Raw genomic sequence first — 459,300 nt, forward strand, 5'->3', positions numbered from 1 at the left:
CGCGCCGCCGTTCGTGACAGGGAAGGGTCTTCACGGGAGGGGTTCGCCGAGCGGCGGATCGGAACTGCGACGGGCGGATGCGGCGTCGCCGCGGGTGCTTGCACGGACGGCGCCGATCGACGCGACGATCACGAGGGCGATTCCGACGATCTCCAACCAGGCGAGGTGCTGCTGCAGCAGGAAGAACCCGGCGAGCGAGGCGGTCACCGGGCCCAGGCTCATGAGGATCGCGAAGGTCGACGCGGGCAGTCGTCGCAGCGCGAGCAGTTCGAGCGCGTACGGGATCGTCGACGACAGCACGGCCACGGCGAGCCCGAGCGCGAGAAGCTCGGGCCGGAGGAGCGCCGGGCCGCCATCGACGACGCCGAACGGCAGCGCGATGAGCGCGCCGACCGTCATCGCCAGAGCGAGGCCATCGAGCCGCGGGAACTCGGCGCCCACGCGGGCGGACGCGAGGATGTACAGCGCCCACGCGGCCGCCGCCCCGAGGGCGAAGAGGACGCCGAGCAGATCGAGCCGGTCCCAGCCCCCGCCCCCGAGCGCGGCGACCCCGAGGAGGGCGAGGCCCGCCCAGACCCACGCCGACGCGCGGCGGCTCGCGATGATCGAGAGGGCGAGCGGCCCGAGCACCTCGATCGTCACCGTCACACCGAGGGGCAATCGCGACAGCGCGAGATAGAACAGCCCGTTCATCAGGGCGAGAACCGCGCCGAAGGCGACGACGGAGCGCCAGGCGCCCGCGGTGTGTCCGCGCAGGCGGGGTCGCGCGATGAGCAGCAGGATCGCGGCCGAGAACACCAGCCGGAGCATGACCATGCCCAGGGGTCCGACCTGCGGGAACAGGAGCACGGCGACCGACGCCCCGACCTCCTGGCAGACGAGTCCGACGAGGACGAAGGTGAGCGCGGTGTTGGTCCGACGCGTCGTCACGACACGGCCGAGGCGAGCGTCACGCCGCGGGGGGCGCGCAGATCGCGTTGCCCGCGATCTGGTCGTGCCACTGCTGGGCCGTCCACGGCAGGCCGGCCTCGGGCGCGGTCTGCCCGGATGCCGCCGGTGCCTTCGAGGCGATCGCCGCGAGCTCCCACGCCAACCATGCGCCGATCGCCTGATTCGCGCCCGAGTTGTTGAGCACGACGGCGACCGTCATACCCGTTGCGGGGTCGGCGAAAGCCGCGGTCATGTAGCCGGGGATCGATCCGTACTGCCCGACGAGCGAGCCCGCCTGATAGGCGCCGCCGGTCGTCGTGAGCCACGTGGGCTGGTCGGCGGCCACCGGCACCGGAGTGGAGAAGCGCCCGTCGTCCTGCGACCCGAGCGCGTTCGTCGCCAGTGCCTGCGCATATCGTCCGAGGTCGTCGATCGTGGTCACGGCACCCGAGTCGGCGCCGCCGATGCTCGACGACAGAGTGGTGAAATCGGCCGGTTCGGTGCAGTTCCACACTCCCGCCGCATCCGGGGTCGACCAGTGGCCGTCGAGGACGGCGCCGTCGCCGGGGGCCTGCGCCGCCGGCGCCGGGAGCCGCGTCGACGGCAGCTCCAGCGGCTCCGAGATGTACCGGGCGATGAGCGACGGAAGGCTCTCGTTCTTCGCGCGCTCGAGGGCGAGACCGAGCAGGAGGTAGCCCGCGTCGGAGTCGCGGAACACGGTGCCGGGCTGGGAGTCGTCACGCTCGGAGAGACCGTAGGCCGCGAGCTCCCGGGCATTCCACACCCGGGCGGGGTTGCCCAGGAACAGCGACTGCAGCTGGGGGGCATAGGAGCCGATGCCGGAGGTGCTGTCGCAGAGCTGGCGCAGCGTCACATCCGCGAGCTCGGGCACGGCGGAGACGTACGTCGTCACCGAGTCGTCGACCGAGAGGGTGCCCTCCGCGGCCACCGCGTACAGCACATCGCACGTCATCGCACGCGTGACGTCGCCGGCGCGGAAGGCCATATCGGTCGTCACCGACTCGGACCCGCCGATCGACTGCGTTCCCAGCGCGCTCACCCAGGTGCCGCTCCACGGTGCCCAGACTCCGACGATCGCACCCGACGACCCGGTCGCCGTCATGGCCGCCGTGACGGCGGCCTCGAGCTGGGTCACCGTGTCGGCGGGGAGAGCGGCATCCGTCTGCGGAGGCACGTCGATATCGACCGTCTGCTGTGCGGAGCAGCCGCTCAGCGCGATCAATGCCAATGCCACGGCCGCGGCGACCGCGGCGCCGCGGCGCTTGGGAAGGATTCGCATCCTCACCCCCCGGGGGATCCTGCACGCGTCGTTTTACGCGTCCAAGAATTGAATCACACCCCTTCGCCCCCACCCCGATCATCGGCTGAGGGCAGGTCACAGGTGGATCACGAGTTTGCCTAGGCTGGGGCGATGCCGCACAGCTTCGACGACGCCACGATCGCGGGCGTCCTCCGTCACATGAACAGCGACCACACGGATGACAACATCCTCATCGCGCGGGCGTTCGGGAACGATCAGGCAGCGGTATCGGCCACCATGACGTCGTTCGACGGCGACGGTGGCCAGTGGGAGGTCACGGGGGCAGGCGGCGCGGTCGAAGCGCTGCGGGTTCCGTGGCCCGGCGGACCGATCACCGAGCGCCCCGAGGTGCGCCGGGAGATCGTCGCGCTGTACGACGACGCCTGCGAGCGACTGGGTATCGAGCCGCGCCCGCACGGCTGACCGTGCCCTCGGCACCCCGAGGAAATTCGTAGGTTAGGACGCCCTAACTTTCCCCTATGATGACCGTTATGAGCGACGTCATCCTCTTTTCCGCCGCACTTCGCGAGCGCTCGAGCAGCGCGCACTCGTCGAGCGAAGGCTCCGGCTTCATGACCGATCTCATGAAGGGCGAGGGCACCCGCGATGACTACGTCGCGCTCGTCGCCCAGCACTGGTGCATCTATGCCGCCCTCGAAGCGGCGGCGGAACGGATGCGGCGCGACCCCGTCGCATCGGTGTTCATCAGCGACCGACTCACGCGCCTCCCCGCCCTCGAAGCCGACCTCGAGTTCCTCATCGGCCCCGACTGGCGCGAAGGGATCGAGCCGCTCCCCACCACCCGCGCCTATGTCGCGCGCATCGAACAGGTCGGGGCCACCTGGCCCGGCGGATTCGTCGCGCACCACTACACGCGCTACCTCGGCGACCTGTCGGGCGGCCAGTTCATCGGCCGGCTCATGCAGCGACGGTTCGGCTTCGAGACGAACGGCATCGGGTTCTACGTGTTCGACGACATCGCCGACCCGAAGGCGTTCAAAGACGTCTACCGCGAGCAGCTGGATGCCGCACCCTGGGACGCCGCCGAGCAGCAGCGCGTGATCGACGAGGTACTGCTGGCCTACCGCTTCAACACCGAGCTGTTCGAAGACCTCGGCAGAGCCAAGGCCACTCAGGTCGCCTGAGCCCGTGCCGCGCGGACGCCGGCCATGAACCGCTGCACGTCGGGATCGACGCGGATGTCGCTCGGGCGCAGCGGTCGGGTGAGGTAGAGACCGTCGAGCGACGTCAGCCGGCTGAGCGCCACGTAGGTCTGCCCGGGCGCGAACGCGCCCGACCCGAGGTCGACGATGGCTCGATCGTAGGTCTTGCCCTGCGACTTGTGGATCGTCACGGCCCACGCCAACCGCAGCGGGAACTGCTGGAACTCCGCCACGATCTCACGGGACAGCGTCTTCGACCCGGGGTTGTAGGCATAGCGGAACTTCTCCCACACCGCCGGCTCGACGTCGTAGGTCTTGCCTTCGACCTCGACGCGAACGCTGGAGCCCGTGATCCGCTTCACCGTGCCGATGGTGCCGTTGACCCATCGCGGCGGCTCGCCGAAGTTCGAGATGTCGTTGCGCAGGAACATCACCTGCGCGCCCACCTTCAGCTTCAACTCGGCGTCGGCGGGATAGCTCGCATCGCCCCGGCCGAAGTCGCCGTTGATCTCGGCGTTGGCGGTCTGCATGCGTCCGACGAGCGCGTCGAGGTGCCGGCGGTTGATCGTGTTCACGATGTCGTTGCGGGTCGCGAGGGTGATGATCGGATGCTCGCCATCGGCCGGGTCCGGAGGTGTGCGGGCCCCGGCACCGTTGAGCACCCCCGCCATGTCGGCGGTGACGTGCCCGTACCGCACCCCGTTGAGCAAGGCCTTGAAGGCGGGGTCGGACTGGCGATGGATCTCGGTCAGCTCGCGGATGTGGAGGTCGGCGCCATGGCGGCCGAGCTCGATGAGACCGTCGCCCGCAGACTCGCCCGCCCACACCTTCGCGTCGAAGAACCAGAACGACCGGTAGTGGTCGGCGATGTACCGCGCCTCGTCGCCGCGAGGGGGTACGGGTGCGAGCTGGTACGGATCGCCGAACATCACGATCTGCACCCCGCCGAACGGCTCCGCCCGGCGGTTGCGGGCCTGACGGAGCGAGCGGTCGATGCCGTCCATGAGGTCGGCGTTCACCATCGAGATCTCGTCGATCACGAGGGTGTCGATCGCGTTGAGGATCTTGCGCGTCGCGTCGGTCTGGTCGATGTCGCCGGACGCGATGAGACCGATCGGCAGTTTGAACAGCGAGTGGATCGTCTGACCCTCGACGTTCAGCGCAGCGACGCCGGTCGGAGCGCAGACGGCGATCTGCTTCGAGGTGTTCCAGGCGAGGTGCTGCAGAAGCGTGGATTTGCCCGTGCCGGCCCGGCCGGTCACGAACACGTGCTCCCGGGTGTCTTCGATCAGCCGGAAGAGGGCCTCCTGCTCGGCGGAGAGGGCGGGAGTGCTCACCGGTTCATGTTATTCGTCCCTCGCACCGCGAGCGCAGGATCATCCCCCGCTCGGAACGGAAGCGTAACGAACGCACACGCCTCGGTGGTCGCTCAGCAGAGATTTCCTAGACTGAGGAGGTGAACCACGAGCTCGGGGGGACTGCGGCGCCGTCGGCCCCCGGCGGGACGCCTTCCGCTTCCTCCGCCCCGCCGATGCCCGAGCGGCGCCCTCGGCGCCTGGGGTTGGAGCTCGGCGTGATCGGCGTCGTGGCGGTTCTCCTGTTCGCCGCTCTGGCAGCCGGCGGCGTGACGCTCTACCGCGAGCTCTACAGCCCGACGGCATTCGTGCTTCGCTATCTCGACCTCCTCTCGGACGGACGAGCCGCCGACGCGCTCGCTCTGCCCGGGGTCGCCCTCGACGCGGCCGCCCTGGAGGCGGCGGGACTGCCGTCCACGGCGTCGAACGCGCTCCTGCGCAGCGCCGCCCTGTCGTCGCTGACGGATGTGGTCGGCGTCTCCGAGGAGGCTTCCGGCGACAGCACCCGCGTGACGGTGGAGTACGTGGCGGGCGGGCACCGCGGGACCTCGACGTTCGAGGTCGCGCAGGACGGGTGGATCGGGGTCGTGCCGAACTGGACCTTCGCGAAGAGTCCCCTCGCCGTCATGGACCTCGTCGTCACGGGATCGATGCGCTTCGCCGTGAACGGCTTCGAGGTCGACAAGCGTCAGGTCTCGGCGGACGGCGTCGATGCCGACCCGCTGGCCGCCGTCCCCCTGCTCGTCTTCTCCCCCGGCATCTACTCCGTCGACGTCGACACGCAGATCTCGGCAACCCCCGGTGTCGCGGTGCTGGCAGACCTCCCCACGGCCGGCATCCCCGTTCGCGTCCAGGCCGAGGCGACGACCGAGTTCGTCGACGTGGTGCAGCAGCGGGTCGAGGAGTTCCTCGCCGACTGCGCGACCCAGCAGGTGCTGCAGCCGACCGGGTGCCCGTTCGGGCTCACGGTGCAGAATCGCATCATCAGCCTTCCGGCGTGGTCGATCGTGCAGCACCCCGCCATCTCGGTGACCCCCGACGGTGCCGGCTGGAGCATCGCCCAGGCCGATGCCGTGGCCCACGTGGAGGTGCAGATCCGCTCGCTCTACGACGGATCGGTGCGCACGGTCGCCGAGGACGTGCCGTTCGTCATCAACGGTTCGGTCGAGGTGCTCCCCGACGGCACCGCATCGATCAAGGTCGGCGGCAACCGCACGTCGTAGACCGGTCGAGCCGTCAGCGCCCGGCGCGGGAATCCTGCTCGGCGAGAGCGGCGAGCTGCGCGTTGTACTCGTCGAGCTCGGGGTCGCCGGCGCGGTCGACCTGCCGATCGCGTCGGCGCTGCATCCTCTCGTCCGACCGGCTCCACTGGATCGCGACCGCGATCGCGAGGATCAGCGTGGGGATCTCGCCCACCGACCATGCGACGCCGCCACCGAGGTACTGGTCTTCGAGGGGCGACACACCCCAGGTGCGACCCATGGAGCCGAACCACTCCGCGACGAACAGGCCGGTCTGCATCATGATCGCGATGCCGAAGAAGGCGTGCATGGCCATGACCGCGATGAGCACCAGCAGGCGCATCGCGTAGGGCAGCCGGTACGGCACCGGGTCGATCCCGATGAGCGACAGCACGAAGAGGTACCCCGTGATGAGGAAGTGCGCCACCATCCACTCGTGACCGATGTGGTCGTAGAGCGACCACCGGAACAGGTCGCTGTAGTAGAAGGCCCACAGCGATCCGATGAACAGCCCGGCGGCGACGTAGGGGTTCGTGAGCACCTTCGAGACCGGGCTGTGCACGGCCCAGAGGATCCACTCGCGTCCGCCGCGCGTGCCGTCGTCGCGCTTGCGGATCGCCCGCGCCGCCAACGTCACGGGAGCCCCGAGCACGAGCAGGAGCGGGATCGCCATGCTCAGCAGCATGTGGCCGATCATGTGCATGCTGAACAGGTAGTCCTGGTAGGCGTTGATCGGCCCCGCGGTGACCCAGAGCAGCAGCAGCAGGCCCGCGACCCACGAGACGGTGCGGTGGATCGGCCACGCGTCGCCGCGGCGCCGCAGGCGGATGACGCCCGCCAGGTAGAAGAAGAGCCCGAACCCGACGGCGAACGCCCAGAGCAGGTCGACGTCGATCGACGTGAGCCAGGCGTTGAGATCGAGCTCGGGCGGGAGGGGCGCACCGGTGAGCACCTCTGCGGGCGTCTGGATGACCGGGATGGCGTCGCCCGGGGTGGGCGTGCGGGCCAGCGCCGCCGCCGCGCCGCTGGCAAGGCCCATGAAACCGAGTTCGAGGGCGATGAGGCCCCAGAACCGGCGGGATGCTCCGCTGTCGGGCATGCGGGAGATCAGGCGCACGCGGTACCACGCACCGAGGACTCCCATTCCCAGGAGCGCGACCACCTTCACGATGACGAGGGCCCCGTAGGGCGAGCCGAGTTGCTCCCATCCCCCGAGGCCGATCGAGGCGCGCACGGTGCCCGAGATCGCCACGACGACGAAGGCGATGAGCGCGAGGCTCGAGTACCGCAACAGGACGTCTTTCAGCGCGCCCTTCTCGAGCACGGGGCGTACGACCACGAGCAGGACGAGACCGCCCAGCCAGACCGCCGCCGCGAGGATGTGCAACACGAGCGCCGTCACGGCGAGCGTGTGGTTGGCCTCCTCGCCCGCGTGGCCCTGGGTTCCCATCGGCACGAGCGCCACGACCGCGAGGAGGGCGACGAACAGGGTGGGCGTCCACGAGCGGACGGCGAAGGTGAGCACGGTCAGCACCGCACCGGCGATCGTGGTGATGAGCCACGCGCGGCCCAGTTCGACCTCGACGAGGAACCGGCCCAGCTGCTGCCCGAACACGGCGTCGGCGCTGGGCACGGCGTTCATCGTGTTGACGAACGTGAGGAACCCGGTCGCCGCGGAGGCGAGGGTGAAGATCGCCGCGCTGATCGAGGCGGTGTCGAGGGCGGTGTCGAAACCGCGCTGGCCCGCCGGCAATGCCCAGAGGGCGAGGACGAGCGAGCCGAGCATGCCCGCCGCGGCGAGGTTGACGACCAGCTTCGCGGCGGGAAGCCCCCACCGCACGACCGGGCCGGCATCACCGATGAGCAGGGGCGCCGCGCCGCCGCCGTAGGCGAGGCCGGCGACGAGAGCGACGGCCGAGACGACGACGAGGATCGCCAGACCCGCCACGCGGAGCGTGCGGGCCGACGAGGTCGGCTGTGCCGACGTTCCGCGCGGCGCGGTGGTGCCGCGAGGAGTGGTCGTGGTCATCATGCAAGCTTATTCGCGCCGGAACCCGACCGAGCCGGAAGTGCCCGACACAGCAGAGGGGGGATGCCGAAGCATCCCCCCTCTGGAGCGCTGAGGCCGCGCGGTCGCGCGGCGAGCGTCACGTCGTCTTACTTGACGGCAGCCTTCAGCTTCGAGCCTGCGGTGACCTTGACGCGCTTGCCCGCGGGGATCTTGATCTCTTCGCCGGTCTGCGGGTTGCGGCCCGTACGTGCCGACGTCTCGACCTGCTCGAAGGCGATCCAGCCGGGGATCGAGACCTTGCTGCCCTTGGCGACCGCCTCGGAGACGGTGGAGAAGAGGGAGTCGAGCACGCCCGACACGGCGGACTGGCTCTGGCCGGTGGCGCTCGCGATGCTCGCGACGAGTTCGGTCTTGGTGATGGACTTGTCAGCCATGGGGGTTGTCCTCCAAGGCGGCAGACGCCGCCCCTTATTTCTTCGGACGGAAGCGGAATGCCTCCGGGTGGTCGGATCGACCGCCTCGAATGTATCAACGATCGTGGTGAGAACCGCGTATTTCCGGGGCTCGTGACGCATTCGGACGCCGTGTCGCGGGGCTGATGTGGCAGATGGGGCTGTTGAGGCTCGGTTCGGACCTGCCTCGCGGATCGGCGGCGGCAACGCGAAAGGGCGGGACCCCCGTGAGGAGATCCCGCCCTTTCAGAGGTTCAGTCGTTCACTGGGCCCGTAGACGTCTTACCAGCTCGACTTGGTCACGCCGGGCAGCTCGCCCCGGTGAGCCATGTCGCGGAAGCGCACACGCGAGATGCCGAACTTCGTCAGCACACCGCGGGGACGGCCGTCGATGACGTCGCGGCTGCGCACGCGAGCCGGCGAAGCGTTGCGGGGCAGCTTCTGCAGGCCCACGCGAGCGGCCTCACGCTGCTCGTCGGTGGAGGTGGGGTCGACCAGAGCCTTCTTCAGCTCGGCACGCTTCGTGGCCCAGCGGGCGACGATGACCTTGCGCTGCTCATTGCGCGCGATCTTGCTCTTCTTTGCCATGTTTAGCGCTCCTCTCGGAAGTCGACGTGCTTGCGGACCACGGGGTCGTACTTCTTGAGCACGATGCGGTCGGGGTTGTTGCGGCGGTTCTTGCGCGTCACGTAGGTGTACCCCGTGCCGGCGGTCGAACGCAGCTTGATGATCGGACGAACGTCCTGTGCTTTCTTAGCCATCAGAGCTTCACACCCCTTGCGAGCATGTCTTTGACGACTGCCTCGATGCCACGAGCATCAATGACCTTGATGCCCTTCGCGGACACGTTGATCGTGATCTTGCGACCGAGCGACGGAACGAGATAGGTCTTGCGCTGCACGTTCGGGTCGAAGCGGCGCTTCGTCCGGCGGTGCGAGTGCGAGATGTTGTGACCGAAGCCGGGAACAGCGCCGGTCACCTGGCACACTGCTGCCATAGTGATTCTCCTTAGTACCGTGACACCGGACGGTGCCACCCAAGATCCCTTGTCTGCACCCCGCTCGCGCGCAGCCGAAGAGGCCGTTCGATGAGGGAGGGGTGCGTACTGCGTGCTGGAGTGCGCGCAGACGAGGAGTCAGTCTAGCACGGGCGGCGCGTCGGCCCGGCGGGGGCCGGATGCTGCGATATGGGCGACGCGCGTTCGTTCGGTCGGAACCCGCAGCAGCTGCCGCACGACCCACACCAGCAGCACGACGAGCATGACGTTGCGCGCGGTGAGCACGAGCACGCCGATCGGGTTCGCGACACGCACGAGGTCGAACACGAGCGGATACACGCCCTGCGTGAGGAAGGCGGTGATCGCGGCGTACTGGAGTCCGCGCCGGATGCCGCGTCGGTCGACGATGACCCAGAGGACGAACGGCGCGATGATCCACGCCACGAACTGGGGCGAGCCGACCTTGTTGAAGACGATGAGCACGAGCACGAGCGTGAGGGTCAGCGGGGGGAGGAGGCGCAGCATCCGGGCCCCGGCGCGCGCCTTGAGCACTCCGACGACGCAGACCGCGGCGACCGCGACCGCCATGAGGGGCGTCAGGAGCGCGGCCATGGTGTCGACGCCCGGACCGTAGATGGCGAACGTGATGATCTCGTTGTCGAAGGCGACCTTGGCCCCGTTGATGCCGAACACGGCGAGCCAGACGAAGGGGGTCGCCGCCGTACTCTCCATCTGCAGGCCTCGGCCGACCTGGGCCGTGATGAACCCGGTGAGGTTCTCCGCGCCACCGAGCGCGACGACCACGAGCACCACGGCCGCGGCGGTCGCCCCGGCGGAGGCCACGACCACCCACCAGCGCTTGCGGGCGGCGATCGTCAGGGCGAGCACCACGGCGGCCGGCCAGATCTTGATCCAGGCGCCGATCGTGAGGATCGCCGAAGAGACGGCGGGGTGGCGGATGGCCAGGAGCAGGGCGACGATCGCGAGGGGCACGGTGATCGCATCGATGCGGTACATGCCGATCGGACCGAGGAGGACGAACAGCACCAGCCAGACGCGGGCTCCCGTCAGGCGGGCCCGGGAGCGCCCTCGGCCCACGAGGAAGGCGAACGCCGCCGCGTCGAGCACGCAGACGAGCACGGCCCAGCCGAACGTGTACCCGGCGATCCAAGAGAACAGGTGCGCGGCCAGCATCGGCACGAGCGCCACCTGCGGGTACACCCACGCCGCCGTGATGCCGACGATGTCGCCGCCGCCCAGGGCCTGGTTCGACCACGGCTCGTAGACGTTGTAGACGTCGCCCATGGGCTGGCTCCACAGCAGGAACCCGAGCGCCACGACGAGCGCGTGAGCGCCCAGGAACCACAACCAGATATTCCGAAGTTCTCGCGACACGAGAAGCCAACCTATCCGAGCGACCTGAACGCCGACCTCCCCCGGCCCCGCCCAGCACCTCAGACCGCGAGACTTCACCCGGGCTACGAGACTGCCGCCCAGGAGCGCAGTCTCGTAGCAGGGATGAAGTCTCGCGGTCGGGTCCGGCCGGGGCGGGGGTCGGGGCGGGGTCAGGCGTCGCGGGCGCCGCGGCCCCAGCGGAACGCCGAGACGGTCGGGTCGCCAGCGATCCAGAACCGCCACGGGAACGCCTCGGTGCCCGCGATGCCGGCCACGCCCACCCTCGGACCCGTGACGACGGTCGCGAGCGGCTGCTCCCGCACCGACAGTGACGCAACCGCGCCCGCCCTCTCGGACGGCACGATCGCGTCGATGCCGTCGTGGATCGGATGCTTCAACCCGACCGCGTCGCCCAGACGCCCCGGTCCGCTGGCGAGCTCCCTCGGCGAGCGCACGACGCCGCGGCGTTCGAGCCGGCGGCGCGTCGCCGCATCCGCCCCCTCGACGATCTCACCGGCGCGCAGCAGGACTCCTCCGGCGACGCCCTCCGGACCGCACACGACGTTCACGCACGAGTGGATGCCGTGGCTGAGGTAGACGTACAGGTGCCCGGGCTCGCCCCACATGGTCGCGTTGCGGGGGGTTTGACCCATGCGGGCGTGCGAGCCGGGATCGGCGATGGGGCCGGTGCCGAGGCCGTGATAGGCCTCGACCTCCGTGAGCCGGACCGCGACCCGCTCCCCCGCGATCACGGTCTCGAGCACCCCGCCGAGCAGGCGCGGGGCGACCTCGGCGGGGAGTGCGTCGAGGTCGGCGCGGCGCGCCGGGCGGAGCGTGCTCACGCCGGCGGCACCTGGCACCATGACAGGCCGAAGCCGTCGAGCACCGAGACCTCGGTGCCGGTGTCGATCTCGACGACGTGCGTCTGCAGGCGCGTGGGCAGCGGCAGGAGGTAACGGTCGTAGGGGTTGCTCGCGGCGGACGGAGCGACGAGCACGGCGGCGTATCGTCCGCTCGCCGACACGCAGGTCTGCAGCACCGAGTCGGAGGCTGATGCGTCGAGCAGCACGGTGGCCGTGCCGTCGTCGGTCACGCGCGCGACGGCGGTCGAGACGAACGCACCGTCGTCCGACAGCTCGGCGTAGGTGCGGATCGTGCCGGCGCCCTCCCCCGGCATCGGGGTCACCGCACTCAGCGACCCGATCGCCGTCGTCGGCTCGACCAGGGGCTGCTCGCTGCCGTCGGTGAGGTCGACCACGCGCATGCCCTCGAGCCCCTCGACGACGGCCTGCGACGAACCGCGCGCGATGCCGTCGATCGACAGAGCGGTTCCCAGCGGAGCGGCGTTCGCCCCGTCGGCCCCCGAGAGCAGCAGCCGACTGTCGAACGTGAGCACGAGGATGCTGTCGGTGTCGGGCACGAACCGCCACTCGGCCACACGGACGTCACCGCCGAGATCGACCTCCTTCGGAGGGGCGTCGGCCGCGCCGGTCGCGACCGAGGTCGTGAACAGGACCGCCTCGCGGCCTCCGCCGGCTCCGAGGTCGGCGTCGGAGAAGGTGAAGCCGATGGTCTCGCCGCGGTCTGCGCTCTGCAGGTTCGACACGAAGCCGTCGCCGGGCAGATCGAGTTCTCGCGGGTCTTCGCCGTCGGAACCCGTGACGAGGATCGCGGGGCGGTCGTCGTCGGTGCGCACCGAGACCACGAGGTGCGTGGCGGTGGCGCGGTAGTCCTCGATATGCGGATGCGTGAACACGGGCACGGCGTCACCGCCCAACCCCGTGCGATAGATGGTGTCGCCGTCTTCGCCGCCGCGCTGGAGAAGGTAGGGCTGCAGAGCGGGGGTGCGGAACGTCGTCGTCAGGGTGGACGCCGGTCCGACGCCGCGGCCCGAGGCGTCGGAGATCGTGACCGTGTAGTCGGTATCGTCGCGCAGGGGCAGCGTGAAGCGCACCCCGACGCTGCGGCCGGAGGTGTCGACCGTGAACGGCGCCGCCGGATCCACGGTGACCTGCGCCGCATCCACGTCTTCCAGGGCCTGCGTCGTCTCGAGGATGACCCGCGAGCCGGAGGCGACGACGGCACCCGCGGGATCGACCTGCACCTTCGTCACCCGCGGCCCCTGCACGATGCCGATCGCCGCTCCCGCGGCGCCGACCAGCACGAGCCCGCCCAGCACCGCGGCGAAGGCCGAGAGGAAGGCGCGGCTGCGACGTTGGTGCCCTCGTGCGCGGCGCGACGGGGCGTCAGTACTCATAGGGGTCCTGCGGCTCGTCGATCGCCACGACCTCGTCGGGGGTGATCTCGAGCGCGCCGCTGCTGGTGGAGCGCACCGTGCCGGTGACCGTCACCCACTGACCGGTGTCGGGAACCGCGGCCGTCGAGGCGATCGGCAGCGTCGCGGGCTGCGCGTCGATGACGCAGTGCGTGATGACGAGGCGCGTGAGGTCGAACCCGGAGCCGTTGTCGCTGGGGGTGACGAAACCGGTGAGCGAGATCGCGTCTCCGTCGAAGGTGTCGGGGTTCGTGGCGGTCGCGAACACGCTCGCCCACTCCCCGACCCCGAATTCGCCGGTATCGCCCGACGACGCCAGCGTGATGACGTCGGCCCCGGCGAACAGCGGGGGCGCCCCGACGTCTCGTGACATCGCGAGCTCGGCCGACAGCGAGGCGGGCGGCGAGACGAGCATCGTCACGACGACACCCGAGGCGACGAGGCCACCGGCGAGGGCGACGGCGCCGACCGGGCGCGCGGTGGGGTGCGGATGCGGCGCGTCGTCGTCTTCCGCGTGCGCATGCCCGTCGCCGTGGTCGTGGCCGTGGTCTTCCTCGGCGCCGAGCGGGAGCGCGAAGCTCGCGACGGCTCCGACGAGGAGGAGCACCGCCATGCCGACGGCGAACCACGCCGAGTCGGGGTTGATGTACAGCGCCAGACGCCCGGTGAGCCAGAGCGCGATGGTCACCACGGCCAGGCACGAGGCGAGGCCCACTCCGAGCCAGCGCGTGCCGACGAATCCCGCGTTACGCACCGAGGTTCACCACCGTTCCGAGGGCGAAGGCGAACAGCACCACGGTCACCGTCATCCCCACGAGCACGCGGGTCGAGAAGGTGGTGCGCAGGAGCGCCAGCATCTTGAGGTCGACGATCGGACCGACCACGAGGAACGCCACGAGCGAGCCGGGCGTGAACGACGCGGCGAACGACAGCGCGAAGAAGGCATCGACGTTCGAGCAGATCGAGACCACGAGCGCCAGCACGATCATCGCGACGATCGACAGCGCCGGATCCGATCCGATCGCGACGAGCGTGTCGCGTGGCACGAGAATCTGCACGGCTCCGGCCAGCGCCGAGCCGATCACGAGGGCCGGCATCACCGAGCGCAGCTCGACCACGAACTGGGCGAGCGAGCGGCGGCCCTTCCCGCCCGTCTCGGTCGTGACGAGCTCGCAGGTCTCGCGGAACCGGTCGGTCAGCAACGCATCGGGCGACGGGTGACGGCTGTACAGCCAGCCGATGAGGTTCGCGACGAGGTAGCCGCCGATCAGGCGGGCGATGAGGATGTTGTCGTCGAAGCCGAACGCGGCGTGCGTGGTGATGATGACGATCGGGTTCACGATCGGCGCGGCGACCAGGAACGTCAGCGTCTCCGACACCGTGAAGCCGCGCATCAGCAGGCCCCGCGCGAAGGGCACGTTGCCGCACTCGCAGACCGGGATGAACATGCCCAGGAGCGAGAGCACCGCGCGACGCGCCCACGCTCGCCGCGGCATCCACCGCTCGATCGCACCCGGCGGAACCCAGACCTGCACGACGATCGACAGCACCACGCCGAGCACGACGAACGGCAGCGACTCGATCAGCACGCTGAGCGAGAGCGTGACGGCGTCCTGCGCCCTCGTCGGCAACGAGGCGCTGAACAGCTGCGGGGCGAAGGCGTCGATCGCGAACAGGGCGGCGATCGCGGCTACGCCGAGCGCCAGCGGCACCGCCACGCGGGATCGCGAGGCGGGCCGTGTCGCGGTCGCGCTACTGCCCCGCACGCTCGCTCGCGCGGGCCTCGGTGCACGATGCGCAGAGGCCGAAGATGTCGACGATGTGCTCCGCCTGGGTGAAGCCGTGCGTCGCCGCGGTGCGCTGAGCCCACTCCTCGACGTCGTCGGCCTCGATCTCGACGGCCAGTCCGCACGAACGGCAGATCAGGTGATGGTGGTGGCCGGGGGTCGCGCAGGCGCGGAAGAGGTTCTCGCCCTCGGGGCTCTGCAGCGAATCGGCGTTGCCCTGGGCGGCGAGCCCGGCGAGGGCGCGATAGACGGTCGCGAGGCCGATGCCGGTGTTGTCGTCGCGGAGGGTGGCGTGCAGCGACTGAGCGCTGACGAACCCGCGGGCGTCGGCGAGCGCTTCACGCACACGTTCTCGCTGCCAGGTGTTGCGCTGGGTCATGGCCGGGATTCTACCGGCGCTCGCTGGACGTCGACCCGGACGCCGCGTCGCCCGGCCGAGACGCCCCTTCCGGGTCGACACCCACCGCCGGGCGAGGTGTCTCGGCCGCGGGGGCTGTCTCCCGGATGCCGGGGGCCAGGGCGTACTCCGACCCCGAGGCGGTGCGCTCGACCACATCATGGTCGACGAGATGACGACGAAGGAGGGCGACGTCGTCGGCGAAGCGCTCGAGCCGCCCGGTGAGCCCGCGCTCGGTCACGACCTCGCCGGGGCGCAGAACCCTCTCCGCCACGTGCGCGAGCAGCTCCACCCGCTCGCCGGCCTTCGACGGGTAGCGGTCGATGCGCCCGTCGGGCCGGAGGAATCGATCGATGCCGCTCGGTCGCGCGGGGGCGGTCGCCAGCATCCGCTTCGGTCCGGTCGCGTCGGCGAACAGCTCCCCCTCGCGCTCGATCACGAGGCCCGACCCGACCAGCGCGGCGATGGCGGCGTCGGCCCGCGGGGCGGCGACCCCCGCGACGGCGTCGCCGCGCGACGCGCCGAGCACGATGCGCGCGTAGACCTCGCGGGTCGTGTCGTTCGCCAGGGCGGCGATCGCCGGGCGCCAGGCGTTCTCGCCCGTCATGCGGTGCGGGTCACCCGGCCGCGGCGCGCACCGATGATGCGGCAGGCGAGGTAGATGGCGAACGAGATCGTCGTGATGTAGGGGCTCACCGGCAACGTGCCGGCCACGGCGAGCAGGATGCCGCCCACGGCCGAGACGAATCCGAACGCGGCGGCGAGCACCGGCACCGCCACCGGGCCGGATGCGACGCGCATCGCCGCTGCGGCGGGGGTGACCAGCAGCGCCATCACGAGCAGGGCGCCGATGATGTGCACCGCGACGGCGACCACGAGGCCGAGCAGCAGCATGAAGATCAGCGAGACGGCGGTGGTCGGCACGCCGCGGGCCGCCGCCGACTGCGGGTCGAGGGAGTCGAAGCGCAGGGGCCGCCAGATGAGCAGCAGCGCGAGCAGTGCGACGGCGCTCAGGGCGATGAGCCACCCGAGCTGCCCCGTCTGCACCGACACGATCTGGCCGGTGAGCAGGCTGAAACGGTTCGCGCTGCGCCCGTTGTAGAGCGAGAGGAAGAGGATGCCGAGACCGAGACCGAACGGCATGAGCACGCCGATGATCGAGTTGCGGTCTCTGGCACGCGCTCCGAGCACCCCGATGAGGCCGGCCGCGATCAGCGATCCCACGATCGAGCCGGTGACGACGTCGACACCGATGAGGAGCGCCGCCGCGGCACCCGCGAACGACAGTTCGCTGATGCCGTGCACGGCGAAGGCCATGTCGCGCTGCATGACGAAAACGCCGATGAGGCCCCCCACGAGACCCAGCACGGCACCGGCGATGACCGAGTTCCACACCAGGGCGAGGATCTCGCCGTAATCGGCGACCCCTCCGAAGAGCGCGGCGCCCACGTCGGCCCAGTTCATTCGGGCTCCTCGTCGTGGTGGTGGTGATGGGCGTCGTCGGCGTCGGGGGCACCGACCACGACGAGTCGTCCACCCGCCCGCAGCACGTAGACCGGGGCGTCGTACAGATCGCTGAGCACAGCCGAGTTCAGCACCTCGTCGGGGGCGCCGAGCATGAACCGGCCGTGGGCGATGTAGAGGATGCGGTCGACGTGCTCGAGAACCGGGTTGATGTCGTGGGTGACGAAGACCACGGCCGCGCCCGAGCGCGCCCGGTGCTGGTCGATGAGACGCACGACCGCCCGCTGGTTCGCGAGGTCGAGGCTGGTCAGCGGCTCATCGCAGAGCAGGAGCCCCGGGTCGTCGGCGAGCGCCTGCCCGACGCGCAGACGCTGCTGCTCACCGCCCGACAGCTCGCCTACCGGGCGGTCGGCGAAGCCCTCGGCTCCGACCGCGCGCACGAGCTCGCGCACGCGTTCCCGATCGCCGCGGCGCGGAAACGGCAGACCGAAGCGATGCCCGTCGACGCCGAGTCCGACGAGGTCGCGCCCGCGCAGCGAGGTCTCCGGAGGGAGCGGACGCTGCTGGGGCACGTAGCCGATACGGCGGTTGCCGGCCCGGTGCACCGCGCTGCCGAGGGCCCGGATGCTGCCCGAACTGAGGCGCTCGAGACCGAGGATGGCGCGCAGCAGCGTCGTCTTGCCCGACCCGCTCGGGCCGAGGACGGCGATGAACTCCCCCGGGGCGACGTCGAGATCGAGACCGCTCCACAGTTCGCGATCACCGCGGCGCAGGGCTGCGCCGCTGATCTGCAGCGGAGAACCCGACGTCACCTCGCCAGGGCGTCGGCCAGTGCCGCGACGTTCTCGTCCATCCACGAGATGTAAGTCTGTCCCTCGGGGAGCGTCTCCGCGAACTGGATCACCGGGATGCCGCGACCGTCGGCGTCGTCGACGACCTGCGTGGTCTCGGCTCCACCGGTCTGCGTGTTCGTGATGACGACGCGGACGTCGCCCGATGCGACGAGGTCAAGCGCTTCGAGGAGCGTGGCCGGCGGAACGTCCTGCCCCTCCTCGACGGCCTCGCTGAAGGCCTCCGGGGTGACGACCGAGAGGCCCGCCGCGGCGACGAGGTAGCCGGGGACGGGTTCGGTCACGAACACTCCCGCGCCCGCGTCGGATGCCTCGATCTGCGCCAGCGCGTCTTCGATGCCGGCAACACCCTCGGTGAAGGCGGTGAGGTTGGCGGAGATCGCGTCAGCGCCGTCGGGGCGCAGCGTCGTCAGCTCGTCGGCGATGGCCTCGGCCACGTACTCGACGGTGTGCGGGTCGTACCAGACGTGCTCGTTGAACCCTTCGACGTGGTCGTGACCGGCGTGGTCGTGACCTTCCTCGTCGGCGTGGTCGTCGGCGTGGTCGTCGGTGTCGGCGGCGGGGGTCTCGGTGCCCTCGGTCTCGCTGGTCTCCGCGTCATCGTGACCGGCGTTCTCGGGCCAGTCGTGGGAGTACTCCACGGCCGTGATGACCGGGGCGTCGACGCCCGACGATTCGATCAGCGCGTCGACGAAGGCGTCGTAGCCGCCGCCGTTCTCGATCAGGAGGTCGGCGCGGCTGACGATGAGCTGGTCCTGCGCGCTCGGTTCGTAGGAATGCGGGTCCTGCGAAGCCGACGCGATGATCGAGGTGACGTCGACGAGGTCGCCGCCGATCGCCTCGGCGATCTGCCCGTAGACGTTCGTCGACGCGACGATCTGCACGCGCCCGTCGTCGTTCGAGGGGGCGGTGCCGGCAGCATCCGTCGTTCCGGCGCATCCGGCCAGAGCGAGCGCGGATGCGGCGACGAGCGCAGCGGGGAGGAGGAGTCGGTTCCGGGTCACCCGCCCACTATAGAGCTACTGATAATCGTTCTCAAACTCAGCTGCGGCCGCCGCGTTGCCGACGGTGCCCGTTTCCGCCACGCGTGCGCGTTTTTTCGGCCTGGATCGGCGGAATCGGGCACCCTCGAGGAATGACCGCTCCGTTGCGCTTCGTCTCCGTGCTGTTCCCTCGCGTCACGCAGCTTGATCTCACGGGGCCCGTCGAAGTCTTCTCCCACCTGCCCGACGCCGTCAGCGACCTTGCATGGCATCGGATAGAGCCGGTACCGACAAGCGCGGGCTTCTCGATCCTTCCGACCGTCACTTTCGACGATGCCCCTCAGGCGGACGTCCTCATGGTCCCCGGCGGGCAGGGCGCCTTCGACCTCCTCGACGACGCCGTGGCCTTGGACTTCGTCCGACGCCAGGCTGCCGGCGCGCGGTATGTCACGAGCGTGTGCACGGGAGCATTCGTCCTCGGCGCGGCCGGACTGCTGGGCGGCCGCCGCGCGACGACCCACTGGGCCTCGCATCCGCTGCTCGAGGTGCTCGGCGCGGTCCCCGAGCACGGCCGCGTCGTCCGCGACGGCAACGTCTTCACCGGCGGTGGAGTCACCAGCGGCATCGACTTCGCGTTGAGGCTGGCGGCCAAGATCTACGGCGATAACGTCGCCCGTAGCATCCAGCTCGGCCTCGAATACGCCCCCGCCCCTCCCTTCGACGCGGGGACACCCCTCGCGCCCGAGGCAGACGCCGCGCAGGTCGAGAGGTCGATCGCTCACGCGCGGGCGACTCGCGAAGCCATCGTTCGGCGGGCGGCGGACCGCCTCGTCGGCGGGGTCAGCAGCTGACCGTCACCAAGAACCGCGGGTGGGAAAAGTACCCAACCCGCCCACCCGGCCGGCCACGCCGTCGAGATCAGCAATCTCCTCGTCCGAGAGGGCAAGGGCGGTGTACTGACCGCTCGTCCAAGACGCGGGAAGGTCGCAAGAGTCATGAGGCGGATCCCCTATGCGAATGAATTCCACTCATTTTGATAATGGCGAGTCGATTCGCGGCACTGTTGACTGATGTCACTTCCGATGACTGGCTGAGATGTTCGCCCTGCGGCCGTCTTGCAGAGCGCCAGCCTGAGGGGTCTATCTCAGATCGATAACTAGGTGGGGGAATCATGAGTATCGGGACCAAACTGACAGTGGCAAGCGCGATGATGCTTGTAATTCTGGGGGTGACACAGCCAGCGAACGCGGCAGTGGGCAGATATTGAAGCCGGCAACACAAGCGGCGGTCAATTGTCGCCAGTCTCGGCCATCCCGCAAGATGAACTCGACTTCCTGACAGCACAGTTTGAGAAGCTCGGGGTGGCGGAAGACGCGCAGCATGGGCTGCTCGAGAAGTACGCTGCCGGAGTCGCGTTCGAAGACGCATCCGGCGGGACCCCGGTCACCGTCGAGAACTACCGACTGGGTATCACTGACTACACGCGCTCCGTCTTCGCCGACGGCTCCGTCGCTTTGGAGTCGGTGGAGCGACCCGACATCCCCACGACCGGCACCGGCGGCCCCTCGGCGCGTGGCATCTCGGGTTGCGCTTACCAGTTGAGTGCTGGTGTTGCGACGTACTCGAACTGCAAAGTTGAGAAGTCGATCACAACATTGACGATGTGGTTCCGCGGCGGCCACTGGCGGTACGCGGGCGGCCATGGCGCGAGCGTCACCAACACCTGGGGCTGGGACATTCAGGCTGTAGGCGCGTCATGCGCCTTCCAGTCACTGCAGAGCGTGACGAGCACCCAGGCGCGTCTCCGCGCCAGCTGCACCGTTGCCGGCGGCTGGGGATCGACCAATCCCTGGGTCGAACTGCAGTCAACGTCTACTGGCGCTAACGTGAATGCGAATTGGTGACGGTACGGTCACTCATCTCCAACCTCGGAAGGCAGCGGTCGTGAACGAGACCTTGATTCTCTTTAACTTTGTTGTCACAGTCGCGCCGACTGTGTTGCTATTAGTCGGATTTTTGGTCACTTTCAGTAGCCTGCGGCGCATTCAGAAGCAACTGGACGAGTTGAAGGCATCGCACAATCACGAGTGACGGCGACTAGCTCAGCCCCCTGGGTCACAGCCCGGCTCTATCGTCACGCAATCCATAGAGCCGGGCTTCCCAGCTCGTCACCATTTCCCCAACTCGCCCGGCGCTGTCCGCGCCCAAGACGAGCGTAGGATTGCCACCGCTCGGACGAGGCTCGAGCCCATCGGTCAGCCCGCCCCCGGGCGGGTCAGCGGTTGACCATAGCCATGTGCTGCGGGTTGTAGCGGTCGCCCCGCACGCCGATGCGGTCGGCGAGGCCGTTCAGGTCGGCGAGGTCGTCGGCCGAGAGCGCGAGGGCCGTTGCGCCGCCGTTCTCCTCGATGCGCGGCGTGCGGCGTGTGCCGGGGATCGGTGCGAGGTGCGGATGCTGCGCGAGGAGCCAGGCGAGGGCGACCTGGCCCGGCGTGGCGCCCTTGCTCTCGGCGAGCACGCGGACTTGATCGACCAGCGCCGAGGTCGCCGCCTTCACGGGAGGCGCTGTCATTACCCCGGCGCACGTCGAGGGTGCCCGTTTCTGCCGAAGGTGCGCGTTCTTTCGGGCTCGAATGGCGGAAACGGGCACCCTCGGGAGTGTCCGCGGCTCACGCCGTCGCTGCGTCGAACGCCACGACCGATCCGTCCTGGTGGACGACGAGGAGATCGGCGGTCGCGGCCCCGATGTCGACCAGAGGCTCCGGCTCGCCGAGCAGCGCCGCGGGGACGGTCGTCACGGCGGCCACCGCCTGCGCGACGGGGATCCCGGCGCGGACGCACCGGCGCACCGCTTCGTCGAGCGTCAGGGTCGAACCGGCCAGCGTCGTGGTCCCCGCGAGATAGGGGACGCCGCCGGTCACAGTCACGTCGAGCTCCCCGATGGCGAAGTCGCCGTCGGCGCAGCCCGTTGCCGACATGGCGTCGGTGACGAGGGCGATCCGGCCGGGCGCGGCCGCGAACAGCAGCCGGAGAGCCGCGTCGTGGAGGTGGTGGCCATCCGCGATCGCCTCGAGCACCACGTGATCGCGATCGATCGCCGCGCCGATCGGCCCCGGCTCACGGTGCAGGAACGGCCGCATCGCGTTGAAGGCGTGGGTCAGCAGCGAGGCCCCGTGGTCGAACGCCTCCGCAGCCCGGTCGTAGTCCGCATCGGTGTGGCCCACGGCGACCACGACGCCCGCGGCCGTCAGCCGATCGATGGCATCGATGGCGCCCGGCAGCTCCGGAGCGATCGTGATCGAGCGGAGCCGACCGTTCGCCGCCTCGAGAAGGGTCTCCACGGCCCGAGGGGTCGGGTCGGTCAGCGCGGCCGGATCGTGCGCCCCACGTCGTCCCGGGGCCAGGAACGGCCCCTCCGCGTGGATGCCCGCGGCCGCGGGCAGCGACGGGAGGACGGCGGAGACCTGGGCGAGCCGCGCCGCCAACCGCGGCACCGGCGCGCTGACGAGGCTCAGCAGCATCCGCCCCGTTCCATGCGCGCCGTGGAAGTCGATCGCCGGGCGCACGGCGTCCTCGGGGCCGTCGTCGAAGGCGACGCCACTCGCGCCATGGCAGTGCAGGTCGGTGAACCTCGTCGTGACCACCGCGTTCCGCAACAGCACGGAGCGCTGCCCGGGCTCGGGCGCCCGCGAGCCCGTTCCTCGCGCCGTGACGACGCCGTCCCGCGTCTCGAACCAGCCGCGTTCTCCGGTGGGCGCGGTCGCGTCGAGGTAGACGGTGAGCGGATGAGGGTTTTCGTCTTCGGTCACGGTCGCGACGCCTTCTCGAGCAGCTCCAGGATGTGCGGGTAATCCTCGCCCGTGGCGCGGGTCACCCCCAACTCGCGGCGGATCGCATCATTCCCCGTCACGCCGTGCCGGCCGCCACTCGGAGATGAACTCGACGACGCTCATACGAGCGAGATCGGTGCGCGCCCGCTGCAGCAGTCGGTCCGCTTCTTCCGGAGTTCCCGCCACGATGCGGAGAACGTCTCTCCCGGTGCGTCGCTGAAAAACGGCCAGCTCGAGAGCCGACGGCCCGGCTTCCAGATCGTTCGTCAGCAGACCGGCGGCGATGGTCAGCGCCGAGCGGAGAGCTTTGGTGAGTAGTGACCCACGTCGCGCGACAATGCGTGCGTCTAGATGGGCGCTGGCCGACTCCGCCTCGTCGTCAGCCGCGGCCATGTCCGAAGTCGAGTCCACGGTCCCAGCTTCGCCGATTTCATCTCGAGCCGGGGAAGGCGCGACCTCATCCTGCTGGCCTGGGTCAGCCTGACGTACTCGGGCTGACCGCGAAGGTCGAGCTCCGGCGTCCACCGGCCGGAATCCGCTCTGGACTACCAATCCAATCGGGGGGATACTCCGAATCGAGGTTGGGCCCGCCGGTCCGCGGCCCCTTCGCAGCCGGCGGGCCCACACACCCACGCAAGGGGGCGCGGCGTCGACCTCAGTCGAGCAGCAGCGCGGGCTCTTCGAGGATCGACGCGACGTCGGCGACGAAGCGGCTCATGCCGTCGCCGTCGACCACGCGGTGGTCGAACGAACCGGCGACGGTGGTGACCCAGCGGGGGCGTACCTCACCGTCGACGACCCACGGCTTCTGGCGGATCGTACCGAGCGCGATGATGCCGGCCTCCCCGCCGTTGAGGATCGGGGTGCCGGCATCCATGCCGAAGACGCCGATGTTCGTGATGGTGATCGTGCCGCCCTTCTGGTCGGCGGGCGTCGACTTGCCCTCACGCGCGGTGGTCGTGAGGTTCTGCAGGGCACGGGCGAGCTCGCGCATGCTCATGTCCTGCGCATCCTTGATGTTCGGCACCAGGAGTCCGCGCGGGGTGGCGGCGGCGATACCCAGGTTCACGTAGTGGTGCAGACGGATCTGCGCGCCGTCATCGCCGTCGACCCAGGCGGCGTTCACCATCGGGGTGCGACGTGCGGCCCAGATGACCGCGCGCGCCATGATCAGCAGGGGTGAGACCTTGACGTCGGCGAAGTCGGGCGACGACTTGAGCCGCTTGACGAGCTCCATCGTGCGCGAGGCGTCGACGTCGGTCCAGACCGTGACGTGGGGCGCCGAGTAGGCGGTGCGCACCATGCCCGAGGCCACGGCCTTGCGCACCCCGCGCACCGGGATCGATTCCTCGCGGCCGTCGCTGCTCTCGGTGGGCTGGGCGCTCTCGAGAGGAGGTGCGGATGCTGCGGGGCGCGCAGCATCCGATTCCTCGGCGGCGACGGGGATCGTCTCCTCGCGCACCTCTCCCCAGGCGGGGGTCTCGATGTTGCGGAAGACGCTCGCCTGCGATGCGTGCTTCACGACGTCGTCGCGGGTCACCTCGCCCGAGGCACCGCTGGGCGTGACCGAGGTGAGATCGACGCCGAGGTCGCGGGCGAGCTTGCGGATCGGGGGCTTGGCGACCACCCCGGCCGACGTGCCGGCCGGGCGCGCCTCGGGCTTGACGGGGCGACGGCGCGACGCGACGTGACCCGCGCTGCCGTAGCCGACGAGCACCGCGCCTCCCGGCGCCTCGGGCTCGGGCACCACGGCCGGCGCGGCAGGGGCGGCGGGGCCCGCGGCCGACTCGTCGGCGATCGTGATGATGGCGCTGCCGACCTCGACGGTGTCGCCCTCGCCGGCGAGCAGCTCGCCGACCGTGCCCGAGAAGGGCGACGGCAGTTCGACGAGCGACTTGGCCGTCTCGATCTCGACGAGCACGTCGTCGACCTCGACCGTGTCGCCGGGGGCGACGCGCCAGGAGACGATCTCGGCCTCGGTCAGACCCTCGCCGACATCGGGGAGGAGGAACTTCTGCGTGCTCATGATCGGTCCTTCGGGGTGCTCAGTACGCCATCGTGCGGTCGACGGCCTCGAGGATGCGGTCGGCGTCGGGGAGGTACTTGCCCTCCAGGTTCGCCGCGGGGAAGGGGGTGTCGAAGCCCGACACGCGCAGCACCGGCGCCTCGAGCGAGTAGAACGCCCGCTCGGCGACCGTGGCGGCGATCTCGCTGCCGACGCTGACGAAGCCCGGGGCCTCCTGCGCGTAGACCATGCGGCCGGTGCGGCCGACCGACTCGAGGATGGGGTCGTAGTCGACCGGCGACAACGAACGCAGGTCGACGACCTCGCAGCTCGTGCCCTCGCTCTCGGCGAGCGCCGCGGCCTGGATGAGGGTCGACACCATCGCGCCGTGTCCGACGAGGGTCACGTCGGTGCCGCGCCGAACGATACGGCTGGCGTGCAGCGGCACCGCGGAGGCGTCGAGGTCGACCTCGCCCTTCGGCCAGTAACGGCTCTTCGGCTCGAAGAAGATGACCGGGTCGGGCGAGGCGATCGCCTCCTGGATCATCCAGTACGCGTCGTTCGGGGTCGACGGGCTCACCACGCGCAGGCCCGGTGTGTGGGCGAAGTAGGCCTCGGGACTCTCCTGGTGGTGCTCGATCGCGCCGATGTGCCCGCCGTACGGGATGCGGATGACGACCGGCATCTGCAGGGCGCCCTCGTGCCGGTAGGTGAGCTTCGCCAGCTGGCTGGTGATCTGGTCGAACCCCGGGTAGACGAAGCCGTCGAACTGGATCTCGCAGACCGGCCGGAACCCGCCCATCGCGAGGCCGATCGCCGTGCCGATGATGCCCGACTCCGCCAGCGGCGTGTCGATGACCCGGCGCGGACCGAAGTCGGCCTGGAGCCCCTCGGTGACGCGGAAGACGCCGCCCAGCGGGCCGATGTCCTCGCCCATGAGCAGCACGCGGTCGCTCTGCTCCATCGCGCGTCGCAGGCCCGCGTTGAGCGCCTTGCCCAGCGACATCTCGGTCGTGCTCACGATGCGCCCCCTTCGAAAGACGCCTCGTAGGCGTGGAACCAGCGGCGCTCCTCTTCGACGAGCGGATGCTGCTCGGAGTACACGTTCGTGAAGATCTGGTCGGCCTCGAGCCCGCCGAGCGCGTTGGTGCGCACACGGGTGTCGTCGGCGAGCGCCTGGGCCTCGGACTCCGCGTCGGCGAAGAAGGCCTCCCCGGCGCCGCGACCTTCGAGGTAGGCCCGCATGCGTTCGATCGGGTCGCGCCGGCCCCAGGCCTGCTCCTCGGCGGTCGTGCGGTACTTCGTGGGGTCGTCGCTCGTGGTGTGCGCGCCCATGCGGTAGGTCATCGCCTCGATCGCGCGCGGTCCGCCGCCGGCTCGTGCGTCGTCGAGCGAGGCGCGGGTGACCGCGTAGCTGGCGAGCACGTCGTTGCCGTCGACCTGCACGCTCGGGATCCCGTAACCCGCGCTCCGACGGAACAGCGGCGAGCGCGACTGCGTGGCGACGGGCACCGAGATCGCCCACTGGTTGTTCTGCAGGAAGAAGACCTCCGGTGCCTGGAAGCTCGCCGCGTAGACCATCGACTCGTGCACGTCGCCCTGGCTGGAGGCGCCGTCGCCGTAATAGACGATGACGGCTTCGTCGCGGTCGGGGTCGCCGCTGCCGCTCTTGCCGTCGAAGGCGAGGCCCATCGCGAGACCCGTCGCGTGCAGGGTCTGCGCACCGAGGACGAGCGTGTAGATGTGCGTGTTGCCGTTCTTCGGGTCGTAGGGGTTCCACCCGCCGTGCGTGAGTCCGCGCATGAGGCGGATGATGTCGACCGGGTCGACCCCGCGGATGCGCGCGACCACGTGCTCGCGATACGAGGGGAAGACGTGATCCTGGGTGCGAGCGGCGCGGGCCGAGCCGACCTGCGCGGCCTCCTGGCCCCAGCTCGGCGGCCACAGGGCGAGCTGCCCCTGTCGCTGCAGCAGGGTCGCCTGCCGGTCGAACGCGCGGATCGACACCATGTCGCGGTAGAACTGCTCGAGCTCGGCATCGGGCAGCGCATCGACGAGCGGCAGGTACTGCTCGGCGGCGGGCGTCGGCGCGACCGACCCGTCCGCGGCGAGAATGCGGACGAGCTCTGTGTCGTCGACGGGCAAGGACGCGTCGAGCGCGTCGGGCACGGTCGGATCGGGCACTGTCACGCTCTCCACGCTAGCCCTCGGCCGGAATGGCCCTCTGGGAGGGTCTGAACAACGGATGCTGCGATCCGTAGGACCTTCTCGACAGACTCCTCCTCGCCGACGGAGATACGGATGCCGTCGCCGACGAACGGGCGCACGATGAGGCCTTCCTCCTCGAACGCTTCCGCGAAGGCCGCCGTGTGCTCACCGGCGGGGAGCCAGACGAAGTTGCCCTGCGCGTCGGGCACGTTCCAGCCGCCGTCGCGCAGACCCGCGACGAGGCGGTCGCGGCGCGCGGAGATCACCCGCACCCGCTCGAGGAGCTCCGACTCCGCCCGAAGGCTCGCCAGGGCCGCAGATTCCGCCTGGCCCGTGACCGCGAGCGGGATGGCCGTCGAGCGCGCGGCGTCGAGCACGCGGCGGTGACCGATCGCATAGCCGATGCGGAGACCCGCGAGCCCGAAGGCCTTCGAGAAGGTGCGGAGCGCGACGACGTTGGGCCGGTCGAGCAGGCCGAGCACCCGCATCCCGTCGACCGCGTCGGTGGCGGTGACGAACTCGGCGTAGGCCTCGTCGAGGATCACGAGCACGTCGCTCGGAACAGCGTCGAGGAAGGCGGCGAACTCGTCATGCGTGACGGCGGTCCCGGTGGGGTTGTTGGGGCTGCAGACGATGACGACGCGGGTGCGCTCGCTCACGCTCGCCGCCATCGCCGGAAGATCGTGCCGGAAGTCGGCCGTGAGCGGCACCTCCACGGCGGTGGCACCCGCCACCCGCACCAGGGTGGGGTAGGCCTCGAACGACCGCCACGCGTAGACGACCTCGTCGCCCGGCCCTGCAGCGGCGAGGATCAGCTGCGCGAGCACCGATACGCTCCCGGCACCGATGTGCACCTCGTCGGCGTCGACCCCGAAACGCGCGGCGAGCCTCTCGCGCAGACGTCGGGCCGACGCATCCGGATACCGATTGACGTCGGCCGCGTCGCTCATCGCCTCGATCACGCCGGGGAGCGGATCGAAGGGGTTCTCGTTGCTCGAGAGCTTGAATCCGTCGTCGCCCGCGGGCTTGCCCTGGCGATACGGCGGAAGAGCGGCGATCTCGGGGCGGATGCGGACGGGGATGTCGTCTGTCACGCACCGAGTCTAGGTCGGCACCCTCCACGAGGGCGGTAGTACCATTCTGGTATGGCCATGACCGTTCGTCTCCCTCCCGAGCTCGACGCCGCCCTGGAGAAGCTCGCCGCGGCGCGCCACACCTCCAAGCACGCGCTGCTCATCGACGCGACCAGCAGGTTCGTTGCAGAATCCAGCAAGACCGAGCGCGTTCTCGCGGCCGTCGACGACATCGGAATCGACTACGCCGAGGCCATCCGTCGCCTCGAAGACGCGTGACCGAGTATCTCGAGCCGGAGCAGGCCATCGCCGTCGTCGAGCACCTCGGCCTCCATGCTCGCGATAGAGGTCTGCTGTTCTCGGCGATCGCGCGACCCGGCGCGAGCATGTTCGGCGTGGATGCGTATCCCACACTCGAGGCGAAGGCCGCCGCTCTGTTCAGCTCGCTCGCGCAGAATCATCCTCTGTTCGACGGCAACAAAAGGCTCTCGCTATTCCTCACCTTCGCCTTCCTGAGGATCAACGGGCGCCGAGTCACGTTCACCAACGATGAAGCTTTCGACCTCGTGCTCGATGTCGCCCAGGCCCGGATCGATGTCGACGACCTCGCGGAACGGATACGACTCCACACGACCGATCTCTGATCCTTCGTGCCGGAGCGTTCGCATGCCACACTCGATCCCATGGGATTCTTCGTCCGCGTCGTCGTCAACGCGTTCGCCATCTGGATCGTGACGCTGCTGCCCGCCCTCGGCGTGGTGCTGGTGCCGTTCGCTCCGGGCGAGTGGTTGCAGGTGGCCCTCACGCTGCTCGTCGTCGGCGCGATCTTCGCGATCGTGAACTCGGTGATCGGCACCATCGTCAAGGTGCTGGCGATCCCTCTCTACATCCTGACGCTGGGCCTCATCTCGTTCGTCATCAACGGCTTCCTCCTCTGGCTCACCGCGTGGATCACGGGCTTCTGGAACTGGGGCCTGCGGGTCGACGGCTTCTGGCTGACCGTGCTCGCCGCCCTCGTCATCGGCATCATCAACTGGATCGCCGGGCTCATCCTGCGCCCGCGCCCGCGGGAGCGCCGAGACTGACCCGCTCGGCGACGTACTCGGTCGCGTCGACGGCCTCGGCCCGGCCCAGAGCGGTGAAGACGTCGCGCACGGCGGCGGCCCGAGGGTCGGTGGATGCGTCGATGAGAGCCGCGGTCTGCGTGTAAGACGCCAGAGCGTGGGCGGGCATCCGCAGGTCGTGAAACCCCGCGGCCGGATCGGCGAGGCGCTCGACGACGAAGCTCCCCGGTGCGCCCACCCCGGTCACGTGCCCGCCCGACTGCAGGGCCGAGACCGGGTCGTCGGTATGGCGCACGGAGACGCCCAGGGTGTCGGCGCCGACATCGGCCTGCACCGGCGAGCCGAACGACACCAGCGTGCGGGTGTCGTATGCGCCCTCGAGCGCGAGGCGCTCGATCACCATCGCTCCCTGGGAGTGCCCGAACGCGTGCACCACGTCGCCGTCGCGAGCCCCGGCATCGTGGAGAGCCGCGCCGACCGCCTCGTAAGACGCACTGCGCCGGCCCGTGTACAGCTCGAGATTCGAGCGGTTGTCGAAGGGCTCGCTCGCACCGCCCGAGCGGGTGCCCGCGACGAAGACACCGAACTGCCGGGTGCCGTCGGCCATCGCGTAGCGCTCCACCCTCACCTGCGCCGCGCCCGCCGAGGGGATGCGGGAGGCGGCGTCGGCGAGAGAGGAGGGCGGCGTCGCCGCAGCCTGCGCGACCGGGCTGACCCGTACGGGCACCGCTCCTTCCGAGACCAGCCGAGCGGCGGCAGGGACGGCGCCCAGACGCAGGGCGTCGACGACGCCGTACAGGGAGGGGAACATCAACCACGGGTTCATCGGCCCCAGACCCTGCCCGCCGACGAACGCCTGGCCGTAGAGATCGAGATGCGCCGGCGGCCGATGCTCGAGGGCGAAGTCGGCGGCCGCCACCGCCGAGGGCTCCTGCGCCCACAGCCTCGCGAGGCGGGCGTCGATGATCCCCACCCGCGCCGTGTCGCCGGCCGCGGCAGCGGCCACGCGTTCGACGCGCAGCTCCACCGCCTCGTACAGCGCCGCCGCCGAGGTCACCTTCTCGGCGATCTCCGCGCCCTCCTGCCCCACCCGCTCGAGCACGGCCCGGAGCACGGTCGCGTCGAGCACCGCGGCGAAGGTCGACGGCTGTCCCTGCGCGATGAGGTGGACCGCCGCATCCATCTGCGCGACCGTCTCGCCGACCTCGGCGGCGAGGATGCGCAGCCCCGTCGCCACCCGGCGCACCTCGTCGGAGTCGACCTCGACGAGCGACCCGCTGCGGATGGTGATCTCGGTCACGGCATCGCCGTCGCGGCGCGAGCGAGCAGATCTGCGCGGGCACGCGCGACGGTGTCGGCGAGGTCGTCGACGCGCCCCTGGGCAGTGGCCAACGACTCCCGCCACCGATCGAGGCGTTCGTGGCACGCCTGTGCCGACGGAGCGCGCCAATCCGCCTCCGCGACGACCGGGGCGACCCGCACGGCGAGATCGCCGAGCCGCCCGTGCAGATCGCGGAGGATGCGGGACGCCTCGTCCATCGCCTCCAGAGATCTCGCCGTGCCAGGGGAGAGCGTCACATCGATGAGCATCCGTCCAGGGTGGCGGGGCCCGCGGCCTCGCCCCCGCCGGCGACCACCGCCCTGGGGAAGCCCGACGCGATAGGGCTGCCTGTGCAGGAGGCGAAGCGGGCACCAGAATGGAGGGGTGAGTGCCCGAGACGCCCAGACCTTCCGCGTCGTCTTCGTGTGCAGCGGCAACATCTGTCGCTCGCCCATGGCCGCCGAGGTCTTCCGCGAGCTGGCGGAATCGGCCGGTCTGGGCGACCGCATCGTCTCCACGAGCGCGGGCACCGGCGACTGGCACGTCGGCGAACGAGCCGATCACCGCACGATCGAGGCGCTCCATCGGCGGGGCTATGGCGGAGCGGACCACCGCGCCCGGCAGTTCACGGCCGCCGATTTCGCCGACAACGACCTCGTCGTCGCGCTCGATCACACTCATGAGCGCATCCTCCGCGGCTGGGCGCACGACGAGTCGGAGGCGGGCAAGGTATCGCTCCTCTTGACCTTCGATCCCGCGGCGAAGACGACCGACGTCCCCGATCCCTACTACGCGGGCCCGGCGATGTTCGATGAGGTGCTCGGTATGATCGAGGGCGCGAGCCGAGCCCTCTTCCGCCAGCTCGAACCCGCGATCCGTTCCGCGGTCTGAACGCCCGGCCGCTCCATCGCCCGCCCCTCTGCTCGCTCGAACGTTTCGGAGCCTCTCGTGACTTCTCTGCCCCCACAGCCGCTGAGCCCCCTCGACGGCCGCTACCAGAAGACCGTCGCGCCCCTCGCCGACTACCTCTCGGAGGCCGGCCTGAACCGCGCACGCGTCGAGGTCGAGGTCGAGTGGCTGATCGCGCTGACCGACCGCTCGCTCTTCGGCACCGAGCCGCTGTCGGAGGCCGACAAGACCCGGCTGCGCGCGCTCTACGTCGACTTCTCACAGAACGACATCGACTGGCTCGCCGAGCGCGAGGCCGTCACCCGTCACGACGTGAAGGCCGTCGAGTACCTCGTGCGCGACCGGCTCGCGGCGCTGGGGCTCGACGCCATCGCTGAGCTGACGCACTTCGCCTGCACCAGCGAAGACATCAACTCCGCGTCGTACGCCCTCACCGTCCAGCGCGCGGTCACCCGCGTCTGGCTCCCCAAGCTCTACGCGGTGATCGACACGCTGACGGCGATGGCCGCCGCTCACCGCGACGCACCGATGCTCGCGCGCACCCACGGCCAGCCGGCCACCCCCACGACGATGGGCAAGGAGATCGGCGTCTTCGCGTGGCGGCTGCGTCGCATCGCGAAGCAGGTCGAAGCATCCGACTACCTGGCGAAGTTCTCGGGCGCGACCGGCACCTGGTCGGCCCACGTGGCCGCCGACCCCTCCGTCGACTGGCCCGAGCTGACCACCGCGTTCATCGAGTCGCTCGGCATCACCGCCAACCCGGTGACGACCCAGATCGAGTCGCACGACTGGCAGGTGGAGCTCTACGACCGCGCGCGGCACGCGGGCGGCATCCTCCACAACCTCGCGACCGACGTGTGGACCTACATCTCGCTCGGGTACTTCACCCAGATCCCCGTCGCCGGGGCGACCGGCTCGTCGACCATGCCGCACAAGATCAACCCGATCCGGTTCGAGAACGCCGAGGCGAACCTCGAGATCGCGGGCGGGCTCTTCGCCACGCTCGCGCAGACCCTCGTGACCTCGCGCCTGCAGCGCGACCTCACCGACTCGACCACGCAGCGCAACATCGGCGTCGCGTTCGGCCACTCGCTCCTCGCGCTCGACAACCTCCAGCGCGGCCTCGGCGAGATCTCGCTCGCGCCCGACGTGCTGCTGGCCGACCTCGACTCGAACTGGGAGGTGCTCGCCGAAGCGATCCAGACGGTCGTCCGTGCCGAGATCGCCGCCGGTCGCTCGCAGATCACCGACCCGTACGCGCTGCTGAAGGATCTCACCCGCGGGCGTCGCGTCGGCGCGGCGGATCTCGCGGAGTTCGTGCGCGGCCTCGACATCGGCGACGCCGCCAAGGCGCGCCTGCTCGACCTCACCCCCGCGACCTACACGGGCCTCGCCTCTGCGACGGTCGACCGCCTCTGACGCGAGCGCACGGACCGCGAGACCCGTTCTGCGCGGCGAGACCCCCACATTCTGACCGGGTCTCGCCGCGCAGACGCGGTTTCGCGGTCAGGAGCGGGGGCGAACGGATGCTGCGGCGCGAGCGCGCGCTGCTACGAACGCGGCGCGGGGCCGCCGTCGGCGGGCGAGCCGGGCTGCGCGTCAGGAGTCTCGTCGTCGGGGGGAAGCAGCAACGGACGATCGAGGGTCTTGCCGACCTGGGCGGGATCGACCGCGAGCAGCAGCAACGCCACCACGACGAGCACGACGATGAACGTGACACCCGCGGCGATGGCCGCGATGACAAGAGCGCGTTCGATCTGATCGCCCGGTTTCGACTGGAAGAAGCCCATCGACACGAGCGTCACGATGCCGGCGAACAGGGCGCAGACGAAAGCCAGTCCGAGCAGCTGCACGGGCTTCATGAGGTCGCGGCGGGTGGGGCGGTCGGTCACGGGATGCTCCTATCGGCCGGGCTCGGGGCAGGCGCCCGGCGAGGTGAGAACCCCGCGATGCCGAGGAACACCGCGACGATCGCGGCGTATCCGCCGAACACGCCCACCGCGATCGTGATCCCCGTCAGGGTGAACGATCGGCCGGCGTCTTCGATGTAGTAGTCGAGGGCGTACCCGGGCTGCACGAGCAGCAGGGCGAGCCCGAGCACGATGGTGAGCACGCCGATGGTCAGACCGTCGCGCGACGCGGCGCGCGCAGCATCCGCTCGTCCTCGGAAGGCGACGACGGCCTCGACAATGCCGGTGACGAGCGCCCACGAGATCACCACCGCGAAGAACGTGGCCGTACTGCGCCACGGGCCGATGCTCGCGACGAGCCCGGCGAGCAGGGTGAGCGTGGCGAGCAGCACCGACGGGCCCCGCTGTCCGGCGGGGAAGACGAGCCACGCCGCGACGGCGAAGACGATCCCCGTCGCGATCGCGAAACCGCTGAACACCGCGAGTCCTACCGACGACGAGTGGTCGGGCGAGAAGGTCACCATGATCGCCGCGATCGCCGCGAAGGCGGCGCGGGCGAGCTGAAGATGCCGCACGTCGAGCGTGCGAGCGGATGCGGCAGAGGTCACGGCAGATCCAGGAGAGGCGGAGAGAATACCCCCAGTCTACGTCTGCGCGCCATCGCGACGTCGGGAGGTCCGTCGACGTCGAAGAGCTACGACCCGATCTCGGCGAACGCGCGCACCGGGAACGTGCCGAATCCTTCGAACGCCGGGGGCGCGGCCGTGAAGCGCGCGCCCCGCTCGGGCACGTCGCCCAGGCGGGTCAGGTGCTCCACCACGTGGATGCCCGCACCGAGCAGAAGGGTGTGGGCCGGTCGCTCGCCGCCCGACTCGGTGTCGTCGATGTTGAGGGCGTCGATGCCGACGAGGGTCACGCCCTGCTCGATCAGCCACCTCGTGGCATCGGCCGTGAGGAAGGGCGACCCGGCGGCGTAGTCGGGGGTGCCGAAGAGGCGGTCCCACCCGGTGTGGAGCAGCACAGCGGCACCGCGCACATCGCGGTCGGCGAGCGCGTCGACCCCGATGCCCCGGTTCTGCGGATCCCACGCGTCTTCGAGGTGGAAGACCTCGGCCCGCAGGCCCACGAGGGTGGCGAGGTCGAGGCCCGCCAGGTCGGGGCCGGACGAATAGCGGTGGTACGGCGCATCGAGATAGGTGCCGGTGTTGCCGATCATCGTCACGATGTCCATGGCGAACTCGGTGCCGGGCGCATAGGTTCCGCGGGAACCCTCGTGCGTCATGTGCGGCGTGATCACCGGCGCGGGCAGGCCGGGATAGGTGACGAGGCCGGCTCGGATCGGGTGGCTCAGGTCGACGACGCGGCGGGAGTTCTCGGGCATGATGCCCACGCTAGGGCTCGGGGCCGGCGCACGATGACGGCACCTCGGACAGATGTCGACCGATGCCTGCCATCCGCTCGTCTCGAGGAGGACGACAGACGGATGCTGCGCTCAGCGCGGGCGCGGCGCGGGGGGCGGCGGAACGGGCTTGGCCGCGATGATGTCGGCGACCGCGATCCGCTCGACGCCGCGCTTGCCGTCGACCACCACGGTCTCGGCGTCGGCGCTCAACAGTTCGCCGAGCGCGTCGGTCGCCTGCCCGGTGGGGAGCAGGTAGCGCACCACCACGCGGTTGCCCGGGGCGGGGAGCCTCACCACGAGCCGGGGGCGTAGTCCTTGAGGAAGACGCCGAAGAGATCTTCGCCGGCTTCACCGCGCACGATGGGGTCGTAGACCCGCGCGGCACCGTCGACGAGGTCGAGCGGGGCGTGGAATCCCTCCTCGGCGAGCCGCACCTTCGTCGGGTGGGGCCGCTCGTCGGTGATCCATCCGGTGTCGACGCTCGTCATGAGGATGCCGTCGGTCTCGAACATCTCGCGCGCGCTGGTGCGGGTCAGCATGTTGACGGCGGCCTTGGCCATGTTGGTGTGCGGGTGGCCGGGGCCCTTGTACCCGCGACCGAACACGCCCTCCATCGCGCTCACGTTCACGATGTAGGTGCGGGCCGCCGGGCTCGCCGCCATCGAGGCCCGCAGCTTCGAGATCAACAGGAACGGCGCCGTGGTGTTGGCCAGCTGCACCTCGAGCATCTCGAGGGGGTCGACCTCGTCGACGCGCTGCGTCCACGAGTTGACGTCGTGCAGGTCGGGCACGAGGCCGCCCGCGTCGATCGCCGTGCCCGCGGCGAGCCGCTCGAGCGAGCTCGATCCCGCGGCCATCGCCTGCTCGGTCAGCTCGTCGGCGCGCGACGCCGCCGCGGCGAGCACGGGGTGCGCGGCGACGGAGCGCTCGAGCGCCTGCGGGTGCTGATCGTTGGTATGCCCGAAGGTGACCAGCTCGGGGAGAGGTCCGTCGGGGAGCGGCGCGAGCTCCGCATCGACGAGCGGCTGGTAGGCGCCGGTCGAGCGCCGCACCGTCTGGGTGGCGTTGTTGATGAGGATGTCGAGGGTGCCGGATGCGGCGACGTCGTCGGCGAGTCCGATCACCTGCGCGGGGTCGCGGAGGTCGATACCGACGATCTTGAGACGGTGGAGCCAGTCGCCCGAGTCGGGGAGGCTGCTGAAACGCCGCACGGCATCACGCGGAAACCGGGTGGTGATGGTGGTGTGCGCACCGTCGCGAAGGAGCCGCAGCGCGATGTACATGCCGATCTTCGCCCGGCCGCCGGTGAGCAGCGCGCGGCGTCCGGTGAGGTCGGTGCGGGCATCGCGCTTGGCGTGACTCATCGCCGCGCAGTCGGGGCACAGCTGGTGATAGAACGCGTCGACCAGTGTGTACGGCTGCTTGCAGATGTAGCAGCCGCGCGCCTTCAACAGGGTTCCCGCGGTCGGGGCGGTGGTCGCGGTGCTGATCGGGATGCCGCGGGTCTCGTCGTCGATGCGATCGGGCGCTCCGGTCGCGGTCGCGGCGATCACACTGCGGTCGGCCTCGGCGATCGCCTCGCGGATCTCGCGCCGGCGCTCCTTCTTGGCCGCCTTGAACATGTGGGCCGTCGCCCGACGCACCTGGATGAAGTCGGGGTGCGTCTGATCGATCCGGGCCATCCTCGCGAGCACGTCGAGCGTGACCGCGAGTTCGGCGGGGTCGATTCCGCTCGGCTGGCGGTCGTCGGGGGCATCGGAGGGCACACGAGATTCTACGTTGGGCCGGCGGGGCGCAGCATCCGCCTCCCTTCTCTGCGAGATGCACGGGGTGTGGGGCGCACCGTTCCGGTCGGGGCGCGATATTCCTCGCCCCGAGGGCACTTTTCCGCCCCGAACGCCGGCCGACGGCGCGGCTACGCGGCCTTGCGCTCTTCGCGCTTGCGGCCGGCGCGGGCGACGAAGAAGAGCACCGAACCGATCGCGATGTACGCCAGGGCCCCGAGCCACACCACGCCGGTCTGCTGGGTGAGCAGCACGATGCTCGCGATGATGGCGAGCACCGGCACCACCCGCGGCACCGAGAAGTGCTTGTGGTCGACCTTGTCTTTCTTGAGCACGAGCACGCTGACGTTCGCCGAGAGGAAGACGAGCAGGAGCAGCAGCACCGTCGTCTCGGCCAACGTCGCGACATCGCCGAGGAAGGTGAGGCCGATCGTCGCCACCGCGACGACCACGATCGACACCCACGGGGTGCGACGGTTCGGGAGCACCCGGGAGAACGCCTTCGGAAGAAGTCCCGACTCGGCCAGGCCGTACCCGACGCGGCTCGCCATCACCATGAACAGCAGTGCGCCGTTGGCGATCGCGACGAGCGCGATGAGTCCGAACAGCCAGGGCGGCAGCGCGATACCGGTGGCGGCGACCACGTCGAGAAGGGGTCCGGTCGAGGTCGCCAGGTCGGCGGCCGGGAGGATCATCGCCGCGCCGAGCGCGATCAGCAGGTAGACGACCGCGGCGGTGCCGATGGCGCCGAACAGAGCCCGCGGGTAGGCCTTGGAGGGGTTCTTCACCTCTTCGGCCATGTTCGCGGCCGCTTCGAATCCGAGGAACGAGAAGAACGCGATGATGGATGCGGCGAACACGCCCTCCACCGGTGCCCTGTCGGGCGAGAACTCGAGCAGGCGGGCCGGGTCTCCCCCTCCGCCGCCGATGAAGACGGCGGCCAGCACGATGACGATCACGAGCCCCGACACCTCGATCACCGAGGCGACGAGGTTCGCACCGAGCGACTCGCGGACGCCCCGGAGGTTGATCAACGTCAGCAGGATGATGAACACCACGGCCGTCGGTGCCGCGGGCACGTCGATGATCGCGGCCAGGTAGTCGCCGGCGAACGCGTTCGCCAGCGCAGCGGCGGTCGTGATGCCCGAGGCCATCATGAGGAAGCCGACGAGGAACGACAGGTAGGGCACCCCGAACGCCCGATCGGCGTAGCGCGCCGCACCTCCCGCGTGCGGGTACTTGGTGATGAGCTCGGCATACGTGCCGGCCGTCAGCAGCGCGATGACGAGCGCGACGAGCAGCGGCAGCCAGATGACACCGCCGACATCCCCGGCCATCGAACCGACGAGGGTGTAGATGCCCGCGCCGAGCGTGTCTCCGACGATGAACGCGAACAGCAGCGGAGCGCCGACCGCGCGCTTGAGGCCGGTCGGAGCTGCGGGCCCGGTGGCCGTGGTGTCGTTGGTCATCGTGCTACTCGACCGGGTGGTGCGGGGCGATGCAACCCCACGTGCGCGGTGCGCGCGCGTGGGGTATAAGCCCACGCCGCTACTGGTCGACGAGCACGATCTCCGACAGGGGACGCCGCTCGCGCGGTGCGGTCTCACGCGCGATCAGCGTCTCGTCGCCCAGCGCCTCCGCCGGGGCGAGGACGCCGACAGCCGTGACCGTCAGAGGACGGATGCGGGCGGGCAGATCGAACGCGGCCGACACCGCGTCGGCGTCGAAGCCGCCCATGGTGTGCACGTGGAGTCCGGTCGCGTGCGCCTGGATGGTGAAGTGGGCCATGGCCTGCCCCAGGTCGTACTGCGCCCAGGGACGGGGCTCGCCCTCGGGGCCGGCCTGCTCGTAGGCGGCGACGACGAGTGCTCCCGCCGAGCCCGCCCAGACCCCGTTGAATCCGGCGAGGGTCGCGGCGATACGGGTGAAGGCCTCGGTGCCGCGGCGGGCGACGATGAAGCGCCAGGGCTGCGAGTTCGCCGCGGACGACGACCAACGCGCGGCCTCGATGGCGGCGGCGAGCTTCTGCTCGTCGATCGTCTCGTCGGCGACGAACGAGCGGGGGCTCCAGCGCTCTGCGAGGACGGGAAGGATGGGGGTGTCGGTGCGGGCGACGCGGTCGGTGACGGTGACGATGCTCATGACGTGCTCCTCGGGGCGGGTATGTCTGGATCGCGCCCCGTCGAGCGATCGGCGCTGGCGCGCCACGGTGTGGAACGCCGACCGGTCAGGTGTATTCCCGCGCATATAGAGGACTCTCGGCCCCCCGTTACACAGGAAGGGTTGCTACGGTCCAGGGGTCGGCATCTCGCGGGCGTCAGGGAAGACAGCTTGGTTTCGTCGCCTCCTCTGGGATATCAGGGGAGCATCATGACTCATTCCGCCACGGCCGTCGTCTATTGCGAAGGCAATTTCGGGCGCCAGGACGGCAAGACGGCCAACGGCCTCGTGCGCCACTCGGAGAAGTACGAGATCGTCAGCGTGATCGACAGCACCCTCGCCGGCAGCGACGCCGGCGAAGCGCTCGGCGATCTCACGTCGGGCATCCCCGTCGTCGCCGACCTCGGCGACGCGATCGTGCACGCGGGGCGCGTCCCCGACACGATGATCTTCGGCATGGCCCCCGCCGGTGGACTGTTGAACCCCACCCAGCGCACCGATCTCCTCGACGCCATCGCCTCGGGCATGAACCTCGTCAACGGGCTGCACGAGTTCCTCAACGACGACGCGGAGTTCGCCGCGGCGGCCCTCCTCGCGGGTGTGACAATCACCGACGTGCGACGGACGAAGGACAAGAAGGATCTGCGCCTGTTCACCGGCGAGATCTTCGACGTGACCTGCCCGCGCGTGGCCGTTCTCGGCACCGACGGCGCGATCGGCAAGCGCACCACGACCACCCTCCTGGTCGAGGCGCTCGTCGCCCGAGGCATCAAAGCCGTCATGATCGGCACCGGCCAGACCGCCCTCATTCAGGGCGCGCGCTACGCCGTGGCCCTCGACGCCACCGTTCCCCAGTACTGCTCGGGCGAGGTCGAAGGCCAGGTCGTGGCTGCGTTCCACGATGAGAACCCCGACATCATCGTCGTCGAGGGGCAGGGAGCACTCAGCCACCCGGCTTATCTCACATCGGCGTACATTCTTCGCGGCGCCCGCCCCGACGGCGTCATCGTGCAGCACGCGCCCCTGCGCGGCACACTCGGCGACTACCCGGCCATCCCGATGCCGACCGCGGCGAGCGAGATCGCCCTGATCGAGGCGTTCGCCCGCACCCGCGTGATCGGGGTCACCATCAATCACGAGAACATGACCGACCAGCAGGTCACCGATGCCATCGACGAGTACGAGCTCGAGTTCGGCGTGCCGGCGACTGACCCGCTGACGCGCCCGATCGATCACCTGGTCGAGATGGTCTTCCAGGCCTACCCCGCCCTCCGCGAGCGGTCGGTGCTCGCCGCCACCTGACCTCGGCCGTTGCTCGGCCGGACGGCGAAAGCCGGGGTGAGTGACCGCTGCCACCCACCCCGGCTCCCGCCGCGATCACTTACACCGGGTTCGCCGCCGCGAACACGTTGCGCGGGTCCCACTGCGCCTTCTGCTCGCGCAGGCGATCGAGCGACGCCCCGAACCCGGGCGCACGATCCATGCCGCCGTCGAGGAACGTGAGCGCCAGAGCGTCACCGGTCCACGGCTCGAACGCGTCGACGTAGGCCGTCGCCGCGGCAAGCGCCCCGGGGATGGCCTCGGGCACGGGAGCCGCGGCGACCGAGTGCGCGATGTACTCGCCGGCGACCGCCGACACCGCCCCTCCGCCCGGCACCGGCCGCGCAGCGGCGCCACCGACGTGCCGCAGCTCGGCGATGAACAGCCCCGGATCCTTGGATGCTGCGACGAAGGCGGCGACGGCGTCTTCGGGCAGCGCGCGCAGCATCCGGTGGCGGGTGACCGCCGGGGTCGGCTGAGGAGGATCCATGTGCACGTGCACGAGGGCGTCGGCGGGGATGCGCGAGAACGTGTCGATCTCGGGCCGCAGCTCGCGCAGGGAGTGAAGCAGTTCGGTCGCGCGCTCATCCGACTCCAACACGGCGCCGTCGACCACCACGACCGATCGACCCGAAAGGAACGGCGGCAGTTCGGGCAGCGGCGGGAGGTGGAGCACGCGCAGGGTCGAGGTGACAGATTCTGGCGCGGATGCCGTCCAGGTGGCCCACGCCCGGCTGACCGCCGCCGTGAACGAGGCGTCCCACAGCAGCATCCCGGCGAACACGTCGGCGTAGGGGAGCAGGTCGATCTCGAGCGACACGATGATGCCGAACGCCCCCGATCCGCCGCGGACAGCCCAGAACAGGTCGGCGTTCTCGTCGGCGCTCGCGCGGATCAGCGCCCCGTCCGCCGTCACGATCTGCACGGCGCGCACGGCGTTGATGCCCAGCCCGTGGGCGCGGGAGTAGAACGAGACGCCGCCGCTCAGCGAGTACCCCGCGACCGACACATCGCCTGCGCTGCCGTGCAGGGCGGTCAGCCCGTGCGGCGCGGCCGCGGCGAGCACGTCGTTCCAGTGGGATCCGCCGAGCACGATCGCGGTGCGGCTCTCGGGCTGCACCGTGACGCCGCGAAGACGCGCAAGACGCACGAGCACGGTGTCGGAGAGGCCGGCCTCGGCGAGTCCCGGGGCGGCGTGCCCGGTGGACTGCGGGGCCATCCGCAGGCCGGCGGCGGTCACGGCTCGCACGACGGCGACGACCTCTTCCGCCGACTCGGGGGTGACGACCGCGAACGGTCGCTGGTCGACGGCGACGTTCCACGGCATGCGCACGGCGTCGTAGTCGGGATCGCCGGCGAAGACGATGCGGGCGCCGAGCGCATCGCGCAGCTTTTCAGCGCGCTGGTCGAGGGTGATATCAGTAGAAGAAGACATGGTTTTCCGTTCTCTCGGGTGGGTGACGAGAAGACTCTGCTCTCGCCGGCGGCGGGCATCCATCCCAGAGGGCGGGGGAAATTCCTCCCCCCAGAATCCTGGGATAGCGGTGACGGGAGCGGGGGGAGCACACTGGTGCCATGGTCACCGCCCTGGCCGCCGGACGCGCGCGCAGCGACATCGATGTGCTGTCGCGCGCGGGGCTGTCCCTGGGGGATTTCATGGCGGAGTCCGCGGGTGCTCTCGCGTCCGTCGTGCCGTTCATCGCGGGCTGCTTCTCGAGCACGGATCCCGCGACCTCGATGATCTCCAGCACCCACAAGCTCGGCGATCTGTACGGCAAGAACGAGGCCGACGTCGACTGGGCGCGTATCGAGTACGGCGGCGAACCCGACCCCACCCACTACGACGCGATGGCATCGGCGGGGCGCGTCGCCGTCGGCATCCACGCGACCACCGGCGGTCAGGTCGAGCGAATCGAACGCATGGCCGACCTGGTGCTCCCCCGGTTCGGTTACGTCGACGAGGCGCGGGTGGTGTTCGCCGACCGATCTGGCGTGTGGGCGACCCTGTCGGTTCTACGCGGCAGCGAGGACGCCGTGTTCGACGCGCACGAACTGGCGTTCCTGTCGAGTGTCGCGCCGGCCCTGACGCGCGGCATCCGCACCGGTCTGCTCTCGCAGCTGGCCCGCCGCGAGACGGTGCGCCCCTCGGGCCCGGCCGTCATCATCTTCGATGCGTCTGATCATGTCGTACAGGCGAGCCCCGGCGCTCAGGAGCGGCTCGCGCAACTCTCCGCGCCCGGCGCCGACCCCCTCACCTACATCCAGGCGCTCGTGAGCGGCGCCCGCAGGTTCGCCGCCGGAGACATGCCGCGGATGCCGCGCACCCGCACGCGCACGGCCGACGGCGTGTGGCTCGTTCTGCATGCCGCACCGCTCGGCGGTCTCGGCGACCGGGCCGGCGACGTGGTCGTGACGATCGAGGAAGCACGCCCGCAGGAGGTCATCGACATCGTGGCCGCCGCCTTCGCACTCACCACACGCGAGCGCGAGGTGGTCGGGGCGGTGCTGCGCGGCGCCGACACGAAAGAGATCGCAGCATCCATGCACGTGTCGCCCTACACGGTGCAAGACCACCTGAAGTCGATCTTCGACAAGGCCGGCGTCACCAGCCGCCGCGAACTCGTGTCACGGGTGTACTTCGACCAGTACATGCCTCGGGCCGGGTCGGATCTGGGGGCGGATGGATGGTTCGTGGGGGCGTAGCCAGATGTTCGACATGACCGCCCTGTGGTCGGATGCCCTGGCCGGGAACGTCGCGCCGCTCTAGCTGGCTCTCGTCGCAGGCAGCCGCCTCCCGGGCCCGCGGGCCAATGGAGCTCGCGGCGCAATTCGCCGACACGGTCGCGAGAACGGCAGTCGAGAATCGGCCGGGCGCGCTCGCGCTCCTCGACGACTGGCTCGCTCGCCCCGCACGCTTCGTCGCCGACATCCCCGAAGACGTCTCCGACTACCTGCCCGCCTGCGCAGCGCTCGCGGCGGGATCACTCGACGCCCGAGCCCTCCTCACCCACGCCGCTTCCGACCACCGGTGGAGAGTCCGCGAGCTCGCCGCGACAGGCATGCAACGTGTGCTCACCGTCGATTGGGGCGCGGGGATGCAGACGATCGACGACTGGCTCCGCTCGGGTGACCCGCTGCTGATCCGGGCGGCGGTCGCCGCGGTGGCCGAGCCGAGGCTCGTGCGTGATGCCGCCCACGCGGCTCAGGCGTACGAGGTGGTGCTGCAAGCGACGGACGCGCTGCTCGCCACCCGCCCCGAACTCCGCCGCGCGGAGGACGTGCGCGTCCTCCGCGCGGCGCTCGGCTACGGGATCAGCGTCATCACCGTCGGTCATCCGGATGCCTGCATCGACCTGCTTCAGCAGCTCGCCGCCTCGGACGACGCCGATGCGCGGTGGATCGCGAAGGAGAATCTGCGCAAGGCGCGGCTGCGACCGTTCGCCGATCGCCTGGCTGACGCCCGGCGGGCCGTGGGGTTGAGCTGATCCGCATCGCTCGCCGGATCCCCGGCGTCGGAGTGAGCGACCCCGCGCCGTAGAGTCGCGACGTGCGTATCGTCGTCTGCGGGACCCACGCGAGCGGAAAGAGCACGCTCGTGGCAGACTTCGCCGCCCGGCATCCTCGTTTCACCGTGCTGTCCGATCCGTTCGAACTCCTCGACGAGGCGTGGGACGCCCCGAGCCCCGCCCTGTTCACGGCCCAGCTGCGAGTCTCCGCGGCACGGCTGCATCCGGGTGAGACCGCGAGCCCCGTCATCGCCGAGCGCGGCCCGATCGACTTCTTCGCGTACCTCCTGGCGTGGGAAGACCTGACCGGTGGAGAGGTTCCGCGCGACCTCCTCGACCGGCTCCTCGAGATGACACGGGATGCCATGGCCCACGTCGACGTTCTCGTCGTGCTCCCCCTCACCCCCGCCGACGAGATCTTCGTCCACACCGAAGAAGACCTCCCGCTGCGCGCAGCGATGAACGACATCCTGCTCGACCTCGTCGCCGACGACGACGTCACCGGAGGACGGCCGAATGTCGTCGAGATCACCGGCGACCGCGACCACCGACTCGCCGCTTTGGAGGCCGTCGTGGCGGATTTCGCGCGCTGACGCGGAGCGCTCGGTCCCTATTCGGCAGGCCGGTACCGCTGCACCGTGACCCCCGACCGGAACTCCCGCCGCTCGATGAGCTCGAGATTCAGCTCCACCCCGTGGAGCAACCTCGGCCCGCGCCCGGCGATCACCGGATGCACCACGAACGTGTACTCGTCGATGAGCCCGGCCGCGGCGAGCGCGGCCGGAAGCACCACACCGCCGAGCGAGATCCCTCGCCCCGACTGCGCTCTGAGTCCCTTCACCGCGGCCACGAGCTCGCCGTCGAGGAGTTCGGCATTCCAATCCACGGCGTCGAGTGACCCGGATGCCACCACCTTCGGCATCCGGTCGATGACATCGGCGAACGGCACGTCGTCGTCGCCCATCCAGTCGGGCCACTCCCCCGACTCGGGCCGGCGCCACGCGGCGCGCATCATCTCGAACGTCACGCGCCCGTAGAGCAGCGTGTCGGAGCGGCGCAGCTCGTCGGTCCAGAACGCCATCGACTCGGCATCCGGCGGGAGGCCCGCCTCGTGGTGGACGCACCCGTCGAGGGAGACGTTGATGCCATAGCGGAGGGGTTGGGTCACGGCGGTCTCCTTCGGCCCGAACGGCGGTGGCGCCAGGCTACCGGCGTGCGCGTCCCATCGACAGGCCCGACCAGCCGGCGGTCTACGACGGCGAGCGCGGGAATACGGACGACGCGTTCCTCGAGGGCTGAGATGCCGAGCGGGGCCTCGCGCGGATGGTGGGTGCCATCGCTGCAAAGCCCCGCTCACTGGGCCAGGGTCAGTGACCCACCTGCTTCTGCCGCCGTGCGGCGCTGGTCAGAACCGTAGTGAGAACCAGGAACACGACGATCGTGACCACCCCGGACGAGGACAGCGCGGCCCCCATTGCCGCCCCCACCCCGACCAGGAAACTGGCGACGACGAGTCCCACCCCGATCCCGAGGCCCAGGATGCCGAGCATCAGACCGAGCGTGAGAAATCGGTTGTCGGCGAACATGTCATGTACCTCCTCTACTGAGCCCAGCAACTGGGAATGACCACGCCGGGCACCCCACCGTTGAGGTAGATGGCGTTCAGGCTGCTGGTGTCCTCGCAGATGTTCAAGAACCCTACGCCGAGGGCGAGAACCGCGGAAACGACTCCCACGACGGCCGACGACGGCCGACCTGCGACGGTCAGCACCGAGGCCGCCGTATAGACGCCCCCGCCGGCGGCTGCGATTCGGGATGCTGACCGACCGGTTCGGCGTGACGTGGAGCGTGTCGGTCGTGGCGAGCTGACAGCGACCGCGACGTGCCCGCCCGCGTTACGCGCAGGCCGGCCGCACCGGGTTTCCCATCGGCGGCACGCCCGGGATCTCGCCCCAGGCGTAGCCGCTGATGGCCTCGCCGCCCAGCTGGGGCGCGGGCGGACGCGGGGCCGGGTGCGGCTTCGGGACGTTTCCGCCCTTCGGGCGGTGGTACGGGGCGCCGTGACCCCCGTGACGGTTCTTACAACGTGTCCGCCGGCATCGAGTTCTGGAATTCAGCTCGCACATCCCGGAGTCGGCGACCGTCTCGAACCGCCCAGAAGTACCAGCCGTTGGTTGGGCTCTGCCGGAGCGCCGCTCCCGCCGCGGACGGCGAGGCGTAGCGCCTGCCGTCGAGGAGGATTGCCCCCTCAGCGGTGAGCGTCGCCTCGCGCCCCTTGAAGTCTCGGTGCGTCGCGACGATGCTGTCCCCGGCCGCAACGATCCCAGCTTCAATCAGGTGCTTGATCTCGACCCAGTCACCGGCTTTCGTCTGGGGGTCGACGACTTTCCCGTGATGGCCCTCAGGGACCGGCCAGACGCGCAGCAGCGTCTCAATGAGCTCGGAGGTCCGCTCATCGATGAGAGTTTCACCCCAGGGTTCGGTCTCCGTGCGCTTGATCACTCGACCGGTAAGCGTGATGGTGTTGTGGTCCTGCAGAGCCGACCGCTTCGATAACCAGGCACTGTTCGACACTTTCGAGTTGAGGGATCGAGTCAACAGCGTGAGGTTGCCGAGTCGGTGGACGTGCGCCTGTCGATCTTCGGCCTGATCTCGGTCAGCGACGGGCCACGTTTCCGCCCACGCTCGCGGGAGAAGATGCTCGATCGGGTATCCCATCCGTTCGATCTGAGGCTGACCCGTCGCCTTACGGTATTCGTCTTCCGCGGCTTCGAGAATCATCCGGAGTCGACCCCTTTGGAAGCGCGTGTACGCCGACTCCGTGGCCAGCGTCTGCCGAATCTCTTCGTCGCCGGGCCAGTAGGTGCTCGTGACATTCAGGCGCGCCAGTTGACTCACGACGCGATCGACGAGTTCCGACTCGGATGCCAGGGAATTGGCGGCGATGACGTCGGTGACGATGCGGCCGAGGTCGCTTCCGGTCAGACGCAGAAGTTGTCTACGCACCATCCAGCTCTCAGCGGCGTCAATGATCCCGTTGATCGTCTCTTCTGACAGCTTTCGGCTCGGCTCATGCAGCCAGATGAGCAGTGGCTTGAGGATTTCCACGCCTGCGGCGTGCATGCGGTACACGGCCGTTTCGGTACGGGACAGGCTTCCGCCTGAACGAGCGGCAGCCTCCGTCCACGATTCGTACTGCTGCGCCTGCACCTTGATGACGCGCAGAAGCTCGGCCATCGACTCCGACGTCTCCAACTCGACGTAGGACTTGAAGCGCGTGAAGGTCGACTGTGGGCTGACGTCTTCGCCCGTTCGGGCTACAAGCCACTGATTGATAAAGAGCGAGCTGCGGCTGAGGAGGTTGCGTCCAACGCTCACTTCCTTCGCCCAGAACTTGGTTTCGAAGGGCCAGTCTTCTTCGTATGCCCTCACCATGTCGTCGCCTTGCTCCGCGAGCAGCTGGAACACGAAGTTGCGCACGAGATCCGCCGCGGTCAGCGGTGTGCCGCGCGCGTTGAGGGTCTCGAAAATCTCCTGGGAATTCTCGGAGGCCTCGAGCTCGATGGACACGAGCTGCAGCCCGTCCACGAGGACCGTGGCCAGTTCCTTTGCCTTCTGCGCGAACACTTCTGAATCCACCGGGCCGAGCCACTGCTCGACGATGCGAGAAAAGTACGCGTGCGCAAGAACGATCTGAGATTCACGGTGTGCGAGGCCGATGTGGTCGACAGGTGGTTCGGCAGTCATCACCTCCTCAAATGCGGCCCTGTCCTTATTGAGATGTCGCACCTTGAGGCGACTGCCACCCTCTTCAACGAAAACGTCGTCGTTGTGCGTGAGCCGCTCGAGTTGCGCCGCAAGCCGGAAGTCGCCGGCATCGGCCAGGATCGCCGATGTCGCATCCGCGAGGAGCTGTAACGTCGTCAGCCGCTGCTGACCATCGATGACATTCCATGTCGTCAGTCGGCCGACTCGTGCCTGATTGCTCTGAAGGACGACGGCCCCGAGGAAGTGGGTCGCCGTCGACCGCGGGTCTTCAATCCGTCTCTCCGCGACCCGACGGATGTCGCTCCATAGTGGAGCCCACTGCTCCTCTTCGCGCCACACGTAGGGGCGCTGGAATAGGGGGATGAAGAAGTGCTGCGGCAGGTTGAACAGCTGCAACGGTGTGCGTTTGAAGGTCTCCACATGCCGATACTCGCGCAACCGTCCCGTATCCGCGATGAGCACACGGTTGCCTGACCAGGCCCGTCGGACGCCGTGGCTCAGCTCTCTTCAGGCTCCTCCGGGCGGCGACCAGCGTCTTCCTTTGCCGAACCTTCTTCCCGCTGCAGGCGCTTCGCCAGCCTCTCCGCCAGACGCCCCGTTGATATCCGTGCGGTCTCGAGAACGTCGCTTCCGAAACGCCCGACCGCTTGCGCTCCGTCGGCACCTGCGCCGATGACACCGTCACGCACGTCGGCAGCCGCTGCCGACCAGCGTCGCGCTTCTACCGATGTCTGATCTTCGGCAACGCCGAGTGCCACGTAAAACTCTCCGAGTCCGCCCGCGACGTGATTCCGGGCGTTCACCACAGCCGTCGCCGACATGGGGTTGAGAAGCACCTTGGCATTCGCGCGAGCGGCGCCAGCATCCATTCTCGATAGCAACATGCCCGTCGTCTGCAGAATGACATCCCGTCGGCGTTGGCGGGCTGTCTGGAGGGCGATGCGGTGCTCATCAACATCGTCAGGAGCGATATCCAGCACACGATCCAGCTCAAGCATCCCCAGCGCCTCCTGCAGCTGAAAGCAGCGGGCAATCACGCCCAACCACTGGTTGACCGTTTCCTGCCCTTGTTTCGCGAGATCCGCGAGATCGGCGATCTTGGCGGTCTTCTCGACCTTCTCAGCGAGAGCATCGAGCTGTCGCAATGAATAGGCCTGCGTACGTGCGATGGTGGCAGCAGACCCCTGCAGCTTTGACCAGGTCACCTCCGACACCCGCCCCACAGCGTCGCGCACGACGACGGCCTCGTCGACCAGCATCTCGACACCGATCATGTCCGCGAAGACCGCGTCTTCTTGTGCTCGAAGAACGTCATCGACCTTCGCGTCGATCTTGGCGAGATAGTCGGTGATCTCCTCCATCGTCTGCTGCATCGCGTACTGCGCCATGATCCCGCCGACGCCCGCGAGAATCGCAGGGTTGGTCAGCATGGCACCAGGTTTCGCGAGCATGGCCCCGGGCTTCGTGACGAACTGGAGATTCTTGGCGAACTGACCGTTGGGGGCACGGGTCGTCGCGTGCACGAAGTGCGTGGTCGAGTTCTTCACGAGGGGCAGCGCCTGTGCGGCGCGGGCGGACTCCTCGGTGAGCTTCATCCAACGCCCTGCATTCGCGGAAACCTCCGCAGCAGCGTTGACGGCTGCGGCACCCACTGATGCCGAGGGGAGGAGCTTCCTCAGGTTCAGCGACGTGGATGGAAGATTCACGACCTCCATGAATTTCTCGACCTGTTGGGTGTCTCCCATGACGACGAGCCCCTCGCCATCGCTTATCACCTCGAGGTCGCCGAACTCCTCGTCGGCGACGATGCCCTCGCCGGTCACTGCGCGAACTCGAAGGTGACTTGGGCCGATGAATCGACGCTCGTGATGATTCCCGTGTAGAAGGACTCCGCCTGGGACTGGAGTTCATCGAGGTGGAGCTCGATGTAGTCCCGCTGGTTGTCTTCGCTCAGCACGGCGTTAACCATCTCGGTCTCTTCGATCTCCGGCGATAGCCAGCTGATGGCCCCGTTGTTCTCGATTGGATCCTCGAAGCGGGGCTTGTCGTAGCCCACGAAGACGAACTGCGGCACGCGCACGACGTATCCGCCGTCACCGTCGGCATCCAGAACCACATTCTCGCCGTCGATACCCACCTTGGCGGTGAATTCGTACTGAAGAAGCGTTGTGCGAGAACTCGCCGGCACGGCGACGCCGAGCAGTTCCCCTTGCGTGTCCTTCCGCGCTATGCCTTGAACCGCGAGGGCCAAGAGCGCGACCTCTTCCTGCCTGCTGACCGCAAGGCGGATTTGCGAGTCCGAGGACTCCTCTCGCACGGTGAACAAGTTCGGCACGGTCATGATGTTGGTCAAGACCAAAAATGCAAAGGCCAATCCGGCGCATGCGACGGCTAGGACTGGCCAGAACAGGACTTTGATGGCTTTCAACTGGCCCCTCCCCACAGACACCGCTTTGTGTCAACTGTGCCGCATCCGTCGCCGACTCGATCAATCCACGCCGATCGGGCACCTCCGACCCTGAGTTTCGCCCGCCACCCGAGTTGTACCACTTCGCCCTCGGCGGCGGCCGCCGCGCCTGCAACGCCTACGCGAACTTCGGCATCGGCCGAGGTTCCCGGCGCTGGCAGGGTCGTCTTCGCCTGGCGCGGCCGGGAACGGCTTGCCCTGGGCCACGGGCCGATACCGCTGCACCACGGCCCCCGACCCGAACTCCCGCCGCCCCACCAGCTCCAGCGTCAACGGCACCCCCTCCAGCAGCCTGGGCCCACGCCCCGCAACCACCGGGTGCACGACGAACGTGTACTCATCGATGAGCCCGAGCCCAGCGAGCACCGCCGGCACCTGCACCCCGCCGAGCGAGATTCCCCGTCCCGGTTGCGCCTTCAACCGCTCCACGGCGGCGGTCAGATCACCGGGCACGAGCTCGGCGTTCCAGTCCACGGTATCCAAGGTCGATGACACCACCCGCTTCGGCATCGCGTCGATCTTCTCGGCGAACGGGATCTCGTCCGGCCCCATCCACCCGGGCCACTCCCCCGACCCCGGTCGTCGCCACGCCGCGCGCATCATCTCGAACGTCACGCGACCGTAGAGCAGCGTGTCGGAACGGCGCAGCTCGTCGGTCCAGAACGCCATCGACTCGGCATCCGGCGGCAGGCCCGCCTCGTGGTGGACGCACCCGTCGAGAGTGACGTTCATGGCGTAGCGCAGCGGTTGGGTCATGGCATCCCCACATCGTCGTGACCGGCGAGTGTACGCGCCCCACAGCCCGCGCGGGTGAGGCGATTCAGGCTCGGGCGACGCGCTCGAGAAGGGAGACCCCCGGCAGTGAGCGAGAGGGCTGAAGAGCCTGTGGACGCATGACCCGACACGAGGCCTGGTCTGTGTCAGCGGCCGGGAGTACCGTCGGCGCCATGACACCGGACGAACTCTTCCTCCACGCCGACGCCGCGCTGCGCGATGTCATCGATCGGATCGACCCCGCCGACTTCTCCGCCCCCGTGCCGCAGGAGTGGAGCCAGCTCGAATCGCCCACGCTGCGCGGAATCCTGGGGAGCCACGCGTACGACGAAGCGTGGATCCCCGATGTGATCGCCGGTCGCGCGGCCGCTGACGGCGACCCGCTCGCCGACGCCGACCTCCTGGGCGACGACCCGATCGCCTCCTACACCGCTCTGAACGATGCGGCGGGAGCCGCCGTGCGCATGGGCGATTTCGCCGAGACGTTCCGCTTCACCTACGGCGACTACCCGGCGGCGGAAGGCTTCGCGCACCTCGCCACGTATCGCGCGTTCCAGGCGTACTCGATCGCGAAGCACTTCGGCATCCCGTTCCACCTCTCCCCCGAGCTGATCGCCGGGCTGAACGAGCACGTCGTGCCGAACGCCGACGAGTGGCGACAGTGGGGCGTGTTTCCTCCCGCGATCGAGCCGCCGGCCGATGCGGATGAGGAGACGCGGCTGCTCTGCGCGGTGGGGTACTGGGTGCCGTAGGCGAGGTTGTCGCGAGCGGTGAACGTCACGCGTCCCACGGCGGCCCCACCGCGACGCGCGACTGCGAGGATGGCACGATGAGCCATTCGCGCGAAGCACGTGCAGAGCAACGACGCCAGGACGGCTCCAACGACGCGGCGGTCGAGGAAGAGATCGAGGTCGAATTCGAGGAGGTCGTCGGCGAGGGTGCGGAGCGGCTGCACCGGACCTTCCGCGCGACCCTCGTCACCGGATTCCTGGGCGGAGTCGAGGTCGGCGTCGGCGTTCTCGTCTACCTCGGCATCCTCCACGAGACCGGCGACCATCTCCTGGCGGGGCTCGGCTTCAGCGTCGGCCTGATCGCCCTCCTCCTCGCACACAGCGAACTTTTCACCGAGAACTTCCTCATGCCGGTCGCCGCGCTCGTGGCCCGCGAGGGCACCGCGATGCAGATGCTGAAGCTCTGGGGCGGAACGGTGCTGTCCAACCTGATCGGCGGATGGCTGATCATGGCGATTATCGTCGCCGCCTTTCCCGACTGGCATCCGGTGCTCGCCGAGACCGCGCAACACTTCATCGACGCGCCCCTCAACCTCGAGTTCGCAGCTCTGGCGATTCTCGGTGGTGCCGTCATCACGCTCATGACGAGGATGCAAGCTGGCACCGAATCCGAGCCCGCGAAGATCGTGGCGGCCGTCGCCGGCGGATTCATCCTCGCCGGCTTTCAGCTCTTCCACTCGATCCTGGATTCGCTGTTCGCCTTCGGCGCGATCATCAGCGGCGCACCGATGACCTACCTCGACTGGGTGCTGTGGTTCCTCCCCGTTCTGGGCCTGAACCTCGCGGGCGGGCTGCTGCTCGTCACCCTGTTGCGCATCGTGCGGACCGGCGAGCTGTTCAAGCTCCGACGCCGCAGGAACGAAGCGCGCAACGCGAGTTAGGCAGGGATCCAGTCGGGGCCTGGATCCACTCAGACCAGACGCTTCTCGACAAGAGCAAGAAGGGCGTTCGCGCCGTCGAGCCCTTCGAGAAGGTCGAGCGCCTTCTTCCGAAACTGGCTGGAACGCGTGACAGCCTCGCGAACAGCACTGCACGCCTCCCCGAAGTCGCATGGCGCGCGGGCGTCGACCTGAACCCGATCGACGTAGCGAACCCGGATCAACTCGCCTGGCTCGAGACGCTCGTGTGGCCCGAACACACGGAGCGCCGCGACCGCCTCCACCGCGCGGCAGCACTCGTGGCCGCTGACCGGCCTCACCTCGTCGCCGGCGACATCATCGACGAGATCCCCGCCCTCATCGGACAGGCACCCACCGGCTCCCACGTCGTGGTCTTCCACAGCGCCGTGCTCGTCTACTTGACCGAAGAGCGCCGTTCAGAGTTTGCCCGTCTGATGCAGTCGATGGAAAGTGTCACCTGGATCAGCAACGAGGGTGCCGGCGTCCTCCCGTTCATCACCGAGAAGGTGACCGAAGATATCCGTGGTCGAACGATCCTCGCCCGCAACGGCAGCCCGTCGCGCTCGTCGGCCCCCACGGTCAGAGCTTCGAGCGACTGCAGTCGTAGGAGAGAACACCCGTTACCCTTCCGCGCTACTCGATCCGGTACACGCGGGTCCGCATCCACTTGCCGGCTGCGCGAGCGGCGCGGTCCATCGGGCTTCCGAGCGGGTTGTCGCTCGTCATGTACGTCCAGGTGGCGGATGGGCGGCGAAGCCCGAGCGCGGCGATGCCCTGCCCAAGCTGAGCGGCTGTGACATCACGGATGATGTCAGCGGCATGGTCATAGGCCGCAGTGAAGAATCCGTGGAACTCGCGCAGGGCGATGCGGTGGAACTCGTCGCGCGGGTTGACCCCAGCGAGGGCCTGAAGGTGGATGCCGTCGCGGATCTCGGTCAGGTTTGCCAGGTGATCGCACCATTGCTCGTCGAAGCACCACAACGCCACGTCACGGGCGAGACCCGCGACAACAGACGGTGAGGATGCTTCGGCAAGACGGTCGATCTCCTCCGGGATGCGACGACTCACCTCGACTGTGGCTTGATCGCCGTTCATGGTTTCGTCGCGCTCGGCGAGGACGGTGTCGCGCTGGCGGCTGATCGCGCGGTTGAAGTCCCAGGTGTCGCGGTGACGGTCGCGTCGGATGCCCTCGGCGATCCGCTGCGCCTGGTCGACGATTGACCCGAGCGCGGCCTGATCGAGTTGCGACCCTCGCCGTCGAATCTTCTCGAGCTGATGGTTGGTGGCGTGAGCCTGCACCAGTTCGTCGGTGGTGGCGACGAAGGTGAGCGTCGTCCCGGGATCGCCCTGCCTGCCTGAGCGGCCGCGCAGCTGGGCGTCGAGGCGGCCGGAGGGATACCGGCCGATCTGCAGCACGGCCAGGCCGCCGCTGGCCGCGACGCGGCGATGATCGTGCTCGTCAAGGCCACCGAGACGGATGTCCGTGCCGCGCCCTGACATCTGTGTGGAGATCGTGACCGCCCCGTACTCGCCTGCCTCTGCGATGACCGTGGCTTCGTGTGCGTCGTTGCGGGCGTTGAGCACTTGAGCCTCGATGCCCGCCTCGGCGAAGGCGGCCGCGAACTGCTCGGATTGGGCGACGCTCTGCGTGCCGACGAGCACCGGCTGCCCTTCGCGATGGCGCTCGCGGATCTCCGCCATCACGGCATCCATCCGGGCCTGATCGTCGAGGAAGATGCGCTGAGCAACATCCACACGCTGGTTCGGCAGCCGCCGTTCGACTCGGCCGGCACGGAGCGAGTAGAACTCGGCGAGCTCCTCGGCGACCGCGACGACTGTTCCGCTCATCCCCGCCAGGGTCGTGTAGCGACGCAGCAGATCCTGCACCGTGAGCGTGTCGAGCACGACCCCTGGCGACGAGACGGTCAGCCGCTCCTTGGCCTCGACCGCGGCGTGCAACCCATCGGGCCAACGCTGCTGGTGTGCGACGCGGCCTCGCGCTGTGTTGACAAGCTTGATCGTGTCGTCGATGACCAGGTAGTGGACGTCGCGGCGGACGAGGACGTGAGCATGGAGGGCGAGGTTGAGCCGTGTGAGCGTCCCGGTGTGTGCGGTGTCGTAGAGGTTGACGCCGCCGAGCCGGTTCTCCAAGAGATCGAGCCCGGCGTCGGTGAGCGGGACGGTGGCCTGGTCCGCGTCGATCGCGTAGTGCACGCCGGAGTCGAGCTCCTGCACCAGGGCGTCGGCCAACGCGAAGTCTTCGGGGGTCTCCGTGGACGTTCCGGCGAGAACGAGCGGCGACATCGCCTCATCGGTCATCACAGCGTCAGCCTCGTCGACGATCGCGACATCCAGCACCGGACGCACGCGGTCAGCATCAGACGTCGCGAACCGGTCGCGGAGCACGTCGTACCCGACCTCACTGACCGGTGCATAGACGACGTCGAGCCGGTACCACTCAGCCCGCGTCGACGGCGGCGTGTGCTGACCAACCCAGCCGACACTGACGTCCAGCAGCTCGAACAGGGGCTGCATCCACTCGGCATCCCGCTCCGCGAGATAGTCGTTCACCGACAACACATGCACCCGGCGCCCCGCGACCACGAAAGCTGCCGCGGCGAGAGCGCCAGCCAGGGTCTTCCCCTCGCCGGTGTCCATCTCGACCGCGTTGCCCGCTGCAAGCGCGCAGCACGCAAGCAACTGCTCGTCGAACGGTTCCTGCCCGAGAGTACGCCGGGCAGCTGTGCGCAGGACAGCCAACAACTCCGCGGTCGGTTCGACCACAGCACCACGACCAGGCGAGCTCAGTGCCTCGCGGGCGGCGCGTGACAACTCGGCGTCATCGAGATCGTCGGCCCACTGCCGATGCTCGTTCGCAGCGGAGACGATGCGACGAAAGCCCCGAAACGACGCGGAGCCAGGCACCCCGACAAGTCGCCCCATCAACCGCCTCATGCCCCCATACAAACACGACGGCCCTGAGCGTTACCGAGTGAGCCCGTCGACCGAAATGTCCAGACGGACATCGCGTGGACATTTCACCCGCGAAAAGGACATTTCCGAAAAACCTCTACAACCAGGGTCGCTACATCCCCACGGCCATGTCGGTGAAGCGCGAGTAGTGGCCCTGGAACGCCACGGTGATCGTGTCGGTCGGACCGTTGCGGTGCTTCGCCACGATCAGGTCGGCCTCGCCGGCCCGCGGGCTGTCTTTCTCGTACGCCGCTTCGCGGTGCAGCAGCACCACCATGTCGGCGTCCTGCTCGATCGAGCCCGACTCGCGGAGGTCGGAGAGGGCGGGCTTCTTGTCGGCGCGCTGCTCGGCGCCACGGTTCAGCTGCGACAGCGCGATGACGGGAACGCCGAGCTCCTTCGCGAGCAGCTTGAGCGCACGCGAGAACTCGCTGACCTCTTGCTGGCGCGACTCGACGCGCTTGCCGCTCGTCATGAGCTGCAGGTAGTCGATGACCACCATCTTCAGACCCTCGCGCTGCTTGAGACGGCGACACTTCGCGCGGATCTCGACGAGCGTCATGTTGGGGCTGTCGTCGATGTACAGGGGCGCCTCGTTGATGCGGCCCCGCGTGGCGGCGATCGTCGTCCAGTCGCGGGAGTCGAGGGTTCCCTTGCGCATGTTCTGCAGCGGGATAGCGCCCTCGGCGCTCATGAGACGCATGGCGATCTCGCTGCGCCCCATCTCGAGCGAGAAGAAGATCGTCGGCATGTTGTGCTTGATGGCCGCCGCACGGGCGAAGTCGAGCGCGAGCGTCGACTTACCCATGGCGGGCCGCGCGGCGATGATGATCATCTGCCCCGGGTGAAGGCCGTTGGTGAGCTGGTCGAGTCCGCTGAACCCCGTGGGGATCCCGGTCATCTGACCGTCACGGCCGCGGGCGGCCTCGATCTCGTTGACGGCGGCGTCGACGGCGATCGTCAGCGGCACGTAGTCTTCAGCCGTCTCGGCACCCGAGACGTTGTAGATCTCGGCCTGGGCGTTGTTGACGAGGTCGAGGGCGTCGCCCTGCCCGTTGTAGCCCATCTGCACGATGCGCGTGCCGGCCTCGACGAGGCGACGCAGGAGGGCCCGCTCGGCGACGATCGACGCGTAGTAGCCCGCGTTGGCGGCAGTCGGCACGATCGACGTGAGCGTGTGGAGGTAGTCGGCACCGCCTGCGCGTTGCAGCTCGCCGGTCTTGATGAGCTCGTCGGTGACCGCGACCACGTCGGTGGGCTCTCCGTGCGAGTAGAGGGTCAGCACGGCATCGAAGATCAACTCGTGCTTCGGCACGTAGAAGTCGGCCCCTCGCAGCGTCTCGATCACATCGGCGACGGCGTCTTTCGACAGCAGCATTCCGCCGAGCGCACTCTGCTCTGCCAGCAGGTCATGCGGAGGCGTGCGCTCGTGCTTGCGGGGTCCGCCCAGGCGTTCTTCCGAGATGTCGGCGATCGACACGTGGTCTCCGTTCATGGGCTCCGCGGGGTTGTGCGCATCGGCGCGCGGAGCGCACCGAAAAACGAAGCGGACGAGGTGCGATCCGCTTCGGGAGATGTCACCACCAACCTCCGACACGACCGGTGATCGTGCGTCTCGACGGGGCTTCTTCGGTGGGCTGCCCCCACGCTATGGAGGCGATCAGCCCCTCGCAAACCGGCCTGTGGATAACTCTGTGGAGAGATGTCGAGAAACGCCGGGCGACCTGTGTACAACACCTGTGGAGAATCTGCAGAGAACTACCTACTTGAGAGACGTAAATAAGCTCTGATCAGGCGTTTATGTATCCACATGTCGTCCTCCCCAGACGACTTGAAGTGTGGGTTGAAGGTTCTGCGAAACCTCCCGCCACATGTGTACAACTTCGGGGATAACTTCCGCGAAAACTTGACATAGGCGTCCGGAGGAGTCGCTCGGACGCCGAGCAATCGGCGCACTGCGGTACAACGACGGATGCCGCGAACCCCTGAGGGTCCGCGGCATCCGATGGTCCCGAAGGACCGACGTTCGGTACTACTTCGCAGCGACCACCTGGAGGGTGATCACGGCGGTGAGATCGTCACGCAGGCGAACGGTCGCCTCGTGCTCGCCGACCGACTTGATCGGCGACGTGATCTGGATCTTGCGCTTGTCGAGGTCGCCGAAACCGGCGGCCTTGACGGCGTCTGCGACGTCGCCGGTCTTGACGGCGCCGAAGAGGCGACCTTCGTTGCCGGCCTTGACGGCGAGCTTGACCTTGTTCGACTCGAGGGTGTCCTTCAGGGCGACAGCCTCTTCGTGGTCGTGGATCGCGCGCGATTCACGGGCCGCGCGAATCGACGCGACCTGCTTCTCGCCACCGCGGGTCCACGCCACAGCGAATCCCTGGGGGATGAGGTAGTTACGGGCGTAGCCGTCCTTGACCTCGATGACGTCTCCGGCGCTACCGAGCCCCGTGACCTCGTTCGTGAGAATGAGCTTCGACATGGTTGCTCCTTAGCGGCCGGCGCCGGCGTAAGGCAGGAGAGCCATCTCGCGCGCGTTCTTGATCGCGCGGGCGATGAGTCGCTGCTCCTGCACCGAGACACCGGTGATACGACGGGCGCGGATCTTCCCGCGCTCCGAGATGAACTTGCGGAGGGTGGCGACATCCTTGTAGTCGATGAGGCCGACGCGGATCGCCTTCGCGGGGGCCGCGTTCTTCGCGCCCTTCCGCGGCTTCCGGCGGTCGCCGGTGGCTTTTCCAGCCATAGTGCTTCCTTACTGTGAAATGTGGATGCTGTCTCTCGGCACCGTGCGGTTCTCACCGCGCTGCCGATCGGCGGGCATTTAGAAGGGGGTGTCGTCGCCGTAGCTGCCGGGCGTGCTCCACGCGTCGGCTCCGCCGGCGGCGGGAGTGCTGCCTCCGGTCGAGGACCCGGGCGTCGACCACGGCTCGTCGGCCGCGACCTGCGGACGGGACTGCCCGCCACCGGTCTGGCCGCTTCCGCCGCCCGACGCTGCGCGCGTGACCTGTGCGGTCGCGTAACGCAGCGAGGGGCCGATCTCGTCGACCTCGAGCTCGATCGAGGTGCGGTTCTGGCCCTCGCGGTCCTGGTAGGAGCGCTGCTTGAGGCGACCGGTCGCAACGACCCGTGCACCCTTCGTCAGCGAACCCGCCACGTGCTCGGCGAACTCGCGCCACACCGACGCGCGGAGGAACAGCGCTTCGCCGTCCTTCCACTCGTTCGCCTGACGGTCGAACGTGCGGGGGGTCGACGCGATGGTGAAGTTCGCCACCGGGAGCCCGTTCTGCGTGTAACGCAGCTCGGGATCGGCGGTGAGGTTGCCGACGACCGTGATGATCGTTTCACCGGCCATGGCGCTACGCGTCCTGCTTGGCGGGGCGCGCTGCCTTGCGGGCAGCCTTCTCGTCGGAGCGCTGCTTCTCGGAGGCGATCATGGCGATCGCTTCCTCGGCACGGAGGACCTTGGTACGCATGATCTGCTCGTTCAGCTTGAGCTGACGGTCGAGTTCCTGCGTGGCCTCGCTCGTGGCGGTGAAGCTGACGACGGCGTAGATGCCTTCGTTCTTCTTCTGGATCTCGTAAGCGAGTCGCCGGCGGCCCCAGATGTCGACCTTGTCGATCGAGCCGCCGTCGTTCGTGATGACCTTGAGGAAACCATCGAGCTTCGGAGCGACCTGGCGCTCGTCGACCTCGGGATCAAGGATGACCATGAGTTCGTACTGGTGCGTCACTAACCCACCTCCTTCGGACTAGAACGGCTTCCGGGCATTTCCCGGAAGCAGGAGGGTGTGTGCACGTCATCGGGACTCACGCGGACAGACCGCTGCCAGACAACCTCCTCAGTGTAGCGGATGCCCCGTCTCCCGCGAATCGCGCTCCCTCGCCCGGTCGCCCTCCAACCCGCGAGACATCATCCTGGGCACGAGACTGCGTCCGAAGACCGAAGTCTCGTAGCCAGACTGACGTCTCGCGGTTCCACGCGCGCCGGGGGCGCGTGAGTAGCGTGGACGCCATGCAGCGGACACCGGAGACCCGATGAGCGGCGTGGCGTTCGATGCGCGGCCGCTGACCGAGCCCGTCGATGCGCGCGAGGCGCGTGCCCATGCCCGGCGCATGAAGGCGGAGGGGCGCGCTCCGACGTCGAACGCCGCGGTCATCGTCGTCGCGGTCATCGTCGGGCTCGTGATCGTCTCCGCGTTCTTCACCGTCGGCGTCGGTGTCGTGACGGCGCTCGTGCGGGGCGGGCTCGGGGCCGCCGCCGTCTTCCCTGTGATCGTCGCGATCGCGGTCTTCGGCCTCATCGCCTTCCTCGCCGTGCGCGGCATCCGGGGGCAGGCCGCGCGCTGGATGCGCCTCGACCGGTTCGCGCGCGCGAACGGCCTCACCTACCTGCCGAAGCTCGATGACCCGCAGCTTCCGGGCATGATCTTCCAGCGGGGGAGCAGTCGCGCCTCGAGCGACCTGATGCGCGGAGAGCAGCCCCGCTTCGTCGAGTTCGCGAACTACCGCTACACGACGGGCAGCGGCAAGAACCGCACGACGCATCGCTGGGGCTACGTCGCCGTGAAGCTGGACGTGCCCCTGCCGCACATCATCCTCGACGCGATCGGCAACAACGGCCTCTTCGGCGCCTCCAACCTCCCCGCCGTCTACGACCGCGACCAGCGGCTGAGCCTCGAGGGCGACTTCGACCGTCATTTCGCGCTGTACTGCCCCCAGGGCTACGAGCGCGATGCGCTCTACCTCTTCACGCCCGACATCATGGCGCGCTTCATCGACAACGCCGCGCAGCTCGACGTCGAGATCGTCGACGACTGGCTCTTCCTCTACGCCAAGCGCGACCTGTCGACCCTCGACCCGGCGACGTGGGGCTGGCTGTTCACCGTGGTCGCCGCGCTGCTCGACAAGCTCTCCCAGTGGGCGCGCTGGCGCGACGACCGGCTCGCACCCCCCGCCCTCGACGCGGTCGCCTCGGGCATCCCGGGGGCGCAACCCGGACCGACGCCGGTTCTGCTTCCGCCACCGCCCGGTGTCGCAGCATCCGGCCGTCGACTCAAGACGGGCGTGCCCTGGGTCGCGCTGATCGTCTTCGGCGTGCTCGGCGCGGGCTGGCTGTTCACCGTGATGGGTGGCTGGACGGCGATCCTGGGCCGCTGACGGCCCGGCGATGCGACACCCCCGTGACGCGGAAGCGTCGCGGGTGCAGAGTGGAGGTACCGCCCTGAGAGAAGGAGAGCCATGAAGGCAGTGCAGTATCGCGAGATCGGCAAAGGACCCGAGGTCGTCGAGATCGATACCCCCGAACCCGGCCCCGGCCAGATCCGCCTCAAGGTCACCGCGGCAGGGCTCTGCCACTCCGACTGGTTCGTGATGGACCTCCCCGAGGAGCAGTACACCTACGGCCTGCCCCTCACCCTCGGTCACGAGGGAGCCGGCGTCATCGACAAGCTCGGCGACGGCGTCGAGGGCCTGAAGGTCGGAGACCCCTACGCCATCTACGGGCCGTGGGGCTGCGGGCGCTGCCACGCCTGCGCGCAGGGCGCCGAGAACTACTGCCCCTACGCGGCCGAGCTCGGCATCACCCCTCCCGGCCTCGGTGCGCCCGGCGCGATGGCCGAATACGTCATCGTCGACGACCCGCGCCACCTCGTGCCGCTGGGCGACCTCGACCCGGTCGAGACCGTATCGCTCACCGACGCCGGCCTCACGCCGTACCACGCGATCGTCTCGGCCCGAGAGAAGCTCTACCCGGGCGGCGTCGCCGTGGTCATCGGCGTCGGAGGCCTCGGCCACGTCGGCGTGCAGATCCTGCGGGCGATCTCCCAGGTCACGGTCATCGCCGTCGACGTGAGCGAGGAGAAGCTCGAACTGGCGACCGAGGTCGGCGCTCACCACACGGTGGTCTCCGGCCCGGGCGCGGCCGACAGCATCCGCGAACTGACGAACGGGCTCGGCGCATCTGCCGTCTTCGACTTCGTCGGCGTGCAGCCCACCATCGACCTCGCCCGCGAGGTCGCCGCCGTCAACAGCTTCATCCACATCGTCGGGATCGGCGGCGGCATCATGCCCGCCGGCTTCTTCTCCACGCCGATGGGCGCGGCCGTTCGCGCGCCCTACTGGGGCACGCGCGGCGAGCTCATCGAGGTGCTCGATCTCGCGCGCACCGGGTCGGTCGGCGTGCACGTCGAGCGCTACGACCTCAACCAGGCCGTCGAGGCGTACCGCAAGCTCCACCACGGCGAGGTGCGCGGCCGCGCCGTCGTCGTTCCCTGACGCACCGGCGTCGGAGGCTCACACCGAGGTCGGAGGTTTTCACGTGAAACCTCCGACCTCGGTGCGTTTCTCCGACGAACGGATGCTGCGAGCTCAGCCCTCCGCCAGCCCGAAGGCCTCCAGCTCGGCGGGCTCCAGCATCCGCGACCGGATCAGGAACCGCATGCCCGTCGGGCCCTCGACCGAGAAGCCGGCGCCGCGGCCCGGCACGACGTCGATGGTGAGGTGCGTGTACTTCCAGTACTCGAACTGCGACTCCGACATGTACACCTCGATGGGATCGATCGGCTCCGAGCCGATCGATGCCTGCCCTGAGCCTGCCGAAGGGTCGAGCCCGGCGTCGATCGCTCCGAGGTGCACGTCACTCGGCCCGGTGAGGAACATCCCCACGGGGTAGCACATGGGCGAGCTGCCGTCGCAGCATCCGCCCGACTGGTGGAACATCAGCGGACCGTGCTGCTTCGTGAGGTCGCGAAGCAGCGATGCCGCGGCTTCGGTCACGTCGACCCGCGAGTAGTCGGTCATGAGAGGTCCTTTCGTCGAGCGGATGCGGCGCCGATCAGAAGAAGCCCATCGCCCCGTCGGCGTACGACACGAGCAGGTTCTTCGTCTGCTGGTAGTGGTCCAGCATCCGCAGGTGGTTCTCGCGGCCGATGCCCGACTGCTTGTACCCGCCGAACGCCGCGTGCGCGGGGTACTGGTGGTAGGTGTTCGTCCACACGCGTCCGGCCTGGATCGCCCGACCCGCGCGATAGGCGGTGTCGCCGTTGCGGCTCCACACTCCCGCGCCGAGACCGTAGAGGCTGTCGTTCGCGATCGACATCGCGTCGTCGAAGTCGTCGAACGAGGTCACCGACAGCACGGGTCCGAAGATCTCCTCCTGGAAGATGCGCATGTCGTTCGTGCCCTCGAAGACGGTCGGCGCGACGTAGTAGCCGCCCGACAGCTCGCCGCCGAGGTCGACCCGCTCGCCGCCGGCGAGGAGCTTCGCACCGCCCTGCGTGCCGATGTCGATGTACGACAGGATCTTCTCGAGCTGGTCGTTCGAGGCCTGCGCGCCGATCATCGTCTCGGGATCGAGCGGATTGCCCTGCTTCACCTTCGCCACGCGGTCGAGCCCGTCGGCGAGGAACCCGTCGTAGATCGAGCGCTGGATGAGCGCGCGCGACGGGCACGTGCAGACCTCGCCCTGGTTCAGCGCGAAGAGGGTGAACCCCTCCAGCGCCTTGTCGTAGTAGGCGTCGTCGGTCGAGCGCGCGACGTCCTCGAAGAACACGTTCGGGCTCTTGCCTCCGAGTTCGAGCGTCACCGGGATGAGGTTCTGCGAGGCGTACTGCATGATCAGGCGACCGGTCGTCGTCTCACCGGTGAACGCGATCTTGCGAATGCGCTTGTGGGAGGCCAGCGGTGCTCCGGCCTCGATGCCGAAGCCGTTGACGATGTTCACGACCCCGGCCGGCAGCAGATCGCCGATGAGGTCGAAGAGGAAAAGGATCGACGCGGGTGTCTGTTCGGCGGGCTTGAGCACCACGCAGTTTCCCGCGGCGAGCGCCGGGGCGAGCTTCCACGTCGCCATGAGGATGGGGAAGTTCCACGGGATGATCTGTCCCACCACACCGAGCGGTTCGTTGAAGTGGTAGGCGACCGTGTTCTCGTCGAGCTGGCTGAGCGAGCCCTCCTGCGCACGGAGCACCCCGGCGAAGTAGCGGAAGTGGTCGATCGCGAGCGGGATGTCGGCGGCGAGCGTCTCGCGCACCGGCTTGCCGTTCTCCCACGTCTCGGCGACCGCGATCGATTCGAGGTGCTGCTCCATGCGATCGGCGATCTTGTTGAGGATGATGCTGCGCTCGGCGGGCGTGGTCTTGCCCCAGCCGGCGAACGCCTTCCACCCGGCGTCGACGGCCCGGTCGATGTCTTCGACGGTGCCTCGACCGACCTCGCAGAACGCCTTCCCCGTGATCGGGGTGATGTTCTCGAAGTACTCGCCCTTGACCGGGGCGACCCATTCGCCGCCGATGTAGTGGCCGTACCGGTTGCGATACTCGGCGAGCGCACCGCGCTGGCCGGGGGCTGCGTAGACGCTCGAGACGCCCTCTTCGACGATGGTCATGTTGTGTCTCCTTCGACGGTCATGAATCGCCGCGGCGGCTTCACGGCGGCGATGCCCCGACGGTACGTCGGCGCACGTTGCATCCGGTTGCGCGGATCGAAGGAGACGAACGGATGCTGCGGCGGGCACGCCGCGGCATCCGGAGAGCCGACTACACCTCGGCGTCGACGAGCACCGAGCGCAGCGGCGGCACGTTGCCCTCGTGCAGGTCGAGGCCCTCGAGGCGCTCGATCGAGACCACGCGGGGAGCGATGGCTCCGCCGTCGGCGACGATCCAGCTGCCCACCAGGAGGAAGTCGTCGTTGCCGGAGGTGACGGGGCCGGTCACCGCGAAGACGCCGTGCGTGGGCGTCTGGAAGGTCGCGCGCACCGGAGTGCCGTGCGAGAGCGAGCCGGGGTCGACGACCTCTGCATCGGCGTCGGCCTCGGGGGCGGCGACGGCGAGTTCGATGCGCTGGATCTCGGAGCTCGTCGCCAGGATCACGTCGCCGACGATCGGCTGACCGCCCACCCCGATGCGCACCGGACCCTCGACGGCGTACAGCCCGTAGCGCGGCGAGCGCACGATCACCCGCGCCACGTCGCCGGAGCGCACCTCGGCGAGCGCCTCGCGGATGCGCGCGACGTCGCGGCGGGCGCGGGCGGCCGAGAAGATGTCGAGGGTCTGTGCGTCCATGTGTTCAGCGTAACGACCGCCGCCGACGGCTCCGCGGTGATGCGCGCCGGTCAGTGCTGCTCGAGGCGTTCGATGCGCGCGACCAGCCCGGCGCGTTTGGGCGAGCGCGCCGGAAGCAGCGCCAGGCACAGACGCAGCACCTCGTCGTCGTCCCGCCCGTCGGCGGTGTCGGCGTAGGCGAGGAGGACATCGACCCCCGCCTCGGCGATCAGTGCCTCTCGAAGGGCGAGTCGCACCGATTCGCGCACGTCGGCGACGCCGGGCGATGTCGAGTCGGGCAGCACGGGCCCGCGGTAGGCGGCGAAGGCGACGCGGTGCGCACCGCGGTCGAGGAGCGACAGGACGTGGTGGGCGTCGGTCTCGAGCGGCGAGGGAAGGCGGTAGGGCCGCGAGGTCGGCACGAGACCCGGTGCGATCGGCTCGAGCACGCGGCGCAGGCGCACCATCTCGGGACGCAGGGTCTCGGGCGTCGCGTGGTCGTAGACGAGCTCGCTCAGGGCCTCGGCCGACAACCCTTCGCGGTGCACGGCGAGCATGAGGAGGATCTCGGCGTGGCGTGCCGAGATCTCGACGACCGTGTCGACACCGTCACCGGTCACCTCCAGCAGAGCGCGGTCGCGGCCCAGGGTGCGCAGCATCGCGTCCTGGCGAACCGGCGGTCGGCGCCGCACCGGTGCGCGACCGGCGGCCGCGGCCCGCGCCCGCAGGCGGGCGACGAGCAACTCGCCCTCGACCGCCCGAGCCGTGGCGTCGACGAGCAACTGGGCCTGCGGTGTGACCGCCTCCACCCCGCCCGTCACGTCGATCACTCCGAGCAGCTGTCTCGTCTCGGGATCGTGCACCGGGGCCGCCGTGCACGACCACGGCTGCACGAGACGGTTGTAGTGCTCCGCTCCGCGGATCTGCACCGATCGGCCGAGCGCGAGCGCCGTCCCGGGGGCCGACGTGCCGACGGCGTCCTCGGCCCAGTTCGTCCCTTCGACGAAACCCATGTCTCCGGTGAGGGATCGCACGTGCCGGTCGCCCTCGACCCACAGCAGTCGTCCCGCCGCGTCGCCGACCGCGACGACCACCCCCGACTCCTCGGCCGTGCCGGGCAGCAGCAGAGCCCGCACCATCTCCATCACGCTCGCCAGCGGGTGGGTGCGGCGGTAGGCCTCGAGCTCGTCGCCCACGAGCTCCAGCCGGGGCAGGGCCTCCGCCCCCACCAGTGACGCGAGCGAACGGCTCCACGATTCGCGCACGATGCCGCGTACGTCGCCGACACGGAGGTCGTCGGCGTTGCCCGAGAGGAACTCCTCATGAGCGCGCTCGATGAGCAGGCGCGAGGTGTCGGGCGCCACCCGCGGTCGGGGAGACCACGATGAGGACACGATGCTCCGATCAACGGTGATGGGGCTGACGCCAGTGTAGGCGCGGCCCCGACGATCAGCTAGGTCGCCACCGTTCCGCTATTACGCAGTGCGTGGTACCGTTCGATCGAGAGGAGCAGCATGGACACGACACAATTGCTCAAGGGGGTGCTCGACGCGGCGGTGCTCGCCGTCGTCCAGCACGACGACGGGTACGGCTACGACATCGTCCGCCGTCTGCGCGATGCCGGACTCGGAGACGTCGGAGACGCCTCGGTCTACGGCACCCTCCGCCGCCTGTACAGCGCGGGAGCGCTGTCGAGCTACGTGGTGCCCTCCGACGGCGGCCCGCACCGCAAGTACTACGCCGTCACGCCGCAGGGTCGCGACATGCTCGCCGCCCAGCGCAGCGACTGGACGGACTTCAGCATCGCCATGACGCGCCTGCTCGACGAGAAGGCCCCCACGAAACTGCGCACGATCGGAGAAGCCCGATGAGCACGATCGACATCTCACCCGTCGAGGCAGACATCGCGGCCTTCGCCGCCTCGGTGCGCCGTCATCTCGACGATCTGCCGGCCGAAGAGGTCGACGAGCTGGTCGACGGCCTCCCGGCCGACATGGCCGATCAGGCAGCCGACAGCGGTGCCGCCTTCGCACTGCCGGATGCTGCGGCCTATGCCGACGAGCTGCGCGCGGCGGCGGGGCTTCCGCCGCGCGTCGAACCCGGTCGGGGCCCCGGACTCGTCGAGCGTGTCGCACGACGATCGAGGACGCTGACGGGCCGGCTGCGCGCCCACCCCGCGGCGGCGGCGACCTGGGACTTCCTCTCCGCGTTGCGCCCGGCGTGGTGGCTCATCCGTGCGGTCGTGATCTTCGAGGCGATCACGGTGTTCGGTCGCGGCCAGTGGCTGCAGCTCGACCTGGTGGGTGTGGTGATCCTCCTCGCCTGCGTGATCGTGAGCGTCCAGTGGGGCCGCGGCCGATGGCTCACGAGGAAGTGGGGGCGCGGCATCCTCCTGACCGTCAATATCTCCGCGTGGGTGCTCCTGCCGATGCTGGTCTTCGGCGCCATGTCGTCATACGCCCAGTGGCGCGCGTACGGTTCGATGGCATCCATCGACTACTCGTCGACCCCGGGTCTCGCGATCGACGGCGAGCGCGTGCGCAACGTCTTCGCCTACGACGCGGAGGGAAACCCCATCGAGCGGGTGCAGCTGTTCGATCAGAGCGGCCGCCCACTCACCACCGTCGGGCGGGGCGGTCAGAGCGACGAGTTCGACTGGTACTTCTACGGCGGCGGGGGGCCGACCCCCGTGGGCGAACGCGAGATCGGCCGACAGCCGGTGTGGAACATTTTCCCGCTGCAGGAGGTCACCGCCGACGACTGGCTCGACGGCGAACCCGCGATCGACGACGCCGTGGAACCCACGTTCCCGTTCCCGCGGGTACCCTCCCTGGCCGACGGCTCGGACGGCGACCCGTCCTCGAGCGCCTCGCCCGCTCCGCAGCCGACCGTCTACGCCGACCCCACGGCATCGCCGGCGCCGTAACCCGCCGCATGCTCAGCCGCGGGCGGCCCACCATTCGCGCAGGCGCTGCTCCGCGGCATCCTCGCCGAGCGGCCCCTCGTCGAGCCGCAGGTCGAGCAGGAACCGGTAGGCCTCGCCGACCTCGCGACCCGGACCGATCCCCAGGATCTCCTGAATGCGGTTGCCGTCGATCTCGGGGCGGATCGCATCGATCTGCTCCTGCTCGCGCAGGGTGGCGATGCGCGCCTCGATGTCGTCGTACGCGAACGAGAGGCGGTCGGCCTTGCGGCGATTGCGCGTGGTCACGTCGGCGCGGGTGAGGATGTGCAGCCGCTCGAGCTCGTCACCCGCATCGCGTACGTACCGGCGCACGGCCGAATCCGTCCAGGCACCCTCGGCGTAGCCGAAGAACCGCAGGTGCAGCTCGACGAGCCGCGAGACCACGCCGATCGTGTCGGAGTCGAACCGCAGCTCCTGCAGGCGCTTGCGCGCGAGGCGCGCGCCACGCACGTCGTGGTGGTGGAAGGTCACGCCTCCGCCGGGCTCGAGCCGACGGGTGGCCGGCTTGCCGATGTCGTGCAGAAGAGCCGCGAGACGCAGCGGAACGTCGGGGGGAGAACCCGGATGCCGCGACCGCTCGAGCTCGATCGCCTGCCGCAGCACCGTCAGCGAGTGCTCGTAGACGTCCTTGTGGTGGTGGTGCTCGTCGACCTCGAGGCGCAGCGCCGGCACCTCCGGCAGGAAGCGGCCGAGCAGGCCCGTCTCATCGAGGATGCGGATGCCCCGCACCGGATCGTCGCTCTGCAGTAGTCGGACGAGCTCGCCCTGGATGCGCTCGGGGCTCACGATCCGCAGCGATTCGCCGAGCTCTCCCATCGCGTGGAGCGTCGGCGGCGCGACGTCGAAACCGAGCTGCGCCGAGAAGCGGGCGGCGCGCAGCATCCGGAGCGGATCGTCGCCGAAGCTCACCGCCGGATCGGCAGGGGTCCTCAACGTCTGCGCCAGGAGGTCTTCGACGCCGCCCGTCGGGTCGACGAGGGTCTGCGCCGGCACCCGCAGTGCCATGGAATTGACCGTGAAGTCACGGCGCACGAGGTCGCCCTCGAGGGTGTCACCGAACTCGACGGTCGGTTTTCGTGTCACCCCGTCGTAGCTGTCGGCGCGGTAGGTCGTGACCTCGACCTGCTCGGTGCCGCCGTCAGGCAGACGCACGCGGGCACCGATCGTGCCGAAATCCCGCCCGATGTCCCACCGCGCCGTCGAGATCGGCGTGATGATCCGGAGGATGTCGTCGGGGAGCGCGTTCGTGGTGAAGTCGAGGTCGTTGACGGCGCGGCCGATGAGCGCGTCGCGCACGGGCCCGCCGACGATCGCCAGCTCGAAACCGGCGTCGGCGAAGGCGCGCGCGAGGGTCGCGACGGTCGGGGAGGTGGCGAGCGCGCCCAAACGCGCGACGCCCTCGGCCATGTTGAGCATTGAACGAGCCTATCCGCGGGTCCAGCCGAGAAAACCGGTGAGCACCAGCTCGCGCACCCGCGGCAGCAGGTCGGCACGCAGCGCGATGGCGTCGACCTCGAGCAGCTGGGCGATCGCATCGATCAGCGAACCGAGCGGAAGGTCGCCGTCGCAGGCTCCCACGAGCGCCGCGAGCCCCGGATCGACCGAGAGCGCACGGCCGAAGCCGCCGCCCTGACGCAGCTCGATGACGGTGGGCTCCTCTTCACCGGGGCGGTGGTGGCGTGCCTCGGTGACGTCGGGGGCGACGACCAGGCGTTCACCGGCGAGTGCGTCGTCATCGAGCCCGGCCAGGCGGTCGTGGGCGGCGAGCACCGCGTCGACATGGGCGCCGAGTGCGCCGTCCCCCGCACCGAAGGCCGTCTCGTACCGGGCGAGGGGTGTGGCGCCCACGGCCGCCCGCCGCAGCACGATGTAGCCGAACCCGATGCCGGTCACGCCCCGGGCGGCGAAGTCGTCGAGCCACGCGTCGACCAGGCCGGCGAAGCGGGGTGAGCCGGGAAGAGTGCCGCCGTCGCGGATCCACAGCTCGGCGTAGGCCACGGGATCGAGCCACTCCCGCTCCACCACCCACGCGTCCAGCGCGACGGGCGAGGCCGCCACCCACTCGCGCACGCGCTCGAGTCCCTCGACGCCGTCGCGGGTCTCCCAGTTGCCGAGCAGCTGTGCCACGCCGCCGGGCGCGAGGCGCTCCCCGACACCCTGGACGAAAGTGGACACGAGGGCATCGCCCACCATGCCGCCATCGCGGTACTCGTACGCGGGCACGCCGGTCACCCGCGGGGTGATGACGAAGGGCGGATTCGACACGATGCGGTCGAAGACGTCGTCACCCGCCGGGTCGAAGAGGCTTCCCAGGCGCGTCTCGATGCCGTCGACGCCGTTGAGCAGCGCGTTCAGTTCCGCGAAGCGGAGCGCCCGCACCGAGACGTCGGTGGCGACGACGCGGTCGACCACTCGCCGCATGCGCAGCGCCTGGATGCCGCACCCCGTGCCGATGTCGAGACCGGATGCTGCGGGGGCGACCGATTGCAGACGCGCCAGGGTCAGCGACGCTCCCCCGACGCCGAGCACGTGATCCTCCGGCAACGCCCCGCCCAGGGCCGCCTCGTCGAGGTCGCTCGCGATCCACCACTCGCCGTCGCCCGTGTCATCGGAGAACGACTGCGGGCGCACCAGCACGGCGGGGCGGACCGTGTCGTCCTCGATGGTCGCGAGGCCCAGCCCGGCGAGCCCCTCGGCTCGGGTGACGGGGAGGGCGGCATCGACATGCGCGACGGGCTGGGGGATGCCGAGCGCGAGCAGACGGGCGAGCACCGCCAGAGCGTCTTCGCGCGAGCCCAGCGCGCGAAGCGCCGGCGTGCGCAGGCCCCGGGCGATGGCGTCGTCGGCTTCCTCACCCCACGCGCCGCGCACCGCCTCGGTCGTGAAACCCGCCGCGGCGAGATCGGCGGCGAGCGCGGGAACCGCGACGGGATCGGGGTGGGGAAGCATCCGTCCATTCTCCCGTTTCCCGCCGCGCGCGCAGGGCTCGCAGAGCCGTGGACCGTACAATCGCACCGGTGTGGCCTCCATCCGCACCCGAGCAGAAGCCCCGCATGATCGAGACTCCTCACGTCCCGCGCGTTCGCGCGTCGCGCCGCCGACCCCTGCGGCGTCTTGCGGCGACCGGTGCGATCCTTGCGATCCTTCTCGGCGGAGCGGCACCGGCCTTCGCTGCGGCGACCCCCGAGCCGGCCGCCACCGCAGCGCCCGCGCCCGCCCTCACGCTCGTCCCCGCCGACAACGGCGTTCTCACACCGGGCGCCGATCTCGCCGTGACGGTCTCGCTGACCGCCGGGGGCGGCCCCTCGACCGTGTCACTGGCCATCGGAACGCAACCGCTGGCCGACCGTGCCGCTCTCACGAGGTGGAGCGCCGGTGAGCGCGACGGGGTCGCGGTCGCCGACGTCGGCTCCGTCGCGATCGACGCGCAGGGGACCCCCGGTGCGGCGAGCGCCCCGATCCGCGTCGCGGCGGCGAATCCCACCCTGCTCGGCCGCCCGGCCGGGGTGTACCCGATCGTCGCGACGACCACCACGGCGAGCGGCGCGACGCTCGTCTCCACGAGCGCTGTCGTCATCCTCGGCCCGCGCGCCCCGGTCAGCATCGGCGTGGTGGTGCCCATCACCGGGCCCGCCATCTCACGCGGCCTGTTGACCTCCGACGCCCTCGCCGAGCTCACCGCCGCCGACGGAGACCTCACCGCGCAACTCGACGCGGTCGCCGGCACTACGGCGATCCTGGCTGTCGACCCCGCCATCCCCGCGGCCATCCGCGTGCTGGGAGATGCCGCCCCGGGCACCGCACGTGACTGGCTCGACCGACTCATGAACCTGCCGAACTCGAGGTTCGCGCTGCAGTTCGGCGACGCCGACCTCGCCACCCAGGTGCAGGCGGGACTCACCGAGCCGTTGAGCACCCTGCCCCTGGTGTCCTACCTTCCCGAGGGAACGGGTCCCGACACCGCGCCACCGACGCCGAGCCCGACAGGAACACCCACCGCCGACCCGACCAACCCGGTGCCCGACCCTGCAACGCTCACCGACATCGGAGACGCCCGAAGCAATGTCTACTGGCCGGCTACGGGGTCTGCAGGAACCGCAGTCGTCTCGACACTCGGTGCACTCGGCACCGCCGAAGAACCCGCGATGACCCTCATCCCCTCGTCCGGCACCTCGGCCGGTGCCGACGGCACGCGCATCGGAGCGAGGGTCGACTCCGCAGCATCCGCTCTGCTGGCGTACGACTCGACGATCTCCGATCTACTCCGGCAGGCGAGCAGCGCCGGCGACGCTGCGCAGCGCGATGCCTCTCTGGCCGAGGTCACCGCCCAGTTGGCGTTCGTCGACTCCTCCACCCCGCTCCTCGTCACGGTCGACCGCGGTCAGGATCGCTCGCGAGGGAGCCTCCGCGCCGCGATCCTGGCAGCGTCCGGAGCACCCGGCGCCGTCCCCGTCGGCCTCGACGAGATCGTCGCGTCGCCGGCATCGGCCTCGGTCGACGTCACCGAAGTGCCCGCCGACGAGGTGCGCGTCGCCGACCTCACCGCGCTGTTGGCCGATGAGGCGACGCTCACGCGCTTCGCCACGATCCTCGACGATCCGGCGCTCCTCACCGGTCGTGAGCGCGCTGAGATCCTGCAGCTCCTGGGCATCGCATGGCGAGCGGATGCTGCGGCCGCCCAGACGTCCGTCGCAGAGCACAAGGCAGCCACGCTGACCACGCTCGACTCGGTGGGAATCCTCGCGTCGGACGTCAATCTGCTCAGCTACGACGCTGATTACCCCCCTTATGTGCGTAACGCGTTGCCCTGGCCGATCAACGTGACGCTCATCGTGGAGCCCAACGACCCGAGGCTCATCATGCAGACGCGAACGGATGCCACGTCGGTCCCCGGTGACAGCATTACCCGCGTTGCCGTGCCGATCGAAGCGCAGATCGCGAACGGAACGGTCACGGTCGACATGCGCCTGGTCAGCCCCACCGGCGAGCCGATCGGCGCACCGACGAGCATCGCCGTCGAGGTGCACGCCGACTGGGAGAACATCGGACTCGGCATCCTGGGAGGTCTGCTGGTGGTCTTCGTCGGCGTGGGCATCATTCGCACCGTGCGGCGTCGGCGGCGAGCCGCGCATATCGCTGCCGCGGTCGACGAGACCCCCGGAGAGACCGAGTGAGCGGCCTCGGACGCGCCAGCGCCCTCATCGGGGCGGGCACGATCATCTCGCGCCTGACCGGGCTGCTGCGCACCATCGTTCTCGTCTCGGCGATCGGGAGCGTCAGCCAGGCCGCCGACGCGTGGGCCGTCGCCTACTCGCTGCCCAACAGCGCATACGCGATCATCTCGACGGGGCTCCTGACCGCGGTGATCGTGCCGCAGATCGTCAAGGCGGCGTCCCATGCCGACGGCGGCCACGCCTTCATCTCGAAGCTCTTCACCCTCGGCGCCACGATCCTCGTGGCGGCGACGGGCGTGGCGGTGCTGGTCGCACCACTCCTCGTCGGGCTCTATGCGCGGGAGTTCCCCCCGGAGCAGCACGCCCTCGCCACAGCCTTCGCATACTGGCTGCTTCCCCAGATCTTCTTCTTCGGGCTGTTCGCCCTCCTCGGCGAGATCCTGAATGCGCGGCGGGTGTTCGGTCCATATACCTGGGCGCCCATCGTCAACAACATCGTGTCGATCGCCGGCTTCCTCGTCTTCATCGCCCTCTTCGGCGGCCCGATCACGGTCGTCGAGGAGTGGACCCCCCTGATGATCGCCGTCCTGGCGGGGTCGGCCACCGCGGGGATCGTCATCCAGTGCCTGGTGCTCGTGCTCTTCTGGCGCCGAGCAGGGCTGCGGATTCGCCCCGACTTCCGGTGGCGCGGTGTGGGATTGCGCCATATCGGCCGCCTGGCCGGCTGGACGTTCCTGATGGTCGTCGTCGGCCAGATCGCCGGCATCGTGCAGTCCAACGTCCTGGCACCGGCGTCCGGCAACGCCGTGGCGAACTTCGCGTCGGCGAACGCGTGGCTCGTCTTCATGCTCCCGTACTCGATCATCGTGCTGTCGATCGGTACGCCCTACTTCACACGGTTGAGCGAGCACGCGAACGCCGGTCGGCACGACGAGGTACGGGCCGACATCGTCAGCAGCATCCGTATTCTGGGCCTCTTCACGGTCGTCGCCGCCGCGGCTCTGGCCGTCGCCGCCGTTCCCGCCTCGCGCATCTTCACCGACCAGGCCTCGACGGCCCCCGCGGTCGGAGCCGTACTCATCGCGTACCTCGTCTCCCTCGTTCCCCTGGCCGTACTCTTCGTGGTCCAGCGCACCTTCTACGCGTATAACGACACGCGCACACCGTTCTTCTTCACCCTCTTCCAGGGTGTTCTCGTCGTCACCTCGGCGGTCATAGCGGGTGCGACCTTGCCGCCGCAGCACGTCGCCGTCGGCGTGGCTCTGGGCCAATCGATCGCCAGCATCGCGCAGGTCGTCGTCGCTACCTGGCTGCTCAACCGTCGGCTGGGCGGAATCGGCGTCGGGTCGTGGACGTCGTCCATCGCCCGCTTCGCCCTCGCCGCCGTCCCGGCCGCCGCGGTCGGCTGGGGCGTGTTCCTCCTGACGGGGGGCATCGACGGCTGGACCACGACCGACAAGATCTTCGGTGCGCTCGGAGCGGCCCTGATCGGCACGGTCACCCTCGTCGTCTACGTCGGCGTCCTGGCGCTGTTCCGCACGCCCGAGCTGCGGCCCGCGATCGCCATCGTGCAGCGCTTCCTCCCGAAGCGCTGACCACCCGCTGATCCGACCTTCCGCTCTCCGGATGAGCGCGAGGGTGCGGAATACCGCCGGGCTACGATGAGTTCATACGCCGTAGGACCAACGAAGGGGGCGACGCACGTGCGTCACGTCATCATCATCGGATCGGGCCCGGCGGGATACACCGCCGCGATCTACGCAGCTCGAGCGAACCTGGAGCCGCTCGTCGTGGCGAGCTCCGTCGAAGCCGGCGGCGAGCTCATGAACACCACCGACGTCGAGAACTTCCCCGGATTCCCCGAAGGCATCCAGGGTCCCGACCTCATGACGAAGATGCAGGAGCAGGCCGAGCGCTTCGGCGCCGAGGTGCTCTATGACGACGTCGTGTCGCTCGACCTCAACGGACCGATCAAGAAGGTCACTCTGGGCAGCGGCAAGGAGTACGAGGCCTACTCGATCGTCTACGCGACCGGCTCGGCCTATCGCAAGCTCGGTCTGCCGGGCGAGGAGCGCCTGTCCGGCCGCGGCGTTTCGTGGTGCGCCACGTGTGACGGGTTCTTCTTCCGCGACCGCACGATCGCCGTCGTCGGCGGCGGCGACTCGGCGATGGAGGAGGCGACGTTCCTCACCAAGTTCGCCTCGAAGGTCTACGTCATCCACCGCAAGGACAGCCTCCGCGCCTCGAAGATCATGCAGGAGCGCGCCTTCGCGAACGAGAAGATCGAGTTCATCTGGAACACCGAGGTCGCCGACATCCTCGGCGACGACGCCGTATCGGGCGTCGAGCTTCGCGACACCGTCGACGGCTCGACTCGGCACCTCGATCTCGACGGTCTCTTCGTCGCCATCGGCAACGACCCGCGCACCCACCTCGTGCACGGCACGCTCGACCTCACCCCCGAGGGCACCATCTGGGTCGACGGGCGCTCCTCGCGTACCTCGGTGTCGGGTGTCTTCGCCGCCGGTGACGTCATCGACCCGACCTACCGTCAGGCGATCACCGCTGCAGGCACCGGAACCATCGCCGCCCTCGACGTCGAGCACTACCTGGCCGCGCGCGGCGAGGCCGGCGCGCCCGAAGTGACGGCAGACCAGATCGAGAACCTCCCCGACGCCGACGCTGCCTGAGGAACATTCGGGCCCCGACCGGCGTTATCACGAGCAGAACTTCCCACTAAGGAGATGCAATGACCGCTAAGGCGACGACGTCCGCCACATTCGAGCAGGACGTCCTGAACGCAGATGGACCCGTCCTGGTCGACTTCTGGGCGGAGTGGTGCGGCCCGTGTCGCATGGTCGGACCGATCCTCGACGAGATCCAGTCCGAGAACTCCGAGAAGATCACCGTTCTGAAGCTCAACGTCGACGAGAACCCTGATCTCGCCATGAAGTACCAGATCACGTCGATTCCGGCGATGAAGGTCTTCCAGGGTGGCGAGGTCAAGACGACCATCATCGGTGCGAAGCCCAAGTTCGCGCTCGAGAAGGATCTCGCCGCGTTCATCGGCTGACACATTCCGTCTCGCGCATACTGCTGCGCGCAGCATCCGAGAATCCCTCGTAACCCCCGTGGTTGCGGGGGATTCTCGCATTCCCCCACGGGCATCTCCTGTTTCGAGATCAGCTCACGGGGATCGGGTCACTGCGCGTCGAGACGGATCGCCGCATCCCATCGACGGTGGTTCTCCTCATTGCCCAGCAGACGCCACACGGCTCGGGTCAGTGGAGGATAGTCCAATGCGATCTGCCGAAGAACCCGGTAGTGCCGTGCCCGGTTGGGCCGCGCTCCACCGTTCTCGGCGATGTTCTCGGCCCGGAGGATGAGCACGACGAGCTCGTCGACCGTGGGGAGGTCCTCCATGAAATCCCACGGATCCTCTCCGTCACGCAACCTTTCGTGGACGAGAACGGAGAGTTCGTCGGCTGCCTCTGCGCGGAGCAGTTCGAGGCTCGCCCTCCTCCGGGGCTGGTCGTCATGCGTGGCCATCCATCAAGGGTACGCGGCGAGAACACCCCTCGGCGCCGCCGACGGCGAATGCGTGGGGCGAGCTTCCGGCCTCAGGCGCCGTAGCCCTCTTCGCCCATCTCCGAGAGAATCCGGTTGAGATCCTGGATGGTCGCGAAATCGATGCTGATCTGGCCTTTACGTGCTGTCAGGGCGATTCGGACCTTCGTGTTCAGCCGGTCACCCAGCCGCTCCGCGACCTCGTCGAGGTGCCCTCGCCGAGCGCCGGCCTTCGGAGCCGCTCGCTTGAGCTCGGGAGTCTTGGCCGCGGCCTCCGCCGCGCGCACCGAGAGGTCTTCGTTGACGATCTTGTCGGCCAGCCGCTGCATGGCATCGGGCCCGTCCACCGAGAGGATGGCACGTGCGTGACCTGCCGTGAGAACGCCGGCCGCAACCCGTTGCTGCACCGGCACAGGCAACCGAAGCAGACGGATCGTGTTGCTGATCTGAGGACGGGAGCGTCCGATGCGGGTCGCCAGCACGTCTTGGGTGATACCGAAGTCTTCGAGCAGCTGCTGATACGCCGATGCTTCTTCGAGCGGGTTCAGCTGCGAACGGTGGAGGTTCTCGAGGAGAGCGTCACGCAGGAGATTCTCGTCGGAGGTCTCTCGCACGATCGCCGGGATCGTCTCGAGCCCGGCCTCACGCGAAGCGCGTGTGCGTCGCTCCCCCATGATGAGCTCGTAGGTTCCGTCATCCAGCGGTCGCACGACGACCGGCTGCAGCACCCCGAACTCACGGACGCTGTGGACGAGCTCGGCGAGGTCGTCGGGATCGAAATTGGTTCGCGGCTGCCGGGGATTCGGAACGATCTTGTGGGGGTCGACCTGAATCAACCGCGCTCCCGGCACCGTAACGAGCTGCGCGGCCTCATCCTCTGCGCGTGCTACCGCCGCCTGATCGGCCGCCGCCTGCGCCTGCCCATCGGGGAAGAACACGTCGACGGGACGCGACTCACTCTGCTCCGCCGTCGGGATCAGCGCGCCGATCCCCCTGCCCAGGCCAGTCCTCTTCGCCATCAGGCTTCCTTCCGGTCAACGGCATCTCGCCGGATGATCTCGATCGCGGCTTCGCGATAGGCAATGGCGCCGGCCGACTGCCCATCGTAGGCGATGACGGTCTGTCCGAAACTCGGCGCCTCCGATACGCGCACCGATCGCGGGATGACGGTGCGCAGCACCTCGTGGGGAAAATGCTCTCGCACCTCCTCCGCCACCTGCTGAGCGAGGCGCGTGCGTCCGTCGTACATGGTCAGCAGGATCGTGGACAGTCGAAGGCTGGGATTGAGGTGCTTCTGAATCATTTGCACGCTACCGAGCAGCTGGCTCAGACCTTCGAGGGCGTAGTACTCGCACTGGATCGGAATCAACACTTCGCGGGCCGCGGTGAAGGCGTTGATCGTGAGGAGACCGAGCGACGGAGGGCAATCGATGATCACGAAGTCCATGCGGTGATCAGGATCGTTCACGTACTCATCGAGGGCGGTGCGCAAGCGGTGCTCGCGTGCGACGCGCGAAACGAGCTCGATCTCGGCACCGGCGAGATGAATCGTGCTCGGCGCGCAGAAGAGATGGGGAGACTCCGGGCTCTGCTGCACGATGTCAGCGAGAGGGACCTCGTCGATCAGCACGTCGTAGATACTCGAGACCTCAGCGTTGTGGGGCACGCCGAGGGCCGTGGAGGCATTCCCCTGCGGATCGAGGTCGATGACGAGCACACGGGCCCCGACCTGAGCCAGAGCGGCAGCGACATTGACGGCACTCGTCGTCTTTCCGACTCCGCCCTTCTGGTTCGAGACGGTGATGATGCGGGTCTCGCCGGAAAGCTGCACTTCGACGCTCTCGAGAGCACGTCGTCGGGCGGAGAGGTTGGCGATCTCGCGGGCGATGGGCGAGTCCTCGAAAGCATCCATCGGCGACCGGTCATCGGGATGTTTCACGTGAAACTCTCTCCTTCTCGCCGGTTCGGCACACTCGATCGAGTCTACGTCAGGGGGCGGACAGCATCTATTCCGGGTGGGTTTCACGTGAAACATCGTCGCCGCGGGCATGCGTCCGTCGTGCCCGCGACGACGGCCGATGTTTCACGTGAAACGGGGGCGGGGTCTACGGTTATGCGCGGACGAAAGCGCGAATGACGCGCGTGGGCTCGTCGAGCAGATCGGCACCCACGACCTCGACTCGAGCATCGGTCACCCTATGAGCACGAAGCTGTTTCGTCGCGGCGCTGATCTCGTTCTGCGCATTCGCTCCTTTGAGAAGCACGAGCTCGCCGCCACTGCGAACGAGGGGCGCCGTCCAGGGGAGAAGCGTCTTCAGAGCGCTGACTGCGCGAGCCGTGACCATATCGAGAGTCCCGGCTCCCGACCATTCCTCACCGCGCGAGCGAACGATCTCGACATTGGTCAAGCCGAGCGTGTCGACCTGTTCCGCCAACCACACGGTACGGCGCTCCATCGGTTCGATGAGAACCCACTCGACGTCGGGGCGTGCGATCGCGAGCGCGATACCAGGAAGGCCGGCGCCGGATCCGACGTCGCCGACCCGTCCCGTGAAGAGCGGTGCAACGACGGCACTGTTCAGTACGTGGCGCGTCCACAACCGGGGGAGTTCGAGGGGTCCGATCAGACCGCGTTCCTCCCCGTGCTCGGCGAGAGCGTTCGTGAACCGACGGGCCTGGTCGATCGTGTCGCCGAAGATGAGAGCGGCAGCCGCCGGCTCGGCTTCGAGAGAGGTCATCGATGTTTCACGTGAAACGCGTCAGGCGCGGCGGATGACGGGGTGACGGTCCGCGCCCTCGCCGAACGACTCGGACGCATATCCGCGGTCCGCTGCGATGTCGTGAATCAGTTTCCGCTCATAGCTCGACATCGCCGGCAGCGAGGCCTGCGATGAGCCTTCGTCGATGCGCGCGATCGCACGATCGACGAGCACCTCGAGCTCGCGCTGGCGAGCATCGCGCGATCCACCGACGTCGAGGATGAGACGCGAGAATCGCCCGGTACTGTTCTGCACAGCGAGCCGCGTGAGTTCCTGCAGGGCGCGCACCGTCTCAGGCTCTGCGAGGCGGGCGATAGGTCCCGCTGCATCCGCCTCGACGGAGACATAAGCGCGACCGGCGCGGACATCCATCGCCAAGTCGCCGTCGATGTCGGCGATATCCAGAAGCGCTTCGAGATAGTCGGCGGCGACGTCGCCCTCCTGCTCGAGCTGCTCATCGGTAGCGGGGGCGGGTGCTTCGGTCTGCTCGGAAGTCGTCATGATCGTCTTTCAGGTGGTGCGGTCAGCGAGGTGTGGGCGCGTCGGGCGCATCGGGCGACGACGGCGGGGATGCTGCCGGACGAGCGGCCGTCGGCTTCGTGCCCTGCTTCTTGGCGCGCTGCTTGCCGACCGGCTGCTGGCGCTTGGGGGCTGCGGCGCGTGCGCGCTCGGCCTCCTCGAGCAGACGCTGCTGTTCGGCCTGGTACTTCTCCATGGGAACGACCTTGCCGTTCGAGTCGATCGCCTTGCCCTTGCGAGCGAGGCGCTCCTCGCGGGCCTTCGCAGCCTCGGACCCGGGAGTCGGCATCTCGCGGATGACGATGAACTGCTGAACCATCGTCCACAGGTTGCTGGCGAACCAGTAGATGACGACGCCGAGGGGGAAGAACACACCCGAGAAGATGAAGCCCAGCGGCAGGATGAAGAGCATGATGCGCTGCATCTGGTAGGCCTGGCCGGTCTTGGCCTCGGGGGACAGGTTCTTCGAGATGATCTGCAGCTGGGTGAAGAACTGCGACGAGATCATGAGCACCACGAGGATGATCAGGATGATGACCGACACCTGGCCGTCGGGCTGGCTCCATGCCGTCGTCAGGTTGACGTGCAGCGAAGCGACGTCGAAGAGCTTGGCGTCGTAGAACTCCTGCGTGAGCCGGTTGTCGAGGAGCCCGACACCACTGAAGCTGGGATTGGTCGCGATCTTCTGCACGTCGTTGAGCACGCTGAACAGCGCGAAGAACACAGGCATCTGCACGAGCAGAGGCAAGCAGCTCGACACCGGTGTCGTGCCATGCTTCTTGTAGAGCGCCATGGTCTCCCGGCTCATGGCCTCACGAGAGAGCTGATCCTTCTTGCCGCGATACTTCTCCTGGACTTTTCGCAGTTCAGGAGCGATTTCCATCATCTTTCGCTGGCTCTTGATCTGACGGACGAACAGCGGAATCAGCGCGGCGCGCACGACGATCACCAGACCGACGATCGAAAGCACCCACGTCAGGCCCGCTGCGGGCGCCATGCCGATCGCCGTGAACACCCAGTGCCACGCGACCAGCACGAGTTCGACCAGCCACTTCAGTGGCCAGAGGATGGTTCCAATCAGGTCGAAGCCCAAGAGTCAGTCCTTTCCAGGGGGCACGACGAAGCCGTGCCGGGTGAGCTCATAGCGGAAGGCGCGGTGAGGCGGCACGTCGTCGATGCCACCCTGAGCCCAGGGATGACATCGGGCGAGTCGCGCGGCCGCCAGAACCACGCCTTTCACGACCCCGTGCTGCTGCACCGCACCAACCGCGTACGCCGAACAAGAGGGGTAGTACTTGCACACGTCGCCATAGACGTGGGAGATCGTCGCGCGATATGCGTGGAGAACACTCAGCGCCGTGTTGCGCGGCACGAGAGGAACCGAGCGCACGAGATCGGATGCGACCCAGTGTCCGTTCCCCGTCGACGAGGTCGGCAGAGTGGAGGTGCTCATACGGCCCTCCGCTTCAGACAGCGGACGACGTCGTCACGCAGTTCCGCGAAGTCTGCCGTCGCTGAACCGGGCAAGGCACGGATGACGACATCTGCCCCGGGGCGAACGACCTCGAGAGCCTCCGCGCACACGGCCTTCAGCCGACGCCGGACGAGATTGCGCGTGACCGCCGAACCGACCTGTCGGCTCACGATGAAACCGAACCGAGCCGGCGCGTCGCCGCCACCGCCCACGTAGGTGACGGTGTGCGTTCCCGCACACCGAGCACCGCGCCGGACGATGGCTTTATAGTCCGATCCGCGCGTGAGTCGGTTCGGCTTCGCGAGCACGGGGTGGGTGAGACCGAGTGAGGTCAGGCCGAGAGCTCGGTGCGCCCCTTGGCGCGCCGAGCCGAGAGGATGGCGCGACCGGCACGCGTGTGCATGCGGGCACGGAAGCCGTGCTTCTTGGCGCGACGGCGGTTGTTGGGCTGGAACGTACGCTTGCTCATGAGATAACTCCGGTATCGGATGCCGCCCGGGCGATCATCCGGGCCCAGACGGTGGGGACTGCCACGAGGGCATAAGTCAACCGACTAAGACTAAGCCGGACTTCCTGAGAACTCAAACCCGATCGAGGCCAAAGAGCGATTATCCCCAACCTGTGGGGTTCCCCCTGGCAATGACACGCCGCCCGGATCTACAGTGGGTTTTGCTCTCGTGACGACCGCTGACTAACGTGTGTCTCCGATAGTTATCCACAGGTTCGGCGCGCCCGTCGATCTGAGACGCGCGAGCTCCCGGGGGGACGATGTCACCGAACGAGGTCGCCGACGTCCCTATTTGGCCCGCGGTTCTCGAGATGCTCGACCGGGACGACCGCGTGACTCCCCAGCTCCGGGGGTTCCTCAACCTCGTCGTGCCCAGCGGTGTCTACGCCGGCGTTCTGTACCTCGACGTACCGAACGATCTGACCGCAGCGCAGATCAACAAGCGTCTTCGGCTGCCCCTGCTCGAGGCCCTCACCCGGGTCGAGGCACCCGAGCCCGCCGCATCCTTCCGGGTCGCCGTGAACCCCGACCTCATCGACGCTCATCTCAGCTCGCCGGCGAACTCCCCGCATCCGGAGATCGACCACGAGCCGGCCCCCACGCCCGCGCCCGCGACGGTTCCCCACTCGCGACCGAACATGGACGATACGTCCGAGTCCGCGTCCCCCGCCTCCCGCAACGACACCCGCCTCAACCCGAAGTACACGTTCGACAACTTCGTCATCGGGCAGTCCAACCGTTTCGCCCACGCCGCGGCGGTCGCGGTCGCCGAGGCCCCCGCGAAGGCGTACAACCCGCTCTTCATCTACGGCGACTCCGGACTGGGCAAGACACACCTCCTGCACGCCATCGGTGACTATGCCGTGAGCATGTACGCCGGCATCCGCGTGCGCTATGTCTCCAGCGAAGAGTTCACGAACGACTTCATCAACTCGATCGTGAACAACCGCGGCTCGGCCTTCCAGGCCAGGTACCGCGATGTCGACATCCTGCTGATCGACGACATCCAGTTCCTGCAGGGTCGCGCCGAGACCCAGGAAGCGTTCTTCCACACCTTCAATACGCTCCATGACCACGACAAGCAGGTCGTGATCACGAGCGATGTGCCACCCAAGCACCTCACCGGCTTCGAAGACCGCATGCGCAGCCGCTTCGAGTGGGGCCTCATCACCGACGTCCAGGCACCCGACCTCGAGACACGTATCGCCATCCTGCGCAAGAAGGCACAGAGCGAGCGACTGCAGATTCCCGACGAGGTCATGGAGTACATCGCGACCGTGGTGTCGTCGAACATCCGTGAACTCGAGGGCGCACTCATCCGTGTCTCGGCGTTCGCCAGCCTGAACCGCTCGACGCTCGACATGTCCCTCGCCCAGACGGTGCTGCGCGACATCATCGATCAGGACGACCAGAACGTCGTCTCACCGACCGACATCATCACGGCGACCGCTCAGTACTTCAAGCTGTCGGTCGACGATCTGTACGGGTCGAGTCGCTCGCAGTCGATCGCGATCGCCCGTCAGATCGCGATGTACCTGTGCCGGGAGCGCACGAGCCTGTCACTGCCGAAGATCGGTCAGCTGTTCGGGAACCGCGACCACACCACCGTGATGTACGCCTATAAGAAGATCAGCGACCTCATGAAGGAGCGCCGATCGATCTACAACCAGGTGACGGAGATCACCACGCAGCTCGGCCGGTCCCGCTGATCCTCTCCGACTGAGCCCCTGTGACCCCCTTCCATGGGTCTCGGGGGCTTCTTCGTGCGCGGACGACCCCTCAGAGGGGTTCTCGAACGACGTTCTGCACATGTGGAAAACGTGTGGATAACTACGATTTCCCGTGCGCGGGATGTGTACGGATTCGACAGACCTGTGGACAGAGCCTCGGATGCTGTGACCCCGACGACGACATGTTGGGGGCGGTTTCCGCACCGAGTCCACATCTCACACGCGTGTAGTTCCCATGTCGCGACAGGTATCCACCGAGTTGTCCACAGTTTCCACAGCTGTTAACAAGATGAAGAACAAAAATTGTTAAGCAAGCCGGGTCCATCACCTTTACGGCGGCAACGGGCTTTCCGGATCATCCGGGAGCGGGCACTAGCATGAGTAACCCAAGCCCGACGTCGAGGGAGCACCCGTGAAATTTCACGTCAATCGTGATGTGTTCAGCGAAGCCGTGTCGTTCGTCGTCAAGCTCCTGCCGCAGCGGAACCCGCAGCCGATCCTTGCGGGAGTCTTGATCGAAGCGAGCGACGAGGGTCTGTCGCTCGCCGCTTTCGACTACGAAGCATCCGCCCGCACCACCATCGAGGCGACCGTCGACGAACCGGGCACGATCCTCGTCCACGGGCGTCTGCTGTCCGAGATCGCGAGCCGCCTGCCCAACGCGCCGATCCAGATCGTCGTCGACGATGACGGCGGAATCGTGCTCACCTGCGGTTCGGCACGTTTCACGCTGGCATCGATGCCGGTTCAGGAATATCCCGCCATTCCCGAGGTCAATGGCGAGTCCGGCCTCGTTCCCTCCGAAGACTTCGCGACGGCCATCGCGCAGGTCGCCTTCGCCGCGTCGCGCGACGATGTCACCCCGGTTCTCACCGGCGTGCAGCTCGAGGTGTCGGGAACGCGCTTGAGCCTGGTGGCCACCGACCGCTACCGCGTTGCGCTCCGCGAGATCCCCTGGGACGGCGGAACCTCGGCCTCCGACGAGCCGACCACGGCCCTCGTCCCGGCACGAACCCTGCAGGAGGTCGGCAAGACCTTCGCCCACGGTGGTGACATCTCGATCGCCTTCTCCGGCTCGGGCGACCGCGAGATCATCGCGTTCACCGCGGGCAACAAGACCGTGACATCGCTGCTGATCAAGGGCAACTTCCCCCCGGTCCGCCGGCTTTTCCCCGAAGCTACTGACCACCACGCGGTGGTCAACACGGCAGAGCTCGCCGAAGCGGTTCGTCGTGTCGCGCTCGTGCTCGACCGCTCCGCACCGCTGCGTTTCACGTTCACCGCCGACGGCGTCTCGATGGATGCGTCCGGCACCGAGCAGGCGCGCGCCTCCGAATCGGTCGACGCGACTCTCGTCGGCGAGGACGTCACCCTCGGGCTCAACCCGCAGTACCTGCTCGAGTCGCTCGGCGCGGTCCGCAGCGAATTCGCGCGCGTCACCTTCACGTCGAGCGAGAACGCCAACAAGCTCAGCCCCGTGCTGGTCACGCCCCAGACTTCGGGCGGCGAGGAGTCGTTCAAGTACCTGCTGCAGCCGAACCTCCTCCTGCGCTGACGTCGGACGTCGCGGGTAGGCTTCCCCGGTGATCGTGGAGCAGCTGAGTCTCGTCGACTTCCGCAACTACGCGGTCGCCGACGTGTCACTCGGTCCCGGGGCCAACGTGTTCGTTGGTCGCAACGGTCAGGGAAAGACGAATCTCGCCGAGGCGATCGCCTACCTCGCCACCCTCGGGTCGCACCGGGTATCGAACGACGCCCCGCTGGTTCGCGACGGCGCGGAGGCCGCCATCGTCCGAGCGCGCCTCGCGCACGGCGAGAGAAGCGTGCTGCTCGAATTGCAGGTCAACCGCCAGGGCGCCAACAAGGCCCGGGTCAACGGCGCGGCCGTGAAGACGGCGGAGCTGCCGCGGTACGCGCAGGTGATCCTGTTCGCTCCCGAAGATCTCCAGATCGTGCGAGGAGACCCGTCTGCCCGTCGCAAGTTCGCCGATCAGCTGCTCGTGCAGCGCGCTCCCCGTCTTGCCGGCGTACTCGGCGACTACGACCGCGTGCTCAAGCAGCGCACCGCACTGCTCAAATCCGCGAAAGCACGCGGCGTGCGCGGCGATGCTCTGTCGACTCTCGACGTGTGGGACGACAAACTCGTCGCGCTCGGTACCGAGGTCATCGAAGCGAGGCTCTCGCTGGCCCGTGACCTCGCGGCGCCCGTCGCCGGCGCCTACACCGCTATCGCGGGTGCCGATCACGATCCGCGGCTCGAGTGGGCGCTCTCGGTTCGCGGCGGAGATCCTGAAGACGACGAATCGATCGACGGTGAATCGACCGACTCGGGTTCTCTGGCAGAGCAGTTCCGCGCCGCGCTCGCGGCGCGACGTCCCGCGGAACTCGAGAGAGGGCTGACCCTCGTCGGCCCGCATCGAGATGATCTGGTGCTGCGCGTACGGGGCCTGCCGGTCAAGGGCTATGCCTCGCACGGCGAATCGTGGTCGGTCGCGCTCGCCCTGCGACTCGCGTCGGCCGAGCTGCTGCGCGCGGAGTCGCGTCTGGGTGATCCGGTGCTCATCCTCGACGACGTCTTCGCCGAGCTCGACGCCGGCCGTCGGTCGCGACTGGCCGCTCTGGTCGGCGGCTATGAGCAGGTCATCGTGACGTCGGCGGTGGAAGAAGACGTGCCCGACGCACTCCGCGCGCGTCTGGTGCGGGTCGATTCCGGACGGATCGTCGAGGCCCCCGATGCCTGACGAGGCAGATCTCCCCGAATCGATGGCGACATACCTCCGCCTGCGCGGACTGGAGCCCTCTCCCTATCGGCGCAAGCGCCGGCAACGACGCTCGGCCGATTCCGAGGAGAACGCTCCGTTCACGGCGGGTCGCGATCCCCACGGTGTCGGCGACGTGCTCGCCGACTTGACCCGGACGGCGGGATGGAACTCCGCCCTCGCCCGCGAAGACCTCGTCCGCACGTGGGATGACGTGGCCGGCGACGAAACGGCCAAGCACACGCGACCGGTGGCACTCGACGCCGGGATGCTGACGGTGCAGGCCGATTCGACGGCCTGGGCCAAGCAACTCCAGCTCATGCGCGCGCAGATCCTGTCGGAGATCGTCCGGCGGTTCCCGGAGGCGGGGGTCGACAGCATCCGCTTCATCGGACCTGACGTCCCCTCTTGGAAATGGGGTCCCAGAGCGATTCAGGGCCGTGGTCCGCGCGATACCTACGGTTGAGCTAGGTCCGATCTTGGTTACGGCATTTTCATCGCGTCACAGAGGCGTATAAGCGTCGGGATCCTGCCGGCACAGGGTAGACTGGCCGAGTTACCGATGACCGATGTGGAGCGCGCGAAACCTATGACGTCCGTGAACCCCGACAGCGTTCCTGAAGAACCCGAATCCCGGCCCGCAGAGAAAGTTCACAACGACTACGGCGCCGATGAGATCCAGGTACTCGAAGGGCTCGAGGCGGTTCGCAAGCGCCCCGGCATGTACATCGGCTCCACCGGTGCTCGAGGACTCCACCACCTGGTGTACGAGATCGTCGACAACTCGGTCGATGAGGCCCTGGCCGGGTACTGCGACACGATCGAGGTGACGATCCTCGAAGACGGCGCTGTCCGCGTCGTCGACAACGGTCGAGGCATCCCCGTCGACATGCACCGCACCGAGGGCAAGTCGACCGTCGAGGTCGTTCTCACCGTGCTGCACGCCGGCGGAAAGTTCGGCGGCGGCGGATACGCGGTGTCGGGTGGTCTGCACGGTGTCGGCTCGTCGGTCGTCAACGCCCTCTCCTCGCGTCTCGAGGTCGCCGTGCAGCGTCAGGGCTACTTCTGGCGTCAGTCGTACCGCAACGGCGGCGTGCCCGAGGCACCCCTCGCCCAGGCAGAGCCGAGCGACGCGACCGGTACGACCATCACGTTCTGGCCGGATGCCACGATCTTCGACACGGTCGACTTCGACTACGAGACCCTTCGCACGCGCTTCCAGCAGATGGCCTTCCTCAACAAGGGGCTCCGCATCACGCTGCGCGATGAGCGTCCGGATGCCATCTCGGTCGAAGCGAGCGAAGACGGCGAAGAAACGCCGCACCACCCGAACGACAGCTTCCTCTACGAGCGCGGGCTCGTCGACTACGTCGAGTACCTGAACAAGGTGCGCCGCGCAGACGTCGTCAATGACGTGATCATCGACTTCGAATCCGAAGACACCGAGCGCAAGATCGCGCTCGAGATGGCCATGCAGTGGACCACGAGCTACACGGAGAACGTCTTCACGTTCGCCAACACGATCAACACCCACGAGGGCGGAACGCACGAAGAAGGTTTCCGTGCGGCCCTCACGGCTCTGGTCAACAAATACGCACGGGCGAACAACCTCCTCAAGGAGAAAGACGAGAACCTCTCCGGCGAGGACGTTCGCGAGGGTCTCACAGCCGTCATCTCGGTGAAGCTCTCCGAGCCGCAGTTCGAGGGTCAGACGAAGACCAAGCTCGGCAACACCGAGGCGAAAGCGTACGTGCAGAAGGCCGTGGGCGACCGCCTCGGCGACTGGTTCGATCGCAATCCCACGCAGGCCAAGAACGTCGTCCGCAAGGCGATGGATGCGAACACCGCTCGCCTCGCGGCACGCAAGGCGCGCGAGACCGCGCGTCGCAAGAGCGTGTTCGAGTCGGCGTCCATGCCCGACAAGCTCAAGGACTGCACGAGCAAAGACCCGAAGATCAGTGAGATCTTCCTCGTCGAGGGAGACTCGGCCGGCGGTTCGGCGGTGCAGGGTCGCGACCCGCACATCCAGGCGATCCTGGCCCTCCGCGGCAAGATCCTCAACGTCGAGCGCGCGCGTCTGGATCGTGCTCTCGGCAACAACGAGGTGCAGGCGATGATCCAGGCCTTCGGCACCGGCATCGGCGAGGACTTCGACATCGAGAAGGCGCGGTATCACAAGATCGTGCTGATGGCCGATGCCGACGTCGACGGCCAGCACATCACCACCCTGCTTCTCACGCTGCTGTTCCGCTACATGCGGGGCCTCATCGAGGCGGGGTTCGTCTACCTCGGCCAGCCGCCGCTCTACCGCTTGAAGTGGTCGAACGCTCCGCACGAATACGTGTACAGCGATCGTGAGCGCGACGCATTGCTCGCGGAGGGCATCGCCAGCGGCAAGCGTGTGCCCAAGGACAACGGAATCCAGCGCTACAAGGGTCTCGGCGAGATGAACGCCAAGGAACTGTGGGAGACCACGATGGACCCCCAGACGCGCACCCTCCTCCAGGTGACGATCGACGACGCCGCGGCGGCGGACGAGATCTTCTCCGTCCTCATGGGCGAAGACGTCGAGTCGCGTCGCGGCTTCATCCAGCGCAACGCCAAAGACGTGCGCTTCCTCGACATCTGACGCGTTCACTCGCGCCCCCGAGCTCGCTCAGGGACCGATCAACGGAAAGAACACATGGCTGACGAAGAACGCTCGATCCCCGAGCACAACCACGGCCGCATCGACCAGGTCGATCTGCAGCTCGAGATGCAGCGGAGCTATCTCGACTACGCGATGAGTGTCATCGTCGGTCGCGCGCTGCCGCGTGTCGAAGACGGCCTCAAGCCCGTGCACCGCCGCGTCATCTACGGCATGTACGACGGCGGGTTCCGCCCCGACAAGTCGTTCTCGAAGTGCGCCCGTGTCGTGGGCGAGGTCATGGGGCAGTACCACCCGCACGGTGACGCCCCGATCTACGACGCCCTCGTGCGCCTCGTTCAGCCGTGGTCGTTGCGTTACCCCCTCGCTCTCGGACAGGGGAACTTCGGATCCCCGGGCAACCAGGGTGCGGCCGCCCCGCGCTACACCGAGACGAAGATGGCTCCCCTCGCGCTCGAGATGGTGCGCGACATCGAAGAAGAGACCGTCGACTTCGAGGACAACTACGACGGGCAGACCCAGGAGCCCGTCGTGCTCCCGGCGCGCTTCCCGAACCTGTTGGTCAACGGCTCGGTGGGTATCGCCGTCGGTATGGCGACCAACATCCCGCCCCACAACCTGCGTGAGGTCGCCGCCGGCGCGCTCTGGGCGCTCGAGCGCCCAGAGGCCAGCCGCGAAGAACTGCTCGAAGCGCTCATGGAGCGCATCCCCGGGCCCGACTTCCCCACCGCGGCGCAGATCCTCGGAACGCGGGGCATCAAAGACGCGTACCGCACGGGCCGCGGCTCGATCACGATGCGCGCCGTCGTCAACGTCGAGGAGATCCAGGGCCGTACGTGCCTCGTGATCACTGAGCTGCCCTATCAGGTCAACCCCGACAACGTCGCGGTGAAGATCCGCGACCTGGCGCGCGATGGCAAGATCACCGGGATCGCCGACATCCGCGACGAGAGCTCCGACCGCACCGGTCAGCGCCTCGTGATCGTGCTGAAGCGCGACGCGGTGGCCAAGGTCGTGCTGAACAACCTGTACAAGCACACGCAGCTGCAGGACAACTTCGGCGCCAACATGCTCGCGATCGTCGACGGGGTGCCCCGCACTCTGCCTCTCGACGGGTTCATCAGCTACTGGATCGCGCACCAGGTAGACGTCATCGTGCGGCGCACGACCTTCCGTCTGCGCAAGGCCGAAGAGCGCGCTCATATCCTGCGCGGATACCTGAAGGCGCTCGATGCCCTCGATGAGGTCATCGCGCTCATCCGGCGCTCCCCCACGGTGGACGACGCCCGCACAGGCTTGATCGAGCTGCTGGATATCGACGGTCTCCAGGCAGACGCGATCCTCCAGATGCAGCTGCGTCGACTGGCTGCTCTCGAGCGTCAGAAGATCATCGACGAAGCGACCGAACTCGAGCTGCAGATCGCCGACTTCAAGGCGATCCTCGCCGACCCCGCCCGCCAGCGTTCCATCATCCGCGACGAGCTCACCGAGATCGTGTCGAAGTACGGCGATGACCGTCGCACCGAGATCCTCCCGGGCTACGACGGCGACATGTCGATCGAAGATCTCATCCCCGAGGAAGAGATGGTCGTCACCGTCACGCGCGAGGGCTACATCAAGCGCACGCGCAGCGACAACTACCGCTCGCAGCACCGCGGCGGCAAGGGTGTGAAGGGTGCCCAGCTGCGCGCGGACGACGTGGTCGAGCACTTCTTCGTCACCACCACGCACCACTGGCTGCTCTTCTTCACGAACAAGGGTCGCGTCTACCGGTCCAAGGCCTACGAGGTTCCGGAAGCCGGTCGTGACGCGAAGGGTCAGCACGTTGCGAACCTTCTCGCGCTGCAGCCCGACGAAGAGATCGCCCAGATCCTCGACATCCGCGACTACGACGTCGCGACCTATCTCGTGCTCGCCACGCGCGGCGGCCTCGTCAAGAAGACGCGACTCACCGAATACGACACCAACCGTCAGGGCGGTGTCATCGCGATCAAGCTGCGCGGCGCAGACGAGGAGGGCGGCGACGAGCTCGTCAGCGCCCTGCTCACCGATGAGGGTGATGACGTCTTCCTCATCAGCCGGCACGGCATGTCACTCCGGTTCACCGCGACCGACGACTCGTTGCGTCCGATGGGACGCGCGACCGAGGGCGTGAAGGGCATGTCGTTCCGTGGCGACGACAGCCTGCTGTCCGCGTCGCTCGTCAGCGACGACGGATTCGTCTTCGTCGTGACCGAGGGTGGCTACGCCAAGCGCACCGCGGTCGACCAGTACCGCACCCAGAGCCGCGGCGGACTCGGCATCAAAGTCGCGCGTCTGAGCGACGATCGAGGCGATCTCGCGGGCGGCCTCATCGCCTCCGCGGACGACGAGATCCTTGTGGTTCTTGCCAGCGGCAAGGTGGTACGCTCTGCCGTGGCCGAGGTGCCCGCCAAGGGTCGTGACACGATGGGAGTCGTGTTCGCACGTGCCGGAGGCGATGATCGCATCATCGCGATCGCCCGGAACGGAGAGCGCGGCCTGGCTGAAGCATCCGAATCCGACGGAGATGCCGACGTGGTCGCAGATCCTGCACCCGAGCCCACAACCGAGTCTGTCGAAGAGCCGACCGAGACACCTGAGGAAAGCGCGGACGAATGAGCACGGTAGCCGACAAGCTCGCCAAGAAATCGACGCACAAGACGACCGCGAAGCAGGTTCGCCTGCGTCTGGTCTACGTCGACTTCTGGTCGGCGGTGAAGCTGTCGTTCCTCGCGGCGGTCGCGCTCGCGATCGTCACCGTGGTGTCGTTCTTCCTGGTGTTCATGGTCGTCAACACGACGGGTCTGATCGATCAGGTCGACGAGTTCTTCACGAGCTTCTCCGACGGCGGTGTGTCGATCAAGACCTTCATCGGCCTGCCGCAGGTGATGGCTTTCGCGGCGATCGTCGCCATCCTGAATCTCATCGTCGTGACCGTGCTCGGCGCGGTCATCGCGGGTATCTACAACCTCGCCGTCAAGGTGAGCGGCGGTCTGCTCGTCGGCTTCACCTCGAACTGATCCTGTCTCGGCGTCACACGACGCCGGTGGTCCCCAGGAGTGCACCGATCGCATAGGTGGCAGCAAGTGCGAGCGCGCCGCCGACGACCAGTCGCACGACGGCGCGAGGAGCGGACGATCCACCCAGTCGCGCGCTGATGGTCCCCGTGATCGCCAGGGCGACCAGCACTGCCACGGCCGTCACGGGCACGCGCCACTCCGGCGCCGGAAGCAGGATCGCCAGCAGCGGGAGCAGCGCGCCGACGGTGAAAGCGAGCGCGGACGACGCGGCGGCCTGCCAGGGACTGACGAGGTCGTCCTGGTCGATGTGGAGCTCGACCTCGAGGTGCGCGGCGAGTGCGTCGTGCGCGGTCAGCTCTCGGGCGACCTGTTCGGCGGTCGCCTCCGACAGCCCGCGTCGGCGATACATCAGCGCCAGCTCCGCCAACTCCTCCTCCGGCATGTCCCGCAGCTCGCGTTTCTCCTGCGCGATGAGCGCGCGTTCGCTGTCGCGCTGACTGCTCACCGAGACGTACTCGCCCAGGGCCATCGAGATGGCGCCACCCACGAGCCCCGCGATACCCGCCGCCAGGATCGCGGGTATGCCGGCACCGGCGCCCGCGACGCCGACGACGAGCGACGCGACGGAGACGATGCCGTCGTTCGCACCGAGCACGCCGGCTCGAAGCCAGTTGAGCCGGCGGCCGATCCCCGTGCCGTGTTCTTCGCCGTCGTGTGTGGGAGTTTCTGAGGTCACCTGATCAGTGAACCAAACCGCGGCGTTGCACAGCGGACCGGCGCGGTACCGATTCGTGAATTCGTCGCGGTTCCGGTAAAGTCTTCGAGGTTGACGACTTGTTGCGTCAATGTAGTTCGGGGCTATAGCTCAGGCGGTTAGAGCGCTTCACTGATAATGAAGAGGTCCCAGGTTCAAGTCCTGGTAGCCCCACAACAGCCCCGGGGCCTTAGCTCAGTTGGTAGAGCGCCTGCTTTGCAAGCAGGATGTCAGGAGTTCGAATCTCCTAGGCTCCACAGATAGAAAAGCGGTCGCCCGACAGGGCGGCCGCTTTTCCCGTCTTCGGGATCGGGGATTCGAACGGCGAGCGAAGCGAGCGTTCGATGGGCCCCGGCGCCGAGGCTCCGCGCGCTGCGAAGCGGCGCGTGGAGAGCGCAGGGCCCGTGCCAGTAGGCACGTTAGACAGGGCTTGTGGGCCTTCGTGTTTGCTACCGGAGGAGCGCGATCGAAGCGAGGACTACAGACCCGGCGACGACGACGGTGATCAGTGACCAAACGAGGGCGGGTATCCACTTGCCGGAGGCCGCGCACCACACTGCCGTCGTGAGCAACGCGACCACGAGAGCCCACCCCCCCAGGGCGGTCCACCACTGTGCGATCAATTGCACGTCGCGGGCACCGGCGACCGCAAAGCCGAACACCACCACCATGCACACGAGGGACAGCGCCACCCAGATGGCCCAGACGATGAAGAGAAGTACGCCCCACGACCGCCACCCGTCGTCCGGGGCTCGACCCTCAATCGCATGCATCACCTGATCCGGCAGATTGACCTCGGCAGTGACGAGACAAAGTCTGCGCGTCGTGGATTCGTCGGCATTGAGTGCCCGGACCATTGCGGAGTAGGCGCGCACCTCCTCGGGTCTTGGTCGTTCGTCCAAGCCGATGGCGAAGCGACCTGCCTGGTCGGGGTTGCCCAGTTGACGGTACGCATTGACGATCTGTCCGCGCGTGGATTGATCAGCCGGGTTTGCTTGCAGCCGCGCTTTGAGCGCGCCGAGCGCTTCTCGACGCGTTGGCCGGTCCAAGGCCGTCCAGTCAACGGGGGAGGGCGGCGGCATCATCCGGTCATTATCGCGGAACCACGACACCCTACGAAGTCCCACCTGCCCTGGTGAGTCGGAGGATCGGCTCCGCGGCGGTTTCGAGTGGACTGAGGGACAGACTGTGCGGTTGACCGAGCACATCGAGCCCCGCCGCGATGGCCGTGTCTGGCACGGGTTCGATCCGATGAGCCCGTCTCGGACGGCTGTGGCGAGGATGGGGCGGAGGAGCGTGTAGCCCTGGCGGAGTGGGGACTCGCCGGTCTGCGCGGCGGGTGAGGGCGGGGGTGGGAACCCTCGACGCTCGGCGGTCGCGAGGGCGCGGGCGTGAGCGGCGTTCGCTCGTTTCCGGCCCGCGTCGTGGAGGTCCATGCGGGTGCGGGTGTCGCGAGGACTGCCATACTGACGCCCGGGAGGAGGGCGTTACGTGCCTAGGAGACGTGAACTCGCCGACGTTGCAGACGGCATCACCGGACACTTCATTTTTGACTCCCCAGCCAACCCCGACTGGCCTCTCGCGCACGTCTCGTTCGCGGTGCGGGCCGGTCACGGGGTCGCGTATTCATTCGACCTCCTTGACGGCACAGTGGATCCCCCCGCGAAGGAAGTCGAGTCGGTGGCGCTCTTTCTGCGCGGTGACTTCACCAGGCACCTAGCGGTGCGCAGGATCGATCCCGCATGGGTGAGCGCGGCGAGCCTTTCGGTGAGCACTGAGGGGGCGAGTCATGGGACCCGTGCGCTGGTGCGGTGCCAGGTGCTGATCCGAGATGACCGCGGCTTCGTCCACACGTCCACCAGGCGGGGCTCCATGGAGGTTCCCGGATGGGGCATCGGCCAGCGGCTGTCCTCGTGGCTGCGACGCCACTTCACCGCGTAGACGAAGCCACGCGACGATCACGCTTCGAGGCTTGCAGGCTTCGCACCTGCGAGGTCACTTCGGAAGCGCGACGAGCTTCGGGGCGTTACGCCCGCGTCGAGGTCGTGTCATTCCCTCGAAACAACCGCCCCCTACCGTGTGAACTGATCGATTCATTTCGGGTCGGTCGCTCGGCACCCTCTCGTCACCGACCGCTTCGTCGGTCGGGCGAGAGAGAGCGAAGGAAGGATCGCGACATGGATCGGATCTCGATGGAGGGCGCGCGGTGAGCCTGCATTTCGGAGTCTTCGAGGTCTACGGACCCCAGATCGGGGGAACCCTCAGCTGGCCGCACCCGCTGAGCGACTCGATCGACTTCGCCGACCCGCAGCACTGGGTCGAGATTGCGCGGATCATGGATCGGACCGGTTACGACTTCCTCTTCTTCGCCGACGGCTTCGGCTATCCGATCCTCGGTGACGACATCGCCCTCGGTGCGGTGGAACGCGGGATCAACTTCTCGGGCTACGACCCCGCGGGGCTCGTCCCGATCCTGATGCGTGAGACCACCGAACTCGGGTTCGTGATCACGGCGAACACGGGGGTTGACCATCCCGTGCAGCTGGCACGGCGGTTCTCCACCCTCGATGCGATCTCGAACGGACGGTTCGGCTGGAACGTCGTGACCGGCTCCTCGCAGAACGCCGTCGCCGAACTCTTCGGGCACACCGAGATGGTGCCGCACGACGTGCGCTACGCGATCGCGGCGGAGTACGTCGAGCTCGCGAAGAAGTACTGGGAGGAGTCGTGGTCGGATGACGCTCTCGTCGCCGACCCGGTGCGCGGGATCTACGCGGACCGCGCGGGGATCACGCGGGTGACCTACGACGGGGAGCACTACCGCAGCGACGGATACTTCGGGGCGCCTCCGACGCGGCAGCGGACGCCCGTCATCTTCCAGGCGGGGACGTCACCGGCGGGTCGTGCCTTCGCGGCGACCCACGCCGAGTGCGTCTTCGTGCAGGCCACGGTTCCCGCGCACACCGCCCGCAACGTGGCGCACATCCGAGAGGTCGCTGCAGAGCAGGGGCGCGAAGACCCGCGGATCATGTCGGGGCTCACCGTCGTGGTCGCCGAGACGTCGGAGGAGGCGCACCGCCTGGCTGCGGAGTTCGACGCGATGCAGACCGATGATGTCGTCGCGACGCTGTACGCCGGCAATACGGGCATCGACCTCCTCGCCCTCGATCCCGACCTCACCCTTCACCAGGTGCTCGAGGCGGGCGGACCCGTCGGCCAGATGGGTACGAGCAACATCGAGCGGTTCCTCGGCTCGAACGGCGCGCCCGCGCCGACCGTGCGCGAGATCATCGACGAGTTGAAGGGCAAGGGAACCCGGGGGTTTCGCATCGTGGGCGATCCGCACGAGGTTGCCGACGGCATCGAGTCGCTGGCTGCAGAGACCGGGCTCGACGGCTTTCTCATCGAGCCCGTCTTCGGTACCCGCGACATCGCCGCTTTCGGAGAACTCGTGCTCCCGATCCTGCGAGAGCGCGGACGCCTGGCCGACCGTGTCGACGGCGAGACGCTCCGCGAGCGGATGCGTCGGTGAACTCACCCTTCTGAGCGCTCGGTGCGTCCTCCGCCGCCGAACATCGAGGCGACCGCGCGGTCGTGGGCTTCGTCGAGTTCGGCGATATCGGTGCCCTCGAGGAGCGTGAACTGCAATCCACGCCAGAGGGCGAGCAACTGGGTGGCTTCGCGCCGCGCCACAGCGGGTTCACGCCCGTGTGCGAGGAAGAGATCGGTGAGACCGGCCGGCCATTCGGCTCCGACCGCCGCGATCTGGCTCCTGTTCTCGGTCGGCTCACGCACGGCGATCGAGAACGACTCGAACAGCAACGCGACGTAGGCCCGATGCTCCGCCGCGCGTATGGTGCGCCACCCGTAGGCGATGCGCTCCTCGAGTCCGCCGTCGCCGTCTCTCAGGGCGGCCATGAGGCCATGAAGACCGGGGAATCGCTCGTACGCCCGGAGAATGGCGGCCGTGAACAGTTCGTCCTTCGAGCCGAAGTAATACAGAAGCATCCGATTGTTCGATCCGATGTCTTTGGCCAGGCGCGAGAGTGAGATTCCGCCGACGCCGTGTCGCAACATGTAGTCGGCCGCGAGCGAGAGAAGCCTGGCGGCTTCGGGTGAACGCGGTGCCATCACACTCGCCAGCATAGGAGCCTGAGTAATGTGGATCGGATGGATACCAGAGTCGCCGCCTACGCCGTCGTCATCGACGCCGATGATCGGATGCTGCTGGCGCACTGGAACGAGGGACGCCGGGCGGCGTGGACGCTCCCCGGTGGGGGTCTTGAACCCGGTGAGGATCCCGAGCACGCAGTGCGCCGTGAGGTGCGTGAAGAAACCGGCTATCGGGTTTCGGTCGAGAGCCTGCTCGGTATCCATTCGCGGGTGATACCGGCGTCGAGTCGCCTGACGGCCGACGCTCCGGGTCCGCTGCACACCCTGCGGATCGTGTATCGAGCGCGCATCACCGGCGGACGCCTGCGCAACGAGCTCGACGGTTCCACCGATCGCGCAGCCTGGTTCGACCTGCCCGATGTACGGCATCTGCAGAAGGTCAAGCTCGTCGAGATCGGCCTCAAGATGGCCGGTCGCTAAGACGCCGGAAGGTCAGCGGAGATGTCGGCGACCGTTGCGCCGTACGCTTCGATCAGGGCGTCGGCGTCGACGAACAGACTGAATCCGTGGGCGCCCGCGCCCATCGCGATTCGAGTGCCCGCGATGCGCTCGTCGGCGAAGACGGGCCACGCGGTGGAGCTGCCGATCGGAACGATCGTTCCACGCTCATAACCGGTCGCCTCGAGGGCGAGCTCCGGTTCGGGAAGGCGGAGCTTGTTGACGCCGACGATAGCCCGGAGCTTCGGCCAGGAGATGGCCCGATCGCCCGGGATCAAGGCGAACAAGAACGTGTCGTCAGACCGCTTGACGACCAGCGTCTTGACGATATCGGCGGGACGGATCCCCAGGAGCGCGGCGGCGTCGACGAGGCTGTGGGCCGCGGGGCGCTCTCGCACCTCGATGTCGAGCCCGCGCTCGGCGGCTGCCGTGCGCACGCGCTCCGTGGGGTCCGGTGTCACGCGTCGGGGGCGCGCAGCGGGTCGTCGGCCACCCACAGCTCGTCGTCGGCGCGCAGGGTCTGCCACGCGGCGTAGGCCACGCCCACGGCAGCGGCGACACCGAGGATGATGGCGATCACGCCACCGGCGCTGATTCCGTCGTGGCGGGGCTGCACGGAGAGCTTCTTCGAGAGCTTCCGGGTCGCCTTCTTGCCGTACTTGTCGGCGCGCTTTGCATACTTCTTCGCGTTGGGGAGTTCGAGGCCGCGTCCCTTGGCGATGCGGTCGCGGGTGTCGTGCGCGGCATCCCACACCGACAGCGCGGATCCGACGACGGCGCCGGCGGCCGGCACGACCTTGTCGGACAGCACGTGCTTGGAGTAGTCGACGCTGCGGTCGACGTAGGGAGCGGCGTACTTCTGGTACGAATCCTGAACGGTGGGTACGACCTGCTCGCGACCGAAGTAACCCAACTGGCGTCCGGCTTCACGCGCGACGTGCGCGCTCTCCCCGACGAGGACCTGCTGCGATTCCCACAGCTTCGATGCCTGATCCTGAAGCTTGCGGAGTTGCTTTTTGCGCTTACGGCTGAGGCTCACGATGATGCCCTCCCGGATAGATGGGACGTGTGCACCCATACTGCCAGAAGCGGGCTTCTCCGGGCGGAGGGGCTTGCTTATAACTCTGCGAGAATGTACCCATGCCTATCCACAGCGCGGTTGCGACCATCCACACCAACCACGGCGACATCGTCGTGAACCTCTTCGGAGACCAGGCACCCCGCACGGTGCAGAACTTCGTGGGACTCTCCGACGGTTCGCAGGCGTGGACCGACCCGGGCACCGGCAAGCCGGGCGAAGGCGCGCTCTACTCCGACGTGATCTTCCACCGCATCATCCCCAACTTCATGATCCAGGGCGGCGACCCGCTCGGACAGGGCATCGGAGGCCCGGGCTACAACTTCGACGACGAGATCAGCCCCGAACTCGACTTCGCCGCTCCCTACAAGCTCGCGATGGCCAACGCCGGCCTGCGCCGCAACGCCATCACCGGCAAGGCCGAGGGCACCAACGGCTCGCAGTTCTTCATCACGACCGACCCGACCCCGTGGCTCCAGGGCAAGCACACCATCTTCGGCGAGGTCGCCGACGACGCGTCGAAGGCCGTCGTCGACGCGATCGCCGCTGTGCCGACCGGTGCCGGCGACCGTCCGGTCGAGCCCGTCGTGATCTCGTCGATCGACGTCGTCTCCGTCTGATCGCACACCGGTGACCACGGACGAGTTCCGTCGCAACCGCGACAACTTCTGCTACCGGCATCCCGACCGGCAGAGCTTCGTGCTGTGCCAGCGATGCATGCGCACGATCTGCCCCGAATGCCAGACGCAGGGTGCCGTGGGAGTGATCTGCCCCGAGTGCATGGCGGAGCAGCGGAAGGCTCGAACGCCCGTGCAGCGGAAGGCCGAGCGTCGCTGGGCGCGGAGGCCCCAGGCCCTCGCCGCCGTGTCGAGCGGACGACCCGTGGTCACCCTCGCGATCATCGCGATCACTGCGCTGTTCTACATCCTGACGCTGATCCCGGGTTACGGCCCGGTGATCCAGTCGACGCTGGTGTTCAACAGTGGATTCGTCACGCCCGGCTACCCGTTCCAGCCGTGGCGTGTGCTCACCGCAGCGCTCGCGCACGCGAGCTTCCTGCACCTGGCCCTCAACATGTTCACTCTGTGGATCCTCGGCCGCAGTCTCGAGCCGATGCTGGGTAGGGGCCGTTTCCTCGCGCTGTACCTGATCAGTGCGCTCGGCGGATCCGTGGCAGTGACCCTGCTCGCGCCGCTGACCAGTGTCGTCGGAGCTTCGGGCGCGATTTTCGGTCTGTTCGGCGCGCTGCTCGTCATCGGACGCCACATCGGTGCCGACATCCGCGTGATCGCGGTGCTGATCGGCATCAACTTCGCTTTCCCGTTCGTGCTCGCGCTGATCAACTCGATCGGCTCGGGATCGTTCGTCGCGGAGCTGAACGCCGTCGGCATCTCCTGGCAGGCGCACCTCGGTGGCCTGGTCGTCGGAGCACTCGTCGGTTTCGTCTACGCGAGAACGCGAGCGCCGAAGCAGCGCCCCCTGCAGATCGGGTCGCTCGTCGCTGTCAGCGTCGTGCTCATCGGTCTCCTCGCCGTGCCGTCATTGGTCGGCTGAGAAGTTATCCACAGTTCCATCCACACCTGGGGATGAATCACACGGGTGTAATTCGGTGTGTCAGCGCCAGCGGGTCGTCATGAGGAACCCGATGAACGCGATTCCGAAGCCGATGACCAAGTTCCATGCGCCGATCCCGGGAATCGGGTACTGCATGTTGCTCAGGTAGAAGAAGAGAACCCAGACCAGCCCGACGAGCATGAGCCCGATCATGACGGGCTTGAACCACACCGGATTCGGTGCGGCGTCGCTCTCACTGCGCTCGGCGATCGGGTCTTCGCCACTCGTGGTTCGTGCCATGCCGTCAGTCTAACTCCACGGTGCCACTCATCACGGTGTGGGAGAATCCCTGCGTGCAGACCCTTGAAGACGCCCCACCGGCCACGCGCCGCGAGCGTCGCGCGACGCCGCCTCCGAAGCGCCGTCGTCGGGTCTCGGTCATCGGTGTCGTCGGTGAACTGCTGATGACCGCCGGTGTGATCATCTTCCTCTACGTCGCATGGCAGATGTGGATCGGCGACGTGATCACGGGCGCGCAAGCCAATGCCGCCAGCCAGGAGCTCTCTCAGAGTTGGGCTCAGGAGTACGACCCGGCTCCGCCGGTCGCCGATCCCTCGGTGCCCGAGGCCGAGCCCGTCACCGCCGAGCCGCCGATCCTGCCGCAGCCGGCCGACGCCGAGACGTTCGCGGTGATGTATATCCCGCGCTTCGGGGCGGACTACTCGCGTGAGATCGCCGGCGGAACCACGCGAGCCCGCACGCTCGACACCGATCGCATCGGTCACTACACGGATGCCGCCATGCCGGGCCAGGTGGGCAATTTCTCCGTCGCCGCGCACCGCACGACCTACGGTGCCCCGTTCAACCGTCTCGCGGAGCTGCACGTCGGCGACGCGATCGTGATCGAGACGCAGGAGGGGTGGTACACCTACCGCTTCCGCACCCTTCAGTATGTGAAGCCCACGGAGGTCGACGTGCTGCTCGACGTGCCGCAGGCCCCCGAGGTGCCGGCCGGTGAGCGATACATCACGCTTACCAGTTGCAGCCCGATGTTCTCCCTCGCGGAGCGCATCGTCGGGTACGGACTTTTCGAATCGTTCACCCCGAGAGCGGACGGCACCCCGCCCGCCTCACTCACGGAAGCGGTGGTGTGATGTACGGCGCGTTGTGGCGGGTGCTGCCCGGGCCGTGGTTCGTGCGGTTGTTGATCCTCCTGATCCTGATTGCTGCGGCGCTCTACGGGCTCTTCTTCTACGCTTTCCCGTGGGTGAGCTCGTTCGTCAATCCGCAGGATCCGACCTTCGGGTGAGCGCGCTGCGCGTCCTCGTCGTCGACAACCACGACAGTTTCGTCCACACCCTCGTCGACTACCTGGCTGAACTGGGTGCGATCGTCACGATGGTCGAGGCTGACGCGATCGATCCGGCGGTGGAGCTTTCGCATCACGATGCGGTGCTGGTCTCGCCGGGCCCGGGTGATCCTGCCGACGCCGGAGCGTCGATCGCCGTGGTCACGAACGCGGCCGAACGCCGCCTCCCGCTCCTCGGCGTCTGCCTGGGGCACCAGGCCATCGGTGCGGCCTACGGCGGGCGGGTCGTCCATGCTCCCGAACTCATGCACGGAATGACCTCCGAGGTGCGGCATGACGACAGCATCCTGTTCGCCGGACTCCCCGACCCCTTCACCGCGACGAGGTATCACTCCCTCGCCGTCGACGAGGCCTCGCTCCCGAGCGAGATCGTCGTGACCGCCCGCACCGAGTCGGGCGTCGTGATGGCCCTCGCCCACCGCAGCCTGCCGATGTGGGGCGTGCAGTTCCATCCCGAGAGCATCCTCACCGTCGGCGGGCATCGTCTTCTCGGCAACTGGCTGGAAGCAGCCGGGAGCGTCGGGGCCGCAGACCGAGGGCGGATGCTGCGACCGCGGCGGTCGGACTCCGCTCAGCGCGAAGTCAGCCGGAGCAGCTGATCAGCACGATCTCCGAACGCACGGGAACCTCACCCGGAGCGAGCGACTGCGTGCGCACGGTCGGCGGGTTCGTCGTGGGGCAACTGGGGTCTTGCTCCGTCAGGACGGTGAGACCGATGTCGGCGCTCTCGAGCAGGCGCTTCGCCGCGTCCACCGTGTAGCCCGTGTAGTCGACGATCACCACTCTGCCGCTGGCGACGACCAGGTTGACGGTGCTGCCGACGCCGACCTTCGCGCCCGCGACCTGGTCGGCCTCGAGTACCGTGCCCGCCGCCGCCCCGGGGTCGTTGCGCTGGGTGATCGTGCCGATGGTGAGTCCGGCTTCGGCGAGGGCGGTGCGTGCCGCGTCTTCCGAGATGCCGGTGAGAGGGGGGACGGTCGAGGTGGCCTCGCCCTGCGAGACGTAGACCGTGATCAACTGCTGCGCACTGACGGACTCACCCGAGCCGGGGTCGGTGCGGATGACGTTGCCCTCCGTCACGGAGTCGCTCGGTTCGTTCACGCGAGACGCACGAAGATCGTTCTCGCCGAGCACGTCTGCGGCGCGGTCGTAGGCCATGTCGACGATGTCGGGCACGACGCGTGCGCTGCTCGGGACCTCGTCGGCCGGCCTGATCGAGAGCACCCAGAAGAGCACCGAGACGAGGAGCACCGCGAGCAGCGCGACACCCGCCCACACCCACGCGACCGGGGGACCCGCCTGGGTACGACGCATCGTGGTGTCGGTGCTGAGCTGACGGAGCGATCGTGCCGTCTCCGCGGCCTGCCGCGGATTGGGCCCGTACAGTTCGCTCGTCAGCGCGCCGAGCTGTCGTTTCGTCGGGGCCTTGCCACCGACCGCGGCGTCGAGTGCCTCGCGGAAAGCCGCAGCATCCGGGTACCGCTGGAAGGGGTCTTTCGCCAGCGCACGGAGCACCACGGCGTCGAGGCCGCGGGGCACCGACTCGTTCAGCTCGGACGGCGGTACGGGGGTCTCGCTGACGTGCTGGTAGGCGACGGCCACCGGGGTGTCGCCCCGGAAGGGCGGGCGTCCGGTGAGGAGCTCGTACAGCACGACGCCCGTGGAGTAGAGGTCGGCGCGGGCGTCGACCGGTTCGCCCTTCGCCTGCTCGGGCGAGAAGTAGGCGGCCGTTCCGATGATCGCGGTCGTCTCGGCGACGGTCGACGACGAGTCGGAGACGGCCCGGGCGATGCCGAAGTCCATGACCTTCACCTCGCCGCGCTCGGCTTCGGCGGTCGACCCGGAGCTGTGCTCCTCGGAGGCGTCGGTGATCATGACGTTGCCGGGCTTGATGTCTCGATGTACGACGCCGGCGCGGTGCGAGTACTCGAGCGCCTCGAGGATGCCGTCGACGTAGCGGAGGGCGTCTGCGGTCGGCACCGGCCCCTGGTCGATGACGTCTTTCAGCAGGGAGCCGTGCACGAGCTCCATCACGATGTAGGGCACGGGTCGCGCCTGACCGTCGGCGCCGACCTCGGTGGCCTCGCCCGCATCGAAGACGCGAACGATCGTCGGGTGCGCCATGCGCGAGGCCGCCTGGGCCTCGAGGCGGAACCGCGTGCGGAACGCGGCGTTGTCGGCGAGTTCGCGCTTGAGGATCTTGATCGCGACCGCGCGTCCGAGGGTCAGGTCGTATCCGCGATAGACCGTCGCCATCCCGCCGCGACCGATGAGGTCGTCAACGCGATAGCGCCCTGACAGGACGCGCGGTTCCGAGGTCACGGAGTGGAGCTCGTGGTCGGGCTCGGAGTGTTGGGCGCGGCGATCGGCGCGTTGGCCTCCGCCGACGATCCCGAGGTTCGCTCCGTGTTGCTTCCCGTGCACGTGACCGTGTAGCTGACCGTGAGCGTCTGGCCGGGCGCGTTGGCGACCTCGATCTGCGCGTTGCGGTCGTTCGGGCCGAAGACGGCCGTCGACTGCCCGTTCGTCGCGAACACGCCGTTGATGGCGGTGAGCGTGTAGGCGCTGACGGTCGGCGTTCCGGCCGGGCAGCTGTATCCGGTCCAGTTCACCGTCGCCGTGCTCGACGGGGTCACCGACGCCGGCAGCGTGGGGTTGCCCGGGGTCGGCATGGGGGTCTGCTCGGCGTAGGTGGTGACCGTGATCGTCGCGCCCTCTGCGACACCGCCGGTCGGGTTCACCGAGTAGACGACGCCGACCTGGTCTTCGCTGGTCGCGGCGTTGCCCGGCTGGCAGTTGGCGACGAGCCCGGCTTCTTCGAGGATGCCTCGCGCCGCGTCGCACGTCTGGCCGACGAGGCCGAGGGAGCTCACGTCGACCCGGGTCTCGGAGGGGGACGGGGCCGGAGTCGCACTGGACTGACTAGGACTCGGCGAACGCGGCGGGGTCGCCGAAGACGTGGTCGGATCGGGTGCGGGGTCGTTGTTGACGACCATCGCGAAGATCGTGCCGCCGATGACGAGCACGAGCAGCACGATGAGCGCGATCAGTGGCCACGTCCACGGGCTGCGCTTCTTCTTCGGCTCGTCGGTCAGCGTGTCGTCCGCCACGTCGACGACCGCGGGCGCGGCCATCAGGCGCGTGGCGGCGGACGTGTCGGAACCGGGGGTGAGCAGCTGCGTGAGTTCGTCTGCGCCGGCGGCCCCCGCGATGGCGGGGACGGCGGCGGTGGCTGCCGTGAGATCACCGCGACGCAGAGCGGATGCTGCGCGGGCGACCGCCGCGGCGGAGGCAGGGCGCTCCTCGGGCTTCTTCGCGATCATCGCCATGACGAGGTTCTGCACCGGCACGGCGACGGTCGGCGGAAGAGGTGCCGGCGTCTCATTGATCTGCGCCATCGCGATGGCGACCTGCGACTCGCCCGTGAAGGGGCGCTTTCCGGCGAGGGCTTCGTAGGCCACGATGCCGAGCGAGTAGATGTCGGTGGCCGGCGACGCCGCGTGGCCCGAGGCCTGCTCGGGCGAAAGGTACTGCACGGTGCCCATGACCTGACCGGTAGCCGTCAGCGGCACCTGGTCGGCGATGCGGGCGATGCCGAAGTCGGTGATCTTCACGCGACCGTCGGGGGTGATGAGGAGGTTCCCCGGCTTGATGTCGCGGTGGACGAGACCCGCGGCGTGGGCGGCCTGAAGTGCCGATGCGGTCTGCGCGACGATGTCGAGCGTCTTGTCGGTCGACAGGGAGCCCTCGCGCTCGATGATGGTGGACAGGGCTTCGCCCGGAACCAGTTCCATCACCAGGAAGGCGCTGCCGTCTTCCTCGCCGTAGTCGAAGACGCTCGCGATGCCTTCGTGGTTGACGAGTGCGGCGTGGCGGGCCTCGGCGCGGAAGCGCTCGAGGAACCCCGGGTCGCCCATGTACTCGTCTTTGAGGATCTTGATCGCGACCGTGCGGCCGATGACGTGGTCGGTCGCTTCCCAGACCTCGCCCATCCCGCCGATAGCGATCCGCGAGTCCAGTTCGTAGCGTCCTCCGAAGGTCGCACCCTGTGTTGGTCTCATCTTCCCAGCACCGCCTCCATGACCTTCTTCGCAATCGGTGCCGCGAGGGTGTTCCCGCTGCCCGACTGTCCCTTACCACCGCCGTCTTCGACGACTACCGCTACCGCGACCTGGGGGTCGTCCGCGGGGGCGAATCCGGTGAACCACAGCGTGTACGGCGAGTTGTCGCCGTTCTCCGCGGTGCCAGTCTTTCCGCCGACCTCGACCCCGTCTATTCTTGCACCGGACGCCGCGCCGTCACTGACATTGGCGAGCATCATGCCGACCATCTCGTCGGCGAGAGCCTCGTCCAGAGCGCGGCCGTACTCGCTGTCGGTGGCCGTTTCCTGCACCGACAGGTCGGGTGCGATGACCGAGTCGATCATGCGCGGATTCATCACGACGCCGCCGTTCGCGATACCCGCCGACACCATCGCCATCTGCAGTGGCGTCGCGCGCACATCGCCCTGGCCGTAGCCGGACAGCGCCGTGCGTGCGTCGTCTTCGAGGCGCGGGTACGCCGAGGCGGTCGTTGCCAGGGGGATCTCGAACGTCGAGTTGAATCCGTACTTCTCGGCCTCGGTGCGGATGGCGTCTTGACCGAGCTCCACGGCGAGTTCCGCGAAAGGAATGTTGCAGCTCAGGCGGAGCGCGTCGGCGATCGTGACGGTGTCGCCGCCGCCGCACGCGCCGCTGCCGGCGTTGCTGATGGAGGTCGACGTGCCCGGGAGCGTGTAGCTCGACACGTTGGGCAGCGTCGACTGCGGTGTCCATTCGCCGCTGGCGAGGGCGGCCGAGGCGACGACGAGCTTGAACGTCGAACCGGGCGGGTTCAGGTTGCCGCCGATCGCGCGGTTGAACAACGGATTGCTGGGGTCTGCCTGCAGTTGAGCGTCGGCCGCGTTCACGGCGGCGACGTCGTGGGATGCCAGGGCGTTCGTGTCGAAGCTCGGGCTGGTGACCATTGCGAGGATGCGTCCGGTGCTCGGCTCGATCGCGACGACGGCGCCCTGCAGGTCGCCGAGGGCGTCATAGGCCGCGCGCTGCACCTCGCCGTCGAGCGAGAGCACGATGTTCGACCCGCGGGCCGCCTGCCCGGTGACGATCTGGTCGATGCGCTGCAGGAACTGCTCGGGCGCGGTGCCGCTCAGGGCCCTGTTCTCGGTCTGCTCGAGACCCGTGCGCGAATCGAGCACGGGGTTGAGGTAGCCGGTGACCGGCGCCCACATGTCGGCGTCGACGTAGAGGCGCTGCCAGCGGTACACGTCGTCGGCGGGCACGGAGGAGGCGATCGCGGTGCCGTCGACGATGATCGACCCCCGCTGCACTTCGTAGGAGTCGTAGCGTGCGCGGGTGTTCTGGGGGTTCTCGGCGAGCGACCCCGACTGGACGACCTGGATCACGCTCGTGGAGGCGAACAGCGCGATGAACATCAGGAGCATCACGATGCTCAGACGGCGGAGTTCTTTCGTCATCGGGTCGTGCCTCCCTTCGTCGTTCGGTGCGTGGTCGTGGTGGGCTGCACGTTCATCCGATGACCACCCGGGGGCGGCTGCGCACAGCATCCGAGATTCTGAGCAGGATCGCGACGATCAGCCAGTTCGCGATCAGCGACGAGCCGCCCGCGGCGAGGAAGGGCGTCGTCAGACCGGTGAGCGGGATGAGCCGGGTCACGCCGCCGACCATGATGAACACCTGCAGCGCGATCGTGAACGACAGGCCCACCGCGAGCAGCTTGCCGAAGTCGTCTTGACCGGCGACGCCGATGCGGATGCCGCGGCTGGCGAACACCATGTACAGCGCGAGGATCGCGAAGACGCCGACGAGGCCGAGTTCTTCGCCGAGACTCGGGAAGATGTAGTCGCTCTCCGCGACGGGCGTGAGGTAGGGGCGGCCCTGGCCGAGCCCGGTGCCGATGAGACCGCCCTGAGCAAGGCCGAAGATGCCCTGCACGAGCTGGAAGCTCCCGCCGACGCGGTCGATGATCTCGGTGTCGAAGGCGTTGAGCCAGTTGGCGAACCGCCAGCCCACGTAGGTGAGCACCTGGGAGGCGAGCACGGCTCCTGCCACGGCGAGGGTCACACCGATCACGACCCAGCTCGTCTTCCCCGTGGCGACGTAGAGCATGGCGACGAACATGCCGAAGATGAGCAGTCCCGTGCCGAGGTCGCGCTGGAGCACGATGATGCCGAGCGAGATCAGCCAGATCACCAGGAGCGGGCCGAGCTCGCGCGCGCGGGGCCACGTCATGCCGAGGAAGCGGGTGCCGACGGAGGTCAGGCTCTCGCGCGTTCGAACGAGGTAGCCGGCGAAGAAAATCGCGAGGGCGATCTTTCCGAGCTCGCCCGGCTGGAACTGGAAGAGGCCGCCGACCGAGATCCAGACGCTGGCGTTGGCGCCGGCGAGACCGAGTCCGGGGATGAAGGGGAGCATCAGGAGCGCGATGCCGGCGAAGCCGAAGACGTACGTGTAGCGGAACAGCACGCGGTAGTTGCGCAGCAGCAGCACGATCGCGAGGGCTCCGGCGGTGGCGATGGCCGCCCAGACGAGCTGCCGGGCCGAGAAGGCGTCCCAGCCGAGCCGGTCGTTCGCGATGTCGAGACGGTAGATCTCGGCGATCCCGAGGCCGGTGAGCAGCGTCGCGATCGGGAGGACGAACGGGTCGGCGGCGCGCGCCCGCAGCCGCAGCACGATGTGCAGCGAGATCGCCAGGGCCGCGGGGATGCCCGCGTAGTAGAAGATCTGCGGGTTCAGGGTGCCGGAGGTGCCGAGCTCGACGAGTGCGACGGCGCCCGCGACGATCACGAGCGCGAAGACGAGCAGTCCGAGCTCGCGGTTGCGCTGCGTCTGCGGCACCCGCAGGCGCCGCAGCGCCTTCATGACGGTGGTGTCGGTCGTGGGCTTGCCGTCTGTGGCCGTGGTCATCATTCCCCCACCCCCGAGGTCTCGCGCAGTCTCGCGACGATCAGCTGCGCGTCCGACAGCGAGCGCGCCGAGATGGTGCCCTCGACGGTCGCGCGGTCGAAGTCGGGCAGGTCGGCCAGAGGGATCTGCGTGTCTTCGTACGGCGTCGAGAGCGTGATCGGGCCGATGGATTGCTGGATGCCGCGGTAGACGACGACCGTGTCGTCGTCGGCTCCGACGAAGTAGCGCGTCTGCGTCCAGTTGTAGGCGAGCACCAGGCCGACCACGATCGCGGCGACCACGAGCGCGAACCCGACGAACCAGCCCACGCGCCGCAGCCGCGCGCGACGGCGGTCTTCTTCGATGAGCTCCTCGAGGAACTCGGCGGCGGGCTCGAAGTGGGTGGGCTCGTTCGCGGCCTGACGGTTGGGGTGCAGCCACCCGCTGCGCCCGACCCGTGCGGCCGGCACCTCGATGCCGCTGGGGTTCGACGCGGAGCCGACGATCGTCGGGGTGCCGATGAAGACCGGATGCTGTCCGCCGACGTCGACGAGCACGATCGTGACGTTGTCGGGGGCGCCGCCGTCGAGGGCCTGCCGCAGGAGGAGGTCGGCGGTGCGTCCGGGCGCGAGGCCGCCGGCCATCGCCTTGGCGGTGTGCGAGTCGTCGACGACACCCGACAGGCCGTCGGAGCAGAGCAGCCAGCGGTCGCCCGGCTGCGTCGGCATGATGAACGTGTCGACCTCGGGATCGGGGTCCATGTCGCCGAGCACGCGCATGAGCACCGAGCGACGCGGGTGGTACCGCGCCTCCTCGGGCGTGATGCGACCCGAGTCGACCAGTCGCTGCACGAACGTGTGGTCGGCGGTGATCTGGGTGAGCGCGTCGTCGCGGTAGAGGTAGATGCGCGAGTCGCCGATGTGACCGATTACCGCGTAGTCGTCGACCATGATGAGGGCGCTCACCGTCGTTCCCATGCCCGAGAGCTCCGGCCGCTGCGCGACCGTGTCGATCAGGGCGACGGCGGTGTCGGCGATGCTGTCGCGCAGAGCGCGCTCGGCCTCGGCGGTGGAGGTGTAGGGCCGGTCGAGCTCGGCGAGGCGGGCGATCGCGAGACTCGACGCGACATCGCCGCCGGCGTGACCGCCCATGCCGTCGGCGACGACGAAGAGGTTCGACCCGGCGTACGCGGAGTCCTGGTTGTTGGACCGCACCTTGCCGGTGTGCGAGATCGCCGCGCTCGAGCCCTGGAAGACCATCGTGAGGAGTCCGCCGCTTACTTCCGCAGTTCGAACGTCGTCGCGCCGACCTTGATGGGCGCGCCGACGTCGATCGCCACCGGCGACGAGACGCGTGAGCCCGCGTGCCAGCTGCCGTTCGTGGAATCGAGGTCTTGCAGCATCCACTGCTCGCCCCACAGCACGAGGCGCGCATGGTGGCTCGAGGTGTAGTCGTCGCGGATGACGAGGCCCGACTCGCTGGATCGCCCGATCGTCAGCGGCTCGGTGCCCAGCGGAAGCTCGAGGCCGGCCTTGGGGCCGCTGGTGATCACGATGCGTGAGACGGTCGCGGTGGTCGCCTTGCCGGTGGGTGCCGCCGAAGCGCGCGGTGCGGCGTTGACGATCTCGGTCTTGTCGCTCGGACGGCCGGGTGCGACCGGTGCCGACGGCGCAGCCGCAGCGGGTGCCGGCTCGGGCATCTTTCGCACCTTGACGCCGAAGAGGTCGGCGCGCAGCGAGTAGACGACGGCGAACACGAAGAACCACAGCAGAACGAGAAAGCCGATCTGCAGCAGGAGGTAGGTGAGGTCGGTGACCATCAGCGCGAGTCTCCTCGTCGAGTGTCGAAGGCCCGCGTCGCATCGGGAACCGGCGGTCGCGGCGGTGTCGATGCCTCGGCGACGATGCGGAACACGATGTTCGTGCGGCCGATGGTGACGGTGGCGTCAGGGGGAAGCGGCGCTTCGGTGACCTTGCGGCCCTGCAGCTGCGTGCCGTTCGTCGAGCCGAGGTCGCGCACCATGGCGCGCTCGCCGTCCCAGAGGATCTCGACGTGCTTGCGGCTGGTTCCCGCGTCGGGGATGGTGATGTCGGCATCGCTTCCGCGGCCGATGACCGTGCGTGCCGCGACCAGCGGGTGCCGCTTGCCGTCGATGTCGACGACCGCGCGCCACGAGACGCTGCCGACGCTGGCGGTCTGCGATTCGACACGCAGCGTTCCGGTCGACAGGCTCGCATCTCGTTCGATCGTGATGGTCACCGGGCCGGCGAACGAATAGCCCTGGGTGCGGGCGTGCTTCTTCACGAGGCCGTCGAGCTCTTCGACGAGAGTCTGCCCCAGGGCGCGCATCTTCTCGTCGTCGGCGGCGGAGAGCCGCACGAGGAACGTGTTCGGCGCGAGGATGCGGTCGCGGCTGACGACGGCGGCCTTCGTGTCGAGTTCGCTGCGCAGCGCAGAGGCGATTTCCACGGGCTGGATGCCACTGCGGAAGGTCTTCGCGAACGCGCCGTTGACGGCACGTTCGAGACCCTTCTCGAAACTGTCGAGTAGCCCCACGAGACTCCTTCGGGCAGGCAGATGGTGGCTACATCGTAGTTGCCGCGGCTGGATGCCCCGTGGACGCGCGTCATTGCGTGCGTGTGCGGGGGTGTTCGGCGGTCTCACCGAGCGCCGCACCGATGCGAGATGTCGTTCAGGGGTGGGGTTCGTGACGCAGCATCCTCGGTCTCGTACACCTCCTCGATTCGGCAGGGCTCGGCGCGTGATATTCTCGGGAAGTTGAGTGCGCGGTATCTCGGATGCTGCGCCTCGCGCGAGTGGCGGAATAGGTAGACGCGCTGGCTTCAGGTGCCAGTGCCCGCAAGGGCGTGGGGGTTCAAGTCCCCCCTCGCGCACAGACGGGCGCTCTCAGTTTTTGTGAGAGTTGCCTTTCAACAAATGTGCGAAAAGGGCCGGTCGAGGGAAGAATCCTCTACCGGCCCTTTGCTTTGGGGCCTGAAGGATCGACTTCGTTGCCTGAATCACCAGGGTCGTGAGCGCGGCCGTGTGGAGACTGACGGTGGCACGTGAACTCGAACATCCAGGACGCGGGGGTCCCGCCTGGAGACGGGCGCGAGAGCGGGACGTTCAGCGTTCGGTGGGTCGGGCACCCAGGAGATCCGCGCGATGGATCAGCGCTGCGGCGCCCACGAGAGGCGACTGCGAACCGAGCGCCGCCGCCTGCACGCGCAGCTTTGCGGCGTAGGCATTGACGGCGGCGGGAGCGATCTGCTCCTGGACGAGGGCGACGTAATCGTCGGCGACCGCCACGAAGCCGGCGCCGATGACCGCCACCTCCAGGTCGAGAAGAGTGGTGGCGCTCACCAGGCCGTAGGCCACGGCCCTCGCCGAGCGCCGCACGGCGCGCCGCGCGACGTCATCGCCGCCGGCGTACGATTCGGCGAGCTGCTCGCCGGTCGACCCCGACCATCCGTGCGACCGGGCCCAGGCGATCGTCGCCGGCCCGGATGCGACACCCTCCACGGTTGCGCCGCGGAGGTCGTGATCGGGATCACCGATGAGCATCTGGCCGAGGTGGCCGGCGTTCCCGGTGAGCCCGCTGACCAGTCGCCCGTCGCTGATCAGGCCGCCGCCGACGCCGGTGGAGACCACCATGACCAACGCGTTGGCGGTGCCCCGCGCCGCTCCGTAGGCGTATTCGGCGAGAGCGATGCACGTCCCGTCGAGGCGGACGGAGACGCGGTCGAGTCCGCTGGCGGCGCGGACGACGTCGGCGAGAGGGTAGTCCACGAGCGCGGGCAGGTTGAGGGGACTGACGGCACCGCGACCGAGATCGATGGGGCCGGCAGAGCCGACGCCGACGGCCGCGACGTCGGTCGCGCACGCGAGGGCGCTCGCCACGACGGTGCCGATCGCCTCGGTCGCCACCGCCGCGTCGCGCGCGGCGGCCGCGCCCGTCTCGGCGCGGAACCGCGAGCCGGAGACCACTTCACCGTCTTCACGGACGAGAGCGGCCTCCACCTTCGTGCCGCCCAGGTCGATGGCGAGGACTTCTGTCATGGCGTCAACGATCTCAGAAGTTCGTTTCGGCGAAGGTGCGGCCGGTCCCAGCGGACAACCGATGCCGCCGTTCGCCGGTGTGCGGGTCTACCGGTCTTTCGCGAGGTCCGTCGGGCGCCGGAACGGTATATCCACCGAGGCGATCGTCGCGACGAGGGCCCAGCATCCTGCCAATGCGAATCCTCCGACAGCTGCTGTCGCGGGGTCGTACAACTGAGGCAGGAGAAGTAAGGCCGCCGCGCCGCTCACCGCTGCCGCGGTGCCCGCGAGAAGAAGATTCTCGAGAAGGAGAAGTGTCAGCAGCGAGGTCGTTGACGTACCGGAGAGACGGTAGACGGCCAATTCGCTGGTCCTTGTTCGGGTGATGAGGGCGGTGGCAAAACCTCCGAGCGCGCCGAACGCCATTGGCGCGAAGCGACCCAACCGTCCTAGGTAGCTGTCTACGGGATCTGACGCCGCGGCGAGTACTTCTTGGCCGCTCACCGTGTTGCCGGTGACCTCGAGCTGGGCGATGAGGTCTGAGGTGAGTTCGGACGCCGTGGCGAATGGGTCCAGAAGTACCGCGCAGCGAGAGGCGGACGTGTCCGCGGGAAGGAGTGGGAATGTCAGCGTGAAGGCGCTCCCGGTCCCCTCACGCGAGGGCGGGGCCACTATCGCGTCGAACGGTTGGTCGTAAACGAGCGTTCGGAAGGGGCCTTGTTGGCTGGCGAGGGTGTCCCCGACAAGAACGTCTACCTCCCCGAGCTCGGGAAAGAGGGTCGTTGACGCACGGCGAGCGGGTGCATCGACGGCGAACGGCGTGGCGTCAGCTCGACCTGCGTCGACGATGATGCCGGCGCGCTCGACCCGCGGATCTTCCGTGAGTGCCTCGCAGGAGTTCCGCGATATCGAGGCGGGTCGGTCCGGGGAGGCTCCGCCGATGAAGACGACCCCTCGGCCCTGCGAGGTGAGGGCAGCGATCTGAGCGTTCAGCGCCGACTGCTCAAGTGTGAGCACTCCCACTGCCCCACCACCGAGCACTCCGGCCAGGGCCAGAGCCGGCAGCAGTCGCGCGCTTCGACCGAACACGTTCCGCATAGCCTCGCGAGTCAGATCGGCGAACCTCCACGAGTCAGCCAACGGTGGAGACCTGCTGGCGCATGTGAACCGCGGCATGGGATGAGCTGACGAGGATGGGGTCGTGGGTGGCCACGATGATGGTGGCTCGGGAAACCAGCCGGTTGAGGATGGCCGCGACCTCGTTGGTGTTTCGTTCGTCGAGATTCGCTGACGGCTCGTCCGCGAGGATCAGATCCTTCCCGGACGCGAGCGCGCGGGCAATGGCGACGCGCTGCAACTCACCCCCTGAAAGACGTCGTGCCTGTTCCCCCGATCTGGTCATGAGATCGACCTGAGACAACGCGTCCTCCGCGACATCGACGGCCTCGCGCATTGCCAAGCCGGCCGCCAGCGAGGCGATGAGTACGTTGTCGAGGACGGACCGTCGAGCAAGCGCGTTCGACCCTTGCGGAACCCACGACACCAGGTCCGCGTGCGGACTGAGGGAGGTGCCCTGATCCACGATCGTGATAGAGCCGTCGCGCAGACGGACGTACCCCGCCATCGCAGCGAGTAAGGATGATTTCCCGCTTCCGGAGGGACCGACCAGCGCGGTCACCTGACCGGCCTCGAAGCGAGCCGAGAATCCATCGAAGACGGTGAATGAGCCGAACGCGATGGACGCGTCCGCCACGATCACCTGCACGTTCGGTCCTTCTCCGCGAGGGCGGACACGTCGCGCACCACCTGGGCGCCGATCGCCGCCTCGTCGACGACGATCGTTCCGAGTTCGTTTCCCGCGGTCGCCGTTGTCAATGGAAGCGGAGTGAGGTCCTCCAGGCCACCACTCGGACCCACCGAGAGCAGGCACGCCACCGAGGTCGCCTCGATGAGTACAGCCGTTGAGGGCACGGTCCCCGTCGTCTCCGGCGCGCGCAAGACGAGGATGCCGCCGCTGTACGTCGAGGGAGCCCCGTCCGAGATCTCGACGCGGGCGGCTCCGGTACGCACGGCTTCGTCCAGCGCCGCAGCGACAACTGCGGCCTCTGCTCCGGTCACTTCGACACCCGAGACGTCGACAGCCGACGACCCGAGGCGAAGCGCGAGGTCGACGCCGTCGTACGCGGCGAGGTTGCCGGCAGATACCGGTGTGAGGACGACGGATTCGACGGGTGCGGCTGCAACCAGTATCGGGTCGCCCGAGCTCACCTGGTCCCCCAACTCAGCGACCGCACCGACGATCTCTGTCGCACCTTCCGGAACGTAGGAGATGTATTGCAGGCGGAACACGCCATCCTGAGCAACACCTAGTCGTTGCTGGAGGGCGCGTACCGAGGCTTGGACGGCGGGACCGAACGTGTCGCCTCCAGAGGCTGGGTCCAGCAGGCCGAGCGAAGAGAGATAGCTGCTCAACGCGGCCACGTCGGCACCGCGGTCGTCTCGGTTCAAGTCACGGTGCAGCACCGGTCCGCGGTACGCGAGTACGGCAACCCCATTCACCGCGAAGACCTCAGAGCCGGACACGACTGGGCCGGGCGCTCCAATGCCGGTGAGCACCCCCACAGCGGTGGTACGGATCTCCGGCTGCGCAGCGAGGGTCGCGACGGCGTTGACGGCGATTGCTCGGTCTACCTCTCGAGATCCCACGGTCACTGTGAGGGGGGCAGGGATTTCGACGCTTCGCGCGTCCAGTGCTGCGGATAACGGGACTGCGAGCCCCACCGCCACGACTGGCGCCACCCACAACCCCACGAGTGCGATCACTCGGCCCGTACCAAACCGTTGCGCGCGACTCGTCGCGCGGCGGGTGCTGTCTGTGGTCGTCACACAAGCCTCCTCGCTCGCGGGTGAACCTCATTCTGCCGCCACTCGTCAGGCACAATCGTCGACGCTGTACCCCGCCTCCTGAATGGCGGCTCTGATCTCGTCCATCGTGGCGGCGCCCGAGCTGGCGACGAAGTCGAGTCCGAGTTGCGAGACGCACTCCGCCAGCTGAGTGCGTTCGTCCCCGACGTCAGCATTCTCGACCGATTGCCAGATCGTGTCCACGGCGGCGTATTCACTCGCGTAACAGGGCCCATCCACGCCGGATTCGACTGCGGCGGCAGGGATGCTGAAGTTGATGAACGGCCCGTCGCGCTTTATCCCGAATGGTTCGTAGCCTGCCGCACGTAGACACGATCGGTATCGCTCGAAGGCAGCCATGGCGTCAGCCTCCGTCACACGCCCGTCCAAGAGATCCTCGCGCTGCGCATCGGACATCGGAGCTTCCTGGGCCCACATCTCGATGCCTTGTGCCATGTCGGCTCCGTACAGGCTGCTCCATTCGGATGGCGGTGCGGGTGCTCCCGAGCAGCCGGCCAGCAGGAGGGTGCAGCCCGCCACCAAGGCGGCGAGCTGCACCGTCATCGAGCATCGAACGGTCACGGCGTGGTATAGAACAGGGCTCGCCGTTGCGCGTAGTGGTCGCCTCGGTTCACATTCGGCAATCCGCTTTGCGTCGTTATGGAGGCGCTGCTCGTGTAATTCGTGAACGCATTACCGCCAGGCGTTCCATAGCGGGCTCGCACGTACACGGTGCCGCAGTTGACCTCATTCACAGACCGGACCGTGGTGGTGTTCGAGACGCCCGTCATCGAACCGCCGTTCGTACAGCCCACTGTCAATACGCCTGCGGCCGCCGGCAGTGCCGGAAGTAGTGCGAGCGCTAACGAAGCAGCGATGGCTGCGCCGGCGAACTTCTTCTTCATCTTCATTGACAACTCCGTTCGTTTACCGAACGCCCTCGACGCGTGTTCACAGAAGGCGACAGCACCGGATCAGTGCGGTAGCGGGGAGGCTAACAGGTCACGCGGAGCTTTTGTAGTGTCTCCCTACAAACTGTTCTCCAGCCGCAGACTGCGGCAGAGCCAGGCCCACAACGCCGTCGCACGGCCCTTCAGTCCAGGCTGTTCGCGATGAGGCGCACCGCGGCGTCGGGGTCGTCGACATCGACGACGAGCTTCTCGTACTCGTTGTCGCGCAGGATGACGATGATCGCCTTGGCCTGATCGTCGACCGCCCAGAAGGACTTCTCGTCGTCGTCTTCGTCGCGATGGATGCCGGGGGATGCCCGGACCCCTTCTACCCGAAAGAAGGGGTCCGGGTCACGCACAACTCCCACGATGTGCGCGAGCGGGATTCTGAGTTCCCGCTCCTGAGAGAGGATCCGCACGGCGCCTTCCATCCGCACGACGAGCGAGTCGTCGATAACGGTCAGGTCGGCCATGTTTCTCCTCGAGACCTTGGCGTACCCACCCCACGTGAACCCGCCACGGACGTTGACGAGCTCGGACCTCGGGCTGGAGGTCCGAGCTCGATAAACGGGTCGAGGTCCGCAGTCACGACTCCGTCCACCACGCACGTTAGGTCAGGGCGGATGCTGCGCGCATGTCCCCCGAATGGGGGACACATCGGGCTCATCGCGGCCCTCGGGTGACGGCCGAGAACTCAGCGCAGGCGGCCACTTGCCTGGGGAGACAAGGGAGTTCGCGGGATGGGGCCCGACTCGCTTCCGTCGGACGGTCGTGCGCCGCATCCGCTCGCCGTCGCAGATTGCCGTCGGAAGTTCATACATATGAGTGAGGGCCCACGATCGGGGGAGTGGCTCGCCTCGCGACTCCACTCCCCGCGACCGTGACCGACGTCTATGTCAGCAGACCGACGCCGATGCCGTGCTCACGCAGACGCTGGCACTGAAGGTGCTGGCGAACTGTGTTCCCCGCCCTTCGCCCGACGCGTCGTCGAGCGTCTGGAGTGACAACAGATATCCCATGGATCTCACCTCCCTCGTTGCGAAGGGCGCCGCCGGAGCGAGCGCATCTCGATATCGCGGGGGGAGAGCAGGTACGGCAGACCCAGCAGCACGGGGGTCTCGCCGCGAAGGTGTGCACGGTAGGCCACCAGGGCCGTGAGTACTCCCGCCGACCCGGTGGCGAGGTCGCAGGATGCGCGGAGTAGCCCGTTGCCCACGAATCGGATGCCATCGGGGGAGGAGAGAGAGTGCAGGGGCAGCTGAGCGGCGTGCCGGTGCAGGGCCTCTGTCGACATGGTGTCGGAGCGTCCGACAGCTTCGAGGAGGAGCAGGAACTGCATGAGACCGGCCCGCCCCTGCACGAGACCGGACTGGATCGCGAACGGCGCTGACGCCGCGCGCACGATGCCGTCGAGCGACTCGAGATGGCGTTCGCTCTCGCCGAGGTGGGCGAGCGCGAGGGCGATCACCGCGCCGATGCCCGCCGACCCGTGACCCAGGTAAGGGAGCACGCGCCAGCCCTCGTTCACCTGCAGCGATGCGTCGGTGGACCGGGTGAGCGAGGCCATGTCGTGGTCCAGGGCGTCGCTCGCGAGCCGGAGGTGGCGCACGTCGCCCGTGCGTTCGTACAGGCGCACCGCGAAGAGCGCGGTGCCCGTCGCACCGTGCAGCAGCCCGCCGCGGCCGGTCGCGACGCGGGTCTGCGGTGCGGCGTCGGCCAGACGACTGCGTAGATCATCGGCGATGCGCACCGCCGCATCGAGCATCGCGGGGCTCTCGTCGCTCTCGGCGAGAAACGCCAGACCCACGCCCGGCAGCCCCGAGTAGAGGTCGCTGCCGAGACCGCTCAGCTCGTCGGCGGCGAGCCACGCCGTCGCACGCTGCGCTGCGGATCGATCGCCGAGCAGGCGGAACGCCCACGCCGACCCGGCCGCGCCGTCCATCAGCCCCGCGCGCGGTGCCTGCTCGCGGGCGAGAGCGCGTTCGACCCACGCCCGCTCGAGAGCGAGGTCGTCGTGCCCGGCCAGCCGCAGGGCGCTCATGACGCCGAGCGCCCCGTGCGCGACGCCGGTCGCGGGCTCGGCGAACTGTGCGGGGTCGCCCGGCCACAGGCGGTCGTCGCGCCCGAGATCGAGGTCGGCGCGCACCGCAGCGACGACCCCGTCGATCGTGCGCGACAGCGCAGCATCCGTCGTCTCGGCAGGGTCGTGGATGCTGCGCGGAGCGCGGTCACGGTCGCGCAGGGCCAGGGCGCCCGCCGAGCGCTCGACCCAGGCAGGGTCGAGGGAGAACTCCGCCGCGGCCGCGGAGATCAGCTGCGCGGCCTTCGCGTCGTCCAGGGGAAGGAGGGCCGTGAGGGGGAGGAAGACGAAGAGGTCGATGCAGGCGAGCGCGTAGAGATCGCGTGCGGTTCCGCCCCGGCCGTCGGGCGGCACGAAACCGGGGACGCCGATGCCTGCCGAATCGGGCGCCGAGACGTCTCGTGCCATCTCGAGGTCGATGAGCACGACGGAGTCGTCGGCCCGCACCATCACGTTGCAGGGATGGAGGTCGCCGTGAACGAAGCCGGCGGCGTGCAGCTGCGAGATCGCGCGCCGGACCGCGGCGCTCACGGTGAGCGCCCAGTCGCGGTACTCCGCCCGCGATGCCGCGTCGGCGCCGGTCCGCACGAGCGGGTGGCGGGCGACGACGGCCGCGTTCAGGGGCGTGCCGTCGATGCGCTCCATGGCGAGGAAGCGGTGGCCGTGGGCCTCGAAGACATCGACGACGTCGGGGGTGGGGAGGCTCGCGAGCTCGCGCAGCACGTGCTCCTCGTCGCGGAGCCGGGTCACCGCGTCGCGGCCGTCGGGAGTGCGCCCGGTGTGGGGGCGGGCCTCTTTCACGATGACGGATGCGCCGCCGACGGTGGCCTCGTAGACACCGCCGGCGTTCGAATGGTGCAGCGCTCCCGTGATGGTCGGGAGGCCAGCCGGAGGTGTCAGGTCGAGCGCGCCCAGCTGCTCGCGGAGGAAGCCGGGCATCCGCACCCAGGTGGGCACCTGGAATGCCGCCGACCGCACGTCGGGCCGCCATCGCCCCGTGTCGAGATCACGGACCGCGAGGACGGGCACGCCGTCGATCGTTGCCCACCGCTTCACGAAGGCCCCGTACCGGACGAACAGCGGGCCCTCGCGCCAGCGCAGGTCGGAAAGGATGTACGGCGCCGGGGCTCCACCGAGTCGCTCGTCGAGCTCCACGAGCGCCTCGTGCAGGGACCGCTCGTCGGGCGGATACACGGTGAGGAACTTCCCCGCGGACGACCGGTCGGCATCCTTGCTGAGGGATCGCTCGAGCTGGCCCTGGTCGACGAGAAACTTGAAGGCGATCCCGCGGCGGTGACAGAACGCGGCGGCCTCGCGCAGCATCCGATCGGCCGTCTCCAGCGTCGCGCCGACGTGCATCTTCCACCCCTGCTCGGGAAGGACGGAGCCCCGGGGGCGCCAGAACGACCACGGCCGCTCGACGAGGTGGTCCCACCCGCTCCAGTCGAGATCGGCCGGCACGACGAAGCATCGGCCGGTCGCCGCAACCGCTCGGGACGGTGCGTCGTAGAACCGTGGGTGGGCGTTCGCGAACGCCGAATAGTTGGTGTCCACAAGCCCCCCTTGTCACCGTGAACCCCGCGCAGGTCAGTCTGCGATCACGGTCCCATCGAAGGGCAGGCGGTGGATCGGCCGCCAGGGTGACGCGGTGCTCCCGGGGCGCCGCGTTGCGGCCCGGCGACTCGACACCGAACGGACGGACGCCCCTGCGCCACCGGAAAACTCGTCGTCGAACTTCATACATATGTATGAGGTGCATTTTCAGGACAGGTGGTTGCGCGCTCCCCACAGGGCAAGCTGCGTGCGGTCTTCGAGCCCGACCTTCTTGATCGCGGAGTGCATGTGGGAGCGCACCGTGTGCACCGAGACCCCCAGGTGCTCCGCGATCGCCTCGCTGCTGGTCACGCCCTTCGACAGCACCGCGACCACCCGGCGTTCCGACGCGGTGAGCCGATGGGCGATGGCCCGGTCATCGCGCGACGAGCCCCGGCGCACGAACTCCTGCAGCATGGTGGCGGTCACGTGCGACGACACGAGGGCGTGCCCCCGCGCGGCCGCGTGGATCGCCTCGAGCAGCACGTCGGAGTCGTGGCTCTTGAGCAGATAGCCGACAGCTCCGGAGTCGAGTGCTTCCGAGACGTAGCCGTCGATCGCGAAGCTGGTCATGACGATGACGGCGACGGACGGATGATCGGGCGACGTCGTGAGTTCGCGGGTGGCTTCGAGTCCGCTCATCCCCGGCATCTGCAGATCCATGAGCACGACGTCGGCGTGTTCCGATCGCGCCGCGGCCACGGCATCCACCCCATTGGTGACCTCGCCGACCACCGTGATCCCCGCGGCGCCCTCGAGCTGGAGACGCAGGCCCTTGCGGACGGTGCGGTTGTCGTCGGCGATCAGCACGCGGATCGTCGTCTTGCCGCCCATCGGCGTCTCCTCGTCTAGTCGATGTGTGCGACCGGGATGCGCACCCGAACACCCCAGCCGCCGTCGGCGGTGTCGCCGCTGGTCATTGTGCCTCGCAGGAGGTCGATGTGTTCGCGCATTCCGGTCAGACCCCAGCCCAGGTTGAGGCCGGGGAGCGGTTCGGTGCCGGGTCGCGGAGGCTCGTTCCTCACGTGCAGCTCGAGCATCCCGGGGGAGTGCGCGAGATCGACCTGGACCGCCGCGCCGGGCGCGTGCTTGGCCGCGTTGGTCAGGGCCTCCTGCAGCGCTCGGTAGGCGGTGGTGGAGACGACGGCGGGCAGCTCCTCCAGAGGACCAGACGACTGAATGGTCAGCGGCATCCCGCGCTTCTGCCAGTACGAGACCAGTTCATCGGCACGGCGGAGGTCGCGCGTCGCCTCGATCGGCGTGGCACCCACCGCTCGGAAGTCGGCGAGGGCGCCCGCGAGGCTGGCCGCGGCGAACCTGCCCTCGTTGCGCACGTCCTCGACGAGTTCGAGAGCCCGCTCGGGGTGTTCCGGTGCCAGGCTCATGGCGGCGTCGGCGAGGGCGATGAGACCGGCAAGGTGCTGGCCGGCGACGTCGTGCAGCTCCTGCGCGATCCTCGCCCGCTCTCTTCCGCGGGCCTCTTCCACGCGCTTCTCGTGCTCGCGTCGAGCGGTATCGGCGCGGTGCCGCTCCAGCAGCAGTCGTCGAGTTTGCGCGCCCCACCACACCCCGAGCACGGCGGCACCGCCGGCGATCGCGACGATGGCGATCGACTCGGCGACGATGAAACCGATCGCGACCCCGAGAGGCTCGCCCAGCGAGAGCACCCACAGCAGCATCCCCACGACGAGGACGACCACGACGACCACGAGGGAGAGCAGACCCCTCAACGCCGTGGTGCGAGTGGCGAGCAGGAACAGAGCGATCGCGATCACCGCCTGCATCGGCACGAGCCACTTCGGCACCCCCAGTCCGATCGCGAGCGCGAGATAGATCGCCGTCGCTCCGGCTACGGCGAGAGCGGGGTGTCGATCGCTCACGAGCAGCATCGCCGACTGCGCTGCGCACCCCGCCACCAGCAGGCCGAGTGTGAGCGCCATCGGTACCGGGAAGTCCCACTGGCCCTGCGTGGCGACGAGGGCGGAGATCGGCACGGACAGCACGGGGATCACTGTCGCGACGAACACGGTCAGGGCGAAGATCAGGGCGGAACGGCGGCTGCCGAGGATGCGGCGCTCGATCGTCTGCGGCTCGATGAGCGCGCCGCCGATCGACGTCGGCGACGTCAGCGAACTCGAAGACCTGGTTCCGGCTTGAAGAGACACCCCCTCATTGTCGGGGTGCCGCGTGATTCCCGCTCGGTTACTCCAGAGTGGGTGGGAGCGCGAGCACGATCTCCTCGGCGGTGCGTTCGCTGCCCGGGACGGACGAGGCCGTGCGCGAGACCTCGATGAATCCGAGCTTCGACAGCAGCGATGCGGATGCGTCGTCGTCCGCCCCCACGCGGACGTACAGAGGGCGTTCCGCGGTCGTCGCGACGAGCTCGGAGATCGTGGCTCCACCGTCGTCGGGCAGGTGTCGAAGGTCTATCGGGTCCACGTCGTCACCCTACGCCGGGAGGTCGCCTCGACCCCAGGAGAAATTCCCAGAAAATGCTGTCGCCGGGACACTCCGTTCATCAGTAGAGTGTTCGCAGTCACGCATTGCGTGGCCTATCCGGGGGGATCCGTCGACGCCCGGGCCTCAGAGCTTCAGCTCGGCCCGGGCGTCGTATGGTTTCCGGGCGCGTTTCGCCGCCGTAACCGCATGCAACGTTTCTGTCACCATCCTTTCGGCGACGACACGTCGACCGTTAGCGTGTCAGAGGACCGACGCAGAAGGCGTCGGCAGCAGCAGAACGGCACGCAATGAGCACGCAGGGCACGGTCAAGTGGTTCAACTCGGAGAAGGGTTTCGGATTCATCGCTCCCGATGACGGCAGCGCGGACGTCTTCGCGCACTACACGGCGATCCAGGCCTCGGGTTACCGCTCCCTGGAGGAGAACCAGCGGGTCGAGTTCGACGTCGCGCAGGGTCCGAAGGGCCTGCAGGCGGAGAACATCAACCCCATCTGAATCACCGCCCGCTGAGGCGGGTTTTTCGCGGTCCGCATCGCCGCGTGATCATCGGCGGCGGTGCGGATCGTCTCGAACGCGGTGTGGTTTCCGCCAGGGCTGAGCGGTCGGCTCAGCGCTCGCCGTTCGGGACGAGCAGCAAGGCTCGCAGCTCGTCGATCGTCTCGACGGCCGCCTGCGCCCCCTCCGACTCGTGGGGCCAGCTGAACCCCCAGCGCACGAAGATCACGGGCACCCCGTTCTCGAGACCGCCCTCGACGTCGTGGTGCCGGTCACCGATGAGCACGGGGCGATCGGTGTCGACACCGGCGACCTCGAGACGACGGAGCGCCTCGGCGACGATGTCCGACTTGGCGCTCAGCGTGCGTTCGTCGAGGCTCGCGCCCACCATTGCGGTGAACGCGGGCGAGAGGTCGAAGTGCTCCATGAGGGCCGTCACCTGAACTTCGGGCTTGGAGCTCGCCGTGGCCTGGGGAATGCCCGCCGCGGCGATGTCGTGGATGAGCTCGCCGACACCCGCGAAGAGCGTCGCACTAGAGGTGTAGCCCTCGGCCTTGTTCAGCGAGCGGTAGTAGGTCACGGCCTCGGTGGACTGCTCGGGCGTCATGCCCACGTTCACCTGGAATGACTCGAACATGGGCGGACCGATCCAATGCGACAGCTCGTCACGAGTGGGCGGGCGCCGGTCGAAGTGGGTCAGGGTGGCGGTCAACCGTCGGAGGATGCCCTCGGACGCATCCACGATGGTGCCGTCGACATCCCAGAGGATGCACGAGAAGGGGGAGCGTTCGGGCATGACTCCCACGCTACCGGCCGCCGGAGGTCAGAAGAGGCGGGGGGCTCCGGAGTCGATGCCCTTCATCTCGTCGTAGTCGAGAGTGACGCAGCGGATGCCGCGATCGGCGGCGAGCACGCGGGCCTGAGGCTTGATCTCCTGGGCGGCGAAGACGCCGGTCACCGGGGCGAGTCCAGGGTCGCGGCCGAGGAGCTCGAGGTAGCGCGTCAGCTGCTCGACGCCGTCGATGTCGCCGCGTCGCTTGACCTCGACCGCGACGGTGCCTCCCGCCGCATCGCGCAGGAGCAGGTCGACCGGGCCGATCGCCGTGGGATACTCGCGGCGCACCAGGCTCAGGCCGTCGCCCATGATCGAGACCTGCTCTGACAGCAGGCGCTGCAGATCGGCCTCGACACCGTCTTTGATGAGTCCCGGATCGATGCCGAGCTCGTGATTCGAGTCATGGAGCACCTCGTGGATGCGAACGATCAGGGCGTCGCCCGATTTCGCGTGCGTGACCCGCCACTGCTGCACGACGCCGTCCTCGGCGGCCTCAGCATCCGGCACCTCCAGCGTGAGGGTGCACGGCGGGCTCATCCAGTTCAGCGGCTTGTACGAGCCGCCGTCGGAGTGCACCAGAAGGCTCCCGTCGCCCTTGTGGACGAGCAGACGGGTGGCCAGGGGCAGATGCGCGTTGAGGCGGCCGGAGTAGTCGACCGAGCAGCGGGCGATGACGAGACGCACGTACCCAGAATATGGGGCCGGGTGAACGTCAGACTGCCATGAGGCCGCGGATGAGCAGCTCCACGGCGTCCCGAGACTCGGACTCCCAGTGCTCCTCATCCCGTTCAGCATCTTGTACGAGCCGCCGTCGGAGTGCACCGGCCGGGCGGGCGAGGCGGGGGGTGTTCGCCACACTTTCCGGCGAATGCCCCCACCAATTGATGGGGTCCTTCGCCGGAATGTGTCACATTTTGTGCTCGGGGAGGGGCTCGCGAGCTGTCGGGACGAGCGGGCGCGCGGCGCCCGAGAAGAGTCCGGATGCCACGATCAGCCCGACGACGATGAACAGCGTCTCGAGCAGACCGATGTGCTCGCTGATGAAGCCGAGGACCGGCGGACCGCAGAGGAAAGCGACGTAGCCGATGGTCGCGGCCGCGCTCACACGTGCGGCGGCGTGGGCGGGGTCGTCGGCGGCGGCCGACATTCCGAGAGGGAAGCCGAGCGAGGCCCCCGCGCCCCACAGCGCCGCACCGACGAACACGAGCGGCAGAGTGGGCGCGAGGATGAACAGCAGCAGGCCGGCGGCAGCGGTGAGGGCGAGGACGCGGAGCACCGTCACCCGACCGAATCGATCGACGAGCGGTCCGCCGAAGACGCGGAACACGGTCATCGCGATCGAGAAGACGGCGAGGCCGGCGGCGCCGAGCGCCTGATCGGCGTCGTGGCCGTCGACGAGGGCAAGGGGCAGCCAGTCGTTCGCACCGCCCTCGGCGAAGGCCATACCGAGCATGACCACGCCCAGCGCGTAGGTGCGCGGCTCGCGCCACGCCGACATCGCGGTGTGGAGGCGGTCGCGCCAGCCCTGCGGCGCGCTCGTCGCCTGCTCGTCGCCGGTGATCTCGCGCGCAGGCACGTTCGCGACGCTGAGGACGGCGATCACGACGATGAGAACGGCGATGATGCTCGCGTGGACGACGACCGCGAGGTCCATCGCCACCGCGGCGACGCCGAGCCCGGCCCCGATCACAGTGCCGAAACTGAAGAACGCGTGGAAGAGGGGAAGGATCGTCTTCCCGGTCTGCTTCTCGATGGCCGCGCCCTCGACGTTCATCATGACGTCGACCGATCCGTTGCCGAACCCGAACAGGGCGAGCCCGAGGAGCACGACGGAGTACGAGTGCACGAGGTCGGTGCCGACGCCGATGACCGTGACGCCGACCGCGACGAGCAGCAGCCCTCCCAGCATCCCTCTCTTCGCGCCCAGCCGCGCCAGCACGATGGGCGCGACCGAGAGGCCGAGGATCGAGGCGACGCCCATTCCCAACAGCAGCAGGCCGATCTGGATGTTGTCGACGCCGAGCGATTGCTTGATGGCGGGAACGCGGGATGCCCAGGTCGCGATGCTGAGCCCGCTCGCCAGGAAGATCGCGAAGATCGCGGTACGCCAGCGCACGATCTGCGATCGCGAGAGGTCGGTGTCCATGTCTGGAGCGTACCGAATCGATTCGATGATTGTCACGCGCGCGAGTACGATCGGGGGATGCGCGCGCGCCGAGCCACCATCGCCGACGTCGCCCGTACCGCGGGCGTCTCGCCATCGACGGCGTCGGTGGTCTTCAGCGGGCGGACCCCGGTGTCGGACGCCACCCGCCAGCGGGTGCTCACCGCCGCCGCCGAACTCGGGTACACGGGTCCAGACCCGCGGGCGGCGTCTCTGCGGCGCGGCCGGTCGGGCATCGTGGGCGTGGTCTTCGACTCCCCGCTCAGCTCGGCGTTCCTCGATCCGGTGACGACGCAGGTCATGGACGGGCTCACCGAGGGCGTCGCCGAGTTGGGTGCCGGGGTGCTGCTCCTGCGCGACAACTCCCAGGATCCGGATCTCGCCGACGCGCAGCCGACTCTCATGACCGCGCCCATCGACGCGGCCGTACTCATCGGGTGCAGCACGGTGATGCGCGAGTCGCTCGACGTGATGCGCGCGCGCAACATCCCCGTCGTGGTGATCGAGGGCGACGCCGGCGAGGGCGTGCCCCAGATCCGTCTCGACAACCGCGAGGCCCAGCGGCAGGCGGCCAGCCACCTCGCATCTCTCGGGCACCGTCGCGTGGCGATCGTGACGCTGCCGAGCGGTCTCGAGCGTCCCGGGCGATGGATGAGGCCGGCCGAGGAGGCGCGGATCAGCGTCGACGTCACCCGCGATCGGCTGTTCGGAGCCCGCGACGTCTACCCCGAGGCCCCCGCCTACGCCGCGGCGGCGAGCTCGATCGACGAGGGCTTCGCGGCGGGCCGGGCGATCTTCGCCGCACGCACGTATCCGACAGCGGTCATCGCGCAGAGCGATCTCCTCGCGGCAGGCGTGATCCGTGCCGCCGAGGAGGCGGGGCTCCGCGTTCCCGATGACGTGAGCGTCACCGGGTTCGACGGCGTGGTCGTCGACGGCCTCGCCCCCTACGCGCTGACGACCCTGATCCAGCCCTCGACCGAGAAGGGGCGGGCGGCCGGCGATGCTGTCGCGGCGATGCTCGAGGGACGGGATGCTGCGTCGCTGCGGTTCACGTGCGTGTTCCGCGAGGGCAATACGACCGCGCCCGTCGCGCGAGAGGCCTGATCGGCTCGGTGGCTGAACGCCGGGCGCGGATGCGCCCGGTAGAATGGGTCAGACACCCCGAGCGCCCGGGCAGCCGCCCGTCGACCCCCGAGGAGGCCGCATGTTGGTACTCCTCGCCGCGTTCGCGGTCGCGCCGCTTCTGCTCCCGTTGCTCGTGAAGAGGCTGGGCGCACGGGCTTTCTACGTCGCCGCTCTTCTGCCCGCCGCCGCATTCGTGCAGGCAGCGGTCGCGACCCCCGCCGTGCTCGACGGCGACATTCCTTTCGAGGCATACGAGTGGATCCCGTCGCTCGGCATCTCGCTGTCGATGCGGATGGACACCCTCGGATGGGTGATGGCGCTCGTCGTGAGCGGCGTCGGTGCGCTCGTGATGATCTACTGCCGCTGGTACTTCCGCGGCAAGGACGAGGGGCTCGGACAGTTCTCCGCCGTCCTCCTCGCCTTCGCGGGCGCGATGTACGGCCTCGTGCTGACGGACGACCTCGTGGTGCTCGTGATGTTCTGGGAGGTCACCAGCATCCTGTCGTACCTGCTCATCGGGTACTACCACCGGCGCGGAGCGAGCCGTCGTGCCGCGCTGCAGGCGCTGCTGGTGACGACCCTCGGCGGCCTCGTCATGCTCATCGGCGTGGTGCTGCTGGTCGTCGACACCGGCACGTCGAGCATCTCCTCGATCCTCGCCCTCGCACCGACCGGTCCGATCGTCGACGCCGCTCTGGTGCTGCTGCTGGTCGGAGCGCTCAGCAAGTCGGCCATCTTCCCGTTCCACTTCTGGCTTCCCGGAGCCATGGCCGCGCCGACACCGGTCAGCGCCTACCTGCACGCGGCCGCGATGGTGAAGGCGGGCATCTATTTGATCGCGCGTCTGGCGCCGGTCTTCGCGTTCGCCCCGAGCTGGCGCCCGATCGTGCTCGCGCTGGGCATCTTCACGATGCTGCTCGGTGGGCTCCAAGCGCTGCGCGAGACCGACCTGAAGCGCATCCTGGCGTTCGGAACCGTCTCGCAGCTCGGTTTCCTCACCGTCGTGCTCGGCTACGGCACGCAGGAGGCCGCCCTGGCCGGGCTCGCGCTGCTGCTCGCTCACGCCCTCTTCAAATCGTGCCTGTTCCTCGTCGTCGGCGTCATCGACCGCCAGCTCTCCACTCGAGACATCCGGGAGCTCAGCGGCGTCGCGCGCCAAGCGCCCGTGCTCACGGTCGTCGCGACGATCGCCATCGCCTCGATGGCCGGCATCATCCCCACGCTCGGCTTCGTGGCCAAGGAGAGCGCGCTCGCCGCGTTCGTCGAAGAGGCCCTCCACGGCGAGACCTGGGGTCTCGTCGCCCTGATCGGCGTTTCGCTCGGCTCGATACTGACCGCCGCCTACGGAGCCCGGTTCGTCTGGGGCGCATTCGGCACCAAGAAAGACGATGAGGGCCGCGTGGTTGAGCGCACCGAGTGGCCCGATCCGCCGATCGGCTTCCTCGCATCGCCGGTCGTGTTGTCGCTCATCACACTCGCCGGCGGGTTCGGGGCACCGCTGCTCGACCTCGTGCTCCAGCCCTATGCGCAGACGGCGGCCGCCGCGAGCCCCGGACTGCCCGAACCCGAGAGCACCCCCTACCTGGCGCTCTGGCACGGACTCGAGCCCGCGCTCTTCATCTCGCTCGGCACGCTCGTCGTCGGTCTGTTCGTCTTCTGGATCACCCGCCGTGCCACCCCCGCCACCGCGCGCCGCGTGCTCCCGTTCACCGCGGTCGACGTGTACAACGCGGTGCTGCGGTTCATCGCCCGCGCCTCGGTGTTCACCACGAGCCTCACCCAGCGCGGTTCGCTGCCCGTCTACGTGGGCATGATCTTCCTCGTCTTCGTCGTGGCCGAGGGCACCGTGCTGCTGTCGAGCCCCGGCTGGCAGGCCCAGCTCGACGCGTGGCACACGCCCTCGCAGCTGGCGGTGGCCCCCGTCATGATCGCCGCGGGCGTGCTCGCGGTGAACGCCCGCAAGCGCTACAGCGGTGTCGTACTCGTCTCAGTGACCGGTCTCGGCATGGTCGTGCTCTTCGCCACGAGCGGGGCCCCCGACCTCGCCCTCACGCAGATCCTCGTCGAGACGGTCACCCTGATCGCCTTCGCCCTGGTGCTGCGTCGCATCCCCGCTCGGATGGGCGACCACAACGCGTCGGTCTGGCCGCTCGCCCGCGCCGTGCTCGCGATCGGCGCCGGCGCGACCATGGCGCTCGTCGCGATCGTGGCGACCGGCGCCCGACAGGCGCGACCCATCTCCGACAGCTTCCCGATGCTGGCCTACGAGATCGGCCACGGGCGCAACGTCGTGAACGTCGCCCTCGTCGACCTGCGCGGATGGGACACGATGGGCGAGCTGTCGGTGCTCGTGCTGGCGGCCACCGGTGTCGCATCGCTCGTCTTCGTCACGCACCGCTCCGACACCCTCTCGAAGCTGACGACGCGGCTCCCGCGGCTCACCAAGCGCGGACGCGGAGCGCTCGTCGAGACCGCTGAGGGCGTGCGCGCGCGCACCGATGACACGAGCAACCGTCCGCAGGCCTGGCTGTTCGCCGGTCAGCGGGTGCGGCCCGAGAATCGCTCGATCATCCTCGAGGTCATCGTGCGGGTGCTCTTCCACTCGATCATCGTCGTCTCGCTGTATCTCCTCTTCGCCGGTCACAACCTCCCCGGCGGCGGTTTCGCGGGCGGCCTCGTCGCGGGCATGGCGCTCGTCATGCGCTATGTCGCGGGTGGTCGCTACGAGCTGGGGGCCGCGGCTCCCGCCGACCCGGGCCGCCTGCTCGGCGTCGGGATGGCGCTGGCGGTCGGCTGCGCGATCGTGCCGCTGCTGTTCGGTGCGGCGCCCCTGACCAGCACGTTCTGGGAGTTCGAGATCCCCGTCCTCGGCCACGTGGAGTTCGTCACCTCGACGATCTTCGACGTCGGCGTCTACCTCGTCGTCATCGGGCTCGTGCTCGACGTGCTGCGCAGCCTCGGCGCCGAGGTCGACCGCCAGACGCAGGAGCTGCGCGCCCAGGGGGCGAGTGCCCGATGAACGTCTCGCTCGTCCTCATCATCATCATGGCGGTGCTCTTCGCCTGCGGTGTCTACGCGATGCTCGAGCGCAGCCTCACCCGCGTGCTCATCGGTTTCCTCCTCCTCGGCAACGCTGCGAACCTGATGCTGCTCATCGTGATGGGCGACCCGGGGGTGGCTCCGTTCTACCCCGACTCGTCGACCCCCGAGGGATACTCCGACCCCCTGCCGCAGGCGCTGATGCTGACGGCGATCGTGATCACCTTCGCCGTCTCCGCCTTCCTGCTGGCCCTGATCTACCGGTCGTGGCAGCTCGGTCAGGCCGACACGGTGGAAGACGACGCCGAAGACGTGGCCATGCGCGCACGCACCTCGCAGGACGAGGAGGCGATGGACGTCGAGGTCGACGAGGAAGACGACGACGCAACGACCGACTTCGTGGGGGTCGAGAGCTCTCCACTGCGCCTGCTCGGCAACCGCGACTACACCGACCTGCGCGACGATGCGCCGTCCGACCGCCCCGCAGCATCCGAACGGCCGGCCCGGACCGACAGACCCGACAACCGAGATGACGAGAGCGAGGAAGACCGATGAGCTCCCTCGTTCCCCTCCTCGTCACCCTGCCGCTGCTGGGCGCAGCGATCGCCCTGATCGCGGGGCGCCATCGGCGCACCCAGATCATCGTGTCGATCGCGACGCTGACGCTGACGATGGTCATCGCCACCGTGCTGCTGGTCTACGTCGATGCGTCGAACGTGCCGATCGCGGTGTCGGTCGGCGGGTGGCCCGTGCCCTTCGGCATCGTGCTCTACGTCGACCGGCTCGCCGCGCTGCTCGTGCTGGTCTCGAGCGTCGTGCTGCTCTCGGTCCTCCTCTTCTCGGTCGGACAGGGCGCCGAGGACGGTGACGAAGACACCCCGGTGTCGATCTTCCACCCGTCGTATCTGATCCTGGCGGCAGGGATCTTCACCGCCTTCATCGCGGGCGACCTGTTCAACCTCTACGTCGGGTTCGAGATCCTGCTCGTGGCGTCGTACGTGCTCATCACGCTCGGCGGCACGGAGAACCGCATACGCACGGGCGTGGTCTACATCGTCGTCTCGCTCGTCTCGTCGATCCTCTTCCTCGCCGCGATCGGTGCGATCTACGGCGCGCTGGGCACGGTCAACATGGCTCAGCTGTCGGAGCGCATGGTCGAGCTGCCCCAGGAGACGCAGCTCGTGCTGCACCTCATGCTGGTCGTCGCTTTCGGCATCAAGGCGGCCGTCTTCCCGCTGTCGTTCTGGCTGCCCGACTCGTACCCGACCGCGCCGGCCCCGGTGACGGCGGTGTTCGCGGGCCTTCTGACGAAGGTCGGCGTCTACGCGCTGATCCGCACCGAGACCGAGATCTTCCGCGACAACGACATCAATCTGCTGCTGCTCATCGTGGCGTTGGCGACGATGATCGTCGGTGTGCTGGGCGCCGTGGCGCAGGCGGAGCTCAAACGCATCCTGTCGTTCACCCTGGTCAGCCACATCGGGTACATGATCTTCGGCCTGGCCATCGCGACGCCGGCAGCCATCGGGGCGACGATCTACTACATCGTCCACCACATCGTGGTGCAGACGACCCTCTTCCTCGCGATAGGACTCGTGGAGCGCCGGGCGGGCAGTACGTCGGTGCTGCGCGTGCGCGGACTCATGCGCGCCGCCCCCGTCATCGCGGTGCTCTACTTCATTCCCGCGGTGAACCTCGGGGGCCTGCCGCCGTTCTCGGGGTTCATCGGCAAGTACGCGCTGTTCGATGCCGCCGCCGAGATCGGCACCCCGATCATGATCGTGCTGATCGTGGGCGGTATCGTCACCTCGCTGCTCACCCTGTACGCGCTCATGCGTGCCTGGAACCTCGCGTTCTGGCGCGAGGACGAGGACTCGGCGGAGTCCGACGAGCGCATCTCGTACCTGGGCGACTCGCCCGAGGCGGGTACGAAGACCGAGCGTCGCGCGATCCCCAAGATCATGACCGCGTCGACGGCGGGCATGGTCGCCGTCACCGTCGCGCTGACGATCTTCGCCGGGCCGCTGTACGAGGTCTGCACGCGCATCGGCGAGTCGCTGCTGCAGCCCGTCTCGGTCGTGCAGCTCGAGCAAGAGGCCGTCTCATGATGCGCGAGAAGAAAGACGCGCTGCACCAGCTGTGGCGGCAGCTGCCGTTCTTCGTCTGGCTCGTCGCACTGTGGATGCTGCTGTGGGGCCAACTCACGATCGTGGCCTTCCTGACGGGCCTGGTCGCCGCGGTGATCGTCACGCGCGTGTTCCGCCTCCCGCCCGTGCAGCTGTCGGGCCGGTTGAACCTCTGGTACGGGCTCGTCTTCGTGGTGACCTTCTTCGCCGCCCTCGTGCGCGGTTCGCTGCTGGTCGCTTGGCAGGTCGTCGACATCCGCCGCCAGCCGAGCAGCGCGGTGATCGCGGTGCACCTGCGGACCGACGACGATCTCATCATGACCCACACCGCGGTGACGGCCTCGTTGATCCCCGGCTCGCTCATCGTCGAAGCCGACCGCGACCGCCGCATCCTGTATCTCCACGTCATCGGCGTCGACAGCGACGACGACGTCGAGGCGCTTCGGAAGTCGATCCTCGGCTGGGAGGCGCGTATCGTGCGCGCGGCCGGCTCGCGCAGCCAGCTCGAGATGATCCGCAGAGCTTCCGTCGACACACCGCGTCAGGGAGGTACGCCCCTATGAACGTCCTGCTGCTGGTGATCTTCGTCGTCTTCGCCGTCGCCGCTCTTCTCACGCTCTGGCGCATCGTCATCGGCCCGTCGATCCTCGACCGGGCGGTCGCGTCCGACGTGCTCCTGACCGAGGTGATGTGCGTGCTGGGCGCCGAGATGGCGATCAACCAGCACACCCGCACCCTGCCGGTGCTGCTCATCATCGCCGCGGTGGGGGTGTTCGGTTCGATCTCGATCGCACGGTTCGTCGCGAGGAAGGACAACGCAAGCCAGTGATCCTCGCAACCGCCCCCATCGAAGTCACCGCGTCACCGCTCGACGCGGTGCTCGACACCGTCGCCCTCGTGCTGATCCTCGTCGGCGCCCTGCTGTGCCTCACGGCCGCGATCGGCCTGCTGCGTTTCCGTGACGTGCCGACGCGGCTGCACGCGGCCACGAAGCCGCAGGTGCTCGGCCTCATCGTGATCTGCATCGCGATCGCCCTGTCGCTGCGCTCGTGGGCGGTGCTCGCGTTCATCGTCCCGGTCGTGCTGATGCAGCTCGCGACCGCGCCGCTTTCGGCGCACATGGTCGGGCGGCAGGCCTACCGCAACGGCACCCTCGACCGCACCGCTCTGTACACCGACGAGCTGCGCGCGTCGAAGGAGACCCCGCCCGCGGCGGGCGGCTGACCCGAGCGCAGGAGATGACGCGGGCGTAGGACGATCCTCGCGGAATCGGCCTACCTCCGGCACGTCGCCTACCTCCGGCCCGCCGCCTCCCTCCGGTTCAGCCGATCACGCTCGGCTGAAGGTCGCGCAGGGTGCGGAAGCGGGTCATGCGCGCGACGCCGATGGCCGCGACGACGCCGGCGCCGACGAGCCACGTGCCGAGGACGGCGAGGTCGAGCCACACGCGATCGAGGTCTCCGCCGTACATGACCTGTCGCATCGCGTCGACGACGTAGCCCATGGGCAGCACGTGATGCAGCGCCGCGAGAGGCGCGGGCAAGGTCTGCCAGGGGAACGTGCCGCCCGCGGTGACGAGCTGCAGCACCATCAGCACGAGACCGAGGAACTGCCCGACCGACCCGAGCCACACGTTCAGTGCGAGCACGATCGCCGCGTACGTGGCCGTCGCCAGCAGAAGGATGCCGAGGGTGGCCAGCGGATTCGCGAACGAGAACCCGAGCGCGAGGGCGAGGACGCCGAACAGCCCGAGCATCTGCACGCCGCCCAGCAGCGCGGGCGTCAGCCATCCGGCGAGAGTGACCCGCACGGGAGAGTGGAGGGCCGTGACCGCGCGACGCGATACCGGTTTCACGATGAGGAACAGGGCGTAGATGCCGATCCAGGCCGCCAGTGCGGCGAAGAACGGGGCGAGTCCCGCGCCGTAGTTCTGCGCCTGGGTGAGGGCGCTGGTCGAGACCGCCACCGGGTCGGACAGCGTCGACGCCTGGCTCGCCCGGGTCGCATTGTCGGTGTCGGGGATCTGGCTCACGCCGTCGGCGAGTCCGGTCTGCAGCTGCTCGGCGCCGTCGGCGATCTGCGCGATGCCGCCGTCGAGACTGCTCGCGCCGTCGCTCAGCTGCGCGGCGCCGTCCGCGGCGGAAGCGGCGCCGTCGGCGAGTCCGGCGGAACCCGAGGCGACCTGCTGCGCTCCCGCCGACACCTGCTGCGCGCCGGCGGAGAGCTGATCGATCTGGGCGACCGCGGTCTGCACGCGCGTGTCGGCCTCGCTCAGGCGCTGCCCCACGGGGTCGAGGGCGGCGAGCACCTCCGCGACGCGGGCGGGGTCGACGCCGGCGTCGGCGAGCCTCTGCGCGATGTCGGCGCGGGCGGTCGGCAGGAGCGAAGCGGCGTCGGCGGATGCTGCGGCGACGCGATCGGCGACGGTGGCGACCTGCTGCGTGCCGTCGGCGACCTGCTGTGCGCCCGAGCTCACCTGGGCGGCGCCGTCGCGAAGCGTCGCGGCACCGTCGCGCAGCTGCGCCGTGCCGGAGGCGAGAGCCCCGGCGCCGGCGGCGAGCCGCGTGGATCCGTCGCGCGCGGTGCCGAGGCCGTCGACGAGCTGCTGGGCTCCCGACGCCGCATCCGTCAGCTTCACGCGGATCGTGGAGAGCGCGTTCAGCAGCGTGAGGCCGCCCTGGTCGACGACCTTCTGCGCGACGGTCGACTGGATGCGGGCGACGGCCTGCGTGCCGATCGTCGAGGCGAGGTAGTTGTTCGCGTCGTTCGTGCGCAGCACGATGTCGGCCTGACGGGGCGCGTCGGTCGAGATCGAGGCGATCGACGCCGAGAAGTCGGCGGGCACCTCGACGATGAAGTCGAAGTCGCCGTTCTCGAGTCCGGCCGTTGCGGCGTCGGACGACACCTGATGCCATTCGAAGGTGTCGCCGCCGAGCAGCTCGTCGGCCACCTCGTCGCCGAAGTTGCGCTGCTGGCCGTTCACGGTCGCGCCGGTGTCGTCGACGACGAGGGCGACGGGCACCCGGGAGAGGCTGCCGTACGGGTCTTGGTTCGCCCACAGGTAGAGGCCGCCGTAGAGGATCGGCACGAGCAGCAGCGCGACGAGGGCGATCAGCGACATGCGCGATGAGGTGAGCCGCCGCAGCTCGGCGGCGATCATCTGCGGGACCTTCATCGTTCGTCCTCCGTGGGTGCGGATGCTTCGCTGTCGGGCGCGTCGGCGCCGGTGTCGGGGACGGGGTTCACGGCCGCGGGGTCGTCGCCCGGGGTGGACGCGTCGTGCTCGACCGTGAGCACCGACATCGACGCGCGGCCGGCGATCGCGAGCACCGCGTAGCCGCGCTCGGCGAACTCCGTCGCGACACGCCACCAGTTCTGCGGTTCGCCGCCGTGGCGGTCGGGGGAGGTGAGCACGATGCCCTCCACGCCCTTCCTGAGCGCGGCCAGCTCGAGCAGGATGCGAATGCGCGCCGCCGGCTCGATGTTGCCGATGGGGGTCGCGGCCAGCTCGCCGAGGCCGAGATCGTCGAGCCAGCGTCGGGCGGCGAACGGGTTCGGGGAGGCCCCGGCGAACATCAGCTCCTCGGCGACGACGCCGGCCACGGTCACCGCGGGTGCGGGCTCGGACACCTCGAGCGCATCGACGAGCGCGACCCGGCGGCGGATACCCGCCGCATCCTTGCGTCCGTCGAGCAGCACCTCGCCCGTATCCGCACGCATGCGGCCGGACGCCAGCAGCCCCAGCACGGTGGGGCGCTGCTCGGTCTCGGCGACCGCCAGGGTCACCCGTCCGGTCTCGAACGTCAGCGACGTCTCGGGAAGGGCCCGCTCGGCGCGCCCCTTGCTCACACCGCGCAGCTCGATCCTCATTCGCTCGTCTCCTCGGATTCGTCAGCCAGCAGCTCGATGCTCTCGCGCCACGAGAGCCCGGCGATGCCCAGCACCGCTTTGACCGCGAGCTCGCCCCCGTCAGTCGCATCCACGTGCAGGTGCGAGACCACGGCGCGCCCGGTGCCCTCGATGAGGTCGGTCAGCACAGCGGCGGGGATGTCGGTGCGCAGCGACCCGTCGGCCCGCCCTCGCGCGACGATCTCCGCGATCTTCGCCCGCAGGGGCGCGAGGGCCGCGGCGGTGTGGGCGACGTGGGTCTCGTCGAGGGCGATCGCGGCAGCGGCGCGTACGTGCGATGCCTCGTGCCACAGCGCGGCGGCGAGGAGGGCGAGTGCCCGACGCGGGTCGGGGTCGTCGATGCGGGCGGCGATCGCGTTGAAACGGGCGGCTCCGGTGACGATCACTTCGGTGACGAGGGCGTCGCGGTCGTCGAAGTGTCCGTAGAGGGCGCGGCGAGACAGGCCCGCCGACCGCGCGATCGCGTCGAGCGAGGCGTGGGGGTCGCGGGCGATCTCGACGGCGGCGGCCGACACGATGCCCGCCCGGTTGGCCTGGGCGTCGCGGCGCGGCCGACGCGCAGCAGGAGAAGTCATGCCGCTATTGTGGCACGAAACTGCACACATGTGTGCAGTTTAAATCTCCGCCCTCGGGTCAGTCGGTACCGGAGTCGAACGCCGCGGCTTCGCCCGCAGCATCCGTCGCCTCGGCGAGGCGTTGGTCAGCGGCATCGGGGCGCTTCGCGGGTTCGGTGACACCGTCTGCGCCGCCGGCCGTGACGCGACCGACGAGTTCGCCGGTGGGGCCGCCGAGGAGGCCCAACCCGGCGTACTGCTCGAGACGCGTGCGCGAGTCGGCGATGTCGAGGTTGCGCATCGTCAGCTGTCCGATGCGGTCGGTGGGGCCGAAGGCGGCGTCGCCGACGCGCTCCATCGAGAGCTTCTCGGGTCCGTACGACATGGTCGGCGCGGTCGTGTCGAGGATCGTGTAGTCCTCTCCGCGACGCAGGCGCAGCGTGACCTCGCCCGTGATGGTCGAACCGACCCACTTCTGGATCGACTCGCGCAGCATGAGCGACTGGGGCTCGAGCCACCGGCCCTCGTACATGAGGCGGCCGAGCCTGCGGCCCTGCTCGTGGTAGGTGGCGAGGGTGTCTTCGTTCAGGATGCTGTTGACCAGCCGCTCGTAGGCGATGAACAGCAGTGCCATCCCCGGCGCCTCGTAGATGCCGCGCGACTTCGCCTCGATGATGCGGTTCTCGATCTGGTCGCTCATGCCCAGTCCGTGGCGACCGCCGATGCGGTTGGCCTCGAACACGAGGGCGACCGGGTCGGTGTACTCGATGCCGTTGAGGGCCACCGGGCGCCCCCGGTCGAAGGTCACCGTGACGTCTTCGGTCGCGATCTCGACGGACGGATCCCAGAAGCGCACGCCCATGATGGGCTCGACGGTCTCGAGCGAGACGTCGAGGTGCTCGAGGGTCTTGGCCTCGTGCGTCGCGCCCCAGATGTTCGCGTCGGTGGAGTAGGCCTTCTCGACGCTGTCGCGGTAGGGGAAGCCGTGCTCGACGAGCCACTCGCTCATCTCTTTACGGCCGCCGAGCTCGGTGACGAAGTCGGCGTCGAGCCACGGTTTGTAGATGCGCAGGGCGGGGTTGGCGAGCAGGCCGTAGCGGTAGAACCGCTCGATGTCGTTGCCCTTGTAGGTCGAGCCGTCGCCCCAGATGTCGACGCCGTCTTCCTTCATGGCGCGCACGAGAAGTGTGCCGGTGACGGCACGACCGAGCGGCGTGGTGTTGAAGTACGTGCGTCCGCCGGAGCGGATGTGGAATGCGCCGCACGACAGGGCGGCGAAGCCCTCCTCGACGAGCGCCGACTTGGCGTCGACCAGGCGCGCGACCTCGGCGCCGTACTCGAGCGCGCGACCGGGGATCGATGCGATGTCGTCTTCGTCGGGCTGGCCGAGGTCGCCCGTGTAGGTGCAGGGCACCGCGCCCTTGTCGCGCATCCACGCGACGGCGACGGAGGTGTCGAGTCCTCCCGAGAAAGCGATGCCGACGCGCTCGCCGACGGGCAGGGACTGAAGGACCTTGGACATGCTCTCGATTCTACTGAGCGCCGGTCTCCCGCCTTGCGCGCGTGTCTGGCCGGAATGTGGCGCATTCCTGCGACTGCGCACACCGGTTCGTACTGTCAGTTCGCAAAACCTGTCGCGGGCGCCGCATTGCGCGCCCCGCGATCTGAGGGGCGAGCGGATGCTGCGTTGGGTGCCCGTGCGGCGGTGGCGCAGCATCCGTTCCCGGCTCCGAACGGGAGCGCTCCCGGCCGCCAGCCGCCCGGGCCGCGGCCGATACCAAGTTGTGACCAGAACGGAGGGAGAAAATGCGTGACGAGCCCTCCACGCCGCGGGTATGTTGACCCACGCAACGTATGTCCTGCAATCGGGATCGGCGGTGCGCCACAAGCAGCAACCCGGAAGCCAGCGTCGTCTGCGGAACCAGATACCGGCGTCTCCCATTCCCCTCGATGGACTCGAGAGGGATGAGCGATGCGGGTCGACGCCGACTCGTATTCCTCGGAAGGATTCTCATGTTCAAAGGCAGAACACTCATCACCCTGGTCGTCACGGGCGGCCTCCTCGCTTCCCTCGCCGCGTGCGCACCGGCCGGAACCTCGGGAGGCACGGGCGGTGACGCCGGCGGAACGGACTGCAACGTGGGCATCGCGATGCCGACCCGCAGCCTGGAGCGCTGGATCAACGACGGTGAAGGGTTGAAGACGAAGCTCGAGGGCGACGGCTGCACCGTCGATCTCCAGTACGCCGACAACAAGACCGATCAGCAGATCAGCCAGATCCAGAACCAGGTCGCCGGCGGCGCGAAGATCCTCGTGGTGGCCGCGATCGACGGCGAGACGCTCGGACCGGTGCTCGAAGATGCCGCGGGACAGGGCGTGACGGTCATCGCTTACGACCGCCTGATCAACGGCACCGAGGCCGTCGACTACTACGCGACGTTCGACAACTACAAGGTGGGCACCCTGCAGGGCGAGTTCATCGAGGAGCAGCTCGGTCTCGCCGACGGCGCCGGCCCCTTCAACCTCGAGCCCTTCGCCGGAAGCCCCGACGACAACAACGCCGGCTTCTTCTTCCAGGGCGCGTGGGACGTTCTCCAGCCCTACGTCGAGAGCGGCCAGCTGGTCATCCCCTCGGGCAAGCTGTCGGCGACCAACGACGACTGGAAGTCGATCGGCATCCTCGGCTGGGGCTCCGATGACGCCCAGGCCGAGATGGACAACCGTCTGCAGTCGTTCTACACCGGCGGCCAGAAGGTTCAGGTCGTGCTCTCGCCCAACGACAGCCTCGCCCTCGGTATCGAGCAGTCGCTGCTGTCGGCCGGGTACACCCCGGGTTCGGACTGGCCGATCATCACGGGCCAGGATGCGGACAAGGCGAACGTCCAGGCGATCCTCAACGACCAGCAGTCGATGACGGTCTGGAAGGACACCCGCGAGCTCGGAGACCAGGTGCAGGCCATGGTGAAGTCGATCGTCGCTGGCGAGACGCCGGAGACGAACGATGACACGACCTACGACAACGGCGTGAAGGTGGTTCCGGCTTACCTGCTCGACCCGCAGGTCGTCGTCAAGGACGACGTGGAGTCGGTCCTGATCGACTCGGGCTTCCTGAAGGCGTCCGACGTCGGACTCTGATCACCCCACCCCGATCGGCGTCGGCCACCCCGCCGGCGCCGATCGGGGTCCGTCGAGCAAAGGGACAGAATGAACAACGCCATTCTCACGATGCAGGGCATCGTGAAGGACTTCAGCGGCGTCAAGGCACTCAACGGCGTCGACCTCGAGGTCAGGCGCGGCGAAGTGCACGCCGTGTGCGGCGAGAACGGCGCGGGGAAGTCGACCCTGATGAAGGTGCTCAGCGGCGTGTACCCGCACGGGTCGTTCGACGGCACGATCACCTTCGAAGGCAAAGAGGTGGCGTACCGGTCGATCAACGACAGCGAGCGCGACGGCATCGTCATCATCCACCAGGAGCTCGCCCTCAGCCCCTACCTGTCGATCGCCGAGAACATCTTCCTCGGCAACGAGAACGCGCGCGGCGGGGTGATCGACTGGAACCAGACCAACGCCGAGGCCGCGAAGCTCATCGCCCGCGTCGGGCTGCAGGAGAGCCCGGCGACCAAGGTGCTCGAGCTCGGCGTGGGCAAGCAGCAGCTCGTCGAGATCGCGAAAGCCCTGTCGAAGCGGGTGAAGCTCCTCATCCTCGACGAACCGACCGCGGCGCTCAACGACGACGACTCGGCCCATCTTCTCGACCTCATCAAGCACCTGCGCGGGCAGGGCATCACCTCGATCATCATCTCGCACAAGCTCAAGGAGATCCGGGCGATCGCCGACACCGTCACGGTCATCCGCGACGGCTCGACCATCGAGGCGTTCCCCGTCGAAGACTCCGACGCCATCGAGACCCGCATCATCCGCGACATGGTCGGCCGGTCGCTCGACAGCCAGTTCCCCCACCGCGATCCGCAGATCGGCGAGGAGAAGTTCCGGGTGGAGCACTGGAACGCCTACCACCCGGTCGACCCCACCCGGAAGGTCGTCGACGACGTGTCGTTCTCGGTGCGTGCCGGCGAGATCGTCGGATTCGCCGGCCTCATGGGAGCGGGGCGCACCGAGCTCGCGATGAGCATCTTCGGTCGTTCCTACGGCACCGACATCTCGGGAAAGGTGTTCAAAGACGGCGTCGAGATCTCGACGAAGACCGTTGACGAGGCCATCCGCCACGGCATCGCCTACGCGACGGAGGACCGCAAACGCTACGGACTCAACCTCATCGGCAGCATCACGGTCAACGTGTCGGCGGCGGCCCTGGGCAAGCTCGCCCGGCTCGGCGTCATCGACCGAAACCGCGAGTACGCCGTGGCCGAGGACTACCGCAAGCAGATGAACATCAAGACGCCGTCGGTGTCGACCCTCACGGGCTTCCTCTCCGGCGGCAACCAGCAGAAGGTCGTGCTCAGCAAGTGGATCTACTCGGGTCCCGACGTGCTGATCCTCGACGAGCCCACTCGAGGCATCGACGTGGGGGCCAAGTTCGAGATCTACGGGATCATCAACGAGCTCGCCGCGCAGGGTAAGGCCGTCATCGTGATCTCGTCCGAGCTGCCCGAACTGATCGGTCTCGCCGACCGCATCTACACGATCGCCGAGGGCCGCCTCACCGGCGAGATCGCCCGTGCCGACGCAACGCAAGAAGAACTGATGCGGCATATGACCGCAGGCAGACCCGAAGGAGTAAAGCCGTGACCGTCACCGCGCCCGAGCAAGCCACCCCGACCGGTCCGATCGGGCCCGGCAAGCCGCGTCGACGGCTGCGCATCGATATGCGGCAGTACGGGATCCTCGCCGCGCTCGCGATCATCATCCTCCTGTTCCAGGTGCTCACCGGAGGACGACTGCTCTACCCCGGCAACGTCAGCAACCTCATTCAGCAGAACGCGTACGTGCTGATCCTCGCGATCGGCATGGTGATCGTCATCATCGCGGGCCACATCGACCTCTCCGTCGGCTCGATCGTCGCCGTCGTCGGTGCGGTCGCGGCGCTCTCCATGCAGTCGTGGGGGTTGCCCTGGTGGGCCGCCGTCGTGGTCGCCCTCATCACCGGTGCGGTGATCGGGGCGTGGCAGGGGTTCTGGGTCGCTTTCGTCGGCATACCCGCGTTCATCGTGACCCTGGCCGGCATGCTCGTCTTCCGAGGTCTCGCGCTCGTGCTTCTCACCGGCGGCACGATCAGCGGTCTGCCGGCGGAGTTCAACGCCATCGGCTCGGGCACACTGCCGACCACCGGAACCCCCGACCTCATCACCTTCGCGATCGCGGCGCTCGCGGCCGTCGCGCTGGTGGTCCAGCAGGTGCGCACCCGGGCGACGCTGCGGCGGCTCGGACTGCCCCGCGAGCGCGCCGTGTCAGCTTGGATCAAGGTGGGCATCGCCGTTGCCGCGATCATGTACGTCGCCTACCTGCTGGCCTACAACCGGGGCACGCCGATCATCCTCATCATCCTCGCGGCGCTCATCCTCATTTACTCGTTCGTGCTCAGCCGCACGGTGTTCGGCCGTCACGTGTACGCGATGGGCGGCAACCTCTTCGCCGCTCAGATGTCGGGCGTCAAGACGAAGTGGGTCACCTTCTTCATCTTCGTCAACATGGGGTTCCTCGCCGGACTCGCCGGCGTGGTCAGCACCGCGCGAGCCGGAAGCGCGGTCGCCTCGGCCGGTACCAGCTTCGAGCTCGACGCCATCGCCGCCGTCTTCATCGGTGGTGCTGCGGTGCAGGGCGGTGTCGGCACGGTCGTCGGCGCGGTCATCGGTGGTCTGGTCATGGGTGTGCTCAACCAGGGCCTGTCGATCCTGTCGGTGGATGCCGCGTGGCAGCAGGTCATCAAGGGACTCGTGCTGCTGCTCGCCGTCGCGTTCGACGTGCTCAGCAAGCGGCGCTCGGGGCGCTGACCCCGCAGCGACGACGAAGGGGACGGCCTGCCGGCCGTCCCCTTCGTCGTTCCCGCAGGTCGCGGATCAGTCGACCGTGACGCCCGTGATCACGACCGGCGTCACGGGGGCGCCGTCGCCGGAGCCGCCGTCGGAACCGGCGGCGGCGACCTCACGCACGACCGCGAGCCCCGCAGCATCCATCTGTCCGAACACGGTGTACGACGGGGGGAGCTGGGAGTCCTCGTACACGAGGAAGAACTGCGAGCCGTTGGTGTCGGGGCCGGCATTAGCCATCGCGACGGTGCCGGCGGGGTAGGTCTCGCTGCCGTCGAGCTCGTCGTCGAAGCTGTAGCCGGGGCCGCCCATGCCGGTGGCGGAGGGGTCGCCGCACTGCAGTACGTAGATGCCCGACGCCGCGGTGGTCAGACGGTGGCACTCGGTGTCGTCGAAGTAGCCCTGCTGGGCGAGCGAGACGAAGCTGTTGACGGTGCACGGCGTGCGCTCGGCGTCGAAGGTCATCGGAATCGCGCCGGCCGACGTCTCGAGGGTCACGTTCTGCGCGGCGACGGGTTCGGCCGGAGGAGCGGTGACGTCGGCGGCGGCCTGGCCGCCCGCGACGTAGGAGCACGCGCCGTCGGCGGTCGGCTCCGCGGCAGGTGTCGCGGGGCTCGCGCACCCCGCCAGGACCAACAGCGAAAGGGCGGCAAGAGAGACGGTGGCGAAGCGGGTGCGCATGCTCCCAGATTAGAGCGGCCGCCGCCTCGTCCGCCGCCGTGCCGCCGTGCCGCCGTCCCGCCGCCGTGCCGCCGCCGTCCCGTCGCGAACTTCGCCCGTACTCAGGCTGAGGTGGGGCGCATCCTGCGGGTGGCCCCGGAAATGTGCGCCTCCGCGGGGATCGCTCGACCAACCATCCTGAGTTCGGGCAGGAGGGGGGGGAGACCGGAGAGCCGGTGCGACCTCCCGAAGCGACGCGGCGCCCGTCCCGCACCCGTTCCGCCCGCCTCGCCGTCCCGCCCGTCCCGCCCGTCCCGCCCGCCTCGCTATCCCGTTCTGCCCGCCTCACCGTCCCGCCCGTGCGTCCTTGCCCTTCTCGTCGGCGTCCCCGCCCGTACTCAGGCTGAGGTGGGGCGCATCCTGCGGGTGGCCCCGGAAATGTGCGCCTGCGCGGGGGCGCTCGACCAACCATCCTGAGTACGGGCGGGAGGGGGCCGAGACCGGAGAGTCGGCGCGACCTCCTGACGCGACGCGGGGCCCGTCCCGCCGTCCCGCCCGCCTCGCCGTGTCGCCTTCCCGCCCGCCTCGCCGTCCCGCCCGTCCCGCCCGCCTCGCCATCCCGTCCAGCCCGTGCGTTCTCGCCCTTCTCGCCCGGGTCCTTGCCCGTACTCAGGCTGAGGTGGGGCGCATCCTGCGGGTGGCCCCGGAAATGTGCGCCTCCGCGGGGGCGCTCGACCAACCATCCTGAGTTCGGGCAGGAGGGGCGGGTACGGACAGGAAGGGGCGAGTACGGGCAGGAGGGGGCGGGTACGGACAGGAGGGCGCGAGTACGGGCAGGAGGGGGCTGGTTCGGGCGGAAAGGGGCGGGTTCGGTAGGAGGGGCGAGGGCCGAGAGTCGGCGCGACCTCCGGGGCGCGACGTGCCGTCGGTCAGCGCGGCAGGCGCGGCACCGCGGCGACGAGCTGACGGGCGTACGCCGTCGTGGGGGAGGAGAGGATGCTGCGCGTCGCGCCCGCCTCGACGATCCGCCCGTGCTGCAGCACCACGGTGCGCTCGCAGACCGAGGCCACGGCGCTGAGGTCGTGCGAGACCATCACCAGCGTGAGGCCGTTCTCGCGGCGGAGGCGGGCGAGTAGGTCGATCACCTGAACACGGGTCGTGACGTCGAGCGCGCTGACCGGTTCGTCGGCGAGCAGCACGCGCGGGCGCGAGACGAGCGCCCGCGCGATCGCGATGCGCTGACGCTGGCCTCCGGAGAACTCGTGCGGGTACCGGCTGAGGGTGTCGGGGTCGAGGCCGACGGCGGAGATCGCCTCTTCGACACGGGATGCGGCGTCGGCGCCGCGGGCGAGGCCGAGGGAGCGCAGCGGCTCGCCGACGATCCGGTCGACGCGCTGTCGCGGATCGAGCGACGAGTACGGGTCTTGGAATACGGGTTGCACGCTGGCGCGGAATCGCCGCATCAGAGCCCGGTCGCGGAGGTCAAGGGGCGCCCCGTCGAAGAGCACCGAGCCGTCGCGCGGGGCGGACAGGCCCAGCATGAGGCGCAGGATCGTCGACTTCCCGGCGCCCGACTCGCCGACGAGGCCGACCGACTCGCCTTCGGCGACGGCGATCGACACGTCGTCGAGCACGGTGCGCGACCCGTACGAGAATCCGGCCTCGCGCAGTTCGATGACGCTCATTCGGCACCTCCGACGTCGGGGTCGAGGGCGGCGTCGAGCGCACGGGCGCTGGCGACGAGGGCGCGGGTGTACGGATGCTGCGGATCGCGCAGCACGCGGTCGACCGGCCCCTCCTCGACGGCGACGCCGCGCTGCAGCACGACGATGCGCTCGACCATCCGAGCGACGACGGCGAGGTCGTGGCTGACGAAGAGCAGCGCCATGCCCCGCTCGGCGATGAGTCTCTCGAGGAGGGTCAGCACGGCGTCCTGCACCGTGACGTCGAGCGCGGTGGTCGGCTCGTCGGCGATGAGCAGCTGAGGGCGAGCGGCGAGGGCGATCGCGATCGCGACGCGCTGACGCTGACCGCCTGAGAGCTCGTGCGGGTAGGCACGCGCGATGCGCGGGTCGGTCAGGGCGACTTCCGCCAGCGCGGTCGAGACGGCCTCCCCGAGCGCACCTCCGCGCAGGTCGAGGTGGCGTCTCAGCGGCTCAGCGATCTGCTTCCCGACGCGCATGAGCGGATCCAGCGCCGTCAGCGGCTCCTGGAAGACGACCTGCGCAACCGGACCACGGAGTGCGCGCAGCCGCGCGTCGGGGGTGCCGACGATCTCGTGCCCGTCGAGCCGCACCGAGCCCGTGAGGCTCAGCGACGTCGGCAGCAGCCCGACCGCGGCGAGCGAGGTCAGCGACTTTCCCGACCCCGATTCGCCGATCAGCCCCACGCGGTCTCCGGCGTCGAGGGTGAAAGAGACGTCGTCTACGAGGGGCGCAGCATCCGCCCTCACCGTCAGGCCCGTCACGTCGAGGAGGCTCATCGCGCCCTCCGTCTCGTCGGATCGGCGACGTCGCGCAGGCCGTCGGCGAGGAAGTTGACGCCCAGCACCAGGGCGACGATCGCGAGGCCGGGCGCGATCGCGCCCACGGGGGCGTTCAGCACGGTGCCCTGGGCCTCCTGCAGCATCCGTCCCCACGAGGCGTTGGGCGGTGGGGCGCCGAGGCCGAGGTACGACAGGCTCGCCTCCGCCAGCACGGCGACGCCGAACTGCAGGGCGAGGCTCACCGCCAGGGTGGGGGCGATGTTGGGCAGCACGTGGTGCCACACGATCCCGAGCAGACGGGTGCCGCTCGTGCGGGCGGCCGTGACGTACTGCTCCTGCAGCACACGCCGGGCGAGGATGCGGGTCAGTCGGGCGACGACGGCCGACATCGCCAGCCCGATCGCGAGGGTCGCCGACCACAGCGACGCGCCCTGCACGGCGACGACGAGCATCGCCAGCAGCAGCACGGGGAACGCGATCACGACGTCGAGGGCCGAGGAGAGCGTGTCGTCGAGCCAGGGGCGCGAGAACGCCGTCACCAGCCCGACGAGCGTTCCGAGCACGCCGGCGAGGAGCACCGCACCGGCACCGACCAGCAGTGCGATGCGGGCGCCGACCATCAGCTGCGACAGGAGGTCGCGGCCGAGGCGGTCGGTGCCGAGGAGGTGCGCCGCGCTCGGTCCGTCGAGCCGCCCCCCGCTGATGTCGTCGAGCGGGTAGGGCAGCCAGAACAGCGACACCAGCGCGACGACGACGACCAGGGCGGTGAGCACGATCCCGACCACGAGGGTGATCGAGCGTCGCCGGGATGCTGCGGGCGAAGCATCCGCGATGTTCTGCTCGACGACGGCGCTCATCGGTTGCCCGAGACGCTCGTGCGCAAGCGCGGATCGATGAGGCGCTGCGCGATGTCGGCGGCGAACCCGACGAGCAGCACGAACAGGGTGCTCACCACGAGCACGCCCTGGATGTTCGCGTAGTCATGCTGCTGGATTCCGGTGAGCAGCAGGCTGCCGAGACCGGGGAGCGTGAAGACGCTCTCGACCACGACAGCGCCGAGGAGCGTGGTCGACAGCTCCACGCCGAGTACCGCGACGACGGGTACGGCGCCGTTGCGCAGACCGTGGCGCAGCAGCGCCTCGGTCATCCCGGCGCCGCCCGCGCGGGCAGTGCGCAGGTAGTCGCTGCCGAGCACGTCGAGCGTCGCCGAGCGCACGTAGCGGCTGAGCGAGGCGCTCATCACGATCGCGATCGCGATGACGGGGAGCGTGAGGGCGCGAAGCGCGGCGGCCGGGTCTTCCCAGTCGCTGCGCGGGAAACCTCCCGAGGGGAGGAGTCCGAGCTGCAGAGCGAAGATCCACACGAGGATCACACCGACCCAGAACACGGGCACGGCGACGCCGAGCTGAGAGAAGCCGCTCAGCACGACCCCGTACCAGCGGTCGGCCTTCACCGCGGCGGTGATGCCGATGACGAGCGACAGGACGAGCGCGAGCCCGAAGGCGAGCAGCGTCAAGGGCAGCGTGATCGCCAGGCGCGAGGCGATCTCGGGGCCGACGGGCCGCGAGCTGATGTACGACTCCCCGAGATCGAAGCGCACGAGCTGCGCCGCCCAGGTCGCGAACTGCGTCAGCAGCGGCTGGTCGGAGCCGACCTGGGCGCGTGCGGCGGCGATCTGCTCGGGCGTGGCGTCGATCGACAGCAACGCGTTCGCCGGATCGCCGGGCAGCAGCCGAAGCAGCACGAAGATCACGATGAGGGCGACCACCAGCGACACCAGGAGGAACCCGGAGCGGCGGAGCACGTAGGTGAGCATCGGATCTCGGAGGGGAACGGGTGGGGGGATGCTGCGGAGCCGAGCGGCCCGCAGCATCCCCCGACGGATGAGCTAGGTGATCAGAACCTCACGGTCCCGGGGCGGCGCGAAGGCTAGGACTTCACGATGTCGTAGGCGAAGAACTGCGAGTTCAGGCCGTTGACGGGGTAGCCGCTGAGGTCGCTTCCGGCGACCACGATCTGCGGGTACAGGTACAGCCACACGCTAGCCGCATCCTCCGCGATCTGCTCGTTGACCTTCTTCAGCAGCTCGGTCTGCTCGTCGGTGGTCTGGGCCTGCTCGGCCTCGGACACCCACTGCTGCACGTCGGCGTTGTCGTAGCCCCAGTAGAAGTCGGGGTTGCCGTACCAGACGACGTCGCGGTCGTTCACGTGCTCCTGGAGCGTGGCGGTGAAGTCGCGCTCCTTGAACACCTTCGAGTACCACTCGTCGGCGCTGATCGTGTTGATCTCGACCGTGATGCCGATCTCGGCCAGCTGCGACTGCAGGAACTCGGCGACGGCCGGGTGCGGGTCGTAGCTCGGGGTGTCGAGCGTGAACGTGAACCCGTCGGCGTAGCCGGCTTCGGTCAGCAGCTGCGTCGAGAGGTCGGGGTCGTAGGGGTTCACCTGGGTGAGATCGACGTACCAGGGGTCGGTCGGGGGCACCATCGAGCCGATGAGGGTGCCGTAGTCGCCCCAGATCGAGGTGAGGAGCTTCTGGGTGTCGATCGCGGAGTAGACGGCCTTGCGCACCAGCGCGTTGTCGAAGGGGGCGACGCGGTCGTTGAACGCGAGCAGTTCCTTCGTGGTCGACGTGCCCTCGCTGACGACGTAGTCGGCGTTGCCCTCGAACTGGGTGAGCGAGTCGGGGCTCTGCACGCTGGTGATGAGGTCGATCTCGCCGGTCAGCAGCGCGTTGTTCTCGGCGGTGGCGTCGGTGAAGTACGTGAAGACGACCTCGGCGTTCTTCGCCGGCTCGCCCCAGTACTCGTCCCAGCGCGTGAGGGTGAGGGTGCTGCCCTGGCGCCACTCATCGAGCGTGTACGGGCCGGTGCCGTCCTCGTCCTGCGTCAGGTCGCCGGCCTCGGCGTTGACGATCCAGACGTAGCTGAGGTTGTAGAGGAACGAGATCGAGCGCTGCGAGAGCGTGAAGACCACGGTCTGGTCGTCGGGGGTCGCGATGTCGGCGATGGTGGCGAAGCTCGACTTGCGAGCCGACTGCGAGTCGTCGGCGGTGACCGCCTCGACGCTCGCCTTCACGTCGGCCGACGTGAGCGCCTTGCCGGAGTGGAAGGTGACGCCCTCGCGCAGGGTGATCGTGTAGGTGAGGCCGTCGTCGCTGACATCTTCGCCCTCGGCGAGGAGGGGTTCGACCTGGCCGTCGTCCGTGAGCTTGTAGAGGCCCTCGTACACGTTGCCGTTGAACGCCTCGGTGACGCCCTGGCCGCCGCCCTGGGTGTTGCTGAGGTTCTGCGGTTCGTACAGCGAGCCGATCGCGATGGTCGCGTCGTCGGAGCTCTCGGCACTCGTGCCGCCGCCGGTAGAGCAGCCGGCGAGGACGAGCGCTGCGGCGAGGGTCGCCGACACGGCGATGAGGGGTCTTCTCATGGGGGTGACTCCAGGGTGCGGTGGGAGGGTGCTGTGGTTCGGGTGCGGCTCAGGCCGCGTAGATGTCGAAGCCGTCGCGGAAGACGACGGTCTTCTCCCCGGCGCGGACCGGAACGGGGAACCGGTTCGAGGCGGGAGGCAGGGGGCAGTTGTACTGGGCCGAGAAACCGCACGGCGGCACGAACGCGCGGTTGAAGTCGAGGATCACGCGCTGCGGGTCGTCGGCGTGGTGCTCCACGAAGAGGAACCGGCCGGCGCCGTACGTCTCGTCGCCGTTCGTCGCATCGCCGAAGACGAGCAGGAGCTTCCCGCCGTCGTCGAAGGCGGCGAGCGTGTAGTCGCGCCCGTCGAGGGTCAGCGCGATGTCACCGGGGACGACGAGGTCTCGGGTGCCGCCGTTGTCGCGGATGTGCTCGAAGGGCACGGTGCGGCCTTCCGCCACCGGGGTGAAGGTGCCCTCGAGCACCCACGTCGGGTCGTAGGGGTAGGCGTCGATGCGGTCGAACGCGCGGATCGCGGGGGCGTCGGCGTCCCAGAACCGCAGGCCGTGCTCGACCGCGCCGCTGCCGTCGATCGCGGTGCGCTGGATCGGCGTGACCTCGACGGTGCCGGATGCTGTGGATCGGGCGGCGTCGATGTCGGGGCGCTCGCCGGTCCAGCGGGTCTCCACGAGGGAGAGGTTGCCGGTCGGCGAGGCGACAGCGCGCTCTCGGGCGGCGTGCCAGCGGGCGTGGTCTTCGGGTGCGGCCATGGTTCGAACATTCTCGGTCGGGGGGAGTCGACGGCCGAATCGACCGTCACGAAGAGCAATGCGCGCCGACCGCGATGTATTCCCCCGCATGCAGGGGGCGGGCGTCGCGCCGCCCCCGGGCGAGGGGGCGGCGGCGTTCGACGCCCCCTCGGTAGAATGGGACGGATCTGTGCCATCGACGCGAGGAGCGCCCATGCCTGGAATCGTCATCGTCGGAGTCCAGTGGGGCGACGAAGGCAAGGGGAAGGCGACCGACCTCCTCGGCGAACGCACCGACTGGGTCGTGAAGTTCAACGGCGGCAACAACGCCGGCCACACCGTCGTCATCGGCGACGAGAAGTACGCCCTGCACCTGCTGCCCTCGGGCATCCTGTCGCCCGGTGTCATCCCGGTCATCGGCAACGGCGTCGTCGTCGACCTCGAGGTGCTCTTCTACGAGCTCGAGGCGCTGAACGCCCGCGGCCTCGACACGTCGCGTCTGCGCGTCAGCGCCAACGCCCACGTCATCACTCAGTACCACCGCACGCTCGACAAGGTCACCGAGCGCTTCCTCGGCAAGCGTCAGATCGGAACGACCGGCCGCGGCATCGGTCCGGCCTACGCCGACAAGATCAACCGCGTCGGCATCCGCGTGCAGGACCTCTTCGACGAGAACATCCTGCGGCAGAAGGTCGAGGGCGCCCTCGACGGCAAGAACCACCTCCTGGTGAAGGTCTTCAACCGGCGCGCGATCGCCGTCGACGAGATCGTCGAAGACCTGCTCTCGTACGCCGAGCGGCTGCGGCCGATGGTCGCCGACACCTCGCTTCTGCTGAACGAGGCGCTCGACGCCGGCGAGGTCGTGGTCTTCGAGGGCGGCCAGGCGACCATGCTCGACGTCGACCACGGCACCTACCCCTTCGTCACGTCGTCGTCGGCCACCGCCGGCGGCGCGGCGACCGGTGCCGGCGTCGGACCCAACCGTCTCGACCGCATCGTCGGCATCGTGAAGGCCTACACGACCCGCGTCGGGTCAGGCCCGTTCCCCACCGAGCTCTTCGACGAGCAGGGCGAATGGCTGCGCTCGCGCGGCTTCGAGTTCGGCACCACCACCGGGCGTCCTCGCCGGGTGGGCTGGTACGACGCTCCGATCACGCGGTACGCGACGCGCATCAACGGCATCACCGACCTGGTGCTCACGAAGCTCGACATCCTGTCGGGTCTCGAGCAGATCCCCGTGTGCGTCGCCTACGACGTCGACGGGGTGCGCTTCGACGAGGTGCCGGTGAGCCAGACCGACTTCCACCACGCGAAGCCGATCCTCGAGTACTTCCCGGGCTGGAAGAGCGACATCTCGGGTGCCCGCACCTTCGATGACCTCCCGAGGGAGGCGCAGGACTACGTGCTCGCGCTGGAGGGCATGAGCGGCACGCGCATCTCGGTCATCGGAGTCGGCGCCGCCCGCGACGCCGTGATCGTGCGCACGCCTCTGGTCGACTGATGCGCCTCTGGGTCGGCGGGTACTCCGCGAGCGGCAAGGGCGAGGCCGAAGGCATCGGGCTGCTGCAGGCGGGCGAGGCCGACTCACCCTGGGCCTCCGGCCCGCTCGGGCTGGGACCGACGGCCGTCGTCGAGCCCGGCTCACCCTCGTGGATCGCCCGTCACCCCTCGCTCGACGTGCTCTACGCCGCCCTCGAAGGCGACGGCACGGTGCAGGCGTACCGCCTCACCGGCGAGACGACTCTCGCGCGCCACGGGCGTCCCGTCGAGGCGGGCTCGGCGGTGTGCCACGTCGGCGTCTCACCCGACGGCGCTTTCCTCCTCGCGAGCTGCTGGAACGACGGGCGCGTCGTGCGGATGGCGCTGGATGCGGAGGGGCGGCCCTCGTCGCCCTGGATCGCCCCCGCCGCGAGCGATCCGTTCGGACCCGACGCCCCCGCGGCGGTCGCCTCTTCGCCGGTGAGCGACCTCGCTGCCGCGACCCGAGCGCTGCGGGAGGCCGCGGGTGCGGAGTTCGCGCACCTCGTTCCGGATCACGACGAGCCGGATGCGGCGGAGCCTCCGACGGCGGGCGACGGCGCAGCATCCGACGGCCCCTCCGAGCCGCGCCCCTCCCGGGCTCACCAGAGCGTCTTCCTCGGCGGAGGCCTTGTGGCCACCACCGACATGGGGCTCGACCTCGTGCGCTTCTGGCGGGCGACGACGGGCGGGCTTCGGCTGGTGCAGGAGGTCGTGCTCCCCCGGGGGAGCGGCCCCCGGCACACCGTCTGGCACCCGAGCGGGCATCTGTACGTGCTCACCGAGCTCAGTTGCGAGGTGTTCGCCCTGCGCGCGGGCGTCGACGGGGTGTGGCGCATCGTCTCCGGTGTCTCGCTGTCGCCCGACGTGCAGCTCGGGTCGGACACCGCCGCCGAGATCACCCCGAGCCATGACCGCGAGATGCTCTACGCGGGGGTACGCGGAAGCGACGCGCTCGGCGTCGTGCGCATCACCGGAGATGGCAGCGGTCTCGTGCCGCTCGCTTTCGTGGAGGCGGGCACGCACTGGCCGCGCAACCATGTCGTGGTGCGCGACACCCTCCTCGTCGCCGGCCAGCGGGCGAGCGAGGTCGTCTCGCTCCTCATCGACGAGCGCACCGGCATTCCGGGACGTGTCCGTCACCGCACTGCGGCTCCGACCCCGACCTGCCTGCTGCCGACACGCTGACCGAACGTCGGAGATCCACGCCGAGGTCGGAGAATCGGCCTCGCACGCTCCGACGACGGTGACGTTCTCCGGCGGTGGCGCGTGCGCGACGGCTACTTCTTCGCGTCCTGGCGCGGCACGACGACCTGCTTCACGATCAGCAGGATCGACGCGGTGACGGGGATCGCGACGAGGGCTCCGAGGAGTCCGAGCAGTGTTCCGCCGACCAGCGCTCCGATGACGACGAGCGCTCCGGGCACCGAGATGGTGCGGTTCATCACGCGCGGTGTGAGCACATATGCCTCGAGCTGCATGTACACGAGGTAGATGCCGGCGAAGATGAGCGCGTCGATCGGATCCACGAACAGGACGAGTACGGTTCCGATCGCCCAGAAGAGAACCGAACCGACGAGCGGGATCAGCGTGATGCAGAACGCGACAACGGCCATCAGCGCGGGGAACGGGAAGCCGAGGAAGAGGAGGAGGAAGAACGCGACGACCGCGTTGCAGAACGCCAGCACCACCATGCCCATGAGGTACCCGCCGACGGAATCGGTGATCTGCTCCGTCATATCGGCGACGCCCGAGCGGTTGCGAGCCGGCACGAGGCGGACGAACGCGGTCTTCATGTTCGGCAGCGATGCGAGGAAGTAGAGGCTGAGGACGATCACGATGATGACGCCGGAGATGCCGGTACCGATCGTGATGCCCACCTGGAGCACGCCGCCGCCGATCGCGGCGATATTGCCGGGATCGGTGAGGAACTTCTGCACGTCGGCGACGATGTCGGTCACGCTGTCGCCGAAGTTCGCCTGGAGCCACTGGTAGACGTCGCTGCGCATGAATTCGCTGACGAGCCCGGGGGCGTCGGTGACGAACTGGGTGACCTGCCGGACCACGGTGGGGATGATCAGCAGCAGGATGCCGATGAGCACCCCCGCGAAGGCGATCGACACCACGACGATCGACCACGCGCGCGACAGCCCGCGACGCCCGAGGAACCGCACCAGGGGGTCGAGCCCGAGAGCGGCGAACAGCGCGAAGGCGACGTAGATGATGACCGTCGAGAGGTTCGAGATGGCGATCCCGAGCAGCACCGCGGCGAGTCCGCCGAGGGTGATGAAGAATCCGACGCCGAAGGGGCTGGCCAGATTGGCCCAGATCGGCTTGTTCGGAGAGCGGCCCTCGGAGTGCACGCCGTCGGCGCCGGGCGAGGTCGGATCCGCGTCTGAGGCGGACTTCTTAGGGGTGACGCGCATGGGTCACACTCTAGGGCTGCGGCGGCGCGACCACAGGGAACGCGGCACTGCGGTGTGCGCCCGGCCAACCGGTATCGTCAAAGCCGGAGGAAGCCATGACCGAACCCACATCGACCGAGTCCGACCCCGCCGTGGTTCTGGCGGGGCTCCGCGGGAGCATCGACAACATCGACGCGGCTCTGATCTTCCTGCTCGCCGAGCGCTTCCGCTGCACCAAGCAGGTGGGGGTCCTCAAGGCCAAGCACGACATGCCGGCGTCGGATCCGACACGCGAGGAGCAGCAGATCGCGCGCCTCAGGAGGCTCGCCGAAGACGCCGACCTCGATCCCGCCTTCGCTGAGAAATGGTTCAACTTCGTCGTCGCCGAGGTGATCCGCCACCACCGCAACGAGGCGGCCGCCCAGCAGTCCTGAACCCCGTCACCGAGCCCGGCCCGGACGAGTGGTCGGGGGGTGCAGGTGCGCCCCGCGATGCGCTTTGTGCTCGCCGCGGTGAGCTTATACGTATTCATGTTACAGCCGGGTGTCGAAAGATTTCGCGTGAATTAGGCTTCCCTAAGCGGTATGCATACGTATACGGTGTGGCCATGTCATCCACCAAGAAGCGCGCATTCGCCCTCATCGTTGCGGCGGCCGTGGGTGCACTCGCTCTAGCAGGATGCGGCGCCGGCAGCCGCACCGGCAACGCGAATGCCACCGAGGTCACTTGCGATTACACAGCCCCCGATTCGGCGACCACCGTCAACGTGCTCGCCTACAACTCCTCCGCCATCGACCCGTTCACCGACACCATGGTGTCGAGTTGCTCCAAGGACGATGTCACCGTCAAGCACGACCCCATCGACTTCGGTGGACAGGTCACCAAGACGACCGCCACCCTGGCGGGTGACACCGGCACCTACGACATCATCGAAACCTACGGATTCGTCATCCCCGGCCTCGCCACCGACGAGAAGCTCGTACCCCTGAACGACCTGTACGACAAGTACGCCGCCGACTACGGTCTCGACAAGATCAGCGAGTCGATGCGCACCGGAATGTCGTTCGACGGCGAGCTCTACGCCCTGCCGATGCAGGCGCAGATGTTCGTCATGGCGTACCGCACCGACATCTTCGAGGAGCTCGGCATCGAGGTGCCGACCACGTTCGACGAGATGATCGCGGCTGCCGAGAAGATCAAGGCCGCGGGCAAGATGGACTACCCCATCGCACTGCCGTGGCTCGCCACCTCCGACGTGTCCACCAGTTTCCAGGCGGCGATGAACTCGCTGGGCGCCGACTTCGTCAACGACGCCGGCGATGTCACGCTCGACACCCCCGAGGCGCAGCAGGCGCTCGAGGGAATGCTGGCGCTCAAGCCGTACATGGACCCGCAGGTCACCACCTTCGACCAGCCCAAGGTGCAGCAGCAGATGTACAACGGCACCGCGGCGATGTCGATCATGTTCTCCGGACGCATGAGCGACCTCACCCTCGATACGAACAGCAACCTCGCCGATTCGTTCGCCTTCGCGGGACCGCCGAAGCTCACCAGCTCCGCCGAATACGCGTACAACCGTCTCTCCATCGACGGGTGGTCGATCCCCTTCAACACCGAGCTCGACCACGACATGCTGTTCGTCATGATGGCCTCGGCCGTCAGCGAGGAGGCATCGACAGCATCCGTCCCCGCGGCCTACCCGGCGCGCGAGGGTATGGTCACCGCCGAGAACTCGCCCTACGGCGAGGCTGCCAACGAGTCGATCGCGGCCGCGATGCCGCCCGTCGTCTCGCCGGTGCTCGCCGACCTGACGAACGAGATCCGTCCGATCCTCGTCCAGATCCTGGCGGGCAACGTGTCGGTCGACGAGGGTATGGCGCAGATGCAGGCCGCGGGCGAAGCCTTCGTCGGCTGATCGACGTCCACCCACAACCACCGACGAGTGCGGCCCGGATCCTGGTCCGGGCCGCACTCCGGCGAAGGGAGTAACGCCCATGAAAGCGCGCGAGTTCTGGCTGCTTTTCGCTCCGAGTTTCCTCATCATGGCGGGGCTGCTGGTCATCCCGCTGGTGCGGACGATCCAGTGGAGCTTCGAGAGCGTCCGCTACGGCACCCCCGGCACCTTCGTGGGTCTCGCCAATTTCGCCGACGCCCTGACCGACGTGCGGTTCGGGAAGGCGGCGCTGTTCACGGTCGTCGTCACCGTCATCACGACGGCCATCCTGCTGGTTCTGGGATACATCATCGCGACCGGCATCAACCGGCTCACCACCTCTCGGCCGCTGGTGCTCGGCATCATGCTGGTGTCGTACGTGCTGCCGAACCTCGTCGGCGCCGTCGCCTACTCGTGGCTGTTCGACGACAACTTCGGAGGCGTGGCCAATCGCTTCATCGGTCTCCTGGGCGGCAGCCAGGTGCTGTGGTTCACCGATCAGGTGCCGAACGCGATCCTCGTGATCTCGAACACCGTGTGGCACATGCTGCCCTTCGCGATGCTGATCATCCTGGCGGGCCTGCAGGGCGTGCCGGCCGAGCTCAAAGAGGCCGCGAGAATCGATGGGGCGAACGGTCTGCAGACCCACCTTCACGTCATCATCCCGACGATCAGGGGCGTGGTCGGGTTCGTCACGCTGATCTCGATCATGGACGTGCTGCGCATGTTCGACAACCTGATCCCGTTGTCGCCACAGGCCGCGGCGATCGGCAACGAGTCGATCATGCTCTACGTCTACTCCGTGGCCTTCGCCGACGGAGCGCAGAACCTCGGACTCGGCAGTGCCATCAACGTCCTCACGATCGGGCTGATCCTGGTCATGCTCATTCCCTTCATCCGCGGCATCTTCAAGGAAGCGAGGGTCGCACGATGACGCTCACCAGTGACGGACTCTCCACCCGTGCCATCACCACCGGAGATATCGAAGGCAAGGGGCCCCGCCGGCGCCGCGGTCGCTGGGGGCGTCCGCCCATCGTCACCGGGCTCCTGCTCGCCATCCTCTGCGTGGTGATGCTCAGCCCCTTCATCTGGATGACCCTCTCGGTCACGAAACCCACCAACGTGGCTTTCGCCAATCCGCCGGTGGTGTGGGGGTACGAGCCGACGGTTCAGGCCTTCGTCGACCTGTGGCAGACGACGTACTTCGCCGACTACCTCGTGAACACCGTCGTGGTGGCCGTGGTCTCGACCGTCGTCGCGCTCATCATCGGCATCCCCGCGGCGTATGCGCTGTCGCGGTTCCCGAGCTACGTCTCCGCCCTTCTCCTCGTGCTCGCCCTCATCTTCCGAGCTCTCCCACGGTTCGCCGTGGTGCTGCCGATGTACGACATCAGCCGCGCACTCGGGATCTACGACACGACGTTCGCCCTGGCGATCGCACTCGTGGCGATCAATCAACCGTTCACGATCTGGCTGTTGCGCAACTTCTTCGCCGAGATCCCACGCGAACTGGACGAGGCCGCGATGATCGACGGATGCAGCAGGATCGGGATGCTGCGTCGCGTGATGATTCCGCTGATGGGCCCGGGAATCCTCACGGCCGGGATCTTCGTCTTCCTGTTCGCGTTCCAGGAGTACCTCACGGCGCTCGTTCTGACGGACTCGTCGTCGAAGACGGTGCCGGTCTTCATCGCCACGCAGCTGGGCCAGACGCTGCCGATGCTCCAACAGGCGGGAGCGGCCTCCATCCTCCTGACCATTCCGGTGGTGGTGATCGCATTCATCGCGCAGAAGTACCTCGTCGCCGGGCTCAGCGACGGCGCGGTGAAGGGCTGAGCGGGGTGTCGGCCGTGCCGCTCGTCCTCCTGGCGGGGATGAACTGCACGGCCGACCTCTGGGCGGGGTGCGGTCTCGACGATGCGCTCACTCCCGAGCTGACCGAGGAATCCATCGACGCCCAGGTCGAGCACCTGCTCGATACGCTGCCCCCGATGTTCGCGCTGGGCGGGCTGTCGCTGGGGGCGATCGTGGCGATGGCGCTGATCGCCCGGGCGCCCTCCCGTGTCGCCGGGCTGTGCCTGGTGTCGACCAATGCCAAGGCGCCGACCGACGAGCAGCGACGATCGTGGCGGGGCTGGATCGATCGGCTCGACCGCGGCGAATCCGCCCGGTCGCTCCAGGAGTCGATCATCGACGCGCTGCTCACACCCCGGACCGTGGCCGATCGGCCCGACCTGGTGGCGCGCACCGCGGCGATGGGAGAGTCGACGGGAGCGGAGACCCTGCGCGCGCAGTTGCTGATGCAGGAGACGCGCACCGACCAGCGACCGGGCCTTCGGGCCGTCCGCGTGCCGACCCTCGTGGTGTCGGGGGCGCACGACACGGTGTGCCCCCCGTCATTCCACGTCGAGATCGCGAACGAGGTCAGGGGTGCGCGGGTGGTGTCACTGGATGCGGGGCACCTGCTGCCCCTCGTGCAGCCGGCCGCCTTCGGCGCCCTCGTCCGTTCGTGGCGCGACCGGCGCCTCACCCCCGCGGGGTCAGCAGCGTACGCAAGTGGCTCATGAGGGCGTGGGCCAGGTTGTAGACGACCAGGTGCGCTCCGTCGTCGAACGCGGCGGTCGCAGCATCCGTCGTCCCCACGATGTCCATGCGGAGCTTCCCCGCCGACGCGATCGACGCGTTGACGCGGGCGGAGGCTTCGGCGACGGGGAGGTCGTCGGCATGCGACGACGCGGCGAGGTCGGCGGGGCCGATCATGATCCCGTCGAGCCCGGGTGTCGCCACGATGTCTGCGGCCGCCGCGACCCCCGCGGGGGATTCGATCATGCCGATCACGAGGGTGTTCTGGAGGAACCAGTCTTTGTGAGCCGCCGCGTCGGCCTCACCGAAGCGACCGGCGCGGCTGTAGGTGGCGAACCCCCGGGCTCCGAGCGGCGGGTAGTGCGCCGCGGCGACGAGCGCGGCGGCGTCGCGGGCGTCGTCCAGATGCGGCGCAACGACCCCGACCGCTCCCTGGTCGAGCACCCGGAGGATCGAGCCCCCGTCGCCTTCGCCGACGCGGACGATCACGGGAACGCCGTGAAGGCCGGCCGCGGCGATGTGCTGGCGGAGGGCGAGAAGGTCGGCCGGGCCGTGCTCGCAGTCGATCAACACGAAGTCGTAGCCCGCGACCGCGGTCATCTCGACGAGCTCCTCGGCGGGCATGCGCAGCAGAACGCCGAGGAGGCGCTCGCCGGCCAGCGCGCGAGCGCGCAGAGACTCGGGCATCACGCGACCATCCCGGCGGACAGGTCGATGTCGGCACCGCACATGCCCGACATGCCGAGCATCGCCACGACGGCGCCGCCGACCTCCTCCTCGGTGACCATCCGGCCCAGCGCCGCGCGCGAGACGAACGCCGCTTCCGCGTCGTCGACCGTGCTCCCCGAGCGCTCCGCCTCGAGGCGGAAGTTGCGCTCCATCCGAGGCCCGGCGACCGGACCCGGCGAGAGGGTGTTGACGCTGACGCCGGCCGGACCCACCTCGAAGGCGAGAGTGGACGTGAGCCCGAGGACGGCCATCTTCGAGGCGGTGTAGGGCGTCCGGTGGGCCAGCGGCCGCTTTCCCGACACCGACGCGATGTTGATCACGTCGCCGGAGCCGCGGGCGGTCATGGCGGGCAGGAAGGCCCGGCACATGAGGAACGTGCCGCGGACGTTGATGTCGAAGACCTCGTCCCACTGCTCCACCGAGATGTCGGTGAGAGCGGCGACAGGACCGGCGATGCCCGCGTTGTTGACGAGGATGGAGATCTCGGTGTCGGCCAGCGCATCGCGCAGTCGGTCGACCGACGAAGGGTCGGCGACGTCGCAGACGACGCGCCGCGCCTTCGTCCCCAACCGGTCGACGATCGCGTCGAGCTTCGACGGATCGCGGCCGACGACGACGACCTCGGCGCCCGCCTCGTGCAGCGCCGTGGCGATGGCCGCCCCCAGTCCGCTTCCGCCGCCCGTGATCACCGCGGTGCGGCCGCCGAGGTCGGTCATCGGGCGCCGGTCTCCGCGCCCACGCTCTCGTCGATCCACCCGAAGGTGGCGCCGCCGTGTCGCCACGCGCGCGCGTCGCCCGAACGGGCGTGTCCTTCGAACAACTCCACGCGCGCCGCACGTCCGCACACCTCTCCCAGGAGGGCCGAGGAGGACGGCTCGACGATCTCCTGGTAGGTGACCGTGCGCAGGTACTTTCCGACCCAGAGTCCGCCGGTGTAACGGGCCGCGCCGAGGGTCGGGAGCACGTGGTTGGTGCCGATGACCTTGTCGCCGTACGACACGCACGTGTTCTCGCCGAGGAAGAGGGCTCCGTAATCGTGCATCTTGGTGAGGGCCTCGCGGGGCTCCTTCGTGAAGATCTGCACGTGCTCGAACGCGAAGGAGTCGGCCAGCTCGTAGGCCTCGTCGATGTCGTCGACGACGATCACCTGACCCCAGTCACGCCAGGCGGGCTCCGCATAGTCTCTCGTCGACATCCCCGGCAGCAGGGCTTCGATGTGGGCGATCACCTTCTCGCCGAGCGTCTGCGAGGTGGTGATGAGCACGGCGGGCGACTCCGGGCCGTGCTCGGCCTGCGACAGCAGATCGACCGCGGTGAAGAACGGGTCTGCGTCGTCATCGGCAACGATGAGGATCTCGGTCGGACCGGCGAAGAGGTCGATGCCGACCTCGCCGAAGAGCTGACGCTTCGCCTCGGCGACGTAGGCGTTGCCCGGGCCGGCGATGAGGTTGACCGGGTCGATCGTCTCGGTGCCGACCGCCATCGCCGTGACCGCCTGCACTCCGCCGAGGATGTAGATCTCGTCCGCGCCAGCCAGCTTCATGGCCGCCACGGTCGCCGCGGGGATCTCACCGCGGATCGGCGGCGTGCACGCCACCACGCGGGGGACCCCCGCGACCTTCGCCGTGATGATCGTCATGTGCGCCGAGGCCGTCAGGGGATACTTGCCGCCGGGGATGTAGGCGCCCGCGGCCTGCACGGGGACATGCTTCTGTCCGAGGTGCACACCGGGCAGGGTCTCGATCTCGATGTCGGTGAGTGAGTCGCGCTGAGCCTGCGCGAACCGGCGAACCTGGGTCTGGACGAAGACGATGTCGTCGATCACCTGCTGATCGAGGGTGTCCATGATCTCGGCGATCTGCGCGTCGTCGAGACGGAAGGACTCCGCGGTCCATTTGTCGAACTGGTCGGCGTAGCGGCGGACGGCCTCATCGCCGTTCGAGCGGATGTCGGCGATGATCGAGCCCACCCGGGCGGCGACGTCGGTCTGCGCGGTGTCGGTGAACGATTTCGTCGGGGCGCTCTTCAAGTAAAGGGGCATCGGTGCATCCTCTCGTGCATACGTATGTGCTCATCATGACTGCGTATGCATGGACAGGTCAAGCGGTCGGATAGACTTTGACGCGTCGTGGCGAGACCGCAGGGGGTGCAATGGCTGTCACCAGCAGAGACGTCGCCCGGCTCGCGGGTGTCTCGCAGCCGACCGTCTCTCGAGCGCTCCGCGACGACCCGCGTGTCTCGTCCGAGACGAAGAAGCGCGTCAGGGAGGCCGCCGACCTTCTGGGCTACGTCCCCAGCGAGGCCGGCCGTGCCCTCTCGTCGGGGCGCACGCGGCGCATCGGTCTGCTCGTCACCGATCTGGGCAACCAGTTCTACTCCCACATCATCGCGCCGGTGCACCACGAGCTGGAGGGCATGGGCTATCAGCTCGTGCTCCACACCGAGACGGCCGACAACGAGACGGTCGCAGAGCGGCTCATCGCCAACGGGCTCGACGGGGTGATCCTCGCCACGGCGACCGTCGATTCGGTGGCCCCGTTGCGGTTGCGCGACCGCGGTCTGCCGTTCGTCTATTTCAACCGGACGGCCGCCTTCGTCGACGCGGACGCGACGGTGGTCTCGCCGATGGCAGGCTTCTCGGACGCCGTGAGGCGCGCTGTCGAACTCGGCCACCGGCGGGTGGGGGCGGTGCTCGGTCCGAGCAACACCAGCACCGCGCAGACGCGCGAGGTGGCGTTGCGGGCCGCGCTCGCCGAGCGCGGGGTGGCGCTCGATCCCGCATTCGTCCGTCGCGGCAAGTTCGACACCGCCTGCGGAGACTCCGCGACCACGGAGCTGCTCGCCCTCCCCGATCCGCCCACCCTCATCTTCTGCGGCAACGACGTCGTCGCCTACGGCGCGCTGAACGCCGCCCGACGGGCGGGGGTCGCTGTGCCCGATGACGTGTCGATCATCGGGTTCGACGACCTGCCCCCCGCGGCGTGGCCGATCATCGAGTTGTCGACGATCGCGTACGACTTCACACAGATGGCACGAGAGGCGGCGAAGCTCATGGCCCGGCGCATCGAAGACCCCGACGCCGACGTCTCGCACGTCGAGTTCCCGACCTCCTTCGTCGAGCGTCGAACCCTGGCGGTCGCGCCTCGTCGCTGACGCCGGAACCCGGTCAGCGCATGCGCTGACATCCCCTTGCGGGCTTGTTGTGCATACGCATACACTGCCAACAACGACACCCCGCCCGCCACGCAAGACGCGGCCGGGACCAACCCCAAGGAGTTCACGCGTGCCTCTCGATCCGGTGGCCTACCAGCCGTATGCAGACCCCGACGATTTCATCCGCGAGGTCACCGACCTCATCTGGGTGGACCGTTCGATCAGCTACATCCGCGAGAACTATGAACCGGACTCGATCGTGCACGGGGCCTACGGAACCTCGACGTCGCGCGACGAGGTGATCGAGGGCACTCTCATGCGCATCTCGGCGACGCCCGATCGCACCGGCCAGGCCGAAGACGTCATCTGGGAGGCGCGCGGCGATGACGCGTTCCTGAGCTCGCACCTGGTGCTGTCGGGTCACCTGCAGGCGCCGGAGTACAGCCGTACCATCGCCAACTGCCTCTACCGACGAGGCCGCATGGTCGAGGAGTGGGTCGTGCGCGACACCCTCGCCGGGGCGCTCGAGCGCGGCGACGACCTCGACGAGCTCGCCCGTGCCCAGGCCTTCCGGGGCTACACGGGGTCGTGGACGGAACCCGCCCCCGTCGACCCGATCGCCCGGGGTGATTCGGGTCCGCGCGCCGACGATCACCGCTCAGAGGTCGAGACCGTGATCGACATGATCCAGACGGTCTGGAACGACCGTGACCTGCAGAAGGTCGAGAAGTACTTCGAGCGCGACCTCGTCCTCCTGACCGTCGGCAACCGCCTCGTCATCCGGCCCGAGGGCTACCGCCGCTCCCTGCTGCGCTTCCTTGAGGCTTTCCCGGCCGGGCAGTTCGAGATCCGCGACATCCAGACCAACTACGACGTCCGCTACGCGGGCCTGCGCGTGGCCGTCACGTGGAAGTTCGTCGGCGACTACTCCGGCAAGCCGAACTACGGGCCCCTCACGGGCAAGCCCGTCGACCTGCTGGGCATCTCGCAGTTCACGTTCCACAAGGGGGCGTTGACGAAAGAGGTACGGCTCTGGGACGACATCGCCCTTCGCGCCCAGATCGCCGGCATGCGCGGCGACGAGAGCGTCGGCCCCTCCAACATCTACTGATTCGCACGACACAGAGAGAGAAGACGAAAATGAGCACCGATCATCTGAGCCAAGACGTCACCGTCGATGAAACAGAGATCGAGCGTCGCACGATCCGCAAGACGGATTGGGCGCCCCACAACGCGGCTTTCATCGACTGCCGCACCCCGGGCTCCGACCGCAAGGAGAACTACGCCTTCATCGGTGGCGGCGTCTCGCAGAATGCCGGTCAGGTCATCAACCTCACCGAGGAACACGGATTCAACACCGGTGCCGCGGGCATGCCCAAGGGCATCTCGAACAACCTCCACCTGCACTTCACCGCCGAGGTGTTCGTGAACCTCGGCGGCGAGTTCCGGCTGCGCTGGGGGATCGACGGCAAGCAGGGCGAGTACGTCAGCACCGACGGCGACATCATCTCGATCCCCACGTGGATCTTCCGCGGCTTCACGAACGAGGGTCCTGACGACGGCATCCTGTGGACCGTGCTGGGTCGCGACGTGACGGGCGGCATCATCTGGGGCCCTTCCGTGCTCAAGGAGGCGGAGTCCTACGGCCTGCACCTGACGGCGGACAACCAGCTGATCGACACGGTCGCCGGTGATGTGCTCCCCGAGGGCGTCTCGCTGATCAAGCCGATCCAGCAGAAGTACGTCGACGAACTCAGCACCTACTCGGTCGAGCAGATGCGCGGCCGCGTCATCCAGCCCGGCGACCGCGTCTACAGCAGCAACGCCCTGCTGTGCGCCAGTCTCCCCGGCGGTGGCGCCGAGCTCAGCCTGGCCATCGGGTACGGCATGAGCGAGGATCGGCGCCAGGTGCCCCGCATCCACGAGCCCCACTCGTTCAACATGGCATGGGTCCGCGCGGCGGAGGACGAGGGAATCCTTCGCCACCGTCACGACAAGACGCAGGCACTGCTGGTGAAGTCCGGCCGGTGGGCCGTCACTCTCAACGGCGACCCGGCCACCACCGTGGAGATCGGTCCCTCGGACTCGTTCTCGGTGCCCGTCGGAGCCTGGCGGGCGTTCCGTTGCATCGAGGCGGGGGAGTCGGGCCACGGAGAACTCCTCGTCGTCAACTCCGGCGACGACCGTGTCTACATCGACTGGGCGCCCGAGGTCGTCGACGCCGCCCGCGACGCCGACTGGATGATCGACCCCAACGGATACCTCGCACCGGTCGGTGTGATGATCACGGCCACCGAGGACGACTGATCTCCTCCCCCGACGTATGACACGTACTCTCAGGGTCGCCGCGACCTCGCCCGACATTCGTGTGGGCGAGGTCGCCGGCAATTTCGCGCGTATCCGCGACGCCGTGCTCCGCTCGGGCAGTGACGGCGCGGGTCTCATCGTCGTGCCCGAACTCGCCACGAGCGGATACGTGTTCGCCGATCGCGCCGAGGCCTTCGCCGCATCCGTCGCCCGCGACGATCCGCGGTGGCGCGACCTCGCCGCCGCGCTGCCGCGCGGGGCGGTCGCCGTCGTGGGGTACGCCGAGCGAGACGGAGAGCATTTGTACAACACCGCCGCCGTCCTCACCCGAGACGAGCGCATCGGTGACTACCGCAAGGCGCACCTCTGGGGGATGGAGGCGGACTTCTTCCGCACCGGGGATGCTGCGGGGGCGCTGTTCGAGACACCCGTCGGGCGTCTCGGCGTCGCGATCTGCTACGACAACGAGTTCCCCGAGGTTCCGCGGCGGCTCGCGCTGGCCGGTGCGGACGTGCTGGCGCTGCCGGTGAACTGGCCGCTCGTCGCGCGCCCGGAAGGAGAGCGCGCCCCGGAGACGATCCAGGCCATGGCGGCGGCACGGTCCTCACGCCTGGCCACCGTCATCGCGGATCGTCGCGGCGTGGAGAGGGGGGTGCCGTGGACGGGCGGCACCGCGGTCATCGACGAGGACGGCTGGGTCGCGGCATCCGCAGACGTCGACGGCATCGCCGCGACGACCATCTCGTTGCGCGGTGACAAAGGTCTGCCACCTCGCAACGACCTCTTCGCCGACCGCCGTCCCGACCTCTACGCGTGAGGTCAGGCGGGGGAGCGGCCGGCATGGTCGCCCACCCTGGCCATCAGCAGCTGTTGGGCGAGCTGCGCGAGCCGGCGCGTCGCGGGTGAGAGGTAGGCGCCGTCGCGCTGCACGAGGGCGATCGTGTCGTAGATCGGATCGGCGAACGGGGTGACGGCGACCCCCGGCGGGAACGAGGGCGACTCGGCGATCGTTCGCGAGACGATCGTGTCGGCGGCGCCGGTGGCGACCAGGCTGATCGCCGTCTCGACGTGTTCGACCTCGATCGCCGGCTCGATGGTGAGCCCCTCCAGTCGCGCCCGAGCGAGAAGTTGCCGTCGCGTGGGGTCGTTCCACGCGGCGTAGGCGTCGTAGAGCACGAGCTTCGCCGACGACACCTCTGACGTCGTCACGGGGCCGTCGGCGGGGCGACGGTGTGCGGATGCGTAGAGCACCTCGTCGCGGAAGAGCGGGGTGATGCGCAGCCCCGATTCCTCGACCGGCAGCACGACGAGACCCGCTTCTATCTCGCCGGCGGCGATCGACTCCGCGACGAGCGCGGAGTTGAGTCCGACGAGGCGCACCTTCACGTTCGGGTGCTGCGCGTGGAAGCGCTCGACCAGGTCGGACAGGTCGTAGTAGGCGGCGTTGCGCAGCACCCCGAAGGTGCACGTACCGCCCTCGAGCGCGTGGAGCGCGCGGACGGTCTCGAGACCGTTGTCGATCGCGCTCACGGCCTGCTCGGCGTGAGCGCGCAGGGCGAGGGCGGCATCGGTGGGGGTGAGTCGTCGACCGCCCCGGGCGAACAGCTTCACCCCCAGCTCTCGTTCGAGACGCGCCACGAGCTCCGAGACGGAGGCCTGAGCGCTGTCGAGCTCGACAGCGGCCGCGGTGAACGAGCCGAGGTCGAGGGCGGCGAGGAATGCCTTCAGCTGCGCGATGGTCACAGCCAATGGTAAACCCGATGGTTCACATCGTATCCACTGGGCTTGTGGGGTATCAGCGCGAACGCTTAGCTATCTGTCATGCGCTTCACTCCCGTTCTGCTGCAGAGCCTGCAGGGCTCTTTCCACCACCTCAAGACTCCGCTCGTCGACGCTCCGGCCGCGCAGCGCGATCCCGCCGTGATCGAGACGGTTTCGGCGATGCTCTCCGACATCCAGCGCCGCGGGATGGACGCCGTGCGCGACTACGCGCGCACCCTCGACAACGACACCGGCGGCGAGATCGAGCTCACCGCGGCGCAGATCGCGACGAGCGGCGACCGCCTCCCGGCCGATCTCCGCGCGGCGATCGAGCTCGGCGCGGAACGGACGCGGGCCTTCGCCGGGGTTCAGCGCTCCCACCTGAAGGACTTCGAGACCGAGCTGGTCCCGGGGCTGGTCACCGGCGCGCGCTACGTACCGGTCTCCCGCGTCGGGGCATACCTCCCGGCCGGGCGCTTCCCCCTGACGGCCAGCGCGTTCATGACCGTCGGTGTGGCCAAGGCAGCCGGCGTTCCCACGGTCATCGCGTGCACCCCGCCGCAGCCCGGCGGTGGCGCCAACGACGCGGTCGTCTACGCGGCCCACCTCTCCGGCGTGGACCGCGTGTTCGTGCTCGGCGGAGTGCAGGCACTGGCGGCCATGGCGTACGGGCTGCTCGGAGAGCTGCCGATCGACATGCTCGTCGGTGCGGGCAACGCCTACGTCGCCGAAGCGAAGCGCCAGCTCTTCGGCACCGTGGCGATCGACCTGCTCGCCGGGCCCTCCGAGGTCGCGGTCATCTCGGACGAGACCGCCGATCCCGAGATCGTCGCCGCCGACCTCCTCGGGCAGGCCGAGCACGGGCCGAACTCGCCCGCTGCCCTCGTGACGACGTCGGAGGAGCACGGACGTGCGGTGATCGAGGCCGTCGAGCGACAGCTGAGCGGACTCGCCACGGAGCCCATCGCCGGGCCGGCGTGGCGGGACTACGGCTCGGTCACGGTCGCCGCCGACCGCGAAGCAGCGGTCGTGCTGATGGACGATCTCGCCCCGGAGCACCTCGAGGTGATCACCTCGGACGACGCGTGGTACCACGACCACCTGCGCAACTACGGCTCGATCTTCCTCGGCGCGTGGAGCACGGTCGCCTACTCCGACAAGGGCATGGCGGGGACGAACCACGTTCTGCCGACCGCCGGCGGCGCCAAGCACAGCGCGGGGCTGTCGGTCTCCCGCTTCCTCAAGCCGTTGACCTACCAGCGCATCACCCGCGACGCCACCCCCGAGCTGGCGCACGCGGTGCAGGTCATCTCCGACTCCGAGGGGATGGCCGCGCACAGCGCCACCGCCACGATGCGCCTCGATACCTTCGCCACGTCGGAGTCGTGATCTCGGGCGCGACGACGGCCGGCGCGCAGTGGTGGCGCTCGGCCGTCATCTACCAGATCTATCCGCGGTCGTTCGCCGATGCGAACGGAGACGGGGTCGGCGATCTCGCCGGCGTGACGGCGCGCCTGTCCGCCCTCGAGGCGCTGGGGGTCGACGCCATCTGGCTGAGCCCCTTCTACGTGTCGCCGCAGAAGGACGCCGGGTACGACGTCGCCGACTACTGCGACGTCGACCCGCTCTTCGGCACGCTCGACGACTTCGACGTGCTGCGGGCGGCCGCCCACGCTCGGGGCATCCGTGTGATCGTCGACCTCGTGCCGAACCACTCGTCCGACCGGCATCCGTGGTTCCACGACGCGCTGCGCGCCGCCCCGGGCAGCCCGGAGCGCGCGCGATACATGTTCCGCGACGGCCGGGGGCCGGGCGGCGACCTGCCGCCCAACAATTGGCAGTCGCTGTTCGGGGGGCCGGCGTGGACCCGGACGCTCGACGCCGACGGCGCTCCCGGCCAGTGGTACCTGCACCTGTTCGACACCTCGCAGCCCGATTTCGATTGGACCAGCCAGGATGTGCGGGCGGAGTTCCGCCGCATCCTGCGCTTCTGGCTCGATCGGGGCGTGGACGGCTTCCGCGTCGACGTCGCGCACGGGCTGGTGAAGGCCGAGGGGCTGCCCGATTACACCCCCGACCCGCACGCGGGGTCGATGGGCGGCGACGAGTACGGCGTGCCGTACTGGGCGCAGCCGGGAGTGCACGACATCTTCCGCGACTGGCGCTCGCTGCTCGAGGAGTACGACGGCGACCGGGCCCTCTGCGCCGAGGCCTGGCTGCCCTCGATCGAGATGACGAGTCTCTGGGTGCGCCCCGACGAGATGTCGCAGGCGTTCAACTTCGCCTATCTCGAGACGCCCTGGCACGCCGGCAGGCTCCGCGCCGTCATCGACGAGTCGTTGCGCGCCTACGGTGCGGTCGGCGCGCCCAGCACGTGGGTGCTGTCGAATCACGACGTGGTGCGGCACACGGCCCGTCTCGCGCTCACCGCCGAGAACCCGCAGGGGCACGGGATCGGTCCGGACTCGCCCGGTCGCCCCATCCCCGAACTGGGCCTGCGACGCGCGCGAGCGGCGACGACCGTGATGCTGGCGCTGCCCGGATCGGCCTATCTCTACCAGGGCGAGGAGCTCGGACTCCCCGAGGTCGTCGACCTTCCCGCCGCTGCACGTCAGGACCCGACCTGGGCCCGCTCGAACGGCGAGCGGTACGGGAGGGACGGATGCCGGGTTCCTCTGCCGTGGGAGGCGGACGCGCCCTCGTACGGCTTCGGTGCGACTCATGCGCCGCCTTGGCTGCCGCAGCCGGAAGGGTGGGCGCCGTTCGCCCGTGACAGTCAGGAGCGAGATCCCGACTCGACACTGCACCTCTATCGACGGCTCCTGGCGGCTCGTCGCGAGGCGCGACTCGGTGCCGGGACGCTCGAATGGCTCTCCCTGGGGGAGGATTCGGTGGCCTTCCGTAACGGGAAGGTCACGATTGTCGCCAATCTCGGGCAGACGAATGTGCCCCTTCCCGCGGGTCGGGTGATCGTCGCGAGCGAGCCCTTCTCGGGGGCCGAGCTGCCCCCCGACGTCGCCGTCTGGATCGCCGCCGAATAAGGGATCCCGCGGCCTTCCGGCGGGGGCTCCGCGTGCTCCGTCGGCGACGCCGTCTCACGCGCCGGCGTACCCGGATCGAGGCTCGCGGCACCGTGCAGGTCGCCTCGCGGCCCGATTTGCCAACGCCCCCGAGGCCGTGACACGTTGAGATGTGCCCGTTGCCGGGCCACCCGACCAGTCCGCGGTCGCGGTGACATCTCCCGAGGGTGTCAGACCGCGATCGTACGGTCGGCGGTCTTTGCGTGCGGGTCCGACACCCGCCGCCCGGCCGCGCCTCGACCCGAGGTGCGCGTCTGCGACCGCCACCCGGGCGTGACCGATGCCGTCCCCGCGCGGGGCAGCCGAGGTACACACTGTGACCGTTCTTCCGCCTGCCCTCGAGGCGCGCAATCTCTTCAAGGTCTTCGGACGCAGTCCCCAGAAGGCCGTCCAACGCCTGAAAGCCGGCGAGAGCCGCACCGACGTCGCCGACGCGGGAACCGCCGCCGTCATCGACGCGAGCTTCGACGTCGCCGAAGGCGAGATCTTCGTCATCATGGGCCTGTCGGGTTCCGGCAAGTCGACGATCATCCGCATGCTCAACGGGCTCCACGACGCCACCGCCGGGTCGGTCCACGTGCACGGCGAGCCGGTGACCGGCACCACCGCGGCGAAGCTGCGGGCGTTGCGCCGAGACCGCGTCTCGATGGTGTTCCAGCACTTCGCGCTCCTGCCGCACCGCTCGGTCGCCGAGAACGTCGCGTACCCGCTCGAGCTGCGGGGCGTCGCCAAGACCGAGCGCCTCGCGCGCGCCGAGGAGATCCTCTCGCTCGTCGGGCTCGAGGGGTGGGGCGACAAGCTCCCCGACGCGCTGTCGGGCGGCATGCAGCAGCGCGTCGGCATCGCCCGTGCCCTCGCGGCCGATCCCGATGTGCTGCTGATGGACGAAGCCTTCAGCGCCCTCGATCCCCTCATCCGTCGCGAGATGCAGGAGCAGCTGCTCGCGCTCCAGCAGAAGCTGCAGAAGACGATCGTCTTCATCACGCACGACCTCAACGAGGCCATGCTCCTGGGCGACCGCATCGCCGTGATGCGCGACGGTCGCATCGTGCAGATCGGCACGCCGGAAGACATCCTCACCGACCCGGCGAACGACTACGTGGAGCAGTTCGTGCAGGACGTCGATCGCGCACGCGTGCTGACCGCCGCCAACGTCATGGAGCGCCCGCGGCCCGTGGTCACCGAGACCGCCGGACCCCGCTCCGCCCTGCGCCAGATGCGCGACGCGTACATGTCGGCCGCGTACGTCGTGGGGCGCGACCGCCGCCTCCTCGGCGTGGTCACCGATCGCGACGCGATCGCCCTGGTCCGACGCGGCGAGGGCTCGGTCACCTCGGTGATCCGCCCCGCCCCGCTCACCGTCTCGCAGGACGAGGTGCTGATGAATCTCTTCGTCCCCGCGGTCGAATCGCCCGTGCCGCTGGCGGTGACCGACGCCGAGGGCAGGCTCGTCGGCGTGATCCCCCGCGTCACCCTTCTCGCGGCGCTCGGCCCCGGCCCCGGGGCGACCGACGAGATCACGATCCCCGTCGTCCCGCTTCCCGCGACCGTCATCGACGAGGCCCTCGCGGAGTCGGCCGACGATGCATCCACCACCACAGGAAAGGCGGCAGTGTGATGGAAGACTTCCGTATTCCCGTGGGTTCCTGGGTCAAGGGCGGGGTGGACTGGATCCGCGACAACCTCGACGGACTGCTCGACGCGATCGCATGGATCGTGCGCCTCCTCGTCGACACGCTCACCGACGTGCTGGTGAGCACCCCGATCCCCGTGGCCATCGTCGTCGCGGCGCTCATCGGCTGGCTGGTCCGATCGTGGCAGCTCGGTGTGGGCACCCTGGTGTCGTTCACCCTCATCGTCGGCATGGCCCAGTGGACCGCCTCGATGCAGACCCTCTCCCTCGTGCTCGTGGCCACCCTGATCGCGGTCGCGATCTCGGTGCCGCTGGGCATCTGGTCGGCGCGCAACGCCCGGGTGCGCTCGATCCTCAAGCCCGTGCTCGACTTCATGCAGACGATGCCCGCCTTCGTCTACCTGATCCCGGCGATCACGTTCTTCAGCATCGGCGTGGTCCCCGGTCTCGTATCCACGGTGATCTTCGCCCTCCCGCCCGGCGTGCGGCTGACCGAGCTCGGCATCCGCGGCGTCGACTCCGAGACCGTCGAGGCCGGCCACGCGTTCGGCGCCAAGCCGGGGCAGATCCTCCGCGGCATCCAGCTTCCCCTGGCGATGCCGACGATCATGGCCGGCGTCAACCAGGTCATCATGCTCGCGCTGTCGATGGCGGTCGTGGCCGGCATCGTCGGGGCCGACGGCCTCGGCAAGGAGGTCGTCTCGGCGATCTCGACCGTCAACCTCGCGAAGGGCGTCGAAGCGGGCCTCAGCGTCGTCATCATCGCGGTCTACCTCGACCGCGTGACCGCCGCGCTCGGCAACCCCTCGGAGTACCGCGGCTCGCTCCTCGGTCTGATCTCCCGTCGCCGCGCCGCTCAGCGGGCGATCGCGCCCTCGGCCGACGACAAGGACGCCACGGCGGAGGCCGACCGCATGAAGGCATCGCCGCGTCGCGCCCCGATCAGCACCAACGGCTGACACACGGGCCTCGGCCCGACCTCACTGAACCCATACGGAACGCAGCAGAACATACGAAAGGAACACCATGCAGATGTCCCGCAAGATCACATCCCTCGTGGCTCTCGGAGCCGCAGCATCCCTCGCCCTCGCAGGTTGCGCGAGCGGAGCCGGTGACGGCGACAGCAACGCCGACTCCGGCGACAAGGGCACCATTACCCTCGGCTTCCTCCCCTCGTGGACTGACGGCCTCAGCACCGCCTACCTCCTCCAGAACCAGCTCGAGGAGCTCGGCTACACGGTCGAGATGGAGACGCTCACCGAGGCGGGCCCGCTCTACACCGCGCTCGCCCAGGGCGACATCGACATCTACCCGTCGGCATGGCCCGAGCTGACCCACGCGTCCTACATGGAGGAGTACGGCGACTCGATCGACGACCTCGGCGCCTACTACGACAACGCGAAGCTCACGCTCGCGGTGCCGAGCTACTCCGACATCGACTCGATCGAAGACCTCGCCGGCCAGGCCGACCGCTTCGACGGCAAGATCTACGGCATCGAGCCCGGCGCCGGCCTGACCAAGCAGACCCAGGAGGTCGCACTCCCCGGGTACGGTCTCGACGGCGAGTTCGAGCTCGTCACCTCGTCGACCGCGGCGATGCTCACCGAGCTCGACAACGCGATCGCCGCGCAGGACGACATCGTCGTGACGCTGTGGCGTCCGTTCTGGGCCAACGACGCGTTCGACATCAAGGACCTCGCCGACCCGCAGGGCCTCATGGGCGACCCCGAGGCGCTGCACTTCCTCGGCGCGTCGGGCTTCGCCGAGAAGTACCCGGATGCTGCGGAGCTGATCTCCGGCATCAAGCTGGACGACGAGCAGTACGGCGCCCTGGAAGACATGGTCGTCAACGAGTACGGCGAGGGGCGCGAGGCCGAGGCCATCACCGCGTGGCTCGAGCAGTACCCCGACGTGATCCCCGCGGTCGCGGCGCGCTGACCTGAGTTCGATGAGCGGGCGGGTTCCTTCCGGGGAGCCCGCCCGTTCTCTCGTTCACGCACGGGGCGCGGCCACGAGCGGAGGAGACCTCACGGGCGGAGGACCGTCGGGGGCGCGGCGGTCAGCCGCTCGTGAGATGCCCTCCGGTCGTCACGGGCGGCGGCGTCAGACGCGGACGGGTGCTCCGAAGCGGGTGAGGAATCCCGCATGCTGCGACGGCATCGCGAGCACGGAGTCGGGCGGGCGCCTCGCGAGGTCGGCGAAGCCGCTGTCGCCGAGCAGCTCGTCGTCGAGGGCGAGGAGTTCGCCGTCGACGAGCGGCCACGGCTCGTGTTCGTTCGCGGCCCAGATCGTGCGGCCGAGGTGGGACTGGTGGAACCCCCATCGCGCGGTCAGGAACCGCGACAGGTCGGTGTCGACGGGGGTCGCGCCGGGAACGACCCGGATGCGCGTGCGCGGCCTCGGGCCGGGGCCGTGCCGGTGTGAGCGGTACTCGATCGCTTGCTCGTCGGCGCGGAGACCGGCTCTCGCCCAGCGATAGGGGAGGCCGAAGAGCGCCCGCGCGCCGGCGACCGGAAGCAGGTGCTCGGCCTCCAGTGTGAGGAAGACGACACCCCGGCGCCCGCGCTCATCGACGGCGTACGTGCGCACGTTGATCTCGACGAACGATCCGACCACGGGCACCGGCGGCAGAGGCAGGAAGCGGAAGTCGCCGAGGACGAAGGGGATCAACCCCACCCAGGCCGACCCGTCGAAGAGATCGGGGCGCGTTCCGGGCGGAAGGCGGCCGGCGATCGCGGCGGGGTCGACCCGCCAGTGCAGGAAGAGCGCCGTGCTCCACCGCTGCTCGATGATCGCGCGTCCGCCGAGCGGCGGTGCGCCGTCGTCGACGGTCACCGGTCGTACGGCCGGTCGCGGCCAGGCACGGGCCACACGGGGTCGCTCGGAGGCGTCGGGTCGTCGCCGCCCGAGGGCCGACGCGGTGCGTCGTCGGAGGACGCGCGAGACGATCGGGCGCGATCGAAGCGGTCTTTCGCCGCGCGGCTCATCGCCCGCACGGAGTCGGAGACGGCCCGTTGCGCGTTGTCGCCGAGGGTCTGCGCCATCTGCGACCACATCTCCGATGCCGCATCCGTCGTTCGCGGGGGTGCCTCGCCGGCCTGTCGACGCGCCTCGCGCTCGGCGTCGTCGAACGCGTGCCCGGCCCGACGCACCGCATCGCGGTAGGCGAGGAAGTCCGCCGGTGTCACCCGCACACTGCTCGAGCTGGGGCGCAGCCACTGCGCCTGCGACTGCTCGCGGAGGAACACCGCGAGCAGGGGCGAGCGGGCGTCGCTCATCGCGGGGTAGGCGAGCTGCAGGTCGATGTCGGTCTCGTAGGCCAGCCACCGGGCGTTCAGAGCGTCGTGCTGGGCCATGAGCCGGTCGAGCGGCAGCATGGCGCGCCCGGCACGGATGGCGGGCAAGGTGGCCTTCGCGGCCTTCAACCCCGCGCGTCGTGCGCGCAGGTCGGCGCCCGCGGCGCGCACCTGCCGCTGAGCGGCCTGCACGCGCGCCCGGGCGGCGGCGATGGCACCCGGAGCGACGCGGGATGCTGCGCTGTCGGCCTGCACGCGGGCGAGCTCGGCCTGCGCCACCTGCACCTCGGCGCGGCTGCGCGCGACGGCATCGCGCGAAGACTGCAGATCGAGTACGGCGGCGTCGAGCTCGAGCCGACGCGCGGCACCCTTGCTCATGGTCTTGCGTCCGAGGCCGCCCGCCGCCGCCGGCCGCTTCGCTCGCTCCCGCTGTGTGAGCACGCCGATCCAGCCGAGAGTGGCTGTGCCGGCCGCCGCAGGACCGATCCACCACCAGTCGGCCACGAGTAGCCAGAGCGGATCCACTCCTTCATGCTACGTCGCTCGTCGCGGCGGCGCCTCGTGACGGTCGCCGCGCGCGCACGCGGGGTGGCGGCCGCATCGGTCAAGGTGCTCAGGAGCTGCGTCATGCGCGCCCCGCGACCGGAGCCCGAGCCCGGTCTCAGCGCTGGACGAGCAGCGCGAACACCGTGGCGCCACCGCCGGTGATGATGAGGGCGGCGATCACGACCCACGCGATCACCTTCACGCGTCGCTGACGGACGCCTACAAGATCGCCGTAGTCCTCGTCGTTGCTCATGGCGTCAACCCTACGCGGCGGGCTCGGTGACGGTGGCGCCGAAGGCGGCGGGCAGCGTCGCGGTCGACACGGCGCGGAGCTCCGAGATCGGCAGCGTGAAGACGCCCTGGATCTCGAGCGCCGCCTCTTCGCCGTCGGCGGCCGGATCCGTGACGCCGATGCGCAGCACGGGGTAGCCGCGGCCCGCGCAGAGCCCGCGGAACTTCACGTCCTCCTCGCGCGGCACCGACACGATGACGCGGCCGGTCGACTCCGAGAAGAGGGCGGTCGCCGCATCCACCCCGTCGCGTTCCATGATCTCGGTGAGCCACACCCGGGCGCCGACGCCGAAGCGCAGCACGCCCTCGGCGAGGGCCTGGCCGAGCCCGCCGGCGGAGAGGTCGTGAGCGCTGGAGACGAGCGACTGGTCGGATGCTGCGCGCAGCAGCTCGCCCAGTCGCTTCTCCCCGGCGAGGTCGACCTGGGGCGGGCGTCCGCCGAGGTGGTCGTGGATCGTGTCGGCCCAGGCCGAACCGTCGAGCTCCTCGCGCGTGATGCCGAGGAGGTAGAGGTTCTCGCCGGCGTCCTGCCACCCGCTGGGGATGCGCGCGGCGACGTCGTCGATGATGCCGAGCACTCCCACGACCGGGGTCGGGAAGATCGGGGCGTCACCGGTCTGGTTGTAGAACGACACGTTGCCGCCGGTGACCGGGATGCCGATCTCGAGGCACGCGTCGGCCAAGCCCTCGACGGCCTGCGAGAACTGCCACATGACCTCGGGGTTCTCGGGGCTGCCGAAGTTGAGGCAGTCGGTGACCGCCGTGGGGGCGGCGCCGGTGACGGCGACGTTGCGGTAGGCCTCGGCCAGGGCGAGACGCGCCCCCTGGTAGGGGTCGAGCTGGCAGTAGCGGCCGTTGCAGTCGGTGGCGATCGAGAAGCCGAGACCCGACTCCTCGTCGACGCGGATCATGCCGGCGTCGTCGGGGAACGACAGGGCGGTGTTGCCGAGCACGAAGTAGTCGTACTGGTTCGTGATCCACGAGGTGTCGGCGAGGTTGGGGCTGGCGAGCAGGCGCGTGAACTGGTCGCGGAGGGTGGCGGGGTCGCTCGAGCGGGGAAGCGCGCTCGCCGAGTCGGCCTGCAGTGCGTCGATCCACGTCGGGTAGGCGACGGGACGCTCGTAGACGGGGCCGTCGACCGCGACGGTGGAGGGGTCGACGTCGACGATGCGCTCGCCGTGCCAGTCGATGACGAGGCGGCCGTCTCCGGTGACCTCGCCCAGCACGCTGGTCTCGACGTCCCACTTCGCCACGACCGCGAGGAACGCGTCGAGCTTCTCGGGAGCGACGATCGCCATCATGCGCTCCTGGCTCTCGCTCATGAGGATCTCCTCGGGCGTGAGCGACGGGTCGCGCAGCAGCACCTTGGACAGCTCGACCTTCATGCCGCTGTTGCCGTTGGCGGCGAGCTCGCTCGTGGCGCACGAGATGCCGGCGGCGCCGAGGTCTTGGATCGCCTCGACGAGCTCGGCCTTGTAGAGCTCGAGGCAGCACTCGATGAGCACCTTCTCGGCGAAGGGGTCGCCGACCTGCACCGCGGGGCGCTTGGTGGGCCCGCCGTCGGCGAAGGTGTCGGAGGCGAGGATGGATGCTCCGCCGATGCCGTCGCCGCCGGTACGGGCGCCGAACAGCACCACCTTGTTGCCGACGCCCGACGCGTTCGCGAGCTTCAGGTCTTCGTGACGGAGGACGCCCACCGCGAGGGCGTTGACGAGGGGGTTGCCCTGGTAGACCGCGTCGAAGACGGTCTCGCCGCCGATGTTCGGCAGCCCGAGGCAGTTCGCGTAGAACGAGATGCCGCTGGTGACGCCGTGCACGACGCGGGCGGTGTCGGGGTGGTCGATCGCGCCGAAGCGCAGCTGGTCCATGACCGCGACGGGGCGCGCGCCCATCGAGATGATGTCGCGCACGATGCCGCCGACGCCGGTCGCGGCACCCTGGAAGGGCTCGATGTAGCTCGGGTGGTTGTGCGACTCGACCTTGAAGGTCACGGCCCAGCCCTGCCCGACATCGACGACACCCGCGTTCTGGCCCATGCCGACCATGAGGCGCGTCTTCATCTCGTCGGAGACCTTCTGGCCGAACTGGCGCAGATAGATCTTGCTCGACTTGTAGGAGCAGTGCTCCGACCACATCACGGAGTACATCGCCAGCTCGCCGCTCGTGGGGCGGCGGCCGAGGATCTCGCGGATCTTCGCGTACTCGTCGGACTTGAGGCCGAGCGCGCCGTAGGGCTGCTCCTTCTCGGGCGTCGACGCGGCGTTCTGCACGGTGTCGGCGAGGGATGCTGCGGGGCTGGTCACGCGGCTGAACTCCAGAGATCGCGGGGATCGGGGATAGCGCCCATCCTATCGGCGCGCGTGGACGCCGCCCGGTCGGCTGTCAGCCGCGCGGTGAGTACGCGCGCCAGAGAAGCGCGGCGTGCTCGGACTTCGCCCGGGCGACGCCCCGCTCGTCGCCGCGGAGGGCGCTGATCCACTCCGCGCCGCGGGAGGCGAGCGCCGCGACGAACATGCGGATGTCGGCGTGCCGGGCGGGAGGCACTTCGGCCTCGTCCGACGGCATCTGTCCACGGCGCGGCAGGTCGTCGTCGAGGTGGCGGATCACGAGTTCGGCGACACCGACGGCATGGCCGTTGATGATCGAGTGGGCCGCCCCCTTCATCTCCCAGCGCCAGGCATCGGGGAGGGCGTCAGCGAGTCGGGAATGGAAGCGACGGGGTGACGATCGATCGAACTCGCCGCGGATGAGCAGGGTGCGCGCGTTCACGAGACGCACCCGGTCGGTGATGCGGTAGCGGAGCATGTGCGGCAGCACGGTGAGGAAGTAGACCATGCCGCAGAGGATGTAGGCCGACAGGGCGGTCATCGCGAGGTGGAACGACTCGCGCGCCGCCGACTGCGCGAAGCGCACGCCCTGGAGGAGGGGGGTTGATTCGGCCTCGTTGACGACGGGGCTGACGAGCACGCCGCGGCTGAGGCCCGTGCGCCGCACGAGCACCTCGGTCACGACCTGGGTGCCCATCGAGTGGCCGATCAGCACCGGGTCGCGCAGGTCGAACCGGTCGAGGACGGCCTCGACCTGATCGGCGAAGAACGCGGCGGTGGGGGCCTCGTCGGGGCGGCGCACGCCCGCGAACCCCGGGAGGTCGAGGGCGTAGACCGCACCCGTGCGAGCCAGGAGCGGCGCGAGGAACTCGAAGTAGGTCGCGGCGACCCCGATCCCGGCGACGAGCACGAAGGCGGTGGCGTCGTCGCCGCTGTCGGTCGTCATCCGGGTGACGCGCGTGACCGCGTCGCCGGTGTGCACGTGCTCGACGGAGACGTCGATCGGGGCGTCGTCTTCGCTCATCGGTACAGCCTGCCAGGCCGCGGCGGGCGCAGCATCCGTGCTCTGGTCGGCTCAGCGAGCGACCGCGAGGGCGAAGGGCACGAATCCGAGTGAGCCGAGGAGGCTCGGCACCATGAGCGCCATGGCCTCGGTACCGCGGGCGGTGTTGATGCCTCCGAGGTCGATCACCCAGTCGTCCTGCCAGCCCAGGCTGCCGAGGACGGCGTGGACCGTGCTCTTGGCGGAGGCATCATCACCGGAGAGGTATGCCGTGGGAGGCGTCTGAAGCGCTCCCGGGGCGGTCATGACGGGGAACAGCATCGTGTTCAAGCTCTTCACGACCATCGTGTCGGGCAGCGCCTCCTGCAGGAGCTCGCCGAGGCTCCTATCGGGGTAGACGAGTCCGCCGGGCAGGCCGTCGGCGCCTCGGACGGTGGCATTGCTCACGTCGAGCAGCACCTTCCCGGATAGCAGTCCGCGGTGGGCGGTGAGGAGGTGCAGGGTGGTGTCGCCCGGGGTCGCGTTGATGACGAGGTCGCTGGTGGTGATCGCGGTGGCGACGTCGGTGACGGTGATGTCGGATGCGGCCTCTGCGGTGTCGGTGTCGCGCACGCCGAGAGTGACCCGGTGGCCGGCGGCGGTGAGGGCTGCGGCGAGGTTGCCGCCGACGCGGCCTGCACCGAGGACGGCGATGGCGATCGTGCTGGTGGGGGTCATGATGTCTCCTGACGTATGCGGATCTCGAGAAAGGGGTGGATCAGCGAAGGACTGCGGCGATATCCGCTGCGAGGCCGGGGGCGGTGGCGATGAAGTCGTCGCTGGTCAGCGCCCACGGTGCGCCCGTGGAATCGATGACGGCACCCTGGGCTTCCTGCACGAGCAAGGCGCCGGCGACGAGACCGGAGCGGACCTGGCCGAACTGCCAGAACGCGTCGGTGTGTCCGGCAGCGACCTGGACGAGCTGCAGTGTCGCGGGGACGGTGACGGACACGAGCAGCGCGGCGTCAAGCATGCGGCCGATCGACGCGCTCGTACGCCGCAGGACGTCGCGTTCTTCGCCGGGCTTTGCTTGCCCAGTGCCGACCAGCGCGGCGCGCAGGTCGGATTTCGTCGACACCGACACGCGAGAGCCGTTGAGGAACGCGCCTCGGCCTCGGACGGCGGTGAACGTCTGACCGAGCGCCGGCAGGAATACTGCGGTGACGACGGGGACGTCGTCGCGGACGAGGGTTGCGGTGACGCCCCAGTTCACTCCGCCGTGAATGTGGTTCACGTTGCCCTCGGCGGCGTCTGCAACCCACCACTCACCCGGACCGAGGGCGCCGTGTCCCTCTTCGTCGTCGTCCCACCGCGCTTGCGGACGCAGGCGTTCGAGAGCCGGCCGGAGCACGGCGGCTGACGCGTCGTCGTTGCCGCCGATCGCGGTGAGGAGCGCGTCGAGCCCGTCGACGCGGTTCTCCGTGGAGAATCGGTCGAGCAGGACGTTGCCGGCCTCCGTGACGGCTGCGGTCACAGCCTCGAGCAAGGCGAGATCGTCGGTGGTCTGGACCGACGCGGTGGTGTCGTTCATGGGGGTTCTTCTCCTTCGCCGCGGCGGTCATCGTCGCTCTGGCGGCAACGGTACAAGCGCCGGTACGTGCGCTCAAATGCAATCCATGCACATATAGATTGCTTCTCATGCACTTGGACCTGAACCTCTTGATCGCCTTGGATGCGCTGCTGGAGGAGGAGAGCGTCACGGGCGCCGCGGACCGTCTGCACCTTTCGGCTCCTGCAATGAGCCGCGCGCTCGGACGGATTCGGCGGGCGACGGGCGACCAGATCCTCGTCCGCGCGGGTCGCGCGATGCAGCCGACTCCGCGGGCGTTGGCGTTTCGGGATGAGGTGCGAGCTCTCGTCCTTCGAAGCGCTGCGGTGCTGGCACCGGAGCAGGAGCTGCACCTCGATACGTTGCAGCGCACGTTCACGCTGCGGGCGCACGATGCGTTAACGACGGCCGTGGCGCCGGTGCTGGCGCAGCAGGTCGCGGCCGTCGCGCCGGGGGTCAGGCTGCGGTTTCTGGCCGAAACGGCTGATGAGACTGCAGACCTTAGCCGCGGGGTCATTGATCTCGAGATCGGGTCCGCAATGCCGACGTCGCCGGCGGTCGATCATGATGCCGTCGGAATGGACGAGTTGGTGGGGATAGCCCGGGCCGGCCACCCGATGCTGGCTACCGCGATCGACCTCGAGGAGTTCGTCGCCGTTCCGCACGTGCTGGTGTCGCGGAGAGGCCGATTGCGGGACCGTGTCGATGACGTCCTCGAAGCCGCCGGCGTTTCTCGCACAGTGGTGGCAGCCGTGGCAGCGACCGGCGCGGCGATCGATATCGTCCGCGCCACCGACGTGGTCGCCGTCGTGCCGAAGTCCGTGGCAGTCCGCCTTGACGCCGGAGTAGCGCGGTTTCGCCTGCCCGTCGATCTGCCACCCGTGCCGATCATCCTCGCCTGGCATCGCCAGTTCACCGATGACATCGGACATCAGTGGTTCCGGACGCTGACCCGCACGCTCCTGCACGGAGGAAGCGCATGATCCGCAGCGCCGAAACGAGTCTTGACGGCGGGGCGGGGCGGAGCTAACGTACAACCAAATGGTTGTAGAAACGGAAACCCAGAACGCGCAGCTCGATCGCATCTTCCGGGCGCTGGCAGACGCGACGCGACGCGACATCGTGCAGCGCACCATCCGCGGTGAGCAGTCGGTGTCGGCGCTCGCCGCCGACTACGACATGAGCTTCGCCGCCGTGCAGAAGCACGTGGCGGTGCTCGAGGCCGCCGAGCTCATCGTCAAGCGCGCCGACGGGCGGGAGCGCCTCGTGCGCGCCAATCCCGCCACGATCGCCCGCGTCCGCGAACTGATGACGCGCTACGAAGCCCTGTGGCGCGCCCGCATCGACAGGCTCGACGCGTTCCTGGCCGAGCCCGAGCGACTGACCGAGAAGCAGCAGGACCCCGAGAACTGAGGAGAACTCCATGCCCGTCACCGCCGTCACCACCGATCCCGAGTCGCTCACGATGACGCTCGTCGCCGAGGTCGAGGCCTCGCCGTCGCGTGTCTGGCGCGCCTTCACCGAGCCCGAGCAGCTCGGGCGGTTCTGGGGCCCTCCCGGCTGGCCCGCGACCTTCGAGACGTTCGACTTCACCGTCGGCGGGCGCGCCGAGTACGCCATGACCAGCCCCCGGGGCGAGAAGTCGCGCGGCGCGTGGGAGTTCCTGCGCATCGATCCGACCAGCGGGTACGAGGTCATCGACTCGTTCGTCGACGAGGACGGGCGCGCCGCAGAAGGAATGCCGTCGATGCGCATGACCTTCGCGTTCGACAGGACCGACACCGGCGCACGCGTCACCACCGTCACGTACTTCCCGTCAGCCGAGGCGCTGGAGCAGCTCACCGCGATGGGCATGGTCGAGGGTTCGACGCGCGCGATCGGCCAACTCGACCGCGTCGTCGCCGACCTCCGCGACTACGCGCGGGGAAACGGCACGCAGACCGAGCTGCTCGACGACACCCACGTGCGCATCACCCGAGCGATCGACGGGCCCCGCGACCTGGTGTGGCGGGCGCACCATGACCCCGACCTGATGAAGAAGTGGCTGCTCGGCCCCGACGGCTGGCGCATGACCGTCTGCGAGCCCAGCGCGGAGGCGGGCGGCCGCTACCGCTACGCGTGGGCGCCCGAAGCGGGTACCGAGGGGGAGCCTTTCGGCTTCGACGGCGAGGTGCTCCTGTCGGAGGCCCCCTCGCGATCGGTCACGACCGAGCACATGACCGGCACCGACTACCCGTCGACGACGAACGACATGTCGCTCTACGAGGAGGACGGCGTGACCCTCCTGACGATCCTCATCGAGTACCCGAACAAGCAGACGCGCGACATGGTGCTCGCCACGGGCATGACCGACGGCATGGAGAGCAGCTACGTGCGCCTCGAAGGCGTGCTCGCCGACGCCTGAAGCCGCTCCCCGGGGTTACGCTGATCGGGGGCGGTAAGGGGTAGGGCCGATGGATGCTGCGCGGGCCATGACAGCATTCTTCGACGCGCCCGTGAAGGGCAAGAACCTCGATGATCTCCGCCGCACGAACCTCGCCACGGCCCTCGGTCTGATCCACGCCGCCCGCTCGATATCGCGGGCCGACCTGACGCGCTCGATGGGGCTGAACCGCTCGACCATCGCGACGATCGTGGCCGACCTCGAGGCGCGCGATCTGATCGTCATCGGCGGAGCGCGCGACACCAAGCGCATCGGTCGCCCCAGCCTCGAGATCTCGACGTCCGATCGTCATGTGGTGATCGCGGTCAACCCCGAGCTCGATGCGACGACCCTCGGGATCGTGGCGATGGGCGGGCGTGTGCTCCGCGAGGTGCGCATGGATCACGAGCGCCCCCCGTCGGCCCGCGAGGTCGTCAACTCGGTGCGGGCCCTCGTCGCGGGCATGCAGCCCGAGCTCGGGCAGCGACACGAGGTGCTCGGCGTCGCGCTCGCGGTGCCGGGGCTCGTCTCGGCCGTCGACGGCTCGGTGCGTCTCGCTCCTCACCTCGAGTGGGTGGACGAGCCGATCGCGGCGATGCTCGCCGAGGCACTCGGGGTTCCGGCGTGGGCGGTCAACGACGCGAGCTGCGGGGTCGTGGCCGAGGTGCTGTTCGGGGCGGGGATCGGCAGCGGCAACGTCGTGTACCTGAACGGTGGCGCGAGCGGCGTGGGCGGTGGAGTCGTCGCCGAATCGCGTCTCATCCAGGGCCGCGGGGGTTTTGGTGGGGAGATCGGACATACCCTGGTGCGCTCCGACGGGGCCGCGTGCCGGTGCGGGTCGCGGGGGTGTCTGGAGGCCGAGGTGACCCGCAACGCCTTGCTCGCGGCGGTCTCCCTCGAGCCCGCCCGCGCGCACGAGCTGGAGGCGTTGCTGTCCGAGGCCTACGCGCAGAGCGATGACGTCCGCGCGCTCGTCGACGCGCAGCTCTCGTGCCTCGCGGTGGCGTTGCGGACGACCGTGAACATGCTCAATCCCGAGGTCGTCGTGCTCGGCGGATTCCTCGAGATCCTGGGGCGGATCGGGGGCGAGAGGCTCGAACGGATGCTGCGCGAGGTGGCCCTTCCCGGGCCCGGCCAGCAGGTACGTCTCGAGGGTGCGCGGCTCGGGCGCATGAACCTCCTCATCGGGGCGGCGGAGCTCGCGTTCCGCCCGCTGCTGAGCGACCCGGCGGCAGCTCCCGTGGTCGCCGGCCGCGAGTACGTCGGCGGCGCCCTCTAGAAGCGCGGCCGCGCGCGCTCCACCCTCTGCTGCCGCCGATGCGGGCAGCGCGGGCTGCGCGATGTCGTCACCGGCGACCGCTCGACAGGTATGTCTTGACAGACAACAAATGGAACTCATAGGGTTGCCGCAACCACCGGATGCACCGTCGCTCCCTTGGCGCCCCGCCCCACGCGGGTGATCCGACCACACCGACGGTGGCTCGGCTCGAGAGGATGACCCCTTGTACACAGCTGTACGAAACCGCCGATCTCGCGTCATGGCGAGCCTCACCGCTGCCGCCCTCGCGATACCCCTCGCACTGATGAGCGCACCTGCTGCGACGGCCGCGCCGCCGGCACCCGCCGCCGCTCCCGTGCAGGCCGCAGCCGAGGAGGCGGGCGAGTTCCGCGCCCTCGTCTTCTCGAAGACGGCCGGCTTCCGGCACGACTCCATCCCCGCCGGGATCGCGTCGATCGAGAAGCTCGGTGCCGACAACGGCTTCGACGTCGACACGACGGAGGACGCCGCGGCGTTCACCGATGAGAACCTCGCCGCCTACGACGTCGTCATCTGGCTGTCGACGACCGGCGACGTGCTCAACGCCGACCAGCAGGCGGCGTTCGAGCGGTACATCCAGGCCGGCGGCGGCTACGCGGGCGTGCACGCGGCCTCCGACACCGAGTACGAGTGGCCCTGGTACAACGAGCTGGTCGGCGCCTACTTCCAGGGCCACCCCGCACCCCAGAACGCGGAGGTCAAGGTCGAAGACCACGCGCACCCCTCCACCGCGCACCTCCCGGAGGTCTGGCCGCGCTACGACGAGTGGTACGACTTCCGCACGAACCCGCGTGACGACGTGCACGTGCTCATGTCGCTCGACGAGTCGACCTACACCGGCGGCGGCATGGGCGTGGACCACCCGCTGGCCTGGTGCCAGACCTACGACGGCGGCCGCGCCTGGTACACCGGCGGCGGGCACACGAACGAGTCGTTCGAAGACGCCGCGTTCGTCGAGCACCTGCTCGGCGGCATCCGCACCGCGGCGGGCGTCGAAGACGCCGACTGCAACGCGACGCAGAGCGAGAGCTTCGAGCTCGTCGCCCTCGACACGAACACCGGCAACCCGATGGCCCTCGAAGTGGCCGACGACACCACGGTGTTCTACGCCGAGCGCAACGGTCGCGTGCAGCGCATCGACCCCGAGACCCAGCAGACCACCACGGCGCTGAGCCTGCCGGTCACCCTCGGAAACGAAGACGGTCTGCTCGGCCTGGTGCTCGACCCCGACTTCGCCACCAACAACTGGCTCTACGTCTACTGGTCGCCGACGACGGTCACCCCGGAGGACGGCCCCCACAACCGCATCTCGCGCTTCACGTACGACCGGGAGACCCAGACCTTCGACGCGGCGTCCGAGAAGGCGCTGCTGAAGGTGAAGACCCAGCGCAACACCTGCTGCCACGCGGGCGGCGACATGGTCTTCGACCTCGACGGCAACCTCATCCTCGCCACCGGCGACAACACCAACCCGTTCGAGTCCGACGGCTACACGCCGATCGACGAGCGCTCCGGTCGCAGCGACTACGACGCGCAGGGCAGCGCGGGCAACACGAACGACCTCCGCGGCAAGATCATCCGCATCACGCCGCAGGACGACGGCACCTACACCGTCCCCGAGGGCAACCTCTTCGCCGAGGGCACCGCCCAGACGCGCGCCGAGGTCTACGCCATGGGCTTCCGCAACCCGTTCCGGATCGGTCTCGACCCGTACACCGGCAACGTGCTCGTGGGCGACTACGGCCCCGACGCGGGCGCGGCGAACCCGTCGCGCGGCCCGGCCGCGACGACCGAATGGAACATCGTCGACGAGCCCGGCAACTACGGCTGGCCGTACTGCGCCGGTGTCACCTGCTACAACGACTACAACTTCGGCACCCGCGTCTCGGGCGCGGTGTTCGACCCGCAGAACCTCGTCAACAACAGCCCGAACAACACCGGGCTGACGAACCTGCCGCCCGTCATCCAGCCCGAGTACTGGGGCTCCAGCGGCGCCGACAACCCCTTCAAGGAGATCGGCAACGGCTCGGGCTACAGCGGCGCCCCGATGGGCGGACCCGTCTACCAGTTCGACCCCGAGCTCGACTCCGACGTGAAGTGGCCCGCCTACTGGGACAACAAGGCCATCTTCGGAGACTGGAACGCCGGTCAGGTCTTCAGCATGCAGCTGAACACCGACACGACGGATGCGGCGCGCAACACCGAGATCGTCGACGTGAACCGTGTTCTCCCCGGCATCCTCGACCCGGCTCAGGGCTTCTACCGGGCCATGGACATGACGTGGGGTCCGGAAGGCGCCCTCTACGTCATCGACTGGGGCCAGGGCTTCGGCGGCGACAACGCCAGCTCGGGCATCTACCGGATCGACTACGTGCAGGCGAACCCCTCGCCACTGGCCCGAGCGAGCTCCGACGTCACCAACGGCGCGGGCGACACCCTCGCGGTGAACTTCTCCTCCGAGGGCACACGCCACCCGGCGGGCAAGTCGTTCACCCTCGAGTGGGACTTCGGTGACGGATCGCCGACGTCGAGCGAGGCCGACCCCGCGCACACCTATGAGGGAGTCGGCCAGTACACGGCCACCCTCACGGTGACCGACGAGGACGGACGCACCTCGATCGCCACCATCAACCTGGTCGTCGGCAACGCCGAGCCGAAGGTGGAGATCGTCTTCCCGCAGTCGGGCGGATTCTTCAACTGGGGTGACGAGGTTGCGTACGAGGTCGTCATCACCGACCCGGATGCGTCGGAGCCGATCGACTGCGCCAAGGTGCAGGTGCTCCCGGCCCTCGGCCACGACTCGCACCAGCACCCCTGGGGTGAGCTGAGCGGCTGCTCGGGCAGCATCCCCACCGGCCGCGACGGCGGGCACGGCATCACCTCGAACATCTTCTGGGTGGTCGACGTGCGCTACACCGACGACGGCGGAGCCGCGGGCGTGCCCCTCACCGGGTACGGCACGAACATCCTGAACCCGAAGCACTTCGAGGCCGAGTTCTTCGCCGCCACCGGCAACGTCGACGGACCCGGTGGTGTGCAGACCGAGACCACGGGCGACGAGGGCGGCGGACTGAACCTGTCGTACGTCGAGCCGGGCGACTGGTGGTCGTACGAGCCGATCAACTTCACCGGGATCGACGGGCTGCGCGCCCGCCTCGCCTCGCCGGACGCGGGCGGCTCGATCTCGATGCGGTGGAATTCGCCGACCGGGCCGGAGATCGGCACGATCGACTTCACCGCGACCGGAGCCTGGCAGACCTACCAGTATTTCGACGCCGAGCTCGGCGATCTCCCCCAGGAGACCGGCACGCTGTACTTCGTCCTCAACTCGGGCGGCGTCAACGTGAACTACTTCGACTGGGTCGGCGACGGAGTGGAGAGCAACGGACTCCCGGTCGTCACGCTGAACGTCGACGCGCGATCGGGCGCAGCGCCGCTCGTCGTGAACGCGACGGCAGCGGCGACCGACCCCGAGGGAGGCCCGGTGACCCTGCAGTGGGACCAGGGCACGGGTGACGGTTTCGTGGCGGGCGAGGGTGAGAAGCAGTTCATCTACGAGACGCCGGGCACCTACCTGCTGACCGTGCGCGCTACCGACGAGCAGGGCGCCTACCGCGACGAGGTCGTGCAGATCACCGTGTCGACGCCGGGCGGCGAGACCTGCCTGTCGGGTCGCTCCGACGGGTTCGACGGCGACGCGCTCGACACCGACCGGTGGAACCGCAACGTGCGGGTCAACCAGGACCTCCGCGTCGAGAACGGCAGCCTCGTGATCCCCGCGAGCAAGACCGACATCTACGGTGCCGGTGGTGACACGCCGAACATCGTGCTGCAGGACCTCCCGGAGGGGGCCTGGCAGGCCACCGCCAAGGTGACGCTGCCGGCGCGGGCGACCTACCAGCAGGCCGGTCTGCTCGTCTACGGCGATGACGACAACTACGCCAAGATGGTGCTCCAGGCGCGTGACGCCAGCGCCGCCGGACGCGTGTTCCAGTTCATCCGCGAGGAGAACGGAACCCCGAACGAGGTTGCGGCCTCGAACACGTCGCCCCTGGGCGAGGCGTTCCCCGACACCTACTTCGTGCGGTTCACGAGCGACGGAAGCAACCTGCAGGCGTCGTACTCCGCCGACGGTTCGACCTTCACGTCGATGACCGAGACGAAGCAGCTCGCCGGCATCACAAACCCGCGCATCGGCCTCGCGGCCTTCGCGAACAGCGGGTCGGCGCCCAGCGTGATCAACGCCCAGTTCGACTGGTTCCACATCACGCCGGACGACACGGCCTCGGCCGCCACGCCCGACGACGAGTTCGACGGCACGTCACTCGACGCCTGCCGCTGGACCGTCGAGAACCCGCAGCCCGAGGGCTACCGGGTCGCCGGGGGCGAGCTGCAGATCGACACCACGCCGAACGACATCTACGGTGCCGACACCGGTGTGCCGAACTTCGTGACGCAGGCGCAGCCCGACGGTGACTGGGTCGTCGAGACGAAGGTCGACGCCTCGCGCCTGGACCGGGCCTACCAGCAGGGTGGCCTGATCCTTCGCGCCGACGACGACAACTACGTGAAGATCGACATCCTGGCGACCGGTTCGGGGGGTGACAACCCGCCGCGCAACCTCGAGTTCCGCAGCGAGGTCGGTGGCGTGGTCCAGAACCCGCAGCCGAACGCGGCGGCGCCGTCGAACGGCATCGTCTGGCTGCGACTGGCCAAGACCGGCACGACCATCTCCGGGTCGTACAGCGCCGACGGCACCACGTGGAGCGCCTTCGCCGAGACGTTCGAGAACCAGCCGGCGGCAGCCGGTCGGGTCGGCCTCTACGCACTGGGCAACTCCGCGCAGGGCCAGGTCTCGAAGACCGCGCACTTCGACTACTTCCGGGTGATCGACACCGCCGCCGAGCCGATCTCGGTGAGCGCTGCGCTCGACCCGGCGGAGCCGACGGGCGAGAACGGGTGGTACACGGATGGCGTAGACGTCACGGTCACCACGACCGGTGGCGGCGAGAGCACGGTCTACCGTGAGATCAACGTCGACGGGGCCGGCTGGGTCGAGTACACCTCGGCCGTGCGGGTGACCGGAGACGGTGAGCACACGGTGCAGTTCCGAGCGTCGGCCCCGAACCAGGAGCCGATCACCGACGAGGTGTCGTTCAAGATCGATGCGCTCGCACCGGTGAGCACGGCGGTCGTCGACGTCGTCGCCAGCCCGCGGACGCTGACCCTCGCGGCGACGGACGCCACGAGCGGTGTGGAGTCGATCGAGTACCGCATCGGCGAGGGGGAGTGGACCGCGTACGAGTCGGTCGTGTCCCTGACCGACGAGGCTCAGACGGTCTGGCACCGCGCCACCGACGAGGCCGGCAACACGTCGGAGGCCGTCAGCGTCGAGGTGCCGGCAGTCTCGGAGGAGACTCCGGTGATCAGCCTCGAGGTCGGGCTCGACCCGTCGCTGCCGAACGGCGAGAACGGGTGGTACGTCGACGAGGTCGAGGTCAGCGCAACGGCCACGACCACGGGTGAGGAGCCGGTCTCGGTGGAGTACTCCACCGATGGCGAGACGTTCGTCGCCCTGGGCGAGTCGCTCGTGATCGACGACGAGGGCACGACCACCCTGTGGATTCGTGCCACCGACGGCGAGAACGTGTCGGTGACCGAGCAGCGGATCATCCGCCTCGACACGGTCGTCCCGACCGCGTCGGCCGAGGTCGCGACGCGCACCGTCACCCTCGCGGCGACGGACGCGACGAGCGGCATCGACCGGATCGAGTATCGCCTGAGCGCCGACGGCGCGTGGGTCTCGTACGCCGAGCCGATCGTCGTCCCCGGTACCGCTGCCGCCGCGGTCGCGTTCCGCGCGGTCGACGTGGCGGGCAACGTCGGTGCCGACCAGGCCGCCGAGGTCGCCGAGGTGATCGTCGATCCCGAGCCGCAGCCCGACCCGTCGGTCGTGGTGAACCCCACCGGGGTCGCCGTGGGCGGACAGGTCTCGGTCACTGGTGCGCATCTGCCCGCCGACACCGCGGTGGAGATCTGGATCCTCTCCGAACCGCTGCGGTTGGCGACCGTGCAGACGAACGCCAGCGGCACGTTCTCAGTGAATGTCACCATCCCGGCAGGCGTCGACCCCGGCGTGCACCACATCGCCCTCCGTATCGACGGCGCCGAGGTGGCCCGCAGCGGTGAGCTGACGGTCACGGCGGCACCCGGTGGCGGCGGCACCGACCCCGGTACCGGCCCGGGCACCGACCCCGGCACCGGTCCGGGAACGGGTCCCGGCACGGGCACCGGACCGGGCACCGGCACCGGCGCAGGTTCGGGCAGCGGTGGCGGCACGGGTGGCGGAAGTCTCCCGGCGACCGGTTCGGACGCCTGGCAGCTGCAGCTCCCCTTCGGAGCGGGCCTGCTGCTCCTGGGAGCCCTGGTCTACCTGGTCACGCGCCGTCGCCGCGGAGCACAGGACTGACCCCCCACCGAGGGAAGCCCCGGGCGCGATGCGTCCGGGGCTTCCCTCGGGTCTCGGCTTCCCCCTCGATCACGAGAGAAGATGACACCATGACGAAGACTGTCCTTCGCCCATTCGGTGCGGCCCTCGCCTTCCTGCTGGCCGCCGCTTTCGTCCTCTTGGCACCCGGCGCCGCACGCGCGCACGGCGGGCCGATCCAGCTGACCATCGGTCCGGACGGCATCGGAGGCGTGTCGCTCTATGCCCAGTACGCGCGGGACGGGCACATGGTCGACGAGATCATCGATCCGCTCGTGACGGCGAAGGCCGACGACGGGCGCACCGCCGGGCCCATCTCGCTCGTCTCGTCGTCGGAAGGACAGGGGCGCTGGGTGAGTGAGCAGCCCTTCCTCGGCGAGGGCCGGTGGACGGTCACGGTCCGCACGACCACTCCCGACGTCGCGGAGACGACCGCGGTCTTCACCGTGGCCGAGCTGGACGAGCCGATCAGCGCTCAGACCACATCCGCGGTGGCAGACGACGACGCATCTTCCGCCCTCGGAGTCGGAATCATCGGACTCGGCGCGGGGGTGCTCCTCGTCGGTAGCGTGGTGGGGGCGATCGTGCTCCGCCGCCGCACGAAAGACCGAACGGTCTGAGATGAGCGCGACGAGCATCGAGTCCCCCGTCCGGTCGGCCGTGCGTCGGAGTACCGGAGCCGTAGCCGTCGAGTCGAAGGTGATCTTCGTGTCGTTCGCCGTCGAGGACGAGCATCGCGAAGCATCCTTCCGCGCGCAGACCTTCCGCACCCGCGACCCCTTCGTCTTCGTCGACCTGGCGGTCAAGCGACCCGATGACCGCACCTGGGTGCGTCGCGCGCGTCACCGCATCGAAGGGTGCGACGCGGTGATCGCGCTGGTGAGCCGGCACACCCCGTCGTCCGAGGGGCAGACGTGGGAATTGCATCGTGCGCGCGAGGCGGGAAAGCCGATTCTCTGCGTGTGGGCAGACCCCGAAGACCAGTCGCCCTTCGCCGGCCTGGCGATGGCCGAGTGGGGTTCGCCCGAGATCGCTGCGTTCATCGACGCGATCGAGTGCTGCAAGCCCGCGTGGGGCGCACGGCTGCCGTGATCCCCCGGCACACGGGCGACGGGTAGCGGGGACCGCGCTCCGCCGCTGGCGGACGATGCGGCGAGGCGGTCTCGCTCAGGAGCGTCGCAGGGCGTCTTCGAACGCGACCCACGAGAGCATCGCGCACTTGACCCGGGCGGTGTACTTCGACACCCCCGACAGGGCGGTGGCGTCGCCGAACTCTTCCTCGTCGAGCTCGAGGGTGCCCTTCGAGCGCATCGCCTCGCGGAAGCCCTCGATCAAGCGTTCGGCTCCCGTGCGATCGAGGCCTTCGGCTGCGAGCTCGGCGAGCATCGAGGCCGACGCCTGCGAGATCGAGCAACCCGCGCCCTCCCACGTGAGAGAGGCGACGCGATCGCCCTCCATGCGCACGCGCACGGTGATCTCGTCTCCGCAGATCGGATTGCGCTGGTGGCTCGTCGCATCCGCGTCGGACCCGGCCAGACCGAAGCCGCGCCGGTTCTTGGCGTGGTCGAGGATGAGCTCCTGGTAGAGCGACTCGAGCCCGCTCATCGGTCGGCTCCGAAGAACGGGCGCACGCCCGAGAGCGCATCGAGGAACACGTCGATCTCGTCCTCCGTGTTGTAGAGCGCGGCGCTCGCGCGCACCGATGCGGTGATCCCGAATCGGCGGTGCAGTGGCTGCGCGCAGTGGTGGCCGACGCGCACGGCCACCCCGCGTGCGTCGAGGAACTGGCCGACGTCGTGCGCGTGCACGCCGGCGACGTCGAACGCCCACAGCGCGACGCGGTCGACCCCGTCGGCATCGCCGAGCAGACGGATGCCGGGAATCTCGCGGAGTCCGCGCAGCATCCGCTTCTCCAGCGCCGTCTCGTGCGCATGGACGGCGGCCATGTCGAGACCGCCGAGGTAGCGCACGGCAGCGGCGAGGGCGACGGCTTGCGACACGGGCTGCGTGCCGGCCTCGAACCGCTGCGGCGGCGGCAGGTACTCGGCGCGGTCGAGCGTCACGGTCGTGATCATCGACCCGCCGGTGAGGAACGGCGGCAGGGCCTCGAGCACGTCGGTGCGTCCGTAGAGCGCGCCGATGCCGTAGGGGCCGAGCATCTTGTGGCCCGAGAACACGGCGAGGTCGACCCCGAGCGTCGGCAGGTCGAGGGGCAGATGCGGTGCTGACTGGCACGCATCGAGTACGGTCAGGGCCCCCGCCGCGCGGGCGAGGCCCACCAGTTCGGCGACGGGGTTCACGATGCCGAGCACGTTGGAGACGTGCGGGAAGGCGACGACGCGGGTGCGCTCGCCGATGACGGATGCGGCGACCTCGAGGTCGAGCCGGCCGTCGTCGAGAACGGGGACGTGGCGCAGGATCGCACCGGTGCGGGCGGCGAGCTCCTGCCAGGGGATGAGGTTCGCGTGGTGCTCCGACTCGGTGACGACGATCTCGTCGCCGGGGACGAGGGCGAATCTCCGGCCCTCGGGCCCGCCGCGTCCGATCGAGGCGTTTCCGATCGCGTAGGCGACGAGGTTGATGCCCGCCGTGGCCCCGCTCGTCCAGACGAGCTGCTCGGGACGCGCGCCCACGAAGGCCGCGACCGTCTCGCGGGCGTCTTCGAAAAGCTCGGTGGCTTCGGCGGCGAGGGTGTGCGCGCCGCGGTGCACGGCCGCGTTCGCGCCGGTGAGGAAGGCGGCCTCCGCGTCGATGACCGCGCGGGGCTTCTGGCTCGTCGCGGCCGAGTCGAGATACGCCAGGGGCGCGCCGTCGATGTCGCGCGAGAGGATCGGGAAGTCGCCGCGGACGGCGACCGGGTCGAAACCGGCGGCCAGGATCGCACCGTCAGGAGAGCTCATCGCTCCAGGCTATGCCGAAGCATCCGTCCCCGGGTCGTGGGGCCCGCCCCGTTGACCGCGAGACCGCTCCCGGTCGACGAAACCCGGGCTCTATGTCGGGGTCTCGCCGGCGGAAAGCGGTCTCGCATCGGGGGTCGTGCTCAGACGCGCTCGGCCCGCCGGCGGCGCAGCACCACGGTCGCGGCGCCCGCCGCGACGAGCAGCGCGGCCGCGAAGGCCGCGACACCGAGCGGGGCGACATCGCCCCCCGTCGCGGCGAGGCCCGCTGAGACCGGGGCTGTCGACGGGGTCGCCGTGGGCAGCGGCACCGTCGGGGCGGTGACGAACGCGATCGGCGCGCTGAGAGAGGAGACCGGATCGAAGCCCTCGAGCGTGCCGGTGACGACCACGAGAAACGCGTAGCCTGCGTCGCCGGGCTGAAGGGTGTAGGTCGCACCGGTGGCCCCCGCGACGGGCTGGCCGACGAATCCGGGGTCGACCGGCTGGCCCGTCATCTCTTCGTACTCGCGAGCGTCGTCAGCCGTGAAGCGGAGCCACTCGTACGTCAGCGAGGTGCCCTCGGCCCAGACGCCGGGGTCGGCGGTGAGGGTCTCACCGACGATCGCGGTTCCCGAGATCGTCGGCATGCCGAACGGGTCGATGGCCACCGAGACGCCGACGCTGGACTCGCAGGGCAGGCAGTCGGCGCCGAAGTCGACGGCTGTGACCGAGACATTCAGCTGCCCCGTCGTGGCGTCGTCGTCGACGGTCGCCGAGAAGGTGACGGATGCTGTCAGCGTGCCCTGTTCGACGGAGGGCACGGCCCAGGTGAGAGTGTCGTCGCTCCGGGTGAGACCCGCCGCGAGCGACTCGGACACGGTCGCAGAGTCGACGAGGCCGGTGAGGTCGATCTCGACCGTGCCGCCCTCCAGGTCGGTGGCACCGACGTTGCCCACCTCGACGGTGTATTCGACCTTGTCGCCGCGCTGGAGCTGCTCCCCGGAGAGCGTGCTCGACGAGATCTCGAGCGTGCGGGTGAGCGGCCAGGCCGGCTTGTCCAGGTCGAAGAGCCAGTCCCGGAAGAACGCCTCGAGGTCGAGGCCGGAGATCTCCTCCGACAGGGCGATGAAATCGGCCGTCGATCCGTCTCCGCCGTTCAGGCGCAGGTACCACTGCGCGAAGATCTCGTCGAACTGGTCGTCGCCGATGGTTAGGCGTAGGGCCTCCAGCGCCATCGCGGAGCGCGAGTACGCCTGGAAGCCGAAGAGCTCGGCGGGGTTGTCGAAGCCGGCGACCGGGGTCGTCCATGCCGCGTCGTCGGCGGCCGTGTCGTTCCACGCGGAGTACCAGACCGCTTCGGTCGCGTCGCTGCCGTAGAGAGCGGCCTCGACCTGCGAGCCGATGTGCTCGGCCGGTCCCTCGTTCAACCAGATGTCGCTCCAGTCGGAGAGCGTCACGGCGTCGCCGAACCACTGGTGCACGAGCTCGTGGATGAGCGTGCCGCGGCTCGCGGAGCGGTCGAAGAAGGAGCGGTCCTGGGTCTCGAGCGCGTAACCGACCCCCACGTTGTCCACGACGATGCCGGTGCTGTTGCCGGGGTAGGGGCCGTAGGCGGTCTCGAGCCACCCGAGCACCGGTCCGATCTCGGCCCGAGACGCGAGCGACGTCGCCTTGCGTGCGTCGGAGAGGTCGGAGTCGATGAAGCTCCACTCGGGGATCGTCCGACCGCTCGGCAGCGTGATCGTCGATTCGTGCACGTCGTACTTGCCGATCGATGCGAGGGAGAGGTACGTCGTCATCTGTTCGTGCTGCTGCCAGACCCACGTCGTCGTGTCGTCCCCGTTGGCCGTGCGCGAGACCAGCTCGCCGTTGCTCACGGCGGCCGCCGGGCCCGTGCCGGTCGACGTCGTGATGGTGGTGGGGATCGTGAAGGAGAAGTCGAACGTCGCTTTGTCGAGCGGGGTGTTGTTGCTCGGGAACCAGGTCATGGCGCCCACCGGCTCGCTCACCGCGGTGGCGCCGTCGGCTGTCGCGACCCAGCCCTCGTAGCTTCCGTCGGGGTCGGTGTGACGGGTCGGCACGCCGGAGTACTCCACGACGGTGGTGAACGTGCCCGTCACCGGCGTCGCCGGGGCGACGATCAGCTTGTGGGTGGTGGACTGCAGGTCGGCGATGCGGCTGAAGGTTGCCGCGACGCCGTCGACGGTCACGGATGCGACGGTGAGCCCCTCGAGGTCGAGGCTGAACGACGACAGCTCGACGCTCGCCGTCGCTGTGATCTCGGTCGTCGCAGCGATCGCCTTCGTCGCGTGGTCGTACGCGAGATCGATGTCGTAGTGCTGCACGTCGTAGCCCGTGTTTCGGACGTTCGGGAAGAGCGAGTCGGCCGTGCCCTGCCCGCCGGCCTCGGCGGCCTGGGCGGGCGCGGTGGCCAGCACGCCGGCTCCGACGAGGCTGAGGGCGACGGCGCCGGCGGCGATGCGGGCGGCGCGGTGGCGGGTGGGATGAGCGGCGGTGCTGATCGGCGACATGGCGCCCCTTCGTGCGACGGTGAGAAGGATGCTGACCGCACGGCGATGCGCGCGATCGTGACGACTGTAGGAGACGCGGGTTTCCGTGACGTTTCCCCCGTCGTCTCCGCGCGTCACGCCCGCGGGCACCGCGCAGCATCCGCCCCGGTCGCGTGCGGAGGCGCGGTCAACGGATGCGGCGCGACGGGGTCACGCGATGCGGGTTCCCGGCGGCATGCGCTTCGCGGGGGTGCGGGTGCGCACTGCGGCGCGCCACAGCAGCAGCGCGGCGAGGGCGATCTGCACCGCGAGTCCGACGAACCAGCTCGGCGTGGTGCCCTCGATGCGGTCCTCGGACGTGATGACGCCGTCGCTGGAGTTCTGCACCGCGCATCCGTCGTACTCCGACCTCACCTCGGGCGACAGCTGGGCCGAGCGGATGAAGACCTTGATCGATCCGAAGAGATCGCGGGGGTAGCCGTCGACGAACTGCGACGGCGTGGCATCGGCCAGCACGATGAACGGGTTCGCCGCCAGCAGCCACCACACGTGGTCGCTGCGCGTGGTGCGGTACTCGCTCGTCGTCCACTCGCCGCACACGTACTGCGGCTCGATGAACCCCGAGCCGCCGGTGCACTGGGGCAGCGGTTCGGTCTGCCCGGGGGCGGCCGTCATGCACTCCGGCGCGACCGTCGGCACGTCCGTCGGGTAGACGGGCTCGAGGTTTCGCGATCGCGACTCGACGGTGGTGTGGCTGGCGGCGGTGGCGAGCCCGAAGGCGATCGGCGTGCCCAGCACGAGGGCGGCGACCGTCAGGTAGGTCACGGCCACCGAGAACAGGGGGCGGGCGAGGATGCCGCTCAGCCCGACGCCGATCGCGGCGACGACGCCGACCTCGACGACGAGCACCAGGAGGGAGACGAGCAGCACGGCGATCGACACCCCGCCCGAGACGGTGGCGAGCACGAGGAACGGAACCGCGACCGCGAGGAACGCCAGACCCGTCACCCAGGCCGCGAGCAGCTTGCCGACGAGGATGTCGCCCGTGGTGGCGAGGGTGACCTGCACGGGGGCGAGGGTCGCCGCATCCCGGTCGCCGTTGATGGCGTTGCCGCTGAGCGTCGGCGAGACCAGCACGACCAGCAGCAGCACGAAGTACACGACGATCGAGAACACGGTCGCGCCGGCGGTGTCGTCGGGCGCCATCCCCGTCGCGCTGAACGACAGGGCCGTGACCGCGACGAGGAGCACGGCGAAGACGCCGAGCAGCACGTACCAGGCGACGCTGCGCACGCGCTGCGTCAGTTCGAGTCGGGCGATGACCCCGATGCGGGCGGCGTTCACGTCGGGCTCCCGTCGCGGAGGTCGAGCAGGGTGTGTTCGAGGGTGCCGGTCGCCGGCGCGAACTCCACGACGGGGAGACCCGCTTCGACGAGCGCGCGCAGCGCCGCCGCTGCGTCGTCGTCGGATCCGACCGGCACCATCACGCCGAGACGCTCAGCCGTGAGGGTCCACGCCTCCAGGCGCAGGGCCGAGGCGATGGGCTCGATGGATGCGGCGGCCGCCGTGTTCGCGAGACGCACGCGCCACGCACGACGGCGGTGGGTGGCGGCGGCGACGCGGTCGGGGGCGACCGTCGCGCCGTCGACGAGGAAGACCGCGTCGTCGACGACCTCTTCGAGCTCGGAGAGCACGTGGCTGGAAACGAGGACAGCGCGCCCCTCATCGGCGAACCGGCGCAGCAGCACGCGCAGCGCGACCCGGGCCTCGGGGTCGAGTCCGGAGGCGGGCTCGTCGAGGAGAAGAGCCTGCGGGTCGTGCACCAGGGCGCGGGCGAGCCCGAGGCGTTGCTTCTGTCCGCGGGAGAGCACTCTCGCGGGCGACTCGGCGAGGGAGGCGAGGTCGACGAGCTGCAGCAGTTGCTCTGCCCGCTCAAGCGCGGCCTCGCGCGTGGCATCGTAGAGACGGCCCGTCACGACGAGCGTCTCGCGGGCGGAGAGCGAGCCCCACGCGCCGAGCGCGTCGGGCATCCAGCCGAGCAGCCGCCGCACCTCGTGGGGTTCGGTGACCGGGTCGAATCCGCCGATGCTGATCTCTCCCGCATCCGGCGCCAGCAGTGACGAGAGCATCAGCATGAGCGTCGTCTTGCCCGACCCGTTGGGGCCGACGAGGCCGGTGACCCGCCCCGCCTCGGCCCGCAGGCTGACGTCCCGCACGGCGGGCACGTCGCCGAACGAGCGACGGACTCCGGTCGCGACGATGGTGGCGCTCATCGTTTCACCCTATCGGGGCGCTTCTGCAGGCCCCGGGCTCGGTGGTGCCGGGTCAGAGCGCGGCGGTCAGAGTGCGGGCGGGGGTGCGTCGGTGACGAGGCGGTAGCCCATGCCCGACTCGGTCAGCAGATGCGCGGGGTGGGCGGGGTCGCGCTCGAGCTTCTTGCGCAGCTGGGACACGTACAGGCGCAGGTAGCCCGAGTCGCTCACCTGCTCGCTCGCCCAGATCTCCTTCAGCAGGGTCTGGCGGGTGACGAGCACGCCGGGGTTGCGGGCGAGGAACTCCAGCATCCGCCACTCCGTCGGCGTCAGGTGCACGGTGGCTCCGGCGCGGGTGACCGAGGTCGCGGCCAGGTCGACGACCACGTCACCGAAACGCACGGTCGGCTCGTCGGTCGTCGCGACCTGGCGCCGCGAGAGCGCACGCAGCCGCGCCAGCAGCTCGTCGATCTGGAACGGCTTCGTGACGTAATCGTCGGCGCCGGCGTCGAGCGCGTCGACCTTGTCGGCCGACCCCGTGCGACCCGAGACGACGAGGATCGGCACGCTCGACCATCCGCGGATCGCCTCGATCACCTGAACCCCGTCGAGCCGGGGCATTCCGAGGTCGAGCAGCACCAGATCGGGATGCGTCTGCGCGGCCGCGGCGATCGCCGCCGCGCCGTCGGCCGCGGCCACGACGTCGTACCCGTGCGCGGCGAGGGTGATGCGCAGCGCCCGCACCAGCTGCGGGTCGTCGTCGGCGATCAGCACCTTCACGGCGCGACCGCCTCGGGTGATGCCACGGGGAGCGCGATCACCATCGTGAGCCCTCCTCCGGGTGTGTCCTCGGGCGCGAGCGTACCGCCCATGCCCTCGGCGAAGCCCTTCGACAGGGCGAGGCCCAGCCCGAGACCGGTGCTGTTGTCGGTGTCGCCGAAGCGCTGGAAGGGGGCGAACATGTCGCTGCGGCGATCGGGCTCGACCCCGGGCCCGTGGTCGACGACGCGGATCTCCGCGGTTCCGGCGAGGCGGCTCGTCGCCACTCGCACGCGCGCGTCGGTGGGCGAGTGCCGCGCGGCGTTCGCCAGCACGTTGACGAGCACCCGCTGCAGCAGCACGGGATCGGCCGAGACCGCGGGCAGGTCGGGATCGAGCGCCAGCTCGACGCTGTCGGGGCCGAGGCCGAGCTCATCGACCGCGGCGAGCACGACGTCGGCGGCATCGACGGGCGCGAGCGATACCGCCAACACCCCCGCCTGCACGCGGCTCACGTCGAGGAGATCGGTGACCAGCGCCGTGAGCGTGTGCAGGCTCTCGTCGGCGGTGGCGAGGAGCTCGGCGCGGTCGGATTCCGACAGCCGCACGTCGGTCGCCCGCAGGCCCCCGACCGCGGCGACCGCGGCGGCGAGAGGGCGTCGGAGATCGTGGCTGACGGCCGAGAGCAGCGCGGTGCGCACGTGGTCGGTTTCGGCGAGCATCCCCGCCTCGCGAGCGGTCTCGGTGAGGTCGGTGTGCTCGATCGCCGCCCCGAGCTGCGCGACGATGACGTCGAGGAGGCGGCGTTCGGCGGCATCGAGGTCTCCGCCGTGCAGCTCGAGGGTCGCGCGACCCGCACCGACCCGGATGGCCACGACCGCGTCACCGCGCAACGGCTCACCGTCGGTCGCGAGCACCTCGCCCGACGCATCGACGAGACGCACGCCGGCCATGCCGAACGCCTCGCGCGTGCGGCTGACGAGGGCGGGCACCGCGCTCTCGCCGCGCAGGATGCTGCCGGCCACGGTCGCGAGCAGTTCGGACTCCGCCAGCGCCCGCCGCGCTGCCCGCGCTCGACGGGCCGCCTGGTCGACGATGTAGCTGACGAGGATCGCGATCACGGCGTACAGGAAGAGCGACAGCGCGTGCGCCGGGTCGTCGATCGTCACGGCGAACAGCGGATCGACGAACAGGAAGTCGAGCGTGAGTCCCGACAGCACGGCCGCGAACAGCGCCGGCCAGATGCCGCCCACGAGCGCGACGATCACCACGAGCAGCTGATAGGCGAGCACGTCGGCCGTGATCGACTCGTCGGAGCTGGTGGCCAGGAGCAGCCACGACAGGAGCGGCCCTCCGGTGACGGCGACGACGAAGCCGAGCACGCGGCGCTTGAGGCTGAGGGCGCCGCCGGTGAGCCGCGGGAGCGCGAAGCGGTCACCGGCGGCGGCGTGCGTGACGATGTGCACGTCGATGTCGCCCGACTCGCGGATCACGGTCGCACCGATCCCCGGCCCGGTGAGGGCGGCGGCGAGCCGACCGCGCCGGCTGACCCCGACGACCAGCTGCGAGGCGTTGACCGATCGCGCGAACTCGACCAGCGTGCGCGCCACGTCGTCGCCGACGACCTGGTGGTACGTGCCCCCGAGCGATTCGACGAGCGCACGCTGCGCCGCGAGGGCCCCGGGCGCGGCCTGCCGGAGGCCGTCCTGGCTGGTGACGTGCACGGCGAGCAGTTCGCCGCCCGCCGAGCGCGCTGCGATCCGGGCGCCGCGCCGCAGCAGCGTCTCGCCCTCGGGGCCGCCGGTCAGGGTCACGACGACCCGCTCTCTCGCCTGCCACGCCCCCTCGATGCCGTGCTCGGCCCGGTACGACTTCAACGCGCTGTCGACCTCGTCGGCGAGCCACAGCAGTGCGAGCTCGCGCAGCGCCGTGAGGTTGCCGAGGCGGAAGTAGTTCGACAGGGCCGCGTCGATCCGCTCCGCCGGGTAGACCTGGCCCGCGGCCAGGCGGTCGCGCAGGGATGCGGGGGAGAGGTCGACGACCTCGATCTGATCGGCGCCGCGGACCACCGCATCCGGCACCGTCTCGCGCTGCTCGACGCCCGTGATCTTCTGCACGACGTCGTTCAGCGATTCGATGTGCTGCACGTTCACGGTCGTGATGACGTCGATCCCCGCCGCGAGCAGGTCGTCGACGTCCTGCCAGCGCTTGTCGTGCCGGGATCCGGGGGCGTTCGTGTGCGCGAGCTCATCGACGAGGGCGAGCGAGGGGCGTCGCTCGAGGACGGCGTCGAGGTCCATCTCGGTCAGCTCGACCCCCCGGTGCACCACCGTGCGCCGGGGCACCTCGGGGAGTCCCTCAGTCTGCGCCGCGGTCGCCGCGCGGCCGTGCGTCTCGACGACGGCGATGACGACGTCGCGCCCGTCGTTCCGCAGGCGCCTGCCCTCCTCGAGCATCTCGTACGTCTTGCCGACGCCGGGTGCGGCCCCGAGCAGCACCCGCAACCGCCCGCGTTTCATGTCGTCACCCTAATCTCTGCCGTTCGCGGGGTGCGCGTGCGCGCAGCATCCGTTCCCCTGTCGCAGATGGCGCAGGAGACCCGCTGTTCGTGACAGGGGAGCGGAGTGGGGCGGCGCAAGACGCACCTCAGCGCGCGTCGAGCGCGAGGTTGAGCTCGAGCACGTTCACGCGCGGCTCGCCGACGAACCCGAGGTCACGGGGGCGGATGCTGCGCTCCACGAGATCGCGCACCTCTGCCGCGTCGAGGCCGCGGGCCCCGGCCACGCGGTCGACCTGCACGAGGGCGTACGCGACGCTGATGTCGGGGTCGAGACCGGAGCCGGAGGCGGTGACCGCGTCGGCCGGGATCTCGCCCGCCGCGACCCCGTCGAGGTCGGCGATCGTCGCCTGGCGCTCGCCGATCGCCGCGATGAGGTCGTCGTTCTCGGGGCCGTAGTTCGACCCGCTCGAGGCCCCGGCGTCGTAGCCGTCGCCCGCGGCGGACGGCCGCGACTGGAAGTATCGCGCGAGCGGGGCGCCGTCGGCGTCGGTGAACGACTGACCGATCAGCGACGAGCCGACGAGGTCGCCGTCGGCGCTCCGGATGAGCGAGCCGTTGGCTTGGGCGGGGAAGGCGAGCTGCCCGATCGCGGTGATCAGCAGCATGTAGCCGACGCCGAGGACGACGGTGAAGACGAGCATCGCGCGGACGGCGACGCCGGTGGTGCGGAGTGTGGTGCGCATGGCTGGACCTTTCAGAAGCCCGGGATGAGGCTCACGACGAGGTCGATGAGCTTGATGCCGATGAAGGGCGCGATCACGCCGCCGAGGCCGTAGATCACGAGGTTGCGGCTGAGTGTCGCCGAGGCGCTCGCCGCGCGGTACCGGACTCCGCGCAGCGCCAGCGGGATCAGCACGATGATGACCAGCGCGTTGAAGATGATCGCGCTCGTCACCGCCGAGGCCGGCGAGCTCAGCTGCATCACGTTGAGCGCGGCCAGGCCGGGGAAGACCCCCATGAACATCGCGGGGATGATCGCGAAGTACTTCGCGATGTCGTTCGCGAGCGAGAACGTGGTGAGCGCGCCGCGCGTGATGAGCAGCTGCTTGCCGATCCGCACGATGTCGATCAGCTTGGTCGGGTCGGAGTCGAGGTCGACCATGTTGCCGGCCTCCTTCGCCGCCGACGTGCCGGTGTTCATCGCGACCCCGACGTCGGCCTGGGCGAGGGCGGGGGCATCGTTCGTGCCGTCTCCGGTCATCGCGACGAGGTTGCCGCCCTCCTGCTCGCGCTGGATGAGGGCGAGCTTGTCTTCGGGCGTGGCCTCGGCGAGGACGTCGTCGACGCCCGCCTCGGCGGCGATCGCCTTCGCGGTGAGCGGGTTGTCGCCGGTGATCATCACCGTGCGGATGCCCATGGCGCGCAGCTCGTCGAAACGTTCGCGCAGCCCGTCCTTGACGACGTCCTTCAGGTGGATCACGCCGAGGATCGAGCCGGTCGCCGAGCCTGTCGACCCTTCGACGAGCTCAGGGACCGGGGAGAGGGTCGCGACGACGAGCGGGGTGCCGCCCGAGGCGGCGATCGCATCGGTCTCGCTCATCAGCTGCGCCCGCAGCGAGGTCGAGGGGGCGGCGGCGGATGCTTCGAGCCACGCGAGCACCGCCGAACCCGCGCCCTTGCGCACCTGGGTGCCGTCGAGGAGGTCGAGACCGCTCATGCGTGTCTGCGCGGTGAAGGGCACGGGCGCGGCCCCGTCGGGGAGGATCGCGACGACGCCCTGCGCCGCGGCCAGCTCGACGACCGAGGTGCCCTCGGGCGTCGGATCGGCGAGCGACGAGAGCGAGGCGGCGCGGGCGAGCTCGTCGGCGGGTACTCCGGGCATGCGCACGAAGTCGGTCGCCCGGCGGTTGCCGTAGGTGATCGTGCCCGTCTTGTCGAGGAGCAGGGTCGTCACGTCGCCCGCGGCCTCGACGGCGCGGCCCGACATGGCGAGCACGTTGCGCTGCACGAGGCGGTCCATGCCGGCGATGCCGATGGCGCTCAGCAGCGCCCCGATCGTGGTGGGGATGAGGCAGACGAGCAGCGCGATGAGCACCGGGATGCTGACGGGAGACGCGGCGTACGAGGCGATGGGGTTCATCGCCAGCACGACGATGACGAACACGATCGACAGGCTCGCCAGCAGGATGTTCAGCGCGATCTCGTTCGGGGTGCGCTGGCGCGAGGCGCCCTCGACCAGGGCGATCATGCGGTCGACGAAGGTCTCGCCGGGTTTCGAGGTGATGCGCACGATGATCCGGTCCGACAGCACGCGGGTGCCGCCGGTCACCGCGCTGCGGTCGCCGCCCGACTCCCGCACGACCGGGGCCGACTCGCCCGTGATCGCCGACTCGTCGACCGTGGCGATCCCCCAGACGATGTCGCCGTCGCCCGGGATGACCTCGCCCGCGGTCACCACGACGACGTCACCGAGGGTGAGGTCGGCCGACGGCACATCCGTGACGGATGCTGCGGTGGCCGCCGCATCCGACGACCCGTCGTATGCGACCACGCGGCGGGCGCTCGTCGTGGTGCGGGTCTGTCGCAGCGCCGAGGCCTGCGCCTTGCCGCGACCCTCGGCCACCGACTCGGCGAGGTTCGCGAACAGGACGGTCAGCCAGAGCCAGACGGCGATGCCCCACGTGAAACCGGCGGGCACGGGGGTGCCGCCGGAGGCCTCCGGTCCGCCGAGCAACGGTTCGGCGATCGCGATGGCGGTGGTCAGGGCCGCGCCCACCCACACGAGGAACATCACGGGGTTGCGCCAGAGGGCGGCCGGGTTGAGCTTGGTCAGCGCCCCGGGGAGCGCCTCCGCGAGCTGCGCGAGGCCGAAGCCGCGCTGAGGGGCGCGGCTCGCCGACCCCTCGGCGGGAGCGGGGGCCGGCGTGCGTCGTTCGACGGGGTCGGGGGCCGGGATGGCGGTGGTGGACATGTCAGGAGAGTCCTTCAGCGAGGGGTCCGAGGGTGAGGACCGGGAAGTAGGTGAGTGCGGTGATGATCACCGCGACGCCCGCGAGGAGCCCCGCGAACTGGGGTCGGTGCGTCGGGAGTGTTCCGGCGGTGGACGGCACCGTGTCCTGCGCGGCGAACGAGCCCGCCAGCGCGAGGACGAGCACGATGGGCACGAGGCGGCCCAGCAGCATCGCGACGCCGAGCGCGGTGTTGAGCCACGGGGTGTTCGCGGTGAGACCGGCGAAGGCCGACCCGTTGTTGTTGGCCGCCGAGGTGAACGCGTAGAGCACCTCGCTCAGTCCGTGGATGCCCGGGTTCCAGATGGACGTCGACTCGACGTCGGCGCGCACCGCGGGGATCGCGAAGCTCAGCGCCGTGCCGACGAGCACGAGGATCGGGGTCACGAGGATGGAGAGGCTCGCGAGCTTGATCTCGCGCGGGCCGATCTTCTTGCCGAGGTACTCGGGAGTGCGCCCGATGAGGAGACCGCCGACGAACACCGCGATGACGGCGATCACCAGCATCCCGTACAGACCCGAGCCGACGCCGCCGGGGGCGATCTCGCCCAGCATCATGTTGATCATCGGCAGCATGCCGCCCAGCGCCGTGTAGCTGTCGAGCATCGAGTTGACCGCGCCGGTGGAGGTGAGCGTCGACGTCGAGTCGAACAGCGTCGAGCCGAAGAGTCCGAACCGCACCTCCTTGCCCTCCATCGCGGCACCGGCGAGCTGGGGAGCGGTGCCCCCGGCGGATGCTTCGGCCCACGTGACGAGCATGAGCGAGGCGACGAAGATGCCCGCCATCACGGCGACGATCGCGTAACCCTGACGGTCGTCTCCGACGATACGGCCGAACGCGCGAGGCATCGCGAACGGGATCACGAGCATGAGGAAGACCTCGAACAGGCTCGTCCAGGGCGCCGGGTTCTCGAACGGGTGGGCGGAGTTGGTGTTGAAGAATCCGCCACCGTTCGTGCCGAGGAGCTTGATCGCCTCCTGGCTCGCGACCGGGCCGCCCGGGATCGACTGCGTGGCCCCGGCGACCGTGGTCACGTCGGTGAAGCCCGCGAGGTTCTGGATCACTCCGCCGGCGAGCAGCACGATCGCCGCGACGATCGAGAAGGGCAGCAGCACCCGGTAGGTGCCGCGCACGAGGTCGACCCAGAAGTTACCGATCGTGCCCGACCGGCGGGAGGCGAAGCCGCGCACCAGAGCGATGGCCACTGAGATGCCGACGGCGGCCGAGACGAAGTTCTGCACGGCGAGGCCGGCGAACTGCACGGTGTAGCCGAGGGTGAGCTCGGGCGAGTACGACTGCCAGTTCGTGTTCGTCACGAACGACACGGCCGTGTTGAAGGCGAGCGGCTCGCTCGGCGCGGGCAGCCCCAGCGACGCGGGAAGGAACGACTGCAGTCGCTGGAGGCCGTAGACGACCATCACCCCGACGAACGAGAACAGCAGTACGCCACGGAGGTAGGCCTGCCAGGTCTGCGCGGAGCGCGGGTCGACGCCGATGAGGCGGTAGGTGCCCCGCTCGAGGGTGAGGTCTTTCGCCGAGGTGTAGACGTGGGCGATGTAGTCGCCGACCGGACGATACGCGAGCGCCAGGAGGAGGGCGAGCGCGCCGGCCTGGAGGACGGCGAACCAGAACTGTTCCGCGGTCACCTCAGAACCTCTCCGGTCGCACGAGGGCGACGACGAGGTAGACCACGGCGCCGATGGCCAGGACGCCGGCGAGCAGAGTGAAGAACGTCATAGCCGCTCGACCCCCCGAGCGATCAGGGCGACGAGTGCGAACAGCACGATCGTCGCGGCGATGTAGACGGCATCGAGCACGGGAGCTCCTCCAGACGGTGCGGCCGCGCTTGTCCGCGCGGGCGACCCGGCGGGATCCCCGGGCCGCGGTTCCGATGCAACCGCGCCGCGGCGCAGCATCCGTCCGTCCTCACGGAATCCATACGCCCCCGGCGCAACCCCTCACGAACCGCCTACGAGACGGGGCGATAATGGCAACCGACAGGCCGAGTCGAAGACTGGGGGAGGCCCTGGTGGACGATGAGCGGTCGACGCCGATCCGCGGCTCCCGTGTGCGCGCGGCGCGGCGCAGGATCGCCACCGCGCTGCGCTCGAACGAGGGGGCGCAGGCCTGGACGGTGCTGCGTGTGGCGGTGGCCATCACGGCCCTCGTCGGCGTCGCCGCTCCCGCGGAGGTGGTGATCCGCGGCGCCATCGAGGGCGACCGCCACGTGCCGACGGTGGCGGCGAACTACTTCGGCTTCTTCACGATGGTGTCGAACTCGGCGGCGGCCGTCGTGCTGCTGTGGGCGGCGGTCTGGTTCTGGACCACCCGGGGCGGGCGCCGTGAGTCGGCACCGCTCGCGATGGTTCTCGCCGTGGCGACGGCGTGCATCTTCGTCACCGGGGTCGTCTACAACGTGAACGTGCCCGGTATGCCCATGGCGCGCAACGCGATCCTGCCGTGGGCGAGCGTCATCCTGCACGGGATCGTGCCGGCGTTCTTCGTGTTCGACCTGTTCCTCGGCCCGAACCGGCGGGCGCTGCCGTGGTCGCGCGTCGCGTGGATTCTGGCCTTCCCCGCCGCGTGGGTCGTCTACACGCTGGCGCGCGCGAATCTGGTGACCAACACCCTGACCGGCGTGCCGTACTGGTATCCCTACCCGTTCCTCAACCCGTATCAGCCCGGCGGCTACGTCACCGTCGCGGGCTTCGTGGCGCTCATCGGGCTCGTCGTGCTGCTCGCGGCCGTCGTCGTCGTCGCCGTCGGACGCTGGCGCGATCGCGACGCTACTCGGCGGGCGGCGGCGTCTCGTCGGAGCCGCGCGACAGGTGGTGGGGGCGCTGCCCTACCTCCGGCACCGGCTGGCCCCCGCGCTGCTGACCCGGGAGCGGGCGGGATCGCCGACCGTAGATGATCTCCGACGAGTCGAGCAGCCACGGCACAAGGGTGATGGAGACACCGTGCAGCAGCATGAGCTGGTTCGCCAGGCGACGAGCCCTCCGGTTGTGCAGGAACGTCTCCCACCAGTGCCCCACGATGTACTGCGGCAGGTAGACCGTTACCACCGACGAGCCGTGCTTCTCGCGGTACTTCTCGATGAAGCCGGCGACCGGCGACGTGTAGGCCCGGTAGGGCGAGTCGATGATGACGAGCGGCACCGGCACCTCGTGCTCGGCCCAGTCCTTCTGCAGCCGGGTGGCATCGGCCTCGTTCACGGCGACGTGCACCGCGAGCGTCTTGTCGTGATTGGCGGCGAGGGCGTAGTCGATCGCCTTCACGATGGGCTTCTGCAGGCGGTTCACGAGCACGATCGCGACATCGCCCTCGGAGCCGAAGTGCACCGTGTCGTCCATCTCGATCTCGTGCTCGACGTCGCGGTAATAGCGGTTCACGCCCACCATCAGCACGGCGATGATCGGGATGGCGAGGAAGACCAGCCACGCACCGTGGGTGAACTTCGTGATCGTGACGATGATGAGCACGGCCACCGTCATGCCGGCGCCGATGGCGTTGATGACGAGGCCGCTGATCGCCGAGCGGCGTTCGTACTGCGCCGAGCCCTGCTGCGCCGCGTCGGGGGTGAGATCCTTCAGGCCCCGCAGCGCCCGACGCCAGTGACGCACCATGCCGATCTGGCCCAGGGAGAACGACACGAAGACGCCGATGATGTAGAGCTGGATGAGGTCGGTCTGGTCGGCCTGATAGACGATCAGCACGATGATCGCGACGATGCCGAGAACGATCATGCCGTTGGAGTAGACCAGCCGGTCGCCGCGGGTGTTGAGCGACTTCGGCGCGTAGCCGTCGCGCGCGAGGGTCGACCCCAGCAGTGGGAAGCCGTTGAAGGCGGTGTTGGCCGCCAACAGCAGCACACAGGCGGTCGCCGCCTGGATGACGAAGAACGGGATGCTGCCCATGCCGAAGGTCGCCGCGGCCACCTGCGCCATGAGGCTCGGCTGCGGCTGCGTGCAGTCGAATCCGACGAGGTTGCAAGGGTTCTCGGCGTAGCGCACGCCCGAGACGAGCGCGACGATCGTGAGTCCCACGAACAGCACGATGGCGATGATGCCCATGAGGCTCAGCGTCGTCTGGGCGTTGCGGATCTTCGGCTTTCGGAACGCCGGCACGCCGTTGGAGACGGCCTCGACGCCGGTGAGGGCGGAGCATCCGCTCGAGAAGGCGCGCAGCACGAGCAGGATCATCGCTGCTTGCGTCAACGACTCCGCCTGCACCGCGTAGTCGTGGCTCGACGCGACCGGCGGATCGCCGGCGACCGTGCGGGCCAGGCCCACCACGATCATCAGCGCCACAGACCCGATGAAGAGGTAGGTGGGGATCGCGAAGACCGCGGATGCTTCGCGCACCCCGCGCAGGTTCACGATGACGATCAGCACCACGAACCCGACGGCGAACTCGATGCGGAACGGGTTCAGCTCGGGGATCGCCGAGATGATGTTGTCGACGCCGGAGGCGACGGACACCGCGACGGTCAGGATGTAATCGACCAGCAGGGCCGCCCCGACGATGACGCCGGGTATCTCGCCCAGGTTGGTGCGCGCGACCTCGTAGTCGCCGCCGCCCGAGGGGTAGGCCTTGATCAGCTGCCGGTAGCTCGTGACTACGACCACGAGCACGAGCACGACGGCACCCGCGACCCAGGGGCTGAAGGTCAACAGTGCCGTGCCGCCGATGAGCAGGATCATGAGCAGTTCCTGCGGCGCATACGCCACCGACGACAGGGCGTCGGAGGCGAAGATCGGCAGCGCCATCTTCTTCGGCAGCAGCTGGTCGTCGAGCTTCTCCGACGTCAGCGGATCACCGATCAGCAGGCGTTTCGCCATGGGGGTTTGCGCGACCGGCACGTGCTCGCCGGAGTCGCGACCTTCATCCGTCACGACGCGCGACACTACGCCCGTATCTCACCCCTGCGCAACGCGGCGCGCACGGCGCGGTGTGCGGCGGCGGAGGGCGACTGGCAAGCTGTGGTCGTGAACGGGGATCCGACGCGGCCATTGGAGCCGGACGACGCCCGCATCCTGGCGCTCGAATCCGACGCGGTGCTCGGCCACACCCTGAAACTGCTGGTGCTCGAACCGGGTGCTCAGCTCGACGTCGACGCGGTGGGTCGGCGCATCCTCGCCGGCCTCGACAGCTTTCCCCGAGCGCTCGATCGCGTCGTGGCCGGGCCGGCGGGTCCGGTGTGGCAGAGGGTCGAACGCATCGACCTCGACCACCACGTGCGGCGCCGCACGGCGGGGACGCCCCACGACCTCCGGCGCGTGGTGGGGGAGCTCATGTCGCAGCACCTCGATCGTTCGCGACCCCTGTGGACGGTCGACCTGATCGGCCCGCTCGACGACGGCAGACACGCCCTCGCGGTGCGGCTGCACCACGCGATGGTCGACGGGATGGGCGGTGTGCGGTTCCTCGATGCGGTGCTCTTCGATCCCCACGACGCGCCGCTGCATCCGGTCGGGGTGCGAGCGGCGGCACCTCCGATCCCCCGCTGGCTCGAATGGGAGCGCATGCCCGGAGCGCTCGCGCGCGAGCTCGGCCGCCCGGGGGCGCGCTCGCCGTTCGACCGGCCGATCACCCGCGAGAGGGCGCTCGCCTTCGCCGACCTGCCGCTCGACGTGCTCCGGGGCGTCGGCGCAGCTCGTCCGGAGCACGCGACCGTCAACGACGTGCTGCTCGCCGTCGTCGCCGGGGGGCTGCGCCGGTGGATCGGCGGGCTTCCGCAGGCCCGCGGGCACGCCCTTCCGCGCCTGCGCGCGCAGATCCCGGTGAGTCTGCGCGTCGAGGGGGAAGACGAAGCGGCGGGCAATCGCGATTCGTTCCTGAACGTCGACCTGCTTCTTCACGAAGGCGATGATCTGCGACGCCTCGACGGCATCAGCGCCCAGACTCGCGTGCGCAAGCTCGACCACGACGCGGCATTGATGGACGATCTCTTCCGCGCGCTCGGTCGGGCGGGGAGTCTCGCACGGGCCGTCGCCGACAACCCGCGGGAGTTCGGTGTCGCGATCTCGAACGTGCCGGGGCCCCGTACCACCGTCGTGGTGGCGGGACGGCGGGTGGAGCGGCTCTACACGTCGTCGGAGCCCGCGGCCCACCACGCCCTGCGCATCTCGGCCATCTCGAGCGCCGACCGGATGGGCATCGGCTTCTGCGTCGACCCGACCGCCGTCGCCGACGTCACGGGCCTCGCCGACGCGACGCACGACGCCTTCGACGCGCTCGCCGCCTCCTGACGGGGTCTTTCCCCGGCGCCCGGTTCAGAATCCAGGAAGGACGGCCGCCGCCGACACCCCGGGGCCGTACCGACGTCGATCCGTCCTGGATTCTGAACAGTCAGGACGGTGAATACACTCGCAGGGTGGATGATCAGGTGCGCAACGGCATCCTCGCGATCGTCGCAGGGGGTCTCGTCGGGGTCCTTCTGTTCGTTCCCTTCGTCGCCCTCAGCTATCGGCGGCGCGGCCGGCTCACCGCCGGCAGGGCCGTCCTCTGGGCGCTGGCGCTGGTGTACTTCTGGGCGATCTGGACCTACACGCTCCTCCCGCTCCCCGACCCCGACACGATGCGCTGCGCCGGGGTGAACCTCGACATCTGGGCCTTCGTCGACGACATCCGAGGCGCTGCGCGCCGACCCGGCCCGTTCGTGACCGACCCGGCCATCCTCCAACTCGTGCTGAACGTGCTGCTGTTCGTGCCGCTCGGGTTCTTCCTGCGCGTGCTCGGCGGCCGCGGCATCCTCGTCGCCCTGCTCGTCGGCCTCGCCACGTCGGCGTTCGTGGAGACCACCCAGGTGACCGGCGTCTGGGGCATCTACCCGTGCGCGTACCGGGTGTTCGACGTCGACGATATGCTCACCAATACCCTCGGCGCCGTGGCCGGTTCGCTCTTCGCGCTCGCTGTCCCGTCGCGCTTGCGCGGGGCCGAGCGCGCCCCCGACGCCGACGTTCCGCGCCCCGTGACCCGTCGGCGTCGGGCGCTCGGGATGCTGTGCGACGCGGTCGGCCTGGGGCTGGTGATGTCGATCGTCGGCGTGGTCGGGCAGCTGTGGCTGCAGTTCGTCGTGGGCGATCAGGAGGCCGTTGCCGACGGCACCGTCTCGTCGGTGGCCGGTGTGGTCGTCGGCACCGGTTTCTGGCTCGCGGTGATCCTGGGAACGGGACGCTCGGTCGGTGATCTCGCCGTGCGTCTGCGGTTCGCGGGAGGGGTGCTGCCGATGTGGCTCGCCCGGCCGGTGCGGTGGCTCACCGGGGTCAGCGGATACACGCTGCTCGACGCCCTGCCCGACCCCTGGAGTCTTCTGGCGCTGTTGTTCGTCATCGTGACCGCGGTGATGCTGTTCGCTTTCCGCGACGGTCGGGGGCTCCCCGGCGTCTTCGGCGCCCGCGTCGTCGACGACCGCGAGGCGCCGGTGCTCGTGGAGTAGGCCTCGCGAGCGCACGGCTTCCCCCCGACCACACGGCCCGGGTACGCGAACAACTCGTGCGCTGGGTCGCAACCCGTGCGCTCAGGCGACGGATGCTCAGGAGGCGACGGGATGCTGCGCGGCGGGCGCGCGGACGTTGACTTCGGCCCAGACCTCGTCGAGCGAGAGGTTCAGCACCCCGGCGATCGCGGCGATCGTGGGGAAGGCGGGGGTCGCGATGCGGCCCGACTCGATCTTGCGAAGGGTCTCGGGCGAGACGCCGGCGTCGAGGGCGACGTCGAGCATCGGGCGTCCGGCGCGGGCGTGCCGCAGCAGCGTGCCGAGGCGCCGCCCGCGTTCGATCTCCTCGGGGCTGAGGGGAAGTCTGACCATGGCCTCGAGTGTAGACGGGATGATATGGCCGGTATAGTTATTGGGTGATTGAGATCCTGAACCCCGACCAGATCAGCCGCGCGCGGGTGACCGGCGCCCTCGTCGCCGACATCCTCCACACCATCAAGGGCCGCGCGACCGTCGGCACGAATTTGCTCGAGATCGACCGGTGGGCGCAGGAGATGATCGTCGAGGCCGGCGCGACGTCGTGCTACGTCGATTACGCGCCGTCGTTCGGGCGCGGGCCGTTCGGTCACTACATCTGCACCGCCGTCAACGACGCCGTGCTGCACGGTCTGCCCCACGACTACGCGCTCGCCGACGGCGATCTGCTCACGCTCGACCTCGCCGTGGTGAAGGGCGGCATCGCCGCCGACTCCGCCATCAGCTTCATCGTCGGCGAGGCGCGGTCGGCCGACGACCTCGCGCTGATCGACGCGACCGAGCGCGCGCTGGCCGCCGGCATCGCCGCCGCCCGTCCGGGTGCCAAGGTCGGCGACATCTCGCGCGCGATCGGCACGGTGCTCAAAGACGCGGGGTACCCCGTGAACGTCGAGTTCGGAGGGCACGGCATCGGTTCGACGATGCACCAGGAGCCCCACGTCGCCAACACCGGTCGTCCCGGCCGCGGCTACACGTTGCGCCCGGGCCTCCTCCTCGCGCTCGAGCCCTGGGTCATGGCCGACACCGCCGAGCTGGTGACCGACCCCGACGGCTGGACCCTCCGCAGCGCGACGGGCGCGCGCACCGCGCACACCGAGCACACCGTCGCGATCACCGATGCGGGCGCCGAGATCCTGACCCTGCCTTCGCGCTAGTCCCTTCGCCGAGACCGCACGGCCTCGCCGAACCCGCACGCTCCCACGCGCGATCGCGTGCAGGTTCGACGACAGCGCCTCAGGCGAGGAACTCCCGAGCCGCGACCACGAGGTTCTCGACACCGCGGTCGAGGGTCGGCTGCAGCACGGGGGCGAAATACGGCGAGTGGTTCGTCGGAATGTCACGGTCGATCGTGCCGCCGGCGACAGCATCCGCGAACTTCTGGGGGTCGACGCCGCCCCAGAACCAGAACACCAGCGGCACCCCGGCCTCGCGGGCGAACCACGACACGTCCTCGCTGCCGGTGAACATGCCGGGGTCGACGACGCTGTCGTCGCCGAACGCGCGCTGGAAGGCGCCCGTCAGCCGTGCGGTCGCCGCCTCGTCGTTGATCGTGGGCGGCAGCGTGTGGTCGGTCGTGATCGTGGGGGTCTGATCGGCGCCGGATGCTGCGGCCTCGGCCCGGATGACGCGCTCGACCTTCTCGAGCACCTTGGCGCGGGCTTCGTCGTTCGGGTAGCGCAGGCTCAGTTCGAGCTTCGCCTCGGCGGGGATGATGTTGTTCTTCAAGCCCGCGTGGATCGAACCGACCGTCACGACGGCGACGTCGCGCGGGTCGATCTCGCGCGAGACGATGGTCTGCAGGCGCATGACGGTGGCGGCGGCCATGACGATCGGGTCGATCGTGGAGTGCGGGCGCGAGCCGTGTCCGCCACGGCCGTGCAGCACGACGGTGAGTCCGTCGGAGGCCGCCATCTGCGTGCCGGGGCGCACCCCGATGACGCCCGCCGGCAACGGGGTCACGTGCTGGCCGAGCACGATGTCGGGGCGCGGGTATCGCTCGAGCACGCCGTCGGCGATCATCGCCTTCGAGCCCGCGCCGTACTCCTCGGCGGGTTGGAAGACCGCGACGACGGTGCCCGACCACTCGCCCTTCGTGCTCAGGAGGCGCTCGAGAGCTCCCACGAGCGAGGAGACGTGCATGTCGTGGCCGCACGCGTGCATCACGGGAACCTCGAGCCCGGCGGGATCGGTGCCCTTCGCGGTGCTGGCGTAGTCGAGGCCGGTCTGCTCCTGCACGGGGAGGCCGTCCATGTCGGCGCGCAGCCACACGACCGGCCCGTCGCCGTTCACGATCGACGTGACGAGTCCGGTGCGGCCGACCCCCTCCTCGACCTCGAGTCCGAGCTCGGTGAGGTGGCGCACGATCACCCCGGCGGTGCGGGTCTCCTGGAACGACAGCTCCGGGTGCTTGTGCAGGTCGACGTACAGGGCTTCGAGGTCGATCGTCATGACCCGAGCCTACGGGGGCGTGCGGCGCGGCCGTCGAGAGGCTGTTGTCTCGCCGAGGCAACACGCTTCCTGCGCGAGGATCGTGCCTTCTCGGCGAGACGATGGCGACTCGACGAGCAGGGCGGATGCTGCGCGGTGGAGCGGAATCCGCTCAGGCCAGCCAGACCGTCGTGTCGGGCGGGAGCTGGCGGCCCTCGAGCGGCTCGCTCGCGACGACGACGGTTCCCTCGGGCAGCTCGATCGGCGTGGCGCCGATGTTGGTGACCACGTGCAGGTCGCCGTTGCGGAACGACAGGACGCCGGATCCTGCGCCGTCGACCCAGCTGAGGGTGCCCGCACCGAGGCCGCGGGCGCGACGCTCGGACAGCATCGTCTCGTAGAGGGAGAGGGTCGAGGTCGGCTCGCCCTGCTGCGCGTCGCGGGCGAGGGCCGCCCACTCGGCGGGCTGGGGGAGCCACGAGGCGCCGGTGTCGTTGAAGCCGAAGGCGGGGCCCTCGCTGGTCCAGGGGAGAGGGACGCGGCATCCGTCGCGCCCGTACTTCTCGCCGTCGGTGCGGAACCAGGTGGGGTCTTGGCGGGCTTCGTCGGGCAGGTCGATCGCTTCGGGCAGTCCGAGCTCCTCGCCCTGGTAGATGTAGGCCGAACCCGGGAGTGCCAGCATCAGCGCCGACGCGGCGCGGGCGCGGCGCAGCCCCAGCACGGGATCGGGCTTGCCGACGGTGTCGGGGCCGATGCCCGCGCCCTGCGGGATGTCGGCGGGCAGGCCCAGGCGCGACGCGTGACGCACGACGTCGTGGTTCGACAGCACCCACGTGCTCGGCGCGCCCACGGCGCCGTACGCGCGCAGCGACTCATCAATGACGGAGCGGAGGTCGGCCGCATCCCAGTGGGTCTCGAGGAAGACGAAGTTGAACGCCTGGTGCATCTCGTCGGGGCGCACCCACAGCGCGGTCTTCTCGATGGTCGGGAGCCACGCCTCGGCGCACAGGGCTCGGTCGCCGTCGTACTGCGCCAACACCTCGTGCCAGTCGCGGTAGATCTCGTGCACGCCGGGCTGACCCCAGTACGGCACGTTCGCTTCGTCGCCGCCCATCGAGCCGCCCTCGGGGGAGGGCGTGTAGTCGGGCAGGCCCGCCTCCTTGACGAGGCCGTGCGCGACGTCGACGCGGAACCCGTCGACGCCCCGGTCGAGCCAGAAGCGCAGCACGCCGCGGAACTCCTCGCGCACCTCGTCGTTCGACCAGTCGAAATCGGGCTGCGAGGTGTCGAACAGGTGCAGGTACCACTGGCCGGGGGCGCCGCCCGCTTCGGTGACGCGGGTCCACGCGGGGCCTCCGAAGACGGAGTCCCAGTTGTTCGGAGGAAGCTCGCCGTGCTCGCCGCGGCCGTCGCGGAACATGTAGCGAGCGCGCTCGGGGCTGCCGGGGGCGGCGGCCAGTGCCTCCTGGAACCAGGCGTGCTGGTCGCTGGAGTGGTTGGGAACGAGGTCGACGATGATGCGGATGCTGCGGGCGTGCGCCTCGGCCAGCATCCGGTCGAAGTCGTCGAGCGTGCCGAAGAGCGGGTCGACGTCGCAGTAGTCGGCGACGTCGTAGCCGGCGTCCTTCTGCGGAGACCGCTGGAAGGGGCTCAGCCAGATCGCGTCGACGCCGAGCTTCTCGAGGTCGTCGAGGTGCCTGGTGACCCCGGGGAGGTCACCGATGCCGTCGCCGGAGCTGTCGGAGAACGAGCGGGGGTAGATCTGGTAGATGACGGCGGTGCGCCACCACTCGGATCCGGTCTCGGCCGGTCGGTCGTCGGGCGTCGGCACGGTCTCAACGGTCGTCATGCACCCAGGCTACCGAATCGGTTCGATCCGTTGCTGACAGCGGTTTCCGACCGCGAGACCGCAGCTGCGCGTCGAGACACGGGTTTTCCGTCGGGGTCTCGCCGCGCAGACCGGGTCTCGCCGTCTGCGGCGGCTCGCGTAAGGTCGTACGGTGCCCGACGCCTCCGCCCTCGCCCGCGCCGAATCGCTCATCGGCTCGATCCCCGATTACCCGCAGCAGGGGGTCGTGTTCCGCGACATCACGCCGTTGCTGGCGGATGCTGCGGCCCTCCGCGCGACGATCGATGCCCTCATGGAGCCTTTCGCCGGGCAGTTCGACGTGGTCGCCGGCATCGAGGCCCGAGGGTTCCTCCTCGCCGGCGCGGCGGCCGCCGCCGCCGGGGTCGGGTTGGTGCCGATCCGGAAGGCCGGGAAGCTGCCGCGCCCCGCAGCATCCGTCTCGTACGCCCTCGAGTACGGCGTCGCTGCGATCGAGATGCACGACGATCTGCCCCGCGGAACACGCGTGCTGCTGCTCGACGACGTGCTGGCCACGGGCGGCACGCTCGCCGCGGGCCGCGAGCTCGTGCACGCCCTCGGCAGCGAGGTCATCGGCACGGCTGCCCTGCTGGAGATCGACGTGCTCGGTGGTCGTGCGGCTCTGGGTGACGCCCCGCTGCACTCCCTTTTCCACGTCTGACAACGACCTTCCGCTGAGAGGCCAAGACACCCGGAAGCCCCCACAGGGTCGTCCGGGTGTCTTGGCCTTTCAACGCTCCCCGGCGCCGCGGTCAGACGAACGCGGGCAGGTCGAGCCAGGCGTCGGGGGCGGGGGCGGCGCCATCGCGCGTGACCGTGCCCTCGATGAGGCCGTAGGGGCGGTCGGCGGCGAAGAAGACCTCGTTCGGATTCTCGAGGCCGAACGACGACAGGTCGACGACGAAGTGGTGCTTGTTCGGCATCGCGAAGCGCACCTCGGCGATCTCGGGGCGCGCCTCGATCGCGGCCCTGCCCATCTCGAACAGCGTCTGCTGCAGCGCGAGCGAATGCACCGACGCGAACGTGGCCAGCAGCACCTCGGTGACCTCGGCGTACAGGCCGTCGTAATCGATGCCGGCCTCGACCGCTTCGGGAAGGAAGCGCCAGCGTCCCGTCACCGAGGTCGCCATGATGCGGTCGTCGGTCTCGACGAGGGTCGTGTAGCGATCGCGCGGGAAACCGGCGAACTCGCTCCCGGTGGACTTCAGCACCGTGAGGTCTTTCACCCCGCCGGTCACGTGCACCGCGCCGTCGATCGACTGCACGGTGGCGAGGCGGGTGCCCTGCCCCTGCCGCACGAACGAGTGGTCGTGCGGCACGCCGTCGACGAGGATGCGCTCCCACGCGTACTGCTCGGCCTGGAAGAGTCCGCCCTCGATCCACTCGAACGACGAGGTGAAGTGCTCGGCGAGCAGCAGAAGGAATTCCTCGGGCGAGCGGATGCCGTGTTCCTTCGCGAAGGCGAAGACGGTGTTCTTCTGCGTGTCGGTCGCCACGACCATCGAGTTGTCGCCCGTGAGGTACGCCGACGCGAGGGCGGCCCCCCGCAGCTGCGACGTCACATTCAGGTCGACGATCTCGTGCCGGGCGGAGTCGCGCACGACGCGCACGACCCGGTTCTCGGCCTTGCCGTACTTGTTGGCGCCAAGACTGACGCTCACTTCCGTCATAGTCAGCTCCCGCGGTAGGTCGAGTAGGCGAAGGGGCTCAGCAGCAGCGGCACATGCAGGTGCCGGCCCGAGCCGTCGACCGTGAAGGTCACGGCGACGTAGGGGTGGAACGTCGGTGTATCACGGGCGGCGAAGTACTCGCCCGTGAGGAAGGTCAGCGTGTAGTCGCCGGGCTCGAGGGCCTCGGGGCCGAGTGCGAGCCTCCCGTCGGCGTCGGTGGAGCCGTGAGCGACGATCGCCCCGGCGGCCTCCGCGGTGACGGCCCCGCCCGATGCGTGGGCGAGCACGACCGACACCTCGGCGGCGGGGTTGCCCGTCGCCGCGTTGAGCACGTGCGTGGTGAGGTGGGTCATTCCTGCTCCTCCGGAAGGGTGGGCGCCGCGAACGTCTCGCGCAGTCGCAGCAAGGCGATCTCGGCCAGCTGCGCGGTCGCTTCGCGGGTCTCGGTCTCGGGGTCGTTCGACAGGCGGCGTTCGAGCTCGGCGAGCATCTCCGACGGCGTCCGGCCGGCGGCGCGAATGAGGAAGACCCGGCCGAACCTCTCCTCGTATCGGGCGTTGCCCTCGGCGATCGCGCCGACGACGTCATCGCCCGCGGCCGACATCGAGGCCTGCTCGCGGCGCGAGGCCGAGGCCGCGGCGTCCGCGCCCGTCACGCGAGCCCCGATGCGGGGGTGATGGGCGAGGGCTGCCTCCAGATCGGCGGGCGTCCACTGCTGCGCGAGCGCACCCGCATAGGCCGCGAGGGCGTCGACCGAGCCGAACGGGCGACCCGTCACGATGGCGTTCACCCACCCGTCGACCTCGGCCCAGACGCGGGCGGTCGCGGTCGCTGAGGCCTCGTCGGCCGCGTCGAATTCGCTCAGTTCCATCCCGTCACCGTATCGAGCGCACATTTCGGGCGAACGGCGGAAATGTTGCCCTGGGTAACATCCGGGAAACGCAACGCACCTAGCGTGGTCGTCATGACCGCGTTCCCCGCCCTGCCCACCACGGTCGCCGCGCGCCGTGTCTGGACGGGCGCCGCCTTCGTGCCGGCCACCGTCCACACCGTCGGCGGGGTGATCGCCGCCGTCGACGCCTTCGACCCGCGCGCCGACCTCGTGCTCGCCGACGAGACGATGCTGCTTCCCGGCCTCGTCGACTCCCACGTGCACCTCGACGAGCCCGGGCGCACCGAGTGGGAGGGCTTCGCGACCGGCACGGCCGCCGCGGCCGCCGGCGGGGTGACGACCCTGCTCGACATGCCGCTGAACAGCGTGCCGGTGACCACCACGGTCGACGCTCTCGCCGACAAGCGCGACGCCGCGCGGGGCAAGCTCGCCGTCGACGTGGGGTACTGGGGCGGGGCGGTCCCCGAGAACCTGGGGGCCCTGTCCGAGCTGGATGCGGCGGGAGTGGTCGGCTTCAAGTGCTTCCTGTCGCCATCGGGCATCGACGAGTTCGGGCATCTCGCGCTCGACCAGCTCGAGGCGGCGCTCGCCGAGATCGCCGGGCTCGGCAGCATCCTCATCGTCCACGCCGAAGACCCCTCGCACCTGCACGCCGACGGCCCGCTCGGCGAGGTGTACGCCGACTTCGTCGCCTCGCGTCCGCCGCAGAGCGAGCGGGAGGCGATCCTCGCGGTGATCGACGCGTCGCGGCGCACCCGCGGCCGGGCGCACATCGTGCACGTCTCCGACGGCGGGGCGCTCGATGCGGTGCGCGCGGCCAAGGCCGAGGGCGTGCCCCTCACGGTCGAGACGTGCCCGCACTACCTCACGCTCCGCGCGGAGGACGTGCCCGCGGGGGCGGCGGAGTTCAAGTGCTGCCCCCCGATCCGCGATGCCGCGAACCAGGATCTCCTCTGGGAGGGCCTCCTCGACGGCACGATCGACGCGATCGTCAGCGATCATTCCCCCTCGACCGTCGACCTCAAGTCGTCTCCCGACTTCGGCCTCTCGTGGGGAGGCATCTCGGGTCTGCAGACCGGATTCGCCGCCGTCCACACCGAGGCGCGCCGCCGGGGCGTGCCGATCGAGCGGCTGCTTCCGCTGTTCACCACCGGCCCCGCCCGCATCGGCGGCCTCGCCGGGCGCGGGCGGATCGCGGCCGGCGAACCCGCGCACCTCGTGGTGTTCGATCCCGACGCCGTGCGGACGGTCGACGCCTCCGCCCTCGAGTACCGCAACAAGATGTCGCCGTGGCACGGGCAGGAGCTGCGGGGCGTCGTCGAGGCGACCTACGTGCACGGCGGGCTCGCGTACAGCGCCGACGGTGTCGTCGAGCGGCGGGGGCGTGAGATCCTGGCCGGATCCGCGTCACTCGCGGAGTGAGGAGCGAGCGGTGACGATCGAGATCCTCCAGCCCGGCACGGGTGAGACCCCGGGCGACCATTACCTTCCCGCCTCGCCCGAGACCGTGCGGTGGGGCCGGCTGCCGTGCGAGACGGATGCTGCGGTGCTCACCATCGCACCGGGCGAGACCGTGACGATCGACACCGTCTCGCACGAGGGCATCCTCGATGACCAGGGGAAGGATCCGCTCGCGTTCTTCGCGGCCCACGGGGTCGCGGCCTCCGCGGTGCTCGACGATGCGGTCGAGATCGCCGCATCCGTCACCCGAGACCCGGCCGCCGACGGCCCGCACGTCGTCACCGGGCCGATCAGGGTCGAGGGCGCCGAGCCCGGGGACCTGCTGAAGATCACGGTCGTGAAGCTCGTGCCGCGCGTGCCGTACGGCGTGATCTCGAACCGTCACGGCAAGGGTGCCCTCGTGGGGGAGCTGCCGCGCGGGGCGGGCAACGTCAGCGTCTTCAGCCCGGTGGTCGAACGCGACGGCGAGCTGTTCGGGAGCCTCCCCGTGGTCGAGGGCGGCGAGCGGGTCGTGACGTTCCCGCTCGCACCGTTCCTGGGCACGATGGGCGTCGCCGTCGCGGGATCTGACCGCCCGCACTCGGTGCCGCCCGGGGCGCACGGCGGCAACATCGACATCAACCTGCTCGTCGAGGGCACCGTGCTCTACCTGCCGGTGCAGGTGGCCGGCGCCCTCGCGTACGTCGGCGACCCGCACTTCGCGCAGGGCGACGGCGAGGTCGCGTTGACCGCGCTGGAGGCGTCGTTGCGCGCGACCCTGCGGTTCGACGTCGTCGCGAGGGACGACGCCCTCGCCGAGTTCGGCGAGATCACCGGGCCGCTCGTGCGAACGGCCGAGTTCCTCGTTCCCACCGGGCTCGATCCCGATCTGGATGCGGCGATGCGGGCGTGCGTGCGCGCCGCCCTCTCGCTGATCCGGGCGCGGTGGGGTCTCGACGAACACCTCGCGTACGCCTACCTGAGCGCGGCGACCGACTTCGACATCTCGCAGGTGGTCGACATCGTGTGCGGCGTGCACGCCCGCATCCGCGAGTCCGACTTCGCGGCGGTAGCGACGGCGGGAGACGCGCGATGAGCGACCCCGATCTTCCCAAAGGCCAAGACACCCGGACGACGCCCGACCCCGCCCCGGGTGTTGTGGACTCTCACGCGGGGAGCGAGATCCCCGCCGACCTGCTCGCGGCGTTCGAGGCCTACGAACGGGCGCTCATGAGCGACGACGTCGAGGTGCTCGACGCCGCGTTCGCCTCGGGTCCCGAGGTCATGCGGGGGGATGCTGCGGGGCTGCTCGTCGGCGACGACGCCCTCCTGGCCTTCCGGAAGCTGCGCGGCGGGGTCGCCCCCCGCACGATCGAGCGCGTCGAGTACCGTCCCCTCGCCGAGGGGGTGGCGCTCCTAGTGTCGGTGTCGCGCTTCGGGGGCGGCGGAACCGGGCTGCAGACGCAGGTCTGGCAGCGGCTCGAAGGACGCTGGGTCATCACGGCCGCGCACGTCACCGGCCGAGCCCAGGCGCTCGACCGCGCCGTGTGGCGTCAGGTCGGCGACCCGTTCCTCCAGGGCGCCTGGGAGGGGCCGCTGGCCGGGCTCACCGTCGCGGTGAAAGACCTCTTCGCCATCAAGGGCTTCCGCATCGGTGCGGGAAACCCGGCGTACCTCGAGAGCGCGCGGGCCGAGGCGACGACCGCCGCCGCCGTCTCCGACCTGCTGCGCGGGGGTGCGTCGTTGCGCGGGATCGCCCGCACCGATGAGTTCGCGTACTCGATCGCGGGCGACAACCCGCACTACGGCACCCCGCCCAACGGCGCCGTCCCGGGGGCTCTCCCCGGCGGCTCGTCGAACGGGCCGGCGTCGGCGGTCGCGACCGGCCAGGCCGAGATCGGTCTGGCCACCGACACCGCCGGATCGGTCCGCGTGCCCGCGTCGTACCAGGGGCTGTGGGGGCTGCGCACGACCCACGGGCTCGTGCCGCGCCAGGGTCTGCTGCCGCTCGCGCAGTCGTTCGACACCGTCGGGTGGATCACCCGCGACGGCGAGACCCTGCAGCGCGTCGCCGACTGGTGCCTGAGCTACGACGGGTCGGAGTCGACGGAGAGCGTGTGGGGGGAGTCCGGGCCCGACCTGCCGTGGCGTCTGCGCGTGCCGGCCGAGATCCGCGCCGACGCCGACCCCGCGACGGGCACCGCCTTCGACGCGCTGGTCGCGGCTCTGGCCGCCGTGCCCGACGGTCCCATCGTCGACGAGGTGCCGATCGGCGACCTCGCCGCGCCCGCGGCGGCGTTCCGCGCGGTGCAGGGCGCCGAGGCGTGGCGCAACAACGGCGAGTGGCTGGAGGCGCATCCCGGTGCGGTCGGCCGCGCTGCGGCCGAACGCTTCCGGGCGGGTTCCGCCGTGACGGCCGAGGGCGAAGCATCCGCCCGCTCCTCCCTGGCACCCCTGCGCGACCGCCTCGAGTCCCTCGTGCGCGACGCGGTGCTGATCTTTCCCACGGTGCCCGGCCCGGCACCCGCTCGCACCGCAGACCCTGCCGGCATCGACGCGACCCGCGCGGCGACGCTGCGCATGACCGTGCCCGCCGCCGTCGCGGGCCTTCCCGCCGTCTCGGTGCCGCTGCTCACCGTCGCCTCCCCCCTGGGCCCCGCCCCGGTCGGGGTGTGCCTCGTCTCGCGCGCCGGGACCGACATCGCCCTCGTGCGCCTGGCCCGCCGCCTCGCATCCCTCGCCCGTCGAACGGAGACCCCATGACCTTCCCCGCACCGATCGATCCGCCCGCGCGTCTGCTGATGGGCCCGGGGCCGATCTCGGCGTATCCGAGCGTGCTGCGGGCGATGTCGGCGCCTCTCGTCGGTCAATACGACCCGTTCATGACGGCGACGATGACCGAGACCCAGGAGCTCTACCGCCAGGTCTGGGCGACCGACAACGACGCGACCGTGCTCGTCGATGGCACCTCTCGCGCGGGGATCGAGGCCGCGATGATCTCGCTCGTGCGGCCGGGTGACCGCGTGCTCGTGCCGATCTTCGGTCGCTTCGGGCACCTGCTCGCCGAGATCGCCGAGCGCGCGATGGCCGAGGTGCACACGATCGAGGTGCCGTGGGGTGAGGTGTTCCCCGTCTCGGCGGTGCGCGAGGCGATCGAGCGCGTGAAGCCCCACCTCCTCGCGCTCGTGCAGGGCGACACGTCGACGACGATGCTGCAGCCCCTCGAAGAGATCGGTGAGCTGTGCCGGGCGAACGGGGTGCTGTTCTACACCGACGCGACCGCCTCGCTCGGCGGCAACGCGTTCGAGATGGACGCCTGGGGACTGGATGCGGCGACCGCGGGCCTGCAGAAGTGCCTCGGCGGGCCGTCGGGGTCGGCCCCGATCAGCCTGTCCGAGGCGGCGGTGGAGGTCATCCGCTCGCGCACCCGCATCGAGGCCGGCATCCGCGAGGCCGGGGACCCGACGGCGGCCGACTTCGTGCGCTCGAACTACTTCGATCTCGGCATGATCCTCGACTACTGGGGCCCGCGTCGCCTCAACCACCACACCGAGGCGACGACCATGCTCTACGGCGCCCGCGAGTGCGCCCGCGTGCTGCTGCTCGAGGGCCGCGACGCCGTCATCGACCGGCACCGTCTGCACGGCGAGGCGATGCTCGCGGGGGTGCGCGGGCTCGGCCTGACCGTCTTCGGCGACGTCGCCCACAAGATGAGCAACGTCGTCGCCGTCGAGATCCCCGAGGGGGTGCCGGGCGATGCGGCGCGCACCGCGATGCTCGACGACTTCGGCATCGAGATCGGCACGTCGTTCGGCCCGCTGCACGGGCGAGTATGGCGCATCGGCACGATGGGCTACAACGCCCGCACCGACGCCGTGCTGCAGACCCTCGCCTCGCTCGAGACGGTGCTGCGCCGCTTCGGCGCCCCGGTGCCCGCCGGCGGCGGGGTCGAGGCCGCGAACGACGTCTACCGGGCGGCGAGCTGACGGGTGCAGAGCCGACTCCGGGTGGAGCCCGACCGCCTCGCCGCTGCCGCCCGCCGGGTGATGCAGCGCTGCGACGAACTCGCGCGCGTCACCTCGACGCCCGGGCGCATCGAGCGGGTGTACCTCTCCACCGAGCACGCCCGCGTCAACAGGCTCGCCGCCGAATGGATGCGCGAGATCGGCATGACCACCCGCCAAGACGCCGCGGGCAACCAGGTCGGCCGCCTCGCCCCATCGACCGGCTCGGCGACCCCGCGCGATGACGCGCCCGCCCTCATGATCGGCTCGCACCTCGACACCGTGCCCGACGCGGGGCGCTTCGACGGGATCGTCGGCGTGCTGATGGGCCTGGAAGTGGTGCGGATGCTGCGCCGCATCCGAGACGACGGACTCGCCGTCTCGCCGCTCCCGTTCGCTCTGGAGGTCGTGGCTTTCTCCGACGAGGAGGGCACGCGGTTCGGCAAGGCGCTTCTCGGATCGTCGGCGGTCGCCGGCACGTGGGACGACGCCTGGTGGTCGCTCGCCGACGCCGACGGTGTGACCCTGAGACAGGCGTTCCTCGAGTTCGGCCTCGATCCGGGCAGGGTCGGGGAGGCCGCGCGCCGCCCCGACGAGCTCGTCGGCTACCTCGAGGCGCACATCGAACAGGGGCCGGAGCTGCACCGCCGCGGCGAGGCGCTCGCCGTGGTGTCGTCGATCGCCAGCGCGCGACGGTTCCAGCTCGTCGTGGAGGGCGAGGCGCGGCACGCCGGCGGAACCCCCTACGACATGCGACGCGATGCCCTGCTCGGGGCGAGTGAGATCGCCCTCGCCGTCGAGCGGATCTGCCGCGGCGAGCACCACATCATCGGCACGGTCGGGCAGCTGGAGGCCTTCCCCGGGGCGGTCAACATCGTGCCCGGCGAGGCCCACCTCTCGGTCGACCTGCGCGGGGAGTTCGACGGTGCGCGCGACCGGGTGTGGGACGCCATCTCGCGCGAGGTCGACGAGGCGATGGGTCGCCGCGGACTCCGCTGGCACGCTCGTGAGGTGCACAACGCCCCGGCGGTGTTCTGCGCGCCGCTGCTGCAGGACGTCGTGCGCGCGGGCATCCGGGGCCCCGGGGCGGAGGAGCCGCCCGAGATCTTCAGCCGCGCCGGGCACGACGCGATGTCGATCGGCGCCATCACCGACGTCGGGATGCTGTTCCTCCGAAACCCCGACGGGATCAGCCACCACCCCGACGAGTCGGTGTCGACCGCCGACGTCGAGCGGGGGATCGCCGCGCTCGCCGAATCGGTGCTTCACCTCGCCGCCGAGCCCCGCTGAATCCGAGAGATCGACGCGTATCGACCCGCACACCTGTAACGGCGGCGAAACATCGCGCCAGTGTTCGTGAAATCTACATCGCCTAGCGTCGGGGTCACGCGCAGTGTCGAGGCCCAGGGCGTGCGCGTTCCCACCCGAAGCACCACATCCGTCAGGAGTGTTCATGTCCTTCCTTCTTCCCCGGCGCGCCAAGCGCCTCGCCGCAGCCCTCGCCGGTATCGCCGTCGCGGCCGTCGCCCTCTCCGCCTGCGCGGGCAGCACGACCGAGACCGCCGGCGGCGGCGAAGCATCGGCCAGCGCCGACGGCTTCGGCGACATCACGCTGCAGCTCAGCTGGATCTTCAACGAAGAGTTCGCCGGTGAGTACATCGCTGACTCCAAGGGCTACTACACCGACGCCGGCTTCTCGTCGGTTCAGCTGGTCCCCGGCCCCTCGGGCGGCGTTCCCGAGCTCCTCAGCGGCACCGCCGACATCGCACTGAGCGACTCGGTGCAGGTCGGCGCGGCCGTCGCGAACGAGTCGGCACCGCTGAAGATCATCGGCGCGACGTTCCAGGCGAACCCCTTCACGGTGCTCTCGCTGAAGGACGGCGGCGACATCGCCACCCCCGAAGACCTCAAGGGCAAGAAGATCGGCGTCCAGGACTCCAACCTGACGCTGTTCAACGCACTGCTGGCCGCGAACGACATCGACGCCTCCGAGCTCACGATCGTTCCCGTGCAGTACGACCCGGCACCGCTGATCAACGGCGAGGTCGACGGCTTCGTCGCCTACCTCACGAACGAGGCGATCTCTGTCGAGATGGCGGGCACCGCCACGACCAACCTGCCCTTCGCCGACAACGGCCTGCCGTTCGTCGCCGAGACGGTCACCGTGACCGACGACACCATCGCGAACAACCGCGAGATGCTCAAGGCGTTCCTCGTCGCCGAGATCAAGGGCTGGACCGACGCGCTCGCCGACCCGCAGGCAGGCGCCGACCTCGCCATCGAGACCTACGGCACCGACCTCGACCTCGACCCGGCCAAGACCCTCGCCGGCTCCGAGGCCCAGAACCTCCTGGTCGTCTCGGACGAGACCGAGGAGAACGGCATCTTCACCATCTCCGATGCGCTGCAGGCGGAGACCATCAAGAGCCTCGAGGGAGCGGGGATCATCCTCGAAGCATCCGACCTCTTCGACCTCAGCCTGCTGGCCGAGGTCTACGAGGAGAACCCGGATCTCGTCGCCTACGCGGGCTGAGATCCCTTTGGGAGTGCAATTGTGACCGATACGGCCACCGAGACCGGTGCCCAGGGGACGACCCTGGGCACCGGCCTGCAGATCACCGGACTGAACAAGGTCTTCAGCGTCGGACGCAAGAGCGTCGTGGCGCTGCAGGACGCCAACCTCCACACCGACCAGGGAACGTTCCTGGCCCTCCTCGGTCCATCGGGGTGCGGCAAGTCGACGATTCTTCGGATCCTCGCCGGTCTGGAGGACCCGACCAGCGGCACCACCCGTGTCGACGGCAAGAGCCCGAAAGAGCTGCGCCGGGGCAACGAGCTGGGCATCGCGTTCCAGGACTCGGCGCTCCTGCCGTGGCGCAGCGTGCAGTCGAACATCCAGCTGCCGTTCGAGGTCGCGGGCAAGCCCGTCGACAAGGCCTACGTCGCCGAGATGATCGACCTGGTCGGGCTCAAGGGCTTCGAGAAGGCCAAGCCCGCGCAGCTGTCGGGCGGCATGCGCCAGCGCGTGTCGATCGCGCGCTCCCTGATCATGAAGCCCTCGGTGCTGCTGTTCGACGAACCGTTCGGCGCCCTCGACGACATGACGCGGCAGAAGCTCAACCTCGAGCTGCTGCGCATCTGGACCGAGAAGCCCGCGACGACCCTCCTGGTCACGCACGGCATCTCGGAGGCGATCTTCCTCTCCGACCAGGTGGCCGTCATGAGCCCGCGTCCGGGACGCATCAAGGAGGTCATGACCATCGACCTCCCGCGTCCGCGGACCCCCGAGATGATGCGCACGCCCGAGTTCCACGCCTACGTCGATCACGCGCAGGAACTGCTGTTCGGCGTCGGAGGCGCCGCCGCCGATGACCATTGACGCGCCCGCGACGAAGAGCCCGGGCGCTCCCGCCCCCCAGGGCTCGAAGCCGCGCGCGATCCAGTGGGAGGACATCGCGCTCCCCGCGTGGCTGACCGGAGCGATCGGCGTCGTCGGCATCATCGCGGTCTGGTGGATCCTGGCAGCGACGGTGTTCTCGAACGTCGGCCCCGGCGGGGTGCAGGCCATCCCGACCCCGCTGCAGGTCGTCGTGGAGTTCTTCGACACCGGGTGGGAGTTCTACGCCAAGAACTTCGGCATCACGCTCACCGAAGCGGGCATCGGCTACCTCTGGGGCAACGGCCTCGCCCTCGTGCTGGCCGCGCTGGTGCTGATCGTGCCGCGCCTGGAGGGCGTGGTGATGCAGATCGCGATCATCACGTACTGCATCCCGATCGTCGCGCTGGGTCTGCTCCTGACCGTCATCGTGCCGATCCCGACGGCCGGGCAGCCCTCGACGACGGCCGTGTTCCTCGCAGCGCTGAGCTGCTTCTTCACGACCGTCGTCGGTGCGCTCCTCGGGCTGAAGGCCGCCGACAAGGCGAGCCTCGACCTCATCACCGTTTACGGAGGCTCGCGGCTCACCCAGCTGCGGAAGGTGCGCCTCATTGCCTCCCTCCCCGCGATCCTCAACGCCCTCCAGATCGCGGTGCCCGCCGCCTTCCTCGGTGCGGTGCTGGGAGAGTTCTTCGGAAAGATCACCGTCGGCGTCGGTCCGGCGATGATCGCCGCCCAGCAGGCCCTCAACTCTGCCCGGGTGTGGGACATCGCCCTCGCCTCCGGAGCGGTGGCCCTGCTCGGCTACGCGCTGCTCGGTCTCATCTCGCGGGCCGTGGCGCCCTGGTCGAAGGGAGCATCCCGATGAGCATGGACACCCTGCCCGCGGTCACCGTGCCCGGCGGCGCCGAATCGATCGCGAAGCTGAACGCCGAGATCCGTCGTGAGGCGACGAAGTCCACCGTGCGCGCGCTCACCCGTGCGCTCCTGACCTTCGTGCTCACGATCGTCGCCGTGCTCGTCATCTGGGTCGGAGCCCTCGGGGTCTTCCAGGTGTCGGCCTACGTCGGCAAGGGACCGATCGACGTCTGGAACTTCCTCTTCACGGTGCCCAACGCCGAGGCGAACCGGGCGCAGCTGTTCGGCCAGCTCGGGGTGACCCTCGGTCACTCGTTCGTCGGGTTCGCCGCGGGCCTCGTGGTCGCGCTGCTGGTGGCGATCGTGTTCCAGCTGAGCAAGGGCATCGAGCACGCGCTCATGCCGATGGCGATGCTGCTGCGCTCCGTGCCCCTGGTTGCGATGGCGCCCGTGATCATCCTCATCTTCGGTCGCGAGTTCGCCTCGGTCGCCGTGATCGGCGGAATCGTCGTGCTGTTCCCGGCCCTCGTGAACATCGTGTTCGGCCTCAAGTCGGCCTCCCCGCAGATGAACGACCTCATCGCCGTGTACGGCGGCAACTCCTGGACGCGACTGCGCAAGGTCGCCCTGCCGAGTTCGCTGCCGGAATTCTTCGCGGCGGTGCGCATCTCGGTGCCCGGCGCGATCACCGGCGCGCTCCTGGCGGAGTGGCTCGCGGTCGGCGGCGGCATCGGCGGTGCCGTGGGCGGCTACATCGCCGGGGCGCAGTTCTCGGCCGTGTGGACAGCCGTCGTGCTGGTCACCGGCACCGCGCTCATCCTCTACAACCTCGTACAGATCGTCGAGTCGGTGGTGCTCGCCCGCATGGGCATGGCAGACCGGTCCTGACGCATCCCGCCGTCTCCGCCGCATCCGTCCGCCCGAAAGGACACTCCCGCATGACCTCCCTGACCGACTTCGCCCTCGGCCTGCCCAAGGCCGAGCTGCACCTGCACCTCGAGGGAACGCTCGAGCCCGAGCTCAAGTTCGACCTCGCCGCGCGCAACGGCATCGAGCTCGCCGAGAAGACCGTCGACGCGGTGAAGGCGACATACGACTTCACCGACCTGACGAGCTTCCTCGCGGTGTACTACCCGGCGATGAACGTGCTGCAGACGGCCGACGACTTCCACGACCTCGCCTGGGCGTACCTGCTGCGCGCGAAGGAGCAGGGCGTCGTGCACGCGGAGATGTTCTTCGACCCGCAGGCGCACACGAGTCGCGGGGTGCCCTTCGGCAACGTCATCGGCGGCTACCGTCGGGCAGCGGTCCGCGCCGAGAGCGAGCTGGGCATCTCGGCCGAGCTGATCCTCTGCTTCCTCCGCGATTTCTCGGCCGAGCACGCGATGACGACGCTCATGGAGGCGCTGCCGTACAAGGCGTGGATCATCGGTGTCGGCCTCGACTCCGACGAGCGCGACAATCCGCCCGGAAAGTTCGCCGACGTCTTCGCCCGCGCGAAGGCCGAGGGGTTCTTCCTCACGATGCACTGCGACATCGACCAGGTCGGTTCGGTCGACAACATCCGCGCGGTCATCGAGCAGATCGGGGTCGACCGCATCGACCACGGGACGAACATCGTCGAAGACCCCGCGCTCGTCGCCCTCGCGAAGGAGCGCGGCCTCGGGTTCACCACCTGCCCCGTGTCGAACTCGTTCGTGACCGAGCAGATGAAGGCCGACGAGATCGTCGGGCTCCTGCGCGAAGGACTGCGCGTGACGGTCAACTCCGACGACCCGGCCTACTTCGGCGCCTACGTCGGCGAGAACTACGTCGCCCTCGCCGAGCAGGCGGGCCTCTCGCAGACCGACCTCGTGCAGCTCGCGATCAACTCCTTCGAGGCGTCGTGGCTCACTCCCTCGCGCCGGGCCGCTTTCGTGGCCGCGGTGGAGGCGTACGCGACCGACCACGGAGTGGCGCTCCCCGCCTGAGGCCGACATGACGACGACGGTCGAGGGAGCGGTGCACGACGAGAGGGCCGCGAGTCTGCGCCTGGGCGCGCACATCCGCCTCCTGCGTCACGCCCGCGCGATGACGCTGGTGCAGCTCGCCGACGCGACCGATCTGTCGCATCCGTTCCTCAGCCAGCTCGAGCGCGGTCTCGCGCAGCCCAGCCTGTCGACCCTTCGACGTGTGGCGGTGGCACTGGAGACCAGCCCGATCGAGCTGATCGCCGCCGCCGACGCCCCCGACGAGAAGGCGGCCGAGGTCGAGGTGCATCGATCGGACGAGCGGCTGGTCGACGACGGGTTCGCCGCGGCCCCGGCCCGCACCCTCGCGCACGGGACGAGGCCGATGCATCCGCTCGAGGTCGTGGGCGAGAACGTCTCGGCGGGCGAGGCGTACGTGCACGCCGAGGACGAGTTCGTCTACGTGCTGGCGGGAGCCGTTCGCGTCGACCTCGCCGGCGAGATCCAGACCCTCGGTCGAGGCGACTCGGTCTACTACCGGGGCGGGGTGGCGCACCGCTGGTGGTCGGCGACGGGGGAGGCCTACCGGCTGCTCGTGGTCAAGCAGGGGCCGAGCGGATGGCGCAGCGCATGATCTCGTACGCCGATTACCTGCAACTGCTGCCGAAGACCGAGCTGCACTGTCACTTCGTCTCCACGATGTCGGCCGCGCTGTTCGTCGAGCTCGCCGCGAAGCACGGCGTCGACCTGCCGTCGAGTGACCCGGCCACACTCTTCGACTTCGACGATCTCGTCGACTTCCTCGTGGCCTTCCGTTATGCGCACGACGTCATCCGCGACCCCGACGATTTCGAGCGGGTGGCCTATGACGGCGTGCGCTCCGCGGTCGCCGACGGCAACCTCCGCTACCGCGAGTACTACGTCAATCCGCAGTACTTCGCCGAGCGGGGCCTGTCGTACACGCAGGTGATCGATCCGATCATCACGGGACTCGAGCGGGCCGAACGCGATTTCGGCGTCGGCTTCCGCATCGTCGTCGCCATCAACCGTCGCGAGTCGGGGGATGCGGCGGTCGAGCTCGTGCGGCAGATCCTCGCGCACCCGCGTCGGGCGGTGGTCGGGCTCGGACAGGACGACCTCACCCCCGAGAACACCGAAGACCCCACGCGGTTCGCCGACGCCTACCGCCTCGCCGCCGCGCACGGCCTGCTTCTGACCGCCCACGTGGGCGAGACGGATGCGGCGTCCCCCGCGGCCGTCCGCGAGGCGATCGAGGTGCTCGGCTGCCACCGGCTCGACCACGGCTACCGCATCGTCGACGATCCGGAGGTGGTCGCGCTGGCACGGGGCCGCGGCATCCGTTTCACCGTCACCCCGGTGTCGACGACGATCTGCTCGGGATGGACCCTCGACCCCGCCCACCGCATCCGCCGCATGATCGACGCGGGGCTCGCCGTAGCGGTCTCGACCGACGACGCGATGTTCTTCCGCACCGACCTCGGCCGCGAGTACCGCGAGGGACTTCTCGCCATGGGCGTCGACGCCGAGACGGCGAAGCGCATCGCGCTCGACGGCATCGACGCCGCGTTCTGCGACGACGAGCAGAAGCGGATGCTGCGCGCCGACTTCACCGCGCAGTTCCTCGCGCTCGACGCCCTCCTCGAGCGCTGACGCCGGTCGGGCGGTGCGCCGCATCCGTCCGTGGTTCACACGGGAGGAGATGTGCGCACGGGAGGTGCGTTCCGCCGCATCCGCCCTCCGGACTGCACATCCCCTCCGGTGTGCGCGGGCGCTCAGGCGCGCAGCAGCTCGGCGGCCCGCTCGGCGATCGCGACGGTGGGAGCCTGGGTGTTGCAGGTCGGGATGGTGGGCATGACCGAGGCGTCGGCGATCCACAGGCCCTCCAGGCCGCGCACCCGCAGAGCCGGGTCGACGACGGCGAGGTCGTCGGTGCCGATGCGGGCCGTGCCCGAGCAGTGGAAGAACGTGCCGATGTTCTCGCGCACGAAGCGCACCTTCGCCGCGTGGTCGAGGCCGTGCGGCGGGGTGATCGGGCCCTCGGCGAGATCGGCGTAGGCCGCCGTGGCTACGAGGTCGTGCACCGCGTCGACGGCCTCGACCATGGCGGCGAGGTCGGTCGGGTCGGCGAGGTAGTTCGGGTGGATATCGGCGGATGCTGCGGGGTCGGCCGAGCGCACGCGCACCCACCCGGTGCTCCGCGAGCGGTACAGCCCCGGCACGAGCGCGAACACGCGGTTGCCGGAGAGGTCGTGCGCGGCGTGGAGCGCCTCGTCGCCGCGCGAGCCGTGCGCGATGACGGTGTGCAGGTCGGGCCCGGCTTCGGCGTGGGTGCTGCGCCAGTTCAGCATCGCGCCCCCGCCGTTGCCGATCACGGGGCCGAGGTCGGCGCGGGCGCGGAAGTTCATGCCGAGGATCAACGGGTGGTCCTGGAAGTTCTCGCCCACCCCGGGCAGGTCGTGCACGGCGTCGATTCCGGCGGCGGCGAGGCGCACCGGGTCGCCGATGCCCGAGAGCTGCAGCAGACGCGGGGTGTCGAGGGCGCCGGCGGCGAGCACCGTGCGCGCGGCCGTCGTGGTCACGAGCGAGCCGTTGACGACGTGCCGCACGCCGGTGACGACACCGCCTCTGACGACGACTCCGTGCACGGCGCTCCCGACGAGCACGTGAAGGTTCTCGCGCGCGAGCGCGGGCTCGAGGTAGGCCCGGGCGGTACTCCACCGTTCGAAGGCCCCGTCCGCTCCGGCGACCGCGTTGTAGTCGGCGTAGACGGCTCCCTCGTTCGTCGCGCCGTTGGCGTCGTCGAGCACGGGCAGGCCGCGCTCGGCCGAGGCGGCGATGAGGGCGTCGGCGATCGGGTGCACGTCGGCGAGCGGGCCGACGCGCATGGGTCCGTCGGTGCCGCGGAAGGCCGGGTCGCCGCCCGCCCGCGACTCCGAGCGCCGGAAGGACGGCAGGAGGTCGTCGTACCCCCACCCCGTCGCCCCGGCGGCCGCCCACGCGTCGTAGTCGGCGCGGTTGCCGCGGTACCAGAGCATGGCGTTCGTGCTCGAGCTGCCGCCCAGCACCTTGCCGCGGGGCATCGCGAGCGAGCGCCCGAGCACGTGGTCTGTCGGGGTGGAGCGGTAGCCCCAGTCGTACGGCCCGCCGATCATGGCGTCCCAGTGCGCGGCGTCGAGGATCTCGCGCACCCCGCGGTGGTCGGGCCCCGCCTCGATCAGCAGCACCCGCCGGTCGGGGTCTTCCGAGAGGCGGGCGGCCAGCACGCTCCCGGCCGCGCCGCCGCCGACCACGATGAGGTCGTAGTCGGGCGCCGGCGCGGTCACCACGGGCATCAGTTGTGCTCGCTCGGGCCCATGATGCTGATGCCCTCGGTGGCCTCGACGTGTCGGACGAAGATGTACTTGTCTTCTCGGCCGTCGGAGTGCTTGCGTTTGATGCCGGGCTCGAGGATCCCGTCGGTCTTGGCGACGACGATGTACGGCTCGGATGCGGCGAGCCCGGCGGCGCAGTGCGCGTCGAACTCCTCGAGGATCTCGGCCGTGTGCGCCTGGTCGACGCCGGCGCCGCGGGCGATCGCGGCGAGGTCGACGCGCCCCTTCGCGGTGTGGGTGGCCGGCCCACCGATGGATTGGTATTGCTCGTTGTCCCAGACCACGATGAAGAGGTTCTCGGGGCGTTCGTTGCCGAGGGTGGCGAGGATGCCGAGGTTGAACAGCAGTCCGCCGTCGGTGTCGAGCGAGACGATGCGGCGGTGCGGGAGGCCCACCGCGAGGCCGAAGGCCTCGGGGGTGACGCAGCCGAGCTGCTGCTGGAACAGGCTCGCGTCGCGCATGTGCGGGGCGGCGTTGTACCACTCGTCGACCGCGCCGCCGAGGGAGAGGATGACGAGCTCGTCGGCGAGACGCGCGCCGAGGAGCTTCATGGCTTCGAATCGGGAGTAGCTCATCGGACCAGGTCTCCTCCGAGGACGATCGCCGCGTGGTAGTACGAGGCGTAGGCGGTGTCGTAGGCGCGCACGATCGCGGTCTCGAGCTCATCGACGTCGCGCACGATCGTGTAGGGGGTGCGCAGTGCCTGCAGCAGCGGTTCCATCGTGATCCCGTGGGGGATCGCCCACCAGTTGTTCTCGCCCATCTCTCCCCGGTAGCTCATGATCATCACGACCGGGATGCCGGCGCCGAGTCCCATGCGGGCGAGGTGCTCGGTGGCGGCGCGGAGCCCGGAGTTCTCCATCACGAGCACGGCGCGCTTTCCCGAGAGGAAGACGCCGCCGGCGATCGCCGCGCCCTCGCCCTCGTTCGTGACGGGGATGGTGCGGATGTCGGGGTCGGCGTCGAGCGCCGGGTAGAGCTCCTTCAGGAGCGAGTCGGGAAGATAGGTCGCGACGCTCACCCCGGCCCTCTTCAGGCCGCGGATGACCGCGTCGACGGCGTCGGCTCTCATTTCTCGGTGGCTCCCATCTCGTGGTCGTCGGCGGCGCGGGCCGAGAGCCCGTGCGCGCGGTGGGTCGGTGCGAGGCGCGGAGCGCCGGTGAAGCGCTCGCGCAGCGTGAGGGGCGCGGCGGCGGTGGACCGTGGTCCGGTCGCTGAGCCTGTCGAAGCATCCAGACCGTTCCGTGGTCCGGTCGCTGAGCCTGTCGAAGCGTCCAGACCGTTCCGTGGTCCGGTCGCTGAGCCTGTCGAAGCGTCCAGACCCTTCGACAAGCTGAGGGACCGGACGCGTGGATCGGGACCGCCCGCGCGTCCGCGGTCGACGAGGATCGGCAGCACGAGCTCGATGAACGCGCGGTAGGCGTCGAGGCCGCCGAAGGTCGGTTCGAGCATGATCCCGTCGATGCCGGAGCCGTCGACGATGCGCTCGATCTCGTCGGCGACCTCGACCGGCGACCCGGTGACCTGGAAGCCGCGGATCGCCTTCGTGCGGAACTGGTCGAGGATCTGCCCGACGCGCATGTCGGGGTCCTGCCGCGCGTAGCGCTGCACGAGCGTCTGCCCGAGATCGGTCTTGAGGTCCGCGACCCGCATCTCGGGGTCGAGGCCCGTGAGGTCGAGCCCGGTGATGCCCGCGAACATCACGGCCGCGTCGTCGAGGCCGAGGAGCGCCTCGTACTCGGCGCGCAGCATCCGGGCCTCCTCCGAGGTGGGCGCCACCGTCACGGTCATGCCGGTGACCACGGCGACGTCGTCGGCCGCACGCCCGTTCTTCACCGCCTGCTCGCGGATGTCCTGGACGTGGGCGGCGGCCGAGGCGATCGTCTGCCCCTGGATGAAGACGGCCTCGGCGTTGCGGGCGGCGTACGCGCGGCCTCGGTCGGAGGTGCCGGCCTGGAAGAGCACGGGCGTGCGCTGGGGTGTCGGCGGCACCGCGAAGATCCCGCGCGAGCGCTGGAAGCGCCCCTCGACCTCGACGGGCCGCAGCTTCGCGGGGTCGGCGTAGACGCCGCTCGCCCGGTCGCGCACCTCGGCGTCGTCGTCCCAGCTGTGCTCCCAGTACCGCAGGCACGTGTCGAGGAAGGCGTCGGCGGCGTCGTACCGCTCGTCGTGAGTGAGCTGCTCGGTGACGCCGAACAGCTCGTCGGTCGTCGCCTGCGAACTGCCGGTGACGATGTTCCACCCGATGCGTCCGCCGGTGAGCCGGTCGAGGGTGGCGAAGCGGCGGGCCGTGGCGTACGGGCGCTCCACGGTGGTGGGCGACGTCACGACGAAGCCGAGGCTCTCGGTCTCGCGGGCGAGGGCCGCGATCGCGAGCATCGGGTCGAGGGCGGGAAACTGGATGCCGTGCGCCGCCACCTCTTCGGGCATCCGCCCGTCGAGGGTCGCATAGCCGTAGGTGTCGGCGAAGAAGAGGAAGTCGAACCCCGCGGCGTCGAGCTCGCGCGCGAGCGTCACCCAGTGATCGAGGTCGTCCCAGTCGACGCCGCGGCCGCGCGGGTCGGTCCACGTCGGCATCCCGTTGCTGGGGTTCATCATCTCGAAGACCCCGAGCCTGATCCGTTTCATCACAGCACCATCACCACCGTCTTCGTCTCCAAGTAGTTCTCCAAGCCCTGGGCGCCGTTCTCGTAGCCCCATCCCGATTCCTTGTGGCCGCCCTTGGGGAGCTCCGGTCCGAGGAACGAGTGGCAGTTCACCCACACGGTGCCCGCCTGCAGGCGCGCCGCCACGCGGTGGGCGTCGCTGAGACCCTCCGTCCACACGCTCGCCGCGAGGCCGTACGGCGAGTCGTTCGCCCACCCCACCACCTCGTCGAGGTCGTCGTAGGGGGTGACGACCGCGACGGGGCCGAAGATCTCCTCGCGCATCAGGCGCATGTCGGCCCGCACGTCGGTGAGCACCGTCGGCGCGAAGAACGTGCCGGCGTCGCCCGAGCGCTCGCCGCCCGTGACGACGGTCGCGCCCTGCGCCCGGCCCTCGTCGATGAAGCCGGCCACCCGCTCGGCCTGGGCGAGGCTGACGAGGGGTCCGAGGTCGGCGTCGGGGTCGAGACCGTGTCCGAGCCGCAGCTTCTCGCCCGCCGCCGCGATCCCGTCGACGACATCGCGGTAGACCGAGCGGTGGGCGTAGACGCGGGCGCTCGCGACGCACACCTGGCCGCCGTTGTCGAAGATTCCGCGCGAGATGCCGTCCACGGCCTGGGCGAGGTCGGCGTCGGGGAGCACGAGAGCGGGTGACTTGCCCCCGAGCTCCAGGGTGAGCCGCTTCAGGCTCCCGGCGGCGGTGGCGACGAGGCGCTTTCCGACCGCGGTCGAACCGGTGAAGGCCACCTTCGCGACCCCGGGGTGCTCGGCCAGGGCCTGCCCCGCCTCGCCGCCGAAGCCGGTGACGATGTTGACGACGCCGTCGGGCACGCCCGCCTCCTGCAGCAGGCGCCCGAGGTACAGCGCCGTCAGCGGGGTGTTCTCCGCCGGCTTCAGCACGATCGTGCAGCCGGCAGCGAGCGCGGGGGCGAGCTTCATCGCCGTCATGATGAGCGGCGAGTTCCACGGCACGATCGCCGCGACCACGCCGACGGGCTCGCGCCGCGTGTAGGCGAAGACCTCCTTGCCCGGCGGTGTGCGGCTCAGCGACGTCGGAATCGTCTCGCCGACGATCTTCGTCGGCCATCCCGCGTAGTAGCGGAACTGGTTGATCGCGGCGGGCACCTCGCCGAAGCGTGAGGTGCGCACGCTCTTGCCCTGGTCGAGCGTCTCGAGCTCGGCGAGGTCGTCGAGGTGCTCCTGCATCAGGTCGGCGATGCGCCACAGCAGCGCACCCCGGTCGGCGGGCCGCATGTCGGCCCACGACGCGCGGGCGGCGGATGCGGCGGCCACCGCAGCATCCGCGTCCGCACTCGATCCGCGCGCGACCATCGCGAGCGTCTCGCCGGTGGCGGGATCGAGCGTGGCGAAGGTCGCGCCGTCGTGGGCGGGGGTCCAGCGGCCGCCCACGAGGAGGCGCCCCGGGTCGTCGGCCAGGAACGCGGCGACGCGCTCGCGGAGCGCGCCGCGGGTGATCTCGATCGTCATGGGCTTCTCCGTCGCGAGGTGGGGGGCGTGGTCGTGCACGCGGTTGTTCGAGAGGCTACGAAGGCCGTGTTACGGCCGTTCGCTTCTCGTGTGTCAGCCGTGGAAGAGGCCGGTCGGGTCGTCCTGGGCGTCGAGCCAGGCCGAGCGGCGGGCGAAGAGGTCGGGCACGAGCGAGCGCACGCGGTCGATGATCTCGCCCAGGTCGGCGTGCACGAGTCGGCCGTCGCGTACGACGACGTCGCCCGCGACCATGGTCAGGTCGACGTCCGATCCGCGTACGGCGTGCACGAGGTTGTGGTGCACGTTCGCGTATCCGCCCGACGGCAGCAGCGGCGTCATCCGCGGGGTGTCGGTGCGGACGGCGACGAGATCGGCCTGGAAGCCGGGCGCGATCGCTCCGATGTCGCTGCCGCGGCCGATGGCCGCCGCGCCGCCGCGGGTCGCCATCTGCAGCACCTGCCAGGAGTCCATGGCCGCCGCATCCATCGTGCGGAGCTTGCCGAGGAGGGAGGCGACCTTCATCTCCTCGAACATGTCGAGGTTGTTGTTCTCCTTCTCGCCGTCGGTGCCCAGGCCCACGTTCACGCCCGCCGCGAGCATCTCGGCGATCGGCGCCATGCCGCTGGCGAGCTTCATGTTCGACACGGGGTTGTGCGAGACGCCGACCCCGCGCGCGGCGATGAGTTCGACCTCGGCCTGGTCGAGCCACACCGCGTGGGCGATCATCGCGCGCGGGGTGTCGAAGAAGCCGAGCTTCTCGAGCGCGAACATCGGCCGCACGCCGTAGCGCGAGACGAAGTCGGCGACCTCGATCTCGGCCTCGCTGCAGTGCGTGTAGATGCCCGTGTCGTACGCCTTCGCGAGGTCCACGGCCCGGCGCTGCCCGGCTTCGTCGGCGTAGAACGGGTGCTCGAGGCCGACCCACGGCATGATGCGGCCGTTCGCCGCGCCGGCCCACTGCGTCAGCATCCGCTCGTTGTCGTCGAGGGTGTCGAAGTAGTCGAAGTCGGGGTGCTCGCCGACGTAGTTGACCGTGACCAGGCGGTTGCCGAGGGCGGATGCCGCGCGCGCGGCGCCGTCCATGTAGCGCCACATGTCGACCACCGTGGTGGTGCCCGACAGGAGCCCCTCCGCGTAGCAGAGCCAGGCGGCGGCCTCCGCCTCGTCGGGGCGGAGCACCCGGTGCATCGGGTCGATGTGCAGGCGCAGCCACTCCCACACCGGCAGATGCTCGGCGGTGCCGCGCAGCATGCCCGAGTGGTGGTGGGCGTTCACCAGGCCCGGCATGAGCACCCGGTCGGGCAGGTCGATCCGGGCGGCGCCGGGGTAGGCGGCCTCGAGGTCTGCCCGCGGACCGACGGCGACGATCGCGTCGCCCTGCACGGCGACGGCGGCGCCCTCGAGCACCGAGCGCTCGTCGTCCATCGTCAGCACGACGTCGGGGGTCAGCAGGATCGTGGGGGTGATGCTCATGGAGGTGCTTCCTGGGTGGGGTGCGGGATGCGGCGGAGGCCGGGCCGGGATGCGCTCCCGGCCCGGCGGCTCAGCGCGGGGAGGCGACGAGGTCGGGGTTCTCGGCGTAGACCTCGTCGAGCAGGGTGAGGTCGAACAGGTCGGCCGTGGTGAGCGCGTAGCCCGACGTGGCCAGGCTCGCCAGCGTCTGCTCCTGCAGGTCGGCCGAGATGGTGAACAGGCCATTCTCGACCGTCTCGTCCGAGACGACGAGCAGCTCCGCCTGGGCGGTCGCGCTGGCCGTCGAGCTCTCGAGATCGAGCCCGAGGTCGGTGCCGTACTCGTCGACGGCGAGCTGGGCTCCGACGCCGGGGTCGGCCACGGCGTCGTTCCAGCCGCGGATCTCGGCCGTGAGGAAGGCTTTGAGGGCATCGCGGTCGGAGGCGATGGTGTCGTCGGTGACGGTGATGACGTGTCCGACGAACGGCAGGCCGTTGTCGGCGAAGAGCAGGTCGGTGACCTCGATCCCCTGCAGCTCGATCGCAACGGACTGGCTCGTGACGAACGCGATGAGCCCGTCGACTTCGCCGGTGGTCAGCGGTGCGGGGTCGTACTGCACGGGCACGATGTCGACCTCGGAGGTGTCGATGCCGTTCGCGGCGAGGAACGCGTCGAAGACGGCCCGGTTGGAGTCCTGCACGCCGATCTTCTTGCCGATCATGTCTTGCGGCGTCGTGATGTCGGCGCCGTCGGCGAGGGAGGCGATCGTGAAGGGGTTCTTCTGGAACGTCGCGCCGATGATCTTCAGCGGTGCCGCTTCGTTCGCGACGGCGGCGCCCACCGAGAGGGCGTCGGTCAGCGACAGATCGGCGGTGCCCGAGAGCAGTTCGGGCACACCGCTCGAAGGACCGGGTACGAGTTGCACCGAGGCGAGCCCCGCGTCGGCGTAGTAGCCCTCCGCGTCGGCGATGAGCTCGCCCGACCACTCCTCGTTCAGGATCCAGCTGAGCTGCACGGTCAGGTCGCCGAGGCCCGCGCTGTCGGCGGAGCTCTCCGACGGGGCGGATGCTGCGCCGCCGGCGCAGGCGGACAGCAGCAGGGCGCCGACGGCCACGGCTGCTCCGGCGGCGAATCGGCGAAGCAGGGGACGGGTCGAGGTCATGGCTCTCTCGCTCTCCTCGCGGCGCCCGGCAGGCGGGCGCGGCGGAACGGTGTCATCGCTGCGGGTGAAGCGACGAGGACCCGGGGAAGGCGGCCCTGCTCCGATAGTAAATACCTATCGTTGATTGCAAATAGCGATCACGTTACGTGTTCGTTTCGCGATGCGGGGATCTCAGTGACCGCCGGCGTAGACCAGCAGGATGCGCACGGGGTCGTCGCCGACGACCGACCAGCGGTTGCGCAGGGCCCCCGGGTGGGCGATCGCGTCGCCCGCACCGAGCTCCCATTCGCCGCGCCCCTCGATCGAGACGGTGATGCGTCCGGCGACGACGTAGACGGTGAGGTCTCCGTCCGACTCGAACCAGTCGCCCATGTACTGGCCCGGTTCGATCCGGTACTCCTGCACGGTCGCGGCGCGGGCGCCGGCCGAGGAGATGACGCGATGGACCCCCGTGTGGGCGACGTCGGCGATCGGCGCCCAGGTGCCCGCATCCGCCCTCGAGAGGTGCACGACCTCGGGCTCGGGCATCGCGGGCAGGAGCGCCGACGGAGAGATGCCGAGCACCTTCGCGATCCGGTAGAGCGACGCGAGCGACGGCATGGTCTGCCCGTTCTCGATCGTGCTGAGGAACGGCTGGCTGATTTCGGCTTCGGCGGCGAGGGCGCGCATCGAGAGTTTGCGAGCCGTGCGGGCCTCGCGGATCGCACGCCCCAGCGACTGCCCGATGAGGGCGTCGTGGTCGGGGGCGACGGGCACGGGCTCCACGATAGGCGCTGTCGTCACGCGGTGCCCTGCGCCAGCCGCCACACGCGGTCGCGCGAGAAGGGCTGCTCGTAGCCGCGCGTGCCGAGCGCGCGGGCGATCGCGTTGCCGACGGCGGGGGCGACGGGGTTGTAGGGCGACTCGCTCATCGACTTCGCCCCGAACGGTCCGATCGCGTCGTCGGTGTCGGCGAAGTACACCTCGGTGTCGGGGATGTCGGCGAACTGCGGCACCCGGTAGGTGCGGAACACCGGGTTCTCGACACGCCCGTCGGGCTGGATGTAGACCTCTTCGTAGAGCGCGCTGCCGTAGCCCTGCGCGACGCCGCCCTCGATCTGGCCGCGGCACTGCGCCGGGTTCATGACGAACCCCGCGTCGGCGGCGTGCACCGACTGCAGCACCTTCACCGTGCCGGTCTCCACGTCGACCGCCACCCGCACCGCGTGCACGTTGAACGCGAGCGAGCGCACGTTGCCGTGCTCGCTCCCCTCGGCGCGCAATCCTTCGTCGGTGCTCTCGCCCGCAGCATCCACGATCTCGTCGAACGGAACGAGTCGCTCTCCGACCCGCACCCCGCCGGCTTCGAGCCGCGCCTCCTCCTCTTGCGTCGAAACCGCACGCTCTCGCGGCGTGGGGGAGGCGATCTCCCGCGCGACCTGCAGCAGGCGGTCGCGCAGCGACAGGCACGCGGCGTGGAGGGCCTTGCCGGCGACCGTGATGCCGGCCGAGGCGAACGCGCCGGTGTCGTGCGAGACGAGGTCGGTGTCGGCGGTGCGCAGGTCGAGGCGGTCGAACGAGGCCGACAGATCGGATGCGGCGATCTGCCGCAGCACGGTCGTGGTGCCGTTGCCGAACTCGGCCGTGCCCGCCCGCAGCGCGAACGTGCCGTCGCGGCGGAGCGTGACCGAGGTGTGGGAGATGTGTCCGCGGGGGGCCATGGTCGCGATCATCGCGATCGCCATGCCCTCGCCGACCCGCCAGTTCTCGCCCGCGGGGGCTGCCACGCCGTTGCCGCGCTCCATCGCCGCCTGCGCGAGGTCGAGGCACTGGTCGAGGCCGTAGCTGCCCCAGACGAGGTCTTCCTCGTGGGGCACGTGGTCGGGGTGGAGCCGGTCGCCCTCGCGCACCGCATTGATGCGGCGCAGCTCGAACGGGTCGATGCCCAGGCGCTCGGCGAGCATGTCCATCGCCGACTCCACGCCGAGCATGACCTGGCCGAGTCCGTACCCGCGGAAGGCCCCCGACGGCACGTTGTTCGTGTAGACCGCCTCCGCGTCGATGCGCCGCACGGGGCAGCGGTACACCGTGGTCGACTCGGCGACGCCGTGGAACATGACGCCGATGGCGTGGTTGCCGTACGCACCGGTGTCACTCAGCACGTCGACCCGCATCGCGGTGAGCACCCCCTCGGCCGTGGCTCCGAGGGTCACCGAGACGCGCATCGGGTGCCGCACCGAGGTGCGCTGGAACTCGTCGGTGCGCGAGAGCTCGTACGCGACGGGGCGGCCCGTGCGCAGCACCGCGAGGGCGACGAGGTCTTCGGCGAAGATCTCCTGCTTCCCCCCGAACCCGCCGCCGACCCGGGCGGTCAGCACCCGCACGCGCGACGGGTCGAGGTCGAAGATGCGGGCGAGTTCGTCGCGCGTGAGGAACGGCACCTGCGTGCTCGCGCGGATCACCAGCCGCCCCTCGTCGTCGAGCCAGCCGATCGCGCCGTGCGTCTCGAGCTGCGCGTGCGAGACGCGGGCGTTGCGCCAGGTTCCGCTGACGGTGACGGCGCTCGCCGCGAGCGCGGCCCGCGTGTCGCCGTGCTCCTCGTGGAACGCCGCGACCACGTTGCGGCCGGCCTCGGCGACGCGGTCGTCGGGGGTGCGGTCGGGATGCAGCAGCGGCGCGCCGGGGCTCCGCGCCTCCTCCGGCTCGAAGACGGCGGGCAGCGCGTCGTAGGTCACGGCGATCGCGCGGCACGCGGCCTCCGCGGCGGCGGAGGTCTCGGCGACGACGGCCGCAACGCGCTGTCCGATGAAGCGCACCGTGTCGTCCAGCATCCGTGTGTCGTCGGGGTCGTCGGTGCGGTGCTCGTGACGCCCCGTGGAGTAGCGCGTCGACGGGACGTCTTCGTGCGTGAAGACGGCGACGACGCCCGGGATGCTGCGGGCGGCCGTCGTGTCGATCGCGACGATCCGCGCGTGCGCGTGCGGCGAGCCCAGCACGCGCAGGAACAGGGCGCCCGGCACCGGTTCGTCGAAGGTGTACGGCTCGAGCCCCTGCACGATGCCGCGCGCCGCGGGCGGCACGGGTGACGCGCCGACGCCCTGGGGCTCGCTCGCGTCGTCTCTCGCCTGAGAGTCCACGACACCCGGAGCCGCGCCCTCGAGCGTCCGGGTGTTGTGGTCTTTCGACGTCAGGCCCGCGCCGGTCTCGCGCACCGGACCCAGAACGGATGCTTCGATCGCCTCGCGGATCGGACGATAGCCCGTGCAGCGGCAGAGGCTGCCCTTCATGTGACGGTGCAGGTCGGGCAGGTCGTCGGGGGAGAGGGTCGACGCCGTGACCGACATGCCGGCCGTGCAGAACCCGCACTGGAACCCGAAGCCGGTCGCGATCGCCTCCTGCACGGGGTGCAGGTCGTCGCCGGGAGCGAGGCCCGTGGCCGTGGTGACGGCGGCACCCTCGACCCGCATGGCGGGGATGATGCACGAGTGCACGGGCGCGCCGTCGAGGATCACCGCGCACGCGCCGCAGTCGCCCGCGTCGCACCCCTTCTTGACCTCGGTGTGGCCGTGCTCGCGCAGCAGGGTGCGCAGCGACTGGCCCGGACGGGGCTCCGCGTCGACGCCTGCGCCGTTGACCTCGAACCTCATGCGTCCTCCTCCAGCGCCGCGCGGATGCGCTCGGCCAGCACGATGCTGACGCCCCGGCGCCAGTCGGCCGAACCGAGCGGGTCGGCGTAGTAGCGCGATGCCGCACCCACCGCGGCGGCGAGGGTCGCAGCATCCGGGAGCCCCTCGAACCGCAGCACGGTCGGCGCCTCGGTCGCCGCGGTGATCCCGAAGACGCACGCGCCGTCGGGATCGATGCGGCCGGTGACGACCGCGCCCGAGCGGCCGAGCTCGGCGAGCGCGATCTTCTGCAGCAGCATGCGCGAGCGGAGGGAATGCGCGGGGATCTCGATCGCCCGCAGCACCTCGCCGCGCGCGAGGGCGTTCTCGGCGTTCCCGGTCACCAGTTCGGCCACGGGCAGGCGGCGCTCGCCGCCGTCGGGCGTCCACACCACGGCGGTCGCGTCGAGACCGGCGGCGAAGGAGGTCATCGAGCCGGCCGCGAACGACTGGCAGACGTTGCCGCCGACGGTCGCGGTGTTCCAGATCTTGAAGCTCGCCAGCAGGGCGTTCGCCGCATCCGGCACCCGGGCGATGGCGGTCCAGTCGGCCGGCGCCTCTGCGCTGCGCGACCACGCGACGAAGCGGGCGATCGTGCAGGTGGCGGCGATCCGGAGGCCCTCGGGGGTGATCTCGAGATCGGGCCAGGGCATCGTGGTGAGGTCGACGAAGCCCGTGGTCCCGGGCTGCGGCTCGCTCATGAGCCAGGTGCCCCCGCCGAGGAACACCTCGCCGGGCGCGAGGACGAGCTCGTCGCGCGTGCGAGCGCGGCGGAAGCTCGTCACGGTGTTGATGTCCATGCCGCGCCCTTCTCCTGTGCGGTGCGGTCAGTCAACCACTCGCGGATTACTCCAATGTTTCCTGGGTCAACATCGGCGGGTGCTTCGGAGGTTCGGACGCGGATGCTGCGGGTCGGGGCGGGCTGCGCGGTGCGATGGTCCGTGCCGCATGCCCCGAGTCGTCGGCCTGCGGCCGTCGGCTCCCCGCCCGTCCCGGTGCCGGCGACTCGATCCACCGCACCGCTTCGCCGTCCGGGCGGGGGCGGTCCCTGAGCTCCCCGCCCGTCCCGGTGCCGGCGACTCGATCCACCGCACCGCTTCGCCGTCCGGGCGGGGCGGTCCCTGAGCTCGTCGAAGGGTCCGTGGGGTGCTCCGGGGTCGGCATCCTCTCCTCCCCAGGGGAAGATTCGACGGGTTATCCACAGCGCGTGTTTTGGCGCCTGATCAGGGGATGGAATGTCGCACCCCCTCGTCAGAATGGAGGCATGACACACACCGCTGCGGCGCTTCGCGACCTCGATGCGGCGCTCGCCGCCGTCGTCGACGCTCAGCTGCGTGACGGCGATGTGCAGGGCCTGGGTGCGCGCGATCTCTTGTCGGTGATGGATGCTGCGGCGTCGATCGTGCGGCGTGCCGAGGCGCTCGTGGTCGACACGATCGGTGAGGTCGACGCGCGCTCGGATCAACGTGACCTCTCGGTGCGCATGACGACGGCGTACGGGTGCCGTTCCGTGAAGGAGCTCGTCCAGCGCACGACGAGGTTGTCGTCGCGCCGTGCGGGTGAGGTCGTGACGGCGGGTCGGAGTGTGCGCCGGTCGACCGCGCTCGCGACGGGCGAGGTGTTGCCCGCAGTCTTCCCGGCGATCCGCGATGCGCTGACCGACGGGTTCATCGGCGTGGACGGCGTTGTCGCCGTCGCGGGCCCGCTCGCCTCGTTGCCGGTCGGGCGCGAAGCGATCCTCGCCGCCGACGAAGAGCTCGCGGCGGCAGCCCGGGGCGACGGCGCCGACGGCATGCCGCCGCTTGCAGCCGACGACCTGCGGGCGCAGGCCCTGGTGTGGGCGGCATATCTCGACCAAGACGGCCCCGAACCGCGCGATGCACGCGCGATGCGCAAACGCGGTCTCACCCTCGGGGTCTGCCGCGACGGGCTCGTGCCGGTGAGAGGCGCCCTGCTTCCCGAGACCGCGGGTCAGCTGCAGCGCATCTTAGACAGCGTCAACAACCCGAAGCTCGAGGGTCCCGCGGGCCCGCGCTTCGTGGAGCACGACGGCGCAGAAGATCCCGACGCGCGCTGCGACACCCGTACCCGCGCTCAGAAGCAGCACGACGCGCTGGCGACCGCCCTGACGGTGGCCGCCGCATCCGGTCAGCTACCGACCATCGGCGGCGCGGCGCCCACCCTGGTGGTCTCGGCGCGCGAGGCCGATGTCGCCGACGGCGTCGGCACTGCGCACGTGCAGGGGATCGACGAACCGGTGTCCATCGCGGTCGCCCGTCAGATCGCGTGCACCGGCGGCGTGCAGCGGGTGCGGTTCGACGCGAACGGCCGGATCATCGCGATCACGGTCAACGACCGGGTCTTCACGCATTTCCAGCGCAAAGCGATCGTGCTCCGCGACGGGGAGTGCGTGATTCCCGGCTGCCACGTTCCGGCCGCCTGGTGCGAGATCCACCACGTCATCGAGGCGGCTCGCGGCGGACCCACGCACACCGACAACGGCGTGCTGTTGTGCTGGTTCCACCACCGAACGATCGATACGGGCGGCTGGAAAGTGAGGATGAGAAACGGGGTCCCCGAGGTTCTCGGACCGGTCTGGTGGGATCCCGGCCAGCGCTGGCGGCCGACCACGAAATCGCCGGTGAGGCGCCGAGACCTCGTCGAGGCCGCGCGTTCGGGGTGACGCAGGTCAGTCCTCCGCCAGCATCCGCATCATGTATTCGACGAACCTCCCGCGGTCGATCGCCTCGATCGCTGTGGCGTTCACCGGCGGCGCCACCGCGCGCCAGTCGAACACGGTCGCGCCGCGGGTGAGTTCGCCCTGCGTCTCGACGGCGACGAAGTATGCGCGTTCCTCGAGCACGAGAGCGGGCTCCAGAGCGACCAGCACCGACAGCGAGTCGCAGTGGATCGAGCCACCCACCCCCACAGCCACGTCGAAGTCGAAGGTCTGTTGGTTCGCCGTGACGAAGAAGTCGCTGCGGCGGGTGCCGAGGGCACGGATGCTGTCGATCCTCGCCTGATCGAAGACCACGTCGCGCAGCGACAGTGGGTCCCACGTCACGAACCGCACCGACGCGAAACCGGCGTCGAGCACGATCTGCGCGGCCTCGGGATCGACGTAGATGTTGTACTCCGCGGCCGCCGTGATGTTGCCGCGCGCGTTGATCGAGCCGCCCATGATCACGAGCTCCGCGACGTTCGCGGCGAACCCCGCATCGCGCTGCACCGCCAGGGCGATGTTCGTCAGCGGACCGATCGCGACCACCTTCAGCGCCCCCGCGTGCTCGCGCGCGAGCCGCACCAGCGCGTCGGGCGCGGGTTCATCCGCGGCCGGCTCCGACCCCTCGCGCTGCTGGCCGCCGACGCCGTCGCCGTGCACGTCCGACGCGCTCGCCCATTCGCGCTCGAGCGGCTGCCGTGCGCCGAGGTGCACGGGCACCTCGCCGCGACGCCCGATGACCTCGAGCGTGAGGAACGCGTTCTCGACCTGCTGCTCGAACCCGACGTTGCCGGCGACCATCGTGATGGCCCGGAGGTCGGCGCGCGGATCGGTGAGCCCGATCATCAGCGCGAAGCAGTCGTCGGCGGCCGTGTCGGTATCGATCACGAGCGGAATGCGGTCGGTCATCGTCATAGCCTTCCCGCCAATTCTCTGGATGCTGCGGCGACCTCGGCCGCGATCGTGTGCTCGTCGGCGGCCGTCAGCATCCCGCCGTCGACCACGACGCGCCCGTTCACGAACAGGCGCTCGACAGGCGGCATCGCACCGAGACCGAGGGCGGCCACCGGATCGAGGATGCCCGCGTGCTCCACCCCGTCGATCCGCCACACCGCGATGTCGGCGAGCTTTCCGACCTCGAGCGATCCGATCTCGGCCTCGCGCCCGAGCACGCGCGCCCCGCCGATCGTGGCGATGCGCAGCCCATCGCGCACCGAGAACGAGTCGGCGCCGGTGCGCAGGCGGTTCATGAGCACCGCCTCGCGGATCTCGATGCCCAGCTGCCCCGATTCGTTCGACGCCGACCCGTCGACGCCGAGACCGACCGGAACCCCCGCGCGCAGCATGTCGTGCACCGGGGCGATCCCCGCGGCCAGTCGCGCATTCGACGACGGGCAGTGCGCAACGCCCGTGCCGGTCTCGGCGTATCGGCGGATGCCCGCGTCGTCGAGCCGCACGGCGTGCGCCATCCACACGTCAGAGCCCAGCCACCCGAGGTCGCCGAGATGATCCGTCGGTGATTTGCCGAACGTGGCCAGGCAGTACTCGTCCTCCTCGGCGGTCTCCGACGCGTGGGTGTGCAGACGCACGTCGAGAGAGCGGGCGAGCATGGCGGCCTCGCGCAGCAGATCCTCCGTCACCGAGAACGGCGAGCACGGCGCGACCGCGACGCGCACCATCGACTCGAACGAGGCGTCGTGGTACCGCTCCACCGCCTCCTGCGATGCCGCCAGCGCAGCATCCGTCGACTCGACGGCGAAGTCGGGCGGCAGCCCGCCCTGCGACTGACCGCGATCCATCGAGCCGCGGGTCGCGTGCAGCCGCACGCCGATACGAGCGGAGGCGTCGACGATCGACCCCACGATGTCACCGCCCCCGCGGGGGAAGACGTAGTGGTGGTCGCCGACCGTCGTGCAGCCCGAGCGCGCGAGCACCGACATCGCGCCGGCCGCGCCCGCCCCCACGAGGTCGGCGTCGATCCGCGCCCAGAGCGGATAGAGCGAGGTGAGCCAGTCGAACAGGATCGAGTCCTGCGCGTAGCCACGCGTGAGCCACTGGTAGAGGTGGTGGTGGGTGTTGATGAGCCCGGGCGTCACGAGGCACCCGCGGGCGTCGACGACACTCGCACCCTCGCGCCACTGGTCGGGCGCACGGCCCGGGCCGACCGCGACGATGCGGGTGCCCTCCACGACGACGTGTCCGCCGTCGTACTCGGTGCCCACCGCACCTGCGCTGAGCTCCGTCGACGCGTCCACCACCGCGACGTAGCCGCCCTCGATGATCGTGCGCGCCATCACAGCTCCAGTTCGACCGCGGTCTCGAGCGCCGCTTCGATCGAGCGCATCCACCCGCCCTTGAGTGCGGCGTTCTTGTCGGAGTAGAGCGAATCGCCGTCGACCAGGTTGCTCGAGCAGGCGCAGATCATGCCGGCGCGCAGGCCCCGCAGGCGCGCGACGACGTACATCGCCGAGGCCTCCATTTCGATGTTGAGCACGCCCATGGCGCTGAGCTCGGTGATCAGGGCGGGCGTCTCGGCGTAGAACGCGTCACTCGACGTGCTGATGCCGGTGAACGACCGGGTGCCGGATGCGGCGGCGATGCGCTCCGCGTGCCGGGTCAGCGCGACGGTGAGCCCGAGGTCGGGAACGGCCGGGAACCCGCGCGGCACGTAGGCGTCGGTCGTGCCGTCGGCGCGGAGGCTTCCCTCGCTCACGAGCAGGTCGCCGGGGGCGATGCCCGGCTGGAGACCGGCAGAACTTCCGACGCGGATGAACGAGGTCACGCCGACGCGGGCGAGCTCCTCCACGGCGATCGCCGTGGACGGGCAGCCCATGCCCGTCGAGGTTGCCGTGATGTGGCGGCCCTTGTACCAACCGGTCATCGTGCGGTGCTCGCGATTGTGGGCGACCTCCTTCACGTCGGTGAGGAACTCGGCCACGAACGGCACGCGGAACGGATCGCCCGGCAGCAGCGCGACCGACGAGACCTCACCCGGCGCGATGCCGATGTGGTACTGCCGTTCGGTGAGTCCGGCCTGGGATTTGTCGACGGTGGACATGGTTCTCCTTCGAGGATGCAGTGACGTGATGTCGCCGCAGTCCCCGCCCTGAGCCGGCCCCGCTCGCGAGGAACCGGTCCGGTCATGGTGATAGGACACGCAGTGCCGCCGAGCCTACCGACCGCCTGTTGCGGTGTTGTTTCGGTGCCGCCGTCAGTCCCAGAAGCCGGCGTGCACCTCTCGGGCGCCCTCGACCTCGACGGGGCCGACGACCTCGATCGCGCGGCCGCCACGGGCGAAGACCTCGCGGCAGGGCATCGCCATCGTCGGCACGCCCTCCTGCTCGCGCACCATCTCGATGAGCTCGTCCTCGCCGATCGCGTACACGACGCGCCCGATCCCCGACCAGTAGATCGCCCCCGCGCACATCGCGCAGGGCTCGGTGCTGGTGAACAGAGTGGATGCGGCGAGCTCGACGCTTTCGAGCGCCTGACCCGCCGCGCGCACGAGGTTCGTCTCGGCGTGACCGGTGGGATCCCTCTGCGTGAGCACCGAGTTCATGCCCTCGACGATCGTGCCGGCCGGGGTCACCACGATCGCGCCGAAGGGATGGTCGCCGCGGTCGCGGGCGGCCTGGGCGAGCCGCAGAGCGTGGGCGAGGTGGTCGAGGTCGTTCATCGGGTCACGTCCTGGAGAGAGGGGATGCAGACGGCGTCGGTCGTCATCGGGCTGCGACGGTGGAGGGGGCCGTCACCGTCGCGGAGGGAGGAGCCGGGCGCGCCGTGCCGGGCGGCGACGATCTCGGCGAGCACCGCGACGGCCGTCTCTGCGGGCGAGGCGCCGCCGAGATCGAGACCGAGCGGGCTGTGCAGACGGGCGATCTCGCTGTCGGCGACCCCGCTCTCGCGGAGCAGGCGCGCGCGGTGCGCGACCGTGGAGCGTGCGCCCATCGCGCCGACGAAACCGACGCCGAGACGCAGCGCCGCGGCGATCGCCGGCACGTCGACCCGCTCGTCGTGGGTGAGCACGCACACGGCGGCGCGCGCGGGGTCGGAGACGAGCTCGCGCAGTTCGTCGGACGGCAGCCCGACGACGCGGTGGTCGGCCGTGGGGAAGCGCTCGGCGGTGACGAGCCGCTCCCAGACGTCGCAGACGGTCACCGCGAAGCCCGCGGCGCTGCCGACCCTCGACAGAGCCATGGCGTGGTCGCCGGCGCCCACGATCACCAGCGCCGGGCGGGGCCGGTGCACGACCGCGAGCACGTCGCAGCCGTCATATGCGTTCTCGAGCATGCGTGTGTCGTCGAGCGCGTCAGCGCCGGCGAGTTCGACGATCCTCCCCGCGTGAGGCCCCGACGAGACGAGCCCGACGGCGGTGGGTTCGTCCGCGGCCGCGGACACGAGCGCGGCGATCGCCGCCGCATCCGTCGGCTCGATCCGGTGCACGACCACCGCGACGCTGCCGCCGCAGGCGAGCCCGGCGGCGTGGGCGGCGTCGTCGCTGAAGCCGAGGTCGGCGGTGCGCGCGCGCCCCGTGGCCAGCACGTCGGTCGCCAGCAGGATCGCGTCGCCCTCGACGCAGCCGCCCGAGATCGACCCGATCACGTCGCCGCCGCGGGTGAGCGCCATCGCCGTTCCGACGCCGCGCGGCGCGCTGCGGGTGACCCGCACCACGGTCACGACGGCCACGGGCTCACCGCCGCGGAGCACCGCGAGCAGGGCAGACGCGATTTCGAGCATGCTCCACGGTAACCCCGTGATGTTTCGGCCTGGCGACGCGCGGCTGCGCGGGTAGGGTGAGGCGCCATGGGCGAGGCGGGGCGGATCTGCGGCATCGTGCTCGCCGCGGGCGCCGGAACGCGCTTCGGTGGGCCCAAGTCGCTCGCGCGCACTGCCGGCGGCGAGTCGTGGACGGTGCGCGCCGTCGACGCGCTCCGTGACGGCGGGTGCGACGAGGTCGTGGTGGTGCTCGGGGCGGGAGCGGATGCGGCGGCCGATCTCGTACCCGACGGCACCCGCGTCGTCGTCGCCGCCGACTGGGCGGGCGGGCTCTCCCGCTCGCTGCGGGCCGGGCTGCGAGCCGCGGCGGGGGCGGACGCGGCGGTCATCGTGCCGGTCGACACCCCCGACCTCCCGGCCGCCGCCGTGGCGCGGGTCATCGCCGAGGCGGGCCGGGCCCCGTTGGTCCGCGCGGAGTACGACGGCCGGCCGGGCCACCCCGTGCTCGTGCGCGCCGACCACTTCGCCGCCCTCGCCGACGCGGTCTCGGGCGACGCCGGCGCCGGCCCGTACCTCGCGCGACACGGTGCGCTGCGCGTCGACTGCTCCGACCTGTGGTCGGGCGAGGATCGCGACCGACGCTGACCCCGCCGTCGCGAAGGTAGGACGATCACGCAGGCGCAGGAGGATCGGCGCGAAACCGTCCTACGCCGGCGTCACCTCCTACCCCGGCGCCATCCGCCGGCGCCGCATCGGGCGGCTCAGCCTCCGATGACGACGTTCAGCGGTGGCTCTCCCGCCACCAGCCGGTCGATCTGGCGCCGCACGAGTCGCGCGATACGCGGGCCCATCGCGCTCGATGCCCCGCCGACGTGCGGCACGACGAGGGCCCCGGGCAACGACCAGAGGGGGTGGTCCTCGGGCAGCGGCTCGGGGTCGGTCACGTCGAGCGCCGCCCGCAGGCGCCCGGAGCCCACCTCGGCCACGAGCGCGTCGGTGTCGATCAGCGGGCCGCGGCCCACGTTGACCACGAGCGCGCCGTCGGGGAGAGCGGCCAGCGCCGCGGCATCGAGCACGTGGTGGGTCGCGTCGCCGCCGGGGAGCGAGGCGATGACGATCTCGGTCTCGGCGAGCACCTCGTGCAGGTCGTCGATCGCGCGGACGACGATGCCGTCTTCCTCCCGCGCCCGGCTCGCGACCGCGGTCAGCTCGACCTCGAACCCCGCCAGACGGGCGGCGATCGCCTTGCCCACCCCGCCGAAGCCGAGAAGCGTCACCCGACGATCGGCCAGGCTCTCCGAGAAACGCCCGCGCCAGGAGTGCTGGTCTTGTGCGCGCACGAACTCGGGGATGCGGCGCTGGGCGGCGAGGGTGAGGGCGACCGCGAGCTCGGCGGTCGACGCCTCGTGCACGGTGGAGGCGTTGGCGAAGGGGAGCCCGGGCGGGAGCAGCTTCTCCATGCCCTCGTACCCGATCGACTGGCTCTGCAGCAGGCCGATCTGCACTCCCCGCACCCGCTCGATGACGTCCGTCCTCGTCATGTACGGCGGCACGACCATGTCGAAACGGTCGCGGGGCGCCGGGCCGTCCATCGGCCAGACGACGAGATCGACGCCCTCCGGCAGTGGCTGGAGGTCGGCGGCGAGCCGATCGGTGGGCACGGATACGACGATGCTCTCTCGGGGGGTCACCCTCTCACGCTACGGCGTGCGCCCGTCGACGTCGGGCATCTCGAAGTCGGCGAAGTCGAAACCCGGAGAGACGAGGCAGCTCACGAGGGCGTCATGATCGGCCGGGATGGTGCGTTGCCACACGTCGGGCGGCACCACGGCCTGCGGGGCGAGGCCGGCGCCCGCGTCGCCGACGACGAACGTCTCGCCCGGTGCGGGTTCATCGCCGTCGCCGCCGAGCTGCAGCGCCACCGGGCCCACGCCGCTCGCGATCCAGATCTCGCTCGACGAGACGCGGTGCCATCCCGAGGCCTCGCCGGCCGGCAGCAGGAAGAGGATGAGCGTGGCGGCGGGACGCGTCTCACCGCCGACGGTGACGGTGGCCGGAGACGTCCAGGTGCGCCGATACCAGCCGCCCTCGGGGTGCGGCTCGAGCGCGAGTTCGACGGCCAGGGAGGGCCGCGCCAGGCGCTCGATGAGCCGCCCGTCGAGCGTGCGGCGTTCGGCGAGCTCGTCGTCGGACACCGGATGCGGCGGGGTCAGGCCGCGGTCGCCACGACGGCGGCGATCGCTGAGGCGAAGAAGCCGATCCCGTCGACGCCCGAGCGCATCGCGAGCGACGTGGACGGGCCGAAGCCGGGCTCGACGGCGTGCTCGGGGTGCGGCATGAGGCCGACCACGTTGCCGCGCTCGTTCGTGAGCCCGGCGATGTCGTCGAGCGAGCCGTTCGGGTTGACGCCGAGGTAGCGGAACGCGACGAGACCCTCTCCGTTGACGCGGGCGAGCGTCTCGGCGTCGGCGATGTATCCGCCGTCGGCGTTCTTCAGCGGGATCACGATCTCATCGCCCTCGGCGAACTCGCTCGTCCACGCCGTCGATGCGTTCTCGACCCGCAGGCGCTGGTCGCGACGAATGAACTGCTGGTGCGCGTTGCGGATCAGCCCGCCCGGCAGCAGGTGCGCCTCGACGAGCATCTGGAAGCCGTTGCAGATGCCGAGCACGGGCATGCCCTTGGCCGCCGCATCCTTGACCTCGCTCATGATGGGTGCGAGGGCGGCGATGGCCCCGGCGCGCAGGTAGTCGCCGTAGCTGAAGCCGCCCGGGAGTACGAGGGCGTCGACCCCCTGGAGGTCGTGGTAGCCGTGCCAGAGCGCGACGGGTTCGGCCCCGGCGATGCGCACCGCGCGCTGCGCGTCGCGGTCGTCTAGCGAGCCGGGGAACGTGATGACGCCGATCCGCACCGTCATTCGACGACCTCGATGCCCACGACGTCTTCGATGACGGAGTTGGACAGGATGCTGTCGGCGATCTCGCGAGCGGCCGCGAGCGTCGCGTCGTCGACGGGTCCGTCGACGGCGAGTTCGAAGCGCTTGCCGATCCGGACGGACGAGAACCGCGTCTCTCCCTGGCGGGCGAGGGCGCCGGCGACGGCCTTCCCCTGCGGGTCGAGCAGCTCGGCCTTGGGCATGACGTCGACGACGATGGTGGGCATTTCGGCTCCGAGTGTCGCGGGAAGAGGGGCACCGCCCATCCTACGGGCGCGGGGTCGCCCGCATCGAATGTCGTGGGAGCGCTCCCTTGACGTGATGGGAGCGATCCCATACGGTGGCCTCGAGCAATGAGAGCGCTCCCATGACCGCTTGCTCGCACCTGTTCCGATCATCGAAGACCCGAACACACCAGGAGTGAACCGTGAGATCACCTGCACTGCACCGCACCGCCATCGTCGCGGTGGCTCTGACGTCGTCCGCCCTCGTCCTCGCCGGCTGCTCCGGCGGCGGCTCGACCGGGGAGGGGGCCGACGGTGACATCACGCTGACGGTCACGACCTTCGGCACTTTCGGATACGAAGACCTCTACGCCGAGTACGAGGAGCTCAATCCGAACGTGAAGATCGAGGCGACGAACATCGACACCGGCGGCAACGCCCGCACCGACGCCTTCACCAAGATCGCCGCGGGCTCGGGCCTGTCGGATGTCGTCGCGCTCGAGGAGGGCTGGCTCGGCGCGATCATGGAGGTCTCCGACCAGTTCGCCGACCTCCGCGACTACGGCATCGAAGACCGCAAGGCCGACTGGGTCGACTGGAAGTACGCCCAGGGCACCGACCCGTCGGGCCGCGTCATCGGCTACGGCACCGACATCGGCCCCGAGGGGCTCTGCTACAACAAGCCCGCCTTCGAGGCCGCCGGTCTCCCGACCGACCGCGAGGAAGTCGCCGCCCTGTTCGACGGCGACTGGGAGAACTACTTCGACATCGGCCGGCAGTACCACGAGGCCACCGGCAAGGCCTTCTACGACCACTCCGGGTTCGTCTGGAACGCGATGGTGAACCAGCTCGACGAGGGCTACTACACGAGCGACGGCGAACTCAACGTCGAGGGCAACGCCGAACTGCAGGAGCGCTTCGAGCTGCTCGGGGCGGCCACCGAGGGGGGCCTCTCAGCCGCGCAGACGGCGTGGGATTGGAACGGCGGCAAGTCGTTCCTCGACGGCACCTTCGCCACCTTCGTCTGCCCCGGCTGGATGCTCGGCACGATGCAGGGCTCGATCGAGGGCGCCGGCGGCACGGCCGACAACGGCTGGGACTTCGCCGACGCCTTCCCCGGGGGCCCCGCGAACTGGGGCGGCGCGTTCCTCGCGGTGTCCGAGACCTCGCAGCACAAGGAGGAGGCGGCCAAGCTCGCCGACTGGCTGACCCAGCCCGACCAGCAGGTGAAGCAGTCCGCCGCGGCGAACAACTTCCCGAGCACCGTGGCCGCCCAAGAGACCCTGGCCGCCGAGGCGACCCCGAACGAGTTCTTCGGCGACGCGCCGACCGGCGCGATCCTCGCCGAGCGCGCGAAGGGCGTTGTGGCGCAGTTCAAGGGCCCGGACGACTCGGTGATCCAGGAGAACGTCTTCGGCCCGGCGCTGAAGGCCCTCGACCTCGGCAACACCGACACGCAGGGCGCGTGGCAGCAGGCACAGGACCTCCTGAAGGAACTGGTCGGCTGATCCGTCTCGGAGGTCGGGGCCTGCTCGCATCGCGCGCGGCGGGCCCCGACCCCCGCCAGCGAGAGGACCCCTCATGACCGCCACACTGCCATCGGTGGATGCTTCCCCCACCGCCCCCGCGCCACGCCGCCCGGCCCCGCACCATCGCCCCGCGTGGCGGATGCGCCTGTCGAAGGCCGATCAGAAGGGCGCTCCCTACCTCTACATCGCCCCGTTCTTCCTCCTGTTCGGACTCGTCGGGCTCTTCCCGCTCGTCTACACGCTCGTCGTCTCGCTGTACGACTGGGACCTCTTGAAGGGACAGGGCGACTTCGTCGGGCTCGGAAACTTCGTCGAGATCCTCACCGACGGCATGTTCTGGAACTCGGTGTTCAACACCGTCAGCATCTTCCTGCTGTCGGCCATCCCGCAGCTGGCAGTCGCCCTCGTCGTCGCGTACCTCCTCGACCGGGGTCTGCGCGCCCCCACCTTCTGGCGGATGAGCGTGCTCGTGCCGTTCGTCGTCACCCCCGTGGCCACCGCGTTGATCTTCTCGAGCATCTTCAACGACGCCGACGGCCTCGCCAACAACCTGCTGAACCTCTTCGGCATCGCCGATCAGGCCTGGAAGCAGGACCGCTACCTCAGCCACCTCGCGATCGCGATCATGGTCAACTTCCGCTGGACCGGATACAACGCCCTCATCCTCCTGGCCGCGATGCAGGCGGTACCGCGCGACCTGTACGAGTCGGCGGCGATCGACGGTGCGGGTCCGGTGCGACGGTTCTTCTCCATCACCATCCCGACCATCCGCCCGACCCTCATCTTCGTGATCATCACCGCCACGATCGGGGGGCTGCAGATCTTCGCCGAGCCCCGCCTGTTCGACGTCTCCACGGCCGGCGGCATCGGCGGCAGCGACCGGCAATTCCAGACCACCGTGCTGTTCCTGTGGGAGCTGGCGTTCTTCCGTCGCAACCTCGGCGAGGCCTCGGCGGTGGCGTGGCTGCTGTTCCTCCTCATCGTCGGCTTCGGCCTCGTCAACTTCCTCATCGCGCGACGCATCTCCACCGGCGATGCGCGCGTCTCACGCCGTGCGCGACGGGCCGCCGCCCGCCGCGAGAAGACAGGAGCGTCGTCATGAGCGTCGTCGTGCCCGAACCCCTCCCCGCCGTGCAGGTCGACGCGCTCGACACCGACCCGCCCCGCCGACCCGGTCGGGGGCGCCGCCCGCGCGAGACGGGTACGGCCGGCATCGGCAGCCGCCCCGGATTCCTCACCTACGGCCTCCTGGCCGCGTTCATCATCGGCAGCGTCTACCCGCTCTGGTGGTCGGTGGTCGTCGCCTCCGGAACCAACGCCACCCGCGGTGAGACCCTGCCGCTCGTCCCGGGTGGGAACTTCCTCGCCAACGCGGCCACCGTGCTCGATGCGATCCCGTTCTGGCTGGCGCTGGGCAACTCCGTGCTCATCTCGGCGATCATCACGCTCTCGGTGGTGACGTTCTCCACGATCGCGGGCTACGCGTTCGCGAAGCTGCGCTTTCGCGGTCGAAACGGTCTGATGCTCTTCGTGATCGCGACCATGGCGATCCCCACGCAGCTCGGCATCATCCCGCTGTTCATGGTGATGCGCGAGCTCGGGTGGACCGGCACGATCGGCGCGGTCATCGTGCCGACGCTCGTCACCGCCTTCGGTGTCTTCTTCATGCGGCAGTACCTCGTCGACGTCATCCCCGACGAGCTGATCGAGGCGGCGCGAATGGACGGCGCGAACCAGTTCCGCACGTTCCTGACGGTGGGGCTGCCCGCGGCCCGGCCGGCCATGGCGATCCTCGGACTGTTCACCTTCATGACGGCATGGACCGACTACCTCTGGCCCCTCATCGTGCTCAGCCCCCAGAACCCGACCCTGCAGACGGCGCTCAGCCAGCTGCAGTCCGGCTACTACATCGACTACTCGATCGTGCTGGCGGGAGCGGTCATGGCGACCCTTCCGTTGCTGGTGCTCTTCGTCCTCGCGGGGAAGCAATTGATCAGTGGGATCATGGCCGGGGCGGTAAAAGGATGACCGTGACCGTTTCGACGCCCCGACCGATGGGATCCCGCTCCATGACCCTCACCGACGCCACCACCGCAACGCCGCTGCGGCCTTTTCCCGCCGACTTCCTGTTCGGCGCGGCGACCGCCGCCTACCAGATCGAGGGCGCCGCGGCCGAGGACGGCCGACGCGACTCGATCTGGGATGCGTTCGCGCGAGTGCCCGGTGCCGTCATCAACGGCGACAACGGAGACGTGGCCTGCGACCACTACCACCGGTACCGCGACGACGTGGCGATGATGAAGCGTCTCGGTCTCCAGACGTATCGCTTCTCGACGTCGTGGTCGCGCGTGCGTCCCGACGGGGGAGCGCTGAACCCGAAGGGCGTCGACTTCTACGAGCGTCTCGTCGATGAACTGCTCGCGGCCGACATCCTGCCCTGGCTGACGCTGTACCACTGGGACCTCCCGCAGGCCCTCCAGGAGGAGGGCGGGTGGGCGAACCGCGACACCGCCGAGAAGTTCACCGAGTACGCCCTCGACATGCACGACGCCCTCGGCGACCGGGTCGGGGTCTGGACGACGCTCAACGAGCCCTGGTGCTCGTCGTTCCTCAGCTACACCGCGGGCATCCACGCGCCGGGTCACTTCTCGACGGGTGAGGGGATGCTGGCGTCCCACCACCTGCTGCTGGGCCACGGTCAGGCCGTGCGCGAACTGCGTGCGCGCGACGCCTCGCTCAACCTCGGTCTCACGCTCAACCTCACGGTCGCCGATCCCGTGGATCCCACGGTCGCGGCCGACGTCGACGCCGCCCGCCGCATCGACGGGCAGTTCAACCGGTGGTTCCTCGACCCCGTGTTCCGGGGTGCGTATCCGGCCGACATCGTCGAGGACTTCCGCCGCGTCGACGCCGAGGCCGTCACGACATGGGAGGCGGCGGTGCGGCCGGGCGACCTCGAGATCATCTCGACCCCGATCGAGACCCTCGGTGTGAACTACTACCACGGCGAGTTCGTCGGTGGCACTCCGCCCGTTGCCGCGCCGGGCGGCGGAGACGCGCCGACCGACCGCGTCACCCGATCGCCGTTCCCGTCGATCGACGGGATCTACTGGCACGACCGGGGTCTTCCCCGCACCCCGATGAACTGGGAGGTGCAGCCCGAAGGGCTCACCCGTCTCCTGCGTCGCGTCGGCGAGGAGTACTCGGCCGCCGCGGGCACGGCGCTGTTCGTCACCGAGAACGGCGCCGCCTACGACGACGAACCGGTCGTGGAGGACGGCGAGCGCCGCGTGCACGATGGCGGCCGGGCCGATTTCGTCAGCGCCCACCTGGGCGCCGTGCTCGACGCGATCGAGCACGGCGTCGACGTGCGCGGCTATTTCTACTGGTCGCTGTTGGACAACTTCGAGTGGGCGTGGGGCTACGAGAAGCGGTTCGGCATCGTGCGCGTCGACTACGACACCCAGGAACGGACGCTGAAGGATTCGGCGCTCCAGTACAGTCGCATCATCGCCGCGCGCGCGCTCGAGGGCTTTCCCGCGTCCTCGTAGCACTCTCCGCCGGTCGGGGAGGAATGTCATGGTCATCAGTGCGTCGACCATCGAAGAGGTCGCGGCGCGCGCCGGGGTGTCGCGCTCGACCGTCTCGCGCGTCGTCAACGGCTCGCCCGCGGTCTCGGAGGTCGCCCGGGAGTCGGTCCGTCGTGCGATCGACGATCTCAACTACGTGCCGAATCGGGCGGCGCGCGCGCTCGCGAGCCGGCACAGCCAGGCGATCGCGCTCGTCGTCCCGGAGGATACGGCGAGGTTCTTCGGCGACCCGTTCTTCGCGGCGGTCGTCTCGGGTATCCAGGCGCGATTGGCGAGCACCGACTACATCCTCAACGTGATCCTCGCCACGGGCGATCCGGGCGACAAGACCACCGGGTACCTCCGCAGCGGCAGCGTCGACGGCGCGATCATCGTCTCCCACCACGACAACGACACCTTCATCGACCGCATCGCCGGGGCGATCCCCGTCGTCTACGGCGGGCGACGCGTTCGCGTGCGCGAAGAGGACCACGTCGTCGACAGCGACAACGTCGGCGGTGGCCGCGCGGCCACCGAGCACCTCCTCGAGCGGGGCCGGCGGCGCATCGCGACCATCACGGGGCCGCCGTCGATGCGCTCCTCGCTCGACCGGCTCGACGGGTTCCGCGCCGTGCTCGACGACGCAGGGCTCTCACCCGTGGCCGTCGAGGACGGCGACTTCTCGGAGGACGGCGGAGCCGCCGCGATGCGCCGCATCCTCGCGAGCGGGCACGGGGTCGATGCGGTCTTCGCCGCGAGCGACCTCATGGCGCGCGGCGCACTGCGGGTGCTGCGCGACGCCGGGCTCGCGGTGCCCGACGACGTGGCCGTCGTGGGCTTTGACGATTCGATGATCGCAGCGACGACCTCCCCGGCCCTGACGACCATCCGTCAGCCCTCGCGCGGTCAGGGCGAACGCCTCGTCGAGATCCTCCTCGAGATCCTCCGAGGCGGTGCGCCCGAGCACGCCACCGTCCTTCCGATCGAGCTCGTGGTGCGCGCGTCGACCTGACCCGCGTCGGTCAGAACCAGGTCGTGAGCACCGGCTGGCGCGCAGAACGCAGCAGGCCGTCGGAGGCCGCCGCGTCGCCGGGGGCGCGCTCGGTGATGCGTCCGGCCGCGGCGAGGGTCGCCGCCGAGACGCCGCCGAACAGGAGCGGTGCGAGCAGGTCGACCGGAAGGTCGATGAGCGGGCCGGTGGATGCTTCGCCCTGCGACACCTGCGCCGTGCCCGCCGAATCCGTCTCGATCGAGAAGACGCCGTCGGCGAACCCGAGCGGGTCGTGCACGCGCAGGGTGAGGGAGCCCGCCCCGCCGTACGTGCGCGAGCCCAGCACGGCGGGCGCGTCGAGCACGCGCGCCCACAGATGCTCGCGCAGCTCGAGGGTGCGGATCATGCGCGGGTTCGCCACGAGCCAGGTCAGCGGTTCGTCGGTCGAACGCAGCGACGCCTTGAGCGTGCCGATGAGGTCGAGTTCGAACAGGTAGCGCCAGAGCGCGCGGTAGGCGTCGTCGGTGGTCGTCGCAAGGTAGTCGACCTCGAGGATCTGCGCCGACCAGTCGTGCGGGTCTTCGCTCACGTGGTAGACGCCGAGCCCTCGAGGCGTGCCCGACTCGTCGTCGTAGCGCACGAAGCGGCGCTTGCGGCGCTCGGTGGCGTCGGAGGGGGCGCCGAAGAGGCGGTCGAACCGGTGCCCGACGATGCCGACGTCGCCGGGCGTCGCCCGACGAGCCTCGTCGAAGAGCGTGCGAGCGGTCGTCATGGCGATGTCGCGGCTGACCAGCTGCACGCGCCCCGGGGCGTCGGCGCCGACCCAGCCCGCGCGGCGCACGTCGACCTCGAACCGGCTCGCCCAGGTGACGGGGCCGAAGCCGTACCGACCGTAGATCGTCGCCTCCGACACCGTGAGCACGGCCATCGGCAGCCCCGCTTCGACGGCGGTGCGCAGCTCACCCTCGAGCATGGCCCGCGCGATGCCCCGGCGTCGGTGGGTCGGTGCGACGGTGACCGCGCTGATCGCCCACGCGTCGACCTCCCCGCCGGGGAGGGTGACGGGGGCGGGCCAGCCGGCGACCGTCGCGATCGGGATCGCGGGATCGGCGAGGGTGTCGTCGAAGACGCCGACGGTGCGCTGCAGCACGAAGTCGTCGCGCAGCTCGGCGAGGAACTCGTCGGTCGGAGCGCCGTCGTGGAAGCCGCGCGCGTCGGCTTCGACCCAGGCGCGGACGGCGGCGTCGTCGGAGGCGTCGATCGCGGACATCCGCAGACCGCGACCGGCCAGCGCGGCGGTCGACGTCGGGTCGGCGGGAAGGGTGGTGATCTCGGCGGGCATTCCCCGAGCCTAGCCGCGGGGCCTGCGCCGCTCCAGGGCGGCCGGCGGAGCCCGCCGGCCGCCCCGCGGGTCAGACGAGCGGGCGCAGACCCGCGACGAGCGGCGTCGTCGGACGCCCGATGAGGCGCGTCAGCGTGCCGTCGGCATCGGCGAGGGCTCCGTCGCGGATGCCCGCCTCGAGCGCGGTCACGAAGCCGATCGTGCCGGCGTCGAGGCCCGCCGCCTCGAGGGCCGCGCTCTGCTCCTGCGTCGTCAGCGGCTGGTAGGCGACGGGGCGGCCGGTGATCTCGGCGGCGGCCGCGGCGAAGTCGTCGAACGTCCAGCTCGTGTCGCCGCTGAGTTCGTAGACCTCGCCGACGTGTCCGTCTTCGAGGAGCACGACCGCTGCCGCGTCGGCGAAGTCGGCCCGGGTGGCGGACGCGATGTGGCCGTCGCCCACGCTCGACGCCACGACGCCGGTCTCGGCGGCCCGTGCGAGGTCGGCGGCGTAGTTCTCGGTGTACCAGTTGTTGCGGAGGATCACGGCGGGGAGCCCCGACGCGGCGATCGCCCGTTCGGTGTCCTGGTGCTCGGGGGCGAGCGGCAGCACCGACGTGTCGGCGTGGGCGAGGCTCGTGTAGACGAACTTCGACACGTTTGCGGCGACGGCGGCGTCGATGACCGCCTGGTGCTGCGCCGTACGCTGGCCGATCTCCGACCCGGAGATGAGCAGCACCGTGTCGACGCCCTCGAGCGACGACGCGACGGTCGCGGGCGCCGAGTAGTCGAGCGCCCTGACGGTCACGTCGCGGGCGGCGAGGTCGGCGGCCTTGGCCGTGTCGCGCGCGCCGGCGACGATGCTGTGCGGTTCGGCTCCGCGGGCGAGGAGGCTGTCGATGACGAGGCGGCCGAGGTGCCCGGTCGCGCCGGTGACGAGGATGGTCATGGGGTGCCTTTCGTGTGTGGACACGAGCAAGAACCGACGGATGCGGAGAAACCATCCCTCACGGAGGTACCCACTTTTGCGTAAGGTACTGGCATGTCGGTGAGTTTTGCGGAAATCCGAGGCGCGACCGAAGGGGTCTTCTCCGAGGGGTGCAGCACCCGGACGGTGCTCGATCACATCATGAGCAAGTGGGGTGTCCTCGTGCTCTCCTCGCTGTCGGACGGGACGCTGCGCTGGGGGGCGCTGCGCCGAGCCATCGACGGCATCAGCGAGAAGATGCTCGCGAGCACCCTCAAGACCCTCTGTGATGACGGTCTCGTGCACCGGGAGTCGTTCCCGTCGGTGCCGCCGCACGTCGAGTACAGCCTCACGCCCCTGGGACGTGACCTCATGGAGCGCATGCTGCCGCTGGTGGAGTGGGTCGCGCAGAACGCCGAGACGATGATCGGTCCCGAGACCCGCCCCGCGGCTTAGAGCGGATCGCCGCCGAGGGGGCCGACCGCGGGGATCGGTCCGCCGTCGTCGGCGCCGGTCTTGCGCAGGCGCGCGATCGCGTTGCCGAGGTGGTAGATCACGAGCGCGGCCACCGAGCCGAGCACGATGGCGCCGAGCTGGAAGTCACCCCACTGCATCGTGAAGCCGGCGATCGCGAGCACGAGAGCGACGGCGCCGGTGTACTGGTTGACCGGGCGCGAGAAGTCCACGCGGTTGTCGACCCAGATCTTGATGCCGATGATGCCGATGAGCCCGTACAGGGCGGTCGTGACGCCGCCGAGAACCCCGGGCGGAATGGTGTTGAAGACCGCGCCGATCTTCGGCGAGAGGCTCAGCACGATCGCCGCGGCTCCCGCGACCCAGTACACCGCGGTCGAGTAGACGCGGGTCGCCGCCATGACGCCGATGTTCTCGCCGTAGGTCGTCGTGCCCGAGCCGCCGAAGAGGCCGGCGAGGGTGGTCGCCGCGCCGTCGGCGATCAGCGCGCGGCCGGTCGAACGGTTGACCGACGCATCCGTCATCGTCGCCACACCGCGCACGTGGCCGACGTTCTCGGCGACGAGAACGAGCACGACGGGGAGGAACATCGCGATGACCGACCAGGTCTGCGGCGAGGTGACATCCGCGAGCTGGAACGCGGGGAAGCCGATCCACGCCGCATCCGCCACCGGGGTGAAGTCGATCTCGTTCTGGATGAGGGCGGCGATGTACCCGACGATCACGCCGAGGAAGATCGAGATGCGCCCGAGGAAACCGCGGAACAGCACGCTGAAGAGGATCACCGCGGCGAGCGTGATGGTTCCGGTCAGCGGCGCCTCGCGGAACGACGTCCAGGCGACGGGGGCGAGGTTGAACCCGATGAGGGCGACGATCGCACCGGCGACCACCGGCGGCATGAGGCGATCGACCCAGCCGAGGCCCGCGAACTGCACGATCACACCGACGGCGGCCAGCAGCAGCCCGACCGCGACGATGCCCGCGAGGGCCGACCCCGTGCCGGCGGTAGCGGTCGCCGCGGTGATCGGAGCGATGAACGCGAACGACGACCCGAGGTAGCTGGGCAGCTTGTTGCGGGTGACCACGAGGAAGAGCAGCGTTCCGACGCCCGAGAAGAAGAGGGTCGTCGAGACGGGGAAGCCGGTGAGCACCGGCACGAGGAACGTCGCGCCGAACATGGCGATGACGTGCTGGATGCCGATCGCGACGGTCGCTCCCCAGTTCATGCGCTCATCGGGGGCGACGACGGCCCCGGGGGCGACGGTGCGGCCGTTTCCGTGCAGCTTCCATAGCGCCATGGTGTTCCTCCCGGAGATTCGCTCACGTCACCTTACCGACGCGGGCGGCCGCCGCCGTGCGAGAGCACGGACCGCCCCGCGAGCGCACGGCATGCGGCCGCGCCGATCCCGTGCGCCCGGGGGTACCCCGTGCGCTCGGCGTGCCCGATCGGTGCTCTACGGTATGCGGATGGAGATGCGTCGTCGGGGATCGTTCGTGCTCGCGGTGGGGATGCTCGCGTCGGCCGGTCTCTTGTCCGGATGCGCGCCGCTGATGACGTGGACCGCCCCGCCCGCCGCGCCGGCGGCCGGGGCGACCCCGGCCGAGAGTGTCGCGCCCGCGGACGGTGAGGGCGACGATTGGGTGGTCGTCTCCTTCGACGATCGGGAGGCCGAGTCCGATCTCGATCCGATGGACGAGCTGCTCGAGACCGAGCTCGCAGCCGACCGGGCGCTCGCCGACGCGGACGCGGGATGGATCGACGGGAACGACGTCGGCGACGGCACCTACGAGCTCTACTTCGTCGGGGACGACACGGAGGAGATGTGGATGCTGCTCGAACCGGTCTTCGCCGACGCCCCGGTCCCGTGGTCGGAGGTACGGCTCTACGACGGGTTCGACGACCCGACGCCTCGCGTGATCACGCCGCGGTGAGGCGCTCGAGCAGCTCGGCGTAGCGGTCGCGGGTGCGCTCGACGACGTCGGCGGGGAGCGCGGGCGGCTCGCCCTCGCGGTCGGACCAGTTCGCGGCGAGCCAGTCGCGCACGATCTGCTTGTCGAAGCTGGCCATGCGCTCCTCGGGCGTGGTTCCCGAGGCCCAGGCCGCCGCATCCCAGTATCGCGACGAGTCGCTCGTGAGCACCTCGTCGGCCAGCGTCAGGGTGCCGGCCGCGTCGCGACCGAACTCGAACTTCGTGTCGGCCAGGATGAGCCCGTGCTCCTCGGCGGTCGCCGCCGCGCGCCGGTAGATCTCCAGCGACGTGTCGCGCAGCTGCGCCGCGCTCTCGGCGCCGACGATCTCCACGGTGCGTTCGAACGAGATGTTCTCGTCGTGCTCGCCGAGGGGTGCCTTGAACGCGGGGGTGAAGATCGGCTCGGGCAGCCGGTCGCCGTTGGACAGGCCCGTGGGCAGGGCGATGCCGCACACGGTTCCCGACGCCCGGTACTCGGCCCACCCGGATCCCGTGAGGTAGCCGCGCACGACGCACTCGATGGGCTCCATCTCGAGCGAGCGCACCAGCATCGATCGGGCGACGACCTCTCGCGGGATGATCTCGCGAGGCTCCTCACCGACGAGCACGTGGTCGGCGATCAGGTGGTTCGGGATGCGAGGGCCCCCGTCGCCGCCGCCGAGACGGTCGAACCACCACAGGCTCAGCGCGGTGAGCAGCTCGCCCTTCTGGGGGATGCCGGGGGAGAGCACGTGATCGAAGGCGCTCACGCGGTCGCTCGCGACGACGAGCATGCGGTCGGTGGCCCCGTCGGAGCCGTCCGGCACGTAGAGATCGCGCACCTTCCCGGAGTAGACGTGACGCCAGCCGGGCAGTTCGGTCGTCGAGCTCATGCGCCCATTATCGCGGGGGCGGCGCGGTGCGCGATTCGGCGAGCCCGCCGGTGCGGTGGTGTCGCGCCGCCCGAAGGCGTATAGTCCACGTGGACTAGTCGAGATGGAGTGACCGAATGAGCGACGCCGCCCGCCTGACGCCCCTCGGGGTCGTCGTGCTCGCGCTCCTGCGCGAGGGCGAGATGCATCCGTACGAGATGATGCGGATGCTGCGTCAGCGCCGCGACGACCGGCTCGTGCGCATCCAGAACGGCACGTTTTACCACACCGTCTCGCGGCTCGAGCGGGCGGGGCTCGTCATCGAGGTGGGGGTCGATCGCGACGGCAACCGCCCCGAGCGCACCACCTACCGGCTCACCGATGCGGGTGAGACGGCCGTCGTCGAATGGGTGCGCCGAGAGCTTCCTCGCATGGATCGCCCGGCGGAGTTCCGCATCGCGCTCGCCGAGGCCCACAACCTAGACCGGAACGAGGTCGTCGCTCTCCTCGCGGAGCGTCGCATCGCCCTCGTCGCCGAACTCGACGGGCATCGGGCGGGGCTCTCCGACTCCGCCACCCGGGGCGTCCCCGATCAGTTCCTCGTCGAGGTGAGCCGCCAGGCCGCCGTCCTCGACGCCGAGCTCGCCTGGCAGGACGCCCTTCACGCGCGCCTCGTCGACGGCTCGCTCCCGTGGGGGGTCGATGAGATCCCCGACCACGTACGTCACGCCAACGCCGCTATCCGAAAGTCCCTGTCATGACTTCACCGCGCACCGCGCCCGTCGCCACAGCCGCCCCCGAGAGAAGCCCCTGGCCCGCGCTCTTCGCGCTCGTCATCGGATTCTTCATGATCCTCGTCGACACCACGATCGTCTCGGTCGCGAACCCCGCGATCAAGGCGGCCCTCGACCCCGCCACGACCAACCTCGACAACGTCGTGTGGGTCACCAGCGCGTACCTCCTCGCCTACGCGGTTCCGCTGCTGATCACCGGACGCCTCGGCGACCGCTTCGGCCCGAAGAACATCTACCTCATCGGTCTCGCCGTCTTCACCCTCGCCTCGCTCGCGTGCGGCCTGTCGGGCTCGCTCGAGGTGCTCGTGATCGCGCGCGCCGTGCAGGGGCTCGGCGCCGCGATGATGACTCCGCAGACGATGGCCGTCATCACCCGCACCTTCCCGGCGAACCGCCGAGGCGCCGCCATGGGCCTGTGGGGAGCCACCGCGGGCGTCGCGACGCTCGTCGGGCCTCTCGCCGGCGGGCTTCTCGTCGACGGATTCGGCTGGGAATGGATCTTCTTCGTCAACATCCCTGTCGGCGTGATCGCGTTCGTCGCGGCCTGGCGTCTCGTCCCGAAGCTCACGACGAGCCCGCACCGGTTCGACATCCTCGGCGTGATCCTCAGCGCGATCGCCCTGTTCCTGATCGTGTTCGGCCTGCAGGAGGGTGAGCACTACGACTGGGCGGGCTGGGTGTGGGCGATGATCGCCGCCGGCGTCGTCGTGCTCGCGGTCTTCATCTGGACGCAGGCCCGCACGAAGGCCGAGCCGCTCGTGCCTCTGGCGCTCTTCCGGGAGCGCAACTTCTCGGTGTCGAATCTCGCGATCACCACGGTCGGATTCACCGTGACGAGCATGACGCTGCCGCTGTTCTTCTTCATCCAGCTCGCCCGCGGGCTCACTCCGACCCAGTCGGCGCTCCTGCTGATCCCGATGGCGGTTCTGTCGGGCGTGCTCGCGCCCTTCGCCGGCCGGCTGCTCGACCGCACCGACCCGCGTTTCCTGCTGGTGCCCGGACTCGCACTCGTGGCCGGATCGCTCGTCTGGTATTCGACGCTGATGAACCTCGACACCCCGATCTGGATGTTCCTCCTGCCCTCCGCGATGATGGGCATCGGCAACGCGGGCATGTGGGGCCCCCTGGCGACCACCGCGACGCGGATGCTGCCGCGCGATCAGGCGGGCGCCGGCGCGGGCATCTACAACGCCACCCGCACGATCGGTTCGGTGCTCGGCTCGGCTGCGATCGCCGCGTTCATGCAGTCGCGGCTCGAGGCCAACCTCCCCGGCGCGTCGGATGCGACCAGCGGGTTCGCCGGCGGAACGCTGCCTGCCGCGGTGGCCGGGCCCTTCGCCGAGGCGATGTCGCAGACGATCCTGCTTCCGGCCGCCGTGATGGTGGTCGGCATCGTCGCCGTGCTCTTCCTCCGGCGCCCCACGGTGATCCCGGCCCGCGGGGCCGCGCGGGCCGATCGCGCGGTCGTCGAGAACTGACGCGATGCCGGATGCGGGGGGCACGGCGCCGGGGCGTCGGTCCTCAGCATCCGGGATCGGCTCGTCTCACTCCTGGTCGGTCAGGGCGAGGAAGTCGTCGACGGCGGCGAGGTCGCGGCGGAGCTTCTCGCCGCGTGATCTCGCCGCTTCGGCGAAGTGGGTGCGGCGCTCGGGGCTCAGGGCGGCGAGCGGATGCTGCGGCGAGGCGTCGCGCGAGGCGGCGAGCTCGGCGATCTCGTCGAGGCTGAAGCCGAGCGGCTTCATGAGCATGACGAAGCGGCCCTTCTCCTCGTCGGCCTCCGAGTACACGCGGAAGTTGCCGTCGCTGCGCCCCGAGGGCGTGAGCAATCCGATCTCGTCCCAGTGCCGCAATGAGCGCTGCGAGAGACCGAGGCGGTCGGCGAGCTCGCCGATGTGCATCGTGCGGTCGCCCATGTCGCTCCAACCAACCCTTACGTAAGGGTAGAGTTTCTCCCGGCGGTCTCTCCGCCTCCTCCATTCTCTTCGCCCGGCGTGCTCGCGCCGCCCCGGCGCGCGACCCCATCCCTTCAGATCCCCGGGAGTCTCCATGTCCATCGCCCTCGCCGGCCCCGCGCGGCCCCGCATCGAACCCACCGTCCTGCAGGCGCTGCGGAGCCCGCGCCTGCTCACCCGCGAGGTGCTGGCGGGGCTCGTGGTGGCGATCGCGTTGATCCCCGAGGCCATCGCGTTCTCGATCATCGCGGGCGTCGATCCGCGCGTCGGACTCTTCTCTTCGTTCGTGATGGCCGTCGCCATCGCGTTCCTCGGTGGTCGTCCCGCGATGATCACGGCGGCCACCGGCGCGGTTGCGCTGGTGATCGCCCCCGTCGTCCGAGACCACGGCATGGACTACTTCATCGCGACCGTGCTGCTGGGCGGGGCCATCCAGATCGTGCTCGCCGTGCTCGGGGTGGCCAAGCTCATGCGCTTCATTCCGCGCAGCGTCATGGTGGGCTTCGTCAACGCGCTCGCGATCCTCATCTTCATCTCGCAGGTGCCGCACCTCATCGGCGTCCCCTGGGCGGTCTATCCCCTGACGGCCGCGGGCCTTCTGGTGATGTTCCTCATGCCGCGTCTCACGCGTGTCGTGCCGGCGCCGCTGGTCGCCATCGTGCTGCTCACGGCGGCCGTCGTCGTCTTCTCGATCGCGGTGCCGACGGTCGGAGATCAGGGCGAGCTGCCGCGGAGCCTGCCCGAGCTCTTCCTGCCGCAGGTGCCCCTCACCCTCGACACGCTCGCGATCATCGCGCCGTACGCCCTGGCGATGGCGGTGGTCGGACTCCTCGAATCGCTGATGACGGCGAAGCTCGTCGACGAGATCACCGACACCCACTCGCCCAAGACCCGCGAGGCGTGGGCACAGGGCGCGGCCAACATCCTCTCGGGAGCCTTCGGGGGCATGGGCGGCTGCGCGATGATCGGCCAGACGATGATCAACGTGAAGGCCTCGGGCGCCCGCACGCGCATCTCGACGTTCCTGGCCGGCGTGTTCCTCCTGGTGCTGGTGCTCGTCTTCGGCGACGTGGTCGCGATCGTCCCGATGGCCGCGCTCGTGGCCGTCATGGTGGTCGTCTCGGTCGCGACCTTCGATTGGCACAGCGTGCGCCTGTCGACCCTGCGGCGCCTGCCCAAGAGCGAGACCGCCGTCATGGTGCTCACCGTCGCCGTGACCGTCTGGTCGCACAACCTCGCGATCGGGGTGATCGTGGGCGTGGTCGCCGCCATGGTGCTCTTCGCCCGTCGCGTGGCGCACTTCGCCACCGTGACCCGCAGCGACGCCGGCGACGACGCGGTGCGCTACACCGTCGACGGCGAGCTGTTCTTCGCGTCGAGCAACGACCTCACGACCCAGTTCGACTACGCGTCCGACCCCGATCGCGTGGTCGTCGACCTCTCACGCTCGCACGTCTGGGACGCCTCGACGGTGGCGGCCCTCGACGCGATCGAGACGAAGTACGCCGCGCACGGCAAGAGCGTCGTCTTCGAGGGGATGAACGAGGCGACGACAGCGTTCCACCGTCGGCTCAGCGGGGGCCTCGGCGCGGGCCACTGAGGCCGGGCGTTGCCGCGCGATCAGTACGCGGCGACCCGCGCGGCGATGTCGGTGCGGTACTGACCGCCCTCGAGCTCGATCGCTTCGATCGCGCGGTACACGCTGGCACGCGCCTCGGCGAACGTCGTACCCAGCGCCACGACGCTCAGCACGCGGCCGCCGGTGGCGACCAGGCCGTCGTCGACGCGGGCGGTCGCGGCATGCGCGAGGTGCACGCCGTCGACGTCGGCCGCCGCATCCAGCCCGCGCAGGGTGCGCCCGGTGAGGGGCGCCTCCGGGTAGCCGGCGCTGGCGAGCACGACGGTCACCGCGGTGGCGTCGGCGAAGGCGGGCCGCGGGTGGCTCTCGAGGGTGCCGGAGGCCGTCGCCAGCAGCAGCTGCGACAGCGGGTCGACGAGGCGCGGCAGCACGACCTGGGTCTCGGGGTCGCCGAAGCGCGCGTTGAACTCGATCACGCGGACCCCGGCCTCGGTGAGGATGAGGCCGGCGTAGAGCAGCCCGATGAACGGCGTGCCCTCGGCGTCGAGCTGGCGGACGACGGGCTCGGCCACCTCGCGGGTGACCAGGTCGACGAACTCCTCCTCGCCGCCGAAGCGCTCCGACAGCCACGGCAGCGGCGAGTACGCGCCCATGCCGCCGGTGTTCGGGCCGGCGTCTGCGTCGCGTAGGCGCTTGTAGTCCTGCGCGGGGCTGAGGGGTCGAACGGTGTCGCCGTCGGAGAGGAAGAACAGCGACACCTCCGGGCCCTCGAGGAACTCCTCGATCAGCACGGGGCCGCGGGGGAGGAACGCCTCCGCGTGGCCGATGGCCTCGGCGCGGTCGCTCGTGACGATGACGCCCTTGCCCGAGGCGAGGCCGTCGGCCTTGACCACGTAGGGCGCGCCGAACTCGTCGAGAGCTGCGGCGACGGCGGCGGAGTCCTGGGCGCGCAGGGCACGGCCGGTGGGCACCCCCGCCGCATCCATCACCCGCTTCGCGAACGCCTTGGAGCCCTCGAGCTGCGCCGCCGCCTTGCCGGGGCCGAACACGGGGATGCCACGCGTGCGCAGTGCATCGGCGACGCCGGCGATGAGAGGCGCCTCGGGGCCGACGACGACCAGGTCGATCGACTCGTCGTCGGCGAAGGCCGTGACGGCGTCGGGGTCGTTCGGATCGAGGTCGACGAGGTGCGCGTCGGAGGCGATGCCGGCGTTGCCGGGCGCGGCGAAGATCGCGTGTGCCTCATCCTCCGAACGCAGGGCGAGGATGATGGCGTGCTCGCGCGCACCGGAGCCGAGGACGAGGATTCTCACCCGCCCACCCTATCGACCGCGTTTTCGCGCGCGCTTGTTCAGAACGCAGGACGAATCGACGCGTAGGCGGTGCAGGGGCCGCGGCAGCGCCGTCTCTCCTGCATTCTGCGCGTAGCGTGGGGGCCATGGCGCGACGCATCGAGACCGGCGACGGACGCGCGGCACTGGGGGCGGTCTCGGCCGCCGATGCCGCCGGCCACCCGCCGGCGCGCACCGACCTCGCAACCGCCGTGCGCTACCTGCTGCAGCTGCTGGTCGAGAAGGCTCCGGGCAACTCCGTCGAGGTGCGGGTTCCTCCGTTCGGTGCGGTCCAGGTGATCGAGGGGCCGCGGCACACCCGCGGCACGCCGCCGAACGTCGTCGAGACCGACGCCGCGACGTGGATCGCCCTGGCCACGGGCGGCGAGGAATGGGTGGATGCTGCGGCCGCGGGCCGCATCGTCGCGTCGGGCGTGCGAGCCGACCTCTCAGCCCTGCTTCCCCTGCGCCCCTGACGGCGCGCCCTCGGTCGTCGCCCCGGCCGCGCGCCGACGGTGGACGAGCATCACGGCGGCTACGACGAGCCCGGCGACGACCACGAGGAGCGCGACGAGGCTCCACGGCACGGCGGGCGCGGAGAAATCCGTCACGACGGATGCGAGCTGCCCCGCCCCGAGCCCGACGCCCTCGGGGTCGATGACGACCGCCCCCGATACCCACCCGAGGGCCGAGACGGGGAGGGTGCGGCGCACCTCGATCGTCGAGCCCGGGATGACCTCGTCGAGCTGCTCCGCGGGCGTGCGGCTCGCGAACAGTCCCACGGGGCCCGCGGCCTCGATCGCGCCGACGCCCGTCAGGCGGGTGTTGCCGGTGTTGCGGAGGGCGTAGTCGACCGTCAGCGTTCCGGCCTCGAAGGGGTTCCACGACGGGGTGTACGCGGCGCGCACGTTCTCGACCTGGGCGGCGGGCAGCAGGGCGCCGGCCACGCGGACGTTGATGCGGGTGCCCAGGCGGCGTTCCACCGACAGGATGGCCGAGGCGTCGGCGCCCGCGAGCGACGTCACGAGGCCCGCGGCGTGGTCGCCCGGCTGCGCGCCGTCGGGCACGGTGAGGGTGAAGGGGATCTCGGCCTGGGCGCCCGGTTCGAGCACGATCTCGGAGGTCGTCACGCTCACCCAGAGGCCGGCGTCATCGGAGTCGGACGCCTCGGCGACGAGGTCGATGTCGCCCCCGGCCGTGGTGAAGGCGTCGGCGGCGTAGACGTCGAGGGGCAGGGCGACGGTACCCGTGTTGACGACGACCATGGCGTCACTGACGGTGGCGCCCGGTTCGAGGTCGTAGCTGAAGCTGCCCCGCCCCGTCCCGTTTTCGCTGTCGACGGTCTTCACCGTCCACGCGACGCCGCCGCTGTCCGCCGCGATCGCGGGGGTGGCGAGTCCGAGGACGAGGAGGGCGGATGCGATCGCGGCGGCGAGCATCGTCGTGGAGCGCTGAGCGGGCACGGCGGGTCTTTCGGGTCAGGGGTCTGCGGGGGCGGACGCGGGGCCCCGGCGGTGGCCGGGACCCCGCGCACGCTCACTCCGACAGGGCGGTGATGGTGATGGTGCTGGTGTACTGACCCGCCGGGGTCGTGCCGGGAAGCACGAGCGACAGGTCGGCGCCGACCGTGGCGGTGACGGCCGCGGTCGACGATGCGAGGGCGCGCGAGGCCGCGAGCCCGGTGCCGCCGAGCTGGCCCGAGGTGACCGGTGCGCCCGCCGAGACGAGGCTGCCGCCGGCGACGATCTTCGGGGTCCAGCCGAGGAAGCCGGCCGTGAAGGTCTGCGCACCCGAGGTGAAGTCCGACGCCTGCCCGGCGATCGACCAGGTGTACGGCGACGTTCCGCCGGCGCGGGTGTCGGTCACGACGATGTCGGTGAGCGATCCGGAGGCGACGAAGTTCGTGCCCTCCTGCGCGGCGACGCCGAGGTTCGCGGGGCTCGAGCCCGCGAACGCCCAGCCGAACGAGCCGGTCGCCTCGTCGACCCACTCGGGGATCTCGACCACCACGTCGTCGGCACCCGTGAAGGTGAGCGGCGTGAACGTCTCGAACGGGGCGTACACGGTGCCGCTGCCGCCGTAGGTGTAGATGCCGTAGTTGCCGGCGAGCAGGTCGTTCGCCTCCGAGGCCGAGACGGTGATCTGGGCGGAGAAGGATCCGTCGGCCTGCAGCGTGATCGCACCGGCGTTCGCGCCGCCGATCGTCGCCGCGCTCGCCTCGGGGACGGCCCACTTCTGCGTCAGCACCTTGCGCGCCGAGCTCGCCGCCCCCGCGGAGGGCTTCCACGCGTCGAGGAACTTGCCGAACACGACGTAGGCGCCGCTGAACTGCCCGGCCAGCGGCGGGCGGGTGCCGTCGGTGGCGGTGCCGCTCGGCACGAAGCCGGACCCGGTGACCGTCAGGGTCTCACCGGCGCGAGAGATGCCTTCCGTCTTCGAGACCGACACCGACGGTGCGGCCGGAGCGGCCGCGACGGAGTAGCTCACGCTGATCGGGCTGGCCGGCTTGGCGGCGTCTCGCGATCCGCCCGAGGAGTACCAGTAGCTCGACTGACCTGTGAGGTTCTGGAAGTCGACGTACGACTGCGGGAACGACCCCCAGTTCGCGCCGGTGCGCGCCTGAGCGGTGCCCGTCGTGGTGACCTCGACGCCCAGGTAGGCGGGCGTCGCCGTGAAGCCGGTGTCTGAGACCTGGCCGGCCGCGATGTCGGCGAGCACGATCTGCTGGTCGGCGATCGGCACCCACTGCGTCTGGTCCTCCATCGACGTGCCGTAGCCGCTGGCCGTTGCCGTCAGCTGACCGTTGCCGTCCGCGTCGAGCGAGAGCGTCGGGTCGGACGCGGTCCAGTACGTCAGGCCCCCGTAGAAGGCGACCGTGAAATCGCCGTCCCACGCGACCTGTACCGAGCCGTCGGAGGCGACCTGGCCCTGGCCGTCGGAGATGGTGACCTGGATCTTCGTCAGCGACGTCGTCGACGCCGCACTCACGGCGGTGCCGGAGGGGTTCTTGCACTTGTCGGCCCAGGCCACGGGCACCTGCGTGCCCGTGGCGTCGGGCTTGGTGACGGTGACGTTGCCCGCGGTGGTCTGGAAGAAGCCGTCGGCCTCGGTCCAGACGCGGGAGCTGCCGGTGTTGCCCGCCTTGCCGGCGCTGAGGAAGTTGCAGCCGCCGAAGAACGCGCCGCCTCCCGCTTCGCCGCTCAGCCCCCAGCTGAGGGTGGCGTTGGTCACCGCACCCGCGGTCGCCGCCTGCGCGGGCGCAGCGAAAGCCACCGCGCCGCCGAGGGCCAGCGCCGCGGCCGCGACGACGGCGGCCTCGCGGTTGAACCGCCGACGCATGGTCGAAGAATCCACGTTCGTTCCTTTCGTGATGCCATCCCGTGCCGCGCGGCGATGTCGGGTGCCGGGCGTCATCCTGAGAAAAGGATGTGGGATAGTAGGTGAGGCTTACCTAACCACGACCGAGCTCACTCGGGCAACATGGAAGTAAGCCTTACCTAACTTCGACCACCTTCCGACCCGCCCGGGGGCCGTCATGACCATCACCGAGAGACGTCGCTCGTTCTCCCTGTCCGCCGTGCTGCTCGTCGCGGCGCTGGCACTCGCCGGGTGCACCGGTGCCGCAGCCGGCCCCGGCGACGCGGCCCCCGCGACCCTGCCGCTCGCGGAGGCCTCGCCGATCGCCGACCCGTTGTCGTGGCAGGGACCGTCGACCGCGGTCGCCGCCCACAGCGCGTTGGATCCCGTGACCGACGGCGCGGCCGCACTGCCCGCGACCGTCGTCGATGCGCAGGGGACGACGGTCACCGTCACCGACACGTCGCGCATCCTCGCGCTCGACATCTACGGGTCTCTCTCGCGCATCGTCTTCGAGCTCGGACTGGGCGAGTCGGTCGTGGGGCGCGACGTGTCGAGTGCGTTCCCCGAGGCATCCGATCTGCCCCTCGTCACCGCGAACGGTCATGAGCTGAGCGCCGAGGCCATCCTCGACGCCGCCCCGACCGTCATCCTCACCGACACCAGCCTCGGTCCGTGGGACACGATCCTGCAGATGCGCGACGCGGGCATCGCGGTCGTCGTCGTCGACTCGCACCGTTCGATCGACACCGTCGGCGCACTGACCCAGCAGGTCGCCGACGCCCTCGGCGTGGCCGAGCGGGGGAAGACGCTCGCCGCACGCACCACGGCGGCCGTCGACGCGAAGGTCGCCGAGATCGCCGCCGTCGCCCCGGCAGACCCCTCGCAGCGGCTGCGCATGATGTTCCTCTACGTGCGGGGGCAGTCGGGCGTCTACTACCTCTTCGGCGAGGAGTCCGGCGCCGACACCCTCATCACGGCCCTGGGCGGCGTCGACATCGCCGGCGAGATCGGCTGGCAGGGGATGCGCCCGGTCACCGACGAGGCGCTCATCGACGCCAACCCCGATCTCATCCTGATGATGACCGACGGGCTCGCCTCGGTCGGAGGCGTCGACGGGCTCGCCGAGCACCTCCCGGCCGTCGCCCAGACCGACGCCGGCCGCAACCGCCGCATCGTCGACATGGCCGACGCGACGATCCTGAGCTTCGGTCCGAACACCGCGCAGACCCTCGACGCGCTCGCCGTGGCGATCTACGCGCCGGAGTCGGCGGGGTGAGCGCCGCGACCCAGGCGGTCGCCGTCGCCGCCCCCGTCGCCGTCCCGAGTCGTCGGGATCGCCGTGCGGTCACGATCACGACCTTCGTCGCGATGGGCGTGGCGCTCGTCGTGCTGACGGTCGTCTCGGCCGGCACCGGGCAGCTCTCGATCCCTGCCGCTGAGGTGCTCGGGTCGTTCGCCCGAGCGTGGAACGGATTCGTCTCCTCGGTCGGCGCGGGCTGGATGTCGCTGCCGAGCGGTGCGGTCATGACGCACGTGAACGGCGAGGCGACCCTCTGGCTCGTCCGCCTTCCGCGCCTGCTCATGGCGGTGCTCGTCGGTGCCTCGCTCGCGACCGCCGGTGCCGTCATGCAGGGCGTGTTCCGCAATCCGCTCGCCGAGCCCGGGGTGATCGGCATCTCGTCGGGCGCGGCCGTCGGCGCATCTGCGGTGATCGTCTTCGGGCTGTCGTTCGCCGGGCCTCTGACCCTGCCGCTGTTCGCCTTCCTCGGCGGACTCGCCGCGACCATCGTCGTCTACACCTCGGCGCGCGCCGACGGGCGCACCGAGGTGGTCACGCTCGTCCTCACCGGCATCGCGGTCAACGCGATCGGGGGCGCGGCGATCGCCCTGTTCACCTACCTCGGGTCGACCCAGGAGCGCGAGCAGATCGTGTTCTGGCAGCTCGGGTCGCTCAACGGCACGCGGTGGCAGGACGTCACGATCGTCGCACCGCTGGTGGCCGTGGGCGTCGTCGTCTGCCTGCTGCTGTCGGCAGACCTCGACCTGCTCGCACTCGGCGAGCGGCAGGCAGAGCACCTCGGTGTGCGGGTGGAGCGGTTGCGCGTCGTCGCGATCGTCGTCATCGCGCTCCTCACCGGGGCCGCGGTGGCTTTCTGCGGCATCATCGGCTTCGTCGGACTGGTGGTGCCTCACCTGATGAGGATGCTGCTCGGCCCGGGCCATCGGCTTCTCCTTCCCGCCAGCGCACTGGGCGGAGCGGTGCTGCTCGTCGCCGCCGACCTCGTCGCGCGCACCGTCGTGCCGAACTCGGAGCTTCCTATCGGCATGATCACCGCCCTCATCGGCGGCCCCTTCTTCTTCTGGCTGCTCCGGCGCACGCGGCGCCGCTCCGGGGGGTGGGGGTGATGGCCGCCGTGCTGCGTGCCCGCAACGTCGGCGTGTCGATCGGCGGCCGACGGCTGCTGGACGGCGTCGACCTCGACCTGCACCCCGGCGAGATGCTCGTGCTCGTCGGACCCAACGGGGCCGGGAAGTCCACGCTCCTGTCGGTGCTCGCCGGCGACCGCGTGCCCGACGACGGCGAGGTCGAACTCGACGGTCGGCGCCTCGAGCGCCACCGCGTCGAAGATCGTGCCCGTCGGCGGTCTGTGCTCACCCAGAGCAACGAGGTGTCGTTCCCCTTCCTCTCGGCCGAGGTGGTCGCCATGGGGAGGGCGCCGTGGCGTCGGCGGCCCGAGGCCGACCGCGACGATGATGCCGTCCGCCTCGCGCTCGCCGCGAGCGAGGTCGAGTCGTTCGCGGCGCGTCCGGTGACCTCGCTCTCGGGCGGCGAGCGGGCGCGCGTCGCCTTCGCACGCTCGTTCGCACAGGAATGCGCGATCGCGCTGCTCGACGAGCCCACCGCGAGCCTCGACATCCGGCACCAGCACCGCGTGCTCTCCCACACCCGCGCCCGTGTCGCAGCCGGTGGCGCGGCGGTCGTGGTGCTGCACGACCTCGCGCTCGCGGCGGCCTACGCCGATCGCATCGCGCTGCTCGAGGCCGGGCGGCTCATCGCCGTGGGCGCCCCCCGGGAGGTGCTCGATCCCGACCTGCTCACGCGGGTGTACCGGCATCCCATCCACGTCGTCGACGGGCCCGGGGGTTCGCTCCTGGTGATCGCCGACCCGTCCGCCACCCCCTCCGACTCTTCCGAGGAGCGCATCGCATGACCGCCAGCACCCACCGCCGAGTCCGACCGCTCGCCGCCCTCGCGATCGCCTCGGCGATCGCGACCTCGGCGATCGCGGCTGCGACGCCTGCCTGGGCGGCCGCGGGCGTGACGGTCACCGGTCCCGACGGCAGCGGCCTTCTGTCTGCCGAGTACGCGACGGAGGTGACGGTGAGCGGCACCGGCTTCCAGTCGATTCCGAAGGGCTTCGGCGGCGTCTACGTGCTGTTCGGCTGGGTCGATGACGCCGCCGGCGGGTCGTGGCGCCCGTCGCAGGGAGGCGAGGTCGGCAGCGACTACCGCTACGTCCCCGATGCGGAGTCGGCCGACAACGCCGGCTACCAGCGATTCCTCGCGTTCCCGGGCAGCCAGACCGAGTCCTCGGCCAACGGAGTGCTCGCCGCCGACGGGTCGTGGACCCTGTCGATGGTCGTGCCCGGCGCCATCTTCGAGAGCCAGGACCGCGACGGCCGGGTGTCGGAGGTCGACTGCCGCGAGGTCACCTGCGGAATCATCACGATCGGCGCGCACGGCGTGAAGAACGCCAACAACGAGACGTTCACGCCGGTGCGTTTCGGTGCGGCACCGGCGCCCGCCGCGGGCGGGGCGGATGCTGCGGCGGCAACTCCCGCGGCGGCTCCCGCAGGCTCCGTGCGGGTCGGACTCGCGTCGGGCTTCGTCGAGGCGGGCACCTCCATCGTCTTCACGGGTCAGGGGTTCACGCCCGGGGAGCAGGTGGTGGCCTCGCTCGACTCCGGACTCACCGCGGTCGGGCCGCTCACCGCCGGTTCGCTCGGCGAGGTCGCGGGGGCGCTCCCCGTGCCGTCCGACGCGCGCGACGGCACCCACCTCGTGAGCCTGCGCGGCGCGGCATCCGGGGTCGTGGCCGAGGCCGAGGTCACCGTCACCGGCAGCAGCGCGACCGCGGGCCTCGTCTCCGCGGAGACGCCCGAGACGCCGCAGTGGGTGGTTGTCGTGCTGCTGTCGAGCATCGTGCTCGCCGTCGTCCTCATCGTCACGAGCGTGATCGCGGGGTTGCGTCGTCGTCACCGGCGCAAGAAGGCGCGGAAGGCGGATGCCGCGGTCGCGGCCGCAGCTGCGACGGCCGCAGCATCCGAACCCGTGGCCCCGTCCACGACGGCGATGGAGGTCGTGCGATGACCCGCCGTCTTCTGGCAGCCGTCGCCGCCCTCCTCGCCGCGGGCGCCCTCTCGCTCGGGGGCGTCGCCCCCGCGGTCGCGGCGCCGGATGAGATCACCGTCACCGTTCCCGAGTTCGTCGAGGTGCCGGTGAGCCCGGGCGGCGGCACGACGATCACGAACGCGCAGCTGCGCTGGGGCCTCAACACCGAGGCGGGGGCCGGTGCCTTCGCCGGCGGGTGCAACTTCCTCAGCGCGGGGCGCGCCGGCGACGCCGGCAGCGCTCGCGTCTGGGGCGCGGGCGACGGGCTGTATGCGGCCCGTGCCGGTTCGGTGCGCATCGAGAAGCCCACCGCCGCCGGCGAGTGGGTGCCGGCGTCGTTCGACACCCGGTGCCTCGACCCGGAGGGTCGTGCGGTGACCACGTCGAGCGTGACCCGCGCCTCGGGGAACGCCGTGGTGATCGACGGCGGAACCGGCTCCGTCCGCGCCGACGGCGGCATGGATCTGCGCTGGCGCGGCTCGTTCACGGTCGTCTTCTACGGGGGCATGACCTACTGGTCGGTCACCGACCCGGTGCTCACGATCGACGCCTCCGGCGCGGGTCGCCTTGTGGGCACGGCCAGCGGGTGGGGCACGTCGATGGACGACACGACGAAGTGGGAGAAGCTCCCCGACCAGTCGATCGTGCTCGCCGAGGTGCGCGGCGTCGACTCCTCGGCAGGCGCCGGGTTCTCGGTGGTTCCGGAGTACCTGGGCGTCACCGTCACGGAGGGCCAGGCGCCCCGCACCGCGCAGAACCAGGCGTACTGGGGATCGTTCCCGCAGAGCTTCGTCGACTACCAGAGCCGCACGGGCCAGCGCGCATACTGGCTGACCTCCGGCGGGGTGCGCGACCCCGCCAAGCCCGCGACCGCGCTCACCGTCAGCTACGACGCATCCGCCCCGGTCACCGCCCCCGCGGCGGGCGTCGGCGCCGGCGCGCAGGCTGCCGGCGCCACGCCTTCCAACCCGGTGCGCAGGGCCCCGGCGATCGCGTCGCCCCTCGAGGTGCCGTCCGTCCCGTCATTGCCGATCGTCGCCACGGCCGCGCTGACGACCGTGCCGTCGCCCCGCGGGCTCGTGCCCGACGCCGCGACCGCGATGTCGCCGGTCGTGGTGCCGCTGCTCGGCACGGCCGCGGCACTGGGGCTGTCGATCATCGCCGTGCTCGGTCTCATGCAGCTGCTGCCCTGGCAGCGCAGGACGATCTCCTAGGCGTCGAGACACCGGCGGCGCCACGCGGGGCGCGCGGTGCGACAATAGGGGTATGGCCGCCCAGCCCGAGTACGCACCGCCTCCCTCCGTCACCGACGAGGTCGAGACGGTCACCGTGCGCCGGGCCCCGAAGTACAGCGTCTTCCTCGTTGCGGGCGCCGCGCTCGGCATCGTCATGGCGATGATCCTGACGCTGGCGTTCTCCCGCCCCGCCGAGACCAGTCAGTACACGGGAATCGAGTACGCGCCCATGCAGGTGTTCGGCTTCATCGCCCTCATCTGCGTGCCCGCAGGGATCGCGATCGGCGGTGTCGTCGCGCTGATCTTCGACCGCACGGTCGGGCGACGAACGCGCGAGGTGGTCGTCGACCACGAGCGGGTGCAGCTGCCCGACTGATCAGGCGAGCTCGGCAATGATCGGGTGGATGGCCGCGTCGAACGCGACCACGTCGCCGCGCAGTCCGTCGGTCACGGCGACCGTGAGCGAACCGATCCACCACACCCCGCGCTGGGTCAGCGGAAGTACTTGCACGTTGAGCTCGAACGAGTGCGCGCGCCGGCCGACGCGACGCTCGTGCTCGGCGATCGCGCTGGCGTAGGCGCGATACGACACCCCGGGCCTGCCGCCCGAGTCGGACGAATACCGTTCGTTCTCGGCCCGCGCGTAGGCGAGAGAGGCTCTCGCGTGCGGCACGATCGCGGCCCGCAGATCGGCCGCTCCCTGGGCGGGCAGCGCGATCATGGTCTCGAAGTCGTCGACGAGCTCGAGCGGCACGGGCGAGGGGTGGGCCTGCGGCTCCACCGTCATCGCCCAGTACTCTCGCCACTGCCGCTCCAGCCGGGACTGGGTCTCGTCGTCGCGCTCGGGGCCGGTGCGGGCGGGCACGCCGCGCAGGTGGGGCAGCTCGTCGGGGGAGCGCACCCCGATGGCCTGCCGGAGGTAGAGCGCGAGCAGCACCGCGACCCCCGCGTCCTCGCGGATCGTCCACTCCGGACCGCCGGTGCCCGCCATGCCGCCATTGTAGGTGTGCGCCCCGCCCCCGGCGGAGGAGATCTCACGAGCGGAGGATGCTGCGGGCGCGCCGGGTCAGCCCCCGGTGAGAACTCCTCCGTTCGCGACACCGCCCGCTCCTCCCCAGCCGCTGCGCGCTGCGGTTCGTCCCCATCCCTCCGGCGCGTCGAGCGGAGGGATCCTCTCGTCGGTCAGGGTCGGGGGATGCGTGAACGCGATCTGGCACGACTCGTGACGGCTCTGCGGGCGGGAGGCGGTCTCGCCCGCAGCATCCGTCTGGTCCAGGAGGGTCATCCGCACCGCACCATCACTGCGGCGATCGAACGCGGACTCGCCATCCGGGTCCGGCGGTCGTGGATCGCCCTGCCCGACGCCGACCCCGCCCTCCTCGAGGCGGCTCGGGCCGGGGTGGTGCTCTCGTGCATCACCCAGGCCCAGCGGCTCGGGCTCTGGGTGCTCGATGCATCCGAGTGGCACGTCGCCGCCCCTCCGAATGCGGGCCGCGTCGATGTGCCCGCCGGGGTGCACGTGCACCGGGCCCGGCCCCTTCTCCCGCGAGCCGCCGACGTGCTCGGCGATCCGATCCAGAACGTGCTCGCCCTCGTCGCGGCCTGCCAGCCGTTCGAGACGGCGCTCGCGGTATGGGAATCGGCGCTCCGCACGCAGCGGGTCGACGCTCTCGAGCTGCAGCGTCTTCCCTTCGGGGCGCGGGCGCGCGAGATCCTGGCTGTGGCCCAGCCGTTCTCCGATTCGGGGCTCGAGTCGTTCGTGCTGCCGAGGCTGAGGTGGATGCGGTTGCGCATCATCGCGCAGGCGTGGATCGCCGGGCGCCCCGTCGACTTCCTCATCGGTGACCGCCTGGTGCTGCAGATCGACGGCGGCCATCACGTCGGCGCCCAGCGCGAACGCGACGTGCGGCACGACGCCGAGTTGGCACTGCGCGGGTATCACGTGATCCGCGTCGGGTACCGGCAGGTCGTCGACGACTGGCTGTCGGTGCAGGATCTCCTCTCTCGCGCCATCGCTCAGGGACTCCACCTCGCCGCCTGACGTGCAACCACGGGAGGAGATCTCACGAGGGGAGGACCCTTGGGGCCTGCAGCATCCTCCCCTCGTGAGAACTCCTCCGTTCGACGGCGGCGGTCACGGCGCAGACCGCGCCGCGGCGCGCCGGTAGGCTGTCACCGTGGCTGAAGCTCCCCGCAATCCCTACTCCGACGCCGGCGTGGACACGGCTGCGGGTGACCGCGCGGTAGAGCTCATGAAGGCCGCCGTCCGCCGCACGCACGGCCCCGAGGTGCTCGGCGGCGTCGGCGGTTTCGCCGGCCTGTTCGACGCCTCGGCACTGCTCGGCTACAGCCGCCCGCTGCTGGCGTCCAGCACCGACGGCGTCGGCACGAAGGTCGCGATCGCGCAGGCCATCGACAAGCACGACACGATTGGCCTCGACCTGGTCGGCATGGTCGTCGACGACATCGTCGTGGTGGGAGCCAAGCCGCTCTTCATGACCGACTACATCGCGTGCGGCAAGATCTTCCCCGAGCGCATCGCCGACATCGTCGCGGGTATCGCACGCGGCTGCGCCGAGACCGGCACCGCGCTCGTCGGCGGCGAGACGGCGGAGCACCCGGGCCTGCTCGGTCCTCACGACTACGACGTCGCCGGCGCGGCCACGGGCGTGGTCGAGGCCGATCGGATCCTCGGCGCCGAGCGCGTGCGCCCGGGCGACGTGGTGCTGGCCCTCGCCTCCAGCGGCCTGCACTCGAACGGCTATTCGCTCGTGCGTCACATCGTCTCGGGCCGCGGCATCCAGTACGGCGACGTCGCCGCCGACTTCGGCGTGACGTGGGGTGAGGCGCTCCTCGAGCCGACCCGCCTCTATACGACCCCTCTCCTCGGACTCGTCGACGCCCTCGGCGACGGCGTGCACGCGCTGACCCACGTCACCGGTGGGGGCATCGCCGCGAATCTCGCGCGCGTGCTGCCGCGCGGCACCTGGGTCGACGTCGATCGCTCGACGTGGTCGCCGCCGCCGGTCTTCCGCGTGCTGGCTGACCTGGGGGCTCTCTCCCTCACCGAGACCGAGGGCACGTGGAACCTCGGCATCGGCTTCCTCGCGGTCGTCTCGGCCGAGAAGGCGGATGCTGCCGCCGCCCATCTGACGGCCCTCGGCATCCAGACGTGGCCGGTCGGCACGATCCACGACAGCGCCCTCCCCGACGGCGACTTCGAACAGGGCGCCAAGGGCGTCGACGGGGGAGCAGTGCGGCTCGTGGGCGCCTACGCCGACGGCTCATCCGAAACCGGAGCGAACTAACACCACATGTGCGGAATCGTCGGAATGGTGGGCCAAGGCCCGGTCAACCAGGAAATCTACGACGCCCTCCTCCTCCTGCAGCACCGCGGGCAGGATTCGACGGGTATCGCCACGGCCGAGTCGAACGGCATCTTCCACATCTCCAAGGCGCGCGGCATGGTGCGCGAGGGCTTCCGCACCCGTGACATGCGCACGCTGCTCGGCGGCATCGGCCTCGGGCACGTGCGCTACGCCACGAAGGGCACCGCGTCGAACGAAGAAGAGGCGCAGCCGTTCTACGTGAACGCGCCCTACGGCATCGTCCTCGTGCACAACGGCAACCTCACGAACACCCGCGAGCTCACTGACGAGCTGTTCCACCGCGACCGCCGCCACCTCAACACGAGCTCCGACACCGAGCTGCTCGTGAACATCCTCGGCTCCGAGCTGCAGTCCGAGATCGGCGGCCCCGATCTCGACCCCGCGCAGGTCTTCGCCGCGGTGACCCGCGTGCACCAGCGCGTCGAGGGCTCGTACGCCGCGATCGCGTTGATCGCCGGATACGGCCTGCTCGCCTTCCGCGACCCGTTCGGCATCCGCCCGCTGATCCTCGGCACCCGCGCGGCCGACCCGTCGGCGCCCGTCGGCGAATCGATCGGCGTGGAGCCGGTCGGGCACTCCGGCGCGTACGAGTGGGTCGTCGCATCCGAGTCGCTCGTGCTCGAGAACGCGGGCTTCGAGGTCGTCCGCGACCTGCTGCCCGGTGAGGCGGTCTTCATCACCCTCGACGGCACGCTGCATACGCGGCAGTGCGCACCCGACCCCCAGCTCGTGCCGTGCTCGTTCGAGTACGTCTACCTCGCCCGGCCCGACTCGGTGATGAACGGCATCGCCGTGTACGAGTCGCGGTTGCGCATGGGCGACCGCCTGGCCGACACGATCGCGAAGTACACACCGATCGAGGCCATCGACGTGGTCATGCCCATTCCCGACTCGTCGCGCCCGGCGGCGATGCAGGTGGCGCGCAAGCTCGGCATCGAGTACCGCGAGGGCTTCTACAAGAACCGCTACGTCGGGCGCACCTTCATCATGCCCGGGCAAGCGGTGCGCAAGAAGAGCGTGCGACAGAAGCTCAACGCCATGTCGAGCGAGTTCAAGGGCAAGAACGTGCTGCTCATCGACGACTCGATCGTGCGCGGCACCACGAGCCGCGAGATCATCCAGATGGCCCGCGACGCCGGTGCGAAGACGGTGACGTTCGCGTCGGCGGCGCCGCCCGTGCGCTACCCCCACGTGTACGGCATCAACATGCCCTCACGCGAGGAGCTCGTCGCCCACAACCGCACGATCCCCGAGATCGCCGAAGAGCTCGGCTGCGACTACCTCGTCTACCAGGAGGTCGACGACCTCAAGGCCGCGATCCTCGAGGGCTCCGACGTCACCGACCTCGATATGAGCTGCTTCGACGGTCGCTACATCACCGGCACGGTCTCGGCCGAGTACCTCACCTGGGTCGAGGGTTCGCAATCCTCGTGACCCGGTCGCGGTCGTGAGCGGTTCCTCCCGGCCGGTCGGCCGTGTGCTCGTCGTCGTCGGCGTCGTGCTGATGGCCGCGACCCTCCGCATCGCCGTGGCGTCGTTGTCGCCCGTCATCGATCGCATCGATCGCGATTTCGCCCTGCCGGCCGCGCTCGTCGGGCTCATCGGCATGGCGCCTCCGGCGGCTTTCGCCGTGATGGGGATGCTGACACCCGCCATCGAGCGGCGGGTCGGCCTCGAGCGACTCGCACTGGCGGCCGTCGCCGTCGGGGCCGCGGGGCTCGCCGCCCGCGCCCTCGCCTTCGACGCCTGGTCGCTGTTCGCCGTCACCGCCGTGCTGTTCGCCGCCGTCGGCGTCGGCAACGTGCTGCTCCCCGGCATCGTGAAGAAGTACTTCCCCCGCAGCGTCGGTGCGATGACCGCGGTGTACACGACCGCGATGACCGTGGCCACTTTCGTGCCGCCGTTGTTCGCCGTGCCCCTGGCCGACTCGCTCGGCTGGCGGCTGTCGTTCGCGGTGTGGGCGGCGGTCGGGGCCGCTTCCCTCATCCCCTGGTTCGTGATCGCGCTGCGCGCCCGGCGCTCGTCCCGTGACGCGATGGCGGGGCCGCGCGTCGACGTGGTGCGTCGGCTCGTGCGTCTGCCGCTCGCCTGGGCCCTCGCCGGCACCTTCGCGGTGAACGCCTCGATCGTCTACGCGGCCTTCGCGTGGCTGCCGGCGATCCTCGTCGACGTCGCGGGCTCATCGTCCGAGGCAGCGGGAGCGTTGCTCGCGCTGTTCGCCCTGGTCGGGCTGCCCTGCACGCTTCTCGTGCCCCTGCTCGTCGCCCGCTACCGCGTGATCCGCAGCCTCTACGCGGTGGCGGTCGGCGGTGGTCTCGTCGCGATCGCCGGACTGCTCTTCGCGCCGGCCGCAGCGACGGCGCTGTGGGTCGTGCTCCTGGGGCTACCGCCGCTGTTGTTCCCGATGATGCTGGTGCTGCTGGGGCTCCGCACGCGCGCGCACGACACCGCCGTGGCGACGAGCGGGTTCGTCCAGAGCGTCGGCTATGCCTTCGCGGCCCTCGTGCCCTTGGCGATCGGGGTCACGCATGAGGTCACCGGCGGCTGGACGGCCGCGCTGGTGATCCTCGGCGTCGTGATCGCGATGGCCGCGCCCGCCGCATTCTTCGTCGTGCGCTCCGGCACGGTGGAAGACGAGTGGGAACGACGACACGGTCCCTGGTGAGGAGTCGAGAAGCCTCAGCGGCTCACGTGCGGGGTGGACGACTGAGGAGTGTCTTCCTCTTCGCCTTCTTCGTCGTCGTCGAACTCGTCCGCCCACTTGTCTTCGTAAGCGTTCTCGTCGGCGTCGGGGTGCCCGAGCTCGCGCTCGAGTGCCGAGTAGTTCACCGACGGGCTGAACGACTTGAGTTCCCGGGCGATCTTGGTGTGCTTCGCCTTTTGACGGCCACGCCCCATGCGAGACCCCCTCATTTGACTGACGCGGGCTTGTCCAGCCCGGTATTCGCGGATCCGGATTGAAGCCGGTAAGAGTAGCATTCAGGATATCACGGTGGCCTCCTGCGCTTCCCGCGCCGGGGGGCGAGAGGACGCGAGCGATGAGCGACGAAGCATCCCTGCTGCCCGACGGGCCGGTCTCCGGCTCGCCCGACGTGCCGCGCGGCGCGGTGATCGCCGGTGTCGCGCCGGGCGTGAGTCCCCGGGTCGTGGTCGAGGCCGCGCGATTCGCGAGGCTGTCGTCGGCGCCCCTCGCGGTCGTGCACGTCGATGTCAGCCGGTTCGTCACGTTCGAAGATCCCGACGGCTACGTCCACTCCTCGCAGGTCGAGCTGGCCGCCGACGCCGCCCGGGCCCAACTCGAAGAGGTCGAGGGAGCCGCCCGCCGCGCTCTGGTCGACACCGACGTCGCGTGGTCGGTGCACCAGCTCGTCGGAGATCCGGCGACGGCGCTGGCGCGACTCGGCGATCGGATCGACTCTCCTCTGCTGGTGGTCGGCACCCGCCGTCGGGGTCTGGGCGAGTCGATCCGCGAGTTCTTCACGGGATCGGTCGCCGCCCGGCTCACCCACCGGCAGCACCGGCCGGTGCTGGTGGTCCCGCTGGGTGAACCGGTGCCCGACGACCAGGAGATCGACTGGGGACTGTGACACTCAGCCCTGCATGGCCCGGGTGAGGGCTCGGGATGCGTCGTCGAGTGCCGCTTCCAGGGCGTCCACCGTCGAGGCGGTGAGCGTTCCGCCCCGCGCGACGCGGGTGCGCAGGTCGCTGCGGACCCGCGCTCGGAACTCGCTGACGAGGGCGTCGGCCCGGTGCAGCTGCTCACGGCTGCGGATGCGGGGATCGTCGTCGGCCGAGGGCGGCGCGGGCTCGGCGCGCTCCTCGCGCGAGGCGGCGGCGAGATCGGCGCGGAGGCTTCGCATCGCGTCACGGACGCTGCCGCGCACCTCCTGGGCGATGAGCCTCACGCTGTCTGCGAGGTCATCCTGGATGCCGCGGAGGTCGCCGGCGCGAGCGGCCACCTCGGTGCGACCGGCGTCGGTGATCTCGTAGACGGTCTTGCGCCCGTCGACGGTCTTCGTCACGAGTCCCTCCTCCTCGAGCTTGGCCAGGCGGGGGTAGATCGTGCCGGCCGAGGGTGTGTAGGTGCCGCCGGTGCGGTCGGACAGCGCCTGCATGAGGTCGTAGCCGTGTCGCGGCGACTCGTCGAGCAGACTCAGCAGATAGAGGCGCAGATCGCCGTGCGAGAACACCGGGCTCATCGCTCTTCCTCCGAGTCGTGCTCGTGTGCCGCGGGCGTCACGGCGGGCGACTCGGTCGAGGCGAGCGCCGGGCGGCGCAGCACCGTCAGATCGCCCGAGACGGCGTTGGTGCGGATGTCGACGAAGTTGCCCGCGAGCTCACCGGACGAGCCGGTGTAGTTGGTGGGCCCGGAGCCCGAACGCACGACGCCGTCGATCTGCACGCGTCCGCTCACGGTGCGCACGACGTAGTTCGCGGCGAGCCCCTCGTCGAGGCGCACGGTGGCGTTGCCGCTGACGGTGTTGACGTTGATGGCGTGGACGGGGCCGCTCGGGTCCACGAGCACCGATCCCGAGACCGTGTCGACGGAGGTCCGGGTGATCTCGCCGGTGGCGGCGACGTCGCCCGAGACGCTGTTGGCGGTGAGTGCACCGCGGAGCTCCCGCACCTGCACGTCGCCGGAGACGGCGTTGAGGGTGAGATCGCCGTCGAGTCCGTCGACGATGATGTCGCCCGAGACGGTGTTGAGCCGCGCCGAGGTCGTGAGGCCCGCCACGAGGGCGCTCGCGCTCACGACACCGAGGGTGAAGGCGATGTCGCGGGGTACGGCCACGCTGATCTCCGCCTTGGGGCCGCCGGCCCCGAAGTTGCGGAACACTTCGAGGAAGTTGTCCCAGCGCAGCTGAGGGTGGTCGATCTCGAGCGCGTCGCCCGACATCTCGATGCGCAGGTCTTTCACCGTCACGCCGTGCACCTCGATGCGCACGCCCGGTTCGTCATGGGCGACGACGTCGATCTGGCCACCGACGAGGCCGGCCTTCAGCGAGCGCACCGTCTCGATGTCGATGACGCGCGTCTCGCCCGGGTGGATGATCCACTTCTCCACAGTCATGGTCGACTCCTTCACATAGTCGCGATATATCGCGTTGCGAAGAAGGTAACACGATATATCGCGTCTTGCCAGAGTCATTGTCGATGAGTCGCGCGCGGTGGCTCGCGTGCGACGGGCGGCGCGTCAGGCCGGGCGGGTGAGGTGGATGCTCGCCCAGTCGCGGATCTGGTCGAGCGCGGGAACGAGGGCGCGCCCGCTGTCGGTGAGGTCGTACCGGACGCTCACCGGCGGGCCGGCCGCGACCGTCCGCGTGACAAGGCTGTTCGCGGCGAGTTCGCTCAGGCGCTCCGAGAGCATCGAGTCGCTGATGCCGTCGAGGGCTCTCCGCAGATCGGAGAAGGATGCTTCGCCGCCGCCCAGGACGGCGAGGATCATGCCGTTCCAGCGCTTCCCCAGCACGACGAACGCGTGGGTGAGCGCGGCGTCGCAACTCCGCGCGTCGTGAGGGCTCGCCGCATCCATGGAGTCAGTCTACTGTGCTATCTTTTGCGTGGTCACTAGTAATTAACGAGTGACAAGGATTCGAGAAGTGGAGAGTGCCATGGTTCTGTTCCGGTTGGATGCGAGCATCCGTCAGGAGGGGTCGCTCAGCCGTGAGCTGGGAGACGTGGTCGAGGCCGAGTGGTCGGCGTCGCACCCCGATGCCACGATCGTTCGTCGTCACGTGGGTGTCGATCCCGTTCCCGCGCACGCCTGGGCTGCGGCCGTCTCGGCCGGCGTCACGGCGCCCGAGCAGCGCACAACGGCGCAGCGCGACGCGGTCGCGCTCGCCGCGACGTTCGTCGACGAGCTGGTCGAGGCCGACGCGTTCCTCTTCGCCGTACCCCTGTACAACTTCGGGGTCTCGCAGCACTTCAAGTCGTGGGTCGATCTCGTCGTCACCGACGAGCGGATGCAGCCCGGTGCAACGACCCTGCGCGACCGCCCGGCCGTCCTCGCCACCGTTCAGGGCGGCAACTACCGCGACGGCACCCCGCGCGAGGGATGGGACCACGCGACAGGATGGATGCGGCGCATCCTCGCCGACGTCTGGGGAATGGACGTCCGCGTCGTGCAGCGGGAGTTCACCCTCGTCGGCGTGAACCCCGCGCTCGACCAGTTCGCCGATGCCGCCGCCGAGATCGCGCGGGAATCGCACGCTCAGGCACTCGAGCACGGCCGGTTCCTCGCCGACGCGCTCTCCCGCGCCGCCGCGTGAACGTGCTCGGCGCCGCGGTGTCAACCCCGCGGCGCCGAGCACGCTGCTCGCTCTACTCTCGGGCTCAGTTCGGTGACGGAAGGAGCCGCCATGCCCGGTGAGCGCGGATCGAGTCTCAAAGATCCAGACATGTACGAGGAGCTGCGCAAGGACGGCGCGTCGAAGGAGAAGGCCGCTCGCATCTCCAACGCCGCCGCGGCGCAGGGGCGCTCGCGCGTGGGATCGCGCGGCGGCCAGGCCGAGGACTACGAAGACCGCACGGTTCCCGAGCTGAAGGCCCGGGCCAAGGAGCTCGGTCTGAGCGGATACTCGGGCAAGAAGAAGGCGGAGCTGATCGCGATGCTCCGCGAGCACTGACCCCGTGGCGCGACTCCTGCGGGTGCGCCCGTACGAGGATCCCGGTTTCCGCCGGGTGCGGTCGGGCAGCGGATTCCGCTACGTCGATCACGCCGGCGGCACCGTCGCCGCGCACGACGCCGAACGTGCGCGCACGCTGGTGATCCCGCCGGCGTGGCGCGAGGTGTGGATCTCGCACGAGCCGCTCGCGCACATCCAAGCCGTCGGCACCGACGAGGCGGGTCGGCGCCAGTACCTGTACCACGCCGAGTGGTCGAAGCGCCGAGACAAGGGCAAGTTCGCCCGCGCCCTCGCACTCGCCGACACCCTGCCGCGCGCGCGAGGGCGCGTCACGCAGTCGCTGCGGCGCCCCGAGCTCGACCGTGAGCGCGTGCTGGCGGTGTCGTTCCGGCTCCTCGACCAGGTGGCGCCGCGCGTGGGCTCGGCGCGCTACTTCACCACCAACGGCAGCCGGGGCCTCACGACCCTGCAACGCCGCGATGCCACCGTCGAGGGATCGCACGTCGAGCTGTCGTTCCCAGCCAAGAGCGGCAAGCGGGCCTATCTCGAGCTCGACGACGACGACCTCGCCGCGGCCCTGGGCGAGCTGGCCGCCGGGCGGCCGCGTGCACCCCTCCTGAGCTTCCGGAGGGGGAGACGGCGTGTGGCTCTGCGCCCCGGCGACGTGAACGCGTACGTGCGGGTGCTCACCGGCGGGTCGTTCTCGGCCAAGGACTTCCGCACGCTCCGCGGCACGGTGCTCGCCGCGGAGGCCCTGGCCCGCATCGGCACCGTCGATACCGCGGGCGAGCGCAAGCGGGCGGAGCTCCTCGCGATCCGGGCGACCGCCGAGGGGCTCGGCAACACCCCGGCCGTCGCGAAGAGCAGCTACATCGACCCTCGCGTCTTCGAGCGCTACCGCACGGGCACGCTGCTGAACCTCGAGGGCTCGCGCGACAACGCGATCCGCGCGCTCATCCTCGGTTGACCCGGAGTACCCGTAGGGTGGGGCCGTGTTCTCGTGGTCGCACCTGGGGCTGGTCGCCCTCGGCGGTGCGCTCGGCACGTCCGTTCGGCTCGCGCTCACCCTCGCTCTCGGCGATGCGCTGGGGGTGGCCCTCGTCCCCGTGATCAACGTGGTCGGGGCCTTCGCCCTCGGATTCGTCATCGGGTCGCTCGCCCGCCTCCCCGCCGGCCCCCGCGCGCGAGCCGCGCAGATGTTCCTCGGCACGGGCGTGCTGGGCGGGTTCACCACGTACAGCGCGCTGGCTCTGGAAGCATCCGATCCCTCGCTCCTCGCCTGGGGGATCGGATCGGTCGTCTTCGGCGCGGTCGCCGCGTGGGCGGGCCTGCGCGTGGGATACCGGGGCCGATCGTGAGTCCGCTGGTGTTCGTCGCCGCGGCCGTCGCCGGGGGGATCGGCGCAGCTGCGCGCTACCTGCTCGACCTGGCGGTGACACGGATGCTGGGCACCCGGGTCCCGTGGGGGATCCTGCTCATCAACCTCACCGGGTCGTTCGCGCTGGGCCTCGTGTCGGCCGGTGTCGTCGGAGCGACGGGCGTGTGGGTTCTCGGCGCCGGACTGCTCGGGGGGTACACGACCTTCAGCTCGGTCGCCGTGACCACCGTCGTGCTCGCGGACGAACGCCGTCCGACCGCCGCGACCCTCTACGCGATCGGCACGTTCGTCGGATCCACCGCCGCCGCTTTCGCGGGGTCGGCGGTCGGTGCGATTCTCGGCTGATCCCCCGGCCGGACCCGATGCCCGCGTGGAATACTGAATCCGATACATCTCTGTATCGTCCCGAAGCACCCGCGATCCGCGAAGGACCCCCGTGTCGAACCTCGCCGTCCTCAGCCTGAAGAACCGGGCGCTCATCGCCCTGGTCACCATCGTCGTCGCGGTGTTCGGAGGCCTGGCGCTGACGAGCCTGAAGCAGGAGCTCATCCCCTCGATCGAGCTGCCCGTCCTCTCGGTCGTGACGACCTATCCCGGCGCCTCGCCCGAGGTCGTCAGCAACGACGTCTCGACGCCCATCGAGACGGCCATCCAGGGGGTCCCCGGCCTCGAGTCGACGACCGCCACCAGCACGACCAACGCCTCGATCGTGCGGGCGTCGTTCACGTACGGCACCGACCTCGCCACCGCCGAGCAGAAGATCACCCAGGCGATCAACCGCATCACGGCGCAGCTCCCCGCCGATGTCGAGCCGAACGTCGTGTCGGTGAGCATCGACGACTTCCCGGTCATCCAGATCGCCGTGACCGGCTACGCCGACGCCGACACCGCACAGGCGACGCTCCAGTCGACGATCGTGCCCGACCTCCAAGACGTCGACGGGGTCAACGCCGCGCAGGTCGTCGGCGGCGTCGGTCAGCGCATCACGATCACCCCCGACCAGACAGCGCTCGCCGAACGCGGGTTCTCGCAGCAGGCCATCACCGACGCTCTCGATCAGAACGGCGTGCTCTTCCCCGGTGGCGAGATCACCGAGGGCGAGCAGACCCTGACGGTGCAGACCGGCGCGAAGATCACCTCGGTCGACGACCTCTCCGCCCTCCCGCTCGTCCCCACCGACGCAGCTCAGGTCGCCGCCGGGACGACGACCATCGCCGACGTCGCCACCGTCGAGCTGCAGGCCGACCCGGTGACCTCCATCTCTCGCGTCGACGGTGAGCCGGCGCTGACGATCGCGGTGACGAAGCTCCCCTCGGCGAACACGGTCGACGTCTCCCGTGGCGTGCTCGCGGCGCTCCCCGGGCTCGAATCGTCGTTCGAGGGCGCGACCTTCACGGTCGTCTTCGATCAGGCTCCGTTCATCGAGCAGTCGATCGAGTCGCTCGCCCTCGAGGGATTGCTGGGGCTCGTGTTCGCCGTCCTGGTGATCCTCGTGTTCCTGCTGTCGGTGCGCTCGACCCTCGTCACGGCGATCTCGATCCCGACGAGCGTGCTCATCACCTTCATCGGCATCCAGGCCTTCGGCTACTCCCTCAACATCCTCACGCTGGGCGCGCTCACCATCGCCATCGGGCGCGTGGTCGACGACTCCATCGTCGTGATCGAGAACATCAAACGCCACTACGTGCGGGGTGCCGACAAGACCCAGGCCGTCCTCCTGGGCGTCCGCGAGGTCGCCGGCGCGATCACCGCGTCGACGCTCACGACCGTCGCCGTCTTCCTCCCGATCGCCTTCGTCGGCGACCTCACGGGTGAGCTGTTCCGACCGTTCGCCCTCACCGTCTCCATCGCGATGGCCGCCTCGCTCTTCGTGGCGCTGACGATCGTGCCGGTGCTGGCCTACTGGTTCCTCCGGCCCGGCAAGCCGGTGACCGACGCCGACGGCCGCTCGATCGATCCCGAAGACCCCGCCGCGCCGCCCAGCGGGCTCCAGAAGCGCTACCTCCCGGTGCTGCGCTGGACGCTCGCCCACAAGGCGGTCACGCTCGTGCTCGCCGCGGTCGTCTTGGTCGGCACCGGATTCCTCGCTCCGCTGATGAAGATCAACTTCCTCGGCGACTCGGGCCAGAACACCCTCACCATCACCCAGGAGGTCGCCCCGGCGGCGAGCCTGGAGGCAGAGGACGCGGCCGCGCAGCGCGTGGAGACGGCCCTCGAGGGCGTCGCCGGCATCCGCACCGTGCAGGTCTCGATCGGCTCGACGGGTTCGGCTCTGCGCGATGCGTTCAGCGGCGGGGGAGCAGGCATCACCTACTCGGTGACGACGGACACCGATGCCGACCAGGAGGCCGTGCGCCGCGACGTGCAGAACGCGATCGCCGATCTCGACGACGTCGGCACGGTGTCGGTCGCCGCATCCGGTGGCGGGTTCGGCTCCAGTGACATCGAGATCGACGTGACCGCGCCCGACGGGTCGACGCTGCAGGAGGCCACCGACGCCGTGGTGACCGCGCTCGACGCGCGCGACGACATCGGTCAGGTCACGAGCAACCTGTCGGATTCGCTGCCCTACATCGCAGTGTCGGTGGATCGCGATGCCGCCGCGCAGCGGGGGTTGTCGGAAGTCGCGGTCGGCGGCCTCGTCTCGAACACGATGCAGCCCCGCTCGGCGGGCACGGTCGAGATCGACGAGACCTCGTTGACGGTCTACATCGCGGCCGCCCAGAGGCCGCTCACCATCGACGAGCTGGGGGCTCTCAGCATCCCGACCGCGACGGGCATCGTGCGACTCGACGAGATCGCCACGGTCGCCGAGACCCAGGGGCCGACCTCGATCACCACGGTGCGCGGTCAGCAGACCGCCACCGTGACGGTCGCGCCGGACGGCGACGACTTGACCGCGGCGTCCGCTGCGGTCAACGCCGCGCTCGCCGACGCACAGCTCCCCTCGTCGGCGGACGCCGAGGTCGGGGGCGTGCTCACCCAGCAGCAGGAGGGCTTCGCACAGCTCGGACTCGCGATGCTCGCGGCGATCCTGATCGTCTACATCATCATGGTGGCGTCGTTCCGGTCGTTGCTGCAGCCGCTGCTGCTGCTCGTGTCGATCCCGTTCGCGGCGACCGGGGCGATCCTGCTGCAGATCGTCAGCGGGATCCCGCTGGGCATCGCGTCGCTCATCGGCGTACTGATGCTCATCGGCATCGTCGTGACGAATGCGATCGTGCTGATCGACCTGGTCAATCAGTACCGGCGGAAGGGCCTCGACGTCGCCGACGCGATGATCGCGGGAGGCTCACGGCGACTTCGTCCGATCCTCATGACCGCGCTCGCGACGATCTTCGCGCTCACCCCGATGGCCCTGGGAATCACGGGGCACGGCGGGTTCATCTCCCAACCGCTCGCGATCGTCGTGATCGGCGGTCTGGTGTCGTCCACGGTCCTGACGCTCCTCGTGCTGCCGACGCTGTACGCCCTCGTGGAAGGGGCGCGTGAGCGGCGCGCAGCACGGCGGGGCGCACCGGCTGGGGGCGACGCGGAACGCGTGTCAGCGACTGCGTCCGGTTCTGCGGGCGGCTCGTCGGCCGCAGCGCACGCCGGTGCGAGCGCACCGCACGGTGACGACGCGGCACCGGCGTCGCGGCGGAAGTACCGACGGGAGCACCCGGAGAGCTGACGGTCTGCACGCGAGCCGTGAGGCTCCGCGTGAAGATTCCCGACCAGGCGAACATCGCGCTGGTGGCGATCACCTCGAACAACGCCAGGTTGATCGTCTCGGTGACGAAGAGCCACGCGCCGATGAAGATCACCACGAAGACGATGCTGGTCGTCAACAGCAGGCGCTTGGGCATGCGGTGCAGGAAGATCGGCGACGTCAGCAGGAGAGCGGCGAAGCCGAGCACCATGGAGCCGGCGACGTTGTCGTGCAGGGTCTTGTTCACGTTGAGCGGGATGCATCCGACCAGCGAGAGATTCACGCCCACGACCGACAGGCAGATCTGCGCCACCAGGGGCGCACCGCGGCGGACGTAGACACGACGGATCCGCCGCAGATCGCGCCCCACGCTGCGGGCGTACAGGGTCACCGTGATCCCGGCGATGATCAGCGTGCCGTTGAAGAAGCTCCCCGAGGTGTCGCGGTACGTGCCCAGCTCACTGAAGTGCAGCTGCCACCACAGCGGCTCGGTCGTCGTGAGGACCGACAGCAGGATGCCGCCGACGAGGATCACGAGGGATGCTGCGCCGAAGTGCATCGTCGTCAGCCGCGCCGCGGCGGCGCGGGCCGACGGCACGGAGAATCGGAGGGGCAGGGGTGCAGCGACGCTCGACGCGGGCATTTTCCATCCAGGACTAACGGGGCGTTCTCCCCCCGCGGGACCCCCAGCCCCTTCTACCCCTACGGAAAGCGAACGCCGGGTTCCATCCAGAATTCGCTCCCCAGCGCGACGGCAAGCCGTCGTGCACATGGTACCGCCCGGATGAGTCGGGCAGATGACGGGTCGACATCGAATCCGTGCTCGGCAGCGTGCGCGGCGGGTCATGGCCCCCGCGAGAGCGCGGAGCTAGGCGGTGAGCTCGATGCCCCACTCGAGGGCCCACGTCTCGCCCGGTGCGAGACGGCGCAGGTCGGTGCCCGAGTTGAACGCGTTCGCCGGCGCCGTCATCGGCTCGATGGCGACGGCCAGGGCTCGGTCGGGGTAGCGGTCGGTCGTGAACACCTGGGCCCACTCGAAGCCGACCCCCTGCCACAGCGTCGACACCCGTCCGTCGGGCGCGGTGAGGGTGTGCCGGATGCGTCCGTCGGCGTCGCGCGCGAGCCCACGGTAGGCGGTGTCGAGCGAGAGGTCGCCGATGCGCCGTCCGTCACGCAGATCGGTGCCGGCGTCGACGGGCTGCTCGTCGACCGGGATCTTCCGATCGTCGAGGACGAGTCGGGTCGTGCCGCTGGAGCGGATGACGAGGTCTGCCGTGTCGACACCGCCGATCTCCAGGAACGGATGCGTTCCGAGCGCGACGGGCGCAGACCCCGTTCCCACGTTCGTCAGCTCGTGGGACACGTGCACACCGGTCGCGGTGAGGGTGTAGGTCACGGTGGTCGCGAGGTGGAACGGATATCCGGTCTGGGGGTAGACGTCGGCGCGGAGCGTCACTCGATCGGTCGCGTCGGAATCGGCCGCGTAGGGCGCGAACCGCAACAGGCCGTGGCTGGCGTTGCCGAACGCGGGCTCGCTCACCGCGAGGCGTCGTTCCTCGCCGTCGTCGTGCCAGACTCCGTCGCGGATGCGATTCGGCCACGGCACGAGCACGACACCCGACGCCGACGGCGTCGGAAGCTCGTCGGCGTAGCGGGAGACGAGGTCGGTGCCCCCGACGGTGAGGGCGCGCAGTGATGCGCCGACCTGCGCGATCTCCGCGATGACGTCGTCGCGGCGGAGGACGAATCGGCGTCCGGTCGGATCGGCGGTCATGGGGTGCTCCTCGGTTCGGGCGGAGTGCGAAGCATCCGCTCACCACAGCGTAGGAGGTGGCGGGCGCCGCCCGGGGGAGCCGCGTCGTCAGACCGTCGGGCGCCTCACAGGCAGCTGGGGTAGCGTTGGCAGGTCGGCGGAGGACACCGCGCCTCGGGCGCGGGCATCTTGTGTGAGTCCTCGGGGCCGATTCTCGGGGCCCGATCCGCGGCCCCGGACCATCTACTGGAATGGCCCCCCGGCCGACGACCGCCCGGGTTTCCCGCTGCGCGCGGGCGCTGTTCTCGTGTGAGAACCGAGAAGGACAACCTCCCATGCCCAAGAGCAAGAAGCCGGCCGGCGGCCGGCCCGCCAAGAACTTCGAACCGCGCTACGGCGACAAGCCCGCGTACCAGGATCGCAAGCGCCACGGCGACGGGGCCTCCGCCTCGAAGCCCGGAAGCAAGAGCCCGAGCCACCGCGGATACCGCGCGGCCGAGTCGACCGAGGCGGCACCCAAGCGTCGCTGGACGGCGCAGGAGCGCGCCGGCCGCGACGAGTCGCGCGGCATCCGCACCCAGGCCGGCGGCGCGGGTCGCAGCGACGACCGCCCGCGTCGCTCGTTCGACGACCGCCCGGCCCGTTCCTACGACGATCGCCCCGCGCGGTCGTCGGAGCGTCCCGCCCGTTCCTACGACGACCGCCCGGCCCGGTCGTCCGACCGCCCGTCCCGCTCGTTCGAGGGGCGTCCGGCTCGTTCGTTCGATGACCGTCCCCGTCGCGACGACCGCCCCGTGCGCACCGACCGCGTCGACCGCACGGAGCGTCGCACCACGGGCGACGCGCGTCCGTCGTACCGCGACGACCGTCCCCGTCGTTCGTTCGACGACCGTCCGGCGCGCTCGTCCGATCGTCCGGCTCGGTCGTTCGGCGACCGCCCGGCGCGCGATGACCGTCCGGCGCGTTCGTTCGATGACCGTCCCCGTCGCGACGCCCGTCCGGCACGTTCGTTCGACGAGCGTCCGGCACGTTCGACCGATCGTCCGGCTCGGTCGTTCGGCGACCGCCCGGCGCGCGATGACCGTCCCGCCCGTTCGTTCGACGACCGTCCCCGCCGCGACGACCGTCGCTCCGAGGGTCCGGGTCGCTCCGACTGGTCCTCGGCTCCGAAGCGCAGCGCGCAGCAGGAGCAGCACGTCGACGTCGTGCACGAGCGGCTCCAGGCCGACGCCGTCGACGCGGCGAGCGTCACCGAACTGGGCTTCGCCGAGCTCGGCCTGGGCGAGAACATCGTCCGGGTGCTCGCCGACCTCGGCGCGTCGAGCCCCTTCCCGATCCAGGCCGCGACCGTGGCTCCGATCCTCCAGGGCCGCGACGTCCTGGCACGCGGGCGCACCGGTTCGGGCAAGACGATCGCCTTCGGCGCCCCGCTCGTCGAGAGCGTGCTGCGTGCCGGCGCAGGAACGAAGCGGGCCTTCGCCCGTGCGCCTCGTGCGCTGATCCTCGCGCCGACCCGTGAGCTCGCGCTGCAGATCGACAGCACGGTGCAGCCGATCGCGCGCAGCGTCGGACTCTTCACCACGCAGATCTACGGCGGCGTTCCCCAGGGTCGCCAGGTCGGTGCGCTCCGCAAGGGCGTCGACATCGTCATCGGCACCCCCGGGCGCATCGAAGACCTCGTCGAGCAGGGCAAGCTCGACCTCTCCGAGGTCAAGATCGTCGTTCTCGACGAGGCCGACCACATGTGCGAGCTCGGGTTCCTCGAGCCCGTGCAGCGGATTCTTCGCCACACCGCGGCCGGCAGCCAGAAGCTGCTCTTCTCGGCCACCCTCGACCGCGAGGTCGCCGCGCTCGTCGACGAGTTCCTCGTCGAACCGGCCGTCTACGAGGTCGCCGGCGAAGACCAGGAGTCGGGCACGATCGAGCACCGCGTGCTCGTGATCGATCACCGCGACAAGGCCGAGATCCTCGTCTCGCTGGTCGACCGCGCCGGGAAGACGCTCGTCTTCGCCCGCACCCGTGCGTACGCCGAGATGCTCGCCGAGCAGTTCGACGATGCCGGGATCTCGGCCGTCGCGCTCCACGGCGATCTGAACCAGGCCAAGCGCACGAGAAACCTCGAGAAGATGACGTCGGGCCGCGTGGCGGTGCTCGTCGCGACCGACGTCGCGGCACGCGGCATCCATGTCGACGACATCGACCTGGTCGTCCAGGCCGACGCGCCCGACGAGTACAAGACCTACCTGCACCGCTCGGGCCGCACCGGTCGCGCGGGTCGGTCGGGTCGCGTCGTGACGCTCATCCCGCGTCAGCGCCGTCGCCGCATGGTCGAGATGCTCGAGCGCGCCGAGATCGACGCGCCGTTCGAAGACGCCCGCCCCGGCGACGACCTCCTCGAAGAGATCGCCGGCCGCCAGATCGCGAACGTCACCGGCTGACCCCTGCCCCGGTTTGGGGCGCGATCTTCGGGTTGGGGTGTGCAATTCTGCGCCCCAACCCGATTTTTGCGCCCCGAGCCGGCCGCGAGAGGCTCAGAACAGGGTCGCCGGTGCGACGGCGGACCGCACGGTCGGCGTCGCCAGCGGCGTGCGGGCGGCGAGACCCGGCTGCGGTCGACCGCGCGGATGGTCGTCCTCGTCGTGTCCGTCGAGGCGGTGCATCCGCAGCAGTGGCCGCACCCGCTTCGACAACCACGTGCGATAGGCCTTCGGCGCCGACGTCGAGACCCCCGGGTACAGCCCGCGGTACGACGAGACGAGCTCGGGGTGCTCGCGCTCGAGCCACTCGAAGAACCACGGTTTGACGCCCGGACGCAGGTGCAGAGCACCGTAGACGACCCGCACTGCTCCTGCCTCGCCGATGCGCCGCAGTGCGTCGTCGAGCGCCGCGATCGAGTCGGTCAGGTGCGGGATCACCGGCATGAGGAACACCGTCACCCGAAATCCCAGCTCGGTCGCGGCCCGCACGGTGTCGAGTCGCGCCTGCGCGCTCGGGGTGCCCGGTTCGATCGAGTGCTGCAGCGCGTCGTCGAACACGCCGATCGACATCGCCAGCGAGACGCGCACGGATGCTGCGGCATCCGCCAGCAGCGGAAGGTCGCGCCGCAGGAGCGATCCCTTCGTGAGGATCGAGAACGGTGTTCCCGTCTCGGTGAGCGCCGACGCGATCTGCGGCATCAGCCGATAACGGCCCTCGGCGCGCTGATAGGGGTCGGTGTTGGTGCCGAGCATCACGGGCTCCCGGGCCCACGAGCCGCGGCGCAGCTCTTTCTTGAGCACCTCGGCGACGTTGATCTTCACGATGATCTGATTGTCGAAGTCGTTGCCCGCGTCGAGATCGAGGTACTCGTGGGTTCCGCGGGCGAAGCAGTTGTGGCTGATGACACCGTTGGCGATGAAGTCGCCCGTTCCCGTCGTGATGTCGATCATCTCGATCTCAGTTCCGAGGTCGTCCACGCCGGTCACGCGGAGATCGGCGAACGTCTTCACCGCCGTTCCGACGATGTCGAGCTTGCGGGTGATCGAGGGAGTGGTCAGCGAGAAGAAACGCTGGCGCACGGGGAGCCCTCCGAGCAGGCGAACCGTCGATTCTCCGTTCGCCCGCGGAGGCTCCTGCACGTAGGGAAGGTCGAGTGAGGTCAGGGCCTCGCGCACCATCCGCAGGATGTCGGGGTCTCCGTTGGAGATGCGCACGATGCCGCGGGAGCACGACCCTTCTGCGTCGAACATGCCGCTCAGGTATCCCGCGTGCCAGTCACGCGAACGTACGGCGGGCTCGGCGGTGAGCTCTTCCACCCGCCGCACGTCGGCGCCTTTCGCCGTGTGAATGGCGGTCATCTCTCGTCGAGCCGAGGACGCCTGGCTGAACGGGCGGGTGTTCGTCGCGATCCCCTCGTCGGCGAGCAACGTGCGGGTGCGGTCGAGTGCTTCGGTGTCGGCGAGAGCGAGGCGGAAGCGATGCACCGTCCGCACGCGGCGTCCGTCGTCGTAGGTGCGGTGGAAGATCATCCCGTCGCCGCGGATCATCCCCGCCAGGTATCCACGGCGGAAGTCTTCTCCGAGAGGCGGATCGATCATCGGGGGGCCGCCGATGCCGAATCCCTGCAGCCGGTTCTGCGGTGTCAGGTAGGGGCGCCGGGCGGCTCCTGCCATCGTGCCGGTGACGTACTTCCAGCCTCGCTCGCTGAGGAATCGGTGGTCGCCGCTCGCGACGATCTCGGTACCGTCCGCGAGGGTCACCCGATGAGCGCGCTTACGCGTGCGCCAGGTCGCTCTCACCGTGGTGCGCACGTACCTCCGGTAGGCGCCCGACTTCTCGGTTCCGATGATCTCGTCGCCGGGTCGCAGCCCGGACAGAGGGCGTTGCCGACCGTCGGCCATCATGATCAACGTGTCGGGGGAAAGGCAATACGTGCACGCGTGGCTGCACCCCCGATACGGGTTCACGGTCCAGTCGAACGGCATCGCCGAAGCGCCCGGAACGCGGTTGAGCGCCGTCTTCGCGAGCACCTCGTGGAAGGTCATGCCGGCGAACTCCGGGGTGGTGACCGATCGCACCAGTCCGTCCATGCGCTCCAGGCCGGGCAGGGCCGCAGCATCCGTCACGCCCAACTGCTGTCCCTGCCATCTCATGTCTCCATGGGAACAGAAATGCGAATGTTAAGCAACCTTGCGGCGGTGCAGTCTCGAAGGGCGCGCCGCTCCTTCGTTTCGTCCCGACCGATCGGCGACAATGGGCAGGTGACGGAACCCGGCCCGTTCTCCCCCCGCACGCGCCGAGAGGCGCGGGTGGCGGCCGAGCGCGCGTCGAGCGCGCCGCGCACCCTGGCCCGACATGCGCGGGGCCGCCGGGCTGCCCGACTGAGGACGATCTTCGCCGTCGCGGCCTCTGCCGCACTGCTCTTCGGTGGGGCGGGAGCCGTCACCGCCGCCGTTGCGGGAGGGGTGATCACCGAGGGTGCGGCCGTCTCCGCGCCCGATCCCGTCGAGACGTCGAGTGAACCGTCGCCGAGCATCGACGCGATGATCCAGGCGATGCCCGTCGAAGGGCTCCCGTCGCCGACGATGGACGCGACCACCGCCGGACGCGCGCTCTGCGATGACCCGGCGTTCACCCAGGTGCTGGCCTCCGGAGGCGACGGCGCGGTGATCGCCGCCGCGGGCGGCGCCGAGGCCTTCCGCTCGGCGGTCGCTGCGGGCGCGGCGCCGTGCATCGCCCTCGGCGACCCGAACCGCACCTGGGTCGTGGTGAACAAGCAGCGACCGTTCTCGCCGATCGACTTCGGTCCGTCGCCCCTCGCGCTCCCGGAGGGAGTGAAGAGCCTCTCCGGCGGAGAGTTGCGGGCGGATGCGGCGACCGCCCTGTCGGCGATGATCGGCGCCGCTCGTGAAGCGGGTGTGGGAGATCTCGCGATGGAGAGCGGGTACCGCTCCTACTCCACGCAGCAGTCCACCTACCGCGGCCACGTCAGGGACCGCGGTGTCGCCGGCGCCGACCTCGTGAGCGCGCGCCCCGGTTTCAGCGAGCACCAGTCGGGCCTCGGTGCCGACGTCGTCGCGTGCGATACGTCGGGATGCGGCTCGCTCGACGACCTCGCCGCCACCCCGCAGGGCGCGTGGGTCGCGGCGCACGCCTGGGAGCACGGCTGGATCGTCCGCTACACCGACGGGCGCACCGACGTCACGGGCTACCTCCCCGAGCCGTGGCATCTGCGTTACGTCGGCCCCGAGCTCGCCCGGGCGTACCACGACGGCGGCTGGACGACGCTCGAGGAGTTCTTCGGCCTCCCCGCCGCCCCCGGCTACGCGAGCTGACCCCCGCCCGGCGCTCCTCGCAGCATCCTTCGCCCCGGCCCCGGCCCCGGCCCCGGCCCCGGGCCCGAGAGCGTGCGGGTTCGCCGCTCAGGCGGTGCAGTCGCGACCTTCGGGTTGACATACGCGCCGGTTGGTGGAAACGTTTACGCCGCGGGTGTAAACGTTTCCATCCACGCATCTCAAGGGAGAGAATGTGCCTCGAGCCACCATCACGCAGGTCGCCGCCCTCGCCGGCGTCTCGATCGCCTCGGCGTCCAGGGCGCTGAACGGCCAGATCGCGAGTGCCGAGACCGTAGCGAAGGTGCGGCGAGCCGCGGAGGAGCTGGGCTACGTCGCCGACGCCGCCGCGCGCTCGCTCAAGCTCGGTCGCACCCAGCAGCTGGCGTACGCGGTGGCCGATATCGGCAACCCCGTCTACGTCGAGATGATGAGCGCGGTCGAGCGGGTCGTCTCCGACTCCGGGTACCGCCTCGTGATCTCCTCGACCGGCACCGCGTCGTCGTCTCTCGACGTCGTTCGCGACCTCGGTCGCGGGTACGTCGACGGCATGATCCTCTCGCCCCTGCGGGTCACCCCCGAGCTTCTCCAGGCGCTCGCCGACGTCCCGGTTCCGGTGGTCATGCTCGGTGTCGCCTCGGAGGGGTCGGGCCTGGACACCGTGCAGGCCGACTCCGTGACGGGCATGCGCCTCGCTGTCGACCACCTCATCGCGGAGGGCCGCCGGAGCATCGCCTTCATCAACGGTCCGGTCGACACCACCCCCGGTCGCCTGCGCCTTCGGGGTTTCGAGGAGGCGATGCGCGATCACCCGGGCATCGGCAGCCGCACCGTGATCGCCGACGACTTCACCATCGCCGCCGGTCATCGCGCGGCCCTCGAGGCGCTGGGCGACTCCGAGAGATTCCAGCCCGACGCCGTCGTCGCGGCCAACGACCTGATCGGCATCGGCGTGCTGCACGCCGCCGATGACCTCGGCCTGTCGGTGCCCGACGATCTCGCCGTCACCGGCATGGACAACACCGAGCTCTCCCGCGTCGCCCGCCTCGGGCTGACCAGCGTCGACCTCGGCGCCCATGAGCGTGGCCGGGTGGCCGCCGACCTGCTCCTCGCCCGCATCGCCGAACCCGGGCGCGCCGCCCACACGGTCACCGTCGCGCCCTCGCTGGTCGTGCGCGGGTCGAGTCGTCGCGGGCAGGCATCGCTGCGGATCGTCGAAGAGGAGGACGCGGTATGAGCGCGTCCACGCGGGAACGTCCGGCACCGACGAAGGTGCGCCGGATCGGCCCGCGAGCGCGGGCGGAGCGGCGCGAGGCGATCGCCCTCGTCGTGCCGGCGCTTCTTCCGATCCTCATCTTCTCGGTCGTCCCGCTGGTCAGCGGTGTGGCGCTCGGCTTCACCAACGCCACGCTGCGCCGTGACGCCGAGATCGACTTCATCGGGCTCGGCAACTTCTTCGAGCTCGCCGGCGATCAGCGCTTCTGGGGTTCCTTCGGCATCGGACTGGTCTGGGCGGGGTCGGTCGCGCTCCTCACCCTCGTCTCGGCGATGGGGCTCGCGCTGCTTCTCAACAGCAACCTCCGGTTCAAGACCCTCACCCGCGTGCTCGCGCTCATCCCGTGGGCCATGCCGCCGGTGGTCATCGCGATCGTGTGGCGCATGATCTACAACCCCAACTCCGGCCCCCTCAACGCGACGCTCGGGTGGTTCGGTCTGCCGGGGGTGAACTGGCTGGGCGACTTCTCCACCGCGCTTCCCGCGGTCATCGTCGTCGGCGTGTGGTCGGGAATCCCGCAGACCACCGTTCTGCTCTTGGCGGGCATGCAGTCGATCGCTCCCGAGCTGCACGAGGCCGCGGCGGTCGACGGCGCCGGCGCGCTGCGGCGCTTCTGGCACGTGACGCTGCCGGCGCTGCGCCCGATCATCATCGCGGTGACGATCCTCGACTTCATCTGGCAGTTCAACTCCTTCGGGCTCATCTACGTACTCACCGAGGGCGGCCCGGGCGGACGCACGATGATCCCGCCGCTGTTCACCTACCTCGAGGCGTTCCGCAACCGTGAGATCGGCTACGCCTCGGCGATGGGCGACGTGCTGGTCATCGCGATCATGCTCTTCCTGTCGATCTACCTCGTGCATCAGTTCCGCCAGGCGAAGGGCGGTCGCTCATGACGAAGCGTCCCTGGTACACCACCGGCATCATGTACGTCGCCCTCGCCGGGTACCTCTTCTTCCTGGGGTTCCCGCTCCTGTGGCTGCTCTCCGCCTCGTTCAAGACCTCGTCCGAGCTGAACTCGCTCGCGGTCAACCTGCTGCCCGCGGTGTGGGAGTTCGGCAACTACGTGACCGCCCTCGAGCGGCAGAGCCTCATCTCGGCTGCGGGCAACTCGCTGCTGGTGTCGGTGAGCACGATGGTGATCACCGTGCTGCTGTCGATGCCGATGGCTTACGCGCTCGCGCGGCTGAAGGGCAAGCTGCGAGCCGCGGGCACGGTGTGGATCCTCACGAGCCAGGTCTTCCCGTCGATCCTCATCATCATTCCGCTGTTCCTCGTGCTGCGCACGATCCAGCTCAACGACACCCTCCTCGGCCTGATCCTGGTCTACGTCACCTTTACGATGCCGTTCACCCTGTGGATGCTGCAGGGGTACGTCGCCGCGATCCCTCGAGAGCTCGAGGAGGCCGCCGAGATGGACGGCGCCGGCCGGCTGACCATCCTGCGACGGGTCGTGCTGCCGCTGCTGGCCCCCGGTCTGGTGGCCACGGCGATGTTCACCTTCGTGTCGGCGTGGAACGAGTTCTTCCTCGCCCTCGTGCTCATCCAGAGTCCTGAGCTGTACACCCTGCCGATCGCTCTGCGCTCGTTCCTCGGCGCCGAGGGGCAGACGCAGCTGGGTCCGCTCGCGGCCGGGGCGATCCTCGCCACGATCCCGTCGCTGATCATCTTCAGCATCCTTCAGAAGAAACTCACCGGCGGAATGCTCGCCGGTGCCGTCAAGGGCTAGTCCCCCCACTGGGAGAAAGAAAGGTCATCATGTTGAGAACTACCCGAGGCATCGGCGCCTTGGCCCTCGCGGGCATCGCCGCCCTCGCCCTCAGCGCGTGCCAGCAGGGCAGCGCGAGCGGCGGATCCACCAGCGAAGACGGTGTCGTCACGCTGCAGTTCCAGTCGCTCTCCGACCAGCCGGCCACGCAGGCCGCCATCACCGAGATCGTCGACACGTGGAACGCCGACAACCCCGATATCCAGGTGCAGATCGTGCAGGCCGGCTGGGACGGCACGTACGACAAGCTCATCACGCAGTTCACCGGCGGCACGGCGCCCGACATCATCCACTACGAGGCGTCGTCGATCACCTCCTTCGCGCTCGATGGGTACCTCGCCGACCTGACCGATCTGATCGATCCCGAGCTGCGCGACGACATCTCCGACGGCATCTGGGATTCGGTGACGGTCAACGACCAGATCATCGCCTACCCCTCCACGCTGCAGTCCTACATGGTCTTCGCGAACACGGCGCTGCTCGAGCAGGCCGGCGTCGAGATCCCCACGGGCGACTCGATGACGTGGGACCAGCTGCAGGAGATCGCCCGGGCGACCACGACCGACGGCCAGTACGGCCTCGGGTGGGGGCTCGCCTCACCCACCGCGACGATGATGAGCCTCTCGCTGGGCTTCGACGGCGGCTACTTCGACGGCCAGGGCGAGGGCGCGTCGATCGACGTCGGCAGTGACGAACTGGCCGTGCCCGAGCGCATCCACGCGATGGCCTACGACGACCTCTCGCTCGACCCGACGTCGCTCACGCAGTCGGGGTCGGAAGTGCTCGCCTCCTTCTACGGACAGAAAGTGGCCCTCACGGTGCAGGGCTCGTTCCAGGCGACGAACATCGCCAGCGACGCACCCGAGGGCTTCGAGTGGACGGTGCTGCCGCCGCTGGAGGGAAGTGCCGGTGCCATCCAGGCGGCGAACCCGCAGACCTACTCCGTGAACGTGGACTCGGAGCACGTCGAGGAGTCGGCGCAGTTCCTGAACTACTTCATGGGCGCCGACAACCTCGCTGAGATCGCGTACGCCGACGCGCTCATCCCCTCTTCGCAGGGCGCTCGCGACCGCGTCACCGAGCTCGCCGGCGACGCCGTGGGCTGGGAGCAGATCCTCGCCTCGGGTGACGGTCTGGTCGGTCCGCCGTTCCTCAAGGTCGACGGCTACACGGAGTGGAAGGACACCATCGCCACCCCCGCGTTCCAGCAGTACCTCGCCGACCAGATCTCGGCGGATCAGCTGGGCACGCAGCTCAGCGACGGCTGGTCGGAGATCACGGGTTAGACGCGCACGACACGGGGGACGGGCGCAGGGCTCGTCCCCCGAGCAAGCCAGCAGGAGACGAACGGATGAGGGATTCAATGGATGCGTTGCAGGATCGGGTCGCGGGCGTGCTCGCGGGCGCGGCGGTGGGAGACGCCCTCGGCGGTGCGACCGAGGGGTGGACCCCGGAGCAGATCGAGGAGAGGTACGAGGGTCGGGTCACCGGGATCGTCGGTCCGTTCCTGGCCGATTGGCGTACCGCGCGTCCCATCGCGCCGTACCACAAGGGCGACGGGCACGTCACCGACGACACCCTCATGACGCACGCCCTCGTGCAGGTCTACGACGCACGGCGCAGGCACCTCGGCGCCTACGACGTCGCCAGCGACCTGGTGCCCCTGATGATCGGCGAGCGCCGCTGGGTTCCCGAGCTCGAAGACGACGTGCTGATCCTGCAGCGGGTCTTCCTCGCCGAGAAGTGGATCGTCGCCAAGCTCCACTACGGTCACGTCGACCCGCGCGAGGCCGGGGTCGGCAACATCATCAACTGCGGCGCCACCATGTACATGCCGCCCGTCGCGCTCGTGAACATCGGCGACCCCCGCGCGGCGTACGCCGAGGCGATCGACATCACCGGTGCCCACCAGGCCTCCTACGGCCGCGAGGCGGCGGGCGTCTTCGCCGCGGCGGTCGCCGCCGCCGCCGCGCCCGGTGCCACCGTGGCCTCGGTGCGCGAGGCCGCACTGTCGGTCGCGCACGACGGCACGGCCGCCGCCCTTCGCGCGGTGCTCGACGCCGTGGACCGCTATCTCGCCGCGGGCGGGTCGGATGACCCCCGCGAGCTCGGCCGGGTGGTGCGCGCGGCCGTGTCGCCCTTCGACACGGTGGGCGACGCGTACCGCGCGCCGGCGATGGACGCGCGCCTGCCCTCGCGGACGAAGTCGATCGAGGAGCTGCCGGTGGCGCTCGCCTTCGTCGTCGCGCACGGCGGCGACCTCGCCGCATCCGTGCTCGATGCGGTGAACTACGGACGCGACTCCGACTCGATCGCCGTCATGGCCGGCGCGATCTGCGGCGGTCTCGGCGGCCGCGCCGCGGTGCCCGACGAGTGGGTGTCGGGGGTCGCCGAGGCGAGCCGTCTCGACCTCGACGGGGTGATCGAGACGATGACCTCCGTCGTGCGCGAGGTCGCCGCCGCCGACGCCGAGCGCGCGAAGACCCGCGGTGGCGCGCTCGAGGCGATGCTGTCGGGGCAGTGGGACGGCGGAGCCTCCGCATGAGGTTGACGTGGGCCCAGCCCGAGGATCTCGTCGCGGCCGAACTGGTCGCCCTTCGCGAGCAGGGGGTCGCCGCCGATGACCTCGCCGACGTCGCGCGACGGTGGCACGACGCCGGGGGCTCCACCGTGCTGGCCCCGAGCGGGGCGAGCGCGCTGCCCGCGGCACCGCCGGTGCGCGAACTCGCGAGGCGGTTGCTCGATGAGCTCGACACCTACCGCGTCGACAGCGCCGAAGAACCCGACGACTGGGACGCAATCGCGGCGTCGATCAGGGCGCGACGACCGGATGCTGCGCGGCGGGCCTCGTTCGACCGGGTGCACGGCGCGTGGCTGGGGCGCGCGGCGGGCTGCCTCCTGGGGAAGCCGGTCGAGAAGATCCCTCGTGCAGGAGTGGAAGAGATCGCGCGCAGCACCGGCAACTGGCCCATCGCGGGCTACTTCACCGCCGTGGGGCTGCCCGAGGACGTCGCCGAACGGTGGCCCTGGAACCGGCGCTCCGCTCCGACCTCGCTCGTCGAGAACATCGACGGGATGCCTGAGGACGACGATCTGAACTTCCCGTTGCTCGCGCTCGACCTTCTCGAGCAGCACGGACGCGCGCTGACGACCGACGACGTCGCACAGGCCTGGCTGGCGTCGCTTCCGGCCGGTCGGGTGTTCACCGCGGAACGCGCGGCGTATCGCAACCTCCTCGACGCGCGCCCCGTGCCCGAGACCGCGACGCACCGCAATCCCTTCCGCGAGTGGATCGGCGCACTCATCCGCGCCGACGTGCACGGGTGGGCGAACCCCGGCGACCCGCTCGCGGCCGCCTCCTCGGCCTGGACCGACGCGCGACTGAGCCACACCCGTAACGGGCTGTATGGCGCGATGTGGGCCGCGGCCCTGTGCGCCGAATCGCTCGTCGCGGACTCCGCCGCCGAGACCCTCGACGCCGCTGACACGGTCGTGCCGCCCGGGTCGCGCCTCGCCTCCGCGGTGCGCCTGGGTCGCGAGCTCGGTGCCGACCTCGGCGCCGGCCGGCGCACGACGAACGAGGCGCTCGACGTGCTGCACGGGGAGTTCCGCGGCATGCACTGGGTGCACACCCTCAACAACGCCGCCCTCATCGCCTGCGCGATCGAGGGCGCCGACGGCCGCTTCGGAGCCGGTGTGGCGCTCGCGGTGGCCGGTGGGTGGGACACCGACTCCGCCGGTGCCACCGTCGGGTCGGTGCTGGGCGGTCTCGTCGGATCGGAGGGGATCGACCCGCAGTGGACCGCGCCGCTGCGCGACAGCATCGCGACCTCTCTCCCGGGCGGGGCGGAGCGCTCCATTCGCGCGCTCGCCGAGCGCACGGCCGCACTCCCGGAGAGGATGAGGGCATGAACGTCGTCGTCGTCGGAAGCGTGAACCGCGATGTGGTGGCGCGGGTGGCCCGCATCCCCGCCCCCGGTGAGACGGTGCTGGCCTCGGGCCTTGCCCGCACCGGCGGAGGGAAGGGCGCGAACCAGGCGGTGGCGGCGGCGCGCGCGGGAGCTGCAGAGGTCGCCTTCGTCGGCGCCGTCGGCGACGACCCCGACGGCACCGCGCTGCGCGACGGGCTGAGCACCGACGGCATCGACGTCGCGGGGCTCGAAGTGGTCGCCGATGCGACGGGGACGGCGCTCATCTCCGTCGCCGACGACGGAGAGAACGCCATCGTCGTCGTCGCGGGGGCGAACGCCGCACGGACGCGACTGAGCGAGAGCCAACGAGCGATCGTGGGCGGCGCCCAGGTGCTGGTCACCCAGCTGGAGGTTCCGGTGCCACTCGTCCGTGCGGCTGCTGCGGCGCGGGGCGACCGTGCGTGGCACGTGCTCAACGCCGCACCGTCCTCGCCGCTGGTCGCCGACGGGAACGCCCTCCTCGCGGAGGTCGACGTGCTCGTCGTCAACGAGCACGAGCTGCGCGATATCGCCGGCGCTGCGGAGTTCGACCACGCGGTCGACTCCCTCGCCGCGCGCCTGCCGGCGCTCGTGGTCACCCTCGGTTCGCGAGGGTGCCTCATCGTCGTCTCGGGCGCGCGCCGCACGGTCTCGGCGCACCCGGTCACGGCGGTGGACACGACCGGTGCGGGGGATACGTTCTGCGGAGTGTTCGCCGCATCCCTCGCCCGCTCCGGTGCGCTCCCGGGTGACGGCGCCCTCCTCGAGGTCTTCGCGGAGGCGGCGCGGGTCGCCAGTGCCGCGGCGGCTCTCGCTGTCGGACGCCCGGGCGCGCAGGACGCGGTGCCCACGGCCGCCGAGGTCATCGCACGTTCGGAGGAGAGCCGATGAGCGGTGGATTCGACCCGCTGCATCCGCGGGAGATCGACCTGCCCACCGCCGTGCCGCTCGACGGCGACCTCTCCGAGGGCGAAGCGGCCGAACGACTCGACGATGCCAAGATCTTCGCCGCTCCCGACGACCCGGCCGACATCCCGCGCTGGCGGGCGCAACTGGCGGCCTGGCGCGAGGGGGCGCGTCGGCGGTACCCCGCGCCGACGCGCTACGACGACCCGGCCTCGGCCTGGGCGAGCCGGTGCTTCACCGTCGCGCAGGTGTGGCTGTGGGACGAGCTGTTCTTCGATTTCGATACGCAGCGCTTCACGCCGGAGCGGTTCCTCGACGACGCCCGCGAGCGCTTCGGGGGGCTCGACGGGGTGGTGCTCTGGCACGCCTACCCGGTCATCGGCATCGACGACCGCAACCAATGGGACTACTACCGTGTGCCGGGGCTCGAGGAGGCCGCCGCGGCTCTGCGGGACGCGGGGGTCGCGGTCTTCGTCGACTACAACCCGTGGGACACCGGCACGCGCCGGGGCGGTGACGACGCGGCCGAGCTCGCCGAGGTGGTCGTTCGTCTCGGCGCCGACGGGGTGTTCCTCGACACGCTGAAGAAGGCCGAACCCGAGCTGGTAGCCGCCCTCGACGCGGCGCGCCCCGGCATCGGCCTCGAGGGGGAGTCGAAGCTCGCCACGGCGCGCATCGCCGACCACACCCTCTCGTGGGCGCAGTGGTTCGCCGATTCCGAGACCCCGGGAGTCCTTCGGGCGAGGTGGTTCGAACGGCGACACATGCAGCACCACATCCGGCGCTGGCATCGCGATCACGCCGGGGAGCTGCGCTCGGCCTGGCTGAACGGAGTCGGTGTCATGGTGTGGGAAGTCGTCTTCGGCGCGTGGGTCGGGTGGAACCGCCGCGACGCGGCGACGCTGGGGCGGATGCTGCCGGTGCAGCGACTGCTCCACCGCTGGTTCGTGGAGGGGGAGTGGACGCCGCTGTCGGTGCTCGAGGGCCCCGTGACCGCCTCCGACTTCGCTCTCGACGGGGTGACTCTGACGGTGCTGGCGAACTCCGGCGACGCCGACGCCGTCTACGTGCCGTCGATCGACGTCGGGCAGGCTTCCCCGAGCGCGCGGGAGGTGCCGGCTCCCGTTCGGTGGATCGCCCTTCACGAGCCCGATGCCGCCCTGACGACCGACCCGCCGGCCGTCACCGTACCGGCGCAGGGGATCGCGGCCGTGCTCCGTATCGAGGGCGACGCCCCGACGCCGAGCGAGCTGCGCGACCTGGTGATCGCGTTGGCCGGTCGCCCCCACGTGGCAGACTCCGCGTTCCCCCACCGCAGGGCGCGTCGACTCTTGCCCGCCCCGCGCGAGGCCGGGTCGGCCGATGCCGACGAGATCGCCCGAGCCTCGGCGGGGGCACTCGTCGTCGCACCGGGCGAGCACGTGCTGACCGTGCGGTACCGCGCCCGGGAGACCGGCATGCACGAGGGCGCCCCCTACGTCGACGAGTGGAAGCCGCTCCCGCCGCGCCTGCACGATCAGCGCACGCTCGAGCGCGTCGCCGTGCTCCCCGCCCCCGTCCGCGTGGCGGTCGCCGAGGTCACCGAGGCGGCGTTCGGCCGCTATCTCGACGCGATCGGGGAGGCCGGAGCATCTGACCACCCCCGTTCGGAGCGCCCGGTCACGGGGGTGACCCTCGCCCGCGCCCGCGACTACGCGGCCTGGGTGGGCGGACGCCTTCCCAACGAAGACGAGTGGCAGCTCGCGGCGGAGCAGCCGGGCTTCGAGCGGCGCCGGCCCCTGGTGTGGAACTGGACGGAGTCGGAGCACAGCGACGGCCGCACCCGCTTCGTCATGCTCAAGGGCGGGAGCGACCATCGCTCGGAGGGGTCGGACTGGTACTTCGACGGCGGCGCCCAGCATCCGACATTCGCGGCGAAGTACCTCTTGCCCGGGCTGGGGATCGATGCATCCCCCTCGATCGGCTTCCGCGTCTGCTGGGACGGCGAGCGATGACGCCCCTCGACGGACTCCGGGTCATCGACGTCTCTACGCTGTTCGCCGGGCCCATGGCGGCCATGCACCTCGGCGACATGGGCGCCGAGGTGATCAAGGTGGAGCACCCCACCCGCCCCGACCCCTCGCGCGGTCACGGGCCCAGCAAGGACGGGCACAACCTCTGGTGGAAGACGCTCGGGCGGAACAAGCGCACGGTCACGATCGACCTGCACACCGAGGGCGGCCGGGAGGCGTTCCTCCGTCTCGCGGCCACCGCCGACGTCGTGATCGAGAACTTCCGCCCCGGAACGCTGGAGCGCTGGGGCCTCGGTTACGCGGAACTCTCGGAGGACAACCCGGGTCTCGTTCTGGCCCGGGTGACGGGGTTCGGCCAGATCGGTCCGTACCGCTCGCGGCCCGGGTTCGGCACCCTCGCCGAGGCGATGAGCGGATTCGCCGCCGCCACGGGCGAGCCGGACGGGCCGCCCACCCTTCCTCCGTTCGGCCTCGCCGACGGGGTTGCGTCCCTGGCCACCGCGTACGCGGTGATGGTCGCGCTGCACGCCCGCGATGCCTCGGGGCGCGGGCAGGAGGTGGACGTGGCGATCATCGAGCCCATCCTCGCCATGCTGGGTCCGCAGATCACCCGGTGGGACCAGCTAGGCACCGTGCAACCGCGGACGGGCAATCGTTCCGGCAACAACGCACCGCGCAACGCCTACCGCACCGCTGACGGCTCGTGGGTGGCCGTGTCGACCAGTGCGCAGTCGATCGCCGAGCGCGTCATGACGCTGGTCGGAAGACCCGAACTCATCGATGAGCCCTGGTTCGCCTCGGGCGCCGAACGCGCCGCGCACGCCGATGTGCTCGACGAGGCGGTGGGCGGGTGGATCGCCCGACACGACCGCGCGGAGGTGATCGCCGCCTTCGACGCGGCCGAGGCGGCCGTCGCGGCCATCTACGACGCGAGCGACATCGTCGGTGACCCCCAGTTCGAAGCCATCGGTACGATCCGCCGCATCCATGATCCTGACCTCGGCGAGATGGCGATGCAGGGGCCGTTGTTCCGTATGTCGCAGAGCGAGTCGCGTGTGGACTTCACCGGCCGCGGCCACGGAGCGGACACCGAACGCGTGCTCGAGGAACTCGGGTACACCGCCGCGCAGATCGCTGCGTTGCGCGACGAAGGGACGATCTCATGACCATCGTGGCGCTCTACGTTCCGAGCGATCGTCCCGAGCGGGTCGTGAAAGCGCTCCGCTCCGGGGCGGACGGCGTCATCGTCGACCTCGAAGACGCCGTCGCGCCGGCGCGCAAGGCCGTCGCGCGAGAGATGCTGGCCTCCCTCGCCGGCGAGATCGACGCCGCTGCGCGTGAGGGATCGGTCGTGGCGGTGCAGGTGCGGATCAATGCTCGCGGCTCCGCGTGGCACGATGACGATCTCGCGGCGCTTCGGCCCCTCCCGGCCTCGATCGGCGTGCGCTTGTCGAAGACGCAGTCCGCAGACGACGTCGTGCACGTGCGGCAAGCGCTCCCGGGCCGTGATGTGCACGCCCTCCTGGAGACGGCGCTCGCCGTGGAGCGGGCGTTCGAGATCGCCACGTCGGGAGCGGCGTCCATCTCCACGGGCGAGGCAGATCTGCGCGCCGAGCTCGCCGTCCCCGAGGGCGAGGAGGGTGAGGCGGGGCTGCGCTGGTCGCGCAGCCGCGTCGTCAACGCCGCGGCTGCGGCGGGTCTGCCCGCCCCTCTCCTCAGCGTGTACGCCGACGTCCGCGACCTCGATGGGTTGGAGCGCAGCTGCCGGGAGGGGGCACGTCTCGGGTTCGGCGGACGCACGGCTATCCATCCGCGCCAGCTCGCGGTGATCCGCTCGGTGTTCACTCCCACCGAGGCCGCTGTGCGACGGGCGGAGGAGATCATCGCGAGGGTCGGCTCCGCTGCGGGCGACGGCTCGGGAACGGTCGTCCTCGAGGACGGCACGTTCCTCGACGTCGCGATGGTGCGCGCGGCACACCGCACCCTCGCCGCTGCGCGCCGCTGATCCGCCGTCTTTTTCGCCGCTCAGGCGGTGCAGGTGGCCTGGTCGGCCTTCGAGCCGTTGACGTTCCCCGGCAGCGCGACCGACTCGTCGGACGGTGCAGAGGTCGCCGCATCTGTCGGCTCGGGCGCGTCGGACGGGGGTGTCGTCTCGGTCGCGTCGGACGGGGGTGTCGTCTCGGTCGGGGCTGCCTCGACGACGCCCCCGTTCGCGCCGAGCTGCCCGGTGAGCTCGAGCGGCCTGTTCTGCGCGAGGGCATCCCAGAGCTCGGCGGCCGCCTGCTGATCGGGGATCACGTGGTTGGTGTTGCTGGGGTCGTCGAACACCGGGAACTGCACGAAGGTGATGTCGGAGGTCGGAACGTCCTTCGCCGCGAGCGCGAGCTGCATGATGCGGATCGGGTTGGCCAGGCTCGAACTGGGCGTGATGTTCTCGGATGCGGCGGTCGCCAAGCGCAGCACCGCCGCGGGATCGGAGAGTACGCCGCCCGTGAGCTTGCGGGAAAGGCTCGACAGGTACTGCTGCTGGTTGCCGATACGGGCGAGGTCGCTGCCGTCGCCGACGCCGGAGCGCACGCGCAGGAACTGCAGCGCCTCCGCGCCCTGAACGGTGCGGGGGCCGGCCGGCCAATCGATCCCCGTGTTCTTCGGGTCGCGCAGTCCGCCCTCACCGATGCAGACCTCGACCCCGCCGATGGCGTCGGTGATGGCGATGACGTTGCCGAAACTGGCCTTCGCGGCGAACGGGATGCTGAGCCCGCTCAGTGCCGACACCGTGTTGACGACGCAGTTCAGACCGCCCTTTCCGTAGGCGGCGTTGAGTGACTCCTTGCTCACCGCGGCATGCACGACTCCGTCGTCGTCGGTGCATTCGGGGATCGCGAGCTGCAGATCGCGGGGGAACGACACGACGGTCACGCGGCGGGGGGCGTCTGACACGTGCACGAGCATGTTCACGTCGTTCAGGCGACCGTCTGCGTCGGGTCCTGTGCACCGACCCGGGAACAGGTCGATCAGAGCGGGCTCGCACTCGTCGGTGCCGACGATGAGCACGTCGAACGGTCCCTCGTACGCCCCGACGCTGGGAGGCTGAGCCACCTCGGTGTCGAGGTCGACGGAGTTCTCCTCGATGGAGGCCGCCAGGCTGTACGCGGTGTAACCGATCGTGCCCGCGCCGGCGACCAGCACCACCGCGACGATCACGCCGACCAGCGTGAGCAGCTGGGCCGCCAGGCTCGGCGATCCGAGGCGCGCGTGCTGCGCCACGGTCTTGCGTCGTCGAGCCATGGTTCCCCTCGTCGGTCTCGAACGAGTCTATGCAGAGGTCATGGCGGCGTCCCCGCTCAGCCGACGAGGGGCGTCGCGCCCGCCCACACGAACAGGGCGGCGGATGCTGCCCAGAACGCGACGACGAACACCACGTCTCGCGCGCGGAACGGCACGAGATGGCGCTCGGTGCGCGTCGAGTGGGCGCCGAAGGCCCTCGCGTCCATGGCGAGCGCGACCCGCTCGGCATGCCGGATCGCTCCGGCCAGGAGCGGCACGACGTAACCTCCCCAGCGCGCGGCGGCGGCGAAGGGCCCTCGGCCACCGTGTGCTCCGCGCACCCGATGCGCCTGGCGGATGATCTCCAGCTCGTGCCCGAACCTCGGCACGAAGCGGAACGCGGCCAGCGCCGTATATCCGATCCGGTAGGGCACGCGCAGCTGCTGCACGAGCGAGCGCACCAGGTCGGGGCCGGTCGTGGTGAGCCCGCCGACGAGCGCGAGCGCGACGATCGCGCCGAGGCGCAGCGCCGTCGAGAAGCCGGTCACGAGAGCGCCGCCGTACAACGTCCAGCCGCCGAGCTGCAGCACGGTCACCGACTGGTCGATGCGCGCGGCGTCGGCCCAGACCGAGAATCCGAGGCCGATCACGAGCACCGAGGCGGGGATGGCCAGGGCGAGCAGCCCCAGCATCCGACCGCTCAGCCGGGCGCCCACCAGCAGTACGGCGTACGCGAACACGAGGAACGCCAGCGGCGTGGCGAGATCTCGCGCGAACACCAGCGCGATCATCGCGGGCAGGGGCGCGGCGATCTTCGCGAGCGGGTTCAGCGCGGGGAGGAAGCGCAGCCCGCGTGAGGGAGCGGCCTCGGCGTACGGATCGATGACGGCGGTCATCCTCGCGCCCCGGGGAGATCGGCGATGCGCGCCACGGACGACAGCGACGGATGCTGCGTCAGCCCCCGCAGCGCCCGCCGCAGCGGAGGCGGGCGCAGGCCCGCCCGTTCGATGAGCGCGTCGTCGGCGAAGATCGCGGCGGTGGGACCTGCGGCCGCGATGCGCCCGTCGGAGAGCACCACCGTGCGGTCGGCGTAGTCGGTCACGAGCTGCATGTCGTGCGTCACCACGACCACGGTGGTGCCCTCCGAGTGCAGCCCCTTCACCAGCGACAACAGCTCGTCGGCGCGGGCGCGGTCCTGCCCGAACGTCGGCTCGTCGAGCACCAGCAGGCGTGCGCCGCCGATCAGCGCCGTACCGACCGACAGTCGCCGTTTCTGTCCTCCCGACAGCAGGAACGGATGCGCCTGCGCGCGGTGCTCGAGCCCGAACCGCGCGAGCATGTCGTCGACGCGGCGGTGCACCTCGCCGTCTGGCAGGCGCTGCATCCGGAGTCCGTGGGCGAGCTCGTCGAACACCGAGTTCGCCACGAACTGGTGCTCGGGGTTCTGGAAGACGAATCCGACCGAGGCGGCGAGGGTGCGCGCGTCGGTGCGGTGCACGTCGCGCCCGGCGAGCTCGACCGTGCCGCGGGGTGGTCGCACGACACCCGCGAGCGCTTGCACGAGGCTCGTCTTGCCGGCGCCGTTCGCGCCGACGATCGCGACGAACTCGCCCGCGGCGATGTCGAGGTCGACGTCGTGCAGCACGGGGGTGCGCCCGCGTGTCAGGGTGAGCCCGCGCACCCGCACGAGGGGGGCGGATGCGGCGGTCGACGCAGCCTCTCCGGCTCCACCCGGATCGGCCGCCATCGGGGCGCGTGTGGCCGCGGGCGGCGTGTTCCCGCCGATCGCACCGATCTCGCCGGGCGCCTCGATGGCCGGTTCGACCTCGAGCGCGGCGTGCAGCTCGGCGGGGGTGAGGGGAAGCGGATCGAGCGACATCCCGGCGCGGCGTAGGCGCATCGCGGCCAGCGTGGAGGTCGGCAGCCACACCCCGAGGGAGAGCAGCTCGTCGGCGCGCCCGCGCATCACGGCGTCGACGGTGCCGTCCATGACGAGGCGGCCGAGGGCGTCGATCACGACGACGCGGTCGACGAGCCCGACGGCGGCGTCGAGGTTGTGCTCGACGAGCACGATCGCGCGGTCGCCCTCGGCGACGAGCTCCGCGAGCGCCGCGTAGACCTCTTCGATGCCACCGGGGTCGAGGTTCGCCGTGGGCTCGTCGAGCACGAGCAGGGGCGACCCCATCGCCAGCGCGCAGGCGATCGCGAGACGCTGACGGCCGCCGCCCGACAGCAGATCGGGGTTGTCGGTGCGGCGGTGCCAGAGTCCGACGCGCCGGAGTGCCGTCTCGGCGCGCGCGAGCACGTCGTCGGCCGGCAGCCGCAGGTTCTCGGGTCCGAACGCCACCTCGTCGAGCACGGTGCCCGTGACGAGCTGCGCGTCGGGGTCTTGGAACACCATGGCCACCCGCGTGCTGAGCTCCGCCACCGGGGTGGTCGCCGCATCCGCGTCTTGGACCCGCACCGTGCCGACGACGGTGGCGGGAACGGCGTGGGGGATCAGTCCGTTCAGGGCGAGGGTGAGGGTGGATTTGCCCGAGCCGCTCGGTCCGAGCAACAGCACGACCTCGCCCGGTGAGACGTCGAAGGTGACGTCGGCGGGGGTCGCCGTCGACGCCTCGTCGTGGGTGATGCCCACCCCGCGCACGCGAAGGAGCGGAACGGACGTCATTCGTCCAACTTAGCCCACCCTAAGTTCGCGGGTCGGGGCTCAACGATGGCCGGGGACCCGGCCGACTCCGGTGCGGCGGAGGGCGGCGCCGACGGCGAGAGCGACGGCCGTCCACGCCACCGGTCCGAGCACGGCCAGCACGAGGTAGGACACGCTCGCCCAGGGCGCCATCGTCGACAGGTGCGCGATGAATCCGACGGCGACGGCGATGACGGCGCCGATGATGATCGCCGAGATGAAGAACCGCCACGACCGCCAGACGCGGTAGCGGGTGAGCGCTGCGACGCCCTCTTGGATGCCGCCGAACAGCAGCGCCGTGCCGAGGAACGACAGCGCGAACTGCGGGGCGACGGCGCTGGAGACGAGAGCGGCCAGCACGTGCGTGATGAGGGCGACGAGAGGAAGGCGCAGCACCTCCTGCGAGATGATCCCGGGGATCACGTGCACGCCGAGCACGAAGCCGTAGATCACCGGAATGCCGGCGATCACCGCCGGGGTGACCCAGCCGGCGACCGCACCCAACAGACCCGTGGCGACGCCGATGGCCGCGCACACCAGCAGGACGCGCGTGGAGAGTCGGGATGCTGCCACCACGGCTCCAGCGTATCGCCCGCGGTCTGGCCGCGGGCCGGGCGGCCGGGTCGCTCGAGAGTGCCCGAATCGGCCGGTGGTGCCCGAAGTTTCGCGCACGATCGGCAGAATCGGGCACCCTCGGTGCGGATCGAAGAGACGGATGCGGCGTGGTCAGCCGCGGGGCCGGTCAGGGCGACGGCGCGGGGTGAGGCGCACGCCGGGGAGGGGCGGGGCGGGGATGCGCTCGTCGGCGTGGTCGACGACGTGGCCGAACCGGGCGGCGGCCGCCTCCCAGTCGTCGCGGGCGTCGACGATCTCGTCGTGGGTGCGCCCGACGAAGTTCCACCACATGACGATGTCGGCCTCGAACGGCTCGCCCCCCAGGAGGAACACCGTCGCGTCGGTGTCGCTCGAGACGTCGACCCCGTCGCGCGACGTGCCGAGGTAGAGCAGGTGCGTGCTGTCGAGCACCACGGATCCGGTCGGCTCTGACGCGACGCGCGCCTCTCCGAAGCATCCGACCACCGCGTGCTCCCAGTCGGGGCGCAGCGGGATGCGCACCGTGGATCCGGCCGGAATGCGCACCTCGGCTCCGACGATCGGGGTGTGAACGGTGGCGGGCGACGAGACGCCGGCGAGCTCGCCCATCACGACGGTGGCCTCGCCGCCGGCGCCGGCGCCGAGGGCCTCGAGCGCGACGATCGGCAACTCCGCGTGCTGCTCGAACGCGGGCGCACCGTGTCGGCGCGATTCGGGGAGCGCGACCCACAGCTGGAGGGCGTCGAGGGGCACGGGGTCGTCACCGACCGAGTATTCGGAGTGCGAGATGCCCGCGCCGCTCGTCATGAGGTTCAGCGCGCCGCGTCGGACGACCACGTCGCTACCCACCGCGTCGCGATGCCGCACGTCTCCGACGAACGGCCAGGTGACCGTTTGAAGCCCGATGTGGGGGTGCGGCTCGACGCGCATCTTCGTCTCCTGCGGACCGAATCGGTCGAGGAAGCACCACGCCCCCACCATCGGCAGCGCGCGCTGCGGCAGGCTGCGATGAACCGACATCGCCCGCACCCCGCCCAGCGGCACTTCCCGTGCCTCGAGCAGCAGGCTGCGGGGTCCGTCGCAGGCGACGGGGCCCTCGGTCTCGGGCGACCGGCCGGCGGCGCCGTCGGTGTCGAGCCGGGTCATGACGACTGTTCGCCCGGGGTCGCCGACTGCGCGGCGTCGGCGTCTTCGGGCCAGTCGACGACGAGGCCGGCGACCTCGTTGCCCGTGAGGTAGTGCGCGATGAACGGGCATCGCGGAACCACGACATCGCCGCGACGGGCGAGGTCGGCGAGCGCCTCGCCGGCGAGGATCGACCCGAGCCCCTGGCCCTTGAACTGCGGGTCGAGCTCGGTGTGGGTGATGATGACGCGGCCGCTGCGCGAGGTCAGGAACTCGGCGAAACCGCCGACGGCGTCTCCGACGTGGATCTCGTACCGCGACGTCTCGTCGTTGCGGGTGACGCGGGTCTCGAGGGTCATGCGGATTCCTTCCTCAGGCGGTGGTTCCACCGTAGGCGCGTGGTCCGACATCGCGCCAGAGCCGCGCGCCCTCGGGCGACTCGTCACGGCGGGAGGGGATGTCACGGCGGGAGGACCCGTTCGCACCGAGCGGTCCTCCCGCGGTGAGATCTCCTCCGCTCGTGACCGCGCGCAGGTCGGTGTCGGGGCGCGGGTTATCGTGGGCGGGTGACTCCCGGACCCGATCGCGACCCCCAGGCGGGCGTGGCGATCGACCCGTACGACGGCTACGAGTGGAATCCCGACGAGCTCGCGCCACCCGACGACTTCGACGCGCCGCCCCCGCCCGAGCCCGAGGGCTTCGGCGGTGCTCCCGCCCGGAAGACCGGGCCGGGCGATGCCGGCCGCCGCGCGTCGAACGCGCCCGAGTCCGCGGCATCCGTCGCCCGACGGGCCACCGCCCGCCGCGACTTCACGGGGCGCGACCCGCGCGAGGTGCTGCACGAGGTCTACGGCTACGACCTGTTCCGCGCCGACCAGGCCGACATCGTCGCCCAGGTCATCGGCGGAGGCGACGCCGTCGTGCTCATGCCCACCGGCGGAGGAAAGAGCGTCACGTACCAGGTGCCGGCACTCGTGCGCCCGGGCACGGGGCTCGTGGTGAGCCCTCTCATCGCGCTCATGCACGACCAGGTCGAGGCCCTCATCGCCAACGGCGTGCGTGCCGCCTTCCTCAACTCCACCCAGGGCGCCGACGAGCGCCGCGCGACCGAGCAGGCCTACCTCGCCGGCGAGCTCGACCTGCTCTACGTCGCACCCGAGCGGTTGAACACCGCGTCGGCGCTCTCGCTGCTGCAGCGCGGAAAGCTCAGCGTCATCGCGATCGACGAGGCGCACTGCGTGTCGCAGTGGGGCCACGACTTCCGACCCGACTACCTCGCTCTCGGCGACCTCGCCGAGCGGTTCCCCGGCGTTCCGCGCATGGCGCTCACCGCCACGGCGACTCCCGCCACGGCGCGAGAGATCGTCGAGCGACTGCAGCTGCCGAACGCCCGTCGCTTCGTGGCGAGCTTCGATCGGCCGAACATCCAGTACCGCATCGAGCCGAAGGTCGACCAGCGCCGGCAGCTCGTCTCGTTCATCCGCTCGGTGCAGCAGACCGAGGGGGCGGATGCCGCGTCGGCGCCGGCGGGCATCGTCTATGCCCTCAGCCGCAAGAGCGTCGAGCAGACCGCCGAGTACCTCCGCGGCCAGGGCATCGATGCGCTGCCGTACCACGCGGGGCTTCCGACCGAGGTGCGTGCGGCGAACCAGTCGCGGTTCCTCCGTGACGACGGGGTCGTCATGGTCGCCACGATCGCGTTCGGGATGGGCATCGACAAGCCCGACGTGCGTTTCGTCGCCCACATCGACCTGCCGAAATCGGTCGAGGGCTATTACCAGGAGACGGGCCGAGCAGGTCGAGACGGCGAGCCGTCGGTCGTGTGGATGGCGTACGGCCTCGGCGACGTCGTGCAGCAGCGGCGCATGATCGACCAGTCGCCGGGCGACCGCACCTACAAGATGCGCCTCGGCCAGCATCTCGACGCGATGCTGGCGCTGTGCGAGACGGTGGCCTGCCGGCGTCAGAACCTGCTCGACTACTTCGGCGAAGCATCCGAACCCTGCGGCAACTGCGACACCTGCCTGCAACCCCCCGAGACGTGGGACGGCCTGGTCGCGGCGCAGAAGCTGCTCTCCACGATCGTGCGCCTGCAGCGCGAGCGGGGGCAGGCGTTCGGTGCGGGCCATCTCATCGACATCCTGCGCGGCGCGAAGACCGAGCGCATCACGCAGCAGGGGCACGACAAGCTCGCGACCTACGGCATCGGCGCCGACCTGTCCGACCAGGACTGGCGCAGCGTCGTGCGGCAGCTGCTCGCGAGACAGATCCTCGTCGCCCAGGGCGACTACGGCACGCTCGCCCTGAGCGAGGCCAGCGGGGGAGTCCTGCGTGGCGAGGCGCCGGTGCCGCTGCGCCGAGATGTGCTCGGCCGCAGTGCCGCGGCGGGCGGTTCGCGGGTGCGCAAGTCGTCGTCGGCCGATGCCGTCGACGCGGGCGACCGCGACCTCTTCGAGGCGCTCCGGGCATGGCGCGCCGAACAGGCCCGCGAGCAGGGGGTCCCCGCCTATATCGTGTTCGGCGACGCCACGCTGCGCGCGCTGGCGGCGGCGCGCCCGGCGTCGCTCGCCGATCTCGACGGGGTCACCGGCATCGGCGCGAAGAAGCGCGAAGCCTACGGCGAGGGCGTGCTCGCCGTCGTCGCCGCGCACGGAGCGACACCCCGGTGATCGCTCCGCGCGCTCGCTAGACTCGGGCTCGAGCCACCCGACCGACGAACCGCTGAGGGGGACCGGTGAGCGACCTCGAGCTGGACCTCACGGAGCTGCGTGCGGCCAAGAGCCGGGTCGTCGGTGCGCTGGCGACGTTCCAGAGTGCCGATCGGGTGGGTGATGACCTCGGGGCCCTCACCGGCGAGTATCGCCTGGAGCGCACCGTGCGCGACTTCGCCGGCAACTGGGACTACAACCGCGGCAAGCTCGAGGAACAGCTCACGACCGTCCGTGACTGGCTGCAGGCCATCGACGAGACGATGACCGAGCTCGACCAGAGCATGGCCGAGGCAAGCGATACGGACGGCGCCCCGTGAGCTCGGGACTCGCCGTCGACTACGAAGACGTCTTCGCCGGGCGTCCCGCCGAGCTCGAGACGCGCGCCCGAAACCTCCAGCTCACCGCCGAGGCCATCTCGCGCGCCGCCGAAGCTCTGCTCGACCTGGTCGACGGGCAGACCGCCCAGTCGATCGATGCCGTCCGAGGCTCGGCGGACGACGCATCGGCCGGGCTCCGGCGCGCACACGGTCGTTACGACGGAACGGCGACGGCGCTGACCACGTTCGCCGTCGAACTCGAGACGATCCAGGCGACGGCACGCAGCGCGGTCAGCGATGCCGACGCCGAGACCGACCGCTCGTACCGGCTCGAATCCGAGATCGGCGACCTCCGCAACGAGCTCGTCCAGGCCGAGGCGGCGGGCGAGTCCACGACCGCGCTCGACGAACGGATGCTGTCGGCGGCGGGTGATCTCGCCGATGCCCGCGGTGCGGTCGACGCTGCGCGACGGGTGCTCAACGATGCGCGTCAGCAGATCTACGACGCGGCCGACCGGGCGATCGGCGCGATCGAGACGGCGATCGAGGACGGCGCCGACTCGTTCGGAGACAACTGGGACCAGTTCTGGTCGCCGGTCGGGGATTTCTTCGAGATGGTCGGCGAGTGGGCGTCGCAGGTGCTGTCGGTCGTCGTCGACGCGCTCATGGAGGCACTCAGCGCGCTCGTCTCGGCGCTCGTGGTGATCGCTCTGCTGCTGGTCGCCGCGCTCGTGGTCGGGCTCGTCGTCGCCTCGTTCGGTCTGGTCGGTCTCCTGCTCCTCGGAGGTCTGCTGGCTGCAGCGCTCCTGCTCGCGGTGCTCTCCGAGACGGTGGGGCGGCCCCAGCAGACCTCCGGCGGATGGACCAGCGGGGCGCCGACGGACGATGCCGATGCCGACGCCGACAACGATCGGCTCGAAGCACGCGACTACCAGGGCGTCATGGCGCAGCTCGCCGAGCAGGATTCCGCGAGCGCCGACGGCACCAGCACCGAGATCCGCGTCGTCGCCGTCCGCAACGCCGCGGGGGAGATCGTCTCGTGGCGGGTGCAGCTGCCGAGCACGCAGAACTGGAACCCGCTCAACAGCGGCGGCTCACTCAACGATCTGCGCGCCGACGTCATGCTCTCGATGTTCCCGGGCGTTCCGACCCAGTACGAGCACGCGGTATGGGATGCGATGACCGAGGCGGGCGTCTTCGAGAGCGACGCGCCCATCATGTTCACGGGGTGGTCGCTGGGCGGCATGATGGCGGGCGACCTCGCCACCGACCCCCGCGTCGTCGATCGGGTCGACTCGGTGTTCGCCGCGGGCTCGGCGATCGACAAGCACTACTCGGCGATGCCGCCCGACGTGCGCGTCACGCAGATCAACAACGGCATCGACCCCGTGCACACGCTCGAGTTCCTCGGCCTCGAGCCCGTCGACTACGTGCGCCTCGACAACGACTGGCAGACCTACCGCCCGCTCGTGTGGCCGATCCACGACTCGACGATGTACGGCGCCGAGGCGGAGCGGTATCTTCCCGAGCCTCGTCAGGGCGACGAGATCTTCTTCGCCGACCCCGACGAGGGAAGCTATGAGGACGTCTATTCGGCGTCCTACACGAGAGGTTCCTAGACGCATGAGATCCATCCGAGTCGTCCTGGGCGTTGCACTGACGCTGGGTGCCCTGTCGCTGGCGGGATGCGCGGCATCGCCGGACATGGGCGATCTCGCGGCCCACCTCGAGGAGGTCGACGGCGTGAATGCGGTCTCGGCCGACGTGGGGCATCCGGGGGCACCGTGGAACACCGAGGTCGTCGTGCGGCTGTTCGTCGACGACCCGAGCGACGCCGAATTCACCTCGGTCATCCGAGGAGCGATCCCCGCCCTGGCCGATGACCCCACGACGGCCCGTCACGGGGCGACGGTGATGTTCATCGACGGTGTCCCGGGCGACTACGACAACAGCGGCCAGGAGCTTCGCGGCAAAGTGAGGCCCAGTTCGAAGGTCTACGACGAGCTGGGGCTCGAATTCGGCGAGTCGATGCGCCTGTCACCCGAAGACATCGCCCGTCTGGCCGAGGGCTCATGAGGTCGATCCGCGCGCTGATCGGCGTCGTGACCGTCGCCGGGATGCTGGCGCTGTCGGCCTGTGCGGCCGCCGATGTCGAACTCGGAGACCTCGAGGCCGAGCTCGCGGGTATCGGCAACGTCAACGACGCGACCGCGACACTCAGCCACCCCGGCGCGGGGCGCACGGAGGTGGCCGTCGCCCTCTACCTCGACGACGTGACCGATGCCGCCGTGGTCGGTGTGGTGCGCGCGGCGGCGTCGGTGCTGGCCGCCGACCCCGAGGTCTCACGCCACCGCGTCTCCATCGGTCTGCTCCAGGGTGCTCCGTCCGATTTCACGAGCGATCAGCAGAGGTCGCACGCCCGGATCCGTCTCGACGACACGACCGCCGCAGAGCTCGGCCTGCGGTCGGGCCACGAGCTCATCGTGCTCTCGCCCGACCGGCTCTCCCGGCTGGCGGGAGAGGGATGAGCGGTGCGACCCCGACGCGTCGGCCGCCTGCGCTGACCTTCCAGCTACCCGGGCGCTGGCTGGCGCTCGACCCGCGCGACGGCGCGTCGGCCGCGGTCGAGGTCGATGCGGTGACCCGCGAGGTGGTCGGGGTCGCCGACGACGCCGTCCTCGCCCGTCGACGCATCCGCGACGCGCTCGAGCGGGCAGTGGATGCGGCGAGGGATGCTGAGGCGCACGCTCTGTTCCTGTGCCTCGAGATCGTTCCCGACCTGGCCACCCCGGCTGCGCTCACGGTGCACGCTCCGTCGGGCATGCGGATGAGTCCCGCCGTCGGTACCTCGCCCGACGCCGTACTGGGTGCGCTGCTGCGCAGCTTCGAGACGCTCGAGGTCGACGGCGTCGAGACAGCCGCGAGGCTCGACGGCCCGCGCGCGAGCATGCTGCGTCTGGAGCGGACCTACGACGAGACCGTCGTCGACGCAGACGTCACGGCGACGGCGACCCGGTTCGAGGCGGACTACTGGTTCGCGGTACCCGGTTCGAAGCAGGTCGTGCTCGCGAGCTTCACCACACCACTCGGCGAGATCCGTCACGCGATGCGCAACCTCTTCGATTCGGTGGCGCTCGCCGCCTCGTTCGCGAACGCGCAGTAAGCGGCGCGCATCTGTCGGGACCGCACAACCGGTCCGTTCGCACGGGTCCGAGGGCGTTGTAGGGGGTAGCCAAGGGTGTTGATGGAGCGTTGTGGGAGTCCTACCGTTGGACCATCCCGTTTCGCCGAAGAAGGTGCTGTATATGACCGACGCCGCAGTCCGTCCTGAAACTCCGTCCACCGCGAGGCGCACCCCGGCCGGAGGCGCGCCGACCGCCGCGCACACCGCGGCCGAAGCATCCGAGCCGCGCATCGACACCGAGCGCGTGACCGATCTGCTGCTCGGCACCTGGGGGCACGTCCGCCGCCAGGCGCGCGAGATGATCAAGGACCCCGCCTTCTGGCGGATCGACGGACAGACCGTGGCCGAGCACCGCGAGCGCGTGCTCGGACAGTTGCACCTCCTCGTCGAGAACAAGGCCGTGCACCGCGCCTTCCCGACGCGATTCGGCGGTGACGACGACCAGGGCGGCAACATCGCCGGCTTCGAAGAGCTCGTCGCCGCCGACCCGAGCCTGCAGATCAAGTCGGGCGTGCAGTGGGGACTGTTCGGCGCGGCGATCTACCAGCTGGGCACCGAGGAGCACCACGAGAAGTGGCTGCCGGGTGCGATGAACCTCGAGATCCCGGGCGCGTTCGCGATGACCGAGACCGGCCACGGCTCCGACGTCGCCGCCATCGGCACCACCGCGACCTACGACCCCGAGACCGAGGAGTTCGTCATCCACACCCCGTTCCGCGGGGCGTGGAAGGACTACCTCGGAAACGCCGCCCTCCACGGCATCGCAGCGACCGTGTTCGCGCAGCTGATCACCAACGGCGTCAACCACGGCGTGCACTGCTTCTACGTGCCCATCCGCGACGAGAACGGGCAGTTCCTGCCGGGCGTCGGCGGCGAGGACGACGGTGTGAAGGGCGGCCTCAACGGCATCGACAACGGCCGGCTGCACTTCGACCAGGTGCGCGTCCCCCGCACGAACCTGCTCAACCGCTACGGCGACGTGGCCGCCGACGGCACGTACTCGAGCGCGATCTCGAGCCCGGGGCGTCGTTTCTTCACGATGCTCGGCACGCTCGTTCAGGGCCGCATCTCGCTCGACGGCTCCGCCGCCTGGGCGTCGGCGCTCGGTCTGAACATCGCCGTGACCTACGGCAACCAGCGGCGCCAGTTCGACTCCGGCCTCGGAACGCCCGAGGTCGTGCTGCTGGACTACGGCAAGCACCAGCGCCGGTTGCTGCCGCGCCTGGCCACCACCTACGCCGAGATCTTCGCGCACGACGAGTTCCTGAAGAAGTTCGACGGGGTCTTCAGCGGTCGCACCGACAGCGACGCCGACCGCGAAGACCTCGAGACCCTCGCCGCGGTGCTCAAGCCCCTCTCGACGTGGCACGCGCTCGACACCCTGCAGGAGGCGCGCGAGGCGTGCGGCGGATCGGGCTTCCTCGCCGAGAACCGCCTCACGGGCCTGCGGAGCGACCTCGACATCTACGTCACGTTCGAGGGCGACAACAACGTTCTGCTGCAGCTGGTCGGAAAGCGTCTGCTCGCCGATTACGGCCGGCAGTTCAAGGGCAAGGATGCACGCGCACTCGCCGCGTACGCCGTGGGGCAGACCGCGGGCAAGCTCTTCCACGGAGCCGGGCTCCGCCAGCTCGGACAGGCCGTCACCGACTTCGGTTCCACCGCCCGCGCGGTCGAGCGGGGTCTTCGCGGCGACCAGCAGCACGAGCTGCTCACCGACCGGGTGCAGCAGATGGTCTCCGACGTCGCCGGACGACTGCGCGCAGCATCCAAGCTCCCCCGCGATGAGGCAGCGGCCCTGTTCAACCAGAACCAGGCCGAGCTCATCGAGGCGGCACGCGCGCACGGCGAGCTGCTGCAGTGGGAGGCCTTCACCGACGCGATCGAGAGCATCGACGACGCGGGGACGAAGAAGGTGCTCACCTGGGTGCGCGACCTCTTCGGGCTCAGCCTCGTCGAGAAGCACCTCGCGTGGTACCTCATCAACGGGCGCCTGTCGACGCAGCGGGCGGGGGCCGTGTCGAGCTACATCGACCGGCTGTGCACGCGTCTGCGCCCCCACGCGCAGGACCTCGTCGACGCCTTCGGATACGAGCCCGAGCACGTGCGGGCACCGATCGCCTCGGGCGCCGAGGGCGAGCGTCAGCGCGAGGCGGAGCGGTACTACGCCGACCTCGAGGCGTCGGGCCGGGCGCCGATCCCCGAGAAGAAGGCCACGGCGAAGTAGGCACGAAGACGGCGGATGCTGCGAGCAGGGGAGGGCTCGCAGCATCCGTCATTCGTCGATGAGCCTCCAGGAGCGCACGAACTCCTCCACCGTCATCGTGGCGAGGTCGCGCCAGGTGTGCTCGAGCAGGTGGCCGGCCTCCTCGAACTGACCCGCCCTGACCCGCAGCACCTCAGCGCCGGTATCGCGCCTGCTCACCACGAGTTCGAGGCCCGGCAGCAGGTCGTCTCCCGCCCCACCGCTGACCGTCGACACGGCGAAGGCGAGGGCGTTGCGCCCCCACCGCAGGGCGGTCGGCATCTTCGCGCGATCGAGGCGCGCCTCGAGGACGTCTTCGGCGCGGGTGCCGGGTGCGTCGTTCATCGCTCTACTGTGCCCGATTCCGGCTCGGTGCTCGCCGAGAGTGCCCGAACGGGCCGAAGGTGCCCGACTATGCGGGCACTCTCGGCGCGAACGGGCACCTTCGGCGGTGGCCGGTGGCCGGTGGGCGTCGGGGAAAGGGCGGCGGACGGGTGGGTGAACAGGTGGTGCCGAACGGACAGCCCACGGCGCTCCGTTCATAGGTTGGGAGGGTCGCTATGTCCGCGGCGCCCCCTGTCGACCGAATCACAGGAGTCACTGGTGCGAAACGCACGAATCACCGGATGGGGCGCAGCGGCGATCGCCGCGGTCCTCGTCGCCACCGCAGCAAGCCCCGCCGGCGCTTCCGTTCTCGAGGATGCCGCGACCGAGACGCCCGCTCCGATCGAGACCGCGGCTCCCGAGGCGTCGGAGTCTCCCGAGCCCGCCCCCTCTGCCGAGCCCGTCCCCTCTGCCGAACCGATCGAGGTCGCGGTCGAGGACGTCCCCGCCGCTCCCGCATCGCTCGCCGAGGCCGCGGAGCGCACCGTCAACGCCGCGATCGCCGCCGCCGCGGTCGGAGACCTCACCGTGACGGTCTTCGAAGACCGCTACCAGGACGGCGTGTTCGACGCGTCGAAGGTCGGCCGGACCGGCCAGAGCGACGCCATCCGGCAGTACCTGGGTGCCCCCACGCTCATCGCGTCGGACGGTTCCACCTGGACCGCCACCCCGCTCGGCGACACGTGGTTCTTCGACGACGTGCCCGCCGGCGGCGCCCGGCTGCAGGTGCAGTACCCTACCGTCCCCGTCAACGCCATGCTGTTCGATGCGACCGACCCGGCGAACCTCCAGAAGCTGACCCAGGTGGGCAGCAGCTGGGACCCGAGGGCCGAAGCATCCGTCACCGTCGGCGACGGGACGAACACCGCGCGCACGATCGGCATCTCGGGCATGCGCGTCGTGGCCGATGTGAAGCTGCCCGACGGCAGCCCGGCGACGGGCGCGACGGTCGAGCTCGGCGCGAACGGGGAGTGGCTCCCGGCGACCGAGTACGACTTCCAGCCGGGCAGCTACGAGCACCTCGACGGCGGGTACGTCTACCTCCTTCCCGGCGAGTTCGGAGTACGCGTCACCGCACCGGCCGGTTACCGCGTCGGCGAGGTGACCGCCGTCTCCTCCGGCGGCAACATCGACCCCATCCCGGTCACGTCGAGGGACGGTGCGTACTGGCTGCAGACCACCGACGCCTCGACCTACACATCGAACCCCACCTTCACGGTCACGCTCGAGGAACTTCCGACCGCCGACCTCGTTGTCACCGAGTTCCACGACTACTACGCCGACGGCGTGTACGACCCCTCCAAGACCGGACGCGACGGACGTTCCGACGCGAAGCGCGACCTCGGCCCCCGCATCCGCCAGTCGGACGGCACCTGGCTCCAGGCCACCCGCAACGCAGACGGCGACTTCGTCTTCGCCGACCTGCCGATCGGTGAGAAGAAGGTGGAGTTCCTCGATCCGAACAGCTACGTCAGCGCCGCCTTCTTCGACGCGACCGACGCCGCCAGCGCCGATGACATCGAGCGACTCCCGCTCGGCGGCTCGACCGGCTCGCCGACGGGGGTGGCCACGGTCGATCTCGACGAGGACGGCGCGAAGCTCGTCGTCGGCATGACGGCACTGCGCGCGGTCGCCGCGGTCGAGTACGCCGACGGCTCGCCCGTGCGGGGGGCGACGGTCGAACTCGGCTCGGCGGGGGAATGGTTCCCCGCCACCGAGTACGACTTCGCGGGCGGCCAGGGCACCTACGAAGCCTTCGACAGCAACGGCTACGTGCGCCACCTGCCCGACGAGCTCGGCGTGCGCGTGACCGCGCCGGCCGGCTACCGGATCGGCGCGGTCACCGCGGCGGACGGCGGAGCGATCGACGTCGTTGAGCGCGGCGGTGCCTACTGGATCGACACCGTCGACGCGTCGTCGTACTTCTCGAACCCCACCTTCACGGTGACGCTCGTCGAGGTGCCGACCGCCGACGTGCGCATCACCTCGTTCGACGACCGCTACGCCGACGGCGTGTTCGACACCTCCAAGGTCGCGAAGGACGGCCGCTCCGACGAGACGAACGCGCGGATCTCGCGCCTGGTCACGGCACAGGGCGCGATCATCTCGCCGACGACCGAGGCGAACGGCGACCAGGTCTTCGAGGACGTACCCGTCGGTGAGGCGAAGGTGTACTTCGTCCACCCGAACTCTGCCTTCGACAGCATCTTCTTCGACGCGACGGACGCCGAGTCGGCCGACGACATCGAGCGCCTCCCGAACGAGAGCGGCTCGGCGTACGCGCAGGCCGTGGCGACCGTCACGGTCGACGAGCAGGGGGCGGCGCTCGAGGTGGGCTTCACCGCCCTGCGCGCAACCGCCGAGGTGGAGTACGCCGACGGCGCGCCGGCATCGGACGTCGAGGTCGAGCTCGGTTCGGACCGCCGGTGGTATCCGGCGACGGAATACGACTTCACCGGCGGCGAGGGCACCTACGAGGCGTTCGCCGATTCGTACTACGTGCGCCACCTGCCCGATGAGATCGGCGTCCGGGTCACGCCTCCGGCCGGGTACGCGGTCGCCGAGGTGACCGCTCGCGAGACCAACAGCGAGGGCGCCGGCGAGATCGACGTGCGCGACGAGGGCGGCACCGTCTTCTGGCTCGACACGGCCGACGCCGCGTCGTACTTCTCCGCTCCGACGTTCGTCGTCACGCTCGAGGAGATCCCCACGGCTTCGGTCGATGTGGCGTACTTCCTCGATGTGGCGCTCGACGGCGTCTACGAATCGGGCACCGACACCGCGGTGCCCGGCGCCGAGGTCTACCTGCAGGATGCTGCGGGCGACTGGTGGGCGACGACGTCGCTCGACGGCACCTACGCCTTCAGCGGCATCGCGCCGGGCGAGGCGACGGTCTACGTCGAGATCCCCGAGACCGTCGAAGCTCCGGAGGCCGCGGGGCTTCCCGGCCTCGAGCTTCCCGAGGCCGCTCTCGCGGTCTGGGACGCGACGGATCTCGCGTCGTACCGAGACGTGGTGGAGGCCGAGACGACCACCGTCTCGTTCGAAGGCTCGCTGATCGCCGCGGACGGCACGACGACTCCGATCGTCGTCGAGGATGCCGCGGTCGGCGCGATCCCGATCGAGGTGGCAGCCGACACCGAGGACTCCGACGTCACGCAGGTGTTCGTGGGCGCAGCCGCGGTGCTGCAGACCGCCGCGGTGGTCGATGCGACCTCGCTCGGCTCGGTGCCGGGCGCGCAGGTCGAGTTCCTCGCGAACGGCGCGACGGCCGCGGGGTCGGAGCTGGCACCGGGTTCGGGTGCGTTCATCGCCGCCGAGGACGACGGTGAGGTCGCCGTGTTCGGCGCTGCCGAGTACGGCATCCGTCCGACGGTTCCCGCCGGGTTCCGGGTGGTCGACGTCGCGGCGGTGAGCCTGACGGGCACCGTCCTCGAGGTCACCGAGCAGCAGGCGGCTCCCGCGACGGGCCGTGCGGCGCTGTTCGCCGCCGCCAGCGAGTACCGCGTGGCACCCGGGGAGGTCGGCGGCCCCGTCGGCGGCATCGTCTGGGCCGTCGCCGTCGCACCGATCACGGTCGCCCCGCCGGTGGTCCCCGGCGTCGACCTCCCGCCGACGGTCGGCCTGCCCGCGGGGTCGCCCGCGGTGCTGCCGGCCACGGGCTCGGACGTGAACCTCTGGGCGCTGGTGTTCGGCGCGAGCCTCCTGCTCGCCGCCGGCCTCGGCACGCGGATGGTCGCCCGACGCCGCGCGGCCTGACGCTGAATCACCGGCTTCGGGCTCGCCGAGAGTGCCCGTTCCTGCCGAGAGTTCCCGAACTTCCGGGCACTCTTGGCGGAAACGGGCACCCTCGGGCCGTGTCGTTGGCCGGGGCTAGGGTGGCGGGCGTGGACGAAGACGTGCGGGTCGGCAGCGACGGTGTCGCGCGCTGCGCGTGGGCGGGCGACGACGGCGAGTACCAGCGGTACCACGACGAGGAGTGGGGCACCCCGCTCCACGGCGATCGCGCGCTGTTCGAGAAGATGAGCCTCGAGGGGTTCCAGGCCGGCCTCAGCTGGATCACGATTCTGCGCAAGCGCCCGCGGTTCCGCGAGGTCTTCGCGGGGTTCGAGCCCCGCGCCGTGGCCGCGTTCGACGACAGCGACGTCGAGCGACTCATGAGCGACGCGGGCATCATCCGCAACCGCGCCAAGATCCTGGCCACGATCGCGAACGCGCGGCTCGTCGAGGCCATGGCGCCGGGCGAGCTCGACGCCTTCGTGTGGTCGTTCGCCCCGCAGCATCCGTCCGCGCCTCCCGCCACGTTCGCCGATGTGCCGGCGACGACGCCCGAGTCGGTCGCGCTGAGCACGGCGCTGCGCAGACGGGGGTTCCGCTTCGTCGGCCCGACCACGATGTACGCCCTCATGCAGTCGGGCGGAATGGTCGACGACCACGTGGCAGGATGCTGGCGCGCAGCGTCACTCGTCGCCGACCGCTAGACTGGAAGCACTGCGGAGCGAATTCTGCTCCCTGCGTCGTCGAACGCAGCGGCGATCCCGCCCTTGACTTTCTACGGCGAACGGATGCGTCGACCCGACGCCTTCGCCATTTTCTCGCTCGCGCTTCTCGTGCGCGGCGAACCTATCCCGGACTGCGTGCGTTCGCGCGTGCAGCCATGGAGACGCATGTCCATCGATACCCCCACCACTTCTCCCGCCACGTTCGCCGAGCTCGGGCTCCCCGCCCCGCTCGTGCGCGTGCTCGCGGAGCAGGGCAAGAACGAACCGTTCCCGATCCAGTCCGACACCCTCGTCGACACCCTCGCGGGTCGCGACGTGCTCGGTCGCGGCAAGACCGGCTCGGGCAAGACCCTCGCCTTCGCGCTGCCGCTCGTGGCCCGCCTCGGTGAGAACAAGACCGCGCGCAAGGCCCGCCGGCCCCGCGCCCTCGTGCTCGCTCCGACCCGCGAGCTCGCGAACCAGATCGACGCCGTCATCGCGCCGCTCGCCGCCGCCTACGGCATGAACACCACCACGATCTACGGCGGCGTCACGCAGTCGCGCCAGGTCGCCGCGATGAACGCCGGCGTCGACATCCTCGTCGCCTGCCCCGGTCGCCTCGAAGACCTCATGGGCCAGCGCTTCGTCTCGCTCGAAGACGTCGAGATCACCGTGCTCGACGAGGCCGACCACATGGCTGACCTCGGGTTCCTCCCCGTCGTCACCCGCATCCTCGACAAGACGCCGAAGAACGGGCAGCGGCTGCTCTTCTCGGCCACGCTCGACAACGGCGTGGACAAGCTCGTGCGCCGCTTCCTGCAGAACGAGGTTCTGCACTCGGTCGACGAGGCCACCTCGCACGTCGCGGCGATGACCCACCACGTCTTCGAGGCCGCCGACGCCGAGGCCAAGAAGCACCTGGTCAAGACCCTCGCATCGGGCTCGAGCCGCCGCATCCTCTTCACCCGCACGAAGCACCAGGCCAAGAAGCTCGCCCGCACCCTGACCGACGCGGGCATCCCGTCGGTCGACCTGCACGGCAACCTCTCGCAGCCGCAGCGCGACCGCAACCTCGCCGCGTTCAGCGCCGGAACCGCCCGCGTGCTCGTGGCGACCGACGTCGCCGCACGCGGTGTGCACGTCGATGACATCGCGCTCGTGGTGCACGTCGACCCGCCCGTCGAGCACAAGGCGTACCTGCACCGCTCGGGCCGCACGGCTCGGGCCGGCAGCGCGGGCGACGTCGTCACGGTGATGCTCCCCGAGCAGCGCCGCGACACGCAGGACATCCTGCGCAAGGCCGCCATCAAGGTGACCCCCACCCCCGTCACGCACACCTCGCCCCAGGTGACCGCGCTCGTCGGAGACGTCGCCGAGTACGTCACCCCCGCGCCCCGTCAGGAGCCCCCGCAGCAGGGTGGCGGCGGACGCTCGCAGGGCGCGAACGCGCAGCGCAAGCGCGCCGTCCGCTCCGGTGAGGCCCCCGCCGGACAGGGCGGCGGCCGTAGCCGCCGCGGCCGCGGTCAGGGCGGCGACGCCGCTCGCACCTCTTCCGACGCGCCCCGCGGCGCAGCATCCGGTCGCTCCGACTCGTCTGCCGGCCACGCCGGTCGCGGCGGCTCCGGCGGCGGACGCTCCGGCGGCTCCGGTCGCGGCGGCGCGGGTCTGAAGGGCGCGGGCGCGCAGCGTCCGGCCGCCGGTCGCTCTGCCAGCGGTGCCCCCACGACCGGCATGGTCGTCGGCTCGCGCAGCCCCCGCACCAACCGTCGCGCGCAGGGCTGACCTCGCGCGCTCGCACCGCTCACGCGGTGAGATGCCACAACACCCGGACGTGCAGCACGCTGCGTCCGGGTGTTGTGGCATGTGAACGGGGAAAACGCCGGGAGCGGATGCGGCGAACCGGTCACGAACCGAGAAGCACGGCGTCGGCGGGGTGCGTCACACTGTGGGGATAGGACGAACCCGGGAGATCCCATGGCCGCCGCATCCGAAGCATCCGTCCACGTCGCCGACGCGCATGAGGTGATCCGCGTGGTCGGCGCGCGTGAGAACAACCTCAAGAACGTCGACGTCGAGATCCCCAAGCGACGGCTGACGGTGTTCACGGGCGTGAGCGGGTCGGGCAAGTCGTCGCTCGTGTTCGGCACGATCGCGGCGGAGTCTCAGCGCCTCATCAACGAGACCTACCCCACCTTCGTGCAGCAGTTCATGGGGCAACTGTCGCGCCCCGATGTCGACGCGCTCGAAAATCTCAGCGCGACCATCCGCGTCGACCAGGAGCGCATGGGGGCCAATGCGCGCTCGACCGTCGGCACGGCGACCGACGTCCACGCGATGCTGCGCATGCTCTTCAGCCGACGGGGCACGCCGCACGTCGGTTCGCCTCAGGCGTTCTCGTTCAACGTGCCCTCGGTCAAGGGCGCGGGGGCGATCACGATCGGCACCGGACCGAACAAGGGCAGGAAAGAGCGCCGGTCGTTCGAGATCACCGGCGGCATGTGCCCGCGCTGCGAAGGGCTCGGCGAGGCCACCGCGATCGACCTCGACGAGCTCTACGACAAGACGCTCTCGCTCTCGGGCGGCGCGATCAAGGTGCCGGGGTACACCGCCGACGGGTGGATGGTGCGCGTGTTCAGCGAGTCGGGGTTCGTCGACGCCGACACGCCGATCCAGCACTACACCGAGCAGGAGCTCGCAGACTTCCTCTACAAAGAGCCGGTCAAGGTCAAGATCCAGAACACGAACATGACCTACGAGGGTCTCGTGCCGAAGATCACGAAGAGCATGCTGCAGAAAGACCGCGATGCGCTCCAGCCGCACGTGCGCGCGTTCGTCGAGCGCGCCGTGACATTTCGGGCCTGCCCCGAGTGCGGCGGCACCCGGCTGAACGAGGGCGCCCGGTCGTCGAAGATCGGCGGGGTGAACATCGCGGATGCTGCGGCGATGCAGATCACCGATCTCGCCGCCTGGCTGCGCACGGTCGACGCGCCCGAGGTCGCCCCGCTCATCCAGGGTCTGCGCGAGACGGTCGACTCCTTCGTCGACATCGGCCTCGGCTACCTCTCACTCGACCGCGCGAGCGGCACGCTCTCGGGCGGCGAGGCGCAGCGCACGAAGATGATCCGTCACCTCGGCTCGAGCCTGACCGACGTCACCTACGTCTTCGACGAGCCCACGGCGGGCCTTCATCCGCACGACATCGAGCGCATGAATGCGCTGCTCCAGCAGCTGCGCGACAAGGGCAATACCGTTCTGGTCGTCGAGCACAAGCCCGAGGTCATCGCCATCGCCGATCACGTGATCGACCTCGGCCCGGGTGCAGGCCGGGCCGGCGGCGAGATCCAGTACGCCGGCGACCTCGCCGGTCTCCGCGCCTCCGACACCCTGACCGGGCGGCACCTCGACCATCGCGCGCAGCTGAAGCCCTCGACGCGGGCACGGAAGGGGGCGCTCGAGATCCGCGGCGCCACCCAGCACAACCTGAAGAACGTCGACGTCGACGTGCCGCTCGGGGTGCTGACGGTCGTCACCGGAGTGGCCGGCTCGGGCAAGTCATCGCTCATCCACGGGCACCTGCCGCGCTTGGACGACGTGGTGGTCGTCGACCAAACGGCGATCAAGGGGTCGCGGCGCAGCAGCCCGGCGACCTACACGGGTCTGCTCGATACGATCCGTGCCGCCTTCGCCAAGGCGAACGGCGTGAAGCCGGGCCTGTTCTCGGCGAACTCCGAGGGCGCCTGCGTCGCGTGCAAGGGGCTCGGGGTCATCATCACCGATCTGGGGTTCCAGTCCACGGTCGAGACGCTCTGCGAGGTGTGCGAGGGCAGCGGCTTCTCGGATGAGGTGCTGGAGTACACCCTGGAGGGCAAGAACATCGCCGAGGTGCTCGACATGTCGGTGGGTGAAGCCGCCGAGTTCTTCCCGAAAGGGCCCGCACAGGTGACGCTCGCGCGCCTCATCGACGTCGGACTCGGCTACATCACCCTCGGCCAGGCTCTCAACTCGCTATCGGGCGGCGAGCGGCAGCGCCTGAAGCTCGCCATCAACATGGCGAAGAAGGGCGCGGTGTACGTGCTCGACGAGCCGACCACGGGCCTGCACCTGGCCGACGTCGACAACCTGCTCTCGCTGCTCGACCGGCTGGTCGACGCCGGCAACAGCGTGATCGTCATCGAGCACCACCAGGCGGTGATGGCTCACGGCGACTGGATCATCGACATCGGCCCCGGCGCCGGCCGCGACGGGGGAGAGGTCGTGTTCGAGGGCACACCCGCCGATCTCGTCGCCGCGGGGAAGACGCTCACGGGAAGGCACCTGCGTCAGTACGTCGGTGCCTGAGCGATTACCACGCCGCGCGGAGGCATGACAAGGAGTCGCCCTCGGTTCCCCGGCGTCGATGTCGGAGGTTAGGCTGTCCGGGCACATCACCGCCCGCGCTCCTCTGCGGGCCGCAGAGTCTTTTTCAGGCCCCCGGGGGAGGACGCCGCCATGAGATCTTTCGCATGGCTCCGCCGACGACGCCGCGCCATCGCGTCCGCGAGCATCGTCACGGTGTCGGCGGTCGCGATCGCGACCCTGGCGGTGGTCTACGAGGGCAACCCGACCACCGAGGTGGATCTCCACGACGGCGGCGTCTGGATCACCAAGCAGTCCTCGCTCATGGTCGGCCACTTCAACCACGAGTCACGCGTGCTCGACGGAGGCTTCCGCGCCGGCAGCGACGACTACGACGTCGCCCAGAACGGCTCGACGGTGCTCGTCACCGACGAGCAGAGTGTGACCACGGTCGACCCGGCGATGGTCGTGCTGACCGACTCCGCCGACATCCCCGCCGGCGCCAAGGCCGTGCTGGGCGGCTCGACTCTCGCGGTGCTCGACCCCTCGTCCGGCTCCGCGTGGGTCCTGCCGTCGGCGGGGGTGTCCGGATTCACGGTCGAGGGCACCGAGCCCACGATCGAGCTCGGCGAGGGCGCCGACATCACGGTCGGACAGGATGGCACGGTCTACGCCGTCTCGCCCGAGTCGCGCGAGATCGTCACCGTGCCGCTCGACGACGCCGGTGAGCCCGGCGACCCGCAGCGACGGGGTCTGGACGGGATCGAAGCCGACGCCGAGCTCACGGTCACGGTCGTCGGCACGACCGCCGCCGTCCTCGACGAGAGAACGGGCACGGTCTACACCTCGGGCGGCACCCGCACGGAGGTGCCCCGCGCAGGCACGGCCGTGCTTCAGCAGCCGTCGCCGGCGGCGACGTCGGTGACGGTGGCGACCGCGACACAGCTCGTGAGCGTGCCGCTCGACGGATCCGAACCGGTCGAGACCGATGCAGGCGGCGACGGCACGCCCGCGGCTCCCGTCTTCCTCGGCGGCTGCACCTACGGCGCCTGGGGCGGGTCGGCCCGGTTCGTCCGCGACTGCTCCGACGAGTCCAACGACCTCGCGGTCGACATCGAAGACATCGATCCGACCGCTCAGCTGACGTTCCGTCAGAACCGCGACGTCGTGGTGCTCAACGACATCATCGGCGGCGCGGCGTGGATGGCCAGCGACAGCATGCAGCGCGTCGACAACTGGGAGGACATCACTCCCCCTGAGGGCGACTCCGAGGAGGACGAGCAGACCACCGAGCAGACGGTGGAGACGACGCTGCCCGAGCGCACCGAGAACAACACCCCGCCCGTCGCGACGGACGACGACTTCGGGGTGCGCCCGGGTCGCACGACGGTGCTGCCCGTGCTCGACAACGACACCGATGCCGACGGCGACGTGCTCACTGTGACCCTGCCCAACGGCAGCCCCGGGCTCGGCAACGTGCAGCCGATCAACAACGGCGCAGCCCTCCAGATCGCCGTGCCCGAAGACGCCTCGGGAAGCGATTCCTTCGTCTACCAGATCGACGACGGTCGGGGCGGCACCGACACCGCGACGGTGCGGCTCGACGTGCACGGCTGGGAGATCAACTCGCCCCCCGTGCAGAAGCGGGTCACCGCGGTCGTGGTGGAGGCCGGTGCGGCGGTGTCGTACAACGTGCTGCCCGACTGGACCGACCCCGACGGCGACGAGGTGTTCCTTCGCAGCGTCACTCCCGACGGCGGCGATGAGGCCGACTTCACGTCCGACGGGCGCATCTCCTATCGCGCCATCGGCGGCGCTCAGGGGCGCAAAGACGTGCCGATCGTCGTTTCCGACGGCACCGACGTCGGCGAGGGCGTTCTCCGGGTCGACATCCGTCCGCCCGGGTCGACCGTGCCCGTCACGAACGCCGACCACGTCGTCGTCCGCGTCGGCCAGACGGCGACGGTCGCACCGCTGACGAACGACACCAGTTCCAGTCGTGAGCCGTTGCGCCTCACTCGCGTCGACGAGGTCGCCGGCGCCGAGATCGTCCCCGACTTCGCGAACAAGACATTCACGTTCCGCTCCAACGCCCCCGGCACCTACTACGCGCAGTACCTCGTGTCGTCGGGCGCGAACGCCGTACCCGGCCTGGTGCGCGTCGACGTGCTCCCCGACGCGGACACCGATCTCCCGCCGATCGCCGTCCGCGACGTCGCTCTCCTCACGAGCGGCGCCGACGTGCTCGTGAACGTGCTCGCCAACGACATCGACCCCTCCGGCGGCATCCTCGTCGTGCAGTCGGTGACCGTCGACCCGAACAGCGGAATCTCGGTCGCCGTGCTCAACCACGAGACGCTGCGCATCACCGATCAGGCGGCGCTCGGCGAGCAGACGCGCATCGGCTACCGCATCTCGAACGGGTCGCAGACCGCCGAGGGCGAGGTGGTCGTGATCCCCGTGCCCGCGCCCGAGCAGCTCGAGCCGCCCGTCGCCAACGACGACCAGGCGGTCGTCCGCGCGGGCGACATCGTGACCATCCCCGTGCTCGACAACGACACGCATCCGAACAGCGACACGATGCACGTGGCTCCCGACCTCGTCGAGCCCCTCCCGACGCCCGAGCAGGGGCAGATCTTCGTCTCGCAGGACACCGTGCGCTTCCGCGCGAGCGATCAGCCGGGCACGGTCTACGCGACCTACGAGGCGGTCGACTCCACGGGGCAGAAGGACGCCGGGTACATCACCATCCAGGTGCTCCCGGCGAACCTCGAGACGAACCAGGCGCCGCGTCCGCGCGACATCACCTCGCGCGTGCTCAGCGGCTCCGAGGTGCGCATCGCCGTGCCGCTCGACGGTCTCGACCCCGACGGCGACTCCGTCGAGCTCGTCGGCCTCGACTCCGCGCCGACGAAGGGGCGCGTCTCCGAGACGGGCGCGAACTTCCTCGTCTACCAGGCCTTCGACGACGAGACCGGGGCCGACGCCTTCACCTATCGGGTGCGCGACCGCGGCGGGGCGGAGGCGACCGCGTCGATCCGCGTGGGAATCGCTCCGACCGAGGTGACGAACCAGGCGCCGTATGCGGTGAAGGACTCCGTCATCATGCGCCCGGGGCGCGAAGTCGCCGTGCCGGTGCTGGCGAACGACTCCGACCCCGAGGGCGACGCGATCTCGCTCATCAGCAACGGTCTGATCCTCCCCGAGGTCGACGGCATCCAGGCGAGGGTCGTGGGAGACCGCGTCGTCGTCACGTCGCCGAACGAGCCGATGGAGACCTCGCTCCAGTACACGATCCGCGACGCCCGCGGTGCCGAGGCGCGCGCGGTGCTGCAGGTGACGGTCGCCGATGACGTGCCGTTGCAGCGACCCATCGCCCGCGACGACCGGGTGCGCGCGCAGGACGTGCAGGAAGACGAGTTCGTCGACCTCGACGTGCTCGCGAACGACGAAGACCCCGACGGCACGACAGACGCCCTGCGCATCACCGTCGACGGCTCGGCGACCGTCAACGCCGACGGCATCGTGCGCATCCCGATCCTCGACGAAGCCCAGCTGCTCACCTACTCGTTGACGGACCAGGACGACCTGACGGCCTCGGCCTTCATCTTCGTGCCCGCGCTCAGCGATCTGCCGCCGACGCTCATCTCGACCGAGGGCATCGAGGTGCAAAGCGGTGAGACGGTCGACGTTCCTCTCGCCGACCATGTGCGCGCCGCGGGAGGGCGCACGGTCGTGATCACCGAGGCGGCGAAGGTCGCCGCATCCCACGCCGACGGGTCCGACCTCGTCAAGGATCAGACGACCCTGACCTACACGTCGGCGGCCGGATATTTCGGTCAGGACGCCATCACCTTCGAGGTCACCGACGGCACCGGGCCCGACGACCCGGAGGGGCGCAAGGCCACGCTGACCCTCCCGGTGACCGTGCTCCCGCCCGACAACCAGCAGCCGACGTTCGTGAACGGCCAGATGGATGTCGCGCCGGGGGAGGACCCCACGGGCCTCGACCTGCGGGCGCTCACGACCGATCCTGACGAGGGCGACCTCGACGGGATGCAGTACTCCATCGTCGGCGGTGCGCCGTCGGGCTTCAGCGCCTCGGTCGACGGGCAGACCCTCCGCGTCGGCACCGACTCCGGCACGCCCAAAGGCACCACGGTCGATGTGCGCCTGCGCATCGACGACGGCGAGACCGAGCCGATCGAGGGCACCGTGACGGTGCGGGTGACCGCCTCCACTCGTCCGCTCGCGACCGCCAACGACGACATCGTGCCGCAGTCCGACCAGGGCAAGACGATCACCGTGCCCGTGCTGGCGAACGACTTCAACCCGTTCCCCGAGACGGCGTTGAAACTGACCTCGGCCGTCCCCGAGACGGGCAGCGGCACGGCCGATCTCGCCGGTGACCAGGTGGCCGTCACCCCGGCGGCCGACTTCTTCGGCACCATGGTGGTTCGCTACCGGATTCAGGATGCGACGGGCGACCCCGACCGCGAGGTCGAGGGCCGCATCCGCCTCACGGTGCAGGGCAAGCCCAACGCTCCCGGTACGCCGACGGTGTCGAGCGTGCAGGACCGCACGGTCGTGCTGTCGTGGACGCCGCCGGCGAACAACGGCGCCGACATCACCGGATACACGGTGACCTCCACCTCGGGCGCGTACACGAAGCAGTGCGCCTCGACGACGTGCACGCTCGACGGCCTCACCAACAACGTCGAGTACAACTTCGTGGTCACCGCCACGAACCGCGTCGGCGAATCCGACCCGTCGGCGCCGTCGGCCGTCGCCCGTCCCGATGCCCGCCCCGACACCCCGCAGCCCCCGACCCTCACGTTCGGTGACAGATCGCTCGAGGTCGCGTGGGTCACCCCGTCGACCCCCGGCTCGCCGGTCGAGTCGTTCACGCTCGAGATCTCGCCCGCCCCTCCGTCGGGACTCACGCAGCGGGCGGGCCTGACTGGCAACACCGTGGTGTGGGATGGTCTGGAGAACGGCACGAACTACCAGGTGCGCGTGCGCGCCCACAACCGCGCGCCCGAGCCCTCGAGCTGGAGTGGCTACTCGGCGGGCGAGGTTCCGGCCGGGCCCCCGTCGGCCGCCTCGGCGCCGACGACCCAGCGGCTCCAGCCCGTCGGGAACCAGGCTCAGATGCAGGTCACCTGGAACGCTCCCGCCTCGAACGGCGACGCGATCAGCGGCTACCGCCTGAACGTGATCCGCGGCGGTTCCGTCATCAACACGATCTCGGTCCCCGCGGGTCAGACCTCGCAGGCCGTCGCGGTCGATCCGAACCAGACCGACTACACGTTCACCGTCGCGGCGAAGAACAAGGCCGGATGGGGCGCCGACAGTTCTCCGTCGGCACCACGACGTGCCTTCGTCGCGCCCGGGCAGCCGACCGGGGTCTCCGCGGCGACGCCGACCAACGACAGCGCGATCGTCGTGTCGTACACGCCGGGCTCGACGAACGGTGCCAACAGTTCGTCGGTGAAGTACCAGTACAACGTCGGCGGCGGATGGCGCGCGGACTGGGACGGCTCGCGCATCACTGCGGGGATCTCCAACGGCACCCAGTACACGGTGCAGGTGCGCGCGGTGACGACCCAGGACGGCGCGACGTACGAGGGCGCTGCTTCCGCCGCATCCAACGCCGCGACTCCGTACGGACCCGTCAACCAACCGGGCGCGAACGCCGAACGTGCCGGCCAGTCGGTGCGCGTGTCGTGGAGCCCGCCCGCGGAGAACGGACGCCCCATCAACCGGCTGGAGATCCGCATCGACGGCGGCAACTGGGAGAACGTCGGCCCGGGCGGCGGGTCGCGCAACGTCGGCAACGGCTACGACCAGACCCACTCGATCACCGTTCGCGCGATCGACTCGGAGGGCAAGATCAGCCCCGAGAAGTCGGCGTCCGCGTCCACCGAACCCAAGCCCCAGCCGCGGGCCTGGGTGACGAAGGGCTCGTCGGCGCAGGGGCAGACCAACTGCACGTCGTCGTCGTGCGCCTACCTGGTGCTCAACACGAAAGACTTCCCCGCCGGCACGTACACGGTCTCCTGCGTCAACAGTCGGGAGGGCCGGTTCACCAGCGGCAAGTCCTACCGCATCGAGGCCACCGCGAGCATGCAGCTCACCTGCTACTTCGGCTACCCGGGCGAGCAGGCGTGGGTGCAGATCGACGGATTCGGCGAATCCGAACGCCAGACCTGGTAGCGCGAGAAGACAACGAGAAGGACACGACACCGATGACCATGACACCCGAGCAGGCCGCGTGGTTCGAGAGCACCTTCACGAGGCTCGTCGACAACGTCGACCACGCCCTGATGGGAAAGCGCGACGTCGTCGGGCTGGTGCTGGCCGCGATGCTCGCCGAAGGCCACGTGCTGCTGGAAGATGCGCCGGGTACCGGCAAGACGAGCCTCGCCAAGGCGCTCGCGGCGACCGTGCAGGGAACGAGCCAGCGCATCCAGTTCACCCCCGACCTGCTGCCCTCCGACGTCACCGGCGTCACGATCTACGACCAGGGCACGCACAAATTCGAGTTCCACAAGGGGCCGATCTTCGCCTCGATCGTGCTCGCCGACGAGATCAACCGCGCCTCGCCCAAGACGCAGTCGGCCCTTCTCGAGGTCATGGAGGAGTCGCGCGTGACGGTCGACGGCGTCACCCACGAGGTGGGCCGGCCGTTCCTCGTCATCGCGACGCAGAACCCCATCGAGCAGGCGGGCACTTACAAGCTGCCCGAGGCGCAGCTCGACCGCTTCCTCATCAAGACCTCCATCGGCTATCCCGACCTCGACGTCACCGAGCGCATCCTCGCCGGTGCCGCCGACCGCAACCCCTCCGCCGCGCTGACGCCGATCATCACGACGAACGCCGTGGGCGACATGGCCGACCTCGCCGCCTCCGTCCACGTCGAGCCCGCGGTGCTCCGCTACACGGCGCAGCTGGCCGAAGCCACCCGCACCGACCCGGCCACCCGGGTCGGCGTCTCGGTGCGCGGCGCGATCGCGATGATCCGTCTCGCGAAGGTGTGGGCCGCGGCATCCGGTCGTCATTACGTCATCCCCGACGACGTGAAGCTGCTCGTCGAGCCTGCCTGGACCCACCGCCTCGTGCTCGACCCCGAGGCCGAGTTCGCCGGCACGACCGCCGGCTCCGTCATCTCGCGCGTGCTCGAGGCGGTCGCAGCTCCGCAGGCGAGGTCTGCCGCCGCATGACGACGGAGTCGCTCGGGTCGACCGTCCCCGCCGGGACGACCCGCACGGCCCTGCGGGAGGTCGCAGCTCCCCTCGCCGCACGCGCCCTGCGCCGTGCCCGCGGCATCCTGCGCGTCGCACGGCCTCTCGCGTGGGTGCTGCTGGCGACGGCGGTCGTGCTGTTCGTCGCCGGCCGCATCCTCGGGTGGCAGGAGCTGGTGATCGCCGCGGTGGTCGTGGCGACAGTGCTCGTCCTGTGCACGTTCTTCCTCATCGGCCGCACCGACTACGACGTGGGGCTCGACCTGAACCGCACGCGCGTCGTCGTGGGCGAGCGCGCGGTCGGCGCGCTGTCGCTCGCGAACACCGGCACGCGGGCGATCCTGCCCTCGCGCATCGTGCTCCCCGTCGGCGCGGGCCGCGGCGAGTTCGCCGTGCGGCGGCTCGCCCCCGGCGACGAGGCGGAGGAGATCTTCGCCATCCCCACGCAGCGCCGCGCGGTGCTGAAGGTCGGGCCCGTCAGCGTGGTGCGCGGCGACCCCCTCGGGCTGTTCGAGCGCGTCCAGCGCCGCGACGAGCCCGTCGACCTCTTCGTGCACCCGAAGACCGTTCTCTTCGACGGGCAGTCGCTCGGTTTCCTCCGCGACCTCGAGGGCATGCCCGCGACCGATCTGTCGCGCGACGACGTGTCGTTCCACGCCCTCCGCCAGTACGAGCCGGGCGATGACCGCCGTCACGTGCACTGGAAGTCGACCGCCCGCACCGGCGACCTCATGGTGCGCCAGTACGAGGAGACGCGCCGCTCGCACTTCGTCATCGGGCTGTCGCGGCATCCGTCCGATTACCGCGACCCCGAGGAGTTCGAGCTCGCCGTCTCGGCGGCCGGTTCGCTCGGGCTGCGCGCGCTGCGCGACTCGCAGCGCGTCGACGTGCGCTCGCAGGGGGGCGCGATCGCGGCCGAGAGCGGCAAGCGCTTCCTCGATTCGCTCTCGGGCCTGGTCTACTCGCGCCCGCGAGAGGTCGACGTGGTCGGGCTTGCCGGCCTCATCGCCTCCACCCTGCCCCTGGCGAGCATCGTCGTGCTGGTGTGCGGGAGCACGGTGGATGCGGCGCGCCTGCGCGTCGCGTGCAGCCGGCTGCCCTTCGGAGCTCGGGTGCTCGCGGTGGTCGCCGAGACCGGGGCGTCGCCGTCGCTGCGGCGCATCGCCGAGGCCGACGTCGTGACGGTCGGAACCCTCGACCAGCTGCCGGTGGCTCTGCGGAAGGTGCTCGGATGAGTGCGCTGACCGCCCGCCGCTGGGCGCTCGATCTCGCCGCGACGGCGGCGCTGCTCGCGGTGCCCATCATCGGGTTCGCTCCGACGTTCGACAGCCCGGTGTACCTCGTGGCCGCGGTCGGTGGTGCCCTGCTGGGGCTGGCGGTCGCGGCCGTCGGGGCGTGGCGTCGTTTCGGCGTACTGCTGATGGCGGCGCTCACGATCGGCGTCTACTTCGTCTTCGGCGCCGCCCTCGCTCTGCCGCACACCGCGATCCTCGGGGTCATCCCCTCGATCGACACGCTCGCCCAGCTGGGCGCGGGGGTCGTCACGTCGTGGAAGGCCCTGCTGACGACGGTCGCGCCCGTGGCCGCATCCGACGGGCACCTGCTCGTGCCCTACCTCATGTCGCTCATCGCCGGTGTGTCGACGGCGAGCCTCGCGCTGCGCGCCCGCCCGCCGGCGTGGGCACTGATCCCCGCGGCCGCGTTCCTCGCCGCGCAGATCGCCCTCGGCACCGCGCAGCCCGCCGCGCCCCTGGTGCAAGGACTCGTCTTCGCGATCGTCGCGATCGCCTGGCTCGCGGTGCGTCAGGCCTGGCAGCCCGCGCGCGCCGCGATCTCGATCGGCGAGGAGGGCGAGCCCGCGTCGTCGGGCGTGGCCACCCGCCGGCTCGTCGCCGGCGCCGTCGTGCTGGCCGTGGCCGCCTCGGCCGGTGTCGCCACGAGCGCGCTCGCCGCGGCGAACGAACCCCGCTACGTGCTGCGCGACGTGGTCATCCCGCCCTTCGACATCCGCCAGTACCCGAGCCCCCTCCAGTCGTTCCGCGCGTACGTGCGCGACTTCCCCGACGAACCGCTCTTCAGCGCGACCGGACTCCCTGAGGACGCTCGCATCCGTCTGGCCACCATGGACGCCTACGACGGCACCGTGCTGAACGTCGCCGACGACAGCGGCGCCGGCTCGTCGAGCGCCTTCTCGCCGGTGCGGGGCAATATGTCGCCCGAGGCGACCGGTACGCCCGTGACGATCCACGTCGAGGTCGACGCCCTCGACACCGTGTGGCTTCCCGATGCCGGGCAGATGACGTCGGTGGCCTTCGAGGGCGACCGCGCGGAAGACCTGCGCCGCAGCGCCTATTACAACGACGCCACCGGCACGGCGGTCGTCACGGCCGGGGTGCAGCGCGGCGTCGCCTACACGTTCGACGCGCTGCTGCCGGCGACACCGAGCGACGAGCAGCTCGCCGACGCCGATTTCGCGCCCGTGCGCATGCCCGATCAAGACGACGTCCCCACCGAGTTCGCCGAGATCGCCTCCGACATGGTCGCCGATGCGAACACGCCGATCGAGCAGGCCCGGGCCCTGCAGCAGAGCCTGTCGCAGGACGGTTTCTTCAGCCATGGCCTCGAGGGCCAGGTGCTCTCCCGCGCGGGCCACGGCGCCGAGCGCCTCACCACGCTCCTGGGCGGGCAGCAGATGATCGGCGACGACGAGCAGTACGCCGTCGCGATGGCGCTCCTCGCGGGCCAGTTGGGCATGCCCGCCCGCGTCGTCATGGGCTTCTACCCCGACGAGGATCAGGCCGGGCCGGTCTTCACCGCGACCGGCGACACCCTCCACGCCTGGGTCGAGATCGCCTTCGACGGGTTCGGGTGGGTGCCGTTCGATCCCACCCCGCCCGAAGACCAGGTTCCCAACGACCAGACGACCAAGCCGCGCGCCGATCCGAAGCCGCAGGTGCTGCAGCCGCCGCCGCCCGAGCAGCAGCCCGTGGACCTGCCGCCGACGGTGCCGGATGAGCGCGGCTCGGAAGACGAAGAGAACACCATCGCGAGCCTCATCGGGTTCATCCTGCTGATCATCCTGATCGTGCTCCTCGTCGTCGCTCTCCTGCTCGCTCCGTTCGTCGTCATCGGCGGGCTCAAGAGGGCGCGCCGCCGTCAGCGTCTGTCGGCCGACAGGTCGGCCGACCGCATCAGCGGCGGGTGGGACGAACTGCTCGACCGGTCGTCCGACTACGGCACCCCGGTGCGCCCGGGCGGAACCCGCACGGAGGACGCCGTCGTGGTGGGCACCGCCTTCGCCGCACCGCAGGTGAGCACGCTCGCGCGCCGCGCCGACGCCGACGTGTTCGGCCCTCGCGACCCGTCGCCCGAAGAGGTCGAGGAGTTCTGGCGCGAGGTCGACGGCATCGTCGGCGATATGCGCCAGCGGGCGGGATTCTGGCGCAGGCTCCGCGCGCTGCTCGACGTGCGCTCGCTCCTCGCGGGCACCCGGTTCGCGCTGCCGGAGCGACGTCGAGGCCGTGCGCCCCGGAGCGACGCGGATGCGGCGCCCGAGCCCGTCGACGCTGATGCGGCCGATGCCGATGCCGACGGCGCTGCGACCGACGGAGCGCGGTCGTGACCGCGGGTCCGGTGACGCTGGCCTGGGGTGCGGCGACCGACGTCGGGCTCCGTCGATCGCTCAACGAAGACAGCCACCTCGCCGCGCCGCCGCTGTTCCTCGTCGCCGACGGCATGGGCGGGCACCAGGCGGGCGAAGTGGCCAGTGCCACCGTCATCGAGGAGTTCGCGCGCCTCGTCGGGCGCCCCAGCCTCACCGTCGACGACGTGCAGTCGAGCGTCGCGGAGGCGCGTCGTCGCGTCGACGCGCTGCCCGAGGGCGGCGGCGCGGGTGCCGGTACGACGCTCGCCGGGGTGGTCGTGGCCGACATCGACGGCGACGGGTACTGGCTGGCGGTGAACCTCGGCGACTCACGCACCTACCGGTTGAGCGAGGGAGTGCTCGAGCAGGTGAGCGTCGACCACTCGGTCGTGCAGGAGCTCGTCGACGCCGGGGAGCTCGACGCGGCCGCGGCGGCGGTCGATTCGCGACGCAATGTCATCACGCGTGCGCTGGGGGCCGGCAGCGACAGCGAGCCCGACTATTGGCTGCTGCCCGCCGAGGAGGGCGACCGCCTCCTCATCTGCTCCGACGGCCTGCCCACCGAGCTCGACGACGCGCGCATCGACCAGATCCTCCGCTCCGAGCAGCATCCGCAGACCGCCGCCGACCGCCTCGTGCGCGAGGCCGTGGCCGCGGGCGGCCGCGACAACGTCACGGTGCTCGTCGTCGACGCGCTCGATGTGCGGGCCCGCGAACGCCGAGACGCCACGGCGACCATCCCCGTCGCGGAGTTCGGCGAGGATGGGGAGGAAGACACCCTGCCCCGGGTGCGAACGCGCGACGAGGGAGAACGCTCATGACCGAGGTCCGTTACGCGCCAGGCACGCTTCGCGTCGTCGTCGCCGGTCGCGGTGTCGCCGTCCTCGGCGACGGGACGACGGATGCGGCGACCCTCGCCATTCGCGACCGGCTCGTCGCCGGTGAGGGCTTCGGTGCCGTGGTCGACGTGTTGGCGGCCGGTGGGTCGCTCTCCGCGCTTCCCGCGTTCGTCGTGGTCGTCGACGAGGACGACGTCTGGCGCGTGAGCGCGCGCGGCGACCTCTCGGCCACTGTCACGACGTCGTCGGGAACCGAGACCGTCGACGGGACGACCGCCTCGACCTGGTTTGAGCGCAGCATCCGCGATGTCTCGCGCCTCGAGATCGGCGATGCCGGGTCGACGATCCTTCCGATCACCGATGGCGTCGTGCTGGCGTCGGCCGTTGTGGTCTCGGCTCGCGCGTTCGACCGCGAGAGCCCGGCCGTCGCCGCACCCGAGCACCCGGCTCCCGCCGACTCGTACCGGCCCGTCGAACCCGTGCAGCCGCACAGCGTCGACGAGGTGCTCGACGTCGCGCATGAGCCGGCGGATGAGGTGCGCGGGCTCGAACTCCCCGCCGCCGATCCCGAACTCCCGCCCGTCGTGCCCGCGCTCCCGGCCGCCGAGGAGGGCATGCTCATCGACTCGATCCCGCCGTTCATCCGCGGCGATGCGCTGCCGGTGCGACCCGCACCCGTGGTGGCGAAGAAGCCGACCGCGAGCGCTCCCGCGGTGCCGGCGGCCCCTCTCGACGATGTCGAGGCGACGACGGTGATCGGCAGGGGAGAGCGTGACGTCGTCGCCGGGCCCGCCCCCACCCCCGCACTCCCCACCGACACGGGCGCGCCGGCCCCCGGTGACCACGACGGTGAGACGCTCTCGCTCGAACAGGCCCGCCGATTGCGTGCCGGCGGAGGACTCCCCGTCCCGCCGCCCGCTCCCGCCATTCCCCCGGTGCCGCCGCCGCCCCCGACCGGACCGATCGGCCGGCTGCGGCTGTCGACCGGGCAGGTCGTGCCGCTCGATCGCACCGTCATCATCGGGCGGCGGCCGAAGTCGGCCCGTGCCTCCGGTGCCGACCTGCCGCACCTCATCGGCGTCGACAGCCCGCAGCAAGACATCTCGCGCAACCACGTCGAGGTGCGCGCGGAGGGCGACAGCATCCTTGCCGTCGACCTGCAGACCACGAACGGCACGACCCTGCGGCGGCAGGGGTCGGCGCCCACGCGCCTGCACCCCGGCGAGGCGACCATGCTCGTTCCGGGTGACGTGCTCGACCTCGGCGACGGTGTGACGGTGCTCGTCGAGGCACTGTCGTGACGAGGACCCCGTCGTGAGCGGTCGTCGCGCACCCCAGGCGCCCCCCGAGCTCGCCGGATTCACCCCCGTCGAACTCCTGGGCTCCGGCGGCTTCGCCGACGTCTTCCTCTACCAGCAGCAGCTTCCGCGCCGCCGGGTGGCGGTCAAAGTGCTGCTGCCCGACCGCTTGGCGACGGGATCGATCGACGAGTTCACGGCCGAGGCGAACGTCATGGCGATGCTCTCGACGCATCCGGCGATCGTCACGATCTACCAGGCCGGTGTCGCCGAGGACGGGCGCCCGTACCTCGTCATGGAGTACTGCCCGAAACCGAACCTGCAGGTGCGGTACCGGGCCGAGCTCTTCTCCGTCGCCGAAGCCCTCCGCATCGGCGTGCAGGTCGGCGCGGCGGTGGAGACCGCGCACCGCGCCGGTGTGCTGCACCGAGACATCAAGCCCGCGAACATCCTCGTCACCGAGTACAACCGCCCGGCCCTCACCGACTTCGGCATCGCCTCGGCAGCCGGAGCCGGCGACGCGGGAGGTCTGTCGATCCCGTGGTCGCCGCCGGAGGTCGTCGCCGAGAAGCCGACGAGCGACGCGCGCTCCGACGTCTGGTCGCTGGGGGCCACCGTCTACAGCCTGCTCGTCGGGCGTTCGCCGTTCGAGCTCCCCGGGCAGCGCAACAGCGGTGTCGAACTCATCACCCGCATCGAGTCGGCGCCCCTCGCGCCGATCGGTCGCTCGGACGTGCCCCCGTCTCTGCAACGGGTGCTGCAGCGCGCGATGTCGAAATCGCCGGCCGACCGCTATCCGACGGCTCTGGAGTTCGCCCGGGCGTTGCAGAAGGTGCAGATCGAACTCGCGCACTCGGTCACCCCCATCGACATCCTCGACGACGGCGCCCCGGCCGGTGTCGTGGACGACGCCGACGACGGACTCACCCGCGTGCGTGGCGTGGTGAGCATCGACCCCGCCCCCGCTCCCGTGCCGGCCCCGTCCGCGCCCGAGCAGTGGGCGCCCGACGACGCGACCCGGCGCTCACGTCGTGAGGCCGCGGCCCCGCCACGCTCCGGCGACGGCGACGCCACGGTCGTGCGTGTGGCGGCGATCGACCCGCTGCCGGCCGGTCCGTCGCGGTTCGAGACGGTGCCGCCGCCGTCCGCCGCGCAGACGGCGGCGCCCGCGGCACCCCCGTTGCCTCCGACGAGTGCGACGGCCGCGGCATCCGCGCCCCCCGTGGCGGCCCGGTCGAAGCGTGGACTCTGGTTCGCACTCGGGGCCGCCGCGTTCGTGGTCGTCGTCGGGGTGATCCTCGCGCTCTCGCTGCCGGCCGTGCTCGGCGGCCCGGCCGCGCCCACGCCCGAGGCCTCCCCCTCTGACCGGCCGATCGACGTGGTGCCCGTCGCGCCCGGTGCCCCCGAAGGACTCGCCGGCTCCGCCGGTCCTGACGGCGTCACCTTCACGTGGACGAACCCCGCCGCCGAGGACGGCGACGAGTACCTCTGGGGGGTCGTTGCGCGTGACGGCTCCGAACCCGTGCTCGAACGCACGGCCGAGACGAGCGTGACGGTCGCCGCCGACCCCTCGGGGACGACCTGCATCCAGGTGCTCACGCGCCGTGCCAATGGCCAGGCCTCCGCACCCAGCACGGCCTGCACGAGCTGACGCGGGAGCGATCCCGCTCCTCGGTCCGCGTCACTACACTGGCATTCGGCTTCCCCGGATACACAGTGACTTCCCACACCAGCACCTCTTCCTCTTCTCGCACGCCCGTCCGACGCGACCTTCAGGGTCTGCGAGCACTCGCCGTCGTCGCCGTCGTGCTCGCCCACCTGATCGGCTGGCCCCGCGGCGGGTTCGCGGGTGTCGACGTGTTCTTCGTGATCTCGGGGTTCCTGATCACCGGTCTGCTGCTCCGCGAACTCGCGGCGACGGGGCGCATCTCGCTCCGCGACTTCTTCGCGCGGCGTGTCCGCCGCATCCTGCCCGCCGCCGTGGTCGTGCTGGCCGCGGTCGTGATCGTCGCCTTCGTCGTCTTCAACCGCACGCGGGCCGACCGCACGCTGTTCGACGCGCTCGCCGCCCTCGCTCTCGTGGCCAACTGGCGGTTCGCCGCCGAGGGCACCGACTACTTCCACGCGGCCGACGCCGTCTCTCCGCTGCAGCATTTCTGGACGCTGTCGGTCGAAGAGCAGTTCTACCTCGTCTGGCCGGCTCTGCTGGTTCTGCTCGTGCTGTTCCTCCCGGTCGCGGCGAGGCGGACGGGTGCGGCGCGCGCCGTGGTCGGGGTCGCCGCGGCCGCGATCGTCGTCGTGTCGGGGGGATGGGCGATGGTGCAGACGGCGGGGGATCCCACCGTCGCCTACTTCTCGACGGCGACCCGCGCGTGGGAGCTGGCGATCGGCGCGCTCCTGGCCGTCGCCGTGCCCGCGCTGGCACGCATCCCCGCTGCCGTCCGCTGGATGCTGGGGTGGTTCGGCGCGGCGGGCGTGGTGTGGTCGTTCCTGATCGTCGACCCCGACACGATGCCCTTCCCCGCGCCCTGGGCTGCGCTCCCGGTGGCGGCTGCCGTGCTGGTCATCGCGGGCGGCGTCGGCGGCGACCCCCGTCAGCGTCACCTCTTCCCCCTGACGAACCCCGTCAGCGTGTTCGTCGGCGACATCTCGTACTCGCTGTACCTCTGGCACTTCCCCGTCATCGTCTTCGCCGCGGTGCTCCTGCCGGTCGGGGCGGAGTCGACGCTCATCGTCGTGACGACGATCGTCGTGCTCACGGCGAGCGGGTACTTCCTCGTCGAACAGCCCCTGCACCGCTCGCCGTGGTTGCGCGGGACGGCGGTGGATGCTGCTCCCGCGCCGTCCGCTGTCGAGCCCGACGCCGTGTCGCCGGCCGTCGAGCCCGAGGCGGCACCGGTCATCGCGCGCCTGCCGTCGACGCGTCCCGAGGGGTGGACCCCGGGAACGCGGTACTACCCCGGCTCGCGCCCGCGCCCGGCCGCCCGGCTCGCGATCGAATCGGGGGCGTCACCGGAGGCCCACCTCGCACGACCTCCGATCGTGGAGCCCCCGCGCGCGCCGGAGACGGTGGCGCGCGCCGTCGTCGCAGCATCCGCGTCGTCTGATCCCGGCACACCGCCCACCTCCTCCGCGTGGGCGCAGTGGCGTGCGCGTTTTCGACCGCAGTTCGGCCTGGGCGCGGCCGGACTCGCGATCGGTGCGGGCGTGGTCGTGCTGATGACGATGGTGACCTTCGGCTCGCCCACGATCGCCCCGATCGCTCCCGTACCCGCCGACACTGTCGCGGCTCCGGCGGACGACCCCGTTGCGACCGTGCAGGCCGAGCTCGCCGCGGCGGTGTCGGCGACGCAGTGGCCGGCGCTGCGGCCGTCGCTCGACGAGGTGATGCAACGCTCATCCAGCGCCAACCCCGCGCGCGACTGCTTCTCGCCCGACAGCGGCATCGAGCTCGGGCGCTGCACCTGGGGCGACGGCGGTGCGCCCCGGCACATGTACCTCGTGGGCGACTCGAGCGCCATGGCCTACGCGCCCGCGTTCAAGAAGCTGGCCGAGGAGAGCGGCGGTCAGTGGCGCGTCACGACGGTCGGCCTGTACGGATGCCGCTTCACCGACGTGCTCGTGCAGAACGACGGCGCGGGCGTGATGGCCGCGTGCCCGCAGCGCAAGGTCGACGTGCGCGCCATGATCGCGGCCGACCCGGCCGACCTCGTGGTCGTCTCGAACGCCTACACCCTCGCCCACACGATCGACGGGCGCAACCTCTCGGCCGGCGACCTCCTCCGCGCCTCGCGGGCGGAAGTCGGTGCGTACGGTGCGGCCGGGCGCACCGTGTATCTGGCCCCGCCGCCGAGGGGCGGTGACCTGTCGCGCTGTTACTCGCCGCTGTCGGCTCCCGCGAACTGCACCACGGCCGTCGACCCGACGTGGAACGACATGCAGGCCGCCGCCGAGGCCGTCGCCGCCGAGACGGGCGACCACGCCATCGCATCTCTCGACTTCAGCTGCGTCGACGGGGTGTGCCCGGCCTTCGCGGGCGGCATGCCGATCCGCTACGACGAATCGCACCTGACGGTCGCGTACGCCGAGCACATCGTGCCCGTGCTGCGCGCCGACCTCTCCGCCACCGGGCTCTTCTAGCCGCGGCGCTCACGTCGCTTCGATCGACCGTGCGTTCGGGAGGAGATGTGCGTTCCGGAGGGCCGTTCCGATGCGCGCACCCTCCCCAGTGCGCATCTCCTCCGACACTGCTCGCAGCCCGGGCGCCTTCGGGATACCCCGAAGAAGCGCTCCGGATGCCTCGGCGGCCCCGGCGCGGCACGCGTCCTACCGTGGGGGTATGAGTTCGCAGACGACCGCCCCGCCGCCGCTCCCGGCCCCCGCCGCGGCTTCCCCCGCAGCATCCGCCCCCGTGGCGACCCGGCTCGACGACCCCGCCGTGTCATCGACCGCTCGCCCGCTGCGCGTCGCGGGTGCCGCGGCGCAGCTCGCCGCCCTCGGGGTCGTCGGACCGTTCGTCTTCATCGGCCTCTTCGCCGCACTGGCGAGCGGGTTGGGTCTCGTCTTCGCCGCCGGTGTCGGCATCATCGTGCTCATCGCGCTGGCCTACGTGCTGTTCGCCGTCGCGTGGCTCGAGAACGCCCGGATCGACGGCCTCTACGGCTTCGGCCTCCCCCCGCTGTCGGCTCGCAGACCGACGCAACCGGGCTTCGCCGGGGTGCTCGGCATGTTCTGGCGTCAGGCGATCGACCCCTCGGTCTGGCGAGCGATCGCGAACCTCGCCATCTCGACGATCCTCGGTGCGTTGGTCGTCACCCTGGTGACGGTCGCGGCCACGGGCGTCACCATCGCCTTCGCACCCCTCTACGCAGAGACGGTCTCGATGTTCGGACTCGACGTTCCCGTCACCTGGGCGCCGCTGGTCGGACCGATCGTCGCGCTGTTCTCGGTCGCGGTGATCATCGGCCTCGCTCTACTGCACGGCGTGCTGTCGCGTCTGATCATGGTCCCCTCGCGAGAGACCCAGCTGGCCGCCGAGGCGCGAGAGGCCGGGGCTCAGCGTGCCGGCGCGATCCGGGCCTCCGAGGTCGAGCGCACGCGCATCGAGCGCGACCTCCATGACGGCGTGCAGCCACGGCTCGTCTCGGTGGGAATGACGCTGGGACTCGCCCGGCAGAAGATCGACGACGACCCGACCGCGGCCAAAGCGCTCATCGAAGAGGCGCACACCTCGACGAAGGCCGCCATCACCGAACTCCGCCAGCTCGCGCGGGGCATCCACGCCTCGGTGCTCGACGACCGGGGGCTGGATGCTGCGCTCTCGGCGCTCGCTGCTCGCTCGCACGTGCCCGTGCATCTCGACGTCCGCATCGACGGGCGATGCGGACGCACCGCCGAGGCCGCCGCCTACTTCGCGATCGCGGAGTCGCTCACGAACGCGGCGAAGCACTCCCGGGCGACGGGCGTGCGGGTGGTCGTGCGCAGCCGCGAGGACGGCAGCCTCTGGGCCCGCGTCGAGGACGACGGACTCGGCGGCGCCCGCATCCTTCCGGGCGGAGGCCTCGACGGCATCGCGAACCGCATCGCCGCCGCCGGCGGAACCTTCCGCCTCGACAGTCCGAACGGCGGCCCGACCGCCCTGGAGGTGAGCGTCCCGTGCGCATCGTGATCACCACCTCGCTGACCGAAGCCGACGCGACCGACGTGAGGACCGTGCGATGCGTATCTTGATCTGCGAGGACTCCGTGCTCCTTCGTGAGGGCCTCGTCCGTCTGCTCGACGACTCCGGCCACGAGGTGATCGCGGCGCTCGCCGACGCCGACGGGCTCGACCAGACGGTCGCCCGGGATGTGCCCGACCTCTGCATCCTCGACGTGCGGCTCCCGCCGTCCTTCACCGACGAGGGCATCCGCGCCGCGGTGCGGCTGCGTGCGCAGCATCCGACCCTCCCGGTCGTCGTGCTCTCGCAGTACGTCGAGGAGCGCTATGCCAGCGACCTCATCGCGGGGGGAGGGGGCGCCTTCGGCTATCTGCTGAAGGACCGGGTCGCCGACGTCTCCGACTTCCTCGATACGCTCCGCCGCATCGCCGAGGGGGCGACGGTGCTCGACCCCGAGGTCGTCGCCCAGCTGCTCGGTCGGCGCAGCCGCGATGCGCGGATGCAGCGGCTCACCGATCGCGAACGCGCGGTTCTCGCGCTCATCGCCGAGGGGCGCTCGAATCAGGCGATCGCTGGCGCGCTGTTCGTCTCAGAGGCGAGCGTGGAGAAGTACATCACCGCCATCTTCCAGAAACTCGGACTCGAGCAGGACGAGTCGGGCAATCGCCGAGTGCAGGCAGCGCTCGTCCATCTCGAGCACGGCGGCACGACGCCGCAGACAGGAGCAGCACGATGACCACCGAGATCTCCCCGCCGCCGCCGGCGGACAGCCCGCCGATGCGGGCCCCCCATCACGGCGGGCGCACCGCGCCGAGGGTGATCGCGCTGCTCACCGCCGCCCTCGGGGTCGCGGTCGTGGCGGCCACCGTCGCGAGCGCCGCGGTGCCCGCTCTCGCTTCCGCTTCGGGGCATACAGGCACGACGTCGCTCGACGTCGCGGGCGTGCGCTCACTCGATCTCGATGTCGATGCGACGTCGTTCTCGGTGCGTTTCGGCACCGCCGCCGAGGCGACGCTCGATCTTCAGAGCGTGCGAGGCAGCGACTGGCGTCTCGAACGGCAGGGCGACACGCTCCGGGTGGTGTCGCCGAATACCTTCGGGCTGTGGTTCGGCGGGGGCGGCGGCGGTACGGCGACCCTGACGCTGCCTCGCTCGCTCGAGGCGAGCGGCATCGATGCGAAGGTGTCGTTCGGCGGGGGCGGGCTCAGCCTGGAGGGGGCGTTCGATCGGCTCTCTATCGACATGGGCGGGGGGCAGGTGACCGCGTCGGGAAGTGCCGAAGACCTCACCGTCGATCTGGGCGCCGGCGCTGCCGACCTGGAACTCGCGGGGGTGCGCACCGCCGACCTGTCTATCTCGGCGGGCAGGCTTCAGGCCGTGCTCGATGGCGCGGCGCCCGATGACGTGCGGCTGTCGGTGAGTGCGGGCGCGGCGACCCTGACGCTGCCCGACGCGGAGTACGCCGTCACCGCGAACGTGGAGGCGGGCTCGTTCGACAACCGGCTGCGGACGAACACCGGTTCATCTCACTCGGTGAGCGTCGACGTGGCGGCGGGCACGGCCCGCGTCACCTCCGACTGACGAAGCGGTCAGCGGCCGGTGTCGAACAGATGCCGGCCGCCGTGGCCGAGCACCTTCACCATGACGCCGCGGGCGTGCAGGTCGGCGACGGCCCGGGTCTCCTGCTCGAGCGTCGCGCCGAGGGCATGCACGTTGGCGACGACCAGCACGTCACCTCGCGACAGGGTGTCGAAGAAGCGGGTCAGGCGGTCGGGCCACACCTCGAGCGTCTCGGGCGCCGGGTGCCGGAATCCCTCGATCGGCACCCCGAACCGCGTCAGGTCGTCGCGCTGCTCGACCACGGAGGGCATGCCGGGGCGTGAGACCACGAGGCCGACGAGCCGAGATCCGGCCGGACGGGCGAGCCACCAGTCGCGGTCGCGCTGCAACTCGGTGAAGCACTTCGGGCAATCGGCCGCGACGTGGGGCAGGTGGAGGGGACTCGTCAGTGCGTCGTCCGTCACCGGATCGTGCGACTGCGCAGCATCCGTCGTCTTCGTCATGACACCCTCCCGCTCCCTCCATTGTGCGGGACGCCACCCCCGATCGCACTATCGAGCAGAGGGGGTGATGCTATTCGGCGTTGTCGAGGCGCAGCTCCAGGCTGAGCTGGTCGGCGTCGAGCTCGGCCAGCGCGTGTCGGAGCGCCGCTGTCGCGTGTCGGCCGTCGTGCGAGAGCTCCCCGAGGCGTGCGCGCATCACTTCGATGATCGCGAGACGCAGCTCGAGCACCTCCTGCGTGCGCGCGTCGACGTCTTCGTCGGGCGGCTGCGTCATGCGCGCCCCGACGACCCGCACGATGTTCTCCGGGAAGGGCCGCCCGTCGCGTCGTTGGAGCTTGCCGGCGGCGACCGCCTCGCCGGCGGCCACGCGCAGTTCGGCGTTCAGCGCCTGCTGCTCCTCGCGTGTGGGGCCCTCGGCCTTGTCGTCGGTGAGGCCGAGCATGCGCACGAGCCCCGGCAGCGTGAGCCCCTGCAGCAAGAGGCTGAAAACCGCGACGAGGAACGCGACGAAGATGAGCAGGGGCCGCTCGACGGTGTCGCGGGGCAGGGTCTGGGCGGCCGCGAGCGTGACAACGCCGCGCATGCCGGCCCAGACGATGACCGAACCGTGCCGCCAGTTGAGCGGGGTGTCGCGGTAGTAGTCGAGGTCGGCGACGAGACGCCGCAGGCGCGAGCGCCCCATCTCGAGACGGCGCCGCGCGTGGGCCATGTCGAACCGCCGCGTCGGACGATCGGAACCACGACCCTGGCCCCGACCGACCTCCGGCGGGCCGGCGTCGAGTCTGGCTTCGAACTGGTCGAGCCGGCCGTCCATGGCCTCGACGCGTTCGCGGGTGCGCCCGTGACGCCTCCGCCGTCGCCCCTGCAGCCAGATGAGCATCGCGACGTATGCGCTCCGCACGATCAGCACAATGGCGAGAGCGGCGACGGCCAGCCACGCGCCCTGCCAGAGACCCTGGTCGCGCTCGAGGTTGCGCTGCACGATCTCTTTGAGTTCGAGACCCATCACGAGGAACACCGCACCCTCGAGCAGCAGCTCGACCGTTCGCCAATTGAGGCGGTCGGAGATGCGTTCATCGGGGGTGAACCAGCGTGCCGCGCCCTGTCCGGTGACGATGCCCGCGACCACCGCCGCGACCAGTCCCGATCCGCCCAGGTGCTCCGACGGCAGGTAGGCGATGAAGGGGATGGTGAAGCTGAGGGCCGTGTTCGCCGCGGAGTGGGCCACCCAGGCCCGCACGCGCAGGTTCACCCAGCCGACGACCGCGCCGACGAGCACGGCCACGAGTACGGCCTGGGCGAAGGCGAAGACGGTGTCGCCCAGGGCGAATCCGCCGGCCACCGCCGCGATCGCGGTGCGCAGCAGCACGAGGGCCGTGGCGTCGTTCAGCAGACTCTCGCCCTCGAGCAGGGTGACGACCCTGGTCGAGATGCCCAGACGTTTCGCGATCGAGGTGGCCACGGCATCCGTGGGGCTCAGGATGGCGCCGAGGGCGATCCCGAGAGCGATGCCGAGGCCGGGGATCAACCAGGCGAAGAACAGGCCGAGCACGATCGAACTGACCACCACGAGAAGCACCGAGAGCCCGGCGATCGGTCCGAAGTCGCGGCGGAACTCGATGGCCGGCAACTGCACCGCGGCCGAGTACAGCAGAGGCGGCAGCACGACGACCAGGATGAGCTCGGGGTCGATCTCGAGCGCCGGCACGAACGGCAGCAGGCTGACGCCGAGGCCGAGCGCCATGAGGATCAGCGGGCCGGCGAGGTTGAAGCGCGGGCCGAACGCGGTCGCGAGGCAGATCACGACGACCGCGCCCACGAAGATGAGGAGGGGGTCGAGCACGACACGAGCATAGGACCCGCACGCGCGCGGCGTTGTGACGCGTCGACCCCGGAGTGTGGTCGAGTTCACGCACACAATGCAGGAGAAATCGCCGTCGGGGGTGTCTGCCGTGCCCCCGAGGCCCGATTACTCCTGCATTCTGAGGGACGAGGGCGCCTGCGGTATGCGGGGAGCCTCCGGCGGGCCGCTAGGCGCGGAAGGCCCGAGCAAGGGTCATGAGCAGACCGGGCCAGCTGCGGCGGGCGCGGAAGTGCGCGAGTCTTGCGCTCACCGCGGTTCCGGTGCGCGCGGTCACGAACCACGGTGGCTTCGGCAGCACGGTGAAGACGCCCTTGCGCTGGGTGAGCGCTCCGATCGACCGCGGGAACGGCCGGAAGGGTCCGCGCAGCACCGACCGCTCCACACGATCGAGCAGCAGCGCGTTGTGAACGACGCCGAGGCCGCTGCCGACGTCGTGCAGAGAGCCGCCCGGGAAGGCGCCCCAGCTCAGCTGCGGCACGGTGAACGACACGCCCGTCCACGCGTTGATGGCGATGCCGCCGTACCGCAGCGACGCGATCGCCCGATCGAAGCCGGCGCCGAGCGATGCCTCGGTCGCGGGGTCGATGAGCACGTTCGCGCCGAGGGTGCCGGTGAGACGCTCGTTCGCGTGCGTGACGGCCGCGTCGAGGAAGCGCTGCCCGGTGCCGGCGAGCGAGACCACCCCGAGAACGGGGGCGAAGTACTCGGTGGTCTCCAGGGCGGTCGGGTCATCGCCTGCATGCAGTTCCACCAGCATCCGCGACCCGTCTGCGTCGCGCCGTGCGGTCGGGTAGTCGGATGCCGCGGAGTGCACCTTCTCGTCGCTGCGCGGGTACCAGACCGGTCGCGCAGGGGCGGCGTCGTAGGCGGTGCGGAGTGCGTCGAGGAACGCCGCCCGCTGCGGCCACTCGGAGCTCACGATGACGACCTGTCCGGCGATGCAGTTGTGCCCGCTGTTCTGCAGTCGCATCGTCGCGATGTGCTCGGCCTGGAAGCGCAGGTCGGCGTCGCTCCATCGGCCCGGCACGACGATCACCGGCGCGACCCCGCCGAGCTCGGCCGTGATGGGCGTGGTCAGTTTCGGGTCGTCTGCCTCGCGTCGACGGGCGGCTTCGTCGCCGGTGCCCCACACGATCGCGTCGAATGTGGCCGCCGACCCCGTGATGTGCACGTGAGAGAAGGCCGGATGCTGCGTGAGGTACGCGCCCACGTCGCCGCCGCCGCGGACGATCCGCAGGAACCCCGGCTCGATGAGCGGCGCGAGGGCGCGCTCGAAGACGGGCACGAGGGCGTCCTGCGTCGGGTTGACCTTCAAGAGCGACACCCGGTTGGCCGACAGCAGCTCGTACAGCACGTCGAGCACCGGGATCGATGTGACGTTCCCCGCGCCCAGCACGAGCCCGACCCCGCCCGACGCGTCAGGGTGCAGCTGTGCGAGGCCCGCGGCATCCCGGGCCTCTGCTCGCGAGGTTCCGGGTTCGAGCCAGACGTCGCCGCGGAACCCCGAGAGCAGCAGTCGGTCGATCGGCTGCGCGGGCAGCACGCGCGCGCGGAGCCGGCCGCCGGGGGCGTCGTCGAGGCGCACCCCGTCGAGGGGAGCGCGGCCCGCGGCGAGCTTCTCGAGCGTCGCCCGGGCGGCCTCAAGCGCGCCGAGCGTCGCATACGGGCCGGTGAGCCATTCCTCGCCGCGGAGCGGGTGCTGCCGACCGAGCTGCTTCGACGTTGCGGCGACGTCGGCCCACTCGCTCGCGACCGCGCCGACGGTCTCGTGCAGACGGCCGAGCAGTCGCGCGCGCTGGGCGACCGTCAACACCGTCCACAGCCGGGCACCCGTCTCGAGCGCGGCGATGTCGGCGTCGATCCGATCGGCGTAGGGGACGATCTGCGCTGTCGATTCCGCCATCACGCGCTCCGGGTGTCTCCGGCGGGAGCCTCAGATGAGGGCGAGCTCGCGGAGCTTGGCCTCGACGTCGGCGTTCGACGGCTCGACGTGGTGCGACGAGTCGGGGTAGACCACGACGGGGATCTGCGTGCGGCCCGAGATCTCGCGGGCGACATCAGCGGCGGCGGGGTCGGCCTCGAGGTCGACGTATTCGTACGAGATGCCGAGCTCGTCGAGCTGCTTCTTCGTGCGGCGGCAGTCGATGCACCACTGGGCGCCGAACATCTTCACGGGAGTATCCGAAGTCATCGCTCCAGGCTACGCCGGGTTGGACGCCCGCCGGGCGATCGGCCTCAGCCGAGGAACGCGCTCGGGTCGAACTCGTCGATCGGGATGACGCGGATCCGCGGCAGCGGGGCGTCGAACACCCGGGCGTCGTATTCGAGGTCGAACTTCTCCAGCCCCGGGATGGAGGCGAACCCGGCGTTTCGGAACTCCGAGAACGCGGCGATGCCGACCCGCCGAGGAGAGCCGATGAGGTCGGACAGGTCGTGCAGGAAGTCACCGTCGTGGCTCACCAGCATCACGTCGGCGTCGCGGTCGCGCATCGCCCGGAGCGTGCGCTGGATCGCGATGTCGACGATCTTCTCGTCGGGCCCGCCCGACAGCGGCACGACGACGTAGTCCATCGCCTTCAACGCCTGTACGAACGGCATCGGGATGCCGGCGGAGGCGTTGAGGAAGAACACTCCCTGCGCGGGCTGCGCCCAGACGCGTTCCGAGAAGGAGACGAGGCGGTCCCACCGGGGCCGCTCGTCGGGCTGCGGCCGCCGGCCGAGGATCGAGGCGCCCAGGGTGGCGTCGATGTTCTCCCCGTCCACGAGCACCCAGGTCGTCCGCGAATCCGTATCCGGCACTGCGTCCCCTTTCGTGGGAGTTCCAGCCGCATCCTATGCGCGCCGCTCCCGTGGCAGCGATTCGCGTCGCGCACGCCGGTCGAGCCGCGGGCTGTCGGGCGGGGCGCGGGCACTGCGCGCGGCGAAGCCCGCGTGCGGGCCGATTGCCCGCGTCTGGAGGAGGGCGAACGCGGGGCGTGATCAGCCGCGGCGACGCTGTCGTCGGCTCGGGTCGTGCTGCCGTCGGGGCGGTGCGAAGTCGGTGTCGGTGTATCGGCCGAAGGTGTGGATGCTGGTGGCCGTCGTCGTGACGTAGCTGCCGCCGAGCGGGGTCACCTCGACAGGTTCGGCGTCGTCGGTGGGCAACGATTCGTCGATCGTGTGTTCGCGCATGGCTCTCCTTGGGGTGCGCGGAAGGTGGGGCGGGCCTCAGTAGAGGGTTTTCGCGTACTCGATCTCGAGGTCAGCGTCGATGGCGCGCATCTCGTCGTCGGTCTGTGGAGCGCCGGTGGTCTGGTCGAGGATCATCTTCGACAGGGAGGGCAGCTCTGCGCGGTCGCGGAAGCGCGATGCATCCCACAGATGCGACCGACGGAATGCCTTGGCGCAGTGGAGGAAGACCTCTTCGACCTCCACGATCATGGCGAGCTTGGGGGCGCGGCCCTTCGCCTCCAAGCCCGAGAGGATGCCCGGATCGACAGTCAGCGTCGCTCGCCCGTTGACCCGCAGTGTGTCGTCGAAGCCCGGGATGATGAAGAGCAGCCCTACGTGGGGGTTGGTAAGGATGTTGACCTGGCTGTCGAGCCGGTTGTTCCCGGGGCGGTCGGGTATCGCCAGGGTGGTGGGGTCGAGCACCTTCACGAAACCCGCCGGGTCTCCGCGAGGGCTGACATCGGCGTCACCGTCAGCGTTCTGCGTGCCGATGCACAGGAACGGCGACAGTGCGATGAACGCTCGCGCATGCGCATCGAGGGAGGGAAGGCTCTTCAGCGTCGCGAGCGGAGTGACGTCGTGGAACCTGCTTCTGAGGAGTGCTTCGTCGGTGATGACGAAGTTCGGATCGATGAGTGACGAGTTCATGGAGCATCTTTCGCGGGTCTCGGCTGCACTGCCGTCTATTCGTTGTGCTCCACAACTTATTCGTCGACGGGTCGTTTGTCCAGCGCGAACCTCCGGCGATCGAAGCCCGTCGTCGGGCTGCCCGCAGGCCCCGTCTCGCCGGCGTCGCGAGACGCGGGCTTTCGGGCGGGGCGCGGGCATTGCGCGCGGCGAAGCCCGCGTGCGGGCCGATTGCCCGCGTCTGGGGGAGGGCGCAGCTCGCGAAGCCCTCGTGCGGGCGACGGCGGCGTTAGAGGGCGAGTTCGTCGGCCAGAGGAGTCTGCGACTCCTCCGCCTTCGCGCCGCGCTGCTTGCGGGGTGCGTAGACCACGAGCGCGTGGAAGAGGAACCGCACGACGAACGCGGCGACGAGCGTGAGGGCGGCGGCCAGAACGCTCGGGATGTGCGTGCGCTCGACGAGCACCCACAGCACGGGGATGCGGACGATCGCCTCGAGGCCGTTGAACGTGAACGACTTGAGGAAGCGATGCCGCATGAGCCCCGAGTCTTCGCGCATGTCGGCGAAGACGAGGTACTCGAGCAGCAGGAAGTTTCCGATGATCGTCACGATGCTCGCGACGATCGAGGCCCAGATGTACTCCATGCCGAAGCCGATGAGGGCCCACATGATGCCGAGGTTCGCCAGCGCGCCGACGCCGCCGACGAGCGCGAAGGCCGACATGCGGCCGAAGCGCAGCATCGTCAGCTGCGTGAGGAAGCGGATGCCCTGCGTGAACGACGCCTTCGACTCGCCCGCGTAGCGCTCGGCGAAGTCGAACGGCACCTCGGCGACGCGCATCTGCTTGCGCGCGAGGATCTCGAGGAGGATCTTGAATCCGCGCGGGCGCAGCGATTCGACGTCGATGGCCGGGCGGTTCACGAGGAAGAAGCCGGTCATCGGGTCGGAGCAGCCGTGCAGCTTGCGGGGGAACATCGCCTTCGTCAGCAGCGTCGACGCGCGGGAGACCCCGGTGCGCACCGCGTTGGCGAGTCCGTCTGACGTGCCGCCGGCGGTGTACCGCGAGGCGACGACGACGTCGGTGTCACCGCGCTGGGCGCGGGCGAGCATGTCGGGGATGACCTCGGGCGGATGCTGCAGATCGCCGTCCATGACGAGGCACCACTCCGACGTCGACGCCTGGATGCCCTCGACCACGGCGCCGCCGAGGCCGCCGGTGGGGTGCTCCCGGTGGATGAGCCGCACCGGGGTGTCGGTCTTCGCCGCGGCCTCGCGGATGATGTCGGGGGTGCTGTCGGTGGAGTCGTCGACGAACACCACCTCGAACGCGGTGCCGGTCAAAGCTGCGTCGAGGCGTCGGAGAAGCTCCCGAACGTTCGGCCCCTCGTTGTACGTGGGGACGATGACGGACACATCCATAAAGGACTCTCGATCTGCTGGTGCCAAGGACGGTTCAGCCTAACGGGGGTTCCTGAGACGCGGCTATGGGCGCCCACAGGTGGGAAAAGGGCGTCTTTCCGCGGGCGCGGGCGATCAGCCGATGAGACCGGCCAGATCGTCGACGGTCATTCCGTAGTTGATCCGGATGCAGGGGAGGGCGAGTTTGTCGGTGCCGATCCGCACGTATCCCTGCTCGATCGTGCGCCCCATCTCGAATCCGGCCTGGGCGACACCCCGCTTCGTGGTGTCGTTGTAGTGCCCGAACGGGTAGGCGACGACCTCCTTCACCCCGAGGATCTGGGCCGATTGCTCGAGGTCGGCGGCGATCTGGTCGGCGGTCCAATTGACCATCCGGCCCTTGCCGTTCTCACCGGCCTCGTGCATGTCCTGGGTGTGAGAGCGCTGCAGCACGTAGGGGTTGGGCGATCCTTCGGTGCGCCACTTCGTGATGACGAACGACGTCGTCATCACCTTGTACTTCTCCACGACGGGAGCGGCGAGGTCGAGCCACGTCTGGTGCGCGTCATCGTCGGTCACGATCACCGAGTGCTCGGGCAGGAAGAGCGCGCCGTCGATGAACGCGCTCAGTTCGTCCCAGGTCGGGAGGTAGAACCCCGACGAGGCGATGTAGGCCATCTGCGCATCGAAGTCGCCGATGTAGGCGTAGTTCAGTTTGAGCGAGTTGTTCTCACCCTCGGGGTTCGCCGTGAACTGGTGGTACATGAGGATCGGGATCCCCGCGTCTTCGGCGGCGTTGACCTCCGGGGTCGTCCACGCGCCGTGCAGCGTGACCTGCCGGTCGACGCACGACACCGCGTCTGAGCCGTTCACCCGCGCCGCCGTCGTAAGGGCCGCAGCATCCGCCTCGCTCGCGTACCAGCCCGCGAAGACCTTGCCCTCCGCGCGGGGGATCGGGAGCGCGGAGTACAACGCCCCCTGGGTCTGCAGCACGGGGTCGTGCGCGATGGCCTCGCCGGCGAACTGCACCGCACAGGCCTGCGGGTCGGTCGTGGAGGCCAGCAACGTCTGGGCGGGGGTGAGGGGCGTCTCTTCGGGAACCGGAGTGGACGACTCGGATGCTGCGGGCTCGGCCTCTGCCGTCGCACCCGACCCCGCGGACTGGGCAAGGGCCATGGCGGTGAAGATGCCACCGGCCGCGAGCACGATCACCGCGGCGAGCGATCCGAAGACCCACAACCGGCGCGCCCGGTAGACGGCGCGTCGCGCGCGCACCCGTTCACCGCGTGACGACGTCATCGTTACCCCCCCATTTCCCGCCCCGCGATCATATCCGCGCGGGTCCACCGAGCTCGGCAGGCGTGCGGATGCGGCGTCACGTCGCCCGAGTCCGGTGGCGCGTTTCTCAGCTGCCGAGCACGGCCCAGCCGTGCGGCGCGAGCTCGACCTGGGCGCCCGCGATCGTCGCCGTCCCCGCCGCCACCGACGTCGCGCCGGCCGCCGGGAGCGATACTGACTCGTCGGCCAGGTTCAGCACGGTGACGAGCGCGTCGGTGCCGGTGGCGGTCCGCAGCGACACCGCGGTGTTCGCCACGTGCACCACGTCGGTCTGCGCGGTGCGCAGCCACGGGTGCCGTCGTCGGAGGGCGACCAGCTCCTGGTGCACCGCGAGCACGGTGGCAGCATCGGCCTCCGCGCCCGGCAGCGTCGTCGGATCCGCCGGGGGTGCCGGGGGGAACTCCGGGCGTACCGCGTCGTCGCCGCCGAGGCGTTCCTCTTTCACCGCGCGCAGCCCGTACTCGTCGCCGGCGTAGATCATCGGCGTGCCCGCGAGGATGCAGAGCAGCACGACGGCGTGCGGAACGTGCCGCGCGTCGCCGACGGCGGAGGCGATGCGGGTCACGTCGTGGTTGCCGATGAACGTGGTGGGCACGAAGGTCTCGAGCAGCGCGTTGTTGCGCTCGATCGCGTGCGTCGTCTCGAAGAGGTTCGCGTCGGAGAGGCCGTGCCAGATCCCCTGCCACAGCTCGTACTGCGTGAGGGAGTCCATCGTCGATTCCGTCACGATGGCGGCCGCGTCGCCGTGGATGACCTCGCCGGTGATCCAGACATCCGGATGCTGCGCGCGCACCCGGGGGAGCACGCGCGCCCAGAACGCGGGGTCGACCGCGTAGGCGGCGTCGAGACGCCACCCGTCCGCGCCGCGGTCGAGCCAGTGCGTCATCACGTCGACGACGAGCTGTTCGACGGCCGGCGAGGAGTGGTCGAGCACGACGAGGGCGTCGTGCCCCTCGAACACCTCCGCCGCCACGGGGGCGCCGGGCTCCCACCCGTTCCAGTCCACGCGGAACAGGTCGGCCGTCGCGGCATCCGGTCCGTTCTGCTCGAGCGCACAAAAGGCGGGGTGCGCCCGACCGACGTGGTTGAAGACCCCGTCGAGCAGCACCCGCACGCCCTTGTCGTGCGCGGCGGCGACGAGTCGGTCGAAATGGGCGTCGTCGCCGAGACGGGGATCGATGCGGAAGTGGTCGATCGTGTCGTAGCCGTGCGTGGTCGAGGCGAACACCGGGCCGAGGGCGAGACCGTTCAGCCCCAGCTCGACGATGTGGTCGAGCCACCCGCCGATGCGGTCGAGACGGTGTTGCGCCGCATCCGTCTCGTCACCCTCCGGACGAATGGGGGCTCCGACGAAGCCGAGCGGATAGACGTGCCACCACATCGCGTGGTCGACCCAGAGTGCCATCGGGCCAGTCAACACGGTGATCGCGCCCGACCGCGCAGGGTTGCGCCGTCGGCCCGCGCGACCTATCGGGTCGCGTCGGCAGGGTCAACCTCCACCTGCTCGCGTCTCGCGCGCGGATACGATCGTGACCACCTGAATGCTGTGCTGTGCTGCCTGGGAAGGACCCTCCGTGGACGAACCCATCGAGCGCGACTCGACACCCGTCGAGGACGAAGACATCGTCGAGCGTGATACGACCGAGATCAGTTACGACGAACAGCGCTACCCGGCGAGACCCCGCCGGCTCCGCCCCCGCGACCAGATGCGCGGCGGCACGCTGCGGCGCTTCGCGACCGACCCGCGAACCGCGAACGGAACGAACCCCGCCTACATCGAGTGGCTCGTGCGGCAGTCGATGCTGAAGGACGCCGATGTGCTCGGACGGCAGCTGTCGGGCCAACCCTCGATGTGGCGCAACCCCTACGCCCGCCCCGATGCCCGACGGGCCATCGAGACGAGCGACGTGTGGTTCACGGCCTATCCGCTGTCGCTGATCACCCGCCCGGGCGAGTCGTTCCTGCACGCCCTCGGCGACGAGGCTCTGTGGGAGGCCTTCGAGCAGGTCGGCATCACCGGCATCCACACCGGTCCCGTCAAGCGTGCCGGCGGCATCACCGGCTGGCAGGAGACCCCGAGCGTCGACGGGCACTTCGACCGGATCAGCACGCAGATCGACCCGGAGTTCGGAGACGAGGCCTCGTTCCGGCGTCTCGCCGACGTGGCCGACAGCCACGGCGGCAGCGTCATCGACGACATCGTGCCCGGGCACACGGGCAAGGGTGCCGACTTCCGCCTCGCCGAGATGGCGTACAAGGACTATCCGGGCATCTACCACATGGTCGAGATCCCGCCGGAGGACTGGGGGCTGCTCCCGGTCATCCCCGACGGTCGCGACTCGGTCAACCTCGACCGCGACCAGGAGCGCGAGCTCAGCGAGCGCGGGTACATCATCGGCGAGCTGCAGCGCGTCATCTTCTACACGGTCGGTGTGAAGGAGACGAACTGGAGCGCCACCGCGGCCGTCACCGGTGTCGACGGGGTCGAGCGCCGGTGGGTCTACCTCCACTACTTCAAGGAGGGGCAGCCGTCGATCAACTGGCTCGACCCCACCTTCTCGGGCATGAAGCTCGTGATCGGTGACGCGCTGCACTCGCTCGGCGATCTGGGAACGAGCGCCCTGCGGCTCGACGCGAACGGCTTCCTCGGTGTGGAGAAGAGCACCGAGGGCCTCCCCGCATGGTCGGAGGGGCATCCCCTCTCGCACGCGGCCAACCACATCATCGCGAGCATGGTGCGCAAGGTCGGCGGGTTCACGTTCCAGGAGCTCAACCTCACGATCGAAGACATCCGCGACACCGGAGCCGTCGGCGCCGACCTGTCGTACGACTTCGTCACCCGGCCCGGCTACCACCACGCTCTCGCGACCGGCAACACCGAGTTCCTGCGTCTCGCCCTGAACACCGCGCTCGAGATCGGTGTGGAGCCCGCCCAGCTCGTGCACGGCCTGCAGAACCACGACGAGCTGACGTACGAGCTGGTGCACTGGGCGACCACGCACCGCGACGACGTCTACACGTACCGTCACCGCGAAGTGACCGGGCTCGAGCTCGCCGAGGAGGTGCGCGCCGACCTCACCGACAGCCTCACGATCGAGGCCGACTACAACCTCGTCTTCACGCAGAACGGCATCGCGTGCACGACGGCGTCGCTGATCGCCGCCACCCAGGGCAAGGCGCGACTCGACGACATCACCGACGACGACATGCCCGCCATCCGCGATGCGCACCTGCTGCTGGCGAAGTACAACGCCTGGCAGCCCGGTGTCTTCGCGCTGTCGGGGTGGGACCTCACCGGCACCCTGACCCTTCCGTCCGAGCAGGTGGGCTCGCTCATCGCCACCGGAGACACGCGGTGGATCGAGCGCGGCGCGCACGACCTTCTCGACGTGGCCCCCGAGGCGACGAGGTCGCTCGCAGGGATGCCGCGGGCCCGGTCGCTGTACGGATCGCTGCCCTCGCAGCTGACCAACCCCGAGTCGTTCGCGGTGGGTCTGCGCGACGTGCTCTCGACGCGCCGCGCGCACGACATCGCGATCGCGTCGCAGATCGACATCCCGCAGGTCGCCCACCAGAGCATGCTGGTGCTCGTGCACCGGCTCGACGGCGGCGACAAGCGGCGAGACGACGCCCCGCTGCAGATCACGGTGCTGAACTTCTCGGGAGAGACCATCGAGGGCACTGTGCGCTCGAAGAGCCTCACCCCGCGCAGTGGAGTGATCGACGCCGAGAGCGGCGAGACGCTCGCGCGCGTCGACGACCTGCAGAGCTTTCCGATCGAGCTGCCGCCCTACGGGGGGCTGTTCCTGCTGTTGGGTGAGCCGGAGCCCGAACCCGAACCCCGGCCGATGACTCGCGCGATCCCGATCATCACGGGTTCGTAAGCGAGAACGACGAGAGGGCGACCCCGGGTGGACGGGGTCGCCCTCTCTTTTCGCGGTGCGTCAGCCCTGGGCGAGCTTGGCCACGTCGTCCCACTCCTCCCACGTCTTCAGACGCGAGGAGTAGTCGGCCTTGGCGATGTCGATCGGAGAGGCGCCGAAGAAGACGCGCAGGGGAGGCTCGGCAGCATCCACGATCCTGAGCACAGCGGCGGCGGATGCTGCGGGGTCGCCCGGTCCGCTGCCGGCGCGCGCGCTGCGGGCCTTCTCGCTCGCCTCGCGCAGCTCGTCGTACGCCGGGTTCTGGTCGGAGTGGTGCGCGCTCGGGCCCGCCCAGTCGGTGGAGAAGCCGCCGGGCTCGATGAGCGTGATGTGGATGCCGAAGCCGGCGACCTCTTGCGCGAGCGCCTGCGAGATGCCCTCGAGCGCCCACTTCGACGCGTGGTAGGCGCCGACGTTCGGGAACGCCGAGATGCCGCCGATCGACGAGACCTGCAGGATGTGGCCGTGGCCCTGCTCGCGCATGATCGGCAGAGCCGCCTGTGTCACCCAGACCGCGCCGAAGAGGTTGGTCTCCATCTGGTCGCGGAGTTCTTGCTCGCCGACCTCCTCGACCATGCCGAAGTGGCCGTAGCCGGCGTTGTTGATGACGATGTCGAGCGAGCCGAACGTGTCGTGCGCCTTCTTCACCGCCGCGAAGTCGGCATCGCGGTCGGTCACGTCGAGGGAGAGAGGGAGGATTGCGTCGCCGTACTTCTCGACGAGGTCGTCGAGCGAGGAGGTGTCGCGGGCGGTGGCCGCGACACGGTCGCCGCGGTCGAGGGCGGCGATGGCCCATTCGCGTCCGAAGCCGCGGGAGGTGCCGGTGATGAACCAGGTCTTCTGTGTCATGGGGTCAATGACGCTGCCGGAGCCCGCGGTATTCCCGCCCGGCTGCCGTCAGTTGCCCCGAGCCGGGCTGTCCGGCGTCGCGGAGGGGCCCGAACGAGGCAACTGACGGAGGTCGGCCGGTGTCAGTGGGCCGAGTAGCCGCCGTCGACGAGGTGGTAGCTGCCCGAGATGAAGGATGCGGCGTCGCTGAGGAGGAACAGCGTGAGCGCGGCGACCTCCTTGTCGGTGCCGAGGCGGCGCGAAGCGTGCTCGCCCTCGAGAGCGGTGAGCGCGTCGGCGGAGAGGCTGGAGCGCACCAGCGGGGTGTCGATGAAGCCCGGGCCGACCGCGTTCGTGCGCACGCCCTGGGCGGTGTACTCCAGCGCTGCCACCTTCGTGAGGCCGACGAGCGCGTGCTTGCTCGTGACGTAGGCGGCGTTCTGGGCGATGCCGACCGAGCCGAGCACCGACGCCATGTTGACGACCGCACCGCCGCCGGCGGCGACGATCGCGGGGAGCTGGAACTTCAGGCCGTAGAAGACGCCATCGAGGTCGACGGCGCGCACGCGGTCCCACGCGGCGATGTCGTAGTCGCCGATCGTCTGCGGGGGAGCACCGATGCCTGCGTTGTTGACGGCGAGGTGCAGGGCACCGTAGGTCTTCGTCGCGAAGGCGACGGCGGCCTCGGAGTCCTCCCACTTCGCCGTGTTCTGCGTGAAGGGCGACGCCGTGCCGCCCGCGGCGGTGATCTCGTCGACGACCGTCTGCGCCGCATCCAGGTTGATGTCGGTCACCACGACGCATGCGCCCTCCGCCGCGAGTTCACGCGAGATCTCCGCGCCGATGCCGCTGCCGCCACCGGTGACGATCGCTACCTTGCCGTCGAAACGAGCCATGAGACTACTTCCCTTCACTGCCACGGGGAGCGGATCTCACACCCCGCGCTTTTCATGCGTGTGTATAGAGATGCAACGTGCTCGCTCGCCGTGCATTCCGTGCGCGGACGAGACGGATCGGCGCCGTCGGGGTCAGAGGGACGGCCGGCGGTCCGCCTCGGTCCGGCGTGCCCGGCGCGTACCGGACGGCGCCCGGTCGTCGCTGCGTCCGGCTGACGCGCTCGCCACGTGCGCGGGGCCATCGGCGTCGGGCACGGTCGGGGTGCGCGGCCACCAGAAGGTGTCCTTCGTGATGAAGGCCAGGGCGGGAACGACCACCGTCCGCACGAGCAGGGTGTCGATCAGCACGCCGATGCAGACGATCGTGCCGATCTGCGTGAGGGTGATCAGCGGCAGCACGCCCAGCACGGCGAAGACGGCGGCGAGAAGGATGCCCGCGCTGGTGATGACCGCGCCGGTGGCGGCGAGGGCTCGGATCATCCCCTCGGTGATGCCGAGGTGCTCCGACTCCTCCTTCGCTCGCGTCACCAGGAAGATGCTGTAGTCCACGCCGAGGGCCACGAGGAAGAGGAAGCTGAACAGGAGCACGTTCGTGTCGATGGCGGGGAAGCCGAACAGCGGCGACTGGAAGATCCACCAGCTGAGTCCGATCGCCGAGAAGAAGCTGGCGACCACCGCGAGCAGGAGCAGCAGAGGGGCAACGATCGCCCGCAGCAGCACGACGAGAACGATGAAGACCAGCACCAGGATGAGCGGGATGATGAGCGCCTGGTCGCGGGCCTGCGCATTCGAGACGTCGAGGGCCTGGGCGTCGAGGCCGCCGACCAGCCCTTCGCCGCCGCCGACGTCGTCGAGGGCCGCGCGCATGCTCTCGACCGTCGCGAAGGCCGCCTCTGTCTCGGCTCCCGCGTCGAGCGTGACGTTGATCTGGGCGAGATCGTCGGTCGTCTCGCCGACGGTGGCCGCATCGACGCCATCGAGATCGGCCAGGGCGCTTGCCGCTTCGTCGGCATCGTCGAGGGGCACGATGACGACGGCGGGCGACGTGGTGCCGGCCGAGAACGCCTCGGCGAGCACCTCCTGGCCCTGCACGGCCTCGGGCTTCTGCAGGAAGCGGTCGTTCTGCGACAGCCCGGTCTGCACGAAGAACAGCCCGCTCGCCATCGCGCCCAAGACGACGAAGCCCGCCGTCGCGACCACCACGGGTCGCCGCGAGACTCCCCGACCGAGCTTTCCCCACACGCTGCGCGAGATGGCGTCGGCGGAGCCGTACCGCGGAATGTAGGGCCAGAACAGGCCGCGGCCGAACAGCACGAGCGCTGCGGGGAGCACGAATAGGGCGAAGATCATCGCGACGACGATGCCGACGGCGCAGGCGAGGCCCAGCGCGCGGTTGCCGGCGAGCTCGGCGAGAAGCAGGGTGAGCAGCGCCAGGGCGACGGTAGAGCCGCTGGCGATGATGGCGGGCCCTGCTCCGCGCAGCGCCTCCTGCATCGCGATCCGGCGGCTCTCGTAGAGCCGCAGCTCGTCGCGGTAGCGCGCGATGAGCAGCAGCGCGTAGTTCGTTCCCGCGCCGAACACGAGCACCGAGAGGATGCCGGTGATCGACGCATCGAGCTGCACGCCGACGGCGCTGGCCACCTGGCGCGCGACGATGCCGGCCAGAGAGTCGGCCAGACCGATCACGACGAGCGGGACGAGCCAGAGCCAGGGGCTCCGGTAGGTGACGAGCAGCAGGACGGCGACGACGATGACGGTGGTGAGAAGCAGGGTGAAGTCGGCTCCGGCGAAGACCGCGGCGATGTCGACCTCGAACCCCTCGGCTCCGGTGAGGTACACCCGCACGCCGTCGAGATCGGCGGCAGCGGCGTCGCGGATCTGCTGCGCGCGCTCGGTCTGTGCGGCGACGTCGGGCTCAGGTTCGAGAGGAACAACGAGCAGCGCGACGGTGCCGTCCTCCGATACCTGCGCGGGCGGCACGAATCCGTCGCGGGAGACGTCGGCCAGCTCACCGAAGGCTTTCGCGTCGATGAGGGCGAGGGTCTCATCGTCGAGCTCGCCGGAGTCGGAGGCGAAGACGAGGAGGGCCGAGGTGCTGTCGGCGCTCGGGAAGTTCTCGCGCAGCTGATCGACCTGCACCGACTCGGCGCTGTCGGGGAGGCCGACCGAGGGTGCGGTCTCGGACCCCTCCGACCCGGCGACGCCGAACAGCACGGCGGCGGCCAGGGCCGCCAGAACGAGCATGATCCACGACGTCTTGGCAGATGTCAGGAAGCGACGGAGTGCGCTCATGGTCTGTCTCCCGGCTGGTAAGAACGTTTGAGCGTCGGATTATTCGACTATCGAAAGAGATTAGCGATATCGTGGAGCCCATGCAACCGACCGGTTCGCTTCCCCCCGATGCCGACGTGGCCGCCTTCGCGCCCACGCGTCCGGCGACGGTGCTGCTGCGGGAGTTCATCGAACTCAGCGAGCAGTTCGAGCGGTCGATCGGCGAAGAACTCGAGGTCAACCCGACCGACCTCCAGGCGATGGAGCATCTGCTCATGGGCGGTCCGCTCGCGCCCGGCGAGCTCGCCCGTCGGGTCGGGATCTCGGCGGGGGCCACCACGACCGCGATCGACCGCCTCGTGGCGCTGGGCCACGTCACCCGCGAGCCGCACCCGACCGATCGGCGCGGAATTCTGGTGGTGCCGCAGGAGTCGTCCCGGCAGCGCGCGATGGGGCGCCTCATGCCCATGATCATGGGGGTCGACGCCGAACTCGACGCGTTCACGCCGTCGGAGCAGGAGACGATCACGAGGTATCTCGCCCAGGTGGTCGAGCGATTGCGGGGTCACGCCGAGAGGCGCGCGCCCGAGGAGTGAGGTGACCGGCGTCGGTGCAGACGCCCTCCGCAACGCCCAGCTCCACGACGCATGAGTTCTCGCGCGATCGGGCCGCTCATGCGCGGGTCCAGGTCTGGTGCGTGACGCCGGAGGGAGACGAGACGACCTCCACCGTGAACCGGCTTTCGATCCCTTCGAGGCCGTGCCAGAGGTTCTCGCCGCGACCGAGCACGATCGGCACCACGGCGAGGTGCATCCGGTCGACGAGATCGGCCTGCAGGAACTGGCGGACGGTGTTCACGCCTCCGCCGATGCGCACGTCGAGTCCTCCGGCCAGTTCGCGCGCGATGGCGAGGGCCTCGGCGGGTTCGGCGTCGACGAAGTGGAAGGTCGTGCCGCCCTCGAGCTCGAGCACCGGGCGAGGATGGTGCGTGAGGACGACCACCGGGGTGTGGAACGGGGGATTCTCGCCCCACCAGCCGATCCATTCCTCGTCGGTCCACGGCCCGCGCTGGGGTCCGAACTTGTTGCGGCCCATGATCTCGACCCCGATGCCGGTGCCCCAGTTGCTGGCGAAGGCCTCGTCTATGCCGAACGATCCGGCATCGCCGCCCTGCATCGCCTGTAACGTGCGGGTGCCGAAGAACCACGGTTGCATGAGCCGCGCCTGCGCGTGGCCGAACGGAGCCTCGAGGGTCTGTCCCTCGCCCGTGCCGTACCCATCGATCGAGACGGCGAAGTTGTGGACACGAACCTGCGACATGGGCACTCCCGAGAGGACGGATGCTGTCTGCAACCGTCTCGGAGCGTAGCCGCCCCCGCGTGGGCGTACCAGGTGCCCGAGCGCAGACCGCAGCATCCGAGCGGCATATCTTCGACGAAGAGGTCAGCGCACACGAGAGGAACCTGATGCGGGCTGTGGTCTTCGAGAAGTTCGGCGAGATGCCGCGGGTGGCCGACGTCGCGATTCCCGAGCCGTCGCCGGGCGGAGTCGTCGTGCGGGTCGAGACGACCGGGCTCTGCCGCAGCGACGTGAGCGCGTGGCTCGGGCACGACTCGGGCGTGACGGTGCCGCACGTGCCGGGGCACGAGTTGTCGGGAGTCGTCCATGCCGTCGGCGAGCGGGTGACGCGCTTCGCGGTCGGTGATCGCGTTACGGTGCCGTTCGTGTCGTCCTGCGGGTCGTGCGCGCAGTGCCGTGCCGGTCAGGGGCAGGTGTGCCCGAACCAGACGCAGCCGGGGTTCACCCACTGGGGCTCCTTCGCGGAGTATGTCGCCCTGCATGACGCCGAGGCCAACCTGATCGCCCTGCCCGACGACGTCGACGGCGGCGTCGCGGCGCTTCTCGGATGCCGCTTCGCGACCGCCTTCCGGGCTCTCGTCCACCAGGGTGAGGTGGTCGCCGGCGAGACGGTCGTGGTGATCGGATGCGGCGGGGTCGGTCTCAGCGCGATCATGATCGCTCGGGCGCTCGGGGCGACCGTCGTGGCCGTCGACATCAGCGCCACCGCCCTCGCTCGGGCTCGCGAGCTCGGGGCGGCGTTCGTGATCGACTCGTCGGGGCTGTCGCCCGAAGCGATCGCCGCCCGTGTCCGCGACGCCGTCGACGGCGGCGTGAATGTGTCGGTCGACGCGCTCGGACGGGAGGATGCGGTGGTCGCCGCCGTGCTCTCCCTGGGCCTGCAGGGGCGGCACGTGCAGGTGGGTCTCCTCGCGGAGGATCCGCGCATCCCCATGTCTGCCGTGATCGCGGGGGAGCTCACCCTGCGCGGATCGCACGGGATGGCAGCATCCGCCTATCCCGAGCTGATCGAGATGGTCGTCTCGGGTGCTCTACGACCGGCGGATCTCATCACGCGGCGCATCGGCCTGGACGAGGTGCCGGAAGCGATCGCGGAGATGGCCGAGGGTCGCGCCCCCAGCGGGATCACCGTGATCGACGTGGGTGCGCGAGAACGACCCGTGGCTTCGTCCGACTGAGCGCCCACACGACGGCGCCGGAGGCGACGATCGCGGCGATGAGACCGACGATGTGCGCCGTCAGCGACGGGAGCCCGCGCCCGGGGAGCAGGAACCCGTAGGGCACCCACCCGTCGGTGACCCCGCGGATGAGGACGACCGTGAGCCAGACGGCCGGGTAGGGAAGGAGCACCCACAGCATCCGCCACGGCAGTCGGGGCCGGTCGCCGATGAGGATCCAGCCGAGCAGCATCACGACCGGGAACACCCCGTGGAGCAGAAAGCTCACCCACGGGGGTGCCGAGCCCGTGCCGGGAACGAGGACGTTGTAGACCACGGCGACGACGATCAGGTAGGCCGTCACGACAGCGCGGGCGGTCGTGAGCCAGGACGGGACGGGCCGGCCGGCGACGAGGCGGCCACCGACGGTGCCGAGAACGATCGCGGCGAGCAGGCTCGTCTGGTTCGTGAAGTACCCGAAGAAGTCGAACGGGTTCGAATCGCCGGCTCCGATCCGCAGCGCGTAGGCGTACACGAGCACCAGCACGACAGCTGCGGCGATTCCGACCCTCATCGCCCCGATCGTGCGGCCGCCGACGCGGAGGAGTGGCCGGTGCGTCACGAGCGCCAGCCTACGTCGGCGCGTCGGGGTCCCGAATGGGGTCGTTGGCTGGGGCGATCCGTCTTTCATAGGGTGGCCGGTATGGATATCGCATCGATGATCATGGGCGGCTCGATCGCGTCCATCGCCTGGATCGCGTTCTACCCGTGGGCGAAGCTGCGTCGTCTGCGCGAGCTCGAGGCCGCCGAGGACTGACTCCGGCGCAGCGGCGAGCTCGGTCTATGGCTGCGGCGTATGCGCCTCGCTGTGCAACGAGGCGAGGCGGGCCGCGGGTGGTGAGCCATTCGCGTCGACCGCACAAGCGAACTCGCTGACAGGGAAAAGCAAAACCCCCGCCATGTAGAAGCTAGGCGAGGGTTTCTGGGATGACTGTAACGGTCATCCGTGTGGCTCCGACGGGCGTCGATCCCGTGACCTCACGATTTTCAGGCCCCCCGGGGTGTGTCTGACCATGTTGAGTCGTCCCCGAGGGTACGGCGGTCGTTCCTAGTTGTGCTCAGCCGTGCCACAGCGTTTTGCGACGTTTGTGACACCGATGTGTCACGCGGCACAACCGCGAGGTGACTACATTCGACGCAAGGGGGCTACATGGTCGGTGCGTCAGCTGTCTATCGCTACACCGAGGAGTTCTGGGGCGACTTCTTCGATACTTCTCTGATCGAACGGATCACGCGCGCGCCGGGCGCGAAGCTTCGGGAGTACGCCGAGGGGTGGCCGTTCTTCGACTTGGACCCTCCTCTGATGAACCGGGGCGCACTCAGACCGCTGATAGACACGCAACGCGAGTGGGGGGTGGGGTCGATGACTCCAGAGGGCGCTGCGGAGCGCGATACTTCGTTCGCTCTATTCACCCTTCTGTACGCGCCTGAGATCCTGGTCGATCGAAGCTACGTGAACGTGTTCGACGGGGTGGAGATCCAGGGATTTGGGAGCGCCTCCTATAAGCAGTTGCAAACGCGAGCGCGGGACCTTGGCGATCGGGTCGGTCGGCTTGTGCAGGATCTGCACAAGCCGAGAATGGTCTACTTTGCGGGCTTAGCTCCGAGAATCGAGCAGATCAAGAAGGAGGAGACGTTCGCCAAGCGGCTCTTGGGCGCGCTGTCCTCTGTTGAGGACTCCCTCGCGCCGGATCTCGCAGCCGCCGTCGATGAGCTCAGTGGCGATCTCCCGGAGCGAATTCCCGTGCCTGTTCACATGGCATGGATAACGGGCGGTCGCCCCGGCGACAGCACGGGGGTGTACATTCGGCGACGCGAGATGTACCAGTCCTATTTAGGTGCGCTACGGCTGGCCACGCACCGTCCCACGGACCGGGGACATGACGTTTCGATCGAGCGGTCCGTGCGAGAGTTGTCGAGGCGATGCCGATGGTTGGCGCTAAAGCGCGCAGACCTGGAAGCGGCAGAAGCAGCCGTACCTGCGCACATCTCAAGTGGGTTCGTCGAGCTGTCCCGCCAACACCACAGAGTGTCCGATCAGCTGTCGTTCACTCGACGAAGGCTCAGGTTTGAGGGACCGACCCGTGAGCTGATCGGGCACCGGTTGCACCGGATGCAGGTAATCCGACCGTTCGTAGAGGACGGCTCGATCCACTTTGCCGACCTCGTTTCCGGTGGCCAACGTGCCTTCGCTTTCGATGCAGCGTTGAAAGTCGCTCCGACTCTCTCCGCGGAGGAAATCAGGGAGCTGCCTTCGTCTGGGGTCTTTCGTGGCGACACCAGCATCGAGGGCCGGTTGGCTGTCGTCACAATCGGACTGGAGGCGTCACTTGAAATGGCGCGCAGGCGGTTTGCGACGCCGATCGCGCGCACTCCCATCGAGTCCGCGATTTGGGAACGGGTTGTCGGGGCGCTTGCCGACGACAGAAGGATCGGCGCAGTTAGGCAGCTGGCTCGCGTCGGTCTGCCTCGCTACAAGGCAGACCATCAGACCCTGATTCGTTTAAGACAACAGAGCGACGTTTTCGCCGGATGGCGGGACTCGCTGGAGAAGGCGTTAGTCGCAGCCCAAGATATTCCCGACGGGCCTGACGGCACCGCTGACGCCCGTGCGCTCATGTTTCAGGTCTTGGAGGACAGCATTGCGTCGTTCCCGATCGAGGAGCGAAAAAGCGCGGTCCTGCGCTCCCTTCGTGAGGGAGCGATGACTTTTTCGCTGTCCGGGCTTGTCGGCGCGGGTTTGGGTGTCGCGACAGGTCAAACCCTGGAGGCTGCCGCCGTGGGGACCGCCACCGGCGCAGTTGGTGGAGCCGGTGTCGAAGCAGTTCGGGCTTACCACGCCTCTATGCGGCAGTCACGGAACGGCCGGCTTCTTCGCGACGTCTACCTCGGCATGTACTTGGAGACTGACTGACCCGCGGTGGCATCAGCCGAGACGTCCCCGATGCATCTTGCGCCCGGTGAGAGTGGTGCCATTCTGCAGAAGCACCATATGGAGCCTCGCCAGGTCTGCTGAGTCATAAACGCGCGGGGCCGAGCGTTCGCAGTCGCTTCTAGATACGGCCCCGTGACTTCGCAAGTTTGGGACGATTCGAGACCGGTGTCACTCCGCGGCGTGCGCGTAGGAGCGCTTCATCCTTCGAGTTCTCGCGGATCGCAAGCCGACTCAACATACGTTGCTGCGCTTCCGCGGACCAATACAACTTCAGCTTCTTTCGCGCCCTCGTGATGGCGGTGTACAAGATCGCGTGCGAGATGTTCTCCTCGTTCGCGTCCGTGATTACGACCTTGACAGAGTCGTACTCCAGGCCCTGGGCCTTATGGATGGAAACGGCGTAGGCAATCTGGAACGGCACCAGTGTGACAGACGCATCGTCATCCTCATCAGTTGTCTGGCGTTGCGAGACCTCGAACTGAACCACAGAGTTTCCGAGCCAGCGGAGGTCCGTGAACCGAACGTCTGACTCCTTCACTTCCCGGTCTATGTCCACATCGAACGTGATGCGGCCTGCTTCCTTTTGAATGCCAACGATCGTGCCCTTCAGATTGTTGAAGATGACGTCGCCGAACCGTGTGGTGTCGTGAAAGAGGATCGGATCATCGACCTTGAAGATTGCCTCGTCCCACTCGACTGCGGGATGGGGGTTACTTGCCTGGAGGAAGCGGTTAACGTTATTGATCCCGTAGAGCCCGTCGTAGTTGAGGCAAAGCACGATCTCATCGTCCTCGCGTTGCTCAAAGAGGGAGTCCCCTAGTGGTGCGGCGTACTCGCTGTGCGAAATTGCTTCCTCGATGCGATCGTCCAAGTTCCGCACACGGTCCCAGAGTGTCAGCAGAGCGGCATCGCTCGTGCGAAACGGCTTTGTGAGTTCGAACACTGACTCGGCGGGGATGTAGGACCGGATTGTGGAGAACCAGTTACCAAACTCAATGGACTCGATCTGGTACACGTCCCCGACGAGCACCAGTAGGTCGAACGACGTGGTTTCGAGAACTTTCAGCAGGCTTGCGTTGCTGACGGTGCTGCACTCGTCGATAACGAGGACGTCGTAGCGCACGCCACTACCCCCGCGGCGCACGTGCGATGTGATGGTGCTGAACGTCGAGTTCGCAGCCTTCACCCGGTGCTCGAGATTGTCCACCGCTGGGTTGGTGTGCGCGAGGAACAGCTTTTGCTTGTTGGAGAAGTAGCGTGCGATGTGATTGACCATCGTGGACTTGCCGGTACCTGCGGCTCCATAGATCAGCGCCACTCTCGATTGCTCAAAGAGGGCCGTGAGAGCGGCGGACTTGAGCGGGTCGTCGAAGTCATTGGGGTTGGCATTGATCCAGGCGAGGACATTGGTGCTGTGGTTCGGTACGCCGCTCGAGGAGATCGCCTGTAGCTCGTCGATGATTGCGACCGTGCCATCTTCGTATCCGACGATGAAGACATGACCCTTGTCGCGGACAAGCTTTCGCGGCGCGTGCCGATCCGTTGGCGGAAGCAGCCCGTTGTAAGTCGCGATGAGAAGGTCGAGGTCTTTGAACCCAGACAAGTCGGAGTCGGCTGTATAAATCACCCCGTGATGTTGAACGTTGGTCTCAATGCGACGCGCCAGCAGCTCGTGTTCTCGTCCCTTTGGGGTGATCGCTTCGAGTACATCCGCGAAGCGGGGGTTGTGGCCGCGGGGGGACGTGCAAAACGGCATCGTGTCGAACGGCTTGCTCTTGGACGTGATCCTCAGTCCCGACATCCAGTAATTTGGGGAACTTTCCCGCTGAGCCTTGATCACTTCGTTCCTCATGCGCAGCAGAAGGTAGCGCAGTACCCGCGACCCGGGCGCATCCTGACGAATCAGGTCGCGAGCCCTATCCAAGGCCTCAAAGATCAGGGGGGAACCCTTGATGCCACGCAGTGCCCAAGTTCTCACCTGGTCGTAGGCACCGTCCGTGAGGTCTACAAGGTCCAGGAGGCTAGAGCGGGTGGTCGTCAGGTACTGCATCAAGTTGCGGTACTCGGTCTGCGAGGTTGATACCTTGCCTGTGGTTGGGGCGAGCAGCGAGCGGAAGTTATCAAACTCGCACGGGCGGATGGACACCGCCCACGTACGGATCAGGGTTATCGGCATGGTCCGACCGAAGACCTCGATGGTGTCGGTCGATAGTTCGAGGTTTGCCGCGTATTTGTCCGTTATGTCTATGTCGGTGAAGGCGATCTTTCGATCAAACTTGTTGGTCCGGTTGTGGGCAACAGAGAAGGTTGCTTCGTAGTAGATGCGCCCCTCGACAAAAAATGGCCGGGAACTGTGAACGTAGTACCGCTCCACTCGCGGCTCTCTCGCGCTGAGTGTCAGCCGGTCGTCGACTCGTGCGGCGATCTTGCTGTGGTACTCACGCATCGCCGGATCGGTGTTCAGCGGGAACTTCTGCAGGTTCTGAAGAATGGCAACGCCCAACTCGGCTTCAGCCAGGTCCCGCGTCCGGAGCATGTACTCGTAGTACTTGAGCATCAGCCGTTCGGAGGGGTCGCGATCCATCGTGTAGTGCGACACGCTTGCCTGCAGTTGGTCGTGAAACCGTACTAGCACCCGGAATTTTGCTCTCGGTCTGACAGCCTTGCTCGCGAGTCCGACTTTCTCCCAGTGGAAGTCGGCGGCTGCATCGCCACTCGCGACCCACACCAGGAGCCCCTCGACCAGGTTGCGAAGCTGGCTCAGTACGTTCTGAGACAGGAATCCTCGGTCGTTTGGCCACGTTTCGATGTTTTGTGCGATCACGCTGTCCGCGTTGAGTACCTGTTGCGTTACGGTCGCCATCACTACCCCCCCCAGGTCGACGTCGACCTACATGCTCGCCAGAACAGGAGCTTATCCAGGAGCATGCTCTTTGTGCAGCTAAAGGCGGCGATCTTGGTAGCCACGAGGGACCCCGATCCGGACGGCGCAGGGCACAGTATTTCCGTTTCCGCTAGCAGCCCACGGATAGCGGTGGTAGTCGAGGTCAGCCCACCCGGGTCGGGGGCGAACCGTGGGGGTCGTTCTTCCTATTGAATTCCGAAGTGCGCCCGGACAGCCTTTTCGAGCTCCTCGCTGCTACGCGCCAGCTCCCTCGCCGCTTTTTCAACGGCTTGCCTTCCTTGGGCTTCCATGAGGAACGTGGCGTAGTGGTAGGTCTCTGTGGCCGCGTTACGCACAGCCAGGGGGGCGATCAGTTGGATGGTCGTGAACTCCTCATTGAACGCTGAGAACGTATCGGAGAGCGTACTGAGTGTCGGCTTTGCGACGGGCAACGGATCGACAGGCTCCCCCCGCTGCATTTGATCGACAGCTAGCTCCGTGTACGTTCGCGTCCAAGTCTCGTGATCGTAGGCGGCGCTATTCAGCTGCCGCACAAGCGTGATCATGGTCGATGATCGGCTGAGTAAGTTTTGATCCCACTGATATGAACGCTCTCGTGTTGCCTTGCGCTCGTCCTGCAGCCGGTTGAACCAGAAGCCGAGAACCGCGCCAAGGATGAGGAAGGCGCCCGCAATCGCCGGTACGCCCCACCACGGGGCCGTCTCCCCGCTGCCCGTAATCTCGATAAGTATTGGCGTCCGCGTCGGCGTCGGGTGCATGGCCACAATCTAGCGGGCAGCTACAGTGCTGATGTGGCGGACAAAGATGAGCAGCCGGGCGATCGGCGAACAGGCTATCGGAACGTTGGGGTGCACGGGAAAGCCACCCGTGGCTCGAAGTCCGGCCAGTACGAGTCTGTCGACCCGCGTGGCGGGTATGAGATAGCCCTCACCTCGTCCGGCGCACTCCGCATTCCGGGCTACGGAACACCGAGGAACCTTCCGCGAGTACGCGACACGGACAAGTCGAGCCGGCACCCGCTGCGACGTCGGGTAGCAAGAATTTACATCGGCACTGATGATGCTTACCAAGCCATGCGGGTCGTGCTCGCTTTTCAAGCCTTACTGAAAGATCTCGGCGCCGAGGCTCTGGAGATCACAGACGTCAAGCCTGGCTCCATACTGCTCACCATCAAACAGTGGAGCCGGAGCTTCGCGCAAAAGCGCAAAGTGCGCGTCCTGGCGACCCAGCTGTTGCAGGTTGCTGAGTCGATGACTGTCGAGAAGGCGCAGGCGGAGAACACCGCGCTTCACTCCAAGTCGGTTGCCGGTATGGCTGACTCGACGAAACACCTTAAGTCCTTCTCATTTGACTCCGGACCGCTCCAGTACGTGCAATACGAAGACGAGAATGGAGACCAGCATGGTCGGGCGCGTGTGCTGAACTCGAAGGAGATTGCCTCAAACCGGCTGGGTGACGATCTCCTCAGCGATCCGAGCCGCATGTTCAAGCAGCTAGAGGGCAAGCCCGGAACCATGGATGCAATTAGCGACTAGCTGCTACGGGACCCGTTGCGTCTATCGGTCGGCACTGGCGCTTTGGGATCGATCTGTGGTGCCCCAGCGCGCCGGTGCGCTTACCGCACACGAGCTCTTCATACCGCTGTCGAGAAAGGTGTAGCCTGCGACAATGTTAGGCAGAGCAGCCTGCTGCACGACCGCACCACTGAAACCATTCGCAAAGCGATCTCTGGCGGATCGTTCATGGGGTCGAGCTTGACCTACTCACTCCCCTCGAGGTCGAGCCGGAGTACTACGCTGACCTCGAATCAGCCAACCCTATACCCGCCGGATAGGTCTCCCCATAGGCGCGCAAGCCGTTCTGGTTTGTGCCCTCAAAGAACGCAAGAGAGGACGCGGTGTGGCGGACGAATCGATCGAACCGGCGCGCATTCACGCGATCAGTGAGCAACGGTTCAACGCGCACGTGGTCTGGGCTAGGGGCGCGGGGCCAGTGGTCCCGATCAAAGAGGTGGAGTGGCTAGAGATCAAGCCGGGACGTGTCCTCGGGACACTGTTCGTTGATCTTACTGATCAGGAACTGCACAGCGCCGTAATTGCGCCCGACCTAGCTGGTCGGTATCGAGCAGTTGACATTCTGGGTCCGCACTCCAATGTCCGTGAAGCCGCACACAAGACGGCAGAAAGCATGGCTCGCGTTCATAACGACTACGACGCGGAGCGAGCCCAAGGCGACGAGAAGGCATCCGAGAACTTCTTTGCTGCGGCCGCGAACGAGAGCAAGCTCCATACTCGGTACACGTATCTTCGCGATCAGACAAGCGCGGTGGCAGCGCGACGTCTCATCGAAATTGCGATGCGCTGGTATGAGAACCAGGACGGAACGTTTGTTGAGCAATTTCAGACGACCGCCTTCGATGCTCGAATCTGGGAACTCTATCTATGGGCCATGCTGCGGGAGTCAGGGTTTAGGGTTGATCAACCGAAGCCTGCGCCAGACTTCCTCGCTCGCGGCCTCCTTGGAGACTTCTACGTCGAGGCGACCACGGCGAACCCTCCGCCAGCGGACAAGGTCGTTCCGCTTCCCCGGTCCGAAGAGGCCATCTTCGATTATGTCCACAATTACTTGCCGACTCGCTTCTCTGGCCCGCTCGACGCGAAGCTTAGGAAGCGCTACTGGGAGCGCGCCGGCGCCGAGGCCATTCCATTCGTCATCGCGGTCCAGGACTTTCACCAAGACCTTTCGATGACATGGAGTCAGTCCGCCCTCTACGAGTATCTGTACGGAGTGCGAATCGACGAAGTCGAGTCGAACGGCAAGGTACAGAAGGTCGAGGTGCCCGTGGCAGATCTCAAGTGGGGCGATAAGAAACTCCCGTCGGGCTTCTTTAAGCTCCCGGACTCCGAGCACATCAGCGCAGTCGCGTTCAACGCCGCCGGGACACTCAGTAAGTTCAATCGCATGGGTATAGCGGCGGGCTTCGGCGATTCGTCCGTGACCGCGCAGCACGAAGGGACTCGCTTCTCGAAAGACAACACTGGCGAGACCCAGCGGTTCTCGCAGCCGGTAACGGAGGAATCCGAAGAAGATTGGATCGACGGCCTGACAGTGTTCCACAACCCGAATGCACTCCACCCGCTCCCTTTCGAAGGTCTACCTGGAGCTGCGCACGTCTTCGAGGAGAACGGCATCCGCACTCAGTTTGCTCCGGCGGGCCACCTTGTCTCTAGCACTACGAAGTTGATCGTCAGGGTGGGTTCCGCTTAGCTGCGCGCACCGACGAGCGTGGTCCAGAGAGCGCCGTCGCGCAGATGTGGCGGAGCGCCATGCCCCGTGTCGGTGGGCCCCGGGTAACCTCTTTGAGAGGAAGGGCGGGTAGGCAAACATGGCGCTCACATCGGTAGAAATTTGTGCAGGCGCGGGCGGTCAGGCTCTAGGCCTCGAGCAGGCCGGATTCGAACACCTCGCCGCTGTCGAAATCGACGCACACGCGTGCAACACGCTTCGCGCGAACCGTCCGGAGTGGAACGTGGTCGAGGGTGATGTTGTCCGCTGGATCAAGGACCACGCCCACGAGTACGAGGGTGTGGACCTCGTCGCGGGTGGCGTTCCGTGCCCGCCGTTCTCAAAGGCGGGCAAGCAACTGGGAGCGTCTGATGAGCGCGACCTCTTCCCCGCGATGCTCGACCTGGTGAAAGTCACGCACCCGAAGGCTGTGATGATCGAGAACGTTCGAGGTCTGCTCGACCCGGTTTTCGAGGACTACCGTGCGGCGGTCACGCACAAGCTGCGCACGATGGGCTACACAACGCAGTGGCGTTTGCTTCAGGCTGCTGACTACGGAGTCGCTCAGCTCCGTCCCCGCGTCATTGCCGTGGCTGTTCGCGACGACCTGGGCGCGGGCGTGTTCAACTATCCGGCTCCGCGCCGCGAGGACGCTCCGACTGTCGGCACCCTATTGCATGACCTGATGTCAGCGAATGGGTGGGAGGGCGCGGATGCATGGAAGGCTCGCGCTAACCGCATCGCCCCTACTCTCGTCGGCGGCTCGAAGAAGCACGGCGGTCCGGACCTCGGCCCTACCCGCGCTCGTCGCGCGTGGGCCGAACTTGGCGTGAACGGCTCGACCATCGCCGAGGAAGCTCCGGAACCTGGCTTCGAGGGTGACCCCCGATTGACGGTTCGCATGGCGGCACGCGTGCAGGGCTTCCCGGATGACTGGCACATCACGGGGGCGAAGACAAACGCCTATCGCCAAGTCGGCAACGCGTTTCCGCCGCCCGTCGCGAAGGCCGTGGGTCTGCAAATCGCCGAGGTGCTCGCGTCGGCGAATATTGGGTCCGTCGCCGCATGACCGAAGACAAGAGTCAGGCCTTCCTCGCTCAGGCTCGTCGCGACTTTCACGCTGCACTGCTCGCAAGCGGTGTGCTCACGGTCAACGACAAGGGCGTCGCAAGCAACGCGGACGGCAGCCAACGGTCGAGCGTCGCGTACGCAAAGCGCATCGCAGAATCGCTGTTAGTTGAGACCATCGGAGAACGGCTCGCAGGTCAGACCTCGGGCGGGGAGTTCGAGACAGCATGCGCCGACTTCGTGCGCACCACGTTCCTCCGCCTCGGCATGCTGCGCCCCGGCGATTGGTCCGTGACGAAGGTTGCGGGACGGAAGAGCACCGAGTACATCGCGAAGTATGACCAGTACTCCCACCTTTTCGACCTCGACGTAGCGGTCAAGCAGAACCCGGAACTTCGAGCCATCCTCGGCAACGCGTACGTCATCGCGCCCGATGTCGTTGTAGTTCGTCAGCCCGTCGAAGACGACGTCATCAACGAGAACGAACTCATCGTCGATGCGAGCGTCGGCCGACTCGCATCCATACGGCGGGCGAACCAGGAACGCGGCATCCTCCACGCCGTCATCTCCTGCAAGTGGACGCTCCGCTCGGACCGCGCTCAGAATGCTCGTTCCGAGTCGCTGAACCTGATTCGCAACCGCAAGGGGCGACTCCCACATATCGCCGTCGTCACGGCGGAACCGTCGCCGTCGCGCCTCGCCTCCCTCGCGCTCGGTACCGGCGATATCGATACGCTCTATCACTTCGCGTTGCCTGAACTCATTGAGGCCGTGCACGCAGAGGACAACGATGAGGCCATCTCGATGCTCGACACGATGGTGAGCGGTAAGCGTCTAAAAGACATTGCCGACCTGCCGCTCGACCTGGCTATTTAACCCGTGGTCGATTGGGTCTACGACGAGCTGGTACTTGCCGCTGACCTCGTGAGCCGGAACGGCTGGACCGGCGTGCGCGCTGCGTCGCCTGAAGCCCGGTCGCTCTCAGCCCTGCTGCGCCGCGGCCAACTCCACGGCGGAGAGCAGTTGCCAGCCAACTTCAGGAGCGGGTCCAGCATTCAGCGGAAGACCTACGACCTCGCGACGGCCGACGAAGCATACGCCGGGAAGCCGACGCGAGGCGGGCGACTCGACGCACTTGTCATCTCGGCCTTCCGTGCTGACATCACGGAGATGCAAGCGCGCGCCGCTGCGATAGGCACAGCCCTCAACGCCGGTGAGACGCTGCCTCTGGAGCCGGATGAGGTTGATGATGTGTCCGTGCGCGAGGGCGGAATCCTCGAACACATTGCGCGGCGGCGCGAGCGTGACCGGGGGCTTCGCTCGCGAAAGCTACGCGCGGTTTTAGACGGGGGCGGACTCATCGCGTGCGAGGTCTGCGGCTTCGACTTCGGGCAGGTCTACGGTGAACGGGGCGAAGGGTATATCGAGGTGCATCACGTGCGTCCGCTGCACGTTAGCGGTGAGACGGATACGAAACTCGACGACCTTGCATTGCTCTGTGCGAACTGTCACCGAGTGTGCCACCGTGGTGCGTGGATCACGCCTGCCGAGGTTCGGTTGCTGGTCACCGCCGCCGAGAAGACGTCTGCCCTCTAGATTCGGGGCGACAATCAGCCCTGTCTAGCATACGGAGGGGTGGCGCGCGCTCGATCTGGATGTCTCCGCCGTTGAAGACCCACGACACCTCGATGACGTCGCCCGTGTTCGACGCGACTTGATAACTGTCCTCCGACACGGCGTTGGTCTGAGTCCACTCGCCGGTCGGGTCGACGGGCTCGACGACCTCCGGCTTGGGCTTCTCCTCGGCGATCTCAGGCGTGGACGACTCGACCGTGCCCCTGGGCTCGGCCCCGGTGCTCGCCCGGCTGTCGGCGGAGCATCCGCTGAGCCCCGAGGCTCAGCAGCGCTAGGAGTCCAACGGCAATTCGTGCGTTAGGGGTCTTGTTCATGGCGTTCCCCCTGTGGCTTGAATCTGCCGGTTCGACCATAGGTGGGACGCCGGGGGGATCACGTCGCCGAAGCCCGGTCGTTACAGCCCCAACTGTTGGCTTTAGCGCGCTACGGTCGCAACCATGCGTAACCTCCTCGAAGGCTGGTGCCCCCGCGGCCCGTCAATCGATGAGGCGGCGCACACGCTCCCGGCCCCGACTATGCCGTGGTGGGAGAGTGACGAGTTCGTCGGTTGCCCCTCTGACGACTGGCGTGCCGCCCTGTACGCCTGGGTGCTCACCGGCCTGACGCCCGAGCGCCGCGACACCAAGGGTGCGGGTGACGGCTTGGTCGACCTGCTTCTGCGTCCCGAGCAGGGCCCGCCCCAGCCGCTGGAAGTGCTGTCGACCATTGATCCGGCGTACCAGGCGGCCGTTCCGCACGCCTTGGCACTCATTGCCGAATTGAACGGCGATGACCCGCCCCCGCGACTGATTCCCGTGAGCCTCGGACGCGAATGGCGGCCACCGCTGACGAAGAAAGACGCGGCGACCCGGAAGCGGTGGCGTGCTGCGGTGGAGCGTGCCCGGAATGATGCCCAGACGGGGGACCTGAGTGCCGACACGGTCGCCGAGCTGCAGGCGGTCTTTCCGGGCCTCGAGGTGGGCCAATGGGTGGGCGAGATAGAGTCGGGCGGTTTCAAACTGAGCTCATGGAACGCCGCTGTGGCACCCTCAGGCGACGTGCCGTACCTCGACCGGCTCACCACCTACCTTTCGACCGATCGACAGGCTGTGCGGCATGTCGACAAGCTCAGGCGAGAGGCTGAGACGCTCGGAGCAGAGCGAACGCACCTTTTCCTGCTGGTCGCATCCTCGGGAACGTGGGGGAATCTCCTGCCGACGTCTCCAAGTTGGTTTACGGAGGGAGTCTTCGTAGCGCCGGACGGCCTCACCGACATCTGGATGGACGGCGGGACGGGCTATCTAATGCGATGGCGGCGTGAAGACGGCTGGAGCTACCACGAGACCGAGAGCAAGTCCCGCGACACCTCTCACCCGTGACGCAGGATGGTGAGAGTTCCCGCCGTGTCGGCCTCGGGCATGTTGCGGCGGTTGCCCGGCCCTAACGAATAATCGCCGATCGTCACGAGGGCCTCGATCACTACACGCCGCCTGCACGTTGGCAGCGCGACCAAGTCCCCCAGCGGCTCAACGACGGCCTCGGTGATCTCATCGGCGTTCAGGTCGGCGGCGAGGGGATATCGCCGCACGCTGGCTTGTTCTATCTGGACCACGAGCTTTACCCAGCCCGTCGACACCCCCGTGTTCGCATGCGTCGGCTTCATTCGATGGCACCGCACGGACGGTTGAAGACATCGGGCAGGATCGGTTCATGGAGTTCGACGTGGTTGCCTGGACCGACGAAACGATGTGCCTTGCCCATATCCAGGACGCGCACCTCTTGCGTCGACTGGAATCGTCAGCGGAGGAGGGCGAGTGCACCATCTGCGCGAGCAAGAGCCTCACCTCGTCAGGGCCGGTCGTGAACCTGGAGCACTTCGCGCGCGTGGTCTTGCGGGTGATGGCCGAGCGCTTCGACCACGAGGGATTCGTGATAGAGCGCGAGCAGATGTTGCAGCCGATGAACAACGACGAGGTTGTGGCATCTCTTCTTGATGGGAAGGTTGAATTCGACGCCTTTGACCAGGTGGTTTCCTTGACGGCGGAACTCATCCAGGAGGAAAGAGACTGGTTCGTCCCATATGACCTCGACCACGAGGCGGGTATCCAGTTCGAGTGGGACGACTTCGAGTACAGCGTGAAGCACGTGTCACGGCTGCTGATTCCGCCGAGAAGCGCGAGGCCAGAGACCGCGCCTGAGAAGAACCACGCGTTCGTGAGTTCACTGCTCGTGTTCGCCGAAGAGCGAGCGGGTTTGGTTCGGACACTGGAAGCCGGAACGGAACTGTACCGCGCACGTATCGAGCGTGATGCCAGACGGTTCGAGAAGAGTGTTCGCGCCGACGCGGCGAAGGAACTCCGCCCTGCCCCGCTTGAAAAAGTAGGCGCAGGCCGCATGAACCCGCAAGGAGTGCCTGTTCTCTACGTGGCTCTGGACCCGGAGACGGCTGCCGCTGAAGTGGCTTCCCACAGCCCATACGACGAGGCGGTGGTTGGAACTTTCATCCTTCAGGAACCGCTCCGCATTCTGGACCTCGCTACCATCCCTGCACCGCGCAGTGAGTTCGACGACACGTATGAGGAGGGGGACGCCCGGCTGAACTCACTCAGTTTCTATGTGGACCGCATCACACGTCCGGTCATTCTTGATGACCAGCACCCGGTGGACTATGCGCCGACGCAGGTCCTGACGGACTATTTCCGCTGGGCTTCAGAGCCCCGACTCGACGGTATCGCCTACCCCTCGCGCATCCACGGTGGGACGAACGTCGTGTTCTTCTTCGGAGACAAGATCTGGTTCGAGCAGGCCGGTGTTGATGCGTCTCGGTCGTTGGCCGGACACAAGCGTTGGGCCGAGCGCGGGAATGACGCGCCCATCTTCGTCATCGACCCCACCACCGTCAGGCGGTACCGGGTGGGCCGCAGGCTGACGGTTGAGCGGACGAAGATGTGGGGGCAATGAGGCGTGAGTCTCACCGGGACGAGGCTTACAGCCACACTCTGCCCCGTGGTCGATAAGCCCGGGGCAATCGAGCCTGCGCCCTTCGCACCCTTCGCACGCTTCGAAGATGACAGGGATTGGCTACAGCTTCGGGTGCTCACCGTTGGCATCTGTAGTGCTTCCATATCCGAGCGAGTGCAACTGCGGTTCTGTGCTCCACCACGGTTCATCGAAGGACGGACCGAGGGTGACTAGTTCTCCGCGCATGTAGAGACGGTACCGACCGCAGCGATTGCCCGCTTCAGTTCTCCACACGCGCCGCCTGCGGCTTCCGTTGTGGCGGCATCACACCAGAACTGTGCGCACCCATAAGGGAAGGCGCGATAAGGCGAGGCGCGCACCTACTCGACGTCTTCAAGGAGCAAACTCGGTCGCACCCTCAAGGCCCGGGCGACCAGCACGTATTTTGATATGCCGGTGTCAGATTCGCCACGTTCCATCCGCGCAACCTGAGCCACCGCCACCCCTGACACGTTGGCGAGCGCCTCCTGGGTCAGCTCGCGGCGAGCGCGCTCGGCCTTGATGTTCCTACCGATCTGCCGCAGAACGTCGCCCGTCTCCGTGTTTGCCATCCCTTCAAGGCTCGTTGGAAGCGATGCGTCGCTACAGAGCGAATGCGATGTCGCATGAATCAAATATGTTGTGTCTGTCGAATTGACTGGGGGCAACATGGCCGACACTGATCACAATCTCAAGCTGGATGCGCGAGCTGCAGGGCACCTTCGCGACGTCGCGAAGGAACTAAGTCTCGACGCTGCCGGGCTCGCCGACGGCGAACTCGCGCGAGCCGTCCGCAATGTGCCGGGCGGCGAGAAGCTCCTGGTCGGTAGCGATCCGCAGATACATGTCGGAGTTCGGGCGCTGTTTCGGGCGATGGCGCGTGAGGACGGTTACATCGCCAACGGGCCAGATTGGATCGCCTTCAACTCGGATGATGCGTACATCGAAGCGTCGGCCAAACGCGGGTCCCGCGCGGGTCTTCTTCTTAGCGTTGATGCTTACCTACTGAGCACGGATGACGCCGCACCGACCGAGGGTGACGTCCGAGAGTGGGTAGATAGGCAGCCGATACCGGCGCTCGGACTCCTGTTTGCAGGTACCCGCGATCTGGGGGACGGCACCGTTCAATACTGTCCGGTGATCTCGGTTGATCTGAGGGTCGACGGTGTGGTGGGCGAGTTCTTGACTGAGCTGATCTTCCCGTTCGCGGAGGCATGGGATAGACGCTCGGTCGCGGAGGGGACTGATGAGCTGGAGTTCGGCCCCGAGGGTCGTCCATACCGCGTGAGCGACCCCCTCGAGATCGAGCCACGAAACGCTTGGCTCCTGGTGGGAACTGAGGCGAGCTACCCGACTCCCGAGGCTCTTGTCGACTCATGGGCGGAGGCAAGCGCTGGCATCTATGACGTGATGTGGACTGCTCCGAAGAACGGCGAAGTAGGCGACCTCGTTCTGATTTACTTTCTGAGCCCTCGGAAATCTGCTCACTTCGTTGCGCGGCTAGCGTCAGAACCGTTCTGGCGGACGGACATCGAAGTCACGGCGGACAATGCCGTAGACCAGCATCAGTGGTGGGCCTACATCACGCCGATGGTCGAGATCGAGCCCATCCCGTACAAAGCCCTCCAAGCGGCCCACAACGGCTACCTACCGCTCCGAGGGCGGTCGGGGCATTACCTGCTGCCCGAGTCCATCTCGCAGCTCACGTTCGAGCCAGTCCGCCATGCACAGCAGCCGGATTTGGAAAGGATCGTCCACCCGCCTACGGGTCGCGCCGAACTGCCAGACCCGGAAACGGTGACCCTTGCGGCGTGGAGGGAGATGCCAAGTGGACCGCTCGCTCTGGAGGCTCACGTCTCTATGTACATCGTCCGGCCGCTGAAGCACCTGGTCTATGGACCGGGCTGGGAGTGGACTCAAGGGGAGCGTGAACCGCGAATTGAACCAACGATCGGTCCGATCTTGGTTCCCGAGCATCGCACGTCTAGCGGATACGCGGACTTCCTCTTCATGTATCCGGCATCCATCCCCGCGCTCGCGGTCGAGGTCAAGCTGACGATCCTGCGGCCCTCGTCGGGTGTATGGCTCGATTCCCCAGACTTCCAGCAACTTCGGCGGTACATGGATTCCTTCAGCACGGCAGGGCTTCTTGTGGATGCGCAGCACCTTCTCTTGGTGAGGCGAGGAGCGGATGAGCCGTTTGCGGAGATCGTACGAGCTGAAGCCACCTGGAACGATATCGCTATGATTCGCGATCTGCTCTTGGAGGCTGGGGCGGAGAGAGGCGGGTTGACCCCCGCCGTTGCCGTGCGGCCGCGACGTGTTCTTCGTAGGGACTGAGGCGGCACCGCCGGGGCTGAAACGGCAGCGACGGAAGCCCACCCGAGGTCAGTGTGACGCCGGGAAGCTTCCGCCGCTGGGACGCTGATCAGGAACTGAAGAGGTAAGGAAATCCTCGTTGCTGGTTGAGCTGCTCGGCCTTGAGTTCGAGCTGGCGTTCGCCGAGGTAGTCCACCACCTTCGTGAGGGACCCGTCCTGATGGTGCTCGGGTCTCAGGCCCTTGATGAGGCCCGTGACCTTCGTTAGCTCGCCCTCGATACGTAACATCTTCTCTTTGGGTGTCATTGTCTGTTTCAACTTCCTTCGATTCAGGTGGCCGCGGTGCAGCGGATGGCATGGGGCCGTGATCTTCTTGTTCTGCCTGTAGTTCGAGCGCTTACACCTCCCTCCTCCCGCGTGGTTTCGGCACCCTCACCGTTCGACGGGCCGCTGAAGGGAGCGCGCTCAACTCCGAAGCGGGTGAAGAGGGCAGGTCGCCGCTGGCCGCACCCTTCGTGCGCTCGTTGGGGAGTGACCAAATCCAACTCCCGGTCATTCCGTCCTTCCTGAGGGTCGCGACCCGTTTCCTTGCGCGCTTGGTCTGGTCGATGCTGAAGCCCGCGGCTTCGGCCTGCCGGTACACCTCCGTCGCAGGCACAGGGCCATCGGACAGCAGTGTTGCGAGCCACCCATCAACGGCGGCGACGGAAGGGTGGTCGTCTCTGGAAGTGGAGCCAAGGATCGCGCTGGCGGTGTACTCGACAGGTTCCGGCTCCCATTCCACCCGGGCGCAGCCATGAGCAGGAGAGTCCACCAAGCGGTAGGCCAAAGTAGGAGGTTCGGCGGCGAGGTTGGATTTCGTAGGTGCGAAGAACCGTCGTTCGGGGTCGTCCGGGTCGCGAGCCACGAGGAACGCAGCCCGTGCCGCTCCAATGATCCCGATGGACCCTCCGCCTCGGTAGAGAGCATTCGAGCCGCCCGCCTTGTTGAGATGGCGGACGAGCACAATGGTGCAACCCGTCTCATCCGCGAGATTCGCCAGTTCGTGCAGTACGCGACGAATGTCCTGATCCCGGTGCGAGTCAACTTGCCCGCTGAGAAAAGCCATGAGCACGTCGATCACAACGAGCCGTACGCCGTGGTGGCGAATGAGCCGCCTGATGGTCGGGATGTCGCGGGGGAGTGTCGGCGGGGCCATCCGAGTCTTGCCGTCGTCACCGATGATCGGCACCTCGGTGAGCGCATGGACGTGATCCATGTCAGCTCCCGCTGCTTCTAGACGCGGCGCGATGGTGTCGGCGATGCCATCCTCGGCGGACAGCAACAGCACGTCACCGGCATTGTTGAGCGCCCCGTCCGGCCAGGGGGTACCGCTGGAGAGGCGGGCCGCCAGGTCCAGTGTGAGGGTGCTCTTGCCTGCGGAGGGGTCGCCGTCAAAGAGGACGAGCTTCCCCTCCGGGATTCTTCCGGTCCAGAGCCAGGCAACGGGTTCTATCTGGACTGACGACATGGTGATGACAGTTGCAGCGGCCATCTAACGGATTTCCCTCAGTCGTTCGTGGTGCCGTTGAGGAGCTTGGCGAGCGCAGCAGCGGGCACCGCGATCTTGCCGCTCTTCGCACCAACTCTGATGGAGTCGAGATCGCCGGTCTTCACCCGGCGGTACACCTCGGAGCGTGAGAGCCCCGAGATGCGGATCACCTCAGTGACCGGGTAGGTGAGGCGGTCGAGCGTGACGGTGGTGGACATGAGGGGCTCCTTTAGGACGGTGATGTCTCTTGCTGTTCCACAACGTATGACCCTCTCTACTAGATGCGGAATGGAGTTTTCACCTAAGGTGGGCGTATGACACAAGACACGCCGCAGGCTGGGGCCGATGTGCCCGGTGCCGTCGCACGGAACGTCAAGAAGCTCCGCCTTCTGAAGGGGATGACCCAAGCTGACCTCGCTGCCCTGGTCGGATTGGAACAGAGCCTGATCGCGCGCGTCGAGAACGAGAAGAGGCAGGTTTCCGTGGGGGAGGCGTGGACGCTCGCTGCAGCGCTCGGCGTCAGCTTGAGCGAACTGGTCAACTACCCCGGCGAGTACTACGACGGACGGTTTATCACACTCATCCGCACCCCCTTGCGAGAGGTGATGATGCGACTGAACGACGTGGAGCGATTCGCGTCCGAAGATGACCCCGCGGGCATAGGCGTGTTGATCCGCCGGGTAGCGGACGGAGTGAACACCTACCTTGCAGAGGTTCCAGATCCGTACGAGACGACCTCAAACGAAGTCGCGATGAACATGAACCTCTCCTTGGCGCTGGTCGCGCTTCGCGAGCTGCCCGGAGTACGGGGCGCGCTTGCAGACGCGCTCGCGGCGTTCGAGGACGCGCGGACGAAGCGACAGGCGCTCGACCCACTTGACGACCTCGGCGAACTGCGGGCGCTTGGCCAGGCGCTCGGCAGCGGGACCATCCACCGCTAGCCCATCACAAAAGTGGTCCCCGCTCGCTGCAACGAAACGGGGACCGGAGCCCAAACCCTTCGAAAGGAAAGACCCATGTCTATTCTCACCCACTCCTCCGCTGAACACGGAGGCGCCTCTGCGAAACGTCAGCGGGGGTCTAGCCTTCAGCGCGTCGTCCTGAAGAACGGTTCGGTCCGGTGGCGGTTCCGTCTCGACCTTGCTCCTGACACCAAGACCGGCAAGCGGCGTCAACGCACCCTCACCTTCGCGACGGAGCGCGAAGCCGTCGAAGCGCAGGCCAGGGCGAGAAGTGAGGTCCATGCTGACACTTACATCGAACCCGTCCGCGTCACCGTCGCGGAGTGGCTTCAGACCTGGCAGGACATCAACGCTCGAACCTGGCGACCGGCCACGGCGCAAAGCTACCGGCACACGCTTGTCCCTGTGATCGCAGCCCTTGGCCCTCGTCGCCTGCAAGAACTGCGGCGGGAGCACGTAGAAACCATGGTGCGGCACCTCGAGCGGCTGCCTACACGGACAGGCGGGAAGCGGTCGGCCCGCTCGACGGCGTACGCGCTGCGCCTATTGACTACCGCTCTAGATGCGGCCATCGCCGAAGACATCCTGAAGCGGAACCCCGCCAAGCACGTTAAGGCTCCGACGCAGCGCGCTCAGGAAATGCAGACCTGGACGGCGACCGAGGTGCGAGCCTTTCTCGACCACGTCGCCGATGGCCCGCTTGTCGGCGGCTGGCACCTCACCGCGGTCGGGCTGCGTCGTGGTGAAGTGCTCGGGTTGAGATGGTGCGACGTGGATCTGGACGCGGCTGAAGTGCACGTCCGCCAGTCCCGGACCCCGGCCTTCGGTGAGGTGGCCGTCGTCGAGCCCAAGACAAAGCGAGGACGCCGAACCGTGCCTCTCACGCCCGAGGCGGTGGCCGCCCTGCGACGCACGCGCCAGCAGACGCTGCTCGACAACCCTGTGATTCCGTTCCAGGCGAAGAGGGATGCTAACCGCCTGGTCATCGTGAATCAGGCGGGGGACCCCATCCACCCATCCACCTGGGGCCACTGGTTCGATCGCCACGTCGAGGCGGCAGGGCTCCGAAGGATTCGACTGCACGACATGCGTCACACGGCCGCGACCCTCATGCTTCAGGCGGGCATCACGCCGGTCGTAGTTGCAGGCATCCTCGGGCACTCTCCCGCGGTCTTGCTGACCACCTACGCGCACGCGCTTCCGAACGCGAAGAGGGATGCTGTCGATCTGCTCGCGGCCATGTATCGCGCCGGGTCCTGAGGACCGATTTAGGGTCCTGCGGCGAGCGCTAGTGACAGAATGCCCCGGTTTCGTGTCAAACGGAGCGGGGGCTTTCGCGCACTCAGCGCAAAGAAAAGTGCCCCAATCCCGGGGAGACGCCTGGGATAGGGGAAAGTGGGTCCGACGGGCGTCGGTCCCGTAACCGCTTCTCACCAGGGAAAAGCAAAACCCCCACCATGTTAGAAGCTAGGTGGGGGTTTCTAGGATGACTGTAACGGTCACCTTGTGGCTCCGACGGGCGTCGATCCCGTGACCTCACGATTTTCAGTCGTGCGCTCTACCAACTGAGCTACAGAGCCGCGCGGCATGTGAAACGCCGCGTCCTAGACGAAAGGCTCTCTGTCTTCCCTCGAAAAGGAGGAACAAAGAGCCTGTCGCTCGGAGCGACCCTGACGGGACTTGAACCCGCGACCTCCGCCGTGACAGGGCGGCACGCTAACCAGCTGCGCTACAGGGCCATGCTTATTCAGTTATATCGGTTCGAGTGACCCCAACGGGATTCGAACCCGTGCTACCGCCGTGAAAGGGCGGCGTCCTAGGCCGCTAAACGATGGGGCCGAGCGACTCTGCAGGCTTACGCTTGCCGACGCTCAAGCATACGTAATCTGTCGCCGATGCGCCAATCGAGGGCGCGTCGTGCGTCGATCCGCGGGTTCGGCGCCCAGGATGAACCTGGCACGCGCCCGATAATCCGCCCTGTTGTCGGTGTGACGGGTGTTGCTAGTGTGTTCGAAGTTAAGACCCCCTCGACGATAGGCATCTTGTGACGCTCGAGCGCTTGGACGACGCAGACGACTGCGGTTGCGCGCCGACCGAACGCGAGCGCCGCACTCTGTGGCCCGCGGTCAACCGGCGCACCCTCCTCACCGCCGGCGGCCTGAGCGTCGTCGCGCTCGGCGCGATCGGCGGAGCGGTGGGCGGTCCGATGATCCCCAGCGCCTTCGCCGCGACCTACCCCTCGTGGGCCGACGTCGAACGCGCGAAGGCCAGCGAGGCTGCGAAAGCCGCCGAGATCACTCGCATCCAAGGCCTCATCGCGGGCCTGTCGGCCGACGTTGCGCGCACGGAGGCCGAGGCGAGGACGGCGTCCGACGTCTACTACGCCGCTCAGCAGGCCTTCCTCGACGCCGCGTACGAGGCCGACCAGCTGCAGGCCCAGGCCGACGCGCAGGGCGCAGAAGCGACCGCTGCGGCGAACCAGGCCGGACGCGTCGCAGCCCAGCTGTACCGCAAGGGCGGCGACGACGCCTCGCTCGAACTGTTCTTTGCCGGCTCCGCAGCATCCGCCGATGACCTGCTGTCGCGCCTCGGCACGATGGACAAGCTTCTCGAGCGCAACCAGTCGGTGTACGCCAACGCGGTCGCCGCCCGCAACGCCGCGCAGAACCTCACGAACCAGGCCGAAGACAAGCGCGCCGAGCGCGACCGCCTCAAGCAGGAGGCCGAGTCGAAGATGGTCGCGGCCCAGCAGGCGTCGGATGCTGCGCAGGCAGCCCTCGCGGCGCAGCAGGCCAACCAGGTGACGCTCACGGCGCAGCTCGCGGCCCTTCAGGACAATACGGCGAAGACCGTCGCCGACTACGAAGCCGGTGTCGAAGCCGAGCGCCAGGCCCGCCTCGCGCGGGAGGCCGCCGAGCGCGCAGCCGCCGAACAGCGCGAGCGTGAGCGTGCCGCTGCTGCAGCCGCCGCCGCTGCCGCAGCAGCCGCCGCAGCTGCAGCCAACTCAGGCGGTGGCGGAGGTGGCGGTGGCGGAGGCGGCGGAGGTGGCGGCGGCGGCGGCAACTCCGGTGGAGGCGGCGGCGGAGGCGGTGGAGGCGGCGGCCAGGTCGTCGGGTCCGGCTGGTCTCGTCCGTCGTCGGCGTGGGTCAGCTCGTGGTACGGCCCGCGTTCCTCGCAGTGCACGCCGAGCTACTGCTCGACGTCGTACCACCTCGGCCTCGACTTCGGTGCGGGATGCGGAGCATCCAACTTCGCGGCCAACAGCGGCACGGTGACCTACGCCGGCTGGAACGGCGGCTACGGCAACTACGTGCGCGTCGACCACGGCGGCGGCCTCGCCACGGGGTATGCCCACAACAGCCGCATCCTCGTCTCGCGCGGCCAGTGGGTGTCATCCGGGCAGGCCGTCGGCCTCGTCGGCCTCACCGGCAACGTCTTCGGCTGCCACCTGCACTTCGAGGTCTACCAGAACGGCAGCACCATCGACCCCGCGCCGTTCCTGCGCGCCCGAGGCATCTCGGTCTGATCGTCGAAACGAGAAGAGCCCGGTCGTCGCCGACCGGGCTCTTCTCGTTCCGACGTGTGTCAGAGCGTGCTCGGAGCCTCGCCCGCACCCTGCGTCTTGGTCTGACCCTCGTGCTCCTCGAAGCGCGCGAACGCCTCCTGCACGAGACGCTCGGCCTCGGCCGCGCCCGCCCACTCGTCGACCTTGACCCACTTGTTTGGCTCGAGGTCCTTGTAGTGCTCGAAGAAGTGGCCGATCTCGTTGCGGAGCTCCTCGGCGATGTCGCCGACGTCCTGGATGTGCGCCCAGCGGGGATCCTTCGACAGCACGGCGACGACCTTGTCGTCGCCGCCCGCCTCGTCGCTCATCTTCAGAACGGCGACGGGGCGAACCTTCGCGACGACGCCCGGGTAGATGTCGTGGTCGAGCAGCACGAGCACGTCGAGCGGGTCGCCGTCCTCACCGAGGGTGTTCTCGAAGAAGCCGTAGTTGGTGGGGTAGCCGAAGGCGGTGAAGAGGATGCGGTCGAGGAACACGCGCCCCGTGCCGTGGTCGACCTCGTACTTCACGCGGCTGCCGCGCGGGATCTCGATGACGGCGTCGTACGCACCCATGCTCGTGCTCCTTAGATCAGTGGATTTCCGCCGCCCAGCCTAGTGCGGCCGACTGTCGTCTCTCAGGCGGCGAACGACTCGGCGATGACGCCGATCGCGCGCTCGCGGTCTTCGGGTCCGCCGCCCTCGTGCCCGTTGTAGGGCCACACGTCGATCGTCTTGTCGGCCGAGGCGTTGACGTTGAACCCGGCGAAGACCGTCGACGGCGGGCAGATCGGGTCCATCAGCGCGACGGAGTAGTGGATGCGGGTGCGCACCCGCCGAGCGAAGTTGACCCCGTCGACGTACGACAGCGTGCGGGCGACCTGCTCGACGCGCGACCGCTGCGAGGTGAGGTACCCCGCGATCTCGGAGTAGGGCGCGGCATCCGTGATGAGCGTCGCGCGCGCGGCGTCGGACAGGAAGGGCACGAAGGCGACGGCCGCGCTCACGTCGGGTCGGAGCGCCGCGGCGGCGATCGCCTGGGCGCCGCCCTGGCTGCCCCCGACGACGGCCACACGATCGGGGTCGATGCCCGGCAGGTCGCGCGCGATGTCGACGGCTCGAACGGCATCGGTGAGCAGGCGGCGGTAGTAGTAGGTGCGCGGGTCTTCGATGCCTCGCGTCATGACCCCCGGGTGCGCGGGCGCCGAGCCGTGCGGGTCGGGGGTCGCGCCGACCGCCGATCCGCGTCCGGCGCCCTGACCTCGCACGTCCATCACCAGGTGCGCCCACCCCGAGGCCGCGGCCCACAGGTGGGTGATCGGGCGCCCGCGTCCGCTGCCGTATCCGGCGTACTCGATCACGACCGGCAGCGGCTCGTCGGCGTCGGCCGGCGTCACGAGCCAGGCGCGCACCGGATCGCCGGCGTAGCCGCTGAAGGTGACGTCCGAGACCCTCACGCGCCGCATCCCCGTCTCCGCCGTCTCGAGCACGGTCGGGGTGGCACGGTCGGCCGCCTCTTGGAGGGTCTGCGCCCAGAAGTCGTCGAAATCCGCCGGATCTTCGACATCGGACTGGAACGTACGCAGCTCGGAGAGCGGGCGATCGGTGAGCATGCCTACATCTAACCGTGGGCTCGACCCGGGGGTGTGTTGCGCGGTCGCGCGCCGTAATTCAGGCTGATCGCGCCGCCCGGCGCCGGCCGGCCCGCGATCCCGGCGATGCGCCCGAGGGCCGCCCCATCCAGCCTGAGTTGGTGCGGGAGGCCGGTTGCCCCGGCCGTGCGTCGTGGGCGCGCGAGCGGGCCGGTACCGTGAGCGGATGCCCGTTCGTCCGAGCCTCGACCCCGCGGTCGCCGACGTGCGCCGTGCCGTGCGCACTGCGCTGCAGACCTCCCGCCCCGCATCCGTCGTCGTCGCCCTCTCGGGCGGACCCGACTCGCTCGCGCTCGCCGCGGCCGTCGCCTTCGAGGCGCCCAAGCTCGGCATCGCCGCCACGGCGGTCACCGTCGATCACGGGCTGCAGGAGGGATCGGCGGATGCTGCGGAACGCGCCGCCGCCGCCGCTCGCGCTCTCGGCCTCGACGCCGTGGTGGTCGCCGTGCAGGTGGGTGCCGAGGGCGGCCCCGAAGCATCCGCCCGCCGCGCCCGCTACGCCGCGCTCTCGCACGCCGCCCGCGAGCGCGGCGCCGAGGCGGTGCTGCTCGGGCACACCCTCGACGACCAGGCCGAGACGGTGCTGCTCGGGCTGGCGCGAGGATCCGGGGCCTCGAGCCTCATGGGCATGGCGCCCGAGCGGGTCGACGACTCCGGACGGTGGTGGCGTCCGCTGCTCGGGGTGCGTCGTGCGACGACGGTGGCCGCGTGCGCGGCGGAGGGGCTCGATCCCTGGCACGACCCCCACAACGCCGAGCCCCGCTTCTCCCGGGTGCGGGTGCGCGAGCGCGTGCTGCCCGTGCTCGAGGCCGAGCTGGGCCCCGGCATCGCCGAGGCGCTCGCGCGCACCGCCGAGCAGCTGCGCGAAGACGCCGAGGCCTTCGCCGAGATGATCGACGAGACGATCGAAGACATCGTCGAGCACGCGGAGGCGGGCATCTCGGTCTCGGCCGCGGCGCTGGCCGCGAATCCGGCGGCGCTGCGCCACCGCATCATCCGCCTCGTCGTCTCGAGCGAGTTCGGCGAGAGCCTCACGCGGTCGCAGACGCTCGATGTCGCGCGTCTCGCCACCGACTGGGCGGGGCAGGGTCCGATCGATCTGCCCGGCTGCTCGGCACGCCGCATCGGCGGGCGGATCGTGTTCGCGGCCACGGGGCACGCCCCGGCCAGCGCCTAAACTCGATCCATGCGCGCCGACCAGATCTCTGACGACATCACCGAGGTACTGATCACCGAGGAGCAGATCCAAGACAAACTGGCCGAGCTCGCCGAGCAGGTCGCCCGCGACTACGAGGGCGAGAACCTCCTCCTCGTCGGTGTGCTGAAGGGCGCGGTCATGGTCATGGCCGACTTCGCGCGCCACCTCCCGCTGCACATCCAGATGGACTGGATGGCGGTGTCGTCGTACGGCACGGGTACGCGCTCGAGCGGTGTCGTGCAGATCCGCAAAGACCTCGACACCGACCTCCATGGGCGCCATGTGCTCATCGTGGAGGACATCATCGACTCGGGCCTCACCCTCAGTTGGCTGCTCGAGAACTTCGCCTCGCGGGGGGCGGAGTCGATCGAGGTGCTGGCGCTTCTGCGCAAGCCCGACGCGATGAAGGTGGAGGTCGACTGCCGCTACGTCGGGTTCGACATCCCCAACGAGTTCGTCATCGGCTACGGCCTCGACTACGCCGAGAAGTACCGCAACCTGCGCGACGTCGCGGTGCTCGCGCCGCACGTCTACAGCTGAGGCGCGTACGCCGTGGGCGAATGCACAGTCCGCCCATAGAGACCCCGCTGTACCCTGATTTCACCGTAAACCGGTGGAATCCTGACGAAAGGGGCCCGGGCGTCGCCCCGCACCATGGACTTCAAGAAGCTCACGCGCAACCCGATCCTCTACATCGTCGTGATCGGTCTGCTCCTTCTGGTCGGCTTCTGGCTCATCACGAGCCTCAACGGCGCTCGGCAGATCTCGACCCAGGAGGGCCTCGAGCTCCTCAAGGGCGGCACCGTCTCCGAGGCCACCACGACCGACGGCGACCAGCGCGTCGACCTCACGCTGAACCAGCCCTATGAGGGCGCCAACGAGGTGCAGTTCTACTACGTCTCGGCGCGCGCGATCGAGGTGGTCGACGCGATCGACACCGCGAACCCCGCTGACGGGTACAACGACGTCGTGCCGCGGCCGTCGTTCTTCGACGGCATCCTGTCGCTGATGATCCCGCTCCTCATCCTCGGTCTGCTGTTCTGGTTCCTGCTCTCCAGCGCTCAGGGCGGCGGCAGCAAGGTCATGCAGTTCGGCAAGTCCCGGGCGAAACTCGTCTCGAAGGAGAGCCCGACCGTCACGTTCCAGGACGTCGCGGGTGCCGAAGAGGCGATCGAAGAGCTCGAAGAGATCAAAGACTTCCTGAAGGATCCCGCGAAGTTCCAGGCCGTGGGCGCCCGCATCCCGAAGGGCGTGCTGCTGTACGGCCCTCCCGGAACGGGTAAGACGCTCCTCGCCCGTGCGGTCGCCGGCGAGGCCGGCGTGCCGTTCTACTCGATCTCGGGTTCGGACTTCGTCGAGATGTTCGTCGGCGTCGGCGCGAGCCGTGTGCGCGACCTGTTCAACCAGGCCAAGGAGAGCGCCCCGGCGATCATCTTCATCGACGAGATCGACGCCGTCGGCCGTCACCGCGGCGCCGGCATGGGCGGCGGGCACGACGAGCGCGAGCAGACGCTGAACCAGATGCTCGTCGAGATGGACGGCTTCGATCCGAAGGCGAACGTCATCGTCATCGCGGCGACCAACCGCCCCGACATCCTCGACCCCGCTCTTCTGCGCCCGGGCCGCTTCGACCGTCAGATCGGTGTGGACGCGCCCGACCTCAAGGGCCGCCAGCGCATCCTCGAGGTGCACGGCCGCGGCAAGCCCCTCGCCGACGGCGTCGACCTCGAGGTCGTGGCCCGCAAGACCCCCGGCTTCACCGGTGCAGACCTTGCGAACGTGCTGAACGAGGCGGCGCTCCTGACCGCGCGCTCGAACGCGCAGCTGATCGACAACCGCGCCCTCGACGAGGCCATCGACCGCGTGCTCGCCGGTCCGCAGCGCCGCACCCGCGTGATGCGCGACAAGGAGAAGCTGATCACGGCCTACCACGAGGGCGGTCACGCTCTCGCGGCGGCGGCGATGAACCACACCGACCCGGTGACGAAGGTGACGATCCTTCCCCGCGGCAAGGCGCTCGGCTACACGATGGTGCTGCCGCTCGACGACAAGTACTCGATCACCCGCAACGAGCTGCAAGACCAGCTCACCTATGCGATGGGTGGCCGCGTCGCCGAGGAGATCGTGTTCCACGACCCCACCACGGGCGCGTCGAACGACATCGAGAAGGCGACGAGCATCGCGCGCAAGATGGTCACCGAGTACGGCATGACCACCGACGTCGGGCCCGTGAAGCTCGGGTCGTCGTCGGGCGAGGTCTTCATGGGCCGCGACATGGGCCACGGCCGTGACTTCTCGGAGCGCATCGCCGAGCGGGTCGACGCCGAGGTGCGCGCGCTCATCGAGCAGGCGCACAACGAGGCGTACGAGGTCATCAACTCGAACCGCAAGATCCTCGACCGCCTCGCGCTGGAACTCCTCGAGAAGGAGACCCTCGATCACCTCGAGCTCGCCGAGATCTTCACCGACATCACCCGCCTGCCCCCGCGTCCGCAGTGGCTGTCCTCCGACGGCCGCCCCGTCTCGCAGCTGCCGCCGGTCGACGTGCCCCGTCGCGCTCAGCCGGCAGGGGTCGCGGCGAACACCGAGGCCGAAGCGCAGACCGAGAAGGCCCCGCGTCGCCAGCCGAGCGGACAGGCTCGACCGGCGACCGCGTAGGCCCGGCCGATGACCGTCGACCGGGAGCGCGTGCGCTCTCTTGTCAGGGAGCTGCTCGAAGCGATCGGCGAAGACCCCGAGCGACCGGGGCTGCGCCAGACGCCCGAGCGGGTGGCCGACGCCTACGGAGAGTTCTTCGCAGGGGTCGGTGAGGATGCTGCGGCTCCGCTCGCGCACACGATCTCGATCTCGCGGGGTCCGGCGCCCGAGACCGTACCGTCGGGCGCGGTGATGCTGCGCGGGGTCGACTTCCGTTCGATCTGCGAGCACCACCTGCTGCCGTTCCGCGGGGTGGCGCACCTCGCCTACCTTCCGGGGGAGCAGGTCGTCGGCCTCGGCGCCCTGTCGAAGGTCGTCGAGGTGCTCGCCGCTCGCCCGCAGGTGCAGGAGCGCCTCGGCGAGCAGATCGCCGACACGATCGCAGCGTCGCTCGACGCGCGCGGGGTGCTCGTCGTGCTCGACGCCTCGCACGAGTGCGTCACGATGCGCGGTGCGCAGCAGAAGAACGCCACCACCGTGACGATCGCCGCCCGAGGCGAACTGGCAGACCCCGCCGCGCGCGCCGAGCTCATCGCGCTGATCTCCCTTCGACAGGCTCAGGGACCGCAGGTGCAGGCTCAGGGACCGCAGGTGCAGGCTCCGGGGCCGCAGGTGCACGCTCAGGGACCGGAGGCGACGTGACGCTCATCATGGGGATCGTCAACGTCACCCCCGACTCGTTCAGCGACGGCGGCCGCTACGTCGACCCCGACGTCGCCATCGGTCACGGCGTCCGGCTGCGCGCCGAGGGCGCTCACATCCTCGACATCGGCGGTGAGTCGACCCGACCGGGAGCAGAGCGGGTCGCCCCGCGGGTCGAGCAGCAACGCGTGCTGCCGGTGATCGAGGCGCTCGCCGCCGCCGGTGCCGTCGTCAGCATCGACACTCTGAACGCCGACACGGCCCACGCGGCGATCGCGGCCGGAGCCCGCATCGTCAACGACGTCTCGGGCGGACTCGCCGATCCGGCCATGCTCGAAACGGTGGCCGTGACCGACGCCGACATCGTGCTGGGGCACTGGCGTGGCCCGTCGGCCGACATGTACGCCCGCGCCGACTATGTCGACCTCGTGCGCGAACTCTCGGCCGAGCTGATCGAGCGCGTCGACGCGGCCGTCGCCGCCGGCATCGCCCCGAGCCGGATCGTGCTCGATCCGGGAATCGGTTTCGGCAAACGGGGGCCCCAGAATTGGGAGACCCTCCGCGCCCTGCCCCAGCTCGTGGGCCTGGGCCCACGGGTGCTCGTCGGCACCAGTCGCAAGAGGTTCCTGGGCGAGGCGCTCGGCGACGACGCATCCCTGGCTCGTCGCGATCTCGCGACCGCCGTCACCAGCGCGCTGTCCGCGCGCGATGGAGCCTGGGCTGTGCGGGTGCACGACGTCGCCGCCACCCGAGACGCACTCCGCGTCGCGGCGCTCTGGTCGGATGAGAACCTGGAGGGAATATGGACCCCGTAGACGAGATCACCCTGACCGGCGTGCGCGCGTGGGGTCACCACGGCGTGTACGACGACGAACGCGCGCAGGGTCAGGAGTTCGTCGTCGACCTCACGCTGCGGATCGACACCGCCCCTGCCGCAGCATCCGACGACGTCGTCGACACGGTTCACTACGGCGAACTGGCCGAGCGGATCGTGGCGCTCGTCGGCGCGGATCCCGTGAACCTCCTCGAGACCCTCGCCGCGCGGATCGCCGACGACGCGCTGACCGCCCCCCGCGTCGAGCAGGCCGTCGTCACGGTCCACAAGCCGTCGGCGCCGATCACGGTGCCGTTCGCCGACGTGTCGGTGACGATCCGCCGTACGCGGCCCGCCCCCCGCGCCCTGCCGTTCGGATTCGGAGTCGCGCCGTGAGCGACGTCGCCGTCGAGGGCCGGCCGCAACCCGCCATCGCCGTCGTAGCTCTGGGCGCGAACCTCGGCGACCGCGAGGCGACCCTCGATGCCGCGCTGACCGACCTCGCGGCACTGCCGCTGACCGACCGGGTGCGCACCTCTGCCGTCATGGAGACGGTGGCGGTCACCACGAGCGGGCCGGATGCTGAGGCGCCGCGCTATCTCAATTCCGTCGCTCTGGTCGCGACCCGGCTCGCCCCGTCGGTGCTGCTGACCTACCTGCACCGGATCGAGGCCCGCCACGGACGCGAACGGGGGGAGCGGTGGGCCGATCGCACTCTCGACCTCGATCTCGTCTCGTACGCAACGGTGGTGTCGGACGACGCCCGGCTGGTCCTTCCTCACCCGCGCGCCGCCGAGCGCGAGTTCGTGCTCGCTCCGTGGCACGAGGTGGACCCGGAGGCGGAGCTCCCCGGCGTCGGGCGCGTCGAAGATCTCCTCGCCGATCTTCGAGCAGACCGGTGAAGCGCACCGGCGCGGGAGTTCTCGTCGGTGCGGCCATTCTCGGCATCGTCGTGGGGTTCGTGCTCGACACCGCGCTGAGCTCGGCGGGTCGGCCGACGTTCGCACCGGCCGTGACGCTGCCGATCCTTCTCCTCCTGGTGGGAGGAGCCGTGATCGCGCTCGCCATCCCGATCCGGCGGGCCACCCGCGGGCTCGCCACCACCGCTGTCAATCCGTTCCGGGCGCTGCGCATCGCCATCCTGGCGAAGGCGTCGAGCATCGTCGGCGCGGCCATCGGCGGCGTCGCGGTCGGGCTGCTGCTCTTCCTCTTCACCCGCCCGGTGACCCCCTCGGTAGGCTCGATGGGCACGACGATCGCCACGGTGATCTGCGGCGGCATCCTCGTCGCCGCGGCGCTGGTCGCCGAGCACCTGTGCACCATCCGGAAGGACGACGATGACGAACAACCCGGAGGCGACTCCGCAGGCGTCGCCCACTGAGCCCACCGACGACGCGCGTGTCCGCGAGACGGCGGCCGTTCTCGACGAGGACTCGTTCACCCGCATCATCGAGCCCCGCTCCGATGCTCGCCTGCCGCTCGGCGACGGGACGTGGCACCAGCTCGCCCGCGCCTACGTCTGGGTGCAGATCATCTCGACCGGCGTGTTCACCCTCGTCGTGCTCGCGGTGGCGATCGGTCTGCAGCTGTGGCTCAACCAGCCGTGGACGTGGATCCCGGCCGGCATCGTGCTGCTCGTCTGTCTCTTCTCGCTCGCGATCACGCCGCGTCAGGCGCGTTCGTACGGGTACCAGCTGAGGCGCGACGACCTCGTGTTCCGCCGCGGCATCCTCTGGCAGCGCATGGTGGCGGTGCCCTACGGGCGCATGCAGCTGATCGACATCACGCACGGTCCCCTCGACCGCGGTTTCGGGATCGCGCAGCTGAAGCTCGTCACCGCCGCAGCCTCCACCGGCGTGACGATCCCGGGCCTGACGCAGAAGGCCGCCGAGAACCTGCGCGACACCCTCGTCGACGTCGCCGAGACCCGTCGGACCGGCCTGTGAGCGAAGCATCCGCCCCGTCCGCGCCCCCGGCAGACGAGGTGCGCTCGCCGCTCAGCGACGGCGAGTGGCACCGGATGCATCCGCTCACCCCGCTCCTGCGCGGGGGACTGTTCCTGCTCGTGGTCGGGGGTATCGCGATCGCGAACCTCCGCGAGCGGCTCGTCGAGTGGCTGCTGCCGGCGTTCGCCCCGGAGTTCGGCGACGGCGAGTTGCCGCCCGACCCGATCGACTACCTCGTCAGCCGCAACCTGCTCCTCATCGCCCTCCTCGCGGTGCTCGGCACCGTCGTCGTGCTGCTGCTGCTGTTCTCGTTGTCGTGGCGGTTCCACACGTTCCGCATCACCGACGACGACGTCGAGGTGCGCTCGGGCGTGCTCTTCCGCACCCATCGGCGGGCCCCGCTCGACCGCGTGCAGGGCGTCAACCTGACCCGGCCGCTCGTCGCGCGTCTGCTCGGGGTCGGGAAGCTCGAGGTCGTCGGGGCCGGCACCGATTCGAACGTGAAGCTCGAGTACCTCTCCACGTCGGACGCCGAGACCATCCGCGCCGACATCCTGCGGTTGGCCTCGGGCCGACGTCTCGGCGGAAGCGCGGCGGCACGCAGCGGCGGAACCCGCGTGCGGCAGGCCGCCTCGGCGGTCGGAGCGGGTCTGTCGGGTCTCGTCGATGGTGACGACCAGGGCGACGTCGAGCCCGAGTCGGTGGTGCACATTCCGGCCGGCCGACTCATCGCCTCGCGTTTGCTCAGCGGCACGACCCTCGTGCTGATCGCGCTCATCGCGGCGATCGTGGTCGGGTCGATCGTCGGATCGATCTGGGTGCTGTTCTCGTTCGTGCCGGCCGTCCTCGGTTTCGGCGCCTACTACGTGAGGTCGGTCACGCGGGCGCTGCGCTATTCGATCGCTCCCATGCCGAGCGGCACCCGCATCACCTTCGGTCTCTTCACGACCGTGAGCGAGACCCTGCCGCCGGGGCGCGTCCACGCCGTCGAGGTGCGCCAGTCGATCTTCTGGCGGCCCTTCGGCTGGTGGTCGATCACGGCCAACCGCCTCTCTGGCCGGTCGTCCAGCGACACGAACGCCGATCAGTTCACGACCGTGCTGCCGGTGGGCACACGCGCCGACGTCGAGCGCGTACTCAAGCTGCTCCTGCCGGCCCTCCCCGACGAGGACTGGCCGTTCGTCTTCGACCAGGGCATCCTCGGCCCCCGTGCCGACGATCCGTACGCGACGACGCCCGCGCGCGCCCGGCTCCTGCGCCCGCTGTCGTGGCGACGCAACGGCTACCTGCTGACGCCCGACGCGCTCTTCTTGCGCCGGGGTTTCGTCTGGCGCGCGCTCGGCGTCTTCCCTCTGGCGCGCATGCAGAGCGTCGGGATCGCGCAGGGCCCGGTCGACCGCATGCTGGGCGTGGCGAACCTCACCGCGCACGTGGTCGCCGGATCGGTGACGACCACCGTGGGGATCCTCGAGCGCGATGATGCGCTGCGAGGATTCCAGGATGCTGCGCACGGGATCGTCGCCGCCTCCGCCGGCGATCGCAGCCACCGGTGGGCGTCGTCCGAGCCCGATCAGACGCCCGCGGGCGAGCCGGTCGTCGAGCCGGGTGCGGCGCCCGCTGACCCCGCGGCCCCGGCATCTGACCCCGCGGCCCCGGTCGCCGACCCCGTCGAAGCGCCGGATCGGACTCCCCGATGAGCGGGCCGGGACGCGACGGACGACTCGGCGTCGGCATCATCGGGGCGGGGAAGGTCGGTCCCGTGATCGGATCGGCGCTCGCCGGCGCGGGGCACGCTCTCGTGGGCATCACCTCGGGGTCCGACGACGACCGGGTCGAGGCCATCCTTCCGGGGGTGCCGGTGCTGGCCGCCGACGAGGTCGTGCGCCGTAGCGAGCTCGTCGTGATCGCCGTGCCCCACGACGAGCTCGCCGGGCTCGTCGCCGGTCTCGCGGAGGTCGGAGCGTGGCAGCCGGGCCAGCTCGTTCTGCACACCGACGCCGCGCACGGCATCGCGGTGCTCGAACCGGCTCTGCGATCCGGCGCGATCCCGCTGGCGATCCATCCCGCGATCAGCTTCACGGGCACCTCGATAGACCTCCGGGCTCTCAGCCAGGGCTATGCCGCGGTCACCGCTCCGGGGCCCGTGCTGCCCATCGCGCAAGCGCTCGCGGTCGAGCTGGGATGCGAGCCGGTCGTGGTCGCTGATGCCGATCGGCCCGCGTACGCCGAGGCGATCGCGACGGCCACGGAGTTCTCGCGCTCGATCGTGCGACAGGCGGCGGGCATGCTCACCCGCCTGGGTGTCGACAACGCGGGAGGCTATCTCTCCGCCCTCGTGCGTTCGACCGTCGACCAGGCGCTCGCCGAGGGAGCGCCCCCGCACAGGGACCCGCTCGGTCCCGACGCTACGATCGACGGATGATCCGCTCCCTCGACGCGCTGCGTTCCCGCCTCACCGAGCTGCGCTCGGGCTCCGAAGGCGGCACCGCGTCGGTCGCACTGGTCTCGACGCTCGGCGCCCTCCACGAGGCCCATGTCGACCTCGTCGAGCGGGCGCGAGAGAGCGCCGACCTCGTGGTCGTCGCATCGTTCGTGAACCCTCTGCGCTTCCGCACCTCCGCAGACGTCGAGGCCTACCCGGTGCGACGCGCGCAGGACGACGCGCTCCTCGACAGGCTCGGCGTCGATGTCGTGTTCGCACCCGACGCGGCGGAGCTCCTTCCCGCGGGTATCGCGACCACGCGCGTCTCGGCCGGAGACCTCGGTCTGCGCTACGAGGGGCGCACGAGGCCGTACTACTTCGACGGTCTGCTCACGGCCGAGGCGATCCTCTTCCACCTGATCCGGCCCGATATCGCGGTCTACGGCGAGCGCGATCTGCAGCGCGTCTTCCTCGTGCGACGGATGATCCGCGACCTCTTCTTCGACATCGAGGTCGCCACGGTGCCGACCGTGCGCAGCGACGACGGGCTGCCGATCTCCAGCCGTGTCGACCTTCTCGAACCCGCCGATCGTCGAGCCGCCGCGCTCCTGCCCCGCGCCCTCGAGGCTGCCGCCTCGAACGCCGATCGCGGTGTCGACGCGTGCATCGCGGCGGCGCAGTCGTCGCTCATGGGTGAGGAGCGCATCCGCCTCGAGTATTTGAACGTCGTCGATCCGGCGACCTTCCTCCCCGTCGACGAGGCGCACTCCGGGCGCGCTCTCGCGCTCATCGCGGCGACCGTTGCCGGGCACCGCTTCATCGACAACGCCGAGATCTCGCTGCCCTGAGGCGGCACTGCGGCGAGGGGCCGCGCCCGAGTCGGTCGACGCCGCTCGGTAGGATCGAGAGCATGACCGACGCGCCCGACGCCGCCCCTGAAACGCCCGACGACGACGTCATCGAGCAGAAGGCCGTGCGTCTCGCCAAGCGCGAGCGGCTGCTTGCCGAGCGGACGGATGCTGCGGGCGGGCCCTACCCGGTGACCGTGCCCGTCACCGACACCATCCCCGCGCTGCGCGAGCGGTTCGCCGATCTCGAGGCGGGCGACGAGACGGGCGTGACGGCCGCCGTCGCCGGGCGCATCGTCTTCAGCCGCAACACCGGCAAGCTCTGCTTCGCCTCGCTGCAGTCGGGCGACGGCAGCCGCATCCAGGCGATGGTCTCGCTGGCGTCGGTGGGCGAGGAGTCGCTGCAGGCCTGGAAGGATCTCGTCGACCTCGGCGATCACGTCTACGTCTCGGGCGAGGTGATCTCGAGCCGCCGCGGCGAGCTGTCGATCATGGTGGCCGACTGGCGCATCGCCGCGAAGGCCGTGCTGCCGCTTCCGAACCTGCACTCCGAGCTCAGCGAGGAGAGCCGAGTGCGCAGCCGCTTCCTCGACCTCATCGTGCGCGACCGCGCCCGCGAGACGGTGCTCGCCCGCGCGAAGGTCAACGCGAGCCTGCGTCAGACGTTCTCGGGTCACGAGTTCGTCGAGGTCGAGACGCCCATGCTCCAGGTGCAGCACGGCGGCGCCAGTGCTCGCCCGTTCGTGACGCGCTCGAACGCCTTCGACACCGAGCTCTTCCTCCGCATCGCTCCCGAGCTCTTCCTCAAGCGCGCCGTCGTCGGCGGCATCGACCGCGTGTTCGAGATCAACCGCAACTTCCGCAACGAGGGTGCCGACTCCACCCACAGCCCCGAGTTCGCGATGCTCGAGGCCTACCAGTCGTATTCCGACTACAACGGCATCGCCGATCTGACGCAGGAGCTCGTGCAGAACGCGGCGATCGCGGTGGCCGGGTCGACCACCGTCACCTGGGCGGACGGCACGGAGTATGACCTGGGCGGTCAGTGGGACCGGATCTCGATGTACGGGTCGCTGTCCGACGCATCCGGTCGCTCCATCACCCCCGAGACGACGGCCGATGAGCTTGCCGCCTTCGCGTCGGAGGTCGGCGTCGACGAGCCCGCGCACCCGACGCACGGCAAGTGGGTCGAGGAGCTCTGGGAGCACTTCGTGAAGCCCTCGCTGACGCGCCCCACCTTCGTCATGGACTTCCCCGTCGACACGAGCCCTCTGGTGCGCGAGCACCGTTCCATCGCCGGGGTCGTCGAGAAGTGGGACCTCTACGTGCGCGGCTTCGAGTTGGCCACCGGGTACTCCGAGCTGGTCGACCCGGTGATCCAGCGGGAGCGGTTCGTCGAGCAGGCGCAGCTCGCGGCTCGCGGCGACGTCGAGGCGATGCGCATCGACGAGGAGTTCCTGCGGGCGCTCGAGCACGGCATGCCGCCCACCGGCGGCATGGGCATGGGGATCGACCGTCTGCTCATGGCGATCACGGGCCTCGGCATCCGCGAGACGATCCTCTTCCCGCTCGTCAAGTAGTCGCACCCGCGCGCCTCAGATCACCTGCGTGACCGGCCCGCGCGGCACCGGGCGTTCGAAGACCCACTCGGGCAGGTGCGCGTTCGCGACGAAGGTCAACACGATCTCGCTGAGACCGTGCGCGGGGTCGATCTTCACCGCCTCTCCGGCGTAGGCAGCCGCGTGGGTCGATCGCCCGAGCGCCCACGACAACCAGGCGCACGCGGCCAGCGCGCCCGGCCGATCGTCGCGCGGAACGGCGGCGGCGATCCGCCGCGACAGTTCGAGGGCGTGGCTCAACCTCTCCGGATCGGGCCGCGGCCCTTCGCCCCACATCGACGCCGCGAGCTCGTCGGGATACGCCTCGCCGTCCTGCCAACGAAGCTGCGCCTCGGCGGCACGGTCTCCGGCCTCGAGTCCGCGGCACCACTGCGTGAGCGCGATGTCGCGCAGCGCGGGCCGCGCGAGCGACCACCCGAGGGTGGCGGCCTGGAAGGCGTCGAGATGGGAGGGATCCCAGTCGAGGGCATCCTCGAGGAGGAGGGGGAGATCATCGAGAGCCTCCGCGGCGGCGAGGGCGCGCGGGTCGATCCGCGCGGGGTCGTCGGGCAGGTCGGGGTCGGCCCAGGTCTCGTTCTGCAGCACCGACACCGCGAACGACAGATCGTGAAGCGCTCGCCCGACGCGCTCCTTCTCGGCGAGATCGACCGGCGGCAGTGCGTGGCCGGCCGACTGATCGCCCGGGTCGAGCGGAAGGTCGTCGAGCTCCGCGCGATCCAGACGGAGCTCGGCGAGGTCGCGCCCCTCCGGTGGGCACCCGGGATCGATGTACGACCCCCAACCGTCTGACGCGACGCAGAGCGCGTCGCGCACGTCGAGACCGCAGATGTCGGCCCGCGCCAGGAGGGCGCTCATCAGGCGGTCGTGGGGGAGGCCCTCGGACTCTGCGAAGCCGGCATCGGTGTAGACGACGGGTGCCAGGGCGTCTGCCGTGGCGATCCGACAGATCAGCCCGATGAACGTCGACGCCACCCGTTCGACGTCGTCGGTGTCGTCGGGCAGATCGAGTCGCATCACACCGAGCGTGCGATTGCCCGCGAACGGTACGAGAACGAGGCTTCGCGAGGGGGAGAAGCCCGCGAGGCGGGGGACCAGGGCGAGGAAGTCGGCGGCGGTGGTGGCCTTGAAGATCGGGGTCATGCACCCACCGTCGTGCGCGGCGCGCCCGCCCGAGTCGGTGCGAGGCGCGGATGTGGAGGAGTGCGGGGATCGCGAGCTTGGGGAGGAGGCGGCGAACTGCGCGTATCCTTGGGATGTGGACTCCTACGCCGCCGCCGTGATCTGGTCGCTTCTGCCGACCGTGGTGGTCTCGGTCGTGTTCTACTTCGTGATCCGCAACGTCATCCGCATGGATCGCACCGAGCGCAAGGTCTACGCGAAGATCGAGGCCGAGGAGCGCGCCAAGCGCGGACTCGCCCCCGTCTCCTCCTCCGCGCCCTCCGCCGACAGCTGAGTCGGCCGACCCCGCCCGCTGTGCGGGCTCCCTCCCTCGCGCCGCTACGCTGAGGGCAGCAGCTCGCCGGGAGGTCTCGTGATCAGCATCACGTTCGATGCGACGTGGTGGGTCGTCGCGATTTTCGTCGTCGATCTGATCATTCGCATCACCGCCATCATCGTCGTGCCCCGCAATCGACGGCCCACGGCCGCAATGGCGTGGCTGCTCGCGATCTACTTCATCCCGTTCATCGGGGTGCTGCTGTTCCTCCTCATCGGGAACCCCCGGTTGCCCAGGAAGCTCCGGCGCAAGCAGGCGGCGATCAACGAGTACCTCCACGACACGAGCGACTCGCTCGACTTCGGAACGCTCCGCCCGGATGCCCCGCACTGGTTCACCGCGCTGGTGGGCATGAACCGCAACCTCGGCGCGATGCCTCTGGCCGGCGACAACGACGCGCGCATCATCCACGACTACCAGGAGAGCTTCGACGCGATGGCCGAGGCCATCGGTCGCGCCGAACGCTACGTGCACGTCGAGTTCTACATCCTGCAATCGGATGCGGCGACCGAGGGCTTCTTCCGCGCCCTCGAGCAGGCCGCGGCGCGAGGTGTCGTCGTCCGCGTGCTGCTGGATCACTGGGCGAACCGCGGCAAGCCCTTCTACAAGCAGACCCTCCGGCGACTGGACGCGATGGGGGCTCGTTGGCACCTCCTGCTGCCGGTGCAGCCGCTGAAGGGGAAATATCAGCGACCCGATCTCCGTAATCACCGCAAGCTCCTCGTCATCGACGGCGACCTCGCCTACATGGGTTCGCAGAACGTCACCGACTCCACGTACAACCTGCCGAAGAACATCCGCCGGGGCCTGCACTGGGTCGACCTCATGGTGCGCGTGCAGGGTCCGGTCGTCGCGAGCATCAACGCCGTCTTCCTCAGCGACTGGTACAGCGAGACCGACGAGATCCTCACAGAAGAGATCGACATCGCCAGCGTGCAGTCGGGCCCGGGCGACCTCGACTGCCAGATCGTGCCGTCCGGCCCGGGGTTCGATTTCCAGAACAACCTGAAGCTGTTCCTCGGCCTCCTCCTCGCCGCCGAGAAGAAGATCATCATCGTCAGCCCGTACTTCGTGCCCGATGAGGCTCTGCTGCTGGCGATCACGACCGCCTGTCAGAAGGGCGTGCACGTCGAGCTGTTCGTCTCCGAGGAAGGCGACCAGGCCATGGTCTACCACGCGCAGCGGAGCTACTACGAGGCGCTCCTGCGGGCGGGCGTGAAGATCTGGATGTACCGGAGGCCCTACATCCTCCACTCCAAGAGCCTGACGATCGACGACGACGTCGCCGTCATCGGATCGAGCAACATGGACATGCGCTCCTTCGGTCTCAACCTCGAGATCTCGATGCTCGTCCGCGGCGACGAATTCGTCCGCGACCTTCGTGCCGTCGAGGACATGTATCGCGATCTCAGTCGCGAGCTCACGATGGAGGAGTGGCGCACGCAGCCGCTGCGCTCCACCGTGCTCGACAACCTCGCCAGGCTCACCTCCGCGCTGCAGTAGCGCGCAGCATCCGCGGCCCTGCGTCGTGCGTCTCGGGGGCTTTCTGTGCAGGATGGGAGGACGCCCCCACCCGGAAGGTCCGCCTCCATGACACGCACGACGTCGATCCTGGCCGCAGCCGCCTTGCTGCTCCTCACGGGCGGAGGCCTCGCCGCGTGCGCGACCCCCTCCGGCTCCGGGGCGTCCTCAGAAACCTCCGCGGCATCGCCGTCGAGCGAGACGAGTGCGCCGGTCGACGCCGACATCGACGCGGCCTGGCTCAGCGGCGGAACGATGATCGCCGTCCTCACGCGCGGAAGCTCGACGTGCGTGCCCGTGGCCTCCGACGTGGCCTTCGCCGACGGGGTGCTGAGCGTGGAGCTCGCCGATCCGCCCGCCGATCAGGCCTGCACGCGCGACTTCGTGCTCCGCGCTTTCGCCGTGGTCGTGCCCGAGGGCGTCGACCCCGCCGAAGATATCGAGATCGCCGTGTCGGGCTCGGAGGCGAGCGGGTCGGTCGAGCTCGCGGGGGTCGCCGGGCTCGTCCCGTCCGACGGTGTCCAGGACGGCGGCGTGCCCACCGCGGGGTGGAGCACCGCCGACGGCGTGTTCGCCCTGCTCACCTGGGGGTCATCGGGATGCCCGCCCGTCGTGCAGGACGCCCTCGTGAGCGCCCCGGGCGAGATCACCGCCACGCTGGCCGAGTCGCCCGCCGACCGCATCTGCACGAGCGACTTCGCCCCGCGGGTCACCCTGGGGGAGGTTCCCGGCATCGAGAGCGGCACCGCCTACGAGCTGGTGCTGCAGGGCGACGGGATCGAGGGAACCCGCGTCCCGATCGCCGGCGTGAACTGACCGCGACGACCAGGACACGCGTCAGGCGCCCGGCGCCTCCTCGGCGTCGGTCGTGTCGTCGGCGTCTGCACCCGTGCGGATGACGGCGACCTCGGCCACGCGGCGCCTCTCCATCTGCTGCACGCGCAGGGTCGCATCGGGCACCGCGACCGTGTCGCCGACGGCCGGGATGCGACCGAGACGATCCATGATGAAACCCGCCAGGGTGTCGTAGGTTCCGCGTTCCAGCTCGACCCCCGACGCCTCTTCGAAGTCCTGCAGGTTCAGGCGCCCGTCGAACGTGCCGCCGGCCGGGTCGTCGGGATGGGCGGCCGCCTCGACGTCGTACTCGTCGAAGATCTCGCCGACGACCTCCTCCACGAGATCCTCGAGGGTGACGATCCCGTCGGTTCCGCCGTACTCGTCGACGACGACGGCGATGTGCAGCTCTTCGGCGCGCATCTTCGTGAGCGTCGGCAGCACCCGCGACGACGCCGGCAGGTAGCTGATCTCGCGTGCGATCTCCGACACGGGGCGCTTCGGGTCGGGGGATGCGGCGTCGTACAGGTCGCGCACGTGTACGAACCCGATGATGTCGTCGATCGACGAGTCGGTGATCGGGTAGCGGGAGTACGGGAGATGCTGCACGCGTTCGACGGCGTCGGCGATGGTCATCGCGACGTCGAGGGCGATGACCTCGAGCCGCGGGCGCATGACCTCGCTGATCTGCCGATCGCGCAGCGACAGCACGTCGTCGAGGATGCGACGCTCGTCTTCGGGGAGTCCGCCGTGGCTCGAGACGATGTCGCGCAGCTCGTCGTCGGTCATCTCGTCGGCGTTCTTGTCCGGGTCGCCGCCGAGGAGTCGCACGAGCGCATTCGTCGACACCGAGAGCAGCCAGATCACCGGGCGCATGAGCACGGCGAACCCGTTGAGCACGGGGGCCACGGCGTAGGAGAACTGCGCGTTGCGCTGGATCGCCAGGCGCTTGGGCACCAGCTCGCCGAGCACGAGCGAGAAGTAGGCGATGACGAGCGTGAGCACGACCGTCGAGACACCGTCGGCGACCTCGGGGGTCATGCCGATCGCGACGAGCAGGGGTTCGAGGTAGGGCGAGATCGACGACGCACCGTACGCGGCCGAGAGGAACCCGGCGACGGTGACGCCGATCTGCACCGCAGAGAGGAAGCGGTTGGGGTTGCGCGCGAGGGATGCCACCTTCTCGCCGCGCTTGCCGCGCGCGGCGATGGCGTTGAGCTGGCTCTCGCGAAGCGTCACCAGCGCCATCTCGGTGGCGGCGAAGACGCCGCCGATGAGCACGAAGATCAGAACCAGAACGATGTTGAAGATCAGGTCGCCGCTCACAGCGCGACTCCGATCGTGCGGGATGCGCCCGAATGGGCGCCGGCTCTATGGCTGTCGGGGTCTCGCTTTGCGCGTCGATTCATGGGGCAACGATATTCGGCCGCGGGTGCGAGTAGCCGAGTATTCCCCGACAGCCCGCCCGTGCGCTAGTGCGCAGCATCCGTCGCGGTCCATCACCCACCGCGGCGCGTGCGCTCTGCTGTCGCAACGGGCGGGTGTGACGCGCCATTCTCGGCAGGGGAACCTGCAGCACTCCGCTCCCCTGCCGCGAACGGCGAGTTCGGCGCACCATTCGTGACGGGGGAGTGCACTGGGCCGTGGGACCGTGCGCTCCTCCACAGCTGAGAATCGCGGGCGGTCTGTCCACGATGACGGCGGAAGGAGTGCATCGGCGGCGGATGCTGCGCCACAGTCGCCGCATGAGAAGAACAGGCCTGCCCTCGTCGCTGGGCGATCGGTTCACCACAGCGGATGCCGCGGCGGAGGGAGTGCCGCCGAGCCGGCTGAGGGCGAGCGACCTGCGGCGCCCCTTCCACGGTGTTCGGGCGCGCGCAGCCGATCTGCCCGAATTCCTCCTCACCGACTCGCGCGGCATGCCTCGGGGCCGTGCAGAGGTCGACCATCTTCGGCGCGCGCTCGACTATCTTCCTCGGATGGCCGCCCACGAGTTCTTCTGCAGCGTCACGGCGGCGATCGCTCACGGACTGCCCCTACCCGCTGCGGTGATCGATCGTGCCATCGATGTCGCCGTGTTCGCACCCCGGCGGCTGCCCCGCACGTCGGGAGTGAGAGGGCACGAAGCGTCGACGAAGACGGTGCGATCGTTCATCGACCCCGTGTCGGGCCTGAGGATGACGACCCCCGCGACGACATGGGCGATGCTCGGGGCGGTGCTGACGCATCCGCACGACCTCATCGCGGCCGGCGACGCGGTGGTTCGGCAGTGGCGAGTTCCTGCGCCGCTCGCGACGCGGGCGCAGCTGCAGGCGGCGGTGGATTCGGGTCGTCGAGTGGGGGTCGTCAAGCTCCGCGAGGCGCTCGTCCACGTGCGAACGCGGTCGGCGTCCAGGCCCGAGACGAGATGTCGCCTCGCCCTCACCGACGCGGGCCTTCCTGAGCCCGAGTCGAACTTCGATGTCATCGAGCTCGGAATAGCGCTGGCGTGCGTGGACCTGGCCTACCCTGCGCTGAAGATCGCCATCGAGTACGAGGGTGAGCATCACTTGCTCGACCCCGAGCAGTGGGCGCACGACATCGATCGCTACGACCGTCTGCGAGAAGCCGGGTGGATCGTGATCCGGGTGACGAAGGCGGAGCTCTTCGGTGCTCCGTCTCTCGTGGTCAGGCGCGTGCGTCGTGCGATCGCCTCGCGCTCCTAGCCCATTCCCTTCGTGCTCCCACCCTGCGCGGCTCGCGCTCCCACCCCGCTTCCACCCCGCTCCCTTCGCGCTCCCACTCTGCGCTCCCCTGTCGCATCTGGTGGGTGCACCTCGCCATTCGCGTCAGGGGAGGGCGCTCTTCATCGTTCCCCTGTCGCGAAGTGCGGGTTGGAACCGCCGAACGTGACAGGGGAGCGGGGTGCGTGCGACGCGGCCGAGCGGATGCTGCGGGTCAGTCGCGCGCGAGCACCAGCAGGTCGCCGGGCTCGCAGTCGAGGGCACGGCAGACGGCCGAGAGGGTGGAGTATCGGATCGCGCGGGCCCGATCGTTCTTGAGCACCGAGAGGTTCACGACGCTGACCCCGACGATCTCGCTGAGGCGGGTGAGGGTCATGCCGCGCGCGGCGAGCAGTTCGTCGAGCCGGCAGTGGATCCCGGTGGGGCCCTCGTCATCGACAGGGCTCATACAAGCCTCCGGTTCTCGCGCTGCAGGCGCGTTCCGATCGAGAACGCGGCCGCGACGAGGGCGATCCCGAGCCCCCACCCGACCGGGCCGAGGTCGAGAGCGAGCGACGACGCGACGAAGCCGCCGGGCCCGGTGATGTCCCGCGGATCGCCGAGGAACGCGACCGTCTCGGCCCGAGCGGTCGAGCCAGCGATCTGCGAACCGAGGCCCGAGCCGATCACAACGATCGCCACGACGCCGAGGGCGTTCGGGAAGGAGCGGGTGAAGGGGGTTCCGCGCAGGAGTGCCATCGCCAGCCAGGCGATGGCCACGGCGATCACAAGACCGGTGACAGCGGGCAATGCGGTCTCCAGCCACAGCAGCATCCGCGTCGATCCCGGCAGGTTGGCCACCTCGATCCACGCCGACTCGTACCCCGCATCGACGGGAGCGTCCGACGCGACGAGGACGGCCGGGTAGTCCCCGCTCATCGGCACATCCGTCACCCTCACCGAGGGTGAGGTGGCTAGGAAGATGCCCGACGCGATCAGCCCGTACACCGAGAGCGCGATTCCCATGAGACCGCCCGCCCCTACGAGCGACACGGCCCAGGTCTCCGCCCTACCGAGCGTCGGGCGTTCCGTGCCGGTGTCGCTGCGCAGAGATCGGCGCATCGACCAGATCGCCACGGCCGTGGCGCCTGCGGCCGTCAGGACCGCAACCACGACGAGGAAGGTGTTCACGAACGTGACGTCGTTCATCCGCATCCCATCGATAATCGTTATTATCGACTATCGTTATGCATCGATCTCGACACGTCAAGACGAACGCCGCTATGCCCCCAGCGAACACGGGTCCTCAGCTGTCGGGCCGTCGTTACTCTCGATGTACGGCGCGGGGCTGTGCGCCTGCCACCCCCACAACGCCTGTCAGCCCACACCGGAAAGGGACTGAGGATGTTCGAGAGATTCACCGACCGTGCTCGTCGCGTGGTTGTGCTCGCCCAAGAAGAGGCGAAGATGCTCAACCACAACTACATCGGCACCGAGCACATCCTGCTCGGGCTCATCCATGAGGGTGAGGGAGTCGCCGCCAAGGCGCTCGAATCGCTCGGCATCTCGCTCGACGCGGTGCGCGAGCAGGTACAGGACATCATCGGCCAGGGTCAGCAGCAGCCGACCGGTCACATCCCCTTCACGCCCCGCGCGAAGAAGGTGCTCGAGCTGTCGCTGCGCGAAGCGCTGCAGTTGGGCCACAACTACATCGGCACCGAGCACATCCTGCTCGGGCTCATCCGCGAGGGTGAGGGCGTCGCCGCGCAGGTGCTCGTCAAGCTCGGCGCCGACCTCAACAAGGTGCGCCAGCAGGTCATTCAGCTGCTCTCCGGCTACCAGGGCAAGGAGCCCGCCGCCGTCAGCGGCGCGGCGAACGAGTCGGGTCAGGCCGCTCAGGGCGGTTCCGCCGTTCTCGACCAGTTCGGCCGCAACCTGACTCAGAGCGCCCGCGACAACAAGCTCGACCCCGTGATCGGGCGCGAGAAAGAGATCGAGCGGGTCATGCAGATCCTCTCGCGTCGCTCCAAGAACAACCCGGTCCTGATCGGTGAGCCCGGCGTCGGCAAGACCGCCGTGGTCGAGGGCCTCGCGATCGCGATCGTCAAGGGCGACGTGCCCGAGACGCTCAAGGACAAGCAGGTCTACTCGCTCGACCTCGGGTCGCTCATCGCCGGATCCCGCTACCGCGGCGACTTCGAAGAGCGCCTGAAGAAGGTCACGAAAGAGATCCGCACCCGCGGCGACATCATCGTGTTCATCGACGAGATCCACACCCTCGTCGGAGCCGGCGCCGCCGAAGGCGCGATCGACGCCGCATCCATCCTGAAGCCGCTCCTCGCCCGCGGAGAGCTGCAGACGATCGGTGCCACGACGCTCGACGAGTACCGCAAGCACTTCGAGAAGGATGCTGCGCTCGAGCGCCGCTTCCAGCCGATCCAGGTGGCCGAGCCGAGCCTGCCCCACGCGATCAACATCCTGAAGGGGCTGCGCGACCGCTACGAGGCGCACCACAAGGTGCAGATCACCGACGGCGCGATCGTCGCCGCGGCGAACCTCGCCGACCGGTACATCTCCGACCGCTTCCTCCCCGACAAGGCCATCGACCTGATCGACGAGGCCGGCGCCCGCCTGCGTCTGTCGATCCTCTCGAGCCCGCCGGAGCTGCGCGAATTCGACGAGAAGATCGCCAAGGTCCGCCAGGACAAGGAGGTCGCCTCCGAGGAGCAGGACTTCGAGAAGGCCGCATCGCTGCGCGACGAGGAGAAGTCGCTCCTCGCCGAGCGTCTGCGTCTCGAGAAGCAGTGGCGCACGGGCGACGTCGCGTCGCACGCGATCGTCGACGAGGGTCTCATCGCCGAGGTGCTGGCGCAGGCCACCGGCATCCCGGTCTTCAAGCTCACCGAGGAGGAGTCGAGCCGGCTCGTCTTCATGGAGAAGGCGCTGCACCAGCGCGTCGTGGGCCAGGAAGAGGCGATCTCGGCCCTCGCGAAGACGATCCGTCGTCAGCGCGCCGGCCTCAAGGACCCCAAGCGCCCCTCGGGCTCGTTCATCTTCGCCGGCCCCACCGGTGTCGGTAAGACCGAGCTCGCCAAGGCGCTCGCCGAGTTCCTGTTCGACGACGAGGGCGCGCTGATCTCGCTCGACATGTCGGAGTACGGCGAGAAGCACACCGTCTCGCGTCTGTTCGGTGCCCCTCCCGGGTTCGTCGGATTCGAAGAGGGCGGCCAGCTCACCGAGAAGGTGCGGCGCAAGCCCTTCTCGGTCGTGCTCTTCGACGAGATCGAGAAGGCGCACCCCGACATCTTCAACTCGCTGCTGCAGATCCTCGAGGAGGGTCGTCTGACCGACGGTCAGGGCCGCGTGGTCGACTTCAAGAACACGGTCATCATCATGACCACCAACCTCGGTTCGTCGGCCATCGCCGGCGGCCCGGTCGGGTTCCAGGTCGAGGGCAACGCGCAGACGAGCTACGAGCGCATGAAGGGCAAGGTCGACGAAGAGCTGAAGCGGCACTTCAAGCCCGAGTTCCTCAACCGCGTCGATGACGTCATCGTCTTCCCGCAGCTGTCGAAGGACGAGCTGGTGCAGATCGTCGATCTGTTCACCAAGCGTCTGGCCGACCGCCTGCTCGACCGCGACATGACGATCGAGCTGTCGCAGGCCGCGAAGGAGAAGCTCATCGAGATCGGGTTCGACCCGACGCTCGGTGCACGCCCTCTCCGCCGGGCGATGCAGCGCGAGGTGGAAGACCGCCTCAGCGAGCAGATCCTGCACGGCGAGCTGAACTCGGGAGACCACGTCAAGGTGGAGCTCGAGAACGGCAAGTTCACGTTCGAGACGACTCCTCGCGGCGACAAGGTGGCCGTCGGTGTGGCCACCGGCGGAGAGATCACCGCGACGCCCGACATCACCGCGTCGAGCTGACACGACCACAACGAACGAAGGGGCGGATGCTGCGAAGCATCCGCCCCTTCGTCGTTCCGGTCTGTGCCGGGCGTAGGGTTGCAGGATGACTTCGTACACCGTGCGTCCGGCTCGCACGGGTGACGTGCGAGCCATTCGCGATCTGCTCGAGCCGTTCGTGCAGCGGCGGATCCTTCTGGGCAAAGACCTCGTCGTGCTGTACGAGGCGGTGCAGGAGTTCGTCGTCGCCGAAGACGCCGACGGTCAGATCATCGGATGCGGCGCCCTCCACGTGATGTGGGAAGACCTGGCCGAGGTGCGCACCCTGATCGTGGCCGATGGATGGCTGCACCGCGGCGTCGGCCGGCTGATCGTCGATGCGCTCGAGGATCGTGCGACGACGCTCGGTGTGCGACGCCTGTTCTGCCTCACGTTCGAGGTCGGCTTCTTCGAGCGACGGGGATTCGCCCCCATCGGCGAGCAGGTCGTCGATCCCGACGTGTACTCGCAACTCATCCGCAGTCCCGACGAGGGTGTCGCCGAGTTCCTCGATCTGGCGCACGTGAAGCCGAACACGCTCGGCAACACGCGAATGCTGAAGACGCTCAGAGCCTAGGCGCGCCGAACAGGTGCGGCGCGCTTGCGCGCCTACCCTGAAAGCATGAGTGGTCCCACCCCTCGGCGCAGAAAGCACTCGCCCGCCGTCTACCGGCGTCGACGCCTCGTCGTGCTGCTCACGGCGTTGATCGTGGTCGCCGGTCTCGTGTGGCTTTTCATCGCGCAGCCGTGGCAGAGTTCCGCATCGACAGAGACCCTGCCGGTGCCGTCGTCGTCATCATCGTCGTCACCGCCATCATCGTCGACGAGCGAGTCGGCCGCACCCGAGGCTGACGCCGAGACGCCTGTGCCGGAGGCCGACGCCGAAGAACCGGCGCCCGACCTCACCCCCAGCGCGGAACCCTGCATCGCCGCCGATCTGCTCATCGAAGCGGTGACCGATCAGGCCGTCTACGCCGCCGGACAGAATCCGCAGCTGTCGATCCGTTTGACGAACCAGAGCACGACCGACTGCACGCTGAATGTCGGCACGAGCGCTCAGGCGTTCACGATCTCGAGCGGGCCCGACATCTGGTGGCGCTCGACCGACTGCCAGACCGAGCCGAGCGACATGACGGTACTGCTGTCGGCCGGTCAGCAGGTCACCAGCGCGACCCCGCTGACGTGGGATCGCACCCGCTCCTCGGTGGACACGTGCCAGGGTGACCGACCGCCGGCCGCCGGCGGTGGGGCCACTTATCGACTCAGCGTCGCGATCGGCGGCCTTTCGTCGTCGAACACGGCTGCTTTTCAGCTCAACTAGCTGTTTTGTCCCCCAAACGGAGGACAGACGGGCCGGATGGCCGTAGATATTCTTGGGGTGTTCCCCGCAACGGGCGTCTCGTCACTGTCCCCAGCAGGTAGCACTCGACCGTCCCCAACGGCCCGAGTTCGAGCGTTCGCGGGAAGCAGTGGGCCCTCTCGAATCTTTCAGCCCCCAACTGGGCGATTCGAGAGGGCCTTTCGCGTCGTACGCAACGATGCGATCGGGTCGACGGTACACGCCGCCTCCGGCCGTGTCGAGGGGGCCCGTCGTCGCCGGAGGAGCCCCGCGCCTCCGCGGGTAAGTTGGTGTGATGCCCGGAAAGAAGCGCGGAAGAAAAGCCTCCGACCTCGAGTTCCGCAATACCGCCCTCACCGACGCCCTGCAGACGCAAGACATGGCCGCGGTCGCCTTCGCGCTGCGGCACGGTCCGACCGTGGCGCCGCTGATCCGGGTGGGTGCGCTCGACGACCCTCTCGACGCCGGTGACGTGTGGACCTATCGCGACCCGAACACGGGCGACGTCGCGCTGCTGCTGTTCAGCGACGCGGCGCACAAGCCCGAGACGCTGCCGCCCGACGTCGCGCTGCAGTCACCCGCGTGGCTGCGGGCGTTCCTCACCGCTCACGAGAACGAGATCACGACGGTGTTCCTCGATATCGCGGGGCCGCACCCGCTGCAGTCGTCGCCGACCGATCTGCTGGCAGCGCTCGAGGCCTGAGCTCGCCCCGGGTCGACCCCGCTGCCCGTTCGTGGCAGACTCGGCCCAATGGAGTTCCTGATCGTGGGCGCCGTGTGCGCCGCAGGCCTCGTTTTTCCGGTGGCGCTGAGTCTCGCCGATCCGCGACGGCGGCGTCCGGGGCGCAACTAGCCCCCACCGCATCACCGACCCGCGTCGATCAGAAGTCGGGCGTATCACCGCGCCGAGGGGCGTGACGCACCTGCAGGTCGTTCAGGGCGCCGCTGAGACTCTTCGACCTGTCGTCGACGAGATGGCGGTAGCCGAGTCGCGCGGCTTCCGACCTCCGCTGCGCCGACTGCGTGACCGGGCGGATCTCACCGGCGAGGCTGAGCTCGCCGACCGCGGCGGACTGCGGCGGAGTCGCCCGATCGTTCATCGCTCCCGACACGGCGATCGCGATCGCGAGGTCGGCGGCGGGCTCCACGAGCCGGACCCCGCCAACGGTCGAGACGTAGACGTCGTTCTTCGAGACGTCGAGACCGGTGCGCTTCTCGAGCACCGCGAGCACCATCGCGACCCGGGCCGCGTCTACGCCGCTGACGATCCGCCGTGGGTTGGGGGCCTGGGTGGGGATCGTCAGAGCCTGCACCTCGACGGGCAGCGCGCGGCGCCCCTCGAGGGCGATCGTCACGCAGGTGCCGGGCACGGGGTCGCCGTGGCCGAGGAAGAGACTGCTGGGGTCGGGCACCTCGGTGATCCCGTCGCCGGTCATGTCGAAGCATCCGACTTCGTCGGTGGGGCCGAAGCGGTTCTTCAGCGCCCGCACGAAGCGCAACGACGTCTGGCGATCGCCCTCGAACTGGCAGACCACGTCGACGAGGTGCTCGAGGATGCGCGGGCCCGCGATGGAACCGTCTTTCGTCACGTGGCCCACGATGATGACGGGGAGCCCGCGCTCTTTCGCGGTGCGGATGAGGGTCGAGGCGACCTCGCGCACCTGGCTCGGCTGACCAGCCGCGCCGTCGGACATCGACGACGACACCGTCTGCACGGAGTCGACGATGAGGAGCTCGGGCGCGACCTCGTCGACGTGACCCAGGATCGTCGCCAGGTCGGTCTCGGCGGCGAGATACAGCTCGTCGTGCAGGGCGCCGGTGCGCTCGGCGCGCAGGCGCACCTGTGCAGTGGACTCCTCAGCGCTGGCGTAGAGCACGCGTCGGCCGGCACGGGCGCTCTGGGCGGCGACCTCGAGAAGCAGCGTCGACTTGCCGACGCCCGGCTCACCGCTGAGCAGGATCGCGGCACCGGGAACGATGCCGCCCCCGAGCACCCGGTCGAACTCGCCCACGCCGCTCGTGCGGCGGGGTGCATCGGTGGTGTCGATCTGTGTGATGGGTCGTGCAGCGCGTGATGCCGTGGGGGCGACGGCGCTGATGGAGCGCAGGATGCCGGTCTGCTCGGCGACCTCGACGACGGTGCCCCATTGCTGGCATTCGGCGCAGCGCCCCGCCCACTTCGACGTGGTCCACCCGCACTCGGTGCACCGGTACGGCGCGGGCGGAGCGGAGCGTCGGGTGGCCATGGGATCAGGCTAGCCCGCGCCTGCGACATCACGGCCGGTGTGCCGCCGCTCTTCGATCGCTCGCCGATGCGCGAGCGGGCCGCAGGACGTGGTTTGCTCGAGGGGTGCCGGGTCACGCACGCGGCCGGCAGATGCGCGGAGGTAGATGATGGGGCCCACGGCCGAACTGCACGTACACATAGAGGGCACCCTGGAGCCGGAGCTTCTCGTCCGTCTCGCGCGCCGCAACGGCATCGACCTGCCGACCTACGACGTCGACGAGCTGCGGGCGACCTACGCGTTCACCCGTCTGCAGGACTTCCTCGACGTCTACGAGGCGAACACCGCGGTGCTCCGCACCGAGGAAGACTTCGCGGAACTCGGCGATATGTACTTCCGCCGCGCAGCGGCCGCGGGAGTGGTGCGCGCGGAGGTCTTCTTCGATCCTCAGGCCCACGTGCGGCGCGGAGTCCCGATCGAGGCGGTGGTCGGGGGCCTCGGAGCGGCCGTCGATGCGGCGCGCTCGCGGGGGATGTCGGCCGATCTCATCCTGTGCTTCCTCCGCGATCTCGGACCCGAGGCCGCGATGGAGATCTTCGAGGCAGCGCTGCCGTTGCGCGACCGGTTCATCGGGGTCGGGCTGGACTCCACCGAGGTCGGCTATCCGCCGTCGCTGTTCCGCGACGTCTATGCGCGCGCCGCCGCAGAGGGACTCCACCGCGTCGCGCACGCCGGCGAGGAAGGCGGGCCGGACTACGTATGGGAGGCGCTCGACGTGCTCGGAGTGGAGCGGATCGACCACGGCAACCGTGCCCTGGAAGACCCGGCGCTCGTGGCGCGGCTGCGCGACGACGGCGTCGCATTGACCGTGTGCCCGTTGTCGAACCTCGCCCTGCGCACCGCCCCGCCGGAGCTGTCGGCGCATCCTCTGCCCGTCATGCTCGAAGAGGGGTTGCTCGTCAGCATCCACAGCGACGACCCGGCGTACTTCGGCGGCTACGTCGACGACAACCTGCGGCAGGTGCGCGATGCCCTGCACCTGGATGACGAGACCATGCGGCGACTCGCGGAGAATAGCTTCGTGTCGAGCTTCGCCCCCCGCGCGCAGGTGGAGGGGTGGATCTCGCAGATCCGCGCCGGAGCGGTGGGCTGACGTGCGGGCGGCGAAGGTCACGCTGGGGCGACGGTGGATGCTGGTGCTGGAGCCCGGTGACGAGGTGCTCGCAACGGTCACGCGGTGGGCGGAGCGGGAGGGCGTCACCTCTGCCACGGTGGACATGTTCTTCGGCGCGCTGCGCAGCGCCCGCCTGATCGCGACGAACGGGTCGATGGACGACCCCGAGCCGCCGCTCCCCGACCAGGTCGAGGTCGCCTATCTCGAGGGCGTGGGAGCCGGATCGATAGGAACGGTGGGCGGTCGGACGGTCGTGCATCTGCACCTCGCCGCCGGCGCGAAGGGGGAGGGCGGGGCCGCGTACGCCGGCCACCTTCTCGCGGCCGAGACCCACTACACGCTCGAGATGGTGGTGCAGGAGGTGCTCGATCCGGTGTTCCGGCTCGAGCCCGACGCGGTGTTCGGCATCAACTGCCTGCACTTCGACGAAGCGACGGCGGTGTCGTGAGCAGACGGCGTGGCAGACCCGCCCTGATCTGAACCCTCCGACGAGAGACTTCGGACAGCGCCCCGGGCTACGCGCCGCGCAGCGACTCAGCCACCGTCGACAGGGCGTCGGCCGAGCGCCGCAGCAGCGTGTGCTCGTGATCGGAGAAGGAGGTCTCGGGAATGGGGACCGCACCGGCGGCACTCACGATCGAGGGCACCGACAGGGCGACGCCGTCGAGGCCGTGGAATCCGTTCAGCACCGTGCTGACGGGCATGACCGCGTGCTCGTCTCCGAGGACGGCCTCGACGATCCGCGCGCTGGAGAGGCCGATGGCGTAATTCGTCGCGCCCTTGCCCTGGATCACCTTGTAGGCCGCGTCGCGCACGTCGATCGCGATCGCGTCGAGTTCGTCCTGTGTCATGCGGGGGTGGCCGGGGGCCTCCCACTCGAGGATCGGCACCGTGCCGATCGTCGCGCGCGACCACAGCGGGAACTCGGTGTCGCCGTGCTCGCCCACGATGTAGGCGTGCACGCTCGACGTCGACACCCCGGCGCGCTTGGCGAGGATCCACCGCAGCCGCGAGGTGTCGAGCACCGTGCCGGAGGCGAAGATCCGCTCGCGGGGGAGGTTCGTCGCCTCCTGCGCGAGCACCGTGAGAACGTCGCAGGGGTTGGTGACGATCACGTAGATCGCGTCGGGTGCCGCTTCGAGCAGCTGCGGCATCATCGTGCGGAGGATGCCGGCGTTCGTGGCGGCCAGTTCGATGCGCGACTGCCCGGGGTTCTGCTTCGCGCCCGCCGTGACCACCACGACGTGCGAACCCTCGACGACCGACAGATCGCTGCCGCCGATGATGTCGCTCGTGCCGGTGAACTGCGTGCCGTGCGCGAGATCGAGCACCTCGGCCTCGACCTTCGCGGTGGCGATGTCGTAGAGGGCGACGTGCCGTGCCGACCCCCGGATCAACGCGGCATAGGCCACGCTCGATCCGACGCTCCCGGCACCCACGACGGTCAACTTCGAGTTCTCGATCACGCTCATGCGCTCAGTTTCGCAGGGGGCGGGTCGCGGCGCAGGTCTTTTGTCTCGACGGTGACCGACCGCCCCGAGGCCCAGGGCCGTGGGCTCGTGTGGCGGAGTCCGTCCCTGTCCGTGCGGCGTGATCGCGGGGCGGCGGAGGTCGTCGAGATGGGCTGAGCGGATGCTGCGCTCGCCCCGGTTCGCGCGAGCCCGTGGCGTGTCGTAAGCTGGTCGGCGGTGACGTGTCCGAGCGGCCGAAGGTGCAACTCTCGAAAAGTTGTGTAGGGTAACCCCCTACCGTGGGTTCAAATCCCACCGTCACCGCCAGTTTTACCAGATCAGCGCCCCTTTTGCGGGCGCTTTTCTGCGTCCTGGGCATGGAAGTGGGCAAATCTTTACCCAAATCTTGCCCACGAGGCCATCGCGAGGCGGTCTCGATGCTTCTGAACCCCGGAATTACGCGGTTGCGCCCTCGCATATGAAAGGGTCGACACGCCGTACCTGCGGTGGGACGGGCACTCTCAGCCAGTCGGCCGACTCGTGGTCAAACGGGTGCTGCCATGCCCCCACCGCTCAGCCAAGCGCCACCAGCCCGAGGGCCCCGGCTGCTTCGGGTTCGGCGAGCAGCATGCGGTAGGTCAGGTGCTCGCGGTTCAAGAACCACGCCAGCATCCCCTCGTCGACCCACGTGCCGGGGTAACCGCCATCGGTCGCCACCCTTCGCACTTCGCTGCGCCGCTGGCTGAAGCTGCGCTGGGTGAGGTTGCGTAGCGTCGCATCGGTCAGCGGGCGGGGCGAGACGCAGGGGCGCAGGCTCAAGAACTCGCGGAAGATGTGGGCGATCGTGGTGAGATGCGGTGGGGTGAGCTCGACACGGGTGTGAACGACGGGCGGCGAGATCGCGAGGTCTCCGGTTCCCGTCGAAATGCCCTGCGGCGCGGGAATCGGCTCGCCCGAGCTCATCACCTCGAAGAGAAGCCAGCAGGAATCTTCGTTACGCGGATGCTGAAGCTGAAGCGTCTGAGTCCGAGCCTTGCCGTTGCGCACCCACCAGAGGCCGTCGCCGAGCGCGCGACGGGCCGCGTGTCCGTGCAGACCCGCGGGGATCTCGGTGTCGTTGGCCTCGCCGAAGCCCCACCGGCGGTACACGAGACCGTGCGTCTGCGAGAGATTCTCAAGATAGACCACGCCGTCGAATAGGGCGAGGCGCCCGGCCCGCGAGCTGATGTGCGTATACGTCTCGCCCTCGGCGTTGACAAGGCGCACGCGACTGCGCGATGACGAACCGAACTCGACGGCGTGCCCGTGGTTCGACAGCACGGCGGCGCCCTGCCGATGAGCGCCCACGTGCGGAATGACCCGTGCGTGTCGCATCACGTCACCACGAAGACGCAGTCAAGGTCGGCGAAACGCACGACGGCTCCGTCGGCGAGGCGCGCGGTGGTGTCGCGGCCGACCCGCCCGCCCTGCACCCAGGTGCCGTTCGAAGAGTGGTCGGTGACTTGCCACCCGCTCGTGCTCCACGCGATCGTGGCGTGACGGCCGCTCGCGTGACGGCTGGTGAGTCGGATGTCACACGTCTGCAGCCTGCCGACGACGGCGCGCTCGGTGATGCGCTGTCGGGTGCCGTTCATGATCAGCCAGGCGCGGTGCGCGGCGTCGGGCTTCGGCGCGCTCAGCAGTGCGCTGCGCACGTCGGCACCCAGCACGACCGTGGCCTTCTCAGAGCTCGCAGAGATCACGACCGCTCCCCCGTGGCGCACTGCGGGCACCTCGCGCAGTAACAGCCGCACGCCCGCGGTCGGCACACCCAATTCGCGCAGACGTTCGTTCACCGCTGCTTCAAGGCCGGAGCGCTGCGCACGCACGGCACGGTAGTCGCGGTCGGACACCCCCACTTCCACGCCGGTGGGCAGCTCAACGGCGTTTCGTGCACGCGTGAGCACCGTGTCGGCGGCGACAGCCACCACACGCGCTCCCAATGCGCCGTACTCCTCGGCGGATGTTTCGTCCCCCGACATTCGCGAACCCCCCGGGTTGCGACGATAGCGCGACTTTAGCCGCATCGCTGCGTAGATGACTCCCGCCAAGATCAGCGAGATCACCAGGATGCCGATCACGGTCTCGAACACGACTGCCTCCTTCGTCGGCGCGATTGTTCACTGCCTAATCTGGCGACGAATCGGGGCACGGCAGCCGGTCGGCGGGGAATGCCCCGCAAACGGAGGATGCCGGCAAATCCGCGGGCAGGATGAGCGTCGTGAACACGCCACGACAGATGATCGCCTGGCCGGTTTCGACCGCGTCGGGCTCGATCCTCGGAGCCCGCTCGGTCAACCATGACCGCGTTCTCGCCACGCCCGATGCGCTCATCGTCGTCGACGGCGCGGGCGAATCGCGCGAGGCCGCCGGCACCGCTACCGCGGGTCTGGGCGGTGCCCTGCTCGGGCTGACCAAGGCCACCCAATCGCAACAGCCGAGCGCGCTGGCGATCGTGCAAGAGGCGGCGAGCGCGGTTGCGACCTTCGGCCCGTCGGGCGCGTCGGCGACGATCACGGCACTGCAGCTGGTCGCCACCGACCTGCCGACCGCGCAGGTGGCGTGGCTGGGCGACAGCCCCGCGTTCCTTCTTCGCGACGGCGTGCTGCAGCAGCTCACCCGCCCGCACAACCGCGCGCAGGAGATGGCCGAACGACACCTGCTCACCTTCGACGAGGCGAAGGTCAGCCCGATGTCGACCGTGCTGACCCGTGGCATCGGAGCGCTCGACGGGGCGCCCGAGAGTATCTCGGTGGCGCTCGCCGAGGGAGATCGGCTGCTCGTCGCATCGGACGGGGTGCTGGCGATCCCCGACGCGCGGCTGGCGTGGGCGCTGTCGCAGGGCGACGATGCGCGTGCAGCCGTGGATGCCGTTCTTGAAGCCGCCGTGGACCACCGCGCGAGCGACAACGTCGCCGTCGCCGTGCTCGTCGTCGACGTCGCGCCGTGGTCGGCATCCGGGGTCTTCGTCGCGTCCGACCCGCGCGAACGCGCGGCCACCTACGACACGGACGAGCTGTTCCTCGATGCGCCGCTCTCCCCTCCAGCGGAGGCATCCGGCCTGCGCTCGACGCGCGAGTCGAAAGCGTCGCTGCCAGACGGCCACCCGGGCCGGCGCCCCCGTCGCGAGATATTCGGACGTGGCTCGCGTCGCTCGGGTAACAACCGGGCCACGGGACCGCTGCCCGACTGAGCTCCACAGGCCGCCTCCTCGCCTCCTGCCTACTGCTGACCTGAAAGGCCTTCTGATGAGCCAGCCGCTGCCGCCCGCATCGCCCAACGACGACACCCCTGACGAGCCCGGCGACCTGCCCACCGCCCCGCTGCCGACCTCGGACGGCGAAAAGTCGCACACCCCGACCGCGCCGCTGCCCGACAGCCCCGTCACGCGCGCTTTCGCCATCACGCCTGACCGCATTCTGGAAGAGTTGCCCGCCGAGTCGGGCGAGACCGCATCCGAGGCCTTGCACTACATCGCCTTTGCGTCGCGCGATGGACGGCTCGACCGCGTCGGTCTGGGCACGTACAGCGACGTCTACGCCGGGCACGACCGCGACGGCGCACCGGTGGCGATCAAGATGTTTCGCGGCGACGACGCTGAGGCCATCCGCCCGCTCGTGGCGAAGGAGTGGCGAGCGTCGCAGCGCGACTTCGGCCCACGCGTCGTGCACTCGTATGCCGCGTACCTCGTGAGCAACGACCTCGGCGATCGCGCGTGGGCGCTCATAATGAACCTCGTGCCGGGGCAGAACCTCGCGCAGGTGATGACCGATGTGGCGCTCGGCGCAAGCCTCGACCACGAGACCCAGGTGCGCTGGTTGCGCGCAGCCCTCGACGGCCTGCAGGTGCTCGCCGCGGCGCAGCACCAGCTGCGCGACGTCAAGCCCGAGAACATCGGGCTCGACCACGAAGACCTGGAGCAGGCGCTGCCGGTGTTCTTCGACCACGGCGCCGCCAAGCGCGAGGGCACGATGACGCTGATGTACGCGGGCACCCCTGCCTACGCCGCGCCCGAGTGGACCCGCCGCACAGAAGATGGCGACCTGAGCAAGGTCGATATCTACTCGCTCGGCGCCTCCCTCATCGACGTCTTCACCGGCGGGCAGGGCTTCGAAGGGGGCGTGATGGATGACGAGCGCGGACTCGTCGGTCGCCCTCGACTCGACGATCTCCGCCTGTCTCCCGACGTCGCACGCGTGCTGCGCGGTGCGCTCGTGAAAGACCCGGCGCTGCGTCCCGGCGTCGACGAACTACTCGACGTGCTGACGATACCCACACTCACGACACCGCCTTGGGATCCGTACCGCCCCTACGCCGCCGGAGCGGGCACCGCAGCGCCCGAGGCGACGACGCCCCTGCTCGCCGATCGCGCGGAGGCGTCGTCAGAATCGGACACCGCGCCCCTTCCCGACTTGCACGGTGCCGCATCCGGGTTTACCACCACCCCTTCCCCGCCGCTGCCCACCGGACTGCAGGGGCGGCCCGACCCGGTGCGCGTCCCCGCGGCCCAGCCCGCCTCGCCGCTCGCTGACGTGCGTCTGTTGCCGCTCACGGAAGAAATCGCGTCGCTCGAGCAGCGCGGCACGATGACTCCGGTTCGGGGTCGGTGGCTGGAGAAGTTCGCAGGCGTGGACCCCCGCTACGTCGTCAAGCGCAGCAACCGCGTCGTCTACAACATCGTCGGGCTGCTGCTCATCATCTACGCGGTGTACGCGACATCCGCGATCACGGCGCTGGTCACGATGGCCACCGGCGACACCAGCGCGTGGCGGGTGGTCGTCGGCATCCTCATCGGCGCGCTCGTGGCAACCGTCGTGGTGAGCGTCGACCGCTCGATCATGGCGATGTCGAGCGCCAATCTGAAAGACCTCGACGACCCCGCGCTCGATGACAACCCGATGGGGAAGCGGGTGAGCGCGACGATGATCCTGCGCGTGCTGTTCGCCGTGCTGTTTGCTGTGCTCGTGGGTGAGGCCGCGAACCAGGTGATCTTTGAGCGCGACATCACCGCGCACATGGCCGACGTGAACGAGGCGCGCGTCGCCGAGCGGCAGGCCGGTATCAGCGCAGACTACGCCGCCGAGCGCGCCAACCAGGAGGCGAAAATCGCCGCCGCCGACGCCGCGATCGCCGACTACCAGTCGCAGATTGACGCCGCCCAGGCCCGCGCCGCTGGCGAGGCCGCCGGCACGTTCGGCACCATGGCCGCCGGATGCGAGGAGCAGTGCTTGCTGCACCTCAACCAGGCATCTGCGCTCATCGCTGGCCAGGCCACGTTCAACGAGCTGCGCAACGGCGAGATCGTCGACGCACGTGCTGAGCTCGACACACTCGACGCCGCTGCGGCCTCCGATCTCGACGAAGCCCGCGTCGACATCGGCAACGACGACGGTCTGCTGTCGCGGGAAGAGGCGCTGTGGGAGATGCTGACGGCCGACCCGTGGATGCTGGCCCGCTACGCGCTCGTCAGCCTGCTGCTGCTGTTCGTCGAGCTCGCGGCGGTGCTGATCAAGTTCGCGACCCGCGGCAACAACTACGAGCGCGCGCTCGCCCGTGCGCTGCGCCAGGAGGAGCGCGCCGACCGGCTGCGCCACGGAATGCTGCGCAACCTCGCCCGCCGCCGGGCTCGCGACAACGAGAAGGCGCTTGCCGACGCGGATCGGGCGTTCTACACCTCGCCGGCGCGGCGCACCGCGACCTGGGGATGAAGCCGGGCCGCCCGGAAGAGGTCGAGCGCGAGGATTTGACCGCCAGGTGATCCACAATTGCTTCTTAGTCCTAGCAAACGCTGCCGCCACGCGAACGCGTCATTAAGCGCGGAGTTCAGGACGCCGTAGAGGTCGCCGCACGGCGATGCGGCGCACACTCGAAGATGCAGTTCGTTGACCTCAGCCTCGCGCGCTACGGTGAACTCGTGCCGGTCCCCTTGGGCGGAGATCCCGCTCGGCAGATCGACCTGACCGGTGAGCCCGGGCAGGACGACGAGCCCAGCGAGCTGTGAGTCGTGAGACGGTTTGCGCTTCCCGCTTCCTTGGACGCTCTCGGTGATGTCCTGAGGGCTGGTCCCAACCCCGAGGCGGTCTTCGTGGCTCTCCACGCACGTTCCGTCATCCGTCGAGAGCAGGATTCCCAACGGGCGGACTTGATGCCGCAGTTCGCCTGGCAGGCTGGGCACATCGTGGCGGTGGCGGACCACATGCTCGAGCGACTCAACACCCCATGGCATATCGACGAGGTCGGAACGACGGAAAGCGAGCTCTGGGCCGCTCAACTTCGTGAAGGGCTTGATGTTTTCGCGCGAATCTGTTGGTGCCTTCGATTCGGACACACCTTCGCCGCCGTCGCGCTAACTCGTCGCTTCATCGAGCGTTGGACGTACAACCTGGCGTTCTCAACCGACGTCGCGCAGGACGCTAAGGAGCGCGATCAGGACTACGTTGAACGAGTGTGGTCCGCTTACGCGGCGCGGGTCGATCCTCGTCGCGTCGCGAGCGACTGGTCCGCCCTGTCTGAGCTTCTTCACGGTCGAGCTGCCACGCTCGGAGCCAACCCGTTGTCGCGGATCACCCTTGCAGCTCCTGTCGATCCCCGACGTGCGGTGCATGACTTCGTCGTGCGCGCTTGCGAGGCGCCCTTTTTTCAGGTCTGCGCATCAGTGAACACGGTTGCGGCGGAGCACGGGGTGATGACACCGGAGACGCACGCGCTCTTACTCGCACGCCCAGCCGACTTCCCATCCGAGCCTTTCCCCAAGTCGATGGATCCGGAGGCTTTCCTCAGCGTTTTTCATGAGCCGCTGACCGTCGAGTTTGTTCGCTCGGAGGGGGCGGATGTTGCCCTCTCCTGGGGTGAGACTTATCGCAGCATCATTCGCGCTCGGGCAGAGCGGCCGCTGGCTTTGACACAGTTCCACTCTTGGATGTCACTCGAGGAGCGCTGGGTCAGAACCATCGAAGTTGCTCGCTATGCCTTTGAACTCGAAGAAGAGATCCTCGGCAGCGACTTCGATCCTGGCCGGCTTCGGACTCGCGTGCTTTGGTATCAGGTCATCACTGAGGTGACCGAACTGGCCGCAGGTGAGGTCGACGACGCTGAGCACGCGAACGCGTTGCGGACGGCCGCCGCTGCGCTTGAGTCCGCATGGATCCTGTGGTTGCAGGACGTTGACGATTCCTTGACCTGCATGCGCGGCGTTCTAGAAGCTGTCGCGAAAGCACGGACCTATCGGCTGAAGCCCCGGCTCGCTGAGAAGCTGACCTTGCGAGGAAGAGGCGCCTCGCCTCACCGGTGGCTCGACGCGGCCGGGTGGGGGAGGCTGAGCGCCTTTGCACGCTCGCTCGGAGAGTTCGCGCACATCCAAGAGCGCTCGCGTCACAGCGGCTCGCGCGAACTGCTTACGAGCATTCAAGAGAACGCACCCGTCGAAACTGCTGCGTTGACTGGCCGGGGCAGCGCCCTCGAGCGGGTAGCAATGCTGCTGGGGACGGAGATCGCGGCGACGCTCGAGACACTCGACCCCGAGGTGGCAAGTGCTTGTCAAACCGTCGTTCTGGGAGAGACGTCGACGGAAACCGAAGCGAGCCTCGCCGAGTGGTTGGATCGTGTCTTCCGACACCGAGATCACAATTTCGGAGATGCCGACTACTCGACGGCCGAGGTATACGAGCGGTGGCTTCAGAAACGAAGCACGGTGCAGGACGGCGGCGAGGCCCCGCGTCCCTCAAAGAAGTAGATCGGGTCTGCTCTGATGTCGCCCAACTCGGTTCTCCGGGTGATCCCCAACCTCACCACTCATAGGCCCAGGTGCGGGCGCAGCTGTCGGGTCGCTTGGTTCGGGAAGTTCAGAAACCGCGTCCGCGCGGGTAGCCAGCGTCCCTGACAGCACTGGGAGAAGTCACGGTCCAAGCCGCAAGGGCACCTATCGGTCGCGCTGACGTAACGTCCTGGAAGGCGCGGCACGTCGAAGGCGTCCTCCGGGAGGATGCCCGGCTCGTAGATGAACTCCCCGATGCCAATCCGCCATTCTGTTTCGCCCGGGCGAAGTGACGGCATTTTGTCCTCGAACTCGAATCGATCCACAGCGCCGACGTGAACGAAAAAGCTGAATCCTCCGAACCGGAGGGCGGCGCCGACACCGGGTCCGAACGTTCGCAGCTCCGCCTCGATCCGGGCTCTCGGATTCACGTCCGGCACCGTCAGGTTCACGATCTTCAACGCGATAACAGAGAACCTGCTCCGCGAGTAGACGTCCTGCTTCAATGCTGCGAGGACTTCGCTAAGAGCCCAGGCGGGAAGGCGAATGTGGCGAAAGATGTGGTGAGGACTCATATGGGCCTTGAACAGCACCCCCAACAGCGCCCGCAACGCGAGGGTCGAATCGACGCTGTCGAGACGGACCAACTCATCGGTTTCTCGATGCAGAGTGAGCGAGCGCGCGGCGAGTTCCTCTCGCGTGCCGCGAACGATGTTCGCGAGATACCCCTCGGCCGCGCCGAGGAAATTCTCGCACGTGCGGCACATCATGTAGTGCTTCTCGATGTCTTGACTGCGGGTGTGAACACCGAGCGAGTCGTACTTTCCGAGTACGTAGCCCTCGTCCTTCAGCCACCTGCCCGCCCAACGAGGCACGACGTGGCCGAGCTCAAGCTGGGCGTAGGTGCCGCACAGGATGCAGGTGCCGTACGTGGTCTGCTTCGCGTCGCTCCCCGCCACGAGGATGCGCCTGCCTGCAATTGGAGTTTCGACGGTACGACGAACGTCGTGGGGTAGGCGAGGCGGGGCGGTCTGCTCTGCCCTGAACCGTTTGCTTCGTCGTCCGCTCACCGCTTCGCCCCTTCCATGCCTCGACATCCCATTTTCCCGTAGGTCAATCGTCCGTCACGCGCGGAGCAGAGCAGCAACGCGCCAGACTGGGGCATTTGAATGGGCATGGCGCACTGGGCGTGCCCCGGGTGCGCCATGGCGCTGTTCGGCAGTTGCTGCTGAATGCTGGCCAGAATGTCTGGGCTGAAAAGCTCGCGCGGTGCGGGCGAAGGCCCGTCTCGTCCAACGGAGCACGTTATGAAGTCACGCTCCTACTCGGCAAGACGTCCGCTCGACGGCCGCGAACCGCCTGTCGCCGGCCGCGCGAAGCGAGAGCGGTGGAACGCCCACGGACTCCGCTGGGCTTCGTTCGTGTTTTTCGCACTCGCCGTTGTGGTGGGTGCGTGGGTACTATGGCTCGCGATCGACAAAGACTTCACGCTGACCGTCGGGGACGGTGTCCTTCGAGGCGCTCTCGTGCTGGCCCTCGCCGGCGTCGGCTCTTTCCTCACCATCGAAGCGCGCAGGCACTTCCGTGAGGCAGACAGCGCCGAAGACGTGAAGCTGGCCCTCGCCGCGCTCGAGCCCTTCTACGCGGGCGCGGGCGATGTCGAGCGCACCGAGGTGCGCCGCGAGCTCGGTGACACGGTCTTTATCAAGAACACCCTTTCCCGATTCAACAGCCGCGACGCCGCCAAGCACGCCGGGCCCACGAACGATCAGTTGAATCAGATCGTCGACCTGATCTCGAAAGGTGCCGACGCGACGTCCAAGGTGACGAAGCAGGCCGGAAGTATGCCCGGAGCCTGAGCCGGTGCCCGGTCGGCTGTGATCCGTGGCGTGGTCGCCAGGTTGTGCACGTCCCCGCGCGCAGGTCGCCGAGCAGAAACGGGGCCCAGTAGAGGTCGGATGTGGTCGGTGTCGAAGCTCGTCCGGCGCGAAGGACAAGGAACGCGCATCAAGTTCGGCCCGAGAAGCGAGCTGCAAGTGTTCACTCCACAGTCGCCGTCATTCCCAGATCAGCTCTTCTCCTGTGAGGTCCTGGGTGAGATCGCTGCGCTCGAAGCGTGGCGGTCATATTGGAACGTCGTCTGCCACGCGTACTCTGTTGATATGGACCCGCGAGCTGATGATGCAGCCGCGCTCCTGGCGCTCCTCCGACTAAAGCGGCGGGGTGAGTCGTGGGGGGCGATCGCTGCCGACGTCACCTATGAGGGAAGCGCGTCAACTGTCTTTGACGCTCGGTTCAACGACGCTCTGCTTGTCTCGCCACAAGCGGTCAGCGTGCTAGAGGAAGCAAGAGCCTTGGTCTCCCTCTGGCGTGACGAGAACCTCGAGTTCGTCACTGTCCTCGATGACCTATACCCGTCGCGGCTTCGAGACATCCATGAGATGCCTCCATTCCTCTTCTATTCAGGAGAGTTGCGCTCGGCAGACGACGGGATGTCGGTCGTAGGCTCGCGCAGCGCTTCTAGGCAGTCTCAGGAGCTTGCGGCCGAGATCGCACGCTTTCTTATCGCGGAAGATCTGACAGTCATCAGCGGGCTCGCAGAGGGGATTGATGCCGCGGCTCACAGAGCGGCGCTGGATGCGGGGGGTCGAACTGTCGCGTTCATCGGGACAGGGATCACAAAGTTTTATCCGGCCCGCAATGCCGACCTCCAGCGGGAGGTCGCCGAGCGTGGCCTTCTTATCTCACAGTTCTACCCAGACGCGCCCCCCACTAAGCAGTCGTTCCCCATCCGCAATGCCGCTATGTCCGGCTATGGTCTGGCCACGATCGTCGTGGAAGCCGGAGAGCACTCAGGTACGCGGATTCAGGCGCGGGTTGCGGGAGACCATGGTCGACCGGTCATCCTCACTTCAAGGGTCGTCGATGACACGACGTGGGGGCGTGCCCTCGTGGGAAAACCAAACGTCTATGTGGCCTCGACTATGGGCGAGATGAAGGAAGCTATCCGTTCAGTCAGGAGCGTTCCCGACGAGCTCCAGCGAGCGCTTGGTGCGCTCGCGGCCGGTGTCGCGTAGCTTTACCCCGGCTGTCGCCCAGGTTGGCGAGGCGCTCCACCGCCAGGCCGGGTCGTACCTTCGAAGCATCATTCGCTGCGACGGGCTGACCTGTCAGGTTTGCGCGACGCCGATAGACGAGGGCGCCGCGCTTTGTCAGCAGTGCGACGGACACCAGAGGGCTGGGCTACCACTCGCCAGCCGGACTGGATTCGTCGTCTATGCCCCGTTCGGGACACAGGCCTATCAGGTGGTCAGCCAATACAAGAGCGAGAGGCCGGGCCCGGCAATCACATCAACGATGGCTGGCATCCTCGCAGTCGCACTGAGAGGGCACTATTCCTGTTCCGCCGGTCTCTCCGGGTTAGGAGATACCTATTGGGCGGTCGTGCCCTCGACGCGCGGTCGGCTCGCCCTCAGCTCGATGGTGGAAAAGCTCGCCCGGTCGACGACCAGACGTGTTCAGATCTCCTACTCAGGGGAGGAAGGCCGCCGCGTTCTTGACCCGTCGGTATGGGCGCCGGAGACGACCGTTCCACCGCGCAGCCACCTGCTGTTGATTGACGACTCCTGGGTCAGCGGAGCCAGAGCCCAATCAGTCGCTTCCGCCATGGTCGCTGCTGGCTTCGAGCAGGTGTCTGTGCTGGTCGCGGCGCGTGTGATGACTCCGGGATACGGCTCAAATCAAAGCTTCATAGAAGATCACCTCACGTCGTTTGACTGGCAGAGATGCCCCTGGACAGGTGACGCTTGCCCCGACTGACGGGCGGCGTTCAGACGAGAATTAGCAGCCTCGACAAGCTCGGCGCGCTGGGCCTGCGACGCTGGGTTCACGCCACCCCGGGTCGGGCTCGATCGCGGGCAAGCGCGTGGGCAAAGTCGACGAAAGTTCTGATGCCGTCGGGCGCTTTTAGAAAGGTCAAGACCCGCGGAACGACAGCGAACTGACAGCCCCGCGCACCGTAGAAATGCGTCCAGATAAGGGTTCAAATCCCACCGTCACCGCCAGTTTTACCAGATCAGCGCCCCTTTTGCGGGCGCTTTTCTGCGTCCTGGGCGCAAACTGGGCAAGATCTCCACCCGAATGGCCGGCCAGCTGCCGGCCGATGAGCTCGCCGGAGCGGAGCATGTCGCGGACACGTTGATCATTGACCTCCAGCCGCCTCGCGGCTGCGCGGACAGCAATATCGACCAGGTCAAAGGCCTTTCGCGCTCGAAATGTCTATATCACCGACGTGTGCGGTGTGTCCTGAGCGCGATGCGTCACGCACGAAGAGGCATCTCAGGTGTTGGTGGCGGTAGAAGTTCCCTCACGGGCGATCGCGCCTATTTCCGCCGATGACCCCATACCTCGTTCCAATAGGAGGCGTCGACGCTCGAGACACGGAGCACCTCGTCGAGAGCACGGGGAGCAAGCCAAAGTTGAATCAGGTACCGGTCGACCACACCGTCAGCGAACTCACCATTTGTTCCGGCATCACGGCCCTGCGCACTCACTCGTACCCGGTAGCTCCCTGACGGGATCGGCAGGGAGCCCGCCGACTCACCGGCCCACGTCTCCCACCCGATAGGCGAGCTCGGGCGGAACACAGTCGACACCTCCACCACGTCCTCCCAGTCCTCCAGGGGAGGTTCCTCTTCCCATCGTTCGATCCGAACCTCGGACCCTCCGGAGCGCCTCGCCAACACGACATGCACGACCCCCGGAACGCCAGCACCTACCCAACCGTTCACCTGCCCGGCAAAGAAACGGTCTGCGTCACCGTCGAACGACTCCCTGCCCTGCCCCAGAGTGAACTGCCCGTAGTCCGTCGACACGACCGTGTCCATCAGCACCGACATCACGGCCGAAGCCTAACCGCACGCTCATCGCCGCCCGAGGATCGATCCGTCGCCGAAGTGGGTTGACGGGGTTGGCGACTCGAGCCGCTGCCTGGTGGTATCTCTCTGGCTGCAATCACACAGCTGAGCTGGCGCGCTCTGGAGCGATTGATTCGCTGATCCCTCGCCGTAGGTGCGACTAGGCGCGAAGTGCTCGCGCTGCGTGTTCGAGAGCTTCAGGGGCGACGCGGTAGTAAGCCCAGCGGCCGCGTTGTTCACGTGTGGCGAGCCCCGCATCGACGAGCAACTTCATATGGTGGGACACGGTTGGCTGGCCAAGACCGACGGGTTCGGTGAGGTCGCAGATACAGGCCTCGCCGCCGTCCGACGCCGCGATGAGTGAGAGTAGTCGCAACCGTGTGGGGTCGCCGAGCGCTTTGAAAGTGCGGGCAATCCGCTCGGCCTCGCCCGGGCTCAGGACTCCCGCAGTGACCGGGGTGCAACAGGTGGCCACAGGTGGAAGAGGGAGCGTCGTGGGCATGCGAAGAGTCTGCCAGGTCACATTGACATCTGTCGATACATCGACAAGCATCGATGTACCGCCTACCCAGTGATGCCTAGAGGGGCTCTCATGAACATTCTGCCTGTCGTCGTGATCGGTGCCGGGCCGCAGGGGCTCGCCGCCGCAGCCCATCTCGCGGAGCGCAATATCTCGACCGTGGTCTTGGAGGCTGGGAGCGGTCCGGCCGCGGCGGTGGCCGAGTGGGGCCATGTGCGGTTGTTCTCTGAGTGGCCGGAGCTGGTTGATCGCGCCGGGGCCCGTCTTCTCGAGTCCACGGGGTGGTCGACGCCCACGACGGGATATCCGACGGGTGCCCAGTGGATCGCGGGGTATCTCGCGCCCCTGGCCGCAGCCATGAGTGACCGGATCCGTTACGGGGCTCGAGTCGTGGGGGTGTCGCGGCTGGGCCGCGATCGTCTTGTCGACGCGGGCCGGGGTTCGCAGCCTTTCACCGTGCACGTCCAACCGGCTGACGGGGAGGAATACCGGTTGCGGGCTCGAGCGGTCATCGATGCCTCGGGCACCTGGTCGTCCCCGAATCCGGCCGGCGCTGATGGTCTGCCGGCGCTGGGGGAGAAGGCGGAGTCTGACCTCTTGTCGTACCGCATCCCTGACTTCCGCGATCGCGGAGGATTCGAGGGCAAGCACACCGTCGTCGTCGGCTCGGGTCACTCCGCGATCACCGCGGTCCTCGCGCTGGCACGGATGGCTCGACGTGACCCGAATACAACCGTGACATGGGCGCTACGTCGCGCCACGACGGGCAACGCCTTCGGTGGTGGTGAGGCGGATGAACTGCCCGCCCGCGGTGCGCTCGGGATCAAGGCGAAGGAGTTCGTCGACGCCGGCCTCGTCTCCCTCGTCACCGGTTTCCGCGTCGAGCGCGTCGTCCGTGACGGCGAACGCCCCATCCTGGTCGCAGAGGATGGCCGTACCCTCGCCGCCGATCGCGTCGTCGTGCTCACCGGGTTTCGGCCCGACCTCTCCTTCCTTTCGGAGCTGCGGCTGGAGCTGGACCCCACCCTGCAAGCCCCGGTGCGGATTGCGGCGGAGGTTGACCCCAACCTGCACTCCTGCGGTTCGGTCGCCGCGACGGGTGCCGTCGACCTCGCGCAGCCTGAACCTGATTTCTACCTGGTGGGCGCGAAGTCGTACGGACGCGCCCCGACGTTCCTCGCGCTGACCGGGTACGAGCAGATACGCAGCGTGGTTGCAGAGCTCGCGGGGGACCGGGAGGCCGCTCGGCGTGTCGAGCTCGTGCTGCCAGATACCGGTGTGTGTGGTGGGGCGGGCTTGTTCGATGCCACGGGGGCATCGCTCGGCGGCGCCTGCTGCGCCCCACCGGCCCAGGTTCTCCAGATCGGGCGCATCCCAGCATCCGTCTGATACAAGAGCGGGAGGGCGGCGCGCACGCGCTCGGCCCTCCCGCTGTTGCAGTTATCGGCTGAGGATCGTCGTCTGGATCTTGTCCGACACGGCTTCGCGAAGCGGCCGCACGGCGTCGGCGTCCCACGCCTGCGGATTGGGGAACGACCACTCCAGAACCTCGCCCCGCGGGGTTGAGGGAAGCGCCAGTCCGGGCTTCATCAGAACCACCACGTCGGCTTCATCCAGATCTGCCACCGTGACGGCGCGGGGGACGCGGCTGGTGATGTCCATGCCCAGCTCAGCGACAGTCGCGGCAACGGCAGGGTTCACCTCGTCGGCCGGGGCCAGGCCCGCTGAGGTCGCGGTGAATCGATCGCCCGCGAGGTGCTCGAGGAGCGCCGCCCCGAGCTGCGAGCGGCCCGCGTTGTGCTGGCAGATGAACAAGACGGTGGGGTTGTCGTTCACGGGTGTGCTTCCTTTGTGGGGTGGCTGAGGTCGGTCGTGAGTCGGGGAGCGAGTTCGGCAATGCGGCGCTGCAGTTCGCTGTAGGTCTCGTCGAACGCGGCGTCGCTCCCCATTCGAACGGGATCCGGGATAGACCAATGCAGGTGCCCAGACACGCCGAGTTCTTCGTGGGCGTTGTCGCAGACGGTTACGACGAAATCAGAGTCCGTCAGGACGTCGTCGAGCGCGTGGGGGTGCTGGTCGGCCAGGGAAAGGTTGCGTCGGGTGGCAACCTCGAGGGCTCCGGGGGCGATTTCGGCGGCGGGGTGGGTCCCACCCGAGGCGGCTGGAATGTCACTCACCGTGGCCCACAGCGCCGCCGCGAGTTGCGACCGCGCTGAGTTTGCCGTGCAGACGAACACCACGCGTCGCGCTCGCGCGACCTGCCCGGGGGTCAGGCCCTCGAGGGCGTCGTCGGTGAGATGAACGTAGCTGCGCCGCCTGTCGGCCTCGGACCGGGACCGGGCGATCATCCCTGCCGATTCCAGCACGTTGAGGTGATGGCTGATCAGGTTCGAGGGAATCGCGAGGGCAGTCCGAATCTCGGTGGGGGACAGATCCCCCATCGTCAGCAGATCGATGATCCGTAGGCGCGATGGATCGCTCAGCGCCGCGTGCTTAGCTGCCCGCGCCTCCAGCTTCCGAGTTCGCTCAATGTTCATTGGTTCAATCTTGACTGAAACAGTTCGGCCGGTCAAGATGGGCGAGCCATGAACATCTCTGACTCCTCCGCCGCGCCGCCGCGCCCACATGTCTTGCGCCGTGCGTCGGCCGAGTTCCTTGGAACAGGTCTGCTGGTCACCGTGGTGGTGGGTTCGGGAATCGCCGCACAGCGGCTCTCCCCGGACGACGTCGGACTGCAGCTACTGGAGAACAGCCTCACCACAGCCCTCGGGCTCGCTGTGCTGATCCTCATGCTCGGGCCGGTTTCCGGTGCGCACTTCAATCCGGTGGTGTCGATCGCAGACTGGCTGCTGGGCCGTCGCGAGGGCACCGGCCTGCCGCTACACGACGTGGCGCCGTATCTCATCGCGCAGATCCTGGGCGGGGTTGGTGGGACGCTGCTCGCAGGCGTCATGTTCGACGTCGCGCCCGCTCTGTCATCGAATGCGCGCGCAACGGGCGGGCATCTTGTCGCAGAGGTGGTCGCTACCGCGGGTCTGGTGCTCTTGATCTTTGCTCTCGCCCGTACGGAGAAGGGCGCGGTCACTGCCGCGGCGGTCGGTGCATATATCGGCGCCGCGTATTGGTTCACCAGCTCGACGTCGTTCGCGAATCCCGCGGTGACGATCGCCCGCATGTTCACCGACACCTTCGCCGGCATCGCCCCCGGATCGGTGGCGCCGTTCATCGTCGCACAACTCCTCGGTGCCGGCGTTGGCCTGGCTCTCCTGCTGGTCTTCTACCCGGCGGCCGCCCGCACAGCGAGCGACGTCCTCGTTCCTCGTCATACCGAAACTCAGCCCTGAAAGGCACAGCCATGCACCTCGTAGCGATCGGCGGAAGCGACGCCGGAATCTCCACCGCACTCCGAGCCCGCGAACTCGACCCGTCTGTCGACGTCACCGTCGTCGTCGCGGACGCCTACCCCAACTTCTCGATCTGCGGCATCCCGTACTACTTCTCGCGGGAGGTGCAGCCGTGGCAGTCCCTCGCCCACCGCACCCATGCCGACCTCGAGGCCACGGGTATGAATCTGCGCCTGAACACTCTCGCCACCGGGATCGACGTAGGGGGTCGCACGCTCACCGTCCGCGACGCCAACGGCGCCGAGTCGACCATCGCGTACGACGAACTCATGGTCGGCACCGGTGCGGGACCGTCGACGGCGGGAATATCCGGCCTCGATGACCTGGGCCCCGAGGACGGCGTGCACCTCCTCCACTCGATGGGCGACACCTTCGCGCTCGAGCGCTATCTGGATGAGCATCAGCCGGAGACGGCGATCATCGTCGGCGCGGGCTATGTCGGGCTGGAAATGGCTGAGGCTCTCACTGTCCGAGGCCTGAAGGTGACCCAACTGCAGCGTGGTCCCGAGGTGCTCTCCACTCTGGACCCGGAGCTGGGGGCTCTTGTCCATGACGAGCTCACCCGCCACGGCGTCGAGGTCATCACCGGAACCCGCGTGGCCGCTGTGTCCCGAGATGGCCGGAGGCTCGCCGTCACGGGCACCCGCGAGGGGGAAGAGTTCTCACGCAGCGCCGAGCTGGTGCTCGTCGTCGTGGGCGTCCGACCGAACACCAGCCTCCTCACCGCCGCCGGTGCGACCACCGGTGCGGGTGGGGCGGTCGTCGTCGACGAGCAGATGCGCACCGGCCTTCCCCACGTGTGGGCAGCCGGAGACGGAGTCATCACGCACCACCGTCTCTTGGGCGTGACGTACCTTCCGCTCGGCACCACGGCGCACAAGCAGGGCCGCGTCGCCGGCGAGAACGCGATCGGCGGTGACACCCGCTTCGCCGGGAGCCTCGGCACACAGGTCGTGAAAGTCTTCGACGTCGTTGCTGCCCGCACCGGGCTACGCGACCACGAGGCGCTGGCGGCCGGATTCGCACCTCGCAGTCACACCGCTGTCGCGGATGACCACAAGCGCTACTACCCCGGCGCGACACCCATCAGCATCCGTATCACCGGCGATGACGGCGACGGGCGCCTGCTCGGGGCGCAGCTCGTCGGTACCCGCGGGGCCGAGATATCCAAGCGTGTCGACACGTACGCGACCGCACTGCACCACAGCATGACTGTCGAGGCGATGAGTGACCTGGACCTCTCCTACACGCCCCCGCTCGGCTCCCCGTGGGACGCAGTGCAGGTTGCGACCCAGGCGTGGTCCCGCTCGGCGAGCACCTCGCCCATGGGGTGACGCCGCGTGCCGGGGTGGTGGGCGTCGTGCCCCCCACCCCGCCCCTATGGGGTGGAAACGGCCGAGTTCGGGCGTCCTCGCTCAACGTGGGTGGGCGCAAGATCGAAGACCAGATCTTCCACGAGAAGCTGAACCTCGTCCCGAAGCGCCCTCACTCCGTCGAGGGAGAGATCGGCGGGGTCCGCCAGGTGCCAGTCGAGGTAGCGGCGGCCCGGGTAGATTGCGCACGCGTCGCCGCATCCCATCGTGACCACCGCGTCGGCGGCCCGGATCACGTCGTCGGTGAGCGGCTTGGGGAACTCCTCCGACACGTCGATTCCCTGTTCGCGCAGAGCGGTGACGACGTTGGGGAGCAGTGCCTCCCCGGGCTGTGAACCTGCGGAACGAACGTGGACCCTGTCGCCCGCATAGTGCCGGGTCAGCGCGGCGGCCATCTGACTGCGGCCCGAGTTCTGGACGCAGACGAACAGGATCTCCGGGACGCGCTTAGCGATCAGCCCCCTGGATTGAGCCAGAGCGGTGAGTCGGTCGCGAGCGAACTTCTCCGCAAGCGACGGCAGGAGCGTCGACACCTTCGCCGTTCGAGCAAGTGCGGCATAGGACTCGAAGACCACGCGTTCGACCGTCTCGCCGCTGACCATGCCAGCAAACTGGCGGGCGAGTTGCTCGGCAGCGCGTGTGAGGACAGCATCCGGTGCGAGAAGGCCCGCTTGACCGCGCCCCTCGTGGATGTTGCGGTGGCCCTCGGATCGCTCTGGAGGACGTTGTGGGGTGGTGGGCGGGTTGTTCGACATTGGACCTCCTTCGCCATCTAAATGATAGATGTTCGTCTATATGTTTCGCTAGGGTGAGCACGGTTTCCATAGATCGTCGTCTATCTCTCCGTAGGATGTCGCTATGCCGTTGTCTGCACCGATGCCCGCCGCCTCGGAGCCGGGGCGCTCGCCGTTGGGCCGGTCTTCCGCGGAGGAATTGGCACGGACGCTCCGCGCGGTCGCTGATCCGACGCGGTTGCAGTTGTTGAGCGTCGTACTCGGTTCTGCTGATGGCCGCGCCACGGTGGGGCAGGTCGCCGAGGCGTTGGGGTTGCGGCAGCCGACGGTGACGCATCACGTGCGCATTCTGGTGGAAGACGAGCTTCTGGTGCGCGAGCGGGAGGGGAAGTACGTGTGGCTGTCGGTGGCCGCTGACCGGCTTGCCGCAATCGAAGATCTGCTGCGATGACGGAGCAGGCCGCGCACCATCGAGTGGGTCGACCGCTGGATGCTGAGGCGGCTGAGAGCCGGGCAGCGCAGGCAGCGGTGCTGGCGGACGTGCTCGCGCTCCGAGCGCTCAGTGCTCTGGCTGCGGGCGCACCAGAGGCAGACTTGCCGGGGTTGTTGCACGTTGAGCAGTCGCAGGTTCGCGCCGCAGTGGGGCGGCTCCGCATGGTGGACATCCTGCATATCGACGGTGACGGCCGCCCGACGCTCACGGCTGAAGCGTGGGTGCGTTTCGGCAGACTCCTGGTCGGCGGCACACCCGCCCTCCCCGCTGTCGCGGACGGCCCGGCAATGGCTGCTCTCCCCGCGGCGATCGAAAGCGTCGCTCGCGATCTTTCCTACCGGTTCAGCTCGACGTTCGGGGCGGAGACTGTGTCGCGATACGTCGCGGATAGCTACAGATTGCTCAGCCGACGCGCGCGCGTTCACTCTCAACTCTCATCGCTCACGGCGCGCTACTCAGCGGATCGCCTCGACGCCCTCGCCTCCGCGCGAGGATTGGTGCTGCGCGGAACCCCAGAGGTCCTCTTCGTCTGTGTGCAGAACGCGGGGCGATCTCAGCTGGCGGCTGCCTACCTGCGTCATCTGGCCGGGCCTGCCGTACATGTCCGGACTGCGGGGTCGGAGCCGGCCGGGGAGGTGGATCCGCGCATAATCGAGACGCTCGCGGAGGTAGGGGTGCCGCTGACGGACGAGTATCCCAAACCACTCACGGACGAGGTTGTGCAGGCCGCGGACTACATCATCACGATGAGCTGCGGAGAGGCGTGCCCGGTGTACCCGGGGCGCCGTTACATGGACTGGGATCTGGCCGATCCCCTCTCGCTCGATGACGCTGGGCTGCGCGGTGTGAGAGACCGCGTGCGCGAGCTCGTCGAAGATCTTCTCGACGAGATGCGTGTGAACCCCGTCGCGTCTTGAGGCGGTAGCCAATCCCGCGGATCGTTTCGATGCCGACCGTGCCCTCGCACGATCCATCAGGGTGCGACGGACGGCCGTGTCCAGCCGGCCCGATCTCTCTCTTGCGGAGCGCTCTTCTGGGATTCGGGCACCATCCGTGGTCGAATGTCACCGGAGCGTGCTCACGGGTCGAGTATCGAAGCATCGAGAAGGGTTGATCATGGCAACGATCGCGATCGTCGGAGCAGGTCCTGGTCTGGGTGCGGCCGTCGCCCGCCGGTTCGGTCGGGAGGGCCACGCGATCGCACTGATCGCGCGCGATGCCGCGAAGCTCGACGACCTGGCCGCGCAGCTGCGGAGCGAGGGCTTCGAAGCGCGGGGCTACGCGGCGAGCGTGCTGGATGCTGACGCCCTCGAGAACGCGTTGGCGAGCGCGGCCGCCGATCTCGGCCCCATCTCGGTGCTGCAGTACAGCCCGCTGCCCTCGCGCACATACCTCGAGCCCGTGCTCGATCTCACGCCCGAGCTGGCCATCGAGGCGCTGCGCTTCTCAGCCATCGGCCTCATCCATGCGGTGCGGGCCGTGCTGCCCGCGATGCGCGAGGCGCGCGCCGGCAGCATCATCCTCATCAACGGCGGAACCTCGGTCAAGGCTCGTGCCGGTTTCTCCGGAACGTCCGTGGCGTTCCCCGCCGAGAGCGCCTACGGCGAGATGCTGCACGACGCGCTCGCCGACGAGGGCATCGGCGTCTCGCAGCTGGTCATCCCCGGTGCCATCCCGAAGCTGAACCTCGACAACGGCATCGACGACGTCGCCGAACGCATCTGGGAGCTCCACACCACGCCGGGTGATTTCAGGACGATGCTGATCCCCCTCGAGGACGGCCGAGAATAGCGGTTCCGCGCGTGGGCTGACGCGCGGTCGAATGATCGGTCAGCCTCCCGGGCCGCCCGGATCGATCGGAGCCCCGTCGCCGTTCTCGGGGAGGTCTCCGCGCTCCACGGGTGTGGAAGGAACCTCGGGGGCATCCGAGAAGAGGAGGTCGAGTTCGGCCTCCGACGGCACGTGCACGGCCCTCGCGGCCGCCCGCAGGTCGGCGGGCGGCGCCTCGTTCATCCCGGCGACCCAGATCGATGCGCCGTCTCGGGCGGCGACGTACTCGTCCACGCCGCCCGCCGCTCGGTGCCAGATATCGCCCTCCTCCTCTGCGCACGTCACGGGCGCACCGGGTGTCTCCCACAGCGGCGTCTCGGCGCAGGTCGCGGCGTTGAGCTCCGTGCGATCCGTTCGGATGGTGATCATCGACCCGGTGGCCTGGGCGAACCATGTCGCCGACATCCCGTCGATCGCGCCCGGGCCGACGGACTGCGGTGCCAGGTCGTAGCCGTCCACCTCGGTCGTGTAAACGAGGTCCGCCGCGATGCCGACCGCGCTGGCGCGCTCAGCGATCACTTCGGCGGCCGCCGCGTCGGCATCCGGTGCCGCCGACGCGCATCCGCCCAACGTGACGGCGAGCGCGACTCCGGCCGCGTGGATCGTGACGGTCGATCGCGACGAACGATGTCGGGGCATGGCAGCATCCTCGCCCATGATGCGCGGTTCTATCCAGCGATGACGCGACGCGCGGCGACGTCGCCGATCGCGGCGGATTCGTGGCGGTCGGGATCGGGTCGAGCAGTCGCGTAGGCGCCGACCCGACGTGGCCCGGTGGCGGAGCAAGACCGCGTGACGGATGTTTACGACTCGGATTGCGGGTGCGAGACCGACTGGTGAGGATCGGAACCGTGCGTCTCATCTCTCCGTACTCTCCCGCTTTCTCCGTCGAGCGCACCCGCTTCGACGTGGACTACCGACCCTCGGGCAATACCCGGATCACGACGAACTTCGCCAACCTCGCTCGGGGCGAGTCCCGCGAGCAGAACCTTCGAAATGCGTTGCGGATGATCGACAACCGTTTCAATGAGCTGGCCCACTGGGACAACGAAGACGGGGATCGGTATTCGCTCGACCTCGACATCGTGTCCGTGGAAGTGGATCTCGACGAGCACGGCGCAGGCGATGGTTTCCCCATCATCGAGATCCTGCAGACGACGATCGTCGACAGGGTTGCGGGCGCGCGTATCCCGGGTGTCGTGGGCAACAACTTCTCCTCGTACGTACGCGACTACGACTTCAGCGTCGTCCTCCCGGCACACAACGAGGGGCGTTCCGACCTCGTCGTGCCGGCGGGTTTCGGGGAGTTGCACGGCACTCTCTTCCAGAGCTTCCTGCGCTCCGATGTGTACGCGCAGCACTTCTCGAAGCGACCGGTCATCTGTCTGAGCGTCTCGAGCGAGAAGACCTACCATCGCACCGACAACCGCCATCCCGTGTTGGGCGTCGAATATCGCCAGGACGAGTTCTCGTTGACCGATGAGTACTTCGCGAAGATGGGCATGCAGGTGCGGTACTTCATGCCGGCGGGGAGCGTCGCACCGCTGGCCTTCTACTTCATCGGTGATCTGCTGAGCGACTACACCAACCTCGAGTTGATCTCGACGATCAGCACGATGGAGACCTTCCAGAAGATCTACAGACCGGAGATCTACAACGCCAATTCGGTCGCGGGCAAGAGGTATCGACCGAGCCTGAGCACCGCGGACTACTCCACGACCCGGATCGTCTACGACAGGGTGGACAGGAGCCGGCTCGCCGTGGAGCAGGGGAGGTTCGCCGAGGAGAGGTTCATCGAGCCCCATCGGGAGGTTCTGGAGGAATGGTCCTCCCGCTTCCGCGAGCAGCAGGGAGGGCAGTCATGACGAACCTGCTCCCCACATCGACTGCCGGGAGCCTGCCCAAGCCGTCATGGCTCGCCCAGCCCGAGACCCTCTGGTCCGAATGGAAGCTGCGCGACGACGAGTTGGCGGAGGGCAAGCGCGACGCTCTGCGTTTGTCGTTGTCGGATCAACGAGCGGCAGGCATCGACATCGTGAGCGATGGCGAGCAGACGCGGCAGCACTTCGTCACCACCTTCATCGAGCACCTCGGCGGCGTGGATTTCGAGCAACGTGAGACCGTCCGGATCCGCAATCGCTATGACGCGTCGGTTCCCACGGTCGTCGGGGCGGTGAGCCGCGAGAAGCCGGTGTTCGTGGACGACGCCCGCTTCCTGCGCTCGCAGACCGATCAGCCCATCAAGTGGGCCCTGCCCGGCCCCATGACGATGATCGACACCCTCTACGACGCGCACTACGGCAGTCGGGAGAAGCTGGCGTGGGAGTTCGCGACCATCCTCAACCAGGAGGCCAGGGAGCTGGAGGCGGCCGGCGTCGACATCATCCAGTTCGACGAGCCCTCCTTCAACGTCTTCTTCGACGAGGTGAAGGACTGGGGCGTCGCCGTGCTGGAGCGGGCCGTCGAGGGCCTCACCTGCGAGACCGCCGTCCATATCTGCTACGGGTACGGGATCACGGCGAACACCGACTGGAAGAAGACCCTGGGATCGGAATGGCGCCAGTACGAGGAGACCTTCCCCCAGCTCCGGGGGTCGAGCATCGACATCGTCTCGTTGGAGTGCCACAACTCCCACGTCCCCATGGATCTCTTGGAGCTCATTCGTGGAAAGAAGGTCATGGTCGGGGCCATCGACGTGGCCACCGATGCCGTCGAGACGCCCGAGGCCGTCGCCGACACCCTGCGGAGTGCACTGCGGTTCGTCGATGCGGACAAGCTCTACCCCTCCACCAACTGCGGCATGGCGCCGCTGCGCCGGAGCGTCGCTCGCGCCAAGCTGGTCGCGTTGGGAGCCGGCGCCGAGATCGTCCGACGAGAGGTCTAACTCTCGCTCGGTTGGCTACCATTCGGGGATGGCATCTTCTGGTCCCGTCGACGACGTATCGATCGGCGGTGACGGCATCCGTCTCGGGCAGTTCCTGAAGTTCGCGGGTCTTCTCGACTCCGGGGGTGACGTGAAAGAAGCCATCATCGATGGCTACGTGGCCGTGAACGGCGAGGTCGACCGCCGTCGGGGCCGTCAGCTGCAGCTCGGCGACATCGTCACCTTCCAGGGGCGCGGCGTCCGCGTCTGCCCGTGAGCGCCGCACCATGGCGCCCTCGCGCGCGTCGTAGGCGGCCGCCCGCGTCACGCAGTGTTTACATGAGCGGTGCATGACGCAACATCCCCGAAACAGGGGATGTGGGGGATGGAAACGGTGATTCGTCACTCTGTGTAGACCCGACGCACTTCTTGCGTCCCCGCAGAGAGGTCCTCGAGATGGATCAAGGCAATACCGCATTCATTCTCATCGCAGCGGCGCTGGTGCTGTTGATGACACCCGGGCTCGCGTTCTTCTACGGCGGCCTCGTGAAGGCCAAGAGCGTGATCAGCATGATGATGCTGAGTTTCGGCGCCATGGGTCTGATCGGCGTCCTCTGGGTGCTCTACGGCTACGCGATCGCGTTCCCGGGCGCTGAGGGAACCGTCGCGCCCTGGGCGATCGACTGGTCGGCCGTCGGACTCACGAGCCTCCTCGAAACGCCTGAAGGAGCGGCGTACCCGCCGCTGGCGTTCGTCGCCTTCCAAGCCACCTTCGCCATCATCACCGTCGCGCTGGTCTCCGGCGCGATCGCCGACCGGGCCAAGTTCGGGTCGTGGATGATCTTCGCCGGCATCTGGGCGACGGTCGTCTACTTCCCGGTCGCCAGCTGGGTCTTCAACTTCGGCCTCGCCGAGGAGGGTGGCTTCGCGTACGGCGGATGGATCACCCACGGTCTGCAGGAGTGGATCGGCGTCGGTGCGATCGACTTCGCCGGCGGAACGGCTGTGCACATCAACGCCGGAGCGGCGGCCCTCGCCCTCGCGCTGGTGCTGGGCAAGCGCGTCGGATTCCAGAAGGGCGTCCACGTCCCCCACAACCCGCCCTTCGTGCTGCTCGGCGCGGGCCTCCTGTGGTTCGGCTGGTTCGGTTTCAACGCGGGCTCCGAGCTCGCCGCCGACGGCACCGCGGCACTCGCCTTCGTCAACACGATCGCGGCCCCCGCGGCAGCCCTGCTCGCCTGGCTCGTCGTCGAGAAGATCAAGGACGGCAAGCCCACGTCGGTCGGCGCTGCATCCGGTGCGGTCGCCGGTCTCGTCGCGATCACCCCGGCCTGCGGTTCGCTCACCCCCGTGTGGGCCATCGTGCTCGGCCTCATCGCCGGTGCCGTCTGCGCCCTCGCGATCGAGCTGAAGTTCAAGCTCGGCTTCGACGACTCGCTCGACGTGGTGGGCATCCACCTCGTCGGCGGCATGATCGGAACCCTGTACCTCGGCTTCTTCGCCATCGACACCGGCCTGTTCATGGGCGGCGACGGAACGCAGCTGCTGGCACAGGCGATCGCGGCCTTCGCGGTGCTGATCTACTCGTTCGTCCTCGCCTACATCATCGGCTTCGCCATCGAGAAGACGATCGGCTTCCGCGTCAAGAACGAAGACGAGATCGCGGGCATCGACACCGTCGTCCACGGCGAAGAGGGCTACGTTCTCGCCGACGGCAGGGCCTGATACACACACGCACGACAACGGTGCACCGGGTGGCTTCGGCCGCCCGGTGCACCGGTCGTCGGTGGGCGCGACGGGCGTCCGCCTCCCCTGCGACTTCAGAGGATCGACCCCGTGGACGTTCTCTCCTTCCTCCGGTTGCCTCCGCAGCATCTGAGTGACGGCATCGGCACCCTGCGCGACATCTGGACCGACGGCGGCTCCGGAGCGAGCCTGCGCTGGCTGCTGCGCCTCGTCGAGCTGCGGAGCCCTCACGGGAAGATCTATGCGCCGGCCGGCACAGAGCAGCTGATCGTCGGCATCTCGGGTCCGCAGGTGCGGATCGGAGCCGGTCGGGGCGTGCCCCTGCGTCGCGACAGGGCGCTGGCACAGGACGCCGCCCTGATCGAGATGCATCGGCCGGTCGACCGGCCGGGTGGCACGAGCCGCTTGCTCGTGCTGGCCTTCGATCCGCGTGTCGTCTCGGCCAGCGCCACGTTCGACGATCTCGACGGAGACCGCGCCGTCGAGATCGGCACCGAAGCGATCGTGGTTCTGAAGGGACACGTGGAGCACGACGGCAAGCGTCTCGATCCGCAGTCGGTGTCGATCCTGCGCGCCCCGGTCTCCGATGCTCTGCACGCCCAGGGCGCCCGCATCCTCGCCCTGAAGTTCACAGACGTGCGGGAGACCGTGCGGGGCTGACGTGCGAGCGGATCATCGCTCATTTCGACGCAGTGGCGATCCACGATCGCTGCGTGTACGCGATGTCCATCGTCGGTCGGCGGGTCTCTGGCGAGAATGGCGGGGAGTCACTGTCGCCCGCGTTCCAACCGAAGGAGTCCCGTGTCAGACAACAGAGAGTCCGAGCTGCTGGCATCCGTTCCCGACGGGCTCTTCATCGCCGGGGAGTGGCGCACCGCCGAAGGCGGCAAGACGCTCGATGTCGTGGACCCCTCGACCGGCGCCGTCATCCGAACGATCGCCGACGCGTCGATAGCCGACGGCGAAGCAGCGATGGATGCTGCGGTCGCAGCTTTCCCCACGTGGGCCGCCACCCCCGCGCGCGAGCGCGGCGAGATCCTGCGTCGCGCGTTCGATCTGCTTCAGGCGCGCAAGGAGGACGTCGCGCTCCTGATGACACTGGAGATGGGCAAGCCTCTCGCCGAGGCGCGAGGCGAAGTGGTCTACGGCGGTGAGTTCCTGCGCTGGTTCAGCGAGGAGGCGCCGCGTATCCAGGGGCGCTACGGGCCCAACCCCGAGGGCACCGGACGGATGATCGTGTCGCAGCATCCGGTCGGCCCCTGCTTCCTCATCACCCCCTGGAACTTCCCGCTCGCCATGGCCACGCGGAAGATCGCACCGGCCCTCGCCGCCGGGTGCACGGTCGTGATCAAGCCGGCCGAGCTGACCCCGTTGACCACCCTGCTGTTCGTTCGCCTGCTGGAGGAGGCGGGTCTGCCCGCGGGGGTCGTCAACGTGATCACGACCTCGACGTCCGGAGCGGTGTCGGAGCCCATCATTCGCGACCCCCGCCTCCGGAAACTCTCGTTCACGGGTTCGACGCCGGTGGGACGCAAGCTCCTGGAGCAGGCGTCGGCGGGCGTGCTGCGGACGTCGATGGAGCTCGGCGGCAACGCACCCTTCGTCGTGTTCGACGACGCGGATCTCGACAAAGCCGTCGACGGGGCGATGGCCGCGAAGTTCCGCAACATCGGGCAGGCCTGCACGGCGGCGAACCGCTTCATCGTGCACCGCTCGCTCGCCGGGGAGTTCGCGCGGCGGGTTACCGAGCGTGTGGAGCAGTTCCGCATCGGTCGCGGGACCGAGGACGGCGTGACGATCGGTCCGCTCATCGACCAGCGGGCGGTCGACAAGGCATCCGCGCTGGTGGGCGACGCCCTGGAGAGAGGCGCGACCCTGAACACCGGTGGCTCCGCGATCGCGGGATCCGGCACGTTCTACGAACCCACGGTGCTGAGCGACGTCAGGGCGGGGAGCGACATCCTGCGCGAGGAGATCTTCGGACCCGTCCTCGCGATCGTCCCGTTCGACGACGAGGACGAGGCCGTGCGGTTGGCCAACGACACCGAGTACGGACTGGTGTCGTACGTGTACACCGGGAGCCTCGCCCGAGGTCAGCGAATGATCGAGAAGTTGGAGACCGGGATGATGGGCCTGAACGTGGGCGTCGTCTCGAACGCGGCGGCGCCGTTCGGCGGGTGGAAGCAGTCGGGGCTTGGCCGAGAGGGGGGCGCGGAGGGCATCCACGAGTACCTCCAGACCAAGTACACGCTGACCCCGAACCCCTCGGCCTGAGGCGCGACACGCCCGGGACGCACCGTGATTGGACGAGTGCGGGATCCCGCCTTAGAGTTATATCTGTTCGCCCCAAAGGGTTGAGCGGAGAGGCCGACAGGCCCCGCCCCCTCAAGTGGACGAACATCCCGATCTGGTCAGGCTCTTGAGCGTGACCGACCGCAAGGTCTATGATCAGGAGCCCGGTCACTCCGACCGAGTCAACCAACACTCTTCTCGCTTCGGCGGCTGAGACGCGGATTTGACAGTCGGTGTGGGTGGGATAAGGTAGTGAAGTTGCCCTGCGGGCGAGGCTGATGAGGCTGAGTTGCAGGT

At 69.4% G+C, this 459,300-nt stretch carries 419 protein-coding genes, 7 tRNA genes and 3 pseudogenes; 214 read left to right on the forward strand and 215 right to left on the reverse strand.

What is annotated here, in order from left to right; all coding sequences use genetic code 11:
• Positions 1-30: 30 nt before the first annotated feature.
• Together DEA06_RS05015 and DEA06_RS05020 are read right to left on the reverse strand one after the other, a co-directional pair.
• Complete coding sequence (locus DEA06_RS05015) at positions 31-930, reverse strand: EamA family transporter (RefSeq protein ID WP_116646889.1); 900 nt, start codon at positions 928-930, stop codon at positions 31-33.
• Between the two features lie 19 nt (positions 931-949).
• Complete coding sequence (locus tag DEA06_RS05020) at positions 950-2,230, reverse strand: serine hydrolase domain-containing protein (protein ID WP_116646890.1); 1,281 nt, start codon at positions 2,228-2,230, stop codon at positions 950-952.
• 132 nt (positions 2,231-2,362) lie between these two features.
• Between DEA06_RS05020 and DEA06_RS05025 the strand changes: the two genes are divergently transcribed.
• Both DEA06_RS05025 and DEA06_RS05030 read left to right on the forward strand, forming a co-directional pair.
• Entirely contained in the window at positions 2,363-2,674 is a 312-nt protein-coding gene (locus DEA06_RS05025; RefSeq protein ID WP_116646891.1) for a DUF2470 domain-containing protein, read from the forward strand.
• 68 nt (positions 2,675-2,742) lie between these two features.
• Positions 2,743-3,396: a biliverdin-producing heme oxygenase gene (locus DEA06_RS05030; RefSeq protein WP_116647256.1), complete on the forward strand. Its 654-nt coding sequence runs from the start codon at positions 2,743-2,745 to the stop codon at positions 3,394-3,396.
• Here DEA06_RS05030 and DEA06_RS05035 read toward each other — a convergent pair.
• Positions 3,384-4,751: an AAA family ATPase gene (locus DEA06_RS05035; protein WP_116646892.1), complete on the reverse strand. Its 1,368-nt coding sequence runs from the start codon at positions 4,749-4,751 to the stop codon at positions 3,384-3,386. The genes DEA06_RS05030 and DEA06_RS05035 overlap by 13 nt on opposite strands.
• A gap of 119 nt (positions 4,752-4,870) precedes the next feature.
• On the opposite strand from DEA06_RS05035, the gene DEA06_RS05040 reads away from it, so the two are divergent.
• Positions 4,871-5,992 (forward strand): hypothetical protein, encoded by a 1,122-nt coding sequence (locus DEA06_RS05040; protein ID WP_116646893.1) that lies wholly within the window; start codon positions 4,871-4,873, stop codon positions 5,990-5,992.
• A gap of 13 nt (positions 5,993-6,005) precedes the next feature.
• On the opposite strand, the gene DEA06_RS05045 is transcribed toward DEA06_RS05040, so the two are convergent.
• From DEA06_RS05045 to DEA06_RS05115, 15 genes are all read right to left on the reverse strand, one after another.
• Entirely contained in the window at positions 6,006-8,039 is a 2,034-nt protein-coding gene (locus DEA06_RS05045) for a cytochrome c oxidase assembly protein (RefSeq protein ID WP_116647257.1), read from the reverse strand.
• A gap of 128 nt (positions 8,040-8,167) precedes the next feature.
• On the reverse strand, positions 8,168-8,455 hold the full coding sequence (locus tag DEA06_RS05050; RefSeq protein ID WP_116646894.1) for an HU family DNA-binding protein: 288 nt from the start codon (positions 8,453-8,455) through the stop codon (positions 8,168-8,170).
• A 300-nt stretch (positions 8,456-8,755) separates the two neighbouring features.
• On the reverse strand, positions 8,756-9,061 hold the full coding sequence (rpsN, locus tag DEA06_RS05055) for a 30S ribosomal protein S14 (RefSeq protein ID WP_116646895.1): 306 nt from the start codon (positions 9,059-9,061) through the stop codon (positions 8,756-8,758).
• A 2-nt stretch (positions 9,062-9,063) separates the two neighbouring features.
• The gene (gene rpmG, locus DEA06_RS05060; RefSeq protein ID WP_013584775.1) at positions 9,064-9,234 is read right to left on the reverse strand and encodes a 50S ribosomal protein L33; all 171 of its coding nucleotides are present in this window, start codon (positions 9,232-9,234) and stop codon (positions 9,064-9,066) included.
• Positions 9,234-9,470: a 50S ribosomal protein L28 gene (gene rpmB / locus DEA06_RS05065; protein ID WP_116646896.1), complete on the reverse strand. Its 237-nt coding sequence runs from the start codon at positions 9,468-9,470 to the stop codon at positions 9,234-9,236. The genes rpmG and rpmB overlap by 1 nt, the downstream gene beginning before the upstream one ends.
• Positions 9,471-9,608: 138 nt before the next feature.
• Complete coding sequence (locus tag DEA06_RS05070; RefSeq protein WP_240606827.1) at positions 9,609-10,865, reverse strand: DUF2029 domain-containing protein; 1,257 nt, start codon at positions 10,863-10,865, stop codon at positions 9,609-9,611.
• 170 nt (positions 10,866-11,035) lie between these two features.
• Complete coding sequence (locus DEA06_RS05075) at positions 11,036-11,728, reverse strand: DNA-3-methyladenine glycosylase (RefSeq protein WP_116646897.1); 693 nt, start codon at positions 11,726-11,728, stop codon at positions 11,036-11,038.
• Complete coding sequence (locus DEA06_RS05080; RefSeq protein ID WP_116646898.1) at positions 11,704-13,122, reverse strand: hypothetical protein; 1,419 nt, start codon at positions 13,120-13,122, stop codon at positions 11,704-11,706. Before DEA06_RS05080 ends, DEA06_RS05075 begins: the two co-directional genes overlap by 25 nt.
• Positions 13,112-13,894 carry a TIGR03943 family protein gene (locus DEA06_RS05085; protein WP_116646899.1) on the reverse strand — a complete coding sequence of 261 codons (783 nt, stop codon included), beginning with the start codon at positions 13,892-13,894 and terminating at the stop codon, positions 13,112-13,114. The genes DEA06_RS05080 and DEA06_RS05085 overlap by 11 nt, the downstream gene beginning before the upstream one ends.
• Entirely contained in the window at positions 13,887-14,858 is a 972-nt protein-coding gene (locus DEA06_RS05090; RefSeq protein ID WP_240606828.1) for a permease, read from the reverse strand. The genes DEA06_RS05085 and DEA06_RS05090 overlap by 8 nt, the downstream gene beginning before the upstream one ends.
• Positions 14,859-14,892: 34 nt before the next feature.
• Positions 14,893-15,306: a transcriptional repressor gene (locus tag DEA06_RS05095; protein WP_116646901.1), complete on the reverse strand. Its 414-nt coding sequence runs from the start codon at positions 15,304-15,306 to the stop codon at positions 14,893-14,895.
• Between the two features lie 10 nt (positions 15,307-15,316).
• Positions 15,317-15,931: a DUF2087 domain-containing protein gene (locus tag DEA06_RS05100; RefSeq protein ID WP_116646902.1), complete on the reverse strand. Its 615-nt coding sequence runs from the start codon at positions 15,929-15,931 to the stop codon at positions 15,317-15,319.
• Positions 15,928-16,788, reverse strand: coding sequence for a metal ABC transporter permease (locus tag DEA06_RS05105; RefSeq protein WP_116646903.1), 861 nt, complete (start codon positions 16,786-16,788; stop codon positions 15,928-15,930). The genes DEA06_RS05100 and DEA06_RS05105 overlap by 4 nt, the downstream gene beginning before the upstream one ends.
• Complete coding sequence (locus DEA06_RS05110) at positions 16,785-17,600, reverse strand: ATP-binding cassette domain-containing protein (RefSeq protein ID WP_116646904.1); 816 nt, start codon at positions 17,598-17,600, stop codon at positions 16,785-16,787. Before DEA06_RS05110 ends, DEA06_RS05105 begins: the two co-directional genes overlap by 4 nt.
• On the reverse strand, positions 17,597-18,643 hold the full coding sequence (locus tag DEA06_RS05115; protein WP_116646905.1) for a zinc ABC transporter substrate-binding protein: 1,047 nt from the start codon (positions 18,641-18,643) through the stop codon (positions 17,597-17,599). The genes DEA06_RS05110 and DEA06_RS05115 overlap by 4 nt, the downstream gene beginning before the upstream one ends.
• A 131-nt stretch (positions 18,644-18,774) precedes the next feature.
• Here DEA06_RS05115 and DEA06_RS05120 point away from each other — a divergent pair, with 131 nt between their 5' ends.
• From DEA06_RS05120 to DEA06_RS16490, 3 genes are all read left to right on the forward strand, one after another.
• Entirely contained in the window at positions 18,775-19,473 is a 699-nt protein-coding gene (locus DEA06_RS05120) for a DJ-1/PfpI family protein (RefSeq protein WP_116646906.1), read from the forward strand.
• 510 nt (positions 19,474-19,983) lie between these two features.
• Positions 19,984-20,526: a hypothetical protein gene (locus DEA06_RS05125; RefSeq protein WP_116646907.1), complete on the forward strand. Its 543-nt coding sequence runs from the start codon at positions 19,984-19,986 to the stop codon at positions 20,524-20,526.
• A 40-nt stretch (positions 20,527-20,566) separates the two neighbouring features.
• Complete coding sequence (locus tag DEA06_RS16490; protein ID WP_165817928.1) at positions 20,567-20,713, forward strand: hypothetical protein; 147 nt, start codon at positions 20,567-20,569, stop codon at positions 20,711-20,713.
• Positions 20,714-20,897: 184 nt separating this feature from the next.
• On the opposite strand, the gene DEA06_RS05130 is transcribed toward DEA06_RS16490, so the two are convergent.
• The 7 genes from DEA06_RS05130 to DEA06_RS05160 form a co-directional block, all read right to left on the reverse strand.
• A complete protein-coding gene (locus DEA06_RS05130; RefSeq protein WP_346427026.1) occupies positions 20,898-21,272 on the reverse strand; it encodes an aldo/keto reductase in 375 nt (124 codons plus the stop codon).
• 19 nt (positions 21,273-21,291) lie between these two features.
• Positions 21,292-22,431: an amidohydrolase family protein gene (locus DEA06_RS05135; protein ID WP_240606829.1), complete on the reverse strand. Its 1,140-nt coding sequence runs from the start codon at positions 22,429-22,431 to the stop codon at positions 21,292-21,294.
• An 87-nt stretch (positions 22,432-22,518) separates the two neighbouring features.
• Positions 22,519-22,845, reverse strand: coding sequence for a hypothetical protein (locus DEA06_RS05140; protein WP_116646909.1), 327 nt, complete (start codon positions 22,843-22,845; stop codon positions 22,519-22,521).
• Positions 22,846-23,107: 262 nt separating this feature from the next.
• Positions 23,108-24,478 carry a dihydrolipoamide acetyltransferase family protein gene (locus DEA06_RS05145; RefSeq protein WP_116646910.1) on the reverse strand — a complete coding sequence of 457 codons (1,371 nt, stop codon included), beginning with the start codon at positions 24,476-24,478 and terminating at the stop codon, positions 23,108-23,110.
• A 19-nt stretch (positions 24,479-24,497) separates the two neighbouring features.
• On the reverse strand, positions 24,498-25,463 hold the full coding sequence (locus DEA06_RS05150) for an alpha-ketoacid dehydrogenase subunit beta (protein ID WP_116647260.1): 966 nt from the start codon (positions 25,461-25,463) through the stop codon (positions 24,498-24,500).
• Between the two features lie 11 nt (positions 25,464-25,474).
• Entirely contained in the window at positions 25,475-26,626 is a 1,152-nt protein-coding gene (locus DEA06_RS05155; RefSeq protein ID WP_116647261.1) for a thiamine pyrophosphate-dependent dehydrogenase E1 component subunit alpha, read from the reverse strand.
• A gap of 17 nt (positions 26,627-26,643) precedes the next feature.
• Positions 26,644-27,759 (reverse strand): histidinol-phosphate transaminase, encoded by a 1,116-nt coding sequence (locus DEA06_RS05160; protein ID WP_116646911.1) that lies wholly within the window; start codon positions 27,757-27,759, stop codon positions 26,644-26,646.
• Positions 27,760-27,810: 51 nt separating this feature from the next.
• Here DEA06_RS05160 and DEA06_RS05165 point away from each other — a divergent pair, with 51 nt between their 5' ends.
• Genes DEA06_RS05165 through DEA06_RS05175 form a run of 3 tightly spaced genes read left to right on the forward strand, consistent with a single transcriptional unit; the run spans position 27,811 to position 28,823 of the window.
• The gene (locus DEA06_RS05165) at positions 27,811-28,017 is read left to right on the forward strand and encodes a ribbon-helix-helix protein, CopG family (protein ID WP_116646912.1); all 207 of its coding nucleotides are present in this window, start codon (positions 27,811-27,813) and stop codon (positions 28,015-28,017) included.
• Positions 28,014-28,382, forward strand: coding sequence for a type II toxin-antitoxin system death-on-curing family toxin (locus DEA06_RS05170; RefSeq protein WP_116646913.1), 369 nt, complete (start codon positions 28,014-28,016; stop codon positions 28,380-28,382). The genes DEA06_RS05165 and DEA06_RS05170 overlap by 4 nt, the downstream gene beginning before the upstream one ends.
• Before the next feature lie 39 nt (positions 28,383-28,421).
• Positions 28,422-28,823, forward strand: coding sequence for a phage holin family protein (locus tag DEA06_RS05175; protein ID WP_116646914.1), 402 nt, complete (start codon positions 28,422-28,424; stop codon positions 28,821-28,823).
• On the opposite strand, the gene DEA06_RS05180 is transcribed toward DEA06_RS05175, so the two are convergent.
• Positions 28,786-30,102 carry a hypothetical protein gene (locus DEA06_RS05180; protein WP_116646915.1) on the reverse strand — a complete coding sequence of 439 codons (1,317 nt, stop codon included), beginning with the start codon at positions 30,100-30,102 and terminating at the stop codon, positions 28,786-28,788. The two genes, DEA06_RS05175 and DEA06_RS05180, sit on opposite strands and share 38 nt — an antisense overlap.
• The gene (locus DEA06_RS05185) at positions 30,099-30,392 is read right to left on the reverse strand and encodes a hypothetical protein (RefSeq protein ID WP_116646916.1); all 294 of its coding nucleotides are present in this window, start codon (positions 30,390-30,392) and stop codon (positions 30,099-30,101) included. The genes DEA06_RS05180 and DEA06_RS05185 overlap by 4 nt, the downstream gene beginning before the upstream one ends.
• Positions 30,393-30,507: 115 nt before the next feature.
• Between DEA06_RS05185 and DEA06_RS05190 the strand changes: the two genes are divergently transcribed.
• Both DEA06_RS05190 and purB read left to right on the forward strand, forming a co-directional pair.
• On the forward strand, positions 30,508-31,014 hold the full coding sequence (locus tag DEA06_RS05190; protein ID WP_116646917.1) for a low molecular weight protein-tyrosine-phosphatase: 507 nt from the start codon (positions 30,508-30,510) through the stop codon (positions 31,012-31,014).
• Positions 31,015-31,071: 57 nt separating this feature from the next.
• Complete coding sequence (purB, locus tag DEA06_RS05195; protein ID WP_116646918.1) at positions 31,072-32,451, forward strand: adenylosuccinate lyase; 1,380 nt, start codon at positions 31,072-31,074, stop codon at positions 32,449-32,451.
• Positions 32,452-32,582: 131 nt separating this feature from the next.
• Here purB and DEA06_RS05200 read toward each other — a convergent pair whose 3' ends face one another.
• The 7 genes from DEA06_RS05200 to DEA06_RS05230 all read right to left on the reverse strand — a co-directional run bounded on the left by DEA06_RS05200 (position 32,583) and on the right by DEA06_RS05230 (position 38,270).
• Positions 32,583-32,924, reverse strand: a complete 342-nt coding sequence (locus DEA06_RS05200; RefSeq protein ID WP_240606830.1) for an amino acid transporter — start codon at positions 32,922-32,924, stop codon at positions 32,583-32,585.
• Positions 32,921-33,550 (reverse strand): acyl-CoA synthetase, encoded by a 630-nt coding sequence (locus tag DEA06_RS05205; RefSeq protein WP_165817929.1) that lies wholly within the window; start codon positions 33,548-33,550, stop codon positions 32,921-32,923. The genes DEA06_RS05200 and DEA06_RS05205 overlap by 4 nt, the downstream gene beginning before the upstream one ends.
• A gap of 86 nt (positions 33,551-33,636) precedes the next feature.
• Entirely contained in the window at positions 33,637-34,323 is a 687-nt protein-coding gene (locus DEA06_RS05210; RefSeq protein ID WP_116647263.1) for a cyclase family protein, read from the reverse strand.
• Positions 34,324-34,434: 111 nt separating this feature from the next.
• Positions 34,435-34,638: a hypothetical protein gene (locus tag DEA06_RS05215; protein WP_116647265.1), complete on the reverse strand. Its 204-nt coding sequence runs from the start codon at positions 34,636-34,638 to the stop codon at positions 34,435-34,437.
• Positions 34,635-36,110, reverse strand: a complete 1,476-nt coding sequence (locus DEA06_RS05220) for an SDR family oxidoreductase (protein ID WP_240606831.1) — start codon at positions 36,108-36,110, stop codon at positions 34,635-34,637. The genes DEA06_RS05215 and DEA06_RS05220 overlap by 4 nt, the downstream gene beginning before the upstream one ends.
• Positions 36,111-36,259: 149 nt before the next feature.
• On the reverse strand, positions 36,260-37,597 hold the full coding sequence (locus tag DEA06_RS05225) for an APC family permease (protein WP_116646920.1): 1,338 nt from the start codon (positions 37,595-37,597) through the stop codon (positions 36,260-36,262).
• A 79-nt stretch (positions 37,598-37,676) separates the two neighbouring features.
• Positions 37,677-38,270, reverse strand: coding sequence for a nitroreductase family protein (locus DEA06_RS05230; RefSeq protein WP_116646921.1), 594 nt, complete (start codon positions 38,268-38,270; stop codon positions 37,677-37,679).
• A gap of 228 nt (positions 38,271-38,498) precedes the next feature.
• Between DEA06_RS05230 and DEA06_RS05235 the strand changes: the two genes are divergently transcribed.
• On the forward strand, positions 38,499-39,590 hold the full coding sequence (locus tag DEA06_RS05235; RefSeq protein ID WP_116646922.1) for a DUF1611 domain-containing protein: 1,092 nt from the start codon (positions 38,499-38,501) through the stop codon (positions 39,588-39,590).
• Positions 39,591-39,669: 79 nt separating this feature from the next.
• On the opposite strand, the gene DEA06_RS05240 is transcribed toward DEA06_RS05235, so the two are convergent.
• On the reverse strand, positions 39,670-41,043 hold the full coding sequence (locus tag DEA06_RS05240) for an FAD-binding oxidoreductase (protein WP_116646923.1): 1,374 nt from the start codon (positions 41,041-41,043) through the stop codon (positions 39,670-39,672).
• Positions 41,044-41,183: 140 nt separating this feature from the next.
• On the opposite strand from DEA06_RS05240, the gene DEA06_RS05245 reads away from it, so the two are divergent.
• The 3 genes from DEA06_RS05245 to DEA06_RS05255 all read left to right on the forward strand — a co-directional run bounded on the left by DEA06_RS05245 (position 41,184) and on the right by DEA06_RS05255 (position 43,707).
• A complete protein-coding gene (locus tag DEA06_RS05245; protein ID WP_116646924.1) occupies positions 41,184-42,311 on the forward strand; it encodes a helix-turn-helix transcriptional regulator in 1,128 nt (375 codons plus the stop codon).
• A 107-nt stretch (positions 42,312-42,418) separates the two neighbouring features.
• Positions 42,419-43,093 (forward strand): hypothetical protein, encoded by a 675-nt coding sequence (locus tag DEA06_RS05250; RefSeq protein ID WP_116646925.1) that lies wholly within the window; start codon positions 42,419-42,421, stop codon positions 43,091-43,093.
• A 62-nt stretch (positions 43,094-43,155) separates the two neighbouring features.
• The gene (locus DEA06_RS05255) at positions 43,156-43,707 is read left to right on the forward strand and encodes a hypothetical protein (RefSeq protein WP_116646926.1); all 552 of its coding nucleotides are present in this window, start codon (positions 43,156-43,158) and stop codon (positions 43,705-43,707) included.
• A 17-nt stretch (positions 43,708-43,724) separates the two neighbouring features.
• Here the strand turns inward: DEA06_RS05255 and DEA06_RS05260 are convergent, their stop codons facing one another.
• The 6 genes and pseudogenes from DEA06_RS05260 to DEA06_RS05285 all read right to left on the reverse strand — a co-directional run.
• A complete protein-coding gene (locus DEA06_RS05260; RefSeq protein WP_116646927.1) occupies positions 43,725-44,282 on the reverse strand; it encodes a dihydrofolate reductase family protein in 558 nt (185 codons plus the stop codon).
• A gap of 199 nt (positions 44,283-44,481) precedes the next feature.
• The gene (locus DEA06_RS05265) at positions 44,482-44,700 is read right to left on the reverse strand and encodes a hypothetical protein (RefSeq protein WP_116646928.1); all 219 of its coding nucleotides are present in this window, start codon (positions 44,698-44,700) and stop codon (positions 44,482-44,484) included.
• A 493-nt stretch (positions 44,701-45,193) separates the two neighbouring features.
• Entirely contained in the window at positions 45,194-47,302 is a 2,109-nt protein-coding gene (locus tag DEA06_RS05270) for a DUF262 domain-containing protein (RefSeq protein ID WP_116647266.1), read from the reverse strand.
• 77 nt (positions 47,303-47,379) lie between these two features.
• Positions 47,380-48,705 carry a hypothetical protein gene (locus DEA06_RS05275; RefSeq protein WP_240606832.1) on the reverse strand — a complete coding sequence of 442 codons (1,326 nt, stop codon included), beginning with the start codon at positions 48,703-48,705 and terminating at the stop codon, positions 47,380-47,382.
• On the reverse strand, positions 48,702-49,235 hold the full coding sequence (locus tag DEA06_RS05280) for a hypothetical protein (RefSeq protein ID WP_133241702.1): 534 nt from the start codon (positions 49,233-49,235) through the stop codon (positions 48,702-48,704). The genes DEA06_RS05275 and DEA06_RS05280 overlap by 4 nt, the downstream gene beginning before the upstream one ends.
• Positions 49,236-49,556: 321 nt before the next feature.
• A pseudogene (locus tag DEA06_RS05285) lies at positions 49,557-50,105 on the reverse strand (dihydrofolate reductase family protein); the annotation flags it as partial.
• Positions 50,106-50,296: 191 nt separating this feature from the next.
• Here DEA06_RS05285 and DEA06_RS05290 point away from each other — a divergent pair.
• Positions 50,297-50,875: a hypothetical protein gene (locus tag DEA06_RS05290; protein ID WP_116646931.1), complete on the forward strand. Its 579-nt coding sequence runs from the start codon at positions 50,297-50,299 to the stop codon at positions 50,873-50,875.
• A 77-nt stretch (positions 50,876-50,952) separates the two neighbouring features.
• Positions 50,953-51,795 carry a formate/nitrite transporter family protein gene (locus DEA06_RS05295; protein WP_116646932.1) on the forward strand — a complete coding sequence of 281 codons (843 nt, stop codon included), beginning with the start codon at positions 50,953-50,955 and terminating at the stop codon, positions 51,793-51,795.
• Positions 51,796-51,824: 29 nt separating this feature from the next.
• On the opposite strand, the gene DEA06_RS16495 is transcribed toward DEA06_RS05295, so the two are convergent.
• From DEA06_RS16495 to rpsF, 7 genes are all read right to left on the reverse strand, one after another.
• Positions 51,825-52,193, reverse strand: a complete 369-nt coding sequence (locus DEA06_RS16495) for a hypothetical protein (protein ID WP_165817924.1) — start codon at positions 52,191-52,193, stop codon at positions 51,825-51,827.
• Between the two features lie 253 nt (positions 52,194-52,446).
• Positions 52,447-54,768 (reverse strand): accessory Sec system translocase SecA2, encoded by a 2,322-nt coding sequence (gene secA2, locus DEA06_RS05305; protein WP_116646934.1) that lies wholly within the window; start codon positions 54,766-54,768, stop codon positions 52,447-52,449.
• A 130-nt stretch (positions 54,769-54,898) separates the two neighbouring features.
• Positions 54,899-56,281, reverse strand: a complete 1,383-nt coding sequence (gene dnaB, locus DEA06_RS05310) for a replicative DNA helicase (protein ID WP_116646935.1) — start codon at positions 56,279-56,281, stop codon at positions 54,899-54,901.
• A gap of 537 nt (positions 56,282-56,818) precedes the next feature.
• Positions 56,819-57,271, reverse strand: a complete 453-nt coding sequence (rplI, locus tag DEA06_RS05315) for a 50S ribosomal protein L9 (protein WP_116646936.1) — start codon at positions 57,269-57,271, stop codon at positions 56,819-56,821.
• Positions 57,272-57,280: 9 nt separating this feature from the next.
• Entirely contained in the window at positions 57,281-57,535 is a 255-nt protein-coding gene (rpsR, locus tag DEA06_RS05320; RefSeq protein WP_116646937.1) for a 30S ribosomal protein S18, read from the reverse strand.
• A gap of 78 nt (positions 57,536-57,613) precedes the next feature.
• A complete protein-coding gene (locus DEA06_RS05325; protein WP_116646938.1) occupies positions 57,614-58,144 on the reverse strand; it encodes a single-stranded DNA-binding protein in 531 nt (176 codons plus the stop codon).
• A gap of 4 nt (positions 58,145-58,148) precedes the next feature.
• Positions 58,149-58,523: a 30S ribosomal protein S6 gene (gene rpsF / locus DEA06_RS05330; RefSeq protein WP_116646939.1), complete on the reverse strand. Its 375-nt coding sequence runs from the start codon at positions 58,521-58,523 to the stop codon at positions 58,149-58,151.
• Positions 58,524-58,827: 304 nt separating this feature from the next.
• On the opposite strand from rpsF, the gene DEA06_RS05335 reads away from it, so the two are divergent.
• Together DEA06_RS05335 and DEA06_RS05340 are read left to right on the forward strand one after the other, a co-directional pair.
• Complete coding sequence (locus tag DEA06_RS05335; RefSeq protein ID WP_116646940.1) at positions 58,828-59,949, forward strand: hypothetical protein; 1,122 nt, start codon at positions 58,828-58,830, stop codon at positions 59,947-59,949.
• Positions 59,950-60,030: 81 nt separating this feature from the next.
• Positions 60,031-61,065, forward strand: coding sequence for an NAD(P)-dependent alcohol dehydrogenase (locus DEA06_RS05340; protein ID WP_116646941.1), 1,035 nt, complete (start codon positions 60,031-60,033; stop codon positions 61,063-61,065).
• Between the two features lie 93 nt (positions 61,066-61,158).
• On the opposite strand, the gene DEA06_RS05345 is transcribed toward DEA06_RS05340, so the two are convergent.
• The 4 genes from DEA06_RS05345 to DEA06_RS05360 all read right to left on the reverse strand — a co-directional run bounded on the left by DEA06_RS05345 (position 61,159) and on the right by DEA06_RS05360 (position 65,224).
• On the reverse strand, positions 61,159-61,590 hold the full coding sequence (locus DEA06_RS05345; RefSeq protein WP_116646942.1) for a DUF779 domain-containing protein: 432 nt from the start codon (positions 61,588-61,590) through the stop codon (positions 61,159-61,161).
• Between the two features lie 34 nt (positions 61,591-61,624).
• Positions 61,625-63,175: an aldehyde dehydrogenase family protein gene (locus tag DEA06_RS05350; protein WP_116646943.1), complete on the reverse strand. Its 1,551-nt coding sequence runs from the start codon at positions 63,173-63,175 to the stop codon at positions 61,625-61,627.
• Positions 63,176-63,326: 151 nt separating this feature from the next.
• Complete coding sequence (locus DEA06_RS05355; RefSeq protein WP_116646944.1) at positions 63,327-63,851, reverse strand: hypothetical protein; 525 nt, start codon at positions 63,849-63,851, stop codon at positions 63,327-63,329.
• 50 nt (positions 63,852-63,901) lie between these two features.
• Complete coding sequence (locus tag DEA06_RS05360; protein ID WP_116646945.1) at positions 63,902-65,224, reverse strand: GAF domain-containing protein; 1,323 nt, start codon at positions 65,222-65,224, stop codon at positions 63,902-63,904.
• A gap of 120 nt (positions 65,225-65,344) precedes the next feature.
• Between DEA06_RS05360 and DEA06_RS05365 the strand changes: the two genes are divergently transcribed.
• Complete coding sequence (locus DEA06_RS05365; protein WP_116646946.1) at positions 65,345-65,701, forward strand: PadR family transcriptional regulator; 357 nt, start codon at positions 65,345-65,347, stop codon at positions 65,699-65,701.
• Positions 65,698-66,756: a hypothetical protein gene (locus DEA06_RS05370; RefSeq protein ID WP_116646947.1), complete on the forward strand. Its 1,059-nt coding sequence runs from the start codon at positions 65,698-65,700 to the stop codon at positions 66,754-66,756. The genes DEA06_RS05365 and DEA06_RS05370 overlap by 4 nt, the downstream gene beginning before the upstream one ends.
• 12 nt (positions 66,757-66,768) lie before the next feature.
• Here the strand turns inward: DEA06_RS05370 and DEA06_RS05375 are convergent, their stop codons facing one another.
• A complete protein-coding gene (locus tag DEA06_RS05375) occupies positions 66,769-68,211 on the reverse strand; it encodes a CCA tRNA nucleotidyltransferase (protein WP_116646948.1) in 1,443 nt (480 codons plus the stop codon).
• Between the two features lie 9 nt (positions 68,212-68,220).
• Positions 68,221-69,744 (reverse strand): methyltransferase, encoded by a 1,524-nt coding sequence (locus DEA06_RS05380; RefSeq protein WP_116646949.1) that lies wholly within the window; start codon positions 69,742-69,744, stop codon positions 68,221-68,223.
• A gap of 104 nt (positions 69,745-69,848) precedes the next feature.
• Here DEA06_RS05380 and DEA06_RS05385 point away from each other — a divergent pair, with 104 nt between their 5' ends.
• From DEA06_RS05385 to trxA, 4 genes are all read left to right on the forward strand, one after another.
• On the forward strand, positions 69,849-71,969 hold the full coding sequence (locus DEA06_RS05385) for a DUF6049 family protein (RefSeq protein WP_116646950.1): 2,121 nt from the start codon (positions 69,849-69,851) through the stop codon (positions 71,967-71,969).
• On the forward strand, positions 71,966-73,564 hold the full coding sequence (murJ, locus tag DEA06_RS05390) for a murein biosynthesis integral membrane protein MurJ (RefSeq protein ID WP_116646951.1): 1,599 nt from the start codon (positions 71,966-71,968) through the stop codon (positions 73,562-73,564). Before DEA06_RS05385 ends, murJ begins: the two co-directional genes overlap by 4 nt.
• Before the next feature lie 108 nt (positions 73,565-73,672).
• Positions 73,673-74,659: a thioredoxin-disulfide reductase gene (gene trxB, locus DEA06_RS05395; protein WP_205781220.1), complete on the forward strand. Its 987-nt coding sequence runs from the start codon at positions 73,673-73,675 to the stop codon at positions 74,657-74,659.
• A gap of 59 nt (positions 74,660-74,718) precedes the next feature.
• A complete protein-coding gene (trxA, locus tag DEA06_RS05400) occupies positions 74,719-75,042 on the forward strand; it encodes a thioredoxin (protein WP_116646953.1) in 324 nt (107 codons plus the stop codon).
• A 128-nt stretch (positions 75,043-75,170) separates the two neighbouring features.
• On the opposite strand, the gene DEA06_RS05405 is transcribed toward trxA, so the two are convergent.
• The 9 genes from DEA06_RS05405 to rpmH form a co-directional block, all read right to left on the reverse strand.
• Entirely contained in the window at positions 75,171-75,518 is a 348-nt protein-coding gene (locus tag DEA06_RS05405; protein ID WP_116646954.1) for a tryptophan synthase subunit alpha, read from the reverse strand.
• A 71-nt stretch (positions 75,519-75,589) separates the two neighbouring features.
• Positions 75,590-76,555 carry a ParB/RepB/Spo0J family partition protein gene (locus DEA06_RS05410; protein ID WP_116646955.1) on the reverse strand — a complete coding sequence of 322 codons (966 nt, stop codon included), beginning with the start codon at positions 76,553-76,555 and terminating at the stop codon, positions 75,590-75,592.
• Positions 76,555-77,448: a ParA family protein gene (locus tag DEA06_RS05415; RefSeq protein WP_116646956.1), complete on the reverse strand. Its 894-nt coding sequence runs from the start codon at positions 77,446-77,448 to the stop codon at positions 76,555-76,557. Before DEA06_RS05415 ends, DEA06_RS05410 begins: the two co-directional genes overlap by 1 nt.
• Positions 77,449-77,647: 199 nt before the next feature.
• On the reverse strand, positions 77,648-78,274 hold the full coding sequence (gene rsmG / locus DEA06_RS05420; RefSeq protein ID WP_116646957.1) for a 16S rRNA (guanine(527)-N(7))-methyltransferase RsmG: 627 nt from the start codon (positions 78,272-78,274) through the stop codon (positions 77,648-77,650).
• Positions 78,275-78,295: 21 nt separating this feature from the next.
• Positions 78,296-78,796, reverse strand: coding sequence for a R3H domain-containing nucleic acid-binding protein (locus tag DEA06_RS05425; protein WP_116646958.1), 501 nt, complete (start codon positions 78,794-78,796; stop codon positions 78,296-78,298).
• 22 nt (positions 78,797-78,818) lie between these two features.
• Positions 78,819-79,907: a membrane protein insertase YidC gene (yidC, locus tag DEA06_RS05430; RefSeq protein WP_116646959.1), complete on the reverse strand. Its 1,089-nt coding sequence runs from the start codon at positions 79,905-79,907 to the stop codon at positions 78,819-78,821.
• A 3-nt stretch (positions 79,908-79,910) separates the two neighbouring features.
• Complete coding sequence (gene yidD, locus DEA06_RS05435; protein ID WP_116646960.1) at positions 79,911-80,267, reverse strand: membrane protein insertion efficiency factor YidD; 357 nt, start codon at positions 80,265-80,267, stop codon at positions 79,911-79,913.
• A complete protein-coding gene (rnpA, locus tag DEA06_RS05440) occupies positions 80,264-80,596 on the reverse strand; it encodes a ribonuclease P protein component (protein WP_116646961.1) in 333 nt (110 codons plus the stop codon). The genes yidD and rnpA overlap by 4 nt, the downstream gene beginning before the upstream one ends.
• A 23-nt stretch (positions 80,597-80,619) precedes the next feature.
• The gene (rpmH, locus tag DEA06_RS05445) at positions 80,620-80,757 is read right to left on the reverse strand and encodes a 50S ribosomal protein L34 (RefSeq protein ID WP_026302947.1); all 138 of its coding nucleotides are present in this window, start codon (positions 80,755-80,757) and stop codon (positions 80,620-80,622) included.
• Positions 80,758-81,107: 350 nt separating this feature from the next.
• Here rpmH and dnaA point away from each other — a divergent pair, with 350 nt between their 5' ends.
• From dnaA to DEA06_RS05480, 7 genes are all read left to right on the forward strand, one after another.
• Positions 81,108-82,505 (forward strand): chromosomal replication initiator protein DnaA, encoded by a 1,398-nt coding sequence (dnaA, locus tag DEA06_RS05450; protein ID WP_346427027.1) that lies wholly within the window; start codon positions 81,108-81,110, stop codon positions 82,503-82,505.
• A gap of 433 nt (positions 82,506-82,938) precedes the next feature.
• On the forward strand, positions 82,939-84,081 hold the full coding sequence (gene dnaN / locus DEA06_RS05455) for a DNA polymerase III subunit beta (protein ID WP_116646963.1): 1,143 nt from the start codon (positions 82,939-82,941) through the stop codon (positions 84,079-84,081).
• A 28-nt stretch (positions 84,082-84,109) separates the two neighbouring features.
• Positions 84,110-85,267 carry a DNA replication/repair protein RecF gene (gene recF, locus DEA06_RS05460; protein ID WP_116646964.1) on the forward strand — a complete coding sequence of 386 codons (1,158 nt, stop codon included), beginning with the start codon at positions 84,110-84,112 and terminating at the stop codon, positions 85,265-85,267.
• Complete coding sequence (locus DEA06_RS05465; protein ID WP_116646965.1) at positions 85,260-85,751, forward strand: DciA family protein; 492 nt, start codon at positions 85,260-85,262, stop codon at positions 85,749-85,751. Before recF ends, DEA06_RS05465 begins: the two co-directional genes overlap by 8 nt.
• Before the next feature lie 123 nt (positions 85,752-85,874).
• A complete protein-coding gene (gene gyrB / locus DEA06_RS05470; protein WP_116646966.1) occupies positions 85,875-87,914 on the forward strand; it encodes a DNA topoisomerase (ATP-hydrolyzing) subunit B in 2,040 nt (679 codons plus the stop codon).
• A 54-nt stretch (positions 87,915-87,968) separates the two neighbouring features.
• The gene (gene gyrA / locus DEA06_RS05475) at positions 87,969-90,572 is read left to right on the forward strand and encodes a DNA gyrase subunit A (protein ID WP_116646967.1); all 2,604 of its coding nucleotides are present in this window, start codon (positions 87,969-87,971) and stop codon (positions 90,570-90,572) included.
• Positions 90,569-90,973 (forward strand): DUF3566 domain-containing protein, encoded by a 405-nt coding sequence (locus tag DEA06_RS05480; protein ID WP_116646968.1) that lies wholly within the window; start codon positions 90,569-90,571, stop codon positions 90,971-90,973. The genes gyrA and DEA06_RS05480 overlap by 4 nt, the downstream gene beginning before the upstream one ends.
• 13 nt (positions 90,974-90,986) lie before the next feature.
• Here the strand turns inward: DEA06_RS05480 and DEA06_RS05485 are convergent, their stop codons facing one another.
• Entirely contained in the window at positions 90,987-91,709 is a 723-nt protein-coding gene (locus tag DEA06_RS05485) for a VIT family protein (RefSeq protein WP_116646969.1), read from the reverse strand.
• Positions 91,710-91,827: 118 nt separating this feature from the next.
• Between DEA06_RS05485 and DEA06_RS05490 the strand changes: the two genes are divergently transcribed.
• Together DEA06_RS05490 and DEA06_RS05495 are read left to right on the forward strand one after the other, a co-directional pair.
• Positions 91,828-91,901 (forward strand) — tRNA-Ile (locus DEA06_RS05490).
• A 10-nt stretch (positions 91,902-91,911) separates the two neighbouring features.
• Positions 91,912-91,984, forward strand: a tRNA-Ala gene (locus DEA06_RS05495).
• A gap of 192 nt (positions 91,985-92,176) precedes the next feature.
• Here the strand turns inward: DEA06_RS05495 and DEA06_RS16335 are convergent.
• Positions 92,177-92,812 (reverse strand): hypothetical protein, encoded by a 636-nt coding sequence (locus DEA06_RS16335; RefSeq protein WP_133241703.1) that lies wholly within the window; start codon positions 92,810-92,812, stop codon positions 92,177-92,179.
• A 1,121-nt stretch (positions 92,813-93,933) separates the two neighbouring features.
• Between DEA06_RS16335 and DEA06_RS05510 the strand changes: the two genes are divergently transcribed.
• Positions 93,934-95,259: an NtaA/DmoA family FMN-dependent monooxygenase gene (locus DEA06_RS05510; protein ID WP_165817931.1), complete on the forward strand. Its 1,326-nt coding sequence runs from the start codon at positions 93,934-93,936 to the stop codon at positions 95,257-95,259.
• Between the two features lie 2 nt (positions 95,260-95,261).
• Here the strand turns inward: DEA06_RS05510 and DEA06_RS05515 are convergent, their stop codons facing one another.
• On the reverse strand, positions 95,262-95,858 hold the full coding sequence (locus tag DEA06_RS05515; protein WP_240606854.1) for a TetR/AcrR family transcriptional regulator: 597 nt from the start codon (positions 95,856-95,858) through the stop codon (positions 95,262-95,264).
• Positions 95,859-95,897: 39 nt separating this feature from the next.
• Between DEA06_RS05515 and DEA06_RS05520 the strand changes: the two genes are divergently transcribed.
• Positions 95,898-96,320 carry an NUDIX hydrolase gene (locus tag DEA06_RS05520; RefSeq protein WP_116646974.1) on the forward strand — a complete coding sequence of 141 codons (423 nt, stop codon included), beginning with the start codon at positions 95,898-95,900 and terminating at the stop codon, positions 96,318-96,320.
• On the opposite strand, the gene DEA06_RS05525 is transcribed toward DEA06_RS05520, so the two are convergent.
• Complete coding sequence (locus tag DEA06_RS05525) at positions 96,317-96,775, reverse strand: YbaK/EbsC family protein (RefSeq protein ID WP_240606833.1); 459 nt, start codon at positions 96,773-96,775, stop codon at positions 96,317-96,319. The two genes, DEA06_RS05520 and DEA06_RS05525, sit on opposite strands and share 4 nt — an antisense overlap.
• Before the next feature lie 20 nt (positions 96,776-96,795).
• Positions 96,796-97,377 (reverse strand): DNA helicase, encoded by a 582-nt coding sequence (locus DEA06_RS05530; protein ID WP_116647269.1) that lies wholly within the window; start codon positions 97,375-97,377, stop codon positions 96,796-96,798.
• A gap of 101 nt (positions 97,378-97,478) precedes the next feature.
• On the opposite strand from DEA06_RS05530, the gene DEA06_RS05535 reads away from it, so the two are divergent.
• Positions 97,479-98,036 carry a peptidylprolyl isomerase gene (locus DEA06_RS05535; protein ID WP_116646975.1) on the forward strand — a complete coding sequence of 186 codons (558 nt, stop codon included), beginning with the start codon at positions 97,479-97,481 and terminating at the stop codon, positions 98,034-98,036.
• Positions 98,037-98,046: 10 nt separating this feature from the next.
• Positions 98,047-98,970: a rhomboid family intramembrane serine protease gene (locus DEA06_RS05540; RefSeq protein ID WP_116646976.1), complete on the forward strand. Its 924-nt coding sequence runs from the start codon at positions 98,047-98,049 to the stop codon at positions 98,968-98,970.
• Between the two features lie 60 nt (positions 98,971-99,030).
• Here the strand turns inward: DEA06_RS05540 and DEA06_RS05545 are convergent, their stop codons facing one another.
• Entirely contained in the window at positions 99,031-99,270 is a 240-nt protein-coding gene (locus DEA06_RS05545) for a cell division protein CrgA (RefSeq protein WP_116646977.1), read from the reverse strand.
• A gap of 53 nt (positions 99,271-99,323) precedes the next feature.
• Between DEA06_RS05545 and DEA06_RS05550 the strand changes: the two genes are divergently transcribed.
• The 3 genes from DEA06_RS05550 to DEA06_RS05555 are packed head-to-tail and all read left to right on the forward strand — an operon-like array spanning position 99,324 to position 100,938.
• The gene (locus tag DEA06_RS05550; protein WP_240606834.1) at positions 99,324-100,124 is read left to right on the forward strand and encodes a class E sortase; all 801 of its coding nucleotides are present in this window, start codon (positions 99,324-99,326) and stop codon (positions 100,122-100,124) included.
• Entirely contained in the window at positions 100,124-100,279 is a 156-nt protein-coding gene (locus tag DEA06_RS16500) for a hypothetical protein (protein ID WP_165817933.1), read from the forward strand. The genes DEA06_RS05550 and DEA06_RS16500 overlap by 1 nt, the downstream gene beginning before the upstream one ends.
• A complete protein-coding gene (locus tag DEA06_RS05555; RefSeq protein WP_116646978.1) occupies positions 100,276-100,938 on the forward strand; it encodes an aminodeoxychorismate/anthranilate synthase component II in 663 nt (220 codons plus the stop codon). The genes DEA06_RS16500 and DEA06_RS05555 overlap by 4 nt, the downstream gene beginning before the upstream one ends.
• Here DEA06_RS05555 and pknB read toward each other — a convergent pair.
• From pknB to DEA06_RS16505, 7 genes are read right to left on the reverse strand one after another with little or no spacing between them, the layout of a single operon-like run.
• A complete protein-coding gene (pknB, locus tag DEA06_RS05560) occupies positions 100,922-102,661 on the reverse strand; it encodes a Stk1 family PASTA domain-containing Ser/Thr kinase (RefSeq protein WP_116646979.1) in 1,740 nt (579 codons plus the stop codon). The two genes, DEA06_RS05555 and pknB, sit on opposite strands and share 17 nt — an antisense overlap.
• Positions 102,658-104,400 carry a serine/threonine protein kinase gene (locus DEA06_RS05565; RefSeq protein ID WP_116646980.1) on the reverse strand — a complete coding sequence of 581 codons (1,743 nt, stop codon included), beginning with the start codon at positions 104,398-104,400 and terminating at the stop codon, positions 102,658-102,660. Before DEA06_RS05565 ends, pknB begins: the two co-directional genes overlap by 4 nt.
• The gene (locus DEA06_RS05570) at positions 104,397-105,854 is read right to left on the reverse strand and encodes a penicillin-binding transpeptidase domain-containing protein (protein ID WP_116647271.1); all 1,458 of its coding nucleotides are present in this window, start codon (positions 105,852-105,854) and stop codon (positions 104,397-104,399) included. The genes DEA06_RS05565 and DEA06_RS05570 overlap by 4 nt, the downstream gene beginning before the upstream one ends.
• A gap of 52 nt (positions 105,855-105,906) precedes the next feature.
• Positions 105,907-107,304: an FtsW/RodA/SpoVE family cell cycle protein gene (locus tag DEA06_RS05575; RefSeq protein WP_116646981.1), complete on the reverse strand. Its 1,398-nt coding sequence runs from the start codon at positions 107,302-107,304 to the stop codon at positions 105,907-105,909.
• Positions 107,304-108,542, reverse strand: coding sequence for a PP2C family serine/threonine-protein phosphatase (locus tag DEA06_RS05580; protein ID WP_116646982.1), 1,239 nt, complete (start codon positions 108,540-108,542; stop codon positions 107,304-107,306). Before DEA06_RS05580 ends, DEA06_RS05575 begins: the two co-directional genes overlap by 1 nt.
• Positions 108,543-108,559: 17 nt before the next feature.
• Positions 108,560-109,102: an FHA domain-containing protein gene (locus DEA06_RS05585; RefSeq protein ID WP_116646983.1), complete on the reverse strand. Its 543-nt coding sequence runs from the start codon at positions 109,100-109,102 to the stop codon at positions 108,560-108,562.
• Entirely contained in the window at positions 109,102-109,839 is a 738-nt protein-coding gene (locus DEA06_RS16505; RefSeq protein ID WP_165817934.1) for a DUF3662 and FHA domain-containing protein, read from the reverse strand. The genes DEA06_RS05585 and DEA06_RS16505 overlap by 1 nt, the downstream gene beginning before the upstream one ends.
• A 254-nt stretch (positions 109,840-110,093) precedes the next feature.
• Between DEA06_RS16505 and DEA06_RS05595 the strand changes: the two genes are divergently transcribed.
• Positions 110,094-110,177: transfer RNA gene (locus tag DEA06_RS05595), tRNA-Leu, on the forward strand.
• A 232-nt stretch (positions 110,178-110,409) separates the two neighbouring features.
• Here DEA06_RS05595 and DEA06_RS05600 read toward each other — a convergent pair.
• The 11 genes from DEA06_RS05600 to DEA06_RS05645 all read right to left on the reverse strand — a co-directional run bounded on the left by DEA06_RS05600 (position 110,410) and on the right by DEA06_RS05645 (position 121,287).
• Positions 110,410-111,342 carry an ROK family protein gene (locus DEA06_RS05600; protein WP_116646985.1) on the reverse strand — a complete coding sequence of 311 codons (933 nt, stop codon included), beginning with the start codon at positions 111,340-111,342 and terminating at the stop codon, positions 110,410-110,412.
• Between the two features lie 87 nt (positions 111,343-111,429).
• Positions 111,430-112,461: a hypothetical protein gene (locus DEA06_RS05605; RefSeq protein ID WP_133241704.1), complete on the reverse strand. Its 1,032-nt coding sequence runs from the start codon at positions 112,459-112,461 to the stop codon at positions 111,430-111,432.
• Entirely contained in the window at positions 112,454-113,086 is a 633-nt protein-coding gene (locus DEA06_RS16510) for an ATP-binding cassette domain-containing protein (RefSeq protein ID WP_165817935.1), read from the reverse strand. Before DEA06_RS16510 ends, DEA06_RS05605 begins: the two co-directional genes overlap by 8 nt.
• Entirely contained in the window at positions 113,077-114,144 is a 1,068-nt protein-coding gene (locus tag DEA06_RS05615; protein WP_165817936.1) for a peptidoglycan-binding protein, read from the reverse strand. Before DEA06_RS05615 ends, DEA06_RS16510 begins: the two co-directional genes overlap by 10 nt.
• Positions 114,145-114,252: 108 nt before the next feature.
• Positions 114,253-114,789 carry a hypothetical protein gene (locus DEA06_RS05620; protein WP_116646989.1) on the reverse strand — a complete coding sequence of 179 codons (537 nt, stop codon included), beginning with the start codon at positions 114,787-114,789 and terminating at the stop codon, positions 114,253-114,255.
• 14 nt (positions 114,790-114,803) lie between these two features.
• Positions 114,804-115,136: a hypothetical protein gene (locus DEA06_RS16345; protein WP_133241705.1), complete on the reverse strand. Its 333-nt coding sequence runs from the start codon at positions 115,134-115,136 to the stop codon at positions 114,804-114,806.
• A 182-nt stretch (positions 115,137-115,318) separates the two neighbouring features.
• Positions 115,319-115,648, reverse strand: a complete 330-nt coding sequence (locus DEA06_RS05625; protein WP_116646990.1) for a hypothetical protein — start codon at positions 115,646-115,648, stop codon at positions 115,319-115,321.
• A gap of 551 nt (positions 115,649-116,199) precedes the next feature.
• The gene (gene lanKC / locus DEA06_RS05630; RefSeq protein WP_116646991.1) at positions 116,200-118,809 is read right to left on the reverse strand and encodes a class III lanthionine synthetase LanKC; all 2,610 of its coding nucleotides are present in this window, start codon (positions 118,807-118,809) and stop codon (positions 116,200-116,202) included.
• A gap of 207 nt (positions 118,810-119,016) precedes the next feature.
• The gene (locus DEA06_RS05635) at positions 119,017-119,682 is read right to left on the reverse strand and encodes a response regulator transcription factor (RefSeq protein ID WP_116646992.1); all 666 of its coding nucleotides are present in this window, start codon (positions 119,680-119,682) and stop codon (positions 119,017-119,019) included.
• Positions 119,683-119,696: 14 nt separating this feature from the next.
• The gene (locus DEA06_RS05640; protein WP_116646993.1) at positions 119,697-121,013 is read right to left on the reverse strand and encodes a histidine kinase; all 1,317 of its coding nucleotides are present in this window, start codon (positions 121,011-121,013) and stop codon (positions 119,697-119,699) included.
• Positions 121,014-121,050: 37 nt separating this feature from the next.
• The gene (locus DEA06_RS05645; RefSeq protein WP_116646994.1) at positions 121,051-121,287 is read right to left on the reverse strand and encodes a hypothetical protein; all 237 of its coding nucleotides are present in this window, start codon (positions 121,285-121,287) and stop codon (positions 121,051-121,053) included.
• A 308-nt stretch (positions 121,288-121,595) separates the two neighbouring features.
• On the opposite strand from DEA06_RS05645, the gene DEA06_RS05650 reads away from it, so the two are divergent.
• Positions 121,596-121,802 carry a cold-shock protein gene (locus DEA06_RS05650; RefSeq protein ID WP_116646995.1) on the forward strand — a complete coding sequence of 69 codons (207 nt, stop codon included), beginning with the start codon at positions 121,596-121,598 and terminating at the stop codon, positions 121,800-121,802.
• A 112-nt stretch (positions 121,803-121,914) separates the two neighbouring features.
• Here the strand turns inward: DEA06_RS05650 and DEA06_RS05655 are convergent, their stop codons facing one another.
• From DEA06_RS05655 to DEA06_RS05665, 3 genes are all read right to left on the reverse strand, one after another.
• Positions 121,915-122,598 carry an HAD hydrolase-like protein gene (locus DEA06_RS05655; protein ID WP_116646996.1) on the reverse strand — a complete coding sequence of 228 codons (684 nt, stop codon included), beginning with the start codon at positions 122,596-122,598 and terminating at the stop codon, positions 121,915-121,917.
• Between the two features lie 27 nt (positions 122,599-122,625).
• Positions 122,626-123,321, reverse strand: coding sequence for an endonuclease NucS (nucS, locus tag DEA06_RS05660; protein ID WP_116646997.1), 696 nt, complete (start codon positions 123,319-123,321; stop codon positions 122,626-122,628).
• A gap of 223 nt (positions 123,322-123,544) precedes the next feature.
• Positions 123,545-124,783, reverse strand: a complete 1,239-nt coding sequence (locus DEA06_RS05665; protein ID WP_116646998.1) for an MFS transporter — start codon at positions 124,781-124,783, stop codon at positions 123,545-123,547.
• A 57-nt stretch (positions 124,784-124,840) separates the two neighbouring features.
• Here DEA06_RS05665 and DEA06_RS05670 point away from each other — a divergent pair, with 57 nt between their 5' ends.
• The 7 genes from DEA06_RS05670 to mnhG all read left to right on the forward strand — a co-directional run bounded on the left by DEA06_RS05670 (position 124,841) and on the right by mnhG (position 132,318).
• Positions 124,841-125,908 carry a LacI family DNA-binding transcriptional regulator gene (locus tag DEA06_RS05670; protein WP_116646999.1) on the forward strand — a complete coding sequence of 356 codons (1,068 nt, stop codon included), beginning with the start codon at positions 124,841-124,843 and terminating at the stop codon, positions 125,906-125,908.
• 100 nt (positions 125,909-126,008) lie between these two features.
• Positions 126,009-128,948 (forward strand): Na+/H+ antiporter subunit A, encoded by a 2,940-nt coding sequence (locus tag DEA06_RS05675; RefSeq protein ID WP_116647000.1) that lies wholly within the window; start codon positions 126,009-126,011, stop codon positions 128,946-128,948.
• Positions 128,945-129,523: a Na(+)/H(+) antiporter subunit C gene (locus tag DEA06_RS05680; RefSeq protein ID WP_116647001.1), complete on the forward strand. Its 579-nt coding sequence runs from the start codon at positions 128,945-128,947 to the stop codon at positions 129,521-129,523. Before DEA06_RS05675 ends, DEA06_RS05680 begins: the two co-directional genes overlap by 4 nt.
• Positions 129,520-131,076 (forward strand): Na+/H+ antiporter subunit D, encoded by a 1,557-nt coding sequence (locus DEA06_RS05685; RefSeq protein ID WP_116647002.1) that lies wholly within the window; start codon positions 129,520-129,522, stop codon positions 131,074-131,076. Before DEA06_RS05680 ends, DEA06_RS05685 begins: the two co-directional genes overlap by 4 nt.
• The gene (locus DEA06_RS05690; RefSeq protein WP_240606835.1) at positions 131,073-131,657 is read left to right on the forward strand and encodes a Na+/H+ antiporter subunit E; all 585 of its coding nucleotides are present in this window, start codon (positions 131,073-131,075) and stop codon (positions 131,655-131,657) included. The genes DEA06_RS05685 and DEA06_RS05690 overlap by 4 nt, the downstream gene beginning before the upstream one ends.
• On the forward strand, positions 131,654-131,923 hold the full coding sequence (locus DEA06_RS05695) for a monovalent cation/H+ antiporter complex subunit F (protein ID WP_116647003.1): 270 nt from the start codon (positions 131,654-131,656) through the stop codon (positions 131,921-131,923). The genes DEA06_RS05690 and DEA06_RS05695 overlap by 4 nt, the downstream gene beginning before the upstream one ends.
• Before the next feature lie 17 nt (positions 131,924-131,940).
• Positions 131,941-132,318, forward strand: coding sequence for a monovalent cation/H(+) antiporter subunit G (mnhG, locus tag DEA06_RS05700; RefSeq protein ID WP_116647273.1), 378 nt, complete (start codon positions 131,941-131,943; stop codon positions 132,316-132,318).
• 97 nt (positions 132,319-132,415) lie between these two features.
• On the opposite strand, the gene DEA06_RS05705 is transcribed toward mnhG, so the two are convergent.
• The 4 genes from DEA06_RS05705 to argG are packed head-to-tail and all read right to left on the reverse strand — an operon-like array spanning position 132,416 to position 137,079.
• Complete coding sequence (locus DEA06_RS05705; protein ID WP_116647004.1) at positions 132,416-134,269, reverse strand: YhgE/Pip family protein; 1,854 nt, start codon at positions 134,267-134,269, stop codon at positions 132,416-132,418.
• Positions 134,266-134,964 carry a hypothetical protein gene (locus DEA06_RS05710; RefSeq protein WP_205781221.1) on the reverse strand — a complete coding sequence of 233 codons (699 nt, stop codon included), beginning with the start codon at positions 134,962-134,964 and terminating at the stop codon, positions 134,266-134,268. Before DEA06_RS05710 ends, DEA06_RS05705 begins: the two co-directional genes overlap by 4 nt.
• Positions 134,961-135,578: a TetR/AcrR family transcriptional regulator gene (locus tag DEA06_RS05715; RefSeq protein WP_116647005.1), complete on the reverse strand. Its 618-nt coding sequence runs from the start codon at positions 135,576-135,578 to the stop codon at positions 134,961-134,963. The genes DEA06_RS05710 and DEA06_RS05715 overlap by 4 nt, the downstream gene beginning before the upstream one ends.
• Positions 135,579-135,636: 58 nt before the next feature.
• Positions 135,637-137,079, reverse strand: a complete 1,443-nt coding sequence (gene argG, locus DEA06_RS05720) for an argininosuccinate synthase (RefSeq protein WP_116647006.1) — start codon at positions 137,077-137,079, stop codon at positions 135,637-135,639.
• Between the two features lie 491 nt (positions 137,080-137,570).
• Here argG and chvE point away from each other — a divergent pair, with 491 nt between their 5' ends.
• From chvE to mmsB, 3 genes are all read left to right on the forward strand, one after another.
• A complete protein-coding gene (gene chvE, locus DEA06_RS05725) occupies positions 137,571-138,692 on the forward strand; it encodes a multiple monosaccharide ABC transporter substrate-binding protein (RefSeq protein ID WP_116647007.1) in 1,122 nt (373 codons plus the stop codon).
• A 69-nt stretch (positions 138,693-138,761) separates the two neighbouring features.
• Positions 138,762-140,306, forward strand: coding sequence for a multiple monosaccharide ABC transporter ATP-binding protein (gene mmsA, locus DEA06_RS05730; protein WP_116647008.1), 1,545 nt, complete (start codon positions 138,762-138,764; stop codon positions 140,304-140,306).
• 77 nt (positions 140,307-140,383) lie between these two features.
• Complete coding sequence (mmsB, locus tag DEA06_RS05735) at positions 140,384-141,508, forward strand: multiple monosaccharide ABC transporter permease (RefSeq protein ID WP_240606856.1); 1,125 nt, start codon at positions 140,384-140,386, stop codon at positions 141,506-141,508.
• Between the two features lie 66 nt (positions 141,509-141,574).
• Here the strand turns inward: mmsB and DEA06_RS05740 are convergent, their stop codons facing one another.
• The 7 genes from DEA06_RS05740 to DEA06_RS05770 all read right to left on the reverse strand — a co-directional run bounded on the left by DEA06_RS05740 (position 141,575) and on the right by DEA06_RS05770 (position 148,866).
• A complete protein-coding gene (locus DEA06_RS05740; RefSeq protein WP_116647010.1) occupies positions 141,575-142,225 on the reverse strand; it encodes a peptidylprolyl isomerase in 651 nt (216 codons plus the stop codon).
• Positions 142,226-143,133: 908 nt separating this feature from the next.
• The gene (locus DEA06_RS05745) at positions 143,134-143,889 is read right to left on the reverse strand and encodes an ATP-binding cassette domain-containing protein (RefSeq protein ID WP_116647011.1); all 756 of its coding nucleotides are present in this window, start codon (positions 143,887-143,889) and stop codon (positions 143,134-143,136) included.
• Positions 143,886-144,686: an ABC transporter ATP-binding protein gene (locus tag DEA06_RS05750; RefSeq protein WP_116647012.1), complete on the reverse strand. Its 801-nt coding sequence runs from the start codon at positions 144,684-144,686 to the stop codon at positions 143,886-143,888. Before DEA06_RS05750 ends, DEA06_RS05745 begins: the two co-directional genes overlap by 4 nt.
• Entirely contained in the window at positions 144,683-145,546 is an 864-nt protein-coding gene (locus DEA06_RS05755; RefSeq protein WP_116647013.1) for an ABC transporter permease, read from the reverse strand. Before DEA06_RS05755 ends, DEA06_RS05750 begins: the two co-directional genes overlap by 4 nt.
• Positions 145,543-146,505: an ABC transporter permease gene (locus DEA06_RS05760; RefSeq protein WP_116647014.1), complete on the reverse strand. Its 963-nt coding sequence runs from the start codon at positions 146,503-146,505 to the stop codon at positions 145,543-145,545. Before DEA06_RS05760 ends, DEA06_RS05755 begins: the two co-directional genes overlap by 4 nt.
• A gap of 113 nt (positions 146,506-146,618) precedes the next feature.
• Positions 146,619-148,115 (reverse strand): ABC transporter substrate-binding protein, encoded by a 1,497-nt coding sequence (locus tag DEA06_RS05765; protein ID WP_116647015.1) that lies wholly within the window; start codon positions 148,113-148,115, stop codon positions 146,619-146,621.
• A 49-nt stretch (positions 148,116-148,164) separates the two neighbouring features.
• A complete protein-coding gene (locus tag DEA06_RS05770) occupies positions 148,165-148,866 on the reverse strand; it encodes a DUF1684 domain-containing protein (protein ID WP_116647016.1) in 702 nt (233 codons plus the stop codon).
• Positions 148,867-149,059: 193 nt separating this feature from the next.
• On the opposite strand from DEA06_RS05770, the gene DEA06_RS05775 reads away from it, so the two are divergent.
• Positions 149,060-150,346, forward strand: a complete 1,287-nt coding sequence (locus DEA06_RS05775; protein WP_116647017.1) for an adenylosuccinate synthase — start codon at positions 149,060-149,062, stop codon at positions 150,344-150,346.
• Positions 150,346-151,551 carry a beta-propeller fold lactonase family protein gene (locus DEA06_RS05780; protein WP_116647018.1) on the forward strand — a complete coding sequence of 402 codons (1,206 nt, stop codon included), beginning with the start codon at positions 150,346-150,348 and terminating at the stop codon, positions 151,549-151,551. Before DEA06_RS05775 ends, DEA06_RS05780 begins: the two co-directional genes overlap by 1 nt.
• A gap of 92 nt (positions 151,552-151,643) precedes the next feature.
• On the opposite strand, the gene DEA06_RS05785 is transcribed toward DEA06_RS05780, so the two are convergent.
• The gene (locus tag DEA06_RS05785; RefSeq protein ID WP_116647019.1) at positions 151,644-152,789 is read right to left on the reverse strand and encodes an AI-2E family transporter; all 1,146 of its coding nucleotides are present in this window, start codon (positions 152,787-152,789) and stop codon (positions 151,644-151,646) included.
• 95 nt (positions 152,790-152,884) lie between these two features.
• On the opposite strand from DEA06_RS05785, the gene DEA06_RS05790 reads away from it, so the two are divergent.
• From DEA06_RS05790 to DEA06_RS05810, 5 genes are all read left to right on the forward strand, one after another.
• Positions 152,885-153,202, forward strand: coding sequence for a chorismate mutase (locus tag DEA06_RS05790; RefSeq protein ID WP_116647020.1), 318 nt, complete (start codon positions 152,885-152,887; stop codon positions 153,200-153,202).
• A gap of 173 nt (positions 153,203-153,375) precedes the next feature.
• Positions 153,376-154,683, forward strand: a complete 1,308-nt coding sequence (locus DEA06_RS05795) for an extracellular solute-binding protein (protein ID WP_165817937.1) — start codon at positions 153,376-153,378, stop codon at positions 154,681-154,683.
• A gap of 79 nt (positions 154,684-154,762) precedes the next feature.
• Positions 154,763-155,635 carry a sugar ABC transporter permease gene (locus tag DEA06_RS05800; protein ID WP_116647022.1) on the forward strand — a complete coding sequence of 291 codons (873 nt, stop codon included), beginning with the start codon at positions 154,763-154,765 and terminating at the stop codon, positions 155,633-155,635.
• Positions 155,632-156,537: a carbohydrate ABC transporter permease gene (locus tag DEA06_RS05805; protein WP_116647023.1), complete on the forward strand. Its 906-nt coding sequence runs from the start codon at positions 155,632-155,634 to the stop codon at positions 156,535-156,537. Before DEA06_RS05800 ends, DEA06_RS05805 begins: the two co-directional genes overlap by 4 nt.
• Before the next feature lie 5 nt (positions 156,538-156,542).
• Positions 156,543-157,268 carry an alpha/beta fold hydrolase gene (locus DEA06_RS05810; RefSeq protein WP_116647024.1) on the forward strand — a complete coding sequence of 242 codons (726 nt, stop codon included), beginning with the start codon at positions 156,543-156,545 and terminating at the stop codon, positions 157,266-157,268.
• Here the strand turns inward: DEA06_RS05810 and DEA06_RS05815 are convergent.
• Genes DEA06_RS05815 through hisD (DEA06_RS05825) form a run of 3 tightly spaced genes read right to left on the reverse strand, consistent with a single transcriptional unit; the run spans position 157,228 to position 160,054 of the window.
• Positions 157,228-157,971, reverse strand: coding sequence for an aldolase/citrate lyase family protein (locus DEA06_RS05815; protein ID WP_116647025.1), 744 nt, complete (start codon positions 157,969-157,971; stop codon positions 157,228-157,230). The genes DEA06_RS05810 and DEA06_RS05815 overlap by 41 nt on opposite strands.
• On the reverse strand, positions 157,971-158,729 hold the full coding sequence (locus DEA06_RS05820; RefSeq protein WP_116647026.1) for an SDR family NAD(P)-dependent oxidoreductase: 759 nt from the start codon (positions 158,727-158,729) through the stop codon (positions 157,971-157,973). The genes DEA06_RS05815 and DEA06_RS05820 overlap by 1 nt, the downstream gene beginning before the upstream one ends.
• Positions 158,726-160,054: a histidinol dehydrogenase gene (hisD, locus tag DEA06_RS05825; protein ID WP_116647027.1), complete on the reverse strand. Its 1,329-nt coding sequence runs from the start codon at positions 160,052-160,054 to the stop codon at positions 158,726-158,728. Before hisD (DEA06_RS05825) ends, DEA06_RS05820 begins: the two co-directional genes overlap by 4 nt.
• Before the next feature lie 110 nt (positions 160,055-160,164).
• Between hisD (DEA06_RS05825) and DEA06_RS05830 the strand changes: the two genes are divergently transcribed.
• From DEA06_RS05830 to DEA06_RS05845, 4 genes are all read left to right on the forward strand, one after another.
• A complete protein-coding gene (locus DEA06_RS05830; RefSeq protein WP_116647028.1) occupies positions 160,165-161,166 on the forward strand; it encodes a LacI family DNA-binding transcriptional regulator in 1,002 nt (333 codons plus the stop codon).
• Between the two features lie 130 nt (positions 161,167-161,296).
• Positions 161,297-162,277: an ester cyclase gene (locus tag DEA06_RS05835; protein ID WP_116647029.1), complete on the forward strand. Its 981-nt coding sequence runs from the start codon at positions 161,297-161,299 to the stop codon at positions 162,275-162,277.
• Between the two features lie 29 nt (positions 162,278-162,306).
• The gene (locus DEA06_RS05840) at positions 162,307-163,473 is read left to right on the forward strand and encodes a hypothetical protein (RefSeq protein WP_116647030.1); all 1,167 of its coding nucleotides are present in this window, start codon (positions 162,307-162,309) and stop codon (positions 163,471-163,473) included.
• A gap of 16 nt (positions 163,474-163,489) precedes the next feature.
• Complete coding sequence (locus DEA06_RS05845) at positions 163,490-164,290, forward strand: nitrilase-related carbon-nitrogen hydrolase (RefSeq protein ID WP_116647031.1); 801 nt, start codon at positions 163,490-163,492, stop codon at positions 164,288-164,290.
• A gap of 2 nt (positions 164,291-164,292) precedes the next feature.
• Here DEA06_RS05845 and DEA06_RS05850 read toward each other — a convergent pair whose 3' ends face one another.
• The gene (locus DEA06_RS05850; RefSeq protein WP_240606836.1) at positions 164,293-165,216 is read right to left on the reverse strand and encodes a LysR family transcriptional regulator; all 924 of its coding nucleotides are present in this window, start codon (positions 165,214-165,216) and stop codon (positions 164,293-164,295) included.
• 78 nt (positions 165,217-165,294) lie between these two features.
• Here DEA06_RS05850 and hisD (DEA06_RS05855) point away from each other — a divergent pair, with 78 nt between their 5' ends.
• The 5 genes from hisD (DEA06_RS05855) (at position 165,295) to DEA06_RS05875 (ending at position 171,885) form a co-directional block, all read left to right on the forward strand.
• A complete protein-coding gene (gene hisD / locus DEA06_RS05855; RefSeq protein WP_116647033.1) occupies positions 165,295-166,623 on the forward strand; it encodes a histidinol dehydrogenase in 1,329 nt (442 codons plus the stop codon).
• On the forward strand, positions 166,620-168,275 hold the full coding sequence (locus DEA06_RS05860) for a glycoside hydrolase family 13 protein (protein ID WP_116647034.1): 1,656 nt from the start codon (positions 166,620-166,622) through the stop codon (positions 168,273-168,275). Before hisD (DEA06_RS05855) ends, DEA06_RS05860 begins: the two co-directional genes overlap by 4 nt.
• Before the next feature lie 355 nt (positions 168,276-168,630).
• Positions 168,631-169,932: a glycine betaine/L-proline ABC transporter ATP-binding protein gene (locus tag DEA06_RS05865; RefSeq protein WP_240606837.1), complete on the forward strand. Its 1,302-nt coding sequence runs from the start codon at positions 168,631-168,633 to the stop codon at positions 169,930-169,932.
• The gene (locus DEA06_RS05870) at positions 169,932-170,906 is read left to right on the forward strand and encodes a proline/glycine betaine ABC transporter permease (protein WP_116647036.1); all 975 of its coding nucleotides are present in this window, start codon (positions 169,932-169,934) and stop codon (positions 170,904-170,906) included. Before DEA06_RS05865 ends, DEA06_RS05870 begins: the two co-directional genes overlap by 1 nt.
• A gap of 73 nt (positions 170,907-170,979) precedes the next feature.
• Entirely contained in the window at positions 170,980-171,885 is a 906-nt protein-coding gene (locus DEA06_RS05875) for a glycine betaine ABC transporter substrate-binding protein (protein WP_116647274.1), read from the forward strand.
• A 165-nt stretch (positions 171,886-172,050) separates the two neighbouring features.
• Here DEA06_RS05875 and DEA06_RS05880 read toward each other — a convergent pair whose 3' ends face one another.
• The 7 genes from DEA06_RS05880 to DEA06_RS05905 form a co-directional block, all read right to left on the reverse strand.
• Entirely contained in the window at positions 172,051-172,782 is a 732-nt protein-coding gene (locus tag DEA06_RS05880) for a DUF2071 domain-containing protein (RefSeq protein ID WP_116647037.1), read from the reverse strand.
• Positions 172,779-173,768 (reverse strand): hypothetical protein, encoded by a 990-nt coding sequence (locus DEA06_RS05885; RefSeq protein ID WP_133241706.1) that lies wholly within the window; start codon positions 173,766-173,768, stop codon positions 172,779-172,781. Before DEA06_RS05885 ends, DEA06_RS05880 begins: the two co-directional genes overlap by 4 nt.
• A 136-nt stretch (positions 173,769-173,904) precedes the next feature.
• Positions 173,905-174,042: a hypothetical protein gene (locus DEA06_RS16515; RefSeq protein ID WP_165817938.1), complete on the reverse strand. Its 138-nt coding sequence runs from the start codon at positions 174,040-174,042 to the stop codon at positions 173,905-173,907.
• 10 nt (positions 174,043-174,052) lie between these two features.
• Positions 174,053-176,383 carry a phosphoribosylformylglycinamidine synthase subunit PurL gene (gene purL / locus DEA06_RS05890; RefSeq protein ID WP_116647039.1) on the reverse strand — a complete coding sequence of 777 codons (2,331 nt, stop codon included), beginning with the start codon at positions 176,381-176,383 and terminating at the stop codon, positions 174,053-174,055.
• A gap of 79 nt (positions 176,384-176,462) precedes the next feature.
• Positions 176,463-177,431 carry an alpha/beta fold hydrolase gene (locus DEA06_RS05895; protein WP_116647040.1) on the reverse strand — a complete coding sequence of 323 codons (969 nt, stop codon included), beginning with the start codon at positions 177,429-177,431 and terminating at the stop codon, positions 176,463-176,465.
• A gap of 51 nt (positions 177,432-177,482) precedes the next feature.
• Positions 177,483-178,127, reverse strand: a complete 645-nt coding sequence (locus DEA06_RS05900) for an NAD(P)-binding domain-containing protein (protein ID WP_116647041.1) — start codon at positions 178,125-178,127, stop codon at positions 177,483-177,485.
• A gap of 40 nt (positions 178,128-178,167) precedes the next feature.
• Complete coding sequence (locus tag DEA06_RS05905) at positions 178,168-178,980, reverse strand: inositol monophosphatase family protein (protein WP_116647042.1); 813 nt, start codon at positions 178,978-178,980, stop codon at positions 178,168-178,170.
• 107 nt (positions 178,981-179,087) lie between these two features.
• Between DEA06_RS05905 and DEA06_RS05910 the strand changes: the two genes are divergently transcribed.
• From DEA06_RS05910 to DEA06_RS05940, 7 genes are all read left to right on the forward strand, one after another.
• Positions 179,088-179,981: a LysR family transcriptional regulator gene (locus tag DEA06_RS05910; RefSeq protein ID WP_205781222.1), complete on the forward strand. Its 894-nt coding sequence runs from the start codon at positions 179,088-179,090 to the stop codon at positions 179,979-179,981.
• 58 nt (positions 179,982-180,039) lie between these two features.
• Positions 180,040-180,411, forward strand: coding sequence for a metalloregulator ArsR/SmtB family transcription factor (locus tag DEA06_RS05915; protein WP_116647043.1), 372 nt, complete (start codon positions 180,040-180,042; stop codon positions 180,409-180,411).
• A 10-nt stretch (positions 180,412-180,421) separates the two neighbouring features.
• Complete coding sequence (locus DEA06_RS05920) at positions 180,422-181,402, forward strand: SRPBCC family protein (RefSeq protein WP_116647044.1); 981 nt, start codon at positions 180,422-180,424, stop codon at positions 181,400-181,402.
• Between the two features lie 67 nt (positions 181,403-181,469).
• The gene (locus tag DEA06_RS05925; RefSeq protein WP_165817939.1) at positions 181,470-182,699 is read left to right on the forward strand and encodes an ROK family transcriptional regulator; all 1,230 of its coding nucleotides are present in this window, start codon (positions 181,470-181,472) and stop codon (positions 182,697-182,699) included.
• 304 nt (positions 182,700-183,003) lie between these two features.
• Positions 183,004-189,207, forward strand: coding sequence for a ThuA domain-containing protein (locus DEA06_RS05930; RefSeq protein WP_240606838.1), 6,204 nt, complete (start codon positions 183,004-183,006; stop codon positions 189,205-189,207).
• An 89-nt stretch (positions 189,208-189,296) separates the two neighbouring features.
• Positions 189,297-189,845 carry a hypothetical protein gene (locus DEA06_RS05935; protein WP_116647046.1) on the forward strand — a complete coding sequence of 183 codons (549 nt, stop codon included), beginning with the start codon at positions 189,297-189,299 and terminating at the stop codon, positions 189,843-189,845.
• A gap of 1 nt (position 189,846) precedes the next feature.
• The gene (locus DEA06_RS05940; protein WP_116647047.1) at positions 189,847-190,317 is read left to right on the forward strand and encodes a TIR domain-containing protein; all 471 of its coding nucleotides are present in this window, start codon (positions 189,847-189,849) and stop codon (positions 190,315-190,317) included.
• 75 nt (positions 190,318-190,392) lie between these two features.
• Here the strand turns inward: DEA06_RS05940 and sufU are convergent, their stop codons facing one another.
• From sufU to kdpF, 11 genes are all read right to left on the reverse strand, one after another.
• Positions 190,393-190,830 (reverse strand): Fe-S cluster assembly sulfur transfer protein SufU, encoded by a 438-nt coding sequence (gene sufU, locus DEA06_RS05945; RefSeq protein ID WP_116647048.1) that lies wholly within the window; start codon positions 190,828-190,830, stop codon positions 190,393-190,395.
• Positions 190,827-192,125 carry a SufS family cysteine desulfurase gene (locus DEA06_RS05950; RefSeq protein ID WP_116647049.1) on the reverse strand — a complete coding sequence of 433 codons (1,299 nt, stop codon included), beginning with the start codon at positions 192,123-192,125 and terminating at the stop codon, positions 190,827-190,829. The genes sufU and DEA06_RS05950 overlap by 4 nt, the downstream gene beginning before the upstream one ends.
• A 140-nt stretch (positions 192,126-192,265) precedes the next feature.
• Positions 192,266-194,635 (reverse strand): M1 family metallopeptidase, encoded by a 2,370-nt coding sequence (locus DEA06_RS16520; RefSeq protein WP_165817940.1) that lies wholly within the window; start codon positions 194,633-194,635, stop codon positions 192,266-192,268.
• A 189-nt stretch (positions 194,636-194,824) separates the two neighbouring features.
• Positions 194,825-195,958 (reverse strand): ABC transporter permease subunit, encoded by a 1,134-nt coding sequence (locus DEA06_RS05960; RefSeq protein WP_116647050.1) that lies wholly within the window; start codon positions 195,956-195,958, stop codon positions 194,825-194,827.
• Positions 195,955-196,887, reverse strand: a complete 933-nt coding sequence (locus tag DEA06_RS05965; protein ID WP_116647051.1) for an ABC transporter ATP-binding protein — start codon at positions 196,885-196,887, stop codon at positions 195,955-195,957. The genes DEA06_RS05960 and DEA06_RS05965 overlap by 4 nt, the downstream gene beginning before the upstream one ends.
• A 66-nt stretch (positions 196,888-196,953) precedes the next feature.
• Positions 196,954-197,646, reverse strand: coding sequence for a response regulator (locus DEA06_RS05970; protein ID WP_116647052.1), 693 nt, complete (start codon positions 197,644-197,646; stop codon positions 196,954-196,956).
• Positions 197,643-200,144, reverse strand: a complete 2,502-nt coding sequence (locus tag DEA06_RS05975; RefSeq protein WP_116647053.1) for a DUF4118 domain-containing protein — start codon at positions 200,142-200,144, stop codon at positions 197,643-197,645. Before DEA06_RS05975 ends, DEA06_RS05970 begins: the two co-directional genes overlap by 4 nt.
• Positions 200,145-200,271: 127 nt before the next feature.
• Complete coding sequence (gene kdpC / locus DEA06_RS05980) at positions 200,272-200,868, reverse strand: potassium-transporting ATPase subunit KdpC (RefSeq protein ID WP_116647054.1); 597 nt, start codon at positions 200,866-200,868, stop codon at positions 200,272-200,274.
• Between the two features lie 11 nt (positions 200,869-200,879).
• Positions 200,880-203,096, reverse strand: a complete 2,217-nt coding sequence (kdpB, locus tag DEA06_RS05985) for a potassium-transporting ATPase subunit KdpB (RefSeq protein WP_116647055.1) — start codon at positions 203,094-203,096, stop codon at positions 200,880-200,882.
• A 1-nt stretch (position 203,097) separates the two neighbouring features.
• Positions 203,098-204,780 (reverse strand): potassium-transporting ATPase subunit KdpA, encoded by a 1,683-nt coding sequence (gene kdpA, locus DEA06_RS05990; RefSeq protein ID WP_116647056.1) that lies wholly within the window; start codon positions 204,778-204,780, stop codon positions 203,098-203,100.
• Between the two features lies 1 nt (position 204,781).
• Positions 204,782-204,871 carry a K(+)-transporting ATPase subunit F gene (gene kdpF, locus DEA06_RS05995; protein ID WP_116647057.1) on the reverse strand — a complete coding sequence of 30 codons (90 nt, stop codon included), beginning with the start codon at positions 204,869-204,871 and terminating at the stop codon, positions 204,782-204,784.
• A gap of 250 nt (positions 204,872-205,121) precedes the next feature.
• On the opposite strand from kdpF, the pseudogene DEA06_RS16895 reads away from it, so the two are divergent.
• Positions 205,122-205,880, forward strand: a pseudogene (locus tag DEA06_RS16895) (Pr6Pr family membrane protein); the annotation flags it as partial.
• Positions 205,881-205,920: 40 nt separating this feature from the next.
• Here DEA06_RS16895 and DEA06_RS06005 read toward each other — a convergent pair.
• Positions 205,921-207,975 carry an APC family permease gene (locus DEA06_RS06005; protein WP_116647059.1) on the reverse strand — a complete coding sequence of 685 codons (2,055 nt, stop codon included), beginning with the start codon at positions 207,973-207,975 and terminating at the stop codon, positions 205,921-205,923.
• Positions 207,976-208,122: 147 nt separating this feature from the next.
• Here DEA06_RS06005 and DEA06_RS06010 point away from each other — a divergent pair, with 147 nt between their 5' ends.
• Positions 208,123-209,385 carry a wax ester/triacylglycerol synthase domain-containing protein gene (locus DEA06_RS06010; protein ID WP_205781223.1) on the forward strand — a complete coding sequence of 421 codons (1,263 nt, stop codon included), beginning with the start codon at positions 208,123-208,125 and terminating at the stop codon, positions 209,383-209,385.
• Between the two features lie 125 nt (positions 209,386-209,510).
• Complete coding sequence (locus tag DEA06_RS06015) at positions 209,511-210,575, forward strand: VanZ family protein (protein ID WP_240606839.1); 1,065 nt, start codon at positions 209,511-209,513, stop codon at positions 210,573-210,575.
• A 96-nt stretch (positions 210,576-210,671) separates the two neighbouring features.
• Here the strand turns inward: DEA06_RS06015 and DEA06_RS06020 are convergent, their stop codons facing one another.
• Complete coding sequence (locus tag DEA06_RS06020) at positions 210,672-210,947, reverse strand: helix-turn-helix transcriptional regulator (protein ID WP_116647061.1); 276 nt, start codon at positions 210,945-210,947, stop codon at positions 210,672-210,674.
• A 44-nt stretch (positions 210,948-210,991) separates the two neighbouring features.
• Here DEA06_RS06020 and map point away from each other — a divergent pair, with 44 nt between their 5' ends.
• Positions 210,992-211,765, forward strand: a complete 774-nt coding sequence (gene map / locus DEA06_RS06025) for a type I methionyl aminopeptidase (RefSeq protein WP_116647062.1) — start codon at positions 210,992-210,994, stop codon at positions 211,763-211,765.
• Positions 211,766-211,844: 79 nt separating this feature from the next.
• Here map and DEA06_RS06030 read toward each other — a convergent pair whose 3' ends face one another.
• Positions 211,845-213,059 carry an amidohydrolase gene (locus DEA06_RS06030; protein WP_116647063.1) on the reverse strand — a complete coding sequence of 405 codons (1,215 nt, stop codon included), beginning with the start codon at positions 213,057-213,059 and terminating at the stop codon, positions 211,845-211,847.
• 151 nt (positions 213,060-213,210) lie between these two features.
• Positions 213,211-214,887, reverse strand: a complete 1,677-nt coding sequence (locus DEA06_RS06035; RefSeq protein WP_116647064.1) for a glycoside hydrolase family 13 protein — start codon at positions 214,885-214,887, stop codon at positions 213,211-213,213.
• A 151-nt stretch (positions 214,888-215,038) separates the two neighbouring features.
• Between DEA06_RS06035 and DEA06_RS06040 the strand changes: the two genes are divergently transcribed.
• Complete coding sequence (locus DEA06_RS06040) at positions 215,039-215,566, forward strand: adenine phosphoribosyltransferase (RefSeq protein ID WP_116647065.1); 528 nt, start codon at positions 215,039-215,041, stop codon at positions 215,564-215,566.
• 91 nt (positions 215,567-215,657) lie between these two features.
• Here DEA06_RS06040 and pucL read toward each other — a convergent pair whose 3' ends face one another.
• From pucL to uraD, 3 genes are read right to left on the reverse strand one after another with little or no spacing between them, the layout of a single operon-like run.
• Complete coding sequence (pucL, locus tag DEA06_RS06045; protein ID WP_116647066.1) at positions 215,658-216,575, reverse strand: factor-independent urate hydroxylase; 918 nt, start codon at positions 216,573-216,575, stop codon at positions 215,658-215,660.
• A gap of 2 nt (positions 216,576-216,577) precedes the next feature.
• The gene (uraH, locus tag DEA06_RS06050) at positions 216,578-216,928 is read right to left on the reverse strand and encodes a hydroxyisourate hydrolase (RefSeq protein ID WP_116647067.1); all 351 of its coding nucleotides are present in this window, start codon (positions 216,926-216,928) and stop codon (positions 216,578-216,580) included.
• Positions 216,925-217,446 carry a 2-oxo-4-hydroxy-4-carboxy-5-ureidoimidazoline decarboxylase gene (uraD, locus tag DEA06_RS06055; protein WP_116647068.1) on the reverse strand — a complete coding sequence of 174 codons (522 nt, stop codon included), beginning with the start codon at positions 217,444-217,446 and terminating at the stop codon, positions 216,925-216,927. The genes uraH and uraD overlap by 4 nt, the downstream gene beginning before the upstream one ends.
• A 93-nt stretch (positions 217,447-217,539) precedes the next feature.
• Between uraD and allB the strand changes: the two genes are divergently transcribed.
• From allB to add (DEA06_RS06115), 12 genes are all read left to right on the forward strand, one after another.
• Positions 217,540-218,889: an allantoinase AllB gene (allB, locus tag DEA06_RS06060; protein ID WP_116647277.1), complete on the forward strand. Its 1,350-nt coding sequence runs from the start codon at positions 217,540-217,542 to the stop codon at positions 218,887-218,889.
• Between the two features lie 10 nt (positions 218,890-218,899).
• Positions 218,900-220,003: an acetamidase/formamidase family protein gene (locus DEA06_RS06065; RefSeq protein WP_116647069.1), complete on the forward strand. Its 1,104-nt coding sequence runs from the start codon at positions 218,900-218,902 to the stop codon at positions 220,001-220,003.
• The gene (locus DEA06_RS06070; protein WP_116647070.1) at positions 220,000-221,670 is read left to right on the forward strand and encodes an AtzH-like domain-containing protein; all 1,671 of its coding nucleotides are present in this window, start codon (positions 220,000-220,002) and stop codon (positions 221,668-221,670) included. The genes DEA06_RS06065 and DEA06_RS06070 overlap by 4 nt, the downstream gene beginning before the upstream one ends.
• Positions 221,667-222,893: an alanine--glyoxylate aminotransferase family protein gene (locus DEA06_RS06075; RefSeq protein ID WP_116647071.1), complete on the forward strand. Its 1,227-nt coding sequence runs from the start codon at positions 221,667-221,669 to the stop codon at positions 222,891-222,893. Before DEA06_RS06070 ends, DEA06_RS06075 begins: the two co-directional genes overlap by 4 nt.
• A gap of 3 nt (positions 222,894-222,896) precedes the next feature.
• Positions 222,897-224,201, forward strand: coding sequence for an allantoate amidohydrolase (locus DEA06_RS06080; RefSeq protein WP_240606840.1), 1,305 nt, complete (start codon positions 222,897-222,899; stop codon positions 224,199-224,201).
• Positions 224,202-224,364: 163 nt separating this feature from the next.
• Positions 224,365-225,444, forward strand: a complete 1,080-nt coding sequence (locus DEA06_RS06085) for an ABC transporter substrate-binding protein (RefSeq protein ID WP_116647072.1) — start codon at positions 224,365-224,367, stop codon at positions 225,442-225,444.
• 21 nt (positions 225,445-225,465) lie between these two features.
• Positions 225,466-226,290 (forward strand): ABC transporter ATP-binding protein, encoded by an 825-nt coding sequence (locus DEA06_RS06090; protein WP_183042495.1) that lies wholly within the window; start codon positions 225,466-225,468, stop codon positions 226,288-226,290.
• Entirely contained in the window at positions 226,280-227,155 is an 876-nt protein-coding gene (locus DEA06_RS06095; RefSeq protein WP_116647073.1) for an ABC transporter permease subunit, read from the forward strand. The genes DEA06_RS06090 and DEA06_RS06095 overlap by 11 nt, the downstream gene beginning before the upstream one ends.
• Positions 227,152-228,033, forward strand: a complete 882-nt coding sequence (locus tag DEA06_RS06100) for an ABC transporter permease subunit (RefSeq protein WP_240606841.1) — start codon at positions 227,152-227,154, stop codon at positions 228,031-228,033. Before DEA06_RS06095 ends, DEA06_RS06100 begins: the two co-directional genes overlap by 4 nt.
• A gap of 50 nt (positions 228,034-228,083) precedes the next feature.
• Complete coding sequence (gene add / locus DEA06_RS06105; protein WP_116647075.1) at positions 228,084-229,115, forward strand: adenosine deaminase; 1,032 nt, start codon at positions 228,084-228,086, stop codon at positions 229,113-229,115.
• A 7-nt stretch (positions 229,116-229,122) separates the two neighbouring features.
• The gene (locus DEA06_RS06110; RefSeq protein ID WP_116647076.1) at positions 229,123-229,728 is read left to right on the forward strand and encodes an XRE family transcriptional regulator; all 606 of its coding nucleotides are present in this window, start codon (positions 229,123-229,125) and stop codon (positions 229,726-229,728) included.
• Entirely contained in the window at positions 229,713-230,765 is a 1,053-nt protein-coding gene (add, locus tag DEA06_RS06115) for an adenosine deaminase (RefSeq protein ID WP_116647077.1), read from the forward strand. Before DEA06_RS06110 ends, add (DEA06_RS06115) begins: the two co-directional genes overlap by 16 nt.
• Positions 230,766-230,887: 122 nt before the next feature.
• Here add (DEA06_RS06115) and DEA06_RS06120 read toward each other — a convergent pair whose 3' ends face one another.
• The 10 genes from DEA06_RS06120 to DEA06_RS06165 all read right to left on the reverse strand — a co-directional run bounded on the left by DEA06_RS06120 (position 230,888) and on the right by DEA06_RS06165 (position 243,677).
• A complete protein-coding gene (locus tag DEA06_RS06120; protein ID WP_116647078.1) occupies positions 230,888-232,447 on the reverse strand; it encodes a GMC family oxidoreductase N-terminal domain-containing protein in 1,560 nt (519 codons plus the stop codon).
• Entirely contained in the window at positions 232,447-233,061 is a 615-nt protein-coding gene (locus DEA06_RS06125) for a thiamine pyrophosphate-dependent enzyme (protein WP_116647079.1), read from the reverse strand. Before DEA06_RS06125 ends, DEA06_RS06120 begins: the two co-directional genes overlap by 1 nt.
• The gene (locus DEA06_RS06130) at positions 233,058-233,558 is read right to left on the reverse strand and encodes a thiamine pyrophosphate-binding protein (RefSeq protein WP_116647080.1); all 501 of its coding nucleotides are present in this window, start codon (positions 233,556-233,558) and stop codon (positions 233,058-233,060) included. The genes DEA06_RS06125 and DEA06_RS06130 overlap by 4 nt, the downstream gene beginning before the upstream one ends.
• Positions 233,555-235,114, reverse strand: a complete 1,560-nt coding sequence (locus DEA06_RS06135) for an NtaA/DmoA family FMN-dependent monooxygenase (protein WP_165817941.1) — start codon at positions 235,112-235,114, stop codon at positions 233,555-233,557. The genes DEA06_RS06130 and DEA06_RS06135 overlap by 4 nt, the downstream gene beginning before the upstream one ends.
• Positions 235,114-236,619 (reverse strand): aldehyde dehydrogenase family protein, encoded by a 1,506-nt coding sequence (locus DEA06_RS06140; RefSeq protein WP_116647280.1) that lies wholly within the window; start codon positions 236,617-236,619, stop codon positions 235,114-235,116. Before DEA06_RS06140 ends, DEA06_RS06135 begins: the two co-directional genes overlap by 1 nt.
• 93 nt (positions 236,620-236,712) lie before the next feature.
• Positions 236,713-238,092, reverse strand: a complete 1,380-nt coding sequence (locus DEA06_RS06145; RefSeq protein ID WP_205781224.1) for an amidohydrolase — start codon at positions 238,090-238,092, stop codon at positions 236,713-236,715.
• A 70-nt stretch (positions 238,093-238,162) separates the two neighbouring features.
• On the reverse strand, positions 238,163-239,233 hold the full coding sequence (locus DEA06_RS06150) for an ABC transporter substrate-binding protein (RefSeq protein ID WP_116647082.1): 1,071 nt from the start codon (positions 239,231-239,233) through the stop codon (positions 238,163-238,165).
• Positions 239,234-239,404: 171 nt separating this feature from the next.
• The gene (locus tag DEA06_RS06155) at positions 239,405-240,016 is read right to left on the reverse strand and encodes a helix-turn-helix domain-containing protein (protein WP_133241707.1); all 612 of its coding nucleotides are present in this window, start codon (positions 240,014-240,016) and stop codon (positions 239,405-239,407) included.
• Positions 240,013-242,859, reverse strand: a complete 2,847-nt coding sequence (locus DEA06_RS06160; protein WP_116647084.1) for a molybdopterin cofactor-binding domain-containing protein — start codon at positions 242,857-242,859, stop codon at positions 240,013-240,015. Before DEA06_RS06160 ends, DEA06_RS06155 begins: the two co-directional genes overlap by 4 nt.
• Positions 242,856-243,677, reverse strand: a complete 822-nt coding sequence (locus tag DEA06_RS06165) for an FAD binding domain-containing protein (protein ID WP_116647085.1) — start codon at positions 243,675-243,677, stop codon at positions 242,856-242,858. Before DEA06_RS06165 ends, DEA06_RS06160 begins: the two co-directional genes overlap by 4 nt.
• 464 nt (positions 243,678-244,141) lie before the next feature.
• On the opposite strand from DEA06_RS06165, the gene DEA06_RS06170 reads away from it, so the two are divergent.
• Positions 244,142-245,560 carry an HNH endonuclease signature motif containing protein gene (locus DEA06_RS06170; protein WP_116647086.1) on the forward strand — a complete coding sequence of 473 codons (1,419 nt, stop codon included), beginning with the start codon at positions 244,142-244,144 and terminating at the stop codon, positions 245,558-245,560.
• Positions 245,561-245,566: 6 nt separating this feature from the next.
• Here the strand turns inward: DEA06_RS06170 and DEA06_RS06175 are convergent, their stop codons facing one another.
• The 5 genes from DEA06_RS06175 to DEA06_RS06195 form a co-directional block, all read right to left on the reverse strand.
• Positions 245,567-246,508, reverse strand: a complete 942-nt coding sequence (locus DEA06_RS06175; protein WP_116647087.1) for a nucleoside hydrolase — start codon at positions 246,506-246,508, stop codon at positions 245,567-245,569.
• Between the two features lie 2 nt (positions 246,509-246,510).
• Complete coding sequence (locus tag DEA06_RS06180; protein ID WP_116647088.1) at positions 246,511-247,893, reverse strand: 8-oxoguanine deaminase; 1,383 nt, start codon at positions 247,891-247,893, stop codon at positions 246,511-246,513.
• Complete coding sequence (locus tag DEA06_RS06185; protein WP_116647089.1) at positions 247,893-248,657, reverse strand: nucleoside phosphorylase; 765 nt, start codon at positions 248,655-248,657, stop codon at positions 247,893-247,895. Before DEA06_RS06185 ends, DEA06_RS06180 begins: the two co-directional genes overlap by 1 nt.
• Positions 248,658-248,810: 153 nt before the next feature.
• A complete protein-coding gene (locus DEA06_RS06190) occupies positions 248,811-249,275 on the reverse strand; it encodes a nucleoside deaminase (protein ID WP_116647090.1) in 465 nt (154 codons plus the stop codon).
• Positions 249,272-250,336, reverse strand: coding sequence for an XdhC/CoxI family protein (locus DEA06_RS06195; protein ID WP_116647091.1), 1,065 nt, complete (start codon positions 250,334-250,336; stop codon positions 249,272-249,274). Before DEA06_RS06195 ends, DEA06_RS06190 begins: the two co-directional genes overlap by 4 nt.
• Positions 250,337-250,402: 66 nt before the next feature.
• Between DEA06_RS06195 and DEA06_RS06200 the strand changes: the two genes are divergently transcribed.
• A complete protein-coding gene (locus DEA06_RS06200; protein WP_116647092.1) occupies positions 250,403-250,960 on the forward strand; it encodes an NTP transferase domain-containing protein in 558 nt (185 codons plus the stop codon).
• Between the two features lie 116 nt (positions 250,961-251,076).
• Here DEA06_RS06200 and DEA06_RS06205 read toward each other — a convergent pair whose 3' ends face one another.
• The 4 genes from DEA06_RS06205 to DEA06_RS06220 are packed head-to-tail and all read right to left on the reverse strand — an operon-like array spanning position 251,077 to position 253,477.
• A complete protein-coding gene (locus DEA06_RS06205; protein ID WP_240606842.1) occupies positions 251,077-252,006 on the reverse strand; it encodes a 2-hydroxyacid dehydrogenase in 930 nt (309 codons plus the stop codon).
• A gap of 9 nt (positions 252,007-252,015) precedes the next feature.
• Entirely contained in the window at positions 252,016-252,510 is a 495-nt protein-coding gene (locus DEA06_RS06210; RefSeq protein ID WP_240606843.1) for a cupin domain-containing protein, read from the reverse strand.
• Positions 252,511-252,524: 14 nt separating this feature from the next.
• Complete coding sequence (gene purQ / locus DEA06_RS06215; protein ID WP_116647093.1) at positions 252,525-253,232, reverse strand: phosphoribosylformylglycinamidine synthase subunit PurQ; 708 nt, start codon at positions 253,230-253,232, stop codon at positions 252,525-252,527.
• Positions 253,229-253,477: a phosphoribosylformylglycinamidine synthase subunit PurS gene (locus tag DEA06_RS06220; RefSeq protein ID WP_116647094.1), complete on the reverse strand. Its 249-nt coding sequence runs from the start codon at positions 253,475-253,477 to the stop codon at positions 253,229-253,231. The genes purQ and DEA06_RS06220 overlap by 4 nt, the downstream gene beginning before the upstream one ends.
• Before the next feature lie 200 nt (positions 253,478-253,677).
• On the opposite strand from DEA06_RS06220, the gene DEA06_RS06225 reads away from it, so the two are divergent.
• From DEA06_RS06225 to DEA06_RS06245, 5 genes are all read left to right on the forward strand, one after another.
• Positions 253,678-254,982 carry an ABC transporter substrate-binding protein gene (locus DEA06_RS06225; protein ID WP_116647095.1) on the forward strand — a complete coding sequence of 435 codons (1,305 nt, stop codon included), beginning with the start codon at positions 253,678-253,680 and terminating at the stop codon, positions 254,980-254,982.
• A gap of 73 nt (positions 254,983-255,055) precedes the next feature.
• A complete protein-coding gene (locus tag DEA06_RS06230) occupies positions 255,056-256,105 on the forward strand; it encodes a sugar ABC transporter permease (RefSeq protein WP_116647096.1) in 1,050 nt (349 codons plus the stop codon).
• Positions 256,102-257,031 (forward strand): carbohydrate ABC transporter permease, encoded by a 930-nt coding sequence (locus DEA06_RS06235; protein ID WP_165817942.1) that lies wholly within the window; start codon positions 256,102-256,104, stop codon positions 257,029-257,031. The genes DEA06_RS06230 and DEA06_RS06235 overlap by 4 nt, the downstream gene beginning before the upstream one ends.
• Positions 257,032-257,072: 41 nt before the next feature.
• On the forward strand, positions 257,073-258,554 hold the full coding sequence (locus DEA06_RS06240; protein WP_116647285.1) for a GH1 family beta-glucosidase: 1,482 nt from the start codon (positions 257,073-257,075) through the stop codon (positions 258,552-258,554).
• A gap of 28 nt (positions 258,555-258,582) precedes the next feature.
• Positions 258,583-259,584 (forward strand): LacI family DNA-binding transcriptional regulator, encoded by a 1,002-nt coding sequence (locus DEA06_RS06245; RefSeq protein WP_116647097.1) that lies wholly within the window; start codon positions 258,583-258,585, stop codon positions 259,582-259,584.
• A 10-nt stretch (positions 259,585-259,594) separates the two neighbouring features.
• Here DEA06_RS06245 and DEA06_RS06250 read toward each other — a convergent pair whose 3' ends face one another.
• Together DEA06_RS06250 and DEA06_RS06255 are read right to left on the reverse strand one after the other, a co-directional pair.
• Positions 259,595-260,905 (reverse strand): GNAT family N-acetyltransferase, encoded by a 1,311-nt coding sequence (locus DEA06_RS06250; protein ID WP_116647098.1) that lies wholly within the window; start codon positions 260,903-260,905, stop codon positions 259,595-259,597.
• A 70-nt stretch (positions 260,906-260,975) separates the two neighbouring features.
• Positions 260,976-261,830: an SDR family oxidoreductase gene (locus DEA06_RS06255; protein ID WP_116647099.1), complete on the reverse strand. Its 855-nt coding sequence runs from the start codon at positions 261,828-261,830 to the stop codon at positions 260,976-260,978.
• 93 nt (positions 261,831-261,923) lie between these two features.
• On the opposite strand from DEA06_RS06255, the gene DEA06_RS06260 reads away from it, so the two are divergent.
• Positions 261,924-262,304, forward strand: a complete 381-nt coding sequence (locus DEA06_RS06260) for a helix-turn-helix domain-containing protein (protein ID WP_116647100.1) — start codon at positions 261,924-261,926, stop codon at positions 262,302-262,304.
• On the opposite strand, the gene DEA06_RS06265 is transcribed toward DEA06_RS06260, so the two are convergent.
• Positions 262,301-263,620, reverse strand: a complete 1,320-nt coding sequence (locus DEA06_RS06265; protein ID WP_116647101.1) for a solute carrier family 23 protein — start codon at positions 263,618-263,620, stop codon at positions 262,301-262,303. The genes DEA06_RS06260 and DEA06_RS06265 overlap by 4 nt on opposite strands.
• A gap of 169 nt (positions 263,621-263,789) precedes the next feature.
• On the opposite strand from DEA06_RS06265, the gene DEA06_RS06270 reads away from it, so the two are divergent.
• Complete coding sequence (locus tag DEA06_RS06270; protein ID WP_116647102.1) at positions 263,790-264,254, forward strand: hypothetical protein; 465 nt, start codon at positions 263,790-263,792, stop codon at positions 264,252-264,254.
• Here the strand turns inward: DEA06_RS06270 and DEA06_RS06275 are convergent.
• A complete protein-coding gene (locus tag DEA06_RS06275; RefSeq protein WP_116647103.1) occupies positions 264,241-265,164 on the reverse strand; it encodes a phosphoribosylaminoimidazolesuccinocarboxamide synthase in 924 nt (307 codons plus the stop codon). The two genes, DEA06_RS06270 and DEA06_RS06275, sit on opposite strands and share 14 nt — an antisense overlap.
• A 116-nt stretch (positions 265,165-265,280) precedes the next feature.
• Here DEA06_RS06275 and DEA06_RS06280 point away from each other — a divergent pair, with 116 nt between their 5' ends.
• On the forward strand, positions 265,281-265,904 hold the full coding sequence (locus tag DEA06_RS06280) for a PadR family transcriptional regulator (RefSeq protein WP_116647104.1): 624 nt from the start codon (positions 265,281-265,283) through the stop codon (positions 265,902-265,904).
• Positions 265,901-267,415 (forward strand): DHA2 family efflux MFS transporter permease subunit, encoded by a 1,515-nt coding sequence (locus tag DEA06_RS06285; protein WP_116647105.1) that lies wholly within the window; start codon positions 265,901-265,903, stop codon positions 267,413-267,415. The genes DEA06_RS06280 and DEA06_RS06285 overlap by 4 nt, the downstream gene beginning before the upstream one ends.
• A 66-nt stretch (positions 267,416-267,481) precedes the next feature.
• Here the strand turns inward: DEA06_RS06285 and DEA06_RS06290 are convergent, their stop codons facing one another.
• Positions 267,482-267,850 (reverse strand): MerR family DNA-binding transcriptional regulator, encoded by a 369-nt coding sequence (locus DEA06_RS06290; protein WP_116647106.1) that lies wholly within the window; start codon positions 267,848-267,850, stop codon positions 267,482-267,484.
• Between the two features lie 133 nt (positions 267,851-267,983).
• Here DEA06_RS06290 and DEA06_RS06295 point away from each other — a divergent pair, with 133 nt between their 5' ends.
• A complete protein-coding gene (locus tag DEA06_RS06295; RefSeq protein ID WP_116647107.1) occupies positions 267,984-269,489 on the forward strand; it encodes a SulP family inorganic anion transporter in 1,506 nt (501 codons plus the stop codon).
• A 20-nt stretch (positions 269,490-269,509) separates the two neighbouring features.
• Here DEA06_RS06295 and purD read toward each other — a convergent pair whose 3' ends face one another.
• On the reverse strand, positions 269,510-270,781 hold the full coding sequence (gene purD / locus DEA06_RS06300) for a phosphoribosylamine--glycine ligase (RefSeq protein ID WP_116647108.1): 1,272 nt from the start codon (positions 270,779-270,781) through the stop codon (positions 269,510-269,512).
• A gap of 125 nt (positions 270,782-270,906) precedes the next feature.
• Between purD and DEA06_RS06305 the strand changes: the two genes are divergently transcribed.
• On the forward strand, positions 270,907-271,275 hold the full coding sequence (locus tag DEA06_RS06305) for a sterol carrier family protein (protein WP_116647109.1): 369 nt from the start codon (positions 270,907-270,909) through the stop codon (positions 271,273-271,275).
• Here the strand turns inward: DEA06_RS06305 and DEA06_RS06310 are convergent.
• Both DEA06_RS06310 and DEA06_RS06315 read right to left on the reverse strand, forming a co-directional pair.
• Complete coding sequence (locus DEA06_RS06310) at positions 271,249-272,262, reverse strand: DUF916 domain-containing protein (protein ID WP_133241708.1); 1,014 nt, start codon at positions 272,260-272,262, stop codon at positions 271,249-271,251. The genes DEA06_RS06305 and DEA06_RS06310 overlap by 27 nt on opposite strands.
• 73 nt (positions 272,263-272,335) lie before the next feature.
• Positions 272,336-274,153, reverse strand: coding sequence for a hypothetical protein (locus DEA06_RS06315; RefSeq protein WP_116647111.1), 1,818 nt, complete (start codon positions 274,151-274,153; stop codon positions 272,336-272,338).
• 181 nt (positions 274,154-274,334) lie between these two features.
• On the opposite strand from DEA06_RS06315, the gene DEA06_RS06320 reads away from it, so the two are divergent.
• From DEA06_RS06320 to DEA06_RS06340, 6 genes are all read left to right on the forward strand, one after another.
• Positions 274,335-275,435 carry an ABC transporter substrate-binding protein gene (locus DEA06_RS06320; protein ID WP_116647112.1) on the forward strand — a complete coding sequence of 367 codons (1,101 nt, stop codon included), beginning with the start codon at positions 274,335-274,337 and terminating at the stop codon, positions 275,433-275,435.
• A 92-nt stretch (positions 275,436-275,527) separates the two neighbouring features.
• The gene (locus DEA06_RS06325) at positions 275,528-276,565 is read left to right on the forward strand and encodes an iron ABC transporter permease (protein WP_116647286.1); all 1,038 of its coding nucleotides are present in this window, start codon (positions 275,528-275,530) and stop codon (positions 276,563-276,565) included.
• Positions 276,565-277,371, forward strand: coding sequence for a heme ABC transporter ATP-binding protein (locus tag DEA06_RS06330; protein ID WP_116647113.1), 807 nt, complete (start codon positions 276,565-276,567; stop codon positions 277,369-277,371). Before DEA06_RS06325 ends, DEA06_RS06330 begins: the two co-directional genes overlap by 1 nt.
• On the forward strand, positions 277,368-278,531 hold the full coding sequence (locus DEA06_RS16525; protein WP_165817943.1) for a hypothetical protein: 1,164 nt from the start codon (positions 277,368-277,370) through the stop codon (positions 278,529-278,531). The genes DEA06_RS06330 and DEA06_RS16525 overlap by 4 nt, the downstream gene beginning before the upstream one ends.
• Entirely contained in the window at positions 278,528-279,766 is a 1,239-nt protein-coding gene (locus DEA06_RS16530) for a hypothetical protein (RefSeq protein ID WP_165817944.1), read from the forward strand. The genes DEA06_RS16525 and DEA06_RS16530 overlap by 4 nt, the downstream gene beginning before the upstream one ends.
• A 52-nt stretch (positions 279,767-279,818) precedes the next feature.
• Positions 279,819-280,163 carry a potassium transporter Trk gene (locus tag DEA06_RS06340; RefSeq protein WP_116647115.1) on the forward strand — a complete coding sequence of 115 codons (345 nt, stop codon included), beginning with the start codon at positions 279,819-279,821 and terminating at the stop codon, positions 280,161-280,163.
• Here the strand turns inward: DEA06_RS06340 and DEA06_RS06345 are convergent, their stop codons facing one another.
• A complete protein-coding gene (locus tag DEA06_RS06345) occupies positions 280,164-280,778 on the reverse strand; it encodes a zinc-binding alcohol dehydrogenase (RefSeq protein WP_116647116.1) in 615 nt (204 codons plus the stop codon). It abuts the gene before it with no gap.
• Between the two features lie 204 nt (positions 280,779-280,982).
• On the opposite strand from DEA06_RS06345, the gene DEA06_RS06350 reads away from it, so the two are divergent.
• From DEA06_RS06350 to DEA06_RS06365, 4 genes are all read left to right on the forward strand, one after another.
• A complete protein-coding gene (locus DEA06_RS06350) occupies positions 280,983-281,828 on the forward strand; it encodes a DUF559 domain-containing protein (protein WP_116647117.1) in 846 nt (281 codons plus the stop codon).
• Positions 281,829-281,964: 136 nt separating this feature from the next.
• Complete coding sequence (gene purM / locus DEA06_RS06355; RefSeq protein WP_116647118.1) at positions 281,965-283,095, forward strand: phosphoribosylformylglycinamidine cyclo-ligase; 1,131 nt, start codon at positions 281,965-281,967, stop codon at positions 283,093-283,095.
• Positions 283,096-283,101: 6 nt separating this feature from the next.
• On the forward strand, positions 283,102-284,610 hold the full coding sequence (gene purF / locus DEA06_RS06360; RefSeq protein WP_116647119.1) for an amidophosphoribosyltransferase: 1,509 nt from the start codon (positions 283,102-283,104) through the stop codon (positions 284,608-284,610).
• Positions 284,611-284,623: 13 nt separating this feature from the next.
• Entirely contained in the window at positions 284,624-285,841 is a 1,218-nt protein-coding gene (locus DEA06_RS06365) for an MFS transporter (RefSeq protein ID WP_240606844.1), read from the forward strand.
• A 14-nt stretch (positions 285,842-285,855) separates the two neighbouring features.
• On the opposite strand, the gene DEA06_RS06370 is transcribed toward DEA06_RS06365, so the two are convergent.
• The gene (locus DEA06_RS06370) at positions 285,856-286,074 is read right to left on the reverse strand and encodes a DUF3073 domain-containing protein (protein WP_116647120.1); all 219 of its coding nucleotides are present in this window, start codon (positions 286,072-286,074) and stop codon (positions 285,856-285,858) included.
• 140 nt (positions 286,075-286,214) lie between these two features.
• Between DEA06_RS06370 and DEA06_RS06375 the strand changes: the two genes are divergently transcribed.
• A complete protein-coding gene (locus DEA06_RS06375; protein ID WP_116647121.1) occupies positions 286,215-286,763 on the forward strand; it encodes a universal stress protein in 549 nt (182 codons plus the stop codon).
• Positions 286,764-286,766: 3 nt separating this feature from the next.
• Here the strand turns inward: DEA06_RS06375 and DEA06_RS06380 are convergent, their stop codons facing one another.
• From DEA06_RS06380 to DEA06_RS06390, 3 genes are all read right to left on the reverse strand, one after another.
• Complete coding sequence (locus DEA06_RS06380) at positions 286,767-287,375, reverse strand: helix-turn-helix transcriptional regulator (protein WP_116647122.1); 609 nt, start codon at positions 287,373-287,375, stop codon at positions 286,767-286,769.
• On the reverse strand, positions 287,372-288,247 hold the full coding sequence (locus DEA06_RS06385) for a DUF4097 family beta strand repeat-containing protein (protein ID WP_116647123.1): 876 nt from the start codon (positions 288,245-288,247) through the stop codon (positions 287,372-287,374). Before DEA06_RS06385 ends, DEA06_RS06380 begins: the two co-directional genes overlap by 4 nt.
• Before the next feature lie 123 nt (positions 288,248-288,370).
• The gene (locus DEA06_RS06390) at positions 288,371-288,709 is read right to left on the reverse strand and encodes a helix-turn-helix domain-containing protein (RefSeq protein ID WP_116647124.1); all 339 of its coding nucleotides are present in this window, start codon (positions 288,707-288,709) and stop codon (positions 288,371-288,373) included.
• A gap of 67 nt (positions 288,710-288,776) precedes the next feature.
• Here DEA06_RS06390 and DEA06_RS06395 point away from each other — a divergent pair, with 67 nt between their 5' ends.
• The 6 genes from DEA06_RS06395 (at position 288,777) to DEA06_RS06420 (ending at position 294,853) form a co-directional block, all read left to right on the forward strand.
• Complete coding sequence (locus DEA06_RS06395) at positions 288,777-289,445, forward strand: NAD(P)H-dependent oxidoreductase (protein ID WP_346427028.1); 669 nt, start codon at positions 288,777-288,779, stop codon at positions 289,443-289,445.
• A gap of 90 nt (positions 289,446-289,535) precedes the next feature.
• Positions 289,536-289,802 (forward strand): Rho termination factor N-terminal domain-containing protein, encoded by a 267-nt coding sequence (locus tag DEA06_RS06400; protein WP_116647126.1) that lies wholly within the window; start codon positions 289,536-289,538, stop codon positions 289,800-289,802.
• Positions 289,803-289,806: 4 nt separating this feature from the next.
• Positions 289,807-290,769 (forward strand): DNA topoisomerase IB, encoded by a 963-nt coding sequence (locus tag DEA06_RS06405; RefSeq protein WP_116647127.1) that lies wholly within the window; start codon positions 289,807-289,809, stop codon positions 290,767-290,769.
• A gap of 25 nt (positions 290,770-290,794) precedes the next feature.
• Positions 290,795-291,160: a CrcB family protein gene (locus tag DEA06_RS06410; RefSeq protein ID WP_116647128.1), complete on the forward strand. Its 366-nt coding sequence runs from the start codon at positions 290,795-290,797 to the stop codon at positions 291,158-291,160.
• Entirely contained in the window at positions 291,157-291,525 is a 369-nt protein-coding gene (locus DEA06_RS06415) for a CrcB family protein (protein WP_165817945.1), read from the forward strand. Before DEA06_RS06410 ends, DEA06_RS06415 begins: the two co-directional genes overlap by 4 nt.
• 91 nt (positions 291,526-291,616) lie before the next feature.
• Positions 291,617-294,853 (forward strand): efflux RND transporter permease subunit, encoded by a 3,237-nt coding sequence (locus DEA06_RS06420; protein WP_116647129.1) that lies wholly within the window; start codon positions 291,617-291,619, stop codon positions 294,851-294,853.
• Positions 294,854-294,896: 43 nt separating this feature from the next.
• On the opposite strand, the pseudogene DEA06_RS16940 reads toward DEA06_RS06420, so the two are convergent.
• Positions 294,897-295,718: pseudogene (locus tag DEA06_RS16940) on the reverse strand (DUF998 domain-containing protein); the annotation flags it as partial.
• A 21-nt stretch (positions 295,719-295,739) separates the two neighbouring features.
• Positions 295,740-296,645, reverse strand: a complete 906-nt coding sequence (locus tag DEA06_RS06430) for an aldose 1-epimerase family protein (RefSeq protein WP_116647131.1) — start codon at positions 296,643-296,645, stop codon at positions 295,740-295,742.
• Positions 296,646-296,959: 314 nt separating this feature from the next.
• On the opposite strand from DEA06_RS06430, the gene DEA06_RS06435 reads away from it, so the two are divergent.
• Positions 296,960-299,062, forward strand: coding sequence for a DEAD/DEAH box helicase (locus tag DEA06_RS06435; protein ID WP_116647132.1), 2,103 nt, complete (start codon positions 296,960-296,962; stop codon positions 299,060-299,062).
• A gap of 93 nt (positions 299,063-299,155) precedes the next feature.
• On the opposite strand, the gene DEA06_RS06440 is transcribed toward DEA06_RS06435, so the two are convergent.
• Positions 299,156-301,255 carry an intein-containing Rv2578c family radical SAM protein gene (locus tag DEA06_RS06440; RefSeq protein WP_205781225.1) on the reverse strand — a complete coding sequence of 700 codons (2,100 nt, stop codon included), beginning with the start codon at positions 301,253-301,255 and terminating at the stop codon, positions 299,156-299,158.
• A gap of 108 nt (positions 301,256-301,363) precedes the next feature.
• On the opposite strand from DEA06_RS06440, the gene DEA06_RS06445 reads away from it, so the two are divergent.
• From DEA06_RS06445 to DEA06_RS06495, 11 genes are all read left to right on the forward strand, one after another.
• A complete protein-coding gene (locus DEA06_RS06445; RefSeq protein WP_240606845.1) occupies positions 301,364-302,437 on the forward strand; it encodes a M15 family metallopeptidase in 1,074 nt (357 codons plus the stop codon).
• 193 nt (positions 302,438-302,630) lie between these two features.
• Entirely contained in the window at positions 302,631-303,671 is a 1,041-nt protein-coding gene (locus tag DEA06_RS06450; protein ID WP_116647134.1) for a LacI family DNA-binding transcriptional regulator, read from the forward strand.
• Positions 303,668-304,606, forward strand: a complete 939-nt coding sequence (locus DEA06_RS06455) for a sugar ABC transporter permease (protein WP_116647135.1) — start codon at positions 303,668-303,670, stop codon at positions 304,604-304,606. Before DEA06_RS06450 ends, DEA06_RS06455 begins: the two co-directional genes overlap by 4 nt.
• On the forward strand, positions 304,603-305,439 hold the full coding sequence (locus DEA06_RS06460; RefSeq protein ID WP_205781226.1) for a carbohydrate ABC transporter permease: 837 nt from the start codon (positions 304,603-304,605) through the stop codon (positions 305,437-305,439). The genes DEA06_RS06455 and DEA06_RS06460 overlap by 4 nt, the downstream gene beginning before the upstream one ends.
• Positions 305,440-305,468: 29 nt before the next feature.
• Positions 305,469-306,764 (forward strand): sugar ABC transporter substrate-binding protein, encoded by a 1,296-nt coding sequence (locus tag DEA06_RS06465; protein ID WP_165817946.1) that lies wholly within the window; start codon positions 305,469-305,471, stop codon positions 306,762-306,764.
• A 77-nt stretch (positions 306,765-306,841) separates the two neighbouring features.
• Positions 306,842-308,023, forward strand: a complete 1,182-nt coding sequence (locus tag DEA06_RS06470) for an ADP-ribosylglycohydrolase family protein (RefSeq protein WP_116647136.1) — start codon at positions 306,842-306,844, stop codon at positions 308,021-308,023.
• Positions 308,020-309,390 carry an ADP-ribosylglycohydrolase family protein gene (locus DEA06_RS06475; RefSeq protein WP_116647137.1) on the forward strand — a complete coding sequence of 457 codons (1,371 nt, stop codon included), beginning with the start codon at positions 308,020-308,022 and terminating at the stop codon, positions 309,388-309,390. The genes DEA06_RS06470 and DEA06_RS06475 overlap by 4 nt, the downstream gene beginning before the upstream one ends.
• Positions 309,387-310,319, forward strand: coding sequence for a PfkB family carbohydrate kinase (locus DEA06_RS06480; protein ID WP_116647138.1), 933 nt, complete (start codon positions 309,387-309,389; stop codon positions 310,317-310,319). Before DEA06_RS06475 ends, DEA06_RS06480 begins: the two co-directional genes overlap by 4 nt.
• Positions 310,316-312,328, forward strand: a complete 2,013-nt coding sequence (locus DEA06_RS06485) for an SUMF1/EgtB/PvdO family nonheme iron enzyme (protein ID WP_116647139.1) — start codon at positions 310,316-310,318, stop codon at positions 312,326-312,328. The genes DEA06_RS06480 and DEA06_RS06485 overlap by 4 nt, the downstream gene beginning before the upstream one ends.
• The gene (locus tag DEA06_RS06490; protein WP_116647140.1) at positions 312,325-313,512 is read left to right on the forward strand and encodes a CoA transferase; all 1,188 of its coding nucleotides are present in this window, start codon (positions 312,325-312,327) and stop codon (positions 313,510-313,512) included. Before DEA06_RS06485 ends, DEA06_RS06490 begins: the two co-directional genes overlap by 4 nt.
• On the forward strand, positions 313,509-314,351 hold the full coding sequence (locus DEA06_RS06495; RefSeq protein ID WP_116647141.1) for a CoA ester lyase: 843 nt from the start codon (positions 313,509-313,511) through the stop codon (positions 314,349-314,351). The genes DEA06_RS06490 and DEA06_RS06495 overlap by 4 nt, the downstream gene beginning before the upstream one ends.
• A 20-nt stretch (positions 314,352-314,371) precedes the next feature.
• Here DEA06_RS06495 and DEA06_RS06500 read toward each other — a convergent pair whose 3' ends face one another.
• The 6 genes from DEA06_RS06500 to DEA06_RS06525 form a co-directional block, all read right to left on the reverse strand.
• Positions 314,372-315,634, reverse strand: coding sequence for an LCP family protein (locus DEA06_RS06500; RefSeq protein WP_116647142.1), 1,263 nt, complete (start codon positions 315,632-315,634; stop codon positions 314,372-314,374).
• Positions 315,635-315,690: 56 nt separating this feature from the next.
• A complete protein-coding gene (locus DEA06_RS06505) occupies positions 315,691-316,509 on the reverse strand; it encodes an energy-coupling factor transporter transmembrane component T (protein WP_116647143.1) in 819 nt (272 codons plus the stop codon).
• Complete coding sequence (locus DEA06_RS06510; RefSeq protein ID WP_116647144.1) at positions 316,506-318,284, reverse strand: ABC transporter ATP-binding protein; 1,779 nt, start codon at positions 318,282-318,284, stop codon at positions 316,506-316,508. Before DEA06_RS06510 ends, DEA06_RS06505 begins: the two co-directional genes overlap by 4 nt.
• A 39-nt stretch (positions 318,285-318,323) precedes the next feature.
• Positions 318,324-318,878: an ECF transporter S component gene (locus DEA06_RS06515; protein WP_116647145.1), complete on the reverse strand. Its 555-nt coding sequence runs from the start codon at positions 318,876-318,878 to the stop codon at positions 318,324-318,326.
• 150 nt (positions 318,879-319,028) lie between these two features.
• Positions 319,029-320,042, reverse strand: coding sequence for a pirin family protein (locus DEA06_RS06520; protein ID WP_116647146.1), 1,014 nt, complete (start codon positions 320,040-320,042; stop codon positions 319,029-319,031).
• Positions 320,039-320,380 carry a GNAT family N-acetyltransferase gene (locus DEA06_RS06525; protein WP_116647147.1) on the reverse strand — a complete coding sequence of 114 codons (342 nt, stop codon included), beginning with the start codon at positions 320,378-320,380 and terminating at the stop codon, positions 320,039-320,041. Before DEA06_RS06525 ends, DEA06_RS06520 begins: the two co-directional genes overlap by 4 nt.
• A 249-nt stretch (positions 320,381-320,629) precedes the next feature.
• Here DEA06_RS06525 and recQ point away from each other — a divergent pair, with 249 nt between their 5' ends.
• From recQ to DEA06_RS06560, 7 genes are all read left to right on the forward strand, one after another.
• Positions 320,630-322,690 (forward strand): DNA helicase RecQ, encoded by a 2,061-nt coding sequence (gene recQ, locus DEA06_RS06530; RefSeq protein ID WP_116647292.1) that lies wholly within the window; start codon positions 320,630-320,632, stop codon positions 322,688-322,690.
• Between the two features lie 65 nt (positions 322,691-322,755).
• The gene (locus DEA06_RS06535) at positions 322,756-323,049 is read left to right on the forward strand and encodes a hypothetical protein (protein WP_116647148.1); all 294 of its coding nucleotides are present in this window, start codon (positions 322,756-322,758) and stop codon (positions 323,047-323,049) included.
• The gene (locus DEA06_RS06540; protein ID WP_116647149.1) at positions 323,046-324,668 is read left to right on the forward strand and encodes a hypothetical protein; all 1,623 of its coding nucleotides are present in this window, start codon (positions 323,046-323,048) and stop codon (positions 324,666-324,668) included. Before DEA06_RS06535 ends, DEA06_RS06540 begins: the two co-directional genes overlap by 4 nt.
• Positions 324,669-324,672: 4 nt before the next feature.
• Positions 324,673-325,125: a hypothetical protein gene (locus DEA06_RS06545; RefSeq protein ID WP_116647150.1), complete on the forward strand. Its 453-nt coding sequence runs from the start codon at positions 324,673-324,675 to the stop codon at positions 325,123-325,125.
• Positions 325,122-325,577 (forward strand): hypothetical protein, encoded by a 456-nt coding sequence (locus DEA06_RS06550; RefSeq protein WP_116647151.1) that lies wholly within the window; start codon positions 325,122-325,124, stop codon positions 325,575-325,577. Before DEA06_RS06545 ends, DEA06_RS06550 begins: the two co-directional genes overlap by 4 nt.
• Entirely contained in the window at positions 325,574-326,212 is a 639-nt protein-coding gene (locus tag DEA06_RS06555) for a hypothetical protein (RefSeq protein WP_116647152.1), read from the forward strand. The genes DEA06_RS06550 and DEA06_RS06555 overlap by 4 nt, the downstream gene beginning before the upstream one ends.
• Before the next feature lie 142 nt (positions 326,213-326,354).
• Positions 326,355-328,460 carry an acyl-CoA dehydrogenase gene (locus DEA06_RS06560; protein WP_116647153.1) on the forward strand — a complete coding sequence of 702 codons (2,106 nt, stop codon included), beginning with the start codon at positions 326,355-326,357 and terminating at the stop codon, positions 328,458-328,460.
• 48 nt (positions 328,461-328,508) lie between these two features.
• Here DEA06_RS06560 and DEA06_RS06565 read toward each other — a convergent pair whose 3' ends face one another.
• Complete coding sequence (locus tag DEA06_RS06565; protein ID WP_116647154.1) at positions 328,509-328,823, reverse strand: hypothetical protein; 315 nt, start codon at positions 328,821-328,823, stop codon at positions 328,509-328,511.
• Positions 328,824-329,081: 258 nt separating this feature from the next.
• On the opposite strand from DEA06_RS06565, the gene DEA06_RS06570 reads away from it, so the two are divergent.
• The 15 genes from DEA06_RS06570 (at position 329,082) to DEA06_RS06640 (ending at position 357,942) form a co-directional block, all read left to right on the forward strand.
• Entirely contained in the window at positions 329,082-332,621 is a 3,540-nt protein-coding gene (locus DEA06_RS06570; protein WP_116647155.1) for an LPXTG cell wall anchor domain-containing protein, read from the forward strand.
• A 128-nt stretch (positions 332,622-332,749) separates the two neighbouring features.
• Positions 332,750-333,343 (forward strand): DNA-3-methyladenine glycosylase I, encoded by a 594-nt coding sequence (locus DEA06_RS06575; RefSeq protein ID WP_116647156.1) that lies wholly within the window; start codon positions 332,750-332,752, stop codon positions 333,341-333,343.
• A 186-nt stretch (positions 333,344-333,529) separates the two neighbouring features.
• Positions 333,530-335,125: a DEAD/DEAH box helicase gene (locus DEA06_RS06580; RefSeq protein WP_116647157.1), complete on the forward strand. Its 1,596-nt coding sequence runs from the start codon at positions 333,530-333,532 to the stop codon at positions 335,123-335,125.
• A 192-nt stretch (positions 335,126-335,317) separates the two neighbouring features.
• Positions 335,318-337,681, forward strand: coding sequence for an excinuclease ABC subunit UvrA (locus tag DEA06_RS06585; protein ID WP_116647158.1), 2,364 nt, complete (start codon positions 335,318-335,320; stop codon positions 337,679-337,681).
• Positions 337,682-337,831: 150 nt separating this feature from the next.
• The gene (locus tag DEA06_RS06590) at positions 337,832-343,894 is read left to right on the forward strand and encodes an Ig-like domain-containing protein (protein ID WP_116647159.1); all 6,063 of its coding nucleotides are present in this window, start codon (positions 337,832-337,834) and stop codon (positions 343,892-343,894) included.
• 32 nt (positions 343,895-343,926) lie between these two features.
• Complete coding sequence (locus DEA06_RS06595; protein ID WP_116647160.1) at positions 343,927-344,901, forward strand: MoxR family ATPase; 975 nt, start codon at positions 343,927-343,929, stop codon at positions 344,899-344,901.
• Positions 344,898-346,157 carry a DUF58 domain-containing protein gene (locus tag DEA06_RS06600; RefSeq protein WP_116647161.1) on the forward strand — a complete coding sequence of 420 codons (1,260 nt, stop codon included), beginning with the start codon at positions 344,898-344,900 and terminating at the stop codon, positions 346,155-346,157. Before DEA06_RS06595 ends, DEA06_RS06600 begins: the two co-directional genes overlap by 4 nt.
• A complete protein-coding gene (locus DEA06_RS06605) occupies positions 346,154-348,544 on the forward strand; it encodes a transglutaminase-like domain-containing protein (RefSeq protein WP_116647162.1) in 2,391 nt (796 codons plus the stop codon). The genes DEA06_RS06600 and DEA06_RS06605 overlap by 4 nt, the downstream gene beginning before the upstream one ends.
• Positions 348,541-349,386 carry a protein phosphatase 2C domain-containing protein gene (locus DEA06_RS06610; RefSeq protein WP_116647163.1) on the forward strand — a complete coding sequence of 282 codons (846 nt, stop codon included), beginning with the start codon at positions 348,541-348,543 and terminating at the stop codon, positions 349,384-349,386. The genes DEA06_RS06605 and DEA06_RS06610 overlap by 4 nt, the downstream gene beginning before the upstream one ends.
• Positions 349,383-350,705 (forward strand): FHA domain-containing protein, encoded by a 1,323-nt coding sequence (locus DEA06_RS06615; protein WP_116647164.1) that lies wholly within the window; start codon positions 349,383-349,385, stop codon positions 350,703-350,705. The genes DEA06_RS06610 and DEA06_RS06615 overlap by 4 nt, the downstream gene beginning before the upstream one ends.
• A 13-nt stretch (positions 350,706-350,718) precedes the next feature.
• Complete coding sequence (locus DEA06_RS06620) at positions 350,719-352,353, forward strand: serine/threonine-protein kinase (RefSeq protein WP_116647165.1); 1,635 nt, start codon at positions 350,719-350,721, stop codon at positions 352,351-352,353.
• Between the two features lie 65 nt (positions 352,354-352,418).
• Positions 352,419-354,842 (forward strand): acyltransferase family protein, encoded by a 2,424-nt coding sequence (locus DEA06_RS06625; protein ID WP_116647166.1) that lies wholly within the window; start codon positions 352,419-352,421, stop codon positions 354,840-354,842.
• A gap of 199 nt (positions 354,843-355,041) precedes the next feature.
• Positions 355,042-356,370 (forward strand): histidine kinase, encoded by a 1,329-nt coding sequence (locus DEA06_RS06630; RefSeq protein WP_116647167.1) that lies wholly within the window; start codon positions 355,042-355,044, stop codon positions 356,368-356,370.
• A 49-nt stretch (positions 356,371-356,419) separates the two neighbouring features.
• Positions 356,420-357,097, forward strand: coding sequence for a response regulator transcription factor (locus tag DEA06_RS06635; RefSeq protein ID WP_116647168.1), 678 nt, complete (start codon positions 356,420-356,422; stop codon positions 357,095-357,097).
• A complete protein-coding gene (locus tag DEA06_RS06640) occupies positions 357,094-357,942 on the forward strand; it encodes a hypothetical protein (RefSeq protein ID WP_116647169.1) in 849 nt (282 codons plus the stop codon). The genes DEA06_RS06635 and DEA06_RS06640 overlap by 4 nt, the downstream gene beginning before the upstream one ends.
• An 8-nt stretch (positions 357,943-357,950) precedes the next feature.
• Here the strand turns inward: DEA06_RS06640 and DEA06_RS06645 are convergent, their stop codons facing one another.
• The 10 genes from DEA06_RS06645 to DEA06_RS06690 form a co-directional block, all read right to left on the reverse strand.
• On the reverse strand, positions 357,951-358,424 hold the full coding sequence (locus DEA06_RS06645) for a dehydrogenase (protein ID WP_116647170.1): 474 nt from the start codon (positions 358,422-358,424) through the stop codon (positions 357,951-357,953).
• A gap of 70 nt (positions 358,425-358,494) precedes the next feature.
• The gene (locus DEA06_RS06650) at positions 358,495-360,267 is read right to left on the reverse strand and encodes a sodium:proton antiporter (protein ID WP_116647171.1); all 1,773 of its coding nucleotides are present in this window, start codon (positions 360,265-360,267) and stop codon (positions 358,495-358,497) included.
• Between the two features lie 187 nt (positions 360,268-360,454).
• Positions 360,455-362,191: an aldehyde dehydrogenase family protein gene (locus DEA06_RS06655; protein ID WP_116647172.1), complete on the reverse strand. Its 1,737-nt coding sequence runs from the start codon at positions 362,189-362,191 to the stop codon at positions 360,455-360,457.
• 30 nt (positions 362,192-362,221) lie between these two features.
• The gene (locus DEA06_RS06660) at positions 362,222-362,479 is read right to left on the reverse strand and encodes a glutaredoxin domain-containing protein (protein ID WP_116647173.1); all 258 of its coding nucleotides are present in this window, start codon (positions 362,477-362,479) and stop codon (positions 362,222-362,224) included.
• A gap of 44 nt (positions 362,480-362,523) precedes the next feature.
• A complete protein-coding gene (locus tag DEA06_RS06665) occupies positions 362,524-363,087 on the reverse strand; it encodes an NYN domain-containing protein (protein ID WP_116647174.1) in 564 nt (187 codons plus the stop codon).
• Positions 363,088-363,267: 180 nt separating this feature from the next.
• Positions 363,268-363,459, reverse strand: a complete 192-nt coding sequence (locus tag DEA06_RS06670; RefSeq protein ID WP_116647175.1) for a hypothetical protein — start codon at positions 363,457-363,459, stop codon at positions 363,268-363,270.
• A 36-nt stretch (positions 363,460-363,495) separates the two neighbouring features.
• Positions 363,496-364,146: a pyridoxamine 5'-phosphate oxidase family protein gene (locus DEA06_RS06675; RefSeq protein WP_116647176.1), complete on the reverse strand. Its 651-nt coding sequence runs from the start codon at positions 364,144-364,146 to the stop codon at positions 363,496-363,498.
• Between the two features lie 268 nt (positions 364,147-364,414).
• On the reverse strand, positions 364,415-365,542 hold the full coding sequence (locus DEA06_RS06680; protein ID WP_116647177.1) for a glycosyltransferase family 2 protein: 1,128 nt from the start codon (positions 365,540-365,542) through the stop codon (positions 364,415-364,417).
• A 114-nt stretch (positions 365,543-365,656) separates the two neighbouring features.
• The gene (locus DEA06_RS06685) at positions 365,657-366,820 is read right to left on the reverse strand and encodes a polysaccharide deacetylase family protein (RefSeq protein WP_116647178.1); all 1,164 of its coding nucleotides are present in this window, start codon (positions 366,818-366,820) and stop codon (positions 365,657-365,659) included.
• Positions 366,821-366,926: 106 nt separating this feature from the next.
• Positions 366,927-368,264 (reverse strand): alpha-amylase family glycosyl hydrolase, encoded by a 1,338-nt coding sequence (locus DEA06_RS06690; RefSeq protein WP_116647179.1) that lies wholly within the window; start codon positions 368,262-368,264, stop codon positions 366,927-366,929.
• Positions 368,265-368,565: 301 nt separating this feature from the next.
• Here DEA06_RS06690 and treS point away from each other — a divergent pair, with 301 nt between their 5' ends.
• Positions 368,566-370,743, forward strand: a complete 2,178-nt coding sequence (treS, locus tag DEA06_RS06695) for a maltose alpha-D-glucosyltransferase (RefSeq protein ID WP_240606857.1) — start codon at positions 368,566-368,568, stop codon at positions 370,741-370,743.
• A gap of 60 nt (positions 370,744-370,803) precedes the next feature.
• Here treS and DEA06_RS06700 read toward each other — a convergent pair whose 3' ends face one another.
• The 3 genes from DEA06_RS06700 to DEA06_RS06710 form a co-directional block, all read right to left on the reverse strand.
• On the reverse strand, positions 370,804-371,631 hold the full coding sequence (locus tag DEA06_RS06700) for an SDR family oxidoreductase (protein ID WP_116647181.1): 828 nt from the start codon (positions 371,629-371,631) through the stop codon (positions 370,804-370,806).
• A gap of 122 nt (positions 371,632-371,753) precedes the next feature.
• On the reverse strand, positions 371,754-372,506 hold the full coding sequence (locus DEA06_RS06705) for an SDR family oxidoreductase (RefSeq protein WP_116647182.1): 753 nt from the start codon (positions 372,504-372,506) through the stop codon (positions 371,754-371,756).
• Positions 372,507-372,638: 132 nt separating this feature from the next.
• Positions 372,639-374,798 (reverse strand): MMPL family transporter, encoded by a 2,160-nt coding sequence (locus tag DEA06_RS06710; protein ID WP_116647183.1) that lies wholly within the window; start codon positions 374,796-374,798, stop codon positions 372,639-372,641.
• A gap of 80 nt (positions 374,799-374,878) precedes the next feature.
• On the opposite strand from DEA06_RS06710, the gene DEA06_RS06715 reads away from it, so the two are divergent.
• The gene (locus DEA06_RS06715) at positions 374,879-375,373 is read left to right on the forward strand and encodes a MarR family transcriptional regulator (protein ID WP_165817947.1); all 495 of its coding nucleotides are present in this window, start codon (positions 374,879-374,881) and stop codon (positions 375,371-375,373) included.
• Between the two features lie 76 nt (positions 375,374-375,449).
• On the opposite strand, the gene DEA06_RS06720 is transcribed toward DEA06_RS06715, so the two are convergent.
• A complete protein-coding gene (locus tag DEA06_RS06720) occupies positions 375,450-376,097 on the reverse strand; it encodes a dihydrofolate reductase family protein (RefSeq protein ID WP_116647184.1) in 648 nt (215 codons plus the stop codon).
• 59 nt (positions 376,098-376,156) lie between these two features.
• On the opposite strand from DEA06_RS06720, the gene DEA06_RS06725 reads away from it, so the two are divergent.
• The gene (locus tag DEA06_RS06725) at positions 376,157-377,314 is read left to right on the forward strand and encodes an alcohol dehydrogenase catalytic domain-containing protein (RefSeq protein ID WP_346427029.1); all 1,158 of its coding nucleotides are present in this window, start codon (positions 376,157-376,159) and stop codon (positions 377,312-377,314) included.
• Here the strand turns inward: DEA06_RS06725 and DEA06_RS06730 are convergent.
• Positions 377,262-377,915, reverse strand: coding sequence for a Pr6Pr family membrane protein (locus DEA06_RS06730; RefSeq protein WP_240606846.1), 654 nt, complete (start codon positions 377,913-377,915; stop codon positions 377,262-377,264). The genes DEA06_RS06725 and DEA06_RS06730 overlap by 53 nt on opposite strands.
• Before the next feature lie 588 nt (positions 377,916-378,503).
• On the opposite strand from DEA06_RS06730, the gene DEA06_RS06735 reads away from it, so the two are divergent.
• The gene (locus tag DEA06_RS06735) at positions 378,504-380,267 is read left to right on the forward strand and encodes a hypothetical protein (RefSeq protein WP_116647186.1); all 1,764 of its coding nucleotides are present in this window, start codon (positions 378,504-378,506) and stop codon (positions 380,265-380,267) included.
• Between the two features lie 139 nt (positions 380,268-380,406).
• Here DEA06_RS06735 and DEA06_RS06740 read toward each other — a convergent pair whose 3' ends face one another.
• On the reverse strand, positions 380,407-383,151 hold the full coding sequence (locus tag DEA06_RS06740) for an AAA family ATPase (RefSeq protein ID WP_116647295.1): 2,745 nt from the start codon (positions 383,149-383,151) through the stop codon (positions 380,407-380,409).
• A 227-nt stretch (positions 383,152-383,378) separates the two neighbouring features.
• Entirely contained in the window at positions 383,379-383,951 is a 573-nt protein-coding gene (locus DEA06_RS06745) for a hypothetical protein (protein ID WP_116647187.1), read from the reverse strand.
• A gap of 33 nt (positions 383,952-383,984) precedes the next feature.
• Between DEA06_RS06745 and DEA06_RS16350 the strand changes: the two genes are divergently transcribed.
• The 6 genes from DEA06_RS16350 (at position 383,985) to DEA06_RS06775 (ending at position 390,539) form a co-directional block, all read left to right on the forward strand.
• The gene (locus DEA06_RS16350; protein ID WP_133241709.1) at positions 383,985-384,728 is read left to right on the forward strand and encodes a hypothetical protein; all 744 of its coding nucleotides are present in this window, start codon (positions 383,985-383,987) and stop codon (positions 384,726-384,728) included.
• A 364-nt stretch (positions 384,729-385,092) separates the two neighbouring features.
• Positions 385,093-386,460 (forward strand): hypothetical protein, encoded by a 1,368-nt coding sequence (locus DEA06_RS06755; protein WP_116647189.1) that lies wholly within the window; start codon positions 385,093-385,095, stop codon positions 386,458-386,460.
• A 118-nt stretch (positions 386,461-386,578) separates the two neighbouring features.
• Positions 386,579-387,547: a DNA cytosine methyltransferase gene (locus tag DEA06_RS06760; RefSeq protein WP_116647190.1), complete on the forward strand. Its 969-nt coding sequence runs from the start codon at positions 386,579-386,581 to the stop codon at positions 387,545-387,547.
• A complete protein-coding gene (locus tag DEA06_RS06765; protein ID WP_116647191.1) occupies positions 387,544-388,422 on the forward strand; it encodes an NgoMIV family type II restriction endonuclease in 879 nt (292 codons plus the stop codon). The genes DEA06_RS06760 and DEA06_RS06765 overlap by 4 nt, the downstream gene beginning before the upstream one ends.
• Before the next feature lie 3 nt (positions 388,423-388,425).
• Complete coding sequence (locus tag DEA06_RS06770) at positions 388,426-389,142, forward strand: HNH endonuclease (protein ID WP_116647192.1); 717 nt, start codon at positions 388,426-388,428, stop codon at positions 389,140-389,142.
• Between the two features lie 476 nt (positions 389,143-389,618).
• Entirely contained in the window at positions 389,619-390,539 is a 921-nt protein-coding gene (locus DEA06_RS06775; protein WP_133241710.1) for a hypothetical protein, read from the forward strand.
• Here DEA06_RS06775 and DEA06_RS06780 read toward each other — a convergent pair.
• Positions 390,530-390,823 carry a hypothetical protein gene (locus DEA06_RS06780; RefSeq protein WP_116647194.1) on the reverse strand — a complete coding sequence of 98 codons (294 nt, stop codon included), beginning with the start codon at positions 390,821-390,823 and terminating at the stop codon, positions 390,530-390,532. The two genes, DEA06_RS06775 and DEA06_RS06780, sit on opposite strands and share 10 nt — an antisense overlap.
• Before the next feature lie 47 nt (positions 390,824-390,870).
• Between DEA06_RS06780 and DEA06_RS06785 the strand changes: the two genes are divergently transcribed.
• Complete coding sequence (locus DEA06_RS06785) at positions 390,871-392,121, forward strand: RES domain-containing protein (protein ID WP_116647195.1); 1,251 nt, start codon at positions 390,871-390,873, stop codon at positions 392,119-392,121.
• A gap of 380 nt (positions 392,122-392,501) precedes the next feature.
• On the opposite strand, the gene DEA06_RS06790 is transcribed toward DEA06_RS06785, so the two are convergent.
• Complete coding sequence (locus tag DEA06_RS06790; protein ID WP_165817948.1) at positions 392,502-392,732, reverse strand: helix-turn-helix transcriptional regulator; 231 nt, start codon at positions 392,730-392,732, stop codon at positions 392,502-392,504.
• Between the two features lie 97 nt (positions 392,733-392,829).
• Here DEA06_RS06790 and DEA06_RS06795 point away from each other — a divergent pair, with 97 nt between their 5' ends.
• On the forward strand, positions 392,830-394,500 hold the full coding sequence (locus DEA06_RS06795; RefSeq protein WP_116647197.1) for a hypothetical protein: 1,671 nt from the start codon (positions 392,830-392,832) through the stop codon (positions 394,498-394,500).
• Between the two features lie 88 nt (positions 394,501-394,588).
• On the opposite strand, the gene DEA06_RS06800 is transcribed toward DEA06_RS06795, so the two are convergent.
• The 3 genes from DEA06_RS06800 to DEA06_RS06810 all read right to left on the reverse strand — a co-directional run bounded on the left by DEA06_RS06800 (position 394,589) and on the right by DEA06_RS06810 (position 396,229).
• On the reverse strand, positions 394,589-394,786 hold the full coding sequence (locus DEA06_RS06800; RefSeq protein WP_116647198.1) for a hypothetical protein: 198 nt from the start codon (positions 394,784-394,786) through the stop codon (positions 394,589-394,591).
• Positions 394,787-394,877: 91 nt separating this feature from the next.
• Positions 394,878-396,014, reverse strand: a complete 1,137-nt coding sequence (locus DEA06_RS06805; RefSeq protein ID WP_116647199.1) for an AAA family ATPase — start codon at positions 396,012-396,014, stop codon at positions 394,878-394,880.
• A gap of 14 nt (positions 396,015-396,028) precedes the next feature.
• Entirely contained in the window at positions 396,029-396,229 is a 201-nt protein-coding gene (locus DEA06_RS06810) for a hypothetical protein (RefSeq protein WP_116647200.1), read from the reverse strand.
• Between the two features lie 96 nt (positions 396,230-396,325).
• Between DEA06_RS06810 and DEA06_RS06815 the strand changes: the two genes are divergently transcribed.
• On the forward strand, positions 396,326-396,952 hold the full coding sequence (locus DEA06_RS06815) for a helix-turn-helix transcriptional regulator (protein ID WP_116647201.1): 627 nt from the start codon (positions 396,326-396,328) through the stop codon (positions 396,950-396,952).
• A 75-nt stretch (positions 396,953-397,027) separates the two neighbouring features.
• Positions 397,028-398,233 (forward strand): tyrosine-type recombinase/integrase, encoded by a 1,206-nt coding sequence (locus DEA06_RS06820; protein ID WP_116647202.1) that lies wholly within the window; start codon positions 397,028-397,030, stop codon positions 398,231-398,233.
• A gap of 247 nt (positions 398,234-398,480) precedes the next feature.
• Here the strand turns inward: DEA06_RS06820 and DEA06_RS06825 are convergent.
• From DEA06_RS06825 to DEA06_RS06835, 3 genes are all read right to left on the reverse strand, one after another.
• Positions 398,481-398,553 (reverse strand) — tRNA-Phe (locus tag DEA06_RS06825).
• An 85-nt stretch (positions 398,554-398,638) separates the two neighbouring features.
• A tRNA-Asp gene (locus DEA06_RS06830) sits at positions 398,639-398,712 on the reverse strand.
• Positions 398,713-398,739: 27 nt separating this feature from the next.
• Positions 398,740-398,812: transfer RNA gene (locus tag DEA06_RS06835), tRNA-Glu, on the reverse strand.
• Between the two features lie 220 nt (positions 398,813-399,032).
• Here DEA06_RS06835 and DEA06_RS06840 point away from each other — a divergent pair.
• Positions 399,033-400,499: a M23 family metallopeptidase gene (locus DEA06_RS06840; protein WP_240606847.1), complete on the forward strand. Its 1,467-nt coding sequence runs from the start codon at positions 399,033-399,035 to the stop codon at positions 400,497-400,499.
• Between the two features lie 59 nt (positions 400,500-400,558).
• On the opposite strand, the gene DEA06_RS06845 is transcribed toward DEA06_RS06840, so the two are convergent.
• Together DEA06_RS06845 and DEA06_RS06850 are read right to left on the reverse strand one after the other, a co-directional pair.
• Positions 400,559-401,092 carry an inorganic diphosphatase gene (locus tag DEA06_RS06845; protein WP_116647204.1) on the reverse strand — a complete coding sequence of 178 codons (534 nt, stop codon included), beginning with the start codon at positions 401,090-401,092 and terminating at the stop codon, positions 400,559-400,561.
• A 62-nt stretch (positions 401,093-401,154) separates the two neighbouring features.
• The gene (locus tag DEA06_RS06850; protein ID WP_116647205.1) at positions 401,155-402,129 is read right to left on the reverse strand and encodes an acetylxylan esterase; all 975 of its coding nucleotides are present in this window, start codon (positions 402,127-402,129) and stop codon (positions 401,155-401,157) included.
• A gap of 205 nt (positions 402,130-402,334) precedes the next feature.
• Between DEA06_RS06850 and tilS the strand changes: the two genes are divergently transcribed.
• The 13 genes from tilS (at position 402,335) to lysS (ending at position 414,315) form a co-directional block, all read left to right on the forward strand.
• On the forward strand, positions 402,335-403,345 hold the full coding sequence (tilS, locus tag DEA06_RS06855) for a tRNA lysidine(34) synthetase TilS (protein ID WP_116647206.1): 1,011 nt from the start codon (positions 402,335-402,337) through the stop codon (positions 403,343-403,345).
• A 9-nt stretch (positions 403,346-403,354) separates the two neighbouring features.
• On the forward strand, positions 403,355-403,906 hold the full coding sequence (gene hpt, locus DEA06_RS06860; protein WP_116647207.1) for a hypoxanthine phosphoribosyltransferase: 552 nt from the start codon (positions 403,355-403,357) through the stop codon (positions 403,904-403,906).
• Positions 403,907-404,020: 114 nt separating this feature from the next.
• Positions 404,021-406,024 carry an ATP-dependent zinc metalloprotease FtsH gene (gene ftsH, locus DEA06_RS06865; RefSeq protein WP_116647208.1) on the forward strand — a complete coding sequence of 668 codons (2,004 nt, stop codon included), beginning with the start codon at positions 404,021-404,023 and terminating at the stop codon, positions 406,022-406,024.
• A gap of 9 nt (positions 406,025-406,033) precedes the next feature.
• Positions 406,034-406,705: a GTP cyclohydrolase I gene (gene folE, locus DEA06_RS06870; protein WP_116647209.1), complete on the forward strand. Its 672-nt coding sequence runs from the start codon at positions 406,034-406,036 to the stop codon at positions 406,703-406,705.
• Positions 406,702-407,520, forward strand: coding sequence for a dihydropteroate synthase (gene folP / locus DEA06_RS06875; protein ID WP_116647210.1), 819 nt, complete (start codon positions 406,702-406,704; stop codon positions 407,518-407,520). Before folE ends, folP begins: the two co-directional genes overlap by 4 nt.
• Complete coding sequence (gene folB / locus DEA06_RS16795; protein WP_240606848.1) at positions 407,508-407,915, forward strand: dihydroneopterin aldolase; 408 nt, start codon at positions 407,508-407,510, stop codon at positions 407,913-407,915. The genes folP and folB overlap by 13 nt, the downstream gene beginning before the upstream one ends.
• Positions 407,912-408,421 carry a 2-amino-4-hydroxy-6-hydroxymethyldihydropteridine diphosphokinase gene (gene folK, locus DEA06_RS16800; protein ID WP_240606849.1) on the forward strand — a complete coding sequence of 170 codons (510 nt, stop codon included), beginning with the start codon at positions 407,912-407,914 and terminating at the stop codon, positions 408,419-408,421. The genes folB and folK overlap by 4 nt, the downstream gene beginning before the upstream one ends.
• Entirely contained in the window at positions 408,418-408,900 is a 483-nt protein-coding gene (locus DEA06_RS06885) for a DUF3180 domain-containing protein (protein ID WP_116647212.1), read from the forward strand. Before folK ends, DEA06_RS06885 begins: the two co-directional genes overlap by 4 nt.
• Positions 408,857-409,465, forward strand: coding sequence for a PH domain-containing protein (locus DEA06_RS06890; RefSeq protein WP_116647213.1), 609 nt, complete (start codon positions 408,857-408,859; stop codon positions 409,463-409,465). Before DEA06_RS06885 ends, DEA06_RS06890 begins: the two co-directional genes overlap by 44 nt.
• A complete protein-coding gene (locus DEA06_RS06895) occupies positions 409,462-411,162 on the forward strand; it encodes a PH domain-containing protein (RefSeq protein WP_240606850.1) in 1,701 nt (566 codons plus the stop codon). Before DEA06_RS06890 ends, DEA06_RS06895 begins: the two co-directional genes overlap by 4 nt.
• Positions 411,159-411,887, forward strand: coding sequence for a DUF2520 domain-containing protein (locus tag DEA06_RS06900; protein WP_116647214.1), 729 nt, complete (start codon positions 411,159-411,161; stop codon positions 411,885-411,887). Before DEA06_RS06895 ends, DEA06_RS06900 begins: the two co-directional genes overlap by 4 nt.
• Positions 411,884-412,735: a pantoate--beta-alanine ligase gene (panC, locus tag DEA06_RS06905; RefSeq protein ID WP_116647215.1), complete on the forward strand. Its 852-nt coding sequence runs from the start codon at positions 411,884-411,886 to the stop codon at positions 412,733-412,735. The genes DEA06_RS06900 and panC overlap by 4 nt, the downstream gene beginning before the upstream one ends.
• Before the next feature lie 62 nt (positions 412,736-412,797).
• Positions 412,798-414,315: a lysine--tRNA ligase gene (gene lysS, locus DEA06_RS06910; RefSeq protein ID WP_116647216.1), complete on the forward strand. Its 1,518-nt coding sequence runs from the start codon at positions 412,798-412,800 to the stop codon at positions 414,313-414,315.
• A gap of 15 nt (positions 414,316-414,330) precedes the next feature.
• Here the strand turns inward: lysS and DEA06_RS06915 are convergent, their stop codons facing one another.
• Positions 414,331-415,494: a DUF4192 family protein gene (locus DEA06_RS06915; protein ID WP_116647217.1), complete on the reverse strand. Its 1,164-nt coding sequence runs from the start codon at positions 415,492-415,494 to the stop codon at positions 414,331-414,333.
• A 115-nt stretch (positions 415,495-415,609) separates the two neighbouring features.
• Here DEA06_RS06915 and DEA06_RS06920 point away from each other — a divergent pair, with 115 nt between their 5' ends.
• The 3 genes from DEA06_RS06920 to DEA06_RS06930 all read left to right on the forward strand — a co-directional run bounded on the left by DEA06_RS06920 (position 415,610) and on the right by DEA06_RS06930 (position 418,186).
• Positions 415,610-415,807, forward strand: coding sequence for a hypothetical protein (locus DEA06_RS06920; protein ID WP_116647218.1), 198 nt, complete (start codon positions 415,610-415,612; stop codon positions 415,805-415,807).
• 78 nt (positions 415,808-415,885) lie between these two features.
• Positions 415,886-417,352: a cardiolipin synthase gene (gene cls / locus DEA06_RS06925; RefSeq protein ID WP_116647219.1), complete on the forward strand. Its 1,467-nt coding sequence runs from the start codon at positions 415,886-415,888 to the stop codon at positions 417,350-417,352.
• Positions 417,353-417,439: 87 nt separating this feature from the next.
• Positions 417,440-418,186: a hypothetical protein gene (locus tag DEA06_RS06930; RefSeq protein ID WP_116647220.1), complete on the forward strand. Its 747-nt coding sequence runs from the start codon at positions 417,440-417,442 to the stop codon at positions 418,184-418,186.
• A gap of 21 nt (positions 418,187-418,207) precedes the next feature.
• On the opposite strand, the gene DEA06_RS06935 is transcribed toward DEA06_RS06930, so the two are convergent.
• On the reverse strand, positions 418,208-419,530 hold the full coding sequence (locus tag DEA06_RS06935; RefSeq protein WP_116647221.1) for a hemolysin family protein: 1,323 nt from the start codon (positions 419,528-419,530) through the stop codon (positions 418,208-418,210).
• Positions 419,531-419,949: 419 nt separating this feature from the next.
• Between DEA06_RS06935 and DEA06_RS06940 the strand changes: the two genes are divergently transcribed.
• On the forward strand, positions 419,950-420,909 hold the full coding sequence (locus DEA06_RS06940; RefSeq protein WP_116647297.1) for a hypothetical protein: 960 nt from the start codon (positions 419,950-419,952) through the stop codon (positions 420,907-420,909).
• A 232-nt stretch (positions 420,910-421,141) separates the two neighbouring features.
• On the opposite strand, the gene DEA06_RS06945 is transcribed toward DEA06_RS06940, so the two are convergent.
• Both DEA06_RS06945 and DEA06_RS06950 read right to left on the reverse strand, forming a co-directional pair.
• Positions 421,142-421,375: a helix-turn-helix transcriptional regulator gene (locus DEA06_RS06945; protein ID WP_116647222.1), complete on the reverse strand. Its 234-nt coding sequence runs from the start codon at positions 421,373-421,375 to the stop codon at positions 421,142-421,144.
• Positions 421,372-422,115, reverse strand: coding sequence for a hypothetical protein (locus tag DEA06_RS06950; protein WP_116647223.1), 744 nt, complete (start codon positions 422,113-422,115; stop codon positions 421,372-421,374). Before DEA06_RS06950 ends, DEA06_RS06945 begins: the two co-directional genes overlap by 4 nt.
• Before the next feature lie 195 nt (positions 422,116-422,310).
• Here DEA06_RS06950 and DEA06_RS06955 point away from each other — a divergent pair, with 195 nt between their 5' ends.
• The 4 genes from DEA06_RS06955 (at position 422,311) to DEA06_RS06970 (ending at position 426,893) form a co-directional block, all read left to right on the forward strand.
• Complete coding sequence (locus DEA06_RS06955) at positions 422,311-424,833, forward strand: ATP-dependent Clp protease ATP-binding subunit (protein WP_116647224.1); 2,523 nt, start codon at positions 422,311-422,313, stop codon at positions 424,831-424,833.
• A gap of 85 nt (positions 424,834-424,918) precedes the next feature.
• Positions 424,919-425,428 carry an amino-acid N-acetyltransferase gene (locus DEA06_RS06960; RefSeq protein ID WP_116647225.1) on the forward strand — a complete coding sequence of 170 codons (510 nt, stop codon included), beginning with the start codon at positions 424,919-424,921 and terminating at the stop codon, positions 425,426-425,428.
• Positions 425,429-425,473: 45 nt separating this feature from the next.
• Positions 425,474-426,172: a hypothetical protein gene (locus tag DEA06_RS06965; RefSeq protein ID WP_205781227.1), complete on the forward strand. Its 699-nt coding sequence runs from the start codon at positions 425,474-425,476 to the stop codon at positions 426,170-426,172.
• Between the two features lie 313 nt (positions 426,173-426,485).
• Positions 426,486-426,893 carry a dehydrogenase gene (locus tag DEA06_RS06970; RefSeq protein ID WP_116647226.1) on the forward strand — a complete coding sequence of 136 codons (408 nt, stop codon included), beginning with the start codon at positions 426,486-426,488 and terminating at the stop codon, positions 426,891-426,893.
• 178 nt (positions 426,894-427,071) lie between these two features.
• On the opposite strand, the gene radA is transcribed toward DEA06_RS06970, so the two are convergent.
• Entirely contained in the window at positions 427,072-428,436 is a 1,365-nt protein-coding gene (radA, locus tag DEA06_RS06975) for a DNA repair protein RadA (RefSeq protein ID WP_116647227.1), read from the reverse strand.
• Positions 428,437-428,581: 145 nt separating this feature from the next.
• On the opposite strand from radA, the gene DEA06_RS06980 reads away from it, so the two are divergent.
• Positions 428,582-429,568 carry an adenosine deaminase gene (locus DEA06_RS06980; protein ID WP_116647228.1) on the forward strand — a complete coding sequence of 329 codons (987 nt, stop codon included), beginning with the start codon at positions 428,582-428,584 and terminating at the stop codon, positions 429,566-429,568.
• A 1-nt stretch (position 429,569) separates the two neighbouring features.
• Positions 429,570-430,037 carry a DUF296 domain-containing protein gene (locus tag DEA06_RS06985; RefSeq protein WP_165817949.1) on the forward strand — a complete coding sequence of 156 codons (468 nt, stop codon included), beginning with the start codon at positions 429,570-429,572 and terminating at the stop codon, positions 430,035-430,037.
• A 67-nt stretch (positions 430,038-430,104) separates the two neighbouring features.
• Here DEA06_RS06985 and DEA06_RS06990 read toward each other — a convergent pair whose 3' ends face one another.
• Positions 430,105-431,061 (reverse strand): L-lactate dehydrogenase, encoded by a 957-nt coding sequence (locus DEA06_RS06990; RefSeq protein WP_116647229.1) that lies wholly within the window; start codon positions 431,059-431,061, stop codon positions 430,105-430,107.
• Positions 431,062-431,276: 215 nt separating this feature from the next.
• Between DEA06_RS06990 and DEA06_RS06995 the strand changes: the two genes are divergently transcribed.
• Positions 431,277-431,367, forward strand: a tRNA-Ser gene (locus DEA06_RS06995).
• 246 nt (positions 431,368-431,613) lie between these two features.
• Here DEA06_RS06995 and DEA06_RS07000 read toward each other — a convergent pair.
• Both DEA06_RS07000 and DEA06_RS07005 read right to left on the reverse strand, forming a co-directional pair.
• The gene (locus tag DEA06_RS07000; RefSeq protein ID WP_133241712.1) at positions 431,614-432,387 is read right to left on the reverse strand and encodes a hypothetical protein; all 774 of its coding nucleotides are present in this window, start codon (positions 432,385-432,387) and stop codon (positions 431,614-431,616) included.
• Between the two features lie 26 nt (positions 432,388-432,413).
• The gene (locus DEA06_RS07005) at positions 432,414-433,172 is read right to left on the reverse strand and encodes an FHA domain-containing protein (protein WP_116647231.1); all 759 of its coding nucleotides are present in this window, start codon (positions 433,170-433,172) and stop codon (positions 432,414-432,416) included.
• Positions 433,173-433,300: 128 nt separating this feature from the next.
• Between DEA06_RS07005 and DEA06_RS07010 the strand changes: the two genes are divergently transcribed.
• The 4 genes from DEA06_RS07010 to DEA06_RS07020 all read left to right on the forward strand — a co-directional run bounded on the left by DEA06_RS07010 (position 433,301) and on the right by DEA06_RS07020 (position 438,811).
• Positions 433,301-434,272 (forward strand): SpoIIE family protein phosphatase, encoded by a 972-nt coding sequence (locus DEA06_RS07010; protein ID WP_165817950.1) that lies wholly within the window; start codon positions 433,301-433,303, stop codon positions 434,270-434,272.
• Positions 434,273-434,327: 55 nt separating this feature from the next.
• Positions 434,328-436,787, forward strand: a complete 2,460-nt coding sequence (locus DEA06_RS07015) for a DUF4407 domain-containing protein (protein ID WP_165817951.1) — start codon at positions 434,328-434,330, stop codon at positions 436,785-436,787.
• Between the two features lie 164 nt (positions 436,788-436,951).
• Positions 436,952-437,080 (forward strand): hypothetical protein, encoded by a 129-nt coding sequence (locus DEA06_RS16900; protein WP_276308345.1) that lies wholly within the window; start codon positions 436,952-436,954, stop codon positions 437,078-437,080.
• 84 nt (positions 437,081-437,164) lie between these two features.
• On the forward strand, positions 437,165-438,811 hold the full coding sequence (locus DEA06_RS07020) for a hypothetical protein (RefSeq protein ID WP_133241713.1): 1,647 nt from the start codon (positions 437,165-437,167) through the stop codon (positions 438,809-438,811).
• Between the two features lie 59 nt (positions 438,812-438,870).
• Here the strand turns inward: DEA06_RS07020 and DEA06_RS07025 are convergent, their stop codons facing one another.
• Positions 438,871-439,791: a hypothetical protein gene (locus DEA06_RS07025; protein ID WP_116647234.1), complete on the reverse strand. Its 921-nt coding sequence runs from the start codon at positions 439,789-439,791 to the stop codon at positions 438,871-438,873.
• Between the two features lie 348 nt (positions 439,792-440,139).
• Between DEA06_RS07025 and DEA06_RS07030 the strand changes: the two genes are divergently transcribed.
• Both DEA06_RS07030 and DEA06_RS07035 read left to right on the forward strand, forming a co-directional pair.
• Positions 440,140-440,691, forward strand: a complete 552-nt coding sequence (locus DEA06_RS07030; protein ID WP_116647235.1) for a hypothetical protein — start codon at positions 440,140-440,142, stop codon at positions 440,689-440,691.
• A 108-nt stretch (positions 440,692-440,799) separates the two neighbouring features.
• Entirely contained in the window at positions 440,800-441,909 is a 1,110-nt protein-coding gene (locus DEA06_RS07035) for a DNA-processing protein DprA (protein WP_205781228.1), read from the forward strand.
• Between the two features lie 1,305 nt (positions 441,910-443,214).
• Here DEA06_RS07035 and DEA06_RS07045 read toward each other — a convergent pair.
• Both DEA06_RS07045 and DEA06_RS07050 read right to left on the reverse strand, forming a co-directional pair.
• Entirely contained in the window at positions 443,215-443,733 is a 519-nt protein-coding gene (locus tag DEA06_RS07045) for a hypothetical protein (protein ID WP_116647237.1), read from the reverse strand.
• 175 nt (positions 443,734-443,908) lie between these two features.
• On the reverse strand, positions 443,909-444,250 hold the full coding sequence (locus DEA06_RS07050; protein ID WP_116647302.1) for a metalloregulator ArsR/SmtB family transcription factor: 342 nt from the start codon (positions 444,248-444,250) through the stop codon (positions 443,909-443,911).
• 90 nt (positions 444,251-444,340) lie between these two features.
• Between DEA06_RS07050 and DEA06_RS07055 the strand changes: the two genes are divergently transcribed.
• Positions 444,341-445,657 (forward strand): FAD-dependent oxidoreductase, encoded by a 1,317-nt coding sequence (locus tag DEA06_RS07055; protein WP_205781229.1) that lies wholly within the window; start codon positions 444,341-444,343, stop codon positions 445,655-445,657.
• Between the two features lie 51 nt (positions 445,658-445,708).
• Here the strand turns inward: DEA06_RS07055 and DEA06_RS07060 are convergent, their stop codons facing one another.
• Both DEA06_RS07060 and DEA06_RS07065 read right to left on the reverse strand, forming a co-directional pair.
• Positions 445,709-446,104, reverse strand: a complete 396-nt coding sequence (locus tag DEA06_RS07060; protein WP_116647238.1) for a low molecular weight phosphatase family protein — start codon at positions 446,102-446,104, stop codon at positions 445,709-445,711.
• Complete coding sequence (locus DEA06_RS07065) at positions 446,101-446,805, reverse strand: helix-turn-helix domain-containing protein (protein WP_116647239.1); 705 nt, start codon at positions 446,803-446,805, stop codon at positions 446,101-446,103. The genes DEA06_RS07060 and DEA06_RS07065 overlap by 4 nt, the downstream gene beginning before the upstream one ends.
• Positions 446,806-446,853: 48 nt before the next feature.
• Between DEA06_RS07065 and DEA06_RS07070 the strand changes: the two genes are divergently transcribed.
• Both DEA06_RS07070 and DEA06_RS07075 read left to right on the forward strand, forming a co-directional pair.
• Complete coding sequence (locus DEA06_RS07070; protein ID WP_116647240.1) at positions 446,854-447,612, forward strand: MIP/aquaporin family protein; 759 nt, start codon at positions 446,854-446,856, stop codon at positions 447,610-447,612.
• An 11-nt stretch (positions 447,613-447,623) separates the two neighbouring features.
• A complete protein-coding gene (locus DEA06_RS07075) occupies positions 447,624-449,006 on the forward strand; it encodes an FAD-dependent oxidoreductase (RefSeq protein ID WP_116647241.1) in 1,383 nt (460 codons plus the stop codon).
• Positions 449,007-449,050: 44 nt separating this feature from the next.
• Here the strand turns inward: DEA06_RS07075 and DEA06_RS07080 are convergent, their stop codons facing one another.
• Complete coding sequence (locus DEA06_RS07080; RefSeq protein ID WP_116647242.1) at positions 449,051-449,800, reverse strand: arsenate reductase ArsC; 750 nt, start codon at positions 449,798-449,800, stop codon at positions 449,051-449,053.
• A 103-nt stretch (positions 449,801-449,903) separates the two neighbouring features.
• On the opposite strand from DEA06_RS07080, the gene DEA06_RS07085 reads away from it, so the two are divergent.
• The 3 genes from DEA06_RS07085 (at position 449,904) to DEA06_RS07095 (ending at position 452,063) form a co-directional block, all read left to right on the forward strand.
• The gene (locus DEA06_RS07085; protein ID WP_116647243.1) at positions 449,904-450,230 is read left to right on the forward strand and encodes a metalloregulator ArsR/SmtB family transcription factor; all 327 of its coding nucleotides are present in this window, start codon (positions 449,904-449,906) and stop codon (positions 450,228-450,230) included.
• Positions 450,227-451,189 (forward strand): arsenate reductase ArsC, encoded by a 963-nt coding sequence (locus DEA06_RS07090; protein ID WP_116647244.1) that lies wholly within the window; start codon positions 450,227-450,229, stop codon positions 451,187-451,189. The genes DEA06_RS07085 and DEA06_RS07090 overlap by 4 nt, the downstream gene beginning before the upstream one ends.
• A gap of 199 nt (positions 451,190-451,388) precedes the next feature.
• Entirely contained in the window at positions 451,389-452,063 is a 675-nt protein-coding gene (locus DEA06_RS07095; RefSeq protein WP_116647245.1) for an SDR family NAD(P)-dependent oxidoreductase, read from the forward strand.
• A 39-nt stretch (positions 452,064-452,102) separates the two neighbouring features.
• Here DEA06_RS07095 and DEA06_RS07100 read toward each other — a convergent pair whose 3' ends face one another.
• The gene (locus DEA06_RS07100; protein ID WP_116647246.1) at positions 452,103-452,741 is read right to left on the reverse strand and encodes a hypothetical protein; all 639 of its coding nucleotides are present in this window, start codon (positions 452,739-452,741) and stop codon (positions 452,103-452,105) included.
• A 212-nt stretch (positions 452,742-452,953) separates the two neighbouring features.
• On the opposite strand from DEA06_RS07100, the gene DEA06_RS07105 reads away from it, so the two are divergent.
• The 6 genes from DEA06_RS07105 to DEA06_RS07130 all read left to right on the forward strand — a co-directional run bounded on the left by DEA06_RS07105 (position 452,954) and on the right by DEA06_RS07130 (position 458,985).
• Entirely contained in the window at positions 452,954-453,967 is a 1,014-nt protein-coding gene (locus DEA06_RS07105; RefSeq protein WP_116647304.1) for a DUF1852 domain-containing protein, read from the forward strand.
• Positions 453,964-454,986, forward strand: a complete 1,023-nt coding sequence (locus DEA06_RS07110; protein ID WP_116647247.1) for a methionine synthase — start codon at positions 453,964-453,966, stop codon at positions 454,984-454,986. Before DEA06_RS07105 ends, DEA06_RS07110 begins: the two co-directional genes overlap by 4 nt.
• Positions 454,987-455,014: 28 nt before the next feature.
• Complete coding sequence (locus DEA06_RS07115) at positions 455,015-455,242, forward strand: RNA-binding S4 domain-containing protein (protein WP_116647248.1); 228 nt, start codon at positions 455,015-455,017, stop codon at positions 455,240-455,242.
• A gap of 179 nt (positions 455,243-455,421) precedes the next feature.
• Positions 455,422-456,690: an ammonium transporter gene (locus tag DEA06_RS07120; protein ID WP_116647249.1), complete on the forward strand. Its 1,269-nt coding sequence runs from the start codon at positions 455,422-455,424 to the stop codon at positions 456,688-456,690.
• A 111-nt stretch (positions 456,691-456,801) separates the two neighbouring features.
• Positions 456,802-457,371 (forward strand): hypothetical protein, encoded by a 570-nt coding sequence (locus DEA06_RS07125; RefSeq protein ID WP_116647250.1) that lies wholly within the window; start codon positions 456,802-456,804, stop codon positions 457,369-457,371.
• 141 nt (positions 457,372-457,512) lie between these two features.
• Complete coding sequence (locus DEA06_RS07130; RefSeq protein WP_116647251.1) at positions 457,513-458,985, forward strand: NAD-dependent succinate-semialdehyde dehydrogenase; 1,473 nt, start codon at positions 457,513-457,515, stop codon at positions 458,983-458,985.
• The last annotated feature ends 315 nt before the right edge of the window (positions 458,986-459,300 follow it).

It is taken from the genome of Microbacterium sp. Gd 4-13 (genome assembly GCF_003095395.1).
Classification (GTDB): domain Bacteria; phylum Actinomycetota; class Actinomycetes; order Actinomycetales; family Microbacteriaceae; genus Microbacterium.

Excerpts from the sequence above, each read along its gene's own strand:
- DEA06_RS05020 (WP_116646890.1), bottom strand. The coding sequence starts at position 2,230 with ATGCGAATCCTTCCCAAGCGCCGCGGCGCCGCGGTCGCCGCGGCCGTG.
- DEA06_RS05025 (WP_116646891.1), top strand. The coding sequence starts at position 2,363 with ATGCCGCACAGCTTCGACGACGCCACGATCGCGGGCGTCCTCCGTCAC.
- DEA06_RS05030 (WP_116647256.1), top strand. The coding sequence starts at position 2,743 with ATGAGCGACGTCATCCTCTTTTCCGCCGCACTTCGCGAGCGCTCGAGC.
- DEA06_RS05045 (WP_116647257.1), bottom strand. The coding sequence starts at position 8,039 with ATGACCACGACCACTCCTCGCGGCACCACCGCGCCGCGCGGAACGTCG.
- DEA06_RS05050 (WP_116646894.1), bottom strand. The coding sequence starts at position 8,455 with ATGGCTGACAAGTCCATCACCAAGACCGAACTCGTCGCGAGCATCGCG.
- rpsN (WP_116646895.1), bottom strand. The coding sequence starts at position 9,061 with ATGGCAAAGAAGAGCAAGATCGCGCGCAATGAGCAGCGCAAGGTCATC.
- rpmG (WP_013584775.1), bottom strand. The coding sequence starts at position 9,234 with ATGGCTAAGAAAGCACAGGACGTTCGTCCGATCATCAAGCTGCGTTCG.
- rpmB (WP_116646896.1), bottom strand. The coding sequence starts at position 9,470 with ATGGCAGCAGTGTGCCAGGTGACCGGCGCTGTTCCCGGCTTCGGTCAC.
- DEA06_RS05075 (WP_116646897.1), bottom strand. The coding sequence starts at position 11,728 with ATGGTGCCAGGTGCCGCCGGCGTGAGCACGCTCCGCCCGGCGCGCCGC.
- DEA06_RS05080 (WP_116646898.1), bottom strand. The coding sequence starts at position 13,122 with ATGAGTACTGACGCCCCGTCGCGCCGCGCACGAGGGCACCAACGTCGC.
- DEA06_RS05095 (WP_116646901.1), bottom strand. The coding sequence starts at position 15,306 with ATGACCCAGCGCAACACCTGGCAGCGAGAACGTGTGCGTGAAGCGCTC.
- DEA06_RS05100 (WP_116646902.1), bottom strand. The coding sequence starts at position 15,931 with ATGACGGGCGAGAACGCCTGGCGCCCGGCGATCGCCGCCCTGGCGAAC.
- DEA06_RS05105 (WP_116646903.1), bottom strand. The coding sequence starts at position 16,788 with ATGAACTGGGCCGACGTGGGCGCCGCGCTCTTCGGAGGGGTCGCCGAT.
- DEA06_RS05120 (WP_116646906.1), top strand. The coding sequence starts at position 18,775 with ATGACCGCTCCGTTGCGCTTCGTCTCCGTGCTGTTCCCTCGCGTCACG.
- DEA06_RS05140 (WP_116646909.1), bottom strand. The coding sequence starts at position 22,845 with ATGGCCGCGGCTGACGACGAGGCGGAGTCGGCCAGCGCCCATCTAGAC.
- DEA06_RS05145 (WP_116646910.1), bottom strand. The coding sequence starts at position 24,478 with ATGAGCACGCAGAAGTTCCTCCTCCCCGATGTCGGCGAGGGTCTGACC.
- DEA06_RS05150 (WP_116647260.1), bottom strand. The coding sequence starts at position 25,463 with ATGTCGCTGGGCAAGGCGCTCAACGCGGGCCTGCGACGCGCGATGGAG.
- DEA06_RS05165 (WP_116646912.1), top strand. The coding sequence starts at position 27,811 with ATGGCCATGACCGTTCGTCTCCCTCCCGAGCTCGACGCCGCCCTGGAG.
- DEA06_RS05175 (WP_116646914.1), top strand. The coding sequence starts at position 28,422 with ATGGGATTCTTCGTCCGCGTCGTCGTCAACGCGTTCGCCATCTGGATC.
- DEA06_RS05185 (WP_116646916.1), bottom strand. The coding sequence starts at position 30,392 with ATGCTCATCGATGTGACGCTCTCCCCTGGCACGGCGAGATCTCTGGAG.
- DEA06_RS05210 (WP_116647263.1), bottom strand. The coding sequence starts at position 34,323 with ATGCCCGAGAACTCCCGCCGCGTCGTCGACCTGAGCCACCCGATCCGA.
- DEA06_RS05225 (WP_116646920.1), bottom strand. The coding sequence starts at position 37,597 with ATGACCAACGACACCACGGCCACCGGGCCCGCAGCTCCGACCGGCCTC.
- DEA06_RS05230 (WP_116646921.1), bottom strand. The coding sequence starts at position 38,270 with ATGAGCATCGTCACCGTCACCGACCGCGTCGCCCGCACCGACACCCCC.
- DEA06_RS05235 (WP_116646922.1), top strand. The coding sequence starts at position 38,499 with ATGACTCATTCCGCCACGGCCGTCGTCTATTGCGAAGGCAATTTCGGG.
- DEA06_RS05240 (WP_116646923.1), bottom strand. The coding sequence starts at position 41,043 with ATGTCTTCTTCTACTGATATCACCCTCGACCAGCGCGCTGAAAAGCTG.
- DEA06_RS05245 (WP_116646924.1), top strand. The coding sequence starts at position 41,184 with ATGGTCACCGCCCTGGCCGCCGGACGCGCGCGCAGCGACATCGATGTG.
- DEA06_RS05250 (WP_116646925.1), top strand. The coding sequence starts at position 42,419 with ATGGAGCTCGCGGCGCAATTCGCCGACACGGTCGCGAGAACGGCAGTC.
- DEA06_RS05265 (WP_116646928.1), bottom strand. The coding sequence starts at position 44,700 with ATGTTCGCCGACAACCGATTTCTCACGCTCGGTCTGATGCTCGGCATC.
- DEA06_RS05290 (WP_116646931.1), top strand. The coding sequence starts at position 50,297 with ATGACACCGGACGAACTCTTCCTCCACGCCGACGCCGCGCTGCGCGAT.
- DEA06_RS05295 (WP_116646932.1), top strand. The coding sequence starts at position 50,953 with ATGAGCCATTCGCGCGAAGCACGTGCAGAGCAACGACGCCAGGACGGC.
- secA2 (WP_116646934.1), bottom strand. The coding sequence starts at position 54,768 with ATGAGGCGGTTGATGGGGCGACTTGTCGGGGTGCCTGGCTCCGCGTCG.
- dnaB (WP_116646935.1), bottom strand. The coding sequence starts at position 56,281 with ATGAACGGAGACCACGTGTCGATCGCCGACATCTCGGAAGAACGCCTG.
- rplI (WP_116646936.1), bottom strand. The coding sequence starts at position 57,271 with ATGTCGAAGCTCATTCTCACGAACGAGGTCACGGGGCTCGGTAGCGCC.
- rpsR (WP_116646937.1), bottom strand. The coding sequence starts at position 57,535 with ATGGCTGGAAAAGCCACCGGCGACCGCCGGAAGCCGCGGAAGGGCGCG.
- DEA06_RS05325 (WP_116646938.1), bottom strand. The coding sequence starts at position 58,144 with ATGGCCGGTGAAACGATCATCACGGTCGTCGGCAACCTCACCGCCGAT.
- DEA06_RS05335 (WP_116646940.1), top strand. The coding sequence starts at position 58,828 with ATGAGCGGCGTGGCGTTCGATGCGCGGCCGCTGACCGAGCCCGTCGAT.
- DEA06_RS05340 (WP_116646941.1), top strand. The coding sequence starts at position 60,031 with ATGAAGGCAGTGCAGTATCGCGAGATCGGCAAAGGACCCGAGGTCGTC.
- DEA06_RS05345 (WP_116646942.1), bottom strand. The coding sequence starts at position 61,590 with ATGACCGACTACTCGCGGGTCGACGTGACCGAAGCCGCGGCATCGCTG.
- DEA06_RS05350 (WP_116646943.1), bottom strand. The coding sequence starts at position 63,175 with ATGACCATCGTCGAAGAGGGCGTCTCGAGCGTCTACGCAGCCCCCGGC.
- DEA06_RS05355 (WP_116646944.1), bottom strand. The coding sequence starts at position 63,851 with ATGGACGCACAGACCCTCGACATCTTCTCGGCCGCCCGCGCCCGCCGC.
- DEA06_RS05365 (WP_116646946.1), top strand. The coding sequence starts at position 65,345 with ATGGACACGACACAATTGCTCAAGGGGGTGCTCGACGCGGCGGTGCTC.
- DEA06_RS05370 (WP_116646947.1), top strand. The coding sequence starts at position 65,698 with ATGAGCACGATCGACATCTCACCCGTCGAGGCAGACATCGCGGCCTTC.
- DEA06_RS05375 (WP_116646948.1), bottom strand. The coding sequence starts at position 68,211 with ATGCTCAACATGGCCGAGGGCGTCGCGCGTTTGGGCGCGCTCGCCACC.
- DEA06_RS05380 (WP_116646949.1), bottom strand. The coding sequence starts at position 69,744 with ATGCTTCCCCACCCCGATCCCGTCGCGGTTCCCGCGCTCGCCGCCGAT.
- DEA06_RS05385 (WP_116646950.1), top strand. The coding sequence starts at position 69,849 with ATGATCGAGACTCCTCACGTCCCGCGCGTTCGCGCGTCGCGCCGCCGA.
- trxA (WP_116646953.1), top strand. The coding sequence starts at position 74,719 with ATGACCGCTAAGGCGACGACGTCCGCCACATTCGAGCAGGACGTCCTG.
- DEA06_RS05405 (WP_116646954.1), bottom strand. The coding sequence starts at position 75,518 with ATGGCCACGCATGACGACCAGCCCCGGAGGAGGGCGAGCCTCGAACTG.
- DEA06_RS05410 (WP_116646955.1), bottom strand. The coding sequence starts at position 76,555 with ATGGCGAAGAGGACTGGCCTGGGCAGGGGGATCGGCGCGCTGATCCCG.
- DEA06_RS05415 (WP_116646956.1), bottom strand. The coding sequence starts at position 77,448 with ATGGATGCTTTCGAGGACTCGCCCATCGCCCGCGAGATCGCCAACCTC.
- rsmG (WP_116646957.1), bottom strand. The coding sequence starts at position 78,274 with ATGACCTCTCTCGAAGCCGAGCCGGCGGCTGCCGCTCTCATCTTCGGC.
- DEA06_RS05425 (WP_116646958.1), bottom strand. The coding sequence starts at position 78,796 with ATGACGACTTCCGAGCAGACCGAAGCACCCGCCCCCGCTACCGATGAG.
- yidD (WP_116646960.1), bottom strand. The coding sequence starts at position 80,267 with ATGAGCACCTCCACTCTGCCGACCTCGTCGACGGGGAACGGACACTGG.
- rpmH (WP_026302947.1), bottom strand. The coding sequence starts at position 80,757 with ATGAGCAAGCGTACGTTCCAGCCCAACAACCGCCGTCGCGCCAAGAAG.
- dnaA (WP_346427027.1), top strand. The coding sequence starts at position 81,108 with ATGCTCGACCGGGACGACCGCGTGACTCCCCAGCTCCGGGGGTTCCTC.
- DEA06_RS05465 (WP_116646965.1), top strand. The coding sequence starts at position 85,260 with ATGCCTGACGAGGCAGATCTCCCCGAATCGATGGCGACATACCTCCGC.
- gyrB (WP_116646966.1), top strand. The coding sequence starts at position 85,875 with ATGACGTCCGTGAACCCCGACAGCGTTCCTGAAGAACCCGAATCCCGG.
- gyrA (WP_116646967.1), top strand. The coding sequence starts at position 87,969 with ATGGCTGACGAAGAACGCTCGATCCCCGAGCACAACCACGGCCGCATC.
- DEA06_RS05480 (WP_116646968.1), top strand. The coding sequence starts at position 90,569 with ATGAGCACGGTAGCCGACAAGCTCGCCAAGAAATCGACGCACAAGACG.
- DEA06_RS16335 (WP_133241703.1), bottom strand. The coding sequence starts at position 92,812 with ATGATGCCGCCGCCCTCCCCCGTTGACTGGACGGCCTTGGACCGGCCA.
- DEA06_RS05515 (WP_240606854.1), bottom strand. The coding sequence starts at position 95,858 with ATGGCACCGCGTTCACCCGAAGCCGCCAGGCTTCTCTCGCTCGCGGCC.
- DEA06_RS05520 (WP_116646974.1), top strand. The coding sequence starts at position 95,898 with ATGGATACCAGAGTCGCCGCCTACGCCGTCGTCATCGACGCCGATGAT.
- DEA06_RS05535 (WP_116646975.1), top strand. The coding sequence starts at position 97,479 with ATGCCTATCCACAGCGCGGTTGCGACCATCCACACCAACCACGGCGAC.
- DEA06_RS05545 (WP_116646977.1), bottom strand. The coding sequence starts at position 99,270 with ATGGCACGAACCACGAGTGGCGAAGACCCGATCGCCGAGCGCAGTGAG.
- DEA06_RS16500 (WP_165817933.1), top strand. The coding sequence starts at position 100,124 with ATGTACGGCGCGTTGTGGCGGGTGCTGCCCGGGCCGTGGTTCGTGCGG.
- DEA06_RS05565 (WP_116646980.1), bottom strand. The coding sequence starts at position 104,400 with ATGAGACCAACACAGGGTGCGACCTTCGGAGGACGCTACGAACTGGAC.
- DEA06_RS05570 (WP_116647271.1), bottom strand. The coding sequence starts at position 105,854 with ATGACGAAAGAACTCCGCCGTCTGAGCATCGTGATGCTCCTGATGTTC.
- DEA06_RS05575 (WP_116646981.1), bottom strand. The coding sequence starts at position 107,304 with ATGACCACGGCCACAGACGGCAAGCCCACGACCGACACCACCGTCATG.
- DEA06_RS05580 (WP_116646982.1), bottom strand. The coding sequence starts at position 108,542 with ATGGTCTTCCAGGGCTCGAGCGCGGCGATCTCGCACACCGGCAAGGTG.
- DEA06_RS05585 (WP_116646983.1), bottom strand. The coding sequence starts at position 109,102 with ATGGTCACCGACCTCACCTACCTCCTGCTGCAGATCGGCTTTCTCGTT.
- DEA06_RS05600 (WP_116646985.1), bottom strand. The coding sequence starts at position 111,342 with ATGACAGAAGTCCTCGCCATCGACCTGGGCGGCACGAAGGTGGAGGCC.
- DEA06_RS05620 (WP_116646989.1), bottom strand. The coding sequence starts at position 114,789 with ATGACGGTGCAGCTCGCCGCCTTGGTGGCGGGCTGCACCCTCCTGCTG.
- DEA06_RS16345 (WP_133241705.1), bottom strand. The coding sequence starts at position 115,136 with ATGAAGATGAAGAAGAAGTTCGCCGGCGCAGCCATCGCTGCTTCGTTA.
- DEA06_RS05625 (WP_116646990.1), bottom strand. The coding sequence starts at position 115,648 with ATGGCCGACCTGACCGTTATCGACGACTCGCTCGTCGTGCGGATGGAA.
- DEA06_RS05635 (WP_116646992.1), bottom strand. The coding sequence starts at position 119,682 with ATGGGCGGCAAGACGACGATCCGCGTGCTGATCGCCGACGACAACCGC.
- DEA06_RS05650 (WP_116646995.1), top strand. The coding sequence starts at position 121,596 with ATGAGCACGCAGGGCACGGTCAAGTGGTTCAACTCGGAGAAGGGTTTC.
- DEA06_RS05655 (WP_116646996.1), bottom strand. The coding sequence starts at position 122,598 with ATGCCCGAACGCTCCCCCTTCTCGTGCATCCTCTGGGATGTCGACGGC.
- DEA06_RS05665 (WP_116646998.1), bottom strand. The coding sequence starts at position 124,783 with ATGGACACCGACCTCTCGCGATCGCAGATCGTGCGCTGGCGTACCGCG.
- DEA06_RS05670 (WP_116646999.1), top strand. The coding sequence starts at position 124,841 with ATGCGCGCGCGCCGAGCCACCATCGCCGACGTCGCCCGTACCGCGGGC.
- DEA06_RS05675 (WP_116647000.1), top strand. The coding sequence starts at position 126,009 with ATGTTGGTACTCCTCGCCGCGTTCGCGGTCGCGCCGCTTCTGCTCCCG.
- DEA06_RS05680 (WP_116647001.1), top strand. The coding sequence starts at position 128,945 with ATGAACGTCTCGCTCGTCCTCATCATCATCATGGCGGTGCTCTTCGCC.
- DEA06_RS05685 (WP_116647002.1), top strand. The coding sequence starts at position 129,520 with ATGAGCTCCCTCGTTCCCCTCCTCGTCACCCTGCCGCTGCTGGGCGCA.
- DEA06_RS05690 (WP_240606835.1), top strand. The coding sequence starts at position 131,073 with ATGATGCGCGAGAAGAAAGACGCGCTGCACCAGCTGTGGCGGCAGCTG.
- DEA06_RS05695 (WP_116647003.1), top strand. The coding sequence starts at position 131,654 with ATGAACGTCCTGCTGCTGGTGATCTTCGTCGTCTTCGCCGTCGCCGCT.
- DEA06_RS05705 (WP_116647004.1), bottom strand. The coding sequence starts at position 134,269 with ATGAAGGTCCCGCAGATGATCGCCGCCGAGCTGCGGCGGCTCACCTCA.
- DEA06_RS05710 (WP_205781221.1), bottom strand. The coding sequence starts at position 134,964 with ATGAGGATCGAGCTGCGCGGTGTGAGCAAGGGGCGCGCCGAGCGGGCC.
- DEA06_RS05715 (WP_116647005.1), bottom strand. The coding sequence starts at position 135,578 with ATGACTTCTCCTGCTGCGCGTCGGCCGCGCCGCGACGCCCAGGCCAAC.
- argG (WP_116647006.1), bottom strand. The coding sequence starts at position 137,079 with ATGTCCAAGGTCCTTCAGTCCCTGCCCGTCGGCGAGCGCGTCGGCATC.
- chvE (WP_116647007.1), top strand. The coding sequence starts at position 137,571 with ATGTTCAAAGGCAGAACACTCATCACCCTGGTCGTCACGGGCGGCCTC.
- mmsA (WP_116647008.1), top strand. The coding sequence starts at position 138,762 with ATGAACAACGCCATTCTCACGATGCAGGGCATCGTGAAGGACTTCAGC.
- mmsB (WP_240606856.1), top strand. The coding sequence starts at position 140,384 with ATGCGGCAGTACGGGATCCTCGCCGCGCTCGCGATCATCATCCTCCTG.
- DEA06_RS05740 (WP_116647010.1), bottom strand. The coding sequence starts at position 142,225 with ATGCGCACCCGCTTCGCCACCGTCTCTCTTGCCGCCCTTTCGCTGTTG.
- DEA06_RS05745 (WP_116647011.1), bottom strand. The coding sequence starts at position 143,889 with ATGAGCGTCATCGAACTGCGCGAGGCCGGATTCTCGTACGGGTCGCGC.
- DEA06_RS05750 (WP_116647012.1), bottom strand. The coding sequence starts at position 144,686 with ATGAGCCTCCTCGACGTGACGGGCCTGACGGTGAGGGCGGATGCTGCG.
- DEA06_RS05755 (WP_116647013.1), bottom strand. The coding sequence starts at position 145,546 with ATGAGCGCCGTCGTCGAGCAGAACATCGCGGATGCTTCGCCCGCAGCA.
- DEA06_RS05760 (WP_116647014.1), bottom strand. The coding sequence starts at position 146,505 with ATGCTCACCTACGTGCTCCGCCGCTCCGGGTTCCTCCTGGTGTCGCTG.
- DEA06_RS05765 (WP_116647015.1), bottom strand. The coding sequence starts at position 148,115 with ATGAGAAGACCCCTCATCGCCGTGTCGGCGACCCTCGCCGCAGCGCTC.
- DEA06_RS05770 (WP_116647016.1), bottom strand. The coding sequence starts at position 148,866 with ATGGCCGCACCCGAAGACCACGCCCGCTGGCACGCCGCCCGAGAGCGC.
- DEA06_RS05775 (WP_116647017.1), top strand. The coding sequence starts at position 149,060 with ATGCCTGGAATCGTCATCGTCGGAGTCCAGTGGGGCGACGAAGGCAAG.
- DEA06_RS05780 (WP_116647018.1), top strand. The coding sequence starts at position 150,346 with ATGCGCCTCTGGGTCGGCGGGTACTCCGCGAGCGGCAAGGGCGAGGCC.
- DEA06_RS05785 (WP_116647019.1), bottom strand. The coding sequence starts at position 152,789 with ATGCGCGTCACCCCTAAGAAGTCCGCCTCAGACGCGGATCCGACCTCG.
- DEA06_RS05790 (WP_116647020.1), top strand. The coding sequence starts at position 152,885 with ATGACCGAACCCACATCGACCGAGTCCGACCCCGCCGTGGTTCTGGCG.
- DEA06_RS05795 (WP_165817937.1), top strand. The coding sequence starts at position 153,376 with ATGTCATCCACCAAGAAGCGCGCATTCGCCCTCATCGTTGCGGCGGCC.
- DEA06_RS05800 (WP_116647022.1), top strand. The coding sequence starts at position 154,763 with ATGAAAGCGCGCGAGTTCTGGCTGCTTTTCGCTCCGAGTTTCCTCATC.
- DEA06_RS05805 (WP_116647023.1), top strand. The coding sequence starts at position 155,632 with ATGACGCTCACCAGTGACGGACTCTCCACCCGTGCCATCACCACCGGA.
- DEA06_RS05815 (WP_116647025.1), bottom strand. The coding sequence starts at position 157,971 with ATGCCCGAGTCTCTGCGCGCTCGCGCGCTGGCCGGCGAGCGCCTCCTC.
- DEA06_RS05820 (WP_116647026.1), bottom strand. The coding sequence starts at position 158,729 with ATGACCGACCTCGGCGGCCGCACCGCGGTGATCACGGGCGGCGGAAGC.
- hisD (WP_116647027.1), bottom strand. The coding sequence starts at position 160,054 with ATGCCCCTTTACTTGAAGAGCGCCCCGACGAAATCGTTCACCGACACC.
- DEA06_RS05830 (WP_116647028.1), top strand. The coding sequence starts at position 160,165 with ATGGCTGTCACCAGCAGAGACGTCGCCCGGCTCGCGGGTGTCTCGCAG.
- DEA06_RS05840 (WP_116647030.1), top strand. The coding sequence starts at position 162,307 with ATGAGCACCGATCATCTGAGCCAAGACGTCACCGTCGATGAAACAGAG.
- DEA06_RS05845 (WP_116647031.1), top strand. The coding sequence starts at position 163,490 with ATGACACGTACTCTCAGGGTCGCCGCGACCTCGCCCGACATTCGTGTG.
- hisD (WP_116647033.1), top strand. The coding sequence starts at position 165,295 with ATGCGCTTCACTCCCGTTCTGCTGCAGAGCCTGCAGGGCTCTTTCCAC.
- DEA06_RS05870 (WP_116647036.1), top strand. The coding sequence starts at position 169,932 with ATGGAAGACTTCCGTATTCCCGTGGGTTCCTGGGTCAAGGGCGGGGTG.
- DEA06_RS05875 (WP_116647274.1), top strand. The coding sequence starts at position 170,980 with ATGTCCCGCAAGATCACATCCCTCGTGGCTCTCGGAGCCGCAGCATCC.
- DEA06_RS16515 (WP_165817938.1), bottom strand. The coding sequence starts at position 174,042 with ATGAGCAACGACGAGGACTACGGCGATCTTGTAGGCGTCCGTCAGCGA.
- DEA06_RS05895 (WP_116647040.1), bottom strand. The coding sequence starts at position 177,431 with ATGAGCGAAGACGACGCCCCGATCGACGTCTCCGTCGAGCACGTGCAC.
- DEA06_RS05900 (WP_116647041.1), bottom strand. The coding sequence starts at position 178,127 with ATGACCCCCACCAGCACGATCGCCATCGCCGTCCTCGGTGCAGGCCGC.
- DEA06_RS05905 (WP_116647042.1), bottom strand. The coding sequence starts at position 178,980 with ATGAACGACACCACCGCGTCGGTCCAGACCACCGACGATCTCGCCTTG.
- DEA06_RS05910 (WP_205781222.1), top strand. The coding sequence starts at position 179,088 with ATGCACTTGGACCTGAACCTCTTGATCGCCTTGGATGCGCTGCTGGAG.
- DEA06_RS05915 (WP_116647043.1), top strand. The coding sequence starts at position 180,040 with ATGGTTGTAGAAACGGAAACCCAGAACGCGCAGCTCGATCGCATCTTC.
- DEA06_RS05920 (WP_116647044.1), top strand. The coding sequence starts at position 180,422 with ATGCCCGTCACCGCCGTCACCACCGATCCCGAGTCGCTCACGATGACG.
- DEA06_RS05925 (WP_165817939.1), top strand. The coding sequence starts at position 181,470 with ATGACAGCATTCTTCGACGCGCCCGTGAAGGGCAAGAACCTCGATGAT.
- DEA06_RS05930 (WP_240606838.1), top strand. The coding sequence starts at position 183,004 with ATGAGCGCACCTGCTGCGACGGCCGCGCCGCCGGCACCCGCCGCCGCT.
- DEA06_RS05935 (WP_116647046.1), top strand. The coding sequence starts at position 189,297 with ATGACGAAGACTGTCCTTCGCCCATTCGGTGCGGCCCTCGCCTTCCTG.
- DEA06_RS05940 (WP_116647047.1), top strand. The coding sequence starts at position 189,847 with ATGAGCGCGACGAGCATCGAGTCCCCCGTCCGGTCGGCCGTGCGTCGG.
- sufU (WP_116647048.1), bottom strand. The coding sequence starts at position 190,830 with ATGAGCGGGCTCGAGTCGCTCTACCAGGAGCTCATCCTCGACCACGCC.
- DEA06_RS05950 (WP_116647049.1), bottom strand. The coding sequence starts at position 192,125 with ATGAGCTCTCCTGACGGTGCGATCCTGGCCGCCGGTTTCGACCCGGTC.
- DEA06_RS16520 (WP_165817940.1), bottom strand. The coding sequence starts at position 194,635 with ATGTCGCCGATCAGCACCGCCGCTCATCCCACCCGCCACCGCGCCGCC.
- DEA06_RS05965 (WP_116647051.1), bottom strand. The coding sequence starts at position 196,887 with ATGAGCGCCACCATCGTCGCGACCGGAGTCCGTCGCTCGTTCGGCGAC.
- DEA06_RS05975 (WP_116647053.1), bottom strand. The coding sequence starts at position 200,144 with ATGAAACGCGGGCGGTTGCGGGTGCTGCTCGGGGCCGCACCCGGCGTC.
- kdpC (WP_116647054.1), bottom strand. The coding sequence starts at position 200,868 with ATGCGCACCACACTCCGCACCACCGGCGTCGCCGTCCGCGCGATGCTC.
- kdpB (WP_116647055.1), bottom strand. The coding sequence starts at position 203,096 with ATGTCCACCACCGCCATCCCGGCCCCCGACCCCGTCGAACGACGCACG.
- kdpF (WP_116647057.1), bottom strand. The coding sequence starts at position 204,871 with ATGACGTTCTTCACTCTGCTCGCCGGCGTCCTGGCCATCGGCGCCGTG.
- DEA06_RS06005 (WP_116647059.1), bottom strand. The coding sequence starts at position 207,975 with ATGGCGAAACGCCTGCTGATCGGTGATCCGCTGACGTCGGAGAAGCTC.
- DEA06_RS06020 (WP_116647061.1), bottom strand. The coding sequence starts at position 210,947 with ATGGTCAGACTTCCCCTCAGCCCCGAGGAGATCGAACGCGGGCGGCGC.
- DEA06_RS06030 (WP_116647063.1), bottom strand. The coding sequence starts at position 213,059 with ATGACGATCGACCTCGAAGCCCTGTACGTCGACCTGCACAAGCACCCG.
- DEA06_RS06035 (WP_116647064.1), bottom strand. The coding sequence starts at position 214,887 with ATGACGACCGTTGAGACCGTGCCGACGCCCGACGACCGACCGGCCGAG.
- pucL (WP_116647066.1), bottom strand. The coding sequence starts at position 216,575 with ATGACGGAAGTGAGCGTCAGTCTTGGCGCCAACAAGTACGGCAAGGCC.
- uraH (WP_116647067.1), bottom strand. The coding sequence starts at position 216,928 with ATGACCCACCTCACCACGCACGTGCTCAACGCGGCGACGGGCAACCCC.
- uraD (WP_116647068.1), bottom strand. The coding sequence starts at position 217,446 with ATGGAACTGAGCGAATTCGACGCGGCCGACGAGGCCTCAGCGACCGCG.
- allB (WP_116647277.1), top strand. The coding sequence starts at position 217,540 with ATGACCGCGTTCCCCGCCCTGCCCACCACGGTCGCCGCGCGCCGTGTC.
- DEA06_RS06070 (WP_116647070.1), top strand. The coding sequence starts at position 220,000 with ATGAGCGACCCCGATCTTCCCAAAGGCCAAGACACCCGGACGACGCCC.
- DEA06_RS06075 (WP_116647071.1), top strand. The coding sequence starts at position 221,667 with ATGACCTTCCCCGCACCGATCGATCCGCCCGCGCGTCTGCTGATGGGC.
- DEA06_RS06085 (WP_116647072.1), top strand. The coding sequence starts at position 224,365 with ATGTCCTTCCTTCTTCCCCGGCGCGCCAAGCGCCTCGCCGCAGCCCTC.
- DEA06_RS06095 (WP_116647073.1), top strand. The coding sequence starts at position 226,280 with ATGACCATTGACGCGCCCGCGACGAAGAGCCCGGGCGCTCCCGCCCCC.
- DEA06_RS06100 (WP_240606841.1), top strand. The coding sequence starts at position 227,152 with ATGAGCATGGACACCCTGCCCGCGGTCACCGTGCCCGGCGGCGCCGAA.
- add (WP_116647075.1), top strand. The coding sequence starts at position 228,084 with ATGACCTCCCTGACCGACTTCGCCCTCGGCCTGCCCAAGGCCGAGCTG.
- DEA06_RS06110 (WP_116647076.1), top strand. The coding sequence starts at position 229,123 with ATGACGACGACGGTCGAGGGAGCGGTGCACGACGAGAGGGCCGCGAGT.
- add (WP_116647077.1), top strand. The coding sequence starts at position 229,713 with ATGGCGCAGCGCATGATCTCGTACGCCGATTACCTGCAACTGCTGCCG.
- DEA06_RS06120 (WP_116647078.1), bottom strand. The coding sequence starts at position 232,447 with ATGCCCGTGGTGACCGCGCCGGCGCCCGACTACGACCTCATCGTGGTC.
- DEA06_RS06125 (WP_116647079.1), bottom strand. The coding sequence starts at position 233,061 with ATGAGCTACTCCCGATTCGAAGCCATGAAGCTCCTCGGCGCGCGTCTC.
- DEA06_RS06130 (WP_116647080.1), bottom strand. The coding sequence starts at position 233,558 with ATGAGAGCCGACGCCGTCGACGCGGTCATCCGCGGCCTGAAGAGGGCC.
- DEA06_RS06135 (WP_165817941.1), bottom strand. The coding sequence starts at position 235,114 with ATGAAACGGATCAGGCTCGGGGTCTTCGAGATGATGAACCCCAGCAAC.
- DEA06_RS06140 (WP_116647280.1), bottom strand. The coding sequence starts at position 236,619 with ATGACGATCGAGATCACCCGCGGCGCGCTCCGCGAGCGCGTCGCCGCG.
- DEA06_RS06145 (WP_205781224.1), bottom strand. The coding sequence starts at position 238,092 with ATGAGCATCACCCCCACGATCCTGCTGACCCCCGACGTCGTGCTGACG.
- DEA06_RS06150 (WP_116647082.1), bottom strand. The coding sequence starts at position 239,233 with ATGACCTCGACCCGTCCCCTGCTTCGCCGATTCGCCGCCGGAGCAGCC.
- DEA06_RS06160 (WP_116647084.1), bottom strand. The coding sequence starts at position 242,859 with ATGAGGTTCGAGGTCAACGGCGCAGGCGTCGACGCGGAGCCCCGTCCG.
- DEA06_RS06165 (WP_116647085.1), bottom strand. The coding sequence starts at position 243,677 with ATGGACATCAACACCGTGACGAGCTTCCGCCGCGCTCGCACGCGCGAC.
- DEA06_RS06170 (WP_116647086.1), top strand. The coding sequence starts at position 244,142 with ATGACACACACCGCTGCGGCGCTTCGCGACCTCGATGCGGCGCTCGCC.
- DEA06_RS06175 (WP_116647087.1), bottom strand. The coding sequence starts at position 246,508 with ATGACCGACCGCATTCCGCTCGTGATCGATACCGACACGGCCGCCGAC.
- DEA06_RS06180 (WP_116647088.1), bottom strand. The coding sequence starts at position 247,893 with ATGGCGCGCACGATCATCGAGGGCGGCTACGTCGCGGTGGTGGACGCG.
- DEA06_RS06185 (WP_116647089.1), bottom strand. The coding sequence starts at position 248,657 with ATGTCCACCGTCGACAAATCCCAGGCCGGACTCACCGAACGGCAGTAC.
- DEA06_RS06190 (WP_116647090.1), bottom strand. The coding sequence starts at position 249,275 with ATGAACGACCTCGACCACCTCGCCCACGCTCTGCGGCTCGCCCAGGCC.
- DEA06_RS06195 (WP_116647091.1), bottom strand. The coding sequence starts at position 250,336 with ATGCTCGAAATCGCGTCTGCCCTGCTCGCGGTGCTCCGCGGCGGTGAG.
- DEA06_RS06200 (WP_116647092.1), top strand. The coding sequence starts at position 250,403 with ATGGGCGAGGCGGGGCGGATCTGCGGCATCGTGCTCGCCGCGGGCGCC.
- purQ (WP_116647093.1), bottom strand. The coding sequence starts at position 253,232 with ATGACGGTGCGGATCGGCGTCATCACGTTCCCCGGCTCGCTAGACGAC.
- DEA06_RS06220 (WP_116647094.1), bottom strand. The coding sequence starts at position 253,477 with ATGCCCACCATCGTCGTCGACGTCATGCCCAAGGCCGAGCTGCTCGAC.
- DEA06_RS06230 (WP_116647096.1), top strand. The coding sequence starts at position 255,056 with ATGACCGCCACACTGCCATCGGTGGATGCTTCCCCCACCGCCCCCGCG.
- DEA06_RS06235 (WP_165817942.1), top strand. The coding sequence starts at position 256,102 with ATGAGCGTCGTCGTGCCCGAACCCCTCCCCGCCGTGCAGGTCGACGCG.
- DEA06_RS06240 (WP_116647285.1), top strand. The coding sequence starts at position 257,073 with ATGACCCTCACCGACGCCACCACCGCAACGCCGCTGCGGCCTTTTCCC.
- DEA06_RS06245 (WP_116647097.1), top strand. The coding sequence starts at position 258,583 with ATGGTCATCAGTGCGTCGACCATCGAAGAGGTCGCGGCGCGCGCCGGG.
- DEA06_RS06250 (WP_116647098.1), bottom strand. The coding sequence starts at position 260,905 with ATGCCCGCCGAGATCACCACCCTTCCCGCCGACCCGACGTCGACCGCC.
- DEA06_RS06255 (WP_116647099.1), bottom strand. The coding sequence starts at position 261,830 with ATGACCATCCTCGTCACCGGCGCGACCGGGCACCTCGGCCGCCTCGTC.
- DEA06_RS06260 (WP_116647100.1), top strand. The coding sequence starts at position 261,924 with ATGTCGGTGAGTTTTGCGGAAATCCGAGGCGCGACCGAAGGGGTCTTC.
- DEA06_RS06265 (WP_116647101.1), bottom strand. The coding sequence starts at position 263,620 with ATGGCGCTATGGAAGCTGCACGGAAACGGCCGCACCGTCGCCCCCGGG.
- DEA06_RS06270 (WP_116647102.1), top strand. The coding sequence starts at position 263,790 with ATGGAGATGCGTCGTCGGGGATCGTTCGTGCTCGCGGTGGGGATGCTC.
- DEA06_RS06275 (WP_116647103.1), bottom strand. The coding sequence starts at position 265,164 with ATGAGCTCGACGACCGAACTGCCCGGCTGGCGTCACGTCTACTCCGGG.
- DEA06_RS06280 (WP_116647104.1), top strand. The coding sequence starts at position 265,281 with ATGAGCGACGCCGCCCGCCTGACGCCCCTCGGGGTCGTCGTGCTCGCG.
- DEA06_RS06285 (WP_116647105.1), top strand. The coding sequence starts at position 265,901 with ATGACTTCACCGCGCACCGCGCCCGTCGCCACAGCCGCCCCCGAGAGA.
- DEA06_RS06290 (WP_116647106.1), bottom strand. The coding sequence starts at position 267,850 with ATGGGCGACCGCACGATGCACATCGGCGAGCTCGCCGACCGCCTCGGT.
- DEA06_RS06295 (WP_116647107.1), top strand. The coding sequence starts at position 267,984 with ATGTCCATCGCCCTCGCCGGCCCCGCGCGGCCCCGCATCGAACCCACC.
- DEA06_RS06305 (WP_116647109.1), top strand. The coding sequence starts at position 270,907 with ATGGCGCGACGCATCGAGACCGGCGACGGACGCGCGGCACTGGGGGCG.
- DEA06_RS06320 (WP_116647112.1), top strand. The coding sequence starts at position 274,335 with ATGACCATCACCGAGAGACGTCGCTCGTTCTCCCTGTCCGCCGTGCTG.
- DEA06_RS06325 (WP_116647286.1), top strand. The coding sequence starts at position 275,528 with ATGGGCGTGGCGCTCGTCGTGCTGACGGTCGTCTCGGCCGGCACCGGG.
- DEA06_RS06330 (WP_116647113.1), top strand. The coding sequence starts at position 276,565 with ATGGCCGCCGTGCTGCGTGCCCGCAACGTCGGCGTGTCGATCGGCGGC.
- DEA06_RS16525 (WP_165817943.1), top strand. The coding sequence starts at position 277,368 with ATGACCGCCAGCACCCACCGCCGAGTCCGACCGCTCGCCGCCCTCGCG.
- DEA06_RS16530 (WP_165817944.1), top strand. The coding sequence starts at position 278,528 with ATGACCCGCCGTCTTCTGGCAGCCGTCGCCGCCCTCCTCGCCGCGGGC.
- DEA06_RS06340 (WP_116647115.1), top strand. The coding sequence starts at position 279,819 with ATGGCCGCCCAGCCCGAGTACGCACCGCCTCCCTCCGTCACCGACGAG.
- DEA06_RS06345 (WP_116647116.1), bottom strand. The coding sequence starts at position 280,778 with ATGGCGGGCACCGGCGGTCCGGAGTGGACGATCCGCGAGGACGCGGGG.
- DEA06_RS06350 (WP_116647117.1), top strand. The coding sequence starts at position 280,983 with ATGCGTGAACGCGATCTGGCACGACTCGTGACGGCTCTGCGGGCGGGA.
- purF (WP_116647119.1), top strand. The coding sequence starts at position 283,102 with ATGTGCGGAATCGTCGGAATGGTGGGCCAAGGCCCGGTCAACCAGGAA.
- DEA06_RS06370 (WP_116647120.1), bottom strand. The coding sequence starts at position 286,074 with ATGGGGCGTGGCCGTCAAAAGGCGAAGCACACCAAGATCGCCCGGGAA.
- DEA06_RS06375 (WP_116647121.1), top strand. The coding sequence starts at position 286,215 with ATGAGCGACGAAGCATCCCTGCTGCCCGACGGGCCGGTCTCCGGCTCG.
- DEA06_RS06380 (WP_116647122.1), bottom strand. The coding sequence starts at position 287,375 with ATGAGCCCGGTGTTCTCGCACGGCGATCTGCGCCTCTATCTGCTGAGT.
- DEA06_RS06385 (WP_116647123.1), bottom strand. The coding sequence starts at position 288,247 with ATGACTGTGGAGAAGTGGATCATCCACCCGGGCGAGACGCGCGTCATC.
- DEA06_RS06390 (WP_116647124.1), bottom strand. The coding sequence starts at position 288,709 with ATGGATGCGGCGAGCCCTCACGACGCGCGGAGTTGCGACGCCGCGCTC.
- DEA06_RS06400 (WP_116647126.1), top strand. The coding sequence starts at position 289,536 with ATGCCCGGTGAGCGCGGATCGAGTCTCAAAGATCCAGACATGTACGAG.
- DEA06_RS06430 (WP_116647131.1), bottom strand. The coding sequence starts at position 296,645 with ATGACCGCCGATCCGACCGGACGCCGATTCGTCCTCCGCCGCGACGAC.
- DEA06_RS06435 (WP_116647132.1), top strand. The coding sequence starts at position 296,960 with ATGCCCAAGAGCAAGAAGCCGGCCGGCGGCCGGCCCGCCAAGAACTTC.
- DEA06_RS06440 (WP_205781225.1), bottom strand. The coding sequence starts at position 301,255 with ATGAGATGGCAGGGACAGCAGTTGGGCGTGACGGATGCTGCGGCCCTG.
- DEA06_RS06455 (WP_116647135.1), top strand. The coding sequence starts at position 303,668 with ATGAGCGCGTCCACGCGGGAACGTCCGGCACCGACGAAGGTGCGCCGG.
- DEA06_RS06460 (WP_205781226.1), top strand. The coding sequence starts at position 304,603 with ATGACGAAGCGTCCCTGGTACACCACCGGCATCATGTACGTCGCCCTC.
- DEA06_RS06465 (WP_165817946.1), top strand. The coding sequence starts at position 305,469 with ATGTTGAGAACTACCCGAGGCATCGGCGCCTTGGCCCTCGCGGGCATC.
- DEA06_RS06470 (WP_116647136.1), top strand. The coding sequence starts at position 306,842 with ATGGATGCGTTGCAGGATCGGGTCGCGGGCGTGCTCGCGGGCGCGGCG.
- DEA06_RS06475 (WP_116647137.1), top strand. The coding sequence starts at position 308,020 with ATGAGGTTGACGTGGGCCCAGCCCGAGGATCTCGTCGCGGCCGAACTG.
- DEA06_RS06480 (WP_116647138.1), top strand. The coding sequence starts at position 309,387 with ATGAACGTCGTCGTCGTCGGAAGCGTGAACCGCGATGTGGTGGCGCGG.
- DEA06_RS06485 (WP_116647139.1), top strand. The coding sequence starts at position 310,316 with ATGAGCGGTGGATTCGACCCGCTGCATCCGCGGGAGATCGACCTGCCC.
- DEA06_RS06490 (WP_116647140.1), top strand. The coding sequence starts at position 312,325 with ATGACGCCCCTCGACGGACTCCGGGTCATCGACGTCTCTACGCTGTTC.
- DEA06_RS06495 (WP_116647141.1), top strand. The coding sequence starts at position 313,509 with ATGACCATCGTGGCGCTCTACGTTCCGAGCGATCGTCCCGAGCGGGTC.
- DEA06_RS06500 (WP_116647142.1), bottom strand. The coding sequence starts at position 315,634 with ATGGCTCGACGACGCAAGACCGTGGCGCAGCACGCGCGCCTCGGATCG.
- DEA06_RS06505 (WP_116647143.1), bottom strand. The coding sequence starts at position 316,509 with ATGACCGCCGTCATCGATCCGTACGCCGAGGCCGCTCCCTCACGCGGG.
- DEA06_RS06510 (WP_116647144.1), bottom strand. The coding sequence starts at position 318,284 with ATGACGTCCGTTCCGCTCCTTCGCGTGCGCGGGGTGGGCATCACCCAC.
- DEA06_RS06520 (WP_116647146.1), bottom strand. The coding sequence starts at position 320,042 with ATGACCCGGCTCGACACCGACGGCGCCGCCGGCCGGTCGCCCGAGACC.
- DEA06_RS06525 (WP_116647147.1), bottom strand. The coding sequence starts at position 320,380 with ATGACCCTCGAGACCCGCGTCACCCGCAACGACGAGACGTCGCGGTAC.
- DEA06_RS06545 (WP_116647150.1), top strand. The coding sequence starts at position 324,673 with ATGAGATCCATCCGAGTCGTCCTGGGCGTTGCACTGACGCTGGGTGCC.
- DEA06_RS06550 (WP_116647151.1), top strand. The coding sequence starts at position 325,122 with ATGAGGTCGATCCGCGCGCTGATCGGCGTCGTGACCGTCGCCGGGATG.
- DEA06_RS06555 (WP_116647152.1), top strand. The coding sequence starts at position 325,574 with ATGAGCGGTGCGACCCCGACGCGTCGGCCGCCTGCGCTGACCTTCCAG.
- DEA06_RS06560 (WP_116647153.1), top strand. The coding sequence starts at position 326,355 with ATGACCGACGCCGCAGTCCGTCCTGAAACTCCGTCCACCGCGAGGCGC.
- DEA06_RS06565 (WP_116647154.1), bottom strand. The coding sequence starts at position 328,823 with ATGAACGACGCACCCGGCACCCGCGCCGAAGACGTCCTCGAGGCGCGC.
- DEA06_RS06580 (WP_116647157.1), top strand. The coding sequence starts at position 333,530 with ATGTCCATCGATACCCCCACCACTTCTCCCGCCACGTTCGCCGAGCTC.
- DEA06_RS06585 (WP_116647158.1), top strand. The coding sequence starts at position 335,318 with ATGGCCGCCGCATCCGAAGCATCCGTCCACGTCGCCGACGCGCATGAG.
- DEA06_RS06590 (WP_116647159.1), top strand. The coding sequence starts at position 337,832 with ATGAGATCTTTCGCATGGCTCCGCCGACGACGCCGCGCCATCGCGTCC.
- DEA06_RS06595 (WP_116647160.1), top strand. The coding sequence starts at position 343,927 with ATGACCATGACACCCGAGCAGGCCGCGTGGTTCGAGAGCACCTTCACG.
- DEA06_RS06600 (WP_116647161.1), top strand. The coding sequence starts at position 344,898 with ATGACGACGGAGTCGCTCGGGTCGACCGTCCCCGCCGGGACGACCCGC.
- DEA06_RS06605 (WP_116647162.1), top strand. The coding sequence starts at position 346,154 with ATGAGTGCGCTGACCGCCCGCCGCTGGGCGCTCGATCTCGCCGCGACG.
- DEA06_RS06615 (WP_116647164.1), top strand. The coding sequence starts at position 349,383 with ATGACCGAGGTCCGTTACGCGCCAGGCACGCTTCGCGTCGTCGTCGCC.
- DEA06_RS06630 (WP_116647167.1), top strand. The coding sequence starts at position 355,042 with ATGAGTTCGCAGACGACCGCCCCGCCGCCGCTCCCGGCCCCCGCCGCG.
- DEA06_RS06635 (WP_116647168.1), top strand. The coding sequence starts at position 356,420 with ATGCGTATCTTGATCTGCGAGGACTCCGTGCTCCTTCGTGAGGGCCTC.
- DEA06_RS06640 (WP_116647169.1), top strand. The coding sequence starts at position 357,094 with ATGACCACCGAGATCTCCCCGCCGCCGCCGGCGGACAGCCCGCCGATG.
- DEA06_RS06645 (WP_116647170.1), bottom strand. The coding sequence starts at position 358,424 with ATGACGAAGACGACGGATGCTGCGCAGTCGCACGATCCGGTGACGGAC.
- DEA06_RS06655 (WP_116647172.1), bottom strand. The coding sequence starts at position 362,191 with ATGGCGGAATCGACAGCGCAGATCGTCCCCTACGCCGATCGGATCGAC.
- DEA06_RS06660 (WP_116647173.1), bottom strand. The coding sequence starts at position 362,479 with ATGACTTCGGATACTCCCGTGAAGATGTTCGGCGCCCAGTGGTGCATC.
- DEA06_RS06670 (WP_116647175.1), bottom strand. The coding sequence starts at position 363,459 with ATGCGCGAACACACGATCGACGAATCGTTGCCCACCGACGACGCCGAA.
- DEA06_RS06675 (WP_116647176.1), bottom strand. The coding sequence starts at position 364,146 with ATGAACTCGTCACTCATCGATCCGAACTTCGTCATCACCGACGAAGCA.
- DEA06_RS06680 (WP_116647177.1), bottom strand. The coding sequence starts at position 365,542 with ATGGATGTGTCCGTCATCGTCCCCACGTACAACGAGGGGCCGAACGTT.
- DEA06_RS06685 (WP_116647178.1), bottom strand. The coding sequence starts at position 366,820 with ATGACGTCGTCACGCGGTGAACGGGTGCGCGCGCGACGCGCCGTCTAC.
- DEA06_RS06690 (WP_116647179.1), bottom strand. The coding sequence starts at position 368,264 with ATGGCACTCTGGGTCGACCACGCGATGTGGTGGCACGTCTATCCGCTC.
- treS (WP_240606857.1), top strand. The coding sequence starts at position 368,566 with ATGCGCGGCGGCACGCTGCGGCGCTTCGCGACCGACCCGCGAACCGCG.
- DEA06_RS06700 (WP_116647181.1), bottom strand. The coding sequence starts at position 371,631 with ATGACACAGAAGACCTGGTTCATCACCGGCACCTCCCGCGGCTTCGGA.
- DEA06_RS06705 (WP_116647182.1), bottom strand. The coding sequence starts at position 372,506 with ATGGCTCGTTTCGACGGCAAGGTAGCGATCGTCACCGGTGGCGGCAGC.
- DEA06_RS06710 (WP_116647183.1), bottom strand. The coding sequence starts at position 374,798 with ATGAGCGCACTCCGTCGCTTCCTGACATCTGCCAAGACGTCGTGGATC.
- DEA06_RS06715 (WP_165817947.1), top strand. The coding sequence starts at position 374,879 with ATGCAACCGACCGGTTCGCTTCCCCCCGATGCCGACGTGGCCGCCTTC.
- DEA06_RS06720 (WP_116647184.1), bottom strand. The coding sequence starts at position 376,097 with ATGTCGCAGGTTCGTGTCCACAACTTCGCCGTCTCGATCGATGGGTAC.
- DEA06_RS06735 (WP_116647186.1), top strand. The coding sequence starts at position 378,504 with ATGGTCGGTGCGTCAGCTGTCTATCGCTACACCGAGGAGTTCTGGGGC.
- DEA06_RS06740 (WP_116647295.1), bottom strand. The coding sequence starts at position 383,151 with ATGGCGACCGTAACGCAACAGGTACTCAACGCGGACAGCGTGATCGCA.
- DEA06_RS06745 (WP_116647187.1), bottom strand. The coding sequence starts at position 383,951 with ATGCACCCGACGCCGACGCGGACGCCAATACTTATCGAGATTACGGGC.
- DEA06_RS06760 (WP_116647190.1), top strand. The coding sequence starts at position 386,579 with ATGGCGCTCACATCGGTAGAAATTTGTGCAGGCGCGGGCGGTCAGGCT.
- DEA06_RS06765 (WP_116647191.1), top strand. The coding sequence starts at position 387,544 with ATGACCGAAGACAAGAGTCAGGCCTTCCTCGCTCAGGCTCGTCGCGAC.
- DEA06_RS06775 (WP_133241710.1), top strand. The coding sequence starts at position 389,619 with ATGCGTAACCTCCTCGAAGGCTGGTGCCCCCGCGGCCCGTCAATCGAT.
- DEA06_RS06780 (WP_116647194.1), bottom strand. The coding sequence starts at position 390,823 with ATGAAGCCGACGCATGCGAACACGGGGGTGTCGACGGGCTGGGTAAAG.
- DEA06_RS06785 (WP_116647195.1), top strand. The coding sequence starts at position 390,871 with ATGGAGTTCGACGTGGTTGCCTGGACCGACGAAACGATGTGCCTTGCC.
- DEA06_RS06790 (WP_165817948.1), bottom strand. The coding sequence starts at position 392,732 with ATGGCAAACACGGAGACGGGCGACGTTCTGCGGCAGATCGGTAGGAAC.
- DEA06_RS06795 (WP_116647197.1), top strand. The coding sequence starts at position 392,830 with ATGGCCGACACTGATCACAATCTCAAGCTGGATGCGCGAGCTGCAGGG.
- DEA06_RS06800 (WP_116647198.1), bottom strand. The coding sequence starts at position 394,786 with ATGACACCCAAAGAGAAGATGTTACGTATCGAGGGCGAGCTAACGAAG.
- DEA06_RS06805 (WP_116647199.1), bottom strand. The coding sequence starts at position 396,014 with ATGGCCGCTGCAACTGTCATCACCATGTCGTCAGTCCAGATAGAACCC.
- DEA06_RS06810 (WP_116647200.1), bottom strand. The coding sequence starts at position 396,229 with ATGTCCACCACCGTCACGCTCGACCGCCTCACCTACCCGGTCACTGAG.
- DEA06_RS06815 (WP_116647201.1), top strand. The coding sequence starts at position 396,326 with ATGACACAAGACACGCCGCAGGCTGGGGCCGATGTGCCCGGTGCCGTC.
- DEA06_RS06820 (WP_116647202.1), top strand. The coding sequence starts at position 397,028 with ATGTCTATTCTCACCCACTCCTCCGCTGAACACGGAGGCGCCTCTGCG.
- DEA06_RS06845 (WP_116647204.1), bottom strand. The coding sequence starts at position 401,092 with ATGGGTGCGTACGACGCCGTCATCGAGATCCCGCGCGGCAGCCGCGTG.
- DEA06_RS06850 (WP_116647205.1), bottom strand. The coding sequence starts at position 402,129 with ATGCTCACCGATCGCCCGCTCTCCGAGCTGCGTACGTTCCAGTCCGAT.
- tilS (WP_116647206.1), top strand. The coding sequence starts at position 402,335 with ATGCCCGTTCGTCCGAGCCTCGACCCCGCGGTCGCCGACGTGCGCCGT.
- hpt (WP_116647207.1), top strand. The coding sequence starts at position 403,355 with ATGCGCGCCGACCAGATCTCTGACGACATCACCGAGGTACTGATCACC.
- ftsH (WP_116647208.1), top strand. The coding sequence starts at position 404,021 with ATGGACTTCAAGAAGCTCACGCGCAACCCGATCCTCTACATCGTCGTG.
- folE (WP_116647209.1), top strand. The coding sequence starts at position 406,034 with ATGACCGTCGACCGGGAGCGCGTGCGCTCTCTTGTCAGGGAGCTGCTC.
- folB (WP_240606848.1), top strand. The coding sequence starts at position 407,508 with ATGGACCCCGTAGACGAGATCACCCTGACCGGCGTGCGCGCGTGGGGT.
- DEA06_RS06890 (WP_116647213.1), top strand. The coding sequence starts at position 408,857 with ATGACGAACAACCCGGAGGCGACTCCGCAGGCGTCGCCCACTGAGCCC.
- DEA06_RS06900 (WP_116647214.1), top strand. The coding sequence starts at position 411,159 with ATGAGCGGGCCGGGACGCGACGGACGACTCGGCGTCGGCATCATCGGG.
- panC (WP_116647215.1), top strand. The coding sequence starts at position 411,884 with ATGATCCGCTCCCTCGACGCGCTGCGTTCCCGCCTCACCGAGCTGCGC.
- lysS (WP_116647216.1), top strand. The coding sequence starts at position 412,798 with ATGACCGACGCGCCCGACGCCGCCCCTGAAACGCCCGACGACGACGTC.
- DEA06_RS06915 (WP_116647217.1), bottom strand. The coding sequence starts at position 415,494 with ATGACCCCGATCTTCAAGGCCACCACCGCCGCCGACTTCCTCGCCCTG.
- DEA06_RS06930 (WP_116647220.1), top strand. The coding sequence starts at position 417,440 with ATGACACGCACGACGTCGATCCTGGCCGCAGCCGCCTTGCTGCTCCTC.
- DEA06_RS06940 (WP_116647297.1), top strand. The coding sequence starts at position 419,950 with ATGAGAAGAACAGGCCTGCCCTCGTCGCTGGGCGATCGGTTCACCACA.
- DEA06_RS06945 (WP_116647222.1), bottom strand. The coding sequence starts at position 421,375 with ATGAGCCCTGTCGATGACGAGGGCCCCACCGGGATCCACTGCCGGCTC.
- DEA06_RS06950 (WP_116647223.1), bottom strand. The coding sequence starts at position 422,115 with ATGAACGACGTCACGTTCGTGAACACCTTCCTCGTCGTGGTTGCGGTC.
- DEA06_RS06955 (WP_116647224.1), top strand. The coding sequence starts at position 422,311 with ATGTTCGAGAGATTCACCGACCGTGCTCGTCGCGTGGTTGTGCTCGCC.
- DEA06_RS06960 (WP_116647225.1), top strand. The coding sequence starts at position 424,919 with ATGACTTCGTACACCGTGCGTCCGGCTCGCACGGGTGACGTGCGAGCC.
- DEA06_RS06965 (WP_205781227.1), top strand. The coding sequence starts at position 425,474 with ATGAGTGGTCCCACCCCTCGGCGCAGAAAGCACTCGCCCGCCGTCTAC.
- DEA06_RS06970 (WP_116647226.1), top strand. The coding sequence starts at position 426,486 with ATGCCCGGAAAGAAGCGCGGAAGAAAAGCCTCCGACCTCGAGTTCCGC.
- radA (WP_116647227.1), bottom strand. The coding sequence starts at position 428,436 with ATGGCCACCCGACGCTCCGCTCCGCCCGCGCCGTACCGGTGCACCGAG.
- DEA06_RS06980 (WP_116647228.1), top strand. The coding sequence starts at position 428,582 with ATGATGGGGCCCACGGCCGAACTGCACGTACACATAGAGGGCACCCTG.
- DEA06_RS06990 (WP_116647229.1), bottom strand. The coding sequence starts at position 431,061 with ATGAGCGTGATCGAGAACTCGAAGTTGACCGTCGTGGGTGCCGGGAGC.
- DEA06_RS07015 (WP_165817951.1), top strand. The coding sequence starts at position 434,328 with ATGAGCCAGCCGCTGCCGCCCGCATCGCCCAACGACGACACCCCTGAC.
- DEA06_RS16900 (WP_276308345.1), top strand. The coding sequence starts at position 436,952 with ATGCAGTTCGTTGACCTCAGCCTCGCGCGCTACGGTGAACTCGTGCCG.
- DEA06_RS07030 (WP_116647235.1), top strand. The coding sequence starts at position 440,140 with ATGAAGTCACGCTCCTACTCGGCAAGACGTCCGCTCGACGGCCGCGAA.
- DEA06_RS07050 (WP_116647302.1), bottom strand. The coding sequence starts at position 444,250 with ATGCCCACGACGCTCCCTCTTCCACCTGTGGCCACCTGTTGCACCCCG.
- DEA06_RS07055 (WP_205781229.1), top strand. The coding sequence starts at position 444,341 with ATGAACATTCTGCCTGTCGTCGTGATCGGTGCCGGGCCGCAGGGGCTC.
- DEA06_RS07065 (WP_116647239.1), bottom strand. The coding sequence starts at position 446,805 with ATGAACATTGAGCGAACTCGGAAGCTGGAGGCGCGGGCAGCTAAGCAC.
- DEA06_RS07070 (WP_116647240.1), top strand. The coding sequence starts at position 446,854 with ATGAACATCTCTGACTCCTCCGCCGCGCCGCCGCGCCCACATGTCTTG.
- DEA06_RS07075 (WP_116647241.1), top strand. The coding sequence starts at position 447,624 with ATGCACCTCGTAGCGATCGGCGGAAGCGACGCCGGAATCTCCACCGCA.
- DEA06_RS07080 (WP_116647242.1), bottom strand. The coding sequence starts at position 449,800 with ATGTCGAACAACCCGCCCACCACCCCACAACGTCCTCCAGAGCGATCC.
- DEA06_RS07085 (WP_116647243.1), top strand. The coding sequence starts at position 449,904 with ATGCCGTTGTCTGCACCGATGCCCGCCGCCTCGGAGCCGGGGCGCTCG.
- DEA06_RS07090 (WP_116647244.1), top strand. The coding sequence starts at position 450,227 with ATGACGGAGCAGGCCGCGCACCATCGAGTGGGTCGACCGCTGGATGCT.
- DEA06_RS07095 (WP_116647245.1), top strand. The coding sequence starts at position 451,389 with ATGGCAACGATCGCGATCGTCGGAGCAGGTCCTGGTCTGGGTGCGGCC.
- DEA06_RS07100 (WP_116647246.1), bottom strand. The coding sequence starts at position 452,741 with ATGCCCCGACATCGTTCGTCGCGATCGACCGTCACGATCCACGCGGCC.
- DEA06_RS07110 (WP_116647247.1), top strand. The coding sequence starts at position 453,964 with ATGACGAACCTGCTCCCCACATCGACTGCCGGGAGCCTGCCCAAGCCG.
- DEA06_RS07115 (WP_116647248.1), top strand. The coding sequence starts at position 455,015 with ATGGCATCTTCTGGTCCCGTCGACGACGTATCGATCGGCGGTGACGGC.
- DEA06_RS07120 (WP_116647249.1), top strand. The coding sequence starts at position 455,422 with ATGGATCAAGGCAATACCGCATTCATTCTCATCGCAGCGGCGCTGGTG.